Origin of the sequence: Paractinoplanes lichenicola (genome assembly GCF_016785085.1) — a bacterium.
GTDB lineage: Bacteria > Actinomycetota > Actinomycetes > Mycobacteriales > Micromonosporaceae > Actinoplanes > Actinoplanes lichenicola.
Genome location: NZ_JAENHO010000008.1, coordinates 1 through 461,373, shown reverse-complemented (window position 1 = coordinate 461,373; position 461,373 = coordinate 1). Strand labels below are relative to the sequence as shown.

Here is a 461,373-nt window from a genome sequence, read left to right as displayed (position 1 = left end):
ATCGTCGTGGCCCTCCGGTTCTACGAAGGGCTGTCCGACGACGAGATCGCCGACCAGATGGGCTGCCGCCCGGTCACCGTGCGCAGTCACGCCTCGCGGGCGCTGGCCACTCTCCGCAAACAATTTCCCGCGCCCATCGTCCCGCTGGGAGGACTCCATGACTGACGAGTTGATTCAGGCCGCGTACGAGAAGATCGCCTCCGCGGCGCCACCACCCGAGCGCATCCGGGCCCGGCTGCAAGCCCGTTCCCGGTCGCATCGGCAGCGCCGCGCCGTGCTGGCCGGGGCCGGGGCGCTGGGGGCGACCGCCCTGACCGTGCCGTTCGTCCACTTCCTGCGTGGCGGCTCCCCGCCGGAGACCGCGCCGATCGACGCCGTGACGGCGAGTGCCCCGCCGCCCAAGCCCGCGGCCACCGCTCCCCTGCGCTACGCCCTCGGCTGGTTGCCCGCCGGCGTGGGCGAGCAGTATCGGGAGGCCACCACGGACGGCGGCACCCGCACGTGGCTGCTGGACGGCCTGACCTACCCCACGGACTACACCGTCGCCAAGGGCGTGACCCTGGCCGTCGGCGAGCGCAGCGAGGACAACGCGGGCACTCCCGTCACGATCGGTGACGTCACCGGCCGGCTCGTGGTGACCGACTCGTCGTTCGTCGAGTGGACCCCGAAGGGCGGCCCGACCATGATCGTGACCGTGTACGGCCTGCCCGGCAGCACCGAGGTCGCCCTGCGGATGGCCCGCTCGGTCCGCCCGACCAGGGCGACGATTCCGGTGTGGATCCGCTCCCCGTGGATCCCCGACCGCTTCCGCGGCTCGACGTCGGCGCGGCTGATCCCCCTGGCCGGCGGCGGCTGGCGCCAGGAGCTCACGTACGCGGCCCCCCGGTTCACCCAGGTCCTGCGCATCGTGGCCGGCACCGCGAAACCGTCGGACCCCACGCAGCTGCAGAGACAACGCCCGGACGGCACCTGGCTGTGGATCCCCGAGCACCCCGCGGACATGGTCGGCCTCGAGCCGTTCGAGCCGCCGACGACGGCCGAGGCCACCCGCCTGCTCGACGAGCTCGTCTGCGTCACCCCCGACCTCGAATGGGTGGGCGGACGACTCTGAAGATCAGGCGCACGTCAGGCGGGCGTCCCGATGGGCGTCAGGCGGGTGTCAGGCGCAGGACGGGGATCTGGCGGGCGCCGGCCCGGGAGCGGAAGCGCAGCCAGCCCGGGTTCATCCGGACGGCCGCGGCGAAACGGCGGTCACGGTCCTCGCCCTCCAGCTCCACGGCGGTGAAGTCGCGCCTGGTCGCACCGTGGGTGACCGTGGCCTGCGGGTGGGCGCGCAGATTGTGATACCAGGCCGGGTGGCGGGTCTCGCCGAAGTTGGCCGCGATCACGACCAGGCCGTCGCCGTCGGGGACGCCCAGCACCGGGGTGGTGCGGCGTTGACCGGTGCGGGCTCCGGTGGTGGTCAGCTGCACCACCGGCAGGCCCGAGACCCAGCCCGAGAATGTGCCGCGGCCGCCCGTGGCCCGCAGCGCCAGCCGGTCGATCGGCGCCAGGTAGCGCACCGACAGCCAGGCCAGCGGGCGGCTGGTCACGGCCAGGCGCACGAGCCGCCGCAGCGGACCGGCCTCGGTGAACGCGTAGCCGCTCATGCGGGCGGGCACGACCCGGGTCGTGGCGACGAAACCAGCACGACAGTCACGCTACCCGCGCGGGAGCATGAGGGCATGAGAGACGTCACGCTCGTGCCGTTCACGGAGGATCTGCTGCCGGCCGTGCAGGTGTGGTTCACCGACGCCGACGTGCAGCGGTGGCTGGGCGGGCCCGACTGGCCGGCCCGCGAGTTCCGCATCGCCGGGCACGGGATCGGCGAGGAGTTCCGCGGCCGGATCGTGCTCCGCGTGCACTCGTGGGTCGTGCTCGACGAGGACGGCGTGCCCGTCGCGCACATCGGCGGCGACGTCTACGACCGGTGGTATCGGGAGCCGGGGCGCTCGATGGGGCTCGCCTACGTCGTCGACCCGGGCCGGCAGCGGCAGGGTTACGGCCGGTCGGCGCTGCTGGCCGTCGTCACCGCGCCCGAGACGGCCGACGTCGCGATCTTCGCGGTCGGCATCGAGCCGGAGAACGTCGCGAGCGTGCGGTGCGCGACCGCAGCCGGGTTCACGCCCGATGATCCCGAGCCCGACTTCGAGGGCATCGTCTATCACCTGCGGCGAAAAGCGGATGACCATGGCCGCGGGGTCGGTTAGCTTCGCGACCATGGAACCACTCGATGAGAAGGAGATCCGGGGCTCCTTCGTCAACTGCAGCAAGGGCGAGGCCGGGCGGATCAAGCTGCCGACCGGGCCCGTGCCCTGGCCCGACCTCGACTTTCTGGGCTGGACCGACCCGGCCGCGCCGTTGCGGGCGCTGCTGGTCGTGCCGGGCCCGGACGGTCCGACCGGCATCGTGCTGCGCCGCCCCGAGCCGGGCAAGGCGAGCGCGCTCCGGTCGAGCATGTGCCAGGTCTGCCTGACCGAGCACTCGTCGTCGGGGGTGGCGCTCTTCGTGGCGCCGCTGGCCGGCGCGGCGGGCCGCAACGGCAACACGGTCGGGCAGTACATCTGCTCGGACCTGGCGTGCTCGCTCTATCTGCGTGGCAAGCGCAAGCCGAAGGCACGCCTGGTCAGCCGCGAGGAGACGCTCACCCTGGACGAGCGGGTCGACCGCGCGCTGACCAACCTGGGCGCCTTCACCGACCGGGTCAAGGCGGGCTGATGATGCCGCCGCCCGACCCCGAGACGCCCCGTACAAGATCGAGGCCCCGCCGATCGGCGGGGCCTTTTCCGTGTGCCAAAAAACGTCACTGCCAGAGGGTCGACAGGCGGGCGAACGTCTCGTCGTCGCTGTGCCGCGGGATGACGCAGGCCAGCTGCCCGCCGGGGATGCGCAAGATGCGGCACTCGAGCCACTGGTCGATCTGCTCGGCCCCCAGCGCGACCAGCCGGGCGGTCTCGGCCTCGACGTCGTCGGTCTCGAAGTCGACGTGGTAGCGCGCGTCGCCGTCGATCGACTGGATCGCCAGCGTCAGCCCCGGCAGCGCCCCGATCAGCCCGGTGAACTGGGGCTCGCCCGGGGGCTGACGGGTGTCGACGCCGAGGGCCTGCGACCAGAACGAGACGGCGGAGGCGGTCTGCTCGGCGGGCACGTCGATCAGGATGGTGGACAGCCGGCTGCGATGCGACATGAGAATCCTCAGAGAGACGGGACGGGGTCGAAGAGCGCGCTCAACCGCGGATAGCGCCGGTGGCGCTCGGCCGGATCGTCGAGCTCGAACCGGGGGTCGGACGGCTCGGGCGAGGCCCGGAAGATCAGGCCGCGGGCCTCCAGCGCGTCGTCGAGGTCGTCGCCGTCGGTCACTTCCTCGTACGCCTCGGAGGCGACGTAATCCAGCAGCTCCCAGTCGGGCCACTCGTCCTCGGACCAGTCGTCGCTGTCGCGCCCGGCCAGCGCGCGGACGGCCGGCGCATCGGCCAGCGAGTCGGGATCGGCCGCGGCTGCCTCGAAGACCTCGCGGCCCTGCCCGATCAGCCACGCCTGGAAATACCAGAAGCCGTCGTCGGACGCGCCGTCGCAGACCAGCGCCGCGGCGCCCCACATGTGCCACGTGTCGACGCGGTCACGCAGGCCGCAATAGAGGATCTCGAACGACTCGATCTCGGCCGGTGGCAGCTTGGCCAGCTCGCCGGTCAGCCAGTCGGCCCGCTCGTCCTGATTTTTCTTGCGCCCGCTGCGCTCGATCAGCGCCCAGAATCCATCGAGATCCACGCCCGGAACCTAACCACACGGGTGCGACAAGTTTTCAGGGGCTCAGCCACTCGGTCGCGAGCAGCCCGTAGAGCAGGTCGTCGGTCCACTCGCCCTTGATGTAGGTCTGCTGCCGCAGCCGCCCCTCGCGGGTGAACCCGAGCCGCTCCATCAGCGACGCCGAGGCGACATTGCGCGCGTCGCACTCCCCCGCCACTTTGTGCAGCCCCTGCACCTTGAACAGCCGGTCGAGCACGGCGGTCACGGCCTCCCGGGCGTACCCGTGCCGTTGTTGTTCCTTGGCCACCGTGAAGCCGATCTCGGCCTGCTTGAGGTTGTCGTGCAGGTGCACCGCCACGTCGCCGACGAGCCGGCGGTCGGCGGTGCGCTCCACCGCGTACTGGAACCAGCCGGGTTTGTCGGGATCGGAGGCGATGAAGTTGGCCACGGCGGTCTCAGCCCGCAGCAACGAGAACGGCGCGTCCCACGACTGGTAGCGCGCGACGTCCGGATCCGACCGGTATGCGGCGAGCACCGGCGCGTCCGCACTCCGGAAACGCCGCAGCACGAGCCGTTCGGTGGCGATCAGCATTTGCCGAGGATAGAGCTTTGCTCCCGGGTCCGTGCCGTGCCGCGCGGCCGACAGCAGGAGGCGGACGTCACCCGTTACAGTGACACCTTCTGATTTTCTCCGGGACTGGGGGCGGTCATGCGTCCGGAGCCGTTGCGTCCGACCGATCCGGTGCGGCTGGGCTCGTACGAGCTGGTCGGCCGGCTCGGCGAGGGCGGCATGGGCACCGTTTACTTGGCGAGGACACCGGCGGGCACGCAGGTGGCGGTCAAGGTGGTGCGAGCCGACCTGGCCCCCGACGACGAGTTCCGCCGCCGGTTCCGCAGCGAGGTGGCCCGCGCCCGGCAGGTGCCGCCGTTCTGCACGGCCGAGGTCATCGACGCCGACCCCGACGCCGAGCACCCCTACCTCGTGGTCGAATACGTCGAGGGCCCCACCCTGCAGCAGGTCGTCGACCAGAAGGGCCCGCTGACCGCGGCGAATCTCCACAGTGTCGCGATCGGCGTGGCCACGGCGCTGACGGCCATCCACGGCGCCGGCATCATCCACCGCGATCTCAAGCCGCGCAACGTGCTGCTCGCCCCGGGCACGCCCAAGGTGATCGATTTCGGGATCGCGCGTGACATCGACGGCGCCCACACCGCGAACACGTCGCCCGAGTTCATGATGGGCACGGTGGCGTACATGGCGCCCGAGCGGTTCGGCGACGACGACGTGCCGATCACCGCCGCGGCCGACGTCTTCGCGTGGGGCGGCGTGGTGACGTACGCGGGCACCGGCCGCACCCCCTTCGGCGGCGAGTCCCCGCCGGCCACCGCCGGCCGCATCCTCACCCGCGAGCCCGACCTGTCCGGGCTCGGCGGCCCGCTGCGTGACCTGGTCGCGCGGGCCCTGGCCAAGGATCCGGCCGACCGGCCCTCGGCCCGCGAGCTGCTCGACCTGCTCGTCTCCACCCCGTCGCGAGCAGGCGTCTCGGCCCTCGAGGGGCAGCCCGACCTGCGCGCCGCGGCCAACCAGGCGCAGTCGGTGACCGGGCTGATGCCCAGCCCGCCGCAGGCCGAGCCGACCGTCGCGGTGTCCGCCGTGCCCGGCATGTCCGAGCCGCCCGCCGGCGACCCACCCCGGCCGCGGCGCTGGTTCCTGCCGGTGGCGATCGCGATGCTGGTGCTGGCTGTGATCGCGGGCGCGATGCTGGTGGTGTTCAGCTCGCGGGCCGACCCGGTGGCCGGTTCGGGCGATCCCGATCCCGTGGTCGTCTCGTCGTCACCGACGCCGCCGCCCGGGCCGGTGCTGATCACCGACGAGCTCGACGAGCAGCGGTTGTGGCTGGCCAAGACCGAGCCCGGCGGCAAGTCGTCCTGCGCCTTCAGCGAGGGCGAGCTGCGGGTGCGCATCGACGACACGTCGCTCTACAAGTGCCGCGGCCCGCAGGACACGCTGCCCGACGATATGACCATCGACGTCGGCGTGCGGCTGCTGACCCCCAACGCGTGCGCGGCGGTGTGGTTCCACTTCAAAGTGCCGAGCGGTGGCCACCTCGTACGGGTCTGTCAGAACAACATCTATGTCGGGGCGCATCAGAGCACCGCCGTCACCGTCTCGCGTACGCTGCCGCTCGATCAGCCGGTCGCGGTGGGCGGCCCGGCCACGCGGATCGGCCTGCGGGTCGACGGCGACACCGTGACCGTGTCGCGCGACGGGGTGACGCTCGGGGACGCCCCGCTGAGCGCGGCCGACATCAAGGGGAACCGGGTGCTGCTGGGCATCATCCTCGACCGCGACGTGCCCGAGGCGGGGGCGGCCGAGGTGGCGTTCGACCAGATCGAGGTGCGGGGGCCGAGCGCCCGATAGCGCCCGGCCCACCGGTCACTTGTCCTTCGTCAGCCCGGCCCGGCGGAGCGCGTCGGCCATCGCGCCACCGTTGAAGCTGGTCTGCGGCTGCTGCTGTTGCCGCTGGCCACCCTGCCGCTGGCCACCCTGCCGCTGGCCACCCTGCCGCTGGCCACCCTGACGCGGCTGCCCGCCCTGCCGCGGCTTGTCCTCCCGGGGCTCGCGCGGCTTGCGTACGGGCTCGTCCTGCAGCCGCATCGTCAGCGAGATCCGCTTGCGCTGCTCGTCCACCTCGACGACCCGCACCTTCACGACGTCGCCCGACTTCACGACCTCGCGCGGGTCCTTGACGAACGTGTTGGACAGCGCCGACACGTGCACGAGCCCGTCCTGGTGCACGCCGATGTCGACGAACGCCCCGAACGCGGCCACGTTGGTCACGACGCCCTCGAGCACCATGCCCGGCTGCAGGTCGGCGATCTTTTCGACGCCCTCGGCGAACGTGGCCGTCGTGAACCCGGGCCGCGGGTCCCGGCCCGGCTTGTCGAGCTCGCGCAGGATGTCGGTCACGGTCAGCACGCCGACGGTGTCGGTGATGAACTGCTCGGGCTTGAGCGCGCGCAGCAGCGGGCTGTTGCCGATCAGCGACTTGATGTCGGTGTTGGCCGAGGCCAGGATCGTGCGGACCACCGGATAGGACTCGGGGTGCACGGCCGAGGAGTCGAGCGGGTCGTCGCCGTCCGGGATGCGCAGGAAGCCGGCGCACTGCTCGAACGCCTTCGGGCCGAGCCGGGCCACCTTCTTGATCTCGTTGCGGTTCTTGAACGGGCCGTTCGAGTCGCGGTGCAGCACGATGTTCTCGGCCAGCCCGGTCGTGATGCCCGAGACCCGCGAGAGCAGCGGCGCCGAGGCGGTGTTGATGTCGACCCCGACCGCGTTCACACAGTCCTCGACGACGGCGTCGAGCGACTTGGACAGCTTCGACTCGGACAGGTCGTGCTGATACTGCCCGACGCCGATCGAGCGCGGGTCGATCTTCACCAGCTCGGCCAGCGGGTCCTGCAGGCGGCGCGCGATCGAGACGGCCCCGCGCAGCGACACGTCCATGCCGGGGAGCTCCTGGGACGCGTACGCGGAAGCGGAGTAGACCGACGCCCCGGCCTCGCTCACCATGACCTTGGTCAGCTTGGCCTCGGGGTGCCGCTTGATCAGGTCACCGGCCAGCTTGTCGGTCTCGCGCGAGGCGGTGCCGTTGCCGATCGCGATCAGGTCCACGTTGTGCTTGCTGGCCAGCGCGGCGAGCCGGTGGATGGACTCGTCCCACTTGTTCTGCGGCACGTGCGGGTAGATCACGTCGGTGGCCACGACCTTGCCGGTGGCGTCGACCACGGCGACCTTCACCCCCGTACGGAATCCGGGGTCGAGCCCCATCGTGGCGCGCGTGCCCGCGGGCGCCGCCAGCAACAGGTCGCGCAGATTGGCCGCGAAGACCCGGACTGCCTCGTCCTCGGCGGCCTGCCACAGCCGGACGCGGGTGTCGGCGCCGAGGTGGATGAGGATGCGCGTGCGCCAGGCCCAGCGCACGGTGTCGCTCATCCACTTGTCGCCGGGGCGGCCCTGGTCGGTGAGGCCGAAGCGGGCGGCGATGCGCGGCTCGAACGTCGACTCGTCCTCGGGCTCGGGCTCCATGGTGAGGTCGAGGACCTCCTCCTTCTCGCCGCGGAACATCGCCAGGATGCGGTGCGAGGGAAGCTTCGCGTACGGCTCGGCGAAGTCGAAGTAGTCGGCGAACTTGGCGCCGTCGTTCTGCTTGCCGTCGCGCACCTTGGCCACCAGCCGGCCCCGCGTCCACATCCGCTCGCGCAGGTCACCGATGAGGTCGGCGTCCTCGGCGAAGCGCTCGATGAGGATGGCCCGCGCCCCGTCGAGGGCGGCCTGCTCGTCCTTGATCTCCTCGGTCACGAAGGCAGCGGCCTCCACGCGAGGATCGAGATTCGGGTCGGCCAGGAGCTTGTCGGCCAGCGGCTCGAGCCCCGCCTCGCGAGCGATCTGCGCACGCGTACGGCGCTTGGGCTTGTACGGCAGGTAGATGTCCTCGAGCCGGGCCTTCGAGTCGGCGGCCAGGATCGCCTGCTCCAGTGCGTCGTCGAGCTTGCCCTGGGAGCGGATCGACTCCAGCACCGCGGCGCGCCGGTCCTCCAGCTCCCGCAGGTAGCCCAGGCGCTCGTCGAGCGTGCGAAGCTGGGCGTCGTCGAGGGCGCCGGTCACCTCCTTGCGGTACCGGGCGATGAACGGGACCGTGGCCCCGCCGTCGAGCAGATCGACCGCCGCGGTGACCTGGCCCTCACGGACGCCGAGTTCGGTGGCAATGCGCTGATGGATGGCTGTCGTCACGACGACGATTGTCGTCCACGGCCGCACCCGTTGTCCCGTCGCCCCGCGCGAGGTAGTCCTCCGGTGTGGTTGACCTGCCGCGAAGACCCAGTTCATGGCCTTTGGTCCACCCTTAACACAAACTCGTCCTCGCACTACGTAGGAGGTACTAGAGACATCTGATCGGGGCTTTGGCAGTCTTGTCACATGACGCTTGTTGTCCGGGCGGTCGCCGCCACCGATCAGGGCCTGGTGCGGTCCAACAACGAGGACTCGGTCTTCGTCGGCAACCGGTTGCTCGTGGTGGCGGACGGCATGGGCGGCCTGCCCGCCGGCGAGCTGGCCAGCGACATCCTGGTGCAGGCGCTCAGCGTCGTCGACGCGAGCCCCGACACCGGCGAGCCGCTGCAAGATCTGATCGCCGCCCTCGAGCGCGCCAACGCGCAGATCGAGGCCGCGGTGGCCGACGACGACGCCCGCGACGGCATGGGCACCACGGTCACCGCGATCATGCTCTCGGGCGATCGCGTAGCGGCGCTCAACGTCGGCGACTCCCGCTGCTACCTGGTCCGCGACGGCGAGATGACCCAGCTGACCCGCGACGACACATACGTCCAGGCGCTCGTCGACCAGGGCGTGCTCACCCCCGCCGACGCCCGCCGCCACCCCCAGCGGGCCCTGGTCACCCAGGCCGTGCAGGGCGGGCCGTACCGCCCGGCGGGCCGCATGATCCCGATCCAGGAGGGCGACCGCTTCCTCCTGTGCAGCGACGGCCTGTCCGACTACGTGGAAGACAGCGTGATCGCCGAGACCCTGCTGACCAACACCGACCGCAAGACAGCCGCGGCCGAGCTGGTCCACCGCACCCTCGAGAACGGCGCCCCCGACAACGTCACGGTCATCGTGGCCGACATAACCCACTAACCCGTACGCCTCGTCGACTCCCCAACCGCAACGAGGGCCGAACCCCGCCTTCGGCGGCTGCCGCTGCGACCTGAGCGACCCCACCGGCCGTAGCGCACCTGCGGGATGGCCGGTGGCCGGCCTCCAAGCCCACGCGAGCATCACACGCTCACCCAACCCGGGCGCCCGGATCGGACGGCCGGGTTTGTCACGGGTCAAGCAGCCGCCAATCCGGCGGATCGCCCGGTCGCAGGGCCGGATCATCGACCGCAAAGGTGATCACCGGCCCCGGCGGCGTATTCGGCCCCTCGAAGCGCACGGTGACCCGCCCGCGCCCACTCCCCCACACCCACCCTGCCCCGTGCCGCTCATGACGCACGTCCTGCCCCGGCCGCCACTCCACCGACCCAAGCCCGCCGCCGCGTGACAAATCGGCGTCTCCCGCGTATTCGCCACCGCTGGCCTCATCGGAAACACCTACGGACGCCGATCCGATGCCACCAGTGGATTCGTCACCGACCCGGGCGCCGGGCAGATCGCCGGCTCCGCTCGCGAACGTCTCGTCCGACCTACTTCCGACCGCCGACTCGACGCCATCCTCAGCTCCGCTGCCCGCAACGGCCCCGACTCCCACGCCGGACGCGCTTCCCAGCGCCGGACCGATCTCAGCCACGGAGACACTCTCGCCCACCGCGATGAACAAATCGCCGGCCACCGCCCCCGACAGGTCGCCGAGACCAACGCCGGTCGGCGACCCGGACAAGGCGGCGGGCTCGGCTTCGGAGAGGGTGCCGAACAGGTCGTCCTGGACGAAGTCGGCCAGGGTGCTGGCGCCGACGCCCAGCAGGCGGATGCCGGCCGACGTGTCGACCTCGGCCAGCAGGCGACGGGCGAACTGGGCGACCAGCCGCGGATCGTCGGTGGGCTGGGCCCGGGTGGCGGAGCGGGTGATCGTGGTGAAGTCGTAGTGCCGGACCTTGATCGTGATCGTGCGGGCCGACAGCCCGCCGGTGCGCAGGCGGCCGCCGACCCGGGCCGCGAGCAGGTCGAGCTCGGCGTTGAGGCGCACCCGGTCGGTCAGGTCGACGTCGAACGTCTCCTCCGCCGAGACCGACTTCGCCTCGCGCTCGCCCATGATCGGGCGGTCGTCGTCGGCGCGGGCCAGCCGATAGAGCCCGGCCCCGTGGGCCTGCCCGAGCATCTCGATCAGATCGGGCAGGGCCACCCCGGCCAGGTCACCGACGGTGTGCACCCGGGCGCGGCGCAGCCGTTCCATGGTCGCCGGACCGACGCCGGGCAGCCGGCTCACCGGCAGCGCATGCAGGAACGCCTGCTCCTGCCCCGGCGCGACGACGGTCAACCCGTCGGGCTTGTGCAGGTCAGAGCCGATCTTGGCCACCAGCTTCGAGCTGCCGAGGCCGATCGAGGCCGTCACCCCGCCGGTCGCGTCGGCGATCGAGCGCCTGATCTGCTCGGCGAGCGCTGTGACCCCGGCCAGGGAGAGGTCGTGCCGTCCGGCGGCGGCCAGGTCGACATACGCCTCGTCGATCGAAACCTGCTCGACCAGCGGCGACACCTCGCCCAGCAGGGCCATGACGACCTCACTGGTCTTGCGATAGGCGGCGAACCGCGGCGCGAGGAACGCCGTGCCCGACGGGCAGCGCCGCCGGGCCTCCGCGGTCGGCATGGCGGACCGCGCCCCGTATCGGCGGGCCTCATAAGACGCGGTGGCGACGACTCCGCGGCCGGCCACCCCGCCCACGATGACCGGACGTCCGCGCAACGACACCTTGTCGCGCTGCTCGACCGCGGCGAACATGGCGTCGAGGTCGACGTGCGCGACGCTCGCTTCCCGCCTCACCGCAGCCTCCCCGGACGTCCGATCACGCCCACCAGTGTCGTCCAGGGGTACGACAAAAAACAGCGAACGGCCCACCAGCTGACGCCGGGGGCCGTTCTGGGAAGAGCTCGAGCGGGTCGGGAGCTGATCATGACCAGGGAGGTAGCGGGAGGAGAAGAGTTGATCAGGGCCAGCGGCGGAGGCAGTAGGGGTGGAAGCGATCGCAGCGGAAGCAGTAAGGACGCTAGCGGTAAGGGCAGAAGCGGTAGACGCAATCGGGGCGGTAGCGGCAAAGGCAGAAGGCCAGGCGCGGAAGCGATAGAGGCGGTCGGGGCGGTAGCGGTAGGGGCGGTAGCGGCGGGGGTGAAGGTCACGACCAGCGGAAATAACGGGCGGCGAGAGCGCCGGAGACAACGGTCCAGCCGGCCAGCACGGCCAGGTGCAGCAGCGAGGGCCAAGAACCGGCGGTGGCGTCCTGCAGGGCCTGCACCCCGGCGCCGAGCGGAGTCAGGTCGCTGATCGTCCGCAGGGTGTCGTTCATGTTCTCCCGCGGCAACCACAGCCCGGCGAAGAAGATCAGCGGGAAGAAGACCAGCGACCCGACGGCCGAGGCGCTCTTGGACGACGGGGCCAGGGCGGCCACCAGCAGGCCGATGGCGAACATGGCCAGCGCGACGAGCAGATAGGTGATCAGGTAGGCCGGGATCTGGCCGGGCAGGTCGACGTCGAAGGCCAGCTTGCCGATCGTCAGGATGACCAGCATCGTGATGACGCTCATGATCGTGGCCATCAGCAGCTGCGCGCCGATCATCACGGCCGGCTTGACCGGGGTCGTGCGCAGCCGCCGCAGGATGCCCTTCTCGCGATACGAGGCGAACAGCTGCGACAACCCGCTCAGCGCGAACAACGCGATCCCCATCGACACGACGATCGGGATGTAGACGTCGATCATCCGCAGGCCGCCGAGCTCGGGCACCGGCTCGCGCATGCTCGGGATCAGCCCGAGGATCACCAGCAGGATCGGAGCGAAGGCGACCGCGAAGAACACCACGATCGGCTCGCGCAGGAACAGCTTGGTCTCGGTCACGGTGAGCTTGGTCAGAGCAGACATGGCAGGAACCTTTTCCGTTAAGTCGGATAAATCGGGCGGGTGGGGTGTCAGGCAGGTGGGTACAGGGCCGCAGGGCGGGCGAGGTGGAGGGGCGCGGGGCGAGCGAGGTGGAGGGGCGTAGGGGCAGGCGAGGCGGAGGGGCGCGGGGCGAGCGAGGCGGAGGGGCGCGGGGCAGGCGAGGTGAAGGGGCGCGGGGCGAGCGAGGCGGAGGGGCGCGGGGCAGGCGAGGTGAAGGGGCGTAGGCGCGAGCGAGGTGAAGGGGCGTAGGCGCGAGCGAGGTGAAGGGGCGTAGGCGCGAGCGAGGCAGAGGAGCGCAGGGCGGGCGACGGGAGGAAAGATCAGGCGCGGCTGGTCAGGGCGACGAACGCGTCGTCCAGGGTGGTCTGGTCGATCCGCAGGTTGCCCGCGGTGACCTGGTGCTGGGCCAGCACAGTGGTGATGGCCAGCAGCAGGTTGCCGGTGCCGGTGACCACGAGCTGATGCCCGGCCCGCTCGACCGAGCTCACCTCGGGCAAGGCGAGCAGCACCGCGTGGTCGATCGGCGCCGACGGCCGGAACCGCACCCGCTGCGTCTCGTCCACCTGCGCCACCAGCCCGGCCGGCGTGTCCACCGCGACCACACGGCCGTTGTCGATCACCGCGAGCCTGTCGCACAGCCGCTCGGCTTCCTCCATGAAGTGCGTGACCAGCAAGATCGTGACCCCGCGGTCGCGGATCGACTCGATCAGGTCCCAGGCGTCCCGGCGGGCCTGCGGGTCGAGGCCGGTGGTGACCTCGTCGAGGACGGCCACCCGCGGGTTGCCGACCAGGGCCAGGGCGATGGAAAGACGCTGCTTCTGCCCGCCCGACAGCCTGCGGTACTGAGCGTTGATCTTCTCGGACAAGCGAAGCGACTCGAGCAGCTCACGCCAGTCCGCGGGGTTGCGGTAGAAGCTGGCGTACAGCTCCATGGCCTCGCCGACCTTGAGCTTGTCGGGCAGTTCAGATTCCTGCAGCTGCGCGCCGAGCACCTGGCGCAGCTCGCCGCTGGTGTCGGCCTGAGCATCGATGCCGCAGACGCTGATCGATCCGCCGTCGGCCTTGCGCAGTCCCTCGATGCACTCGACGGTGGTGGTCTTGCCGGCTCCGTTGGGGCCGAGGATGCCGAAGATCTCTCCGGGCTCGACGCTGAAGCTGACTCCGTTGACCGCGGTGTGGTCGCCGTATCGCTTGACCAGGTTGCTGACCTCGATGATTGGCATGACTGAAGCCTGCCGGTGGGCACCCCCGCCCCGAATCGACTGCGTAGTTACGCGTGCGACCGGCCCTGACTTAGACCCCGATCCACCGATCGGTTGATGGGGGGATCAGTCCACGCCGGAGGTCGGCAGGTCGTGCATGGTCCGCAGCGGCGAGAAATAGATCCAGAGTGCCCCCAGCAACGCTCCTACGGTGGCGATCCAAAGCGATTCCCGTACGCCGATGGTGGCGCCCAGTCCGCCGCCGATGAGCGCGCCGATGGGGCGGATTCCATAGTTGACGGTGCGCTTGAAGCCGGACACCACGGCCAGCATCGAGCGCGGCGTGGCGGCCGTCTGCGCCGAGCCGCCGGTGATGTCGAGGACCATCACACCCAGTGCGGCCAGGAATTCCGCCGTGAACAGGGCCGCGAAGACGACCCAGCTCGGGCCCGAGGCCAGCGGGACGAGGATCAGCGGGGCCGGGAACAGCACGTAACCGAGAATCACGGCCGGGCCGAACCCGATGCGGCGGCTGAGCGGCCCGGCGATCGCGGCCCCGATCAGCCCGCCGAACGCGCCCAGGCCGATGATCACGCCGAGGGCGCCGGGCGAGACGTGCAGCTCGGTGGTCACGTAGAGGACCCACAGCGCCGCGAAGATGTAGTTGAACAGGTTGAGCGTGGCCGCGCCGAGCAGCAGCGCCCGGAGCACGGCGGAGCGGACCACGAACCGTACGCCCGCAAGCATGCCCTTGCCCTCGGCGGCCGCAGCGAGTGACGCGCCGGGACCGTCGTCGACGTGCACGCGGGCCAGGAAGAAGGCCGACACCAGATAGGTCAGCGCGTCGGCAATCAGCGCGATCGGGGCGGTCAGGGTCTGCACGAGCAGGCCGCCCAGGCTGGGACCGGCCACGAACGACGCCGCCCGGCTGCCGTTGAGCAGGGTGTTGGCGTCCACGTAGTCGTCGCGGCGCACGAGCGAGGCGAAGAGGCTGGCGTGCGCGACCTCGAACAGCAGCGAGAACACGCCGACCGCGAACGACACGACACACATCAGCGGCAGGGTGAGCAGCCCGGCCCACCACAGCACGGGCACGCTGAGCAGCAGCAGCGCCCGGCTCAGGTCGGCGACGACCATGATCTGGCGTTTGTCGTGGCGACGGTCGGCCCAGGCCCCCGCGGGCAGCGAGAAGAACAGGTTGGGCAGCAGGGCGGCGGCGGTCAGATAGCCCATCTCGGCCGGCCCGGCGCCCACTGCCAGAACGGCCAGCAGCGGTACGGCGATGAGGGTGACCTGGTCGCCGACGAGCGAGACGGTCTGGGCCGACCAGTAGCGCCGGAACGCGGCCCCCCGCAGCAGCCCGAGCGGGGTCGTGGCGGTGACGGTCATGAGACCGGCCCCCGGGGGATGGCCATCTGGATGATCTGGATGGGCCGCGACCCCGGTGGCCGGGCGGCGGGGTCGGTCGCCCGGTCGTAGAAGCGGGCGGCCAGCGCCTGGATCTGCTCGTCGAGCTCGCGCAGCTCGGCCGGCGTGACGTGGATCAGCACGTCGCCGAACCCGGCCGCGGCCCGCCACTCGCTCGGCTCGTCGGCCCGGCTGGCCAGATAGTCCCGGGCGCGCTGCACGAACACCCCGAGCAGCACGCTGTTGAGCTGGTCGGTCGCCGCCCGCATGGCCGGGTCGTCGGAGTCGTCGTCCCAGGAGGTCGTGTGGGCCGTCGCCCGCCACGGCCGTTCCCGCCCGTCGGCCCCCGGCACCCGCTCGGCGAACCCGTATTTCGCGAGCTGCCGCAGGTGGAACGAGCAGTTGGGCACGTTGTCGTCGAGCGCGGCCGCGGCCCGGGTCGCCGTCATCGGGCCGTCGGAGCGCAGGAGCCCGATGAGCCGTACGCGCAGGGGGTGTGCGTAGGCCCGCAGCGTGCGCGGATCGGTGACCTTGAAGTCGTCGCTCATTCCTAGAGAATGCTTTAGAAAGAGTTCTCTAGCAAGTGGGTATCAGGGTTCGCGGCTCAGGGTCGAGCCAGGGCAGTTCCGGATGTTGATCGGCGCGGCCGGGGCCCACCATTGATGTATCAGGCCGAACGAGCCGCAGAGATGGAGAACAGACCGACATGAACGCCGTGCACGACAGCATGTCCCGCCAGGGCCTTTCCCGGCCGCGCGAGGGCCGGCTCCTCGCCGGTGTCGTCGCAGGACTGGCCCGCCGCTTCGGGATCGACCCGTGGCTGGCCCGCCTGCTCTTCGTGGTGGTCCTGCTGGCCATCCCGGGCAGCCAGATCCTGGTCTATCCGATCCTCTGGATCGTGATGCCGTCCGAGAAGAACGAGTTCGTCAGCGCGTACCCGCCGGCCGCCTGACCCTCTGATCGGCAACCCCTTCGCTGGAGAACGGCCCGCCTCGTGCGGGCCGTTTCTTCGTCAGCACCACCAGCACGACCAGCGCGGCCGCCACGACGATCACGAACGGCCACGCGCCCAGCGAGGAGACGCCCGAGCTGAGCCAGCGCTGCACGACGGCCGCCGCGTTGATCACCGGGTCGGTGCCGGCCAGCCGCAGATCGCCGGCCAGCCGCAGCTCGTACCAGCCGTAATAGGCCACGTAGAGCCCGCAGACGACGAGGATCGCACCGCCGAGCCGGGGAACGAGCCCGAGCAGCCCACGGATCCGGGTGATCACCGAGACCCGCACCAGGGCCACGGCCACGGCGGTCGCGCTCACCACAAGAGCCATTCCCCCCGCGTACGCGAGGAACAGCGCGACGCCGGCCCCGATCGAACCCGCCCGCAGGCTCGACACGACGAGCGCCAGGAACGGGCCGACCGCGCAGCCCAGCGAGGCCACCGCGTACGCCATCCCGAAGAGCACGGTCGAGCCGGTCGACCCGGTCAGGACCGGCGCGCGCACGGTCACCGCCGGCAGCGAGCGCCCGGCCAGCAGCCACCCGCCGAGCGCGGCCAGGCCCAGCCCGAGCACCACGGTCAGCCAGGGCAGCCGGGGTTGCAGCGCCCCGGCGATCGGGGTGAGCAGCAGGCCGAACGCACCGAACACCACCGCGTAGCCGAGCGCCAGCGCCGCACCGGCCTTGAGCGCGCGGCCGACGGCACGGGCGGGGCGGCCCGGCTCGGTCGCGACGAGCACCGAGAGGTAGGCCGGCAGGAGCGCGAACCCGCACGGGTTGACCGCGCCGAGCATCCCGGCGGTCAGCGCGAGCAGCAGCTCCCCGCCCATGTCAGGCGGTCAGCGCCTTCACCTGCGAGGTCAGCTGCAGGTCGTCCAGATAACCCGTGTGCCGCACCTGACCGTCGCGGTCGAGCACCACGTACAGGCTCTGCTCGGTGATCTTGAATCGCTTCCAGATCTTGCCGGCGCCGTCGTCGAGGTGGGTCACGTTGCCGACCTCGAGATCCTTGACGAACTGGTGCATGTCCTTGTTGCCGCCCATGCCCGCGATGCCGAGGAACGACAGCTTGTCGCCGTACTCCTCCTGCAGGTCGCGGACGCTCTGGGCCTCGCTGGCGCAGGTCGCGCACCAGGGCGCCCAGAACCACAGGATGGTGGGCTTGCCGGCCAGGGTCGTCGCGTCGAACGCCTGCCCGTCGAGGGTCTTCCCGGTGAACTTGAGCGCCGCCGGGACTACACCGGACTTTTCCGATTTGTCCGGGAAGGTAGAGGCGGAGCGGCCGTCGGAAGTGGAGCCGGGCACCGTGGCCGGCTCCACAAAAGCCGGCGCCGAAGCGGGCGCGCTGCTGCACCCGGCGGCGAGCAGCACGGTCGCCGCCGCCGAGAACAGAACAGCGCGCCTCTTCACTTGGAACCAGCCTCCGTGAGTCGCAGGGCCAGGGCCGGGCAGACGTTGACGGCCTTGCGGGCGCCGTTCTCGAGCCACGGCGGCAGCGGCGTCTGCGGGAACGCCGGGAAGCCGTTCGCGTCGAGCCGGATGATCTCGGGCGCGACGGCCGAGCAGAGCCCGTGACCGTCACACCGCGACCAGTCCACCGCGAGCCGCCGGGCACCCTGCTCCGCCGTGTAGGGCAGGGGCAGAATCCCCCGTACGTTTTTGCCGCAGCCCTCGCCGTTGGTGTGCGCCTCGACGTCCTTGGCGAACACCTCGAGCGCGGACAGCGCGAACCGGGCCGTGCCGTCGGGGTGGCTGCACGCGCCGCGGCCCTTGACCACACCGGCCGCCTGGCGCACGTTTTCGACCGCGTTGCCGCCGAGCGAGACCAGCGTGACCGCGCGGGCCAGGTCGGGCAGGCCCAGCCGGCAGGGGCCGCACTGCCCGGCCGACTCGCCCGCCAGATATTGCACGACCTGGGAGACCTCGCCCAGCGGGCAGGTCTTGGAGCCGATCGGGATCAGCATGCCGGCGCCGAGCGTGCCGCCGACCGCGGCGAAGCCCTTGCGCGAGATGGTGACGGTCTGCGCGGCCTCGGCAGTGATCCACTTGCCGTGGTAGCCGCCGACCAGCAGGCCGGGGCCGATGTCGGCGCCGCACATGTTGAGCACGTCCATCAGCGGGGTGCCGGTCGGCGCCTCGACCACGGCCGGGTTGGTGGCCGAGCCGCCCACGGTCAGCATGACCGTGCCCGGTTCCTCGGGGATGCCGACCGCGTTGTATTCCCACGGGCCGAGCCGGGCCGCGATCGCGAGCTGCGAATACGTCTCGGCGTTGGACAGCAGGGTGGGCAGGCCCATGACGCCGTTGTCGCTCGAGCGCACCTTGCGGCCGGGCGGGATGTGCGCCTCGCCGTTGATTCCGCGCACCAGCGCGCCGCCCTCACCCGAGATGAACCGGTGCGGCACGGTGACGATGCGGGTCGGGCAGGGCATCCGCCGCTCGGCCAGGGCCGCGGTGAGCGAGCTCTGCCCGATGCCGTCGTCGGCGATGCCGATGACGATCTCCTCGGCGTCGAGCGCGGCGGCGGCCAGCGCGGCCCCGTCGAGGATCAGGTGCGGCGCGCGGGTCAGCACCGCCTTGTCCTTCCAGGACGGGGGCTCACCCTCGGTCGCGTTGACCACGATCACCGGCGGCAGCTCCTGCCGGCGGCACGAGTCGAGCACGGCGCGCACCTTGCGGGCGAACGGGAAGCCCGCGCCGCCGCGGCCGCGCAGCTCGATCCGGTCGGCCAGGCCGATCAGCTCGCCCGAGGACAGGGCCGCGAACCCGCCGTGCACCTCCTGGTGCGCGAGCAGGTCGAGACGGCCGTACTCGTCGAAGCCCGCGGTGATCCGCGGCGTGCCGATCGCGGTGACCGGCGGAACCTGCGACGCGCTCAATTCGCTTCCCCTCGCAGCTGCGACCAGTAACCGTCGTCAGCCTCGTCCTCCACCCGGCCGCGCCCGCCGCGGCGGGCTCCCCTGCCCGCCTGGACGCGTCCGGAATCCTGCTGCTCCCGCCGAGTCCGCCGGGACGCCATGTCGACCAGGGTCGGCGTCTCGTCGGGCTCCATGTAATCGGGATTGTCGGCGAGATCGACGAACCCGCTGCGGCTGTGCCGCCCTGAATCGGCGCCTGAGTCGTCTGCGCCCCGGTCGCGCCGAGCCCGGGGCGCCTCCTCGGCCTCCCGGTCGTAACGGGATTCCGAGCGCGACCGCCGCGGCGGCGGTGTGTCGTCGTAGCGCCCTCGTTGGCGCGGCATCTCGTCGTAACCGTTGCCCCGCTGGGGCTCGTCGTAGAGCGGCATGTCGCCCCGGCGGCGCGAGCGCGGCGGCTCGTCCTCCTCCTCGGCGTAGCGCCGGCGGCGCGGGGCCGGCTCGTCGTAGCCATCCATCTCGACGCGGCGCATGCGGGTCTGCGTGTCTTCGAAGTCGGGGCGGCGCATCCGGGTCTGCGTGTCCTCGAAGTCGGGACGCCGCATCCGGGAGCCGGTGTCCTCCATCTCGACCCGGCGCATCCGCGTCTGCGTGTCCTCGAAGCCGTCCATCTCGACGCGGCGCATGCGGGTCTGCGTGTCCTCGAAGTCGGGACGGCGCATCCGCGTGCTGGAGTCCTCGAGCTCGGGACGACGCATCCGCGTGCTGGAGTCCTCCAGCTCGGGACGACGCATCCGGGTGCTGGAGTCCTCCAGCTCGGGACGGCGCATCCGGGTGCTGGTGTCCTCGCCCGGATAGCGGCGGCCGCGCGGCTCGTCGAACTCGATCTCCTCCTCGACCCGGCGACCGCGGCCCCGGCGCTCGTCGGCGTCGTAGCGCGGCATCATGCCGGTGGGCTCGTCGAACGTCTCCTCGGCGCGGGCCCGGCGCTGGCGCGGGGCGACCAGGTCGTCGGCCGGCGGCGGGGCGACCGGCGGGGCCTTGACCTCGGCCGGCTGGAACGTGTCGACCACGGCGACCGGGCCGAGCCGCTCGGGCTCGACGGGCGCGGCCCGCTCGCGGCGGCCGGGGCGCTTCATGGCCGGCGAGCTGGTGGGCACCAGCGAGCTGACCGGCTTGAGGCCGCCCGACGCGGCGGTCGAGGCGAAGTCCTTGTTGCGGTTGAGCGAGACGGAGAGGCGGACGGCCAGGCCGACCAGCACGCCCAGCACACAGACGATGTAGCTGACGACGACCCAGGTCGCCGCGGGCCGGCCAGCGCTCAGGCCGTGCATCAGGGCGGTCGGCCAGATCAGGTAGGAGATCGAGTGGATGCCCCGCCACATCCAGGGGCTGCCGCGGCCGATGAACCGCGAGCGCATGATGCCGGTCCACATCACGAGGATCATGACCCAGCCGGAGATCGTGCCGAAGCCGATCCAGACCCGCTTGTCGCCCTCGTAGAGGAACGGGATGAACGCGTCGATGACCGAGGCGTGCTTCTCGACGATCTTCATCCAGACGTGCAGGAAGAGGGCCGCGACCGCGATGACGCCGGTGGTGCGGTGCGCGGACTGCAGCAGCACGCGCTGGCGGATCGAGAGGACCAGCCGGTCGGTGGAGACCAGCCCGATCATGATCGTGATGGAGAGCGACACAAGCGTGATCACGCCGATGTAGTACTCCGTGTACGTGAAGAAGTACACATAGCCGACTCGACCGGGCTTGGTCATCATCGCGACCGCCCAGATGGCGGCGATCACGCTTATGGCCAGAACCGCTACCGCACCCTTGGAGGGCGCTCCTTTACCGGTGGCACCGACATCGACGGGTGCGGGTCGCTCTTTGTTACTCGTCCGGGCCATAACTCCTCGTTCTCCGCAGCGGTCACGTCCCGTGGGCGGTGGGACGCAGGCACCCGTGGGGAGTGCCCCCTGCTTCACGTTGTTGCCGGGCAGCGATCGGCATCGGCCGGTCCCTGCCCATCCCCCAACTACGTGCCGCGAGCGGGTTCGGATGAACGCCTGACGGTTCTTTTGTCGCCTAGTTTGCAGTGCCCCCTGCCATATGGGCTCTGAGCTGCGAAGACATGCCGGAGAAACAGTTGCCTAAGCGAAAAATAAGGCGTCACGAGCCAGTGACCCAGCGCACCCGGTGAACCTTTCGGCCCTCCGCTGCGAACCATCACCTGTGGCCTCAGTCATGAAGGAGATGATCGGCATGCGGCACCTGGCCCGAGGGGGGACTCGGATCAGCGCTGTCCTCGTCGCCGTGGCGACGCTGGCGTGGGCCTCCCCGGCGCGCGCCGACGTGCCGGGGTTCGAGGTCAAGGTGGGGCAGGCGCCCCAGACTTTCACGACCGGCAAGAACGCCGGAACGCTCACGGCGGTCGCCTCCACCGATCGCGGCCTGCGCTGCCTCAAGGTGCGGTGGGCGCTGAGCATCGAGACCAAGGGCATCAGCCTCGACCAGGTCCGGGTGACCCGGGTCGAGAACAACCAGTCCTTCCCCGTACGAGCCGGGGTCGACGACGAGACGGCGACCGTGGTCGACGAGCGGCTCGACCCGGGGCAGCTCTGCCGGGACCGCACGGTGACCGGCCGCTGGGACATCGCGTTCACCGGCCCCGACGACGGTGAGGTGGTCTTCCAGGCGCAGGCCTTCGACGCGGCGGGCCGGCTGCTCAGCTCCACCGGCACCGAGTCCCGCGTGGTCAGCCCGGTCGCGGCCGAGCCGAGCGAGAGCCCGAGCCCGTCGCCGACCCCCTCGGCCGTGCCGACCGAGGACGCGCCCGTCGAGGACGAGCCGGTCGACGAACAGACGCAGGACGCGGCGCCCGCCGCGACCGACCAGGCGGCCCTGACCCCGGCCTCGAACAGCTCGAACGTGCTCGGCGTGGGCCTGATCGTGGGCGCGCTGATGGTCTTCCTGGGGGTCGGCATGCTGCTGCGGCTACGGCTGCGCAACCGGCGGCAGCCGGCGTGGCAGACCGAGACCCAGGCGATGCCCACCGGCTTCGAGAGCATGCCGCGCCGGCGGCGGAATTAAGAGATTCCTGCAAATACGTTTCGCTGCCTTTAAGGTCCCCACGGCCTGGTGGCGCTAGGTTCGTTTACCAACAGCCCGCGAGCCACTACGTTCGGCACATGTGCCGGACATCGATGCGGCTCACCGCCTCGCCCGTGTCTCCCGACGGGCGCGACATCGGTCCGGCCGGGGTGGGCACCCCGGCCGTGAAGGTGCCGTCCCGCGAGAGCGAAGCACAGCGAGGCCGAGCGGATGGGTGGCTGACTCCGCGCGTGGGGCGCGGGTCAGCCGCCGTCCGTCACCGCCGGGCGAAGTGGTCGACGAGCAGCTCCGTGCGGCCCTCGGCGAAGGCCGGGGGCAGCCGCCCGGAGCGGGTCAGGGTGGCCAGCCCGTGCAGGGCGGCCCAGAACACCTCGGTGACCACGCCCGGGTGCACGTCGTCGCCGGCCACCTCACCCAGGCTCTCCAGCAGCGCCGCGAAGGCGTCCTTGAGCGGCTCCGGCGTGTCCGCCGTCGCGAAGTCGAGGCCGCCGTCGAGCTGGAACATGGCGTCATAGACGGCCGGGTTGCGCGCGGCGAAGTCGAGATAGGCGTGGGCCAGGGCGGCCACCCGGGCGCGCGGGCCGTCGGCGGCGGCCGCCGCGGCCCGCAGCGCGGTGGCCATCTCGGCCGCGCCCTCGACGGCGACGGCGCCGATGATCTCGCGTTTGCCCCGGAAGTGGCTGTAGAGGACCGGCTGGCTGTATTCGATGCGCTCGGCGAGCCGGCGGGTGGTGACCGCCTCCCAGCCCTGCTGCTCGGCGAGCTCGCGGGCCGTCGCCAAGATGAGGCGTTCGCGAATCGCTCGTTCGCGCTCCTTACGTTCCTGTACCGACATGCAGCGATCCTAGCACCGCTAGACATCCGAGCGGCAGCAGTGCTAGCGTTGCCACGTCATCTAGCAACGCTAGATATCAGGAAGGGTCATCATGCTCAGCGCACTTCAGGTTGTCACCATCGTGAGCGTCGGCTTGCTGGTCGGGGTCGAGCTCGCCGTCGCCCTCGTCCTCAACCGGATCCTCGACGCGCTCCCGGAGGACGCCGGTCAGCTGGGTCGCGCCCACGGCGGCCGGATGCTCGGCGCCGCGATGCCGGTCTGGTACATCGGCTCGCTGATCCTGGTCGTGATCTGGGCCGTCGCCGACTGGGGAGACGACGGCACCGGCCTCGTCATCGCCTCGGGCGCGCTGCTGATCCTCAGCGTGATCATGTCGCTCCTGCTGCTCGTCCCGATCAACAACCGCAGCAAGAAGTGGACCCCCGAGAACCGGCCCGCCGACTGGAAGGAGCAGGGCAAGCGCTGGGACCGCCTGCACTACGTCCGCGTCGCCATCATCGTCGGCGCCTTCGCCCTGCTGCCGGCCGCCCTCGTCTGAGCAACAGCCGGCGGCCGCCCAGCGTCAGAGCAACAGCCGGCGGCCGCCCAGCGTCAGAGCAACAGCCGGCGGCCGCCCAGCGTCAGAGCAACAGCCGACGGCCGCCCGGCGTCAGAGCGACAGCTGGCCGTCAGCCGGCGTCTGAGCAGCAACAGCCGACGGTCGCGCGGCGTCTGAGCGGTCGGATCAGACGCTGCGCTCCACGCGGATGACCACGGCGGTCGCGTTGTCGCGGCCGCCCGCGGTCAGGGTGTCGTCGAGCAGGGCGTGCACGGCGGCGCCGGGGTCGTCGTTGGCCAGCACCCGGGTCAGATTCTCGTACGTGAGCTGGTCGGAGACGCCGTCGGTGCAGAGCAGATAGACGTCGCCGGGCCGCAGGGTCACGTTGATCAGGTCGGGCTCGGGGCCGTCGGGGTGACCGGCGTAGCGGGTCAGCCGGTAACGGGCGGCCGCGGCCTCGGGCGAGTCGTGGGCGAACCAGCCGTGCAGCAGGCCGACCCAGGCGATCGTGTGGTCGACCGTCAGCAGGTCGAGCAGGCCGTCGCGCAGGCGGTAGGCCCGGGAGTCGCCAAGCTGCACGATCCAGGCGGAGGCGTCCCCGGCCGCCACGAGGGCGGTCAGCGTGCAGCCGGTCAGCCCGGCCAGGGTGCGGCCCGCCCCGCGTACGGACTCTTGGGCCTGGGCCACCGCGGCCCGCAGCGCGGCCGCACCGTCACCCACCGCGGCCTCTCGCACGAAGACCTCGACGGCCGTGCTGCCGGCCACCGTGCTGCCGGGGCCGTCGCCCATGCCGTCGGCCACCACCGCCAGCGGGCCGCCCGGGTCAAGGTGCACCACGTCGTAGTTGGTGTCGTACCGCTCCCCCACGACACTGCCGGCCGCCGCGGTGAGGCGACGACCGGCAGAGGTCCAACCGACTTTGGTGATGTCCACTTCTCATTTGTAGTACACCGGACCCCGCTCCTCGTGGGTTAGAGCGGGGTCCGGCGGTCCTCTTTACCCGTCGGCTACAGCGCCGGGTAAGCGTTGGCCATCAGCTGGCGGAACTGCGCCGAGAACCAGGCGCCCGAGATCGGCGCGTTGGGCAGGGCACCGCTCAGGCTGTTGCCGTTGCGGGCGTTACCGGTGTAGGTCGGGTCGCACATCCGGTCGAAGCCCTTGCCCTCGTCGTTCGGGATCAGCGAGGAGGAGCCGTCCGACTCACCCGGGGGCTTGACCCAGACGTACGCGTCGATGCCGCTGGCCGGGGCCGCGGTCGGGCGCTCGCCCAGGCCCGCACCGGACTGGTTGCACCAGTTGCCGGCGTGGATCCGGCGGTCGATGCGCGACTCGTTGACGAAGGTGTCGACGTTGGTGGAGGTGCTGGCCGCGGTCGGCCGGGCCGAGCCGCCCCAGCCGTTGCGGCTGGTGTCGATCAGCATGCCGATGCCGGAGTTGAAGCCGATCGAGACGAGCCGCTGACGGAACGCCTGGGCGAAGGTCAGCTCGTCGGTGTACTGGTTCCAGTCCACCCACTTCGACTGCCGCACGCTCTGCCCGCCGACCTGGGTGGTGGGCTGCACGAACGGCTCACGCAGGGCCGAGTAGTTGGCCGTGTTGGTGATGAAGCCGTGCACGTTGTTGACGCTGCCGGAGGCCTGCGCGGCCTGCAGCATGATGTCGGCGGTGGGGTTGAAGTTCGAGTCCCAGCCGATCCAGCCGTGGTGGGCGGCGTCGACGTAGTTGTAGCCGTTGGGCAGGGCGCCCAGCTTGTTCAGGGCGTAGCCCACACCCTGCACGTACCCGCCGTTGGCCTTCATCGTGTCGCAGGTCGCCGTGCCGCCGGCCTGGCCCGAGGTGTTGGTGATCAGGTTCGGCAGCGAGTCGATCTCGATGACGTTGATGATCCGCAGGTTCCGGTACTTCGCGTCGGCCTGGATGGCGGCGATCGGGTCGATGTACTCGGACTTGTAGCGCGGCAGCTCGTTCGGGCCGAGCTCACCGTTGGAGGCGAGCGCGGCGCAGTCCCGGCCGGGCAGGTTGTAGATCACGAACTGGATGTAGCCGGCGCCCTGGGCGAGGGCCGCGTCCAGGTGGTCCCGCAGGCCCATCGAGCCGTTGGAGCTGCTGTCGTCGGTGCCCTCGATCGCGGCGATCCGGTCCAGCCAGACGGCGGTCGGGTTGCTCGAGACCCGGTTGCCGCCGGGCTCGGCGTCGGCCTTGGCCTTCCACTCCGGGTTGACGTAGCCCTTGGCCCCCGCGTACGGGTTGTCGACCTTGCTGCCGGCCGGCGGCGGCGTGGTCGTCGGCGGCGGGGTGGTGGCCGGCGGCGTCGTGGCCGGCGGGGTGGTGCCCGGCGGCGGGGTCGTCGGGCCGGTCGCGCCGGTGCAGGCGACGCCGTTGAGCGAGAACGTGGCCGGGTTGGCGTTCGTGCCCGAGTAGCTGGCGTTGAAGCCGAAGTTCGCGCTGCCGTTGGTCGGGAGCGAACCGGCCCAGGACGGGTTGGTCGCCGTCACGTTCTGGCCGGACTGGGTGATCGTGGCGCTCCAGCCCTGGGTGATCTGCTGGTTGCCGGCGAAGGCCCAGGTCACGCGCCAGCCGCCGGAGATCGGGTCACCGAGGTTGGTCACGTTGACCGTGCCGGTGAACCCGGTGCTCCAGCTGTTGGCGGAATAGTCGACCCGGCAGCCGGCCGCCGCGCTCGCGCTGGTGGCGGCGAAGATGCCGACCCCCGTGACGAGCGAGGCGGCGGCGGCCGCGGTCAGACCGCGGATGAGGACAGGTCTCATGTGGTGGCTCCTCGAGACATGCGGCGGCACCCCCATAGGGGGCCCGGGGGATCAACCGGGGATACATCGAGGGGCATCGCTCCCCGGCTGTTTCGACAGCATGACATGGGAGCGCTCCCACCGCAATCGCCTGTTAACAACCGGCCCATAAGAAGCCGGCGAGCGGGGCTGAAGAGGGCGGGGCCGGAGCGGGAGGGGTGGGAGCGGGGCGGGCGGAGCGGTGATCGCGCCGAGTTTGGGCTGATGACGTATAACGGACGCGTGCAGGTATACGAGCTGACCGAGGCGCTGGCCGAGGTTCCCGGGGTCGAAGTCAAGATCAAGCGAGGCCTGCTCTGGGTGCACATCCCCGCGATCGGCGACACCGCCCAGCTCGACCCGGACGAGGTGGTTGACGCGGCCTCGGTGTTCGTGCCGACCCGGGCGCCGGCCGTGCAGCTCGACCTCAAACGCGGCCGCGAGGTGCTGCCGCTGATCGTGACCGTCGACGACATGGTGTTCAACCCGGTGTACGCCGACGACCTCGTCGAGCCGGGCGCGCACCGCCGCATCCCGGCCATGCCCACCCTGATCTCGTATTCCGAGATGCACCGCGACGTGCGGGCCCTGGGCCGCACCATCGACAACCCGGCGGCCGAACTCGACCCGGAGACCCTGGCCGCCACCCTGCTCGCCCAGCGGTGCTTCCTGGCCGGCGCGGTCCGGGTCGGCCTCTGGCCCGTCCGGGTGGCCGCCTGGTGGGAATACGCCAACGCCCGCGTCGGCGGCCCGGCCGGCCTGGCCCCGCTGCGCTCCGACCCCGACTGGGACGACCTGATGGCCGACGTGGCCGAGGCCCGCCGCCGGACCCAGCCCGCGGCCCGTCCCACTTCGCTGCAGGAGATGCTCGACTGAAAAAGCAGGAAATGCTCGACTGAGAAGAAAGAAAGCGCCGCGCCGTAATGCCCCGGCGCGACGCTTTCGGCTTGACGAACCTCAATTGTTCGAGGCGTACAACTCCTTGATCTCGGCGGCCGACAAAGCGCGGTCGTAAAGGTGCACCTGGTCGACCGTGCCGTCCAGGTAATCGACCGGGTTGCCGTTGTACTTGCCCCGGCCGATCACCGTGTTTCCGGTCGGCGCGCCCTGCGGCAGGCACGAGCTCGCCGTTCCGGCCAGCTCACCGTCGACGTACAGGCGCAGTTCGCCCTTCACCGTGTCGCGCACCCCGACCAGGTGATACCACTTGCCCACCTCGGGCTTGGCCGGGGCGAGGGCCCGCACGCCGGCGAAGCTCATCGCGAAGCGCTGGTCGGCCCCGGAATACTGCAGGAAGAAATCGCTGTTGGTCGGGCCGTCCTGGGAAACGACGGTCTGGAATGCGCCGTCGGCCTTGTCGAGCTTGACCCAGGCGGCCGCGGAATAGTCGGTCGCCGTGTTCAGGACGGGCTTTCCGGCGTCCAGGAATTGCGACGATCCGTTGACCGCGACACCCTGCCCGTTGTGCCCCTCGGCGAATGCCGGATCGCCTGAGGGAGTGAGCGTTCCGTAGGAGCCGTCGAGCGGCCAGAAAGCGATTCCCTCGAGCCCCGGGGTGCCCGGCGGCGGCTGCGGGATCGAGGAACCGGAGCCGTCGGCCTCCCGGACGATCCGCTGGTTGATCGCCTTGACCTGGCGCAGATCCATCTTCGTGACCTGCCGGTCGTACGTGAAGAAGCCGTTGAGCTCCCCCTCGACGTCGGTGATCTGGGTGTAGATGGCCGCGCTGATCCCGCACCGCTCGGCCGCGGTCAGCACGTCGGTCTGGTTGGCCACGTACTTGGCCGTCAGGGTGGCCTTGTCCGGCGTCATCTCGTACGCCTGCCCGTCGCCGAACCACATGTGGTTGGAGACCTTGAGGCCGTAGCCGCCGTGCTCGCCGTCGATCGCCACCCGCGTCTCCGACGGCGTCGGCGAGGCCGGGCCGAGGTACTGGTGGAAGTCGATCACGTCGCCGCGGCCGGAGTCACCCTTGGAGTTGCAGCAGTTCACGCCGCTGTGCGCGTTGACCAGGCGGGACGGGTCCTGCGCCTTGACCGCGTCGGCGATGCGCCCGGTGGCGGCCCGGTCCCACTCGCCCCAGCCCTCGTTGAAGGGCACCCAGCCGACGATCGACGTCCAGGAGTCGTGCTCGCGGACCATCTCGTGCAGCTCGGCCTCGAACTGGTCGCGCCATTCGGCGGGCAGCGGGCCGGTGTTGCCGCTCGGCATGTCCTGCCAGATCAGCAGGCCCAGCTTGTCGGCCCAGTAGTACCAGCGGTCGGGCTCGACCTTGATGTGCTTGCGGACCGCGTTGAAGCCCATCGCCTTGTCCTGCTGCAGGTCCCACTTGAGCGCGGCGTCGGTGGGCGCGGTGTAGAGCCCGTCGGGCCAGAACCCCTGGTCCAGGTTCATCATGTTGAACAGGATCTTGCCGTTGAGCGTGATCCGGAGCTTGCCGTCGGCGCCCTTCTTCGAGCCGATGGTGCGCAGCCCGACGTACGACTCGACCGTGTCGACCGTCTTGCCCCCGCTGATCAGGGACACCTCCAGGTCGTACAGGAAGGGGTTGTCGGGCGACCAGAGCTTGGGCTTGGCGATCGGCAGCGTGAGAGCAGCGCCTGCGGCGCCCGAGACCGAGCCCGCCGTACGGGATCCGTCCCGCGCGACGGCCTTGACGGTGAGCCCGGCCGGCGCGTTCACGGTGACCTGCACCGAGGTCAGCGACGGGGTCAGCTTGAGCCCGGCGATCGAGGCCGTCGGCACGGGTTCCATCCACACCGTGCGCCAGATGCCCGAGCTGCCCTGATAGAAGATGCCCCGGTCCCCCGTACGGCGTTGCTTGCCGATCGGCTGCCCGGTGGCGTCGGTCAGGTCCTCGGCCCAGACGATCAGCTCCTGCGGCCCGGTGCCCTTGAGCGCGTCGGTCACGTCGACCTCGAAGCCGTCGTACCCGCCGCGGTGGGTCGCGACCTCGGTGCCGTTGACGTAGACCTTCGCGTCGTAGTCGACCGCCCCGAAGTTGAGGCGCAGCCGGTTGGCCGACCCGACCTTCCAGTTCGCCGGCACGGTGAAGGTGCGGCGATACCACATGCGGTCCTCGCGGCGCTGAATGCCGGAGAGCGCGGATTCGATCGGATACGGCACCAGGACCCGCTCGCCGAGGGTCTGGCCGGTGGGAACGGCCTGCCCGGCGGTGGCCTTGGCGAACTCCCAGACGCCGTTGAGGTTCTGCCACTTGTCGCGGGTCAGCTGGGGGCGGGGGTATTCGGGGAGGGCGTTTTTCGGGCCCACCTTGTCGGTCCACGGGGTGGCCAGGGGCGGGATCCCGGGACGCCAGTCGGGGGCGGCGCCGGCGGGGGCGGCCGCGCCGGCCACGAGCAGGGCGGCTACGGACAGGGCGGCGAGGACGCCGCGATGTGTTTTCACGCGCGATGTTCCCTTCGGTGGCAAAGGTTGCGCTCGGGCTCACTCAGGAGCAAACACATCTCAACAATCCTCCTCAGATCTCGTCAAGGGTTGATGGGGATCGATATGTGCCCGACTGCACCCGAACCGCGACCGGGTGTCCGTCAACCACGGCGTACGGGTGCCGAATTTCACGGCATGAGCGTGAGCACGAGTGCGGCAGCGGCCGGCCTGGCCCTCGGGGTGGACCCCCAGGACGCGCTGCTCGCCGAGCTTGTCTCGTTCATGACCAAGGACACGCCCTCGATCCAGCACGTGCTCGAGCTGGCCGAGCCGCACCTGCGCGAGGCGGCCGGGCTGACCGCGGCCACCGTCTTCGAGCTCGACACCGAGACCGGCATGAACGTGACCGCGCGGGTCGGGCCGGCGGGCAGCCGCGACCTGTTCACCGCGGGCAAGGTGCTCCGGCAGGCGGCCGGGGCCCGGCCCACGGTGTCGGGCGAGCAGATGGCCGTACGGCTGCGGATCGGCGGCATCAGTGTCGGCGTGCTGCTGCTCACCGGGGCCGACCTGGCCGCGCTGCGCCCCGACCTGCTGGCCTCGCTTGCCCTGAGCTTCGCGAGCACGCTGCAGTCCCTCGCGGCCGAGCGGCAGCGCCAGTTCCTCGCGCACTCGTCGGCCACGATCCGCCAGCTGTTCGAGGCGGGCATGGTGGCCCCGAGCGTCGAGGCCGCCGCGCGCATCCTCGTCTCCTCGGCCGTCGACGGCTTCCGGGCCGAGCACGGCGCCGTCTACCTGACCGACGCCCAGGGCACGATCCGCTACGTGCACGCCATCAACCTGCCCGGCGGTCACGAGCAGCTGCACGGGCTCGTGGGCCGCTCCGCTGCCGACTCGCCCGTGTGGCAGGCGATCAAGGGCGGGCAGACCTCGCTCGTCGGCAATACGGCCCTCGCCCCGGTGCAGGTGGGTGGCCTGGTGCGGGTGATGAACCTGCAGGCGTACGTGGCTCTGCCGTTGATGTCGGCCCAGGGCCCGATCGGCACGATCCTGGTCGGGGACTCGGCCGCGGCCCGCTCCTGGAGCAGTCAGGACCGCATCCTGTCCGAGCAGCTCTCGGTCGAGGGCGCGCTGATCCTGGAGAGCGCGGGCATGCGCCAGGCCGCCCAGGCCCACGTGGCGCAGCTCAGCCACCAGGCGTTCCACGACTCGCTGACCGGCCTGCCCAACCGAACGCACCTGATCGAGCAGGCCGAGCTGGCCGTCGCCGAGGCCGAGGCCACGCGCGGCCGGGTGGCGCTGATGATGCTCGACCTCAACGGCTTCAAGCAGGTCAACGACACCGCGGGGCACCAGGCCGGCGACGTGCTGCTGCAGCAGGTGGCCAAGCGGGTGCTGGGCGCGGTGCGCGACAACGACGTGGTGGCCCGGCTGGGCGGCGACGAGTTCGCGATCCTGCTCACCCGCGACCCGGACGACACCGTGGCGGCCGCCGTGGCCGCGCGGATCTGCGAGCGGCTGCGGCAGCCGTTCACGATCGAGGGCCAGGAGGTCACGGTCGGCGGGAGCGTGGGCATCGCCCTCTACCCCGACGACGCCACGGACTACGAGGCGCTGATGAAGGGCGCGGACGAGGCCATGTACGAGGCCAAGCGGGACACCAAGCGCCTGGGCGGCGGCTACCGGAGGTTCTCAGGAGAGGATCCAGGCCACCGCGACGCCGACCAGGCCGCCGGCGACCAGTAGGCCGGCGCCGAACCGGCGGGTCTCCGGGCGCCACATCGAGCCGGCCCCGAGCAGCAGATAGAGCGGGATCCAGCCCCAGTACGGGGCGGACAGCCCGGCCAGCGAGGGGAAGAGCGTCATCGGCCCGACCGCGGAGCACGGGCCCGCGCAGCCCAGCGCGAGCCCGCCGAGCAGCCCCGCCAGCAGGGGCGGGTCGATCAGCCGGGCCGGGATCGGGGGCGACGCCACGGTCAGCACCGGGTCGTCGCCCGGCTGCTGGGTCAGCGTGAGCACATAGCCGGCCGGGTCGTGCACGACGAGCGTGCGCCCGTAGCCCTCGATCCGGCAGCCGGCTTCTTCCCACAGCTCGCGGATGGTCGCGTACACCTCGTCGGTGAGCTCGCCCAGCCCCGGCAGGCTGCCCCCGCGCAGGACCCGCACCCCCTCCCGGGTCGGCGGCGGCTTGAGCTGCGACGACGGGATCTTGGTGAGGCGCAGCCCCGGATACGCGTGCAGGGTCGTCTCGAGGCGCTGCTCCACGCCCTCGGTCGCCTCGGCCCGCCCGAACCTCACCCGACCCAGCGTCCCGCATGCCGGCCCTTCTTATCCGGCTTTCGCCAGCTCCCGACCGATTCGCTCGGCGGCCGGCGGGTGCTGCACGACCATCGTCGCCGCCGATCGCCCGCCACCGCCTCCAGGCAGCCGGTGTTGCCGCACGCGCAGAGCAAGTCGGGAGCGTGCGGCGCGCCCGGCTCACGTCGCGCCGTCCGCGACGTGGGCCACCCGGTCGCGCAGGTCGTCGCCGGGTTCGGGGCGGCCCGTCATCGTGATCAGATCCTCGCGGAGGCCGTCGAGCCACACCCGCAGGTCGGCGATGATGTAGAGATCCTGCCCCAGGTCGTCGGGCCACTCCTCGGGCGGCGGGCTCGCCGGGGGCCGGGACGGGGTCTCGCCGCGCATCAGTTGCGCGGCCGACCGGTCGTAACACTCGGCGACGTCGCCCGCGAGCGCCGTCAGCTGGGCCACGCACGGCAGCAACCCGCCCGCCGGGCACGACCGCACCAGCGCCTCGGCCCCGCGTACGGCGTGGTGGCCGGCAATCAGAGTGGCCTGCCAGTCGATCGGGGTCGGGCCGCGTCGCTCGCTCTGGTAGAGCGCGTACGACGCTTCGGCCAGCTGCCCGGCCTGCCGCGCCGTGGGCAGGGCGTCGCCCGGGGTCTGGCCCTTCGCCATCACGGCCACCGTCTCGCGCACCACCGCCGCCGCGGAGGTCAGGAACGTCCCCGCCGCGCGCTGCAGCTCGCCCGCGCCGCCCCGGGGCCACGCGAACAGCCCGATCAGCACGCCGACGGCCGCGCCGATCAGCACGTCGGCCACCCGCTGCTCGGCCAGCCGCCAGTCGACCGGGGTCACCTGGGCGAACACGAGCGTGATGACCAGCGTGAACAGCCCCTGCGACCAGCCCAGCCCGAGCAACGGGCCGGCCGCGAACCCGGCGATCATCACGACCGGCAGGGCGATCACGTAGACGAGCGGGTCGAGCCCGAGCATCAGCAGCAGGGCGGCCACGATCGAGCCGGCCACCGTGCCGGCCAGCGCGGGCCGCAGCGTCGACCGGGTCTCGGCGGCCGACGCGCGCAGCACGGTCAGGATCGTCAGCAGCACCCAGAAGCCGTGCGACAGGTCGAGCACCCCCGCGATCAGGCGGGCCACGGCGAGCGCGGCGGCCAGCCGCAGGGCACCCTGAAAGGCGACCGAACGCGGCGTGAGATTCTCGCGCAGCCGGTGCCACCAGAGAAAAGCGGTTCCCTCGTACGCGTACCAGAACTGCCCCGATCGCCCCGCCGACGGCCGTTCCCCGGCCACGATCCGCACCGCGACGACCAGCGACTTGGTCCACTCCCCCAGCGACAACGCGAGCGCGCCCAGATGCAGCCGTTCCGGTGGCAGCCCGCCGGGGTCGGTGTTCATCCGGGCCACCCGGAAGTCGCCGATCGCGGCCGCGACCCGGTCGGTGTCGGGCAGCGGCCCGTCGCCGCGCAGCCAGTCGCCGGTGGCCTCGACACATCCCGCGGTGGCCCGCAGCAGCTTGGCCGCGGCGGGCCCGGTGACGGCCGCGCGGTCGTCGGTGAAGAACAGGTCGACCACCCGGCCCAGCAACAGCCGGGCCGTGCCCGCGGCCGAGGAGAGGGCCCGATCGCGGCGACCGGCCGACGCGGGCCGTTCGGTCGGCGGCAGGAGGGAGGGCCGCAACGCCTCGGCCCGGTCGGCCGCCTCGGGCAGCAGCTCGGCCAGCCGGGACCGGTCGTCGGCGAGCGCCCGCATGCACGCGGCCAGCGCCGAGACCGCGTCGGCCAGCCGATGCCGATAGGGCGGCGGCGTCGGATCGGGCCAGACCACGAGCTCGGCCACGGCCAGCAACACGACGGCCAGGGTCAGCCCGGCCAGCCGCTCGGGCAGCGACCCCGGATCGTACGGGGGAAAGCAAGGAAGGATGTAGAGGAGCTGCATGCCGGCCGCGAGCCCGACCAGCCGCGGCCCGCCCACCCCGACAAAACTGACGGCGAACCCGAGCACAAACATGCCCGCGGCCGCCGCAACCGTGTTGAACGACAGCATCGTCCCCAGCGCGACCAGCCCCCACCCCACGGGCAGGACGGCGACCAACGTACGGGCCCGTTGCTTGGGCGACCCCGGAATCTGCGACAGCGCCCCCAGCGCCACCGTCCCGAACAGGGCATACGGCGCCATGGCCGCGCTGCCGAGCACATAGCGGCAGAAGTAGAACCCCAGACAGGCAACCAGCGTGACCCGAACCGCCCGCCGCACGACGACCAGCTGCGGGTCACGCCCGCGCACCCACGCCCACATGCCTCAGCACTCTGCCATCGCCGGGGCTCCCGAGCCACGCCGAGCCCGGGGGTTGCCGCCCGGCTCGCTCAGCGGAAGTCGGCGGCGTGGTCGCGCGCCCATGCGGCGAACGTCAGGGCGGGTCGCCCCAGCATCTTCGGCACGACGTCCGTGGCCACCTCCGGCGGCAGCTGGTGCACGCTGCCGCCGGCCCGGAGCAGGAGGTCGACCAGCGGCTCCGGGAGCTGGGTGAGCAGGTCGGCGCGGTAGGTGTCGACGTCCACCTCCTGCAGCCGGACGGGCTCACCGAGTGCCTCGGCGATCGCGGCGACTTGATCACGAATGGTCACCGGCCCCGGTCCCAGCACCGGAAAGGCAGCGTCCCGGGCATCGTCCAGCAGTGCGCGGGCGGCCACCGCGGCGATGTCGCGTTCGTGGACCGGCGCGGTCGTCGCGTCCGGGAAAGCTGTGCGCAGCACGCGGTCCGTGCGAATCGATCGCCAGCGCAACGAGTTCGTGGCGAAGTAGCCCGGCCGCACGAAGGTACGGGCGAAACCGGCGTCGGTCAGCGCGCGTTCCGCCGCGAGGTGCCGTTGCGCGATGGGATTGGCGGCGGCGTCGGGGGCCATCACCGTGTATGACGACAACAGAACCACCTGCTCGACGCCGGCGTTGCGGGCCGCGGCCGCAAACTCCGTCGCCGTTTCCGGGTGGGCGTAGAGAAAGACCTTGCGGACGCCGGCCAGAGCCTCGCGCCACGTCGCCGGATCGGTCAGATCCGCCCGCGCCACCTCGACGTCCCGCGGGAAGTCGCCCGGACGTGGGGCACGACTGGACGCACGGACCCGGACGCCTGAGGCCACCAGCTCTTCCACTACCGCAGCGCCCACGTGCCCCCGGGCGCCGGTCACCAAAATCGTCATGGTTACAGAATACAAAATCTGAAATCTGTAACCGTCGTGGAGGCCGAACGGTAAGCTCAGACGGTGCTCGACTCGCCGAACCACACCGTCTGATGCGGGCAAACGGTCCGCTGGATGCCGAGACGATCCTGTCGGCCACCGAGGACGTTCTCCGTCGCTACGGGCCGGCCAAGGCCACAGTGGTCGACGTGGGCAAGGAGCTCGGGGTCAGCCACGCAGCCGTCTACAAGCACTTCCCGTCCAAGGCCGCGCTGCGCGACGCGGTGTCCCGGCGCTGGCTGAACCGCGACCGCGATGCCCTGGCCGCCATCGCGAGCGACACGGAGATACCGCCGCCGCGACGGCTGCGCTCCTGGCTCGTCGCCCTGCTGGCCGCCAAGCGGGCGAAGGCTCACGACGAGCCGGAACTGTTCGCCGCTTACCAGCTGCTGGTCACCGGGAACAGCGCCGCGGCGATCGACCACGTGGCCGACCTCCTGGGCCAGCTGGAAGCCGTCCTGGCCGACGGCATGGCCGACGGCTCGTTCCGGCGGGCCGACCCGGCCGAGACAGCGCGGGCCGTCTTCACCGCCACCACCCGCTTCCACCATCCGGGCCTGGCCGGCTCCTGGACACAGCCGGGCATCGAGCACGAGCTCGATGTCGTCTGCGCCCTCCTGCTCGACGGCCTGAGATGAGGCCTCAGACGAAGGCGCTTTCGCCGGTTACCGCGCGGCCGACGATCAGGGTGTTGATTTCGCGGGTGCCCTCGTAGGAGTAGAGGGCCTCGGCGTCGGCGACGAAGCGGCCGATGTTGTAATCGAGGACGATGCCGTTGCCGGCCAGCAGTTCGCGGGCCCAGCCGGCGACCTCGCGCATGCGGGTGGTGCAGTAGGCCTTGGCCAGGGCCGAGTGTTCGTCGCGATACTTGCCCTCGTCCTGCAATTGCGCCAGCCGTACGCACATGCCGAGCGAGCCGGTGACGTTGCCCAGCATGCGCACCAGCAAGTCCTGCACGAGCTGGAACTTGGCGATCGGCCGGCCGAACTGCTCGCGCTCCTTGCTGTAGTTCAGGGCGATCTCGTACGCGGCCAGCATGACGCCCACGGCCTCCCAGGCGACCCCGCTGCGGGTCTGCCGGAGAACCTTGGCGGTGTCCTTGAACGAGTTCGCGTTCTGCAGCCGGTCCGCCTCGGGCACCCGTACGCCGGTCAGCTTGATGTCGGCGTTCTGGACCGTCCGGAGGGCGATCTTGTTGTCGATCTTCGTGGCCTCGTAGCCGGGGGCGTCACCCCGTACGACGAAGCCTTTGACCTGGTCGTCGGCGACGTCGCGGGCCCACACCACGATCAGGTCGGCGAACGTGGCGTTGCCGATCCAGCGCTTGGCCCCGTCGAGCACCCACTCGTCGCCCTCGCGGCGGGCCGTGGTGCGCAGGCCGGCCGCCACGTCGGACCCGCCCGTCGGCTCGGTCAACGCGAACGCGCCCACCTGGTCGAACGACGCCATGGCGGGGAGCCAGCGGTCCCGCTGTTCAGCCGAGCCGCACATCGTGATGCTGCCCATGGCCAGCCCGGCGTGCACGCCGTAGAAGGTGGCCATCGACGCGTCGGCCCGGGCCATCTCGAGGGCCAGCCAGCCGTTGAGCAGCGACGAGCCCTCCCGCCCGGCGATCTCGAGCCCGGCGTACCGCTTGATCAGGTGGTGCGGGAACTCGGCGCGCTGCCACTGGTCGTTCGCGATCGGCACGACCTCGTCGTCGAGGAAGGCGCGCACCCGCTCCACGACGGCGGCCTCGTCAGCCGAAAGCAGGTCCTGAAAGGCGTAAAGGTCTCCGGCGAGCATGTTCGGTACCTACCCGCGCGGGGCCCGTCCTAGACTTCGGTCCCATGCTCACCATGCAGGACGCGCTGGCCCGGTTGACCGCGTACTGGACGGCTCAGGGGTGCCTGACCGTCCAGCCCATGAACACCGAGGTCGGGGCGGGCACGCTCAACCCGGCGACGTTCCTGCGCGTGCTGGGCCCCGAGCCGTGGCGGGTCGTCTACGTCGAGCCCTCCGTACGCCCCGACGACTCGCGCTACGGCGAGAACCCGAACCGGCTGCAGACCCACACGCAGATGCAGGTGATCCTCAAGCCCGACCCGGGCAACCCGCAGGAGCTCTACCTGGGCAGCCTTTCGGCTCTGGGGATCGACGTCGCCAAACATGATGTCCGTTTCGTCGAGGACAACTGGGCGTCGCCGGCGCTGGGCGCGTGGGGGCTGGGCTGGGAGGTCTGGCTCGACGGGCTCGAGATCACCCAGTTCACGTATTTCCAGCAGGCCGGCGGGCTCAACCTGGACCCGGTGTCGGTCGAGATCACGTACGGCATCGAGCGCATCATCATGGCCCTGCAGGACAAGACGCACTTCAAGAACATCGAGTACGCCGAGGGCATCTCGTACGGGGAAGTGTTCGGCCAGAGCGAGTACGAGATGTCCCGGTACTACCTGGACGACGCCGACGTGGCCGCGAACCGGCAGCTGCTCGAGATCTACGCGGGCGAGGCGCAACGGCTGATCGACGCCGGCCTGCCCGTCCCGGCCCACACGTACGTCCTGAAGTGCTCGCAGGCGTTCAACGTGCTCGACTCGCGCGGCGCCGTCTCGACCGCCGACCGGGCCGCCGAGTTCGGCCGGATGCGCCGCCTGGCGGGCGAGGTGGCCAAGCTGTGGGTGGCGCGCCGCGACGAGATGGGTCACCCGCTGGGCCTGGTGCCGCCGCTGCCGGCCGCCGTCGCCACCGCCCTGCCGGCGGCCCGGGAGAACGCGCGCGCGCTGATCTTCGAGATCGGCACCGAGGAGCTGCCGCCGTCCGAGGCCCGCGCCGCGCGCGACTACGTGCAGCGTTCGCTGACCGAGGGGCTGGCCGGCACGCGGCTCGAGCACGACGAGGTGCGCGTTTTCGCCACCCCCCGGCGCTTGGTCGCGCTGGTGCCTTCGGTCGCGGCGCGCGAGTCCGACCACGTACGGCAGGTGAAGGGTCCTAAGGTCGGGGCGCCTCCCAAGGCCATTGAGGGCTTCGCGCGCGGTCAGGGCGTCCCGGTTGCCGATTTGTCCGTTTTCTCCATCGCCGGCGTTGATCATCACGGGGTGGAGAAGCATGAGGTCGGCGGCAACGCGGCCGAGGTGCTCGCGCCCGTGCTGGCCAAGGTCGTCACCGGCCTGCGCGCGGCCAAGAACATGCGCTGGAACGACCCGCAGCTCTCGTTCAGCCGCCCGATCCGCTGGCTGACCGCGCTCTGGGGCGACGACGTCGTGCCGGTCGCGGTGGGCGCCCTCGCCGCAGACCGCAAAACCAGGCTTCTCCGTACGGCCGCCGAGCCGGTCGTGCAGGTCGCGTCGGCCGAGACGTTCATGGAGACGCTCGCCCTGGCCGGCATCGTGGCCGACCAGGAGGACCGCCACGACCTGATCGTCACCGGCGCGCAGGACGAGGTCTATCCCGACGGCCGGGTCGACGTCGCCGACGAGGCCGCGCTGATCGAGCAGATCAGCTACCTGGTCGAGGCGCCCACCCCGCTGCTGGGCACGTTCGACGAGAGCTACCTGTCGCTGCCCGACGCCGTGCTGACCACGGTCATGCGCAAACACCAGCGCTACCTGCCCGTACGGGATGCCGAAGGCGCTCTGCTCCCCATGTTCGTCACGGTCGCCAACGGCCCGGTCGACGTCGAACTGGTCCGCACCGGCAACGAGGCCGTGCTGCGGGCCCGTTACGAGGACGCCGCGTTCTTCTACCGCGCCGACCGGGACACCCCCGTGGCCGCCATGCGCGAGCGGCTGTCCCGCCTCACGTTCACCGACAAGCTGGGCTCGATGGCCGACCGCGCGGCCCGGATCGCCGCCCTGGCCCTGTCGCTGGCCGACACGCTGGGCCTGTCCTCGGCCACGCTCGGCCGCGCGGCCCGCCTGGTCAAGTTCGACCTCGGCTCCCAGCTGGTGACCGAGATGACCAGCCTGGCCGGCATCATGGCCCGCGACTACGCCCTGCACGCGGGCGAGCCGCGCGACGTCGCCGAGGCCGTCCACGAGGCCGAGCTCCCGCGCAACACCGGCGACGCCCTCCCCGCGTCGATCCCCGGCGCGCTGCTTTCCCTGGCCGACCGTCTCGACCTGGTGGCCGGGCTGGCGGCCACGGTCGGCCTGCCCACGGGCAGCAGCGACCCCTTCGCCGTACGCCGTGCCGTGCTCGGCCTGCTGGCGGTGCACCGCGCCCACCCGGCCCTCTCCGGTCTGTCGCTGGTCGACGGGCTGCGGGCCGCGGCTTTCCAGCAGCCCGTGGACGTGCCGTCCGCCGTGATCGACGCCGCGGGCGACTTCCTGGCCCGCCGCCTCGAACAGGTGCTGACCGAGGAGGGCAAGCCGGTCGACCGGGTGCGGGCGGCCCTCCCCCACTACGCCCGCCCGTCGGTGGTCGACACGCTGCTGTCCCAACTGGACACGCTGGTCGGCAACCCCGATTTTGTGGCCGTGGCCGCCGCCATCCAGCGGGCCCGCCGCATCCTGCCCGCGGGGACGGCCGCCGGTTACGACGCGTCTGTGCTGACCGAGCCGGCCGAGATCGCCCTGCACGAGGCGGTGTCGGGGGTGAAGGCCGACTTCGGGCCGGACCTGGTCGCCTTCACGGCCGCGGTCGAACCGTTGGTCGAGCCCCTGACCCGCTTCTTCGACGAGGTCTTCGTGATGGCCGAGGAGCCTGCGCTGCGGGCGGCCCGCCTGGGCCTGCTGGCTACTGTGCGCGATCTGGGCGAGGGCCTGCTGGACTGGCCGGAGCTGCGTCTGTAAGCCCGTAGTCCCGCCGTTCCTCGGCGGTCAGCGGACGTCCCACCCCGGCCCAGTCGACGGTGCCCGGCGGTGGGACTTCCCATTGGAGGATCTGGCCGTCGTAGGTGAGGGCGTAGAGCTGGTCGGACCAGGCACAGGTCAGGACCGGGCTCGGGGTCCTCAGGCGCATGCGGCCGCCGTGAACGGCATCGAAGATCAGCACATCGTTGCCGCCGAGGGCCACCAAACGGCCGTCCGGTGACCACGCCGATGAGGTAACTACCGAGGTCAGGACGAGGGTCCGATCGGGTGTGTCCCGCCCGGCGATCCAGATGCTCAGCTCTTCGTCATTGATCACGGCGACCCGGTCGCCCCGGGGAGCCCACGTCACCGTGCTGCCCCAGCCGGCGCGCGCCCGCAGCCGCCCGCTCGACGCCTCGTAGAGCCCCGTTCCCTTTGCGTCGTTCAGCGCCAGCAGGTCGCCGGTCGACGACCAGGGATCGCCTTCCGGCAGCTCGAGGCCGGGCCACTCGGCGACCGACCGGCCGTCGGCGGCATCGAGGACGACAACCCGATGAGTCTCGATCCCGGCGCCCTTGTCCACCCGGCCACATGCGATCCGCCCGCCGTCGGGCGACCACGCCAGGGCTGCCACACCGGCCACCGGCCAGTCCTGGACGACCTCGCCGCTGTCCACGCTCCAGATCCGAAGCCGATCGTCATCACAACCGGCCAGCCGGTCGCCGCCGGGCGACCACCGCACGCCGGGGCCGGACCGGGCCCGGCCGGGCAACCATCGTGGAAGCGCTGACGCCGAAAGCACCGCCGGACGGAGTGTGGTTGACGACCGCGGCCAGGCGATCGCCGTCGAGGGACCAGGTCAAGGCGGTCGCTCGGGAGTTCACGGCGGTGCGGGTAAGCGTCAGTTCGGATCCGTCGATCCGGTATCGCGCGAACCGTCCCGGCCCCGTCTCGATCTCGAACTGATCGTTCGCCGGGAACGCCTTCGGGTTCCCCGAAACCTCCGCGATCCGGCGCGAAGTCTCCGCGTGCCACACGGCCCCGTCCCGCAACACCAGGCGTCCGTCCGGGCTCAAGAGAGTGTCACAACAGGTCGCGCGGCCGGCCCAACGGACGTCGGTCAGCCGGCCGTCGTCATCCCACGTGCAGACCTTGCCTTGATCGTCGCAAGTCCGGAGGCGACCGTCGGTCAGGCACGCCAACCCGAAGGCAAGGTCACGATGCCCGACCCTCATGGCACTGCGCGCCGCTTCGGCTTTCAGGCTCCACAGCACCAACTGCCCGATCCGCGTCGGGGCTCTCTCGCGCATCGCCGTCGCCACGACCGCTGCGAGCAGATCGACGTCCTCGTCATCCACGACCTGCTCGATGATGTCGCGGGCAAGGTCCTCGTTCACTCGGGCACGCTCGAGCGCGGAGGCCTCCAGAAACTGCCGCATCACCGGCGACACGGCCAGGCCGTCCACAGCCGACTCGGCGCGGGCCAGCGCCGGACCGGGAAGCAGGTCGGCCCGGTCGCCGGACGCCGTCCACACCACCGCCCGCCGTTCGAGCAGGGTCATCTCGGCGAGTTCGGGCCGATGATCGTCGATGAGCTCGGTCAGCAGCCGCCATTGCCGGAACAACGAGTCGTGAGCAAGCACCACCTCGCCGCCGGCGCCGCGGTCGGCCAGCAGGCGCGCCCGGCGCAGCTCGGCCATCACCCCCGCCTCGTCCCCGCTCAGCGAGGCCCGGGAAACCGCCCGGCGCACGGGCTCGTCGTCCTCCACGCCCACCAGCCGGAGCAGCGTGGCGTCCACGACCGAGGCCGGATACGACGTGATCAGGCCGGCGTAGACGGCATCGGCGTGTTCGGTGATCGCGCCGCCCACGCGGCCCGCGGCGTCGTACCGGGCGATCGTGATCACGCCGCGATCCGACTCCGTGTAGAGCCGCTGCAGCAGGTGGCCGAGCAGCGGCAGGGCGTCCCCGACCGTGGCCTCGGCCAGCATCAGATCGACCAGGCGCGGCTCGAAGGTCACCCCGGCGGCGGCCGCGGGCCTCTCGATGGCGTCGCGCATGTGCCGCGGATCCAGGGCCGCGATCGGGATCGGCTGGTCGAACAGGCCCGGCTTCAGCGCGCCGGCCGCCGCCAGGAACTCGGGGCGCATCGTCACGACGACGTGCAGCTCGCGGCGAGCAGCCAATGCCTCGTGCAGGACATCCAGGAACGGGCCGCGCTCGTCCGGGCGGGACTGAGTGAACAGGTCCTCCAGCTGATCGATGACCAGGACCACCCGGCCGCCCACCCCGGCCAGGTGGCCGAGCAGCTCCTCGCCCCCGCAAGCGGCCCGCAGGTCGCGGAACACCTCCGGGCCGGGCTGCATCGGGCCGATCACGCGCCAGCGCTTCGGAAGGCGAGGCAGCACCCCGGCCCGCAGCAACGACGACTTGCCGCTGCCGGACGGCCCGACCAGCGCGACGAACCGCTGCTGGCGGGCGAGGCCCGAGCGGTCCAGCCGCCGCAGGATCTCCCAGCTCTCCTGCGCCCGGCCGAAGAACACCTCCGCCCGGTCCTCCTCGAAGGCGGCCAGGCCGGGATACGGGTTGTCGTCGCCCTTCCACGTGATGGCCGAGCGGCGACGCCGCCACCAGCGCCACAGGAACCAGGCCCCGACGGAGATCGGGACCCAGATCCAGGGATAGGCGGTCAGGGGCGACCACAGCCAGTCCGTCTCCGCCGTCAGGATGTTGATCGCGAAGCCGAAGAACAGGCCGACGAAGAGCGTGCTCAGTTCGCGGGGATCTCGTTCGATCCGTCCACCGTAGGCAGTCGGCGCGCGCGGCGGGATCGGCCGGGTGGGCGACGGATGATCCATTCTGCGACGGCCACGTTGATGGCCCAGCCCAGCAACATCCCGGAAGCACGCACCCCGACGCCCGGCTGACCGGCCACCGCGGTCAGCGGGCCCAGTGTGAACGCCTGCGTGCCGGCGCCCAGGGCCAGCGCGTACGCCCGGATCATCCAGGCCCGATGCCGGCGCACGTCCCGGCCGCGGATCGCCACGACCGCGACCACCAGCCCGTACGTCATCACGGCGGAGACGATCAGGCGGGTGACGTTGACCACCGTGCCGTCGTGGGTGGGCAGGTCGGAGAACAGGGTCATCCAGGCGCCGCTCAGGGCGACTGCCAAGCCGGCGACGACCAGGATCCGGCCCGCTCGGCGGTGCCAGACGGGATGCGTACGGCGGAAGTGGGTCTCGAATTGGAAGGCGCCGACCAGGCTGTAGATCAGCGCGCCGATGATGTGGATCACCACCGGAGCAGGCATGTCGGCGAAACGGGCGGGGGCGTCGTCGCCGGCGAGCGAGCCCAGGCGGGCGGCACCGGCGATGGACGGGACCAGCGCCAAGGCGATCAGCCCGGCCGGCACAAGTTTGGACATGTCTTGCAGGGTCGTCGCGTGGCGGGTCGACTTCATCGGCGTACGGGCTCGGGCCGGACCGGACCTCCGATGGAGCGGGACTTGTCCTGAAGTACTAGGGTCGCGGGAATGTGGCTGACCCGGATGTGGAGCAAACACCACGAAGCGGCGAAGTTCCTGCTCGTCGGTGGCGTCTGCTTCCTGGTGACGACGGGCATCAACTTCGCGCTCAAGCTGACCGTGCTGCACGAGAAGCCGGTCACGGCGCTCGCCATCGCCACCACGCTGGCCACCGTGCTGTCGTACGTGCTGAACCGGGAATGGTCGTTCCGGCATCGCGGCGGACGTGAGCGGCATCACGAGGCGCTGATGTTCTTCACGGTCAGCGCGATCGCCATCGTGCTCAACCTGATCCCGCTGGGGGTCTCACGCTACGTGCTCGACATGCGAACGCCCGACGTGAGCAGGCCCGTGCAGGAGATCGCCGACTTCGTGAGCGGCATCATTCTGGGCACGCTGGTCGCCATGGTGTTCAAGCTGTGGGCCTTCAAGCGGTTCGTCTTCCCGGAACCGACGCCCCGGAAGAAGAGCCGGCCTGGTCCGCGCAGCAAGGCCCGGATGCTGAGCCACCAGACCGAGGTCAGCGGGCCAGAGTCAGTCGGAGCAGCATCTCGCCGTCGTCGGCGTACTGGGCGTGCATGACGAACCAGGGGAACACCCACTCGTCGGCGGCGCCGGCCACGTTCGTACGGTTGGGGTCTGTGCTCTGGGTGGGCCGCCCGAGCGACGCCCACAGGCTGCTGCGCCGCGCTATCGTGCCGCCCCGCCCGGGGATCGCGCCACGATAGGGCTGGAAGCCGTAGTCGCCGTTGAAGTGCAGCATCACCCAGGTGACCCGGTCGTAGTCGTCGACGCCGACCTGGACGCCGAACTCGCGGGACTGATAGGTGCGGGCACCCTGCGTGGCCATCAGACCGTACGCGCGGCTGACGGCCAGGGCGGGGCCTTCGAGCAGGTTCTGCCCGAGCAACTGGGTCACGTCGGCCGCCACGACCAGTCACGGTAAGCCAGACGGGTTAACGCTGTGTGAACCCGCCGATGCTTCCCGATCCGTTTCCGCGCACGCCACGTCAAGGTCGCCGAACGGTTGATCGAGTCCCATCGACTTCCTCTGGGACCCCCGGCGAGGGACGCCGGCGGCGAGTCCCGTGGAGGATCTCGTGGCTGACCGACGTCAGGTGCTGCGCATGGGCGCCGTCGCCGCAGCGGCTCCCGCACTGGCCGGAACGGTTGCCTCGCCCGCGCTCGCGCACAACGGGGGCCGCAAGACCCCCGAGGTGTTCGGCCACCGTGGCGCCTCCGGCTACCGGCCGGAGCACACCCTCGCGTCGTACGAGCTCGCGGCCCGGATGGGCGCCGACTACATCGAGCCCGACCTGGTCGCCACCAAGGACCACGTGCTGGTGTGCCGGCACGAGCCCGAGATCGGCGGCACCACCGACGTGGCGACCCGGACCGAGTTCGCCGCCCGCAAGAAGACGGTCTCGCTGGACGGGGTCAGCGTCACCGGCTGGTTCACCGAGGACTTCACGCTGGCCGAGCTGAAGAGCCTGCGCGCGATCGAGCGGCTGCCCGCCGTGCGCCAGGAGAACACGCTCTACGACGGCCTGTTCCAGGTGCCGACCTTCGCCGAGGTGCTGCAGCTGCGGGCCCGGCTGTCGAAGGAGCTGGGGCGCGACATCGGCGTCATCCCGGAGACCAAGCACCCCACGTACTTCCGCCAGCTGGGCCTGGAGCTCGAGACCCCGCTCGTACGGGAATTGCGGCGGGCCCGGCTCGACAAGCGCGGCGCCAAGGTGTGGATCCAGTCGTTCGAGGCGGCCAACCTCAAGGTGCTCAACCAGCAGTACCGGGTGCAGGTCAACCTGGTCTTCCTGACCAGCGCCGCGGGCAGCCCGTTCAACGACACCAAGACGTACGCGCAGTATCTGACCCCGGCCGGGCTCAAGGAGCTCTCGTCGTACGTCGACGGGATCGGCCCCGAGAAGAACCAGATCATCCCGCGCAACGCCGACGCCACGCTGGGCACGCCGACCTCGCTCGTCAAGGACGCGCACGCCGCCGGGCTCAAGGTCATCCCGTACACGTTCCGCGCCGAGAATCAGTTCCTGCCGGCGAACCTGCGGGTGGGCACCGACCCCAACGCGTACGGCAAGGCCATCGACGAGCAGATCACCTTCCTCCGTACGGGCATCGACGGCCTGTTCACCGACCAGCCCGACATCGGCGTCCTGTCCCGCACGCTGGTCTGACCGGTGGCCGCACCACGGTAAAGTTCGCAGCATGTCGACCGTGGTGCGGCTGCCCGGCGCCGTCGCGGCGTTGGTCACGGGCCCCGACGCCGTGCCCGCCGCGATCGCCTCCCTCGGCGTCCCCGCCCCCCGCCCTGTGCTGGCCATGGTCGGCGGCGCGGGCGGCATGACCGACGACGTGACCAGCGTGCTGTCGGCCGTCTTCACCGACCTGGTGGCCCCGGCCATCCGCACCCATCAGGCGGTGGCGGTCGACGGCGGCACCGACGCGGGCGTGATGCGCCTGCTCGGCGAGTCGCGCGCCGCCGGCTTCCCGTTCCCGCTGATCGGCGTGGCCGCGCTGGGCACGGTCACCTATCCGGGGCACGCCGGCACCAACCCCGAGGCAGCCCCGCTCGATCCCCACCACTCACACTTCGTACTGGCCCCCGGCGACACGTGGGGTGACGAGGTTCCGTATCTGGCCGCCGTCGTCTCCTACCTGGCGGCCGACCGCCCCAGCGTCACCGTGCTGGCCAACGGCGGCGAGATAGCCCTCACCGACGCCGAGCACAGCCTCTCCCAGCGCCGTCCCGTGCTAATTCTCGCGGGCACCGGCCGCGCCGCGGACAAACTCGCGGCCGCCGCAGCCGATCCCGCCGGGTGCCGCGACGAGCGCTTGGTCGCCATCTCCACCTCTCCCTTCGTACGCGTCGTCGACGTCAACAACCGCACCGAGGTCGCGGAGGGGCTCGACGAGCTGCTCAGCACCCACCCGGGCTGAGTTCCCGGCTCCCCACCGTTCGGCCCCGCTTCCCCCAGCCGGATTCAACAGGCGAAGTGGACAGACGACCTCGCCCGGCCGCGGTCCGAGGTGCCTTGTGCATCGCCGGCCGCATCCGTAGAGGCATGGTCGGATGGTGAGCCATACGTTCGCCGTCGGGTACGCAACCAGGACGACTGACCGGTCAACCTCGCAATGCTGGGGCAAGGACCGCGAACGCCGCATCGGTCAACTCCTGCGGATCCAGCGACCCGCTGCTCGCCGCCCACCGCTCCAGCACGGCGTCGAAGGCGGCCAGCGCCATCCGCACCGCCATCTCGGGATACAGGTCGTCCGGCGGGAGCCCCAGCCGCGCGGCCAGCACCCCCGTCAGCCCGGCCTGGGCTTCGGCCTGCAGCGACAGAAACCGTGCGTGCAAGGTCGGCGTCCCCAGGATCAGCCGCACCACAGCCAGCATCTTGACCGGGTCGTGATGGCCCGAGCAAAAGTCGATCGCCACCCCGACGGCGCGTCGCAGGGCCTCGGCTGGGGGCTCGGCGGACGGGCGGGCGGCCAGTTCGGTCTGCACCTGGTCGCCCACGTCGGCCAGCAGCTGGATCACCACGTCCTCTTTCGAGGCGTAGTAGCGGTGGAACGTGCGTCGTGACATGCCCGCCGCGGCGGCGATCTCGTCGACCGTCGTGTTGTCGTAGCCCTGGCGGGCCAGGAGTTGCAGGGCGATCTCGCGCAGTTCGTCGCTCACGAGTTGGCGCTTGCGCTGGGCGAGGGAGGGCACAACAGGCACGACCATGGCCGCGATGTTACGCCATGGCAGTGTTGACACGCTGTGTCAGCGAAGGCACCATGGGCCGCATGGGAGCTATCTATGTTGTCACCGGGGCCAACAGCGGGCTGGGATTCGCCACGGCCAAGGCGCTCACCGACCGCGGCGCCCACGTGATCATGGGCGTACGGGATGGGAACAAGGGCCGGGAAGCGCGGGCGCGGCTGACCGGCGGGAGCAGCGAGGTGCGGGTGGTCGATCTGGCCGATCTCGACTCGGTGCGCGCGTTCGCCGACGGGATCGAGCGGGTCGACGTGCTGATCAACAACGCGGGCGTGATGGGGTTGCCGCGCACGCTCAGCGCCCAGGGGTTCGAGATGCAGTTCGCGGTCAACCACCTGGCCCACTTCGCGCTGACCGGCCTGCTGCTCGACCGCATCGCCGACCGGGTCGTCACGGTCAGCTCGACCCTGCACAAGCAGGGCCGCCTGAACTTCGACGATCTGAACGCCGAGCACGGTTATCGGCACGGCACCGCCTACAACCAGTCGAAGCTGGCCAACGTCGTCTTCGGCCTGGAACTGCAGCGCCGGCTGGCCGAAACCGGCTCGTCCCTGCGCAGCGTGCTGGCCCACCCGGGTTACGCGGCGACCAGCCTGCAGGCCAAGACGCAGCCGGGCCTCTACCGCACAGCGCTGCTGCTCGGCAACCGGATTCTGGCCGCCTCGGCCGACGACGGCGCCCGGCCCACGGTGTTCGCCGCGACCGACGCCTCGGTGAGAGGCGGCCAGTTCATCGGCCCCGGCGGGCTGGGCGAGATGCGCGGCGCCCCGCGCGTCGTCAAGGCCACCCCCGCCGCCGCCGACCCGGCGACCGCGCGCCGCCTGTGGTCGGTCTCGGAGGAGATGACCGGGGTTCGTTACTTGTCGGCAACGCGAAGCGGCCAGGTCGAGTGACCTGGCCGCCGGAGGAGCGCGAAAACTTACTCGGTGGGCGGGTCGGCCAGCGGCCAGCCGCCCGCCGCGAGGTGGGCCGACACCCGGGCCACATCGGCCGGCGTGGCCTCCTGCAGCATCGAGTCGCTGATCATCTTTTCGATGTCCTCGCCGGTGATCGGGTCCTCGCTGCTCAGCGAGTGGTGGGCCAGGTCCGCGGCGATCTGACGAATCTCGTCCTCGGTGAGCTTGCGGCGCAGCACGCCGAGCAGGGCCACGTAGTCCTGGCGGGGCACCCCGGCCGGGTAGCCGGCACGCAGCCACCCGACCGTACGGGTCAGGAAGTTGGAGCGGTCGTCGGTCACTGCCGTCTCCTACTTGTCGACGATCGTCGGATAGATGTGCTCGAAGCTCAGCGCCTTGCCGAAGCCGCTGGCCACGATGAACGTGATGCCCAGCAGGACGCCGAGGATGACGACGGCGAAGAGCACGTAGCCGAGAACCTTGCCGGCCGGGTTGGGGGCGGCGTGGTCGACTTCGGCGTCGCCGCCCGCGCCCCAGGCCAGCGAGCGGATGCCGAGCGCGAAGATCGCGGGCAGGCCGGCCCCGAGGATCAGGCTGGCGGCCAGGACCTTCCAGGCGCCTTCGAGGGCGAATCCCAGGTTGTGCATGTCGTCTGCCCTCTCAGCTCGCCGTACCGGCGGGGACGCGCTCGGACGTCTTCTCGTCCCACTCGTCGTTGACGTTGTTGTGGTCGATCGGCGTCTTGCGCGAGTGCCAGTACATGTAGCCGGCCGCGGCCAGCAGCAGCACGAAGACGATGATCGCGCCGGCCAGGCCGCCGCCGAGCGCGTGGCCGATCCACCACATGATGGCGCCGACCACCGCGGCCGAGGGCAGCGTGATCAGCCAGGCCGCGACCATGCGGCCGGCCACCCGCCAGCGCACCTGGGCGCCGGGCTTGCCGACGCCGGAGCCGAGGATCGAGCCGGTCGCCACGTGCGTGGTGGACAGCGCGAACCCGAGGTGGCTGGAGGCCAGGATCACCGCGGCCGAGGCGGACTCGGCGGCCATGCCCTGCGGGGGTGCGATCTCGACCAGGCCCTTGCCCAGCGTACGGATGATCCGCCAGCCGCCGAGGTAGGTGCCGAGCGCGATCGCGAGGGCGCAGGCCGCCTTGACCCAGAACGGGATGTTCTTGGTGTCGGTCCAGTCGCCGGTGGCGATCAGCGCCAGCGTGATGACGCCCATCGTCTTCTGCGCATCGTTGGTGCCGTGCGCGAGCGAGACGAGCGAGGCGCTGCCGATCTGGCCCCAGCGGAAGCCGTTGTCGGTGAAGCGGGCCGCGACGCCGACGGTCACCTTGTAGATGATCCAGGTGCCGACCGCGGCGACCAGGCCCGCGATCACGGGGGACATCAGCGCGGGCAGGATCACCTTGCCGATGACGCCGTCGAGCTTGGAGCCGTCGCCGTTCCAGTTGACGCCGGCCCAGCCCAGGCCGGCGATGGTGGCGCCGACCAGGCCGCCGAAGAGCGCGTGCGACGAGCTCGAGGGCAGACCGAGCAGCCACGTCAGGAGGTTCCAGACGATGCCGCCGATCAGGCCGCACAGGACGATGAGTAGCAACGCTGTGCCACCGTCGGATGTCAGGGAATCCTTGGGTGTGCCGTCCGAGTTCTGGATGCGGACGACCGCGTTGCTGACGGTCAGGGCGACCTCGACGGAGAGGAACGCGCCGATCAGGTTGAGGATGCCGGAGAGGGCCACGGCCACCTTCGGCCGCAGTGCTCCAGTGGCGATGGACGTGGCCATCGCATTCGCCGTGTCGTGGAACCCGTTGGTGAAATCAAAGCCGAGGGCAGTGATGACAACCAGGGCCAGAATGACCGTTGTCTCTGTCACTCCGTCAGCGTCGCCCCGGTAACGCCAGCCTGAAAAGGGGCTGAGACCACGTAGATAGTTTTCGCCGCTGGTTCGCCGTCGAAACATCCGACGTTTGCCTGATAGTCAACTTTCGACATGTTTCGCCGAAGCTCAAACCCTGCGCAAGCGACCGATGTGCCAACTGTGCCCGAACTTTACACAATTGAAGGCCGGGCCCCGTGGACCCGGCCTTCAGCTGTTACCCAGGTTAATTAGACGGTTGTAGAACAACGGTGTCGCGGCCGGTCTGCGGCGGGACGCCGGTGTCCGTGTACGAGGCCACGAACACGCCCGTCAGGTTGTCGGCCCCGGCGTGCCCGGGGTCGAGGAACGTGACGATCGAGCCGGTGCAGCCGGACGCCGTGCTGAGCGGGTGCCCGTGCTGGTCGTGCCCGAGGATGTAGGTCACGGTGACCCGGGCGCAGTCGACCGGGGCGTCGTCGGTCACGCGCACCTCGAAGTTGACCGTGTCACCGAAGGCGAACGGCTGGCCCTCCTGCGGCGTGACGAACTCGACGACCGGGGCGGCCGTGCCGACCGGCAGGATCACCTCGGCCGAGGCGGACCGGCCGGTGCTGTCGGTGACCTTCAGCGTCGGGCGGTAGTCGCCGTTCGCGGTGAACGTGAAGGTCGGGTTGGGCGCGGTGGAGTCGACCTTGTTGTCGTTGTCGAGATACCACGCGTACTTCAGCGCGTCGCCGTCCGGGTCGGTGGTGCCGGCGCTGGAGAACTGGACCGTCAGCGGCGCCTGGCCCGAGGTCGGGGTGGCCGACACCTTCGGGATGGGCGTGCGGTTGCCGCGTACGTAGTCGAAGCGGGCGAGCTGGGCGTCCGGGTTCTCGTTGAAGTAGCCGTCGCCGTACTCGAGGACGTAGAGCGCGCCGTCGGGGCCGAACTCGAGGTCCATCGGGTTGTCGAAGACCAGCTCCGGGAGCACCGGCTCGATCTTCGTCACCTGGTTGCGGCGGTCGAGCGTGAACGCCTTGACGTAGTCGCGGGTCCACTCGGCGAACAGCGGCTTGCCGTCGAACGCCTCGGGCCACTTGATCTGCGAGCGCGACCGCTTGTCGTAGTCGTAGGCCGGGCCGCCCATCGGGCCGATGCCGCCAGTGCCCAGCTCCGGGAACTGCGCGCTGGCGCCGTAGCCGTAGATGACCTCGGGCTTCTCGACCGGCGGGAGGTTCTTCAGGCCGGTGTTGTTGGGCGACTCGTTGACCGGCTTGGCGCAGTTGAACGGCGCGCCGCTGGTGCCGGTGGCGAAGTCGTAGTCCACGTACGGCTGGTCCGGGGCCACGCAGTACGGCCAGCCGTAGTTGGCGGGCTTGTCGATGGCCACCCAGCGGCCCTGGCCGGCCGGGCCGCGCGCCGGGTTCGCGGTCTGCGCGTCGGGCGAGTAGTCGCCGACGTAGACCACGTCCGTACGGGGGTCGACGGTGAACCGGAACGGGTTGCGCAGGCCCATGGCGTAGATCTCGGGCCGGGTCTTGGGGGTGCCCGGCTTGAACAGGTTGCCCTTGGGGATCGAGTACTTCCCGCTGCTGTTCACCTTGATGCGCAGGACCTTGCCGCGCAGGTCGTTGGTGTTGGCCGCGGTGCGCTGCGCGTCGAAGACCGGGTTGCGGTTCGCGCGCTCGTCGATCGGGGCGTAGCCGTCGGAGAAGAACGGGTTGCTGTCGTCACCGGTCGACAGGTACAGGTTGCCCTTGCTGTCGAAGTCGATCTTGCCGCCGACGTGGCAGCACTGACCGCGGTCGGTGTTGACCTGCATGATCTTCTGCTCGGTCTTCAGGTTGAGGGTGCTGCCCTGCAGCTTGTAGCGCGAGAGCTGCATGTGCCCCTTGAACGGGGCGAAGTCGGCCGCCGTGCCCTCGGCCGGCGCGTCGCCCTCGTTGACCTGCGGGGTGTTCGGGTCGTCGGCCGGCGTGTTCAGCGGCGGCGAGTAGTAGACGTAGACCCACTTGTTGCGCTCGAAGTCGTCGTCGACCGCGATGCCCTGCACACCCTCCTCGTCGTGCAGGTAGACCGGGATCGTCGCGGCCAGCACGTTGCGGCCGGTGGCGGGCTCGTGGATGCGGACCTCGCCGCCGCGGGCCGTGTGCAGCACCCGCCGGTCGGGCAGCACGGCGATCGCGATGGGCTCGCCCGGGAAGTCGTTGAGGGTGACCTTCTGGAAGTCCGAGGACGGCGGCAGAGGCTGACTGGGGCCGGCGACGGCCGCGGCCGGCAGCATCAGGGAGGCGATGCCGGCAACGCTGAGCAGACCAAGGCGGCGCATCATCAGAATCGCAGCCCGTCCAGGTAGTCGAAACCGCGCTCGGCGGTCACGAGGGCGTCGGCGGGGGTGCGCGGTGGCGATCCCGCGTCGTCGCGTTCCACGATGTACTCGATGAGCCCGGCCTCCTTGGCGTTCTTGAAGATGCGGCCGAAGTCGATCAGGCCGTCACCCGGGTCGGCGAAGCTGGCGTTGATGTCGAGGTCCTTGACGTGCACCTGCTTGATGCGGCCGCGGTTCTCCTCGATCAGGTCCACCGGGTCGTGCGCGCCGCGGAAGGCCCAGAACAGGTCGACCTCGAAGTGCACGTAACGCTCGTCGGTCTCGTTGAACAGGATGTCCATGCCGGTGAGCTTGGTGCCGGTCTGCCGGAAGAACTCGGCGTGGTGGTTGTGGTAGCCGAACGACAGCCCGGCCCGCTTGGCCAGCTTGCCGGCCTTGTTGAGGTCGGCCGCGAAGGCGCGGTAGACGGCGGCGTCCCGGATCGGGCCGTTGGCGCCCTGGCCGAAGAACGGGTGGACGATGAACTTGTTGCCGACGACGTTCGCGTCCTGGAGGGCCTTCTCCCAGGTCGTGGCGTCGAACGGCTGCGGGATGCCGACGTGGCCCGAGGTGGCGCGCAGGCCGGCGGCGTCGAGGGCGGCCCGGAACTGGGCGGCGGTGCGGCCGACGAAGCCGGCGTGCTCGACCCGCTTGTAGCCGATCTCGGCGAGCTCCGCGAGGCTCGCCTCCAGGTCGATGCTCAGCTGGTTGCGCAGGGTGTAGAGCTGCACGCTGATCTGGTCACGAGGAACCCGCCGGTTCGACGAGTGGGAACCGCCCGCCTGCGCGGCGCCCGGGACTGCGAGGGTGGCCGCGGCGCCGGCCGCGGCCGCGGCGCCGAGTAGTTGACGACGATTCAATGACTGCGGCATTGCGGTCTCCTTTGAACGACATCGCTCGATACATTACGCAGGTGTTTCGTTCGGAGGGAACCTAAGTTTCTTCAGATCCAGCAAAAGTTTCCCGCAACCGGGCAAAACCTTTCGATCACTCTGCGTATCCATGAGCGTCGCTGCTTCGAAGTGTTTCGACCGCTGCAACGCGGACCCCGCCGAGCCGCGTCTTAGTCATCAAGCGCGCCGAGTTCCCAGGGAACAAAACTCAACAGGGGGACCGGAAGAATGCAAGAAACGGGATTCGAGGCCATCACCGAGGAGCAACGAAATCAATTCCTGACCGACGGGGTGCTGCTGGTCCGCAAGGCGCTCGACGAGGAGCGCCGGGCCCGGCTCGAGGCCGCGGTCGACCGCGTGTACGCGCGGGAGCGCGAGGCCGGCCGGCTCAAGCCCGACGGCACCCTGCACATGCTCGGCTTCCTGCCGCGCGACGAGGAGTTCGGCGAGCTGCTGACCCTGCCCACCACCTTCCCGTACGTGTGGGGGCTGGCCGGCTGGAACATCTACACCCACCACAACCACTTGGACGTGACACCGCCGCAACCATTCGAAGAGGAGCCGGCGTGGGGCTGGCACCAGGACGGATACCGGCAGAACAGCGACCCTGAGACGCTCGGCGGCGGGCAGCCCCGGCCGATGCTGTCGCTCAAGGTGGCGTACGTGCTCTCGGACCTGTCGCGCACCGGGCGGGGTGCGACCAAGGTGATCCCGGGCAGCCACCTGAACAACACACTGGACCGGCCCGCGGGCGGCGGGGACCCGCGCGGCACCATGGAGATCACGGCCGACCCGGGCGACTGCTTCATCTTCGACCGGCGGCTCTGGCACTCGCGGTCGCCCAACCGCAGCACGGTCACCCGCAAGATCCTCTTCATCGGGTACACGTACCGCTGGGTCCGGCCGCTCGACGACATGCCGATCGACAAGGAATCCGAATGGTGGCGTAATCGCACCCCGGTGCAGCGGCAATTGCTCGGCGAGGCCCCGCACACGGCGAATCACTGGGGTGTCGGATGGGACGGCTACATCGACGAGAAGATTCCCCTGCGGCACGAATTGTCGTCGCGCGGACTGCTCGACCGATCGGTCCCCTGGCTGCGCTGACCACTACGGTGGGTGATCACCGTTGGCCCCTCCCTGCCCCCGGGAAGGGGCCAACGGGTCCCGCATGCCGAGATCAGGCGATCCGGGCCTCGGCGTCCACCCGGGCCAACGCATCGGTCAAAATCGACAAACCGTCGCGCGCCTCGGCCTCGGTGAGGGTCAGCGGCGGGCCCATCCGCAACACGTTGCCGTAGAGGCCGCCCTTGCCGACGAGCAGCCCGCCGGCCCGGCACTCGTCGAAGACGCGCACCGTGGCCGCCGGGTCGGGCTCGCGGGTGCCCGGGCGCACGATCTCGATGCCGATCATGAGACCCTTGCCGCGCACCTCCCCCACGAGCGGAAGGTCGAGCCCGCGCAGGCCGTCGAGCAGGATCGACCCCGTACGGGCAGCATTGCCCTGCAAATCGTGATCGAGCACGAAGTCGAGCACGGCGATGCCCGCCGACATCGACAGCGGGTTGCCGCCGAACGTGGAGAAGCTGATCGCCGGCACCGCGTTCATCACGGCCTCGCGCCCCACGACCCCGCCCAGCGCGAAGCCGTTGCCGATCCCCTTGGCGAAGGTGATCAGGTCGGGCGTGACGCCGTGCGCCTGATAACCCCAGAAATGCTCCCCCGTACGCCCCCAGCCGGTCTGCACCTCGTCCGCGATCAGCAGAATCCCGTGCTCCCCCAAGACCTTCTGGTACGCCCCCAGCAGCCCGTCCGGCCCCGCCACGAACCCGCCGACCCCCTGAATCGGCTCGGCGATCATGGCCGCCACGTCGCCCGCGGTCACCGTGGCCAGCACCTCGCGCAGATCGTCGACCGCCGCGTCGAGGATGTCGCCGTCGGCCAGCCCCGCCATCCGCCCGCGCAGCCGATCGCCCGAGGCCAGCCACGAGACGTTGAGCGGGCTGAGCGAACTCGACGACCAACTACGATGCCCGGTGACCGCCATCGTCGCGAACGTCCGCCCGTGATAGCTGTTCTTGATCGCGAGAATCTGGTTGGACCGGCGCACGTTCGCGGCCATCAGCAGGGCGGTCTCGTTGGCCTCACTGCCCGAATTGGTGAAGAAGACCCGCGCGTCCGGGATGCCGGAGACCCGCGCGATCCGCTCGGCCAACTCGACCTGCTGCCGGATCAGATACAACGTCGACGAGTGCACCACGCCGGTCGCCAACTGCTTCTGCACGGCCGCGTTGATCTCGGGAATGTCGTACCCGATCATGTTGGTCAGCACGCCACCGAAGAAGTCCAGATAGGTGCGGCCGTCAGCGCCGGTCACATGCCGGCCCGCCCCACCGACGATCTCGAGGGCGTCGTCGCCGTAGTAGACCGGCATCCAGTGAGGCATTACCGCCCGGTGGCGGGCCAGCAGGTCATCGCTCATGATCGCTCCTCGTGCAGCAGTTGAAGATCAAGCTCGGATTCCGGAGCTGTATGTCGTCGCTCCCGCGGAAAAGGCAGAAGCAGATGTCCTAGCGGGGTGGTGGGCTGTCGCTCCCACAAATTCAAAGGCCGATGTCCTCGCGGGGTGGTGGGCTGTCGCTCCCATGAATTCAAAGGCTGACGTCCTCGCGGGGTGGTGGGCGGTCGCTCCCATGAATTCAAAGGCTGACGTCCTCGCGGGGTGGTGGGTACGGACCGTCGCTCCCGCGGGGACCCGCGCGGGCTTCGCTGGCCGCTGGCGCGTCCAGAACGCGAAACCCACCCGGGCGACGTGAGTGAGTGGTTGCGCCCGAACACCCGAAAAGCAGCGATGGTCGCGCCCGCGACTGCTGGGTGGCTTGCGGCAAGACTGAGTGATCGCCCCACCCCGCACAACCGCCGCCCACCAACCCCGCACAACCGTCGTCCCGCCCGCCGACCAACCGCCGCCCCGCGCCACCAGCCAACCGCCGTCCCGCGCCACCAGCCAACCGCCGTCGCGCCCCGCCAGCCAACCGCCGCCCCGCGCCACCAACCAACCGCCGCCCCGCGCCACCAACCAACCGCCGCCCCGCGCCACCAACCAACCGCCGCCCCGCGCCACCAACCAACCGCCGCCCTGCCCCGCCAGCCAACCAGCCCGCTCGCGGTTTTTGTCGCATATGCCGGTTGTTCGCCCGCGCCACGGACCGCCCCCACCCCTGCTCTTGGGAGGGGACGAGTAGAGCAGCCGGGTGTGACAGTTTTGCGGGGTTGTCCACAGGGACCAGCGGTCGTCCAGTGCCAAGTTGAGTTCGGGGACGTTGACAGCGGGGTCGCGGGCCAGGGCAGGGTCGCGGGTGGGGGCACGGTCGCAGGCGAGGGCCGGGGCGGGGTTACAGGCGCGGGCCCGCGTGGGACTACAGGCGCGGACGGGGACGGGATCGCGGGCCCGGGTGAGACTGCAGGCGCGGACCGAGACGGAATCGCGGGCCCACGCGGGATCACAGACGCAGATTGAGACGCAATCGCAGGAGCGGGCCCGTGCCAGAGTGCAGGCCCGGGCAGCACCGCAGGCGTGGACCGAGACGCGATCGCAGACCCACGCGAGATCACAAACGCAGACCGAGACGCAATCGCAGGCGCCGGGCCGTGAGGGAGTGCAGGCCCGGGCAGGACCGCGGGCGCGGGCGGCTGGTCGGCAGGACTTGTGAGTGGCGCCTCGGGGGGCCGGTGGTGGGGAGTCATCGCCAGCCTCGTGGGTGTGGGCGGGCTCGGGGGCCGCTGCCGCGGCTGTCAAGCAGGGCGGCGGTGGCCAGCACGTCGGCCAGTTCGGCCGGGCGGGACGCGACCAGTCCGGCCGTCACGCGCACATGATCGTTGGCCAGGGGGGTCACGCAGAACGGGGTGCCCGGGGAGACAGCGATGCCGTGGGCGGCCAGGGCGACCATGGCAATCTGCTGGTCGTCGACGGTCATCCACAGGTTGATGCCGTCGGCGGCGGTGGCGGTGACGCCGCGGGTGCGGAGTTCCGACAGCAGCGTCGCGCGTCTGGTGGCGTACGCGGAACGGGCTTTTGCCACTTGGGCGATGGCGGCGGGGTCGGTCAGCAGGTCGAGCAGCACGCCCTGCAGCAGGCGGCTGGACCAGCCGGGGCCGAGCAGCCGCCGGTCGGCGAGCGGGCCGATCACCCGGGCCGGGCCGCCGACGGCTGCCAGGCGCAGGTCGGGGCCGTGGCTTTTCGAGAAGCTGGCCACGTGGACCGTCCGGGCCGGCAGGAAGGAGCCGAGGCTGACCGGCGCGGCCGTGGCGATGTCGCCGACGTGATCGTCCTCGACCACCAGCACATCGGGGAACCCGGCGAGGACGGTCGCCAGTTCGGACGCGCGCGCCGAAGGCATGCTGACGCCGGTCGGGTTATGAGCGCGCGGCTGCAGGAAGACGGCCACGGCAGGGTAGGAAACCAGCACCTCGTGCAACTGGTCGGGTCGCATCCCGTACGCGTCCATCGGCACCCCGACCACGGTGGCGCCGACGGTTTGCAGCAGGTCGAGCAGCGGCGGGAACGCGGGGTTCTCGACGATGACGTGGTCGCCGAAGCGGACGACCGAAGCGATCACGCGGTCGAGGGCGTCGAGGGCGCCGTCCACCACGGTCAGCTGCTCGGGCGGGAAAGGCCACCGTGAAAGCAGCACCGACTCCAGCTCCGGCAGCACCGGCGCGTCGAGATAGCTCGAGGTCAGCCGGCCGTCGCCGATTCGCTTGAGCGCGTCGGTCAGGTCGGGCAGCAGATCATGATCGGGTACGCCGGTCGACAGGTCCCGTGACACCGGCGCGGCCTGACCGCCCAGCTGGGTGTAACGCCAGCGCTGGCGGGGCAGCACCGGGGCCGCGACGAAGGTGCCCGAGCGGCCCCGGGTCTGGATCGCGCCGGCCCGGGTGAGGCTGCGCCAGGCCTCGCTGACCGTGGTCGGGCTGACGCCGAGCTCGCGCGCCACGTCGCGGACCGTCGGCAGCCGGGTGCCCGCGGTCAGCTGCCCGGCGGTGACCAGGCGGCTCACGGCCGCGGCGATTCCCCGCGCGCTGCGATCGTCGACAGCGCCCGTGATCAGCGCGAGCAAATTACCTCTCCGAAACATTTGGTTACGTTCAAGCAATTGTCCGCCTGAATGTGTGTCGTTAGTGTCCTACGGCATCCGAAGGCCACACGCAAGGGCTAGCGCAGCATGTATGACGGGGAGTAGACACACGATCACAGGCGCTTCCACCGCGCCGCCGCACGATGAAAGGGGCAGTCATGAGCGACATCGTTCGCGCCGCCCTCGTCCAGACAACGTGGACGGGCGATAAAGAATCGATGATCAAGGCGCACGAGGACTACGCCCGGGATGCCGCCGCGCAGGGCGCGAAGGTGATCTGCTTCCAGGAGCTTTTCTACGGCCCGTATTTCTGCCAGGTGCAGGAGGCGGAGTTCTACGAGTACGCCGAGTCGATCCCCGGCCCGACCACCGAGCGCTTCCAGGCACTGGCGGCCGAGCTCGGCATGGTGATGGTCCTGCCCATGTACGAGAAGGAGCAGGAGGGCGTCCTCTACAACACCGCCGCCGTGGTCGACGCCGACGGCTCGTACCTCGGCAAGTACCGCAAGCACCATATCCCGCAGGTGAAGGGCTTCTGGGAGAAGTTCTACTTCCGCCCCGGCAACCTGGGCTACCCGGTGTTCGACACCGCGGTCGGCAAGGTCGGTGTCTACATCTGCTACGACCGGCACTTCCCCGAGGGCTGGCGCGAGCTGGGCCTGGGCGGCGCGCAGATCGTCTTCAACCCGTCGGCCACCAGCCGCGGCCTGAGCAGCTATCTGTGGCAGCTCGAGCAGCCGGCCAGCGCGGTCGCCAACGAGTATTTCGTGGGCGCGATCAACCGGGTCGGCACCGAGCCGCTGGGCGACAACGACTTCTACGGGCAGAGCTACTTCGCCGACCCCGAGGGCAAGTTCGTCGGCGAGGTCGGCGACACCCACAACCCCGAACTGATCGTACGGGATCTGGACCTGGGCCTGATCAAAACGGTGCGCGAGCGCTGGCAGTTCTACCGCGACCGCCGGCCCGAGAGCTACACCCGGACGGTGGAGCTGTGAGCACGCTGATCAAGGGCGGCACGGTCATCGGCCCCACTGGCCCATACCCGGCGGACGTGCTCGTCGACGGCGAGACGATCGCGGCGATCTTCGCGCCGGGCCGGGCGCCGGACGGCCCCGACGTGATCGACGCGACCGGGAAATACGTGATCCCGGGGGCGATCGACGCGCACACCCACATGCAGATGCCGTTCGGCGGCACCGAGGCCAGCGACACGTTCGACACCGGCACCCGGGCCGCGGCGATCGGCGGCACGACCACGATCATCGACTTCGCCATCCAGCGGTACGGCGAGGTGGTGCAGGACGGGCTGGCCGCGTGGCACGCCAAGACGGCCGATCAGTGCCACATCGACTACGGCTTCCACATGATCGTGGGCGGGGTCGACGACGACTCGCTCAAGGCCATGGACCAGCTCGTGGCGAGCGAGGGCATCACCAGCTTCAAGCTGTTCATGGCGTACCCGGGCGTCTTCTACTCCGACGACGGGCAGATCCTGCGCGCGATGCAGAAGGCGCGCGACAACGGCGCCCTGATCATGATGCACGCGGAGAACGGCCCGGCCATCGACGTGCTGGTCAAGCAGGCCCTCGAGCGCGGCGAGACCGACCCGGTGTTTCACGGCCTGACCCGCCCGCAGGAGCTGGAGGCCGAGGCCACGAGCCGGGCGATCTGGCTGGCCAGTGTGGCCGCCGACTGCCCGCTCTACATCGTGCACCTGAGCGCCTCGAAGGCCCTGGAGCAGGTCAAGGCCGCCCGCGACCTGGGCCGCAACGTGTTCGCCGAGACCTGCCCGCAATACCTCTATCTGACGCTGGAGGACCAGCTCGGCGCGCCCGGCTTCGACGGGGCCAAGTGGGTCTGCTCCACTCCCCTGCGCAGCAAGCACGAGAGCCACCGGGCCGACCTGTGGCAGGGCCTGCGCACCAACGACCTCTCCGTGGTCTCGACCGACCACTGCCCGTTCTGCATGAAGGACCAGAAGGAGATGGGGATCGGCGACTTCTCCAAGATCCCGAACGGGATCGGCAGCGTCGAGCACCGCGTCGACCTGCTTTATCAGGGTGTCGTCGACGGCAAGCTGTCGCTGGCCCGCTGGGTCGAGACGATCGCGACCACGCCGGCCCGGATGTTCGGCATGTATCCGCGCAAGGGCATCATCGCGCCCGGCTCGGACGCCGACATCGTGCTCTACGACCCCAACGGCCGCACCCGGATCAGCGTCGAGACCCACCACATGAACATGGACTACTCGGCCTGGGAGGGCTGGGAGATCGACGGCAAGGTCGACACGGTCCTGTCCCGCGGCGAGGTCATCGCGTCCGGCGGCGAATACACCGGGCGGGCCGGCCGGGGCAAATACGTCCCGCGCGGCCTCTCCGACTATCTGGTCTGAGCGAGGAGCAACGCATGGACATCGGTGTGGTGCTTCAGAACAACCCACCCGCCCGTACGGTGGTCGAGCTGGCCAAGCTGGCGGAACAGAAGGGGTTCAGCCACGTCTGGACCTTCGACTCGCACGTGCTCTGGCAGGAGCCGTTCGTCATCTACTCGAAGATCCTCGACGAGACCGAACGGGTGATCGTCGGGCCGATGGTGACCAACCCCGGCACCCGGGACTGGACCGTCCTGGCCTCGATGTTCGCCACCCTCAACGAGATGTACGGCAACCGGACCATCTGCGGCATCGGCCGGGGCGACTCGGCGCTGCGGGTGCTCGGCGCGCAGCCGCAGACCCTGGGCCAGCTGCGCGAGTCGATCGGGGTGATCCGCGGGCTGGCCAACGGCGAGAAGGTCGAGCTGCGGGGCACCGAGCAGCAGCTCGCGTGGGCGCCCGACAGCAGGCTGGAAGTGTGGGTGGCGGCGTACGGGCCGAAGGCTCTGGCTCTGACCGGGGAGGTCGGCGACGGATACATCCTGCAGCTGGCCGACCCCGACATCGCCGCGTGGATGATCGCGGCGGTGCGGCGCGCGGCCGAACGGGCGGGCCGGGACCCGATGGCCATCAAGTTCTGTGTGGCCGCCCCGGCGTACGTGGGAACCGATCTCGACCATCAGCGGGAGCAGACGCGCTGGTTCGGCGGGATGGTCGGCAATCACGTGGCCGACATCGTGGCCCGCTACGGCGGCGACGGCACCGTGCCGCAGGTGCTGACCGACTACATCAAGGGCCGGCAGGGCTACGACTACGCCGAGCACGGGCGCGCCGGCAACACGCACACGTCGTTCGTGCCGGACGAGGTGGTCGACCGGTTCTGCATCCTGGGGCCGGTCGAGAACCACCTCAAGCGGCTCGAGGAGCTCAAGGCCCTGGGCGTCGACCAGTTCGCGGTCTATCTGCAGCACGACGCCAAGGAAGAGACACTGCAGGCGTACGGCGAGAGCATCATCCCGGCCCTTTCATGAAGAAGACCCTGTACGCCCTCGCCGGCATCACGATCTTCGTCGTGCTCTGGGAGGGCTACAAGCTCGTCGGCAACCCGGAGGGCACGGTGCTCTTCGGCGTACGGGTGCTGCCGCGCGCGGACGACCTGTCGATGCCGCACCTGTGGACGGTGCTCGAGCGGCTGGGCCGTCCCGAGCTGACGGGCGGCCGGCCGGTCTGGATCGTCATCGTCCAGGCCTGCCTGTTCACGCTGGGCATCACGGCCGCCGGGTTCGTCATCGGCGCGCTCGTGGGGCTGCTGCTGGCGGTGGCGATGCAGCGATTCCGGATCGTCGAGCGCGGGCTGCTGCCGTACGTGATCCTCAGCCAGACGGTACCGCTGGTCGCGCTGGCCCCGCTGGTGGCCGGGTGGGGCGGCACGATCATGCCGTCCTGGGCGACGGTCTCGGTGATCGCCGCCTATCTGGCCTTCTTCCCGGTCGCCGTGGGCATGCTGCGCGGGTTGCAGTCGCCCGCGGCGAGCGGGGTCGAGCTGATGCGCAGCTACGCCGCGGGCTGGTGGCGCACGCTGGTCAAGCTGCGCTTCCCGGCGTCGCTGCCCTATCTCTTCCCGGCGCTGCGGCTGGCCGGGGCGGCGGCGGTGGTCGGCGCGGTGGTCGGCGAGATCTCCACCGGCACGCGGGGCGGCATCGGCCGGCTCATCATCGAATACTCCCGCGAGGCCACCTCGGACCCGGCCAAGGTCTACACCGCGATGCTCGGGGCGGCCCTGCTCGGCCTGGTCGTCGCCGGTCTGGTCAGCCTGCTGGAACTGCCGCTCATGAGACACCGGAGGCACGTGGAGGTGGTCACGCTATGAGCGCCGTGCTCGTTTCGTCCTTGACCAAGATCTTCAACCAGGGGCGTACGGACGAGGTTGTCGCCCTGTCCGATGTTGATCTTGAAATTAAGAGCGGCGAGTTCGTGTCGCTGATCGGGCCGTCCGGATGCGGCAAGAGCACGCTGCTGCGGCTGATCGCCGACCTGATCGCGCCCAGCACCGGCACGGTCACGGTGGCCGGCAAGAGCGCGGACGCGGCGCGCCGGGAACAGGCGTACGGGATCGCCTTTCAGCAGGCCGGGCTGTTCGAGTGGCGGACCGTGCTGAAGAACGTGGAACTGCCGCTCGAACTGCGCGGGCTGTCGAAGGCCGAGCGCAAGGCCAAGGCGTCGGAGATGCTGGAGCTGGTCGGGCTGGCCGAGTTCGCCGGGCACTATCCGGCCCAGCTCTCCGGCGGCATGCAGCAGCGCGTGGCGATCGCCCGGGCCCTGGCCGTGCGGCCGCCGCTGCTGCTGATGGACGAGCCGTTCGGCGCGCTCGACGAGATGACCCGCGAGCGGCTGCAGTCCGAGCTGCTCGGTATCTGCGCCCAGACCGGCACCAGCACCGTCTTCGTCACCCACTCGATCTCGGAGGCGGTGTTCCTCTCCGACCGGGTCGTGGTGATGTCGGCGCGACCGGGCCGGATCACCGCGTCGATCCCGGTCACGCTGGACAGCCGCGACGAGGCGGCCCGGCAGTCGCCGCACTACTTCGAGTGCGTCACCGCGGTGCGGCAGGCGCTGCGCGGCACCCCCTTGACGAGCGCCTCATGAAGTGGGCCCGCGCGGTGCTGCCACCGGTCGTGGTCGGCATCGTCGCGATCGTGCTGTGGGAGGTCGTCGTCACTGCCGGGCGGATCGCGCCGTTCATCCTCCCGGCGCCGTCGGCCATCTGGGAGCAGCTGGTCGAGCAGCGCCAGAACGTCTGGGAGGCCGCCCTGGCCAGCGGCACCAACGCGCTGATCGGGCTGATCGGCGGGGCGGTCGCCGGGGTGCTGGCGGCGATGGCCTCGAGCCGGTTCCGCCCGCTGGCCGAGGTGTCGCTGCCGTTCGCGGCCGTGCTCAACGCGCTGCCGATCATCGCGCTGGCCCCGGTGCTCAACAACATGTTCGAGTCGACCAGCAGCCTGCCGCGCCGGCTGGTGGCCGGGATCATCGTGTTCTTCCCGGTCTTCATCAACACGCTGCGCGGCCTGCGCGAGGTCGACCCCATCCACCAAGAGCTCATGCATACGTACGCGGCCAGTGGCTGGACCTTCGCGGTCAAGGTGCGCCTGCCCGGGTCGCTCCCCCACGTCTTCACCGGCCTGCGGCAGGCGTCGTCGCTGGCCGTGATCGCCGCGGTGGTCGCCGAGTATTTCGGTGGCCTGCAGAACGGCCTCGGCTCGCGCATCACGTCGGCCGCCGCGTTCACCGCCTACCCCCGCGCCTGGGCCTTCGTGGTCGGCGCCTGCCTGCTGGGCCTCGTCTTCTACCTCACCACCCTGCTCCTGGAACGCCTGGCCATGCCCTGGCGTACCCGTTTAATCGCCTGAACCCTGGGAGGCACCACTTGCGCAAACTCCGGATATTCACCGCTATAGCTGCCACCTCCGCCCTGTTGATCGGCGGCTGCGGCACGGCCGACCAAGATTCGACCACGCCCGCCCCCGGCGGCAGCGGCGGCGCCCTGGCGCCCGTCAAGCTGCAGCTGCAGTGGTTCTTCCAAGCCCAGTTCGCCGGTTACATCGCCGCCGTCGATCAGGGCTTCTACAAGGAGCAGGGCCTCGACGTTCAGCTGCTCGAGGGCGGCGTCGACATCGTCCCGCAGACCGTCCTCGCGCAGGGCAAGGCCGACTACGCCGTGGCCTGGGTGCCCAAGGCGCTGGCCTCCCGCGAGCAGGGCGCCGGCATCACCGACGTCGGCCAGATCTTCGGCCGCTCCGGCACCTATCAGGTGGCCTGGAAGGACAGCGGCATCACCAAGGCGGCCGACCTCAAGGGCAAGAAGGTCGGCAACTGGGGCTTCGGCAACGAGTTCGAGCTGTTCGCCGGCATGACCAAGGCCGGGCTCGACCCGGGCAAGGACGTCACGCTCGTGCAGCAGCAGTTCGACATGCAGGCGCTGCTCAAGAAGGAGATCGACGCCGCCCAGGCGATGAGCTACAACGAGTACGCCCAGCTGCTCGAGGCCAAGAACCCGGCCACCGGCAAGCTCTACACGGCCGACGACTTCTCGATCATCGACTGGAAGACCGAGGGCTCCTCGATGCTCCAGGACGCGGTCTGGGCCAACACCGAGAAGCTCAGCGACCCGGCGTACCAGCAGCAGACCGTCAAGTTCCTGACCGGCACGATCAAGGGCTGGGCGTTCTGCCGCGACAACGCCGAGAAGTGCCGCGACCTTGTGGTGGCCAAGGGCTCCAAGCTCGGCAAGAGCCACCAGCTGTGGCAGACCAACGAGACCAACAAGCTGATCTGGCCCGCGCCCGGCGGCATCGGCGTGATCGACGAGGCGGCCTGGAAGCAGACCGTCGACATCTCGATGACCACCAAGAACCAGACCGGCGACACCGTGCTGACCAAGTCGCCGGAGGGCCTGGCCTTCACCAACGACTACATCAACCAGGCCATCACCGCGGCCAAGGCGGCCGGCGTCGACGTCAACGGCACGGCCTTCCAGCCCACCGAGGTCACCCTGACCGAGGGCGGCGCGTAAAGGCCCCGGCCGCGCGGATTCACAGGGGGACCATCCGCGCGGCCAGGGCCACCGCCATGAGATCACCGGCCCGCAGCTTGCCCGCTGCACCGAACGCGCCCAGGCTCTCCAGCCGTTGCGCGGTCGTCTCGAGCAGGTCGGCGTCGCCGCCCAGCAGCCGCTTGGCCACCCGGGCCTGGGTCGGGGTCAGCTCGGCGTAGGCGCACTGGTCGAGCGCCTTGATCGTGGCCTGATCGAGGGTGCCGGCCATCGCCTTCTCCGACACGACAGTCAGCAGCCAGTCCGGCCACCAGGCGTACTTGCCGACGGCCAGGCCGGACTGCACCGCGACCTCGGGACTCTGCCCGGCCTTGATCAGGCGCAGGGCCAGCCCCATGTCGAACCGTTCGAGCCGCAGCGCCTCGACGAAGGCCTTGAGGATCGGCGCCGTGCCGACGAACCGCTCGGCCTCGGCCGCGCCCTCGGCGAACCGGCCGCGCAGCACATGACAGAGCGCGTACGACTCGGCGATGCCCGAGTCGTCGGCGGCGCGCTGGTCGAGGCGCTCGACTGTCGCCTCCAGCCGCTCGATCGCCCGGCCCGCCCGGTCGGAGAGCTCGCTGCTGACCGGCCGGTTCAGGTGCCGCACGACCACGTCGGCGGCCAGCTCGGCCTCGCGCCGCAGCAGCCGCGACGAGATCTTGGGGATGATCTCGTCACTCAGGTGCTCGGTCACCGAGGCGTCGTCGAAGCGGTCCGAGACGGTGAGGAACTTCTCCCACCAGGAGGCCGGGTGTCCGGCCCGGGCATTCATCACACCGGTGCTCATGATCGCTCCGACCCTTCCGTCAATCGTTTCCCGTCGGCCCCCACGGCAGTTCCTCCGGCGAGGCGGCCTCGATCGGGGCGTCCGAATGCCGCGGCGGCGGCCGGTCGGCCACCGTGTGCCAGGCGCCCGACTTGCGGGCCGCGGGCCGGGTGACCATGTGCACCGGCAGCGGCGGCGGTGTGAACGGGCCGGCGCCCCAGCGCACCCAGATCGCGAGGCGCCCGGCCGCGGCCTCGGCGAGCAGCTTGTCGACCGTACGGGGCCGGTCGAGCCGGTCGATCTCGATGGCGATCGGCTGGCCGTCCGGGCGGGCGCAGGCCACGTCGAGCACCGAGTGCCCGCGCAGCGGCGGCGGGAGCGGAAACACGCTCGGCGCCCGGCGATAGACCCGCCAGCCCTGCTCCTCGGCCCAGCCCGCGATCGCGTCGATCAGCCGCGCGGTCACCTGGTCGTTGCTCAGCTCGGCGAAGTGCACCGCCGTCAGCGCGTCGCCCAGCGACTGCGCCGTCCGGGTGCCGTCGTCCGCGGTCTCCATCGCCAAACCCTATGCCCCTCATCGGGCACCGCCGGCCGTGACCAGCTCCCGGTTGCGGGCGAACAGCTCGGTCATCCGCTCGGGTGGCATCGGCCGGGCCAGGTGATAGCCCTGACCCAGGGTGTAGCCGAGGCGCCGCAGCCGGTCGGCCTGCTCCTGGCACTCGATGCCCTCGGCCACGGTGTCGAGGCCGAGCGCGCCCGCGAGCTGCACGACGGCGTGGGCCACCGCCTGCCGGGCCTCGGCGGCCGGGCTGCCCGGCTCGTCGAGCTCGATGCCGTCCACGAACGACTTGTCCAGCTTGATGATCGAGGCGGGGAACGACCGCAGCAGGCTCAGCGAGGACTCTCCCGTCCCGAAGTCGTCGAGGGCCAGCCGTACGCCCATGGCGTGCAGCTCGTGCAGGGTGCGCGAGACCTGCTTGCCGCGCAGCATCGTCGACTCGGTCAGCTCGAGCACGAGCCGGTCGGCGGGCAGGCCGGTCTCGGCCAGGATCGCCCGCACGTCGTCGACGAAGTCGGGGTCGTGCAGCTGGCGCACCGACACGTTGGGCGCGATCTTCTGCATCGCGTCCGGCCCGAACTCGGCCAGCCAGGTCACCGCCTGCCGGCAGGCCTCGCGCAGCACGAAGCGGCCCAGCGGCACGATCAGGCCCGTCGCCTCGGCGGCCGGGATGAACTCGCTCGGCGGCACCAGGCCCCGGGCCGGGTGGTCCCAGCGGATCAGCGACTCGACCCCGATCACCCGGCCCGAGTCGAGCGCGACGATGGGCTGGTAGAACAGGCGGAACTCGCCGTCGTCGAGGGCCCGCCGCAGCTCGCCGCCGAGCCGGGCGTGCGCGAGCACGGGCTGTTCCATGCCGTCGTGGTAGCGCACCCGGTTCGCCTTGCCGCGCTGCTTGGCCGCGTACATGGCGATGTCGGCGTGCCGCAGCAGCTCGTCCAGCTCGACACCCGGCGCGGCACCGGCGATGCCGACGCTGCAGTGGGTGAGCAGGCGGTGCGGGCCGATCGGCTCGGCCAGCGCCTCGAGCACCCGGTCGGCCACGGTCTCGCCGGCGGTGGACAGCAGGATCGCGAACTCGTCGCCGCCGAGCCGGGCCACCAGCCCGTCCGGGCCGGCCGCGGCGCGCAGCGCCCCGGCCACCGAGATCAGCAGCTCGTCGCCGACGTCGTGGCCGAGCGAGTCGTTCACGGTCTTGAAGTCGTCCAGGTCGACCAGGAGCACGGTGGCGTCCCCGGCCGCGATCGCCTCGGCCAGCCGCTGCCGGAACAGGCCGCGGTTGGCCAGGCCGGTGAGGCCGTCGTGGGTCACCTCGTGGCGCAGCCGCTCCTCGCTGAGGCGCTTCTCGCTCATCAGCCGGCGGTTCTCCCGGCTGGCCATGAGCTGGCGCACCGCGATCAGCGCGGTGAGCACGACGACGGCGACGATGACGATCCGGTCGGGCCACGACATGTCGCCGCGGAGCACGCCGAGCATGGCCAGGTCGATGGCGAGGACGGAGAGGTAGGGCAGCCACACGTTGGCCCGGCGCGGGTGGGAGCCGGCTGAGGTCCACTGGCGCAGGGCGGCGCCGGAGGCCAGCACGAACGCCACGGGCATGACCACGGCCTGGGCCAGCAGGGCGCCCTCGTCGCCGTAGAAGGCGAGCATGGCCACGACGGCCGCGACGACGGCGGCCCCGGCGATCAGGCGCAGCGACACCCGGTCGACCGGGCCGCCGCGGATGTAGGAGACCTTGGCCACCGCGCCCAGGCCGAGCAGGAACGTCATGCCGATCAGCACGAGCGCCTGGTCGCTGTAGTTGTGCTGGGTGGTGATCAGCGGGGCCAGCCCGTAGCTCCACATCAGCGCGCCCCCGCCGACCAGGGCGATCGAGCGGTCGATGAGCTGCTTGCGGCGTTCCGGCTGGCCGATGATGCCCAGCGGCACCCGGCCCACGGCCCACATGGCGGCGAGCAGGCCGAAACCGGCCGGCACGACGGTGCCCGGCCCGATGGTGGGCAGCTCGGAACGGTCGGCGAAGGCGCGGACGGCCAGCCAGGCGTACCCGGCGGTGAAGGTGGCCAGGGAGAGCAGCAGCAGGCGCCAGAACCGGCGGGCACCGGCCTCCAGCCGGCCGTGGCGCAGCAGCGCGACGACCGAGCCGACACCGGCCACCCCGCCGATCGGCATGAACAGGTACGCCACGGCGTCCGGCCCGATGCGGGTCAGGAACCACAGCGCGCCGGCCAGGGTGACGGCGGTGGCGGCGAGCAGATGTGCGTACTGCTTCATGGCCACCCCGGATGAATCGGCAGCCGCGGGCGGCTGAGGAGAACTATTCACCGATCTCCGTTCGGCTGTTCGCGTCCCGGGCGGGGGCGCGGCGACGCAGGATGGAGCGCATGGAGCGCAGCCGGGAGGACGAGGTTCGCGAGCGGCTGGCCGACATCGCCGGCGACGATCCCGGTCCGGGCGAGCGGGCCCTGCTGGGCCGGCTGATCCGCTCGTTCCTCGACAAGAACCCGGGCGGCGTCGACCGGCTGGCCGAGCTGCTGCGCGGGGGCGATCCGGCGGCGCTGCGGGAACAGGCCCACGCGCTGAAGGGCTCGGCCACCAACATCGGGGCCGACAGCCTGGCGCGGGTGTTCGCCGAGATCGAGCACTCCGCCCGTGAGGGTGTCGTGCCCGATCCCGACCTGATGCTCGGCCGCGTCGCCGGCGAGCAGGCGCTGGTCTACCCCGTACTGGAGAAGATCGCGGCCGAGGGCGACTAGAAGCGGCGCGCGCCCGGCACGGCCAGCACGGGCTCGATGATCTCGATCATCCGGGCGAAGTTGTTGAGCCGGTCGAGCAGCAGCTCGGTGACGACCATGCCCCGGCCGATCAGCACGAGGCCGTTGGTGGCCACGATGTCCTCGGCGACCCGCATGCCGGTCTCGAGGTCGACCACGCGCAGGCCGCGGACCTTCTCCTTGACCTGGACGCAGCCCTTGACCTTGCGCAGCGCGGCCAGCACGTGCAGGGCGCTGTGGTCGCGGCACTCGAGCACGGTGATCGCGCTCTCCACCTCGAGGCCGCGGCTCTCCAGGGTCTCGAAGTCGATCGCCGTACGGATCACGTCGACCGCGGTCTCGACCAGCGGGCTCGGGTGCGGCGGCGGGTTGAGGCCGAGCCCGCGGACGATCTGGATGACGTCCTCGAGCATCGGGATGCTCTTGAGCAGCTGCACGGCGACGCCCGGCATGCCGTTGACCATGGCCTGCTCCTCGTCGGTGCAGGGCAGGCCCTTGTCGAGCTTGGCCAGCACGGTCGGCGGCAGGGTGACCGCCCCGAGCTGGGCGGCCATGGCGGCGACCTCGATCTCCCACAGCGCGTCGAGCTGCATCTCGTGGCAGAGCTCGGAGACCAGCGTACGGATGCGGCCGGCCCGGGCGAAGGCGAGCGGGCTGGCCAGCTGGAGACAGCCGAACAGCGCCTGCAGGCTCGCCTTGAGGGTCTTGTCGAGCAGCTGGCGGTCGGCCGTCGAGCGCCCGTGCAGCTCGACCGCGCTCTGCACGGTGCTGCGCAGCTCGTCGGTGGGCACCGGCTTGGCCAGGTAGCGGTAGACGCCGCCGTCGTTGATGGCCGCGATGGCCGCGCTCAGGTCGCTCTGCGCGGTGTGCAGCACCCGGGTCGTGTCGGGGTATTCGAGCTGGACCCGGCGCAGCAGCTCGACGCCGTCCATCTCGGGCATGCGCAGGTCGCTGATCACGGCGGCGACCGGGCCGGACGAGGCGAGCAGGCGCAGCGCCTCGGCGCCGCTTTCGGCCACGATCACCTTGTGGTCGCGGCGCAGCTGCAGCGAGAGCGTCTCGAGGATGGCGGTCTCGTCGTCCACGAGCAGCACGGTCGGCCTGGTGGCCACCCCGGTCTCCGGCGCCAGCACGTTCGTCATTCGCTCCCCCGCCAAACCCATCCGAAAGAAGTCCCCTGTACTCGCTTCATCGGACGTTTGCCGAGGGTGGCTAAGCCCGGGGCGAGATCGGCAACCGGATGAGAACCGTCGTGCCGTGCGGCGGGTGACCGCTGAGGCGGATGGTGCCGCCGTGCAGGTTGACGATCGTCCGGGCCAGGCTGAGGCCCAGCCCCTTGCCCGCGATGCCCTGGTGGCGCACGTTGCTGGCGCGATAGAACCGGTCGAAGACGCGGTCGCGCTCCTCGGCCGGGGTGCCGATGCCGTGGTCGGCCACCGACAGCTCGGCCACCCCGGCCCGCTCGACCAGCGTGACCTCGACGTCGCCGCCGCGCGGGCTGTATTTGATCGCGTTGGCCAGCAGGTCGTCGACGACCTGGCGCAGCCGGCGCCGGTCGCCGTGCAGCGGCAGCGGCTCCTCCCGCTCGTAGTGCAGCCGGACGCCGTTGGCCACGGCGTGCGGGCGGGCGGCGGCCAGCGCGGAGTCCACGACGTCGGACAGGTCGACCGGCTCGACCCGCAGCGCGACGTGCCCGGAGTCGAGGCCGGCCAGGTCGAGCAGGGTGTCGACGACCGCGCGGAGGCTGGTGGCGTTGCGGTGCACGGCGTCGACCATGGCCCGGCTCTCCTCGTCGAGCCCGGACTGCTCGTCGCCGAGCATCGACGCGCTGGCCACGATCGAGGTCAGCGGCGTGCGCATCTCGTGGCTGACCAGCGCGATGAAGTCGTCCTTGGCCCGCGAGAGCTGACGGGCCAGCGCCTCGGCCCGGCGCAGCGCGATGTAGACCCCGATCCGGGCCGCCACCCCGTCGAGCAGCAGGGCCAGCAGGTCCTCGTGCGGCTCGGGGGCGTCGCCGTAACAGGTGAGCACGCCCAGCACGGTGTCGGCGTCGCGCACCGGCACGGCCAGCACCGTACGCAGCCCGGCGCGCAGGCAGGCGGCCGCGCGCTGCCGCTCGAGCGGGGTGCGCAGGCTGGCCGAGTCGGCGATGTCGGGCACCCAGATCGGCCGGCCGGTCGACCAGACCCGCCCGGTGATGCCGGACCCCTTGATCGGCGCGAACGTCAGGACCTCCTCGAGGCCCCGGCCCGGCGCGCACCAGCGACCGCCGACGCTCAGCTCGCCCGAGTCCTCGTCGGCCAGCCACAGCTCGGCCGCGGGCCAGCCCAGCGTGGTGCCGAGCGCGGCCAGCACGCCGGGTGCGGCCTCGGCGGCGGAGCCGGCCACGCTCAGCGCCTCCTCCACGGCCCGGTGGCAGTCGCGGAACCGCTCGGCCCGGCGCAGCGCGGTGACCTCGCGGGCGACGGCCACGGCACCCAGGTGGCGGCCGTCGTCGTCGAGGATCGGCTGGGCGGTCGCGGCGATGATCCGCTCGCGGCGCCCGGCCACGCGCACCACCAGGTCGGTGTCGACCCGCTCGCCGCGCGCGGCCCGCTGGATCGGCGACTCGCGCCACGGCACGACCCGGCCGTCGGCGTCGAACAGGGCGCCGGTGGCCCGGGTCGGATAGAGCCGCGGGGCGGCCTCGGCGGGCAGGCCGATCAGCTCGCGTACGGGCCGGTTGACCACGGCGATGTCACCGTCGGCGTCGCACGCGATGACGCCCACCGGCAGGTTGTCGATCAGCGAGGACAGGAACGAGGCGCTCGAGCCGGGGCTGGCCAGCGCGGTGAGCTCGGTCAGGATGCGGGCGTTCTCGCCGGTCCAGCGGCGGGCGGCGGAGTCGAGGACGGCGAGCGCGCCGACCGGCAGCCCGGCCCCGTCGAGCACCGGGACGGCGAGGAAGGCCGGCGGCGCCTCGCGCTGCACGGCCCGACCGGCCGAGACGGCCCAGCGGGCGATGTCGGCGTCGGGCGGGCCCTGACCGCCGGCCAGCAGCACCCCCTCGCGGTCGACCAGGGTGAGCTGCGCCTCGGGGGCCTCGAGCAGCCGGGCGGCCAGCCGGGCCAGGGCGTCCGGGGCGAGCGGCAGGGCCGGCAGTGAGTGTTTCGCCGTGCGGACCGCGCCGAGGCGGTCCGGGTCGGCCAGGACGGCCTCGTCGACGATGACCATGGGTTGCCCGATCCCCCGCGCGGCCCGCCCGCGGCCGCGGGCTTTGGCTATTTATACCCTAGGTCCGCATTTACATGCCGCATGACAATCATGCGGATACGGGCCACCTCGCGGGACAGCCGCTGTCGGCGCCCTGATGCCCGTGCGGGCCCAGCTCGGCCAGCTCGTTGACGACCTCGCGCAGCTTGTCGTTCGGGCAGGGCTTGAGCAGCACCACGCAGACCCCGGCCGCGGTCGGCTCGCCGTCGCCCGGGTGCAGGTGACCGCTGAGCATGACGATCGGCATGTCCTTGAGGTCGGCGTGCTCGCGGACGGCCCGGGTCAGCTCGAGGCCGTCCATGCGCGGCATGCCCAGGTCGGTCAGCAGCACGTCGGGCCGGTTGGCCACGGCCAGCTCGAAGGCGCGCTGCCCGTCCGGAGCGTGCAACACCGTGTAGCCGGCTCGCTTGAGCAGCCGGGTGAGGATCAGGGCGATGTCTTCGTCGTCCTCGGCGATCAGAACTACCGGCATGTTCGCTCCGCTGGTTCGGGGGCACTTCCCCTCAGCATGCGCGCAAAGGTGTCCGCGATGTGCCGATTTCGCGTTATGGCTTGCGCGCCACACCCACGAGGAACGCGGCCTCCGCGATGTCGCTCTCGCACTGCCGGCCGGGTACCGCGCACCACTCGCCGAACGCCTGCAGGCCCGGAGCGAGGATCGGCCAGTCGCCGAAGAGCACGGCCGTCTCGGCGGCGTCGCGCACGGCCAGCGGGGCGGTGGTGTTGTTGTAGATGCGGCGCACCTGGTCGATCCGCGGCGAACCGCCCTTGCGGCAGGCGTGGGTCAGCGCGAGCAGGCTGCCCCGCGGCACGGCCTCGCGATAGACACCGAGCGCCTCGATCAGCCGCTCGGTGTCCGGGATGAAGTGGGCCACGGCCACCACCAGCAGGCACACCGGGCGCTCGAGGTCGATCAGACGCCGTACGGGTGCGGAATTCAGCACCCCGCGGGCGTCGAGCAGGTCGGCGTAGAGCACGTCGGCCGCCGGGTCGCCCTCCTGCTGCAGGCGCCCGTGCACGAAGGCGACCGGCTCGACGTCCACGCCGACCACCCGGCTGCCCGGCCGGGCCCGGCGCGCCAGGTCGTACGTGTTGCCGGCCGACGGGATGCCGCAGCCCAGGTCGAGATATTGGTCGATGCCCGCCTCGTCGGCCAGGCGCACCGCCTCGCGCAGGAACTGCCGGTTGAGCCGCAGGATCGCCGGCAGCTCGGGCATCACCGACTGGGCGGCCGCCGCGGCCTGCCGGTCGGCGGCGAAGTTGTGCCGGCCGCCGAGCAGGAAGTTGTAGATCCGGGCCACGCTGGGGCGCTGCGGGTCGACCTCGGGCAGGATCGCCGCCTGCTCCCCCAGCACACTCACGGGGCCAGCCTAGGCAAAGCGGTACGACCGGCTCCGCGAAATCGCTAACGTGGTCGTGATATGGGCGAAACGTACGGATCGACACAGCACGCCGGGCCGGCGCAACTGCTGGAGGCGGCCGTGCGCTCGACCCACGACGCCATCTGGACGGTCGGCCCCGACTTCAGCGTGATGTCGTGGAACCCGGCCAGCGAGAGACTGCTCGGCTGGCCGGCCACCGAGATCGTCGGGCGCAGCGCCGACCTGATCGTGCCGCCCGACCGGCGCGGCGACCAGCGCGAGATGATGACGCTGCTGGCCGCGGGCGCGCACCTGGAACGCTTCCGCACCCAGCGCCGGCACCGCGACGGCCGCTGGATCCTGGTCACGCTGGCCATGTCGCCGCTGCTCGAGGAGGACCGCCTGCTCGGGTTCACCGTGATCGCCCGCGCGGTCGGCCCCCGCGAGCGGCTCGAGTCGAGCCTGCAGGCGCTGCTGGAGGCGGCGCCCGACGCGTTCATCGGCATCGACGACGGCGGCCGGATCGTGCTCTCCAACACCCAGGCCGAGCAGCTGTTCGGCCTGACCCGCGACGGGCTGCTCGGCCGCGCCATCGACGACCTGCTGACCCCGGCGCTGGCCGTCACCCCCGAGCCGGTGCCGGTCCCCGGATCGGAGCCGACGCTGGCCCACCGGATGGACGGCACCACCGTCCCGGTCGAGGTCTCGGTGAGCCTGCTGCCGACCGACGAGGGCCGGTTGCGCTGCGCCGTGGTCCGCGACATCACCGAGCGCGTGCGGGCCGAGGAGGGCCTGCGGCAGTTGCGGGCCGAGGCCGACCGGGCCCGGGTCGAGGCCCAGCTGCAGCGCACCCAGCGGCTGGAGGGCCTGGGCCAGCTGGCCGGCGGGGTCGCGCACGACTTCAACAACCTGATCGCGGTGATCGCCAACTACGCGACGTTCATCGCCGAGTCCGCCGCCGAGGCCGGGCTCGACGAGATCGCGGGCGACGCGGCCCAGATCTCCAAGGCCGCCCAGCGCGGCGCCGACCTGACCCACCAGCTGCTCGCCTTCGCCCGGCGCGAGGTCGTGCGCCCGCGACCACTCGACCTCAACGACGTGGTGGCCGACATCGAGCAGATGCTGCGCCGGTCGATCGGCGAGCACATCACCCTCTCCGTACGGCTCTCGGCCGATCTGCCCGCGGTGACCGCCGACCCCGGCCAGCTCGATCAGGTGCTGGTCAACCTGGCCGTCAACGCCCGGGACGCGATGCCGCGCGGGGGTGAGCTGACCATCGAGACCGAGGCGCTCGACGTCGACCGGCACTACGCGTCGGGCCGGCCGCACCTCAACCCCGGCCGTTACGTGCGGCTGCGGATCAGCGACACCGGCACCGGGATGCCGCCCGAGGTGATCGAGCGGGCGTTCGAGCCGTTCTACACGACCAAGCCGGCCGGGCAGGGCACCGGGCTCGGCCTGGCCACCGTCTACGGCATCGTCACCGCGGCCGGGGGCGACCTCAACGTCTATTCCGAGCAGGGCATGGGCACCACGTTCACGATCCTGCTGCCGGCCACCGACGCCGCCCCGGCCGCCCTCACCCGCGAGCAGGACGAGGTCGAGGCCGGCGCCACCCGCCGGGCCACGATCCTGGCCGTCGAGGACGAGCCGGCGCTGCGCGGCGTGCTCAACCGGATCCTGCTCGGGGCGGGGCACGAGGTGCTGATCGCCGCGGACGGCCCGGCCGCGCTGGCCCTGGCCGAGGCCCACACAGGCCCGATCGACCTGCTGCTGACCGACGTCGTGATGCCGCACATGCTCGGCCGCGACCTGGCCGAGCACTTCGCCGGGCTGCGGCCCACGGCCAAGGTGCTCTTCATGTCGGGGTATGCCCGGCCCGTGCTCGCCTCGCAGGGCACGCTCGCGCCCGGCGTCACCCTGGTCGAGAAGCCGTTCAGCAAGGCCCAGCTGCTGACCGCGATCCAGAAGGTGCTGGAAACCTAGTTGTAGCGGTGCTCGCTCGCCGTCACGAAATCGTCGAGCATGCGGGCCAGGCCGTTCATCGACGCCTCGGGCAGTACCTCGCCCGCGGCCCGGCGGAAGGCGGCGTCGCCCAGGGCCGCCCGCAACCGGCTCAGCTCGGCCAGCTCGATCGGCGCGTCAGGCGAGCCCAGCGCCAGCTCGGTGACGAAGGCCCGGCAGTGCAGCGCGACGGCGGCCGGCAGCCGCCCGGTCAGCGTGCAGACCAGGCCCAGCCGGTGCAGGCCGGAGGCCATGCCGGCCCGGTTGCCGAGCTCGGCGTCGACCGCGAGCGTGTGCCGCAACTGGCGTTCGAGCTCGGCCGGGTCGGCCCCCTCGGTCTCGCCGGCCGGGAAGCCGAGCCGCTGCCAGCCGGCCAGTCCGGCCCGCTGCCCGAGCCGCTCGTCGATGGCCAGGGCCCGGCGGTGATGGCCGGAGGCCTCGTCGGCGTCGCCCAGCCGGTGCGCGATGTCGCCCGCCCGATACGCGTTGTATCGCACCTCGAGCAGATCCTGCACGAGAACGTCGTCGACGGTCGTGATCATCGCTTCGGCCAGCGAGCCGCCCCGCCTGATCCACTCGGCCGGGTCGCCGACACCGTTCTCGGCCAGCACGCCCTCGAGCCGCTCGGCGAGCTCGGGGAAGTCGCAGGCGCCGTGGCAGAGCAGCGTGTCGAGGTATTCCAGCGCGCGCGGGTGGCCGCCGCAGAACGCCCACGCGCGCGCCCGCTGCCCCGCGTCCAACGTGGCCAGCGCGGGCAGCCGGGCCATCAGCAGGCAGGCGTCGTCGCTGGTCAGCGGACCCAGGCGCAGCTCGGCCAGGCGATGGTGGCCGCTGCCGGGCAGGGCGATCGGATAGCGGCTGGTGATCACGAGCCGGCGCGGCCGGGGCTCGCGGACCCAGGCGGTCAGGAACCCGGCCAGCGCGGCGTCGACCGGCTCGGCGCGGCCGCCCCGACCGGGCCGGGGCACTGTGGCCAGATCGTCGATGACCAGGGTGACCGGCTCGGTGAGCACCCGTGGCTCACCGAGGGCGATAACCACCTCGTCGGCGGTGGCGCTGCCGGGAACCCGTACGGTCAGGCCGCCCGGCGTCTCGTGCTCGAGCCGGCGCAGCAGCTCGGCGACCAGGCGGCTCTTGCCGACGCCGGCCGGGCCGTGCACCACGAGCCCGGGACGACAAGCGCTGCCGAGCAGCTCACGCAGCTCGGCCAGGCGTCCCACGAACTCGGTCACGCGACGGCCTCCCGTCGGAGCGCGGCCCCGGGCGAGCCGCGCACTTACCGACGGTAAGACCCCGACGCACGTGAGTCCATAACCCAGCGTGCCCGGTTTCCACGGAATCAGCGCTTGGTGCGGTCTTCGCCCTCGGATTCCACAGCATCTTCCTCGCTGTGACGCTGCGCGGGGACGGCTTCCTCGGCCTCGGCGGCACCGTGCCGCGGGCCCGCCTTCTCGGCGCCGATCTCGTCGAGCTCGCCCTGCACCTGCGGCTGGTCGACCCAGAGGGCCCGCAGCTGACCCTGCATGAAGCCGGTCAGGCGGGAGCGGTACTCCCGGTCGAACTGCTCGAGCGCCTCGATCTGCTGCTGCAGCGCCTCCCGCTTGGCGCCGAGGCTGCCCACGACGTCGTCGTAGCGCTGACGGGCCTGCAGGTTGAGGTGGTCGGCGGTGGCCTGGGCGTCCTCGGCGACGGTCTCGGCCTGCGAGCGGGCGTCGGAGACGATCTTCTCGGCGTTGCGCCGCGCCTCCTCGGTGCGGGCGTGCGAGTCGCGGGCGATCTGCTCGGCGGCGGCGCGGGCGTCGGTCAGGATCTTCTCGGCCTCGCGGCGCACGTTGTGCGCGTGCACCTGAGCGTCGCGGGCGACCTGCTCGGCGGCGGCCAGCGCGTCCGTACGGATCTTGTCGGCCTGGTGATGGGCCCGGGCGACGTGCTCCTCGGCCGTGCGCTGGGCCAGGGTCAGCACCTGCAGCGCCTGATTCTGGCCGGGCTGACCGGGCTGGCCGGGCTGAGCCGGGGCCGTCGCCGCCTGACCGGCCGCCGGCGCCTGCGGCTGCTGGCCGGGCTGCGGCGCGACGAGGGCGTGTTCGGAGGTCTGGCTGTCCGCTGACGTCCCATTGAGCAGCACTTTGACACGATCCTTCATGCGGTTGTCGGACATTGAAGACCTCCGTTTTTGCGAGCTCGGGGATACGCCCACTCGCACGGGGCTGGCGTGATCCGCGGGATGCTATCAAGCTCAACAACGGATTAGCGAGGGGCTGCGGTGCGTCACCGGGGCGCGGCATCGACGACCACTACGCTGAGCGCATGGCCGACGAGCACGTCGCCCGCGTCGTACGGGAAATGTTGTCCGTCATTCCCGCCGGGTGCTCCTGGCTGGCCCCCGTGACCGGCGCCGACGGGGTCGTGCGCGACTTCCGCATCGCGGCCGCCAGCGGGCAGGACAACGACATCTACCACCGTGGCACCAGCCGGATCGACGGGCTGCTGAGCGAGCTCTATCCGACGATCGTCGGCGGCGAGCTGTGGCAGATCTACCTCGGCGTCCTGCGCACGGGCGAGCCGGCCAAGCTGGCCGACTTCCGCTACGACGAGAAGAAGGCCGGGGTCGTCGCACATTCACTCTTCGACGTGACCGTCCACCGGGTGCTCGACGGGCTGCTCGTCTGGTGGCAACGGCTCGACGAGGACCGCCGCCGCATGCGCAACACCGAGCTGCTGGGCAGCCTCGGCTGGTCGGAGTACGACCTGACCACCGGCGAGAGCCAGTGGTCGCCCGGCATGTATCGGATCTTCGGCCGCGCCCCGGAGCTGGGCCCGCTCTCGCGCGCCCAGCAGGCGGCGGCGATGCTGGCCGAGGACCGCGGGCTCGCCGAGACCGCCTGGCAGACCCTCGACAGCGGCGCGACCTCCGACGTGACGGTCCGCTTCCAGGTCGGCCCCGAGGTCAAACACCTGCGGGTGCTCTCCGACGTGGTCACCGACGCCACGGGCCAGCCCCTGAAGATCAACGCGGTGGTCCAGGACGTGACGGCCCGCGAGGATTCCCGTACGGCCATCGACCGCCTGCGCGACCAGCTGCGCACCCGCGAGATGACCGCCCTGGCCGAGCACCGCCTGGCCGCCCAGCTGCAGCACATGATCCAGCCGGTGCCGCGCGAGCCGCTGCCCCTGCCCGGGCTGAGCGCGCTGGTCAACTATCTGCCGGCCCGCAACACGGTGCAGGTCGGCGGCGACTGGTATCACGCCGAGCGGCTCGACGACGGCCGCGTGATGCTGGCCGTGGGCGACGTGGCCGGGCACGGGCTGGGGGCGGCCAACGGGATGGCCCACCTGCGGTTCGCGCTGATCGCCTGGCTGTCGATCGACGTCCACGACCCGGCGGTGCTGCTCGGCCATCTCAACCACCTGTCGGCCCGGCTGCGGCTGACCGGCACCGCGGTGCTCTGTGTCTACGACCCGGCGACGCGCTCGCTGACCTGGGGGCGGGCGGGGCATGCGGCGCCGCTGCTGGGGCGGGCCGGCGCGGCGGAGGCACTGCCGCTGCCGCGGGGGATGCTGCTGGGAGCGGACCCGGCGGCGGCCTACGAGACGGCGTTTCTCCGGCTGATGGCGGGTGACCTGCTGCTGCTCTTCACCGACGGGCTGGTCGAGCGCCGGGGCGGGCCGGCCCTGCTGCCGCGGGTGCTCGACCTGCTGGGCGCCGCCTCGGGCCGCCCCGGCGCAATGCCCGCCCTGGTCGACGCCCTGATGACCCCCAGCCCCGACGACGACACCTGCACCCTGCTGGTCACCGTCCGGCCGTAGGCCCTGATTCGAGGTCGAGCGCGAGCCGGACCCGGGTGCTGTCGCCCGCGGTGTCGACGGCGACCTCGTCGCAGATGCGCTCGACGATCGCCAGGCCGCGGCCCCGCAGCGCGCCGGCCGCCGGCATCTCGCGGCCCAGGGTGCGGATCGGCCCGCCGTCGGTCACGTCGCAGATGACCCGCCCGTCCGTCGACCACAGGCGCACCGTGCCGCCGCCCGCGGTGTGTTGCAGCGTGTTCGTGGCCAGCTCGCTCACGGCCAGGGTGAGCAGCTCGGCGCGCTCCTCGGGCAGGCCCAGCCCGGCCGCGTGGCTGCGGACGAACTCGCGCACCTGGGCCAGGTCGCCCGGTTCCGCGTACGAGGTCTGGAAGGAATCGCCGCTCATCCGTCGGCCCGTGCCGGGTCGTCGGCCGGGGCCGCGGCCGGCCCGAGCAGCTCGCCGACGCCGGTGATGTCGAGAACGGCGGCGACGGCACCGGTCGGGTTGACCACGGTGACCCGGCCGCCGCGGGCGCTGGCCGCGTGATGGGCGACGATCAGGCCGTGCACGCCGCTCGAGTCGAGGAAGTCGACGGCGGCCAGGTCGACGACGACCAGCGGCGCCGAGCGGACCGCGTCCTCCAGGATGGTGTGCAGCTGCTCGCGGACGGCCAGATCGCACTCGCCGGCCAGCGTCACCCGCACGTGACCCGCATGCGTGTCCGTTCTCGCCTCGAAGCCCACTGGTGCCCGGCCCTCTCCCCTGCTGATCGGTCACATCATGACATCCGGACGGGCGGTTCCCAACGGGGTCCGGCGGTCGGAGGAATCCCTATACAGGCACGATCCGGCTTGCGTAGGATCAAACCGTCAAATCTAGCTATACAGCGCCATTGGGGATGAACCATGAAACTGCGCCACTTCTGGCTTGTCTCTGTCGCTGCCACGGGGATGCTGGCCGCCACCGGGGGTCCGGCGGCCGCCTCCGCCGACTACGAGCTGGCGTACTGGCCGATGAACGAGGCCCCCGGCTCCCGCACGATGCACGACGCCACCGGGCACGGCTTCGACGGGCGCATCGGCGACGACGTCGCGGTCGGCCTGCGGTCGGGCGAGCGCATCGCGTACGGGTTCGAGCGGCTGGAGCCGGACACCCCGCCGGCCAAGCCGAGCCACCTGGTGGTCGTCCCCGACGACGACCGGCTCGACCCCGGCACCCGCGACTACGCGATCGGCATGCGGCTGCGCACCCGCGACTACTTCGGCAACATCGTCCAGAAGGGACAGGCCACGGTCGCCGGCGGCAGCTTCAAGCTGCAGATCCCCAACGGGCGGGTGCAGTGCTGGTTCCGCGGCTCGCGCACGTCGCTGCTGGTCACGGCGCCCGAGCCGATCAACGACGGGCAGTGGCACACCGTCCGCTGTGAGCGCACCGGCGACGGCGTGACCCTGTTCGTCGACCAGCGGGAGGTGGCCTCGCGCGACGGGTGGACCGGATCGATCGCCAACTCGTGGCCCATCGCGATCGGCGGCAAGACCACCTGCGACCAGGTGGATGTGGGCTGCGACTACTTCGCCGGCGACATCGACTACATCGCGGTGGATGTGGACGAACCGGGCTGGTAACAGGCGGCAACAGGTGTTGACACCCGTCCCGATCCGGGCGAATGTTCTGCGGGTGAGCGATGAGTGGCCGAATGCGGGAACCCTGCTGGCGGCGCGTTACCGCCTGGTCACCCTGCTCGAGACGGGCGGGATGTCGACGATCTGGCGCGCAGACGACGAGCTGCTGGCCCGCCCGGTGGCGGTCAAGCTGCCGCTCGGGGCCCAGGTCGTCTGGCGCGAGGCGCGGATGGCGGCCAAGCTGCAACATCCCAGCATCGCCGCCGTCCACGACTATCGCGAGGCGGTCCGTCCGGACGGGACGGTCGCGCCGTTCGTGGTGATGGAGCTGCTGGCCGGCGAGAGCGTCGCGGCCCGGCTCGAACGCGAGCCGATCGAGCTGCCCGAGGCCGCCCGGATCGGGGCCGCGGTGGCCGACGCGCTGGCCGCGGCCCACGCCAACGGCGTCGTGCACCGCGACATCAAACCCGGCAACGTGATGCTCACCCCCAACGGCATCAAGATCCTCGACTTCGGCATCAGCGCGACCGCGGGCGAGCCGGACGACGACGACACCGGCTCGACGTTCGGCACCCCGGCCTACGTCGCGCCCGAGCGTCTCGACGGCATGCCGGCCGAGCCCGCGACCGACGTGTACGGGCTCGGGGTGCTGCTGTTCGAGATGGTCACCGGCGACCCGCCCTATCCGGTGGACACCTGGGAGGAGCTGGCCGCGGCCCGCGCCGAGGGACCCCGCACGCTGCCCGCCGAGCTGCCGGCGGCGTTCCGCGAGATCGTCGGGCGCTGCCTGGCCGAGCTGCCGGAAGACCGGCCGGGCGCCGACGAGATCCGGTTCGACCTGACCGCGCTGTGGCTCAAGCCCGAGTCCGCGGTCAACCGGCCCAGCGGCGCCCACCCGCTGAACGGCACCGGCGGGCATCTGTCCGGTGCCGCGCGACCCCCGGGTGGCCCCGGCGGCACCCGACCGCGCGGCACTCACGGTCCCGGCGGGTCAAGACCAACCGCTTCCCGTACGCCGCCCGTCCGCGTCGAGGCCGGCGCAGGCGCTCGCGGCGCCTCGACGCCCCGGGCGACCTCCCCCGACTTGCCGCCGCGCGGCGGTGAGCGTGCTTACCGACCCGGCCGAGCCGCCGCCGCGACGGTTCCGCTGACCCCGTCGCCAACCCGTCGCTGGGTGCTCGGGGCCGCGGTGGTGGCCCTGCTTGCCGCGGCGGGTGGTGCGCTCGTCGCGATCAACTGGCCGCGCGAGGGCAGCGAGACGGCCGCACCGGAGAACCCGCCGCCCGCGGTGGTGGTCTCGCCCTCGGTCGAGCCGCTGAGCACTCCGGCCGCAACCTCCCCGGCGGCACCGACGTTCTCCCCCACCGCGGCGCCGACTCCGACGCCGACCCCCACGCTCGACTTCGACGACGCGGTGAGCCGGTTCCAGAGCACGGTCGAGGACGCCGGCATCCGCGAAGACGTGCAAACCGACCTGCTCAACTTCGTGCGGCCGCTGGTCAACGCCGACTCCGGCAACGTCGACAGCCGGATCGAGGCCCTCCGCCGCAAGATCAACGACCGGGCCGGGGAGGGCAGCCTGTCGCGCTCGCAGGCGTCACTGCTGCGCACCCGCCTGGCCGACATCAAGAGCGCCGCGGGCATGTGACCCCAGCCGCCGCTCGTCGGACCGGTCGGCGGCCGCTTCTCAGGCCGCGCTGCGCGGTCGCTTCTCAGGCCACGCTGCGCGGTCGCTTGTCAGGCCGAGCCGCGGATGACCAGGCTGGTCGGGAGCACGATCTCGGTCTCGCCCGGCTCGTCGCCGTCTATCTTGGCCAGCAGCAGCCGCACCATCTCGCGGCCCATCTCCGCGATCGGCTGGTCGACGCTGGTCAGCGGCGGGTCGGTGTGCCGCGCGATCACCGAGTCGTCGAAGCCGACCACGGCCACGTCGTCGGGCACGCGCCGCCCGTGCTGGCGCAGCACCCGCATGGCGCCGGCGGCCATCATGTCGGAGGCGGCGAAGACGGCGTCCAGGTCGGGATACTGCTCGAGCAGCCGCCACATCGCCGCGGCGCCGGACTCCTCGCTGAAGTCGCCGAACGCGACCGGCCCGTCCCCGGCCACGTCGCGGTAGCCCTCGAGCCGGGCGATGCCGGCGGCCATGTCGAGCGGCCCGGTGATCGCGGCGATCCGGCGGCGGCCCCGCGACCACAGATAGTTGACGGCCTCGCGCGCGCCGACCCGGTTGTCCGCGTCGACGTAGGTGCCCCTTTCCGCGTACGTGGGGCGACCGGCCCGCACGGTGGCGACGCCGCGCTCCTCGAGCACCGCCGGCAGCGGGTCGTCGCCGTGCAGCGAGAGCAGCAAGGCGCCGTCGACGTGCTGGCGGGTCAGATAGCCCTCCAGGCGGCGCCGCTCCTCGGGCGCCTGCGCGATCATCAGGACCATCTGCAGGTTGCGCGCCACGAGCACCGACGAGATCGACTGCACTATCCGCCCGAAGAACGGCTCGGCGAAGAACCGCTCCCCCGACTCGAAGATGACCAGCGCGATCGAGTCGGTGCGCTGGGTGACCAGGGTGCGCGCGGCCCGGTTGGGCACGTAGCCGAGCTCCTGGATGGCGTCCTCGACGGCCTGCCGCGCCCGCGGGCTGACCTGGGCCGATCCGTTCACCACGCGGGACACGGTGCCCCGGCCGACGCCGGCGCGCACCGCGACCTCTTCGAGGGTCGGACGGCCGCTGGCCCGGTTCCGCTCCGTCGTCATCGATGCCACCTCCCGGGCGAACTCCGAGTTCGCGCCCGACACAAGGTACCTGCCCGGTGCTCCCCGCAACATGATCGCTCCGGCCGGAGTGTGAGGTAACAGCGTTTCCGCCCGTCCGGCCAGGGTCCCGGCTCCGTGCGGAGGCGGCAGCGAGCAAGGGCTCAGTTCCGTGCGGAAGCGGCAGCGAGCAAGGGCTCAGTTCCGTGCGGAAGCGCCTCAGCGCCGGGGCGATCAAGGGCTCGACTCCGTACGGAAGCGGCGCAGGGCCGGGGTGGTGGCGGCGATCAAGCCGGTTGCGACGAGGGCGGTGGCGCCGCCGAGGGCCAGGGCGGCGGCGCCCGAGGTGGCTGCCGCGGCCAGGCCCGCGCGGAGGTTGCCGAGTTGGGGGCCGGCCGCGCCCGCGATGTGTTCCAGTGATGAGATGCGGCCGCGGTAGCCGGGTGGGGTGATGGTCTGGATGACCGTGCCCCGGGAGACCACGGCCCACGTGTCGGCCGCGCCGGCCAGGGCCAGCAGACACAGGAACAGCGGCAGGCTCGTGGCCGTGCCGGCCAGGCCCAGAGCGACGGCCCAGATCGAGCCGCAGATCAGCAGCAGGCGGCCGGGGCGGCCCTGCCGGGTGGCCAGGCCGGAGAGCAGCGCGGCGGTGACGCCCCCGACCGCGAGCGCCGTGGTGAACAGGCCGAGGATCTCGGGGCGGCCGCCGAACCGCTCGTCGTTGATCACCGGGAACAGGACCACGGGCATCGCGAACAGCGTGGCGGCCAGGTCGGCCAGCAGCGCGCCGCGCACCGGGGGCGTCCGGGCCGCGTACGCCAAACCGTCTTTGACCGCCCGGAAACCGGGGACGCCGGCCGACGGGGGCACGCCGGCGGGCAGCCCGGCCAGGCCGATCAGCGCGGCCAGGAAGGTGAGCGCGTCGAAGGCCAGGCACCAGCCGACGCCGGCCACGGCGGTGAGCGCGCCCGCGGCGGCCGGGCCGAGCAGCATGGCGATCTGGAAGGACAGGTTGTTGAGGGCCAGCCCGGCGGCCAGCCGCTCGCCGGTGAGCAGGGCCGGCACGAAGCTCTGCCGGGCCGGGCCGATCAGCGCGGACAGGGCCGACTGCACGGCGACCAGCCCGAGCATCGCGGGCACCCCACCGGCGTCGGTGAACGCGACGACCGTCATCGCCGTGGTGACCACGATCTGGGCCGCGGTGCAGCGCAGGGCGAGCAGGCGGCGGTCGACGTGGTCGGTGAAGGCGCTGCCGACCAGGGCGAGCACGATCAGCGGGACGCCGGTGGCCAGCCCGACCAGGCCGACGGCGACCTTGCTGTGGGTGGTGTCCCAGATGTAGAAGACGACCGCGAACGCCCCGAACTGCCCGCCGAAGCCGGACGCGGTCGTGCCCAGCCAGAGCCGGCGGAACGTGCTGTTCTCGCGCAGCGGCCGCAGGTCGGTCAGGACAGGCATGCGCGCAACCGCTCGGCGAACGGCTGCGTCTCCAGCAAGCCGCGCAGGTCGGCGGTGACCTGGGTCAGCGAGTAGGGCAGTTCGGCGTCCAACTGGCGCACCGCGGCCTCGGTCGCCCGCCACTCGGCCACGAGGAAGGGCATGATCTCGCGCGCCGGGGCCGACAACCCCAGTTCCCTCGTACGGGCGTCGGCTCCCACGGCGCTCTCGGTGAACCCGGCCTTGGTCATGGCGGCGGCGGTCTGGCTCATGGCCGAGTGCGACACCCCGCGCCGCTCGGCGAGCTGCCGGATGGTCATCGGCCCGAACCGGTGCAGGGCGATCAGCGGCCCCACGAACCGGGTGCGCATGCCCTCGATCCCGGCCTCGGTGTAGAGGGCCGCGATGTCCTGGTCGAGCTCGGCCAGCAGCGCGTGCAGGTCGCTCCAGTGGTTGCTGTCGAGAAGGTCCACCGGGGCAATGTAACAGCGCTTATAGAATTTTGGTGGACCGTGGCAGCGTGACCACGATCGCGGCGCCCTGGTCCGGTTCGCTCTCGATGTGGATCGATCCGCCGTGGCTGTCCACGATCGCCTTGACGATGCTCAGACCCAGCCCGGCGCCCTGCACCTCGCGGCGTTCGGCGGCCGCCGAGCGGCGGAACGGCGCCATCACCCGCTCGCGGTCCTCGGGGCTGATGCCGATGCCCGTGTCCCGCACGACCAGCCGGGCCTGATGGCCGTGGGCGGAGGCGCTGACCGTGATGCCGCCGCTGGGCGTGAACTTGACCGCGTTGAGCACCAGCCGCTCGATGACCTGGATGAGCCGGGCCTCGTCGGCCTCGACGAAGACGGGCTCGGGGGCGTCGGCCGTGATGGCCAGCCCCCTCGTACGGGCCAGCACGCCGTTGCGGACGACAGCCGCCCGCGACAACTCGGAAAGATCGAGCACGCGCTTGGTCAGGCGCAGCTCGTCGTGGCCGGCCTGCGCGGCCAGCAGCATGTCGTCGACGAGCGCCATCAGCCGGTCGGAGTTGCGGCGGATGCGGCTCAGGAACTCCTCACCGGTGCCCGGCTCCAGGCCGTCCTCGGCGAGCATCTCCAGATACCCGTTGATCGAGGTCAGCGGCGTACGGAGCTCGTGGGTGACCCGGGAGATGAACTCGTCCTTCAGCCGGTCGGCGTCGCGCAGGCGCTCATTGGCCGCGTCCAGACCGCGGGCGTACTGCCGCAACTCGAGCTGGGCCATGACGTGCCGGGCCAGCGTACGGAGGCCTTGGACCTCGGCCGGGGTGAGCAGCCGCGGCTCGTGGTCGATGACGCACAGGCTGCCCAGCGGCTCGCCGGTCGAACTGATCAGCGGCGCGCCGGCGTAGAAGACGATGCCCGGCTCGCCGGTGACCAGCGGGTTGTCCGCGAACCGGGGATCGAGGCGGGCGTCCGGCACCTGCATGACCTCGTCGACGTGCATGGCATGGGCACAGAACGAGTGCTCCCGTTCGGTCTCGCAGATCTGCAGACCGACGTGGGCCTTGAACCACTGACGATCCTCGTCGACCAGCGACACCGCGGCGATCGGGGTACGGCACAGCTGGGCCGCGAGCACTGCGATGTCGTCGAAGTCGCCCTCGGGCGCGGTGTCCAGCACCTGATAGTTGCGCAGCGCGGTCAGTCGCCGCTGCTCGGCCGCGCGCTCCGCGACCATGGTGTCCGACATATCTCCCGCGTCCTTCACAAGTGAAAGGGCTTCATCCCGTCACTGGAGAACGGTCGGCCGATGCCCGTACGGGCTTTAAGGTTGGGCCGGGTGCAGGGCAGTGATCAGGAGTTGCCCCTCCGGTGCTCGAAGATCAGATACGTTTCCGTGCCCGCGATCAGGCGCGTGCCGCTGAGGCGCTCGGTGATCACTTCGCGGAGATCCTCGACATCGGCCGTCGCGACGTGCAGAAGGAAATCGTACGAGCCGGAGACGAAGTACACGTCGCGAACAGCCGGAATGCCGGCCAACGACTCGGCGAACTTGCCGATCGCGTCGCGCGACTCGGACCGGATCCGCACGGCGATCATGGCCTGGATGGGCCGCCCGATCCAGGCCGGGTCGACGTCGGCGTGGAAGCCCCGGATCGCGCCGATCTCGCGAAGCCGCCGGATGCGGGTGAGGCAGGTGCTCGGGGCGATGCCCACGCGCTCGGCGAGGGCGTTGTTGGGCATGCGGCCGTCGACCTCGAGCAGCGCCAGCAGGTCGCGGTCGATCTGATCCAGACCTCGAAGATCATTCGGTACGCCGGTCAAATCGTCCCCGCCTCACGCATCTTCTTCCCTGTTGGCCCTCGCCACAGAATCTTATGCGGTCCCGTTGCGAGGAAACAGCACATCGTTCCAGTCTGAGCGCACCGACGAAGGGATGACGTCATGCACATCGGTGTGCCGGCAGAGATCAAGAACCACGAGTACCGGGTCGCGATCACCCCCGCGGGGGTCGCCGAGTTCGTGCGCCGCGGCCACCAGGTGCTCATTCAGGCCGGCGCCGGAGACGGCTCGTCGATCACCGATCAGGACTTCGTCGCCGCCGGGGCCGAGATCGCGCCGGACGCCGACAGCGTGTGGCGCCGGGCCGACCTGCTGCTCAAAGTCAAGGAGCCGGTCGCCCCCGAATATCCCCGGCTGCGCGCGGGCCAGGTCGTCTTCACCTACCTGCACCTCGCGGCCGACGCCGACGGCACCAAGGCGTTGCTGTCCAGCGGCACCACTGCCATCGCGTACGAGACCGTGCAGCTCGCCGACGGGTCGCTGCCCCTGCTGGCCCCGATGAGCGAGGTCGCCGGGCGGCTCGCCCCGCAGGTCGGCGCGTACAGCCTGATGCGCAGCTCGGGCGGGCGCGGCGTGCTCCCGGGTGGCGTCCCCGGGGTCAGCCCGGCCAAGGTGACAGTCATCGGCGGCGGCGTCTCCGGCGTGAACGCCGCGACCATCGCGCTCGGGATGGGCGCCGACGTCACCGTGCTCGACCTCAACATCGCCCGGCTGCGCCAGATCGACGCGCAGTTCGGCGGGCGGGTCAAGACGCTGGTCTCGTCGGCGTGGACGCTCGAGCAGTCGGTGATCGAGGCCGACATGGTGATCGGCGCGGTGCTCGTGCCCGGGGCCAAGGCGCCGACGCTGGTCAGCAACGAGCTCGTCAAGCGGATGAAGCCGGGCTCGGTGCTCGTCGACATCGCGATCGACCAGGGCGGCTGCTTCGAGGATTCGCGGCCGACCACCCACGAGAACCCGGTCTACAAGGTGCACGAGTCGGTGTTCTACTGCGTGGCCAACATGCCGGGCGCCGTGCCCAACACCTCCACGTACGCCCTGACCAACGCCACCCTGCCGTACGCGCTCAAGCTGGCCGACCTGGGCTGGAAGGACGCGCTGCGGTCGGATCCCGCGCTGGCCCTCGGGCTGAGCGTGCACGACGGTGTTCTGACGAACTCCTCGGTCGGCACCGCGCTGGGCCTGCCGTCGGTTTCGATCGCCTCGGTACTCTGAGACGTGGGGCGGCCTCTCCCCGGGCCGCCCCCTCGCTTCTCTACAGGTGCCGCTGAATCTGCGTCAGGTCCGCGGCGCTCAGCCGGTCCGAGCTGGTGTTGCGCTGGTGCCAGAACGGGTAGCGCAGCGGCTCGCCGCTCACGTCGTCGAGCGCCTTGATCTCGTCGGCGGTCAGCTCCAGGTCGGCCGCGGCCAGGTTGTCGCGCAGCTGCTCGGGCGTCCGGGCGCCGACGATCAGCGACGTCACGCCCGGCTTCTGCGCGATGTAGGCCAGCGACACCTGCGCCGCCGACACCCCGTGCGACTCACCGATCTTCACCGCGAGCTCGATGGTGTCGTACAGCTTGTCCTCGTCGTGAATCGGCGGCTCGCTCCAGTCGGTCAGGTGCCGGCTGCCCTCGGGCGCCTGCACTCCGCGGCGATACTTGCCCGACATCAGGCCACCCGCCAGCGGGCTCCAGACGAGGATGCCGACGCCCTGGTCGACCGCGGCCGGCACGATCTCGGCCTCGATGTCGCGGCTGACCAGCGAATAGAAGACCTGGGTGCTGGCGAACCGCTCGAGCTGCCGGGCCTCGGAGACGCCGAGCGCCTTGACCATCTGCCAGGCCGCGTAGTTGGAGCAGCCGATGTATCGCACCTTGCCGCTGCGCACGAGGTCGTCCAGCGCGGTCAGGGTCTCTTCCAGCGGGGTGTGCCCGTCCCACTCGTGCACCTGGAAGAGGTCGATGTAATCGGTCTTCATCCGGCGCAGGCTCGCCTCGGCGCCCCGGATGATGTGATGCCGGGACAGACCCGCGTCGTTCTGGTCGTCACCCATCGGCATCCGCACCTTGGTCGCGATCAGCACGTCCTCGCGCTTGTCGCCCAGAGCCTCGCCCAGAATCTCCTCACTGAGCCCGGCCGAATACACGTCGGCCGTGTCGATGAGGTTGACCCCCGCATCCCGCGAGATCGCGATCTGCTCCCGCGCCCCCGCCACATCGATCTTGCCAACCGGTGAGGCCCACCCGGTGCCACCGAACCCCATAGTGCCCAGGGTGAACGTCGAGACCCTCAAGCCGGTGCGGCCGAGCTGCCGGTACTGCATCGTCATACCCTCTTTCACGTCTACGGTTGCGCTCCACCCACCCTTCCCCGCCCAACGACGCCTGTCCACCGGAACGAGGGTGGGCTGGTGTGATCTCCAGCCTTGCCGACACGCCCCGGCCCAGTGGCGGGGCAACCGGGTCACATCGCCACGTTTCCCCTGCTAGATTCCGAGCGTCGGATTCCTGACACCGGCGTATTCCCGCATGATCTAGGCCGAAACCACACGAACTCCAACTGCTCGGATTGATCCACGTAGACGCCACGCTGGCTGTTCTCCGTCGCTCACCAAACCTCCCGGACGGCCGGGCTGGCGAACAAATACCGCCGCGTACCGATCATTTGCCCCCTGGATCTTTCGCTGCCGGGCGTGCGCGGCTCGCGACCGAGCGCTGCGACCAGCCCGCTTCCGCCGAGCTCGCCGGATGCGATCAAGGGGCGGGCGGGGTAGACCCGGGGGATGGGTCCATTGATGCCTGTCGTGATGATGGTTGCTGCGCTTGGGGTTGCGCCTGTGGCGGTGGGTGGGGAGGCGCCCGGCGCGCCCGGGGTCGATCAGCAGTATTTGCCGGCGTCGAAGGCGGGGCTCGTGACGTCGCGGACGGCGGTCAGCAAGGTGTGGGCGACCGTGCAGCGGCAGGGTGGGCTGGGCGAGATCTTCTATCCGACGATCGGCGGGCCAAGTGCGAGGGCGCTCTCGTTCGTGGTGACGTCGCCGGGGCGGGTGGAGGAGTTCCGCGTACGGACGCGGCAGCTCGACGGGCTCAGGTTCCGGCAGACGTTCGACGGGCGTGGGTGGCGGTTGACGGCCGACTACGCCACCGATCCGGCGCGGTCGTCGGTCGTTGTCGACTTGCGGTTCTCCGGGGCGGGCAAGCACGGGTTGTATGCCGTGTACGACCCGGCGCTGGGCAACTCGCGGGGCGGCGACGAGGGGCGCAGCGTGCCGGGCGGGCTGGTGGCGACGGACGGCGGGGTGTCGAGCGCGCTGGTCGGCGACTTCACGGCCACGTCGAGCGGGTTCGCGGGGGTCAGCGACGGGCGCACCGACCTGCGCGACGGGCGGATGGACTGGCGGTACGAGTCGGCGGCGGCGGGGAGCCTGGTGCAGACCGCGCAGCTGAAGGGCGGGCACACCAGCCTGGCCCTGGCGTTCGGCGGTTCCGCGACCGAGGCGCTGGCGACCGCGCGGGCCTCGCAGCGGGCCGGCTTCGGGAAGGTCGCGCGTGATTACTCGTACGGGTGGAAGGGTTATCTGGCCGGGCTCGGCGCGCCGCCGCGGGTGTTGAAAGACCCGGAGCAGCGGCGGCTCTGGACCACGTCGGCGCTGGTGCTGGCGGCGGCCGAGGACAAGACCCACCCCGGGGCGTACGTCGCTGCGCCCGCCGCGCCGTGGGCGTTCGGCTCGGACGACCCGTCGGGGCCGTATCACCTCGTGTGGTCGCGTGACCTGTATCAGATCGCGACGGGGCTGCTGGCGGCCGGCGACCGAGCGGGAGCGGAACGGGCGCTCGAGTTCCTCTTCGGTACGCAGCAGAAGCCGGACGGCTCGTTCCCGCAGAACTCGCAGCTCGACGGCACGCCGGTGTGGGGCGGCCTGCAGCTCGACGAGGTGGCGCTGCCGATCGTGCTCGCCTACCAGCTGGGCGGCACGCACTGGGCCGGCGTCAAGAAGGCGGCCGACTTCCTCGTCGCGTACCCGGGCGCGCCGTTCACGCCGCAGGAACGCTGGGAGAACCAGTCGGGCTACTCCCCCAACACGATCGCCACGGCCGTCGCCGGGCTGGTCTGCGCGGCGTCGATCGCGACGGCGAACGGGGACGCGGCGTCGGCCCGGCGCTACCTGGCGACCGCCGACTCGTGGCGCGTGCAGGTCAAGGAGTGGACGGTCACCAGCACCGGGCCCTACTCCGACCGGCCCTACTTCCTGCGGCTGACCAAGGACGGCAACCCCGACGCCGGTACGACCTACAACATCGGCGACAGCGGTCCGGTCGACGTCGATCAGCGCCGCGTGGTCGACCCCGGCTTCCTCGACCTCGTACGGCTGGGGGTGTTGAAGGCTTCTGACAAGGATGTCGTGAACTCGCTGTCGGTCGTGGACAGGCAGCTCGGCGTGCGGACCGCGAACGGGTTCTTCTGGCATCGCGCGTCGTTCGACGGTTTCGGCGAGAAGCTCGACGGCAGCCAGTGGGAGTATGACCTGCCCGACGGCTCGCTGCTGACCCGCGGCCGGGCGTGGCCTCTGCTGAGCGGCGAACGCGGCGAGTACGAGATCGCGGCCGGCGATTTCAAGGCCGCCGCCTCCCGGCTGACCGCGATGACCCGCTCGGCCGGGCCCGGGGGCATGCTGCCGGAACAGGTGTGGGATCTCGCCGGACCGGGCCGGCCGGGCACCCCGACCTTCTCGGCGACCCCACTGACCTGGGCCCACGCGCAATATCTGCGGCTCGCGCGCAACCTCGACGAACGGCGGGTGACCGAGCAGCCGGCCGTCGTGGCCGAACGCTACCTCTAATCGCAGTCCGCGCCGACGCGCACCTCGGCTCGTTGCTCGCTTCCGTTGGCGCGGACGATCAGCGGGACACACATGGGCTGCGGCACGTGATAGCCACCCGCGAAGGCGAGCCAGCCGTTGACGTTCGGGCAGGCGGGGACGCGGATCGTCGTGCCCTCGGGGCCGGGGCTGCCCCAGCCGATCGTGACGCCTCGCGCGGACGGGTCGACGGTCAGCTCGACCGCGGTGCCGGCCCGGACGAGCAGGCCGGTCTTGGCGAACAGGCGGCCGGGCTCGCCGGAGTCGCTGGCCTGCAGCTGGGCTGTCGGCAGGGCGACGGCGTCGAGGATCAGCCGGAAGTCGTCGTCGGGCGGGCGGCCGCCGATGTCGTGCGCGCAGTCGACGGCGGTTGGCTTGCCTGCGCTGGAGCTCGACGCGCCCGATTTATCATCCTTTATCGGCTCACTGCGGCATCCCGCGGTCAGGAGCACGCCGATCGCCACCACCGCGAAGATCCTCATGCTTGCATGACACCGCCGGACCGCGCTCAGTTCCCCTTTTCGAGGATTCCCTTGAGCCGCGTCAGGTCCGCCGCCACCGTCCCGGTGTCCCGCGCGAAATCCTCGTCCGACACGCCCGGCATCCGGCGCACCGAGAACACGATCTCAGAGCCTTCCCCGTACGGGACCACGCGCAGCGGATTGAGGAACTGCTCCCCCGATTCCAGCGTGACGACGTGGTCGAGCACCCCGAATCCGTTCTTCGGCGCGAACTCGACCCGCACCCGTCCCATGCCCTCGGAATTCACGTACCAGACGCCGTCGACCTGCTCGACCGAACTGCCCAGCCCGGGGGCCCAGGTCGTCACGTTCGCGGGGTCCGAGACGTACGCGTAGACGTCGTTGGCCGGCCGCTCGATCCGCTCGGCCAGGTGTGCCGTGTCAGTCGTCATGCCCCCGATCATCGCGGCTCAGCTGAAATGCCGCAGCCCGGGCCACAATTGACTCCACGGAGCGCGGAGCTGACGACAGACGTACAGGGAAGACTCGACCTCCTCGTTGTCGACGCCCGAATCGTTGAACAATCGCCCGAGCAGATTGCAGCCGCCGAAGGTCTCGATGACCTCGGAACTGGGCGCCTGCGACCACACCACGGCGATCGTCTTGTCGTCCGGCGGCGGGCCGAAATTCGCGAACTCGTTGTGGCCGCTGTAGACATCCCGTACGCCGTGCCGGTCGAGCGCCCCCGCCTCGCCGTAATTGCTCGTGAAAACCACCGCGCGTCGCTGCTCCTCCGGTGTGAGCGTGGCAATGGCCTGTTTCACCTGATCGACGTATTCGGGCCAGCCGACCTGATCAGCCGCCACGACGTTGATGTCCGCGATCGGCCCGAGCTTGTTCGCGGGCAGCACCGGCAGCGCGAAGACAACGGCGAAAAGCACGTTCAGCGCCACTGCCCCGAGCAGCAGTTTCCGCCTTTTCCAGCGCGCGGCGGAAACGGCGCCGACGGCGAACAGAGCAAGGACGAGCCCGGTCGTGTAATAGGGCTGCCCGCCCGTCGCGAAAGTCAGGACCACCATCAGCCCGTACGCCACCACGAGCGCCCGCAGCAGCCGATCCCTCGCCGCGGCGACCAGGCCGGCCACAAGCACCGGCAGCAGCGGAATGCCGATGATCACGAGCTGAATCGGCAGCAGCATGACCCGGGATTCGCCGCCCTTGTCCTCCCTGATCGCCTCGGCCATCTCGCCCTGCGGGAAGTCGTTGGCGACCTGATAGATGAGGTTGGGTAGCCCGATGACGAGCGCCACCCCGGCCCCGATCCAGAGCCATTTGTTCGCCAGTTCGCGCCGCGGCCCCGCGATCAGCAGCCCGCCCGCCAGGCAGAGCAGAAGCAGCACCACCAGCAGCTTGTTGTAGAGCCCGAGCCCCGCGATCACGCCCGCCACCAGCCAGGCCCGCTTCTGCCCGTGGACGATCGCCCGGATCGCGCACAGGATGATGCCCAGCCAGACGACCATGTCGGTCGTGGCGGTCGACCCCACATGCGCCCCCGCCAACGGCAGCGTCCCGGCCGCCCCGACCGCGGCCAGCGTCTGCGCCGCCCGCCGCCCACCCACCTCGCGCGCGATCGCGGCCGCCAGCACCGCCACGAGCCCCGCGATCAGCGCCGGAAAGATGCGGATGGCCCAGACGCTGTCACCGAACAACGCGATGCTCAGCCGGGCCAGCATCGGCGTGAACGGCGGCTGATCCACATAGCCCCACTGCGGATGCTCCGAAAGAAGCCGGAAATAGAGCTCGTCGCGGTGATAGTCGTATCGCCCCGCGGTCGCGATCAGCAGCACCACCACGCCACCCGCCACAGCCCCCACGGGTAGCCAAGCCATCACCGGTCGCCCCGCTTTCGCCTGCACCACCGCGCCGCCCCTCCCCCACGTGATCTCCGGAGCAACCACCACGCACCCCCACCCACCCGGGGCGTGGCCCGACGCTACAGCCCGGTGCCGGGACAAGAAGCATTGTCCACAATCGGCGGTGCCGGGATCGGCCCTGTGGATAACTTTCTGCCCCTCGAAGCGGGCCCGCTATGGTGGCGGCCGCAAACCATCGAAGGGATCCCAGTGGCTGCCGTAGCGAAGCAGGGAGCCGGCCAGATCAGGGTGCGCGGCGGCCCACAACGAGTCGAAGAGGAAAAGCTGCTCGTAGCCCCAGAAGTCGTCGATGTAGCGAGCAGCCTGGACCACATGGCCGGACATCGCGAGCCGCGACGACGGCGACGGCCGGATCGAGCGCAAAATCTGTTCGTGGCTCGGCGCGGTCCACGTGCCGACGTTCGACAGGTCGTAGCCCCCGAGCGCGACGTACCGGCTCATAGCAGGCTCGAGGCCGTCCTCGCCGGGGCCGACCAGGGCACGCAGCAGGTCGGCGTCGAAGCGCCCGCCGGCAGCGCGGCCGCGCAGGTGATCCGCGAAGCCGGGCAAGGTCACGCCGGGGAAGACAGTCACCCCGTGGTTGTCGAGGTTAGTACCGTCGTGGTCCAGGTGTTGCCAAGCGATACGCACCAGATGGACGGACGGCGGGCCGGGAGCCGCGCCGACGTCCGCCGGGAGCGGCCACGTGTCGTTCACCAGGTAGGCCAGCCGATCGGGATGGGCCGCGACCGCCTCGTCCTCGAGGAAGTAGTACGCCACGTCCGCTTCGTCGTCGTTCGTGCGCACGCGCACCCCGCGCTCGTCGAGCCGAATCGGATCGTCGGACTCGATCCACAGATGCTCGTCCAGCACGTCGCGCAGCTCGTCCAGCGTCCGCGGGCACGGCAAATCGTGCTCCGCGATCGCTTCGAAGATCGAGTCGAAGCCGTACGGGTCGCTGCCCAGCAACGCCTCCGGGTCGTCGTGGTGCCACGCCAGCTGGAACCAGCCGAGCACCGTCGTCCCGGGGTGATGAAAGACCAGTTTCCCGTACGGGGAATCCACGCGCGAACGCTCGACGAACCACACGCGGGGCAGCCTAGGCGGCCAGGCGGAACATCTCGGCGTGGCGCTGGCGGGCGGGCACCCGCAGGGCCTTGAGGCTGCGCAGCACCTCGGTCGTCATCGGGGCGGGGCCGCAGACGAAGACGTCCCGCTCGGTGATGTCGGGGACCAGGCCGCGCAGGCCGTCCGGGCTGAACGGCTGGTTGTCGGGGCTCGTGCGGCCGGTCAGCACGTGCAGGCGGGCGTGCCGCAGCCGGGCCAGGTTGCGCAGCTCGCCCAGCAGGACGGCGTCGGCCGGGGTGCGTACGCGATAGAGCACCACGATGTCGCCCGAGAGCGTCTCGTCCTCGAAGAGCGCCCGGATCGGGGTGATGCCGATGCCGCCCGCGATCAGGAGCGTGTCATGACGAGTGCGGGCGACGGCGGTGAAGGCACCGTACGGGCCCTCGGCGAACACCCGGGTGCCCACCGGCAGCTCACGCAGGCCCGCGCTGGTGCGGCCGATCGCCTTCGCGGTCAGTCGCAGCGAGTGACCGTCGGGGGCGGCCGAGAGCGACCACGGGTTCACCTGCCACCAGCGGTTGTGCCCGGGGAAGCGCCACAGGAAGAACTGCCCGGCCCGCGCGTGCAGCTTGTGCAGGTTACGCCCGGTGACGTGCACCGAGACCACGTCGTCCGACTCGGCGACCACGGCGGCCACCCGCAGGCGGTGCCGCAGGTTGCGGGCGAGCGGCAGCAGCAGACGACCGGTGAGCAGGGCGCCGATCGCGAAAAGCCACAACCCCCACCAGTACGCCTGGGTGAAGTTGTTGGTCTTGAAGGCGCTGCCCTCGTAGACCTGGTGGACCACGCCGAGCGCGACCACGACGTAGACGAGCAGGTGGATCGCGTGCCAGACCTCGTACGGGACCCGGCGGCGCGCGGCCCGCACCGAGGTCACCGCGATGACGCCGATCAGCCCGGCCGCGATCATGCCGAGCAGCACGGGCATCTGCTTGGCCAGGTTCGGGATCTCGCTCAGGAACGGGATCCGGTCGAGCTGCGAATAGCCGAGCATCACGAATGTCGGATGCAGCAGCACGAGCCAGAAGAGGGCGAAGCCGGTCCAGCGGTGCCACGACGTCAGCTTGTCCATGCCGATGCGGCGGTCCAGGAACGGCAGCCGGGCGATGAGCAACAGCTGCAGCGCCATCACGAAGGCGAGATGCAGGCCGAAAAACCGCCCGATCGAGGTCAGCGTGTTGTGCGCCGGGGTGGCCGGGTGGGCCAGCATGAGCTCGACGATCGCCAGGTTGAGCAGCAAAAAGATCCAGAGCAGCCCGTACGCGGCCCCGGCCTGACCGGTGCGGCGGACGCGCTGTGGGCTTGCGGTGATCATCCGGCCCTCCCGGGGGTGTGAATCTTCTTTAGCGGGCGATGGGGTGATCGCGCAATCACCCACACGACAGGTGGACGGGGTTGGTTCAGGCCCGGTGGGCCGGAGTGGCGCGGTCCGGCGATACTTGCCCGTGCGCCCGGGCAGCCGGGCTGGGATAGGAGCACGTAGTGACGCAGCCGGCCAAGCCGACCGACGAGACCCAGGTGATCCCCGCCCCGGCGGCCGAGGAGGCCACCGAGGCCGGCGGCGTGCCTACGACTTCGGGATCGGGCTCGCCCGACGAGGCTGAGCCGACCGCGCCGCTGTCGGTTGTGCCGCCCGAACCCCGGACGCCGGCCAAACCCCAGACGCTGGCCGACGCCGACGCGACGCTGCGGAAGCTCGCCGGGACGCCCAAACCGCAGGCGCCGCGCGTCCCGCCGGCGCCCCCGGCCACCAAGCCCGCTCCAGCGCGCGATTCGTCCCCTTCGCCCGCGTCTGATCCCGATCGCACGGCGGCGATCACGCCGGTCCCGGCGACGCCTGGATCGGCGGCCGGGCCTGCGAAGACGTCAACCGAGTCCCCTGCGTCGGCGCCTCCCGCCGCGGCACGATCGAGCACGGCTGCCGCGCAACCCGGCGCTGGCGCGGCGCCTTCGGGCCCCGACGTGACTCAGGTGGCTCCCCGAGTGGCGGCTCCGCCGCCCGTAGTGCCTGCGCAGGGTCGTCGCGAGCCGCAGAGCCTTGCCGCCGCAGCCGGGGCTGTCGCCGTTCCCGCCACCCGGCCCGAGCCCGAGTCCGTCCCCGCCACGCGACCCCAGCCTGACGCCGTTTCCGCCGCGCAACCCCAGCCCGAGTCCGTCCCCGCCGCGCGGCCCATGCCTGACGCCGGGCACGAGCAGAGCGCGCCCGGGCGGGTGCCTGTCCCCGCGCCTCGGTCCGCCCCGGCGCCGGGCCGGTCCGACTCGGCCAAGCCGGCCGACGAGCGACCGGGCGCCGGAAGAGTCTACGGCGGGGCGCCTGAGCCGGCGGCCCGCGCGGCCAGCCCATCGAGCCCCGGGAACGTGGCCCCTCCGGCACGGCCGGGGACCTACGGCAAGCCGACGTCGGGCGGGCCTCAAGCAGCCACGACCTACGGGACGGCGGCACCGGCACCGGGTAAGGCGGCCCCGTCGACGTATGGGACCCGCACTCCGGCCGCGCCGCCCGGCACTTACGGGAGCCCGCCGCCCACCAGCCCGGCACGGCCCGGCACGTACGGGAATCGGACGCCGTCGAGTCCGGCCTCGCCTGGCACGTACGGAACTTCGGCACCGTCGAGTCCGGCTGCCGCGCCGTCGACTTATGGGACGCCGCCGCCGTCCGGAACGTACGGGAATCCGCCCGCTCCGCAGCCCCGCCGGCGTGGGCGGCTCATCGCCGTACTGGTAGTGGTTGTGCTGCTCCTGGCGCTGCTCGGTGGCGGCGCGGCCGTCCAGCTGACCCGGGAACTGCCGGCGGCGACCCTGGCCACCACCGTCGCCACCACGATGAAGATCCCCGGCGCGGCCCCGAAGCTGCCCTGGCCCGACAGCGGCACGGCCGAGATCATGGTCGAGGGCCTGGGCCGCCTCGGTGGGTCGGGCACCGACAAGGCGGCGCCGATCGGCAGCGTGGCCAAGACCATGACCGCGTACGTGATCTTGAAGAACCACCCGCTGGAAGGTGACGAGGAGGGGCCGTCCCTCACCGTGACCGCGGCCGACGTCGCCGACTATCAGGGCCGGATCGCCAGCAACCAGTCGCTCGTGCCCGTGCAGGTCGGCCAGAAGCTGACCGAGCGGGACGCGATCGAGGCCCTCATGCTGCCCTCGGCCAACAACATCGCGCACCAGCTGGCGATCTGGGACGCCGGGTCGGAGGCCGCCTTCGTCGACAAGATGAACGCGGCGGCCGCGGAACTGGGCATGACCGACACCAAGTACACCGACCCCAGCGGCTATCTGCCGACCACCATCAGCACCGCCTCCGACCAGGTCAAACTGGGCCGGGCGGCGCTCAAGATGGAGGTCTTCGCCGAGATCGTGGCGCTCGAGAGCGCGCAGTTCCCGGTCACCGGCAAGATCAAGAACTACAACGACCTGCTCGGCGTCGAGGGCGTCTTCGGCATCAAGACCGGCTCGACCGACGAGGCCGGCGGCAACCTGCTCTTCTCGGCCCACCTGACCGTGGGCGGCCGCAAACTGACCATCGTCGGCGCGGTCTTCAACCAGCCCGGCCTGCACACGCCCGAGCAGCTGGCCAACGTCAACCGCGAGGTCAAGGCGCTGCTCAAGGCCGTACGGCAGACGGTCAAGCAATACACGCTGCTGCCGGCCGACCCGGTCGGCGAGGTCCGGACGGCGTGGGGTGCGACAAGCACGGTCCGCCCGGCGACGCCCCTCAAGGTGGTCGGCTGGCCCGGCCTGCCCGTGACGCTCAAGGCCAACACCACAGCCCCGGGCGCCACGGTCACGGCGGGCCAGACGGTCGGTTCGGTCCAAGCCTCCGGCGTACGGGTCGACCTGAAGGCCGATTCCGCCACCGCCGACCCGTCCGTGTGGTGGCGCCTGACCCGCACAAACTAAGCGGCCGCATCCCACGCCCGCCCTGGTCGCGCCCGCCCTACCCACGCTCGCCGCTGCCCACGTCCCACCCGCGTCTGCCCGCCCCGCGGTCATACTGCCCGCGCCCACCTTGCCCGCCCCTCCCCGCCCGCGCCTCCCCGGCGGTGCCCTTCCTGAGCAGGCCCGCCTTGCCCTCATCCACCCTTGGCGCGTCCCGCCTTGCCCGCACCCGCCCTTTGGCGCGCCCACCCCGCCGTGTATCGGGGGCGTATGGAAAACCGCATACGCCCTCGCAACTGACGGGGGTCTTGAGTGGAGGCATGACACGACGCATTGACCGACGCGGGCTGCTCGCCATGACCGGGCTGGCCGCCGCTGGGGCCGGACCGCTGCTGACCGCCGGGCCGGCCACCGCGGCGAGACCGACCGACGACGCCGGGCCCGTCGCGTCTGGTTCGATTCCGGCCGACGCTCGGCCCGGCGGCGCCTACGACCGCTATGTGGCCGGGCTGGCCGCCGCAGGCAAGTTCTCCGGCGTGGTCATGCTGGCCCATCGGGGGCGGACGGTGTTGTCCCGGGCCTACGGCATGGCCGACGAGCAGCGGGGCATCCGCAACCGCGAGAGCACCGCGTTCACGCTCAGCTCAGCCGGCAAGCCGTTCAACGCGATCGCCGTGCTGCAGCTGGCCCAGCAGGGCAAGCTGACGCTGTCCGACAAGGTGGGCCGACATCTGAGCGGCATCGACCAAGAGATCGCCGAGCGGGTCACCATCCACCACCTGCTATCCGGCATGTCGGGCACCAACACCCCGCCCGAAGAGGTCGAGCGCGTCTTCCACAGCCGGGCCGATGTGCATGACTTCTATCAGCGCCGGGCCCGGCTGGCCACGCTGGTGGGCGTCCCCGGCCTGCCGAGCACCGCCCACGCCGAGGCCGACGTCACCCTGGCCGCGCTGATCGTGGAGGCGGTGAGCGGCTTGCCATATTGGGATTACGTCGAGCGCAACATCTTCGCTCGCTGCGGGATGACCGGTTCCGGCTTCTTCACGCGGCCGCAGTGGCTCACCGACCGCCATCTGGCCCACCCTTACATGACGGTGGCCGGCGGCAGCGTGGTCGACGCCCTGCACCACCTCGACCAGGGCAGCCCTCATGACTGGGTGGAGGGCAAGAATCCGGGCCGCATCTTCGTCGACGCGCCCGGGGACGGCGGCTTCGCCTCGGCCCCCGACCTGGTGCGTTTCGCCCGCGGGCTGACCGACGGCACGCTGCTCGACCGCGCCTGGGCCGACGTGTTCCTTTCGCCCAAGGTTCCGCACGGGCCGGCGTCGTTCGGCGCGTACGGCACGGTCGCCGACATCCTCGGCGGGCAGGCGGCCTACCAGCGGGCCGGCGGCAACCCAGGAGTCGGCGCCAACTGGACGATCTATCCGCATACCGGCTGGGTCGGCGTCATCCTGGTCAACCGGGACGCCGAAGGCTTGTCCCTGCAAGATCTGGTCGCCCGCGAGATGCAGGCCGTCACCGGAGTCGCCCCGGATGGAGGCGCCGGTGGCTGACAAACGGACTGCCAAAACGTCGGCAGGCAGGCCGACCCGCCTCCGCACGGCGACGCTTCCCGGTATGCCGGTCGTCCTCGGCGGGTTGGCGCTCCTCTGTCTGGCCGGTGCGCTCTTTGCCGGGCGGCGGATGCTGGCGATGTCTGCCCCGAGGTGCTTCGCCGGGCATTGGCACGGGTGCTATGACACGGAGAACGGGGTGGTGCTCATGACCCTGGTCGGGCTGCCGCTCGCGGCCCTCGTGGCGTGGGTCCTGAGCGGGCTCCGTGGCGACTGGCGGCGGTCGCTGGCCGAGGTGGGCATGGTCTACGGGACGGTGCCGATGGTCTGGCTGACCCTGATGCCGGGACCGGGTGCCGGGGTGGTGCCGGGCCGGGTGAGCCTGATCCCGCTGGTCGACCTGGCCGGCATGGCGCCGCTCGGCATAGCGGGCAACCTGCTCGTCCTGGCGGCGCTGGGGTTCTTCGCCCCGATGCGGTTCGCGGCCCTGGCCTCGGCGCCGCGCATCCTGGCGCTCGGGGCGGCGTGCTCCGTCGTGATCGAGACAGCCCAGTTCGTGTTCCGGCTCGACCGGGTCTCATCGGTCGACGACGTGCTGATCAACGCCGTCGGCGCGATGCTGTTCGGGCTGCTGTCACGCCGCTGGTGGCGCACGACTGAGCCGCCCCCGCGCAGCGCCGCTCACACCCGGCCGCACGGGCAGATGAACGGCGGGCTTAGCGGCACAAACAGCGGCCGCCGACGATCGGGAGGCTGAGCGGCGCAAGAGCGGCGTATCCGCCGGCTGACCCAGCCCCGAACCCGGCGGCCTTTGACTGAACCAGCCCGCGAACCCGGCGGCCCCGTGACTGGCCCAGCCCGCGAACCCGGCGGCCCCGTGGCTCGCCCGGCCCGCGAACCCGGCGGCCCCGTGACACGCCCAGCCCGCGAACCCGGCGGCCAACCGGGCGGCCTAACAGCGACAAACCGGCGGTTGGCCCAGCTGCGGACGCGGCGGGCAACCAGCTGGCACAAACGAGTGGTGGAGTGGGCGGGAGACTGAGCGGCATGCGCGTACTGATCGTGGAGGACGAGCCGCATCTGGCCGAGGCTGTGCGGGACGGGCTTCGGCTGGAGGCGATCGCGGCCGACATCGCCGGGGACGGTGACACCGCGCTCGAGTTGCTCGGCGTCAACTCCTACGACCTGGCGGTGCTCGATCGGGACATTCCCGGCCCGTCCGGCGATGAGGTGGCCCGAAGCATCGTCGCGTCCGGCAGTGGCATGCCGATCCTCATGTTGACCGCGGCCGACCGGATCGATGACAAGGCGTCCGGGTTCGAGCTGGGGGCCGACGACTACTTGACCAAGCCGTTCGATCTGCGCGAGCTGGTGATGCGGCTACGGGCCCTCGATCGGCGGCGGGGGCATGTGCGGCCGCCGGTGCGCGAGATCGCGGGCCTGCGGGTCGACCCGTTCCGGCGGGAGGTCTTCCGCGACGGCCGCTATGTGGCGCTGACCCGCAAGCAGTTCGCTGTGCTGGAGGTGCTCGTGGCGGCCGAGGGTGGGGTCGTCAGCGCCGAGTCGCTGCTGGAACGGGCCTGGGACGAGAACGCCGACCCGCTGACCAACGCCGTCCGCATCACCGTGTCGGCGCTGCGCAAGCGGCTCGGCGAACCGTGGATCATCACCACCGTCCCGGGCGTCGGTTATCGGATCGGGGGCGACGGGTGAGCGCCCGGTTCAAGCTGACCCTGAGCTACGCCGGGTTCCTGATGGTGGCCGGTGTGCTGCTGCTCGCGACGGTGTGGGTGTTCCTCCTGCGGTACGTCCCCGACCAGGCCCTGCTCCGCCCGACCGGCGTCAACGTCCCCGTCGACGGCGTCTTCCCCGTGCGGTCCGAGTTGCTGCGCGCGTTCGCGCCGAGGGCCGCCGCGGTGCTGGGCTTCCTGCTCGCCTTCGGGGTCGTCGGGGGCTGGATCCTGGCCGGCCGGATGCTCGCCCCGCTGACGCAGATCACCACCGCGGCCCGTGAGGCCGGGCTCGGCTCGCTGACGCACCGGATCCGTCTGCACGGCCGGAACGACGAGTTCCGCGAGCTGGCGGACGCCTTCGACTCGATGCTCGACCAGCTCGAGGCCCACGTCGCCGAGCAGCAACGGTTCGCCTCCAACGCGTCGCACGAGCTGCGCACCCCGCTGGCCATCTCGCGCACCCTGCTCGACGTCGCCCGCAAGGACCCGGCGCGCGGCCGCGACGAGCTGATCGAGCGCTTGCACGCGGCCAACAAGCGGGCCATCGAGCTGACCGAGGCGCTGCTGGTGCTGGGCCGGGGCGAGCGGGGCAACGTCGCGCGCGAGAAGGTCGACCTGTCGCTCGTGGCCGAGGAGACCGCCGAGACGCTCCTGCCGCTGGCCGAGCAGCGCCGGGTCACTCTCACCGTGACCGGCGACGCGGCCCCGGTCGCGGGCGACGCCGAGCTGCTGGGGCGGATGATCACCAACCTCGTGCAGAACGCGATCGTCCACAACCTGCCCGCCGGCGGCCGGGTCACGATCCACACCGGGGAGGGCGATTTCGCAACCGTGCTCCGGGTCGAGAACACCGGCCCGCGGCTGGCCCCGGAGCAGCTGCCGCGGCTGCTCGAGCCGTTCCACCGCGGGACCCAGCGGGTGCGCACCGACGAGCACGTCGGGGCCGGGCTGGGCCTGGCGATCGTGCACAGCATCGTCCGCGCCCATCAGGGGACGATCCACCTCACCCCGATCCGGAGCGGAGGGCTGGTCGTGACCGTCCGGCTGCCCCCAGCGTGACCACCGGGAACATCCCGGTCGTGCGCTACGGCCGTGACCCACCACCCGGGTCGCAGCTGCGGCGCGAGCCGCCCTACTGCTCTTGTGGCCCCGACGTGGCGTACGGGTGGGGTGTGGGTTGGCGGTTGATCAGGATGCGGCCCAGCACGAGCATGATCAGGCCGGCCAGCACCACGCTGAGCAGGCCGGCGCGCAGGCTGGAGAGGTCGGCGACGAAGCCCACGAGGGGCGGGGAGAGCAGGAAGCCGCCGCGCAGGAGCCAGCTGACGATCGTCAGGCCGGTGCCGGGGGCGAGGCCGGGAAGCTCGTCGGCGGCGTGCATGGCTGCGGGGACGAGGGTGGCGGAGCCGAGGCCGGCCAGGGCGAAACCGGCGAGCACGGACGGCACGGACGGGAAGGCGAGGGCCAGACCCATGCCGACGGCGGTGACGGCGCCGCCGACGCGGACGACCGTGCGCTGGCCGAAGCGGTCGACGACACGGTCGCCGAGCAGCCGGCCGATGGTCATGGCGGTCTGCAGGGCGACGACGGCCAGTCCAGCGGTGGCTGCGGCCGTGTGCAGCTCCTCGGTGAAGAACAGGGCGCCCCATGAGGAGCCCGCGTCCTCGACCAGGGCGCCGGCGGCGGCGAGCACACCGAGCGCGGCCAGCATGCGGATGGCCGTGCCGGTGAAGCGGGCCTTGGGCGAGGCGACCGGCGGCTCGGTGCGTTCCGCGTCCTCGGCGCCGGGCAGCAGGAAGCGGAACGCGATCAGGGCGACCGCGCTGAACAGGACGGCCGAGATGGTCAGGTGCACGCTCAGCGGCAGTTCGAGGCCCGCGGCGGCCGAGCCCATCAGGCCGCCGAGGACGGCGCCGATGCTCCAGACGCCGTGCAGCGAGTTGAGGATCGAGCGGCCGTAGAGGCGTTGGACCCGCAGGCCGTGGGCGTTCTGCGCGACGTCGACGATCGAGTCGAGCGCGCCCACCACAAAGAGGGTGGCCGCGAAGACCAGCCAGTGCGGCGCGAACGGGATGGCCAGCGTGGCCGCCGTGAGCAGGACGATGCCGAACGAGGCGACCTTGGCCGAGCCGAGCCAGCGGATGGCCGCGCCGGCCAGCAGGCCCGCGATCAGGGCGCCGAGCGGCATCGCGGCCAGGGCCGTGCCGAAGACGGCGTTGCTCACGCCGAGGTCGGCCTTGATCTGCGGGAATCGCGGCACGACGTTGAAGAACACCGCGCCGTTGGTGAGGAACAGGGCCGCAACTGCGGCGCGCGCCTTCCGCGGGGGCGCGGCAGCCAGGGTCGTCATGCGTACGAGCGTACATATAGTGTGTACGCCCGTACATACTCTGGCTCAGGTGTGAGCGAAGCCTCTCAACGCCCGGTCGACGTCGGCGTCGGTGAGCTGGTCGAAATTCTCGTACCACTGGCCGACCGCGCGGAACTCGGCCGGCTCGCTCAGGCAGATGACCGTGTCGGCGTCGTCGGCCAGCGCGTCGTGGGCCTGCGGCGAGCACACGGGCGCGGCGAGGATCAGCCGTTCCGGGTGCCGGCCGCGCAGCCAGCGCAGGGCGGCCCGCGCGGTGACCCCGGTGGCCAGCCCGTCGTCGACCACCACGACCTCGCGGCCGGTCGGGTCGGGCGGCGGCCGGTCGCCACGATACTCGCGCACGCGCCGGGCCAGCTCGGCCCGCTCCTCGGCGACGGTCTCCGCGTAGCCGTCCGGTTCGTGCCCCTCGCCGAAGACCGGCGGCCCGTCCTCGGCGATCGCGCCGACGCCGAACTCGGGCCGCCCCGGCATCCCGATCTTGCGGGCGATCACGAGGTCGAGCTCGCCGCCGACGCGGGCCGCCACCCGTACGGCGACGGGAACGCCCCCGCGTGGCAGGGCGAGCACAAGCGGGGCCGGGCCGGGGCGCCGGCGCACCTGGTCGGCGACCGCCTCGGCGAGCAGGCGGCCGGCCTCGTCACGGTTCCGGAAGAGCATGCCCCGGGCGTACCCAGCGAGAGGCGTCCTATACGTCCGATTTACTAGGCGGCCGCCAGAACCAGGACGCCGTGGACGGCCAGGATGATCGTTGCCGCCACCGCGACCAGCGTCGCGCCGATCACGACCGGCCGCCTTCTTCGCCCGACCGATTCCGCCGTCCAGCCGGCGGAAGGCGGGACGGCGTCGAGCATCCGGACGATCCGGGCCGTGGTGCGGACGCGGCAGCGGGCGTTCATCCAGTAGCCCTTCGAGCTGTACTCCATGATCGGCGAGTCGACCCGGATGTCGACGAAGTCGCCGTCGCGCAGCCGCAGCCGGACGTCGAGGTCGCTGTGCTCGAACTCCCCGATCAGGTGCCGGGGCACGCTGACCCGCCAGAACGCGGTGTCTATATGCAAATGCCGCGGGCTGACGACAAATCCGGCGGCCGGCCCGACGACCAGCCCGAACGTGATGAAGGCGAGCCCGAACGCCGTGATGAGCGGGTCACCCGCGGCCGCCACGACCAGCAGCACGCCGAGCCCGGCGGTCACCAGCGGGACGCCACTGCTGCGCATCGCCCACCGGCGGCGGGCCGTTCTGGCCGGGGCGCCGATCTGGGCGAGCGGCGCGTCGGCGTACCGCAGCTCGAGCGCCGACGACAGCCGCCCGCCGAGCGCGACGAACAGGGCCACGATCCCGGCGATGCTGACATTCATCGTCCACGGCACGACGAAGGACACCCCGATGAGCACCACGCCGAGCGCCGACGCCACGAGCGTGAGCGGCCAGGTCCAGATCAGCGACCCGTTCTCGTGAAAGTCGATCTCCAGCGCGCCCACGCGTTCATGATCGCCTACGCCGTCGAGGCTAGGCCCTGTTTCGCAGTGGGGGCGGGGCTGCGGCAGGGCCCAGATCCCGCCTGGCGGCGTCCCGTGAAAGCCAGGTTCCAACACCGGGAGCCAGGCTTCCCCGGGCCACCACCAGACGAAATCTGGACCCGGCCTCGCTCCCACCCCCACTACGAAACAGGACCTAGTCTGAAAGCCATGGTGGACTCGCGGCGGCACGTTCCGCGGACGGACGTGGTGCTGGCCGATCCCCGGCTCGCGGCCGCGACCGAGCGCGAGGGCCGGGCGGCGGTCAAGGCCGCGGTGGTGGCCACGCTGCAACGCGTACGGGCCGGGGCCCTGAAACCGGACGAGGTGGTCGACGCCGCGCTGGCCGCCCTGCCCGGCGGGCTGCGCCCCGTGCTCAACGCGACCGGGGTCGTGCTGCACACCAACCTGGGCCGGGCGGCGCTCTCCCCCGCCGCGCGCGAGGCGGTGACCGCCGCGGCCGGGCACACCGACGTCGAGCTCGACCTGGTCACGGGCCGCCGGGCCAAGCGGGGGCGGACGGCGCTGGCCGCCCTGCAGCGGGCGGTGCCGGCCGCCGGGGACGTGCACGTGGTCAACAACGGCGCGGCCGCGCTCGTGCTGGCGGCCACGGCGCTGGCGGGCGGCGGCCGCGAGATCATCGTGAGCCGTGGCGAGATGGTGGAGATCGGCGACGGCTTCCGGCTGCCCGACCTGCTCGAATCGACCGGCGCCCGGCTGCGCGAGGTGGGCACGACCAACCGCACCTCGCTCGACGACTACGAGCGGGCGATCGGCCCGTCGACCGGGTTCGTGCTCAAGGTCCATCCGTCCAATTTCGTCGTACGGGGTTTCACCAGCGCCGTGCCGATCGCCGCGCTCGCCGGGGTGGGGCCGCCGGTGGTGTCCGACATCGGCTCGGGCCTGCTCGCGCCCGATCCGCTGCTGCCCGGCGAGCCCGACGCGGCCACCACCCTGGCCGACGGGGCCGACCTGGTGATCGCCAGCGGCGACAAGCTGCTCGGCGGCCCGCAGGCCGGGCTGCTGCTCGGTGCGGCCCCGCTGATCAACCAGTTGCGCCGGCATCCGCTGGCCCGTGCCCTGCGGGTCGACAAGCTGACCTTGGCCGCCTTGCAGGCCACGCTGACCGGGCCGTCCACTCCGACGTGGGACGCGCTGCGGGTCTCCCCGTCGTCCCTCTACGAGCGTTCCGCGCGGGTGCTAGCTCTCCTGTCCGCTGCGGACATTTCGGTCGAGCTGGTCGAATCGGACGCCGTCGTGGGTGGCGGGGGCGCGCCCGAGGTCACCCTCCCGTCGTGGTCACTCTCCCTGCCCTCCGCGTACGCGGCCCCGCTGCGCGCCGCCCCCACGCCGGTGGTCGGGCGGGTCGACCGTGGCCGGCTGCTGCTCGATCTGCGCTGCGTGCCGCCGGAGGCCGACCGCGTCGTGGCCGACATGGTGATCGCCGTGTCCTCGCGGGTGGACTGACGTGCACGTCGTAGCCACGGCCGGGCACGTCGACCACGGCAAGTCGACGCTGGTGCGGGCGCTGACCGGCATGGAACCCGACCGCTGGGCCGAGGAACGCCGCCGCGGCATGACGATCGACCTCGGCTTCGCGTGGACGACGCTCGGCTCGGGCGAGACGGTCGCGTTCGTCGACGTCCCCGGCCACGAACGCTTCGTCCCGAACATGCTCGCCGGCCTCGGCCCGGTGCCCGCCGCCATGATCGTGGTGGCCGCCGACGAGGGCTGGAAACCGCAGTCGGCCGAGCACCTGGCCGCGCTGGCCGCCCTCGACGTGCGCCACGGACTGCTGGTCGTCACCCGCAGCGACCTGGCCGACCCCGGTCCCGCCATCGCGGCCGCCCTGGCCGAGATCGCCGCGACGCCCCTGGGCACCGTGCCCGCCGTGGCCGTGAGCGGCGTGACCGGCCTCGGACTGGACGACCTGCGCACCGCGCTCGACTCCCTGGTGGCCGGCCTTCCCACACCCGACACCACGGCCCCCGTACGGTTGTGGATCGACCGCTCCTTCACGGTCAAGGGCGCCGGCACGGTCGTCACCGGCACGCTGGGCGCGGGATCCCTGCGCCCCGGCGACGAGCTGGCCCTGGGTGACGGCCTGGTCCGCGTACGGGGTCTGCAGTCCCTCGGAAAGCCCGCCGACTCGATCACCGCCGTGGCGCGCGTCGCCGTCAACCTGCGCGGCGCCGCCCGCGACGACGTGGGCCGCGGCGACGCCCTGCTGACCCCCGGCCGGTTCCGCCCCACCGACCTGATCGACATCCGCCTGCACGGCGACCCGACGGCCGACCTGCCCACCACGATGACGCTGCACGCCGGCTCCGCCGCGGTTCCCGTACGCGTCCGCCCGCTCGGCCCCGACACGGCTCGCCTCCGCCTGTCCCGGCCCCTTCCGCTGCGCATCGGCGACCGCCTGCTCCTGCGGGATCCCGGCCGTCACCACGTGGCCGGGGGCGTCACCGTCCTGGACGTCGCCCCGCCCGGCCTCAAACGGCGAGGCGCCGCCACCGCCCGAGCCGACGCGCTCGCCACCATGGACGGCCACCCCTCGCTGGCCGGCGAGCTGACCCGCCGCCACCTGATGCGCGCCGCCGACCTGGCCGCGATGGGCGTCCCCCTCCCCTCGCCCGCCACGCCCGTGGCCGGCGACTGGTATGCCGACCCGGACTTCTGGGCGTCGCTCGGCGAGCGCCTGCCCGAGGAGGTCGCAACCTTTCAGCGCGAGCACCCCCTCGAACCCGGCATGCCGATCGAGGCCCTGCGGCACCGCCTCGACCTGCCCGACCGCGCCCTGGTGACCGCGCTCGTCCGCGCGCCGCTCACCATCCGCGCCGGCCGGGTCGCCTCGGGCACGCCCGGCCCGCCCGAGGAGCTTGTCGCTTTGGTGGCCAAGGCCTTCGCCGGCCTGAGCCCGTTCGCCGCCCCCGAGGCCAACGACCTCACCGCCCTCGGCCTCGGCCCCCGCCAGCTGGCCGCCGCCGCCCGCACCGGCCTCGTCATCCAGCTCGCCCCCCAGGTCGTGCTGGCCGCCGGCGCGGTCGAGGCCGCCGCCGAGGCCCTGGCCGCCCTCCCCCAGCCGTTCACCCTGAGCGAGGCCCGGCGCGCCCTCGACACCACCCGCCGGGTGGCCGTGCCGCTCCTCGAACTCCTGGATCACCGCCACCTGACCGAACGCCTGCCCGACGACCGCCGCCGCCTCGTCAGTGGGCGATCGCGGTGACCTCCACCTCCAGCACCGCGCCGGGCAGAAACAGCTTGCCCACCTCGACCGTCGTGCTGGCCGGTGGCTTCCTGCCGGGGGCCGGAAACAGCCGGCGGCGCACCTCCCCGTAGGCGGGCAGATCGTCGAGGCTGGTCATGAACGTCCGGATGAACAACACGTCGGCCAGGCTCGATCCGTGGGCCGCCAGCAGCCCCTCGACGATCTCGAAGATCCGAACGGCCTGCTTTCCCGCGTCCCCAGGCGCCACCACCGAACCGTCATCGTCCACCGCCACCTGTCCGGCCAGCATCAGCAGCGCCCCGCCGCCCACGTCGATGCGGGCGACGTGCGCGAACCGATCGCCGAACGGCGCGGCCACCGATGCGGGATTGTCGAGCGTCATCTTCACCATGCCGACGACGCTAGGACCGGCTCTGCCATGCCACCAGCGAATGTCACGCATGTCTGCCATGCTGTCGCCTCATGGATACCGCGTTGCTCGAAGTGTTCCGGACGGTCGCCCACTCGGGCTCGATCACCGCGGCCGCGCGGCGTCTGCGCTACACCCAGTCGGCGGTGTCCCGCCAGGTCGCGGCGTTGGAGGCCGAGCTCGGCACGGCCGTCTTCGACCGGGTGCCGCGCGGGGTCACGCTGACCGAGGAGGGTCGCGCGCTGCTCCCGCACGCCGACGCGATCCTCGACCGGCTCACCGCCGCCCGCCGGGCCGTCGACGACCTGCGCGCGGTGGGGACGGGCCGGCTGCGGGTGGCCGCCTTCCCGACGGCCGTCGCGGCGCTCGTTCCGCGGGCGCTGGCGCGCTTCCGGGAGGCGTACGTGGAAATCGCCTTGAGCCTGGTCGAGGGGCTGACCCCCCGGCTGCTGGACCGGCTGGCCGCGGGCGAGGCCGACGTGGCGATCGTCAGCGAGTCACCGGCCGGGCCGATCGACACCACCCGCTTCGAGCTGCGTCACCTGCTCGACGAGCGCCTGCTGGTGGCCGTGTCCCGCGATCACCGCCTGGCCCGGCGCCGCACTGTCCGGCTGGCCGAACTGGCCGACGACCCGTTCATCGCCGGCTCCGCCGACGCCGAGTCCACGCTGCTGCGGGCGGCCCTGCCCACCGGTTTCCAGCCGCGCATCGACATCGTGGCCGCTGAGTGGACCGGCAAACTGGGCTGCGTGGCCGCGGGCCTGGGCGTGGCCCTCGTGCCGGCCCTGGCCATGCGCGGCAAACCCGCCGATGTCGCCCTGCTCAACCTGCACCGCGACGACGAACCCACGCGCCGCATCTACGCCGCGACAGCCGCGGGCCGCACCAAGCCGGCCACGGTCGACCGCTTCCTCCCGATCCTCCGCGCCGCCGTCGATCCCGCGTGGGCCCGTTGACATTCTCAAACTTCGCGGCAGCCGCGGAGCGCCGTCGCCTCCGCTCTGCCGGTCTTGGGCAGCCTCGAAACCGCCTCTGAGCCCGTACGCTCAGGCCGGTCGAATCGTCCACAGACCGCGCCCCCAGGACCGTGGCCGGCCGGCGCGCCGGTGCGGCGCGCCGGTGCGGTGCGCCGGTGCGGTGCGCGAGGGGCTCGCGATAGTTCTCAGCGCCGGGGTCGGTCAGCGTGCCGAAGCCCACACACGGACGCGCCGGAGACCCCCGTTGGTGCGAGGGCCTCCGGCGAGGCGGTTCCGTATTCCGCGCGGCTTCAGCCCGCCGGCGTTTCGTTCAAACCCAAACCACGCAGGATGTTGTCGGCGTTCGCGTCTCCGCGCAGCGCGGTCAACGATTTCAAGCGGCCCAGCAAAGTCGTGGAAGATGCGGGGCACTTCAAGTCCTGAATCGCCGACAAGGTCTTCTCATAACGCTGGATGCGGCTCTCGAGGTCCGTTCCACTCGGAAGGTTGCCGTTCTTGAGCGCTACCTGCGCGTTCACTTCGGCTTGAGTGGGCGGACAGCGACCGGGAACATTAATCCCGGTGGGGCCCACGCGGTCGGCCGTCGCGTTCGGATCGCCCGGGCTGAAACCCAGCGCCGGCACCAAAGCGTTAACGTCACCGGGGCCGGAGCCGGAGCCGGAGCCGGAGTCGGCTCCGGCGTTCCCCGTCGCTCCACTCTGGCCCGAACCCGCGTCCGCCGGCGTTTCGTTCAACCCCAAACCACGCAGGATGTTGTCGGCGTTCGGGTTTCCACGCAGCGCGGTCAACGATTTCAAGCGGCCCAGCAAAGTCGTGGAAGATGCGGGGCACTTCAAGTCTTGAATCGCCGACAAGGTCTTCTCATAACGCTGGATGCGGCTCTCGAGGTCCGCCCCACTCGGAAGGCTCCCATTCTTGAGCGCTACCTGCGCGTTCACCTGGTCTTGAGTGGGCGGGCAGCGACCGGGAACATTAATCCCGGTGGGGCCCACACGGTCGGCCGTCGCGTTCGGATCGCCCGGACTGAAACCCAGCGCCGGCACCAAAGCATTGATGTTGCCGGCGTTGCCCTGTTCGGCGGCCTGGCTCATCCCCGTGCCGACGGCGAGAGCCGAGCCGAGCAGCGCTGCGGCGGCGCCTCCGATCAACAGCTTGCGCGTCCGGCTGCTGACTCCGCGTCGATACATGCAGGGCTCCTCTAAGTCTCGGTACTGCCTGTGCCGAGATATACGAGCAGTGATGTGGCAGCAGTTCATGACGCCGAGCAAGCGTTCCTTAAAGTTTCTTTAACGAGACCCCCGGGTGCTGGTGGCCGGGGTCGCGGCCGCCGTCGCCGTGGGGTCCGAGGGTCGCCCCCAGGCGGGCACAGCCTCCTATGCTCGCGATATGTGGCAATCCTCGCGCCGGGCGCTTGTGCTCGATCTGGCGGTGTCCGGCTCGATGGTGGTGCTCTCCACCTGGTGGTGGCATCAGTTCCGGTGGGGCGGGCTGAGCTACGGCCTGCTGGTCGGCGTGGCGTTACTGTGGCGGCGCAGCCGGCCGGTGCTCGTTCTGGCCGTCGTGACCGTGCTCGCGTTCGCCGCCGCGCCCGTCGTGGTCGATGGCACCCAGTTGCACGAGGGGATGCTGCTGGTCTCGCTGGCGGTAGCCAGTCACGCCGTAATCGCTTACGAAAGCTCGCTGCGTGCGGCCGCGGCCGGGGCCCTGTTCGCCCTGGTAGGCGGGGCGCTGCTGATCGAGGTGCGGCCGTCGGAGCTGCGCGGCTGGACGCCGGTCGAGTGGGACCGGCTCGGCTCGTCCGTGGTCGACATGCTGACCCTGGCCGCCCTGGTCTGGGCGGCCGGCCTGAGCACCCGTTTCTGGCGGCAGCAGCGGGCGAACGCGGGTGAGCGTCTGCGCACCGCCGAACGGGAACGCGAGGACCAGGCCCGGATAGCCGTGGCCGAGGAGCGGGCCAGGATCGCGCGGGAGCTGCACGACATCGTCGCCCATTCGCTGTCGGTGATCGTGTTGCAGGCCAACGGCGGCGAGTACGCGTTCGACCGCGACCCGCAGCGGGCCCGCGAGGCGTTGCGCACGATCGGCGCGACCGGGGCCGACGCCCTGGAGGAGATCCGTCACCTCGTACGGATTCTGCGCGGTGACGGGGAGGCCGACCGGGATCACGCGGTTGCCTCGGTGGTCGAGCGGGCCCGGGCCGCGGGGGTCGACGTCGCGCTGGTCGTGCAGGGCGATCCGCCGCCGCTGCCGGGCGGGGTCGAGCTGGCCGTCTATCGGATCGTGCAGGAGTCGCTGACGAACACGCTCAAGCACGCCGGTCCGGAGCCTTCGGCCACCGTACGGGTGACTTATCGGCCCGGCGCCGTGGAGCTGGAGGTGACCGACACCGGCGCGGACACAAGCTCGACGGCTTCCTCCGGCGGGCACGGGCTGGTCGGCATGCGCGAACGGGCCACGCTCTACGGCGGCACGTTCGACGCGGGCCCGGCCCTGGCCGGTGGCTGGCGGGTGCGCGCCCGCATCCCGCTGACCGCCGAGGCGGTGCCCGCGTGATCCGGCTCGTACTGGTCGACGACCAGCAGCTCGTACGGGCCGGGTTCCGGATGGTGCTCGACTTCCAGGACGACATGACCGTCGTCGGTGAGGCCGGCGACGGGGCCGAGGCGCTGCGGCTGTTGCGCACGACCGAGGCCGACGTCGTGGTGATGGACCTGCGGATGCCGGTGCTGGACGGGGTGGCCGCCACCCGGCAGATCTGCGCGGCCGGGCCGCGGCCCCGGGTGCTGGTGCTGACCACGTTCGACACCGACGAGGAGGCGTTCGCGGCGTTGCAGGCCGGCGCGAGCGGCTTCCTGCTCAAGAGCGTGCCGCCGGAGGAGCTGCTGTCGGCGATCCGGGTGGTGGCGAGCGGCGAGGCCGTGGTGGCGCCCCGGGTGACGCGGCGGCTGCTCGACCGGTTCGCGGGCCGGCTCGTGCCCACGGCCGGTTCCCCGTCGCCGCCGGCCGACCTGACCGATCGCGAGCACGAGGTGTTGCTGCTGGTCGCGCAGGGTTTGTCGAATCTCGAGATCGGCGCCCGGCTGCAGGTCGCCGAGGCCACGGTCAAGACCCACATCGGCCGCATCCTGGCCAAGCTGGGCCTGCGCGACCGGGTCCAGGCGGTCGTTTTCGCGTACGAGTCCGGCCTGGTCCGCCCGGGCGGCGACACCTGAGTCCGACCCCGTACGAAGTCAGGCCGGGCGGCGATACCCAAGGCTGATCCCGTACGACTTGAGTCGTACACGCAGGTCCAGCACTGCGACGGACGTCGCGCGGCCGCCTGATCCCTAGCGTCGAGATCAACGATCACCGACGTACGGGAGTTGGGCATGACAGCACTGCAGGCCGCGGGCCTGAGCAAGGTCTACGGCAGCGGGCCGTCGGCCGTCGCCGCGTTGAACGGCGTGGACGTCACGTTCGAGGCCGGCCGGTTCCACGCCATCATGGGCGCCTCCGGCTCGGGCAAGTCGACGCTGCTGCACTGCCTGGCCGGCCTCGACCGGCCGACCGGCGGCTCGGTGCGGATCGGCGACGCCGACCTGACCAGGCTCTCCGACGACAAGCTGACCCTGCTGCGGCGCGACCACGTGGGCTTCGTGTTCCAGAAGTTCAACCTGTTGCCGGTGCTGACCGCGCGGGAGAACATCCTGCTGCCGCTGGCGATCGCCGGCCGCCGCCCCGACCAGCAGTGGTTCGACCAGGTCGTGGCGGCCGTGGGGCTGACCGACCGGCTCGGTCACCGCCCGTCCGAGCTCTCCGGCGGTCAGCAGCAGCGCGTCGCCGTGGCCCGCGCCCTGATCACCCGGCCCTGGGTGATCTTCGCCGACGAGCCCACCGGCAACCTCGACTCCCGCTCCGGCCAGGAGGTGCTCGGCCTGCTCCGCGACGCGGTGACGATGCTCGGCCAGACCGTGGTGATGGTGACCCACGACCTGAACGCGGCCGCGCACACCGACCGGGTGGCGTTCCTCAAGGACGGCCGGTTCGCCGCCTCCGTCGACCATCCCACCCCCGACGCCATCGTCGGCGTGCTGGCCCGGCTGGAGCCGGTCCGATGAGCGGCATGCTGCGGCTGACCCTGCGTACGGCGCGGGCCAACCTGACCCGGTCGCTGCTGTCGTCGCTGGCCGTCGTGCTCGGCGTGGCCTTCGTCGCGGGCAGCCTGATGTTCACCGACGGCCTCGAGAAGGCGATGACCGGCCACGTCGCCGAGCAGTACCGCAACATCGACGTCGAGGTGACGTCGATGACGCAGTCGTCCGACGCGTCCGCGAACGACCTGGCGGCCCGGGTCCGCAAGATCGACGGTGTCCGCGCCGCCGAGCCGACGTGGACGCTCTTCTACACCGGCCTGGCCACGGCCGACGGCCGCAAGATCGCGGGCGAGCACCGGAGCCGTACCGTGCCGGCCGACCCCGCCCTGCGCTCGGTCGAAGCCCGCGAGGGACGGCTCCCGGAGAAGTCCGGCGAGGTCGTCCTCGACCGGGAGACCGCCCTGCGCGAGGGCCTCGAGATCGGCGACAAGCTGCTGATCAGCAACGTCGGGGGCGATCCCAGGACGTACGGGCTGGTCGGTCTGACGATCGCCGAAGGCCCCGGCGCCACCATCTTCATGACGACCGCCGACATCGCGGCGATGGCCGGCTACCCGGCCGACACGGTCATCGTCGACGCCGCCGAAGGGGTCACCAACGAGGACCTGGCCGCGCGGATCAGCGCCGCGACCGGCGTCGAGGCGTACGGGCATGACGAACTGGTCCGCCGCGCGGAGGACGCCGCGGTCGGCGACGCGGAGACGTTCCGCAACGGCCTGCTCGCCTTCGGGGTGATCGCGGTGTGTATGGCCGCGTTCGTCATCGCCAACACGTTCACCATCGTGCTGGCCCAGCGCACCCGCGAGATCGCGCTGCTCCGCCTGGTCGGCGCCCGCCGCGGCCAGGTGTTCCGTTCCGTCGTCGCGGAGGCCGCGGTGATCGGGCTCGGCGGTTCGGCGCTCGGCCTCGCCGTCGGCGTCCTGCTCGCGTACGGCCTGCCGACCGTCATGAGCTCGTTCGGCGTCACCGACGTCAGCCCGCTGATCACGACACGGACCCTGCTGGTCGCCCTGGCCGTCGGTGTCGGCGTCACCGTGCTGGCGGCCCTGTTGCCCGCCCGCCGCGGCACCGCCGTCCCACCCGTGGCCGCGCTCTCCGACGCCGCCGTCCAGGTCGCCCGCCCCACCGGCCGCGTCCGCCGCGTCGCCGGCCCAGCCTTGCTCGCCATCGGCGGTGTCGTGCTCGCCGGCTCGTCCGGCACCGGCCGCATCGAGGTCGTGGCCCTCGGCGCCGTCCTCGCGGTCACCGGCTTCCTGCTGCTCAGCCCGATCGCAGTGCCTTTCCTCGTACGGGTCCTGGGCCGCCCCCTGGCCCTGCTGGGCGGGGCGACGGTCTCGCTCGCGCTGGCCAACGCCGTACGCAATCCCCGCCGCATCGCCGCCACCACGAACGCCCTGGTCGTCGGCGTCACCCTGATCGGCACTTTCACGCTGATCGCCAAGAGCGCCGAGGCCCCCGCCGAACGCCGCGCCGCCGAGAAGATGTCCGCCCAGTTCCTGATCACCGACAGCGCCGGCCTGGGCATCCTCCCCGGCAACGTGTTCGCCGCCCTGGCCCGCGAACCCCAGCTCGCCCCCGCCCGCCCCGACTACCGAACCTTCGACCAGGCCACCGGCTGGGAGGTGCACACCGGAACCTCCACCGCGGTAACCGCCGACGTAGGCGTACCGGTCGGCGGCACCATCACCCTGCGCGGCAAGAAGTACGAGGTCGAGTCGATCGCCCCCGGCAGCCTCACCGTCTGGCTGACCCCCGAGGACATCACCACCGCATTCCCCGACCCCACGCTGACCGAGCTCCAAGTCGACCCCGCCCCCGGCGTCTCGACCACCGACGCCCGAACCGCCCTCGACCGCGCCCTGGCCGCCACCCCCACCGCCGTCGCCTACGACAAGGAGCAATACGCCAAGTCCCTCAACGCCAACCTCAACCAGGGCCTAGGCGCCGTCACCGCCCTGCTGGCCCTGGCAGTGATCATCGCCCTGGTCGGCGTAGCCAACACGCTCACCCTCTCGGTGGTCGAACGCACCCGCGAAAACTCCCTGCTCCGCGCGGTCGGCCTCACCCGCCGCCAACTACGCCTGACCCTCTCGGCCGAGGCCCTGGTCCTGGCCCTCACCGGCACCCTGATCGGCATCGCCCTGAGCTCCGCGATCGCCCTCGCCGCCCTACGCTCAATCGAAATGCACGGCCGCTCCCTCGCCCTGGTCATGCCCTGGGACCGCTTAGCAGTGCTACTCGTAGTGGCCGCCGCCGCAGCCCTGGCCGCCTCGGTACTCCCAGCCCGCCGCGCAGTCCGCCACCCGATCGCCGCCAACCTGGCCGCCGAGTAAACGGCAGTCTCCCGCCGGGCGGTGAGTCACGTCCGGCGGGACTCGACGGCTCCTTCTGGTACCAAGAGACGTGCCCGATCTACCCGAGGCGTTGATGCGCCCACAGCGGTTCTACAGCGCATCCGAGGTGAGTGTGCGACCGAGCCCGGTCCCGGCGAGTGGCGGCGTCTACGGTTGGTATTTCGAGGGCGCGGTCCCGGGCGTGCCGACGGATGGTTGCCACAGCTGGGCAGGACGGATGCTGCTCTATGTCGGCATCTCCCCCAAGGCACCGCCCACCAACGGCCGGGCCCCGAGCCGGCAAACGATCCGCTCGAGGATCCGGAATCACTACCGCGGCAACGCCGAAGGGTCTGCTCTACGGCTCACCCTCGGCTGCCTGCTCGCCGACCAACTAGACCTGCGCCTTCGCCGGGTCGGCTCCGGCACCCGCATGACGTTCGGCCCCGACGGCGAGCGCCGCCTCGCCGAGTGGATGGCCGACCACGCTTCGGTGGTCTGGGTGGTCAGCGCTTCCCCTTGGGAGATCGAGCACGAGGCCATCCGCTCCCTGGTGCTACCGCTGAACCTCGACCAGAACCGAGACAGCCACTTCCACGGCCAGCTGTCGGCACTCCGCGCCGAACAAAAGACCCGCGCCCGGACACTGCCGATCGACTGAGTAGTTGGCGGAGGCGGACGGGAATCGAACCCGCCCAACTCGGATGCCGAGTTGCACCGGTTTTGAAGACCGGGAGGGGCACCAGCCACCTGAACGCCTCCGTCAGGAACCATAGCCGGGTGGTCGGGCGGTTCGATCACGGGCGTGCCAGAGTGGGGTGGTGACGACTACCGATGCTCCCAGGCTGACTCAGTACGCGCACGGCGGTGGCTGTGCCTGCAAGATTCCGCCGGGTGAGCTGGAATCCGTGGTGGCGGGGCTGGTTGGCACCGGGGCGCCCAAGGGGCCGGGTGAGCTGCTGGTGGGGCTGGACGACGGGGACGACGCGGCCGTCGTGAGCCTGGCCAACGGTACGGCGGTGGTGGCCACGGCCGACTTCTTCACGCCGGTGGTGGACGATGCGTACGACTGGGGGCGGATCGCGGCGGCGAACGCGTTGTCCGACGTGTACGCGATGGGTGGCACGCCGGTCGTGGCGGTGAATCTGCTGGCCTGGCCGCGGGATCTGCTGCCCATGGAGCTCGCGGGTGAGGTGCTGGCGGGTGGGCTGGCGATCGCGCGGGAGGCCGGCTGTCACCTCGCGGGCGGGCACAGCGTCGACGATCCGGAACCCAAGTACGGCATGGCGGTCACCGGCATCGCCGACCCCGACCGGCTCATGCGCAACGACGCGGGGGTCGCGGGGGTGCCGCTGACGCTGACCAAACCGCTCGGTGTCGGGGTGCTCAACAGCCGGCACAAGGCGACCGGCGAGGTGTTCGACGAGGCGATCGCGGTCATGACCACGCTCAACCTGGGCGCCTCGATCGCCGCGCTCAAGAACGGGGCGGTTTGCGCGACCGACGTGACCGGCTTCGGGTTGCTCGGCCACCTGCACAAGTTGGCCCGAGCCAGCGGTGTTACCGCCCGCATCGAAGCCAGCAAAGTGCCTTACTTGGACAAAGCGCGCGAATCGCTGGACCGAGGCTTCGTGAGCGGCGGCACCCGGCGCAACCTCGACTGGGTCCGGCCCCACCTCGACGCGGGCGTGGACGAGGACGAGCTGCTGCTGCTGGCCGACGCGCAGACCTCCGGCGGGCTGCTGGTGGCGGGTGAGGTCCCGGGCTACCCCGTGATCGGCGAGCTGCTGCCCGGCCGCGCCGACGGCGTAACGCTGGAAGTGCGGGGCTGACGCCGGGGAGGGCTTGACTTCGAGTGCACTCGAACTGGAAGGCTGACTGCATGGCGAACGGGGTTACCGTCGGCGAGGCGGCGGACATGGTCGGGCTCACCGTGCACACTTTGCGCTGGTACGAGCAGGAGGGCCTGGTCGAGCCGATCGAGCGCGACTCGGCGGGCCGCCGCCGGTATTGCGACGACGACATCGGCTGGCTGCGGCTGCTCATCCGGCTGCGGACCACCGGCATGCCCGTACGGGAAATGCGTCGTTATGCCGAGTTGGTGCGGGCCGGGGACGCCACCCTCGAGGATCGGCTGCAGCTTTTCGTCGAGCACCGCGAACGGGTGCTGGCGCGCATCGACGAGCTGAAGCAGGACCTCGAGATGCTCGACATCAAGATTTCCCTGTACGGGGAGATGGCCCGGGCGCAGCAGGAGGAGATGACGTCCGCGCGTTGAGCCGTTCCCGCTGCGGCACGACGGTGTAGCGCGGGTCCTTGGCCGACTCGACGCCCGCCTCGAACACCCCGAACCGGGTCAGCAGCGAGCCCGCAAGCAGCGACGCCCCGGCCAGCGCGGAGACGACGCGGCTGCGACGGCCCACGACGGCCCCGACCGCGCCCGCGATCGTCAGGGCCCGGGCCGCGCGCAGCAGCTTGCCCGGCCGCCCTGTGTGGTAGGGCTCGCTGAGCAGCCCGTACTTGGTCTCGACCCGATGCCCGGCCGCCAGCTCGATCGCCGCGCCCGCCACCGCCATCCGCCGCGCGGGCCGCCCGGGCGCCGCGATCAGGCCCACGCCCGCGCCGCTGGCCAGGGCGCTGCCGGCGAACATGAACGGCAGGTCCGGGTGCACGGCGTTCCAGCTGGGCACCGCGGTGTCGGCGAAGAGCACGGCCGTGTACGTGGCCAGGCCCGGAGCAAGCGCAGCGGCGCCGTACCCGGCGGCCGAGCCCAGCGGCGGCAGCAGCTTGACCACGCCGCGCGCGGGCAGCAGCGGCGCGAGCTCGGCCGCCGCCGCGACCCCGGCCGCCCCGCCGAAGAAGCTCAGCAGCCACGTGCCCATCGACATCGGCGACGTCGGCTTGGCCACGCGCAGCATGTGGTGGAAGCGGTCCGGCCGGCCCAGATCCTTGATCAGGAAGAACGTGCTGGCCCCGAGCGCACCCAGGGTGACGGCCCGACCCGTACGGCGTAGCACAACGTCACCGGTGGCCTGGGCACCCGCCGCGAGCAGCGACGAGCCCGCGGCCAGCCCGCCGGTGAACAGGTAGATCGCGATGTCGTGGGTCCACACCGGAGGCCGAACGATCGGCCGCCCGTAGTAGGACTGGAAGTCGGCGCGCGGAACCATCGACCGATCGCCGCCGCCCCGTTTGCCGCCCCGGCCGCGACCCGACCGGCCCGTCGGCGGCTGAGAAACCGCGCTCATCTGCGCCGCCCCGCAAATGCCACAACGGCCGTAGCCGCCATCGTCAGCGCGGCCAGCCCGGCCTTTTTCCACATGGCGGGCAGATCGCGCGTCGGCACGTGCGGGTCGGGTGGCAGCCCGTACACCTCGGGCTCGTCGAGCAGCAGGAAGAACGCGCCGTCCCCACCCACGCCGTCGTCGGGGCTCTCCCCGTACAGCTTGGCCTCGGGCACCCCGGCCTCGTGCAGCTGCTCGACCCGCTTGGCCGCCCGCTCGCGCAGCTCGTCGAGCTCGCCGTACTGGATCGACTCGGTCGGGCAGGCCTTCGCGCAGGCCGGTGTCTGCCCGTCACCGAGGCGGTCGTAGCAGAGCGTGCACTTCCAGGCCCGCCCGTCGCCCTCCCGGCGGTCGATCACCCCGTACGGGCAACCAGAGATGCAATAGCCGCAGCCGTTGCAGATGTCGTCCTGCACGACGACCGTGCCGAACTCGGTGCGGAACAGCGCGCCGGTCGGGCAGACGTCGAGGCAGCCCGCGTGGGTGCAGTGCTTGCAGACGTTCGACATCATCAGCCAGCGGAAGTCACTGCGCGGCGCCGGAGCCGACTTGCCCGGCAAATCCGACATGGGCATGCCGAGAAACTGCCCGCTGGACGGGGACGAAGCCGCAGGCCCGGACGGGGCTGCACCGCCGGACGAAGCCCCGCAGCCGGACGAGGTCGCGCCGCCGACAAAATCAATGCCGGCGGTGGCGGCTGCGGCCAGCGCGTCAACGGCGGGCGGAATGCCGGGTTCGGTCCCGGTCGGCGCGGCGCTCCTGGCGGCGATCACGTTAGTGGCCGGCACGGACGAGGGCCCCGTCGGCTGCCCCGCGAACGGCTGTGACCCCCGTACGGGCTGCTCGATGAACGCCACATGCCGCCAGGAGTTGGCCGTCAGCCCGCCCGTGTTGTCGTACGAGTGCCCGAGCAGGTTGAATCCGTCGTCCGGCACGTCGTTCCACGTCTTGCAGGCCACCTCGCACGCCTTGCAGCCGATGCAGACCGACGTGTCGGTGAAGAAGCCCATCCGCGGCGGCGGCGCGTCGTAGCCCGCGTCCTCCGCCGGGTCGATCGGGCCGTACAGGCTATTGCTGCCCATCGTCGGCGTTCTCCTCCCCCACCGTCATGATCGGCGTGTGGTGGTCGGCGGCCAGTCCGGCCCGGTCCCGGTAATCCTGCACATACTTCAGCAGTTCCCGCCCGGTGGGGCGCAGGCCCGGCTGAATGTCGCAGGTGCCGACCTTGCTCTCCTGGATCAGCACGTTGGGGTCGAGCGTGATGCCGATCAGGTCGTTGGCCGAGTCGCCGGTGATCAGGCCCTCGCTGCCCCAGTGATACGGCATCCAGAGCTGGTGCACCACGCGGCCCTCGATCCGCAGCGGGGTCAGCCGGTCGGTCACCATCACCTTGGCCTCGATCGCGGCGCGGGCGGTGACGATGTGGGCCCAGCCCATGTGCTCGAGCCCGCGCTCGGCCGCCAGCTCCGGTGACACCTCGACGAACATCTCCGGCTGCAGCTCCGAGAGGTATGCCAGCTGCCGGCTCATGCCGCCGGCCGTGTGGTGCTCGGTGAGGCGCGAGGTGCTGAAGACGTACGGGAAGACCTCGGAATGACGCTCGGGTGGGCTGGGATTGGTCAGGTTGTCGGAGCGTTGATAGACCTTGCGGGTCGGGTTGGCCTGCTGGCCGTAGAGCGGGTTGCGCACCATCGACTCGGCCGGCTCGTAGTGGGTCGGCATCGGCCCGTCGATCAGCCCGCTCGGCGCGTACAGCCAGCCCTTGCCGTCGCCCTGCATGATGAACGCGTCGTCGCCCGAGATCGCCTCGACGCCGCTCGCGCCCTCGGGCGGACGGTAGGACGGCGGCTTCGTCTTCTCGAAGTCGGGCACGTCGTCGCCGGTCCACTCGCCCTTCTCGGCGTCCCACCAGACGTACTTCTTGCGCTCCGACCAGGGCTTGCCCTCGGGGTCGGCCGAGGCGCGGTTGTAGAGCGTGCGGCGGTTGGCCGGCCAGGCCCAGCCCCACTCGGGCGCGACGTAGTTCTGCTCGCTGCCGGGCTTGCGCCGGTTGGCCTGGTTGACGCCGTCCTTGAACACGCCCGTGTAGATCCAGCAGCCGCCCGACGTCGTGCCGTCCGGCTTCATCTCGGTGAACGAGCTCAGCAGCTTGCCGGTCGTAAGGTCGTACCCGTTGATCTCCTTGAGCACGGCCTCGCCGTCCGGCTCGTCCTCGCCGTAGTCCCAGGTCAAATTCAAGAGCGCCTGATCCCTCGTACGGGTCGAGCCGGCCAGCCGCTCCCGAATGATCTTGCCGAGGTGGTAGAAGAACCACAGCTCGCTGGTCGCCTCGCCCAGCGGCTCGACGGCCTTCTCGCGCCACTGCAGCATGCGCTGGGTCTGGGTGAAGGTGCCCTCCTTCTCGACGTGCGAGGCGGCCGGCATGAAGAAGACCTCGGTCTTGCACTCCTCCGGCACGATCTCGCCGGTCTGCACCTCGGGCCCGTTCTTCCAGAAGGTGGCGCTCTCGATCATGTAGAGGTCGCGGACCACCAGCCAGTCGAGGTTGGCCATGCCGAGCCGCTGGGCCCGCCCGTGGGCCGAGCCGACGGCCGGGTTCTGCCCGAGCAGGAAGTAGCCCTTGATCTTCCCGTCGATCATGTCGAGCACCTGCTGATAGGTGCCGTGGTCGCCGGTCAGGCGGGGCATCCAGCCGTACCCGTAGTCGTTCTCCTCCGTCGCCGCGTCACCCCAGTACGCCTTGAGCAGGCTCACCGCGTACGACTTGGCGTTGGACCAGAAGCCCTTCTGCTCGGGATGCCGGATCGCGTCGATCCACTGGTCGAACGTCTCGTGCTGGCTCACGTGCGGCATCGGCAGGTAGCCGGGCAGCAGGTTGAACAGGGTCGGGATGTCGGTCGAGCCCTGGATGCTGGCGTGCCCGCGCAGCGCCATCACGCCGCCGCCGGGCCGGCCCATGTTGCCCAGCAGCAGCTGGATGATCGCGCCGGTGCGGATGTATTGCACGCCCACGCTGTGCTGCGTCCAGCCCACCGAATAGACCAGCGCGGTCGTCCGCTCCCGGCCCGAGTTGGCTGTCCAGGCCTCGCAGACCTCCAAGAACTTCTCCTGCGGTACGCCGCACAGCCGCTCGACCACCTCGGGCGTGTAGCGCGCGTAGTGCCGCTTGAGCACCTGATACACGCAGCGCGGATCCTGCAGCGTGGGGTCGCGGGGCACGTCGGCCGGGATCGGCGGGCCGTGCGACTCCTGTTCGAGGCCCGAGGCGGTCTCCCGGTCGACGTGCGAGTCCTCTTCCTCCTGGCCCTCGTCCTGCTGCCCCGCGTACTGCCAGCTCGACTGGTCGTACGTGTTGGTCTCGGGGTCGTAGCCGGAGAACAGGCCGTCCAGGTCTTCGGTGTCCTGGAACTCCTCGCTGACGAGCATGGACGCGTTGGTGTACGCCAGCACGTACTCCCGGAAGTCCTTCTCGTTGCTGAGGATGTAGTTGACCACGCCGCCCAGGAACGCGATGTCGGCCCCCGCGCGCACCGGCAGATACGTGTGCGCGAGCGCGCTCGTCCGGGTGAACCGCGGGTCGACGTGGATGACCTTCGCGCCACGGTTCTTGGCCTCGATCACCCACTGGAAGCCCACCGGGTGCGCCTCGGCCATGTTCGAGCCCTGGATGACGATGCAGTCGGCGTTAGCCAGATCCTGGAGGAATCCGGTGGCCCCGCCACGGCCGAAGGAGGTTCCCAGACCGGGAACCGTGGCGGAGTGTCAAATACGCGCCTGGTTCTCGATCTGGATGGCGCCCATCGCGGTGAAGAGCTTCTTGATCAGATAGTTCTCTTCGTTGTCGAGCGTCGCCCCGCCCAGACTGGAAATGCCCCGCGTACGGTTCAGCGGCTTGCCGTCCGGGTCGGCGTCCTCCCACGTCGCGTCCCGCGCGGCCAGCACCCGGTCGGCGATCATTTCCATCGCCGTGCTCAGGTCGAGTTCTTCCCAGTCTTTCCCGTACGGCCGGCGGTAGAGCACCTTTTTCTGCCGGCGCTCGCTGGTCACGAGGCTGAGACTGGCCGAGCCCTTGGGACACAACCGCCCCCGCGAAACCGGGCTGTCAGGGTCGCCCTCGATCTGAACGACCTTCTCGTCCTTCACGAAGATCCGCTGCCCACACCCGACCGCGCAATACGGGCAGACCGACTTGGCCACCCGATCAGCAGTCTCGGTGCGCGGCTGCAACTCCTTGGACTTCTTCGACTGGGCGGCGGCCCCCCGCCCGAGCGGATCCGTGCCCGTCAGCTGCCGGTAGACCGGCCAGCCTTCGATCCACGTCTTCACGCCCACGATCAAACCCTAACCCGTCGTTTCCCCGGCCGCACGCGGCGTTCCCAGGAGTTTGAAGCCCCCGATCAGTGGTATTCGCCTACGCCGTTTACTGCGTTTGCCCACCGCCTCCCCCACCCACCACCGGGAGAGAAGAGGTGGCCACCATACGGGCTTGTCAAGCCGGCGGCCCCGGTTGTCCACAGCCCGCCCCCGAAGCCCACCCAGTGCCGTGAGTCTGTCCACAGCCCCTGCCGAACGGCCGTCCGGCCGCGATACTGGGACCGATGACCGGCCCGGGAAGTCACGCGGAGATGCGGCGGTGCCCCCGCTGCGGCCACCTCACGCGAGCCGACCGCATGGTCAAGGGCTTCGGCCGCGACTGCGCCACCCAGCTCGGCCTGACCGGGCGCGCGGTCGACGTCGGCCACGTCGGCCCCGACCTCCTCGACCTGCTGCCCGACCCCGAACCCGCGGACGAATGTGACGGTTGGGACAGGCCAGGCGATACTACGTACCATCCGCGAAATGCATTCTGAAATGCGTCGCTTTCACGTGACAAGGGCCCAATCACCAGTTCGATCTCACCCCTGGGGGCGATTCGGCGAGGAGATCCGCCCGGTCCGACGAGACCGGACTCTTGTACGCCTTACCAGCGCCGAGCGACTGTCCACTGTCGCCTAGCTGACAATCTTCTAGGGTGTCGATACCCAATACGATGGCGGCATGTCGCCACCGATCTCTGTCGCACCCATCGGCAGCAATGACGGTCCCGGCCCGGTGGCCGACTCCGACGTGGTCCTTCTCCCGATCACGTTCGACGGTGACACACCGATCTACCCTGAGTCCGCGCACAGCCTGATCGCCGCGCTTCGGGCCGCCGACGTATCGGCTCGCACCTGGCACGCCGACCCGCCCGAGTTCGGCGCGAGCCGCGGCCCGGTTACCGACGCGCTGATCCAGATCGCCGTCGGCATCGCCTCGTCCGGCGGGTGGTATGCGGTGCAGTCCCTGCTGGAGCGCCGCCAGGAGAAGGTGCACCTGATCGCCTTCTACGAAAAGGACGGTCAGCGTTTCCGCCTCGAAGTGACCGGGCCGGCCCGCCAGATTGCCGAGGAGCTGCGGCAGCTCGATCCCTTTCGCCCGGAGCCACCGGCATGACCTCGGCCCCCACAGCCTCGAGTCGCGCTCATGGTTGACACGAGCGAGACTCAGCAAACACCCCACAAGCTGATCGGGGATCGCCGCCGCATCCTCAAGGAAACCACCGGGGTGCTCCAGAAATCAGCCGCGGTGCGCGACATCGGCACCCGGGCAATGCTTCTGGAGGAGTTGGATTTGGCACTCGGCGTCACGCTGGGGTTGCGTGAAGTCGGTCTTCCACAATCTCAGCTCGTCCAAGTCGCCACCGCATGTGTGGACCGCCCCGGCGGATTGCGCAGCCTCGCCGAATGCCTCGACCTGTTCGATTCGGACGCCAGACGGGTGCATGAAATCTTCCGGCTGGCCGACGAGTGGCAGGTACTACAGCAGTTCGCCGAGCACGACTTGCATCTGCTACGGCCTGAGCTGATCGACATGCCACTGACCGGCGACCTGCGAAGTTTTGTGGCCGAACGTCGCGACGAGCCAATGCCTGCCTATTGCGAGACCGCGTGGCATCTGTTCGCCCATCTCGCCGCGATCCCGGCAGGCGACGGTCCCACGTGGCTTCCGTTCCTGCAACGTCTGACCACCGAAGTTCAGCTCAACGCCCGCGACCGGCTGAGGGACGTCGTCCAGAACCTGTCCGTCGTGTGGGGCGTCGTGGACACGGTCGCTGAGCCGCCCACGGCGACAACGACCCGCGGCGGCACCGCTTATCTCGTCATCCAGTTCGAGAAGCATGGCGTCGAGGACGACGCCTTTATCATGTCTCACTGGTATCAGTGGGCCTCGCCGTCCTGGCAGCCGATTCGCGGCGAGGACCGGCGCGTGCGTCGCGATGAACTGGAAACCGCGGTCGACGAGGTCGTGCTCGAGACGGAACGTCGCTGGGCCGACCGGGACGGTCCAGTAGCGATCGAGTTCGTCCTGCCGAGTCAGCTGCTCAACGAACCCGTCGACCGCTGGAGCAAGGAGATTCAAACCCGGCCGCGACGGCTGGCGATCCACTATCCGTTGGTGATCCGAAGCCTCGAGCGCATCCGGGCCGAGGAGTGGCATCGCGGGTGGCGGGGACGGTGGCGAACAGTGCGGGAGGCAACCGTCAGGGAAGGCCTGATCCATTGTGCCTCCGGTGACGACAGCGACGTCCAGCTGGAGGTGGCACTCGAACGAGGGGACGCCGCGGTCGTTCTCGTCCTGAGTGAACCGCCCCTCCCCGACTCGGCGGGCGAACAACAGCTCTTGGTAGGGTTGCAGGAGGGTTTGCCCGCAATTGTCTGGTTTCGGGACGCCGGATCGCAGCATGAAGACCTGGAATCACAACGTGAGGAGCCGCGTGAGGTCGTCTCTGAGATGGTGAGCGCGTGCCTGGACTCCCCAGAGGGAGTAGCCAAATTGCCTGAGAGTGTCGCAGAGTTAAGGCGGAGGGCTTGGCGCGGGGACCCATCGGCGTCCACCGATCGGATGGGCCACAGGATAGTGATCTTGTGGGACGATCCTGATCGGCAACCGACTCGCACCGGACCTGCCGGCAGTGACAACCGAGAGGTTTTCGCATGAGCGGGAACGGTCACCGGGAGGCACGCGGCACCGTCGCTGGATGGAGCCTGCCCAGCGACGGCTCATCCGCGCGCCTCCGGCCGGCTCGTCCCGCGTGGACGGCGATCGCTTCATGATGGACGGACCGCCCCCAAGCGTCCCCCCGCCGGACACCTCGTCGGCGCCGGAGAACGACACCCGGCCTGCGGCGGTCGTCGTGCTCGACGATGATCCGGCGCTCGAGTTCTGGTCCGCCGAGATCGACGAGCTTCAGGAGTCGTTGCAGGATCTGGGCGTCTTCTCCTCCGTCGAATCGCGGAGGCTCACTTTCGCACCCGGCGGGCAGCCGGCTCTGGCCGACAGCGCCGACAATCCTCGCGCCCTTCGATCCGGACCCCAGGCAGTCTTTCTCGTGACTCCAGGCCGCTCACTCGACCCGCTCCTGGAGTTGATTACCGACTGGGCCCGGAACGGCCTGGTGGCTGTGGTCAATCTCCTTCCCCAACAGCATTGGCGAGACCGAGGGTTCCGCATCACCGACGCGACATGGACCCCGAGTGATCCACCCGGGCCAACGGCCGCGACGCCGTGGCACGTGTCCGGTCTGGATTTGCGTTCTGCCGAGGAGAAGCAGCGAGACTCGACTCGGACGGCAGTGCCGATCCTGGAGCGCGGTCGCGAGTGGCTCGATCAATGGGCGCGGCTCCTGGATCGTTCGACTGGCAGCCCCGTCACCACACCGGCAGTGCTCCTGTCACCCGATGACTCCACTCGTTCGAGCGGCCGGCAACTGAGCGCGGCGATGCTGGTGGCCCGGTTCCGCACCACGGCCTCCCCTCAGGCATTCGCCTTGGCGACCCGGCTCGCCGCCGCCCCGTTGAATCTCCGCACCATGCGGGCCCTCCAGAGAACGGCGCTGCGATCGGGCCCGGCCCATCTCACCGAGGTGCTGACGAGCAACCTCCTGCTTCCGCCCAAACATGGGCGCCGCGACGGCGACACGAACATCGTGTACGAGTTCGTCTACGGCGTCCGGGAGCAACTGCTCTCGCTCGCCTATCGCGACCGCACCATCGAAGTTCAGCACGTGGTGGAGCACGAGTTGGAGCGGGACGTCGAGGCCGTACGCAACCTGACCCTCCGGGTCAGGGAGCCGCGCCGAGCCGCCTACCTGACCGTCAACCACGCCGCCCTGCCCTATTTAAGAGTCGAACTCGCCGTGCACGTCGCGCTCGGCGGGCCAAATTTGAACGCCGCACAGCAGTTGAGCCGCAAAATCGGCACCCCTGTGCCCATGCAGGCACGCCGAACCTCCCTCGTTTTGCCCTCTTCGCGCATGGAGTCCGCAATGTCTGAGACAATTCCCTCTCAGGGTTCGTCGAGCCCGTTCAGCGCGGCAGGGTCGGGACTGCACTACGGACAGGATCGGGAGGACGGCACCGTGCCCACGGTCACGGAGGGATTGCGGACAACGCAGCGGCACGACGCTCGCCCACCGGCTGTCACCAACAACCTGCCCATGCGCAACCCGACGTTCACAGGTCGGCGCGACCTCCTCGACGCGCTGCACCAGCGACTGCGCGCCGGTACGACCGCGGTTCTCCCCGAGGCATTGCACGGCGCAGGCGGCGTGGGCAAGTCACAGCTGGTCATTGAGTACGTCCACCTCCACAAGCAGGACTTCGACCTGATCTGGTGGATCCCCGCCGAGCGGTCGGCGCAGATTCAGAACTCGTTGACCGAGCTGGCCAGTTCCCTCGAACTGCCGGTGCAGTCGACCGCCAACACGGCCGTGCCGGCCGTACTCGAGGCGCTGCGAGTCGGCCGCCCGTTCCTCAACTGGCTCCTGGTCTTCGACAATGCCGAGGATCCGGAGGATGTCGAGCGATTCTTCCCCAAGGGTGGCCCCGGCAGCATCATCGTCACCTCCCGCAACGCCCGGTGGGGCGGCATCGCCAACACCCTGGCGGTGGACGTATTCGACCGTCAGGAGAGCATCGAGCTGATGCGGCGCCGCGACCCTCGACTCGCCGTTGGCGACGCCGATCGGCTGGCCGAGCGGCTCGGTGACCTGCCTCTGGCCATCGAAGCCGCGGCCGCCTGGCGTGCCGAGATGAAGATGACCGCCGACGAGTATCTCTCGCGACTGGAGAGTAGCCAGCCGGAACTCGACGAAGAGGCCGCGGTCGGTGACTTGGACTATCCCGAACATGTCGCTGCGGTGTGGAACATCTCGCTGAATGGCCTGCACGACTTGGAGCCGTCGACGCTCCGCCTGCTTCAGCTGTGCGCCTTCTTCGCGCCCGAACCGATCAGCAAGGTGCTGCTGTCCAAACCGCGCGGTCTACGTATCCACCCCGATCTCGACCCGCTGATGCGCAACAGCACAGGCCTCAACCAAGCGATCGGGACGATCGGCAAACTCGCCCTGGCCCGCATCGACTACCGGACGAACTCCTTGCAGATGCACCGCCTCGTGCAAAGAGTGTTGATTCATCAGATGGACGCGGAGACCCGCGATGCCATGCGCCACGGTGCTCATTTGCTGCTTGCGGGCAATGACCCGGACCAGCCGGACGACTCGCTGCACTGGGGACGGTACGCCGAGCTGTATCCGCATATCATCGCTTCTCGCGCAGAACGTTGTCTTGATGAAATGGTCCGCGACACCATTCTGAACGAATCGAAGTACCTGTGGCGGTGGGGCGACCACGACGAAGCCCGTAATCTCGCCCAACGCGCGTACGATGCCTTGCTCGAGCTGGGGGACGAGACGCATCCCGACAGCCTCCGAATGGCGCAGTGGCTCGGCTCGATGCACTTCGTCAACGGCAGCTATGCCGAGGCTGCCGCCCTGAACGCCCGAACGCTGGAGCTCTACCGGCAGAGTTTGGGTGACGATCAGGAAGAGACGCTCAACGCGATCGGCGCGGTCGCCGCCGATCACCGGGTCGCGGGTGACTTCGCCGGCGCCCTCGAGTTGTCGCTGACGGTGTACGAGCGGTCGAACGCGAAATTCGGTGAAGGCTTGCCGTTCACCCTGCGGGCCGCGCACAACCTCGCGGTGAGCATGCGCCTTTCCGGCCTCTTCGGCCGCGCGCTGAAGCTCGACGAGCAGCGGTACGCCGGGCTGGTGCAGATCTACGGAACCGATCACTCGGAGAGCCTCTCCACGTCCGGTGGCATCAACCTCGACCGGCGCGAACTCGGTGACTACGTCGCCGCGCACCGCAATCAGGAGAACGTGGTGGCCGAGGCCCGCCGCGTGCTCAAGTTCGACGACCATCCCGACGTGCTTCGGCAGAGCCACGACCTCGCCAGCTTCCGTCGCAAGGCCGGCCAGTTGCAGCAGGCCCTGGAACTCTCCAGCGACGTGCTCCGCCGCTACCGCAGCCGGTACGGCGACAAACGCCCGGAGACGGTGCTGGCGCTGCTGACCGTCTCCATCGACCAGCGCGTGACCGGCGATCTAGGCGCTGCGCGAGAAGCGGGCGAGGCCGCCGTCGCGGGCCTGCGCGAACTGTACGGCGAGACCCACCCGCACACGGCCGGCGCCAAGTCGGACCTGGCCGTGACGCTGCGCCTGCTGGGTGAGTACGACGCCGCACGGGCCCTCGATGAGCAGGCACTCCGAGAGCTGAAGGACCGGCTGTCGAGTTCGCATGCGCTAGTGATCTCCGCCCGGATCAATCTGGCCAGTGATCTCTATGAGCTCGGCGACTTCGAGGGCGCGCACAAGCTCGACTCGGAAAGTTACGCGCAGTGTGCCGACCTTCTCGGCGATGGTCACCCCACCACTCTGGCTTGCGGCGTCAATCTGGCCATGGATCTTCGCGGCCTGGGCCGGGACTCCGAGGCGAGCAGCCTGTTCTCGGAGACGATGGAGAAGTTCCGGACCGGCCTGGGCGAGGATCACCCGGCCACCGCCGCGGCTGCGGCCGGAGTCAGGGCCAACTGCGACATCGACCCGTTGCCGCTGTAACGGAGATCAGCTGACGAGACCGGTGGGTCGGGCCACTCGCCAACCTGCCGGTCGCGGCTTCCCCAGCCCTTCCCCGCCCAGCTGACGGCCGAGCCAACGCGCAGCTGCCAGCGGATCGGTCCGCGCATCAGTCATCGCCATCACCAGCTCAGGCCGCCCCAGCAGAGCCCACGCCCCCGGGTCGGTCCTTCTGTCCAAGGTCAGCCCCAGGCCGATCCAGGCGTGCGCGTCGCCCACGTCCCGCTCCAGGTCGCGCAGGTAGCACTCGCGAGCCGACTCGACCCGGCCGGAGACCAGTTCGATGTCGGACGGAGTGCTGCCGGCAACCCGTGCTGCGGCAAGGTCTTTCGCCCCGGCGAGCGAATGCCGGACCAGCACCGCCCGGCCGTCGAGCAAGCCCACCTCAGGCAGCGCTACGACTGCTTGGTCGTCGTCCGACAGCACGGTAGCCGCAATCGCGTCGCCGCTCCGGAAAGTTGTTGCGAGGTTTGCACCGAGCGCTCTGTCCACCGGCATGCAGTATGTGCGCCAGAGAGCATGGTGGTCGAGCGCCATGTCTTCAGCCAGCACCCCGATGTGCGGCGACACCGGGTCGTCCTGCCAGGAAGCCAGCCGATCGTGGAGCAGGGCGACGAACTGCCGGCCGTGCTCGGTCAACCGGCCGCTGCTCGACAGCACCTGAGCCGCGCCGAACGACTGCCGCCGCCACAACGCGAACTCGAACTCTGCCAGCAGTCCCTCGCCGGCGGCAGCGTGGCGCCGATGGACCCGCCAGAAGTCAGTAATTCCGGCGAAGGCGTACACGCCCTGCAGCAGTCCCTCCAGCGGACGAGGATCGTCGCGCCAGGGCGCGTAATAGCGAACCGACGGATCGACCTCGAGCATGGTGAACATATGCAGCAGAGCACCGAGCTTCTGGTGCTGGCCCTCATGAACCAGCGTCACCGCGAGTTGCGTGGCATCGTCCGGCTCGGACAGGAGGATTCCGCCGTACGCCTCGGCCCCGGAGGCGGACCGTGGACGGTAAGGGCTTTGACGTGGCTCTGGTGTCAGCGTGCGAAGGCTCGACGCTATCCCCGCCGCTCGCTCGGGTTGCTCGCGGACCAGCATCCGCCATGCCTCGTCGAACAAACCACGCCAGCGATCGACCTCCGGCCCGCCGAGCGGCGCAGGCGGGGCAGGCTCCCGCAGATCACGGTAGACGTCCCGATCCAAAAGGGTCAGGCGAAGAGTCCTGCCCTCAGCGTCGGCCTCTATTCGCACCGGCGCGTGCCATCGCGCATCGTCATCCGCAGCCCGCACCGTCACCGACCCGTCGTCCAGGATGAGAGTGTGGCCGTCGAAGGCCACCCGGGCCAGCTGGGTCTCAACCGGGAAGTCGGCGGCGCCGACGGTCGGCAGAACGGCAACGCCGTACCGCACGGGAACGGTCAGCTCGAACGGCAAGCCCGACCGGAATGCACACGCCGCTGCGATGCCGTGCAGATAGCCGACCTCGATCCAGGGCGCTTCGGACGGCTCGGTTCCGCTGCTGCGGCGGAGGGTGTGCGCGGCCCACAGCCCGACCTGCGGCTGGGCCAGCACGTCCTCGCAGGAGGCCGGATCATCCCGATAGGCCCGTCCCAGCAGCGCCCAGGCCGTTTCGACAGAAGCAAGCGGACCAGCGACGTTGGGAACAGCGTCGAACGACTCCAACAACGTCTTCAAGGCGGTCAACCGCCAACTGCGCTCCGTCACCCAGAAGGGTGCGACGGCCCTGTCGTCCCCGCCTCCACCGGCCAGGATCCGGAAACGCTCCGATTCGATCTTGTGTTTGGGTCCCCCGTCGGCCTCGGTCAAGCGCGGCGTTCTTCCGCTTCCGGGCGCGCCTCGCCCGGCCTACGCGTGAACGATGGGTTGTAGCCGTTGATGCTGCTTTCCGAGTCGGCGAGCCTCTCCTTCACCCGCGCGATGGCGGCCGTGATTCCGGAGAGCTCGGCGGAGCGCAGGGTCGCCACGTTCTCCGTCGAGAGATCGATCAGCTCGGACTCGATTCCGGCCGAATTTACATCCATCCGCGGTTGCCTCCAGGACAGAGATGTCGATAGCCATCATCGCCTACCCCTCAGCGCAACGGAAGCGTTACACGGAGCAACCCGGAATCACATAGCATTTCGTCTATTGCTTGAGGGATGCAGCGACCGCCTCGAAATGGGCTACTGCCTCGTCGTTCGGGGCGAAGAAGCGCACCGCCTCGACCAGTTCGGACAGCGCGCCCGGATGGTTCAGGCACGTGCGCAGGATCTGGATCGCGTCCAGGCGGGCGGCCGGGTTGCGGCGGATTTGGCCGTAGACCGAGCCTCGCAGGAGCGACAAGATCTCCTCGCGGTCGTTCGGGCGGCGGAACACCTCGATCTCGGTCAGAGCGTCCACCACGGGCTTCAGCAGCGAGGGTGGCACATCTCTGGGCGGCGGCGGGGCCGGCACGGACTCCGGGCGTCGCAGCAGCTGGCCCTCGTTGCCGATGGCGTGGCGGTACCACAGGTAGGTCGGCGTCTGACTGAGTGAACCCGTGGCGCGCATGGCCGCAAAACGGGACTGCAGGGCGTCGGTGAGGGTCGGCGGGTCGGTCAGCAGGGGCAGGCCGTGCTCGTTGAGCAAAGTCAGCACCTCGCGGCTGAACAGGCCGGTGCGGCGCCGGCTCAGGTTGACGGCGGGCTGGCCGAAGCCGGCCGCGAGGTAGACGTCCTGGGCGCGGCCGGGGACGGGGTCGCCGGCGGCGAAGGTCTCGTGGCCACCGATCCGGGCCGGGGTGCCGGGGCCGTGCACCTGGCACGCGTCGACCAGCCACACCTGTCGGTTCAGGGCCCGCACCTGGTCGGTGCCGAAGCGGCGCAGCAGCGAGTCGAGGTCGAGGTCGACGGGGTCGTCGTCGGTGGCGTCCGGGAAGAGCAGACGCCGGTGGCGGTCGAGGTCGACGTAGCCGTGGCCGCCCCACAAGACGTACAGGGTGCTCTCCGAGCTCGTAGCCAGGTCGCGAATGAACATCCCGCGCACGGTCGAGCTGGTAGCGCGGCGGCAGTCGACACCGGCAGGGAGCACAGCGGGCGCGGGCATCGGGGCGGCCAGCACCGTGACCTGCTCGGGTGGGACACCGTGTGTGACGAAGAACTCCGCGAACCGTACGGCGTCATCGACCGGACCGGCCAGGGACCAGGCTGGACCCCCCTGGTACTCGTCGACTCCGATCAGCACTGCTCGGGCGGTACGCGGATCGGGGGCGGCGGCCGTCACGATCAGAACAATACGTGGCGGTGGCTACAAAACGTGACGCGTGTCATTGGATCTTGCGTTGACTTGAAGTTAAGTTGAGGTTCTAGATTAGGCTTACCTAACTCTCGGGGCAACGAGGTCCTGACCGCTGGTGACGAAGAGCTAAGGAAAACGCATACATGGATCGCCCTCTCAGGGTCGCCGTTGTCGGCGCCGGCCCGGCCGGCATCTACGCGGCCGACATCCTCACCAAGGCTGCCCCGAACGCCACGGTCGACATCCTCGACCGGCTGCCCACCCCGTACGGGCTGATTCGTTACGGCGTGGCGCCGGACCACCCGCGGATCAAGGAAATCATCGTGGCGCTGCACAACGTGCTCGAGAGCCCGCGGATCCGGTTCATCGGCAACGTCGACTACGGCGTGGACGTCAAGCCGGAGGAGCTCGAGCAGTTCTACGACGCCACGATCATCGCGACCGGCGCCGAGAAGGACCGTGAGCTGAACATCCCGGGGATCGACCTGCCGGGCAGCTTCGGCGGCGCCGACTTCGTCTCCTGGTACGACGGCCACCCCGACGTACCGCGGGAGTGGCCTTTGACCGCGACGAAGGTGGCCGTGATCGGGGCGGGCAACGTCGCCGTCGACGTGGCGCGGGTGCTGGCCAAGACGGCCGACGAGCTGCTCGAGACCGAGATCCCGGACAACGTGTATCAGGGGCTGCTGGCCAGCCCGGTCACCGACGTCCACCTGTTCTCGCGCCGCGGGCCGGGCCAGGTCAAGTTCACCCCCATGGAGCTGCGCGAGCTCGACGAGTCGCCCAACGTCGAGGTGATCGTGCACCCCGAGGGCATGGAGTTCGACGAGGGCAGCCTGGCCGCGATCCGGGCCAAGCGCTCGCTCAAGATGTGCGTCGACGTGCTGCAGAACTGGTGCGCCCGCGACCCGCGGGACCGGCCGCGCCGCCTGCACCTGCACTTCCTGCAGGCCCCGGCCGAGATCGTCGGCACCCCCGAGACCGGCGTGACGGCGCTGCGCACCGAGACGCAGGAGCTGACCGGCGACGGCACCGTCCGCGGCACCGGCGAGTTCACCGACTGGGACGTGCAGGCCGTCTACCGGGCCATCGGCTACCTGAGCCGCCCGATCGCCGACCTGCCGTTCGACACCACCACCGGCACGATCCCGCACGAGGCGGGCCGCGTGCTCGACCTCGACGGCAACCGCGTCCCGGGCCTGTACGCGACCGGCTGGATCAAGCGCGGCCCGGTCGGCCTGATCGGGCACACGAAGAAGGACGCCGGCGAGACCGTGGCCAGCCTGCTGGAGGACGTCGCGGAGCTGCCGGAGACGACCCGCGACGACGTGCTCCCCTACCTCGACCGGCGGGGCGTCGGCTACACGAGCTGGGACGGCTGGAAGCGCCTGGACGAGCACGAGATCGGTCTCGGCGCCCCGCACGGCCGCAAGCGGGTCAAGGTCGTCCCGCGCCAGCACATGATCGACATCAGCAACGGAGCCTAGCGCCCGTTTCTCAAGCAGGGCGAGGCTCCAGCACTATCACCACGGCTTCGGTATCGCGTAGCGCGGCCCACTCGTCGAGCCGCTTGTCGTAGACGTGCCAGCGTTCCCAGAGCCTCGCCCGCTCGTCTGAGTCCGTACGGCGTCCGCGCACCTCCCGGCGGACGCCGTCGACCTCGGCGATCGCGTCGGGCTGGGCCCGCAGGTTGAGCCACCAGGCCGGGTGACCCTCACCCCAGCCGTTCATCGACATGAGCACCAGGTCGGGCCCGTCCTCGTAGTAGGCGAGCAGCACCGACCGGGGTTGGCCGCTGCGCCGGCCCGTCGTCGTCAACCGCAGCGTTCCGTACTTCGCGGGCTTGGGCTTCGACAGCCCCACACGCCCACCGGACACCCTGTAGATCCCGCGATGAATCGCCCACGCCGTGCGCACCACCCAGCGAGGCGGAACCCGGACAGCCATGAACTCGACGGTAGTCACCGCCTGCCACAACTTGACCTCCACAGAGACCCGCCCTACCCGGGGGACCCCCGCCCTCGGCCATTTTAGTGAAGCGGGCGGATCATTGCGGGCGGGCGGCGGCCGGGCTGTGGATAACCCGGGATTGTGGATGACGCGGCGCTGCAACAAACCTGCACAGGCAGCTTATTGACCGTCGTGTATGCGTGGTGGGACATTTCAGGGGCCGGGCGCCGGCGAGGGCTCCCGCCGACGCTCGGCTGAACGATCAGGCGCGCGGCCGAAGACCCGACCGGCGCGATCGACGACCTGACCGGCCGCGGCGACGACAGGCCGACGCGGCGACAACGGCTCGCCTGAAGCAGCAACGGCCGACCGAGCAACAAAGGGCAGCAGCGGCAACGGGCCGACCGAGCAACAAAGGGCCGCAGCGGCAACGGGCCGGATGAAGGCAACAGGCCGGATGAAGCGACAACAAGCCACCCGTAGCGCGGTTAGCCTGCACGGATGGACGGCGGTTGCGCGGGCTGGCGGGGGCACATCATCGTCTGCGGCCTCGACGACGTAGGCCTGCGCACCGTGGAGCAACTGCACCTGGCGGGCGTAGCCGTAGTGGTGGTCGAGGACGACGCCGACCCCAGGCTGGTCCGGGTGGTGCGCGGCTGGGGCGTCCCCGTCGTGGTGGGCAGTCCCCGCTTGATCGAGACGCTGGGCGAGGCCGGGCTGCCAGGTGCCGCCGCCGTCATCTGTGTGCTGGCCGATGATCTGCACACCATCGAGGCCGCCCTGCTGGCCCGGGAGAACCGGCCGGACCTGCGGGTCGTGGTGCAGCTACGGAACTCCGCGGTGGGCCGGGCCCTGTCGGCGTTGTCGGTGTCGGTGCTCGACGTGGCCGGGTTGTCCGCGCCGTCGCTCGTCGAGGCTTGTCTGCGCACCGGCACGCACGAGCTCGACCTGGACGGCACCCGCTTCGTCGCCGTGCAGACGACTGCCGACGGGCACGGGCCGCTGCGGTCCCGGTACGGCGCCTTGGCCCCGCTGGCCGTGACCGGGGCCGCAACCAGAGCCGCGACCGGGGCCGCGACCGGGACCGCAACCGGGGCCGCAACCGGAGCCGCAACCGGGGCCGGGGCCGGGGCCGCAACCGGGCCCGGCGACATCGTCGTGTGCCCGGGCCGCGACCACGTGGTGAGCCCGGGCGATGTGGTGACCCTGCTGGGCACCCCGGCCGAGCTGGCGGCGGCCGGTCTGAGCAGCGACACCACGCCGGCCGTCGAGCGGAGGCCGAGCCGCAAGCTGCATCTCGTGCAGACCGTGCTGGCCGCCGTCGACCGCCGGCTCGCGTACACCTTGCTGGCCCTGTTTCTGCTGCTCAGCTCGGCCGTAGTGGTGTTGCGGATCGGCTATCGGGAGCCCGACGGCACCCGCATGACGATCCTCGACGCCGCGTATTTCGCCGTGGAGACGATCGCGACCGTGGGGTTCGGCGACTTCTATTTCCGCGAGCAGCCGTCGTGGCTGCGGGGCTTCGCGATCGGCCTGATGATCCTGGGTGTCCTGCTGGCCACGTCGTTCTACGCCCTGCTGACGAACACGCTGGTCACGATCCGGCTGCAGGAGGCGCTGGGCCGGCGCCGGCTGACCCAGCTGACCGGGCACGTCGTGGTGGCCGGGCTCGGCTCGGTGGGCGTACGGGTGGTGGAACGCCTGGCCGACGCGGGCTTCGACGTGGTCGTGATCGAGCACGACGAGCACAACCGGTACGCCGATCAGCTGCGGGACCGCGGCATCCCGGTGATCTTCGCCGACGCCACCCTGCCCCGCACCCTCGACCGCGTGCAGGTGGCCGAGGCCCGCGCGGTCGCCGTGCTGACCAGCGACGACTTGGTCAACTTGGAGACCGGGCTGGCCATCCGCGATCAGCTGGGCGACGACGCGGACGTGCCGGTCGTGCTGCGCTTGTTCGACCGCAGCCTGGCCGCCACGGTCGAGCGGAATTTCGGCCTGGGCCTGGCCCGTTCGACGGCCGCCCTGGCCGCGCCCTGGTTCGTGGGGGCCGCACTCGGTCTCGACGTGATCGCCACGTTCTATGTCAGCTCGCAGCTCATGCTGGTCGGCCGGCTCACGGTCGCCCGTGGGGGCGGGCTGGACGGCCTGGCCATGCAGGACCTTTCCGCCCGTACGCGGGTGGTCGCGATCAGCCGGGCCGCGGGCGACGGCACCCTCGAGCATCCGCCGCGCCGCGACACCCGGTTCCGCGCCGGTGACCGGGCCTTCCTGATCGGCCCGTACGAGGAACTGTTGCAGGTGCTGCGGCGCGACAGCCCGGGCGAGTCAGCTGACCTCGCGCCACGTCGCCCGGCCCAGCACCCGCACTCCGTCGAGCGCCAGTAGCTGCTGCCCGTCCGCGGCGAGCAGCCGTTCGCGGGCGTCGGCCGGCAGCGAGACGGTCGAGCCGGCGGCCAGCGGCAGCAGGTGCAAAGTCAGCTTCGCGCCCGGCCGCCAACCCACGTCGCGCAGGTTCACCGTCCAGTCCGAGCCGTCCCAGAAGCGGTCGGTCACCGGCCGCCCGTCGACCCGCAGCTGCCCGACGTCGCCCGCCCAGCCGATGCGCAGGAAGACGTCTCCGGGAGCCGGCGGAACGTCGAGCAGGTAGACCGCAGCCAGTTCGTCGAACGTTTCCGCGGCGGGTGCGGACTGCCGGCCGTCGTATTTTCCGTACGCCACGGGAACGGTCGCGGCCGCCGGTCGTACGGGCTCGAGGTTGACCGTCGTCGTGAATCCGAAAACGTCGCCGTCGAGCGGCAGGTCGGCGAAGGAACCGGCCACCTGGTCGTAAACACGCACCGAGGGCGGTTCGGTCGCCAGCACGTCGACCCGGCCGTCCGGTCCCCATTGCAATTCGTCCTCGGAAAGCAGAAGCCGCCGCCGGGGCCCGTCCTCGTCGACCCAGACCGGCGACGAAGGCGGAAGCACAAGCAAATCGAAATTGCCGGCCCGAACCGGGGAAAGGCCGGGCTCGGCCGCGGAGACGACGCCGGCGACCGAGTACGTCACGTCGACTCCCTCGGCGGCGATCAGCACCAGCGTCGGAACCGGGCCGGGCAGCACGGTCAGCGCCGACGCGGTGGCCCAGTCCAGCACCGCCCCGCCGAGCGGCAGCCGCAGCGGCCAGCAGGCCAGGGTGCCGGCCGGAATGTCCACCGGGGAGGCGGGCAGGGTCAGCTCGTGCGTCCCGAGCTCCACCCGGAACTGCGCCCCGGCATAGGTGGTCAACGGGAAGTGCGGCTGATGCCAATTGAGGAAGAGAAAACCGCTCTCCCCGTCACTGCGCAGCGCGTAGCGCATTGTCGTGGAATCGTCGACGCCCTCCGGCCGTACGGGGGGAAGGGTTGACGGCATCTCGGCCAGCCGATCCCCGAACGCGGCCAGGAAAGCGTGCTGCCGCCGCAGCTCGGCATGGCTGGCCGCGAGCAGGCCGGATTCGCCGATCGGCGCGTGGAAGTCGTAACCAAGCGGCGGCAGGTCGTTGGGGTAACCGGTGGCGTGCGATTCCTGGGCGCCGGGCGGATTGGTGCCTCCGGCATACATGTAATAGCCCTGCCAGGCCGAGCCGTTGCCGATTTTGCAATGGGCGATCGCGGCCACGTCGAGCGCGCTCGGCCGGGGGCGGCGGTGATAGGCGGTCGCCATTCCCCCGCCCAGCTCACACGTCGCCGGGGGAAAGAGCGGCGACGGCGTACGGGGTTGGGGGGTGCTCAGTTTCGCCTCGTGCATGCGGCGCAGGTCGGCGCCGATGCCCGGGTCGTCCCAGACGTGCGAGAAGAAGTAGTGGTCGCGGAACGTCGGGTCCCAGGGCGCGTCCGCGTCGACCCAGAAGCCGTCGCCGTACCCGCCGTAGAGCGGCAGCACCTCGTCGTCGGGCAGGTCGGCGCCGCCCCACGCGGTGGCCGTCCACAACGGCGCGCTCATTCCGGCCGCGCGGGCCAGCCGCTTGAGCGTGACGAGGTGACCGGGCTGGTCGTAGAGCTCGTTCTCGAGCTGGATCCCGAGCAGGTCGGCCCCATTCACCTGGGCCGCGAGCTGACCGAACCACTCCTCGACCAGCTCCAGATAGGCCGGGTCGTCGGTGCGGTGCGCGACCGGCGACCGCTGCACCCAGTCGGGGAAGCCCCCGTTGCGGCTCTCGCCGTGGCACCACGGCCCGATCCGCAGCACCATCCGCAGGCCGGCGTCGCGCACCTCGCGCAGGAACGCGGCGACGTCGAGGTTGCCGTCGAAGCGGGGCTCGCCGCGGCGCTCGACGTGATGCAGCCAGAACACGTAGCTGGCGACGACCGTGACCCCGCCCGCGCGCATCTGCCGAAGTCGCTCGGCCCACCGGTGCCGGGGCACCCGGCTGTAGTGCAGCTCGCCCGAGACCGGCACCACCGGCCGGCCTTCCAGCGAAAGACACCGGCTGGTCAGCGCGACGCCCGGGCGCACGTCCTCGTCGTTGCCGAGCCGCGGGAGTATCGGGGGCTCGGACCAAGGGTGGTGCGCGACGAACAACATGGTGCCCCCAGAACCTGTAACCGGTCACAGCCTGCCGAGCCCGCACGATACCGCGATGTAACGGGCCGGACGCAAGGTCTTGACAATCGTGAAGGCGAGCATCACTGTAACCGGTCACAGGTCCTGTTCGGTGACGCACGTCTCTCCCCGGCAGCGACTGAGCCGCGCGCCTCCGCGGCCCCATCGATCGAGGAGCAACGATGAAGAAGACACTCGCCTCGGTGTTCGCCGCGGCGCTGCTCTTGACGGCCACCGCGTGCAGCTCCGGCGACGACTCCGACGACGCCCCGGCCGCCGATCCCAACGAGAAGGTCGCGCTCACCTATTGGAGCTGGGCGCCGAACATGGACAAGGTCGTCGAGGGCTGGAACGCCGCACACCCCAACATCCAGGTGACCGTGAACAAGCAGGACGGCGGCGACCCGGCCGTGGCCAAGCTGCTCACCGCGATCAAGGCCGGCAGCGGCGCCCCCGACGTCATGCAGGCCGAATATCAGAAGATCCCCACGCTGGTGGCGGCCGACGCGGTGGCCGACATCGCCAAGGAGGCGGGCGACCTCAAGGCGAAGTTCCCCGAGTCGGCCTGGAACGCGGTCACGCTCGGCGGCGAGGCGCTCTACGGCGTTCCGCAGGACTCCGGCCCGATGATGTTCTTCTACCGCTCCGACGTGTTCGACAAGGCCGGCGTGCAAGTGCCGAAGACCTGGGACGAGTACGCGGCGGCCGCTCGCAAGATCCACCAGGCCAACCCGAAGCAGTACCTCGGCACGTTCTCCTCCAACGACCCCGGCTGGTTCGCGGGCCTCTCCCAGCAGGCCGGCGCCTCCTGGTGGGGCGTGCAGGGCGAATCGTGGACGGTCGCGATCAACGACGCCAACACCAAGAAGGTCGCCGACTTCTGGGGCGGGCTGGTGCAGGAGGGCGTCATCAACAACAAGCCGATGTACACACCCGAATGGAACGCGGCCCTCAACGACGGCACCCAGGTCGGCTGGCTCGGCGCGGTCTGGGGCCCGGGCGTACTGGAAGGCAATGCGGCCTCGACCAAGGGCAAGTGGAAGACCGCGCTGCTGCCCAACTGGGACGCCGCGGCCCCGGCCAACGGCAACTGGGGCGGCTCGGCCACCAGCGTCACCTCGCAGAGCAAGCACAAGGCGCAGGCCGCCGAGTTCGTGAAGTGGCTCAACACCGACCCGGCGGCGCTCAAGGCCCTGGCCGGCACGGCGAACGTCTATCCGGCTGCCACCGACGCCACCAGCGTCGCGCTGACCCAGCCGCCCGCGTTCTTCAGCAACCAGCCCGACTTCTACACGCTGGCCGCCGAGGCCGGCAAGATCACCAAGCCCTTCACGTACGGTCCCAACGTCAACGTGGCGTACAGCTCCTACAACGACGCGTTCGGCAAGGCCGCGGAGGGCAAGCAGGCGGCCGGCTTCGGCGCCGCGCTCGACACGATCCAGCAGGCCACGGTGGGTGACCTGAAGAACGCCGGATTCACCGTCGCCGGATGAGGACCCGAGGGGCGCCGTACGCATTCCTGGCCCCGGCGCTGGTGTTGTTCGCGGCGTTCCTCGCGGCGCCCGTCCTCTACGCCGGCTATCTGAGCCTGCGCCGGGTCAAGGTCAGCGGTCTCGGCCTCGGCGCGGGCGCCCGCACCGAGGTGTGGGCCGGGCTCGGCAACTACACCCGGTCGCTGACCGACCCCGAGTTCGTGCCCAGTGTGCTCCGCGTGGGGGCGTACGGGCTGGTGGTGGTGCCGGTCATGCTCGGGCTGGCGCTGATCCTGGCCCTGCTGCTCGACGGCGGACGGACCCGGGTCGGCACCTTCACCCGCACGTCGATCTTCCTCCCGTACGCCGTGCCGGCCGTGATCGCCTCGCTGCTGTGGGGCTTTCTCTACCTGCCCCGGGTCAGCCCGATCGTCGACGTGCTCGACCGCGTCGGCATCACCGCCCCGGACGCCCTGAGCTCGGGCTGGGTGCTCTACGCGGTGGCCAACATCGCGGTCTGGGGCGGCACCGGGTTCAACATGATCGTGCTCTACACGGCGCTGCGGTCCATCCCGACCGACCTGTTCGAGGCGGCCCGCATCGACGGCGCCTCCGACATCCAGATCGCGCTGCGCATCAAGATCCCGATCATCGGGCCGTCGCTGATCATGACGTTCCTGTTCTCGCTCATCGCCACGCTGCAGGTCTTCGCCGAGCCGATGACCCTGCGCCCGCTCAGCAACACCATCTCGACCACCTGGACCCCGCTGATGAAGGTCTACCGCGACGCGTTCGTCCGCAACGACATCTACTCCGCCGCGGCGACGTCCGTGGTGATCGCGGCGGCCACGTTCGTCATCTCGTACGGGTTCCTCAAGCTCGTCGGCTCGCGGGCCTTCAGTCAGGAGAGCTGACCATGGCCGTCCTCATGTCGCCGCCGGCCTTGCGATCGGAACCCGCCGCGTTGCCGAAGCCCCGCCGGGTCAGCCCCACCGCTACTGTCCTCCTGCTGCTCGGGGCCGCGTACTGCCTGCTGCCGGTGCTCTGGGTGCTGATCGCCTCGACCAAGAGCGCGAGCGAGCTGTTCAACACGTTCACGTTCCTGCCCAGCACCCATCTGTTCGACAACATCGCGTTCCTGAGCAGCTATCGCGACGGCCTCTACTGGCGCTGGATGGTCAACTCGGCGATCTTCGCGGGCGGCGGCGCGGCGGTGTCGGCGCTGGTCAGCGCGATGGCCGGGTTCGCCCTGGCCAAATACGAGTTCCGGGGCAAGCGGGTGGTGTTCAACCTGGTGCTGGCGGGCGTGCTCGTGCCGGGCGTGATCCTGGCCGTGCCGCAATACCTGCTGCTGGCCAAGGTCGGCATGACCAACACGTACTGGGCCGTGCTGCTGCCGAGCTTCATTTCCCCGTACGGGATCTATCTGTGCCGCATTTTCGCCGCGGCCACCGTGCCCGACGAGGTGCTGGAGGCCGCGCGGATGGACGGCGCGGGCGACGGGCGGGCGTTCTTCCGGGTCGCGCTGCCGATGATGCGCGGGGGCCTGGTGACGGTCTTCCTGTTCACCTTCGTGGCCATCTGGAACAACTACATGCTGCCGTTCATCATGCTCGGCGACGACAAGCTGTTCCCGGTCACGGTCGGGCTCAGCGGCCTGCTCAACCAGGGCGCCACCCAGCCGGCCATGTATACGTCGGTCGTCACCGGCGCGTTCCTGTCGATCATCCCGCTCGTCGTGCTGTTCCTGAGTTTGCAGCGGTATTGGCGGGTTGACCTGGGTGCGGGCGCGGTGAAGATGTGACGTCTATGCTTCCCAGCGTGCCAACCCCGTCCGGACCAGGGCGCAAGCGGCCCACCATCCGCGACGTCGCGCGCGAGGCCGGGGTCTCCTACGCCACCGTCAGCCGCGTCCTCAACGGGCGCGAGTGGGTCAGCCCCGAGGCCGTTCGCAGCGTCCGGGAGGCCATTTCCCGTACGGGATACACCGCCAACCACCACGCCCGCTCCCTCGCCACCGGCCGCTCCGGGTCGATCGCGTTCCTGCTCACCGAGCCGCAGCACCTGCTCTTCGAGGACCCGAACTTCTCCGTGCTGCTGCGCGGCGTGGCCCAGGCCCTCTCCGACCGCGAGCTCACGCTGATCCTGATGATCGCGTCGACGCCCGAGGAACGCGCCCGCACGATCGCCTACCTCTCCGGCGGCCACGTCGACGGGGTGCTGCTGGTCTCGCCGCACTCGGGCGACCCGCTGCTGAGCCAGCTCGTGCAGGCCGAAGTGCCGATCGTGGCGTGCGGCCGGGTCCTCGGCTACGAACAGGTGATCAGCTCGGTGATGGCCGACGACCGCAACGGCGGCCGCTCCGCCGTCGAACACCTGATCGCGGCGGGCCGCACCCGGATCGCCACGATCACCGGCCCGCAGGACACGGCGGGCGGCGTCGACCGGCTCCAGGGCTACCACGACGCGCTGATCGCGCACGGCCTCACGATCGACCCGGCCCGGATCGTGCACGGCGACTGGAGCCGCGAATCCGGCGCGGCCGCCATGCGCACCCTGCTCGACCACACCCCCGACCTCGACGCGGTGTTCGCCGCCTCCGACGCGATGGCGGCCGGCGCCCTGCGCGTGCTCCGCGAGGCCGGCCGCGACGTGCCCGGCGACGTCCGGGTGGTCGGCTTCGACGACTCCGGCCTGGCCGCCACCACCGAGCCCCCGCTGACCACGGTTCGTCATCCCCTCGACCGGGTCAGCGAGGAAATGGTCCGCCTGCTCACCGACGTGATCGCGGGCCGCACTCCCCTCTCCATCACCGTCCCGACAACCCTCGTTGTGCGCGCCTCCTCTCCTTCCTGATCCCCCAGCGCCCCTTTCACAAGGAGCGACATGAAGAAACGGCTAGCCCTCACCACCGTCCTGGTCGTCCTCGCGACCCTCGTCCCCACTCCCGCCCAAGCCGCCAACACGCTGACCATGCGCGGGGCCGACGTGTCGTCGCTGCAGCGCACGCTCGACCTCGGCGGCAAGTACTACAACGCCTCCGGCACCGCCGCCGACCCGTACGACATCCTCAAGTCGGCCGGCGTCAACTACGCCCGCCTGCGCATCTGGAACAACCCGGCCAGCGGCTACAACAACAAGGCCAAGGTGCTCCAGCAGGCCAGGGCGATCAAAGCCAAGGGCCTCAAGCTGCTGATCGACTTCCACTACTCCGACACGTGGGCCGACCCGGGCAAGCAGTACACCCCGGCCGCCTGGTCGTCCCACTCGCTCAGCCAGCTCGGCACGGACGTCTACAACTACACGTACGACGTCTGCACCGCCCTCAAATCCCAGGGCACCACACCGGACAGCATCCAGGTCGGCAACGAGATCAACGTCGGCATGCTGTGGCCCCGCGGCCAGGTCGTCAACAACAACTTCGCGCCGCTGGCGAGCCTGCTCAAGCAGGGCTACAACGCCGTGAAGGCCTGCAACAACGCCACCCAGGTCTGGGTGCACGTGGCCGACGCCGACAGCATGGCCAACATGCGCTGGTTCTACGACGGCATCAAATCCCAAGGCGTCCCCTGGGACGTGACGGCGCTGTCCTACTACTGCATGTGGCACGGCACCTTGGCCAACCTCTACAACGTCATCACGGACGCCCGCACCCGCTACGGCAAGCCGGTAGTGATCGCCGAAACGGCCTACCAGTTCACGACAGCCGACGCCGACAACGAGCCCAACTCGATCCCCGGCACGGTCCTCTGCGACAACATCCCCGCCACGTGGGCCGGCCAGGCCCAGCAGTTCACATGGGTCCAGAACACGGCCCGCAACGCCGGCGCCATCGGCGTCTTCTACTGGGAACCCACGTGGTACGCCATCAAAGGCAACGGCTGGGACCCCGCCAACATCAACGGCACCGGCGACGGCTGGGACAACATGGCCGTCTTCGACTGGACCGGCCACATCAACCCCTCCATCCGCTGGACCCCCTAACCCCCTATCCCCTTTCCCCAGCTCCCCGGCCGGGCCCGGCTTTCCCCGCCGCGCCCGGCCACTGTCTGCCGCCCCGCCCGCACCAATCGGCGAGCACGCCCCACACCGACCCCGCCGGCCACCACGAAACACCGACCCAACCCCGCGCACCAAGCCCGCTCGATCGTTACTAAGTAAGTGCTGAACTAGTCCCACGCACCGAGCTCGCCGGCCGCCACTAAGTGCTGAACAAATCCTGCGCACCGAGCACGTTGGCTTCTCTTAGTGCCGAACTCTGGACCGGGTGGCGGCGACGTGGACCCGTACGGGAATGACGGCGTGGGTCGCGGCAGGCCCGTGAGGGAAGCCGGGATCGCGGAATCCTACCGGCCGAGGCGACGGTGAGCAGGAGAAACGCGACTGGCTCGAGCCCGTTACGAGCGAAGCGATGACTCCAGGCGCGAAGCGTCGGAGCGCAAGGCGGCACGGTTAGGTGGCGCGACCCACCACTCAGGCCCGCCCGGGTGAGAGAGTCGCCTGGCTTCGTCCCCAGCGCGGCAGCCAGACCACCCGGCGCAAGGGGATTACGCAGGTCAAGCATGCAATCAGCAGCGGGTGACCAAAGTCCTGGCCGTCACCGGTTCCCATGCAAGGTCGGGGGATGGGGTGACCACTGAAAGCGTAAAAACGTTCCTCCTAGCTTCAGTGGGCACCCCATCCCCCGGCCGTCCAAGCGCAACCAAAGATGAGGAAACCCAAAGAGCGTGTGAGGCATCAAACCCTTACGGTACCCAGACGACCTGAGGCATGATGACGATATCCAGGTTAATCCCGACCCAGGCTGGGCAAACCAAGAGATCAAGAGGCCCGCGCAAAGAGAGCGCCGGGCCTCCACAGTGTCGATACTCACGGCATAATTAGCCTGGTCAGGGTGCTCTACTAGACGAGACACCGAGCACCGAGGGAGTGGTAATGCAGCGGCATCGGGTGGCAGTCATCGGAGCCGGCTTCGGGGGCCTTTTCGCCATCAGGGCGCTCCGCAAGGCGAACGTCGACATCACGCTCATCAACGGCACGGCTTACCACCTTTTCCAGCCCCTCCTCTACCAGGTAGCGACGGGTGTCCTCTCCGAGGGCGAGATCGCACCCCCCATCCGTGAGGTGCTCAAGGGCCAGGACAACGTCGACGTCAAGCTCGGCTGGGCCCGCAACGTCGACACCGACCGCAAGCTCATCGACGTCGCCGGCCCCGGCATCGACTACACGGTCGAATACGACTCGTTGATCGTCGCCGCCGGCGCCTCGCAGTCGTACTTCGGCAACGACCATTTCAACGATTTTGCGCCCGGCATGAAGAGCATCGACGACGCGCTCGAGCTGCGGGCCAAGATCTTCGGTGCGTTCGAGATCGCCGACTTGCAGACCGATCCTGAGGCGCAGGAGCGCTGGCTCACTTTCGTGGTGGTCGGCGCCGGCCCGACCGGGGTCGAGATGGCCGGTCAGATCGCCGAGCTGGCGCACCGCAACCTGGTCGGGCAATACAAGCACATCGACCCGCGCAAGGCCCGGATCATCCTGGTCGACGCGGTCGGCGCGGTGCTCAACACGTTCGGCGACCATTTGTCGACCCGGGCTTTGCGTCAGCTGCACCTGATGGGTGTCGAGGTGGAGCTGAACACCAAGGTGGTCGACGTCGACCTGACCGGCATCGAGGTCGAGTCGGAGCGTGGTCATCAGCGCATCCCGTCGATGACGAAGGTGTGGGCGGCCGGGGTGCAGGCGCCTCCGCTGGCCAAGCAGATCGCCGCGTCGGCGGGCGCCGAGACCGACCGCGCGGGCCGGGTCATGGTGGAGCCCGACCTCACTGTGCCGGGTCACCCCGAGATCTTCGTGCTGGGCGACATGATGCACCTGCCCGGTGCGGACGGTCGCCCGCTGCCCGGTGTCGCGCAGGTGGCGATCCAGGGCGGGCGTTACGCGGCCGATGTCATCAAGCGGCGGCTGCGCCACAAGGACGCGCCCGACCCGTTCAAGTATTTCGACAAGGGCAGCATGGCCACGATTTCGCGGTTCTCCGCGGTGGCCAGCGTCGGCAAGCTGCGCCTGTCGGGCTTCTTCGCCTGGGTGATGTGGCTCGCGGTGCACGTGGTCTATCTGGTCGGCTTCAAGAACCGGTTCACCACGGTGTTGCACTGGGCGGTCAGCTTCGTCGGCCGGGGTCGTTCCGAGCGGGTGGCCACCGAGCAGCAGGCGTTCGCGCGTCGGGCCATGAAGGATTACGGCGACCCGTACAAGCGGGTCCGCGCGGCTGTGGAGGCCGAGACGTTGGCCGCCGCGCCGAGCGAGGTGCCCAGCGAGAAGCATCCCGCCGAGGCCGAGAAGACCAAGGCCGGCGTCGGCCGTTAGGGCTTGACTGTCGCCCAGACCATTTTGCCGTTCCGGGTGGGGAGGGCTCCCCACCCGGCCGAGGCCGCCTGCACCGTCCGCAGTCCTTGGCCGCGTATGTCCCACAGGTTGCCCGGCGGGTCTTCGGGCGGGTCGACGAGGTGGGGCATACGCGGTTCGCCGTCGGTGACGATCAGGTGCAGGCCACTGCCACGGCGCACGACGACGACGCGGAACGGCGTGCCCGCGTGTTCGACCGCGTTGGCCGCCAGTTCGCTCATCACCAGCCGCGCCGGGTAGAGCACTTCGGGCAGTCCCCACGCGCTGCACGCCTCGCTGACGAGGTTGCGGGCCAGCGCGGGGCTGTCGGGGTGCGGCGGCAGGTCGAGCCGGAGCCGGTCGGTGATCGGTCCGCCGGCCACTACCGCCGCGCGGGCCAGCCCCGGGTTTTCGAAGACAGGCAGGAAGTAGGGCGAGCCCAGCCGGTCGAGCCGCTGGGTCAGCGCGGCGCGCCGGGGCAGGCAGGCGGCCACTCGTACGGGGGGCTCCATCGCGGCGCCGACCCGGGAGACGGTCAGCCAGGTCGACACGCTCGCGGCCCGCGTGTCGATCACCTCGCAGAGGTCGATGACCATCGCGATCGGGTGTTCGCTCAGCACTTTCTTGACGGCCGTGAACGTGTCGCGACGCAGCGGACTGCCCCAGGTCCCGCGCACGGTGACGAGAGTGACGGCGCTTTCGGCGTCCGCTGTCACCGCCACCGCGCCGCTGGCGTCGCGGCGTTCGAGACGGCCGAGGGCATGACGTCCGCGCATGACCGGCCAACGATTGTTCTCCATGACCGGCCACGCCTACCCATCGAAGCGGCCACCATGCGCGAATACCGGCTATTCCCCCGAAAGGGTGTCACCTGATGGGGTCATGGACGTCTCGGGCGGCAGCAGCTCCCCCGAGATCGCCCGGTACGGCGGCCATTCCGGGACGGCGAGCTGGTCGACGCCGACCGGGTCGGCCAGCGCCCGGTCGATCGCCGCGCGCAGCCGGTTCTGCTCCTCGGCCGGGTTCTGATACCAGGCCACCGACCAGATCCGGTGCGTGTGCCAGCCGAGCTCGCGCAGCTCCTCGTCGCGCAGCCGGTCACGGTCGCGGGCCGACGGGATGTGCTGGTAGTCCGGGCCGTCGAACTCGATGCCGATGGCGAACACGTCGTCGTCCTGGTCGGGGTGCAGCACGGCCAGGTCGACCCAGTGCCCGGCCGCGCCGACCCGGCGCCGCACCCGATAGCCCCATGAGGTCAGGGCGGTCAGCACGGCGTCCTCGAACGGCGACGCGTCCTCGCGGTCGGTGATCTCGCGGCCCAGCGTGGCGGCCGACCGCTCGGCGTATTCGAGGTAGGCCTTGAGGTGCCGCACGCTCTCGTTGCCCATGTCGGGCACGTCCCCGGCCCGGATCGACGAGACCACCTCGATCCGTTCGCGGGCGCGGGTGATGGCCACGTTGAGGCGGCGCCAGCCCATCGGGCGGTTGAGCGAGCCGAAGTTCGTACTGATCTTGTCGTTCTCGTCGTAGCCGTAGCCGACCGACATGATGATCACGTCGCGGACGTCGCCCTGCACCGCCTCGAGGCTCTTGCAGAAGAACCCGGAGAGCCGGTCCTTGTTGTCGAAGTGGTGCTCGAGGTCGGGGCGCTCGGCGATGGCGTGGCGCACCGCGTCGTCGACGGCGTCGGCCTGCGCCACCGAGAGCGTGACCACGCCGAGCGTCTTGTCGGGCCGGGTCGCGTAGTGGTGCAGCACCCGCTCGGCCACCGCGTCGGCCTCGATCGGGTTGTCCGACGTGGTCTGCCGCCGATAGACGCCCTCGACCAGGAACATCTCGACGCCGTGGTCGGGCTCCTGCGGATAGCTGCGGGCCATGCCGACCAGCCGGCCGTGGTAGTAGGCGAGGTTGGCGAAGGCGAACAGCGCCTCGTGCCGGCTGCGGTGATGCCAGCCCAGGTGCAGGGTCGGGAAGGTCTCGCGGGCCAGCTCGAGGATGGACGGGAAGTCGGTGACGTCGTCGGAGACCCGGTCGTAGTACGAGGTCGGCGGCAGCTGCCGGTCGTCGCCGCTGACCACGAGCGCGTCGCCGCGATAGATGCAGTTGATCGCGTCGGCCGTGGTCACCTGCGACGCCTCGTCGATGACGACCATGTCGAACTCCATCTCGGGCGGCAGGTAGCGGCTCACCGCGAGCGGGCTCATCAGCAGGCACGGCTTGAGCCCCTGCACCGCGTGCCGGGCCTGGGCCAGCAGCTCCTGCACGGGCAGGTGACCGGACTGCTTGTTGCCCTCGCGCCGGATCACGCCGGGTTCGCCGCCGGCCGACGCGGACGGCCGCCGGGCCTCCACGGCGTAGACGATGTCGGCCAGCGCGGCCGAGGTCAGCTCGCGGTCGAGCAGCCGATAGACGTCGACCAGGTGCGTACGGTCCTCGGCGGCGGTCGGCTGCAGGCCCGGGTCGTCGCGGATGACGGCGTCGGCCCAGCCGCGGTAGAGCGAGCGTTCCAGCACCGGCCAGACCTGCTCGATCGGCGTCTCCTCGTCGGCGCAGAACTCCAGCGCGTCGGCCAGGCCGTGCTCGACCAGCACCCGCCGGGCGTCCTCGTGCCGGAACCACTCCTGCTGCCCCTCGCCGTCGTGCAGCAGCTCGACGAGCAGGTCGCGGGCGTTGTCGTAGTCGCCCAGCCGCTCGGTCAGCTCGGCGTGCCGGGCCGGGCCGAACGCGTCCAGCACGTGCCCCCGCGCCGACTCCCAGCCGGCCACTGCCGGGGACAGCTCCTCGGTCGGGTGGGCCTCCATCAGCGCGTGCGCCTGGTCCCGGGTCATCGGGGCGTCCTCGCCGGTCATCAGCCGCCGGGCCTGCACCGTCCACGCGACGACCTCGTTCATCGCCTCGTCGTCGGTCTTGGTGCCGCGATAGACCGTGCCCAGCACGGCCGAGTGCGTCGTGGCATCGGCCCAGATGGCGGCCTCGGCGTCGGTGGCGGCCTGGCGCTGCTCGGCGATCTCCATGGCCTCGGCGAGCGTGAGGTCGCGACCGGTCGGCACGCTGTAGGACCGGATCATCTCGGCCGCGGCGTGCAGCGGGGCGATGTGGGCGCGCAGCCACGTCACCGCGTCGGCGATCGCGCCCTCCCCCAGCTCGGGCCGCGGGGCCCGGGCGGGCGCCGGGCGCAGCGTGGTGCGGAACCGGGTGAACTCGTCGCGGGCCTCGCCCACGATCCGCAGCAGCGCGCTGTTGGGCCGGGGCGCGCAGACGTGCACGGTGACGGCGGGCAGCGCGTCGGCCGGCACCTCGCGGATCACCTCGTCCGCGGTGTGCAGGGCCTCCTGGACGGCGTGGAAGTCGGTGTTCATGCCCTTCCAGTGCCGGCCCAGCTGCTCGGCGTGCTCGGCCTCGGCCGCGGCCAGGTCCTCGAGCGCGTTCTTCCAGGCGGCGGCGTCCTCGACGTTGGCCACCGCCTGGGCCGGCTTGACGTCGGGCAGGGCGGCCTCGGCGGCCAGCTTCTTGTCGCGCCGATAGGGCCGCAGCAGCTTGCGGGGGCCCCGGTTGCGGGTGAGCCGGTCGGCCACCTCGGTGATCGGCTCGCCCAGCACCGTCTCGTCGAAGTGCTGACGGGCCTGCGACTCGGTTTCCCGTACGCGGTCGATCGCCAGCCGCAGGGCGCGCACCGCCGCGTGGGCTGCGGGCATCCCGCCGGTCTCGAACCAGGCCGGCTCGGGCTTGTGCTCGCGGTTGATCAGGTCGGAGATCGTGATGACCCGGTTCGAGTCGGAGAACGTGACCACGTTGGGCAGGCCGAGCCGCGCGGTGACCCGGTCCAGGCTCTCCTGGCGGCTCTCCAGCCGGTCGGCCTCCTCGGCGAACTTGTTGGCCAGGTGGTCGGCCTGCGCGGCGTTGAGCGGCTTGAGGTCGACGGCCTCGGGGATCAGGTGCGACAGGTCGGGGATGCCGGACATGTCGTCGGCCGACGGCAGCTCGGACCACGGGATGCCGCCGTAGCGCAGCGCGGCCAGGTGGTGGGTGAGGTCGGTGGCCGCCTTCTGCACCGGCTGGATGGTGTCGATCGTCAGCCAGTCCTCCTCGACCTTGACCGGGCGCTTGCCCGCGTGCGCCGAGAGGGCGGCCAGCCGGGCCGCGCCGGACGGCTCGTGCAGGTCGAACGCGTCGGCCAGGGTCGAGTTGGCGATCACCGTCTCGGCCAGCTTGCCCAGCGAGTGCAGGGCCTGGCGCAGCCGGGCGTCCAGCGGCTCGCGGTCGATCGCCTCGCGCCACACGTACGACTCGCTGCGCACCCGCCCGAGCCGGGCCACCGCGTCGTGGATGCGGTGGACGGCCTCCGCGGAGAGGTCGTGCGGGTCGACCTTGGCGACCGGGGCCGCGGGCACGTCGAGCAGCCGGGCGCAGATGCCGAGCACGTCGAACAGGCTGCGGCCGAGCGGTTGCCGGACGCGGTTCAAGGCTTCCGCGTACGAGGTGAGCCTTTCCCGCCGCTCGCGGACGGCCCGCCGGTCGATCGGGTCCATGGTCGCCAGCGGCACCGCGTCGGTCTCGAGGGCCGAGGCCAGCGCGTCGGCCACCTCGCGGCGCCCGGTCAGGTCGCTGTGCAGGGCGAGCAGGTAGTTGCCGAGCCCGGCCTCGGTGAGCCGGCGCTGCACAGTGTCGAGCGCGGCCGCCTTCTCCGAGACGACCAGCACCCGCTTGCCCGCGTGCATCAGGCCGCCGACGATGTTGGCGATCGTCTGCGACTTGCCGGTGCCGGGCGCGCCCTCGAGCACGAAGCTGCGCCCGGCCACGGCGGCGGCCACCGCGACCCGCTGCCCGGCGTCGGCGTCGAGGATCAGCGGCACGTCCTCGGGCGGGGCCACGACGTCGATCCGCTCGACCGGGGTGGGCTCGAAGGCGAACGTACGGTCGGCGTCGCGGGTCGCCAGCGCGCGGACGACCGGGTGCTCGACGATGTGCGGCTCGTTGAAGAACAGGTCGTAATACATCGCCTCGCGGTGCACGCTCAGGCAGGACAGGGTGACCGTCTCGTCGGCGTACCAGCCGCGCCGCTCGCCGATCGCTACGTCGACCTTGGCCCAGAGCACGGTGACGTCGAGCTCGGCCAGCGAGTTGATCTCGGGGATCTCGATGTCGAGCTCGCCCATCCGCACGACCAGGGCCGGGTTGACGATCGGGTCCTCGGGGCGGGCGATCAGCCGGGGGCCGGCCGGGTCGATCTCGACCGGGATGAGCAGGATCGGGCTCTCGTACGGGGAGCCGTCGTCGTCCGACCAGTGCAGCATGCCCAGGCCCAGATAGAGCGGGGACACTCCCCGGTCGAGCATCTCCTGGCGGGAGCGGCGCCAGAAGCCGTGCAGCAACGCACCGAGCTGCTCGTCGGCCAGCTCGGTGCGCAGCACGTGCCCGGCGGCGTCCGGGTCGTCGGAGTGGAAGGCGTATCCGCCGCCCTCCTGCAGGACCTTGACGATCGCCTTGGGCGCCGGGCCGGTGATCTCCACGGCGCCCGAGGCGACCCGGGCGAAGTTGAGCAGGGGGTTGGTGCCGGTCAGATCGACCAGGCCGGAGCGCCAGGTCTCCAGGGCCGATCTGACCTCGGCACCCGGTAGCCCGCTCAAATCCTCTTCATGTTCCGGCCACATGCCTCAATTCCAGCAACCGGACGGCCGTTACGTGGGGGATTCGGCGACCTGCTTCAGGATATTTGCGACGAAAGCCGGTTCAGGCGAGGTTTTAGACCGCGTGGGCGTGTTCCTCGATGTCGCGCGCGTCGTCCGGAACGTGCCGTTCCAGGGCCGCGCCCTCCACGTCGACGACCGGCAGCCAGCGCAGCCAGCTCGGCAGCCACCAGGCCGAGCGGCCCATCAGCGCGATCGCCGCCGGCACGATGACCATGCGGACCACCAGGGCGTCGAACAGGATGCCGATGGCCAGGGCGAACGCGATCGGCTTGATCGTGTCGTTGCCCTCGGGCACGAAGCCGGCGAACACCGCGAACATGATCGTCGCCGCGGCCACGACCACCGGGGCCGCCTGCCGGAAGCCGGTGATCACCGCCTCGCGCGGCTCGACGCCGTGGGCGTGCGCCTCGTGCATCCGCGAGACCAGGAAGACCTGATAGTCCATGGCCAGGCCGAACAGGATGCCGACGATGATGATCGGGGCCAGGCTGAGCAGCGGTCCGGTGGTCTCGGCGTTGACCACGTCGGCCAGCCAGCCCCACTGGAACACCGCGGTCGTCGCGCCGAGCGCCGCGCCGATCGTGAGCAGGAAGCCGACCACACCGGCCACCGGCACCAGCAGCGACCGGAAGACCAGCACGAGCAGCACGAAGGCCAGGCCGACGACCAGGATCAGATAGATCGGCAGGGCCTGGTCGAGCTTCTCCGACACGTCGATGCTGACCGCCGTCTGCCCGGTCACGTAGACCTCGGCGTCCGGCCCGTCGGCGACGTCGTCGCGGATGGCGTGCACCAGGTCGATCGTGGCGGTGTCCTCGGGCCCCGAGGCCGGGATGATCGAGATCAGCGCCGTGTTGCCGGCCTGGCTCGGCTGGGGTTCGGCCACGAAGGCCACGCCGGGCAGAGCGGAGATCTTTTCCCGTACGGTCGTCGCGTACGCCGGGGCGCCGGAGCCGTCGACCAGCACCAGCAGCGGGCCCGCGAAACCGGGGCCGAACCGCTCGGAGATGATCTCGTCGGCCTTCTCCTGGGTGCTGCCCTCGGCGGCCCGCTGGATGAGCGTGGTCTGCATCGAGAAGAACGGGATCGCGATCACGGCCAGGGCGGCGACCGCGACGATCAGGCTGAGCGCCCGCTGGTGGGTCACCATGTGCGCCCACCCGCGATAGAAGCCCCGGTCGCGTACGGGGGCCTCGGTGGGGTTCTGCCGGGCGCTCCTGGGCAGCGCGCGCAGGCCGATCGCGCCCAGGAAGGCGGGTACGAGGGTGATCGCCACCAGCACGGCGACGACGATGGTGGCCGCGGCGGCCAGGCCCATCTCGGTCAGGAACGGGATGCCGGCGACGGACAGGCCGGCCAGCGCGATCACCACGGTCAGGCCCGCGGTCACGACGGCCGAGCCGGCGGTGCCGACCGAGAGCGCGACGGCCTCGGGCACCGGCAGGCCGCGGCGCAGCTCCTGCCGGAACCGGGTGACGATGAACAGCGCGTAGTCGATGCCGACCGCCAGGCCCAGCATCACCGCCAGGATCGGGGTGGTCGCCTGCAGCTCGGTGAAGCCGCTGAGCGTGACGATGCCGAGCGCGCCGATGCCCACGCCGATGAGCGCGGTCAGCAGGTTCATGCCGGCCAGCAGCAGCGAGCCGAAGGTGATCGCGAGCACGACCAGCGCCACGACCACACCGATGATCTCGCCCGCGCCGCCGATGTCGGCGCCCGACTCCTGCGTGGCGTCGCCGCGCGCCTCGACGGTCAGGGCGGCGCCGCGCGACTCGTCGACCACCGCGGTCAGCGCCTCGCGCTGCTCGGGGGTGATCTGCTCAGGCTTCACGTCGTAGGTGACCGTGCTGTAGGCGGCGCGCTGGTCCCGCGACACGGTCGGCGCCTGCGGGTCGAGGGGGTTGGTGGCCGAGATGACGCCCGGCAGCTTCTGCAGCTTGGCCACGACCTGGGCGACCTGGGCGGCGGCGGCCTGGTCGGTGATCTTGCCGGTGCCGGGGGCCGCCATCACCACCTGGGCGGTCGCGCCGGACGAGGCCTCGCCGTAGCGCTGCTCCATCAGTTCGAGGGCGGTGGTCGACTCCTGCCCCGGGATCGAGAAGGAATTGGCCATCTTGCCGGAGAGGGTGGCGGCGCCCACGCCCAGCGCGATGAGGGCGACCAGCCAGGCGACCATGACGATGGCCTTGTGGCGGACTGCGCCCCGGCCGAGGCGATGCAGCAGTGTTGCCATGTGCTTGTTCCCTTGCTCGTCGGTGCGAACGCGGCTTATGCGGACGCGGCCCGGCCGTGGCCGAGCGCGTCGTAGCTGACGTCGATGAGGTCGTCGAGGGTGACGACGAGCGGCTTGGCCTGCAGGGTGACGCCCACGACAGCGAGCGCGCCCAGGGCCCCGACCACGCGGACCGCGCGGATCGGATCGGTTTCGGGATCGGTCGCGAAACACTCGAAGATCACGTCGCCGATGGTTTCGAGGATGCAGCCGAGCTCGCTCTCGGGCTCACTCACCAGGCCGCTGAGCAGGAGCGCGACCGTGCCGCGACCCTCCAGGGCCAGGCGGGCGATGCCGGCGACGGCCGCTCGGTCACGACCCGGGCCAGGCGGCAGGTCGCGCACCGCGGCGGCCACCTCGCGGATGTCCCGCAGGGCGTGATCGACCACTGCCTGCTGCAGCGCCTCTTTGGTCGGATAGCGATGCAGCAGACCGGTCTTGGAATAGCCCACCGCGTCGGCGATGCGCTGGATCGACGTCTCCTTGAAGCCGTGCCGCGCGAAAAGGGTCGCGGCGGTCTCCAGGATCTCGTCGTCGATCTGTTGCTTCGTCGGTCGCGGCATGCGGACCACCCTAGTCGGTTACGGACCAGGCTGGTCGGTAACCGACCGTGGCGGTCCTCACAGTTCGCTTCGCCTCATCAAGTTCACCGCACACGAAAGGGCCGGTTACGGGTTTCCCCGCAACCGGCCCGACGAACAGGGGTCAGTGTGTGACTTGAGAAACCCAGGAGGCCAGGTTGTCCACCCGGGCGGCGTTCTCGATGCTGTCGTGCGGGCACGACGGCCCGTTGCTGACCACCGCGACGAGCGCCGGCGGCCGCTTGCCCCGCTCCACGAAGAACGGGCCGCCCGAGTCGTACGGGCAGGGTGTGGTGTCGGCCTGCGGGGCGAACCCCTCGACCTGAGTGACCGAGTCGCTGAGCGCGACCACCTCCATCTCTCCTGTGCGCAGCCAGGTCACCGGGGCCGGGTTCACGCTCGTGGTGGACCCGTAACCAGTGACCCGCAGCACGTCCCCGACCTCCGGCGCCGTGCGGCCCACCCGGATCGGGCGGACGTCACGAACCGGCTCGGCCAGCTTGGCCAGCGACACGTCGGCGGTCGTCGACTGACGCACCGCCACGATCTCCAGCTCGTGCCCCCGTGAGGTGTCGGTGAGATCGGTGCGGCCGATCGTCGCGATCGTCGAGTCGGCGACCGGGCGTTCGACCCGCACCCCGTTCTCGTCACGGAAGCAGTGCCCGGCCGTGATCACCCACTGGGGGGCGACCAGCGCGCCGGAGCACGCGCTGTTTCGCTTGCCGCCGTCGGCGGTCGGGATACCGGTCATGGTCAGCTTGACCGAGAAGGCGTATCGGCCCTTCTTGACCGGATCACCGTTCGCGATCGCGTGCGCCGGGCCGGCTGACCCGAGGAGCACGATCGCGGCGGCGCCGATCGCGGTGAGAATCGACCTCTTTCGCTGTCCCATGTGGACAACCTAACCAAAGGGATCAAGGGCCGCGAATCGGGGAAGTCCCCGGGTAAACCCTGATCCGTATGGCCGTTTTGCAGGCCTTTACCCCGCGTGGCGTCGCGTTTCCGACGCTCACCGGCGTGTCACGACCTCCGGGGCCGACCGGGGTCCGGCCCCGATGTACCCAGCGTCCGCACTCCATAACTTCAGCTGCGACACAGGATTCACAGCTGGGGGGCAGCAATGGGCAGGCGACCGGTGACGGTACGCATGGCGCGATGGAGCGCCGAACATCCGTGGCGCGCGATCGCGCTCTGGGTGGTCTTCGTGGCGGTGTGCTTCGTGGGCGGCAATGCGGCCGGCCTCAAGGAGGCGACCGCGCAGGACGACGCGATCGGCGAGGCCGGCCGGGCGTACGTGATGATCGACGAGGGCGGCTTCGCGGACGAGCCCGCCGTCGACAACGTGCTGATCACCGCCCGTACGGGGAAACTCGACACCGCGGCCGCGAACAAGGCCGCCGCCGATGCCACCACGACGCTGCGCTCGGTCACCGGCGTGGCCGAGGTGGGCAAGCCGATCCCGGCCAACGACGGCTCGGCGCTGCTGGTGCCGATCACGATGAGCGGCGACCCCGAGACGGCCTCCGACCGCGTCGAGCCGCTGCGCTCGGCCACCGCCGAGGTGCAGGCGGCGCATCCCGACCTGCGGGTCGAGCAGGTCGGCGGGCCGTCCATCAACAAGGCCCTGGACGACACGCTGGGCGACGACTTCACCCGGGCCGAGATCCTCAGCCTGCCGGTCACCCTGGCCATCCTGATCCTGGTCTTCGGCGCGCTGATCGCGGCCGGGGTGCCGGTGCTGCTGGCCCTGTCGTCGGTGGCCGCGGCCATGGGTCTCTCCACGCTGGCCTCGCACCTGATCCCGTCGACCGACGTCACCGCCAGCGTGATCCTGCTGATCGGCATGGCCGTGGGCGTCGACTACTCGCTGTTCTACGTCCGGCGAGAACGCGAGGAACGGGCGAAGGGGCGCGGGCACGTCGACGCGGTGGAGATCGCCGCCGAGACCTCCGGGCACGCCGTGGTGGTCAGCGGCACGGCCGTCATCATCGCGATGGCCGGGCTGTTCCTGGCCGGTGACTCCACGTTCTCGTCGCTCGCGGTGGGCTCGATCCTCGTGGTCGCGGTGGCCGTGCTCGGCTCGCTGACCGTGCTGCCGGCCATCCTGGCCAAGCTGGGCCGCTGGGTCGACCGGCCGCGGGTGCCGTTCGTGTGGCGCCTGACCGCCCGCAACGACGGCACCTTCTGGCGGCGCGTGCTCCACCCGGCGCTGCGCTGGCCGGCCGCGACCCTGATCGTGAGCGTGCTCGCGCTGCTGGCCCTGGCCGCGCCGGCGCTGGGCATGAACCTCAAGTTCCCCGGTACGGAGGACCTGCCGCGCACGACGCCGGCCATGCAGGCGTACGACCGGCTGACCGCGGCCTACCCGAGCAACGGCACCAATCACCTGATCACCGTTCAGGCGCCCGCTTCCTCCGCCGGGGCTGTTCAGGCGGCTCTGACGCGCATCGCCGAGAAGACGCAGGGCGACCCCCTGTTCGCGCCGCTGGAGCAGGACGGGCCGGAGATCGAGGTCTCCCCGGACAAGACGGTCACGGTGCTGCACGTGGCGACACCGTTCTCATCGCGCAGTTCGGAGGCCGCCGACTCGCTGCACCGGCTGCGCTCCGACCTCGTACCGGCCGAATTGAAGGGTTTTGACCACGCCGTCGGTGGCGACGTGGCCAACAACGAGGACTACGCCAAGCACATCTGGCAGACGCTGCCGATCGTGGCCGGGGTCGTGCTGCTGCTGACGTTCCTGATGATGGCCTGGACGTTCCGCTCGCTCGTGGTGGCCCTGACGTCGATCCTGCTCAACCTGCTGTCGGTCGGGGCCGCGTACGGGCTGCTGGTTCTGGTCTTCCAGGGCAGCTGGGCGCCCGACCTGCTCAACTTCACCTCGATGGACGCGATCGTCAGCTGGCTGCCGCTGTTCCTGTTCGTGGTGCTGTTCGGCCTGTCGATGGACTACCACGTGTTCGTGGTGTCCCGGATCCGCGAGGCGGTGCTGCGCGGCGTGCCGACCCGCGAGGCCGTGGCCGAGGGCATCACCGGCTCGGCCGGCACGGTCAGCAGCGCGGCCCTGGTGATGGTGGCGGTCTTCTCGATCTTCGCCACCCTGTCCACGATCGACATGAAACAACTGGGCATCGGCCTGGCCGCCGCAATCCTCCTCGACGCCACCATCATCCGCGCCGTGGTCCTGCCGTCGGCCATGACACTGCTGGGCAAGGCCAACTGGTGGGCGCCCCGCTTCATGCGCCCCCGCGGCCGGCACGCCGCCCCGGCCGTCACCCCACCCACTCCTTCGCCGGAGCTGGTCGGCCGCCACTGAGCCGCCGTTCGCCCCGAGGCCCCCGGCACCGCCGCCGGGGGCCTCGGCCCTGTCCGCTAGGGCCGCTCTCAGCGACTCGCGACTCTTACGCCCGCGTATCTCGCCCGTCAGCGGGTCCAGAAGTCGTGGGCCTCGCGGCCGGGGCGGAAGCCGTGGGCCTCGACCATGTGTGCGGCCTCGCGGAAACCCCGGGCCAGGGCCGACGGCAGGTGGGCGTCGCTGCCGAAGGACACCGTGCGGCCGCCCTCCTCGCGCCACCAGCCGACGATCTGCGGGTCCAGCGGGAGGCGGGTGTTGACCTCCAGCGTGCGGTCACTGTCGGCCAGGGCGCGCAACGCGTGCCGGAACTCGGGCTCGAAGTCGGCCGCCTCGAACGGCGCCACGTCGGCCGGCCAGAAGCGGATCGCGTAGTCGATGTGCGCGAACACGGCGAACGCATCGCTCGCGGCCACGACCGACGGCACCTCGGCCAGATAGCGACGGACGAGCTCACCCGGCTTGACCTGCTCGAGCAGCACGGGCGGGCTGGTGTGACCGCCGGCCATCGGCAGGCAGTGCAACGATCCGAGCACCCGGTCGAACGGCCCCGCACTCAGAATCCCGGCGACAGCATCCGGGTTGAGGTGCGGCTCCCCGATCTCCAGCCCGCTCAGGATGCGCAGCCCCGGAAACCGCTCACGGCAGTCGTCGATCGCCGCGAGATAGGCCCGCGCGTCGAACACCGGCGGCCGCACCACCAGGTCGTCCCCGGTGAAGGGCAAGTAGTGAGGACTCACTTCCAACGATTCCGGGGTGGCCAGCCAGTGGTTGAAGTCGAGATGCTCGGTGAACGCAACCGCCGGCAACCCGATCTCGACGGCCCGGGCACAAGTCCCCACCATGTCTCCGGCCGACGTGTCCCACGACCACTCGCTGTGCACGTGGCTGTCGCCCGGCAATGTGTCCGGCATGTCCATCCCCCTTAGTCGGCGCCCACGCTATCCACCACCAAAAGGCAACCCGGAAACAGACACCCGAAGCGCAAGCAAACAATGACCAAGCCCACCCCGCCCACTCACTCCACCGCCGAAGTCAGATGGCCGGGGCTCGCAACCCAGCCGGCCGCGTCCGACCGCGCCAGACGTCGGGGGGCACACATCCAGGCTCAGCGCGGTCAGCGGTGCCAGAGGTCGTGGGGTTCGCGGCCGGGGTGGAAGCCGTGGGCTTCGACCATGTGGGCGGCGGTGAGGAAGCCGTCGGCCAGGCTCTCGGGTGAGTGGGCGTCGCTGCCGAAGGAGATCGAGGTGCCGCCCTCTTCGCGCCACCAGCGGACGATCTCGGGGTGCAGGGGCACCCGGGTGTTGACCTCCAGCGTGCGGCCGCCCTGGGCGAGGGCTTTCAGGGCGTGGCGGAACTCGGACTCGAACGCGTACGGGTCGAAGCGCTCGGTGGCGGGCCAGAACCGTACGGGGTAGTCGATGTGGGCGAAGACCGAGAACACGTCGCTGCCGGCGACGACGGCCGGGATCTCGGTCAGATAGCGCCGAAACGCCTCGACCCGGCCGAGGTGCTCGAACATTCCTGGTGGCTCGTAGTACGTGCCGGCGATGGGCAGTGCGTGCATCGAGCCGAGCACCCGGTCGAAGTGGCCGGCGCTCAGGATCCGGGCGACGGCCTCGGTGTGCAGGTGGGGCTCGCCGATCTCCAGGCCGCTGAGCACCCGCAGGGACGGGAAGCGCTGCCGGCATCGCTCGATCGCGGCCAGGTAGCCGGCCGCGTCGAACGGGGGCGCGGTGACCCGGCCCTCGGCGTCGGCGAATGACGCCAGGTGCGGGCTCTCCTCCAGCGTGGCCCGGTCGGCGGTCCACACGATGTGGTCGAGATGCTCGGTGAAGGCCACGGCGGGCACGCCCAATTCGACCGCTCGGGCGCAGGTCGCCTCCATGTCTCCGATCGGTGTGTCCCACGACCATTCGCTGTGCACGTGACTGTCGCCCGGCGGCACCTCGGTCATAACTACGCACGATAGGCGGCCGCGAGGGGCGAGGGGTGCCCGCCGCGGCCGCCGGGGCGTCAGGACGAACCAGGAACCCGTTGGGCCGGCAGTTCGGCCACCGTTGCGGAGCCGGTCGCGGCCGGGAGGCCGGCGGGGGCGGAATCGGACGAGGCCGGGGCGGTCGCGGCTGGGAGGCCGGCGGGGGCGGGGTCGGACGCGGTTTCGTGGGGGATGCCGGGGGCCGGTGAGGCGCCGGGGGCCTCGCCGCGGGCGACCGCGCCGGGGGCCTCGGACGGGCTGATGCCGGCCGCGGCGTAGGCGTCGGCCTCGTCGAGGGTTTCCGTTTCGAGCAGGCGGTGGGCCAGGCTGTCGAGCTGGGGGCGGTGGGAGCGCAGCAGCGACAGAGCCTCGGCGTAGCAGGATTCGACGATCTTGCGGACCTCGGCGTCGATCAGTTCCTTGGTGGCGGGGGCGACGCCGTCGAGGCCCAGCGGGGATTCCTGGCCGGGTGGGGGCAGCACGGTGACCGGGCCGATCGCCTCGGACATGCCCCAGCGGCCGACCATCTGGCGGGCGATGTTGCTGACCTGGTCGAGGTCGCTCTCGGCGCCCGTGGTCATGTCGCCGAAGACGACCTCCTCGGCGGCCCGGCCGCCCAGCGCGCCGATGATGCGGCCGCGCAGGTATTTCGCCGAGTAGCCGTAGCGGTCGGTCGACGGGCTCTGGAACGTCACGCCCAGGGCCTGGCCGCGCGGGATGATCGAGATCTTGCGGACCGGGTCGGCGCCGGGCGTCAGCATGCCCAGCAGCGCGTGGCCGGACTCGTGGAACGCCGTACGCTCCTTCTCGCCCGCCGTCAGCATGATGCCGCGGACCGTGCCCAGCACGACCTTTTCCAGCGCGTCGGTGAAGTCGGCATTTTCCACCTGGGTGTGCCCGCGCCGGGCGGCCAGCAGCGCGGCCTCGTTGACCAGGTTTTTCAGGTCGGCGCCGACCATGCCGGGCGTCGTGGCGGCGATGCCGTCGAGGTCGACGCCGGGCGCCAGCGGCACGCCGCGGGTGTGCACGCCGAGGATCGCGCGGCGACCGGCCAGGTCGGGCGGGCTCACCACGACGCGGCGGTCGAAGCGGCCGGGCCGCAGCAGCGCCGGGTCGAGCACCTCGGAGCGGTTGGTCGCGGCCAGCACGACCACGCCCTCGCTGCCGGTGAAGCCGTCCATCTCGGTCAGGATCTGGTTGAGCGTCTGCTCGCGCTCGTCGTTGCCGCCGAGCGACTGGGCGCTGCCCCGGGCCCGGCCGATGGCGTCGAGCTCGTCGATGAAGATGATCGACGGTGCGACCTTCTTGGCCTGGTCGAACAGGTCACGCACGCGGCTGGCGCCGACGCCCACGATCGCCTCGATGAACTCGGAGGCCGAGATCGAGAAGAACGGCACCCGGGCCTCGCCGGCGACCGCGCGGGCCAGCAGCGTCTTGCCGGTGCCGGGCGGGCCGCTGAGCAGCACGCCGTGCGGGATCTGGGCGCCCAGCTTGCGGTATTTCTCGGGCTCGCGCAGGAAGTCGACGATCTCGGTGACCTCCTTCTCCACCTCCTCGATGCCGGCGACGTCGGCGAAGGTCGTACGGGGGTCTGATTCTGGCTGGTAGAGCTTGGCGCGCGACCGGCCGAAGGAGCCCAGCGCTCCCCCGGCGCCGCCCGCCATCCGCCGATAGATCCAGACGAAGAGCGCGACCAGCAGGATCGTCGGGCCGAAGCCGATCAGCAGCTGCTGCCAGACGGGCCGCGGGGCGTCGGGCGGGTTCGCGTTGACCGGCACGTCGTTGCCCTGCAGCGAGGCGAACAGGTTGTCGTCGGCGAACGAGGGCCGCTGGGTGGTGAACCGCTGGACCTGCTCCGACTTGGTCTCGCCGGTCGGCGTGTACGCCGTCTCCTTCTTGAACTCGCCCTCGATCGTGTCGGCGGTCGAGGTGATCTCGCTGACGTTGTTCGCCTGGACCTGGGTCAGAAAGAACGTGTACGACACCGGGGCGCGCTCGGCCGGGCTGAGGAAGAACGACGAGATGATCCAGTTGAGGGCGAGCAGGACGACGAGCATGCCGCCGAAGCGGAGCCAGGTGGAGCGCGGCCTCTTCGGGCCACCGGGTGGATCGCTGGGCGGGGCACCCTCCACCCGCCACGGATGAGGGCGCTTCGACTCGTCGGCCATGGCGCGAAGCTACCCCCGCCATGTGACACAAATGCGCCTTCGTGACGCGCGAGACTAATGGCAAAAGAAGACGCGCGCCCGGGTGGGGGTCCGGGCGCGCGCCTGACTGCGGGATGGCGAAGCTAGATCACTGGTTGAGCGAGCAGGGGGCGAGGCCCTCGGCGTTCAGGTTCGGCTTGACGGCGTTGCGGCCGATCGCCGTCTCGATCCGGTTGATCGTGGCGAACCGCTTGTCCTCCAGCGGGCCGAGGATGGCGTTCTGGATGAAGGCCGGGCCGCCCTGGCCGACGCTGGAGGCGATCCGCGCGTTGGCCTCGGCGATCTGCGTGTTGAGCAGCTCCAGGTTGCGCTGCACCTCGGCCGCGGCCTGGGCCGGGATCGTGGGCAGGTTGTTCACGGCCGGGCAGTTGACGGTCGGCAGAGCGCCGGTGGCGCCACCGTTGCCGGCGTTGCCGTTGCCGGCGTTGCCGTTGCCGGCGTTGCCCCCCGCGTTGCCACCGGCGTTGCCGGCCGGGACGTCGGTCGGCTGCTCGGCCGAGGCCCCGCCGTCCTCGTTGAGCGAGCAGACCGACAGGCCCTCGGCGTTCAGGTCGGGCTTGGCGGCGTTGCGGCCGATCGCCGTCTCGATCCGGTTGATCGTGGCGAACCGCTTGCTCTGCAGCGGGCCGAGGATCGCGTTCTGGATGAACGCCGGGCCACCCTGACCCACCGACGTGCGGATGCGGTTGTTGGCCTCGGAGATCTGCGTGTTGAGCAGCTCCAGGTTGCGCTGCACCTCGGCCTGGGCCTGAGCCGGCACGGCGGGCAGGTTGTCGACGGCCGGGCAGTTGATGGTGGGAAGCCCGGCTGCCGCGTCACCTCCACCGGCGTTCTCACCGGCGGCCGGAACGTCGGTCGGCTGCTGCGCCGAGTTGCCGCCGTCCTCGTTGAGCGAACACTTCGACAGACCCTCGGCGTTCAGATTCGGCTTGGCCGCGTTGCGCCCGATCGCCGTCTCGATCCGGTTGATCGTGGCGAAGCGCTTGTCGGCCAGCGGCCCCAGGATGGCGTTCTGGATGAAGGCCGGGCCACCCTCGCCCACCGACGTACGGAGGCGGTTGTTGGCCTCGGAGATCTGCGTGTTGAGCAGCTCCAGGTTGCGCTTCACCTCGGCCTGGGCCTGGGCCGGCACGGCGGGCAGGTTGTTGACCGACGGACAGTTCACAGTCGGCACAGCCTCGGCGGCCGAGGCAACACCCAGGCCGACACCGACGGTGGCGAGCGCGAGCCCCGCGACCGCGCCGATCTGCCAGCGGCGCACGTTCGTGCGGGACTTGTTGAACCGGCTTCTGTACATTGGGACTGCGCCTTCCGCCAGGGGGACCATTTTTGGCTTCGGCCATCCATACGGGAGCGCTCCCACGGTCGATCATCACTTAAGAATTTCTTAAGGTAATCTCCCCGGCGAAATCCTGAAATCGCAGCTCAGGGCCCTGTCGATCTCTGCAAAAAACTTCAGGCCGGGTCGTATTCGCCCGCCGCGAAGGCCTCGAGCAGCGACGGCCGCGACGGCTTCCAATCGAGCACCCGGCGGGCCTTCTCCCCCGACGCCTGCTGATCCATCAGCAGCGCCTCGCCGAAACCGCCCAGCCGCGCCACCGTGTCGGCCGGATCCTCGGCCACCACCCGCCCGTCGAGCCCGAGCCGCCGGCTGGCCACGTCGCCCAGCGAGGCCACCGACGGGCTGTCGCCGCTCACCGCCAGGAGCCGGTCGCCCGAGGAGCCGGCGGTCAGCGTGGCCACATACAGCTCGGCCAGGTCGTCGACGTGCACGGTGGCCCAGTGCTGGCTGCCCGGCCCGATCAGCTGCAGCGCCGCCGGCTCGCCGACCTGCGCGCCCGCGAAGATCAGACCCGGGATGCCGGCGCCATGGCCGTAGACCACCCCGGGCTCGACCAGCAGCGAACGGATCCCCGGGGCGGCCAGGGCCATGCTGTCGATCTCCTCCCGCCACGCGACCAGGGCGGGCGGCGCGAGCGGGGTCTCCTCGGTGAGGTCGGCCCCCGATCCGTGCACCCAGATTCCCCCCGTACGCACCAGGGTCGCCCCCGGCCGCAGCCCCGCCAGCACCGCGCCGACGAAGTCACGGTCGGCGTCGGCGCTGCTCGCGTCCCCGGGAGTGGCGGTCGCGATCACCGCGTCGGCCTCGGCGGCCAGCCCCCGTACGAGGTCGTGGTCGCGCATGTCACCGGTCACCAGGCGCGCTTCCCCACCCCGTACGCGGGAAGGGTCTCGAACCAACGCCGTGACGCTGTGGCCGGCGGCGCTCAGCGCGGGAAGGACGTGGGAACCGATGTAACCGGTCGCGCCGGTCAGGAATACGTTCATACCGCCACCTTGCCCCAGGTGGCCGCGCTCGGAGGGTCAGCCGAGGATCTCGGTCAGCCACGGGTTGCGGAACGTGCCGGCCGGGTCGTACTTGGCGACCAGTGCGCGGAAGTCGTCGAAGCGTTCCCAGCCCTGGCGGATCGTCTCGGGCGTCATCGTGAACACCTTGCCCACGTGCGGCCGCGGCGACAGCGGGGCCAGCGCCTGCTCGAGCTCGGCCACGACCGGGGTGACGGCGTCGGCGTCGGCGATCCAGGTGAAGTGCAGGGCGATGCTGTCGCGGTGATAGTTGGGGCTCAGCCACAGGTCGTCGGCCTTGATCGTGCGGACCTCGCAGACCTGCAGCACCGCCGCCACACGCTCGCGGATCGAGGCGACGGCGTCGATCGCGGCCAGGCCGTCCTCGCGGGCCACGTGGTATTCCGACTGCAGCTCCTCGCCGCTGGACGGGGTGAACTCCATGCGGAAGTGCGGCAGCCGGGTGTGCCAGGGGCCGGGCACGCCGCCCTGCTCGGTGCTGTTCTGCGCGGGCATGCCGGGCACGGGGTGGCGCGGGCCGTCGGCCAGGTGCCCGCCGTACCACTCGTCGCCCATCGGCTCGGTGCGCTTGAGCCAGGCGTGGCTGATGTCGCGGCTGGTCCAGTTGGTGAACAGGCTGACGCTGTACCCGTCGGCCAGCATGTCGTGCAGGTGCTCGTCGAGCGAGGCGCGGGGCACGTGGTCGAAGACGTACTGCCGGATCTCGAACGTCGGGACCACGTCGAGCGTGAGCGCGGTGATCACACCGAGCGCGCCGAGGTGCACGACCGCGCCCTCGAAGCCGTCGTCGCCGCGGGACAGCGTGACCAGCCGGCCCGAGCCGTCGACGAACTCGAGCGACGAGACGACAGTGGCCAGGTTGCCGTGGGTGACGCCGGAGCCGTGGGTGGCGGTGGCGATCGCGCCGGCCACCGAGATGTGCGGCAGCGACGCCGTGTTGTGCAGGGCCAGGCCGTTGGCGTGCAGGTGGGCCGCGATGTCGCCGTAGCGGCTGCCGCCGTCGACGCGCACGGACTTGCGGTCCTCGCTGATCTCGGCGATCCGCGGCAGGTCGGCCAGCGAGATCAGGGTGCCGTCGGTGTCGGCCATCCGGTTGAAGGAGTGACCGCTGCCCAGCACGTGGATCGGCCCGCCGCCGGCCACGATCTCCTGCACCTCGCCGACCGAGGCCGGGCGGCGCAGCGTCCGCGCGTTGAAGACGATGTTGCCGGCCCAGTTGCTGACTTGCTCGCTCATCAGCCCAGCCTAAAGGCCTTCCCCGTACGCCGGGCAGGTCGCTCGGCTCCGGCCGGCGCCGGCACCGATGAGTTCCGGCCGCCCGGCGAGTCATACCCGGTATGACGGTTCCGTTCGCTGTAGGCGCGGCGGTCACCCGCGCGGACATCCCGTGCCTGTGCACGCGCCTGGCCGACCTGCTGCGCGGGCGGGCCGGCCCCGGCGACGTGGAGTGCGACGTCTCCGCGGCACGCGCCGACCTGGTGACCGTCGAGGCCCTGGCCCGGCTGCGCCTCACCGCCGGACGCTACGGCCGGCGGTTCGTCGTGACCGGCGCCCGGCCCGACCTGAGAATCCTGTTCTCGATGATCGGGCTGGGCGGCCTGGCCTCAGGCGGGCAGACGTTCGGGGAGGCCGAAGAGCGGGAACAGACGCTCGGTGTCGAGGAAGTTGTTGACGCCGGCGATCCGCCCGGCTGAGATCTCCAGCACGATCAACGCCCACGGGGTGTGACCGTCGCCGTCCTCGGCCGGCCGATATTGGGCGAAGGCGGGCAGGCCGTTGGCCACCACCGGGAGCAGGCGCGAGCCCTCGCAGCCGGCGCCGGTGCCCCGCATCCAGGCGGTGATGTCGTCGGGGCCGCGCAGCCACAGCGGCAGCGGCGGCATCGACAGCGTCGCGTCCTCGTGGAGCAGGGCGGTCAACGCGGTCAGGTCATACGCCTCGAACGCCTGCACATAGCGCGCGAGCAGCTTCTTCTGCTCCTCGTCGCCGGGCTCGAGCACCTGGGCGGCCTTGTCGGTCGAGGCGATCGTGGCCCGGGCCCGCTGGAGCGCGCTGTTGACGCTGGGCACCGACAGCTCGAGGAGGTCGGCCACCTCCTGCGCCGACCAGGCCAGCACCTCGCGCAGGATCAGCACGGCCCGCTGCTTGGGCGGCAGATGCTGCAGCGCGGCCACGAAGGCCAGCCGGATCGACTCGCGGTCGGCCACCACCTGGGCCGGGTCGGCCACCGCGGCCAGCACCCGCCCGTCGGGCACCGGGCCGACCCAGATCTCGTCGGGGCGCGGCTCGCCGGGGTGGGTCGCGTGACCGGAGCCGGCCGGCGCGAGATCCATCGGGCGGGCCCGCCGCTGCGCACTGCCGAGCATGGTCAGGCACACGTTGGTGGCGATGCGATAGAGCCAGGAGCGCAGGGCCGCGCGGCCCTCGAAGCTCTCATAGCTCTTCCAGGCGCGGACAAGCGTGTCCTGAACGGCATCCTCAGCCTCGAAGGCGGAGCCGAGCATGCGATAGCAGTAACCGGTCAGCTCGGGCCGGAAGGCCTCGAGCTGGGTCTCGATCGGGGTGGCCACGTCGCTCACGGCTAAGAAACTAGCCCAGGGGTACGACAGAAAAAACTTCCGCTCACACCGATGAGTTCAGATGACGGGCCCGGTCGTACGAGCAACTGACGACGAAGGAGCCCGACATGAACACCTGGACCGCAGATCAGCTCGGCAAGGGCGAGTACGCCGAGGTCAACGGGATCAACCTGTATTACGAGACCCACGGCGAGGGCCGCCCGCTGATCCTGCTGCACGGCGGCCTCGGCTCGGGCGAGATGTTCGGCCCGCTCGTCGGCCAGTTCGCCGCCGGCCGCCAGGTCATCCTGCCCGACCTGCAGGGCCACGGCCGCACCGCCGACATCGACCGGCCGATCGACATCAAGCACATGGCCGACGACATCGCCGCGCTGATCGACCACCTCGGCCTCGAGAAGCCCGACGTGGTCGGCTATTCGCTCGGCGGCGGCGTCGCCCTGCTGCTCGCGATCCGCCACCCGGAGAAGGTCGGCCGCCTGGTCTCGGCGTCGGCCGGCATCCGCCGCGACGCGACGTATCCCGAGATCCTCGAGCAGCAGGGCCAGGTCGGCCCCGAGGCGGCGGAGTTCATGAAGGAGACCCCGATGTACGAGCTGTACGCCCGGGTCGCGCCCCGCCCGGAGGACTTCCCCCGCCTGCTCGGCAAGATCGGCGAGTCGATGGCCGTCGACTACGACTACACCGAAGAGGTCCGCAACCTGCAGGTGCCGACCCTGATCGTCGCGGCCGACGCCGACATGTGCCCGCCCTCGCACTTCGTCGAGGTGTTCGCCCTGCTCGACGGCGGCCTGCGCGACGGCGGCTGGATGGGCGAGGGCCGGCCCAAGGGCGGCCACGCGCTGGCCATCCTGCCCGGCCTGACCCACTACAGCGTCTTCATGTCCCCGCTCTTCGCCACCGCCGCGCTCGACTTCGTGAACAAGTCGGAGTAGTCCGTCGAGCGGGTGGGGCGGCTCGCGCTCGCCTCACAGTCGTTCGACGTACGCGCGGCCCCGGGTCAGATGCTGGTCGTCTACCAGCCCGAGCCCGGCAGCCCCGGCGCCGAGGCGCTCACCCTGCTCGGCGCCCTCCACGCCACCGCGCGGGGCGAGCCGTCGCAGCACGGCGTGCACGGCGAACAGGGTGCAGCCCGCCAGCACCGGCACCAGCGCCGGGTGGACGAAGGCGGCCAGCAGCGCCGCGAGCAGCACCACGCCGGTCGCGGCGAGCAATACCGCGGGGCGGGCCGCGACGAGGGCACGGGCCCGCCTTAGCGGATCGGGGTGGGCCGACAACCCGGCCACCAGCGCCACGAAGCCGGCGGCCAGGGCGGCCACCACGAGCAACACGACGACCAGGGGGCGGCCGCCGGGGACGGCACCGCGGCGCAGGGCGGCCACGTCGATCGCGAGCAGCCAGGCGGCCGCGAGCACCAGCGGGCCGGCCCACATCCAGGGCACGAGACGCGTACGGAAGGAACGCCACAACTCCGCCGCCGTGGGCCAGCGGCCGATGGTCAGCAGCTTGTCGAGGGCGGCGCTGCCCGTGCCGACGGCCGCTCCCGCCGTCACGACCGGCAGGCAGGCCAGCGTCATCACGATGCCGAGCAGGGCCAGGTCGGCCACCAGCCGCAGGGAGTCGCGCCAGTCGTGCGGCATCAGAACCTCACCCCTTCAGGCCGCTGGTGTTGATGCCCTCGACCAGCAGCCGCTGGAAGGCCACGAAGAACAGGAACACCGGGATCAGCGACAGCAGCGACATCGCGAACATCGGCCCGACCGCGCTCTCGCTGGTGGAGTCGATGAACAGGGTCAGGGCCACCGGCGCCGTGTAGTCCTTGAGCTCGGACAGGAAGACCAGCTGGCGAAAGAAGTCGTTCCACGTCCAGATGAACGAGAAGATCGCCGTCGTGACCAGGGCCGGGCGGGACAGCGGCAGGATCACGTGCCGGAAGATCCCGTACGGGGAAGCGCCGTCGATCACCGCGGCCTCGTCCAGCTCGCGGGGGATGCCCCGCATGAACTGCACGATCAGGAACACGAAGAACGCCTCCGTGGCCAGGAACGCCGGCACCAGCAACGGCAGGTAGGGCCAGTCACCGCCGACCCAGCCGAGGGTCCGGAACAGGATGTACTGCGGGATGATCAGCACGTGGCCGGGCAGCAGCAGCGTGCCGATCATGACGGCGAACCAGACGCCGCGCAGCCGGAACCGCAGGCGACCCAGCGCGTACGCGGCCAGCAGGCACGAGATCGTGTTGCCGAGCACGGTCAGCAGCGAGACGAGCGCGCTGTTGAGGAAGAACCGCCCGAAGCTGACGTCGAACTTGGTCCAGCCCTCGGCGAAGTTGCCCGGCGTGAACTTCTCCGGGATCAGCCCGATGTTGCTGACGATCTCCTGGGGGGACTTGACCGACGTGCCGATCATCCAGATCAGCGGGTAGAGCACCACCGCCACAATGACCAGCAGGACCAGGAACCGCACAAGCGGGCCGCGATTCGGCGGTGCGGCGCGATCGGCTGCAGAGCTCATCACCGCTCCTCGTTGTCGGAGTAATGGACCCAGAAGCGGCCCGTCGAGAACAGCAGCACCGTGATCGCGCCGATCACGAGCAGGAAGACCCAGGCCATGGCGGACGCGTAGCCCATGTCGAGCTCGACGAACCCCTTGATGTAGAGGTTCAGCGTGTACATGAGCGTCGAGTCGACCGGCCCGCCGGTGCCGTTGGAGAGCACGAAGGCGGACGTGAAGCCCTGGAAGCCGTTGATCGTCTCGAGCACCAGGTTGAAGAAGATGACCGGCGACAGCATCGGCAGCGTGATGTGCGCGAACTTGCGCCACGCGCTGGCCCCGTCGACCGACGCCGCCTCGTACAGCTCGACCGGCACCTGCTTGAGCCCGGCCAGGAAGATCACCATCGGGGCGCCGAACTGCCAGACCGCCAGCAGGATCAGCGTGTAGAGCGCCCAGTCGGGGTCGTTGACCCACGGCAGGCCCTCGATGCCGAAGAGGGCCAGGAACGAGTTGAAGGCCCCCTCCCGGTTGAACATGCTGACCCAGACGATGGCCAGCGCGACGCTCCCGCCGAGCAGCGAGGGCAGATAGAACAGCCCGCGGAACACCGAGATGCCACGCATCGTGCGGTTGAGCAGCAGCGCCACCCCGAGCGCGGCGGCCAGCTTGAGCGGCACCGCGACCAGCGCGAACGTGATGGTCACGGTGACCGCGTGCCAGTACGACTGGTCGGCCGTGAACATGCGCCGGTAGTTGTCGAATCCGACCCAGCTCGCGTCGCTCAGCGAGATCAGCGGGCTGTAGTCGGTGAAGCTCAGGTAGAGCGAGATGAGCATGGGAACAGCCGTGATGCCGAGCAGGCCCAGCAGCCACGGCGAGAGGAACACGTAGCCGGCCAGGTTCTCCCGGCGCCGGCGAACCCGCCGCCCCGGCCGGTGAGCGGCGGGGGCAGCGGGGTCACGGGTCAGAGTGGAGGCGGTCACGAGGCGCCGATCGCCGCCTTGGCCGCGGCCACGTACGCCGCCGCGGCCTGCTCCGGGGTCTGCCGCCCGTAGACGACCTCCTCGGCCACCCGGACGAGCTCGGAACGCACCTTGCTGTGGCCCTGCGGGGGCACGGTCGGCGGGTTCGGCCCGAACTGCTTGCCCAGCTCGTCCTGGACGGCGATGGTCTGCTTCATGTTGGGGTCGGTCACCGTGGCCGCGATCTGCTTGCGGATGTCGGTGTTGGGCGGCAGGCCGCGGTCGGTGCCGAGGATCTTCGCGGCCTCCGGGTCGTTGGCCAGGAAGTTGATCACGTCGACCGCGGTGTCCTTGTGCTTGCTGCCGCGGAACGCCGAGAAGTAGAGCGACGCGCGCGCCCACTGCACCTTCGAGTCACCCGGGTAGGCCATCAGGCCCAGCTCGTCCTCGGTGTTCTTCTTGAGCTCGGGCATCTGGTTGGTCCAGACCCACGACGTGCCGGCCTTGCCCGTCACGATCAGCTGCTTGCTGACGTCGCTGGCGTTGCCCTCGTGGATGACGTCCGGCGTCGGCGTGGCCCCCTTGGCGCGGGCGTCCTTCCAGAGCGTGAACCACTTGGTCATGTCGGCCTCGTCGAAGCCGAGCTGCTTGCCCGCGTACAGGTCCTTGCCGTTCTGCCGCAGGAAGACCCAGAGCGCCTGATAGACGGCGCTGGCGTCCTGGGTGCCGGGCAGCTTGGCCTTCTTCGAGACGTCGGCCGCCCAGTTGATGAACTCCTCCCAGCTCATCCCCGTCTTGGGCTCGGGCAGCTTGAACTTCTCCAGCAGCGTCTTGTTGTAGACCAGGCCCTGGGTGTTCTCGCCCATCGCGACGCCGGCCAGCTTGCCGTCGACCTCGCCGTACTTGCGCAGGCTCTCCGGGAACTTGCTGACGTCGAGCTTGCCGTCCTGCGTGTACGGCGTCAGGTCGAGGGTGACGCCGCGGCCCGCGTACTCGGAGATGTAGTTGTCGTCGATCTGGAAGATGTCGGGCGCGTTGCCGCCGGCCGTGAGGGTGGCCAGCTTGTCGAAGTAGCCCTGGTTTCCCTGCCAGGTCTTCTTGAACGTCACGTCCGGGTGCTTCTGCGTGTAGAGCGCGAGCGCCTGGTCGGTCAGCTCGGCCCGCTTCTCCGCACCCCACCAGAAGATCGACAACTCGGTCTTGCCGCCGCTGGAGGCATCGTCGTCGCCGCCGCACGCCGCGGCGCCGAGCAGGAGCGGAACTGTTAGGGCGGCGGCGAGTAACCGGCGCCGGGTAGTACGTTGGGCGGGCGTGCCGCCCCTCGTGATGGGCTCCATGTTCGCTTCTCCTTCGCAGAAGCGACACCTCCGGGGGCGTTCGCGCTGCCCGGGTCCGCAGGGCTGTGCGGACCCGGGCCCTATGCCCGTCCCGTCGAGTCGCGTATGACCAGTTCGGTCTGCAGATGTATCTGGGCGGTGGTGCGACGGTCGTCGCCATGCGCGAGGAGCATGTCGACGGCCGCCCGACCAGCGGCGGCGGTGGGGGTCGCCACCGTGGTCAGCTTCGGACGGGTGAGCCGGCTGAGCATGATGTCGTCGATCCCGACGACGCTGACGTCCTCGGGCACGCGTGCCCCAGCGGCCAGCAGACCCTCGATGAGACCGATCGCCATGAGGTCGTTGTAGGCGAGCACGGCGGTGGCGCCGGCCCGCAGCACGTCCTCGGCGATCGTGAGCCCGCCGACCTCGGTCGGCGGGTTGGGGCCGATGATGGTGAGCTCGGCCCCGGCGGTCTTGGCGGTGGCGGTGGCCGAGCGCCGGATCTCCCGGCTCGTCCACGACCCGCGCGGGCCGCTGACCAGGGCGACCCGGCGGTGACCGAGCGCGGTGAGATGCTCGATCGCGATCCGGGCGCCGCGGGCGACGTCCATCACGACGGCCGGGATGCCGGCGATCTGCCGGTTCACCACGACCAGCGGCACCTCGCGGCTGAGCTGCTCGATCAGCGCGTTGCTCATCCGGGGGCTGACGAGCAGCACGCCGTCGACCTGCTTGGCCAGGGCGCGCACCACCTCTTCCTCGACGGCCGCGTCCTCGTTGGTGTCGGCGACGAAGATGTGGTGGTCGTGCTTGCGGGCTTGGCTCTCCGCCGCCTTGATCAGCGGCGGGAAGAACGGGTTGGCGATGTCGGCCACGATCAGGCCGATGTTGTAGGTGCGGCCGGTGATCAGCGCGCGGGCGGCCCGGTTGGGCCGGTAGCCCAGCTGCTCGGCGCAGGCCAGCACGCGGGTGCGGGTGTTCGGGTTGACCAGATGCGGGGCCGAGAACGTGCGGGACACGGTGGAGATGTGCACGCCGGACGCCCGCGCCACGTCGCGAATGGTGACAGCCATGCAAACCTCCCCAGTGGACGACACGGATGATGTGGCCCCGGTCACGTGATGACAGCCATTAATGCAAGCGGTTGCACGCAAGTCAATGGGTCAGGATTACGAAAACGTTGCATGGGAGCGCTCCGCACGCGCTCTTATTCGGGCAAACCACCATCAAGACCGCCGAGTTCTTGACGGCCTGAAATCGATCTGTCTAACTTCCCTGCAAACCTTTGCTGCCCCGGGAGGACGCATGGCCGGGAAAAACCGGATCGCCGTGATCGGCACCGGCTCGCGAGCCGAGATGTTCATCCGCGCGGTCACCGACGACCACGCCGACACGGCCGAGCTGGTCGCCCTGGCCGACACCAACCAGGCGCGAATGGACGTGCACAACGGCTGGCTGAAACAGCCCGTGCCGACCTATCAGGCCGCCGACCTGGAGCGGATGCTCGCCGAGAACAAGGTGGACGAGCTGATCGTGACCAGCGTGGACAGCACGCACGCGGGGCACATCGTCACCGCGCTCGAGGCCGGCTGCGACGTCATCACCGAGAAGCCGATGACCGTCGACGCGCCCAGCTGCCGGCGCATCCTCGACGCTGTCGAGCGCACCGGCCGCCGCGTGCAGGTCGCCTTCAACTACCGGTTCAACCCGGTCCACGAGGTCGTCCGCACGCTGCTGGCGGGCGGCGAGATCGGCGAGATCGGCTCGGTGCACTTCGAGTGGCTGCTCGACGTGCGGCACGGCGCCGACTATTTCCGCCGCTGGCACCGCGACAAGGCGAACTCGGGCGGCCTGCTCGTGCACAAGTCGGGCCACCACTTCGACCTGGTCAACTGGTGGCTGGGCGCAAAACCGGAAGAGGTCTACGCGTCCGGGCGGCTGTTCTTCTACGGCGACCGAGGGCGCGGAAAAAGCCTCGACAACAACCGGTTCGCGCTCGACCTGGCCGCCGATCCGCGTCTCAAAGCGCTCTACCTCGACGCACAGAACGAGGACGGCTACCACCGTGACCAGGACGTCTTCGCCCCCGGCGTGACCATCGAGGACGATCTGGCCGTGCTGGTCCGCTATGACACCGGCGCCACCATGACCTACCACCTGACCGCGTACGCCCCGTGGGAGGGCTACCGGCTGATGGTCAACGGCAGCAAGGGCCGGCTCGAGCTCGAGGTGATCGAGAGCGACCACGTCAGCCCCGGCGCCGCGGGCATGGTCAAGCACGGTGCCAGCCCCGAGTCGGGCTCGGTGACCCTGACCATCCGGCCGTACTGGACACCCCCGTACGCCGTCGAACTGCAACCCGTCGACCGCGAGGGCCACGGCGGCGCCGACAAGCGCCTGACCGGCGTGCTGCTGGGCGGGCAGACCGACCCGATGAACCGCTCGGCCACCGCCCGCGACGGCGCCCTGGCCCTGCTCACCGGTCTCGCCGCCAACCAGAGCCTGCGGGACGCCGCGCCGGTGCGGGTCGACGACCTGCTCGAGAAGGAGTAACTGCCCGTGCCCGACCCCATCTTCGTCACCGACCCGCGGCACGCCGGCCTGGCCCGCGACCTCTACGCGGTGGCCCGCGACCTGCCCCTGATCAGCCCGCACGGCCACGTCGACCCGGCGCTGCTGGCCGACGACGAGCCGTTCGGCGATCCCGCGCGGCTGCTCATCGTGCCCGACCACTACGTCACGCGGATGCTGCTCAGCCAGGGCATCCCGCCCGACCGCCTGGGCGTGCCCCGGCGCGACGGCGGCCCGGTCGAGACCGATCCCCGCGCGATCTGGCGCCTGCTCGCCGCGAACTGGCACCTGTTCCGCGGCACCCCGTCGCGGCTGTGGCTGGAGCAGACGTTCCGCACGGTCTTCCAGGTCGACATCCCGCTCACCAAGGACACGGCCGACGACCTGTACGACGCGATCGCCGCGCGCCTGGCCGAGCCGGAGTTCCGCCCGCGGGCGCTGTTCGAGCGGTTCGGCATCGAGGTGCTGGCCACCACCGAGTCGCCCACCGACGACCTGTCCCGGCACGCCAAGCTGGCCGCCGACGGGTGGGGCGGGCCGGGCGGCCGGGTGATCAGCACGTTCCGCCCGGACGACGTCGTGGATCTCGAGCGCGACGGCTGGGCCGGCAACGTGGCGCGGATGGGCGAACTGGCCGGCGAGGACACCACCACGTACGCCGGCTATCTGGCCGCCCTGCAGCGCCGGCGGGAGGCGTTCATCGAGGCCGGCACCACCTCGTCGGATCACGGGCACCCCACCGCCCGTACGATCAAGCTCTCCCCCGCCGATGCCGCCAAGCTCTACGAACGCGGGTTGCGGGGCGACGTGTCCGCGGCCGACGCCGAGACGTTCCGCGCGCACATGATCCTCGAGTTCGCCCGCATGTCGATCGACGACGGCCTGGTCATGCAGCTGCACCCGGGCGCGTCGCGTGACCACAACCGCGCGCTGTTCGCCGCGCACGGCCGGGACGTGGGCGGCGACATCCCGCAGGCGACCGACTACGTCCGCTCACTGCGGCCGCTGCTGGACGCGTACGGGATGGACTCTCGCCTGCGGATCGTGCTCTACACGCTGGACGAGACCGCGTTCAGCCGCGAGCTGGCCCCGCTGGCCGGCGGATATCCGGCGCTGTTCCTGGGCGCGCCGTGGTGGTTCCTCGACACGCCGGACGCGATGCGCCGCTTCCGCGAGTCGGTCACCGATTCGGCCGGCTTCTACAACACCGCGGGGTTCGTCGACGACACCCGGGCCTTCTGTTCCATTCCCGTACGCCATGACGTCGCGCGCCGGGTCGACGCCGCCTACCTGGCCTCGCTCGTCGTGCAGGACCGGCTGCCGTTCCCGGAGGCGGCCGAGACGATGGCCGACCTCGCCTACCACCTGCCCAAGCGGATCTTCAAGCTGGAGAAGGCATGACCACGATTACGGGCGTCACCGTGCACGACGTACGGTTCCCGACCGCCGCGGCCGGGGACGGCTCCGACTCGATCAACCGGGGCGACTACTCGGCGACGTATGTCGAGCTCGCGACCGACGGCGGCGTGACCGGAACCGGGTTCACCTTCACCAACGGGCAGGGCAATGAGATCACCTGCGCCGCCGTACGGGCTCTGGCTCCGTCCCTGATCGGGGTGGACCTTTCTTCCGACCCGTTGGCGTTCTTGCGCTCGCTGACCGCGCATCCGCAGCTGCGCTGGATCGGGCCCGAGAAGGGCGCGCTGCACATGGCGACCGGTGCGGTGGTCAACGCGGTGTGGGACGCGAAGGCCAAGCTGGCAGGCAAGCCGATGTGGCAGTTCCTCGCTGACCTGCCGACCGAGGATCTCGTGGCCGCGGTGGACTTCCGGCATATTTCGGACGCTTTGACGCCCGAGGAGGCGGCTGCGATCCTCGACAAGGGCCGGGACGGGCTCGCGGACAGGCTGGCGCTTCTCCAGAAAGACGGCTTCCCGTCCTACACGACCAGCGTCGGCTGGCTCGGTTACCCCGACGACAAGGTGCGGGCCCTGACCAAGCAGGCGTACGCCGAGGGCTGGCGCGCGATGAAGATGAAGGTCGGCGGCCCGATCGAGGACGACGTGCGGCGGGCCGGGATCATCCGCGCCGAGATCGGCCCCGACGCGCTGCTCATGATGGACGCCAACCAGATCTGGGGCGTCGACGAGGCGATCACCAACATGGCCCGGCTGGCCGAGTTCGACCCCTACTGGATCGAGGAGCCCACGCATCCCGACGACGTGCTCGGTCACGCGCGCATTCAAAAAGCCGTTTCCCCCGTACGGGTGGCGACCGGTGAAGTGGCGGCCAATCGCGTCATCTTCAAGCAACTCCTGCAAGCTGAGGCTATTCGCGTGATGCAGGTTGACGCGTGCCGGGTCGCGGGCATCCCCGAGGTGCTGGCCGAGCTGCTGCTGGCGGCCAAGTTCGGCGTGCCGGTCTGCCCGCACTCGGGCGGCGTCGGGCTGTGCGAGCTCGTCCAGCACATCGCGATCTTCGACTACCTGCGCGTGGGCACGTCGCTGGACGGCCGCATGGTCGAGTACGTCGATCACCTGCACGAGCATTTCACCGACCCCGTCCGTACGCGGGAAGGTCGTTATCTGGTGCCCACCGAACCGGGCTACAGCTCCGACATGCGCCCGGCCTCGATCGCGCAGTTCTCGTTCCCGGACGGCCCGGCATGGAACTGAACCGTTCGACGCTGGCCCAGGTGCCCGCCGCCGCCCGGCCCCGGATCGACACCCCCGCGGCCGGCATCGTCCACCTCGGACTGGGCGCTTTCCACCGGGCGCACCAGGCCGTCTTCACCGAGGACGCGATGGCCGCGGCCGGTGGCGACTGGGGCATCGTCGGGGTCGCGCCGCGCTCGCCGGAGGTCTACGACGCCATGCGCACGCAGGACGGGCTGTTCAGCGTGACCACGCTCGACCCGGCCGGTAACAGCACCCGGGTCATCGGCTCCTCGGCCGGGCAGCTGCGGGCCGCCGCCGACCCCGACGCCGTGGTGGCGCTGCTGGCCGACCCCAAAATCAAGATCGTCACGCTGACCGTCACCGAGAAGGGCTACAAGCTCGACGCGGCCACGGGGCGGCTGCTGCTCGACGACGACCTGCGGGCCGACCTCGAGACCGGGCGGCCCCCGCAGACCGTGCCCGGCCTGCTGATCCGCGGCCTGTGCGCCCGGCGAAAGGCCGACGCGGGACCGATCGCGCTGGCCAGCTGCGACAACCTGCCGGCCAACGGCCACCGCCTGCGCGGCCTGATCGACAAACTCGCGGCGGCCACGGCGATCGGCGACTGGGTCCGCGAGAGCGTCACGTTCCCGGGTTCCATGGTCGACCGGATCGTGCCGGCCACGACACCGGTGACACTCGCGGGCGCGGCCCAGGCGTTGGGCGTACGGGATCAGGCCGCGGTGAACGGCGAGCCCTATTCGGCTTGGGTGATCGAGGACGACTTCCCGGCCGGGCGGCCCGCGTGGGAACAGGCCGGGGCGGTGATGACTTCAGACCCCCGCCCGTACGAGCGGCTCAAGCTGCGCACGCTCAACGGCGTGCACTCGGCGATCGCCTACCTCGGTGCGGTGGCGGGTCGCTCGACGATCGCCTCAGCTTTGGAGCTGCCGGGCATGCACGAAGTCGTGCGGCAGTACATCGCCTGCGACGTGGCACCCAGCTTCGACCCGCCGTCCGGGGTCGACACCATCGCGTACGGGGAAGAGGTGTTGACGCGCTTCGAGAACCCGGCCATCGAGTATCAGACTGTGCAGGTGGCGATGGACGGCTCGCAGAAGATGCCCCAACGGGTGCTGCAAACAGTGCAGGACCGGCTCGCGGCCGGCAGCGTGCCGCGCTGGGGCGCCCTGGTGGTCGCGGCGTGGATGCGCTTCGTCCAGGGCGTCTCCGACGACGGCCAGCCGCTGCCGTTGAACGACCCGCTAGCCGACCGCATCCGAGCCCGGCTCGCCGCGGCACCCTCGACTCCCGACGGCGTGGTCGACGCGCTGCTCGGGCTGGACACCGTGTTCACGCCGGCGCTGGCCGAGGACGCTTCTTTCCGGGCCGCGCTGGTCGAGTGGCTGACCGCCTTCGAGAAGCACGGAGTGGCGGCAACTCTGGCCGGTGCGGTGTGAAGACTCGGGTTGCTTTGATCGGCGCTAACGGTCACGGCAGGTGGCATCGTCGGCGCATTTCGGATTTGTCGGATTCAGTCGAGCTGGTGGGTCTCGCTGACTTGGCGCCGATCGATCCTCCGCCCGATGCGCCCGCCTTCACGGATCACCGCGCCCTGCTGACGGAGACCCGCCCCGACGTCGTGGTGATCTGCACGCCGCCGCACACCCACCTGCCGATCGCCCTCGACGCCCTCGACGCCGGCTGCGACCTGCTGCTCGAGAAGCCGCCGGTGACCTCGCTGGCCGCGCACCACACGCTCGTCGAAGCCGTGTCGCGAGCCGGCCGGGCCTGCCAGGTCGGCTTCCAGGCGCTCGGCTCGCGCGCGTGGACCCGCTTCCGAGCTGCCCTCGATCCGTCGCTCACGGCCTTGACCGCGGTGGCCTCATGGAAACGCGACGACGCCTACTACGCCCGCTCCCCCTGGGCCGGCCGCCGCACGGTCGCCGGCCGCCCCGTGGTCGACGGCGCCCTGGTCAACCCGCTCGCCCACGCCGTGATGCAGGCCCTGGCGTCTGGTTCGGCGGCCGGCGCCGGCCGCCCGCGGCTGCTGGAGGTCGAGCGCTACCGGGTACGCCCGATCGAGGTCGAGGACACGGCTTTCGCCCGCATCACGTTCGAGAACGGCCTGACCCTGCTGGTCGCCGTCACCCTGGCCGGCGAGGACTTCATCGCCGGCGAGATCGAGGCCCGCGGCCCGTTCGGCCGGGCCCTGCTCGAATACCCCACCGACCGCCTGGCCCTCCCCGGCGACCCCGCCCTCGTCGAGGTGCCCGGCCGCACCGACCTGCTGACCAACCTGCTCGACCACCGCACGACCGGCACCGACCTGCTCGTCCCCCTGGAGTCCACGATCGACTTCTCCACCGTGCTGGAGGCCCTCACCCTGCCCGACACCCCGACCCCCCAGCTCATCGACGTGCCGAACAGCACGATCCCCGGCATCAACGGCCTGCTCCGCCTCTCCGCCGACACCCTCACCCTGCCCTCAGAACTGGGCGTCTCATGGGCCGCCAAACCGGACCGCCGCCGCCTGCCCGTGTCCTAGCGCCGATATAACCTGCCACCCTCTGATGAACGCGGAGATGGGCAGGGCATGGTGGACGGATTCGACCTCGGACGCTTGAACTATCGGGAGTTCGAGGAGGTGTGCCGCGACCTGTTCGGCGAGATCCTCGGTTTCCCTCTGGAGGTCTTCACCCCTGGCCCGGACGGCGGCATCGACCTCCGGCATGTCTCGGACGACGGCCACACCGTGATCGTGCAGTGCAAACACTGGCACGGCTCCGGGACCAGCGCTCTCCTCAGCAGGCTGAAGACCGATGAGGCGCCCAAGGTCCGTAACCTGAAGCCGGACCGCTTCCTGCTCGCGGTGTCCGTCGGACTGACGCCGCACAACAAACAGGTCATTCTCGATACTTTCGCGCCGGCCCTCAGAACGCCGTCCGACATTTATGGTCTGGACGATATCGTCGGCGCCCTGCGCGACCGCCCCCGGCTCGTCGAGCGCCACTTCCGCCTGTGGCTGAGCAGCACCGCCGTCCTGCGAACCGTCCTGGACCGGGCAAGCCACCTGCGATCCTCCTGGTTGCGCGACGAACTGACCCGCACGGCCGAGACGTTCGTGCCTCACTACGGATTTGTACGCGCCGCCCAAGTGCTGGCCGCCCAGCGCGTCTGCGTGATCACTGGTGCGCCCGGCGTCGGCAAGACGACGGTCGCGATGATGCTGGCTTACTGGCACATGGGTCACGGCTTCCAGGTCCACGAGGTCAGGAGGGACGTCGATGAGATCGACGAACTGTGGCGCGACGATGAGCAGCAGGTCTTCCTCTACGACGACTTTCTCGGCCAGACCATGCTCGATCGGCCCAGAGACAATGAGGACCGCCGGCTGGTGTCGATGATCAGCCGGATCCGCAGGACGCCCGGCAAGGCCCTCGTCATGACCACTCGCAGCCACATCCTCGGCGAGGCTCAGCGTGGTTCCGACCGGCTCGGCGGCCCCGACGTCTCGATCGTGACCAGCGTGGTCGAACTGAGTGACCTCGACTTCGAGATGCGCGGTCAGATCGTCTACAACTACGTGTCGCGGAGCTCCATCAGGCAAGAGGAGAAGGCGCGCTTCGGCCAACCGGAAGTCTGGGAGCCCATCGTGTCGCATCGGCGTTTCAGCCCGCGACTCATCGAGGAGACGATGAGGCTGGCCGGTCCGGGAACACCGGATGTCGTCGCTCACCTCCTCGCCAACCTGGAAGATCCGCTGCACATCTGGGAAAGAATCGTCGAAAATGAGCTTTCCCGCGAGGCCGTCGAGCTGCTGGAGATCCTGTTCCTGACCGGCGAGACCAAACCTGGAGCTCGGCCGGGCCGATCTGTCCGCCTTGGTGGCATCGGTGGACCACCACTTCCCGGCGTACCGCTTGATGCAGGTGGCTCGCTCTTCCAGTAATGCAACGGTCCTCCGCTTCCTCAGCGACAATCCCTCGCTCGTCGAAGACATGATCGTTCGGCCGAAGCAACGGTGCCCGACTCCTATTGGCACGAGGAGGAGAGCCTGGCCTCCTACCTCGTCTGGGCGCTCTCGACGGCCGAGCTTCTGGGTTTGTCACCATCGGCGAGTTACGTGAGCAGCCGTTGCGAGGAACTGGACCTCGAGGCGCTGCCCGAAGAACACCTCGTCGAGCTGGCCAACGCATTATCAGCGAGCAGGATGATCCCGACGGAGAGCAGTCGGCGATTCCGCCGGTCGGTCCACACGAGGGTCACCGAGGAGATCAGGGATTGCATCTATTCCGAAAATCTCCTTCGGGCGACCGAGTTGTATCAAGTTTTGGTGACGTTGGAGAATTCAGACCCTGAGGACAAATACATCGGGCTGATCTACGCGGCCGTCTCGGACCGGCTCGATTACCTGACCGGCTTGGCCGACGACGAGCTCGATGAGGAACTCGTTGGGGAAGTCGCGGGACTGGTGGAGTTTCTCGGCCAGGCTGAGGGCCACCCCGTGGACACCTCAACCGCGAACGCGCTCTTGGCGAGGCACTGGGCCTCGGCAACCGAGACGACAGAACCGGGCGCCTTCTCGGCAACACAGCGACACGTTCCGGTTGATGTCCAGCGAGGTTCGGTCGCCAGGCTGATGCGGCAGCTCGACCCGGAGTAAGGCCAACGTGAATCTGCTCCGGTGCGTCCTGGGAGCTAGTTCGGTTGGGTTGGCGCTGACTTCCGAACCAACGGCTGTTCTCCGGGCACGGGCGTGAGGCCGTGGCTCAGTGAGTCGGCGATCTCGTCGCGGCGGCGCAGGGCGGCCCGCCAGCCGACGACCTCGACCTCGCTGACCTCGCCGCTCCCCGAGGCCGCCCGTACGATCCACGGCCGCCGGAAGAGCACCCGCGCCACCGCCGAAGCGGCCAGCAGAGCCAGCACGATCAGCCCGTCCAGGATGATCAGCAGGAGTGGCAGCAGGACCCACCAGAACAGAACCGCCGCCAGCACGAAAGCGAACAGCACAACCGCGACGATCACCAGTTCGTCGGCGATGCTGGAGCTGCCGCCGCTGCTTCCGAGGTTGCTGGAGACGTCGGCCCCGCCGCTCAGGACGTCGCCGGCGTCGACGTCGTGGCGGCGCTTGGAACGCCAACCGCCGAACCGCCGGGCCATCGCGCGCCACCGCGGCTCCCAGACCACCCGCACATCCCACCGCGCCCCGTCGAGCGCCGTGACCGTCACTGTTCGCACCTGCTCAAGGTAGCGGCCTGGGCCAAGGCGAAACGGGGTTGCCGACCTCGGATGATCATGGTGCGATGCCGACATGGGGGATTTACGGGGATCGTTGAGTAAAGTGCTGCCGCCGCCCGGATTGCCTAGGCGGCTGGCGACCCAGTCGGCCCTGCTCGGCATCGGTGGCGGCACGTTCCTGACCGGCAGCGTCGTGTTCTTCACCCTCTATGTCGGGCTGTCGCCGATCCAGGTCGGGCTCGGCTTCTCGCTGGCGGGCCTCGTCGGCCTGGTGGGCTCGTTGCCGCTGGGGCACCTGGCCGACCGGATCGGCGGCCGCCGGGCGTGGGTGCTCGGGGCGCTGGGCGGGGCGGCCACCTTCGCGGCATACCCGTTCACCGACGGGTTCTGGATGTTCCTCGTGCTCATCACGATCGAGGCGACGGCCGACACGTTCGCCAACGCGGGGCGCATGGTCTACATGGCGGCGGCCGTGCGGCGTGAGGAGCGCGTACGCACGATGGCGTTCGCCCGGGCGTACCTCAATGTGGGTTTCACCGTCGGATCCGGGCTGGGTGCGGCGGCGCTGGCGCTCGACTCGCGGGCCGGCCTGCTGGTGCTGGTGCTGGCCAACGCGGCGGGGCTGGCTTTGAACGCGCTCTTCGTGGCGCGGATGCCGGCCCAGCCCTCGTTGCGGACGACCCGGGAGCGGCAACCCAGCCCGTGGGGCGTCCTGCGCGATCACCCGTACACGGCGCTGGCCTCGCTCTTCGGGGTGCTCTGGCTCAACGCCACCCTCTTCGGCGAGGTCGTGCCGCTGTGGGCGATCACCATGACCGACGCGCCCAAGCCGCTGCTCGGCGTGCTCTTCGCGATCAACACCGTGATGGCGGTGGCGTTGCAGGTGCGGGCCACCCGGGGCGCCGACAGCCTGACCGGGTCGACCCGCCTGCTGCGCTGGGCGGCGCTGGCCAGCGTGGCCGCGTGCCCGGTCGTCGCGCTCAGCGGGGCGACCCACGGCTGGGCCACGATCGCCCTCCTCGCGTTCGCCATCGTGCTGCTCACGGCGACCGAGCTGTGGATGTCGGGCGCGCAGTGGTATCTGCAGACCGAGATCCCGCCGGCCGAGCAGCGCGGCGCCTATCTGGGGGCCAGCAAGTCGGTCGGCGGCGTGACCAAGATGCTCGGCCCGGCGTCGCTGACGTTCCTGGCCATCCACACCGGCGGGTGGGGCTGGTGGCTGATCGCCGGCATCTTCGTCGTCGCGTGGGCCGCGGCCCGCCCGATCGTGGCCTGGGTCGAGCGGACCCCACGCAACGGACTCACCGAGCCCGTCCCGTCGATATGACGCGTTGCGCCCGACCGCCGTGACGGCGGTCGGGCGTTACGGCCCGCGGGATCAACGCCGGACAGTCAGTACCGCCCGTCACGGCGCTAGGACTGACCCCGGTCGCCGTGTCAACCCGCCCGTAGCCGCCCTGTGGACAAGTCCCGCGGCTGTGGACAACCCCGATCCACCGCTCCTGATCAAATAGGGTCGGAGCCACACCCGGGCGGGAGGGGGAGGCGGTGGCAGGTTGGAACCAACGATCTTGGCCAACGATCTTGGAGAGCCTCGCGTTCGTGCTGGTGCGTTTGTCCGGGCCGACGTGGCGTACGTCTGGGGTGTGGTCCCTGTCGATGGGTCCTTGATCGGACAGTGGCGGGTGGTATCCGCGGACCTACGCTGAACCCCTTCGCGTCGGGAGGGGATAGACATGACCCAGGCTGTTTCGCTCACGGATTTTCTCGGCGCGACCGAGATCGGGCGCCTCACGAACGCCCAGCGCAAACTGATCGTCCAGCAGGCGCTGCTCGTGCTTGAGCAGAATTACGCGCTGCTGCCGTTCAAGATGGCGCGCTACGGCATCAACCCGCTGCAGCGGCTGCGCCTGCTCTCGCAGCGGCTCGACCGCGACGGCGACCCCGAGCTCGAATGGCGCATGCACGCCGAGCTCGTCGACGTCTTCAACTCGCTGCGCGACCTGCACACCCGCTACACGCTGCCGCAGCCCTTCAACGGGGCCGCGGTGTTCCTGCCGTTCCTGCTCAAGGAGTTCACCGAGGACGGTCGCAAGCGTTATCTGGTCAGCAAGCGCCAGGCCGACTTTGACCTGCAGGGCTTCCGCCCGGGCGTCGAGGTGACCCACTGGAACGGCGTGCCGATCGCGCGGGCCGTCGAACGCTTCGGCGACCGGCTGCCGGGCGCCAACGCCGACGCGCGCCACGCCCGGGCGTTGCAGATGTTCACCGTACGGTCGCTGGCCTTCGCGCCACCCCCGGACGAGGACTGGATCACCGTCGGCTATCTCGACCAGTCCGGTCAGGCCCAGGAGACCCGGCTGACCTGGAACGCGACCGCGATCACGCCGGTCGCCGAGGGCCCCAGCGCGACCACCGACACCCAGCTCGGCGTCGACATCGAGGGCGCCCAGCTCGCCCGGCTGCGCGCCGCCCTGTTCGCGCCCGCGGCCCTGGCCGCCGAGGAGACCGGGCAGGAGCTCGCGACCGACGACCCCGGCGTGGTCCCGGTCGCCCCCGACCTGTCGACCGTCTTCGAGGCGCGCCGCGTCGCCGTGGGCGGCCGCACGGTCGGTCACCTGCGCATCCGTACGTTCATGCCCACGGCAGGCGGCATCGTGGCGTTCGTCCGCGAGTTCGCCCGGCTGCTCGGCGCGCTGCCCCCGGACGGGCTCGTGCTCGACGTGCGCGGCAACGGCGGCGGCGCGGTCGTCGCCTCCGAGCTGTGCCTGCAGGCGCTCACCGCCCGCCCGGTCGAGCCGGAGCCGGCCCAGTTCGCGGCCACCGCGCTCAACCTGCGCCTGTGCCGCACCCGCGACGACCTCAACCCGTGGCTCAAGTCGATGGACCAGGCGCTCGAATCGGGCGCGCCCTACTCGGCGGGCATCCCGTTCACCGAGCGCGAATGGTTCGACGCCGTCCCGCAGTCCTACTTCGGCCCGGTCGTGCTGCTGACCGACGCCCGTTGCTACTCGGCCACCGACATCTTCGCGGCCGGCTTCCAGGACAACGGCATCGGCCTCGTGCTCGGCACCGACGGCAACACCGGCGCCGGCGGCGGCAACGTCTGGCAGCTGGCCGACCTGATCGGCTCGCTGTCCGAGCCTTTCAAGCCGCTGCCGCTGGGCGCCGGCCTGTCCTTCGTCATCCGCCGGGTGCTGCGGGTCGGGGCCAACGCGGGCACCCCGCTGGAGGACTACGGCGTCGTGCCCAACGAACGCCACAGCACGACCCGCCGCGACATCGTCTCGGACGACGCCGACCTGCTGGCCGCGGCGGTGGCCCTGCTCGAGAAGTCCCCGGCGCGCCGCTTCGACGTCGAACTCTCCGAGGCCGGGGGCGACCTCACCGCCACGTTCGGGGTGCTGGGGGTCGACCGCGCCGACATCGAGGTCGACGGGCGGCCCCGCTGCAGCGCCGACCTGGGTGGCAACCCGGGGCCGGTCGCCGTCACCGGGGCCGAGGGCGCCCGCCAGGTCCGGGTCCGCGGCTTCGACGCGGGCGAGCCCGTCGCCCTACGCACGTTCATCCGCAAGGGTGGCGCCCTGAAGCCACTGGGCACCCTGGAAGGCTGAAACCATAACGCCTTCGTACGCCACGGCGGCCCCGACAAACGCACCCGCACGAACGCGAGGCTCCGCCGGCGCAGTCGGGACTCACGGCCGAATCGCCCGACCGGCCATGGGGGGCTCGAAGGGGAAATGTCCCTCCCGGCGACGACGTCGGTCACCGCCAGAGCGGCATCCGGGCTCAGGCGGTGACCGCCTCGGGGACCACAGCCTCCTTGACCACGACGGTGCGGCAGAGCAGGTCAGCGAGGGTGCGGCGTTTGGCCCCAACTCTGGCGCCCATCCGCGATCAGCGGCGACACGACAGCGCGAGCCGCCGACGGAGCGGATCGATCTCTGTGATGGTGACGACGACCTCGTCGCCGACCTGGACTGCCTGGTTGGGGGTGTCGATGGGCACGGTGGAGAGTTCGTGTGGCGCGAAGCGACAGGCGAGCCTCGCCATCGGTGGTGTCGAAGGCAAGAAACTCGCAGGTGACGTGCTGTCCGACGGAGATGACCTCGTACGGGTCCTGGAAGGTGAGCCAGGACAGCTCGGGCATGGTGATCTGCGGACGTTACAGATCAGTGACCAGCACCCGGATGTGGCGGGACAACGTCTCCCCGGCCGGGACGACTAGCGGGTCCTCCCAGGCCAGGGCCGCGCACACGCCGATGTAGCCCTCCGTGCGGATGAACCAGCGGTCCTTGCCGGCCAGGCCCCGGAACGTCAGCGCGTATTTGTCGTCCACGGTCAGGGTCACCGATTCGGCCGTGCTGCCGTGGGGTTCGCTGGCGACGGCGCGTTCACCCGGGCAGCGCCAGAAAAAACCGCCATAACCCGCTTCCCCCGTACGCCCGTTGGTGGCGGGGCTGCCCAGCGAGACCGACAGGCCCGGGGCGGTCGTCAGGGCGTACCGGAAGGACAGCTCCCACCCGCCGGGCGCCGCCCCCGCCGTGAGAGAGCGGCGCTCGGTCAGCAGCGTGCGGTCGTCGCCGTCGCACCAGCGCAGCTTCTCCGACAGGCCGCCCGGTGAAGAGGCGGGCACCCAGCCGTCGTGCCGGATCGTGCCGTGGTCGGTCAGCCACGTGTAGCCCTGGTCGCGGACGAACGTGCGGCCGCCCCAGAAGTTCCAGCCGTTGACGTCGGCGATCGTCACCGAGGCGCCGAGGTGCCAGGGGTGGTCGAAGCAGAGCTCGTCGGTCACGACCGTGCCGGCCAGGGTGCGTACGGGGTGAAGATAGGGCCGGGGGGCGAGCCGGATGTCGAGCGGCGGGTCGATCACGTACGTGGCGACGAACGTGTCGCCCACGCGCAGGAAGCTCACGCGACGGCCGCCTCGTAGCCGGCGATCGCCTCGGCCAGCACGTCGGGGCCCGGCCGCGACCAGACCTCCTCGTGGAACACCTCGACCTCGACGTAGCCGTCGTAGCCGGTCTCCCGTACGGCCTGCGCGAAGCGCCGCATGTCGACCGATCCGGTGCCGGGCAGCCCGCGGCCCAGCAGCACACCCTCGGGCAGCGGCGTGATCCAGTCGGCCAGCTGGAACGCGGCGACCCGTCCGTCACGACCCGCGCGGGCGATGCCGTCCCACACCGTGTCGTCCCACCACAGGTGATAGGTGTCGATCACCACGCCGACCGCCTCAGCCGGATAGGGCGCGGCCAGCTGGAGGGCCTGATCGAGCGTGGAGACGACGCAGCGGTCCGAGGCGAACATCGGGTGCAGCGGCTCGATGGCCAGCCGGACGCCCGCGGCCAGCGCGTCGGGCACGAGCGCGCCGATCGCGTCGCCGACGTGCCGGCGGGCGCCGTCGATGTCCCGGCTCGAACCCGGCAGTCCGCCGCTGACCAGCACGAGCGTGTCGGTCCCCAGAACAACCGCCTGCTCGATGGCGCGCCGGTTCTCGTCGTACCAGTCGGCCGCGTGGAAGAACCCGCCCCGGCACAACGACGTGACCGTGAGGCCGGCATCGCGTACGAGGGAAGCGGCTTTTTCCGTGCCGTAGTCGGCGACTTCCTCGCGCCAGAGGCCGACTCCGGTGACGCCCGCGGCCACGCAGCCGGGCACCAGTTCGTCGAGCGGCCAGCGTTTGGTGGTGGCCTGGTTGAGCGAGAAGCCCCTCATCGCGCCAGCCCCACGGTGGTCAGCCACGCGTCGGCCCGGCGCGAGGCCAGCTCGGCGTCGGGCAGCAGCCCCGCCTCGTCGGCCAGCCTCATCAGCGTGAGCAGGTGCTGCGGCGAGCGCCCGGACTGCGCGCCGTTGACCATCGTGAGGTGATCCTGATGGCCCGCGAGCCAGTTCAGAAACACGATCCCGGTCTTGTAGTGATAGGTCGGCGCGGCGAAGAGATGCCGGGCGAGCGGCAGCGTCGGTTCCAAGATCTTCCCGTACGTCGTCACGTCGCCCTCGTCGAGCGCACGCAGGGCCGCCGCCGCGGGTGGGGCGATCACCGCCAGCACCCCCAGCAACGCCTCGGAATGCCCCTGGTCGTCGCCGAGGATCAGCGACGGATAGTTGAAGTCGTCGCCGGTGTACATCCGCACACCCTCGGGCAGCCGCCGCCGCATCTCGATCTCGTAGTCGGCGTCGAGCAGCGACAGCTTGATGCCGGCCACCCGATCGCGATGCTCGTTGATGATCTCGAGGACGGCCTCGCGGTTGCCCCAGTAACCGGCCAGCGCGGGGTCGAACGCCTCACCCAGCCAATGCAGCAGAACCGGCTTGTCCGATTGCGACAGCAGCTCGCCGTAGACGCGCTTGTAGTCATCGGCGTCCCGCGCGGCCGCGGCCAGATGCCGGCTGCACATCAGGACCGGGGTCGCACCAGCATCCCGTACGTCGTGCAACTGCTCCAGATAGGCCTTGGTGATCTCGTCGAGGGTCGCCGGACCGGGTAGCAGCTGGTCGGTGGCGACGCCGGCCACGATCGCGCCGCCGACCGACCGGGCTTCGGCGGCGCTGCGGCGGATCAGCTCGCGGGTGGCCGGATAGTCCAGCCCCGCGCCGCGCTGGGCGGTGTCCATCGCCTCGGCCACCCCGAACCCGTACGACCACAGGTGGTGCCGGAACCGCAGCGTGGTGTCCCAGTCGAGCGCGGCGGGGGCGCCCGGAATGTTCTCGGCTGCCGGGTCGGCCGTGACCGGCGCCGCGGCGTACGCGATCCGGCTCGTGAACGGCTTCCCCGGCGCTGCATAGGAGGTGCCGCGGCCGCTGAACCTCATCGGTCCAGCTCCGGGATCTCGAGGCGACGGCCCTCGCGGGACGACTGCAGCCCGAGCTCGGCCACCTGCACGCCCCGCGCCCCGGCCCACAGGTCGCCGGTGTAGGGCCCGTCCTCGGCCACGTAGCGCAGGAACTGCTCCCACTGGGCGCGGAACCCGTTGACGAAGACCTCGTTGTCGGGCACCTCCTGCCACTGCTCGCGGAAACGCTGCGCGGTCGGCACGTCCGGATCCCACACCGGCTTGGGGGTGGCGGCGCGCGGCTGGATGCGGCAGTGGTGCAGACCCGCGACGGCGCTGCCATGCGTGCCGTCGACCTGGAACTCGACCAGTTCGTCGCGATTGACCCGTACGGCCCAGGAGCTGTTGATCTGCGCGATGATGCCGCCGTCGAGCTCGAACCAGCCGTAGACGGCGTCGTCGGCGGTCGCCGCGTAGGGCTCGCCGCTCTCGTCCCAGCGCCGGTCGACGTGCGTCACCGAGCGGGCGGTCACCGAGCGTACGGGTCCGAAGATCTGCTCCAGGACGTAGTGCCAGTGCGGGAACATGTCGAGCGTGATGCCGCCGCCGTCGGCCGCCCGGTAGTTCCACGACGGGCGTTGCGCGGCCTGCCAGTCACCCTCGAAAACCCAATAGCCGAATTCCCCCCGTACGGAGAGGATCTGCCCGAAGAAGCCGCCGCGCACCAGGCGGAGCAACTTCTGCAAGCCCGGAAGAAACAGTTTGTCCTGCACCACGCCGTGCTTGATGCCGGCCGCGTCGGCCACCCGGGCCAGGTCGACCGCCTCGGCCAGGCTCTCGGCGACCGGCTTCTCGGTGTAGATGTGCTTGCCGGCCTCGATCGCCGTGCGCAGCGCCTTGACCCGGGCCGAGGTGACCTGCGCGTCGAAATAGACCTGCACGTCGGGGCGGGCCAGCGCGCCGTCGAGGTCGGTGGTCCAGTCGGTGAGGCCGTGCTGCTCGGCCAGCGTGCGCAGCTTGGTCTCGCTGCGGCCGACCAGCACGGGCTCGGGCCACAGGACGGTGCCGTCACGCAGCGGGAGGCCGCCGTCCTCGCGGATGGCGAGGATCGAGCGGATCAGGTGCTGACGCAGGCCCATCCGGCCGGTGACACCGTTGAGGATGATGCCGAGGGGGGTGCGGTCCATGCTCTCTCCAGCCTCCGCTTGGCTCGCAAACCGCTTAGGTAAGCGCTTTCCTGATACCGTACGGGGCGTGGTGCCGAGCGGGCAAGACCGTCGGCGGTATCCTCAGCGCGTTTGAAGAACCGGAGGTGGTCGTGGCTACGTTGGCCGATGTGGCCCGCCGCGCCGGGGTGTCCACGGCGACCGCCTCGCGCATCATCAACGGCAGCTCGAAGCCGGTCACCGAGGAGCTGCGGGCCCGGGTGCTGGCCGCGGTGGCCGAGCTGCGCTACGTGCCCAACGCGCACGCCCAGATGCTGGCCCGCTCCAACCGCAACGCCGTCGGCGTGCTGGTCCACGACGTCTCCGACCCGTATTTCGCCGAGATCACCCGCGGCCTGCAACGGGTCGCCACGGCGAGCGGCCGCCTGACCATCATCTGCAACACGTTCCGCGAACCCGAACGCGAACTCGAATACATCGACCTGCTGCACGCCCACCAGGTGGCGGCGATCGTCGTGGCCGGCTCGGGCTATTTGTCGTCCGACGCGGAACAGGAACTCGACGAGCGGATGACGGCCTTCGAGGCCACGGGCGGGCGGATCGCGGTGATCGGCCGCCACCACCACGCCTCAGACGCAGTGCTCCCGGCGAACGAGGAGGGCGGCTTCCTGGCCGGCTCACACCTGTTCGAACTGGGCCACACGTCGGTCGGTGTGATCGCCGGCCCCGCCGCCCTGACCACAACGGCCGACCGCCTGGCCGGCCTGCACCGAGCCGCCTCCGCGTACGGCCGTTCCCTGAACGTGGTCCACTCGGACTTCACTCGCGACGGCGGCGAGGCCGCAACGGCGGAACTGCTGGCCGCCGACCCCCCGGTGACCGCGATCGCCGCCCTCAACGACTCGATGGCCGTGGGCGCCCTGGCCGCGATGCGCACCGCGGGCCGCCTCCTGAGCGTCATCGGCTACGACGACATGCCCATCGCCCGAGACGTCACCCCGTCCCTGACCTCGATCCGGCTACCTTTGACCGAGCTGGGCGAACGCGCCATGCAACTGGCCCTCAACCCACCCCCACCCAACACTCCCCCACGCGTCGAGACAGTCTCAGCCGAACTAATCCGCCGCGAAAGCACCTGGCCGGTCTCCCAGCCCCGCTGACGCAACTTCAGAAATCAGCTTAAAAGATTCTAAAGATCATCAGTTTGATGGGAGTCCGCGCAAGGGCAATTCAAACAGATCTACTCAGGGTAAAATCCGGCTTTAAAGACAGCGAACCGCTCACGGTCACTATCGACTACCTCAAGTACATCCAAAAGGAAGTCGGAGTTCCACTTCGACAATCGGGAGTACATAACCCAGATTCCATCACGAGCTCGCTCGATGCACCTGTCGACCAAGTCGAAGTTTCCGAGCTCAAGTTCCGATCGGTGCGGCTCGCCCGTAATTATGTTGTGCAGTACGTTCAGAAACTCCATTTCTACCCACAAAGGAAGATCTTCGGCGTATGCAGCCAAGATCACACCAACGGCGGGGAGCGCCACTTCATAGACCATCGATTGCACTTCGAGCCGGTATTCCAGACTGCAGCCCACCGCCTCGGATTCATCGTTCGCATCGAGAAGACCGAGAAAGAGATCGCGGAGGCCCGGGCCGCCACTCGCCGGAGCCCGGTAGGCCGACCAATCAATCCTACCAATCTCCAAGCGAGCGGCTACTGCCTTCACGGACAACGTCATTCACCCTTCAGTGAGCAAAGAGAGCACCTGGAACGATGTTTCCTTCAGGAATTCTTGTCTGACATACCGCACAGATAGGTTTCTCCTCCCACACCTTCCTGCCCAGCGAGTCTTTTTGATATTGTGCCGCCCTATTAAATAGAACGTCATTCATTGGCCAACCGGTCTTTTCAAGGATGTTGATTTCCGCACAGTTTCCGCCGCCAGAGCAGCCGACGGCGATTTGACCGGTCTTAACATTGATGGCGCTGGTCCAGGTTCGCAGCCGACCGGTCGCCTTAGGCATCCCGGCATCGTTTCGCAACGCGTTCCCGTCGCTGACCCGCGATTCAACCGTCCAGGGCCCTTCCGGATCGTGAACCTTGACTTCTGGCTCGAAACTACCAGCGGGCCCGCGAGACCCAAATCGTGGGCAAGAATCACCCGTCACACCCAGGTTGATGAAGCCGGGGTCGTTGTTGTGTACGAGGACCGGGTTATTGCCGGCAATCACATAGTACGTGTGGGTGTTATCGACGGTGAGGTCGCGCATCACCCGGGCACCGGTGAAGGTGCGGACTGCTACGACGTACTGGATTTCGCCGCTGGGGCCGACCAGCGTGGACGTGCCGGGTGTCAACTCCGCGGCATCGACCCACTCGCCGGTGGTGGCGTCCCAGAACGGGTGGTTGGCAGTGGTCTCCAGCGTGGATTCGGTCGGGCCGCGGGTACTGCGACCGCCCTTGCCCTCGGTCACCACCCTGGTCGAGTTTTCGGCCGCGACAGGCGCGGTCGACACCGTGACGTCGGTCAGTTCCCGGTCACGGTTGGCGTGCAGCAGCGTCACTAGCTGATCGCTGTTCTCACCCGTCGCCGGGTCGGTCGTCGCCACCTTGTCGCCGACATTGACCTCGACGATTGGCCTGGCGGAGCCGTCGGCCATCAGAACCCGGGTGTCCGGCGCGAAGCTGTGACACGTCGCCGCTGTCTGCGGGTCGTCGACTTTGTCCGCCTTGACGACGTTGCGCTGTTCCGCAGGCTGCTCCGACACCGACGGACGGTCTGAGCCCTCCGGCTTCTCCGGGCGTTCCGGCCGCTCCTTCTCCGGCTTCTCCGCCCTCTTCTTCGACGTCTTCGCCTTCGGTGGCTTCGCCGGCTCCGACGACTTTGCCTTCGGCCGGTGTTTCGCCTTCGGCTTGGGCTTCTTCTTCGCCGGCGGCTTGGTCTTCTTCTTGGGTGGCTTCGGTTTCTTCGGCACCTTCTGCATCAGGTCGCTCAGATGCTTGCGGGCCTGGTTCAGCAGCATCGAGGCGCGGTTCATCATCGTGCGGGCGCCGTCGATGATGCGCCGCCACATCCGGTAGCCGCTCAACGCCCGGTCGATCGCCTTGTACAGCGACCTGGCCATTTTGAACATCTTGACCGGGCCCAGGAAGTTGGACGCCAGGTCGATGCAGTCCATGGCACTGCCCTCAAGGCACCCCACGATCGCGTTGTAACCGATCAGGTCGAGCAGCATCCCGACACCGACCTGCAGCAGGATGTCCAGGAGCGGCGTGTTGCTCTCGCGTTCGGCCCGCTCGTAGTCGGCCTGCTGCCGCGCGATGTCCTCCCCGGTGAACTGGACGTCACGCTGATGCTGATCCATGTCACGGGTGTATTGGGCCAGCTGCGCCTGATACTTCTTCAGCTCGCACTCGTAGTCGTACGAGCCGCACTTGCCGTCCACGCCGTACCCGGTGGTGTCCGTGTTGCCGAGCGGGTCACCCTCGGCGTACGCGAAGCGGTTGGCCGCCCCGGATCCGGGGGTCGGGTTGTTCGACGCCGCGTCGCGGGTGTCGAACGCTCCCGTCTCCGGGTCGTACCAGCGGGCCCACATATTGACCTTGCCGGTGCCCTCGTCGGTCCACTGCGATTGGAAGCCGAGCCTTCCGATCATGCCGCCGGAGGCGATGACCTTGCCCCACGGGTCGTAGGCGACCGAGGCCGCGAGGGTTGTGCCGGTGCCGGAGAACTCGCCCACCACGTCGGTGTGCAGGTCCGTCCACGCGTAGCGCTTGTTCGCCCCGGACGCGACACCGACCAGGCCGCCGCCGGCATCCCGGACGTACGTGGCGGTGCTGTCCCCGGCCACCGTGTTGCCGAGGCCGGTGTAGGTCAGGTTCGGCTTGATCAGCCGGCCCAGCCCGTCGTACGTGTATGTCTGTTTCTGTCCGCCCGCCGCGGTCTGAGACAGCACCTGGTTGAACGCGTCGGTTACCGTCTCCTGCTCGAGGCCGCCCTCGACGGTGCTGGTGAGGGTTCCCCGCGCCGAGTAGTGATACTGCGTGCCGTCCGACGACGACATCAGCTGGTTGCGCTCGTCGTAGGTGAACGTCTTGCCGTCGGCCTGCGTCCGGTTGCCCGACTTGTCGAAGGCGTAGACCACCGGTGTGCTGCCGTTGTCCCACCCGACCAGCCGGTCGGCCAGGTCGTACGTGTAGGTGTTGGCGGCCGCCCCGGAGAACCCGGTCGTCGTCTTGGACTTCAGGTTGTCGTTGGCATCCCACCCGTACGCGATCTTGGCGACGCTCGCACCACCGGCCGTCTTCAGCTCGTCGGAGGTCACCCGGTGCAGGTTGTCGTAGCCGAACGACCGGACGTTGCCGGTGGTGTCGTACTTGATCGACTTGACCTGCGACATCGCGTCGTACGTGTATTTCATGTCGACGCCCGCGCCCGTGTTCACCACCTTGTCGGGCCGGCCGACGTTGTCGTACGTGTAGGAGGTCGTCCCGGCCGCATCGGTCCGCGAGGCCAGTGCCCCATCCGGGTTGTAGCTGTAGGACGACGCTCCCGACACCCCGCCGATCGTCGTCGGCAGACCCCGGTCGTCGTACGCGACCGTGGTCGTCCCGGCCGAGCCGGTCAGCGACGTCACCCGGCCGGTCAGGTCGTACTCGAAGGTCTTGTCGGTCGTCGCCGCCTGGGCGCCGGTGCCCGCGTTACGCACCAGCCGGCCCATCTCGTCGTACTCCGACGTCACCCGCACCCCGCCCGGCGAGTCGACCCGCACCGGCCGCGCGGCGGCGTCATAGGACGTGGTGAACGTGCGGTCGGCCGGATCGGGGTGGGCCTCCGTGGCCGGCTCGATCTGCGACTCGGGCAGACCCCAGGCGTTGTACGTGGTGACGAAGCGGTTGCCCCGACCGTCGGTGAACCGGGTGCGCTGCCCGGCGAGGTCGTAGCCGAAGGTGGACACGATCTCGTCGGAGCCGCTGATCGGCTCGGTCTGCGACACCAGCTGCCCGAGCGCGTCGTACGCGAACTTCTTGGTCGTGCGGCGGGCATCAGTGGCCTCGATGAGGTTGCCGGCGGCGTCGTACCGGCTGGAGACCGTGCGCAGCAGCTCGTCGGTGGCCGAGTACGCCCTGGTCTCCAGCAGGCGGCCGGCCAGGTCGTAGACCGCTGTCTCGTAGGTCTTGTCCGGGGAAGTCACCTTGACCGGCCGCCCGGCGCCGTCGTACTCCGTCTTGGTGATGTTCTGGTCGGCGTCCTGGACCGAGGTCTGCTCGCCGGCGGCGTTGTACTGCATCCTCGTCTCGACACCGGCCGCCGACTTCACGACATCGGGCCAGGGACTCGCGATGTGCTGGATCTCCGTCTTGTTCGCCTCGCCGGTCTGGCGTACGGCCTGGGTGCTGGTCTCCGTGCGGCCCAGGAAGTCGTAGGTGGCGGTGGCCTTGGCCCCGGTCGGGTCCTCCTGCTCCAGCAACTCGCCGTCCGGGGTGTAGGCGAAACGGCTCACCCCGCCGTCGGCCGCAGTGACCTTGGTTGTCCGGCCGAACGAGTCGTACTCGAACCGGATGGTCGCGCCGAGCGGGTCGGTCGTCGACTCGACCTGGCCCGCCGCGTTGAACTTGTTGGTGGTTCTGGCCACGATCGGCGTCGACGAACCCGGCGCCAGGTAGCTCGGCAGCTCCGTCTCGACCGGGCGACCGGCGGCGTCGTACCGGGTGATCGTCTTGTTGCCCCGGGGGTCCTGCTGCTCGGTGAGCTCGCCGAAGGTGTTGTAGCCGACCATCGAGATCGCGAACGTGGAGACCGGCGCCCCTTCCCCGGTCACGGCGCTCACCTGCGGCGACTTGACGTGGACGGGACGCCCGGCCGCGTCGTTCTCGATCAGTGTCGTGTTGCCCCGGGCGTCGGTCGCCGAGAGGGCCGAGCCGTCCCGGTCGAGGTTCTGGCTCGAACGCACCACCCGCGCCGACAGGGCCGCGGCCGTGCCGGCGCGCACCGTTGCCATGTCGGCGGCGGGGACCGCCCGCTGGAAGACGATCACATCGTCGACCAGGCCCTGCGGCGTCGAAAGAGTAGACGCCTGCCCGATCTGGATCGAGGAGGCCGACAGCGGACGGAAGTCGTCCGCTTTGGCCTTGGCACTGCCCAGCACGGCACTGGCACCGTTGCGGTCGCCGTGGAGCGTGGCTGTCTTGTTCTCCGGATCGTAAGAGGCAGCCAGATGCGTCCATGTCCCGGCCGTGGCCGTCCCGTTGGCGGTCCGGACCGTGACGGTCTCGGGCACGCCTGTGCCCGTCTCGCCGGTCATCGTCAGCTCCCAGGCGCCGCCGACCATGTACGACAGCGACATCACAGTCGGTCCGGCACCGGTCGGCATCGACAGCAGGGAGCGGTCGTTGGCTGTATCGCCGACGTTGACCCAGAGACCCACCGTGAAGGCCCGGGTGGTGTCGACCACCGGCTGCTCGGACTTGACGAACGCGTGGGAGCCGGTCAGCGCCACGGAGCCGCCCCGTTCGGTCGACCACATGGCCTTGGGGGTGACCGTGCCGCGCGAGTTACCGACGGAGTCGGCGGTGGCGCTGTCGAAGATTGAGTCGAACTTCCACCGGAACACCGGGGCCAGCGGGTCCTTGGACGTGTAGGTGGTCTCGGCCAGGGCCCGGCCGAGCTTGTCGTAGAAAGCCTCGGACTTGCCCACGGTTCCGGAGTTGTCGGAGAGCGTCGTGGTCAGCACGTCGTCGTTGGCCGAGTACGTCTGCGTGGTGGTGCGGTTCAGACCGCCGGGGTCGAGCGTCGCGGTGAGCCCGCGGCCCGCCTCGTCGTAGGTCCGGGTGGTCTTGGTCCGGCCGTCATTGGTGATCTGGGTCTTCAAGTTGCCGGCCGGGTCGTACTCGTTCTCCTCCTCGACGAAAGTACCCTCGCTGGTCTTCTCGGTCTGGCCGTTCCACCGGGTGACCTTGGTGAGCAGGTTGTTGTCGGTGTACTCGTAAGTGGTGAGGTAACCCCTCGCGTCCTTGACCGAGTTCAGCCGGCCCGCGAAGTCGTAGCTCATCTCCTTGACCGGCAGCTTCTCACCGGGCACTTCGACCTTGAGCTCGCGGCCGAGCGGGTCGTACGTCGTCTTGATGACGCTCCTGTCGGCGTGGGTCTGTGTGCTGACCCGCCCGTACGCGTCGTACCCCAGTGTCAAGGTATTGCCGAGGGCGTCGGTCTCGGTCGCCTTGCGCCCGTACTGGTCGTAACCGTAGGTCACCGTACGTGGGGCGTCGCGGCCGTTCCCCCCGTCCCCGTCGGACACAGTCTCCGAGGTCACGAGGCCGTCGTCGTTGTAGACCGTCGAGGTGACGGGCGTGTGGGGCAGACCGGTCACCCGGTTTTCGAACGTGGCGCCCGTCTCTTTGACGACCCGGTCCTGTTTGTCGTGCTCGTAGGTGATCTTCGACCGTTCCGTGCCGCCGACGGATTCGGTCTCCTGGATTGTCCGCCCGAGGGCGTCGTACAGGTAGCTGGTCTTCAGGCCGGCCGGGTCGGTCATCTCCCGGACGTCGCCGTTCGCCTCGTAGGCGATGGACACGACGCCCCCGCCGGGCTTGACGACCTCGGTGGGCAGACCGGCCGGCGACGTGGTGTACCTGACGGTGCTCCGGCGGCCCAACGGGTCGGTCTCCGCAATCCGGGCGGCCGTGTTCACGTTGTAGTCGTACTTCGTGAGGTAAGTGTCATCCGTCGCCGTTTTGGAACCGGGACCGCGCTTGGTCAGCAGCCGATCGTTCATCACGCTCGGATCCAACTGCTCGGACGTCGCGTTCGGCCAATACGTGTAGTACGTCGTCGAGCACTTGCGCTCGGACCTGTCCTGACAGGTGGCGGTCGAGACGACGTTGCCCCGGATGTCGTGCTCGTTGATGGTCATGTTGCCGATGGGGTCGGTGACCGTGCGCAGGTTGCCCCGGCTGTTGTAGCCGTACCGGGTCGTGTTGCCGAGCGCGTCGACCTCGGCGAGCTTGCGGCCGCTCTGCAACTCGTGGACGTCCCGGCTCACGGTGTTGTCCGGCTGCTGCACGCTGTAGGTGACGGACGGCACGACCGTTGACTGCGCGGCCGACCGCGCCTTGAACTGCGCCTCGACCATCTTGCCGTCGAGCGGCTTGTCGTAGAGCGCGACCTCGGCGATCTGGCCCAGGAAGGAACGCGCGGTCGGGCCGACGGTGTCGTATGTTCCCGGCGTGTAGCCGCCCCCGAGGTAGCCCGCACCGACATACATGTACTTAGCCACGCCGTCCCGGAGCGGGGCCCAGGGCCGGCTGCCCTGCGCTTTGCCGTCCACATAGAGCGTCTGGTTCTCGTCCCAGGTGACCAACGCCACATGGTGCCACTTGCTGTCGTTGACCCTGGCCTCGCTGCGGATCGGCCAATTGATAGGGGGTATGGGGGAAGAACCCTTCTCCATGGCGAACTGGCCGCGAAGGTGGCCCTCGGAGTCGACATAGAGCGCCGTGTGGGTCCGGGTGGAGGTGGTGGCGCCCGGCTGGACCGGCACGCTGCCATAGCTGAACAGTGGGTAGCCGTTGACCGAGGTCTTGAACCACATGGACACGGCGTACTTGTCCATGTCCACCTTCGGTTCCGGGCAGGTTCCGCCGCAAATGCCACCGGGGTTGCGGACGTCGAGGCGCGATTTCGCTCCGTCGAAGGCCGCCGCGGTGCCGTGTGGATCGAACGGACCGCTGGCGACGTTCAGGGAGACCTCGTTGTATCTGGCCTCGTTGCCGTTGACCTGGTTGACCGCTACGACGCCGCTCGGTTCGGCCATGCGCCAGTAGTCGCTGGGCACACCGGCGAGCACGGCACTCTCGTGCACCTTGGTCGTGCCACCCACGGTCGGCGGCTGCGGGCGCCACGTCGCGCCGTTGCTGTCGATCACCTGGTTCACGCGGCCGCTGACGCGGTCGTACGTGACATCGGCGGCCACTCCACCGGACGGGCGGAGCGCCTTGCTCACCTGACGAACCGGTTCCTGGGCCGCGTACATGTCCTGGGCCGTCTGCTGGCTGACCGGGCTGTCGTAGAGCGCCACCTCGGCCATGGACCCGGCGAAGGGTTTGAGATAGCCCATGTTGCTCGTCGAGTCGACGGTGTCGTTGCCGGCCCAGCCGCCGCCGACCCAGCCCATGCCCAGGTAGGAGTAGACGTGGTTCAACTCCTGCACCGGGTTGTCCAGGGTGCCGCGCACGTCGCCGTCAACGTACAACGTCTGCTCGTTGCCGGCCGCCGACAGCACGATGTGATGCCACTTGTTGTCGTTGACCTTGATCTGCCCGCCGGCCACGGCGTGACTGCGCGGGAAGTAGGTCTGCCACATGGGGCGCACCTTGGTCTCACACGTCCGCTGCCCGATCGTCGGGCGCAGCAAGTATTCGATCTTGCTGAAGCACATGTACGACCAGTCGTTGACGATCTGCCCGTTGGCCCGCACGTCCCACTTCTGCTTGGCGACGCTGTCGTTGCACGTCTCCGCGACGATCATTTCGTTGCCGACCCCGTCACCCGCCGGGGCGAGGCACTTCTTGACTCCGTCGATCGTCCCGTACAGCTGACGGCTCGACGACCAGTTCCACTTCTGGTTCACCGCACCCGAGCAGGGCTGCAGGACCAGCATCTCGCCGGTCCCCGGCAAAACCGTGCGAGGGTCGATACAGTCGCCGGTCTCGGGGTGCACGAGGCTGTCCAGCGCGCTGCCCGGCTTGGGGGCAACCGGGAAGCCACCTCGCAGCCACCCTTCCTTGTCGATGTAGAGGGTCGGGTTGTAGCCCGCCTTGGTGTGGACGTTGGCGTTGTTCTGCCAGGACTGCCCGTACAGCACCTGAGCCCGGCCGCTCAGGCCGGTCTTCATCCACATGCTGATCGACTGATTGGCGGCATCCCCGGCCAGTTTCGCCGGCAGCACGACCTTCGACGTCGACCCGTTGAAGCCAGTCGCCCGGGAGGCCGTGCCGGTGAGCGGGCCGTCGACGCTGTAGTTGACGTCGACGTAGTTTCCCCGGTCCGTGCCGGCGTTCTCGAGCACGGAACTGGCCGCCACCGCGCCGCTCGCCTCATTCAGCCGCCAGTACGAGCTGGGCTGGGTGTTGCTCACGGCGGTCGGGTAGAGCGAGCCGTCGGTGTGCTGATAGGTGTGGCACTTGTCGGCCGAGGTCGGCGGGCAGACCTTGGTCAGCGACGTGCCGGTGTAGAAGTAGGACCACGTGTTCGCGGCGCCGTTCACCGGGTCGGTGTGGACCTTTTCCACCCGCACCGGGTTGTCGTCGTTATCCCATTTCAAGAAGAGCTTCCGGCCCGACGCGGACTGCAGGTTGTCGAGCTTCTTGCCGACCCAGTTCAGCTTGAGCGTACGGCCGTGGACGTCCTTGATGGCGCTGAGCGACCGGACCGCGGTCGTGGTGTTCTGCGTGAACTCGTAACGAGTGCCGTCCTTCTCCCAGAGCTGGTAGCCGCCCGACATCGGCGAGAGCACGGTGCCCCGGCCGGCCGGCGAGCTGTACCAGATGACGCCCGTGGAGGTGACGTTGCGGCCGAACCCCATCTCGCGCCCGTCCGGATAGGTCACGACGACGGTGTTGCCGCGGTTGGTGGCCTTGGCGTCGAGGATGCTGGACCAGCCGGCGCCCAGGGCCTGCCCGGTACGCGGGTCGTTGCTGTTGTAGTAGCGCGCGATCTCCAGCGGCGGGCCGATCGTGGTGACCATCGCGTCGCGGGCCATGGTGGTGTAGTTGCCGACCGCCGGGTCGAACGCGCGACCCGAGTTCTGCGACAGCCCGGACGTGATGGCCGGTTGCGGCACCGCGGTGACCAGCAGGTTCTTGTAGAGCGACTCGGCGTTGGTGCCCTGGCCGTCGTCGACCAGCACGCTCCAGTAGTAGGACTCACCCCACTTGAGCACCCTGGCCGGCACGGTGTACGACTTCCGCCGGAGGTCCTTCGCCCGGTGGATCTCGGTCTTGGAGTCGTTGCTGTAGATGATGAAGGTGTACGTCATCGACTTGGGTCCGAGGTCGGGATCGGACGCGTCGGCCAGAAGCTCCGGCGTCAGCGTCGTGACCGCCTGGCCATAGCCCGGGTACTGCTCGTTGACCTGCGGCGGCACGTTGTCGGCCGCGGTCACCTCGACGAACGGCTGGAACTCGCCGCCCTCGACGTTGCCCGACGTGAACCGCTTGAACGCCGCGGCGTCGGTCTCCGAGGTGGTCAGGGCGAGTCCGGCGTCGGCGGGCTGCCCGGCCGACCAGTCGGCCACCGCGCCGGGGTCCAACTCGGCGCGCCACCACTTGCCGACACCACGGTCGGCCTCCTCGTTGGTGCACGCCGGCTTGTTGTCGGTGACCCTCAGAGTGCCGATCGGCGCCGAGTACGAGGGGGCGGCGGCCAGCCCGCCGTCGTCGGCCGGTGCGGTCCCCTTGAAGGCCTCGCCGACCCGGTGGACGGAGATCGGCTGCTGGTTGGCGCAGTCGGCCGACCACGAGTGGTACAGGTGCAGCGTGGCCGACCGGACCCGCTTGGCCCCGAAACTGTCGGCCGCCTTGGCGTCGAAGCCCAGGAACGACCGCGCGACCGTCGACTTGTCCTTCCAGGTGCCGACGGGCAGGTCGTCGGTGTCCCGGTTGGTGGTGGCGTCGTCGCTGTCGGCGAAGGTGTCGGTGCGGGCGTCCGCGGTCAGGATGGTGGACGTGAGGCGTACGGGGTATTCGCGGGCCGGGTCGGTCAGCCAGGCCGGGTCGGCCGTCACCTTGAGCGTCTGGGCGCCCTCGACGGTCGCCAGCTCGTAGGTCACCGCGGGCGACTGGGCGGGCGTGCCGGACTTCGGGTCGACCTTGGAATCCTCCAGGCGGCCCGGCGCCATCCGCAGCGCCGCCTTGCCGTCGGCACCGGCCAGGGCGATCGAGCCGTCCGTCTGCCGGCTCGCGGTCAGCCCGTCGAGATCTAGCGGAAGGACCCACTGATTGCCCGCCGCCGGCGCCTTCAGGACGATGGTCGTGCGCACCCCGTCGGCCAGGCTTTCCGCCTCGAGGTCCGTCGAGGAAAGAATTTCCCCGTACGCCGCCACGGACCCGTCGACCGCGGCGGGCGCGGCGGCGGCGCCGGACATCCCGAGCGCGACAGTGTCGCCGGAGGCGGTCGTCAGCGAGACCAGGGATTCGGCGGCGCCCTCGGCCGCCAGGCTCGTGGAGAGGGAGTTCGCGGTGGTTTCGAGGCGGCCGTCGCGACGGGTCAGGCCGGTGTCGATCGGCTGGTATCGGCCTTTGGCGTCCCGATAGTTGACCCGGCTGCCGTAGAGCCGGCGGGTGACGGACCCGTCGGCGTTCTTGAACTCGGTGAACCGCTCGCCGGACCGTTCCGGCACGCGCTTGCTGGTCTTCTCGTCGAAGCTGTCCGCGCCGGCCGCTGGCGGCGCCTTCCACGGCCCCGGCTGCTCCGGCTCGGGAAGCGAGGCAGGAACCGCGCCGATGCCGCGTCCGGCCGGCTGACCCGACCCGCCGTTGGCGCGGGTCTTGTCACCGGAGACGTAATGTCCCTGGTCCCCCTGGCCGGAGGGCGTCTGCTGCACGGGCATGCCTAGCACGTCGGCCAGGGCCGCCGGCTGTTCCAGCCACTTCAGCAGACCACTCAGCGGGAACCCGCCGTCGCCGGGCACCGCCCCCGGAGGCAGTCCGACCGTCAGAAACAAAGCCAAAGCAGTAGCCACACCGACCGAGCGGCGCATGATGTTCCCCCATGAATCCCGTGACCGTGAGCATCGGCCACGCAACAGCGAGAGAGATCATCCAGGGATCGATACATCTGCACAAGGCATTGTTTAGGAAAACTTGAAGTCATAACATTCGCCGGTGCCTCAACGAGCGACTCCCGTCCCGAAGAACCGGCGACGCCTGTGGTGGGCGGGCGGCGCCACGGCCCTCGCGATCGCGGCCGGGCTGGGGACATGGCTGCTGTGGCCGGAGCCGCCGCGGCAGTTCGAGTTCGTCGACGCCACCGCCTGCCTGCTCACCGACGAGGCCGGGATCACCGGCGCGACGGCCCAGCCGGTCTGGCAGGCCATGCAGGAGAGCTCGCTGTCGAGCCACACCCGGGTCCAATATTTGTCGGTCACCGGCCCGAAGACGCCTGCCAACGCCCGGGCCCACCTGACCGCGCTGACCGGCAGCCAGTGCGGCGTCATCATCGCCGTGGGGCAGAACCAGACCGATGCCGTGAGCGAGGCCGCGGCCGCCTTCCCACAGGTACGGTTCGTCAGCGTCGGGGGCAGCGCGTCGGGCGCCAACGTCGAGGCCGTCGAGGCCGCGCCGGCCGACTCGGTTCGCGCGACCATCGCCCGCCGGCTCGAGGAACTGGCCGACGCCGCCTCCTGAGACGCCTCGATCCACCCCGGCATACGCGCGCTCACCTCTTTGCTCGCCCGCTCGGCTCCTCGCCGCTGCGCGCTTCGCCCCGCCTTGATCGACACCGATCGAGCGGCCGCGTTTGCAGATCATGGCGCCCAACTGGGATTACTTCGCCATGGTCGGCGGGAAGTTTGCAGGCTCGCTCCGGACTATTGACCGGCATCGATTGGCTGCCTACCGTTCGGCAGGAAAGGCCTTACCTAAGAGCTTTTGGCGAGCGGTGGGAGACGTGGCATGCGGCGGCGGACGTTTCTTGGGGCCTCGGTGGGGGTCGTCACGGTGTCTTCGCTCTTCGGTGGGCGGGCGGCCTCCGCGGCACCGGGTGAGCCGGTCGGCGCGATGCAGCAGGCGGGGGCCGGTCGGCGTGTCGTGGTGGCTGGGGACGGAAGCGGGGACTACGCCGGCATTCAGGAGGCGGTGGACGGCGGCGGCACCGTGATCGCGGTGCGGCCGGGGACGTACCGGGGAAGGGTTGTCATCCCCGCGGACCGGCCGGACGTCACGATCGTCGGGCTCGGGCGGCGGGCCGGCGACGTGGTGATCGCCGACGATCGGGCCAATGGGACGCCCAATCCGGCCGGGGGCACGTGGGGCACGACGGGCAGCGCGTCGGTGACCGTGGACGGGGCGGGGTTTCGGGCGCACAACCTGACGTTCGCGAACCTGTTCGACGAGGCAGCCCATCCCGAGATCACCAACCGGCAGGCGGTCGCCGTGCTGACGCGGGCCGATCGGGTGGCGTTCACGCGCGTACGGTTCCTCGGCAATCAGGACACCCTGTACGCGAACAGTTCGGCCGCTACGACGATCGCCCGTGCGTATTTCCGGGACTGCTACGTCGAGGGGGACGTCGACTTCATCTTCGGCCGGGCCACGGCCGTCTTCGAGCGCTGCCGGATCCACTCGCTGGACCGAGAGTCAACCCCGCGCGGGTACGTCACGGCGCCGAGCACTGATATCGCCAACGCGCACGGGTTCCTGTTCGCTCGTTGCGCGTTCACGTCCGACGCCCCGGCGGCCAGCGTCTTTCTCGGACGGCCGTGGCATCCGAGCCAGGACCCGAACGCGATCGGCCAGACCGTCATCCGCGACTCGCGCATCGACGCGCACATCGGCCCGGCCGCGTGGAGCGACTTCGGGACGTGGCCTTGGCAGGACGCCCGCTTCGCCGAATACCGCAACTACGGCCGGGGCGCCCTGATCACACCCGACCGGCCCCAGTTGACCGCGGCCGAGGCCGCCACGCAGACGGTTCCGGCCTTCCTGCGCGGCGCCGACAACTGGTCCCCCGACCGTCACCTCTGACACCACACGCCACCACCCCGGCACTACCGGCCTCGACAACCGCTCCCTGACCGCCACCCCTGACGCCACACGCCTCAACGCCACCGCCCCGGCACTACCGGCCTCCGCGGCCCCGACAACCGGTCCCGGGCCGCCACCTCTGACGCCACACCTCGAAGTGGGGCGTCGGGCACAGCCCGCCCCGAGCCGCCACCCCTCACGCCACGCCACAAAGTGGGGCGACAGGCACAGCCCGCCCCGAGCCGCCACCCCTCACGCCACGCCTCAAAGTGGGGCGACGGGGCGCAGTTTGAAGATCAGGATGCCTAGGTATTTGTTCATCCACGCTTGCTTGTGCGGGTAGCGGCGCGCGGTCTCGGCGTCGAGGTGGGGCTCGTCGGCGGACTCGATCCACAGGCCGGCCGCGCTGAAGACGTTGAGCAGGTCGGACATTGTGTACGTGCGTTTTGTGAGCGGGATCTGCTCGTTCCAGCTTGGGCGGTACGTGTAGTCGGCTCGGGCGAAGTATTCCTCGCCGACCGTGGTTCCGTTCTGCTCGGCGCGTTCTACGGCGTAGCGGAGGGGCTGAGTTCTTGTGAGCAGGATGAAACCGTCCTGGTTGAGCAGCGCTCGCGCGGATCGCAGGGTGCGTACCGGGTCCTTGGCGTAGCCGAACGACTGCAGGAACAGGATCCGGTCGAACGTCCGGCCGCTCAGTTCTGGCAGCGCGTCGGGCTCGGACAGGTCGCCCTGAATCAGCTCGGCACCGGGCGGCGGGGAGGCGATGAAGTTTCCCGCGATGTCGACACCGGCGGAGGCGGCCGCGCCTTCGAGCACGAGTTCCGCCAGCTTGCCGCCGTTGCCGCAGCCCAGGTCGAGGATCGAGCGGCCGGTGACATCGCCGAGCATGGTCCGCTCGGCCGGCCACTCGACCAGCCGGTCCAGCGAGTCTTCTCGGGCGCGGGCCTGCTCGTAGTCGGTGGTGAGCGCTTGCCACGCCCGACTCGAATTCTGGCCGTGGTCATGTGCCGTCATGCCGGGGAGCGTAGTCGCCGCCGAACCTGTGCTCGGGGACTGCAAATTTCCTGCGTTGTCCGATCCATTGACGACCGTCGAGCGAGCGTGTGACGGTGGCGGCAAGCGCTTTCCTGCATGTCAGTGCGGCTGCCACCGGCCGCTGGAGAGGACCCTCCATGCCCATCGCTCCCGCGGCCGGACTGGTTGCCGCGTTGCTGTTCACACTGGCCGCCCCGGCCGCCGATCTGACGCCCGCGGGCTTGCCGATCGCGGACGCGCCGAGCGCGGGCCTGGCGAGTACGGGTTCGCCGAGTGCGGGTGTGGCGACTACTGGACTGTCGACTGCTGGACTGTCGACCGGGGGTGCGTCGGTTGCTGGCCCGTCGACCGCGGGTGCGCCGGCTGCCGGACTGTCGACCGGGGGTGCGTCGGTTGCGGGTTTGGCGGCCGGTGTCGGGGCGGGTGTGCTCGATGTCGCGCGGCAGGGCATCGCGCCTGATGACGGGTGGGCGGCGGCCGGGGCGGGGACCAGCGGGGGTTCGGCGGCCGATGCGGCGCACGTCTTCGTGGTGCGTAATCGTGCGGAGCTGATCGAGGCGCTCGGCGGGGACGCGCTCACCAACGGACAGAACGCGACACCCAAGATCGTGCTGATCAGCGGGCGGATCGACCTGCGCAAAGATGACAGCGGGAAAGCGTTGTCGTGTGCGGACTTCGCGGACCCGGCCTACTCGCTGGAGGGCTTCCTGGCCGCGTACGACCCGGCGGTCTGGGGAACCGCGAGCAAGCCGACGGGCGTGCTCGAAGATGCTCGGGTGCGGTCGGCCAAGCGGCAGTCCGATCACATTCGCATCAATGTGGGCAGCAACACGACCATTCTGGGGATCAACGGCGGCCGGCTCGAGCACGGCAGTCTGCTGCTGACCAACGTGAGCAACGTGATCGTACGGAATCTGGAAGTCACCGACGCCGCGGACTGCTTCCCGGCCTGGGACCCGACCGACGGCTCGGCGGGCAACTGGAACTCGCTCTACGACCTGGTGTCGCTGAGCGGCGCGACCAACGTGTGGCTCGACCACAACACGTTCAGCGACGGCAACAACCACGACCGCGACCAGCCGGTCCACTTCGGCCGGCCCTATCAGGTGCACGACGGCGCGTCGGACATCATCCGCGGGTCCGACCTGGTCACGGTGTCGTGGAACGACTACTACGACCACGACAAGACGATGCTGATCGGCTCGACCGACACGCCCGGCGTCGACGTGGGCAAGCTGCGCGTCACCGTGCATCACAACCGCTTCGGCAACGTGATCCAAAGGGCGCCCCGCGTACGGTTCGGCCAGGTCGACGTGTTCAACAACCTCTACAGGGCGACGGATGAGGAATACGTCTACTCGCTGGGGGTGGGCGTCGAGTCAAGCATCTACGCCGAGAACAACTACTTCCGGTTGAGCGCCGACGTGCCGCCGTCCGACGTGATCGCCTATTGGAAGGGCACCCGGATCACGGCTCGGGGCACGCTCGTGCAGAACTCGCACCGGCCCGCCGTGCCGGTCGACCTGGTGGCCGCCTACAACGCCGCCCACGACCCCGACCTGACCCCCGACGCCGGCTGGACACCTGCGCTGCGCACCCGCCTCGACCCCACGGCGGCCGTTCCGGCCCTGGTCAACGCTGGCGCCGGCATCCGCCGCATCCTCTGAGCAAACACCCCCCCGTACGCGCACCGGCCACTCACCTGACAGCGGGGGTGGCCGGTGCTGCCTTATCAGGTGACCAGGAAGAGGGCGGGTTCGCGTCGTGCTGGGGGACGCGGGAACATCCCGGTTGCGCGCTACGGCCGCGAGGCCCGACTGGGTCGCGGTTGCGGCGGGTTCAGGATCAGTGCTTTTGTCCGAGTCGACGTGGCGTACGGGAAAGGGGTTTGCCTGCGATACGAGAAGAACGGAAAATCCGGGTTTGCCACTCGAAAGGGTGGTGGAACGGGCAACCTAAGGGCATGCAGATCGGCGTGATCGGGGCGGGTCAGCTCGGTGCGACGCTGGCCGAGTGGTGTGCGGAGAGCGGGCATGACGTGGCGGTGACGTCGCGGCATCCGGAGCGGCTCGCGGGCGTGGTGGATCACCTGTTGGGGCACGGCAAGGCGCTGCCGATCGCGCAGACGGCCGAGTTCGCCGACGTGGTGTTGTTCTCGCCCAACTGGGAGTCGGCGTACGAGGCGATCGAGCTGGCGGGCACGACGCTCGACGGTAAAATCATCATCGACGCGACGAATCCGACCGGGCACATGGGTGCGACGAGCGGGTTCGAGCAGCTGCAGCAGATGGCGCCGAAAGCACACTGGGCCAAGGCGCTCAACACGCTGCCGACGGCCACGCTGAACCGGCGGCGCGGGCACGATCCGTTGCTGGCCGAGTTCGTCTGCAGCGATCACCGGGACGCCCGGCAGGCCGCGTCGACGCTGATCCGCGACATGGGTTTCGCGCCGTTCTACGCCGGGGGTGCCGAGACCGCCCGGCTCACCGAACCGGGCGGGCCGCTGCAGCAGCACGAGGTCGACGTCTTCCACGCGCAGGACGCCCTGGCCGAGGCCCTGGCCGTCCTGCACTGACGCTCAGACGTCGACCGAGACGAACTGGGTGCCTGTCGTGTTGACGATGCGGACGGATCGGACCTGGTCGGGGTCGATCAGGGCGCTGCCGTTGAGGGTCGTGCCGCCCGTCTCGCCCGCCGGGGAGACCAGCCAGCTGCCGGCGACCGCGGTGGAGCCGTCGCGGCCGACCACCTCGAGCACACACTTCTGACCGGCGGGAATGCCCCCGACCGTGGCCGTCACCCGCACCCAGCCGGCGGCGGGTGTCACCGCCACTTCCATCCGGGCTCCGGTGGCCGCGTCTGTGCCCGAGCCGACCAGCGCCCCGGCCGGCACCGACAGGGTGGCCGTCGGCTGGGCGAGCGGCTCGGGTGACGGGGCCGTGCCCCGCCCGACCAGCACCCCGCCCACGACCGCGATGGCGGCGACCGCGGCGGCGATCGAGGTCACCGTGGCGACCCGCTTGTAACGGCGGCCGGACGACTCGCGGCGGACCTGGCGCAGCGTGCGCTGCAGCAGCAGGTCGGCGTCGTCGGGCGGGCCGTCGAGGAGCATCGCGTCGGGCACCTCGCCGAGCTGGTCGGACCACTGGCGCAGCGAATCGCGCTCGGCCCGGCACTCGGCGCAGCCCGCCAGGTGGGTGTCGGCCTGGGCCTTCTCGTCCTCAGAGAGCATTTCCAGCAGGTAGCCGGCCATGTCGACGTGCTCGTTCGCCGTGTTGTTCGCGCTCTCCGGCGTGCTCATGATGCCAACCGTTCCGTGCCGGCCTCGCGCAAGGCCCGCAACGCATAGAAGGATCGGGATTTGACCGTCCCGGGCGGGATGCCGAGCGCCTCCGCGGCCTCGGCGACGGTGTTGCCTTTGAGGTAGACCTGTTCGAGCACTTCACGATGCTCGGACGAGAGCCGGCTGAGCGCGTCGACCACGACCATCGACGTGACCACGCGATCGGAGTGGTCCTGTTCGACCGCGGCGTCGGGCGGGCTCTCGGCGACCTCGGGCGGGCGCCGGTTTCGGGCGCGGATCTGATCGAGCACGATGTTGCGGCAGACCGTGAGCAACCATCCCCGGACGGAGCCCTTGCCGTTGTTGAGGCTCTCGGGGTGCCGCCAGGCGCGCACCAGCGCCTCCTGGACGACGTCCTCGGCGGCGGCGCGATCTCGGGTCAGCTGCGTGGCATACGCGAGCATGGCCCGTCCATGTTCCTGAAACAACGATCTGACCAGTGCTTCATCGGCCACCTCCCGGTGCGGTCTCTGTCTGCTCGACGGCATCCTTTTCTCTCCCCGCGGCACTCTCACGTGCACGCCTCGCGCCTTCTACGAGAACGACATCGATGAAAGTACTGTGCTGCGGCTACTCGAAGTACGTCGCGGGTCGCCCGCCCGGATCAAGATTTTCCGAAAGTGGCACATCCGAGTGAACCGCTCCGCGGGAGCCGTCGTGTGGAGGGCAGGCCCAACGATCTGAGACAGGGAGCCGGTCATGAGGAAGATCTTCGTCGCGGCAGTTCTGGCCGCCGGCCTCGCGAGCGTTTCGGCCTGCGGAAGCCTGGCCGCGACCGATGACTCCGCGGGGCAGGTGCCGGTGGCGGTGCAGGCCACCCAGGCCCCGCCCAACCCGCAAGGCCCCGGTGAGCTGCCCGATCTGGCCGGCATCGAGGTGAACCCGTCCGCGACGGAGGAGCTGCCGGCCACGGCGGACCCGGTCGAGACCGAGCCGGCCGCCGACGAGGAGACGAAGGCCCCCGAGCCGGCCGCCTCGCCGACGGTCGCCAAGACCCAGAAGTGGGTCAAGATCTTCAGCGGGCCGTCGCAGCAGGACATCACCCCGCCGAAGTCGCGCACCGCGGGCAGCAAGACGGTCGAGCTCAACGCCACCGAGAACGAGCAGATCGGCACCTACGTGGCCGACGGCGCGGGGCGCACGCTCTACCGCTTCGACAACGACTCGAACAAGCCGCCCAAGTCGGTCTGCAACGGCGACTGCGCGACGGCCTGGCCCCCGCTGCTGATCAAGAGCCCCGGCAAGATCTTCCCGGACGGCCTCGACCCCAAGATCCTGGGTTACGTCGAGCGGGCCGACGGCACCTGCCAGGTCACGATCAACGGCTGGCCCGTCTACTACTTCGTCGCCGACGCCAAGCCGGGCGACATCAACGGCCAGGGCCTCAACGGCAAGTGGTTCGCGATCAAGCCCGACGGCGGCAAGACCGCCGCGGCGCCCGGTCCGCTCTCGTCGAGCGGCACCAAATAACTGAGCCGGCAATTTCTATCGGGGGCGCGCCCGGTGGTCCTGGCGGGGACCACCGGGTGCGGCGTGTCTAGGCACGGGCACCGCCGTCGACGCGCAGCACCGTTCCGGTGACGAACGACGAGCGGTCGCTGAGCAGCCACGCGGCGGCCTGGGCGATCTCCTCGGGGCCGGCCTGCCGGCCCAGCGGGGTGCCGGCGATCAGACGGTCCACCAGCCCGGGCGTGTGCGATTGCCAGGTCTCGATCATTTCCGTACGGGTGTTGCCGGGCGCGACGGCGTTGACGCGGATGCCCTCCGGCCCGTACGTGATGGCCGCCGACTCGGTGAGGCTGTTGACGGCGCGCTTCATCGCCCCGTACGCGGGCAGGGCGGGGTTGCCGGCCAGGCTCCCGACGCTGGAGTTGTTGACGATCGCGCCCCGGCCGGCGGTGGCCCGGATGGCGCTGACCTGGGCGACCATGGCGAGCCAGACCCCGCGCAGGTTGACCTCGTAGAGCCGGTCGAAGTCGGAAATATCGGTCGCATCCATGGGACCGGGCGGGGTGATCGCCGCGCCGTTGTTGAACGCCACGTCGAGTCGTCCGAACAGCGCCACCGTACGGTCGACGGCGGCGCGCAGCCCGTCGGGGTCGGCGAGGTCGGCCACCACGTAGTCAGCAGTGCCGCCGGTGGCCCGGATGTCCGCCGTCACGGCCTTGAGCTGATCCTCCGTCCGCGCCGTGAGCAGCACCGCGGCCCCCTCACGGGCGAACAGCCGGGCCGCCGCGGCCCCGATCCCCCGGCCGGCACCGCTGACGAACGCGACCTTGTCGTGCAGCAGAGTTGTCATGCCGTCGACCGTGGCCCGCCCCGGCCGCCGCAACCAGGTACTGACAAGACCTGGTTGGCGCCCGCGGGCGGCGGGAGGATGGTCGCCATGGACAGAGCAGAGCTGGCCGCGTTCCTGCGGTCACGACGCGAGCGGGTCACCCCCGCCGACGTCGGCCTGCCCGCCGGTCCCCGCCGCCGCACCCCGGGCCTGCGGCGGGAGGAGGTGGCGCAGCTGGCGTTCATCTCGACGGAGTATTACGCGCGGCTCGAGCAGGCCCGCGCCCCGCACCCGTCGACCGAGGTGCTCACCGGTCTCGCCCGGGCGCTGCGCCTCTCCGACGCCGAACGCGCCCACCTGCACCAGCTCGCCGGGGCGCCACCGGTCGCGCGGGGGCCGTCCCGTGAGGTGCGCCGGAGCATCCTCGATCTGATCCAGCGCCTCCCCCACGCCGCGGCCACGGTGATCTCGGCCGGCTTCGACATCCTGGCCTGGAACGAGCTCGCCGCGGCCCTGCTGGAAGACTTCTCGGCAGTCCCCCAGCGCGAGCGCAATCTGGTCCGGCGCGCGTTCCTCGGCCCGCACAAAGACGGCCAGATCCTGTACGGGGTGTCCGACCTCGACGACTTCGCGCGGCACTCGGCGCACCGGCTGCGCGCGGCCGCGGCCCGCTATCCCGACGACGACGGCGTGCGCTCGCTGGTGGATGACCTGCTCGCCGGCAGCCCGCGCTTCCGCGAGCTGTGGGAGTCGCACGACGTCACCGACGAGCCGACGCTGCGCAAGACGTTCCGGCATCCGGTGGTCGGCCCGATCACGCTCAACTGCGACGTGCTCGACATCGCCGACCGTGATCAGCGGGTGGTCATCTACACCGCCGAGCCCGGGTCGCCGGCCGAGGAGTCGTTGCGGCTGCTGTCGGTGATCGGCACTCAGCGTATGGTCGAGACCTTATGAGCTTTGTGGACGGTCTTCTCGAGGAAGCGGCGGCCCGGCACGGGGTGCCCGGCGCGGCGGTCGCGGTCGGGCACGGCGATCAGTTGCTCGAAGCGGCGACCGGCGTCGTCAACCGCGAGACCGGCGTCGAGACCACGCCCGAGAGCGTGTTCCAGATCGGCTCGGTCAGCAAGGTGTGGACCACCGCGCTGGTCATGCAGCTGGTCGACGACGGCCTGGTCGAGCTCGACGAGCCGGTGCGGCGCTACCTGCCCGGGTTCGCGGTGGTCGACCCGGCGGCGACCGAGCAGATCACGGTTCGGCAGTTGCTGCTGCACACGGGCGGGTTCGACGGCGACCTGTTCGAGGACATGGGCCGCGGCGACGAGGCGCTCGAGCGCTACCTGGGCTTTCTGGGCGGCCACGCGCAGCAGATCGCGCCGCCCGGCAGATACTTCTCCTACTGCAACGCCGGTTTCGCGGTGCTCGGCGCCCTGGTGGCCCGGCTGCGCGGCGGCACGTGGGAGTCGGTGCTGCGGGAACGGCTGATCGAGCCGCTCGGCGCCCGGCACATGGCGCTGCTGCCCGAGGAGGCGGTGCTTTACCGGGCCGCGGCGGGGCATCTGCGGTCGGGCGCCGTGGTGCGGCCGTGGGTGATGACGCGCGCGATGGGCCCGGCCGGGTCGACGGCGTGCGCGGCGCCGCGTGACCTGGTGCGGTTCGGCCGGATGTTCCTCGACGGCGAGCTGCTGTCCGCGGAGTCGATCGCGGCCATGACCACGCCCTGTCTCACGTTGCCGGGCGCCTCCGAACGCGGCGACGGGCGGCGCGCGCTCGGCACCGAGATCTTCGACTGGGCGGGCACGACGGCCTTCGGCCATGACGGCGGCACGGTCGGCCAGTCGACGCTGTGGCGGGTCGTCCCGTCGCACGAGCTGGTGATCGCGATCAACGCCAACGGCGGCAACGCGCCCGGCCTGATCGACGACGTGCTCGACGGGGTGATCGGTGAGCTGATCGGCGTCACCGTGCCGGGCCGCCCGACGCCGCCGGCCACGGTCGTGCGGGGTGTGCCGGTCGAGGGCCGCTTCGAGTTCCCCCTGGGTGCGTACGACGTGCGGCCCGTCGCGGACGGCCTGGAGATCACCGCGACCCCGCTCGGCGTGGCGGCCGAGATGGACGAGCCGTCGACCCGCCGCTACATCCCGCTGACCGGCGACACGTGGATCACGACCGAGCCCGACGACGGCTTCTACTCGACGTTCACCTTCCTCGAGGACGGCAAATTCCTGTACGGCGGCCGGATCGCGCGCCGGGTCGGCGGGTAGCGGCCGGTCAGCGGGTTGCGGCGGTCAGGGACATCGGCATCGCGAGCAGCAGCCGGCCGTTCTCGGCGCGCCGGTCCTGGTCGGCCAGCCACGCCTCGGCCTCGGCCGGCGTGCTCGCGGGCGGCGTCGGCGTGGCTGGTCAGCAGCTGCCGCGCGCCCGGGTCGGTGAAGACGGCCGTGTGCACCACCAGCGGGACGTCGCCGAAGCCATGGTCGAGCAGCAGGCTGCGATAGGCGCGGGCGATCCTCGGTTGCTCGATCGTGTCGGCGCGGGCGTGCACGATGCGGCGGGTCACCTCGGGCAGGCCGGAATCGGTGAGGATCGTGTCCCAGTCCTGCCCGGCCAGCACGATCCGCCCGCCGGGGGCCAGCACCCGGCGGGCCTCGGCCAGCGCGGCGGCCGGGTCGGGCAGCACGAGTGCCCGCGGTTCCGCGACATGGTGCTCTCCCGGCAGGACGGCGTCGATCTAGCCGTGGTGCTCGACCATCACTAGGGTCGGATCATGTCGCTGCCGCGCTTTCCTGACGGGTTTCTGTTCGGGTGCTCCACGGCCTCTTATCAGATCGAGGGGGCGGTGACCGAGGACGGGCGCGGGCCGTCCATCTGGGACACGTTCGCGCACACGCCGGGCAAGACGATCGACGGGGACACCGGAGACGTGGCGTGCGACCACTATCACCGGTACGGCGAGGACGTCGCGCTGCTGGCCGAGCTGGGCGTGGGGGCGTACAGGTTCTCGATCGCCTGGCCGCGGGTGCAGCCGACGGGCGTGGGCGAACCCAACAAGGCCGGCCTCGACTTCTACGACCGGCTCGTCGACGCGCTGCTCGAGAAGGGCATCACGCCGCTGCCCACGCTGTTCCACTGGGACCTGCCGCAGGCGCTGGAGGATCAGGGCGGCTGGCTGTCGCGCGACACGTCGTCGCGGTTCGCCGACTACAGCGCGCTGGTCGCCGCGCGGCTCGGTGATCGCGTACGGCGGTGGATCACGCTGAACGAGCCGATCGTGCACATGGCGCAGGGTTACGCGTACGGGACGCATGCCCCGGGACGCACGTTGATGCTCGAAGCCCTGCCGGTCGCGCACCACCAGCTGCTCGGGCATGGTCTCGCCGTGCGGGCGCTGCGCGCCGCCGGGGCGACCGAGGTGATGCTGACCAACAACTGCACCCCGGTGCGCGCGGCCGACGACTCCCCCGCCGCCTCGGTCTACGACGCCTTCCACAACCGGCTCTTCAACGACCCCGTGCTGCTCGGCTCGTATCCCGACTTTCTCGCGGCCGCCCTCGGCGACGTCGTGCACGAGGGCGACCTCGAGATCATCCGTACGCCGATCGACGCGCTCGGCATCAACTACTACAACCCGACGCTGGTCGGCGCGCCCACCGCGGAGTCGCCGCTGCCGTTCGAACTGCTGCCGATCGAGGGCGTGCCGACGACGGCGTTCGGCTGGCCCGTCGTCCCGTCCGGGCTGACCGAGCTGCTCACCGGGCTGCGCGACACGTACGGGGACGCCTTGCCGCCGATCTACATCACCGAGAACGGCTGTTCGACGACCGAGGGCACCGACGACCCGTTCCGCCGCGACTACCTCGACACCCACCTGCGCGCCCTGCACGACGCGATCACCGCGGGTGTCGACGTGCGCGGCTACTTCGTGTGGTCGCTGCTCGACAACTTCGAGTGGGCCGAGGGCTATTCACAACGGTTCGGCCTCGTCCACGTCGACTTCAACACCCTTTCCCGTACGCCGCGGAGCTCGTTCTACTGGTTGCGGGACGCCCTAGCTGAATAGCGCGCTGTAACCGTTGAGCGCCGGCTGGCCCCCGAGGTGCGCGTAGAGCACCGTGGCATCGGCCGGGATCTCCTTGCGCGACACCAGGTCGATCAGGGCGGCCATCGACTTGCCCTCGTAGACCGGGTCGGTGACCATTCCCTCCGTACGGGCGGCCACCCGCATCGCCTCGAGCGTGGTCGCGTCGGGGATGCCGTAGACGCCGGCGTGGTAGCGCTCGTCGAGCAGGATCTCGTCCTCGGTCAGGTCACGCTTCAAGCCGATCAGCGAGGCCGTGTTGCGGGCGATCCGGGCCACCTGCGCGCGGGTCTCGGCGGGCTTGGCCGAGCCGTCGATGCCGAGCACCCGCCGGGGGCGGCCACCCGCGTCCTGGAGAGCGGCGAACCCGGCGATCATGCCGGCCTGGGTGCTGCCGGTGACCGAGCAGACGATGACGGTGTCGAAGAAGACGCCGAGCTGCTCCTCCTGCTGCGCCACCTCGTACGCCCAATTGGCGAAGCCGAGACCGCCGAGCTTGTGATCGGAGGCGCCGGCCGGGATCGCGTACGGCTTGCCGCCCGCGGCCTCGATGTCGCGCAGCGCCTGCTCCCAGCTCTCCTTGAAGCCGATGCCGAACTCGGAGCGCACGAGCCTGACCTCGGCCCCGGCGAGCCGGCTGATCAGGATGTTGCCGACCTTGTCGTAGACCGGGTCGGGCCACTCGACCCAGCTCTCCTGCACGAGCACACACTTGAGCCCGGCCCGCGCGGCGACGGCGGCGACCTGCCGGGTGTGGTTGGACTGCACGCCGCCGATCGAGACGAGCGTGTCGCATCCCTGGGCCAGCGCGTCGGCGACGAGATACTCCAGCTTCCGCGTCTTGTTTCCCCCGTACGCGATGCCGCTGTTGCAGTCCTCCCGCTTGGCCCAGACGGCGGCGCCGCCGAGGTGGGCGGTGAGCCGGTCGAGCTTGTGCACCGGGGAGGGGCCGAAAAGCAGCGGATAACGGTCGAACTCGATCATGCGGATCTCTCCTCCAGCGAACGCCAGATCAGCGACGTGAGACGGGTGGCTTCGGGCACATCGCCGGCGACACAGGCGGCGATCAGGTCGTCGTGCCGCTCGGCCGAGCGGCGGGCCTGGTTCTGGGCGAACTGCAGACGTTCGAGGCGGCGGATCAGCGGGGTGTAGCGCTCGATGGTGGCCGCGAGGGCGCGGTTGCCGCTGGCCCGCACGAGCACGCCGTGCAGGTCGTCGTCGGCGGCCATGGCGGCGTCGATGTCACCTTTGCGGCCGGCTTTCTTGAAGCGGAAGTTGGCGTCGCGCATGGCCGTCAGGTCGGCGGGCTTGAGGTGGGGGACGGTGAGGCTGGCGGCCAGCTCGTGCATGGCGCGGACTACGGCTGCGGCGTCGCGGACCTCGTCGGGCTGCACCTCGGTCACGCGGGTGTAGCTCTGCGGTTTTGTCTCGACCAGGCCCTCGCCGGCCAGGCGGGTCAGGGCGTCGCGGACGGGGGCTCGGGACAGTCCCAGGCGGTCGGCGATCTCGGCACTGTTCACCACTGCGCCCGGCGCGAGGTCGCCCTTGACGACGGCGTCCCGGATCGACTCGTACGCCGTCTCCCGCAGCAGTCTGCGTTCCACCCGCTCCAGGGTCACCCGTCCCCTCGCCGCGCGTCGGCACTGAAATGTTAGATGCCAGATGTTACTTCGATCAGCGGCGTGCCGGCAACGTCGGGGTGCGCCTCTGCGGAACTCACCATCGGAGGGCAGCAATGCGTCAGGGACTGAGATGTCAGATGGCAGCTCGACCCGAAGTCGTACGGGTGGTTTGGCGCTGTGCGGGCACCGAGCAGTGAGCGGAGCAGGGGACATCGCCTACGGTAATCATTGGCTACGATGCGGGGCTTGATCATCAGCCGCTGACGAAGGGTTCCCTGTGCCGCTCGATCCCGAGGACTTCCTGGTCGACTGGGAACGCAAGGTCGAACAGCAGACCGCCATGACGACCGAGCTGAGCCGGCGCATGCAGGACACCCGCGCGACCGCCGAGTCGCGCGGCGGTGAGGCCGTGGTCACCGTCGACCAGTCCGGCGGGCTGGCCGCGCTCGAGCTGACCGACCGGGCCATGCGGCTGTCTCCCGAAGAGCTGTCCCGGACGATCCTCGAGACCAGCCGCCGCGCGCAGGCCCGCCTGGCCGAGCAGATGACCGAGATCGTGACCGGCCTCTACGGCGCGGGCTCGGACACCGCCGCCTTCATCGGCGGGGCGTACGCCGAGCAGTTCCCGACCCCACCCGAGGACGACGACACCGAGGAGCGCCGCCGATGAGCGACGTCTACATCGATTCCGCGGCGCTGCGGGCGCACGCCAAGATGGTCGACGAGGCCGCCCGGATGTGTGACGAGGCCACCGCCGGCGCCGAATACGTCGACCTGCACGACGAGGTCTACGGCCTGCTGTGCAGCCCGCTCGCCCTGCCGTTCATCCAGCCGCTGCAGGATTTCGCGTTGCAGGAGCTCAAGACCGGCGCCGACGCGACCGCGCACGTGGCCGAGCTGCTGCGCGCGGTGTCCGACGACGCCGACATGACCGACAGCAACGTGGCCGGCCGCTTCAAGGCGGGCAGCTGATGAGCGACACGGCGTTCACCCGGCCCGGCCTGATCGCGACCGAGGGCGAGACCAAGTCGTACGAGGGTGCGGGTCTGTTCGAGTCGGCCGGCGGCATCGTCGACGGGTTCGCGAACCAGGACTACCTCGGGGTCGGCGGCAATCTGCTCGCGGGCGGCCTGGGGCTGCTCGGCGCGGTCATGGACCCGCTGCAAGCCGTGTTCGCGGCCGGCGTCGGGTGGCTGATGGAGCACGTCAGCTTCCTGCGTGAGCCGCTCGACAAGCTGTGCGGCGACCCCAAGGCGATCGAGGCGCACGCCCAGACGTGGTACAAGATCGAGCAGCGGATCTACGACGCCACCGACTTCTTCGTGGCCGAGGTCAAAAACAGCACCGCCGCGTGGGCCGCCAAGTCGGCCGAGGCCTATCGCGCGATGGCCCGCACCCACGCCGAGTCGATCCAGGCCATGGGCAAGGTCGCCGACTTCATGAGCAAGACGACCACGATCATCGGGGCGATGGTCGGGGTCGTGCGCAACACCATTCGCGACATCGTGTCCGAGGTGATCGGCGCGTGCATCTCCAAGGCGATCCAGGCCGTGACCGTCGTGCTCATCCCCAAGGTCGCGGCCGAGGTCGCGATCCTGGTCGCCGAGTGCAGCACCAAGGTGCTCAACCTGCTCAAGCGGCTGTTCTCGGCGATCAAGCAGCTGGGCCTGGCCACCGGCAAGATGGACAACATCCTGCAGGCGATCGGCCAGGCCAACCGCAACGTGCTGCGGCTCGAAGCGTTCCGGATCGAGGCGATCGGCACCGTGGGCGGCACGGGCCGCAACGGTTTCCGGACGGCCTACGACCTGATCGGCCAGGGGCACACCAACGTCTACGGCACCGTCGACAAAGTGGTCCAGGAGACCGCCAAGTCCGCCCCGAAGACGAACGGCGCGCAGAACGCCGGGTCGACGGGCGATACCCTGCGCAAGGAGAATCCCGAACCGACACCGATCGATCTTCCGCTCTGATCCCCCGAGGAGCCCCGCTGTGACCTCCCAGGACGACCGGTACGCCCGGCGCCTCGCCGAGATCCGCGCCCAGGAGGCCGCGCTCGACGCCGAGGACGCGCAGCGTGCGGCCGCGGCGGCCGATCAGGACGCGCACCAGGTGGTCCAGCGCCGCCGGGGCGGCAAGCTGCGGGATTTCCTGATCCTGGCCGGGGTCCTGGTCGCGGGGTTCGCGTTGATCGGGGTGGGGATCACCCTGTCCCGGCTGGCCGGGCACAGCATGGACGACACGACGCGGGCCGGCCAGGCCACGGTGACGTCGTGCAACCGGCACGGGCCGATCACCAACAAGGGCTACGGCTACTGGGAGAGCTGCGCGACCACGATCAAGTGGGCCGACGGCCAGCAGGTGCGGGAGACGATCGGCGCGGTCTTCTCCTCGGCCGACATCGGCAAGACGATCGAGGTCGGCGACTCGGGCCGCTATCGGCAGAGCCAAAATCTGGCCCGGGCCGACGTCGAGGCGCGGCCCTGGCTGCGCTGGGTCGGCTGGGTGCCCGTCGTGATCGGCGGCATCCCGCTGGTGCTGTTCGGCATCGCGCTCAGCGCCCGCCGCCGCAAGCGTTAGAAGCGGCGGCGCCGATCATCCGGCGCCGCCGCCTCACTCCCCAGATCCAAGCTAGTGGCGCCGGCGTCGGGTCAGGACGACGGCGGCGAGGCCGACCACGATCAGCAGCAGTCCCCCGGCGGCCGCGGCGGCAACGTTCGCGCCGGTCAGAGCCAAGACCCCCTGCTCCGTACGGGGTGCGGGCGCGGCGACGGGGGCCGGCGGCGGCGTGGCGGGCGGCGGCGGCGTCATGGCGGGCGCGGCCGGTTTCTCGAACGTCGCGGGGCTACGCTTCGCGCGGACGGGGACAGTGATCAGCGGCGGCGCGGAAGCCTCGGCGAACAGATAGCCGAGGGCGACGTCGAGCAGGTGCGCCCGGCCGAGCAGCACCTCCACCCGTACGGCCGCGGCCTCCGCCCGTACGGAATCGCCGGTCCTCTCCTGACGCGGACCGCCCAGCGAGATCTTGGCCGAGAGCAGCGACGACGTGGTGAGACCGCCGAGCAGCTCGACGCCGACGCTGGCCTCGCGGGTGTCGAGGGTGGCCACCGGCTTGCCCGCGGCGGTCACCTCGAGTACGGCCGGGCGGTAGTCGACCTCGTCGTGGGCGCGGTTGCCGGTCGTCGTGACGGTCAGCGAGGGCTGGGTGACGACCTTGACGGAGACTTCCTGCGGAGTGCCCGCGAAGAGAGTCAGGTCGGACAGGGCGACCCCGGCGGCCGCGGTCACGGCGAGCCGGCCCTGTTTGCGTACGAGGTCGGTGGCGCTCTGGGTGGAGCCGGTGGGCCCGAGTCTGAGCAGGCTGGTCGGCTCGCCGGCGCCGGCCGAGCGCATGGCGCGGATGGCCGGGGTGGCGCCGCCCCCGCCGAGGAACTGCGCCCCGGCCAGCATGGTGGCGCTGCGGGTGAGCGGACCGGTGTCCCCGCAGCGGTAGGCGTCGTCCCAGCGGGCGTCCGCGGTCGACTTGCCCAGCTGGAGCGTGGCCAGGCCGCCCGCGTTGACGCCGACCAGGTTCTCGTCGTTTTTCCCGCTATCTGGGGCCGGGCTGCTGCCGACTCGGGCCCGGGCGTCGATCCCGGCCGGGGCACGGCTCACGGCACCCGTTCCCGGCCGCGCGTCGCCGGGGACTCGCAGGCCGAGCAGCTTGGCGTCGGCGTAGCGGCCGGTGGCGACCGTACGGTGCGGGCGGCGGTCGCTGTCGGCGCTGCCCCGGGCCGAGGCGAGCCGCACGTCGGCCAGCGCGGGCAGGTCGGGGCGCAGCACCCCCGCGTCCAGGACCGTGATCTTCGCGAGGTCGGCCTGGGCCGTGGCGGTGAAGCGGGCCCCCTCGCAGTCCTCGCCGGTCTCTCCGTGCGCCTCGGCCGGCACCGCCAGGACCACGAGGGCGGCCACGGCGGCGGCCACTCCGGAGAATGCAGGATGCGTCCGGGGTGGAGGGAAGGAGCGCGGGGTCGGCATGAAGGTCCTCGCTAGGCGTCGGCGACGGTGTCCGGCTTGACCATCGAGAAGCCATTTGCGGAGGGTACGGACCGATAAGCGGGTTTCCCCTATGAGCACATTCCGGCAATACAGACAATGCCGGGCTTAACGGTTCGCCTTGGTTCTAACGATCGATCTTCGGGTTCGTCACCCGTCGATCATCCCCTGTGGAGATCCAGCTCACATCCAGGTCGGCGCGATAGATTGCGAGAACAACTCGGGATCGGCATGGGGGGTCGGTGAGCACCGGTGATGACGCCGACACAGCTGCGCGCCTATTCGGCCGTCGTACGGCTGGGCTCGGTCAAACTGGCCGCCGCCCAGCTGTCGGTCTCGGAGTCGGCGGTCTCGCTGCACATCGGACAGCTGCGCCGCGAGCTGGGTGACCAGTTGTTCTCCCGTACGGCGGCGGGTCTGGCCTTCACCCCCGGCGGCCTGCGCCTGGCCAGCCGGGCCACCGAACTGCTGGGCCTGCAGGACATCACGGTGCTCGAGGTGAGCGCCGCCGGTCGTGGCCGCCGCCTGCTGCGGGTGGGCGCGTCGAGCCTGTTCGCCGAGCACGCCGCGCCCGGCCTGATCGAGCTGTTCGCGAGCCGCGCGGCCGACCTCGACGTCGAGCTGAGCGTGCGCGACCCCGGCGCGTTCGAGACGCTGCTGCAGACCCGCACGATCGACATCGCCATCGGGCCGCCCCCGGCCGTGCTCGACCCGCCGTTCGCCTCGCGGCCGGTCATGAACTATCGCATCGTGGTCGTCGCCGGCCCCGAGCATCCGATCGTCCACCTGCGCCCGTCGGCCGGCCAGCTGCGCGACCAGACCTGGCTGCTGGGCCCGTCGGCCGCGGCCAAGGTGGGTGCGGTGCCCGAGCTGATGCGCCGGCTGGGCGTGCCCGAGGCCAACCAGCAGATCTACCAGAGCAACGCCGCCGCCCTGGAGGAGGCGAAACGGGGCCGCGGCCTGACCCCGGCCCTGTCGTTCGCGGTGGCCCCCGACGTGCGCAACGGCCTGCTGGTGCAGCTGCCCGGCCCGCACGCGCAGCTGGAGGCCGGCTGGCACGCCCTCACCCTGGCCGACCAGGGCGGTCCGTCGGCGGCGGGCGAGCTGTCGCGGTTCGCCTCCTCGCCGCGCGCGATCCAGGCGATGATGCGCGGCGCGGGCGCCAAGGTCGGCCACTTCCGCCCGTCCGTGCACGTCACGCTCTGGAGCTGAGCCCGGATGAGTGTCGATCCGGCGGCGCACAACCGCATGGCCTGGGACCGGCAGGTCGACCAGGGCAACGAGTGGTCGCGGCCGGTCCCTGCCGAGACGATCGCGAGGGCGCGGGCCGGCGACTGGTCGGTCGTGCTGATCGGCTACCGACCCGTGAACCGCTCCTGGTTCCCCGCCGACCTGACCGGTAAGGACGTGCTGTGCCTGGCCTCCGGCGGCGGCCAGCAGGGGCCGACGCTCGCCGCGGCCGGAGCCCGGGTCACCGTGCTGGACAACTCGCCGCGCCAGCTCGAGCAGGACGAGCTGGTGGCCCGGCGCGACGACGTGCCGCTGCGGACGGTGCTCGGCGACATGCGCGACCTGTCCGCGTTCGCCGACTCCTCCTTCGACCTCGTCTTCAACCCCGTCTCGAACCTGTTCATCCCCGAGCTCGCCCCGGTGTGGCGGGAGACCTTCCGGGTGCTGCGACCGGGTGGGACGCTGCTGTGCGGCTTCCTCAACCCCGACGTCTACTTGTTCGACCACGAGGCGCTGAACCAGCGCGGCGAGCTGGTGGTCCGGCACAAGCTGCCGTACAGCGACGTCACGCACGTGCCGGCCGAGGAACGCGACCGGCTCTTCGGCGCGGACGCGCCGCTGGAGCACAGCCACAGCATGGCCGAGCAGCTCGGCGGTCAGCTCGCCGCCGGCTTCGTCATCACCGGGTTCGAGGAGGCGCCGCACCACTCGGACGCCACGGCGGGCTGGCTGCCGGGCTATTTCGCGACCCGCGCGGTCAAGCCACGTCCGCCTGGCGCGGACGGGTCCTGCAGCAGGTGAGCCGCGGCTGCCAGGTCCTGGAACGTGGCGGCGGGTAACAAGCGGTCGCAGAACGGCAGGGCGGCGGCCATGCCGGCCACGCGCGGGGCGAAGCCCGGGGCGCTCGCGCGCGGGTTCAGCCACAGGACGCGATGGGCCCGGCGGCGCAGGCGGGTCATCGCCGCGGTCATCAGCTCGGGCGGGTCGCTGTCCCAGCCGTCGGAGGCGACGATCACCAGGGCGCCGCGCAGGGTGTTGCCGTGGTGCGAGTCGAGCAGGGCGGCCACGTTGGTGGCGATCCGCGTGCCGCCGAAACGGTCGGTCACCAGCTCGCCCGCGCGGGCCACGGCCTCGGCCGCGTTCGTGTGGCGCAGGGCCGGGGTGAGCCGGGTCAGCGTGGTGGCGAAGGCGAACACCTCGGCCTCGGCGACCAGCGTGAACGCGCGCATCAGATGCAGATAGGCGGTGGCCTGCGCGCGCATCGACTCGCTGACGTCACAGAGCAGCACGGCTCGGCGGGGGCGGCGCAAAGGCCTTTCCCGTACGAGGTGAGCCGGCTCCCACGCCGTACGGCGGGCGCGGGCGATCGTCGGGCGCAACGCGACACGGCGGCCGGCCGGGTCGGGGCGGTGGCGGCGGGTGCGCCGGGTCGGCCAGCGGATGAGCGCGGCGCGCAAAGCCTCGCCGAGCAACCCGGTCTGAGTCGCGTCCAGGTCTTCGAACGGAAGCTCGGCCAAGGCGGCGAGGGCGCTCGGGCGGCGGTCGGGCACTTCGAGGCCGGTGTCGGTGGTCTCGGCCGCGGCCACCACCGGGGGCAGGGTCGCCCAGGGCAGGCCGCTGCCGTCGGCGAGTTCGTCGGTGTCGGCGGGCACGGGCACCTGCACGTCGTCGTCGCGGCGGGCGGCGGGGGCGACGGCCTGGCGGATGAACGGCAGCGGCGGGGCGTCGGCGAACACGGCCGCGAACACCTTGTCGAAGGCGGCGAGGTCGGGCTGGCGGCGTACGAGGGAAACTCGGGCCGTCCAATAGAGCGTGTCGAGGCTCAGGGGCGGGCTAACCTCTAGCGCGTGGACGAAATCGCCGGTCTCGGTCAGGCCGGTGGGGATGCCGGCGCGGCGCAGACGGGCGACGAGGGCCACGGCCAGGGCGGCCCGGTCGGTGCCTCGCAGCAGCACCGGCCGAGACGTGCCGCCGCGGGACGGGTCAGCGCCGGGCAACGAACCACACGATGACGCCGACCACCACGACCGCGCCGATGGCTACGGGGATGGCGCGCTTGTAGAGGGAGCCGCCCGCGACGGCGAGCAGGTCGAGCGGCTCGGGTTCGGTGGGAGCGGGGGCGGGCCGCGTCGCGGTGGGGAGCGGCTTGGCGCGGGCCGATGACGACGGCGCGCCGTTGACCGGGAAGTCCGACGAGGGCGAGCTGTCGACAGCCGCGGAAGTGGTGGTCGGCGCGGGTGGGGTGCTGGTCGCCGGTGGGGCGGCCACGGCGTCGGCCTTGTCGTCGATGGTGGAGGCGGCGAGGGGCTCGCTGCCGCCGACGGCGGGGGTGGCGGGCTCGGCCGCGCCCGGGTCGGCCGGGATCAGGTTGGCCGTCAGCGTCTCGGGGCTCGGCGCGTCGGCGCTCGGGGTCGCGGCCGGCGGCCCGGAGGTCAGCACGGCGGCCGTGCCGGGGACGGTGTCGGTGGTCGCGGGGTCGGTGGCGAGCTTGGCTTCGAGGTTCGTCACGAACTCGGCCAGCAGCTTGTTCGAGATCTCCTTGATCATGCCGCTGCCGAACTGGGCCAGCTTCCCGCTGATCTTCAGGTCGGTGTCGACGCTGACCAGCGTGCTCTCCCCGGCCGGCGTCAACGACGCGGTGACCAGCGCCGACGCGTTCCCCCCGGCCCGGGCGTCGCGGCCCTTGGCGTCGATCACCGCCCGGTACGCCGAGTCGTCCTTCTCGGTGAACTGCGCGGTCCCGGCGAAGTCGGAGATGACCGGCCCGACCTTGACCTTCACCTTGCCCTTGTAGACGTCGCCGTCCACGCCGGTCAGCTGCGCTCCGGGCAGGCACGGGGCGACCCCCTCGAGGTCGGTCAGCACCTGCCAGGCGCGCTCGATCGGGGTGTGCACGGTGAACTCGTTCGTGATCTTCATGGAGCCTCCTCGGAGACGACGAGGGCCACGGCGGTCCGGTCGTCGGGGGTTTTCGCGATCGTGCCGAGCGTGCTGACGACGGCGGCGTCGGTGAGGTCGGCGACGCCCAGGGCGGACAGCGCCGACACCCAGTCGATGGTCTCGGCCAGCCCGGGCGCCTTGTCGAGCTCGAGCCCGCGGACCCGCCCGACGAACTCGGTCGCGGTACGGATGAGCGGCTCGGCGGCGCCCGGCACGGCCCGGCGGACGATCTCGGCGGCGCGGGCCGGGGCCGGGAACTCGATCCAGTGGTAGAGGCAGCGCCGGCGCAGGGCGTCGTGCAGGTCGCGGCTGCGGTTCGAGGTGAGCACGACGATCGGGGGTCGTACGGCGGTGAACGTGCCCAGCTCGGGGATCGTGATCGCGGCCTCGCCCAGGAACTCGAACAGCAGCGCCTCGAACTCGTCGTCGGCCCGGTCGATCTCGTCGATCAGCAGCACCGGCGGGGTGGGGCCCTGATGCCGTACGGCTCGGAGGATCGCACGTTCCTGGAGGAACTCGGCCGTGAACAGGTCGGCGTCGGCGAGCTTCTCGTGGCGGGCCTCGGCGAGCCGGATGGCCAGCAGCTGGCGCTGGTAGTTCCACTCGTAGAGGGCCTCGCCGGCGGTCAGGCCCTCGTAGCACTGCAGCCGGATGAGCGGGGTGTCGAGCGCGAGCGACAGCGCCTTGGCGGCCGCGGTCTTGCCGACACCGGGCTCGCCCTCGAGCAGCAGCGGCTTGCCGAGCCGGATCGCGAGGAACATCGCCATCGCGAGTCCCTCGTCCACGAGGTAGTCGACGGCGTCGAGGCGGTTGGCGACCTCGTACGGGTCCTTCATCGGCTAGGCCGCCGCCACGAAGCTGTCCCGGCAGCCGATGCGGCAGAACCAGAAGTCCTGGCCGTCGACGAGCGCGTGCGGGGTGTCGTCGTCGATGAAGACGGTCATGCCGCAGACGGGGTCGGTCTCGCGGCGGGGCGCCGATCTCGACAGCGTGACCGGGGTGGCGCCCCCAAGATCGCCAACCCCAAGATCGTCACCGCCAAGATCAACTGCCGCTACTAACCCGCCCTCCACGGGGGCTCCCCCAATGCCCATTGTCGTCGTTGGGGGGTTGGTCATGTTGGGGGGCTGTGGATAACTCTGGTTTGTGGATAACTCGGGGTCTTTGGTGCGCAGCTCACGCACGATCTCGGCCATGATGGCCAGGGCGATCTCCTGAGGCGTACGGGCTCCGATGTCCAACCCGGCGTGGTTGCGCACCCGGGACCGCTCGTCCTCGCTCAGCCCCATCCCGTCGAGCACGACCGTCCCGCGCGTGTGGCTGGCCACGAGGGCGATGTACGGCACCCCGGCGTCGAGCGCGGCCCGGATGGCCCGTTCCTCGTCGCGGCCGCGCCCCGCCACGACGACCGCGGCCACACCCTCGTACGAGGGAAGGGTTGTCAGCTCGAAGTCGAGGAACGAGGCCAGCTCGGCGGCGGCCCGGCCGATGGGGGTGTCGCCGACGACGCCGATCAGGGGTTTGGGCAGCACCGGCCGCAGGAAGATCTCGATCGCCCCGCCCGAGTGGCACGGGTTGACCACGACGAGCGCGCCGGGAGTCTCGGGGAACGACGCCGCGTCGTCGGGCAGCACCCGCAGCAGCAGGGTCTTGCCCGACGACAGGGTGTCAAGGGCGGCCGCCCGTACGGAGCTCTCGGCGCACACACCCCCGACGAAGCCCTCGATCGACCCGTCGTCGAGGATCACCGCGTCGTCACCGGCGCGCGCCGAGGTCGGTTCCTGGGCGCGCACCACGGTGGCGTGCACGAACGGCCGGCGCGCGACGGTGAGCTCGCGAGCCCGTTCCACAACAGTCACAGCGAACCCCTAGATCGGCGGTGTGGCCCGGCCCCGCATGGCGTCCCACACCCGTGAGGGCGTGAGCGGCATGTCGGCGTGCCTGACCCCGTACGGCTTCAGGGCGTCGACCACGGCGTTGACGATGGCCGGCGGCGAGCCCACGGTGGCCGACTCCCCCACGCCCTTGGCCCCGATCGGGTGGTGCGGCGACGGCGTGACCGTGTAACCGGTCTCCCAGTCGGGCACCTCGAGCGACGTCGGGATCAGGTAGTCCATCAGGGACGCGCCGAGGCAGTTGCCGTCCTCGTCGAACGAGATCATCTCCATCAGGGCCATGCCGACGCCGTCGGTCAGCCCGCCGTGCACCTGCCCCTCGATGATCATCGGGTTGATCCGGGTGCCGCAGTCGTCGACGGCGATGAACCGGCGCACCTTGACCTGCGCGGTGCCGGGGTCGATGTCGACGACGCAGATGTAGGCGCCATGCGGGTAGGTCAGGTTGGACGGGTTGTAGCAGATCTGCGCCTCGAGCCCGCCCTCGACACCGTCGGGCAGGTCGCCGGCGCCGTGCGCGCGCATCGCGATCTGCTGAATCGTGACGGCCTTGCCGGGGTCGCCCTTGACCTGGAACGAGCCCTTGACCCATTCCAGGTCGGCCACGGTCACCTCGAGCATGGCCGACGCGATCAGCTGCGCCTTGTCGCGCACCTTGCGGGCCACCAGGGCGGCCGCGGCGCCGGAGACGGGGGTCGAGCGGCTCCCGTACGTTCCCAGCCCGAACGGCGTCTGGTCGGTGTCGCCGTGCACGACCTCGATGTCGGCCGGCGGGATGCCGATCTCCTCCGCGATGATCTGGGCGAAGGTCGTCTCGTGGCCCTGGCCCTGGGTCTTGACCGACAGCCGCACGACCGCCTTGCCGGTGGGGTGCACCCGCAGCTCGCAGCCGTCGGCCATGCCCAGGCCGAGGATGTCCATATTCTTGCGCGGGCCCGCGCCGACGGCCTCGGTGAAGAACGAGATGCCGATGCCCATCAGCTCGCCCCGGGCCCGCTTCTCGGCCTGCTCGGCGCGCAGGGCGGCGTACCCGGCGATGTCCATGGCCTGGCGCATCGTGGGCTCGTAGTCGCCGGAGTCGTACACCCAGCCGGTCTTGGTCTCGTACGGGAACTGGTCGGGCTGGATGAAGTTCTTCAGCCGCAGCTCGGCCGGGTCCATGTCGAGCTCGGCGGCCAGGCAGTCGACGATCCGCTCGACCAGGTACACCGCCTCGGTGATCCGGAAACTGCACGCGTACGCGACCCCGCCGGGAGCCTTGTTGGTGTAGACGGCGGTCATGTTGCAGTAGGCGGCCTCGATGTCGTAGCTGCCCGTGAACACGCCGAAGAAGCCGGCCGGATACTTCACCGGGGCCGCGGTGCCGTTGAACGCGCCGTGATCGGCGAGGACGTTCGTCCGGATGGCCAGGATCTTGCCGTCGCGGGTGGCCGCGATCTCGCCGCGCATGATGTAGTCGCGGGCGAACCCGGTGCTGATCAGGTTTTCCGACCGGTCCTCCATCCACTTCACCGGTTTGCCGGTGACGATGGAACCGACGATCGCGCACACGTAGCCGGGATAGATCGGCACCTTGTTGCCGAAGCCGCCGCCGATGTCGGGCGCGATCACCTGGATCTTGTGCTCGGGCAGCCCGGCCACGATCGCGTACAGGGTGCGGTGGGCGTGCGGGGCCTGCGTGGTCGACCACAGCTTGAGCTTGCCCTCGACCGCGTCGAAGTCGGCGACCGCGCCGCACGTCTCCATCGGGGCCGGGTGCACGCGCGGGTAGACGATGTCCTGCTTGACGACCACGTCGGCCCGCGCGAAGACGGCCTCGGTGGCCTCGGCGTCGCCGGTCTCCCAGTCGAAGCAGTGGTTGTTGGTCTTGCCCTCGAGGTCGTCGCGGATCAGCGGCGCGTCCGGGGCGAGGGCCTGCCGCACGTCGATGACCGGGTCGAGCACGTCGTACTCGACGTCGATCAGCTCGAGCGCGTCGCGGGCGGCATACCTGTCCTCGGCGACGACGAACGCGACCTCCTGGCCCTGGAAGCGCACCTTGTCGGTGGCCAGCACGGCCTGCACGTCGTTGGAGAGGGTCGGCATCCAGGCCAGGCCGAGGCCCTTGAGGGTCTCGCCGGTGACCACGGCCTTGACGCCCGGGGCGGCCTCGGCGGCGCTGGTGTCGACGCTGACGACCCGGGCGTGCGCGAACGGCGAACGCAGGATGGCCAGGTGCAGCATGCCGGGCAGCTGCACGTCGTCGGTGAACCGGCCCCGGCCGCGGATCAGGCGCGGGTCCTCCTTACGCAGCATCCGCCCGTAGCCGACGGGCTTCTGGTCGTTGTCGTCGAACGTCTCTGTCCGTTCGTGCACAGTGGTCACTGGTTCACCCTCGCCTCGTGGACGGACGCCCACCGCACCGAGCGGACGATCGTGGAGTAACCCGTGCACCGGCAGATCTGGCCCGAGATGGCCTCACGGATCTCGGCGTCGGTGGGGTCGGGATTTTTGTCGAGCAGGGCCCGGCAGGTCATCATCATGCCCGGCGTGCAAAAACCGCACTGCAGGCCGTGACACTGCATGAAGCCCTCTTGGATCGGGTCGAGCTCGGCTCCCTTGGCCAACCCTTCCACCGTACGGACCTCGTGCCCGTCGGCCATCGCGGCGAGCACGGTGCACGACTTGACGGGCTCACCATCCAGCCACACCACACACGTACCGCAGTTGCTGGTGTCGCAACCCCAGTGCGTGCCGGTCAGGCCGAGCGTGTCGCGCAGGAAGTGCACGAGCAGCAGCCGGCCCTCGATCTCGCGGGTGACCTCGGTGTCGTTGACGATCATCGTGACCTGCATGGGTTCAGCTCCTCGCCCGTTCGACGGCCTTGCGCAGCGTGCGCCGGGTGAGCTCGTCGGCGAGGTGGCGCTTGTAGTCCTCGCTGCCCCGCTGGTCGGTGGCCGGGTCGCAGCTGCTCGCCGCGATCGCGCCGGCCCGCTCGTACAGCTCCTCCGACGGCGTGCTGCCGCGCAACGCCTGCGAGATCTCCGGGATGCCGGTCGTGTTGGGCCCGACCGCGGCCAGCCCCACCCGCGCGTCGGCGAACGTGCCGTCCGGCGCCAGCCACACCGCGGCCCCGGCCGACGCCACCGCCCAGTCCCCGGCGCGGCGCTCGACCTTCTCGTACGCGCTGCCACCGTTGCTTCGGACGGGCAGGTGCACCTCGACGAGCATCTCCCCGTCGCCCACAGCGGTCTCGTACGGGCCGACGTGGAACTCCTCCATCGACACGACCCGCTCGGCGCCGCCCGGACCCCGGATCACGCAGCTCGCGTCGAGGGTCGTGCACACCGCGGACAAGTCTTCGGACGGGTCGGCCTGGCACAGCGAGCCGCCCAGCGTGCCCCGGTTGCGCACCACGGGGTCGGCGATCACCCGCTCGGCGTCCCGGAAGATCGGGAACGCGGCGGCCAGCTCGTCCGACTCGAGCAGCTCCCGATGCCGGGTCATGGCCCCGATGCGTACCTCGTCCGCCTGCACCCGGATGTAGCCCAGCTCGGCGTGCAGCGGGTTGATGTCGATCAAGTATTCGAAGTTCGCCAGCCGCAGCTTCATCATCGGCAGCAGGCTGTGCCCGCCCGCCACCAGCCTCGCTGAGCTGCCCAGACGTTCCAGCAGCCCGATCGCCTGGTCCACACTGGTGGCACGTTCGTATTCGAACGGAGCCGGTACCTGCACGCCGCACCTCCCGGGTCCGTGGCAATCTCTCCCCGGTCCCGTCCAAAGTCAACAGCGACCTAAGTGATGCCTTAAGTCACCCGGCGGTGCCATCGCGGTTGCGGCTCGGGAGCGCATTCCGGCCCCGCAGATGCCAGGCCGACCCAATTCGGTGACAAGGTTCACCGGCTAGGCCCGGCGATACCGCCCCGTCCCCACCCGCCTGCCCCCGATGTCCGTTGCACTTGCGCGCCACCCGTCCGGTTCGGGTCAGCCGAGTTTGCTGAGCCCGTTGAGAAACAGTGGCGAATCGCTGGGCCCGGCCGATCGTCTTCGTGTGCCGCTCCGGGGACGCCGAGTCCCGCCCACCACGAAGCGGCCGACCTGTCATCGACGGAACTTCAGTGGGCGGGAACGGGGGAACCAGATCGCCGGCGCTTCACGGCCGGCTCGGGGTGAAGTCGCTTCTCGCGGCGGGCCGCCTTCAGGCCTAATCCGACAGCTAACCTCGCAGGCGGTTGAAGGACCAAGGATCGCCATGACCCTGCGCCGCCTCCTGCTCGTCGCCGTTTTTTCGGCCGCCGCTCTTGTCGCACCGGCCGCCCCCGCTCAAGCCGCCCCGGTCTCCCCGGACGCCGCCGCCTCGGCCGCGCTCGCCGCCCGCGGCACCACGATCGTCGCGGCCGCCCGCGCCCAGCGGGGCAAGCCCTACAAGTACGGCTCCCGCGGCCCCACCGCGTTCGACTGCTCAGGCCTGACCGGCTTCGCCTACGCGAAGGCCCACGTCACCCTCCCCCGCACCGCCCAGGCCCAATACCGAACGGCCAAGAAAATCACGGCCGCTGCGGCTCGCCCTGGGGACCTGGTCTTCTGGGTCTCGGGCAGCCACGCCTACCACGTCGCCGTGTATGCGGGCGCCGGCCAGGTCTGGCACGCCCCCAAACCAGGCGACCGCGTCAAACTAGCCAAAATCTGGAACTGGAAACAGGTCAAGTTCGGCCGCATACCCGCCTGACCCGTCAACCTGACGACAGCGGTATCGCGCCCGGCGGCGCACGCTTGAGATATGCGCGGGCTGGCGGCCACCGTAGCCGCGACGATCCTCGTGATCGCGCAGCCACTGCCTGCCCGGGCCGCCGAGGCGATCGAATTCGCGGATGCGCGCCCGGCCGTCATCAACCTGGAAACCGCGGAAGTCGAGCAACGCTGGCGTGTGCCTGTCCTGGACGGCCGGCCGGGCCGCCGCCACGACTTCTTCCTGACCGTGGCCTTCCGCCCGGCCGGCGTGCTCGAAGTCGAGTCCCGACGGCTGACGCTGGACGAGGGCGAAGTCGGGGCCTTCGTGGTGACGTTGCTGCGCAAAACGCCCGGCTCCGGCGAACTGCTCCTTTCCAGCGGCGGGGCGATCGTCCGCCGGGCGATCAGCACCAGCAGCCGTCCCGCCCCGGCACCCGTCGCGATCAGCAGCCTGCAGTTCGCCGGTTTCCGCCTGGCTCCGTTCGGCGAGACGACCCGCGTCGACGACGTCGTCATCCCGGATGCCCCCGGTGCTGCGGCCGATCCGCGCCCCGCGCAGATCGGGATGCTGACGTCCCGTCGTGGTGACACTGCCGAAGTGGTGCGTCAGGGGACCACCTTCACGGTGACCGGCGTAAGCCGACCGGGCGAGTATCAGGGAGTCGTGGACCTGCTGCCGGGCCGGCCGGGCGGGGAGGCGCAGGGCACGCTCCGGCTTCGTGACCTGCCGGTCTGGCCCCTCCTGGTGCTGATCCTGGGCCTGCTGGTGGTGCATTTGCTCAACCGCTACCACCAGCGTGAGCGACCACGCAACGTTCTGGACCTGAATCTGGCCCGCCTGCGCGACGAAGCGGAGCAAGTGCAAGCGGCCTTGAACGGTACCTATCGCATCACGGCCGCGCCGCGGGAACCGCCCCTCGTGCTTGATCACCGCGCCGACGAGGCACGGCGCCGGTTCGACGAGGTTCTGACCGACGGCGAGCGGGCGGACTGGGACGCCGGGGGCGCCGAATACCTCAAGATCGCCGGGCTGGTCGACTCGTTCACGACGCTGGCCGACCTGCTTAAGGCGCTGAACACGGATCGCTTCGACCGGGCGGGTGACCGGCGGATCGAGCGGGCCTTGGACAAGTCGCCGGTCGGCGAAGCGCTGCGCGGACGCCCGCTGTATTCGGAGTCCGATCTGCACGAGGCGGTCGTGGCGGTGAGCGAGGCAAGGGCCTACCTGCGCACCTTCCACCGCCTCTACCGGCAGGCGGCCAGGATCAGCGCCGGAGATGTGCTGGCCAAACTGACCGATGGGCCGGAGGACCTGACTGCTCTGGACGCGGAGGTTCAGAAGCGCTATCGGGCCTGGGAGCCTGATCCGATCACCGATGAACTGCCCGGCAAGGCGGCGGCGACCGTTGGGCGCGCTCCCGTCAAGTACCACGTGAAAGTGAGTCACCAGGACGTCGATGCTGCCGACATACTCGACACCTCGGCTCGGCGTCGTCCGAAATGGATCGCAACAGCAGCCGTCCTGCTGCTGGTGCCTATCGTGGCGTCAGCCGTCTACCTGGTCACCTCAGCCGGCCAACCCGCCGGAGTGGCCCCGGCTGCGAATACGACGGCACCCACAGGGAGGCCGCCGGCCACGGCACCTCCCGGACCGGCGGCGCCGCCAGAGTTGCCCGTTGCCGCGGAACCGCGGGCACCGTCACCCCGGCGGCTGCCCGTCGCTCAGCCTGCCATATGGCGCCTGGTGGTCTACGGAACGGTGCTGCCCCTCGTGGCCGCCGGCGCCGTGATCATCGTTGGCTTGCTGGTGCGCCGGCTCTGGCGTCCGCGGCGGTCCCGGCTGGACAGCGCGCTGCTGGATCGGCGGGTGAGGCGGTCGGACCGGAGATTCGCCCTGATCGGCGATGGCCTGATCGTGCTGAGCGGGATGTCGGTCCTCTACGCCGCCAATCCCACATTCGGCACTGTGGGTGACTACCTGACCGTGGCGCTCTGGGGCACCGCCTTCGGGGAGGGGCTCACCCTGGCTCGCCGGCTCTGGCCGGGCCCGATCGTGCGGGTATAGCCAGGGCGGGCGAGCCGACCTCGTCGGAGGGGGCCGCCGGGGTGGTGGGGCGCAGGCGGGCGGCCAGGCGGTCGATTCCCAGCAGGGCGGCGCCGAGGACGGCGAAGATCACGCCCAGTTCGAGGAATTGGCCGGCCACCCAGTCGTAGCCGTGGGTGGTGGGGTCGAGGAAGAAGTACGGGTAGCGGGCGCTGACCGTGGGGAACAGGATCGCGCGGGCGACCGACGTGGCGCCGTAGGCGAGGGGGAAGAGGATCCACAGGCCCAGGTCGCGCCACGGGGAGACGCGGCGGGGGCCGAACAGGATCCAGTCGGCCAGGACCAGCAGGGGGACGGCGTAGTGGACCAGGAACATCGACCAGTTCGTGACGCGGCTGGCGACGTCGGGGGCGACCAGGCCGGGTAGCGGGTTTTCGCCGTTCTGCAGCATGAAATGGGAGATCAGGCCGGTGATGACGATCCACAGGGTGACCGCGCCGCGCAGGCGGGGTGCGGCTGGGTCGGTGGTGCGGCGGCGGACCATCCAATAGAGGACGCCGCCGAAGTAGCCCAGGGTGATCAGGTTGCTCTGGCACGTGTAGTAGACGATGCGGTGGTCGCCGACGAGCAGGCCGACCAGACCGGAACCGACGATGAGCACGCGCAGCCAGAACTGTGGCGTCAACCAGACCCTCATCGGGCCTACCGTAACGCCGCCTTCTGCACCTTGCCCATCGCGTTGCGGGGCAGGCTGCCGACCAGGTGCACCGCGCGGGGGCGTTTGTGCACGGACAGGCCGGCGGCGACGAAATCGATCAGCTCGCGCTCCGTCGTCCCGTCCGCGACCACGTACGCGGTGATCTGCTCGCCGAGATCAGGGTGCGGGGTGCCGACGACGGCAGCCTCCTGGACCGCGGGGTGCAGCAGCAACGCGTCCTCGACCTCGCCCGCCCCGACCCGGTAGCCCCCGGTCTTGATCAGGTCGGTGGAGGCGCGCCCGACGATGCGGTGCCACCCGTCGGCGCCGATCGTGGCCACGTCGCCGGTCTCGAACCAGCCCTCCCGCTCGGGCCGGCCGTGATTGAGGTAGCCGTCGAACAGCGTCGCCCCGCGCACCTGCAGATGCCCGATCTCGGCCCCGGGCCGCAGCACCGCCCCGGTGTCGTCGACCAGGCGCGTCTCGACCCCGGGCACCGGCAGGCCCACGTGCCCGGCGCGGCGTTCCCCGTCGGCGCGGGCGCTCACCGTGATCAGGGTTTCCGTCATGCCGTACCGCTCGACCGGGGCCTGACCGGTCAGCGTCCGCAGCCGCTCGAACACCGGCACCGGCAGGGGCGCGCTGCCCGAGACCAGCAGGCGGGCCCGGGCGAGCTCGCGGGCCTCGGTGGGGGCGGCGCAGACCCGCGACCAGACGGTGGGCACGCCGAAATACAGCGTTCCGGGCGTGGCCGCGTACGCCTGCGGGGTGGGCTTGCCGGTGTGCACGAGCCGCGAACCGAGCCGGAGCGGGCCGTGCACTCCCAGCACCAGGCCGTGCACGTGGAAAAGCGGCAACCCGTGCACGAGCGTGTCGTCCGGCGTCCACTGCCAGACCTCGGCCAGCGCGTCCAGGTCGGCCGCCAGCGCCGCCCGCGAGATCACGACCCCTTTGGGCGCGCCAGTCGTGCCGCTGGTGTAGAGGATCAGGGCCGGCCGCGTGGCGTCGGGCTCGGGTGGAACGTCGTTGCTCGCGGCCCGCTGCCGGGTGTCGATCAGCTCGGCGCCCGAGTCGGCGAGGATGTGCGCGCGCTCCAGCTCCCCCGCGTCGGGCGGGATCGGCACGACGGGGACGCCGGCCAGCAACGCCCCGGTGATGGCGACCACGGTGTCGAGCGTGGGCGTCGCCTCCACGGCCACCATCCGGCGACCGGTGATCTCGTTCGCCACCGCCGCGGCCCGGCCGAGCAGCTCCTGCCGCGACAGACCAACCCCTTGCGCCCGTACGGCGTCAGCTTGGTCCTCGGCATTGTGAAGCGCGCCGAGCAGCCGGCTCATCGGGTCGCCTCCAGCTGGGTGACCATCGGGGACAGCAGGTCGTTGAGCTCGCGGACCAGGACGGTGACGGTGCGTTCGGCCAGCTCGGGAAGCTCGGGGCCGGGGCTGTCGGGGAGCGCGGGCAGCCCGGCGAACGCGAGCGGCGCCTCGACGAGCACGGTCGAGCGCGCGTGCGGGATGCGGGCCAGCTCCTCTTGCGACGGCGCCAGGAACTGCCCGAACGTCTCGGGCCAGCCGCGCCAGCCACGATCCTGGGTCCAGCTCTTCGACGTGCTCAGCTCCCCCGGCCAGGGCGCGACCAGGTCGACGGCGGCGGTGAGCGAACCGTCCCACGTGTTGCGTCTCAGCTCGGCCCGCAGCACGCGTCGATGCACCCGTACGAACCCCGGGTCGAGATGCGGCGCGGTCGCCAGCCGCCAGGCCACACACGCGAACCCGACGGGCGAGATGTCACCCCAGCAGTCGTCGAACTCCTTGGCGTGCACCCAGACGTGCTCGGCGAACCGGCTGCGCCCCAGACCCGCATTCTCCCGGTCGTACTGCTCGTCCACCCAGGCGACACTCAACGCAGCCACGGACCCACCCTAGCCGCGACCGGCTGCCGCTACCCCTGTGGGCGCAGGCCGTCGAAGACGATGCTCAAGACTCGGGCTCGCAGGGGTGCGCCGTCGGCGGGCTGGTCGGGGACCCGCGAGACGGCGAGCATGAGGGCGGTCAGCTCGGAGACCGTGACGTCCTGCCGGATGGCGTTGACCGCCTGGGCCCGTACGAGCAGGGCGCCCAGCGCGCGGGGCAGCTGCTCGCGGGCCGGGGTCAGGGCCTCGTGCAGGTCGGCCGCGGTGAAGGCGTCGGTCCAAGCGTCCTTGCCCGCCGCTACCTCAGCCATGAGGGTGAGGAAGGTCCAGATCGCGGCGGCGGGGTCGTCGGACTCGACCAGCCGGTCGGCCTCCTCGGCGAACCGGCGGAGCCGCTCGCGGAAGACCGCCTCGATGAGCGCGGCCTTGGTCGGGAAGTGGCGGAAGACCGTGCCGATGCCGACGCCGGCCGCGCGGGCCACTTCTTCGGTCGACACCGTTGTGCCCCGCGCCACGAAGACTTGCTCGGCCGCGGCAAGCACCCTCGACCGGTTTCGCAAAGCATCAGCACGCGGCGCCCGCGCGGTCATAACTGCCCCCGTCCCTTATGTCGCATTAACAGCCGACTGACCGATCATCAGCCTAGCGTCCCCTTTGTAACGGAGTTATCACTCCACTTTAGACAATGAGGCCGCGTACGGAGACACCGTTTCCACTACCTGCGGAACGATCACAATCGGGGGTGGTAAAAGTCTTGATAAATTTCTTGGTCACACTGCCGGGCCGCCGCTCCACTCCGGACAAAGCGGCCCCGATCCCCTACCGAGCCGGGCGGCGAAATATGTTGCACACGCGGCAAATCCGGCCATCGCGACCACGGGCCGGGTCGCCGGGGCGGGGTGGCGGACGGGGGCGGGTCGCTCCGGGAGCGGGGGTCGCTCGGGGCGGGATCCGTTGGTCGCGTATCCGATAGAACGAACCGGGGGTTGCTCGTCCCGGTGCGGGGTCGTCTCCGGATCCGCGATACGAGGACAGGTCGCCCGCCTCCGGATCGCGCACGTTACTGGCTGTTGGTGCATCCTAGGAGGCTAGGTCGTCAGGGTGGGGCCCGCGCGGCGCGATGTCAGGGCAGGTGCATTGGCGTCCGGTCGCCTGCGGGCTCGGCTTGGCCTCGCGAATGTGCACGTTCGCAGCTGGCCGGGGCGTCGGCTGATCAGAAAGCCCAGGAAGGCTCGGGCGGCCAGACGGCCCGGGCCAGCACGTCCCGTCGGGTCAGCACGGCCGATCGGGGCCAATACGGCCCGTCGGACGGTCGGGGCGACGGCGGGGCAGCTCAGCCGAGGTCAGACCCCGCGCGGGGAGGCGGGCCTGGCCGGATCGTGGGGGCGCGGGCGCTTGACCACATGGGGCCGCCGGAGGCCGGGTGGAGTGATGTTGTTGCAATCAGCGGCCCGTGCGCCTTGGGGACCAATCCTAGGTCGTACGGGAAAAGGAGCGCGACGGGCCGCTGAAAGCGAAAGCAAGGAAAGTCGCCGCTACGGCAGGAGGCGGCGGTCGACGCGGAGCGAGGACGGCAGGGCGATGGTGATCCACTCGTTGTTGTCGGCGGCGGTGGCGCTGCGGCCGGTGGAGAACGGGAAGTTGTTGTCGTTCAGGACCGCGATCGTGCGGTTATCGAGGATCACCACGTCCTCGATGGTCTGGAACGGGAACGTGAAGGTCGTGCCGAAACCACCGATTTTGCGAGGGTTCGAGACGTTCATCAGGTCGACCACAAGGGTCTTCTTCAGCGACCCATCCCGCTGAACGACAGCCTCGTAGATCTTCTTCGTGACGGCGGTGGCGCCCTGGCCGTTGTCGCGCTCGATGATCAGGAAGCGGCCGTCGGCGATCGAGATGGCGTCGCCGATGGCGAAGTCGGGGTTGTCGAGCTGGTAGGTCCAGCGCTTGCCGGTGTACTGCTTTCTCAAAACATCGAACTCGTTCAGGCGCAGCGAGCCGGCCGGGTCGCCGGTCACCGTGCCCTCGAGCAGGGCGTAGAGGTGCCGGCCGTCGGGTGCCACGGCCAGGCCTTCGAAGCCCTTGCTGCTGCGGGCGGTGGCGGTCTCCCCCGTACGGGCGGCGGTCTCGGGCGCGATCACGCCGGGCAGCGCGACCGGGGCGTCGAGCAGGCGGCCCGCGCGGTCGAAGTGCAGCAGGTAGGGGCCGAACTCGTCGCCGATCCAGTACGAGCCGTCGGCCACCTTCACGATCGACTCGGGGTCGAAGTCGGCGCCGGTGAGCACGCGGTCGGCACGGGTGAGCTTCCACGGCACCTTGGCGTTCGGGTCGGTCAGCGTGATGCCGCCGAGCACGTCGACCTTGTTGCTCTTGAAGACCGGCGCCAGCTTCTGGACGCGCAGCAGGAAGTCGCCCGAGTTGGCCTGGTTGCCGTAGCCGTTGTCGGACAGCACGTCGAAGGTGCCGTCGCCGTTGTCGACGATGCCGGAGAAGCCCTGGATCGGCTGGTCGGCGAACGGCGCGGTGAAGCCGTTGAGGTTGCCGGTGACGAGCGCGCCGGAGGGCTCGCTGCCCGGGACGAACGTGCCGGCGGGCAGCGAGGCCCAGCCGGTCAGGGTGGGCTTGTGAGAGCCCCCGGCGTACGACGGTGTTCCCACCATCGACGCGGTGAGGGCGAGCAGGCCGATGACGGCGATCTTTCGCATGAGCCCGGACGCTAAAGATCGGGGGTTAATCGGCGGCGACGAATGGCTGACCAGGGGCAGGTCAGCGGGTGGCGGCCTCGGACTCGCCGAGGCCGGCGATCGTCTCGACTCCCCCGCCGAACCCGGCCGCGGCCACGGCGGCGATCACCGTGGCGGCGCGCAGGGCGTGATAGCCGCCCCGGCCCAGCGTCGCCGCCTTGAGGTTGCGGGCGACCGCGCGGGGCAGCGTACGCCGGATGTAGTCCTGCTCGGCGCCGAGCTTCTGGTCGCGCGGCAGCAGGCTGGCCATCTGCACCTTGCCGCGCCCCTCGGCGTAGCAGCGGCGCAGGAAGAACCGGAAGGTGGAACGATCCAGGGGGACGTCGTGCTCGATGACCGAGTCGGGCACGTACATCCAGTGGCCGCCGGTCTCGGCGCTGATCCGCAGGCAGAGCTCGGTGTCCTCGGGGCGGTTCTGGTCGCCGAGCTTGCCGAAGCCGACCCGGAAGCCGCCGACCTTCAGAAACGCCTCGCGGCGGACCATCATGCTGGCCGACCAGACGTTGCGGATCTCGGCGACCGAGGTCGGCATGCCCGCGTACGAGACCCCGACGGTCCAGAGCAGCTCGTCGGGCATCCAGCTCGGCCGCGTGCGTTCCCAGGCCGGGACGATCAGGCCGCCCGCGCCGACCACGGCCGGGTTGCCGAACGGGCGGGCCAGGTTCTCGAGCCAGGTGGGGTGGGCGACGGTGTCGTCGTCGAGGAAGGCGATCAGCTCGGAGCGGGCGTGGAACGCGCCGGTGTTGCGGTTGCCGGAGGCCCCGCGCAGCGACGTGTTCTCGAGCACCGTGACGCCCGGGAACTCGGCCTTGACCCGCTCGAACATCGCGGGGTTGTGGTCGACCACGATGATGATCTCGGCCGGGGTCGTCTTCTGCTGCTGCGCCGAGGCGACCGTACGCTGCAAGGAGGCCCAGCGGCGTTCGCTGTGCGTGGGGATGACGACGCTGGCGTCGATGCTCTCGGTCATGACTGGGCGCTCCATGGCGGGCGTGAAAGCCAGTTGATCAACTGGCCTGCGGGACCCTACACATGGAATCTATGAATTGCATAAGAGAGCGGCCGGGGCCTATTTAGAGTTCGAGAACAATTGTTTCTGGCCGGGAAACGAAGCGGACAATTACGGGCAGGACGGCGCCCGGAAGCCTTTCGCCGCAACGGATTCGGCGGCGAACGGCCGAGGACTAATCATCCGTTCGGCGCGTTCTGTCACGCAGATCACGGGGCATCGTCAGCGCCAGAACACGGCGACCGCGGCGTTGGCCAGGGTGAGCGTGATGATGCCGATGAAGTGGCCCTTGTTGACGTTCTCGCGCTTGCGCGGAATGAAGACCATGATGAAGATCAGGACGGCCAGCAGCAGCTTGACGCCCAGCTTGATCGGGCTCGGCTCCGCGTCGCCGCCGCCGCGCAGCGGGGCCGCCAGCCCGATGCCGGAGGCCAGCTGGATGATCGAGCCCCACAGCACGGCCGGGTTGATCCGGAACTTGCCGGAGAGGAACTGGGCGATCGCCCCGCCGAGCAGCAGCGCGAACCCGATCAGGTGGACGAAGAGCAGGATCAGCCGGAGTGCTTCCACGGCGGAAAGCTTGCCAAATCAGTCATCGTCCAGCTCACCCGGGGGTCACGGGCAGGGTGAAGAGCCCGCGCAGCAGCAGGCCGGGGCGCCAGGTCAGCTCGGACTCGTCGACGGCCAGCCGCAAGTTCTTGTGCGAGGCGGCCAGCGCGGTGAAGGCGATCTGCGCCTCGAGCCGGGCCAGCGGCGCGCCCAGGCAGTAGTGGATGCCGTGCCCGAAGGCCAGATGCGGGTTGTGGGCCCGGTCGAGCTCGACCGCGTCGGGGTCGGGGAAGCGGTCGCCGTCGCGGTTGGCCGAGAGCAGGCCGATGAGCACCCCCGAGCGGGCCGGGATCGTCTGGCCGTCGAAGTCGATGTCCTCGGTGGTGATGCGGTAGGTGGCCGTCTCGACCGGGGACTCGTAGCGCAGGAACTCCTCGATCGCGGTCGGGATCAGCGCCGGGTCGGCGCACAGCCGCTGCCACCGGTCGGGCTGGGAGAGCAGCAGATACATGCCGTTGCCGATCAGGTTGACCGTGGTCTCGTGGCCGGCGATCAGCAGCAGGAAGACCATCGAGATCAGCTCGTCCTCGGTCAGGCTGTCGCCGCTGTCGCGCACCCCGATCAGGCCCGAGAGCAGGTCGTCGCCGGGGTCGGCGCGGCGGGCGGCCACCAGCGCCTGGATGTAGCCGACCATCGCGGACGCGGCGCGCGGGTATTTGTCCTGGTAGGCCACGCCGCCGACGATGATGTTGGACCAGCGCCGGAACTTGTCGCGGTCGTCGGCCGGGATGCCGAGCAGCTCGCAGATCACCTGGATCGGCAGCGGGAAGGCGAAGGCATCGATCAGATCGAAGGGTGCGTCGGCCGGAAATTTGTCCAGCAATTCGTGCGTTATGTCCGAAATGCGGGGACGCAACGCCTCGATCCGGCGGGCCGTGAACGCGGCGCTGACCAGGCGGCGCAGCCGGGTGTGGTCGGGCGGGTCGACGGCGAGCATGTGGTTCGACAGGGCCCGGTCGATAGCGTTGGAGGGATGACGGATGTCGGAGGCCCGCTTGGCGAAACGGGGGTCGGCCAGGGCCCGGCGCGCGTCGTCGTACCGCGTGATCAGCCAGGCGACCGTCCCGCTGGCCAGCCGCACCCGCCGGATCGGGCCGTCGCGCCGCCAGGCCGCGTACGAGGGGTGGGGGTTGGCATGAAACGCCGGATCGGCCAAGTTGTCGGGCATCCGCGCCTCCCCGTTATCGCCGGATTTCCACCACCGTACGCCCTTCGAGACCGTGCCACGCCCGCAGCTGATCGCCCTCCTCCTCCACGGCGTCGGCGCCGTCCGGCCCGAACAGCGTGACCTGCAAGTCTTCCTGTGCGGGCCGCCAGGTGCCCGCCACCCGCCCGTCCACGAGGACAAAACGGGCACCCTCCACGCTGAGCCGGCGATGGGCGTCGTCGATGACGCGGCTGCGGTCGTCGAACCCGAGCACCACATTGTCGAAGGCGGGCAGAAACCGCGGGGGCGCCGGCGTCTCGGGGTCGGGCAGCTCCCCGTCCAGCACGTCAAAGCTCCCTTCCCCGTACGTCGCGGAAAGTGCGCAATTGCGGACGGAGCCGTTTGAGCGACTCGCGCAGCAGCAACTCGCCGAGCTCGGCCGGCTCGAACCCGTCGAGCCGGCTCCACAGCCCGTAATAGGGCTCGTGCGGTTCCTGCGCCTGCAGCCCGCACAGATGCTCGACGGTGTCGAACGCGGACCGGGTGTGCCGCCGGTCGAGCAGCTGACGGGCGAGCAGGGCCCGGTTGAGCGCGCGGTTGTCGAGCACCGTCATGCGGGCAGGTTAATCGGTGAACCCCTCGTCGGCGCGCTCCCGGCGCAGGTGCTGCTCGGCCCGGCGGGCGAGCGGGCCCTCCTCGGCCGCGAGCCCGGCATACATGCCCTTGACCTGCTCGGCGGTGCGACCCGGGGGCAGCAGCGGGATCGCCGGGTCGGTGCGCGCGTCGATCACCACCGGACGGTCGGCGGCTAGGGCCGTCTCCCACGCGGCGGTCATCTCGGCGGGCGACTCCACGCGCAGGCCGCGCAGCCCGAGCAGCTCGGCGTAGCGGTCGTACGGCACGTCGGGCAGCTCTTGCGACGTCACGAACCGGGGCTCGCTCTCCATCTCGCGCTGCTCCCAGCTCACCTCGGCCAGGTCGCGGTTGTTCAGCACGCAGACCACGAACCGCGGATCGGCCCAGTCCCGCCAGCGTGCGGCCACCGTGACCAGCTCGGCGAGCCCGGTCATCTGCATCGCCCCGTCCCCGCTCAGCACCACGGCGGGCCGGTCGCGGGCGGCCAGCTTCGCCGCCAGCCCGTACGGGATCCCGCAGCCCATCGAGGCCAGCGTGCTCGACAGGTGGGCTGGCACGCCGCGCGGCAGCCGCAGGTGCCGGGCGTACCAGTAGACGACCGAGCCGACGTCCACGGCGACCTGCGCGTTCTCGGGCAGCCGGGCGGTCAGCGACCGTACGACGTGCTGGGGGTTGAGCGGTTCGGCCGGGGCGTCCGCGCGGGCCTGCGCGATCTCGTGCCAGCCGCGCACCCAGCCCTCGACGCGCTCCCGCCAGGCCCGGCCGCCGGACGGCTTGACCAGGGCGGTCAACGCGCGCACGGTCTCGGTCGCGTCCCCGACCAGCGGCACCTCGACCGGATACCGTACGCCCAGCTGCCGCCCGTCGATGTCGATCTGCACCGCCCGCGCCTGGCCCGGCACCGGATAGAACTCGGTCCACGGGTCGTTGGTGCCGACCAGCAGCAGCGTGTCGCACTCGGCCATCAACCGCTGGCTGGCCGTGGTGCCGAGGTGACCCATCACGCCGGTGTGGAACGGCAGGGTCTCGTCGAGCACCGGCTTGCCCAGCAGCGACGCCGTGACGCCCGCACCGAGCCGCTCGACCAGCTCGACGATCTCGGCCGCCGCCCCGTACGCGCCCTGCCCCACCATGACGGCCACCCGCTCGCCGCTGGAGAGCACCTCGGCCGCCGCGCGCAGGTCGTCGTCGTACGGCACCACCCGGGCCGGCCGCAGCCCGGGGCTGGTCATCATCACGCCGTGCTCGTGGGTGCTCTGGTCGGGCGCCGGGGCCGTCTGCACGTCGTGCGGCAGGATCACGCAGGTCGGGCTGCGCGTCGCGAACGCCGTCCGGAACGCCCGGTCGAGCAGCATCGGCAGCTGCTCGGGGGTGTGCGCGGTCTGCACGAACTGCGCGCACACGTCGCCGAACAGCCGCTGCAGGTCGATCTCCTGCTGATACGAGCTGCCGAGCACCGTCGACGCCTGCTGGCCGACGATCGCCACCACCGGCTTGCCGTCCAGTTTGGCGTCGTACAGCCCGTTGAGCAGATGCACCGCGCCCGGCCCCTGCGTCGACAGGCAGACGCCCGCGCCACCGGTGTATTTGGCGTGCCCGACCGCCATGAACGCCGCGTTCTCCTCGTGCCGGGCCTGCACGAAGGCCGGCTTCCCGGCCCGGCGCAGCGCCCCCATCACGCCGTCGATGCCGTCACCGGCGTAGCCGAAGACCCGCTCCACTCCCCACGCGGTGAGCCGCTCCACCACCAGATCCGACACCGTGCGCTCGTTCGTCATGCGCCGCGACTACCCCGCGCCGCAACGGGTATCCATGTCTCGGCTGTTTTCGTCTCTCGGCTGTTTTCGAAGGAAGGAACCGTCATGACGAACCCCTCAGGTCCGCAGGCCGTCCCGATCGCCGCCGCGCTCTCCGACGACTTCGGCGACAAGGTGCGCGAGGAGACCGGCGCCAACCCCGACGGTCCCGTCGTGGGTGCCGCCGACGCCGACGCCGACGCGGTGGCCTCCGGCGCCGGGCCCGACCACCGCCGCCTCACCGACGCCACCCGCGACTCCGACGGCGTGCCGGTCGGCGCGGATGACGTCGAGGAGGACAAGCGGCAATCAGGCGCCTGACGCCTCGCCGATCAGCTCGACCAGCTGCGCGGCCTCGGGCATCGCCACCGTGTGCGAACCCCCGGCCAGCTCGACCGTGCGGCGCGAACCGGCCCGCTCGGCCATGAAGCGCAGCGCGGCGACCGGAATGTTGAGGTCGTCGCTGCCGAACAGGAACCACGACGGGATCGACTTCCACGCCGGCTCACCGGGGGACGCCTCACCCAGCGCGCCCTCGGTGATCGGGCGCTGCGTGACGGCCAGCACCGCGGCCAACTCGGCCGGCGAGTCGGCGGCGAACTGGTGATGGTAGAGATCCTGCTTGATGTAGAGGTCGGTGCCGCCGTCGGGCAGCTTCACCGGGCTCAGGGTCTCGCCGAGCGAGCTGCCGGGGAACTTGCCGGCCAGGTCGCCCGCGCTCTCCCCCTGCTCGGGCGCGAAGGCCCCGACGTAGACCAGCGCCTTCACGGCCGGGACGCCGGTCGCCGCGTTGGTGATCACCATTCCGCCGTACGAGTGGCCGACCAGCACCACGTCCCCCTCGACCGAGGCCAGGGTCGCGCGCAGATAGTCGGAGTCGTACTTGACGCCGCGCAGCGGGTTGGCCACGGCGATGACCGGATAGTCCTGCGCCTTGAGCAGCTTGATCACGCCGGTCCAGCTGGACGACTCGGCGAACGCGCCGTGCACGAGGACGATCGTCGGTTTCATGGAACTCCCCCAGGTCTCGCGGTTCAGATCCCCCGAGTCTGCCCCCGATGGTCGCCGCGGAGGTAGGTCAAAAGACTGTGACGATCGTTCTTTCGGTGTTGTTCAGCCGCCGGCCGCCGTCGGGGGTCACGGTGACGATGTCCTCGATCCGCACCCCGAACCGGCCCGGCAGGTAGATTCCCGGCTCGATCGAGAAGCACATGCCGGGCACCAGGGGCCGCGTTTCCCCCCGTACGAGATAGGGCGGCTCGTGCGTCTCGAGGCCGATGCCGTGCCCGGTGCGGTGAATGAAGAACTCGCCATATCCCGCGTCCACGATGACCTGACGGGCCACCCGGTCGACCTCCTGACATTCCACCCCCGGCCGTACGGCTTCAAAGGCGGCCTGCTGCGCGAGGCGAACGAAGTCGTGGACTTCCTGTTCCTCGTCGCTCGGCGGTCCCACATGCACAGTGCGCGTGGTGTCGGATCCGTAGCCGTTCTTCAAGCCGCCGAAATCGAGCACGACCATGTCGCCGTTCTCGATGACGCGGTCGCCGGCCTCGTGATGCGGGTTCGCGCCGTTGGGCCCCGACGCGACGATCGTGAAATCGACCTGCTCGTGGCCGTGCTCCTGCAGAAGCCGGGCCAGGTCGGCGGCCACGTCTTTCTCGGCGCGCCCGCTGAAACGCAGCTCCTTGACGGCCTCGAACGTCTTGTCGGCGGCCGCACCGGCTGCGGCGAGCAATTCGACCTCATCGGCGTCTTTTACCGCGCGCAGCATGGGCAGCGCTTTGGTCATCGACGTATAGGTGAGCCCCGGCTTCTGCAGTTCCAGCAGATGCATCGCCCAGGCGGAATCCGAGATGGCATAGCGGCCCTGTTTGAGCCTTCGCGTGACCAGTTCGTACGGGTCGTCGCCGTCCTGCCAGGTCTCGGCGTCGATTCCCTCCGGTTTCTCCAGCCGCGGCACGATCAGATGCGGCGTTTCGCCGTGCCGCAGGATCAGCATCGTGAGGCGCTCGGTGACCGGTGGCCGCAGACCTGTGAAATAGGCGAGATCGGGGCCCGGCGTGATGAGCAGGCCGTCGAGATCCTTCGCTTGTTCCAGCGCCTTCTCAGCTCGCAAGGACATGGAACCCCCAGGGCGGCAGCTCGACGTAAAGACCCTCGGCGGCCAGTTCGGCGCCGTCACGGTCGAAGACCCGGCCGTCCAGCAGATCGGTCAGCCGCCGATCCTGCCCGTCCGAGAACCACGGCGCCCGTACGCGGGTTCGCGCGGTGCTGCCGGCGAAATTGATGACGACGAGGTGGCGGTCGTCGCCGTTCTGCCACGTCCAGGCGAGCACGTCGTGGGTGTCCAGCAAATGCCAGTCACCCGTGTTGATTCTCGTCTCCGCCAGCTTGCGGTAGAAGGCGCGCAGCTCCTCGTCGACCGGCTCGTCGGGATAGCGGCCGAGGAAGACCGGGAGTTTGACGCGGCGGCCCTCGAATTGGCCGTCGTGCCAGAGGGTGGCGCCGGGCAGAGTCGCAATGGCCACGGCGGCGGCTCGATTTCGAGGACCCAGCGCGGCGGCGGCGCGGGGCTCGTCGTGGTTCTCGGTGAAGCGGATCAGGCGGTCCTGATAGGCGCGGTCGGCTCTCAGGTGCGCGCGGACGGCATTCGCGTCCTCGTGGGCCAGCCGGTCGTAGAGGCGCTTGTCGTAGCAGAGGTGGAAGCCTTGCTGCTGCAGCGTCCACTCGGTGTCCCAATAGGCCTCGGCGATGAGCAGGAAATCGGCGGGCAAAGACTGGATGACTCCCGGCCAGAACTCCTGCGCCGGTTTCGGGCCCGCGTGCTCGCCCCACGTGCGGGCGAAGATGTCGTTGAACATCAGCATGGCCATGTCGACCCGGACGCCGTCACACTGCTCGGCGATGTTTTTCAGGGTTTCCACGGTGGCCTTGCGCAGGCCCGGGCTGAAGGCGTTGAGCTGGGCCACGTCGGGCCAGGGCGGAAAATAGGGGTCGCGGCCGTGGGCGATGATGCGGTCGCCGGCCTTGAACCAGTCGGTGGGGTTGTTCGCCAGGTCGTCCGGGGTGCCGTTGATGAACCAGTCGGGGTATTCGGTGATCGCCGGGTGGTCCGGGGCTACGTGGTTGGGGACGTAGTCGAGGATCAGCTTTTGGCCGCGCTTCTTGAGTTCCTCGCGAGCCTTCCTTAGTCCCTCTTGCCCGCCGAGGTGGTGATCGACTTCGTAGCGGCGGATGCAGTAGGGCGAGCCGACGACGTCTTCCTCGGACAAATCGGGCAAAGCATTTCGGAATTCTCTTTGCAGGCCCTCGTTGGCTTGGGCAATGGCGAGGCCGGCCGGGCTGCGTTCCCAGACGCCCATCAGCCAGACGGCATTGGTTGACGTTATGTCGTCCCAGACCTCACCGGGCACGTCCCCGAGCGTCACCGTCCGCCCGTACCGGCGGCTCAGGCCCTCGAGCCACGGCCAGGTGTCGATCTCGTAGACCGCCGTCATGCGTTGCTCCTTCGGAAGGCTGCCACTGCATCATCCAACGTCGGGTAGAAATGCGCCGGATCGATGGTGCGTGTCAGCCCGTACCGGTCGATTTTCTGCTTCACCGGGTTCTTCATCTCCGCGAACACGAGCGACATGCCCTTGGCGTTGAGCTCCTGATCGAGCTCCTCCAGCATGTCGGCCGCGGTGGTGTCGACGTCCGTGATCGGCTCGGCCGCCACGAGAATCCAGCGCGTCCCGTCGGTAGCCAGGTGCCGGATCTCCTCCCGGAACGTGCGCGCGTTGGCAAAAATAAGCGGCGCATCGAACCGGAAGATGACGAGCCCCGGTGTTCTGGCGGCCTCCGGATATTGCTGCAAGTCGTGATAGCCGTCCACGTTTTCGGGCTTGCCCAATTCCGTACGGTAGGGCCACCACGCGCGCCGGAACACGTTGAGCACGCTCAGCGCCACCGCCCAGGCAATGCCCGGCAACACCCCCAGCACCGCCACCCCGACAAACGCAGCCGCCGCCAACGCGAATTCGATCCGCCGCTGCCTCCACAACCGCACCATGCCCTTGACGTCGGCCAACCCGATAGACGCCGCAATGACAACGGCCGCCAACATCGGCTGCGGCATGTCCTTGAGCAGCCCCGGCACCAATACGAGCATGAGCGTGATGGCCGCCGCCCCGACCAGCCCCGTGACCTGGCTCTTAGCGCCCGCTGCGAACGCCACCGCCGTACGGGAACCGCTCGTGCTGACCGGGAACCCTTGAAACAACCCCGCCGCGAGGTTGGCCGCCCCGATCCCACCCATCTCCTGATTGCCGCGCACTTCCTGCCCCGTACGCCCCGCAAACGCCGACGCGGTCGAGATCGTGTCGGTAACCGAAACCAACGTGATCCCCACGGCCGCCGCCGCAAGCAGCCCGAACTCATGCAACGAGACAGTCGGAATCGTGAACGGCGGAAACCCCTGCGGCAGCGGCCCCACCACATCCACGTCGAGATCCATGAGGGTGACCGCCGCAATCGCCCCCACGACCGCCACCAAAATGGCCGGCACCCTGGGCAGCAGCTTCTGCAGCCCCAGAATGACGACGAGCCCCCCGACCCCGATCGCCAGCGCGGCCGGCACCGTTTCGTCGAGCCCGGTGACGAAGCCTTTGATGTCAGCCCAGAGGCCCTCCCCCTCGGTCGAGAACCCGAAGAGCTTGGGCAGCTGCCCGATCAAAATCGTGACCGCAAGCCCGTTCACGTACCCCAACTGAGTCGGATGCGACAACAAATCCGCCACAAACCCGAGCTTGGCCACAGCCGCGACGGTCATGAACAGCCCAACCAGCAGCGCCAGAACCGAAGCCAGCGCAACAGCCTTCCCCGGATCCCCACCCGCCAACACCATCGGCACGACAACAGCGGCAATCATTGGCCCCAACGCCGAGTCCGGGCCGAGCACAAGCACCCGTGATGGCCCGAACACGGCGTAGGCGAGCAGGCACAGAATCGACGTGTAGAGCCCGGTAATGGGCGGAAGCCCCGCTAACTCCGCGTAGGCCATCCCCTGCGGAACCAGAAGCGTGGTCAGCACAATCCCCGCGACAAGGTCCTTCGGGAACCACTTGGCCCGGTAGGTGGTGGCCACCTCAATCCCCGGAACCCAAGCCAAGCTGCGCATCCTTCTCCCCTCACCGCCGTGAGGACACCCTAGAAGGCACCGGCCGCCGACCCCCACACCGCCACTGCAGCTACGCCAGCTACTCCATGCCCCTGGCACTCATCTCCGGTCATGCCCTGAACTGCGCCCACCGGCTGGTCCAGATGGCAAGGTCATGTATCCATGACGGCGATGTCGCTTGGGCTTTGGCAGACCACTTCGCGGCGCTACTGGTCGCAAAATGGTCCATGGCGTCGGACCCGGCCGAGTCCCAGGCCGAGAATTGGGACAGCCAGTTCTCGGCCTGTTCTGGCGTGTGGCCACTGCCGATGAGCCAAGGTACGAGCATGGCGAGCTCGAGCCACGGTGCCGCCTTGGTCGTGAACGCCCAGTCGACGATGCGCAGGCCATCGCTGGTCACGATCAGGTTGGCCGGGTTTAGGTCGGTGTGGATGAGTGCCTCGCCGGCCATCGCGGGATGAGAGAAGCCGAGCCGCGCCGCTGGGTTGTACAGCGGTATGGCGGGTTCGGGGGCCACGCTGAGGTCTTTGATGGCGGTGGCGAGCAGATCGAGGTCGGGGCTCCCTGGTGACAGGTCGGCGTGGGGACCGTCGAGTTGCTCGAAGCCTGCCACCAGCCAGCCGCCGGTCTCGAAGTGCCACTGAACTGCGGGTGAGCAAGGCGGTTGGAGGGCCTCGCCCACCCGCAGCTCGTAGCGCAGTGACCGAACGCCCAGGTCGCTCTGAGCTGCTTTCACGAACACGGACCCAAGGGGTCCGCTGACCGTTGCGGCGATCTCCGCGTGGTCACCTGTCCCGGCGGGCACGACGTGTATCTCGCCGACCCGGTCGGTGATCCGTGTCGTGACGGCTTCGGGCAGAGCGGCCCAGTCACTGCGCATCGGTCAGGTGGCCTTTCAGACGCCGGGGTTCGGCGGGCAGCAAAATCCCGCCCCGCCGTCCCAGAATTCCATGTCGACGGTCTACTCGGCGAAGGGCGCGACAAGAAAGCGGGCATAGAGCTTCAGTTCCGAGGCACCACCGAAATCTACATTCGCATCCGCATAGAAGGACGCCAGATAGATCATTAGCGAGGTCCTGTCATCTCGGAACTCTGCTCTCAGGGCACGCGTCTTCCATTCGCACGGCCACGACCGGCCACAATCCCGACAGTCCCAACCGGGACGCTGTGGCAGGTGCATGAGCGACACATCAAGCACCTGGCACAGCCTCATTGCGTACGCGACGCGCATTGATCAATTCGGGATGGCTGGCTCCGGGGCGCCGCGTCGGCAGCCACAGACTTCGCGAAAATATCGCCACAGCGTGTTCGCGACGCCAGCACGGCCCAGGCGAACCGCAGGCCAAGCACCTGCCCGTGGCGCTCGACGTGACGTGCTGGTCGAGGGTTGCCTGCGCCCCGGCGAACAGATGCTCGGCCGAGACCGAGTAGTAGGTGCCCTCCGTCATTTGCGCTCCACCCTTTCCGGGGTCGACGGCGCTTACTGCATCGATCGCATGACGGTACGATTCGGGAAACAGACTAGGAACGGATCTGCAGTACCAGTAGAAGCGCCTCAGAGAGGGTATTCATGGCAGGCGGGTCAACAACCCTGACTGGCAGTCAGGGTTCACGCACCTCCGGCCTTATTGCCGGCGCTGTATTGCGGCTGGCCCGCCAATCAGCGGCGTTGACCCAGGAGAAATTCGCGGAGATTCTGCGCGTTGACATCACGACGGTCCAGGGATGGGAGTCCGGCCGTCGACCGCTGTCAGCCGTCAGCGCCGGCGAGTTCCTCCGCATCTGCAGGCGGTTGGCCCGATTGGGTGCCCCCGCGTCGACCGGCCGCCACCTCCGGGAGGCCATCGAGGCGGACCAGGTGCTCGCAACCGGCATAGCGGCCGGAGACCGCTGGGTGAGTCCAGACAGCCACCCCCTGGCAGCGAGTGTTCACCGCTGGACGATCACCAACCTCATTCTCTGGCCCATCCTCGGAAAGGCGCCCTCGCACCTGGGCGAGTTCGTACCGCGGGTTGCTCGACGAGGCCCGGCGTCAGCCCATCCGACCTTGAGCGCCGCGGAACGAACCCGCTTCCTCGATCACCTCTTGCTCATCGGCGACCGGGCTCGGCACGCCGACGAGGCCCTGCTCCGTCGCCAGGCGGTCTATTTGCTGGGCTTCGACGGCCGACCCGACTCCGTCGCCTGGCTGCGTGACGAATGGAACCGCGCCGGACGCACCCGCCCGCGCGAGAGCAGCATCACTGAACTTCTCGAGGCGCGATCCGCCTCGGTCGCCTTGGCTGTGGCCGGCGACGGCACCCACCTGCACGACTTCGTAGGCCACATGACGAGCGAGTCCGCCCAGATCGCCAACCTGAACTACTGGGCGTACTGGATCGGCGAACTCAGCGACGAGCAGATCAGCGACTCCTTCATGTTCAACACGGACACACGATCCTGGACCGGAGCTCGGCTGTTGGAACACCTGCTGCAGCGTCTCGACCCCGCTTCCCCTCACTTACCGTTGAACCTCGCGACCCTGCACACTTTGGTGGCTTCACGGCCTATCTTGCTCAACGGCCACCAGGCCAGCCGCACGGCGTTCACCGAGGTTCTCGATAGGCTCGCTTCCAGTGGCACTTTGGCCCGCACCGAACGCGACCAGCTCGCCGGGCTGCAGTACGCGGTGCGTATCGCCAACAGGTAGGGAGGACTCCACGTGTCAGAGGACGCAGAGGCGCTCGCCGGGTTCGGCTACGAGCTGGGCCTCCTCAAGCGAATCCGTCGCTCCGGCTGGTGGCACGTAGGAGTCCGCGACCCCGAATCAGTCGCCGAGCACACCATGCGCGCCGCCCAACTGGCCGCCCTCATCGCCGCGGAAGAGGGCGCCGATCCCGCTCGAGCCGCTTTCCTGGCTCTGTGGCACGACAGCCAGGAAACTCGAACGGGCGACCTCCCGCACACCGCCACCGCTTACCTGAAGAAACCGGATCCGCGCCAGATCACCGCCGATCAGACAACGCAACTCCCCGCCCGCTCCCGCGACCTGGTCCGCGCCGCCGTCGACGAGTACGAAGCCCGCGAGACTCTCGAGGCGCGGTGCGCGAAAGACGCCGACAAGCTGGAGATGCTCCTGCAGGCAGTCGAATACCGAGAGGCCGGCATCCAGCGAACCGAAGGCTGGATCGACTCCGCCACGAAGAACCTGCACACCGAAACCGCCCGGCGAGTCGCCGAGGCCGCCATCTCGCTGTCGCCTCTTTCCTGGCGGGAGCGCTGACGCAGGGCTTGTGGCCGCCACGGGCCGGCTTCAGCGGTCACCAGCGACGGCGATTTTTACAAGGTGGTCTCGCAGCGCCACGACGTCGCCGATCTCGGACGGCTCCGGGCCCGGGTTCTCGCGCATGTCGCCCAGCAGAGCGTCGAGAACCTTCAGCGCTTCTGGAAGGTTGCCCAGACCGCCCTGGATCAGGGCGACCTGCTGGCGCAGCGGGTAGCTCGCCGGTCCTGGCTCGTCGGCCGCGAGGCTCTGAAGAATCTGTAGAGCCTCGGTGGCCTCCCCCAGTTCAGCCTGACACGTTGCCACCTGGTGGCGGCATTCTCGAACGATCTCGTGGTCCGGGCCGTACCGGGCCGTCAGGTCGATGACGAGTTGTGCGAGCGTCGGCAACGCCATGCGGTAGTCACCCGCAAGCATGAGCATGCCCGCGTAGTCGAGGCGGGCTTCCAGGACCTCCGGCGACCGCTGCCCGTAAATGGGGGCGACGTAGCGGAGCATGGTTGCCAAAGCGTCTGCTGCTTGGACGAAGCGCTCGTCATCAGCCAGCGCCAGCGCCTGTTGGCGAACCTCGTTCAGTTCGTCGAGGCTCGGGATGCTCGAAGGACCGGCAGACGCGCTCTGCGGCCGGACGGCGGCTACCGTGTCCCGAGGTAGTGGACCGAATGGGAAGCGATGCGGTGACGTTGGATCCGCTAGCTCGGAGGAGGGCGCCTCGTCGATTGCCGGCGCCTCGGCTGTCGCCCACGGCAGAAGCTTAGAGTAAACGGCCGTAGCGGACTCGGGCCGATGTTGAGGATCCTTCGCCAACAAGGCAATGATCAACTCGTTCAACTCGGGTGGGACATCGCCACGGAAGTCTGCCGGATGCGGGACGGGCGCCTCGAGATGCTGATGCATCATGCCGAGCGCACTTTCGGCCTCGTACGGCGGGTGGCCGACGAGCAACTCGAACAACACGCAGCCCAGCGCGTAGAGGTCGGCGCGCGGGCCGACCGACGACATACCAAGAGCCTGTTCCGGCGCCATGTAAGTCGGCGTCCCGATCGTCTCGCCAGTGATGGTGAGCCGTGGCAGGTCGGCATCAAGGACAGCTGCGACACCGAAATCGAGCACCTTCACCAAGCCGGTCGGCCCGAGGATCAGATTGCTCGGCTTCAGATCGCGGTGCACCAGAGAAGCCGCGTGAGCGGCGGCGAGCACAGAACAGATCTGTGCGCCGATCGCGGCAACCCACGGCACCGGCATCGGTACGGCCTCGTCGATGAGGTAGCTGAAAAGCGTGCCAGGAACCAACTGCATGACGATGAAGAGGTCGTCATCCATCACACCGGTGTCGTGCACCATGGGCACGCCAGGGTGATCGAGGCGAGCGGTGATTCGAGCTTCGCGTCGGAAGCGGTCGGCCACCGCGTGCCGGTCGGCGTCGTTGGTCAGGCCGGGCTTGAGAAACTTGACCGCGACGGGACGATCGAGCCGCTCGTCGTAGCCGGCCCAGACCTGTCCCATGCCGCCGCTGCCGATCGGCTGTGTCAGCTCGTACCGATCGGCGATCCGCGAACCCGCCTGAAGCACTTCTCCCCCGCACCTAGTGACGTCAGGTCAAGCCGTGCTTGCGGCGGATCAACTTGTACGCCTGGCTGCGGCCCAACTGGTTCATGCGCTGACGCAACATGTCGTCGTCCAGATAACGCTGCATCAGTTTGCCGTTGTCGTCGTGACGGTTCAAGATGACCGACTCGATTCGCCGGTCGAACACCACGCCGAAGTTGCCCTCGTCGTTGACGAGCGCGGCCGCCTCCATGGTGGGGTCCTCGGCCATCGCCATGATCTGCTGCTCGTACCAGACCTTGTCGGCGTCGCCGAGGCCCAGGCCGAAGCGGTCGTTGAGCTCCTCGATCAGTTCGGACAGCGCGACCTTGTCGGGATCGTTCTGCGGGCCGGCGCCGCCGCCGGTGAAGCCGGGCAGCATCTGCTCGCCGTCGGCCTCCAGTGAGGCGTCGTGCTCGCCGGTCTGGCTGACTCGCAGGTGGGTGAGCTGCACCTCGCCGATGTCGACAGACGCTTCCTGCCGCTTGGGCAGTCGGTTGAGCAGCGCCCGGCCGTAGAGGTAGAGCCGTTCGAGATGCTCGTCGTGGTAGGGCACGACCTGGCTGAGGAAGGCGTACATGCGTGTGTAGTCGCGTAGCGCCGCCCGGAAAGCGTCGGCCTCCTCCGGATCATCGGCGGCCAGTGCCACGTATCGGTCCCGGGCCGGGTCGGTGAAGCGATAGAGCGCGGCGTGCGCCTTCTGCAGCGCGGCGTCGGTCTTCGCCTTGCCTTCGGCGGCGAGCAGAGCTTCCACGTACGCCTGCATCTCGGACTCGACCAGCAAGGCGTAGGAAACGACCGAGTTCTCCGCCGTATAGAGCAGATTGGGGTCGGTCGGGACGGTGGCGGCGGTCTCGAAGTACGGCTTGAACTGGTCGGTGATGTCGGCGGCCTCGTTGACGAAGTCCAGCACAAAGACGTCACCCTGCACCTTGAGCGGGTGCGTCCGGTTGAGCCGCGACAGGGTTTGCACCGCGGCCACGCCCTTGAGCGGCTTGTCGACGTACATGGTCGTCAGCAGCGGCTGGTCGAATCCGGTCTGATACTTCTCCGCCACCACGAGGATTTTGAACTCGACCGGCTGCTTGGCCTTGGGCGTGCCGGCGTGCTTGTCATCAGCGGCCGTGTAGGCGAATCTCTCCGGCAGCTCGCTCTCTCCGAAGCCGTTCAGCCGTGCCTCGGTCACCTCAATGCCGTCGAGGTTGAGGTCGCCCGAGAACGCGACCAGAGCCTCACACCCCGAGTAGCCGTTGGTCTCGATGTACTTCTTGATGGCGGTGTAGAGCTTCGCCGCCGCCTCCCGGGAGCCCGTGACCACCATCGCCTTGGCCCGGCCACCGATCCGAGGCGCGGTGTGCTTCCGGAAATGCTCGACGATGATCTCGGCTTTCTGCGCCATCATCGTCGGGTGCAGCACCGCGAAGCGGGCCAGTTGCGACGCCGCCTTCTTCGGGTCGACCTCAGGATCGTCCGGGTTCTGGTTGGCCAGCTTCCAGTACGACTGGTAGGTCACGTACTGCCGCAGCACGTCGAGGATGAAGCCCTCCTCGATCGCCTGACGCATCGAGTAGGTGTGGAACGGGTGCATGTTGCCGTCGTCGCCGAGCGTGCCGAACAGCTCCAGCGTCTTGGGCTTCGGCGTGGCAGTGAAGGCGAAGTACGACAGCGTCTCGTGCCGGCCGCGCGCCAACGCCGAGGCGGTGAGAAGGTCGCCTTCTTCGTCGATGTCGTCGCTGCCCTTGCGCAGCAGCACCTTCTTGAGCGAGGCGGCATTATCGCCGGACTGCGACGAGTGAGCCTCGTCCACGATGACCGCGAACCGCTTACCCCGCAGCCCGTCGACCTTCTCGAGAATGAAGCCAAACTTCTGCATCGTGCTGATGATGACCTTGGCCGTCTCGCCGGTCAGCGCCTTGGCCAACTGGTTCGAGTCCTTGTCGATGCGCTGCACGACACCCGGCACGTGCTCGAACTGGAATACCGTGTCCTGCAGCTGCCGGTCCAGCACCACCCGGTCGGTAATGATGATGACCTTGTCGAAGACCGGCTCGTTGGCCTTGAGGTTCTTCTCCGGGATCGCCTGCGCGGTATGCAAGCTGGAGAGCCTGTGCGCCAACCAAGCAATGGTGTTCGACTTACCCGAGCCGGCCGAGTGCATGACCAGGTAGTTGTCGCCCGACCCATTCGCGGCGGCATGCGCCGTCAACGAGGTCACCGCGTGCCACTGGTGGTAGCGCGGGAAAATGAGTGCCCGCGATTCCTTCTCGGTGTGCAGGAACCGCCGCAGGAGATCCATCCAGGTGTCCGGGTGCCAGATCTGCTCCCAGAGATATGCGGACCGATAGCCCTCAGCCGGCGGGTTGCCCGCTCCACCCGACGCACCCGGCCCCTCGGAGCCGATGTTGAACGGCAAGAACCGAGTCTTGTCCCCCGCAAGCTTCGTGGTGACAAAGACCAGATCAGGATCAACAGCGAAGTGCACGAGCGTACGCCGCGAGAACAGCAACTCTTTCGGGTCGCGGTCGTGCCGGTACTGCTTCTTGGCATCCTCCACGGTCTGGTTGGTCAACGGGTTCTTGAGCTCCGCCGTCGCCAGAGGAATGCCGTTCACAAAGAGGACGAGATCGAGGCTCTTCTGGTCGTGCTCGGAGTAGCGCAGCTGGCGAGTCACGCTGAGCCGGTTCGCCCGGTAGAGCTTCAGCGCGTCATCAGTGATCGAGTGAGCCGGCTTGAAGTAGGCCAGCCGAAATAGAATCCCCTTGTCCCTGACCCCCCAACGAAGTACATCCAGTGGTCCACGCTCGTCGAGCTGCCTAGCCAGGTAATCTTTGAAGTGCAGTTGCGTCGCCTCCACGTTGTTCCCATGGTAAGTGACAAGCTTCAACCAGGCATCATTTTGAGTAGCGCCAATGAACGCAAGCACTTCCGAAGCGTCCAGTCCGAGGGGCCGCTCGTAAGTGCTCGAGGATCCCCGCAACCACCCGGCATGGAGCAACACCCTTTCAATTGAGTCCTCGAATCGAGCCTCTCCTCGAACATTCACGTCAATCACTCCCCCGCGCAGTGGTAACATCGATCTGCCCGGAAACAGCCATTGTAATCAACGCTTGGCGCCGCTCCTCGAGGAGTCGAAGCTGCCGGTCAAGACCCGCGAGAATCTGCTCATGCAGAGAAATCTCACGGTCGGCAACTGCCGACGACCGCTTCTGATCCTTAAAGCTCTCGGGCATCGGAATGAGGACTCTTTTAAGATCCCAAATATTGATACCTTTGATGGTGGCCCCAGTTACACGGCTTTGAATATCCGCCGCAACCGAGGGAGTCCTCAGGACAAGCTCCAACCAACGCCGGTCGACGCCCCTCCCAATGGAAATACGCGCGGCGTCCTGCGTCAGATTAGCTCCGGTCAATTCATCAGGCACGACCTCAACCTCGCCCACACTGCCACGAATCGCGATAACCAGGTCGCCGCCTTTCAAACGCGATCTCCGATAGCCGCTTTCAATTTCACGTGTCGTTTTGCAGAGCGCGTCTACGCGCAGACGCCGCCCAGCGACGTCGCCACCCTTCACGATAGGTACGCCATCGTCCACGTTCGGACCGGGTAGGACGATGCCGTACATGATAGGTCGAGCTTGGTCGGTCAGACGGGCCAACGGAACCCATTTTCGTCTGTTCAACCCCTCGCTCGAGCCGCACGAGTCAGCGATAAGGCTCGCTTCGAGCACTGAGCCCTCGCGCTCCTCAACGAGTGCGCGGAGCTTGACGAAAGCCTCACGCTGTTTACCCATTCGCGAACATTCGCCGTCAAGAAAATCGGCAATCCGCCGCTGCTCCTCGATCGGAGGATTCCATACCTGAAGGTCTCGAACTTGCGACTCGCTGACAAACGGGAGCGGCCCACCTCCGACCAGTTGTCCGAGGTCTACTACGGAAAGAAGGTAGAGCCAATACCGCGAATCGCCGACGTTTGGCACTACTGCCATCATGTTATTGTCGATAAGACATTCACGCTGAACCAGCGATCGGGCATTGCCGAGTAGCGCCGCCCCAACCTTTGGGAAGACAATAGATCCTATCGGCACAACACGAGCACCTAGCACCTTTGCCTCAAGGCGAGAAACAAAGTTCTGAGCCGTAATGAGACCATTCCCATTTGCTGGCATCTTGAGATCTGACACTTTCGCAAAGGGGAATTCGCCGTCAGGGTTACCCTGATAAGCATGCGGAAATCCAGATCCGCCGATCGTCTTAGCAAGGCGGCCAAGACGTTGCGTAGTCCACGCTGAGGAAGATCTCACTGAGTCACCTTCCCGAGAAGATTCTGAATGTGGATCTCCAAGGCCTTGACCTCAGCATCAATTTCAGCGAGAGGACGCGGCGAACTACGGACGAAGAAGTGTCGCGTAAATGGGATTTCGTAGCCGATTTTAGTCTTAGATGAATCGACCCACGCATCTGGAGAGTGCAGGAGGATTTCTCGCTTCACGTAATCATCGATGACCTCATCGAGCGGAACATTTTCACTATCCCTCAGCTCGACGTCGGGCAGCGGGTTTCCCTTGCGGTCACTCTGCACCTCACCGTTCTGATCGCTGACTGAAAACGACTCCCATACGGCTTTTTCGATGGCCGCCGGCAACTTGCCAAGCCCGGCTAGCTTCATGGCAAACTCAGAGCGGCTGTTCGCGAGCGTGCCGATCATGGACTTCGCTGCGGTCAGCAACGCCTCACGGTCGACGTACTTAGATACAGCTTTGGCGTCGGCGAGCAGGGCGACTGTCTCCTCCGTAATCTCGAAACGCAGTCGCAAAGGCCGCTCAACAGTGATGCGCTGGTAGCCGAAGTCGGCGGTCTGGAAAACCTTTACCTGGCTGTGCTGCTCGTGGGAGGGGTCGTCGGCGATGGCTAACGCATCTACGTAAGCCTTCGTGAGTGCGGCGATGTGGTCACCATTGAGCATCTTCCGCTTGTCGCCAAGGCTCTTGCGCATTTTGACCCAGTAGTCCCTACCATCAAGCAGTACCACCTTCTTCTCCCGAGCGGAGGACTTGCGGTTGCTGAGAATCCAGAAGTAGGTGGAAATGCCAGTATTGTAAAAAAGCTGGTCCGGTAAAGCCACGATGCCTTCGAGGAGGTCTCTGTCTAGAATCCATCGTCGGATTTCCGATTCTCCGGAGCCTGCCGCACCTGTAAACAGCGGCGATCCGTTGAAAACGATGGCGAGGCGGCTGCCACCGTCCTCGGGACGCTTCATCTTCGAGATCATGTGCTGGAGGAACAGCAGTGAACCGTCATTGATGCGGGGCAAGCCGAACCCGAAACGGCCTGCGTGGCCGCGTGCTGCCTCGTCCTTGACGAATTTCTCGACTTTCTTCCACTCCACGCCGAATGGTGGGTTGGCCAGCATGTAGTCGAACTTTTCGCCCTCGTGGCCGTCCTGGCTGAACGAGTTACCGTAGACGATCTTGTTGGGGTCGCCGCCCTTCATCATCATGTCGGAGCGGCAGATCGCGTACGTCTCGCCGTTGAGTTCCTGGCCGTAGACCTCGACCGTGGCGTGCGGGTTGTGTGCCTCAATGTGGTCCTGGGCCTCGCTCAGCATGCCGCCCGTGCCGCACGCGGGGTCGTAGATCTTGCGGACGATGCCCGGCGTCACCAGGTCGTCCTCGTCAGGCGCCAGTAGCAAGTTGACCATCAGCTTGATGACCTCGCGCGGGGTGAAGTGCTCGCCGGCGGTCTCGTTGCTGATTTCGGAGAACTTCCGGACGAGTTCCTCGAAGAGGTAGCCCATCTGGTGGTTGCTGACAGCCTCGGGCCGCAGGTCGATCTCGACGAACTTGCTGACCACCTGATACAGCAGGCCCGCTTCATCCAGCCGCGTGATCTGAGCGTCGAAACCGTACTTCTCGAGCACGTCGACGGCGCCCGGCGAGAAGCCACCGATGTAGGACCGCAGGTTTGTGGCCACGTTGTCCTGGTCGGCGGTCAGCGCGCGGAAGGTCAGCGGGCTGATGTTGTAGAAGCCGAGGCCAGCCACCTTACGGAGCACAGGGTCCACATTCTTGACGCCGGCCGCGGACAACGACTCGTACCGCGAAAGCACTTCGTCCTTGGTCGGTTCGAGAACCCAGTCGAGGCGGCGCAGCACGGTCAGCGGCAGGACCACCCGGCCGTATTCGGACTGCTTGTAATCGCCGCGCAGAAGGTCGGCGACTGACCAGATGAAGTTCGCCAGTTTCTGGTGATCAGTACTCACCCGTGGGTCCTTCCTCAGTTCTTCTCAGTGGGACGAAGCTTGCCAAATGCCAGGCCCTCGACGGTCAGCCGAGTCATCTCGGCCGAAAGGTCCGTCACCTGCCTGGCCATTCGGTTCAACTGGTGGAGTTGCTCGAAGGCCTCGGCGTGTCGGCGCTGCTCATCAAGCGGGATTCGGGGTACCTGTGTCTTGCGGACGTCGAGCCGTAGGGTGCCGGAGAGGCTGCTTGCGTGGCGCTCGTTCGACACGGTTCGTAGGTGGGCGGCGAGAAACCAGGAGTTGAGCACCTCCGGGTTGGGGCGCAGGACGTACAGGTTGCGGCCCAGCACGGCCCGACCGGGATCGGTGATCACCGCTGCGGCCAGATGGCGGGCGACTACCGGAACGACAACGTCACCCTCCTGCAGCGGGATCCGCTGGTTGAGTCGTTCCTCAGATCCGGACGCGGGTTGATCGCGGAGAACGTCCTCGGCCGTGAGTACTGGTGCTTCGGCTGCTACATCGCCGTCTCCGCGGAGAGGACCGAGGATTTCCAACGCGCCTGTGCGCGCCAGGTCGGCGACGGTGATCGTCGGCAGGGGCGCGGCGTCAGAGACCACGGCAGGGAGCGTAGGCACGCTCTTTCCCAGTTCGCGGGTTTTCGCCTCGAGCAGTTTCCGGACGGTCAGAAGTTCCTGGCCGAAGTCGACGTTTTGCTGGTCGGCCGGTGTGTGACGGGCCGGGGACAAGTCGACCTCGTCGTCGAGCAGGTCGATGGCCGGCACCACATAGGCGAAGGACGGCTCAATCGACTCTCCGCTCTCCACGAAGCGGCCGACCGCGGCCCTGATTCGATCGAGGGCGTTCATGAACTCGGCCGGGTCGTCGGTGGTGAGTGTCCGGCCGTCGGCGAGCAGGACCGTCGGCGCGGGCAGTCCCGGGGGTCGCTGGAGAACCCACAGGTGCAGGGCTACGGCGTACGAGGGAATGACGCTCTGGGGTAGGGAAACGACCGCGCGCAGAGCGCCCTTGCGCAACAGCTCGGTGCGGATGCGGCGGCCGGCGCGGCGAGCGGCCGCGGACGGCGGCATGATCAGGACGGCCCAGCCACCGGGCTTGAGATGGGCGTAGGCGTGTTGCACCCAGGCGAGTTCGGGCTCCGTGCGGGGTGGGACACCGAACTCCCACCGCTGGTCGTAGCCGAGGGCTTCCTGCCCCCAGTTCGTCTGCCCGAACGGTAGGTGGCCGAGGACAGCATCGACAGGGACGCCGGGGAAGGCGTCCGCGCGTAGCGAGTCGCCGCCACGGATCTCACCGGGCACCTTTTCGAGTGTCAACCAGGCCGTGGCCAGTCGCACGGTCAGCTCGTCGACGTCCTGGCCGTACACGGTGGCTGCTCGGGCGTCGGCGGCGGCGCGCAGCAGCTGACCGTTGCCGCAGGCTGGGTCGAGGACAGCGCCCCCGCTCACCTGGGCGAGGTCGGCCATCAGCGCCGCCAGCAGCTCGGGTGTGCCGGTCGCCCGCCGGGCGGGAGTGTCGGCGAACATCCACCAGAGCTCGCGCATCATCACCTCGGCGTTGTCCGGCCGGGGCCGGGCGGCGAGGGTTTCGAGTTCGGCGCGCAGCTTGTCGTCGCGGAGCGGTCGCACTCCGCTCAGATGCTCAGCCACCTGCGTGATGGCCTCCGCCGGGTCCGGGACGGCCGCGAGCATGTCATGCCAGAACCGCTGCTCGCCCGGCATGGCGATGGCCTTGCCGTTGTCCGTCATCCACCGTTCGACCTCGTCCAGGTCGAACAGCGGGCTGGCCGCGGTGCCGGCCACCGGGGCGGGGAACGACTCGTAGCGCTTGCGCCAGTTGCTCACTGCGGCCCGGCCGACACCCACAAGGCGGGCGAGGTCGGCGGCGGTGACTCTCGTCTGTCGTGTCACGCCAGCAGTGTACACATCCGCTCGGCACATTGTTTGTTGACAGCGTTCACGGACGATGCTTTAATTGACGGCGTCGCACAGACACATCCCTCCCCTTCTGGAGTACTCCCATGACTTATCCGTTCGTTCCGCCGACCCCTGCCTCGGCCAAGCGGCGCAAATGGCCCTGGATTGCTGGAGGTGCCGGCGTGTTTGTGCTGCTCCTGTGCGGGATCGGGGCGATCAGCGCGGCCGGTGGCGGTGATGGGTCCGACCCGGTCGTGCCTGAAGAGCCGGCCGCTGCGGTTGCCACTTCCCCGAAGAAGGCCGCCCCCAAGAGGGCAACGCCGGGGATCGGGGCGCCGGTCAAGGACGGGGACTTTCAGTTCACGGTCACCGGCATGAAGTGTGGGGTGGCCAAGGTCGGCAACCAGTACTTCGGGGAAAAGGCGCAGGGGCAGTTCTGCCTGGTCAGCGTTCAGGTGAAGAACGTCGGGGACGAGGCGCAGACGCTGATCGACTCGGTGCAGAAGGCCTTTGACGCGAAGGGCACCGAATACTCAGTCGATTCGGGGGCGGCCATCTATGCCAACGAGGAGCAGCAAGTGTTCTTCGAGGACGTCAACCCGGGCAACACCGTACGGGGGAAGCTTGTTTTTGATGTTCCGAAGGGCACCAAGCTGACCACCCTCGAGCTGCACGACTCGATGTTTTCCGGTGGTGTGAAGGTGGCCCTCAAGTGAGCTTCGAGCCCAGTCAGATGAGTCGGCGCGAGCCGGGGTTGCACGTCATGGCCGAGTGGACGCTGGATGGCGAGGGCCCGCAGCGCCTGGTGATCGAGGCGCCGCGGGTTACGCGGGAGACGTTGCGGCGGGCGGCGCGGCATCTCGGGGACATGTCGGACGAGTACGCCGGGGGCACGCTTGCGGTCGGGGCCTGGCAAGTGATGGTCATGCGGTACACGGAGGATCAGCTGCAGGCCCTGCCGAGCGGTGGCGACGCGTACCACCGGGGGCTGCTGGACATCCGCGATGACCTTGCGGCCCGGGGCATCGAGGAGGCGGACAAGCTGTTGGCCGGCGCGATGCGCGTACCGGTGGAGACGCTCGAGGCTTGTCTACGGGTGGCGCGACAACGGCTTCAGTGAGTGCCGCCGGCCTGGAACGTCATTGCCGCGCCGGAACCGCTCACTGTTACGCGGTTGTCGGCGATGAGCAGCTTGCGGATTGTCGGCCAGGCGCGGCGGTAGTCCTCGTCGGTGATGCCCAAGGCGGTGACGGTGACCTTCAGGTCCTTGCCTGTCATGGGCGCTGCGGCTTCCTTGAGGGCCAGCATGACGAACTCGCCCGGGTCGGCCTCGAAACCTTTTCGCAGGGCCTCGGGGTCGACCAGCGACTGGAATTTCAGGGACCCTCGGGGGCACAGCCACTCGTAGTCGCCGAGTTTGACCTCCTCGTCGCCGCCGTTGTCCCACTTGACCTGGTAGAGGTCACCGTCTTGGGAGACAACTGTTCCCACTCGGATGACTCCGTTTGCCGTATAGGGCAGTCGAACGACAGCCTGCTCAAGGTTCACGGCTGTCATTTTACTGGGCTGTCGAGCCGGGTGCCGTTGCTTCAGTAGCCGGCGGCGTCGAGGGCCTTGTTCGTGAGGTCGCGGCCGAGGGTGATCAGGTCGGGGGCGCGGTGGAAGTCCATGATGCCGCTGGCGCTGACCGGGACCGTGATGTGGATGTCGGGTGGCAGGCCGGCCATGCGGTAGCGGGCGATCAGGTCTTGCATGGCATCCAAAGACAGGCCGAGCACGTCTCCGATCTTGAGGTCGTCGGGGACGGGTGAGGCGGGGGTGGCCTGGGCGCTTCTGCTGCTGAACACCTGGCGCAGGCGTGCCCATGAGGGGGCCGCGGCCGCGCGTACGGGGCTGGCGGGCTCCTGCGCCGGCCGCGGCGCCTGCAACGAGACGGCGACGGTGAGGTCGGCGCCGGAGGCTGCGGTGGGTTCGATCGGGACGGGGTTGAGCAGGCCGCCGTCGGCCAGCAGGCGGCCGTTGACCACGACCGGGGTGATCACGCCGGGGATGGCGATGGAGGCGCGGATCGCCGAGCGGAGCTGGCCCTTCTGGAACCAGACCTCGCGGCGGTTGGTGAGGTCGGTGGCGACGGCGGTGTACGGGATCGGCAGATTTTCGATCTCGACGTCGGTCAGGAAGTCGTTGAGGTGGTTGATCAGACGGTCGGCGCCCATCGCGCCGGCGGCGGACCATTTGGGGTCGATCAGGCGGAGGACGTCGGGGCGTTTGAGGGCGACGGCCCAGTCGGTGAACGGCTTGAGGCGGCCGGCGGCGAAGATGCCGCCGACCAGGGCGCCCATCGAGGTGCCGGCGACCGCGCAGATCTCGAAGCCGCGCTCCTCCAGCACCTCGATCACGCCGATGTGCGCGTATCCCCTGGCGCCTCCCGACCCCAGAGCAAGCGCGACCCGTTGCGACATGCCCCCGATGCTAATCGGCGGCCGGTTGGTGTTCGGCGAACCGTAACCCTTCGTCGTCGGCGTCGATTACTACGTGTTGGCCGGGGCGGAGCTCGTTGAACAGGATCTTTTCGGCCAGGGCGTCCTCGACCTCGCGCTGGATCGTGCGGCGCAGGGGGCGGGCGCCCATGGCGGGGTCGAATCCCTTGGCGGCCAGATAGGCGCGGGCCTTTTCCGTGAGCTCGAGGGCGATGTCCTTGTTGCGGAGCTGGGTTTCGATGCGGGTCATCATGATGTCGACGATCTGCAGCACGTCGTCGTGGCCGAGCGGCGGGAAGACGATCGTGTCGTCGATGCGGTTGAGGAACTCGGGGCGGAAATGCTGTTTGAGGGCCTCCCGCACCTGTCCGGCGGGGGCGTCCGCGGTCGCGCCGAAACCGAGCGGTACGCCGGAGAACGAGCGCGAGCCCAGGTTGGTCGTCATGATGATGACGGTGTTCTTGAAGTCGACGATGCGGCCCTGGCCGTCGGTCAGGCGGCCGTCCTCGAGGATCTGCAGCAGGGTGTTGAACACGTCGGGGTGCGCCTTCTCGATCTCGTCGAACAGCACGACCGAGAACGGCTTGCGGCGCACCTTTTCGGTCAGTTGCCCGCCCTCGTCGTAGCCGACGTATCCGGGTGGGGCGCCGACGAGCCGCGACACCGTCGAGTGGTCGTGGAATTCCGACATGTTGAATTGCAGCAGCGCGTCGTCCGAGCCGAACAGGAATGCGGCCAGCGCGCGGGCCAGCGAGGTCTTTCCGACGCCGGACGGTCCGGCGAAGATGAACGAGCCCGAGGGCCGCCGAGGATCCTTCAACCCGGCCCGCGTACGCCGGATCGCGCGCGACACCGCGGCCACGGCCTCATGCTGGCCCACGACTTTGCGGTGCAGTTCGTCCTCCATGTGCAGCAGCCGGACGGTTTCCTCCTCGGTCAGTTTGTAGACCGGGATTCCCGTCCAACTCGCCAGCACCTCGGCGATCTGCTCGTGGTCGACCTCGACCAGTTTCTCGGCCACGGCCCTCTTCTCGTCGTCGCGGATGCGGGCCGCGCGCTCGAAATCCTGGGCGTCGATCGCCGCTTCCTTCTCGCGCCGCAAACGAGTCAGGGCGGCGTTGCGGCCGGGTTCGGTCAGTTCCTGAATGCGGGCCCGGGCGCCGGCCTCGTCGATGAGGTCGATCGCCTTGTCGGGCAGGAAACGGTCGGCGACATAGCGGTCGGCCAACGTCACCGCCGCGGTCAGGGCGGCATCGGTGAAGGTGACCCGGTGATGGGCCTCGTACTTGTCGCGCAGGCCCTTCAAAATCTCGATCGATTGGGCGTACGTGGGCTCGTCGACCTGCACAGATTGGAAGCGCCGGGCCAGCGCCTTGTCCTTCTCGAAGTGCTTGCGGTATTCGGTCGTGGTGGTGGCCCCGATCGTCTGCAGTTCGCCCCGGGCCAGCATCGGCTTGAGGATGCTGGCCGCGTCGATCGCGCCCTCGGCCGCGCCGGCGCCCACGATCGTGTGGATCTCGTCGATGAACAGGATGATGTCGCCCCTGGTCCGGCACTCCTTGACGACCTTTTTGAGGCGCTCCTCGAAATCGCCGCGATAGCGCGAGCCGGCCACCAGCGAGCTCATGTCGAGGGTGTAGACCTGCTTGTCGCGCAGGTTGTCGGGGACGTCGCCGCGCACGATCCGCTGGCTCAAGCCGTCGACGACCGACGTTTTACCGACTCCCGGCTCGCCCAGCAGGACGGGGTTGTTCTTCGTGCGGCACGACAGCACGACCAGGACGCGTTCGATTTCCGGGTCGCGGCCGATGACGGGGTCGAGTTTGCCGTCGCGGGCCATCTCGGTGAGGTTCACGCCGAACTGCTCGAGAACCGTGGACGCGGTTGTGATGGCCGCCTCCGGGACCTGCTCGGGGGCCCCTCGGAGCATGGTGAGCACGACGTCTCGTACGGCTGCGGGGTTTGCTTTTATCAGACCTTCGTCCTCGCGGACCAGTCCCAGCAGGATGTGCTCGGTGCCGATGTAGTTGTGGCCGAGCTGCAGGGCCTCGCGCAGCGACAGTTCGAGCACCTTTTTGGCCCGTGGGGTGAACGGCATGTGGGTGCCGGGCGGGGAATCGCCCTCGGGCAGTTGCGCGCGAACGCTTTCCGCGGTCACTCCCAATTGGTGCAGGGCCTGACCGGCGGTGCCGTCGCCCTCGGCGATCAGGCCGAGCAGGAGATGTTCGGTGCCGATGCAGTTGTGATTGAGCATGCGGGCTTCTTCTTGCGCCAGCACGACGACTCGGCGGGCCCGGTCGGTGAACCGTTCGAACACGACACTCACGTCCTCGCGGCGAGGCCCCACGCACCTCACCCAGTCAGACGCGTGCGTCATCGCGGTCGGGTGAAATGCGCTGAGTCCTAGCCTCTTGGCGTGAACACGCGACCCGCGTGGGGGGCCTCGTTACGCTCGTGCAGGCGCGCTGCCCCCTCAACATACAACGGTCGTCCTACGATGGCCCGAAGGGAGGACAGCGATGACCGATACGAAGCGACGCCATCCCGTGCCCGACCGAGCCCGCCGCCGCGCCATTCGTGCGCTGGCCGCCCAGCTCGGAGTGGCTTATTCGGTCGCGGCCCGGCTGCTGGCCAATGAACATCGTCAATTGCTGTTCGCGCAGCGCGAACAGCGCACCTTCCACGCCCGGGTCCGCGACACCCGCGAGGCGGTCGACCTGCCGCTGGGCCGGGCCGCCCATCTTGCGGCGCGTTATCCCCGTTTGCGCACCCCGGTCGGCGTCCTTTACGACGGGCCGGGTCGTCAGACGATCCTGGGCATGCTTTACGCGACGCTGCTGGACGAATCCCCGCATTTGCGGCCGGCCGCCGAGGAACTGTCGTGGGTGGCCGAACTGGGCGAGGAGGCGGCCGTCGACATCACGTGCGTATCCCTCGATCGGGCGGCCCGCCTGCTGCTCGACGACGATTCGTGGCACTTGTGGACGCGTATCGAAGCGGCCCTCACCGCGGGTGAGATGGGCGCCGACCGCCGCGTACGGGACGTAGCGATCACGCTGGGGCGGGAACTACGCACCGTGAGCCTGCGCGGCTCGCTGCCCGGCGCAAAGCAGACCCTGGACGCGCTGCTGGTCGAGCCGTACCAGGGTCATGCCCCGGGCACACGACTGCGCTCGGCCACGGTGGTCGGCGTGCGGTGGGAGGAGACCGGGCCGCCCGCCGGCTACTCGACGACGACCGCCTGAGTGTCCATGTCGCGGGGAATGCTCCCCAGGTCCGGGTGGGGCTTGCCGGTGGCATAGGCCAGGGAGCGGGCGGTCAGGTCCGGGCCGAGGCCGGAGCATTCGGCGATCCACGTGACCCAATCGGGCAGCAGCTCGAGCACCTCGGCGGCGAAGTCCGGGCCGAACTCGTCGTGGGCGGCGAGCGCCACATAGGCCACCCGGTGGGGTGAGCAGGTGCGGAACAGCGACGGGGTGATGCCGCCCCACAGCTCGGCCAGCGCCTCGGCCAGCTCAGTGACGTCCCGCTCGCCGTATCGGGCCGCGAACTCCGACGGCTCGGGGTTCGCCGGGCGGTCCACGACGGCCGGGACCTTGCGGGCCGGGTCGAGCAGTTCCTCGGCCAGCCTGCGGCAGCGGTAGTACTCGGCGAACTGGTCGGCGGTCTCCCCGCCGAGCGCCATGTGGCCCTCCTCCCGGGGCAGGATGTCGTTGAGCAGGAGCGCGTCGTCGATGTCGGTCCACCGGGCGTCACCGGCGGCCACGCTGCCGACACCGGACTGCCAGGCGGCGAGGGCCTCCTCCGGCGAGCCGAAGAAGCCGCTGAACACCGTGACCGGTACGAACGTGCAGGCGTCGACGTCCCACAGATACCAGCGGGGCGGGCTGCCGGGCGTCTCGAAGGGGGCGGTCACGGCAAAACGGCTGCCGTAACGATCCCGGGTCCACTGCGCCTGGCCGGCCAGGGACAAAGGCTCAGGGGCGGACCGGCGTTCGGGGTCGGCGAGCAGGTTCTCGACGTCCGGAAGCTGGTCGTCGGCAGCCTCGAGAAGCTCGCCCGGCAGGATCTGCACCGATGCGTCGAGCACCCGCCAGGCCGCCGCGTCCGCGTCGCCGGATCGGAGTGGGCCGGCGGCCGCGTCCACAAGCGCTACGGCGAAATCGGAGGCCCGAAAGAACTGATCGAGCGGACGGCCCTCCCCCTCGCTCAGAATCGCACCGAGCCGCTTGCACAGCTCGTCCTGCAGCGCCGAGCCGTGGCTGGTCTCAGCAACCGTCGTCAGTTCGGCCACCAGCGCAGACGCCGAGGGAGCGGCCAGCCGGATTCGCCGGAGCCGGTTGACCTCGGCCGTGGTGATCCCGGCGTCCAGTTCCTTCGCCCGCTTGATCGCGTAAGCACGCTGTTTGACGCTCTTCTTCGACTTGCGCTTCTTGGAGACAGGCACGGGACGAGCCTAGGTGCTACCGGTTGGTCCGGCCGTCACGCCTCCGAGTGTTTACGGAGCGCTGCGGACAGGGCCGCATTGCCCGGCATCGGTATGGTCGGGAGCCGTCGATGGAGCGGGGGCGGGATGTCGGACGACGCTGAGGGGTGGGTCCGGTCGTGGTCGGCTTCGGTTTCGGAGCAGGCGGCCGCGGCGCAGTCGATGGCTGATCAGGTCAGCCGGCTGGAGTCGACGGCCAGCGACCGGGAGCGGCTCGTGCGGGTCACGGTGGACGGGTCGGGTTGTGTGACCGGGCTGGAGCTGGAGCCGGAGGCGCGGCGGTACGACATGGATCGGCTGGCGGCCGAGATCCTGCGGACCATGCGGCTGGCCCAGGCGCGGCTCACCGAGCAGGTCGCGGCGATCGCCGAGCGGACGGTCGGGGTCGACACTCCGACGGGCCGGGCGGTCGTGTCGGGCTTCGAGAGCCGGTTCCCCGTACGGGGTGAGGACGACGATGGGCGCTGAGTCGGGGTTCGAGGTTCAGGGCGATGCGATCATGCGGCACGCGTCCACGGTCAACGACGTGGCCGATCAGGTGGCGCAGGGGCGCTCGGCGGCCTCGTCGGTGGTGATCGGGCGGGACGCCTACGGGTTCTTGTGCCAGCTGATTCCGTCGCTGCTCGACCCCTTGCAGGACGCGACCGTGAACGCCCTGCAGGAAGCGACCGACTCGCTGCAGCGGGCGAGTGACGACCTGCGCGCCACCGCCCGGGAGTACGCCGCGTCCGACGAGCGGACCGCCGGGGCGTTCCGGAACGGGTCGGGCCCGTGAGCGACGTGGCCAACCCGCTGATCGCGGAGCGGGAGGACAGCACCCGCTGGTTCAGCGGCATCTTCCTGGCCGAGGACATCGACTCGCTGATGGCGTCCTTCAACGGCGGCGGCTGGATCGACCCGGCCATCGGGGGCATCGCGGCCGGGCTCGACGCGCTGGCCTTCGTGACCGATCCGCTGGGGCAGCTCGTCTCGTGGGGTGTCGGCTGGCTGATCGAGCACGTCAAGCCGCTCTCCGACGCACTCGACGCGCTGGCCGGGGACCCCGATCAGATCAACGCGTACGCCCAGACCTGGAACAACGTGTCGGGCGCGATGAACAACGCGGGGACGACGCTGCACGACGGGGCCGTGCAGCAGATCGCCACGTGGACGGGAGTCGCCGCCAGGTCGTACCGGCATGTCGTGGGCGAACACGAAGCGGCCCTGCAAGCGCTGGGCAAGGCGACGGCGGCGCTCGGGCAGCTGACCGCGGGGGCCGGGATGCTCGTAGCCACCGTACGGATGATGGTCCGTGATCTGATCGCCGATTTCGTGTCGGTGCTCGCCGTACGCCTGTGGGAGTGGCTGGCCGAGGCGGGCCTGACGCTGGGGCTCGGCACCCCGTGGGTGATCGCGCAGGTCAGCACGCTCGTCGGGAAGTGGGCCGGGCGGATCGCCAAGCTGCTCGACGGCCTGGTCGGCAGCCTGCGAAGGCTCACGCCGATGATGCGCACCCTCGAGAAGACGATCGACGAGATCAAGGCCGTGCTGCGCCGGCTGGGCCGGGGCGCCGACACGCCGGGCGGCACGCCGGCCCGCGACACTCACCTGTTCCACGCCGAGGCCGACCCGTTGCGCCGGCACGGACCCGCCCGCGAGACCCACCCGGCCGAGTGGGAGGCGGCGATGCGCGAGGCGGAGGAGGCGGGTGTCGAGGTCATCGTGCGCGACGGCGCGATGGCGTACGGGCCCGCGCCCCCGGCCGGCAACCCGGGGCAGATGATCCTGGACCCGGACGCCTCCTACGGCGCCCTCCTGCACGAGATGTCACACTTGCGCGACGACCGCGCGGCCGGCTGGGAGGGCATGGCCGGGGCGATGGGCGACCCGCGGGCCCGGTACGAGAACGAGGCGCGCGCCTACCAGCAAGAGATCGACTACGCCCGGTCGATCGGGGACCAGGAATCGGTCGACCGGCTGCACCAGCTGCTGCGGCAGGAGTACGAGTACATCTTCGGAGAGGCACCACCATGACGATTCCGCCGCCGCCGGCGCTTCCGCCCGAGCCCCCCGTACGGGATATGACCGTGGGCGAGCTGCGGTCGCTCGTGGAGCGGCGCGACGTCTATCGGGCCAAGGCGGTGTTCGAGCTGGCCGCGCGCGCGGCGGCGGACAGCGGGGCGGCCAGCACGCTCGGCACCCTGAGCCGGTCGCCGATCCTGCGCAACGACCGACTGCACGGGTACGTGTCGCTGGCGTGGGCGGCGATCACCGGGTTGCTTGCCGCCGAGACGCCGCATGCGCGGGAGACGGCGTACGCGGCGTTCGCGGATCTTCCGCCGGGGGATCGCGAGCAGTTCCTGACCTATCTCAAGGCCGAGACGATCGAGGACGCGCACCCGCGACTCTGATCAGGCTGCCTTGCGGACGGCCTTCTCCAGCTCGGGGCGCGACATCGACGAGCGGCCGGGGACGTCGAGCTTGCGGGCCAGCTTGAGGAGCTCGGCCTTCGACATCTCAGAGACGTCGGGCTTCTTCTTTTTGGAAGTAGAGGTGGGCGCGGAGGCGCGCCGTTTCGAGGCTGCCTCCACGCTCTTGCGCAGAATCTCGAACAGGTCGGACGCCGCCGTCGGGTCCGGGGCGGGCTCGGCGGTCTTGACCTTCTTGCCCTTCGACTTGGCCTTGACGAGGTCCTTGACCCGATCCGTGTACGAATCCCGGTAGTCGGCGGGCTTCCACGGCCCCGACATCGAGTCGATCAGCTGCTGGGCCATGTGCATCTCGGCCGGCTTGGCCTTGTTGCGCTGGGGCAGCGAGTCGATCTGCTCGTCGGGGTCGCGCACCTCGTCGGCGAAATACATGGTTTGCAGGACGAGCAGTTTCTTCTCGGCGCGGATGGCCGTCAGATACTCCTTGCCCCGCATCACCAGCGTGCCCACCGCGGCCCGGCCCGTGTCGGCCATGGCGTCGCGCAGCAGGCCATAGACTTTGGCCGTCTCGTCGCTGCCCGGCCCGAGCCAGTACGTCTTCTGGTAGTACAGCGGGTCGATCTCGGCCAGCTCGACGAACCGGTGGATGTCGAGGCTCTTGGACCGGCCGGGCGCCACCGAGTCGAGCTCGTCCTGCTCGAGCATCACGTAGTCGCCGTCGCCGACCTCGGCGCCCTTGACGATGTTGTCGTAGTCGACCTCTTTGCCGGTGCGCTCGTTGACGCGGCGATACCGGATGCGGTCGGACGTGCCCTTCTCGAACTGGTGGAAGCCGACCTCGTGGTCGTGGGTGGCCGAATACATCGCCACGGGCACCGAGACGAGGCCGAAAGTGATCGCTCCGGTCCAGATGGGTCGCGCCATGCAGCACAAATACCCCGGGCCGGCGGTTCCAATCAGGCCGGCAGCCGCACCTCGAAGCGGCAGCCGCCGGTGACGTTGCTGGCGCCGACCCGGCCGCCGTGCGCCTCGACCAGGCCGCGCACGATCGCCAGGCCGAGCCCGCCCCCGCCGGCGCCCTCGGGCGTACGGGCGCGGCTGCCGCGGAAGGCGACGTCGAACACGCGGGGCAGGTCGTCCTCGGGGATGCCGCCGCAGCTGTCGGAGACGGCCAGCCACACCTCGCGCTGGTCGCGGCCCGCGTCGATGTGGATCACGCCGTGCGGCGGGGTGTAGCGCACCGAGTTGGTCAGCAGGTTGTTGAGGATGCGGTTGAGCTCGGGGGCGCCCGCCGTGACCACGGGCCAGCCGTGCCGGGCGGCCACCACGCGGATGCCGCGGCTGCCGGCCAGGGGTGTCACCGCGGCCACGGCGTCGGAGACGATGTCGGCCAGCGACAGGTCGGCCGGGTCGAGCCGCAGCGCCCCGGCGTGGATGCGGGACAGCTCGAACAGGTCGTCGACCAGGCCGCTCATCCGGTCGGTCTCGACCCGGATCCGGCGGTGATATTCGGCCACCGAGGCAGGATCGGCCACCACCCCGTCCTGCAGCGCCTCGGTCATCGCGCGCAGGCCGGCGAGCGGGGTGCGCAGGTCGTGCGACACCCAGGCGACCAGGTCGCGGCGCCCGGCTTCGAGGCGGCGCTCCCGTTCGCGGGCCTGGGCCGCCCACACCGCCGCGGCGGCCAGGCGGCGGCCGAAGACGACGCCGAGCGCGAGGCTGACCGCGGCCGACGTGCCGACCGTGATCAGCACAACCTGCAGGTCGTGACCGGAAAGGAACATCGCCTGGGCGACGGTGGCGACCCCGGCGACGACGGCGGCGACGGTGATGGCGAGCAGCGCGCTCACGTGCACGGTGATCGACCGCCCGCGCAGCAGCCGCAGCACGCCCGCGCCGAGCAGCCCGACCACCGCGCCCGCGAGCAGGGCGTACAGGCCGATCAGCAGGATGTCACGCATGGCCGGCCGGCTCGTAGCGGTAGCCGACGCCCCACACGGTGAGCAGCCGCGCCGGGGTGCCCGGGTCGGTCTCGATCTTCTCCCGCAGCCGCCGCACGTGCACGGTGACTGTCGACTGGTCGCCGAACTGCCAGCCCCACACCCGATCGAGCAGGTCGGCCCGCGACCACGCGCGCGCCGGGTGCCGCATCAGGAACTCCAGCAGATCGAATTCCCGTACGGTCAAGGCCAGCGCCCGGCCGTTCAACTCCGCCGTACGCCGTCCCGTGTCCGCGACCAGCTCACCGTCGCGCAGCAGGCCCCCGCCGGGCTCGACCGCCGGGGTGGTGCGGCGCAGCACCGACCGCACCCGCAGGGCCAGCTCGCGCGGGCTGAACGGCTTGGTCACGTAGTCGTCGGCGCCCACCTCGAGGCCAAGCACGCGGTCGCTCTCCTCGCCCAGCGCGGTCAGCATGATCACCGGGAGGCCGGGTTGCCCGGCCCGCAGGCGGCGGCACACCTCGAGCCCGTTCAGCCCGCCCAGCATCAGGTCGAGCACGACCAGGTCGGGGCGTTCGGCGTCCACGGCGGCCAGCGCGGACAGCCCGTCGGCGGCCAGGCGCACGCGGCAGCCGTCCTGCTCGAGGTAGCGGCGCACGACGTCGCTCACGGTCGGGTCGTCGTCGACGACCAGCACCTGGTGGGTCACGTTGAGCAGGCTACCCACGCCGGGCACGGCCGGACCGTGCGCGCCATCTTTCGATTCCCTTACGGCCCGGGACGGCGACCACGGCGAGCGCCGTCAGGATCAGCAGCAGACCCCACCCGTACGAGGAATCGCCGGTCACGACGAGGGGCAGGCCCACGACGCTCGCCGACAGCCCGATGACGGCGCTTGCGCGCACCACCGGCCGCCGCCCGATCAGCGCGCCCGCGGCCAGCACGAGCGGCAGGAACACGGCGTCGTGCAGCACCAGCACCGCGATCAGAAACACGAGCACGCCGGGGTCGCCGAGAACCCCGATCAGCCCGTACGCCATGACGACCACCCCGGCCACGATCAGCGCGCGCCTCATCGGGCCCGCCGCACGTCGATCCGGGCGACCCACTTGGTCTGCTGCACGCCGGGCCGGTTGGGCGCGATCAGCCGGGCCGGGAACCCGTGGTCCAGGGCGAGCGGCTCGCCGCCCAGCCGCAGCGCGAGCAGCGTCAGGTCGTCGTGCAGGTGCGCGCCCGCCACGATCGACGTGCGATAGCGGCCGCCCGCCTGCAGCGACTCGACCTCGGCCTCGCAGCCGGTCAGGTCGGCGCCGAGGTGGGCCAGGAGATCGCGCAGCCGGGGGCCGGACCAGACGCCGGTCGAGCTCCACCCCTCCACGCAGGCGATCGGCAGGACGGCGGTGTGCTGCGGCAGCGCCTCGAGGTCGGCCCGGCTCAGCTCGACGGTCCGGCCGAAACCGGTGACGGTGAGCCGGTACGCGGGGTCGAGGGCAGCGTCGCGCACCCCGGCCGCGGCGGCCGTCCGGTTGACCGGCAACCCTTGCGGGCCGGTGCCGGGACGTCGGGGCGCGAGCACCGAGACGGCGGCCAGGGGACGTACGGTCTGGCCGATCGTGGCAATCGTGATCACGCCCGCGGCGGCGCCGATCGTGGCCAGGAACTGCCGGCGGCCGGGGCTGTCGGGAGTGGTGGACCGGAGCAGCGGAAGCTTGACGCCGACATGCACGAGCATCGCGCCGATGGCGAGCCAGGCGACCCAGTAGTGGCCGGTGGTGAAGAAGAACGGCATCGGGGTGTAGAGGCGGGCGACGTTGAGGACGCCGCTGACCACCTGGAACAGGGCCGCGGCGACCAATGCGGCGATCGCCGCGCGTTCGGCCGCGTGGGCGATCGAGCGTAGTGGCGGCCACTCGAACAGCCGGGGGTAGACCGACCAGAGCTTGGCGCCGAGCAGCGGAACTGTGGCCAGGCCGGTCGCTACGTGCAGGCCCTGGGTGACGCGGTAGAGGCCGGCCGGGCGGGACGGCCAGCTCAGCCAGCCGGGCGGGTGCTGCAGGAAGTGGCTGAACAGGCCGGTCAGGAAGCAGACCGCGAAGGTCAGGCCGAGCGCGAGGCCGAGCTGGGCGGTCAGGCGGGTCGACCGCAGCGGTGAAGTCGGCGGGCCGGTGCGTAAGGGGCCGCGGCGCAGTCGTTCCGGGGGTGGCGGGAGCGGCTGGTTGAGCCAGGTCAGCAGGCGGTTCACGCGTGGACCAGCGTTGCGAACCATCGGCCCGCCTCCGTCCAGGTCGTGCTCACGGCCAGGCGCGCGCGAGCTGCCCGCGGGGCCAGATCGTCGGCGGCCACCCAGGCCCAGCGCATCGGCGCACCCCGATCAACGCCACCGGCGTACGGGTCAGCCACGCCCCCGGCGTGCAGGGTCGCCACGCCCGACCAGCTTCCTGAGCCCGGCGGATCCAGCTCGGCGTGCAGCCGCCCGTGGGGTGCGAGCAGGTCGCGGCACCGTGCGAGCAGGGTCGCCGGGTCGCCGCCGATGCCGAGATTGCCGTCGGCCAGCAGCAGCGTCTCCCACCGGCCGTGCCCCGGCAGCGGCCCGAACACGTCGCGGCGCAACGCCACCGCTCCTCGCTCTCGGGCCAGCCGCACGGCGACGGCGCTGACGTCGATACCGAGTGCTGGTTGGCCGCGCCCCAGCAACGCTGCGGTGAGCCGGCCGGGGCCGCAGCCCACGTCGAGCGTCGCGCCCCGGCAGCGGTCGAGCAGGCCGTCGTCGCCCGGGACCCGGTCCGCGCACCACGCCCCGGGGTCGGCCCGGCGTTCGCGGCCGTCGGCCGTGCGAAGCACAAGCGGAGCATCCCGGCCAAGCGGCCCTTGGCTGGGCGGCGCCTGGCCGAGCGGCGGCCCGTTGAGCGGCGCCTGGTTGAGGGGCAGCCGGCTGAGCGCGGCCCGGTTGAGCGCGGCCCGGTTGAGCGCCCGCTCGTAAACATCGAGTGCGCAGTCGCAGAGCAACGCGGGCGCGGTCACCTCGCCCCTCCCCCGACGGCCCGAGCGAACTGGCTTCCCGAAGGGCACAGCGCAGCGACCGCGATCGCGTCGTGCACGGTGTCCACGTCGCGCAGCGAGGGCAGCAGCTCCGGCCGAACCCCGCGCACGTGCAGCGCGGCCAGCGTCCGCGCCCCGGTGTCGGCGGCCGACATCGGCACGTCCGGCAGCACCTCGGCGTCGGCCGGGTCGCTCAACCCCAGCGCCCACCACCCGCCGTCCGCCGCCGGCCCGAGCACGGCCCCCGCCCGCCCCATCGCTCCCGCCGCAGCCATCAACAACCCGGCCGTCACCTGCGGCGTATCCATCCCGACGAGCAACGCCGGCACCCCGGGTAGGGCCGCATCGCGAAACGCATTGGCCAGCCGCTCCCCCAGCCCCACCCCCCGCTGCGGCAGCACGGTCCACCCGTCCGGCGCCGGATGATCCCCGTCGAGCACCAGCGTGTGTCGTGCGGCCGGCACCTGGCGGACAGTGTCCAGGGTGTCGGCCAGGGCGGCCGCCGCGATCGCCGCCGCCTGCTCGGGCGTGCACGGCGGACACAGCCGGGTCTTGACCCGCCCCGGCACCGGCGCCTTGGCCATCACCAGCAGCTGGATCATCGGGCCAGCACCGCCCGCATGTCGTGGATCGCGCGCAGGGTCCCGCGTACGGTGCCGGTGACCTTGGACCGGGTGCCGGCCGCCCGCGGGTGATAGGGCACGTCGATCTCGCGGACCCGCCAGCCCGCCCGGGCCGCGCCCAGCAGCAGCTCGAGCGGGTAGCCGAAGCGCCGGTCGCGCAGGTCGAGGGCCAGCAGGTCGGCGCGGCGGGCGGCCCGGATCGGGGCGATGTCGTGCACGGGCAGCCCGGTGTCGCGGCGCACCCGGCGGGCCAGCACCGCGTTGCCGGCCCGGGCGTGCACCGGCCAGGCGCCCCGACCGGCGGGCCGGCGGCGGCCGCACACCAGGTCGGCCTGCCCCGTGCGTACCGGGTCGGCCAGCCGGGGCAGGTGCGCGGGGTCGAACGAGCCGTCGGCGTCCATCACGCACACCACGCCGTCGTCGGGGTCGGCCGCCAGCAGGCCCGCGTGCACCGCGGCGCCGTATCCGCGCTGCGGCACCTCGACGACGACCGCGCCCAGCCGGCGGGCCACCGCGGCCGACCCGTCGGTGGATCCGTTGTCCGCGAGCACCGCGCGGTAGCCGGCCGGCAGCCGGTCCAGCAGCCACGGCAGGGCCGCGGCCTCGTTCAGGCAGGGCAACACCACATCGGTCATGAGCCGACGTTATGGCTGGTCAGGGCGTCAGGATCTTACGAAGTGCGGACGTCGCGACCAGTCCTTACGAACCGCTGACGGATCGGCCCGAGCCGGTGCCGGGGACCGTCCGGCGGGCCTACGGTCACCGCCGTGACCCACATTCTCGTGACCGGCGGCGCCGGGTTCATCGGCTCGCATGTGACCGCCGCCCTGCTCGACAAGCACGACGTGACGGTGCTCGACAACGTCGACCGGCCCGGCCTGCCGCCGGCGGCGCCCCTGCGGCGGGCTGACGTGCGGGACCTGGCGGCGGTCCGCGACGCGCTGCGCGGGGTGGACGCGGTGGTGCACCAGGCGGCCCTGGTCGGCCTGGGCACCGGGCCGGGCGACCTGCCGGAGTACGTCGGCTGCAACGACCTGGGCACGGCGGTGCTGCTGACGGCGATGGCGGACGCCGGGATCACCCGGCTCGTGCTGGCCAGCTCGATGGTCGTCTACGGCGAGGGGGCGTACGAGTGTGACCGGCACGGCCCGGTGCGGCCCGCGCCGCGCGACCCGGCCGATCTGGCGGCGGGCCGGTTCGAGCCGGGCTGCCCGGTCTGCGGCGAGCCCTTGCGGCCCGGCACGGTCGGCGAGGACACGCCGGTCGACCCGCGCAACGTGTACGCGGCGACCAAGGTCGCGCAGGAGCATCTGGCCGCGGCCTGGGCCCGCGAGTGCGGCGCCTCGGTGGCCGCGCTGCGCTACCACAACGTCTACGGGCCGCGGATGCCGCGCGACACCCCGTACAGCGGGGTCGCCGCGATCTTCCGGTCGGCGCTGGAACGGCGGGAGGCGCCGCCCGTGTACGAGGACGGCCGCCAGCGGCGCGACTTTGTGCACGTCGACGATGTGGCGGCCGCGAACGTGGCCGCGCTGACGGCCGGGCCGGGCTTCCGGGCGTACAACATCGCCTCGGGCCGCCCCATCACGGTCGGCGCGATGGCCGCGGCGCTCGCGGACGCGTTCGACGGCCCGCAACCGGTGATCACCGGCCGGTTCCGGCTCGGCGACGTGCGGCACGTGGTGGCCTCGCCCGACCGGGCCGCCGCCGAACTCGGCTTCCGAGCCGCAGTGGATCCGGCCACGGGTCTGCGGGAGTTCGCATGCGCACCGCTACGGGCCTGAGGGGCGACCGCTGGGCCGCGGCCGCGACGGTCGGCCTGGTGGTCGCGGCGGCGGTGGTCGGCTGGGTCGCCCGGCCCGTGCACGCCTCCGCCGCACCCCTGTTCGGGCACGTCATGCCGCACGCCGGTCCGGGCACGATCCCGGCCGTGGCCATCGCGGCCGCGGTGATCCGGTGGGGCCCGGCCCTGGCCACGCGCCTGCCGTGGCGACGGCTCTTGCTGGTCGGCTGGACCGCCACGGCCGCCTGGACCTTCGCCCTCGCGCTGATCGACGGCTGGCAGCGGGGCGTGGCCGGCCGGTTGACGACGCCGTTCGAATACCTCAGCGAGGTCCCCGGCGTCACCGACATCCCGGCGCTGCTGCGCGGCTTCACCGGCCGCATCCTGGCCGGTCAGCCCGACGCGTGGACCACCCACGTGGCCGGGCACCCGCCGGGCGCGCTGCTGGTCTTCGTCGGCCTCGACCGGCTGGGCCTCTCCGGCGGCGGGTGGGCCGCGGTCGTCTGCGTGCTGGCCGGGTCCGGCGCGACGGTGGCGGTCGCCGTGACACTGCGCGCCCTCGGGGACGAGCCGGCCGCCCGCGCCGCAGTGCCGTTCCTGGTGTTGTTCCCGGGCGCGGTGTGGATCGGGGTGTCGGCCGACGGGCTGTTCGCCGGGTTCGCCGCGGGCTCGCTGGCCCTGCTGGCCGTCGGGCTGGCCCGGTCGTCGCGGGTGGCCGCCATGGCCGGGGGCGCCGGGCTCGCGGCGAGCGCCTATCTCTCGTACGGGCTGATTCTGCTCGCCCTGCCCGCGGCGGCGATCGTCGTGCGGCTGCGGAGCCGGGTGCGGCTGCTCGTCTGGGCCGGACTGGGGGCGCTGGTCGTCGTGACCGCGATGACGCTGCTCGGCTTCGCCTGGTGGGACGGCTACGAGCTGGTCAAACAGCGCTACTACCAGGGCCTGGCGAGCGACCGCCCCTACGCGTACTGGGTGTGGGCCAACCTGGCCGCGTTCGCCCTGTGCGCCGGACCGGCGGCCGCCGTGATGCTGCGCCGCGCCCCGGCCGTCGCCCGGCACTCCCCCGCCGCCCTGCTCGCCCTGGCCGCAACGGCTGCCATCGTCGCCGCCGACCTCTCCGGGCTGAGCAAGGCCGAGGTGGAACGGATCTGGCTGCCGTTCGCCGTCTGGCTGCCCGCCACCGCCTGCCTGCTCCCCGCCGCAAACACCCGCGGGTGGCTCTGCGCGCAGGCTCTCACGGCACTGCTCGTCAATCATCTGGTGCTGACCGGCTGGTGAAGTCTGACAATCGGCTGACCGCCCCGGCGAACCCGCACAAGAGGGGTTCATCGGGCGTATTTTCGCAGAGGTGACCCCGAGCACCGATCAAAGAACCCGGCCCGCCGGGTTCCGCCGGTCGCTGCTGGTGCTCGTTCTGGTCGCCCTGGTCGGGCTGGGCGGGACCACCCTGGCCGCGCTCGCGTTACGCAACGCCGAGCAGGACCGCACCACCCGGGCCGTCGCCCAGCGCACCACGATCATCTCGCAGGCCATCTCGGCCGAGGTCAGCCGGTATTCGGCCTCGCTGCTCGACCTGGCCGCCTCGGTCGGGGCCCAGTCGTCGCTGGAGGCGGCCGAGTTCACCGCCATCACCGCCGCCGTCGACCGGCGCCGATTCCCCGGCGGCACCGGGCTCTCACTGGTCGTGCCCACCACCGGCGACGGGATCGCGGCGCTGCAGACCCGCTGGCGGCAACTCGGGGCGACCAACCTGACCCTGCGCCCCAACGGCGGCGGGCTGCACCGGTTCTCCGTGCTCAACAAGCCGCTCGACGGCTCCGGGTCGATCGCCGGGCTCGACCTGTCCGCCTCGGTGCAGGTGGTCGAGGCGATGAACGCCGCCCAGGCCGGGCATCGGGTGACCGTCAGCCGCGCGTACCGGCTGCTCAAGGACTCCGACCTGAGCCCCGAGCGCCGCCAGTTGTCATTCGTCTTCGTCGCCCCGATCTACGCGACCTCGCCCGGCGCGACCGACAACGGCCGATTCCGCGGCTGGCTTACCCTCGGCGTGCGCGGCTACGACTTCCTGAGCGAAGTGGTGGCCGGCTCCGCGGGTGACCGGGTCGCCGTCACCCTGCTCGACAACGAATCCGGCGACCCGCTGCCGATGGCCTCCTGGACGCCGGACGTGGCGGTGGACCGCAACGTCGAGCCGCGCGAGGTGCCGGTCAGCGTCGCCCAGCGCACTTGGACGCTGCGTGTCGAACCCACCCGGCGGCTGCTCACCGACAGCGTCCAAAGCTTCGACGAGGTGGCCTGGCTGATCGGCTTGGTGCTGACGGCCCTGCTCGTCGCGCTCACCGGCACCATCGCCACCTCCCGCAACCGGGCCCTGCGCCGGGTCGAGGAGGCCACCGCGGCGCTGCGCACCGACATCGCCCGCCGCGAGGAGGTCGAACACCGGCTGCGGCAGCGCGAGACCGAACTGGTCGGCTTTGCCGGGGTGGTCGCGCACGACCTGCGCAGCCCGCTCGCCCGGATCATGGGCTACGCCGACTTCCTGCAGGAGGAGGCGTACGACCGGCTCGACGACATGCAACGCGACTTCCTCGCGCGGCTGCGCAAGGGCGCCAACCACATGCGCGTGCTGATCGACGATTTGCTCGACTACGCCACCGCCGAGAACCGGACCATGGCCAATGTGCCGGTCGACCTGCACCGCCTGGCCGAGGAGATCACCCGCGAACGCTCCGGCGACCGGACGGCCGACGTCGTGGTGGGTGAGCTGCCGACCATTTACGGCGACCCGACATTGCTGCGGCAGGTGCTCGACAATCTGATCGGCAACGCCATCAAATACACGCCGGCCGATCGTGAGCCGCGCATTCGGATCGGCTGCCGGGCGGTTTCCGAGGGACGGTGGCGCTGCGAAGTGAGCGACAACGGGATCGGCATTCCGGAGCAGGATCGGGGGGCGGTTTTCGACGCCTTCACCCGGGTCGGCGGCAGCGAGAACTTCCCGGGCACGGGGCTGGGGCTGGCTATCGTGCACCGCATCATCGAGCGGCACGACGGCCGGGTCGGGGTGGACGAGAACCCCGAAGGCGGAAGCGTCTTCTGGTTCACCGTCCCGGAAAGGCTTCCGATGAGAAATCTAGAAACGCAGAAGCAGATGTCCTAGCGGGGTCCTGCAAATTCAAATGCCTATGTCCTGCCTGGGTGGTGGGTGCGGACCGTCGCTCCCGCGGGGACCCGGGCGGGATTCGCTGGCCGCTGGCGCGTCCAGAACGCGAAACCCACCCGGGCGACCTGAGTGAGTGGTTGCGCCCCTAAAACCGAGCGGGGGCGCCACTCTTTCAGCTCAACGAGCAGGTGATTGGGGCCGGAGTTGTCGCTGGGCCACTTCCGACGAAGCCGAACGTGGTGCTGGCGCCTGCGGCGAGGGTGCCGTTGTGGGCCGCGTTGGTGACTGTGACCGCCGGGGTGGTGAGGACGCCGTTCCAGAGGGACGCGATCGTGGTGCCGGACGGGTAGGTCCAGTTCACCGTCCAGCGCGTGCCCGCGGCGGTGCCGGTGTTGCGTACGGTGACCTCGGCCTGGAAACCGCCCGACCACGAGCTGGTCGTCTTGTAGGTGGCGGTGCAGCCCGCATCGGTGCCGCCGCCGCCCGCCGTGGTTGTCACCGAGCGTGCGGTCGAGGCCGCCGAGACGTTGCCGGCCGCGTCGCGGGCGCGGACGCTGAACGTGTACGCCGTCGACGGGGTCAGGCCCGTGACCGCGTACGAGGTGCCCGAGACGGTGGCGATGACGGTGCCGCCGCGGAGGACGTCGTACGAGGTCACGCCGACGTTGTCGGTCGACGCGGCCCAGCTCAGGGTGACGCCCGTGCCCGTCACCGCGGTGGCCGTGGGCTGGCCCGGCACGCTCGGAGCGGTCGTGTCGCCCGGACCGCCCCCGCTGCTGTAACGCTGGCCCAGGCTGATGCCGGTCGTGCTGCCCGCGCCACCCAGCGGCACCTCGTGGTCGAGGCTCACGAACTTGTTGTTGTACTGCCAGAGCGCGGGCTTGAGCAGCGCGTACTTCTGCTCGTCCCACGTCTTCCAGTCGTCCAGCAGCAGCCCGCCGGTGTCGCCCGAGTTGGGGTTGAGCACCCAGAACGTCTGGTGCAGCTTGTGCTCGACGATCAGGTCACGCAAAGCGGTCATCCACTTGTCCTGCCGGGCGTCCTGCCCGAGCCGGCCGCCCCACTCGCCGATCAGCAGCGGCGCGGTGCCGTTCTCGTGGATGTAGAACCAGTTGGGCCGCCACACGTCGTTGGTCAGCGTGGTCTTGTCGAAAGGCTTGTCGAACCACGGCTGGTTGAAGACGAGAGGTCCGTAGTCGTGCGGGCTGTAGACGAGCTGGTCCTGGTTCGCGCCCAGGTTGATCGGGTAGTCCTTGACGCCGCGCAGGTTGCCGCCCCACCAGTTGTAGTAGTAGTTCGGCGACAGGTCGGGATTGGTGTTGGGCGAGCTCCAGGTCTTGCCCTCGCGCGGGTAGACCTCCTGCCCCTCGACCAGGATCAGCACCTCGGGGTTGATCGCCAGGATGCGCCGGGCGGCCGTCTCCGCGGTGTTCTTCCAGTTGTCGACGTCGGTCGAGTTGTCCCACTTCGCGCGGGTGCTGTCGTTGGGCGTACCGTGCGGCTCGTTCTTCAGGTCGTACGCGACGAGCGTGTCGTTGGTCTTCCAGCGGGTGGCCGCCCATTCCCACGCCTGGTAGTACAGATCCGGCGTGATTGTGCCCTTGTACCAGACCGGATGAATGTGCCCGGAGTTGTCGGCTTCCGCCGAGTGCACGTCGAGCATGACCTTGATCCCGTACGTCTCGCACAGGCCCAGCCAGTACTCGAAGATCTGCAGGCTGTTCTTGCCCTCGAGCTCGGGATTCGCGTACGTGTTGACGTTGGGCGCGGTGGCCTGCCCGGCCTTCCACTCCAGCAGCAGCTGGGTCGAGATCGGCACCCGCACGATGTTGATGCCGCGGTCGGCCATCGACTTGGTGACCTGCGTGATGTTCGCCGACCAGAGCCCGTGGAAGACCCGCTCGGACGCGTTGAAGCCGAACCAGTTCACGCCGGTGAGCCAGACCGGGTTGCCCCCGGCGTCGACGATCTGATTCCCGGCGACGTGCAGCCAGTCACTCCCGGCCGCCGCTGCTTGTTGTCGCACGATCGGTTGCACGCTGCTGCCGGCTTTCTCCGCCGCGTTGCCGGCTCTCGCAGCGCCGGCCATCTCCGCTGCGTTGCCGGTTCTCACTGTCGCGCCGGCCACGCCGGGCAACGCCAGCGTAAGCCCGACCGCGACGGCCAGGCACTTGCTTGCTCTTTTGAGGAACACATGAACTCCCGGATCGAGGACGGGGATCGGGCCTTCAGCCGTACGGGGAACGGGTTTGCTGGGAGCGCTCCCATCGACAGTATTTAATGTGTTCGACATCAGAACAAGTCCCCCGGGGATCCAGGCATCGCCCTCGGCCTCGGCCTCCGACGAGTAAGTGAGTACTCACATCACAGGAGACGCGCCAACGTCATCGACAAACTTCACTTCGCGTCGTAAGGTGCAGGGTCGATGGGAGCGCTCCCAGTCATCCTCTCCCCCGGAGGTCCGATCCCCATGCGCACAACGCCCTCGAAGTCAGCCGGCCCCGTGCTCCTGGCCGGCGGCCTGCTGCTGCTCGCCTCGGCCTGCGGCACGGCAACGGGCTCCCCCGGCACCACGCCGCAGGCCGCCTCGGCCGCCCCGATCACCACCGCGCAGGCCGCGACCAAGTCGACGTGCGAGGCGCTCGGTCAGGCGTACGGGAAGAACATGGCGCCCTTCGCCGAGGCGCTGACCAAATACGTCGCCGACCGCAAGACCATCGCCGCCGCCCAGTCGTCGCTGGCCGCCTTCGCCACGGCCGTGCAGGAAGCCACCGCGACCAGCGAGGACGCGCAGGTCAAGGCGGACGGCAAACAGGCCGCCGACAAGATGCACGCCAAGTCGACCGACGCCACGTTCTTCGGCACCATCAAGACCAGCAAGGACGTCGACAAGACCCTCGGCCCCACGATGACCGAGTGGCTCTCCCCGGTCTCGCGGCACTGCAGCTGAGCGACGTAGGTCAGAACGGAAGCGCCCGGCGCAGCAGGTCGAGCGCCTCATCGGCCCAGCCGAGCACGGCGAGCCCGGCCGCGATGTTCTGCGGCGGGCTGGTGACCAGGGTGTCCCGCCGCAGCAGCCGGGCGAAGTCCACCTCGACCGGCCCGGGGCGGGGCGTGCCGCCGGGCGTCCGGAACTCGACGCCGGCCCCGTGCATGACCCGGATGATCTCCTGGGCCAGCACCCCGTAGCCCACCGTCGTCGGGTGCACGCCGTCGAGCGAGAACAGGCCGCCCCGGGCCCGCCCGCCCCAGCCGTCCGCGTTCAGGAAGTGCGACGTGATCGGCGGCTCGACCGCGGCCAGCGCGGCCGGCAGCGGATAGGGCGCCCACCACTGCGGCCGGGCCGCCGGGTCCTCGATGTAGCGGCGGTCGGCCAGGCGGTCGAGCACCCCGGCCAGGTCGACCAGATACCAGTCGCGGCCGTCCGTCCGGGCCTTGCGCACCACCTCGGTGATCGCGTCGTTGTACTGGTCGATCGCGCTGTCCACGGCCCGCGCCTCGGCGGCGGTGATGTGCGGGTCGTGATCGGGGTCGAACGCCCGGTCCGAGATCCACGGCCGGGTGTAGTGGGGGAAGTATCGCGAACCCGGCTCGCTCTTGCCGTCGACGCCGCGGCAGATCGGCGCGATCGTGACGTGCGGGACCGTGCAGCAGATGACGTGCCGGGCCTTGATGCCGCGGACCCGCTCGTCGACCAGTGCCAGCTCCTCGGCGAAGTGCTCCGGGCGCCAGACCGTGAAGTCCTTCTTGCCGTCGAGGGTGTCGTAGCCCTCCTCGCTCCACTTGACCCGCAGGTGGGTCACGGCAGGCAGGGCGTTGTTGGCGCCGAGGAAGACGACCAGCGTCTCGATGCCGTGCTCGGGCGCCTCGTCGCCGAGCTCGCGGGCCAGGTCGAAGACGGTGCGACGGCGCTTGTCCGCCGGCTCGGTCGGATAGATGCGCAGGGCGGCCCGCTCGGTGTCGTTCTCGACCATCTGATTCAGGAAGCCGTCCTTCGGCGCCTTCAGGCGGGACAGGAAGCGATCGACTGTCTGCTCGAGGGCGTCGCGCAGGTCCCATCCGTACATGGCCAGGTTGTGCGGGATGCCGGTGGTGCGCGGAATCGGCGAGCCGCCACCTCGCTCCCAGTAGTCCTCCAGCTCGTCCATCCACTGCCGCGCGGTGAACAGGACGAGCGGGTTCACCCCGTGCCCGTGGTCGCGCTCGAGCCGGCGCAGCAGCAACTCGATGTTGATCGGCAGACCGCCCGGACCCCCGTACGAGGGAAAGCGGAAGTCACCGAGGCACCCGAGCTCGTAGGCGATGATCGCCGGCGCCGAGAGGTCGGTCTGAATTCGCCGACGCATTCGGCGCGATTCACATGGTGAATTTCGGCGGGGCCGCAGGCATCGGCCTGAACGCGTCTCTCCGCGCGCCGGAATACGCAGGAATACGTAGTCGCGCCGACCGCGATGATCCTTTTTCTACGTCCCTGATCCGACATGCGGACCGGTGAAAAGGCTGACGCGGTGCGGGCCGGGACGCAGAAGAATCGGTGCCGGTCCGGTACGAGAGGTGGGGTTCTGATGATCGGCGGAAGGTACGAGGGCGCGAGTCAGCGGTTCTCGCTGGAGCTCCGGGTCGAGCCGGATCTCAGCGTCGTGAGCGGCGACGTCGCGCTGACCGGCGCCGACCCGGCCTATCTGGCGTCGTTCCGGACGGACACCGGCATCCTGACGCTGGGACACCCGTGGCCGATGGCCTGTCTCGCCGGGAACGGCACGGCGACCCGCGGCCACGTGACCGTGCGGGAGCGGCCCGGCGACACCCTCGACGTCGAGCTGAAGCTGGACGGGCCGTTGAACGGCCTGGAGTTCGGCGTCCTCGTCGAAGCCAGTCTCCGGCGGACCGGCGCCGAACTGCGCCGGCTCGGTGTCGAGACCGAATACGAGCAGCGCGTCGCGCGGCCGGGGCCGGTCCAGTTCGGCGGCGCCGCCGTCACTTTCGAGGAATGCTTCCGGCGGGCGGGCATCGAGGTGCTGCCTGCCGGTGACGAGTCCACCATTCCCGCGCGGAACGGTGGCTGGGAGTGGAACGACGCCAACCTCTACGGCGTCCTCGACACCCTCGACAGGTTCAAGCGCGAGGCGGCCCAGCGGGCGCAGCGGCCACTCGCCGCCCCGGCCTGGCAGCTCCAGTTGCTCATGCTCTCCCGCTCGACGCGCGACAACCTGTACGGGGTCATGTTCGACCTCGACGGGAAGCTGCCCCGGCAGGGTTGCGCCGTCTTCGCGGAGGAGATCCGCGAGCACCAGCCCGAGCGGCAGGTCATCCACACCATCGCTCACGAGGTGGGGCACGCCCTCAACCTGACACACCGCTTCGAGCCGTCGATCGGCCGCGACCACTCGACCTCGTTCATGAACTATCCGTGGGCGTACCTGGGCGGCGACCGGGAGGACGAGTACTGGCAGAAGGCGGACTACACCTTCGACCCGGACGAGCTCGCCTTCCTGCGGCACGGCACCCGGCCTGCCGTGATGCCCGGGGGCGCGGCCTTCCACTCGCACGACTACTGGAGCCTGGCCCCCGGCGGCCACCCGCCCTATGTCCCCGATCAGCCGACCCCCGGGCTGGCCCTGACCCTCGTGCCGCCCGAGGGCGGGCCGTACTTCGCCTTCGGCCAGCCGGTTCAGCTGACCGTGTCGCTGGCCAACAGCACCGGCGCCCCGATCTGGCTGCCGGCCGGCATCCTCGACATCAAGGCCGGCTATCTGGGCGTCGCGGTGCAGCGGATGACCGGCACCGTCCCGGTCCCGGCCGCCGCGGAGGCGTTCGTGCCGATGACGCAGCGCTGTCTGAGCTTCACGTCGGACAACACCGAACTGCCGGACGGCTTCGTCAAGGACGAGAACATCAGCGTCTGGTTCGGCGCGAACGGCTTCGCCGTAGCCGAGCCGGGCGGTTACCGGCTGACCCCGATCCTCAACCTGCCCGGCCGCGCCGGCCGCCCACCGCGGGTGGTCGTGGGCCGGCCGTTGACGATCCGGGTCGCCTATCCGAAGACGGCGGACGACGAACGGCACGCCGTCGAGCTCTTGGAACCCGAGGTCGGGGCGTGGCTCGCGCTCGGCGGGGGCAACGCCTGCGGCGGGGCGGCCGGCACGGTCCAGGCGATCCAGGAGGAGCGGGCGACCCGGTTCGGCGTGCACGATCCGCTGGCGGCGTCGCTGACCCGGACGCTCGGCATCCACTTCTCGCGGTCCTACCTGACGGCCGACGCACGCAGGCAGTTCACCCCCGGACCGACCGACGACACCCGGGCCGTACGGCTCCTGAGCCGGCTGGTGGCCGACCCCGACGCGATGTCCCGGTTCGACCGGGTCACCGCCGCCGCGACCCGCAGCCTGGCCACAAAGGTGCGTCAGCGATGAGCGGCGCCGGACGGCAGCAGCCCGACCAGCCCGGTGCGATAGGCGATGACCACGGCCCGGGTGCGGTCGCGGCACTCGAGTTTCATCAGGATGTGCCCGATGTGCGTGCGGACCGTCCCGTCGCTGAGGAACAGGCGCTCGGCGATCTCCCCGTTGCCCAGGCCGTTGGCCAGCAGCACCAGCACCTCCCGCTCGCGCGGGGTCAGCCGCCGCACGAGCACCGACGAGGTGGCCCGGTCGCCCGGCCGGACCGCCATCTCGCCCAGCATGTCGTTGACGAAGACGTCGTCGAGCCAGACCCCGGCCAGGGCGACCGCGCGCACGGCGGCCAGCAGCACCTCCGGGGGCCGCGACTTGAGCAGGAACCCGGCCGCGCCGGCCCGCAGGGCAGCCCACACCGTGGGCGCGGCGTAGCCGGCGGCCAGGGCCAGCACCCGGGCCCGGCCGCTCGCGGCGACCTCGGCGATCAGGTCGTTCGCGTCGCCCTCGGCCGGCAGCCCCAGGATCAGCACGTCCGGGTCGAGCCCGGCGGCGGCGCCGACGGCGTCCCGGCCCGACCGGGCCTCGGCCACCACGTCGAGGCCGGCGCCCGCGGAGAGCAGGGCGGTCAGGCCGGCCCGGATGAGCGGCTCGTCGTCCGCGACGACGACGCGGATGGTCGCCGGCGCGGCGAGCTTGAGCGATCCTTCGTAACCAGGCATGCCAGTAATCGTCGGTTCGCGGCCGGGTGCGAGCGTCAGGGTGGCCCCCCTGAGATTTGCGCCCGCAGGTGGTCGCGGCCGGGCACAGCGAGCTTGCGATAGACCGCCGCCAGATGTGTCTCGACGGTCTTGATGGTCACGTACAGGCTCTCCGCGATCTCCCGGTTGGTGCGGCCCTCGGCGGCCAGCCGGGCCACTGCCGCCTGGCTGCCGGTCAGCGCGGCCCAGCCGGTGACCCGGGCCCGGCGCGGCCGTCCGCCGGCCGCGCGAATGTCCGCCGCGACCCGGCCCGACAGGCGGGTCATGCCGAGTCGTTCGGCCAGGTCGAGAGCGGCGGCCAGCTCGGCCCGGGCCGCCCGCAACCGGCCCGCCCGGCGCAGCGCGGCGCCGTAGCTCGCCCGCACCCGGGCCCGGATCGGCAGCCGCGGCGTGTCGGCGCACGCCTCCATCGCCTGCACGAGCAACTCCTCCGCTTCTCGAGCCGGCGCGAACGACGCGCGCCGGCGCAGGGCGAGCGCCAACTGGAAGGACGGACCATGCCGCAGCCGGACGGCCACCTCCCGATCGGACTCCCGCACGGCCCCCTCGCGATCGTTCAGCATCTGGCAGGCGTGGCTGGCCAGCAGGTGAACCTCGAACTCGATCTCCCGTTCGGTCGCGGCGGACCCGTCGCCCGGCGGCGGGTCGAGCAGGGCCAGCGCCCGTTCGGGCCGGCCGGAGAGCAGCTCGCCCAGCGCCCGGGCCGGGACCGCCTCGGCCGGGCTGTCCAGCAGGTGGCGTCCGGCCTCGGCGTAGTCGCCCCGCTCGAGCGCGATGTAACCACGGGCGCCCCGGGCCAGGCCGCCGTAGACGGTGAGACCGTGCCGGTCGGCGAACAGCTCCGCCTCGGCCAGCACCACCAGCGCCTCCTCGAAGCGCCCGCGCCGCAGCCCGTTGAGCGCGCTGCGATGCGACCACTCGGCCTGCAGCGCGGGCGAGGCGCGGCGCAACCGGGCCACGTCGGGGCGCAGGCGCTCGAGCACCCGGTCGGCGTCCGCCATGGCCTCGACCGAGGCCAGGAACGCGGCCGATTCGAGGGCGGCGCTCACCTCCCAGCCGGTGAGCGGGCGGTCGTCGGGCAGCCCGTGGACGACTCGGCGCAGCTGGGACAGGAATCTCTCCGGCGGGCACTCGCCGGTGGCCCGCTGGTGGATCGCGACGCAGAGCAGCAGATAGCGCTGTTCCCCGGTGCCGATCCCCAGCCGGTCCAGGTCGACCCGGGTCAGGCGTTCCGGCGCCCGGTCGGTCCGGCCCGCGGCCACGTCCAGCAGCAGCGCGGCGCGCAGCCGGAGCTCGGCCGGGCTGGCCCCGTACGGCTCGGCGGCGAAGGCCCGCAGCCGCAGGCTGTCCGCGCCGGCCTCGTCGTCCAGTTCGTACAGCAGGTCGAACAGCTCGGCCATGGCGCTGATCGACAGCTCGCGCGGCCCGGTCTCGACCACCTCGGCGAGATGTTGCTGGGCGCGGGCCGGGGCGCCGGTCGCCCGCTCGGCCTCGGCCAATGCGAGCAGCACGGGCGGCCGGGCCGCGGGCGACGGCGGCTCGGCCAGCGCCCGGGTCAGCAGCCGGTGCGCGGTCTCCGGCGATCCCGAGTCGAGGGTGCGGCGGGCCTCGTCGACGAGCAGACCGACAGTCCCCTCCGCGCCGCCGGGCGGCGCCCGCAGCAGATGCCGGGCCACCTGCGGTGCGGGGGCGGCCGAGGCGAGCAGCACGCGGGCCGCCGCGGCGTGCAGACGGCCGAGCTGGCCGGGGGCGACGGTGTGCTCGACCGCGGCCCGCACGAGCGGATGCGGAAAGACCACGGGGTCGGCCCGCACCAGGATGGAGGCCGCTTCCAGCGCGGCGGCGGCCCGGCCGGCCGGCTCGCCCTCGGCCCGGGCCAGGGCGGCCACGACCCGCAGCGGCACGTCGTCGCCCAGCACCGCGGCCGCCTGGGCCAGCTCGGTGGCGACCGGGCCGAGCTGGTCGAGGCGCCACAGCACGGTGGCCGCGAGCGCCTGCGGGCCGCTGGCGGCCAGCTCGGCCGCCGCGGCCGCCGTCGGGGGCAGGCCGGCCGCCACCAGCGGGCGGACCAGCTCGCGCAGATAGAAGACGTTGCCCCCGCTGGCCTGGGCGCACGCCAGGGTGAACAGCTGCTCCGGCTCCCGGCCGAACGCCACGCACAACACCTCGGCGACGCCGGCCTCGGACAGCGGCTCGGGCCGCAGCACGCCGGCCCCGCCCAGCGTGGCCAGCCGCGACAGCATGGCCGCGACGGCCGGGTCCGCCGCCATCGGCCGCGCGGTGGCCACGACGCCGATCGGGGCGCCCTGCAGATCCTCCACCGCGTCCACCAGGATGCGCAGCGAGTCGACATCCGCCCAGTGCACGTCATCGATCGCGAGCAGCAGCGGCCCGTCGTCGGCGAGCGCCGCGAGCAGCCACTGGCAGCCGTAGTCGACGCCGGTGACGGTCGTCGTGCCCGGGGTGAACAGCGGGGCCGCGAAGGCCGCGGCCCCGGTGAGCGAGCCGGGACCGCCGCGCCGCTCGACCTCGGGCCCGAGCAGCCGGCGCAGCAGCTCGTGCGGGGCGGTGGCGGCCAGATACGGCATCCGGGCCCAGAGCACGCGGAACCCGTCGGTGACGGCCAGATCGCGGGCGGCCCGCAGCAGGGCGGTCTTGCCGACCCCGGCCGGCCCCTCGAGCAGCGTCACCCGGGCCTGGCTGTCGCGGACATCGGTCAGGCACGCGCGCAGGGCGGCGAGCTCCCGCGAGCGTTCGACCATCGTGGCGGGTGCTGTCACGGCGGTGGTGACGACCCGCGGCCGGCCGGCCATGCCGCGATGCTAGGCGGAGCAGCGGGATCGGCGCATCCCGTTTACGGACGGCCTTATTGACATCCACCGTGCCGAGCGGGAGTGTCCTAACGGCACCCGGCTCATTTACCGCGATATTCGATCATTGATGTCAGATCTTTTATTCGCTCGGGAGTGATCGCCATGTCGGACGGAAATGACAGAAACAGAGCCAATGTCCTCGTTATCCGGGGCCCGAACCCGCACTCTTTCCCGGCCGAGGTCGCCTGGGCCGCGAACGTCATCGCGTCATATGTGAACGGCTTCGCCGACGGCGTCCGGCGGCCGCCCGACGAGAACATCCACCGGATCGACGAGGCAGGCGGCACCACGGAAGAGGTGCGGGCCGCGGCCGAGGAGCAGCTGGAGTGTCAGTGCGTTCCCGGAGCGGCGTTCTCGGGCAAGCCGTGCGGTTTCATCATGGCCGGACCCGAGCGCCCCGGCGTGGACATCGCGCTGGTCTGGGGGCCGGAGGTCGGCGAATTGCTCAAGAAGCCGGGCGCCTGATGAGAGAGTCGCGCTACAACACGTGGATCGACGACGGCCCCACCACATACGTCCACAACGGCTTCTCCGGCCGTGTCGTCCCCATGCCGGCCGCGCAGCGCGAGCCCACCCGCCGCTTCATCGCGGGCGACGACTCGGTCACGGTCGACCCCGCGCTGATCAGCGTGCTGGTCGACGCCCGGGTAGTCGTGGCCGACCGCACCGACGAGCTGGAGCTGCTCCGCGACCGCTACGAGCAGACCCGGCGCAATCCCGGCCGGTTCCACCTCACGATCGTGCCGAGCCTCGGCTGCGACCTCGACTGCCTGTACTGCTTCGAGGCCAAACATCCGTCGCTGCTCGACGAGGAGGTGCAGCAGCGCCTGCTGCGCCTCGTCGAGCAAAAGCTTCCCGCCGTACGATCGTTCGCCGTGCTCTGGTACGGCGGCGAGCCGCTGGTCGGCCTGCCCGCCCTGCTCCGCCTCTCCGACGAGTTCATCACCCGGTGCGCCGCGGCCGGGGTGAGCTACCAGGCCGAGATCATCACCAACGGCCACCTCCTGACGACCGAGACGGCCCGGCTGCTGCGCGCCCGGCACGTGACGGCTGCCCAGGTCACTATGGACGGCCCGGCCGAGGTGCACGACCGCCGCCGCCCGCTCGCCGGCGGCCGGGGCACGTTCGACCAGCTGCTCGCCAACGTCGTCGCGGTCGCCGGCATCCTCGACGTCACGGTGCGGGTCAACCTCGACACGGACAACGTCGGCGACGCGGCGCGCCTGCTCGAGATCCTGGCCGCGGCCGGGCTGGCCGGCCGGGTCGGGGTCTATCCGGGGCATGTCGTCGCGACGACGGCGAACCCACTGGCCCCGAGCGCCCGGTACGGCACCGCCTGCCTCTCCAAGGCCGCGTTCGCCGAGGCCGAGCAGCATTTCGCCGAGGCCGCCGCAGGTCTCGGGTTCGCCACCGTCGCCCTGCCCGAACCGGTCGGCGCGCCGTGCACGGCGGTCCGCGACAACGAACTGGTGATCGGCTCGCGAGGCGAGATCTACAAGTGCACCGAGACCGTGGGCGATCCCAAGGAGGTGATCGGCAACCTGCGGTCCTGGCCGCAGCCGGACGACCGGTTGTCGAAGTGGCTCACGTACGACCCGTTCGGCGACGACGACTGCCGCTCGTGTGTCGCGCTGCCGGGCTGCATGGGCGGCTGCGCCTATCACGCGATGACCTCGGCCAGCCGGGACACGCGCTGCTCGACCTTCCGGTTCCGGCAGGAGCAGCAGGTGCGCCGGATGGTTGCGGGCCGGCGGGGCCGGGTGTCATGAGGACGGGGCGAACAGGCCCGGCAGGCCCGCACTGACCGACTGCCGGGCCGCGGAGAGCTCACCCGCGGCGACCCGCTGCTCCTCGGCCAGCACCTCGGCGGCGACCCCGGCCACGTACGCCTGCTGGCGTACCCGCACCGCCTCGGCCGCGGCATCCTCGTAGCGGTGGCGGGCCAGCCGCACCGCGTGCTCGCGCACATCCGGGCCGGTTCCGGGCACCTGGCTCCAGATGGCGTCGAGCTGTGCGGCCGAGAGATCACCGCGCCGGTACGCCTCCAGGGCGGCCCGCTCGACCAGGCGCCATGGTTCGTCACCGTCCGGACGCGGACCGTACTGGGCCTCGCGGAAGCTGTATTCGGCCTGATCGCGGGCCCGTTCCGCCGAGTCGACCAGCTGCCGGGCGGCGTCCGCCTCGGCCCGCGCCCGCTGCGCCGCCGTGCCGACCGCCGCCGCCTCGGCCGCGAGGTCCTCGAGCGGCTCGGTCAGCACCGGCGCCGAGGCGGCCCGGTCGTGCTGCCGCCGGGCCAGCCAGGCCAGGAACGCCAGGAGCGCCGCGCCGAGCAGGAAGACGATGACGATCATGAGTGGAACCATGCGTCCGATTTATCCGGACGACGCCCGCGCAAACCCGGTTCTACGATCGGGCGCATGACTGCACGGAGCCTGACGCAGGTCGAGGCCGAGGAGCGTGCCGCGCTCATCGCCGTCGATCGCTACGACATCACGATCGACCTCACCGACCTGCCGACCGGCTCGGCCGTGACGTGCGTGTCGACGGTGACCTTCAGCTGCCGCGAGCCGGGAGCGCGCACTTTTGCCGACTGCACGGCGTCGATCGTCGCGGCCACCCTCAACGGCGAGCCGCTGCCGCCCGCCGTCGACGGCCGCATCGAGCTGACCGGGCTGGCCGCGCACAATGTGCTGCGCGTCGAGTCGGTGCAGACCGACACCACCGACGGGCCCGGCGTGCACAAGGCGGTCGACCCGGCCGACGGCGAGGTCTACGTCTGGACCACGTTCTGCCCCGACGAGGCGCGATACGTTTTCGCGTGCTTCGACCAGCCCGACCTGAAGGCGCCGCACGCTTTCGTCGTCACCGCGCCCGCGTCGTGGCTCGTGGCCAGCAACAGCGGCGACCCGGTGGTGGAGGAGCTCCAGGGCGTACGGCGCTGGACGTTCCCGGACACCCCAGTGCTCTCCACGTACAACTGCGTGGTCAACGCCGGACCGCTGCACGAGGTGCGCCGCGAGGCGGGCGGCTACGACCTCGGCCTGCTGTGCCGCCGCTCGCTGGCCCCGCTGCTCGACCGGGACGCCGACGAGATCTTCACCGTCACCGAGCAGGGCCTCGCGTTCTTCGGCGACGTCTTCGGCCGGCCGTTCCCGCAGCGCAAGTACGACCACGTGTTCATGCCCGAGTTCGGTGGCGCGATGGAGAACTGGGGCTGCGTGACCTGGGAGGACACGTTCCTGCGGCGCACCGCGCCGACCCCCGCCGAGCAGGAGCTGACGGCCGTCTTCCTGCTGCACGAGATGTCGCACATGTGGTTCGGCAACCTCGTGACGATGCGCTGGTGGGACGACCTGTGGCTGAACGAGGCGTTCGCCGAGCTCGCCTGCTACTGGGCCGCCTCCCGCGCGACCCGGCACACCGACGCCTGGGTCGGGCTGCTCGCGAGCGAGAAGCTGACCGCCTACCTCGCCGACCAGGGCCCGGTCTCGCACCCCATCCACCAGCCCATTCGCGACGTCGCCGAGGCCTCGTCCATCTTCGACGCGATCACCTATCCCAAGGGTGCGGCGGTGTTGCGGCAGCTCATGACGTACGTGGGTGAGGACAGCTTCGTCGCCGGGATGCGCTCGTACTTCGCCCGGCACGCCTGGGGCAACACCACCCTGCAGGATCTGATCGACGCCCTGGCCGAGGCCTCGGGCCGCGACCTGAACGCGTGGCGGGCGGGCTGGCTGGAGACCGCGGGGGTCGACCGGTTCACGTTCGCCGCGGGCACGCTGACCGGCAGTGGTCCGGCGGGTCCGCCCCGGCCGCAGGTTCTCGCCATCGGTTCGTACGCGTTCGGTGACGACGGGTTGCGGCGCACCGCGCTGGCCACCGTCGACGTGCAGGGCGCCTCGACGTCCGTGGTGCTGCCCGAAGATGCCGACTTCTATCTGGTCAACGACGAGGATCTGACGTTCGCGACCGTCCGCCCGTCGGCTCGCGACCGGGGAACACTCGTCACCGCCGCGGGCAAGCTGCCGACCCCGGTGTCGCGCGGTGTCGCCGTGGCCACGATCTGGGACATGCTGACCGCCGGCGAGGCGACCCCCGGCGAGGTGGTGACCTGCCTGACCTCGGTTCTCACCGTCGAGACGTCGGAGGCGGTGATCGAGCCGTACCTGCGCCTGGCCGGCAACGCCGCCGAGTTCTGGGCGGGCGACGACCGGCTGATGGGCGACTTCTACGCATTGTGCTCGCGGCTGGCCGAGCAGCCCGGCCGCGAGCAGGTCGCCCTGCGCGGCATGATCCGGTCGGCGCCCGATCTCGGCGCGATCGACCGGCTGCGCGCTCGGGCCGGCGCCGACGTCGACCTGCTCTGGCGCTGCCTGGTCCGCGCGGCCGAGCTGGGGGAAGAGACCGATTCCCCGGTACGGGACCTGCTCGCGCGCGACCCCGACCCGGACGCGACGTTCCGGGCCGTCGCCGTGCGCGCGGCCCGCCCCGACGCGGACGAGAAGGCGGCGGTGTGGCAGCTGCTGACCGTCGACCGGTCGGTGCCGGTCAGCGCGATGGGCGCCGTCACGAACGCGTTCTGGCGTCCCGGCCAGGACGCGATCCTGTCCGGTTACGGCGACAAATATCTGAGCCTGCTTCCCGGTTTCGCCCGCGGCGGCATGATCCCGTCGATGGTATACGCCGGCCGGCTGCTGCCCCGATTCGGCACCACCGCGGATTTCCCGTCCCGAGCCGAGAAGGCCGCCGCCGACGCCGCGCCGATCGTGCGCCAGACCGTGCTCGAATACGCCGACGAGTTGCGCCGGATGATCCGCACCCGAGGCTGACCGGGCTCTGACTCGTTACCTCTCCCGGGGGCTTGCGCTTTCAGCAAGCTCCCAGGAGGCGTCCTCTCTATTTCGATCGATTTTGTTATAAAGTCCCTGGACACCACCTGAACCAAGATCAACTTGCCGGCGAACCCGCGATTTCGTACGTAAAGGACACGGGCTCGAACGATGTTCAACAGTGCTGTCATGTTCGCCAAGCAACGCGCGCCGGAGCCGGTGCGTGTTCTCGCCCGCCGCGCGCAACTCGACGCGTACAACGCCAGACTGCGGATCACCGTCCCGGTGGCGACCCGGAGCGAGTTCGAAAACATCTATCACTGCGCGGTCCGCAAGACCGCCAGCCAGTGGATCAAGGCGGTCTTCAGCGACCCGCTCGTCTATCGCCATTCCGGCCTGCTGACGTACGACCCGCGCTTCTACAACTGGAAACACCCGCGCGTGGTGCCGCCCCGGCGCATCGGCCTGTCGCTGTTCTTCCCCCGCCCGCGGTTCGACAAGATGCCGAAGCCGGAGAAGTATCGCGCGTTCTTCGTCATGCGCGACCCCCGCGACATGGTGGTGTCGAGCTACTTCTCCACCCGCAACTCGCACGGCCCGATGGGCGACGTGCTCGAGGTGCGCAAAGTGCTGCTCGAGATGCCGCGCAAGGAGGGCATGCTCTGGCTGATCGGCGACATGGCCAAGAAGAACAGGTTCGGCGCCATCCGCTCCTGGATCGACGCGCCCGCCTCCGACGAGGTCCGCCTGGTCAAATACGAGGACCTGACCGGCGACGCCCAGGCGGCCGAGATGGAAGCGCTGCTGCGCCACTGCGGCATCAACCTGCCCGCCGCCGACCTGGCCACGGTGCTCGACCGCTACAGCTTCACCAAGATGAACGAGCGCCAAGGCACGGCCAAGGTCTCCCACTACCGCAAGGGCCAAGCCGGCGACTGGGCCAACCACTTCGACGACGACATCTACGAAGCCTTCAACAAGGCCACCGGAGACCTGGTCGAGCGGCTGGGCTACCCGACCTACCAGCAAAAATAACCCCGGCCCGGCCGACCCTCACTCGACGCCGCCCAGAACCGATCAAGCGACGCCGGCGAGGGCTCGTCCGGCCAGGCCGAGGCCCACGACGATGATGAGGGCCGCGGTGGCCGGGGGCGAGACTGTCCGCCAGCGGTCGGCCAAGCGCCAACGCCCCTCGAGGCGGTGCCGCAACCGGACGAGCAGCAGGCCCGCCGCGGTGAGCGTGGCGGCCATGCCGAGACCGTAGGCGAGCACCAGCAGAACGCCGAACACCGTCCGTCCGAGCGCAGCCGCGCCGAGCAACACAACCAGCGCGGACGGACTGGGCACCAGCCCACCAGCCACCCCGATCCCGGCGATCCCCCACTTGCCCGGCCCATGCGTATGACTGTGCGAGTGCCCGTGTCCATGTGAATGCGAGTGCCCATCGCCGTCCGAGTGCGCAACGTCGTGCGAGTGCGCATCTCCACGCAACTGCGCATTTCCGTGCGAGTGCGCATCTCCGTGCGAGTGCGCAGGTCCGTGCGAGTGCGCAGCATCGTGCATGTGGGTTTCAGTGTGCGAATGCTCGTCATCATGCTGGTGGGTGTGTGCGGAGTGCTCGTGGTCGGTGATCGCGTCGACCGGTCGGGAGTGTGCGTGTCGGGCGGCTCGGTGGCGGCGTAGGGCCGAGATCAGGGCGCCCACGCCGACGGCCGCGACCAACGTGCCGCTGGCCAGGCCGAGCCAGGAGAGGACCGATTCGCCGGCGATAGAAGAGACTGTGGTCAGGAGTAGGCCCAGGGCGATCACTCCGGCGGTGTGGGTGAAGGTGACTGTGGCTCCGACCAGCACGGCGTCTCGGGGGCGGCCTTGACTCCCGGCCAGGTAGGCGGCCATCACGGTCTTGCCATGACCGGGCAGAGCCGCGTGCGCCGCGCCCAGGAGCAGGGACAACAGCACGGCCAGCAAGCCGACCAGCGGGGTCAGCTGCCTGTCGCCGACCAAGTCCTCCAGCCTGCGTTCGGCCCCGGCCAGCAGCCCGGTCGAGCCGGTGTCGCCGACGGCGCGCCCGGCGGTGGCGGGCCCGACCGTGGCCGACCCCGCGCCGCGGTCACCGGCGATCGTGGTAGACCCCGCGCCGCGGTCACCGGCGATCGTGGTCGACCCCTCGCCGCGGTTGGCGGCTGCGGTCGGGGTCTGTTCACCCGCGTCAGGTGCGGCCGTGAACGACGCTGTGCGCGTGTCGGCGGGAGAAGCGAGCGGATCCGACGGATAAGTGCGCAGCTCGTTGCTCGAACTTGTCGACGGCAGCGACGAACCCGACAACTTCACGCCCGAACCTGACGCCACCAGCTCGCGCCAGCCGATGCGGTCGTCGCGGAACTGGTTGGCCACCTCGACGCGAACCGGCCGGGAGATGTCGACCGAGGCCGACAGACGGCATTCGAGGCGGGTCGTGCGCAGTCCGCCGGCGCCCGCCGCGTACGCGAGGGAACTGTTCTTGATCGTCCATTGCAGCCGGTCACCGTCGGCAGAAACGCGCAACGCCTCGGCCGCCTCGGTGCACGAAGGTGCCGAGTCCTGCAGAGTCGGCAACTCTGCGAGGTCGGCCACGACGAGCGCGTCGATCCGGTCCGGGTGCAGGGTCAGACCCGCGAACCGGTTGACCGAGAAGTTGCCGAGTGGGTGGGCCGCGGCGGCGCCCGCGGGCAGGGTCACGAAGCCGACGATCGTCAGCGCGGCTACCACGACCAGGCGCCGCAGGTTCCGCCGGCGCGGGGGCGCAGCTTGATCGTCGACAACAACCGGCACCTGAGCGCCGATCCCGCGAGTCGGCAGAAGCACGGAGCGCGCGGAGGGCGCCCGAGTCGGCAGAAACATGGAACGAGCGAAGAGCGCCCAAGTCGGCAGAAACACGGAACGCGCGAAGAGCGCCCAAGTCGGCAGAAACACGGAACGCGCGAAGAGCGCCCAAGTCGGCAGAAACACGGAACGCGCGAAGAGCGCCCAAGTCGGCAGAATCACGGAACGCGCGGAGGGCGTACGAGTCGCCGTGGGATGTTGCGGCTCTGGGGCGGTCACGGCTGGGTCTCCAACTCGGCCAGGGCCCGGGCGGCGGTGGGCCCGTCGGTGGGTGAGAAGTGCGGGTTGAGGGCGCGCACCCGGGTCAGCGACGCGCGGGCGGCGGCACGGTCGCCCAGGGCGAGCTCCGCCTGCGCGAGGTGGTAGGCGTAGGCGGCGTTGCGGGGGCCCAGGTCAAAAGCTTTCCGCCCGTACGTGCGAGCCTCGTCGTCGCGGCCCGCGGCGTGCAGGGCCTGGGACAGCACGTCGGCGACCTCGGCGAACGGGCGGCGGCGCCACTCGGTCTGGGCCGCGGCGACGGCCGTTGCCGCGTCGCCGCGGGCCAGGGCCAGCTGGGCGCCGGTCAGGTCGTCGCGGCCGCCGTTGGCCAGGAAGATCTGGTGGGCGGCCGCGGCCAGGTCGAGCTGCCGGTCCGCGTCGGCGCCCCGGCCGGCGAGGCGCAGCATCTCGGCGTACGAGAGAAGGGTCTCGGGGGTGGGGGTGCGCGCGGCGATCGTGGCGGTGTCGGTGACGGCCTGCGCGATGTCGCCGGTGGAGGCGGCGACCCGGGCCCGACCACGCAACAACGCGGAATACGACGGATCGGCCGCCAGCCCGGCGCTGTACTCCGTGGCGGCTCCGGCGAGGTCACCGCGGAACCACGCGAGATCGCCGAGCTGATTACGGCAGAACGCGATGTCGGCCGGGTCGACCGCGGCGGCCAGGGCCCGGCGCATCAGGTCCGCGGCCTCGGTCAGGCGGCCGCGCTGCTCCAGGTCGTAGGAGGCACGCGCGTACGCGGCCAGGCCCGGTCGCAAGTCGAGCATGTGCTGGATCGCCGCGGTCGCCGCGGGCGCGTTGCCCAGTTGGGTCTCGGCGTCGGCGAGCACCCCGAAGGCGTACGCGTCGAAGGGGTTGGCGCGCAGCGCTCGTTGCGCGAAGGTGCGCGATTGCGTGAACTCGTGACGCGCGTTGGCCAGCGCGCCCAGTCCGGTGAACGCGTCGGAGTTGTCAGAACCACGCACTTTCAGGGAACGGTTGAGCGCGGCTTCGGCCAGGGGATACCGGCTCGGGTCGCCGGTGATGCGGGCCTGTTCGACGTAGGCGAGGCCGAGCGAAGCCCAGGTGCGGTGGTCGCCGGGCAGGGCACGCAGCCGTTCCTGGGCGCGCGCGATCGTCTGCGCGAGACGGTCGGGACGGGCCGGCGGGGTGAAAGCCCGCACCGGGGCCGGCTTCTCGCGCAGGCCGAAGAACGCACCAACCGCGAACAACGCGAGCGCGGCGACGATGACTGTCACTGCTCGTTTCATGACGGAATCCCCTTCGAGGCGGGCGCGCCCGGGTGGACGCGCCCGCCAAGGCTTCAGAACCGGACGGTGGGATCGCTGCCGTACGTTGCGGGAGCCGCGCGTCGCCGGCGCTTCATCAGCCACCAGACGGTGAGCATGATGAGCAGGGCCCCGACACCGCCGACACCGAGGATGACGGCCGACCCGCTGGGGAGCATCGAGGAGCTCGACGCCGGGTCGAGGTCGGGCGCGGCCTCGGAGTCCGTCGCGCCGCCGGCCGGGTCGGAGGAAGGCTCGGGTGCGGATGAGGCACCGGAGGCGGCCGGAGCGCCGGAGCCGGAGCGACCCGCGTTGACCGCACCCTGGTTCGGCAGCGCCACGTACGGGAAGGCGGCGCCGAAGGCGTTGTCGTTGCTGTCGACCTTGTCGCCGGCCGCGAGCGCGTCGACCAGTTTGCCGCTCTGCGCCGCGCCCTCGACGGCCTGCACCGCGATGTCCACGGCGTCGTCGGTGAGCCGCCGCCCGTTCGGGAAGCCCTGCAGGTCACCGGCGAGCACCCCGAGCCGTTCCGGTTGCTCGGCGACCGGGACCGACAGGTTGAGCCGCAGCATCTCCGAGGGCCGGAATCGGTTCGGATCGACGTCCTTGTTGTTCAGCTGCGAATTCAGGTCGGCCTTGATCGGGCCTTTCGCCTTGGTCGTGATGCCGGTCAGGAAGATTTCGACGAGATCGTTCCGCGGGGTCGCGGGCGCCTTGACGCCGTAGATCTTCTCGATGAGTTGCGGCAGTTCCGGATTGGTGACCCGCTTGACCACGGCCGGGATTCCGGCGTCCTTGTCGGGCGAGAGGGAATTGAACGCGTCTTTCAGCCCGGCCGGCACGACGACCTCGTTGACGAGCGGATTGCCGAGCCGCGAGACCTGCACCCGGTCGCCGTTCGAGGGCCCGTCGGAAACGCGCGACCGGCTGCGCTCGGTGGTGCTCCAGATGCCGACCACGGGATTGCGCTTGGCGTCGCCTTTGAGGGCCACATCCTTGAACGGCACCTGAATGGCGATGCTGTTGACGTTGTATCCGGCCAGCGTGTCCTGCCCGGTCTCGCTCAGGTCGCCGCCGTAAAGCAGGTCGAAGACGCGCAGGTCGAGGAAGAACGGGTCGTCGGCCTGCCCGGCGAACAGTTTCCAGCCGCCCTTGAGCTGGACCGTGGCCTGGTCACGCAGCTTCTGATAGTCCGGCATGGAGGCCGCACCGATCCGGGACGGGGCGACCGGCGCGTCCTCGATCCGGGTCTTGAAGGGCTCGCCGTTGAACGACGATTCGAGGGTGTAGGTCTGCTTGAACGGCAGATTTTCGTCGTCGAGCGAGGTGACCGGCCCGTTGTTGTAGAGGAACGTCGAGTTGCCACGCTGGTCGGCATTCTTGAACGTCCACCGGAACACCGCATCCGGCTTCGCGTCGCCGTCGCTGTCCACATTGATCCGGTACGCCGCGTCGGTGGCGAACGGATAGAAGTTGGGCCCGCCATCCGGGTCCTCGAACGGAATCCAGTTCGCGATCATCGTCAGATATCCCGGCCGTTCCGGGCTGACGAACGCGTAAAGGTCGGTGTTGTCGGCGGCCGGATCGCTCGCGATGAGCGGCGCCTCCCGGTGGCTCGACGCCACCGACGCACCCGGGCCGAGGCCGGCCAATGCGGCGATGAGCACAACGGCTCCCGAAGCCGCCACCGCTGCCCGCCGGCGTTGCAATTTCTCGAGCATCGAATTTCTCCCCCTCTTGTCGGGAGCAATTCGCAGTCGTCACGCGCCCGGCTGGGTCGCCGCCACGGTTTGGCACATTCACGCCCTGAGCAGCGGTCGTACGATGAGGCCACAGGGGAGGGTCCGATGATCGCTGGGGCGCCACGACTGCTCAGGTTCATGCTGCGCCGCGAGCGGGCCACGCTGCCGTGGTGGCTGCTCGGCGCGACCGCGCTCGTGCTGGTGCAGTCGACCCAGAGCCAGAGCCTGTACGGCACGGCCGAGGAGCTCGCGAACCTGCGCAGCACGATCGGCGGGAACACGGCGGTGATCGCGATGAGCGGCCCGACCGGCCTGCTCGAGTCGATCGGCGGCGAGATCGTCTTCGAGATCTTCTCGTTCCTGGCGATCGTCGTCGCGTTGATGAACATGTTCCTGATCGGCCGGCAGACCCGGGCCGACGAGGAGACCGGGCGGGCCGAGCTGATCCGCTCGACCGAGGTCGGCCGGCACGCCCCGCTGGCCGCCGCGCTCGCCCTGGCCGGGCTGGCCGATGTCACCGCCGGGCTGCTGGTGTTCGCGGTGGCCACCGGCACGGGCCTGCCGGTGGGCGGCTCGGCGCTGTTCGGCGCGGCAGTCGCGACGGTCGGGTTCGCGTTCGCGGCGCTCACCGCGGTTGCCGCGCAAGTGTTCGAGAACGCGCGAGCGGCGTACGGGTGTGTCGGCGCCGTGCTCGGTGCCGCTTTCGTGCTGCGGGCCGCGGGCGACTCCGGCAACGGCGCGCTGTCGTGGTTGTCACCGATCGGGTGGGGGCAGCGTACTTTTCCGTATTCCGGTGATCGTTGGTGGCCGCTGCTGCTGCCGCTGGTCACGTCGGCGGCGCTGGTCGCGGTGGCGATGCTGCTGCTGGAGCGGCGCGACTTCGGGGCGGGCCTGATCCCGTCGCGGCCCGGGCCACCGGACGCTTCGCGAGCACTCGGCACCGCGTACGGGCTGGCCTGGCGTTTGCAACGCGGGGCGCTGATCGGCTGGATGACCGGGCTGGCCCTGCTGGGCGCGGCCTACGGTTCGATAGGCAACACCATCGAACAGTACGTACGCGACAATCCCGAGTTCGCCGAGTTCCTGCCCGGCGGCGCGCGGAGCGTCCTCGACTCGTATCTGGCCCTCACCGTCAGCGTGTCCGCGCTGGTCGCCGCCGCGTACGGCGTTACCAGTGTCCTGCGCATCCGGGCCGAGGAGACGTCCGGCCGCGCCGAGCCCGTGCTGGCCACCGCGACGAGCCGCCTCACCTGGCTGGCCGCCCAGCTCAGCGTGGCCCTGACCGGCACCGCTCTGGTCCTGCTGGCGGTCGGCGTCGGCGAGGGTGTCGCGTACGCGCTGACGATCTCGGACGCCGGCCAGGTGCCCCGCTTGATCGGCATCGCCCTGGCCTACCTGCCCGCGGTGTGGCTGGTCGTCGCGGCCGCGGTGCTGGCGGTCGGCTGGCTCCCCCGCCCGGCCGCCGCGGTGGCGTGGGTGATCGTCGGTTATTGCGCGGTCGTCGCCCTTCTCGCCGACTCGTTCGACCTGCCGGGCTGGGCGCAACAGGCGTCACCGTTCGCCCACATCCCGCGGATCCCGGCCGAGTCGCTGACCGCGCTGCCGCTGCTCGCGGTCACCCTGGTCGCCGCCGCTTTCCTGGCCGGCGGCTATGTGGGCTTCCGGCGCCGCGACATCGGCTAGATCGCGGCGTGGATGTCGTATTCGTGGATCCACGCGACCGTGTCGGGCAGGGACTTCAGCCGCTCGTTGCGGGCCTCGGTGGCCGGCCCGTCGGGGAGTTGGAAGCAGGCCGCGTTGGCTCGGGCGCCCAGCTGGATCTGACGCGTACGGGCTTTGCGTATTTGCTCGTATTGCTGCAGGGAACGGTCGGGGGGGGTCAGGGCGGCGGCCAATGCGGCCACGTCCTCCAGGGCCTGATTGGTGCCCTGACCGGCGTGGGGCAGCATCGGGTGGGCCGCGTCGCCGAGCAGAGTGACGCGCTCCGTGCTCCAGCGGCTGAGCGGTTCGCGGTCGTAAAGGGCCCAGCGGCCGACCTCTTCGGCATTGGCGAGCATCGTTGTCACCACGTCGGTCCAGCCCTCGAAGGCGGCCACCGCCTCGGCCGGTTCGCTGCGGGCCGACCACGATTCGAGCGTCCATTCCGGGTCGGGCACGTAGGCGACGAAGTTGAGGTATTCGCCGTTGCGCACCGGATAGGCGACGAGGTGGCGGTTCGGGCCCAGAAAGAACGTGAGGCCGAAAGTGTCGCCGCCGGGGACCTTGCCGATCGGCACCAGGCCGCGATAGCAACTCATGGCCGAGAACACCGGCTCGTCGGGCCCGCGCACCACCGATCGGAGCCCGTCCGCGCCCACGACGATGTCAGCATGAGCGGTCGTGCCGTCGGCGAATGTCAGCTCGACGCCGTCCGCAGACTCCCGCACGGCGACGCAGCGACGACCCAAGAGCGGAGTTCCCCCGTACGCCGAAAGCAGCACCTGATGGAAGTCGGCGCGATGAATCCCGAGGAAGGGACCGCCGAACCGCCCCTCGTACCAGTCCCCCATCGGATGCTCGTAGAAGATCTCGCCCGTACGCCAATGATGGAACTGAATGCGCCGCAAGTTCGACGACACGGCGCGCACCTTCTCGCCGAGCCCGAGGGCGTCGAGCACCCGCATGCCGTTGGCGCCGAGCGACACCCCGGCCCCGATCTCGCTGAGCGTGCGCGCCTGGTCGTACACGTCGACGTCGAATCCCCGGGCCTGCAACGCGATCGCCGCCGCAAGTCCCCCGACACCCGACCCGACCACTGCGATGTGAACCATTTCCACATCAGACACCCGCATCATGGTGGTGTGGAATACCTGGATCTCTCCCCGTACGAATTCAGTTCGTCGGCTCTGCCGATGCGATCTGTGGGCTGGCTGGGCGCCGGGCACGGGGTGCAGGGCGGCACGGCGAACCCACTCACCGGGTCCGAGATGGCGAATCTGCGGGCGGCCTCGCGCCGCGTGGGCAGCATCGCCCTGGGCTTTCATCAGTGCGAGTTCTGCGGCGAGGTCGAGGGCAACGGCGAGTTCCGCTACTACCTGCCCGGCGGCGAGATCTACGCCGCTCCGGCGATGATTCTGCATTACGCGGCGCGGCACTCCTACCGGCCGCCGCGGGAGCTGCTGACCGACTTCGTTCCGCCCGTCTGGGATTGGCGGGCCGAGCGGGTTCGCGCGCTGCTCCTGGACAGTTCCGCGGATTTCCAGTGGCGGGCTGGGGCCATCGTCGACATCGCGCAGTGGGACGATCGGCGCGGGTTCGACGCGCTGTGGCACGTGATGACCAGCGACGAAGACCGGGAACTGCTCGAATGCACGAGCGACGACATCGGGCGCTCGCTGGCGGCGTTCACCGGAACCGGCCTGACCGCCGAAGACCTCCATCCGTACGTACGCCACGCCTTCGAGACCGCGGACACCGATCAGTTGGTCTACCTGGTCCGGCCGGCCTCTTGGACCTAGGGTCGCTCGGCTGAGCGGGTCGCGGCGAGGGCCCAGGCGACCAGGGCGGGCTGGCCCAGCAGGCGCAGCGCGCGCTTGGTGTCGGTGTCGAGGCCGAAACCGTCTTTGCGCTCGACGAATTGGGCGATGTTGCCCGGGAAGACGCCGACGAAGAACGCGGCGACGGCCCTGCCGAGCAGGCCGCGGGCGGGCTGTTTCCAGGTGACCAGCAGGGCCGTCCCGATCGCCAGCTCGACCACGCCGGAGACCAGCACGACCTTGTCGGGATCGGCCGGGAACCAGGACGGCACCTGCGCCTGGAATTCTTTTCGCTGGGTGGTCAGGTGGCCGGCCCCGGCGGTGAGCAACACACCGCCGAGGGCCGCCTGCCCGAGTGCTCGCGTCAATCGGCTCATTCCGGGGACTTGCCCCCGTGCGGCCCGATCAACACCAGGTGAGCGTGGAATTCGAGCGCGTCACATTGCTGATGGTGTTGTTGCTTCCCGTGCACGGGCTCCACGTGATGTTCGTGTTGGAGACCGTCAGGTTGCGGAAGCTGATGCCCGACGACGGGGCGAACTCGGTGCGGGCCGCGATCCGGACCTCGCCGCCGCCGCTGATCGTGCCGGAGACGCCCGCGATCACGACGTTGTAGCAGTTCTCGACGAGCACGGAATTGTTGCCCGTGTTGGCGATGTCGACCCGGTCGATGGTGGCGCCGCCGCTTTCCGAGACGCAGAAGACGCCCCGGCCGCCGCCGCGCGCCTTCACGGTGCCGACCTTGATGTTGTTCGGGTACGAGTCGCCGACCCGGCCGTTGCGGTTGGCCATCCGGAACGCGGCATAACCCGTACCGGCGCCGGCATTCTCCGCGTCGACGGTGCCGACCGTGGCGTTGATGGTCTGATTGAGCAGCAGACCCGATTCGCCGACGTTGCGCGCGGTCACGGTGCCGATGGTGATGCCGTCGACCCCGTACGTCTCCATCGCGTGCGAGGACGCCCCGGAGACGTACACGGAATCGACTTTGACGTTTCGGGTCCACTGGCTGGTGTCGCCGCGATTGTCGATGCGCACGCCGAGCCCGGCGCTGAGCCGCATGTCGATCTGGCCGAGCCACACGTTGGTCACGTTGCGCATGAAGATGCCGTAGATCGGCGCGCCGGTGACATTCAGATACGGAACCTCGATGTTGCTGACGCCGCGCGCGTAAATGGGTGCGTAGTCGCCGCTGCCCGAGCCGGTCACGTTGATGGTGCCGCAGACCGAAAGCGACGTGTACGACGCCAGGGAGATCCGGCTGCCCGCGGTCATCGAGCCGTTGCCCCGCACGACAACCCGCTGAATGGACGTACGCCCGGCCGTGAGGCTGCCGATTCCGGCCTGCACCGCCGCGCGGAAGTCGGTGCCGCTGTAAACGCTTGCGCCGGACGCGTTGCGGGCCGTCCAGGTGCTTCCGCTGACGGTCACCTCGGATTGGAACGTGCCCGATCCGCAGCCACTCGTCGAGCCGCCACCGGTGCCGACCTGCACCATCTGCCATTGCTGGTTGGCCCCGTCGAGGTCGCCGTACTGCGCGACGATTCCGCCGTCGGCCGTGGACCATTCCCACGTCTCGACAGCCTTGCCGCTGTGCCGGTTCAGCAGCCGTACGTATCCCCCGGCGGAATCCTTCAGCGTGAAGTGCTGCCGGGTGGTGCCGTTGTCGGTGTTCTGAATCAGCTGGGTGCCGTCATTGGCGTTGGGCAGCTCGAGCACGAGACCGCTGTGCCGGCTCTTGATTTTGTAATAGCCGCTGCCGGCGTCGACGAACTGCCATTGCTGCCAGTTGCCGTCGTTGCGGGTGAACTGGGCGATGCCGGCCCCGGCGTTGGTGGCGAGGTTGTAGACGTCCATCGCCTTGCCGCTGTTGCGGTTGACCAGCACGTACCAGGCGGCGGTGTTGACCGTGGCGGCCTGGGCCGTGGGCAGGCCGAACAGCACCCCGGCGCCGGCCAGCAGCGTGACGACGAGACCGATCAGGGCGGCCCGCCATCGGCGCGGTTTGTCCATCTCAGAATCCTTTTCATGTGCTGTTATCGTTCACATAGATAGATGTCCATGCAGTTTGGGCACGCTCCCACGCGATGTCAAGGTAGGGCTAGGACTACCCGAAGACGGGGGCCAGCCGTATGGCCCGGCCACCCCGGATCTCCGTACGGTCGGGGCTCCTGATTCCTCGCGTAGGAGGTCCGACATGTTCGCAGTGGCGGCTCTACTGGCGGCCACGTTGGTCGCGCCCGCACCGGCCGGTCCGATGCAGGCGGCGGTCACCGACATCCACGAGCTCGGCGTGGTCGGCGTACAGGGAATGGCTCGCATCGACGGGCGGACCACCCGGGCCCGCGCCGGCTCGGCGGAACTCGGGACGCGGACACCGGTCCCGCTCGACGGCTACTTCCGCATGGGCAGCAACACCAAGACGTTCACCTCGGTCGTCGTGCTGCAACTGGTCGGCGAGGGCAAGCTGTCGCTCGACGACACGGTCGAGAAGCGCCTGCCCGGGGTGGTGCAGGGCAACGGCAACGACGGCCGGCGGATCACCGTACGGCAGCTGCTCCAGCACACCAGCGGGCTCTTCAACTACACGAACGACTTCCCCGCGCTCGCCTCGTACGACTCCTATCTGGCCCACCGGTTCGACCACTACGACGCGGCGGATCTCGTCGCGATCGCGATGAAGCATCCGCCCACTTTCGCGCCCGGCACGTCGTGGGACTACTCGAACACCAACTACATCCTGGCCGGGATGATCGTCGAACGGGCGACCGGCCGCCCCTGGGCCACCGAGGTGCGCGACCGGATCCTGCGGCCGCTCGGCCTGACCCACACGTCGTTCCCGGGCGACCGCGCGTCGCTGCCCCGCCCGCACGCCCACGTCTATCAGCAATGGCAGCCCGACGGCGCGCTGACCGACACGACGCTGTTCAACCCCACGGCCGCGGGCGCCGCGGGCGGGATGGTCACCACGTCCTCCGACCTGACGCGTTTCTGGTCGGCCCTGCAGAAGGGCAAGCTGCTCAAGCCGCGCCAGATGGCCGAGATGCACCGCACGGTGCTCGCCACGACGTGGCAGGAGGACCTGCCCGGCGCACGCTACGGGCTGGGCATCCAATATCTACCGAACCGGTGCGGCGGCTTCTGGGCGCACTGGGGTGACGTGCCCGGCAGCAAGACCGCCAACGGCGTCAGCGCCGACGGCAAACGCGTCGTCGCGCTGTCGATGACCACTCAGCTGGTCGACCCGGCGAAGTCGCGGGCGGTGGACGAGCGGGTCGTCCGGCTGATCGACGACGCCCTTTGTGGACCCGCCTGAGTTTTTGTCGTACCCCACCGCTAACTTCGGGGCCACCTCAAGACCAGTGCTGCGAAAGGTGGCCCCGAATGCCGGCCGAGACGACGTACCTCGAGCTCTCCGAAGACTCCGGGAGCGCGCACAAGTTCTATGAGGTGACCGTCGACGGCGTGGACCTGACGATCCGCTACGGGCGCATCGGCGATCGGGGGCAGGTCAAGCAGTCGTCGTTCACCACCAACGACAAGGCCAAGGCCGAGGCGTCGAAAAAGATCGGAGAAAAGGTCCGCAAGGGGTACGCCCCGGCGGTGCAGGGCGGCCGGCAGAAGCGCTCGGTCTCCCGCCGTCAGATCGTCAGCACCCGCTCGACGGCGACCCGCGCGCCGATCCTGTGGCGCTACGACTCGGGCAGCCCCGCGTTCGGCATCTTCGTCGACGAGGACGTGTGCATGGTCGGCAACGAGAGCGGCCTGATCACGACGCTCAGCCACGGCGCCGAGGTGGTGCAGCAGTTCCGGCTGCCCGACGGCGTGAAGTGCATCGTCGCCGACGAGGGCTGGATCTACGCGGGCTGCGACGACGGCAACGTCTACGACCTGTCGGGCAAGGTGCCCCGGCTGGCCTACCGCATCGACCCGTCGATCGACATCTACTGGCTCGACATCCACGACGGCGTGCTCGGCGTCTCCGACTCGGGCGGCGGCATCGCGACGATCGACCACGAGGACGAGTTCCTCTGGCGCCGCCCGGGCCGGGGCACCTCGGCGTGGATGGTCCGCTGCGACGCCGACGCCGTGCACCACGGCCACTCCCGCGGCGTGACCAGCTACGACTGGCGTACGGGGCAGGAATTGTGGAACACCCCGACGGGCGCGGTGCTGTTCGGATGGCAGGAGCGCGACACGCTGTATGCCGGCACGGCCACCCGGCAGGTGGTCGAGCTGGGCAAGGACGGCTCGCACCGGCAGACGTATCGCTGCGACGCTCCCGTCTATTCGTGCGCCACCTCGAAGGACGGGCGGTATGTGTTCGCCGGTGACAGCAGCTCGTCGATCTACTGCTTCGACGTCAACGGCACCCGGCTGTGGAAGCTGGGCACGGGCTGCGGCTCGGCGTATTCGATGCAGTATCGCGACGAGCGGCTCTACATCGTCACCACCAGCGGCGCGCTGGCGTGCATCGACGCGAGCGAGGCGGCGATCCAGTCGGCGGTGACGGGCACGATTCCCGAGCCGATCGACGTCAAGGCGCCGCCGCGCATGCCCGCCGTCGCGCCGTCGACCACGGTCGAGGTCATCCACGACGTCGACGGCGGCGTGGTCGTCGAGTGCGTCGAGGAGGGTGGGCGCCTGCGCATCCGGGTGGTCAGCTCCGGCTATCACCGCGACTGGCAGGTGCAGTTCCCCAAGGGCATCCGCGAGCGCGGCAGCCGTTACGTCGTGACCGGGGTGCGCGAGGCCTCCCGCGGCGGCTTCTACCGGACGTACGGGGAGATTCGTCGTCTGCTCTAAGCGGTCACGCCGTCGATCTGGATCGTCTGGACGGAGGCGGCGGGGAAGGGCACGCGGACGGTTTTGCTGGTGACCTGCAGGTCGGAGCGGGAGGTGTAACGGTCGGAGGCGGCGGGCACGGTGGTCCAGCGAGTGACCGGGCCGGCGGCCTGACCGAAGCGGGACAGGTCGAAGGTGAGCGTCTGGGCGGCGCCCGTGTTGACGGCGACGACGATCAGCCGGCGCGCGCCGGGGTCGTAGGCGGCGGCCGCGTAACCCGCGCCGGTGTCGATGATGCGCATGCCGGGCCGGATGTGCCTGGTGAACTGGGCCAGCACGTACAGCTTGGTCTCGACCGGCCCGGCGGTCAGCGTGCCGCCGTCGTAGCGGATCAGGCCCCACCCGGCGCTGGGATCCATGACCTGCCAATAGACCCAGGCCGTCGGGTGCAGCCAGCGCCAGTCCAGGCAGAGGTTGGCGGCCAGGGTCAGCCCGGTGCCGTCGCCGTCGCCGGTCTCGGAGTTCCAGAGCACCTTGCCGGCCGCCCGCACGTCGTTGAAGAGCAGGTCGCGGCGGCCGCCCGAGCCCTGATAGCCGTGCACGTTGACCTGGCCGATCAGGGCGCGGGTGGCCGAGTCGAAGCTGGCGAAGGTGCTGCGGGCGACGTCGTAGCTGGTCTCGTCGGAGGCGGAGATCGTGACGCCGGTCAGGCCCTGGCGGTTGAGCTCAGACCGGAGCTGGGCCAGGACGCTGCGCTGGGTGGAGGCGCCGATGTAGCAGCCCTCCTGCGTGCCGTCGGCGCGCCACCAGTTCGAGGACGGCTCGTTGAACGGGTCCACGCTGCGGAAGTTGACGCCCCAGTTGTCGCGGGCCCGCCGGGCGACAGTCGCGAGGTGGGTGGCGTGCTGGGTGTGGTTCCACGATTGCAGGTTGAGGCCGCCGTCGGCCGCCCCGGACGGGTTGTGGTTGAGGCACATCCACCACATCGGGGAGTTGGCGAACAGCTCGGTGATCGCGCCGCGCTGGGCCGCCTTGACCAGGGCCGCGCGCTGCTTGACGTCGGCGTTCCAGTTCCAGGCGGCTTCGGCGGTGCGCCAGTCCTGCCAGAAGCCCTCGATCTGCTTGAACCGCGGGATGTTGGGCGAGGCGACCATGCGCTCGCCGGCCACGTCGTTCCAGCTGCTGGCGCCCAGGTTGTAGCGGGCGATGGTCAGGCCCAGGCCGGGCAGGGCTAAGCCGTTGTAGGTGACCGTCCTGGTGGTGAAGTAAAGGTCGGCGAAGTCGTCGCGGTCGCCGAAGACGTTGGCCCACCAGGCGAGCGACGTGCCCCAGCCTTGCCAGGCGCCGTAGTCGGCGGCGGGGTCGACCGTGATCGTGGCGTCGGCCCGAGCCGCGTCACCGAGGAGCGCGCCGCCGACGACGCCTGCGCCCGCCGCACCGAGAACTGTCCTGCGAGTGACCATGACGACCTCCAGCCCGATGGGAATGTTTACGTTAACATTGCATCGGCGAATGTCAATGGATGCAGGACGGCGCCCGTCCGGGAGGACGAGCGCCGTCAGGTGGGACAGGTCAGACGGAGAGGGTCCAGCTCGTCAGGGTGCCGGTGTCGGCGCGGGCGGCGTCCTGCACGCGCAGGGTCCACTTGCCGTTGGCGGTCTCGGCGGACAGGTCGACCGGGTAGCTCTGGTCGATGTTGTCGGTGCCGCCGCCGGCCCGGTTGTGCAGCACGTACGCCGTGCCGTCGGGCGCGATCAGGCTGACCACCAGGTCACCGATGTAGGTGTGCTGGATCTTGACGTCGACCGAGCTGGCCGTGGACGGGGTGGCCGCGCACTGGCCCAGCTCGACCTCGCTGGTGATCGTGGTCAGGTCAGGGATCGGCACGGCCGTGGCGTTGGTGACGGTGCAGGCCGCGACGCTGCCGACCTTGACGGTGAGCGCCTTCGAGCGGGTCAGCGAGGCCGCGGTCGCGGTGATGGTGACCTGCCCGCTGGTGCGGCCGGCGTCGGGAGCGGCGCTGACCGTGACAGTGGTGGACTCCCCCGCCGTGACGGTGGCCGGCTCGAACGTGACGGTCACGCCGGCCGGGGTGGCGCCGGCGGTGAAGGTGATCTCCTCGGCCTCGCCGTTGACCAGCGCGGTGTTCGCGGTGACGGTCGTGGACTCGCCGGGACCGACCGAGGCGTTCTCCGCGGACAGGGTGAGCGCGAAGGCGTTGCCGTCGAAGCACTCCTCGTCGTTGCCGGCCACGTTGACCGAGGTCCAGGCGGTCTGCACGGCCTTGTACTCGGCGCTGCACAGGCCGTAGAGGTCGGTGGCGGCGGCGAGCGAGTAGGCGCGGGCGGTGTTGCCCGGCGTCGTCGTGTTCACGTAGCCGGTGTTCGAGACGAAGTACGCGTCGAGCGCCCGGAACCAGATCTTCTCGGCCTTCTCCTTGCCGATGCCGGTCACCGCGTCGGCGCCGCCGCAGACCGGCGAGGTCCCGTACGGGGTCGCGCCCGAGCCCTCGGCCAGGTTGAAGAAGAAGTGGTTGGCCACGCCGGAGGAGTAGTGCACGTCGACGCTGCGCGTGGAGGTCGACCAGCAGCCGTGGGAGCGCCCGTCGAGCGTCGGGTTGTACATGTAGCGCAGCGGCGAGCCGTTGCCGTTGATGTCGATCTTCTCGCCGATGTCGTAGTCGCCGGCGTCCTCGGTGCTGCCGGCGTAGAACTCGACCATGCTGCCGAAGATGTCGCTGGTGGCCTCGTTCAGGCCGCCCGACTCACCCGAGTAGGTCAGCCCGCCCGGCACCACGTTCTCGGTGACGCCGTGCGACATCTCGTGCCCGGCCACGTCCAGCGCGACCAGCGGCTTGGCGTTGCCCGTGCCGTCGCCGTAGGTCATCTGGGCGCCGTCCCAGAAGGCGTTCACGTACGCGTTGCCGTAGTGCACCCGGGAGGGAACCCCGCGCCCGTCGCCGAAGATGCCGTTGCGGCCGTGCACGTTCTTGAAGTAGTCGAACGTGACCGCGGCCCCGAAGTGCGCGTCCACGGCGGCCGACTGCCGGTCGGAGGGTGCGCCCGTGCCCCAGGTGTTGTCGGCGTCGGTGAACGTGGTGCAGGTGCCCGACGTGCGGTTGTTCATGTCGCAGGTGGAGCCATTACCCCGTACGGGGTCGACGAGGTTGAACGATTCCCCGGCCGGCGTCGATTCGATCGCGACTTGGCCCGAGTAGACGCTGTTGCCGGTACCCGCGATGTTCTCGATCTCGTCGTACGAGCCGACGACCTTGCCGGTCAGCGCGTCCGAGATGACGTGGAAGCGCGACGGCGTCTGCCCGTCGGGCTGCCAGCCGGTGATGACCGTCTCCCACGAGAGCGTGCCGACGCCGTTGCTGGCGTCGATGAACAGCTCCGGCGTGCCGGCCTTAGTGATCGTGCCCTTGAACTGCGACTTGGCGGTCGCGCCGGCACTGGCGGCGGTGACCGACGGCTTGGTGCCGAGGCTGAGCGGCTTGGCCAGGCCGGCCGACGCACCGGCGAACTTCCCGGCCTTCGTACGGATGACCAGGTCGCCGCCGTAGACGCGCAGACCGTCGTACGTGCGGGTGTAGCGGACGATCCCGTTCTTGTTGCTGTAGACCGCGTAACGGTCCTTGGCCGACTTCTTGATCGCCGATCCGGCCTGGTCGATCAGCGACGAGCCGGGGGTGACCGGCGCGGCGGACGCGGTTGTGGCGGTGGCCACCAGGCCTCCGCTGGCCAGGGCGATGGCGCCGGCCAGCGCGACAGCAATTCTCACGTGTTTCCTCCCCACGAATACAGACATCCACGTCTGTCTATGTGAGAGATCCTCACACTTCGCGGGGCCCGGCGGGGAGAAAACACGTGTAAAGCTTAAGTTTCCATTTAGTTCGGTCGATGTCCAGCTTGTCCCGGGGCAGCTCAGAGGGCGAAAACGGGCAGAGGCCACCGTGTCCACGGAGTGGGACGTGGCGTGCGGGTCTGTGGATAACTTGTGAGGGCCCGATCCGGAGCCGCCACTCCTGTGGACAGAGCGAGCCGCCTCGAGGCGCGACACGATAGGGTCCCCACCCTGCTTGGGTTCAAGCGATCGTTGCAACACCTGATTTTGTTCGAGGGGTTTGTCAGGTGTTCGAGGATCAGGCCAGGATGTCGTTGCCGGGTGAGGCCAAGACGGTGCAGCGGCAGGCGTATTTGGATCTTGTGGCTGCGGGTGTGAGTACATCTGAGGCGTGTCGGCGGGTCGGGGTGGATCGCCGGACCGGGTATGAGTGGCGGCATCAGGGTCACGGACGGCAAAGAAGGCCCGGCATCCCACGACCGAAATCCCGCAAACTGGCCGCCTGTCCGGTGTTACGCGATGCGGTGCAGGCGATGCTCGGTGACCGGCTCAGCCCGCAGCAGATCAGCTTCCGGCTGCGTCGGCATTATCCCGACCGAAGTGAGTGGCACGTGTCCCACGAGACGAGCTACCAGGCCATCTATGTCCAGGCCGCGGCGGTCTGCGCCGTGAACTGGCCGTCGCGTTACGCACCGGCCGGGCCGTGCGCCGGCCCCAACGCCAACCCGGCCAGCGCCGGCAACGGTTTGCCTCACCCATGGTGATGATCAGCGAACGCCCGGCCGAAGCCGACGACCGCGCGGTCCCCGGGCATTGGGAAGGCGACCTGATCGTCGGTAAGGACCACAAATCCGCGATCGGCACCCTGGTCGAACGCAGCACCCACTACCGCCGAACAAGTCGGCGACGCCCTGCTGGCCACCGTCGCCACCCTGCCCCAGCATCTGCGACGGTCGTTGACCTGGGACCAAGGCGCCGAAATGGCGTTACACCACAAGTTCAGCCTCGCTGCGGACATGCCCGTCTACTTCGGCAACCCGCACAGCCCCGAACACCTCACCGCCGTCGCCGCGCAAATGAAGCGCCGCCCACGCATGACCTTGGGCTGGGACACTCCCGCTGAACGCCTGACTAAACTCCTCGACACCGACCGTGTTGCAACGACCGGCTGAAACCGCCCTGGGTGGGGGCGCTGCGGCGGGCCGGGGCTGAGGACTGGGGTCAGCTGTGCCAGACGGTGGCGGCTTCGGGGGCCAGGCGGCGGCCCTGGGCGATCCCGGCCTCGATCACCGGTTCCCAGCGCGTCGAGTCCATCGGGTTCGGCCCCAGCACGGCCAGCGTCTCCTCGTCCGGGGCGATCAGGGCGACCTTCGAGCGCTGCCGTAGCCCCTCGATCTCCCCCGCGGGCGCCCCGTGGATGCGTACGGGGGCCAGGGGTGCCATGACGATCACGCGCGACGCGCCCGCGGCAAGATCGGCGTTGGTGCCCGACCGGACCCCGCCGTCCATGTAGCGCCCGCCGTTGACGGTCACCGGCGGGAAGACACAAGGGACGGCGCAGCTGGCCGCCACGGCGCGGTCCAACGGCACACCCGACGTGCGGTCCCACACCACCGGATCGCCGCCCGCGGTGTTCACGGCCGTGATCAGCAGCGGGCGCGCGGGCCAGTCGTGCACGGGGAGGCGGCGGGCCAGGGCGGCCACATAGGACTCCTCGTCGACCACCTCGGCCGCCACGGCCAGTTCGCCCACGCCGGCCCGGATCGACGCCGGGTCGCGGGCCTCGTCGTGCAGCAGGGCGTAGGCCTGGGTGCCACGCTCCCAGTCGGGCCGGAACGGCGGGTCGGTGGCGCCCAGCCCGGCTTCGATGTGGCGCGCCTCGGCCAGGTCGGCGCCGGTGGCGATCAGGGTGCCCGTGACCGAGCCGGCCGACGTGCCGACGAGCAGGTCGGCAGTGGTCAGGTCGACGCCCTCCGAGCGCAGGCCGATGAGCACGCCGAGGTGCCAGGCGATGCCGGTGATGCCGCCGGCCCCGAGAACGAGAGCGCTGTCCATCCCTCATGGGTAGCACGAGGGATGGACAGCACCGACGATCAGAGCGCGAGCCGCTGACCGGGGAAGATCAGGCTGGGGCTCTTGAGCACCGACTTGTTGAGCTTGTAGAGGGCCTTCCAGCCGCCCTTGACGTGCTGCTTGGCCGCGATGGAGGCCAGCGTGTCGCCGGAGCGCACGACGTAGTGCTTACCCGAAGCGGGCGCGGCCGGCTTCTTCGCGACCGGCTTGGCCGGGGTGCCGCCCTTCTTGCCGCAGGTGGGCCAGGCGCCGATGCCCTGCCCCTTCAGCACCTTCTCGGCGATCTTGATCTGCTCGGCCTTGGTGGCCTTGTTCGCGGTCGAGGCGAACTTCGTTCCCCCGTACGCCTTCCAGGTGCTCCGGCTGAACTGCAGGCCACCGTAGTAGCCGTTGCCGGTGTTGATGCTCCAGTTGCCGCCGGACTCGCACTTGGCGATGGCGTCCCAGTTCACGCTCGCGGCCTGGGCCGGCGACGCGGGACCGAGCAGGCCCACCGCGCCCGCTACGCCCGCCACCGTCAGGCCGAGCGCGACACGGGTCTTCTTTGCGATCTGTGCCATGAAAGAGCTACCTCCACGCCTACGAGGTGAGCTGTCGGGTTCGGGCTGGGCTGCCCGGCCGCATCACGCGGCTTCACCCCAAAGGCGCACAGCGGCGCCGAGGAACTTGTGGGTCCCCCGCTCCATGCCTTGGGTTCGTTTCCGCACGGGCGGCGGCAGGATTCGGCGTTCCGCCCGGGGTGCCCGCGACTGCGGGACTGGGCCGACGGTAACCACGCGACGACCCGTACGGCCAAACCCGAAGGGCCGATGGTGAGCTTGTTCTCATCGATGGGAGAAGCCTCAAGCCCCGCATTTCGGGCCGGAACCGGGGGCCGCCGGCACGCGTCCAAGCAGCGTGTTCCGACTTCGTGCCGCCGTCGCGGTCGCCTGCGCAATGCTCCTCACCGCCGCCTGCGGGAGCTCCGGCCCGCCCGGTGACGCCGCGCGGATCAAGGTCGAGCTGGTCGCGGCCGACGCGGCCCCGGTGGCCCGCGCCGTCAACAAGTTCGGCTTCGACCTGTTCCGCGAGGTCGATCGGAAAGAGACGAACACGGTCACCTCGCCCCTGTCGGTCGCCGTGCTGCTGGCCATGGTGTCGGCCGGCGCCGACGGGGACACCGCGGCCGAGCTGGCCCGGGTGCTGGGCCTGCGCGAGGGTCAGGACGAGCGGGTCGGGGCGCTGCTCCGTGAGCTGGCCGACACCGAGGATGTGACGTTGTCGGTGTCCGACGCGCTCTACAACGACGGCCCGCTCACCGACGATTACACCGATTTCGTCAAGCGCAGCTTCGGTGCCACCGTCGAGCAGGCCGACCTGGGCTCGGCGGACACGGCCAAGAAGATCGACGACTGGGTCGACGAGAACACCGGCGGCCGGATCACGGGCATCGCGCGCGAGCTCGGCCTGCCCAGCGCGCAGGCGGTGCTCGTACTGCTCAATGCGGTGTATTTCCTCGGGAAGTGGCAGAACGAGTTCTCGATCACGCGCGACGAGAGGTTCACCACTCCGGCCGGGCCGGTCACCGTGCCGACGATGCATCACCCGGGTGGCAGCTACGACTATGCCGAGCGCGACGGCTTTCGCATGTTGCGTCTCCCGTACGGCGAGAAGGGGCGCTACGGCATGGAAATCATCCTGTCCGAGGGCGGCGAGACGGCCGGCGCCGCCGATTGGCAGTCCCTGAGCAGCGCCCTCGCCCCGCGTGAGTTCGAGGACATCGCGCTGCCGAAGTTCGAGCTGCGCTGGCAGGCCGAACTCAACGAGCCGTTGCAGAAATTGGGCCTGAAAAGCGCGTTCGACGCGGGCACGGCGAACTTCCGGCCGATGTCACCCGACGGCCGGTGGCTCGAGCTGGTCTATCACAAGACGTACATCCGGGTCGACGAGAAGGGCACCGAGGCGGCCGGGGTCACGGGCGGAGTCATGGCGACCTCGGCCCAGGTGAACCCGGCCGTGTTCCGCGCCGACCGCCCGTTCCAGTTCACGATCTCGGACCGGGAGACCGGCACGATCGTGTTCCTCGGAGCCGTACGGGATCCGCGCTAACGCACGACAGTCACAGGGCATTTCGCGTACGCGGCGACGTGCTGGCTGACCGAGCCGAGCACCAGTCCCGCGAAGCCGCCGTGCCCGCGATGCCCGACCACGAGCAGGTCCTTGCCCGCCGACTCGTCGATCAGGATCTTCGCCGGGCGGCCCTGCCGGACCTGCGCCTGCACGGGCACCGGCGGATCCTCCCCGAGCTCCTCCTTGATCACCTGGAGCAGCTCCTCGGTGGTGGCCTGACTCGGCTCGGCCACCGCGTGCTCGGAAACGCTGGGCCCGCCCGCCGGTGGCAGCAGCGTGTGCTCCCACACGTTCAGCACGAGCAGGTCGGCGCCGTGGTCCGCCGCCTCGGCCGCGGCCCAGGTCAGGGCCTTGCGACTGCCGGGTGACCCATCGACGCCGACAACGATCGTCGTCCATGTGCTCATGCGCCCATTACAGGCCCGGCGCCGTACGCCCGGCAACGCCGCGGCCGGGAAACGGCAGTCAGCTGCATGTATCGACATCTCTGCTTGCGAGGCCGGTCGGATCGGTTTAGCGTCGAGGCAAGTGTGATCTAGATCACGGTCGAAGGGGGTTCGCCCATGACCACCACGACGTCGGACACAGTGACGACGGGACCCGGGGCGGCCGAGCACAAACCGCTGATGACCGGGCCCGCGCTGCTGATGATGAACCTCGGCTTCTTCGGGGTCCAGTTCAGCTTCGGGCTCACCCAGTCCGCGGTGAACCCGCTGTTCCTGCTGATCGGCGCGAACCCGGAACAGCTGCCGATCCTCAACCTGGCCGGGCCGGTCACCGGTCTGATCATCCAGCCCCTGATCGGCGCGATCAGCGACCGCACCTGGCATCCCCGGTTCGGCCGGCGGCGACCGTTCATCGTGGCCGGCTCGATCCTGTGCGCGATCATCCTGTTCCTGTTCCCGTTCGTCGGCGTGCTCTGGCTCGGCGTGATCTGCTTCTGGCTGCTCGACGCGGGCAACAACACCTCGATGGAGCCGTACCGGGCGTTCATCTCGGACCGGCTGCCCAAGTCACAACTGGCGCGCGGCTTCCTGACCCAGAGCATGTTCACCGGCGCCGGGGCCGTGCTGGCCAACGTGTCGCTGTTCGCGCTGCAGAAGGTCGAGGCCCTGCAGACCGAGGCGGGCAACGGAGTTCCCTACTGGATGTTCGCGTGCTTCATGATCGGCACCGTCTGCATCCTGCTCACGGTCCTCACGGCCATGGCCCGTACGAGGGAATTGAAGCCCTCGGAGGACGAGCTCGAGGAGATGGCCAACGCGCCGCGGGGACTCGGACCCGCCGTACGGGAAATCGCGGATGCCGTGCGCTCGATGCCCGTGGCCATGCACAAGATCGGCGTGGTGTTCGCCTTCCAGTGGTATGCCATGTTCATCTACTGGCAGTTCCTGGCGGTGAGCCTGGGCGAGACGGTCTTCAACGCCAACCCCGAGCAGGGCGGCCCGGCCTGGGACGACGCGATCGCGTGGAGCGGCCTGCAGAACGGCGCCTACAACTTCGTCACCATGGTCTCGGCCTTGTTCCTGGTCGGCTTCGCCCAGCGGATCGGGGCCAAGCGGGTGCACGCCCTCGCCCTCGGCCTGGCCGCGCTGGCCCTGGTCTGGCTCGCGCACATCGACAACCAGTACGTCGCGCTGGTCCCGATGATCGGCGTCGGCATCTTCTGGGCGAGCGCGGTCGGCGTGCCCTACCTGATGGTCGCCAGCATGGTGCCGGCCAAGCGCACCGGCGTCTACATGGGCATCCTGAACATGATGATCGTGGTGCCGATGCTGGTGCAGACGGTCACGTTCGGCTGGATCTACGAGCACTGGCTGGACGGCAAGGGCAGCAACGCGATCATCCTGGCCGGGGTGCTGCTGGGCATCGGCGCGGTGGCCATGCTGTGGGTCAACCCGCCCGACGAGGCCGACGAGTCCCCGATCGTCCCGCTCGGTGGCCGGCGCAGCATCACGGTCTACGATCGCGTCGTTGTCGGTTCCGACGGCACACCCACTTCCCTGTACGCGGTGGATCGCGCGGCCGAGGTGGCGCAGGCGGCCCAGGCCCGTCTCGTGGTCGTCACCGCCTATCGCGACGCCTCCGACGAGCCCGCCGCCAGCGCGCCCGGCCTGCACCGCGACATCAGCGGCGTCGAGGTGGCCCGGGAGGCTCTGAGCAAGTCGGTCACGGGGCTGACCCGGGAGCGGGCCCGCTACATCGAGCAGCTGCTGGTGCGCGGCGATCCGGCCCAGGCGCTGCTCGACACGGTCGGCAACAACCCGGCCAACCTGATCGTCGTCGGCAACCGCGGGCTGGGGGCCAGCCAGGGCGCGCTGCTCGGCTCGGTGCCGGCCGGGGTCGTACGAAATGCCGTTTGTGACGTGCTGGTGGTGCAGACCTCCGCATTGGACGAGGAACGGATGTTCCACCCTTCCTCCACCGAATCCCCTCCTACTGGCTCCCCTACTGCAGGCGAATCGGATTGACGATGTCGGCGGTGATGGTCAACGCCATCACCGCCCCGCCGATGACTATCAGCACCATCGTGGCCGGGAAAAGCCTGGTGAAGTCGACCGGGCCACCGGCCGGCCGGCCGCGCAGGCGGCGGACGAAGTCGCGGACGCGCTCGAACCACACCACGGCGATGTGACCGCCGTCGAGCGGGAGCAGCGGCAGCAGGTTGAACACGGCCAGGAACAGGTTGAGGCTGACCAGCAGCAGCACGAAGGTGGCCCACAGGCCGCGCTCGACCGCCTCTCCCCCGAGCCGGCTCGCGCCGACCATGCTGATCGGGGTGTCCGCCTCACGTTCGCCACCGATCGCCTTGATCACGGCCGGGATCCGCTCGGGGAAAGCCGCGAGCTGGCTGATGCTGCTCTTGAGGAGGTCGCCGGTGAACGCTACCGTCTCGGGCAGCCCACCCTCCACATAGGCCGGTGGCGGCTGCGGTGAGGCGCCCATCCGGCCCTGTGCGATGTCGACGGTCAAGGTCAGCGTCTCACCGCCGCGCCGCACGACCAGCGCGGTCGGGCCGTCAGCCGCCCGTACGGTGGTCAGCACGTCGGCCCAGCGCGGGGTGGGTGTGCCGCCGACCGACTCGATCCGGTCGCCCTCCCGCAGACCGGCCTCGGCCGCCGGGCAGACCGCGCCGACGCAGGACGTGCTCGCGACGACCGGCTCGGTGACCGGCCGCAGGTTGGGCAGGCCCACGGTGAGCGCCATCGCGTAGAGGATCGCCCCGGCCAGGATCACGTGCATGACCGGGCCGGCCAGCATGACCGTCGTGCGCTTCCACGTCGGGTAGCGCCACATCGCGCGCGGTTGTTCATCCGGGGTGAGCTCGTCGAGCGAGGTCAGGCCGGCGATGTCGCAGAACCCGCCGATCGGCAACGCCTTCAACCCGTATTCGGTCTCGCCGCGCCGGAACGAGAACACCGTCGGGCCCCGCCCCACGAAGAACCGCCGCACCTTCATCCCGAACGCGCGGGCGGCGAGCATGTGCCCCGCCTCGTGCCACGCGAGCGACAGGCAGATGCCGATCAGGAAGAGCAAAGTCCCCGAGATGTACGCCACCACGGGCCCGATCCTAGGCGATGGAAAACTGTCGTAGGGGTCCTCTAGGTTCTCCGGCATGGTCAGCGCAGCGGCGTACGCATACCTCGGATCCTCGGCTCTCGCCCAGGGTGATCTCACCTTGCAGACCTCGGGTGGCCCGGCGGCGCATCCGCGGTTCTTCACCGGTTTCCTGGCGAGCCCGGCCGCCACGGCGTCGGGTCTGCTCGCGGTGGCCGAGGTCGCGCGCAGCCGTTATTACCGCCCGCTCGACCCGGCCACCCTCGACCCGGTGGTGACGGCCGGCTCCGACCGGCTGCGGTTCGAGTCGTTCTCCGGCTGCTGCGGAGTCTACGCCCGGCTCGACGTGCTGCCCGCCGGCATCGACGGCGAGATCGTCGCCCACGGCACCACCAACGTCGACGTCAACGTGCCGCTGCAGCGCGCCCTGTCCCGCGTCGGCCGGGCCGACCCGATGCATCTGGCCGTCGGCCCCGACGAGCTGACCGTCACGACGTTCGACGGCCCGGTCGTCGAGCGCAAGGTGCCGCTGCCCTCCCGCTGGCTGCGCGGCTTCGCCGAGGCGCAGGTGCTCACGTCCCGTTTCGACCCGCGGGCCGAGCTCGGGGTGGCCGACGCGCGGGCCCTGCTCCAGCGGATGAGCGCGGGCGACCGCTCGGTGATGTGGGCGGTCCCGGCCGGGCGCACGCTGCGGGTCACCTCGCGTCCCGGGCCCGGGGCCATCTGCCTGCCGGGCGCCGGCCGTCTCGTCGCGCTCAAACCCTTCCTGCGGTGGGCGACGACGTTGCGGGTCTACGGCCCGGCGGTCACGGCCGGGTCCGGCCCGGTGGCCAGCACCTGGGAGCTGAGCAGCCCCGCCCTGCGGCTGTCGCTGACCCTGTCGCCCGAGCCCTATCGCGGGTTCTCGGGCGAGGGCGCGGTGCTCGAGGCGCTCGCCGCCGACGAGGCCGCCGACGACGCCGAGCTGATCAGCGCGCTGCTCTCGTGGGACCCGACGATCGACGTCGACGCGCTGGCCGTCGCCTCCGGGCTTGACGCGGGCCGGGTGCGCGACGCGCTGACCCAGCTCGGCACGGCCGGGCGGGTCGGCTTCGACGTGGCCGAGGCGGGCTATTTCCACCGCACCCTGCCCTACACGGTGGAGGGCGCGGCCAAGATGAACCCGCGCCTGGTCGCGGCGCGGGCCCTGGCCGAGTCGGGCGCGGCGAGCCCCGACGGCGTGGTCCGCAGCGGCGAAAACACGTATCACGTCCGCGACGGCGAATCCTGCACGTGCCCGTGGTGGGCCAAGCATCGCGGCGAACGCGGGCCCTGCAAGCACACCCTCGCCGTCCGCATGGTCCGGGCCGAGGTGCCGGCATGAAACTCACGTGGGACGCCCTTCGTTACAAGCCGTGGCGCGGCGGGCTGGAGGGCCTGACGACCCTGCTGGTCGAGGCCGGCGAGCCGGAACGGCTGGCGTTCGGCAAAGAGTTCGAGGCCCGGTTCAAGGCGCTCAAGGGTGACGAGTGGTGGCGGGTCCAGCCCGGCACTTTCGGGGCCTACGGGCTGGCCGCCCTGGGCACGATGCCGAGCGCGGCCCGGACGGCCGCGATACTCGGGCGGCGCACCATGCGCGACCAGTGGCGGCACATCCCGGTCCCGCTCGCTCTGCGCGTCGTGCGGGCCCGCGAGCTGCCGTGGCTGGGCGATCTGGCCGGGCGGCTCGCCGCGAAGCTCAACCCCTCAGACGCATACAACGAGAGCTGGCCGCTCCTGTCGGCCCTGCTGCTCGAATCGGAGACGGCGCCGCCGGTGTCGGAAGCCGTGGTCCGCAGCTGGGTGTTCAACGTGGTCCACTCCGGCCGGCTCCGCGACGACCCGCATCTCGACTTGTTGCTGCCCGCGGTCTTCGAGATCGACGGGCTCGGCGGCGAGCTGACCGTCAACTCGTGGGATCCCGGGAAGCGCGATGGCTTCGCCGACGCCGTCGTCCGGCTCACCGCGGAGGGCCGGCTCGAGCGCAAGGTCGTCCTCGCGGCAACCCTCGACCGGCTGGTCCGCGGGGACAGGCCGGGTTTTCTGCGGCCGTTCGGCGCGCTGCACGACATGCTGGCGCCGACGGTGGACGAGCTGGCGTCCCACGCGCTCGACTATGCACAACTGCTGCCGGGAGCACCGTCGGCGGTCGCCGGGATCGCCCAGCGGGCGCTGCGGGCGGTCGACGACGCCGGGCGGCTCGAGCTCGACACGTTGCTTGACGTCAGCCGGCCCACGTTGGTGCGTAAGGAGAAGACGCTCGTCAAGACCCAGCTGACGTGGCTCGACAAGGTCGCCCGGCGCGAGCCCGGCCGGGTCGCCGAGATTCTCGAGACGGTGGGGGCGGCCTTCGACCATCCGGCGCTCGATGTTCAGGAGCGGGCGCTGGCGCTGGTCGAAAAGCGCTCTCGGGGCCTCGACCTGGTTTGGCTGCCTTCGGCGGCGGCTGGTCTCGGTGGTGATCTGCCTGCCCGCGCGGCCCGGTTGTCCCCGGCGCCGGCCACCGGCCTTGGTCGTCCGCCGCTGCCCGGTTCGGCGCTCGCTCCCCCGCCCGGCCCGGCTTTGCTGCCGCCGGCCATCGGCAGCGTCGCCGAGTTGGCCGAGGAGGTGGCGGCGATCCTGCGGGATCCGACGGCCCTGCGCTGGGAGTGGGTGCTGGCCGGGCTGGTCACGCTGCGGACGGCCGAAGACCTGTCCCCGTTGCGACACCTGCTCGACCGCGAGGACGACTCCCTCCACAACCCGCGGCAGGCGGCGCTCGGCGTGCTGATCCGGAGCATCCTCGAGCCCGCCCGCGGCCATCTGCTGGAAACCGACCGGACCTGGCTCGAGACGCTCAGCGCCCTGCGGGATCACGCCGTCCGCGGCTCGCTGCGGCCCGGTCTGGGCGGCGCCCCCACCAAGCTGCTGACGCTGCGCATCGCCGAGGTCGCGTCGGAGTCGCCGGTGCCCCTGCTGATGGCGACGCCGACACACGTGAACGGCAGCCTCGAGCCCTCGATTCTGGTCGAGCGACTGCGGCGGGCCGAGGCCGAGGGGTGGCAACCGCTGCCGCTCGATCTCGAGCAGGCGCTGCTCCGGCTGCCGCGCGGCACCACCCCGGCGGTCGCCGAGGGGCTGACCTCGCCGGACGGGCGGCGGCTGACCGACTGGCTCGCCGCCGGTGGGCTGCCCGACCCGGTGAGCTCCCGGCACGAACAGGCGGCCCCGAGACAAGGGCCGCGGCGCTACGGCAAGCAACCCGAGTTCGGCCGTCTCGTGGTCGACCTCGACCCGGTCCGGGCCGGTGTGCTCACTGTCGAGGAGCAACTGGTGACCCTGTCCCGCTCGGCCACGGTCGCCGAGCACGTCTGGGTGACCGCCCCGACCGTGCTCGCCGCGACGCTGCCGCACCACCGCGAGGTGTGCGCGGCGTGGGCCCTGCCCGGCCTGGCCGCGCTGGCCGACCGCGACCAGCGCGCCGGCTCGACGGTGCTGCCGTTGCTGGCCGAGAACGACGGCCCGTTCGGCCCGGCGATGTCTCTCGCCGTGGCCTACGTGCTGGCCGCACGTCACGAGCTCGACCGAGCCGCGGCGGTGGACGCCTTCGTGACCCTGGCCGCCCGCGCAACGAGCGCGGTGGACGAGGCCGGCGTCGAGACCGGCGGGTTCGGCGCCTCAGTCGGCCGCGACCTGGCCCGCCTGACCACCGGTGGCATGATCAAGCTCAGCCGGGCCGTCCTGTCGCTCGCCGACGCGCACCGGGGCGGGGCCTCGGCCGCGGTGTGGGAGGTTGTGGCCGCCGCTCTGCCGCCGCTGTTGCCGGCCGCGCCGCGTGGGCTGCCCGGCCTGCTCGAGCTCGCGTCGCTGGTCGCCGCGGCCACCGGCGCCCGCGGCGAGATCCCCGGCCTGGCCGAGGTGGCCGCGCGTCCGGGGAGCACCAGCCTGCTCCGGGAGTCCCGGCGCCTGCGATCGGTGCTCGGCGCATGACCCTCACCTGGGAAGCCCTCAGCGACCACATCGGCCGGGCCGGCCCCGACGCGGTCGCCGGCCTGCTGGTCGCGGCGGCCGAGCCGGAACGCGCCGCCCTCGCCCGCGACCTCGAGGCTTTCCTCAAGTCGATGGAGCCGGAGGACTGGTGGCATTCCCGCCAGGACCCGGCCGGCGGTCTGGGCCTCGCGGTGCTGGGCACGATGCCCACCGCCGCCCGCGCGGCCGCCCTGCTCAACCGGCGCGACATGCGCGAGAAGTGGGGCCGGATCCCGGTTGCGCACGCCCTGAGCGTGGTTCGCGCCCGCGAGCTGCCCTGGCTCGGCGACCTGGCCGGCCGTCTCGTCGCCAGGCTCAGGCCGGAGGACGCCTGGCAGGGCGGCTGGTCGTTCGCGGCGGCTCTGCTGACCGAGTCGGGCGCGGAAGTGCCCATGACCGAGGGTTTCGTCGGCGGTTGGCTCCTCGCCCTCGAGCAGCAGGATTCCCACCGGCGCACGGCCTTCGTCGACCGTCTGCGCGAGACCCCGCATCTCGACACGCTGCTGCGCGCCGTGTTCGAGATCGACGGGATCGGCGCCCACCTCGGCACCACGGTGTGGGACATGGAATCCGGTGTCTGGACGGGCCGGCCCGCCTTCCCTGCCGCGGTCGCCCAGCTCGTCGCCGAGGGCCGTCTCGACCGCGCGACGATCCTGGCCGCGACCATCGACCGGCTGGTCCGCAGCGACCGCCCGGCCTTCCTGCGACCGTTCGCCCTGCTGCACGACGAACTGGCGCCGACTCTCGACGAGCAGGCCGGTCACGCGACGGACTACGCGCACCTGCTGCCGGCCGCGCCGTCCGCGATCGCCGGCACCGCCCAGCGGGCGCTGCGGGCGGTCGACGACGCCGGCCGGCTCGAGCTCGAGACGCTGCTCGACGTAAGCCGGTCCACGCTCGTGCGTAAGGAGAAGACACTCGCCAAGGCCCAGCTGACCTGGCTCGACAAGGTCGCCCGGCGCGAGCCCGGCCGGACCGGCGACATCCTCGAGACGGTGGCGGCGGCGTTCGATCACCCGGCGCTCGACATCCAGGAACGCGCGCTGACGCTGATCGAGAAGCACGCCCGGGGGCTCGATCTGTCCTGGCTGATCGACGCGGCCGCCGGGCTCGGCGGCGACCTGCCGGCCCGCGCCGCGCGACTGTCCGGCGCCCCCGCCCCGGTCGTCTCCCCTGTCCCGGCGTCTCTGCCACCGCCGTCCCCGCCGGCGGCCCTGCCCGAGCCGATCGGCAGCGTGACCGAACTGGCCGAGGAGGTGACCGCGCTGCTGCACGAGGAGACGCTCGTCGGCTGGGAGCGGGTGCTGGCCGGGCTGGTGGCGTTGCGCGGGGCCGGCGACCTGTCGCCGCTGCGTCACGTGATCGACCGTGCGGGCGAGACGCTGAGCCCGCACGGCTGGAATGAACGGCGCGCGGCGCTCGGCGTGGCGATCCGCGGTGTCCTCCGCGGCGGCCCCAGCGAACTGCGGGAGACGGGCCGGGCCTGGCGACGGCTCGTCGACGGCCTGCGACCACCCGATCTGACCGGGGACCCGACCAGGCTGCTGGCCCTGCGCATCGCCGAGGTGGCGGAGCGGCTCCATCAGGCATCCGCGGTCGTGCCGGTGGCGACGCCGACCCACGTGAACGGCAACCTCGACGCCGCGGTGCTGGTGGAGCGGCTGCGCCGGGCCGAGGCGGAGGAATGGGAGCCGCTGCCGCTCGACTTCGAGCAGGCGCTGCTCCGGCTGCCGCGCGGCACCGCCCCCGCGATCGCGGAGGGCCTGACCTCGCCGGCCGGGCGGCGGCTGGCCGAGTGGCTGGCCGGTGGCGGCCTGCCCGACCCGGTGAGCTCGCGGGTGCGGCAACCCGCCGGGAGGTCCTACTCCTGGCATGTCGGGCCACCACCCGGGATCGGGCGGGTTCTGGTCACCCTCGACCCGGTCCGAACCGGTGTGCTCGCCGTCGAGGACCAGGTGGTGATGCTGACCCGCAGATCCACGATGGGCTACGACAGCGAGGTGTCCGAGCCGGTGACGTTGGCGACGGCGCTCCCGCATCACCGTGAGATCGTCGCCGCGTGGGCGCTGCCCGGGCTGGCCGACCAGGAGGAGCGGGGCGACGAGGTCGTGCTGCCGCTGCTGGCCGAGAACGACGGCCCGTTCGGCCCCGCCATGTCGCTGGCCGTGGCCTATTCGCTCGGCGCGCGGCACGAGCTCGACCGGGCCGCGGCGGTCGACGCCTTCCTGACCCTGGCCGCGCGCGGGACCAGCGGGTTCGGCGTGGCGGTCGGGGGCGACCTCGGCGAGCTCGGGGCGCTCGGCCTGGTGAAGCTGAACCGGGCGGTGCTGCCGCTGGCCGACGCGCATCGGGCCGGGGCCTCGGCCGCGGTGTGGGAGGTGCTCGCCGCCGCCCTGCCACCCCTGCTGGCGGCCGCACCGCGCGGGTTGCCCGATCTGCTGGAGCTCGCGTCGCTGGTCGCCCCGGCCGTCGGCGCCCACGACGAGATTTCGGGGCTCGTCGAACTGGCCGCACGCAAGGGAGGCAGCCGCATGCTCAAGGAAGCCCGCAGACTGCAGGCGGTGATCACCGCATGAGCCTGACCTGGGAATCGCTGCGAGAAGAGGCCGACCCCGAGGTGGTCGCCGCGCTGCTGGTCGCGGCCACCGAACCGGAACGCCTGGCCCTGGCCCGCGACCTGGAGGCCCACGTCAAGACGATGCGGCCGGAGGAGTGGTGGGTCGACCGCGGCGGCCCGAGCGGTCCGCTGGCCCTGGTGGCGCTGGGCACGATGCCCTCCGCGGCCCGGGCCGCCGCTCTGTTCAACCGGCGCGGCCTGCGCGACAGGTGGGGCCGGATCCCGGTGCCGCACGCGTTGCGCGTGATCCGGGCCCGTGAGCTGCCCTGGCTCGGCGACCTGGCCGACCGGCTGGCCGCCCGGCTCCGGCCGGTGGACGCCTACGAGGGCGGCTGGTCCTTTGTCGCGGCGCTGTTCGCCGAGTCGGGCACGGCTCCGCCGGTCACCGAAGGGATCGCCGGCGGCTGGATCATCACCCTCCAATACGGGGATCGGCGCTGGAGCACGCACTTCGTCGACCGCCTGCGCGCGAGCCCCTATCTGGACGTCCTGCTGCCGGGGGTGTTCGAGTTCGACGGGCTCGGCGCGTACCTGACGCTGACTTTCCACGATGAATCGGCCGAGAAGCCGACCTTTCCGTCCGCGGTCGCCCAACTCGTGACCGAGGGCCGGCTCGACCGCAAAACGATCCTGGCCGCCGCCGTCGACCGCCTGGTGCGGGGCGACCGCGCGGCCTGGCTGCGGCCGTTCGCCCTGCTGCACGACGAGCTGGCCCCCACGCTCGACGAGCAGGCCGCCCACACGCTGGACTACGCGCAATTGCTGCCGGGTGCACCCTCCGCCGTCGCCGGGATCGCCCAACGGGCCCTGCTGGCGATCGACGACGCCGGTCGACTCGAGGTCGACACCCTGCTCGACGTCAGCCGGCCCACGCTGGTCCGCAAGGAGAAGACGCTCGTCAAGACCCAGCTCGCCTGGCTCGACAGGATCGCCCTGCGCGAGCCCGGCCGGGTCCCCGAGGTCCTCGAGACGATCGCCGCGGCGTTCGACCATCCGGCCCTCGACGTGCAGGAACGCGCCCTCACGCTGATCGCGAAGCACGCGCCGGGTCTCGATCTGTCATGGCTGGCCGAGGTGGCCACCGGTCTCGGCGGCGACCTGCCGGCCCGAGCGGCCCGCCTGGCCGGCGCCGCGGAACCGGAGCCGGTGGCCGCACCGGCCGCCGACGCGAGGCTGCCGCTGCCGCCCGGCCCGGCCCTGATGCCGGAGCCGATCGGCAGCGTGGCCGAGCTGGCCACGGAGATGCAGGAGGTACTGCGGCGGCAGACGGCCGTGCGGTGGGAGCGGATCCTGGCCGGCGTGATCGCGCTGCGCTCCGCGGACGACCTGACGCCGATCGGGGCGCTGCTCGAGCGGCACCCGGTGAATTTCAACAGCCACCTGCATCAACCCCGGGAGCACGCGCTCGCAGCGGTGATCCGGGCGCTGACCGGTGGGGACGCGACCAGAGATGTCGGCCACGGGCCGTGGCAGCAGCCGGTCGCCGCGATCCGGGCCCTGGCCCGCGGCGGCGACGGCACGCCGCGGCTCGACGGCCCGCCCGATCGACTGCAGACGTTGCGCATCGTCGAGGTGGCCGCCCTGCTGCGCGAGGCGCCGGTGCCGATGCTGGTGGCGACGCCGACCCACGTCAATGGCAACCTCGACGCCCCGGTGCTCGTCGAGCGGCTGCGCCGGGCCGAGGCCGAGGGCTGGACGCCCTGGCCGCTCGACTTCGAGCAGGCGTTGCTGCGGCTGCCGCGTGGCACGAGCCCGTCGGTGGCCGAGGGGCTGACCTCGCCCGCCGGGCGGCGGCTGGCCGGCTGGCTGGCCCGCGGCGGCCTTCCCGACCCGGTGGCCGGCGTGTTCGAGCAGCGTCTGGACGAGGGCCGCCTCGTGGAGCGCCGCATGGTGGTCACCCTGGCCCCGGCCCGCCCCGGCGTGCTGTCCGTCGAGGACCAGCTGGTGACTCTGACCCGTTTACAGGAGATGAGCGACGTCGGCGGATACTTCGGGAGATACCCGGACGTGCTGATCGCGGCCATGCCCCACCATCGTGAGGTGTGCACGGCCTGGTCCGTGCCCCGCCTGGCCTCGCTGGCCGACGAGGGCTACACCGGCTTCGGCTTCTCGCTGCCGTTGCTGGCCGAGGCCGGCGGCCCGTTCGGCCCGGCGTTGTCGCTGGCCGTGGCATACGCGCTGACCGCGCAGAATGAACGCGACCGGGTAGCGGCGATCGACGCGTTCCTGACGCTGGCCGCCCGCGGGACCGACGGCCTCGGCGTCGCCGTCGGGCGTGACCTGGGCGAGCTCGGCGCGCGGGGCCTGATCAAGCTGAACCGTGCCGCGACGTCGCTGGCCGACATGCACCGGGCCGGGCTGTCGGCGACGGTCTGGCAGGTTCTCACCGCGGCTCTGCCGGTGCTGCTGCCGGCCGCCCCGCGCGGGCTGCCCGACCTGCTGGAGCTGGCCTCACTGATGACCGGAGAGACGGGCCCGCGCGGCGAGATCCCCGGCTTGGCCGAGGTGGCCGCGCGCAAGGGCAGCACCCGGCTGCTGCAGGAGGCACGGCGCCTGCAAGCGCTGCTGACAACCTGAGACCGGCCGAGTGGGCAGGGCGGCCGGGCGGGAGCCCGGCCGCCATTGGCCTCAGTACTGGCAGCGCAGGACGAGCATCGCGTGCGGGGGCAGGCGCAGGCCCTCCTCGGCCTTGACCGTGGTCGCCTTGGCCAGCAGCGGGTCGGCCGTGTCGACGGTGATCTCCCAGGCCTGGCCGTAGGCCGGGTCGGGCAGGGTGAACTCGACCTCGTCCGGGGAGGCGTTGAACAGCAGCAGGAACGAGTCGTCGACGATCCGCTCGCCCAGCGCGTCCGCCTCGGGGATGCCGTGGCCGTTCAGGAACACGGCCAGCGTGCGGGCCGCGCCGTGCGCCCAGTCCGGCTCCTGCATCGGGCTGCCGTCGTGGCGCAGCCAGGCGATGCCGGGCAGGCCCGAGTCGCCGGCCGGCTCCCCGGTGAAGAACCGGCGGCGGCGGAAGATGGGGTGGTCGGCCCGGAGCCGGGTCAGCCGCCGGGTGAAGACCGTGAGCACGTCGTGGTTGCGGGCGTCGGCCCAGTCGACCCAGCTGATCTCGTTGTCCTGGGCGTAGACATTGTTGTTGCCGCCCTGGGTGCGGCCCAGCTCGTCGCCGTGCGAGATCATCGGTACGCCCTGCGACAGCAGCAGCGTGGCCAGGAAGTTCCGCTTCTGCCGCTCGCGCAGCGCGATCACCGAGGTGTCCTCGGTGGGGCCCTCGGCGCCGCAGTTCCACGACCGGTTGTGGCTGTCGCCGTCGCGGTTGTCCTCGCCGTTGGCGTCGTTGTGCTTCTCGTTGTAGGAGACCAGGTCCTCCAGCGTGAAGCCGTCGTGGGCCGTCACAAAGTTGATCGAGGCGATCGGGCGGCGGCCGTCGATCTCATAAAGGTCCGAGCTGCCAGCGAACCGGGACGCGAACTCGCCCAGGCCGGCGGGCTCGCCGCGCCAGAAGTCGCGTACGGAGTCGCGGTATTTGCCGTTCCATTCGGTCCAGAGCGGGGGGAAGCCGCCGACCTGGTAGCCGCCGTCGCCGACGTCCCACGGCTCGGCGATCAGCTTGACCTGCGAGACGATCGGATCCTGGTTGACCAGGTCGAAGAACGCGGCCAGCCGGTTGACCTCGTGGAAGTCGCGGGCCAGCGACGCCGCCAGGTCGAACCGGAAGCCGTCGACGTGCATGTCGGTGACCCAGTAGCGCAGCGAGTCCATGATTAGCCGCAGCGACTCGTGGTGGCGCACGTTGAGGCTGTTCCCGGTGCCGGTGGTGTCGTAGTAGTACTGCTTGTCGTCGTCGACCAGCCGGTAGTAGGCCGGGTTGTCGATGCCGCGGAACGACAGCGTCGGCCCGAGGTGGTTGCCCTCGGCGGTGTGGTTGTAGACGACGTCGAGGATGACCTCGATGCCGGCCTGGTGCAGGGCCTTGACCATCGACTTGAATTCCTGCACCTGCGCGCCGTGCCCGCCGAACGAGGCGTAGTCGTTGTGCGGGGCGAAGAAGCCGATGGTGTTGTAACCCCAGTAGTTGCGCAGGCCGCGCTCGACCAGGTTGCTGTCGTGCACGAACTGGTGCACCGGCATCAGCTCGACGGCGGTGACCCCGAGCTCCTTGAAGTGCTTGATCATCGCCGGGTGGGCCAGGCCGGAGTACGTACCCCGTACGTCCTCGGGGATGTTGGGGTTGTCGACCGTCATGCCCTTGACGTGCGCCTCATAGATCACCGTCTGGTGGAACGGGATGCGCAGCGGCCGGTCGTTGGCCCAGTCGAAGAACGGGTTGATGACCACGGACTTCATCGCGTACGGGGCGGAGTCGTCGTCGTTGTACGCGCCGGGGTCGCCGAAGCGGTACGAGAACAGGGACTCGTTCCACTCGTAGTGCCCGTCGATGGCCTTCGCGTACGGGTCCAGCAGCAGCTTGCTCGGGTTGCAGCGCAGCCCCTGGGCAGGGTCGTGCGGGCCGTGCACGCGGTAGCCGTAGCGCTGGCCCGGCACGATCCGCGGCAGGTAACCGTGCCACACCATCGCCTCGCGTTCCGGCAGGTCGATGCGGGTCTCGGTGCCGTCGTCGTCGAACAGGCACAGCTCGACCCGCTCGGCGACCTCGGAGAACAGGGCGAAGTTGGTGCCGCCGCCGTCGTAGGACGCACCCAGCGGATACGGCGACCCGGGCCAGATCTTCATGTACGGCAACTCATCTCACTCGCGGATGTGGCCTGGCGCGTGTACCCACTTCCCCCGGGGAATCACCACGCGCGAGGCGAAGACCACTCCCTCGGGCATAGGTTGGCGATATGGAGTACACGCGTCTGGGAAGTTCGGGTCTGAAGATCAGCCGCATCGCGCTGGGGTGCATGAGCTTCGGGGAGCCCGACCGCGGCAGCAACCAGTGGACGCTCGACGATGCCGCCGCCGAGCCGATCTTCCGGCAGGCCCTCGAGCTGGGCATCACCTTCTGGGACACCGCCAACACGTACAGCGACGGCACGTCGGAGGAGGTGGTCGGCCGGGCCATCCGCAAATACACCGACCGCGACTCGATCGTGCTGGCCAGCAAGGTGTTCTTCCCGATGGGCGGCGGGCCGGGCGGCCGGGGCCTGTCGCGGCGGGCCATCCTCGAGCAGATCGACAACTCGCTGGCCCGGCTCGGCACCGACTATCTCGACCTCTACCAGATCCACCGGTTCGACCCGGAGACACCGGTCGAGGAGACCATGGAGGCCCTGCACGACGTCGTGCGGGCGGGCAAGGTGCGCTATCTCGGGGCGTCCTCGATGTGGGCCTGGCAGTTCGCCAAGCTGCAGCACGCGGCCGACCTCGGCGGCTGGACCAGGTTCGTGAGCATGCAGAACCAGTACAGCCTGCTGCAGCGCGAGGAGGAGCGGGAGATGTTCGGCCTGCTCGCCGACCAGGGTGTCGGGTCGCTGCCGTGGAGCCCGCTGGCCAAGGGCCGGCTGGCCCGCCCGTGGGACGAGCAGGGTTCGCAGCGGGCCAAGGTCGACCCGCTGCACGCCCGCTACGAGGGCGACGAGAACCGCCCGATCGTCGACGCCATGCGCCGCGTCGCCGAGGCCCGCGGCGTGCCGATGGCCCAGATCGCCCTGGCCTGGGTGCTGCACAACCCGGTGGTCGACGCGCCGATCGTCGGCCCGACCAAGACGCACCACCTGACCGACGCCGCCGCGGCCCTCGACCTCGACCTGACCGACGAGGAGATCAGCACCCTGGAAGACGCCTACACCCCCCGGCTGCCGTCGGGCTACTGACGGGGCTGACTACTATCGGCGCATGCCTGACGCACGCGACGTATTTGTGGTTCATGGCCGCGACGACCAGGCGAGGAAGGCGTTGTGGGCGTTCCTGCAGGCCCTCGACCTGCGGCCGCTCGACTGGGAGCAGGTGCGCAGCCGTACGGGCAAGCCGACGCCCTACATGGGCGAGATCCTGCGCGAGGGCTTCGCCACCAACCAGGCCGCGGTGGTGCTGATGACCCCCGACGACGGCGCCTTCCTGCACCCGTCGCTGCAGGGCACGGACGAGCCCACGTACGAGACCGAGGCAACCGGTCAGCCGCGGCCGAACGTGCTGATCGAGGCCGGGATGGCGCTGGCCCTGCAGCCCGAGCGCACCGTCATCATCGAGATCGGCCGGCTACGTCCCGCCTCGGACATGGCCGGCCTCAACACCGTCCACTTCAACGGAACCCCGGAAAGCCTCAACAAGATCGCCGGGCGGCTGCGCTCCGCGGGGTGCGCTGTCGACACCACAGGCACCGACTGGCTCGACGTGACCCGCTTTCAAAATCTGGCCGCCTATACCCGCAAGTTCTGACCCGCCCCGCCACCACCTGCCCATCGGCCCGCCGACCGAGCACCTGCCTATCAACCCGCCACCCCGGCACCCGCCCATCAGCCGCGTCCCCTCGGCCCCTGCCGGTCAAACCCGCCCCGGCCCTGTCCGTCAGGAATGACGGTGAGGGGAAAGGGGACGGTCGATGCGTGGACGGGAACGGTTGGTGGCCGGGGAGGAGGGGCTTCGGCTGGTTCGGTGGTTGAGTGAGAACCTTTACGCGCCGGCGGGGCGGTGGGATGCGGTGGCTCGGCAGGCGCTCGGTCTGCTGGAGGAGAGCGGGTTGACCGCGGCGCGGGCGGCTGCGTTGTTCAATATCGGGTCGGTGTTGCTGCGGCGGGGTGATCAGGGCGCTTGGGCGATCGAATGTCTCCGGCTCGGGCGGCGATTGTGGATCGAGCTCGGGGATGAGGAGGGGCGGCTCGCGGCGACTGAGAACCTGGCCATCGCCCTGCAGCAGACGCGGGACGGGCGGGACGAGGCCGAGGAGCTGATCGCCGAGGCGCTCGAGCGGTACAAGCGGGCCGGGGCTCATTGACAGTTGTCACTCCGTGAGCCGACGATGGGAGCGCTCCCATTCGTTCACCTCTGCGGAGAGTCCTGTGAACAGTTCCCTTCTGCGGCGCGGCCTCGCGAGCACCGTCCTGCTCGCGGCCGTCGCGCTCGCGCCACCCTCCCCCGCCCTGGCCGCCCCGAACACCGCCGCACCCAACGCCCCCGCCCCGAACGCCACCGCGCTAAACGCCGCCGCACCGAACGCCGGCACTCCCAAGGTCGCCGCCCCGGGTGAGGCCGTCCGGGTCGATGTCGATGTGCGGGCCGGGCTCGCTTCCGTCGGGGTCGGGGCCCTCGGTGTCAACCACGCCATCTGGGACTCGCAGCTCGGCACACCGGCCGTGGCTGACCTGCTCAAGGATGCGGGTGTGCAGATGCTGCGGTACCCGGGTGGCTCGTACGCCGACATCTACCACTGGCGTGACCACACCGCGCCCGGCGGCTACGTCGCTCCTGACACCGACTTCGACACGTTCATGGCTGGGGCCCGGCGCACCGGGGCCGAGCCGATGATCATTGCTAATTACGGCACGGGCACGGCTCAGGAGGCCGCGGACTGGGTGCGCTACGCCAACGTCACCAAGGGGTACGGCGCCAAGTTCTGGACGATCGGCAACGAGAACTATGGCAACGGGCATTACGGCTCCGAGTGGGAGGCCGACGACCACGCCGACAAGAGCCCGAAGGAATACGCGGCGAACGTGGTGGCGTATGCGCAAGCCATGAAGGCCGTCGACCCGAGCATCAAGGTCGGCGCCGTGCTCACGATGCCGGGCAACTGGCCCGACGCCATCGTCGGCGCCGGCGACGAGGGCAGCTGGAACCAGGAGGTGCTGACCCGGGCCGGCTCGGTCATCGATTTCGTCGACGTGCACTGGTATCCCGGCGGCAGCAGCGCGGCCGAGACGCTCACCAAGCCGGCCCACATCACCGACGCGGTCCGGCTGCTGCGGCAACAGATCTCCCGGTACGCCGGGACGAACGCCGACGGCATCGGCATCAGCATGACCGAGACGAACGTCGACGTCGGCCGCAACACCCAGCCCGGCGCGCTGTTCCTGGCCGACGTCTACAGCGGGTTGCTGGCCCAGGGCGTGTTCACCGTGCACTGGTGGAACGTGCACAACGGCCTCGGCACAGTGTCGACTGTGGCCGGGCAGACCGACTACAACGACTTCGGGCTGCTCTCCAGCGGCAACTGCAACGCCGACAACTCGGTCTGCCAGCCGCCGATGAACACGCCGTTCGCGCCGTATTACGCGCTCAAGTTGATGGGCGCTTTCGCCAAGCCGGGCGACCGGTTCGTCGGCGCGGGCACCGGTGACGCGCTGGTCAGCTCGCACGCCGTCCGCCGGCCGAACGGTGACCTGGCCGTCCTGCTGATCAACAAGGACCCGGACAACGCGCGGACCGTCGCCCTCAACTACCACGGCTTCACCCCGGCCGCGGGCGCGCCGACCGTCGTCACCTACACGAACGGCGCCGACGGCTTGACCACGGCGACCAGCGGCACGGCAGCCGCGCAGACCCTTCCCCCGTACGCGATCTCGCTCGTCACCCTGCACTCGGCGAACCCGGCCCCGGCCGTGAAGACGCCCGCCCGGCCCACGGCGACGACGACCGACCGGACCGCGACGATCTCGTGGCCGTCCGCCGGGCCCGGCCTCAAGTACGAGGTGTTCCGGCAGAACAACGGCGTGGCCGAGCAGCTGGGCGAGACCACGTCGACTTCCCTGACCGTACGCAACCTGGAGCCGGGCAAGCGTTACACGGTCAACGTGGTGGCCCGCGACGGTTCCGGCCGCACCTCGGCCGCCTCACCCCCGCTGACGTTCACGACCGCCACCCCGGCCGGCGCGCCCTGCACGGTGAAGCTCCGCGACACCAACGACTGGGGCAACGGCTACGTCGGCTCGATCGACATCACCAACAACACGGCCGGCCCGGTTACCGGCTGGACGATGACGTTCGCCTGGCCCACGACGTGGCAGACGCTGGGCAGCGGCTGGAACGCCACCTGGACCGCCGACGGCCGCACGGTCCGCGTCACGAACGACAACGCCCTGGCCGCGGGGGCGACGATCAACGTCGGCTACGTCGGCAACTACAGCGGGCCGAACGTGCTGCCCGAGGTCTTCACCCTCAACGGCAACGTCTGCACGAGCGCCTGACCGACGTTCCCGGCCCGGACGACGCGGCCCGGGCCGGGAACCTGTCACGCGTAGCGCCCATGGGTGACCGTGGCCACGACGCCGGCGATCTTAACCTCCACGACCACATCGCCGAGCCTCCACACCGTGGCGTAGTCGGAGGGCGCGCCCAGCGCGTTGAGCGCGGCCGGGGCCAGCCGGTCCCGGTGGATCACCTCGGGGATGAACGACACCATGTAAAGCTGATCCCGCTGGTCGAAGCCGTACTGGGTGAAGGCCATGGGGATCCCGCAGAACTCCTCGGCGCCCTCCCCGGTGACCCACCAACCGCTTTCCGTCCTGGCCGCGTGGGGAAACCGGGCGCGGAACTCCGCCAGCGGGCTGCCCCAGTGCAGACCGTTCCAGCCGAGGGCCAGCTCCGCCGAGGCGGAGGGTCGATCGGTGCGTCTCATCGACTCATGGCGGGGTGGACGCTGTCCAAGACGAGTCACTTACCGAGCGATAAGCGATGCTTATGATGCTCTATGGACTTGCGGCGGTTGCGGTACTTCGTGGTGCTCGACGAGGAACTGAACTTCACCCGGGCCGCGCGGCGGCTGCATCTGGCCCAGCCCGCGCTGAGCCAGCAGCTGCGCACCCTGGAACGCGAGCTGGGGGCGCGGCTGATCGAGCGGGGGCCGGGTGGCTGCACGCTGACCCCGGTCGGGGTGGTCGCCCTGGCCGAGGCCAGGGCCGTGCTGGCCCGGGCCGACAGCGCGCGGTCGCGGATCGACGCCGCCATTCGCGAGCAGGGCGGGCGGCTCCACCTCGCCTACACGCGGTCGGCGCGCGGCGGCCTGGTCGACGCCGTCGTCGCCCGGTTCCGCCGGGAGAACCCCAATGTCGAAGTGATCGCGGAGACCGGATGGACCGCGCTGAACGTCGCCGGGCTGCTCTCCGGCAAGTTCGACGCCGCGTTCGTCCGGCCGCCGCTCTACGAGCCCGAGCTCCGCTGCCGCATCCTCGGCACCGAGGAGCTGCTGCTGGCCGTCCCGGCCGGCCACCCGCTGGCAGGGCTGCGCCGGATCCCGCGCGAGGCGGTCGCCGGCGAGCCCGCCGTGATGTGGCCCCGCGAGAACGGGCCCGGCATGTTCGACCGGACCGTCGAGCAGATCTGGCCCGACGGCGGCTTCACCCTGCTCCGCCACGAGCCCGACGACGAGCAGCTGCTCCGCGCGGTAGCCGGCGGCTCGGTGGTCGCGGCCGTGCCCGCCGGTCGAGCCCGCGCCCTACGCGTGCCGGGCGTCCGCCTGCGCCGCTTCGTGGCGCCGCTGCCCACCATCGACATCGGACTCGCCTTCCACCCGCGGCGCGTGTCCCCCCTCGCGCAGCGCCTGCTCTCGGCCCTGGACGATCCGCCCCCGGACAGCGCGTCGGCTCAGTCGCCGCTGGCGCCCCAGAAGTAGATCTCGGTGGGCTTGCCCTCGGCGTCGTGCAGGACGGCGCAGCGGCCGGACCACCGGTCGTACTCCAGGTCTTGCAGGCGTTCGACGTGGGCCCGGGTCAGCACCGTGGTGCCCACCGCGGCCCGCGCCTCGGCGTCGGTCACCGGCACGACCCGCCCCGGGCCGGGTTCGGAGCTGATCCGGCGCATGTCGAGGATGGAGTGTGTGCCCGACTCCTGCACGTCCTCCGCCGCCCACAATTCGTCCTCGGTGCGCGGCCGGTTCGGGAAGTCGGCGGCCGTTTTCTGGAACTCGTACGGCACGGCCCACCAGTGGTCGCCGTCGTCGAAGACCTTCGTCCGCAGCTCGTGGAAAGCATTGCCGAGGTCAGGCTGATAGGGGACGTAGTAGTCCCACCCGGAAGCACCCATGGCGCGCAGACTAGTGGGGCAGTACGACACTTCCGTCGTCGGCCACCGTCAATGTCCCCCACGTCGTGCCGGCGACGAACGGGAAGCGGCCGGGGCGTTTTCCGGCCGTGTGGGTGCCGGCCGTCGCGTCGTGCCGCACACCCGACCACGCGGTCAGCAAGGACCACCCCGCCATTGCCCGTACGTAGTGGTCGCCGCACTCGATCTCGTTGAAGGGATTGCGGCGAGTGCCGTCATAGCGGGCCCGCACCCCGCGCACGACGGCCAGCCCTTCGTCGTCGAGGCCCTCGTAGAAACAGTGCGCGGCGACCTGATATTCGACCCCGGTCCACACCTCGTCGCAATAGCGCAACGGCACCGCCGGCCGGCCCCCGTTCGGCCACGTGCACACGACCAGTCCCGTCTCGTCCCCGTCGGCGAAGGACCGATAACCGTGCGGCTCGAAACCCGTACGCAGGTTGTATTTGACGATCGCGCGCAGGGCCGAGACAACGCGCGCGGCCGGCAGCAGATGCCCGAGGCCGAGCTCGTGCGCCCACCACTGCCCGAGCAGCTGGTCGGAGAGGCAACCCTTCCCGAAGTCGTACGCCTCCCCCGTGGCCGGCTGCGCATAGAACTCGCCGTTCCACAGCAGGGAGTCGTACGCGGAAGAGGCCTTCTCGAAGACGGCCGTATACGGATCCGGCTCTCCCAATCGTACGGAAATTTCCGACATGGCACGGAGCGCTGATAGCCAAAGACCCCCCACGAACATATTCGGCCCATGCAGCGAAATGTCGTAGGTGACAGGCTGGTCACCCCGTAACACGCCGTCCCCGCCGCCATCCCATTTATCCGAAATATGTGACATGAGCGCAACCAAAGCGGTCCACTGCGAACGAAGCCACGAAAGGCCCGCGCCATCCAGCACCGAACGATAAGTCTTCAGCACAGCACCCAACATGCCGTCCAAGGCAGGCCGCTCGGGCCCGCCAATAGGAACGCCGTGCAACTGCGGCAGATAAAGCGGCAACACGACCCGATGCGGAAGAGAACCGTCGGCGGCCTGCACCAAAAACTCGGTCTCCCGCATGTCCCGCCCCACCGACGGGAACAGCCGCGCCAGGGCCTGCTCGTAATTGAGCACGTGATTGCAGTTCAACGGGCACGACCCGCCCGCATCGCCGTTCCAGTTGCGCGTCGAGGCGCCGAGCGCGCCCTCGAACGCGAATGTGCGCCCGTCCGCCGTACGGAAGATGCTCGGGGAACGTACGAGGGAAGGTTGTGCCGCAATGGTCTCGCGCAACGGCTCCGGCAAATCGCTCGACGCCACCGCCTCGGCCCAGGCTCGCGAAGCGCCGTCCAAGAGGCTCCGGTCCGACAGATAGGCGTCGAGCACGTCGAGCGCGCCGCCGAACCGGGTCGCGTAATGGTTGCCCACCCAGAATCGGGTCGGCCCGTAATCGCGCTGCGGCCCGAACCGGTCGAAATCCGCGTACCGGTTCGGGAACCACCACGCGTGCACGATGTCGATCGTCGTGGACTCCCCCGGCGCCAGCGCGAAGGCGGGCGCGACGGCGGCGTCCCACGTGTGCCCGGCCGGGCTCGGGCCCTGCGGGACCCGTACGGGGGAAGCGCCGTCACGCAGCGCGGCCCGCAGCGCCTCGGGTGACCAGTCGCCGAGCTGGGTCGGCGCCACCAGCCGCAGCGTCTCGGCGAAGCGCAGCACGGCGTCGGCGTCGTGGGCCCGCGGCAGCACGGCGGCCGGCGCGTCGGTCCAGAGCAGCATCTCCCCCGCCGACGCGTCGTCCTCGGCCAGGCCCGGATGATCCATGAGCACGCCGCTCTGCCCGGGCCGGCGCAACAGCCGGTTGACGTTGCCGCCGTAGCCCGCCCCCCGCGTGCCGTCGATCGGCGTCACGCCGTCCCAGCCGACGCCGTTCTGCAACGCGCCGAGCAGGAACCCGTGGCGGAACTCGGCGCTGTCGTTGCGGATCGTGAACCGGTAGCGCACCAGCGGCAGCGAGCTGGCGTCGGCGTCGAGCGGCACGAAAGGGGTGTGCGCCTCGAGCGTGACGGCCACGGGCAGCGCGGGATCGTGATAACCGACCCGGGCGTACGGATACTCCGCCTCGAAAGTCGTGTCGGCCACGAACGGCCAGCGCCAGGTCCGCCCCGCGTCCGGCACGACTGCGTCCGACACGTTCGGGGCAGGCTCGCCGGTTTTTTTAAAGGACCGCAGCAGCCGTACGACGTCGTCCGGCGGCTCGAGTGACGAGACGCGCAGCGCGAAGAAGCTGTCCGGCAGCAGCCCGCCGTGGTTGGGCACCCCGAGCAGCTGCCACTGCCGCAGCGCGCCGTCCCCGCACAGCGCCACGTGCCCGGTGCCGAGCCCGCCGAGCGGAAAGGCGACCGCGTCTCCGGCGTACAACGTCATCTGCGTCTCCCTGGCGATGAAATCGATTTCACAAAGCTGAAACGGAACGTAGATCGGGGTCGGCCGCCTGTCAAGACGGCCTAGAGTGAGGCGCTATGGCCACGATCTATGAGGTAGCCGCGCTCGCGGGCGTCTCGCCCGCGACCGTCTCGCGCTTCTTCAACGGCACCACCGTGTCGCCGGAGAAGCAGCGGGCCGTGCGCGAGGCCGCCGCCAAGCTGGCCTTCACGCCCAACAAGACCGCCCGCCGCCTGCGCAAGCAGAGCTCCGAGGTGGTGGCCCTGCTGATCCCCGACATCGAGAATCCGTTCTTCACCGCGCTGGCCCGCGGCGTCGAGGACAGGGCGCAGGAGGCGGGCTTCTCGGTCGTGCTGTGCAACACCGACGACGACCCCGGCAAGGAGCTGCGCTACCTGCAGATCGCCGCGTCCGAGCAGATGGCGGGCGTGATCCTGGCCCCCGCCTCGGACGAGGCCGACCTGGGCGCGATCGCCTCGCTGGGCAGCCCGGTCGTGGCCGTCGACCGCACGACGCCGTATCCGGTGGACGCCGTCAAGGTCGACAACCGGGCGGCCGGCATCGCGGCCACGACGGCGCTGTTCGACGCCGGGCACCGCCGGATCGCCTGCATCGCCGGGCCGGTCGGCATCGAGGCGACCGAGGACAGGTTTCTGGGCTGGCGGCAGGTGATGACCGCCCGCCGGGCCGCGATGCCGGACGGCTTCCTGCAGCACGCGAACTTCCGGGCCGACGGCGGGCATGCGGCGATGCAGCGGCTGCTGGCCCTGCCCGAGCCGCCCGACGCGGTGCTGACCACGAACAACCTGATGGGCGTGGGGGCGCTGCAGGCCGTCGTCGAGGCCGGCGCCGACCCGGCCCGATTCGGCCTGGCCGTGGTCGGTGAGCTGCCGTTTCTCTTCCTGACGCCACGCTCGGTGGTGCAGGTGCGGCTGCCCGCGCGGCACCTGGGCACGACCGCCGCGTCGATGCTGCTGGAACGCATCGGCGGCGACACCCAGCCGCCCCGCACGGTCGTGTTACGGGCCGAATTGGCCCGTTAGCTGCAATCGATCCCGGCTGCGAGTTCCCTGATCAGAGCCACCCTCGAAAAGACGAGCCGACTCCTTGACGAAATCGATTTCATGGACTTCACTGTGGCGCACCGCACCGCCTCTAAACCGCTCCCAATTCGAGAGGGACGCAGGCACATGAAGACCTCGTTACGAAAGCTCACGTTGCTCGGCGCGGCCGCCCTGCTTGCGGTCACGTCCGCGGCCGCCTGCTCGAACGACGACTCCGGCTCCTCGTCGGGCGACCAGTCGCTCGAGATCGTCTACTGGAACTACGGACCCGCCGCCGAGCAGGGCAACAAGGCCACGGCCGACGCCTTCATGGCCGCCCACTCCGGCACCACGGTCACGCTCACCCCGGTCACCGGCGAGAACTGGGGCACCTACTACGCCAACGTGGCCACGCTGATCGCCTCGGGCAAGCGCCCCGACCTGATGGTCATCTCGGGCGAGGGCGCCCAGTTCGTGCACTCCAACAACCTCGTCCGGCCGATCAACGAATATCTCGACAAGGACGAGGAGGCCAAGACGATCACGAGCGACATCGCGCAGGGCCTCATCGACGGCTTCACGGTCAAGGGCGACGTCCTCACCCTGACGTACGGCTGGAACGACATGGTCGTCTACTACAACACCGCCGTGTTCAAGAAGGCCGGCGTCGAGCCGCCCAAGCCGGACTGGACCTGGGAGCAGTTCCAGCAGACGGCCAAGAAGCTGACCGAGGACACCAACGGCGACGGCACCCCCGACCGGTACGGGTTCACCTGGGCCAGCAACGAGATCTTCCCCGGCATCATGCCCTGGGTGGCCAACGCCGGCGGCAACCTGACCAGCGACGACGTGTGCACCGCGACCGCCGGCACCCCGCAGGTGAACAAGGCCGTCTCGTTCCTCGACCAGCTGATCAAGGACAAGGTCGCGCCGGCCCCGATGCCGATGAGCGACGTGTTCACCCGCTTCCAGAACGGCCAGGTCGCCATGTTCGGCGCCGGGCGCTGGCCGATCGCGACGTTCCTGCCCAAGTTCAAGGACTTCGACATCCAGCTCTACCCGACCGGCGACACGTACAAGACGGTCTTCGGCGGCGCCGGCTATCCGATCCTCAAGTCGTCGAAGAACCCCGACCTGGCCTGGGAGTACCAGAAGTTCACGGTCAGCGAGGAGATCGAGAAGCAGTACGTGGGGACGGCCGACAAGCCCGGCGACTCGATCCCGTCGCGCCGCTCGCTCGCCCGGACCATCGCCCAGAACGGCGTGCCCCCGGCGAACTCGAACCTCTACTACGACAGCATCGACAAGCACGAGACGCTCGTGCCCTACCCGGCGCCGGCCAAGTACAGCGCCTTCGAGTCGACGGTCCTGCGTCACCTTCAGCTGATCTTCGCCGGCGAGGCGAGTGTCGCCGACGGTCTCAAGAACATGCAGGGTGAACTGAGCAGCATCGTCACCTGCTGAGATGGCTACCCTCATGACTCGACGTCAGGCTCCCCCGGCTCCGAGCCGGGGGGCCACCCCCTTGAAAAAGAGAGGAGACGGGCTCGCGGCCCTCGCGTTCCTGTCCCCCTCGATCGTCACCTTCGTGATCTTCGTGCTGGCCCCGACCCTGGGCGTGCTCTACCTGAGCTTCTACGACTGGAACCTGCTCAGCGACGGCACGTTCGTCGGGCTCGACAACTTCGAGCGGCTCGCCTCCGACGAGCGCCTGCTGCGGGTGTACGGCTCCACGGCGTACATGGCGCTGGTGATCCTCGCGGTCAACGTGGTGCTCGGATTGCTGCTGGCGGTGCTGCTGGAGGCCAAGATGCCCCGGCTGCTGCGCGGCTTCTTCCGGCTGAGCTTCCTGTTCCCGTTCGTGGTGTCGGCCTCCGCGGTCGCGCTGATCTGGCGGTTCCTGCTCAACAAGGACCTCGGCCTGGTCAACTGGTTCCTCGGCTCGCTCGGCATCGACCGTATCGACTGGCTCGGCTCGTCGGTGTGGGCCCCGATCTCGGTGATCATCGTGAACTCGTGGAAGACCATCGGGTTCTCGATTCTGGTCTACATCGCCGGCCTGCAGGCCATCCCGGGCGCGCTCAAGGAGGCCGCGATCGTCGACGGGGCCAACGCCTGGACCCGCTTTTGGCGCATCACGTTCCCCCTGCTGTCCCCGACGATCTTCTTCCTGGTCGTCATCAACACCATCAACTCGTTCCAGATCTTCGCCGAGCCCCGGGTGCTGACCCAGGGCGGACCGGGCGACGCCAGCCGCACGATCGTCGAATACCTCTACGACCGGGCGTTCGGCGACTTCGACCTCGGCTACGCCTCCGCCATCGGCATCACGTTCATGCTGATCCTCATCGTGCTCACCGCAATCCAATTCCGGTTCTCGCGCAGATGGACGTTCTACGAGTGAGCAGACTTCTTTCCCGTACGGCGACGTTCGTCATCCTCGCCGTCGCAGCCATCGCCATCACCGCGCCGTTCCTGTGGATCTTCCGGGGTGCGTTCGCGGCCTCGGACGCGGAGCTCTACAAGCTGCCGCCGTCCTTCGATCCGGGCAACCTGACCGGGGCCAACTTCGGCAAGGTGACCGAGCAGGTGCCGTACTTCCGGTTCTTCGCCAACTCGATCATCGTGTCCACCACGGTCACGATCGCTCAGCTGGTCACGTGCTCGACCGCCGCGTACGCGTTCGCCCGGCTGCGTTTCCGGGGCAAGGGCGTGCTGTTCGCGGTCGTCATCGGGTCGCTGATGATCCCGATCCAGGTCACGATCGTCCCGCTGTTCCTGGTCATGTCGAAGCTGAGCCTGACCAACACGCTGTGGTCGCTGATCCTGCCCGGCATCTTCTCCGGCTTCGGCATCTTCCTGCTGCGCCAGCACTTCCTGGCCCTGCCGTACGAACTGGAGGAGGCGGCCAAGCTCGACGGCGCCGGCCACTTCCGGACGTTCGCGCGGGTCATCCTGCCGCTGTCCGGGCCCTCGCTGGCGACGCTGGGCATCCTCTGCTTCACCTACTGGTGGAACGACCTGCTGCTGCCGCTGGTCATGATCAGCGACACCGAGCGGCAGACCCTGCCCGTGGGCCTGGTGCTGCTGGCCGGCCGCTTCTCCACCGGCTCGCTGGGCACCATCGCGGCCGGCATCGCGCTGGCGATCGTCCCGGTGCTCATCGTCTTCCTGGCCGCGCAGCGCTACATCGTGCAGTCGATCGCGTCCAGCGGTCTCAAGCTCTAAGGGGGTCGCAGTGGACGTGTTGGTCAAAGAAACCTGGTCCGGCGTCACGGCGTGGTGGCAAGAGCTTCCCCGTACGCTCGGGGCCGGCGCCCTGACGCTGGTGGCGGCGACGCCGCTGGCCGTTGCGCTGGTGGCCGATGCCCCGCGCGTGGTGGCCGCCGCCGCGGTGCTGCCGCTGATGCTGGCCCTCACCGCCGTGGCCTCGTTCGCCGCGCAGACCGCGCGCGGTGACCAGCCTCGGATAAGCGGTGCCGATCCCGTGCTGGCACTCCTGTTGTCGGTCGCCGGTCTGGCCCTGCTCGCCCCGTGGGGCGTGCTGCCGGCCGCGGCCGTCGTGATCGTCGGGCCGTACGCCCTCGCCTATGGTGCGGTGCGGGGCAGGCGCGGCTGGGCGGCGCTACGCGGCGGGGTCATCCTCGCCGCGTACCGTCCCGCCTGGGCGCTGACGCTGACCGGGCTGACGGTGCTGGCCGGGTTTGCCGCCGCGGCCTCGGCCGGGGCGCTGGCGCTGATCGTGGCGCCGCTGCTGCTGACGATCGCCGCCCGCCAGACCGCCACCCTGCTGGCCGACATCGATGATCGCCAATCCGTCGCGACCCCAGTACCCGCCCTCCCAGGGGGGTCCCCCACCTCGGGGCAGTTTACCGACATTGCGCGATCTTCGTCCGAGGGCCTGTGGACAACCGCGGACTGTGGAAAACCCGCGTGGTGACGATATATGAGGTAGCGGCCCGGGCCGGCGTCTCGGCCTCGACGGTCAGCCGGGTGCTCAACGGGGCCAAGGTCTCCGCCGAGTCCGAGCGCCTCGTCCGCGCGGCCGCCGAGGCCCTGGCCTTCACCCCCAACCGCACCGCGCGCCGGCTGCGCGGCCACTCCTCGGCGGTGATCGGGCTGATCATCCCGGACATCGAAAACCCGTTCTTCACGGCGCTCGCCCGCGGCGTCGAGAACCGGGCCCGCGCGGCCGGCTACTCGGTCGTGCTGTGCAACACCGACGAGGATCCCGACCGCGAGGCCACCTACCTAGACATCGCGGTGGCCGAGCACATGGCGGGCGTGATCCTGGCCCCGGCCGACGACGCCAGCGACGTGAGCCGGCTCGTGGCCCACTCCCGGCCGGTCGTCGCCGTCGACCGCAGCCTGGCCCGCGCCGACGTCGACGCGGTGACGGTGGACAACCGGGCCGGCGGGCGTTCGGCGGCCGAGTCGCTGTTCGCGGCCGGCTATCGGCGGGTCGCCTGCATCACCGGGCCCAGCTCGGTCGAGACCGCCCAGCTGCGGATGGCGGGCTGGCGCCAGGCGGCGTCGAGACACACCGGTTCCGCGTACGTGGAGGAACTGTTGCGCTACGCCGACTATCGCGTCGAGGGCGGCCGCCAAGCGATGGCCGAGCTGCTCGAACTGCCCGACCCGCCGGACGCGGCAGTGGTCGCCAACAACCTGATGGCCGCGGGCGCGCTCGACGCCCTCGACGACGTGGGGCTGGCGCCGCCCGCGTTCGGCCTGGCCGTCTTTGGTGACCTGCCGTTCGCCTCGTTCGGCCGGCGGGGCATCCGGGTGGTGGACGTGCCCGCGCGCGAGCTCGGCGAGGCGGCCGCCGCCCTGCTGCTCGACCGCATCGGCGGGGACGCGAGCCCGGCCCGAACCGTTGTCCTGCGAGCCCTGGAGCAGCGATGAGCGTTTTCCTCGGTGTCGACATCGGCACCTCCAGCAGCAAGGGCGTGCTGGTCGCGGCAGACGGCGAAGTGCTGCGGACCGCCGTACGGGAACACGGGGTTGATCGTCCGCGGCCGGGTCACGTGGAGATGGCGGGATCGGTGTGGTGGGACGAATTCCGCTCGCTCGCCGAGGAGCTGACCGCGGGCGTGACGGTGAGCGCCGTCGGGGTCAGCGGCATGGGGCCCTGCGTGCTGCTGACCGACGCGGCCGGGGTCCCGCTCAGACCCGCGATCCTGTACGGGGTGGACACGCGCGCCACCGACGAGATCGCCGCCCTCACGTCGTCGCTGGGCGAGTCAGCGATCCTGGAGCGCTGCGGTTCGGTGTTGTCGTCGCAGGCGGCCGGGCCCAAGCTGGCCTGGCTCGCCAAGCACGAACCGGACGTCATGGCGCGCGCCCGGCGACTGTTCATGCCCGCCTCCTGGCTGGCGTATCAACTGACCGGCAACTATGTGCTCGACTTTCACTCGGCCAGTCAGTGCACGCCGCTCTTCGACACGCACGCGCTGGACTGGTATCAGCCTTGGGCCTCGCTGATCGCCCCCGGACTGGAGTTGCCGCCGCTGGCCTGGCCCGGCGACGTGGCCGGCGTTACCCGGTCGGATATTTCGGGCATCCCGGCGGGCACTCCGGTGATCACCGGGACGATCGACGCGTGGACCGAGGCGGTCAGCGTCGGCGCGCAGAACCCGGGCGACCTGATGCTGATGTACGGCACGACGATGTTCCTGATCGCGACGGTGTCTTCGTTCACGACCTCGCCGTCGATGTGGGGCACGGTCGGCGCCTTCCCGGGCACGCGCAACCTGGCCGGGGGCATGGCCACCTCGGGGGCGATCACCTCGTGGCTGCGCGACCTGACCGGCGCGTCCTTCCCGTCGCTGCTCGCGGAGGCGGAGGCGTCCGGGGCGGGGGCGCGGGGGCTGCTGATGCTGCCGTACTTCGCCGGGGAGCGTACGCCGGTCATGGATCCCGACGCCCGGGGCGTGATCGCGGGTCTGACCCTGGAGCACACGCGGGGTGATCTGTATCGGGCCGCACTCGAGGCCACGGCGCTCGGCGTGCGGCACAACGTCGCCGCCCTGCGCGAGGCGGGCGCCGACATCCAGCGGGTGGTGGCCGTCGGCGGCGGCACTCGGGGTGGCCTGTGGACGCGGATCGTCTCCGACGTCACCGGGCTGGCCCAGGTCGTGCCGCGGGTGACGATCGGGGCGGCGTACGGGGCCGCTTTTCTTGCCGCCGGGGCGCCGGACATCAACGCCTGGAACCCACCCGCCGAGACTGTCCGGCCGGATCCGGCCACTCGCGCGACCTATGACGAGCTTTACGCGCTCTATCTCGACCTCTATCCGGCCACCCGGACCATCACCCACTCCCTCGCTGATCGTCAACGGAGGACCCGATGACCACGTACGCCATCCCCGCCGCCCCCTCGCGTCCGTCGGCCGAGCCGAACACCGCTTACCTGATCGCGAGCGGTGATCTGCGGCCCGCCGCCAACCGGGCCGGCTGGCCGGTGCAGCAACAGATGGAGGCCGCTGTCACCGCTGCCATGGTCGAGCTCGGTTGGTCGGTGCGCCGGGCCCACGACGGCTTCATCGACAGCCAGCGGATGGGCCTCGAGGTGTTCAAGACGATCCCGCCCGACGCGCCGTTGATCGTGGCGGAGGCGGTGTGGCAGTACAGCCATCACGTGCTGGCCGGGTTGCGCACCCATCGCGGGCCGATCCTGACGGTGGCCAACTTCGCCGGGGACTGGCCTGGGCTCGTCGGGCTGCTCGGCCTCAACGCGGGGATGGCCAAGATGGGCGTGGACTACTCGACGATCTGGTCGGTCGACTTCACCGACGACTGGTTCTGCGCCGGCCTGCGCAGCTGGGTCACGACCGGCACCATCGAACACGACCTGTCACACGTTTCGGATTTGCCGGACCTGGGGGATAAAGATGAAGTGACCCTGGGGAGGGCGCTGGCAACAGAACTGCTGGCCGACAAGGCGATCATCGGGGTCTTCGACGAGGGTTGCATGGGCATGTACAACGCCATCATCGACGACGGGCTGCTCAACCCGCTCGGCATCTACAAGGAGCGGCTGTCGCAGAGCGCACTCTGGGCCGAGATGCAGCGCGTCCCCGACGCCGAGGCCGACGCGGTCGGGGCCTGGCTGCTCGCCAAGGGGATGACCTTCGAGCTGGGCACCGACGAGGCCACCGAGCTGACCCCGGCCCAGCTGCGCTGGCAGTACAAGATGTACATCGCCGCGCTGCGGATCAGCGACGACTTCGGGCTCGACGCCGTGGGCATCCAATATCAGCAGGGCCTCAAGGATCTCTCCCCCGCCTCCGACCTGGCCGAGGGCCTGCTCAACAACGCCGACCGCCCGCCGGTCACCGCGCGCGACGGCAGCCGGGTGCTCTGGGACGGCGTACCGCTGCCGCATTTCAACGAGGCCGACGAGGGTGTGGCCGTGGACGCCCTGATCACCAACCGGATCTGGACCGCGATGGGTCTCGACCCGGCGACCACGCTGCACGACGTGCGCTGGGGCGAGGAGTACGACGGCGAGTTCGTCTGGGTGTGGGAGATCTCGGGTTCGGTGCCGCCGTCGCACTTCGCGACCGGCTACGCCGAGGCGGTCGGCAAGCGGCAGGATCCCGTCTACTTCCCGCTGGGCGGCTCCACCATCAAGGGCATCTCGAAGCCCGGCGAGGTGGTGTGGAGCCGTGTCTTCGTACAGGGAAACGCATTGCACGCCGATCTGGGCCGGGCCACCGCGGTCGAGCTGCCGGCCGCGGAATCGGAGCGCCGCTCGCAGGCCACCACCCCGGCCTGGCCCATCATGCACGCCGTGCTGCACGGGGTGACCCGCGACCAGTTCATGGCCCGCCACAAGGCCAACCACCTCAACGTCGCGTACGCCCCCGACGCCGCCACGGCCGACAAGGCGCTGCTGGCCAAGGCCGCGATGCTGTCCGCCCTCGGCGTCAGCGTCCATCTCTGCGGCAAAGTCACGATCTGACCCCGTACGGCGTCGCTTCGCTACCCTGCGACGGTGTCCGACGAACTGGCCCGGGAGTACAACCACTACGCGGAGCAGGCCGCCGAGCTTTTCCTCGCGGGGCGGCCCGAGCAGGCCCACCAGGTGGCCGATCGGGCCGTCGCGGCGGGGCAACAGCTCCACAAGTCCACACCCGAGAATCGGGCTTACGCCAACGCGTACGCGGACGCTTGCCGCAACCGTGCGGAGTTCGCCACCGTCCTGATCCTGGGCGGCCACGAAGCCCCGCGCCGGCTCGCCATGCTCGGGGCGCGGGACGCCGGGCGGGCGCTCGACCTGTACGAGCCGGGCGACCCTCGTACGGCGGCCGTGTGCCTGAACCTCGCCGAGCTGCTGACCGTCCTGGGTCAGCGGGACCAGGCCCGCGTGCAGGCCGAAACCGCGCTGGCCGACTATCGGCGGAGGCAGGTCGACGCCACCGAACTCGCCCGCGCCCTGGACAGATATGCCGACGTGCTTTCGGCGGGACTGCCCAGCACCCCGCCGGAGGCCGTCCAGGCCCGGCTCGAATCGGTCCGGCTGGCCCGGCCGTTCACCCGGCCCGGCACCCACCTGTGGACCGACCGGCACAACCAGGAGAACCCCTGGCTGAGCCGGCCCACCCTGCACCGGTTCGGCGTCACCGCCCGGCGGCTGGCCGCCGACCTGCCCCGCCCCGGCGCCGAGGCGGCCCGCTGCCTGTTCGACGCGGCCGAGGTCGAGCTGGCGCTGATCGACATCGAGAACCTCTACGCCCCCGCGCACCCGCAGCGCCTGCGCACCGCCGGGGCCTTGCTGGAGGAGCTCGCCCAGCTCCTCGACGACCGGAACCCCGACCTGGCCCGCCGCTGCCGGACGTCGGGGCTCCCGGACGATTGGCTGCCTGACATTCTGGCCCTGCGCCCCGAGGTGGAAGCCGCCTTCCCGACTAACGGGGATCAAATCGGGTAGCCGCATCCCGAGAATCCCGACCCGAGGAGTGCGGATGACCAAGCCGATCCGGGCGACCGGTCCGGCCCGCGCCGGCTGGGGCGCCGCCCTGCTGCTGGCCCCGGAACCCCTGCTGCGCCAGGCCGCCGGCTCGCCGGTCCCCGCCGCGGCGATGACGGTGGCAAGGGTGCTGGGCACGAGACAACTCGTGCAGGCCGTCGTCACGACCGCCGCCCCCGGCCCCCGAGTCGCCCGGCTCAGCGCGGCTTTGGACGTCCTGCACGCCGCCACCGGCGTGGCCCTGGCCGTCGCCTCCCCGCGCTGGCGCACGATCGCCCTGACCGACGCGGCCTTCGCCACCGCCCTCGCCGTGGCCGCCTGGCGCAGCCGCACTCCGTAGGCTGGACCCATGATTTCGCGCATGTGGCGGGGCTGGGTCGCGACCGATCGGGCCGCCGAATACGTGGCATACATCAACGAGACCGGCATGGCCGAATACAAGGCCACCCCCGGCAACCTCGACGCCCAGATGTGGACCCGCGACCTGGGCGACGGCCGCACCGAGGTCGTCACCCTCAGCTGGTGGGAATCCCTCGACTCGATCAAGGCCTTCGCCGGCGACGACATCACCCAGGCCGTCTTCTACCCCTCCGACGACAACTTCCTCATCGACCGCGAAACCACAGTCACCCACTTCGAGGTCACCGGCACCTGAGCCCGGACGTCAGCTGGGCGCGTACAGCCGGTCCAGATCGACGAGCTGGATGCTCGGGTCGGACTGTGCCGTCGCGAGCAGTTCACTGGTGAAGCCGGCTCCGCTGAACAGCAACAATCGGCAACGGTCAGAGTGGATGCCGTCCCGGCTTCGCAGCAGGGCGCAAATACGTTCCAGGCGTTGCAGGTGGCTGACGCCCACGGTCTCGTTCCACTTGGCCTCGCCGATCGCGAGGAGCTCCTCACGACCCTGTTCGTCACGGCCGAAAGCCGCCACATCCACCTCGTGCTGGGTGTGCGCGGCCGGATCATTGACCACACCTGAGGCGACTCGGACGGGATAACCGCCGAGCACGACGGGGCCGGCCTCCGTCCGGACGACGAGTTCCAGGCCGGCGCGTCCACGCAGCGGCGCGGTTCCGGACAGCAGCCCGCCCATGAATGACAGGGCGGACCCGCACAGCAGGAGCCGAACCTGCGTATTCGAGCGCTGCCCGGCCGGGTCGAGCGCACGTTGGATGATCGAGGGTAACGCCGGGCTGGCCCGGGCCAGGAACGGGAACTCGTCGATCACCACCGGGAGTGGACCGGCCGGGGCGAGCGTCATCGTCCGCGTGATCGCCTCGTCCCAGTTGTCGAACCTGAGCGGCGTGGGCTCGCCGAGATGGGTCCCGAGCGCGGCGCCGTACTGCCGGAGGGCGTCTGCTTCCACAGCTTCGGGCGCACTGAACATGAATCCACCGCTCGCACGCACGAGGGCGTCCAGCATGAAACTCTTGCCAAGACGACGCCGACCCGAAACAACGCCGAGCGCAGCCCCGCTCCGCGGCACACGGGCGAAGCGGACAATCTCGTCCCACTCGGTGTCGCGATCGAAGATCTCCGGTGGTTTCTCCACGATGGCTCTGCGCAAGCGTAAACAGTGTGCCGGCCCCGGACCGGGGCGGGTCCGGGGCCGGCTGGTGGAAGGGATGTCAGAGGTCGGCGGGGCCGGCTGCCTTGGCTTCCTCGACCGCGTCGGTGCGGCGTTCGTCGGCCTTGGCCGTGTCGTCCTGGCGCGGGGCGGCGGGGCGGGCGGCCGAGCGGGCTGCCGCCGCGGCGCTGTCGGTGACGGTGCCCTTGCGGATGCGGTTGTTGGCGGCGATCTGGGCGGCCGGGTTGTTGCCGGTGGCCGTCAGGGTCCCGTCGATGATGTTGTCGTCGACCGTGACGCCGCCGGTGGTGCTGGTGACGCTCACGTCCTTGCCGAAGAAGCCGCCGGAGGCGCAGCTGTCGAGCGGGCCGTTCGGGCCGAGCTGCACCCCGCCCAGGTTGCCCGCGAACGTGGCCTTGCCGCGCACCGAGCTGCCGCAGATCACGCTGCCGGTGGCGCTGTTGAGCACCGAGAGCGCGCCGTCGACGAACGAGTCGTGCACGTCGGTGTAGTACGAGCCGGTGCTGTTGACGCTGCCGGTGACCTGCGTGTTCTGGTCGAGGCGGACCTCGCCGGCCTGGGCGCTGACGTTGCCGGCGATCGTGCTGTTCTCGACGAACAGGAAGCTGTCGACCGTCGTGGTGCCCTTGGCCCGTACGGTGACCGTGCCGCTCGACGCGTCCTTGAGGAACACGCCGTAGCCGCCCGCGGCCAGCACGACCGGGCCGTCGATGGTGGTGGTCGACGCGTCGAGGTAGCCGTTGCCGGCCACCCGCACCTCGCCCGAGAACTTGCCGCCCGAGACGACCAGGTTGGCCCCGGCCTGCACGGTGATGTTGCCGGTGACGATGGTGCCGGTCAGCGAGCACGACTCGTTGGCCGGGACGAGCAGGTCGTTCGGCACGGTGACCGCGCCGCCGGTGCCGATGCAGTGGGTGACCAGCGCGGCGGTGGCCGGCAGGGCGGGGATCAGGCCGGCCAGCAGACCGGCGGCGGCGAAGACGGAAAGGCGTTTGCGCATGGCGGCGCTCCTAAGATTCAAGATCCGATGTCCGAACGGGCGGCCGCGCGGACGATCGTGCCCTGCTGCCGTTTGGTGAGGGTGCCGCCGGCCACCAGCGCGGCGGTGACGGTCTCGACGTGCCGCACGAACGCGGCGTGGTTCGGGTAGGACGCGTACTCGTCGATCAGGTCGTTGATCGTGCAGCCGTCGCCGGTGTCCGCGTTGGGCACCCCGGTGTCGTCGCCGTCGATGACCACGGTCGTCCGGGTGTCGGGCACCTCGCAGGCGTCCGAGCCCGTGCCGACCACGGTGAACGTGACCGTCTTCTCGGGCGAGGTGTTGCCCGCCGTGTCGGTCGCCCGAGCCCGTACGGTGTGAGCGCCGAGCCCGGTGATCACGACCGGCTGGGTGTAGGCGAGCCAGGCGCCCGAGTCGAGGGCGTACTGGATGGACGCCACTTCCGACTCGGTGTCGTTGGCCGTCACCGTGACGGTGGCCCGGCCCACGTACGCGTCGTTCTCGTTCTGCTCGCCGTCGACCTCGGCCACCACCGTCGGCGGCGTCGTGTCGGGCTCCTCCGCGGGCACCACCGTGAAGTGCGCCATCTTCTCGGCCGAGGTGTTGCCGGCCTTGTCGGTGGCCCGGTAGTGCAGCATGTGCATGCCCGCGGTGCTGACGACGACCGGTGCGGTGTACGCCGTGTAGGCCCCGCCGTCGAGCGAGTACTCGATGCGGTCCACCCCGGAGTCGTCGTCGGTGGCGGTCAGCGTGGCCGTGGCCGACCCGACGTAGTTGCCGTCGTCGTCCTGGGTGCCGGCCAGGGCGTGGTTCACCGTGGGCGGCGTGGTGTCCTCCTCGGGCGCCGGCTCGACCACCGTGAAGGCCAGCGACCCTTCCGTGGAGGCGTTGCCCGATTTGTCGGTCGCCCGGTACCGGACCGTGTGGGCCCCGGCCGTGCTGACCGCGACCGGTGCGGTGTAGGCCTGGAACGCGCCACTGTCCAGCGCGTACTCGACCTTGTCGACACCCGAGCCGCCGGTGTTGTCGGTGGCGGTCACCGTGACGGTGGCCGTGCCGACGTAGTTGCCGTTCGCGTCCTGGGTGCCCGCCGCGGCGGCCGTCACCGTGGGCGGCGTCGTGTCGGGGTCGGGACCGGGGCCGTCGGTGACGACGAACTCGCCGACCATCGTGCTGTGCCCCGGGATGGAGCAGAAGTACCTGTACCGCCCCGGGGTCAGCGTCACCGTGGCCTCGTGCCGCCCGTTGTTGGCGTCGAACGGGTTGGCCAGGATGTTGAGGCTGACGTCGTGGTTGTAGCCCTCGGTCGACGTGTCGAAGGTCAGCGTGTGCGGCATGCCGGTCGTGTTGCCGGTGGCCGCGCTGTTCTCGAACACGATGGTGGTGGCGCCGGGCGTCGCCGTGGTCGGCGCCGACGTGTACGCGGTGATGCTGTCCCCGGCCGTCCAGTTCAAGGTCCCAGCCGCCTGGGCCGGCGACGCGAGACCACCGACCAGCAGGAGCAGCGCGGCGAACAAACCAACTAGCCGTTTCACAGGGCACGCACCCGGATGTCGCGGAAGTCGACCAGGTCGGTGTCGCTGTGGTTCTGCAGGCCGATCAGCCCCTCGAGGAACTGTCGCTGGTCGGTCGGCGGGTCACCGGCCCGCGAGGACTGCTTGCCGGGCGTGTTGTCGAACTCTTTGATGACGACCCCGTTCCGGATGATCGTGTAGTGCTGGCCGACGACCTTGATCTCGTACCGGTTCCAGACGTTCTTCGCCGTGGGACGGGCGGCCGAGAGCGGGTTCGGGTCGAAGTTGTAGATCGAGCCGGTCTTCTGCGGCTCACCGGTCTCGCCGTCGTAGATCTGGATCTCGTGGCCGCAGTAGATGGCCACCCAGGCCTGCGAGGTGCGGGCCGAGCCGACGGTGCCGCAGCTGCCCGCGGGCCGCTGGTCGAGCGGGATGCGCGGGTCGGGGAAGCGGGTGAAGACCCCGCTGTTGCCGCGGGCGTCGCCGGGTGCGACGTCACGGAACTGCAGCGTCAGCGAGAAGTCCTTGAACGGCTTGGTGTAGTAGAGCATGCCGAGCCCGCCGCTGGGCCGCAGCGACCCGTCCGGCTGGATCGTGAACTGCCCGGTCGGCGCCTGCGCCCAGTCCTGCAGCGACTCCGGCGTGCCGTTGTAGATCGAGACGTACCCGGTGTGGCCGGCCGTGCCGATCTTCGAGGAGGCCGCCGCCCGGGTCAGGGCACCCGCCTCACGGTCACTCAAAAGGGGCTTGAGCGACGCGGTCACCGCGGAGACGTGCCTGACGAAGGCGTCGTGGGTCGCCCACGTGCTCTCGTCGTCGATCAGATCGTCGATCGTGCAGCCCTCGCCGACGACGCGGTTGGCGACCCCGGTGTCGACGTCGTCAAGCCGTACGGTGGTGGAAGGGTCTGCCACGGCACAGCCCGCGGTCACCGTCGTGGTCACGGTCGAGGTCGTCCCGCCCGCGTAGGTCACCACCAGGGTCGCCGTGTACTTGCCGACCTTGGCGTACGTGTGGGTGGGGTTGGCCTCGGTCGAGGTGCCGCCGTCGCCGAACGTCCACTTGTAGGACAGCCCGCCCGAGCGGGAACCGTTGAACGCCACCGTGAGCGGCTTGTTCTGCACCGCCACCGACGTCGCCGCGGGCACCGGGGTGGGCGCCCCGCCCTGATACGTGACGCGGATCAGCTTCTGGTTGGGGTGCAGGCTGAAGAAGCCGCCCGCGTAGTCGAGCATGTAGAGCGCGCCGTCCGGGCCGAACTTGGCGTCCATCCACGACTGCAGCTGGTTGGCCCCGCCGCCGGCCGGGATGATGGCCCGCAGCGACTCGCCGAACGCCGGCGGCTTGCCCGGCTGGTCGACAGTCACGGCGACCCGGTTGGCCGCGTTCGACTGGTCACCGATGAGCCACTTGTCGTTCCAGTACGACGGCCACGCCACGGTCGACTTGGGGTCGACCAGGTCGCGGTGGTACGTCGGGCCCGACATGACGGCCTGGCCGCCGCCCCGCAGGTAGGGCTGGGTGTAGGTCGCGTCCGCGGCGTTGTAGGTCGGGATGTCGCTGCCCGCGCGCTTCGGGAAGACCGGGCCGCCGCCGTCCGGCGAGTACCAGATCATGTTGTCCTTGATCGGCGGCAGGTCGGTCAGGCCCGTGTTGCGCGGCGACTCGTTCTTCGGCGCGTCGCAGTTGTACCAGCCGGTCAGGACCTTGGCGTCGGTGTTGCTGCGGTCCCGGTACGGCTGCTTGTTGCCCATGCAGTAGGGCCAGCCGTGGTTGCCCGCCTCGGTGATGATCGTGGCGGTCTCGTACTTGGCCGGTCCGAGCTCGGGGCTCGGCGATCCGGCGTCCGGCCCGACCCAGCCCGCGGTCAGCCACTGCTTCTTCTGGTCGATCTGCAGCCGGGCGATGTTGCGCACGCCCATCACGTAGATCTCCGGACGGGTCTTCGCCGTGCCCGGCGGGAACAGGTTGCCCGACGGGATCGTGTAGGTGCCGTCCGCCTCCGGGTGAATGCGGATGATCTTGCCGTTGAGGTCGTTCGTGTTGCCGGCCGTACGCCGGGCGTCCTGGAACGACGTGCCCTGATACTCGGCGGTCCAGTTGTTGCCCGAGTAGCCGTCCGAGCCCTGCGACGAGTTGCTGTCGCCGGAGCCGACGTACAGGTTGCCCTGCGCGTCGAACGCCATGCCGCCGCCCGCGTGGCAGCAGCTGTGGATCTGCACCGGCCAGTTGAGCAGGTCCTTGCGGGTGGCCTGGTCGATCGTCTGCGTGGTCTTGTCGTACGTGAAGCGCGAGACCGTACGCTGACCGATGCGCTTCTCGCGGTCGATCGAGGCGTGCGGCATCCAGTAGACGTACAGGTGGCCGTTCTGAGCGAAGGCCGGGTCCGGGACGATGCCGAGCAGGCCCTCCTCGTTCTTCTGCAGCTCGTCGCCGCTGCCCCGGTTGCCCATGACCGGCAGCGTGGTCAGCAGCTTGACCTGCTTGGTGGCCGGGTCGTAGGAGTGGATCGTGCCGCAGCCGAGGCCCACGTTGGGGTCGGTCCACGGGACGATCGGCCCGGACGGGCAGGCCGCCTTGCCGACGTAGAACACCGTGCCGTCGGGCGCGATGGTCAGGCCGTGCGGCTCGCCGATCTGGTCGAGCTGACCGGTCTGGTTGGCCGCGGTGAGCTTCTCGATCTTGTAGTTCGCGCCGATCGTGGCCTGGCAGTCCGCGCGGGTGATGCCGCTGGTCCAGCCGAGCGCGCCGGTCAGGTGCTTGCGGAAGGCCTCCTCGCCGTACGAGCCCTCGGTGTGGCCCATGCCGGTGTAGAAGGAGCGGCCGCCGTCGTAGTCACGGCACCACGAGATCGGGTGGAACGGGCCGTTGGCGCCCAGGCCCGGGTTGTAGTGCCGCTCCTCGACCTGGGCCAGGGTGTGCACCTGCCCGGTCGGGTTCGTCTCCCAGTTGTACCAGCGGTCCTCGCGGGTGACGGTCAGCGGCAGGCCGGCGGTGGCCGGGTGCTGCCGGTCGATGATGTCGACCACCGAGCGGGCCACCGCGGGCGGGGCCGGGGTCTCGGTCGTGCCGGTGAACAGCCGCAGGTCGGCCAGCTGGGTCAGCGGCTCGCCACTGTTGGCGGTGATGTTCAGGCGGTAGAACTTGTAGTCGCCCGGGGTCGCCACGTCGAACCGGCGGATCTGGAACCGGTCCGCGAACGTCTGCCCCGCGCGGGAGTCCACGTCGGTCCAGGCCTGCCCGTCGGCCGAGCCCTGCAGCTTCCAGTCCCTCGGGTCGCGCCCCGACGAGTCGTTGGCCGAGGTCAAGGCGTACGCGGTGATCCGGGCCGGCGCCGCCAGCTCGTAGCGTGCCCAGCCGGTCGGCGTGCGCACCAGCCACTTGGTGTTGGCGTCGCCGTCGTTGAGCTTGACCGCGGTCTCGTTCGGCGGGTTCTCGCCGCTCGCGGTGACCGCCGCGACCGGGTGGGCCACGGGGATCGCGCCGGCCGGGCGGGCGCCGATCAGGCCGGTGAACCAGGTCGAGTCGAGCTGGGCCCGGGCCGCGTCGCCGACACCGAGGAAGCCGCCGCCCGCGTTGACGAAGCCTTTGAGAGCGGTTTCCTGTACGGGGGTGAGCGTCACGCCGTCGGCCGAGAGGTAGACGACGGCCCGGTACTTGGCCAGGCTCGCCGTGCTGAAGACGGCGGGGTCGCTGCTCGCCGTGGCTTCGAGGCCCTGCGCGGTCGCCAGCTCCTGGATGGTTTGGGTCGCCCTGGCCACCGGGTCCTGCTGGGCCGCGGCAGCGCCGGCGAAGACGAGGACGCCGGGCTTGGGCGGTTCGGCCGCCGCCTGCCGGGCCGCGGCCTCTCGTGGCGGCGCGACTCCGATGGTCAGAACCGCGGCCAATCCTATGGCGGCGGCTTGTCTCAGCCTCATGAGCCAGTCCCTTCGTGGACGTGCGTTTGTGCTGATGCTTTTGCGGCGGCCGCGTGCTGGTGGCCGTTGAAGCGGTCGATCGCCTCCTGCGCGCCGGGTGGCATGGTGCCGTCGGCGTTGCGGACGAGGAAGATGCCGGCCATGCCGGTGTCCGAGTGGGACTGGACGTGGCAGTGGTACATCCACGCGCCGGGGCCCACCGCCTCACCGGCGATCACCTGGAAGCCGAACGAGTTGCCCGGGTTCAGGTCCTTGTTGTCGACGACGTGGGTGGGGTCGGACGGGCCCTCGAGATATCCCGTACGGTTGTCCGCCCAGCGGTGCGCGTGCAGGTGGAACGTGTGGAAGAAGTTGCCGTGGCCGATCGCGACCCACTCGACGCGCTGGCCCAGGTTGGCCTCGAACATCGGCGTGTTGGGGGCGACCTTGTTGTTGATCTGCATGTCGTTGAAGACGACCGTGAACTGCTTGTCCGGCAGGATGTCGCCGCGCCGCCGCACGATCAGGGCGCCGTACAGGCCCTTGATCAGGCCGGCCGTGCCGTGGTCGGTGCCCATCGCGTGGTCGTGGTAGTGCCAGTAGCCGGCGCTGCCGGGCAGGAACCGGCGGCCGGTGGTGGCGGTCATCTCGTGGGAGCGCCACGTGTATTTGCGGGTCTCGCCGGGGGCGTTGAACGAGGCGTTGAACGGCGCCCCGTCCGACTCGGTGCTGTAGTCGACCCCGTGCGGGTGGATGGAGAGCCGCTGGTTGGTCGTGTTGACCAGGGTGATCTCCAGCGTGTCGCCCTCGTACATCTCGAGGATCGGCCCGGGGATGGTCGCGGTGTCCGGCGTCAGGCCGTAGCCGAACTGGTTGCCGGGCAGCGCGACGGCGTAGATCGTGATCCGCTTGGTGACGCCCTCGGCGGCCTGGGCCGGCTCGGACCGGGTCGTCGTCGCCACCGCGACCGCGCCTCCGGTGACCCCCAGGACGCCCGCGGCCGCGAGCAGGGAACGCCGGCGCAGCTGCTGCGGTTCGCCTCCGCCGGCGCGCGGTGAGGCGTTGCCGGTGAACTCTCCGTCGGCGCGCGGCGAGGCGTCGCGCGCCGAAGCCTCGCCGGTGAGCTCTTCGCGGTCCAGCGTCATGCCTCGGCCCCAGCGGCGCAAGGCACGGCTGACAACGTTGTCATCTTTCATTCGCGTCCTCCCGCGTCACCGGCCTGAACAGATCGGGGACGCCCACGTGTCGGAAGAGCAGTCAGGCCTGCGCCTTTCGAGGCACAGCACCGCCACGCCCGGACCGGGGCCGCCACCCAGCCGTCCGTGCGCTTGTTACGAACTTTTCTCAGAAGAATCAAAACTTCGGTCTGATGGGAGCAACTTATGACTCACATCGATGAAAGTAAAGGTTCTTGAGACGAAAGTGGACGATCGGAGGCCGTCGATCCCCAGCCATTGACGCACATCCATGGCACTGTTTACCATCGCGAAACGTTGACAACGTTGTCACAGCCGGTGCACCGTCGCGCTCCCCCATCCCCCGCGAACGGCAGGTCACGCCATGCGCCCACGCCCCCTCCCCTGGCTCGCCACCCTGCTGCTGACCGCCGGCCTGGGCCTCGCGGTCGCCGCCCCGCCCGCCGCCGCGGCCCCGGGCGACTTCGTGACCGGCTTCGAGGCCGGCGATCCCGCACCCACGTGGCAGAACAGCGTCGAGAGCAGTGCCGGCGTCGGCGGCTACTGCTGCGCCCTGACCGGCATGGAGAGCGCCCCGCGGACGGAGACCGCGCACACCGGCACGGCCGCGCTGATGTATTCGGGCAACGACACCAGCACCACCGCGTCGTACTCGTACAACCGGCTCTTCGACGTCGACATCCCGGTGACCGCCGCGACCACGCTGTCCTACTGGCTCTATCCGCAGTCCGGCGGCCACCTCGACGTCGCCGTCGACCTCGTCTTCACCGATGGCAGTCGCCTGCGCGACACCGGCGCGGTCGACCAGAACGGCGTCCGCGTCCACCCCTCGTACCAGGGAAACGGTTCTGTGCTCGGCTTTGACCGCTGGAACTTCGTCAGCTCGTCGATCGGGCAGTGGGCGGCCGGGCGGACGGTCGACCGGATCCTGATCGGCTATGACCAGCCGGCCAACACGGGCACTTTCCGGGGCTATCTCGACGATCTGGCCATCACCGCCGACGCCCCCGCGACCCGGCTGTCCGATCTGGTCGACACCCGGCGCGGCTCGAACTCCGACGTCAGCTATTCGCGCGGCAACACGTTCCCGGGGACGACCGTGCCGAACGGCTTCAACTTCTGGACGCCCGTCACGAACGGCAACAGCGACGGCTGGCTCTATCAGTACAACGCGACGACCGTGCAGGGTTTCGCCGTCAGCCACGAGCCCAGCCCATGGATCGGCGACTATGCCCAGTTGCAAGTGATGCCGACGACCGGGTCCGTCAAGACGACACCGGACGCGCGCAAATCCACGTTCAGCCACGGCAATGAGGTGGCCAAGGCGCATTACTACAAGACCCGGCTCGACACGTACGGGATCACGGCCGAGATGAGCCCGACCGACCATGCCGGCGTGCTGCGCTTCCAATACCCGGCCGGGTCCGAGTCGGTCATCGTGTTCGACACCATCGACAAGGTGGGCGGCTCGATCACCGTCAACGCGAGCGCCCGTACGATCACCGGCTACCTCGACCACAAGGGCCCGCGCCTCTACTTCTCGGCGACCGTCGACAAACCCATCACCGCGACCGGAAACGTGAGCGGGCAGGGCGTGACGAGCTGGGTCCGTTTCGCCACAACGGCCAACGAGCAGGTCACGCTGAAAATGGCCACCTCGTACATGAGCGTCGCGCAAGCCACGGCCAACCTGTCGCAGGAGGTCGGGGCGAAAAGCTTCGACACCGTACGGGAGGAGGCCGCGGCGCTGTGGGACTCGGCGCTCGGGAAAGTGCGCATCGACGGCGCCACGAACGACCGGCTGGTGACGTTCTACTCCAACATGTATCGCTCGTTCATGTATCCGAACAACATGTCGGAGATCGTGGGCGGGGTGCGGAAATACTTCAGCCCGTACGACAACCAGGTGCACGACGGGCAGATGTACGTCAACAACGGCTTCTGGGACACCGCACGCGCGGTCTGGCCGCTCTACACGTTGCTCTCCCCCACCCGTACGGGCGAAATGCTCGACGGATTCGTCAACGCCTACAAGAACGGGGGCTGGACGCCACGCTGGTCGGGCCCCGGTTACATCGACATCATGGTCGGCACGAACCAGGACCTGGCCTTCGCCGACGCGTACATGAAGGGCGTGCGCAACTTCGACTTCCGGGCCGCGTACGCGTCGATGGTGAAGAACGCGGCGGTGTACTCGTCGTCGGGTTCGCGCGGGCGTAAGGGAATCGAGGTGTCCACGTTCAAGCGGTACGTGCCCACCGACGTACGGGGGGAATCGGCCTCTTGGACGCTGGAGGACGCGAACAACAACTTCGGTATCGCGCAACTGGGACGGGCGCTCGGATTCGCCGAGGACGCGGCCTACTTCGAGAACCGGGCCCTCGACTACGCGAACCTGTATTCGGCGTCGACCGGGTTCTTCCGCGGCAAGCAGTCCAACGGCTCCTGGCGTACGGCGGACTCGGCCTTCAAGCCGAATGAATGGGGCTACGAGTTCACCGAGGGCGCGCCCTGGCACTACGCGACGCCGGCCCCGCAGGACCCGCAGGGAATGGCCAACCTCTACGGCGGACGGGCGCAACTGTCGGCGAAAATCGACTCGGTCTTCGCCGCCTCCCGCGATTACCTGCCCGGCTCGTACGGGGGTGTCATCCACGAGATGCGCGAGGCCTACGACACCAACATGGGCCAGTACGCGCACCCGAACGAGCCGATTCACCACATGCTCTACATGTACAACTACGCCGGCACGCCGTCGAAGACCCAGACCCGCGTACGGGATGTGCTGACCAAGCTTTACGGCTCGGGCGCGGGCAACGGCGGTGGCTATCTCGGCGACGAGGACAACGGGCAGATGTCGGCCTGGTACGTGTTCAGCGCGCTCGGTTTCTACCCCGCGCGAATGGGCAGCACCGACTACACGATCGGCGCTCCGCTGCATCCCTCGGCCACAGTTTCGCTGGAGAACGGCCGCACCTTCACGGTTTCGGCGCCCGGGGTCAGCGACACGAACCGTTACATCCAGAGCGCCACACTCAACGGGGTGCCGTATACGAAGAACTATCTGACGCACGCCGATCTGCAGGCCGGGGGAACGCTCAGCTTCGTGATGGGCCCGTCCCCGTCCTCATGGGGCACCGGCGCCAACGACATTCCGCCCTCCCTCACCACCGGCTCCGCCGCGCCGCGCCCGCTCGCCGACCGGTTGAGTGGCGGCACGCTGACCGCGAGCGGCGAGAACCCGCCCAACGAGACGGCGGCCAAACTCGTCGACGACACGTCGCTGACGAAATGGCTCACCTTCGCCGGCACCGCCACGCTCGAATACCGCCTGCCCGCCGCGACCGCCGTCAAGCAGTACACGCTGACGTCGGCCGAGGACGCCCCCGAACGCGACCCGCGCAGCTGGGCGCTGCAGGGCTCCAACGACGGCACGACGTGGACGACTGTCGACACGCGGGCGAACCTCGACTTCGCCGACCGGCGGCAGACGAGGGCCTTCGTCATCCCCAACCCGACGGCCTACTCCCGCTACCGCCTGCAGATCACGGCCAACCACGGCGCCACGGCGACCCAGCTGGCCGAGTGGGAGCTCCTGAGTTAGCGGCGGGTCTCGGGGGCCAGCTGGACGGTCCACGTGCGGGCCGCGCCGACCACCGCGATCGCGCGGCACAGCAGCTCGCAGCCCAGCTCGGGACGGCCCTCGGCGAAGCCGCGGTTGATCAGGGTGACCGCCTTGGCGTGGTCACCCTGCTCGAGGGCGCTCTCCAGGCCCGCCGACAACACGGCGGCCAGAGCGGCGTGGAAGCTGTCGGCGCCCTTCTCGCGAAGCGTCTTCACGTGGTTCTCCTGAGTGCTCGCAGGGCCGTACTACGAGAACAACGGTTTTCGTGGCGGAGCAGGTGACGGTCGCGGGAGTGGGGTAAGACGGCCGGAACCGGTTCCGTGCTACGTTCTCAAGGCGTCCAGTCCCCCGTTTCCGGGTTCGTGCGGCGCCGTTCGAGAAAGGCATCACATGCCTGTCGTTCCCACCCGGTTCCTCGCCCCGCAGACCGCGGCCCAGGAGCAGCCCGCCCCGCACACCGCCGACCGCGGCGAGACGGCCATGCGCCGGCTCCGCGACCCGTTCGCGGTCACCGCCGAACCCACCCGCACCGGCCCGCGCGAGCCGCAGACAGCCTGAGCCCGGCCGATGACCGGTTATGGGGGCGCCGCCCGCTGGAACGGCCCGTCCGGCCAGGCCTGGGTCGAGACGCAGGCGCTGATGGACGGGATGTATCGGCCGCTCGAGGAGCTGCTGCTCGACGCCGTGAGCGCCCGGCAACCCGCAAGCGTGCTCGACGTCGGCTGCGGCACCGGCGGCACAACGGTCGCCCTGGCCGCCCGGCTGGGACCCGGCAGCAACTGCGTAGGCGTAGACATCTCCGAGCCCATGATCGAGGCCGCCCGCACCCGCGGCGGCACGGCGACGTTCCTCCGCGCCGACGTGCAGGAACACGAGTGGCCACCGGATTCGTTCGACGCGGTCATGTCCCGCTTCGGCGTCATGTTCTTCGACGACCCGGTGCGCGCCTTCGGCAACCTGCGCCGCGCCGCCCCCAGCCTGCATTTCGTGGCCTGGCGGGCCATCGAGGAAAACCCGTTCATGACGGCCGCCGAACGAGCCGCCGCCCCACTGCTCCCCGCCATGCCACCCCGCCGCCCGACCGGCCCCGGCCAGTTCGGCCTGGCGGACGCCGCCCAGACCCGCTCGATCCTCGCCTCGGCGGGCTGGACGGACATCACCATCGAGCCGATCGACATCACCTGCACCTTCCCCGAAGCCGACCTGGTCGGCTATTTCACCCGGCTGGGCCCGGTCGGCGTGGCCCTCCGCGACACCGACGACCAGACCCGGACCCAGGTCATCGACACCGTCAGGCCCGCCTTCACCCCCTACATCCACGGCCCCGAGGTCCGCTTCACCGCCGCCTGCTGGCTGGTTCAGGCCTCGAGCACGGGGTAGCCACCGCCCGGCAGCACGCCCTCCGCCGAAAGCGGTTCAGCAGGCAGGCCGGTGGTGACGCTGCCCGAGGCTTACAGCGCGGTGATGGCACGGCACAGCTGGGCGACCCGCTCGGCTGGGGCGCAGGGCTCGGGGCGCAGCTCCATCAGGTGGTTGCGGGTGGGGCGGTGGTGCCGCGGGCTACGACCTGGGTGGGCAGGGTGACGTGGGCGGCCGTGGGTTCGCCTTCTTGCAGGATTTGGTGGACCAGTTGGCCGGCGACCAGGCCCTGTTCGGTGACGGGTTGGCGGACTGTCGTGAGGTCGAACATGTCGGCCAGGTGGTGGTCGTCTATGCCGACGACCGACATCGTGTGCGGAACTGCCACCCCGGCGCGGCGCAGGGTGCGTAGGGCGCCGAAGGCTACCTCGTCGGAGAAGGCGACGACCCCGGTCGGCGGGTCGGGGCGGCTGAGCAGCTCGCTCATGCCTTCGACGCCGCCGTGGCTGCCCCAGTGGCGGTTGACGACCAGGGACGCGTCGAGGCCGGCCTCGGAAAGTACCGTGGTGAAGCCGCGCAGGCGGGCGCTGGGGGCGGCGTATTCGAGGCTCCACGTGCCGGTGGAATTGATCATCGCGATGCGGGTGTGGCCGGCCCGGACGAGTTGGGTGGTGGCCTGGCGGCCGGCTTCGACGTCGTCGATGCGGACGTGCGGGTGGTCGCCGAGGGTGCCGCCGGCCATGACGACCGTGACTCCCATGAGATCCAGGCGGCGGCGCTCGTCGTCGCTGATCGGCAGGGCGACCAGGATCAGCGCGTCGACCTGGCGGCGGGCGGGCAGCTCGTCGAAGAAGCGGCGGCGTTCGCGTTCCTCCTTGACCTCGTAGAGCAGCACGTCGAGGTCGGTGCCGCGCAGGCCGGTGACGATGCCGTCGAGCATCGACGCGTAGAACCAGTGCGACACGTCGGGGGTGACGACGGCGACCCGGCCGCTGGAGCCGCGGGCCAACCGGGCGGCGTCGGGTGAGACCGCGTACGACAGGTCGTCGGCCAGCAGCCTGATCTTGCGGCGGGTCTCCTCGGAGACGCCGGGGGCGCCGCTCAGGGCGCGCGACACCGTCGCGATGGAGACGCCGGCGCGCTCGGCCAGGTCCGCCATGTTCAACGCCACGGATCGCTTGGTCACGGCATCACGGTAAAACACGTAAACGCTTACGTCACGCGTTCCCGCGCAAAACCCGAGCAAAAGCATTGATGGTTGACAGCGCGGGTGACTTGTTTCACTCTCGTTTCGTAAACGCTTACGTGAGCACACGCCGGTGACCCACCCCGACCGAGGAGTCCCGATGAGATACCGCTTGCTGGCCCTGATAACCGCGACCGCCCTGCTGACGACGACGGCATGTTCAGGCGACAAAAAAGACGAAACGGCGGCGACCACAGCGCCGTCGACCGCGCCCAGCTCGGCCGGCGGCCCAGCGAGAGAGGACGCCGACCTGGTCATCTGGACCTCGGAGGCGGCCAGCCGGGCGGTGACCCCGATCGCCCAGAAGTTCGGTCAGGACAACAACATCACGGTCGCCGTGCAGGTGATCGCGGCCGACCTCGCCGCCAACGCGATCACGGCCAACGAGGCCGGCAACGGCCCCGACATCCTGACCCTGCCCAACGACTTCCTGGGCGGCGCGCTGCAGAACGGCACGGTCAAGCCGCTCTCGCTGGCCGCGAGCGACCTCACGGCGTACGAGAAAAGCGCCGTGGCCTCGGTGAGCCGCAACGGGCAGGTCTGGGCATTGCCGTACGGGATGGAGAATCTCGTCCTCTATCGCAACACCAAGGCCGTTCCGCAGGCCCCGGCGACCGTGGAGGACCTGGTCAGCACCGGGCAGGCGGCGGTCAAGAAGGGCACGGTCAAGCGCGCGCTGTCGCTGCCGGTCGGGCAGGAGGGCGACGCGTACCACATGCACCCGTTCTTCACCTCGGCCGGCGGCTCGCTGTTCGGCATGGACGCGAGCGGCCAGTACGACACCACGAAGATCGGCATCGGCACGCCGGAGTCGATCGCGGCGGCCAAGAAGATCGCGGCGCTGGGCGAGAAGGGCTCGAAGGTGCTGTCCCGCTCGATCGACGGCTCGAACGCGATCGCGCAGTTCACGGCGGGCAACGCGGCCTACCTGATCTCCGGCCCGTGGGCGCTGGCCGACATCCGCAAGTCCAAGGTCCCGTACGACATCACGCCGATCCCGCCGTTCAAGGGCGGCAAGCCGGCCGCGCCGTTCCTGGGCGTACAGGCGTTCTGGATGTTGTCGAACGCGAAGAACCCGGCCTTCGCCGAGGAGTTCGTGACCAAGACGATGAACACGCCCGAGGCGATGACCGCCATGTACGAGCAGGACCCCCGCCCACCCGTACGCGATGACGTGCTGGCCGCCGTGAGCGCGAAGGACGCCGACATGGGCAAGCTGGCCGCCGGGGCGAAGAACGCGACGCTGCTGCCCGACTTCCCGTTCATGGCCGGGGTGTGGCCGCCGCTGGGTCAGGCCTACGCCACGATCGTCGGCGGCGCCGACCCCACGAGCACGATGCAGAAGACCGGCAAGACGATCGAGAGCGCGGTCAAGGCGAAGTGATCCGGATCCTCTGCCTGGGGATCGCGGTCGGCACCGCGGCGGCGCTCACTCCCAGCCTGGCGGGCGGCGGTCACTACGTCGTGCTGACCGTCGCCTGGGTGGTCGTCGCGGTGCTGCTGGTCACGTACGGTACGCGCCGGGCGGTGACAGCCAAGTATCTGATCCCCGGCACGCTCCTGCTGGTCGTCTTCACCGTGGCCCCGGTGCTGGCCACCGTGCAGATGTCGACCACCAACTACGGCGACGGCACCCGTACGACCAAACAGGAGACGGTCGAGCGGATCCTGGCCAATTCCGTGGTGCAGGCGCCGGACTCGCCGATCTTCGACCTGACCGTGGCCGGGTCGGGCGACGGCGACTTCGTGTTCCTGCTGGTCGACCGGGCGACCGGTCAGGCGTACGAGGGAAACCGAGACGGGCTGCGCGAGCTCGACCCACCCGTGACCGCGCCGCCGGGTTACACGATCCTGACGCCGAAGCAGGTCAACGACGCGGCGGCCCAGCTCAGGGAGTTCGCCGTGCCGACCGAGGGCGGGGCCATCCGGCAGCGAGGGCTGCGGGAGGCGTACGAGGGCCGTGCGATGCTCCGGTACGACGGGAACGCGATCACCGATACGCAGACGCATACGCGCTATACCGTGCAGCGGCAGGGCGACCGCGAGTACTTCGTGGACGCGAACGGCGAGCGGCTGTCGGACCAGTCGTGGCGGGCGGGCGTCGGGCTCGACAACTATCGCAAGGCGTTCACCGACGAGCGCATCCTCGGCGGTTTCCTGCGCATCTTCGGCTGGACGGTGGCGTTCGCGGCGGGTTCGGTCGCGCTGACCTTCGTCGTCGGGCTCGGCCTGGCCGTGATGCTCAACGACCCCCGCGTACGGGGTCAGAAGTGGTATCGCTCGGTGCTGCTGCTGCCGTACGCGATCCCGGGTTTCATCAGCATCCTGGTCTGGTCCGGCTTCTTCAACCAGGAGTTCGGGCTGATCAACAACCTGACCGGGCTCGACGTCGACTGGCTGGGCGACCCGGTGTGGGCCAAGGCGGCGCTGCTGCTGCTCAACCTGTGGCTCGGCTTTCCGTACATGTTCCTGGTCGCCACCGGGGCGCTGCAGGCCATCCCCGGCGAGCTGAAGGAGGCCGCGACGATCGACGGCGCCGGCGGGTTCACCGCGTTCCGCCGCATCACGTTCCCGTTGCTGCTGGTCGCCGTGGCGCCCATTCTGGTGGCGTCGTTCGCGTTCAACTTCAACAACTTCAACGTGATCGAGCTGCTGACCCACGGCGGCCCGTTCACACCCGACAATCCCGACGCGGGCGCGACCGACATCCTGATCAGCTACACCGTACGGCTCGCGTTCGGCGCCGGCGGCGCGCAGTTCGGGTTCGCCGCCGCGATCGCCACCCTGCTCTTCGTCATCACCGGGGTGCTGGCGGCGGCGCAGTTCCGGGCCACCCGCAGTCTCGAGGAGGTGCACTGACGTGACAGTTCGTTGGTGGCGCGAGGTCGGCTTGCGGCACGCCGGCGGTCTCGTGGCCGTGGTCTTCGCCGTCGTCCCCGTGCTCTACGTCGTCTCGGCGGCGTTCAACCCGCTGGGCACGGTCGTCTCGACCGATGTCATCCCCACCCAGTTCAGTCTCGTGCACTTCCGGTCGCTGTTCTCCGATCCGGCCCGCCCGTTCCCGCGCTGGCTGCTCAACACCGTGATCGTCTGCGCCGCGGTCACCGTCGTCCAGGTGCTCTGCAGCGCTCTGGCCGCGTACGCGTTCTCCCGGTTCCGCTTCAAGGGCCGCCGCGGCGGGCTGCTGACCCTGCTCCTGATCCAGATGTTCCCGCAGTTCCTGGCCGTGATCGCGCTGTTCACCATGATCACCGAGCTCGGCGACGCCGTACCGGCCCTGGGCCTGAACACGATCGCCGGGTACAGCCTGGTGCTGATGGGCGGCGCGCTGGCCCAGGTGTGGCTGATCAAGGGCTACTTCGACACCATCCCCCGCCAGCTCGACGAGGCGGCCGTCGTGGACGGCGCGAGCCACGCGACCGTGTTCTTCAAGATCCTGTTGCCGCTGGCCCGGCCGATCCTGGCCGTCACGGGCCTGCTCGCGTTCGTCGGCGTGATCGGCGAGTTCCTGCTGGCCTCGATCTTCCTGACCGACACGCGGTCCAAGACCCTGGCGGTCGGCCTGTACGGGATCATCGAGTCGGACCGATCGAACAACCTGGGCGTGTTCGCGGCGGGCGCGCTGATGACGGCCCTGCCAGTGGTGCTGCTCTTCCAATACCTGCAGCGCTACATCGTCGGCGGGCTCACCTCCGGGGCGGTGAAGGACTGATGCGTCCCCTAGCCGATCCGCGGGCCGTGGTGCGCGGAGATCGTTTCCGGATCACCGTGCTGACCGACGGCCTGGTCCGCCTCGAATACGCCGAGGACGGGGTCTTCGAGGACCGCGCGTCCACGTTCGCGGTCAACCGTGAGCTGCCCGTGCCCAAGTTCCGGGTGCTCGACGGCGAGCACGAGCTCGAGGTGGTCACGTCGCGCTTCCGGCTCACGTACGACCGGGGGCCGTTCACCACGAGCGGGCTCAGCCTGGCGGTGGGGGGCGGGATCAGCTCGTACCACTCGGTCTGGCGCTACGGGCAGGCGCCGCAGGACCTGGGTGGCACGGCTCGCACGCTCGACAACGCGGACGGGGCGATTCCGCTCGAACCGGGAGTCGTCTCGCGTACGGGCTATGCGGTGGTCGACGACTCGCGCTCGTTCCTTTTCGACGACGAGGGCTGGGTCAGCGCCGACAACGTCAACCGCATCGACCTGTACGTGTTCGCTTACGGCCACGATTATGCGGAGGCGCTGAAGGCGTTCTATGCCGTCTCCGGTCCCCAGCCCGTCATTCCCCGGTTCGCGCTGGGCAATTGGTGGAGCCGGCATCACGCCTATACCGACGAGTCCTATCTGGCCCTGCTCGACCAGTTCCGCGCGGCGGGGCTGCCGTTCTCGGTCGGCGTCATCGACATGGACTGGCACGTGACCGACGTCGATTCCCGCTACGGCAGCGGCTGGACCGGATACACCTGGAACCGGTCGCTCTTCCCCGATCCGCCCGCATTCCTGAAAGAGCTGCACGACCGCGGGTTGCGGGTGACGCTCAACGTGCACCCGGCCGACGGCGTACGGGCCTATGAGGAGGCCTATCCGGCGATGGCGGCCGCGCTGGATCGCGACCCGGCGGGCGAGGAGCCGATCGCGTTCGACGTCACCGACCGGCGCTTCCTGCGTGCGTATTTCGAGGTGCTGCACCGCGGGCTGGAGGCCGACGGCGTCGACTTCTGGTGGCTGGACTGGCAGTCGGGGCCGCATTCGCGGGTGGCCGGCATCGACCCGTTGTGGATGCTCAACCATTTCCATTTCCTCGACAACGGGGCCCTGACATTTTCCCGGTACGCCGGGCCGGGCAGCCACCGCTATCCCGTGGGGTTCTCGGGCGACACCGTGATCTCGTGGGAGTCGCTGGCGTTCCAGCCCCATTTCACGGCGACGGCGGCCAACATCGGGTACGGCTGGTGGAGTCACGACATCGGCGGGCACTTCTTCGGCGTACGGGATGATGAGCTCGCCACGAGATGGGTGCAGTTCGGCTGTTTCTCGCCGATCCTGCGGCTGCACTCGGCCAAGAACCCGTTCATCCACAAGGAGCCGTGGTCTTTTCCCGCCCCGGCCCGGGAGGTGATGACCGAATTCCTGCGGCTGCGGCACCGGCTCGTGCCCTATCTGCACACCATGAACGCGCGGGCCGGGCTGCCGCTCGTGCTGCCCATGTATTACCACTCCCCCACGACGGACGCGGCCTATGAGGTCCCCAACCAATACCAGTTCGGCTCCTCGCTCGTCGTCGCGGCCATCACGTCCAAGTCGGATTCCCGTACGGGCCTGGGGCGGGTCAAGGCGTGGTTGCCCGAGGGCACGTGGGTCGACGTGTTCACCGACGTGGTCTACGACGGCGACCGGGTGCTTTATCTGCACCGTGACCTGACAAGCATTCCGGTGCTCGCCACCGGCGGCGCGATCGTGCCGCTGGACGGCGAGGCCGTGCCCGGCAACGACCCGGTCGAGCCGGCCCACCTGGAGGTGCTCGTCGTGGCCGGGGCCGACGGGTCGTTCGACCTGATCGAGGATGCGGGCGTGACGCCGCTGAGCTGGCACCAGGCGGCCGGCTTCCTGAAGATCGGCCCGGGGCCGCTCGGCCGCACCTGGACAACCACCTTTCCGGCACTCACCGGCGTCGATCCGGTGGCAACCGTGGACAACCTGCCAGTCCCGGCGGAGATTCACCGTGGTGAAACTCGAACATCGATTACGGTACGAGACGTGCCTGCTACGGCCGTGTTACGGATCTCGGTCGGCGCCCGGCCCGGCCTGCGCCGGAACGACGTGCCCGAGCTGATCTTCGCGCTGCTCGACCGGGCCCAGATGCCCATCTTGCTCAAGACCCGGGTGCTCGAGACCGTCCGGTCGGCCCGGCCGCTGACGGCCCTGCAGTCCCTCGATCTCGACGACGCACTGCTCACCGCGATCGGTGAGATCCTGCTCTCCCAGGAGAACTGAATGCTCTTCTCTCGAAAACGTCTTGCCGTCTTTTTGTCCGCCGTCCTGGCCGGCGGCGCGATCAGTGCGCCTGCCGCCGCGTCCGGCGGGCTGGCCGGCCGCCACTCGCTGCGGGCCCCGGTCAGCGACGAGAACTTCTACTTCGTCATGGCCGACCGCTTCGACAACGGCAGCACCGCCAACGACCAGGGCGGCCTCGGCGCCGACCCGCTGGTCTCGGGCTTCGACCCGACCAAGAAGGGCTTCTACAACGGCGGTGACCTGGCCGGCCTGCTGCGCCGCATCGACTACATCAAGGGCCTCGGCACGACGTCGATCTGGCTCACGCCCAGCTTCAAGAACAAGGCCGTGCAGCTGGAGGACGGCCCGTCCGCCGGCTACCACGGCTACTGGATCACCGACTTCACCCAGATCGACCCCCACCTGGGCACCAACGCCGAGCTCAAGACCCTGATCGACGCGGCCCACAAGCGGGGCATGAAGGTCTACTTCGACATCATCACCAACCACACCGCCGACGTCATCGGCTACGAGTCGGGCGCGCGCCAGCCGTACGTCTCCAAGGACGTCGCGCCGTACCGCACGCCGTCCGGGCAGCCTTTCGACGATCGCGACTACGCGGGCAAGCCCTACTTCCCGCCCACCGTCTTTCCCTACACCCCGGTGCTCGACCCGGCGGAACGCAACCTGAAGGTGCCGGCCTGGCTCAACGACACCTCGCTCTACCACAACCGGGGCGACACGACGTTCACCGGCGAGGACTCGCTGTACGGCGACTTCTTCGGCCTCGACGACCTGTTCACCGAGCACCCGCGGGTCGTCAACGGCATGATCGACATCTACGAGAAGTGGATCGGCGACTTCGGCGTCGACGGCTTCCGGATCGACACCATGAAGCACGTCAACGACGAGTTCTGGCAGAAGTTCGGGCCCGAGGTGCTCTCGTACGCCCGCAAGCACGGCAAGCCCGAGTTCTTCATGTTCGGCGAGGTCTTCGACACCTCGAAGAGGTTCACGTCGCAGTTCACCACCCGCAACAAGATGCAGGCGGTGCTCGACTTCCCGTTCCAGGAGGCGGCCCGCAACTACGCCTCGAAGGGCCAGCCGGCCGCCGCGCTCGGGCAGTTCTTCGCCGGTGACGACTGGTACACCGACGCCGACTCGAACGTCTACCAGCTGCCCACGTTCCTCGGCAACCACGACATGGGCCGGATCGGCAGCTTCGTGCAGGCCGACAACCCGGGCGCCGGCGACGCCGTGTGGCTGGCCCGCGACCGGCTCGCGCACGAGCTGATGTATTTCTCGCGCGGCAACCCGGTCGTCTACTACGGCGACGAGCAGGGCTTCACCGGCCCGGGCGGCGACCAGGACGCCCGCCAGACCATGTTCACCAGCCGCGTCCCGGAGTATCTCGACGACGACCTGATCGGCACCACGGCCACGCACGGTCAGGACAACTTCGTCACCAACCACCCCCTGTACGCGGGGATCTCGTCACTCGCGGCGCTGACGGCTCGCTACCCGACGCTGCGGGACGGCGCGCACCAGCACCGGTACGCCGCTTCCGGTCCCGGTATCTACGCGTTCTCCCGCACCGACGACCGCGAGTTCGTGGTCGCCCTGAACAACAGCACGTCGGCGCAGACGGCGGCCATCCCGACCTACATTTCCCGGGGCAAGTTCCAGCGCGTGTACGGGTCCGGCCCGGCCACGGCAACCTCGGCCGCCGACCGCACGCTCACGGTGACCGTGCCGCCGCTGTCGACCGTCGTGTACGCCTCGGCCGGTCGGATCCCCGCCTCTTCGGCCGCTCCCGCGGTGTCCCTGGCCACGCCCGCTCCGTCGGCCGAGTCACGGAGCCGCATGCAGGTCTCCGCCTCGCTCTCCACCGCGGCGTTCGCCGAGGTCACCTTCTATGCCCGTACGGGTCGGGGCGGCTGGACGCCGATCGGCACCGACGACAACGCGCCGTACCGAGTGTTCCACGACGTCTCCGGGCTGCGCGCCGGCACGCCGGTGGAATACAAGGCAGTGGTGCTCGACAACGCCCGGCACACCGCGACCAGCCAGGCCCGCTCGGTGAAGGTGCCGGCGCCCGCGTTGACCATCGAGGCGCCGGCCGAGAACGCCAACGTGCGCGGCAAGGTGGAAGTGCGGGCGATCGCCGACCCCGAACGCGCCAGCCACGTGGTGCGTTTCGAGCGCAGCATCGCCGGCGGCGCGTGGACGACAATCGGCCGCGACGACTCCTCCCCGGCGTACACGGTCTTCGACGATTTGGCCCCGCTCAACCTGGCCGCGGGCACGCAGATCCGCTATCGGGCCGTGCTCAGCGACCCGTCGGTGGTCAGCGCGATCCGTACGGTCCGCTACGCCGGCCCGCCGTTGACGACGGCCACGGTGCACTACTACCGCCCCGCCGGCGACTACACAGACTGGGGCCTGCACCTGTGGGGCGACGCCGTCGACCCGGCCGTCCTGTCCCAGATCGCGTGGGACAAGCCGTGGCCGGCGGCCCGCGTCGAGGGCGGCTGGGCCACGTACGAGATTCCGCTGGCCGACGACACCAAGCCGATCAACTTCATCATGCACCTGCCCAACGGCGACGCCGTCCCGTCAACCCGCGAACCGGGCGGGGACCGCGCCTTCACCCCGATCGACAACCCGCAGGTCTGGCTCAAACAGGGCGACCCGGCCGTCTACACCACGGCGCCCCCGACTAGCTGACCGCCTCTCGGTGGGCGGCGCTTCCCTCGCGGTAGAACAAGTAGCCGCCGTGGTGGAGGACGTCGCCCTCGAAGCGGCCGTCCGCGGTGAAGCCGCTGTCGTCCCAGTAGTCGATGTGGTTGCCTTTGACTTGGTAGCGGCCCGTGTAGGCGCTGGCTTTGGTGCCGCGGGCCTCGTCGTAGCGGTTGTCCGGCAGCAACTCCTGCCGGATGTGATTGTCGGCGGTGACCCACATCCCCACGTACGGGTGTGGGTCACCGGGCACTCCTGCTTCGCTCATGCCCCCAAGCTAGGTTCGCTCGCTGCCGCCGTTCAGGGTGTGTCGCACCCACCCACCACTAGCGTCTGAATGTCGCTCCGCTCGCCAATTCCAAGAAGATGGCGACGTGGGCCGGGGGCAGGCCGGCCAGGCTGCCGCCGATCGGGGACGGGCGCTCGGCCTTGTCGATCAGCTCCCGGGCCTGCTCGCGGGAGACGGGCTCGCCGATGTGTTCCAGGTAGTAGCGCTTCTCCTCGTCCGGGGTCAGGCCGTCGGGGATCGCGGGCGCGTACGGCCAGAAGTAGATCGGGGTGTCGGGCTCGATGCGCCAGCTCTCCGCGAGCGAGCCGGCGTCGACCACGTCGTAGCCGACCGCCTCCATGAACCGCTTCACCAGCTGCTTGGCGGCAGGGTCGTCCCCGGCGACCGGCAGGGTCGTGCGCTCGGGGTGACCCTCGGGACGGGCGTTGAACGACAGGTGGTGCCAGTCGAGGTTGTGGAACGCCTTGACCACCTTCGCCTCGGGCAGGTGCCGCTGGATCAGCTCGCTCGACGTGAGCTCGCCGCTGTCGAGCACGGCCGAGTGGAAGTCGCTCGCCTCCGGGTAGTAATTGGTCTGGTCGATGACGACCTTCCCGTCCAGCTTGCCCGCGGGCAACGACTCGTAGTTCGCCAGCGGCAGCGGGATCGCGACCAGGTCGCCGGCCGCGATCGCCTCGTCGACGGTGGCCGCCCGGGCCAGCGGGCCCAGCTCCCCGACCAGCGTGGCGAGGGTTTCCGGTCCCCGCGAGTTGCTGAGCACGACGGGGAAACCCGCCGCGACGGCCAGCCGGCCAGCCCGCTGCCGGACAGCCCCGCGCCGACGATGCCGATTGTCTGCTTGTTTGTCATGAGCCGATGGTCGGCGGGCCGGCCGGGCGGGACCAGGCGCCCTTCTCCCTATGACTCCGGGTACCAGTCAGTCCCCTCCGGCACGACGCATACTCGGGGCATGAGCGATTTGGGCACCGCGCTGCGGGCGTGGCGAGGCAGCATCAGCCCGGCCCGGGTCGGCCTGCCCGTCGGCGGCGACCGCCGGGTCCCGGGCCTGCGGCGCGAGGAGCTGGCGTTGCTGGCCGGCATCTCGTTCGACTATCTGGTGCAACTCGAACAGGGCCGCGCCGCCAAGCCGTCGCCGCAGGTGCTCGGGGCGCTGGCCCGGGTGCTGGAGCTGAACCCGGTGGACCGCGACGTGCTCTACCGGCTGGCCGGTGTGGTCGCCCCCACCACGGGCTCGATGCCCCGGACGGTGCCACCCGGCGTCCAACGCATGATCGACCGGATGAGCGACACCCCCGTGGCCGTCTTCACCGCCGCGTGGGACGCCGTGCAGTGGAACCCGCTCTGGGGCGAACTGTTCGGCACCCCCGGCACGCCCCGGCTCAACCTGGTGCGGGGACATTTCGCCGCCGAGAACCCCCTAGGCGCCTCCAGGGTCGAACGAGACGCGGCCCACACCAACGCATTCGAACGGATGATGGTTTCTGACCTGCGGCGGGCGGCCGATCGCTATCCCGACGACCGGGCCGTGGGTGAGCTGATCGCGGGGCTGCGGGAGACCAACCCGCGATTCGCGCAGCTGTGGAGGCGCTACGAGACGGTGCCGCTCGGCCGCTCCCGCAAGACCGTCGTGCACGCCGAACTCGGCCCCATCACCCTCGACTGCGACATCCTGACCATCGAACGGGCCGACCTGCACATCGTGCTCAACTGGGCCGAAACGGACACCCGCGACGCCGAGAAGCTCTCCCTGCTGCGCGAGCGGGTGGCAAATGATGTAGATTAAATCTACGTAGATTCAATCTACATATCGCGGTGGGGGCAGGATGTTCGTCGGTCGAGAGACAGAGCTGTCCCTCTTGAACCGGCGGCTCGATCACATCCGCCGAACCAGGACCGGACTTGCCGTAGCGGTTCGAGGTCGTCGTCAAGTTGGTAAATCTCGTCTTATTCAGGAGCTGTGCGACCGATCCGGCCTGCCCTACTTGTATTTCACTGCCGTCAAGGGCGCGTCGATCACCGAGTCGACGGCACAGTTCCTCACCGAGCTGGCCTCGTCGGATCTGCCGAACGACCATGCACTGCTACCGAGCGCCCCCTCCGCAGGTGGCTGGGGTGACATGCTGCGAGTCTTGGCCGGTACGCTGCCGGATCAACCTTGCATCGTCGTCCTGGACGAGCTGCCGTGGCTGGCCGAGCAGGACGACACCTTCGACGGGCAGCTGCAAGTCGTGTGGGACCGTCTGCTTTCGAACCGGCCGATCCTGCTTCTGCTGCTCGGCAGCGATCTTCACATGATGCAACGGCTCACCGCGTACGACCGGCCCTTCTACGGCCGCGCCGACAACCTCACGCTCGGCCCGCTCGACCTCGCCGAGACGGCGGCCGCAACCCAGCTCGCCGGCTCGGACGCCATCGACGCGTACCTGATCACCGGCGGCTTGCCGGGACTGCTGCTGCGCTGGCCGGCCGGGGTTCAGACCGAGGACTATCTCCGCGACGAGTTCACCGACCCGGCGTCGCCGCTTTTCGCAGTGCCGGAACAATCGCTGGCCTCGGAGTTTCCGAACCCCGATGTGGCCCGGCGCGCCCTGGAGGCGGTGGGCGGCGACACCCGCGCCTTCCCGGCCATCGCCAATGCCGCCGGCAACCGCGGTGAGCCGGTCAGCTCCGGCACCTTGTCCCCGCTCCTGCGGCAGCTCACGGAGGACAAACAGGCCCTGGCCGCCGATCAGCCGTTGTCGGCCACCGGCGGCAAGCCGACCCTGTACCGCGTGGCCGACAGCAGCTTGCGCCTCTACCTCGCAGTCCTGCGCGACGTCTCGAATCTGACCCGGCGCGGCCGGCCCGACGCGGGTTACGCGTTGTTTCAACGCCGATGGAGCACGTGGCGCGGCCGAGGCGTCGAACCGCTCATCCGCGCGTCGCTGGAGCAGGCGGCCATCAGCGGATCCCTGCCGTGGCCCGACGTCCAGACGGTCGGCGGCTGGTGGAATCGCCAGTTCAATCCGGAGATCGACCTGGTTGGCGCCGACCGCGGGCCCGTCGCCTCCAGGATTCACTTCTGCGGCTCCCTGAAGTGGCTGGGCACCCCCTTCGACGGCCGTGACCTGCACCAGCTTCGTGAGGGTGTTCAGCACGTTCCCGGCTTCGACGGCTCGCACGCCGGGCTGGTCGTAGTGAGCCGTTCCGGCGCGGACATCCCCTCCGGGGCGGTCGACGTCGTCTGGGGCCCGGAGGACGTCGTCGCAGCTTGGCGGTCCTGACTCAACGCGCAGCTACCCGCCAGCCGTGTAGCTCACCAGCGCCCAGGACCGGCGCGTTCTCGAAGCCGTGCGGGAGTACGGGATCCGAACCAGTATTGAAGATTGTGAATTAGTTCGGGCGGAAGTGTTATGCGCGGGGTGGTTCGTGCGTCTGCGACATAAAGCTCACAGACGGGAGCGCTCCCAAGATGTTCAAGCTACGCACCTTACTGGCTGCTCTGGCGGCCGGTGTCCTCGTCCTGGTCGGGTTGGTCGTTACTGGGCCTTCGGCCAGTGCTGCCGCAATGGCTGCCTTTCCCGGGGCGGCCGGGCCGGCCATGTATGCGACCGGTGGCCGAGGTGGCGATGTCTATCACGTCACCAATCTGACCGACAACGCGAGCAGTCCGCAGGCCGGCTCGCTTCGGTACGGCATCAACAATGCGCCGAGCGGTGGGCGGACCATCGTGTTCGACGTGGCGGGGACGATCAAGTTGTCGCCGGCGGGGCGGCAGGGGTGGTTGTCGATCGGGAAGAGCAATTTGACTATCGCGGGGCAGACCGCGCCCAAGCCGGGGATCACGATCATGGGGCAGGCGACCAAGGTCACGGGTAGCAATGTGGTGATTCGGCACGTGAAGTTCCGGCCGGGGAAGGATCAGGCCAACCCGGAGACGGCGACGAACGACGGGCTCTGGCTGACCGGGGACAACATCATCGTGGACCACGTGTCGGTGAGCTGGGCCGACGACGAGGGGATCAGCGCCAGCGACGCGGCGGGGCAGATCACGGTGCAGTACGCGATCGTGGCCGAGGGGCTGAACTACGCGGGGCACGCGTACGGGTCGCTGATCGGCAGTGATGTGAACGGCTCGAACATCGCTTATCACCACAACCTGTACGCCCATAACACCAGTCGGCTGCCGCGGTTGGGGAACGAGACGGGGGCGGTGAACTACGTCGAGTGGAGCAACAACGTCGTCTTCGAGGGTAAGGGGTACAGCGGCGAGAATCAGCTGGTCAACGCCAACTTCGTGGGCAACACCTATCTGCGGCACAACTCGAGCAGCCCGCAGGTCTACACGGGAGCGACCGGCACGACGCTCTACCAGTCGGGCAACAAGGTCGACTACGACGGGGACTCGAACCTGACCAACGGGTCGGACGCGACCTGGGACGTGTTCACGGCGTCGACGCACAGGTCGAGCCGGTTCGCGGTGCCCAACATGACGACCGAGGCGGCGTACACGGCGCTGCCCAAGGTGCTCGACGGGGCCGGGGCCTTCTGGTGGGCGCGCGACGCGGTCGACTCACGCATCGTGAGCGAGACCCGTACGACCAGCGGGACGCTGATCAGCAACTACAACACCTCGCAGTGGAACGCGCTGTGGAACGCCGCGGCGGTGAACTCGCCCAGCGGGTGGGACACGGATCGGGACGGGATGCCCAACACGTGGGAGAGCGCGAACGGGCTCAACCCGAACAGCGACGACCACAACGGGGACGCGGACGGCGACGGGTATCGCAACCTCGAGGAGTACCTGGACCACGCGGCGCAGGGCGGACAGGTCACGCCGCCGACAACCACGCCCCCGACGACCACGCCGCCCACCACCGCGCCGCCGGCGACCGGGGCGTGCACGGCGAGCTATCGGATCACGAACACGTGGGACGGCGGGTTCCAGGGTGAGGTGACGGTGACGGCCGGCAGCGCGCCGATCAGCGGGTGGTCGGCCCGGTGGACGCTCGGCAGCGGCCAGGCGATCAGCCAGGTCTGGAACGGCAAGCTCACCACCAGCGGTACGGCCGTGACCGTGGCCAACGAGTCCTACAACGGCGCGCTGGCCGCCTCGGCGTCGACGACGTTCGGCTTCCTCGCCTCCGGCACGGCGACCACCCCCACCCTGACCTGCACCAGCGTCTGAGGAGAAGACTGTGAATCGCAGACAGATCGCCGCCGTGGTTGTCGCCTGCCTGGGCACCGTGGCTTCCCTTGCTGTCGCCACCACCGCGCGGGCCGCCGCCGGGTGCCAGGTCGACTATCGGGTCAGTTCGCAGTGGGCCGGCGGGTTCACGGCAGCCATCACGATCAAGAACCTCGGCGACCCGATCAACGGGTGGCAGCTGGCCTGGGCGCTGCCGGCCGGGCAGACCATCACACAGGCCTGGGGGTTCACCGCCTCGGGCGCTGTCGTCGCCACCAACGCGAGCTACAACGCCGCCATCGGCACGGGCGGGTCGGTCGAGGTCGGCTTCAACGGCACCTGGACGGGCAGCAACCCGGTGCCGACCGCTTTCACGCTGAACGGCACGGCCTGCACCGGCGCCACAGCTCCGACCACGCCGCCGCCCACTGCACCGACGACGCCACCCACCACCCCGCCAACCACGCCGCCGGCCACCACCCCGCCGGCCACGACGGCGACCGTGGCCAAGGACGGCACCGGTCAATACACGACGGTCCAGGCCGCGATCGACGCCGTCCCGTCGACCAACACCACGCGCCGGGTCATCACGATCAAGGCCGGGACCTATCGCGAGATCGTCACGATCAACAAGCCGTACGTGACCCTGCAGGGCCTCGGATCGGCGCCGGGCCAGACGGTGATCGTCAACAACCACAGCAACGCCGGCGGCTACGGCACCTCGAACAGCGCGACGGTCTTCGTCAAGGCGCGAGACTTCGCCGGCACCAACCTGACCATGGCGAACGACTACGGCGAGGGCAGCCAGGCGGTCGCGGTCAACGTCAACGGGGATCGGGCGGTCTTCACCAACGTACGGTTCCTCGGCAACCAGGACACGTTGCTGGTCAACAACTACCGGCACTACTTCGTGAACTCGTACGTCGAGGGCACGGTCGACTTCATCTTCGGCGGGGCGTCGGCCGTGTTCCACAACTCGACGATCCATGAGAAGCGCTCGAGCGGCGGCCCGATCACCGCGGCCAACACCGATGCCTCACTGACGTACGGGATCCTGTTCTACAAATCGACCATCACCGGTGCCGCCAATAACGTCACCCAGCTGGGACGGCCGTGGGGCCCGGCGGCGCAGGTCTTGTTCCGCGAGTGCAGCCTGAGCGCCACCATGAAAACCGCGCAGCCGTGGACGGACATGTCCGAGAACACGTGGAAGAACGCGCGGTTCTTCGAGTACAAGAACACGGGCGCGGGCGCCGGCACGAACAGCAACCGCCCGCAGCTGAGCGACGCGGCGGCGGTCAACTACACCCCGCAGCGGTATCTGGCGGGGTCCGACGGATGGAATCCGGTGATCTGATGAAGAGCACACGTAAGACCGCTGCCGTCGCCGCCGCGGCCCTGCTGGCCAGCGTCGCCGTGGCCACCACCGCGCGGGCGGCGGCCGGGTGCCAGGTCGACTATCGGGTCAGTTCGCAGTGGGCCGGCGGGTTCACGGCGGCCATCACGATCAAGAACCTCGGCGACCCGATCAACGGGTGGCAGCTGGCCTGGGCGCTGCCGGCCGGGCAGACCATCACGCAAGCCTGGGGGTTCACCGCCTCGGGCGCTGTCGTCGCCACCAACGCGAGCTACAACGCCGCCATCGGCACGGGCGGGTCGGTCGAGGTCGGCTTCAACGGCACCTGGACGGGCAGCAACCCGGTGCCGACCGCTTTCACGCTGAACGGAACGGCCTGCACGGGAAGCACGACGCCGCCGACGACAGCGCCACCAGCAACGACGGCGCCACCCACAACGACCCCGCCCACAACGACCCCGCCGTCGACGACCCCGCCTACCACGACCCCGCCGGGCGGTCCGGTCAAGGCCTTCCCCACCGCGGTCGGCTTCGGCGCGGCGGCGACCGGCGGGCGCGGCGGCACGGTCTATCACGTGACCAATCTCAACGACTCCGGCGCCGGCTCGTTCCGCGACGCGGTCGGTGCGAACAACCGCATAGTCGTCTTCGACGTGGGTGGCTACATCAAGTTGTCCTCCACGGTGCTGGTCAAGAGCAACATCACCATCGCCGGCCAGACCGCGCCCGGGGCCGGCATCGGCGTACAGGGTGGTGAGGTCTCTTTCAACAGCGCTGCCAACGTGATCGTCCGCAACTTCCGGTTCCGGATGGGCACCGAGGACGCGGATCAGAAGAACAACGGCGTCAACTGGCTCGACGCGAGCAACCTGATCTTCGATCACGTGTCGATCGAGTTCGGAGCGTGGAACAACATCGACGCCGTACGGGCCTCGAACATCACGATGCAGTATTCGATCGACGCCAACCCGATCGGCCAGCAGTTCGGCGCGCACACCGAGACCGGCCCCTACACCTGGTGGCGCAACCTGTGGGCCAACTCCCACAACCGCAACCCGCTGGCCAAGGCGAACACCCAGTTCGTGAACAACGTGGTCTACAACTATCAGGCCGGATACACCGCCGGGAACTCCAGCGGCCACTTCCTGCACGACGTGGTCGGCAACTATTTCATCACCGGCCCGCGCACGACCAGCGCCTCGAACTACTACTACCAAACCGGCAACCAGCAGATCTACAACCGCGACAACTGGGTCGACAGCAACAAGGACGGCCGGCTGAACGGGTCGGCGGCCGTGGTGCGGGGCGGCGCGACCGAGCTGACGGCACCGTTCTCGGCCGACACCGCCAGGATCCCCACGGTCGCGGCGGCGGCCGCCTATCCGGACGTGATCGCCAAGGCGGGCGCCCTGCCCCGCGACGACGTGGACAAGCTGGTCGTCGCCGACGTGACCTCGCTCGGCACCAAGGGCAACCTGTGGGCCAGCCAGACGGCCACGGGCCTGACCAACAACGGGTACGGCACGTTGCCGGGGGCCGCCGCGAAGCCGGACGGCGATCGCGACGGCATGCCGGATGCCTGGGAGACCACGTACGGGCTGAACTTGTCGGTCAACGACGCGAACGGTGACTTCGACAAGACCGGTTACACCAACATCGAGAAGTACGTCAACGGGCTGCTCGACGGACAATATCCCTAGGCACCCGCCGGGGAGTCAGGCTGGTGGCCGTCACCACGACGGCCACCAGCAGGGCCGCGACCGGCAGCAGCAGGGCGGTGCGCAACGATCCGGAGTCGACGCCGACGGCGGTGACGGCCGAGATGCCGAGCGCGGTGCCGAACTGGATCGCGGTGTAGAGCAGGCCGCCGGCCAGGCCGTGTTCGTGCCCGTCGACGCCGTCGGTGGCGGCCATCGTCAGCGGGCCGTAGGCGAGCGCGAAGGCCAGGCCGAGCAGCATCAGGCTGGGCAGCATGGCCGCGTACGTCCAGTCGCCGGTGACGCGCAGGAACAGCCCGTACGCGGTCAGGCCGGTCAGCAGGCCGGCGAACAGGACCCGTACGGGATCGAAGCGGTTGACCAGCCACGTGGTGAGGGTCGGGGCCAGCACGGTGTCGACGCCCACCACCAGCATGGCCAGGCCGGTCTGCAAAGGGGTCCAGCCGCGCAGCTCCTGCAGATAGATCGTGAGGGCGAACTGGAACCCGGCGAACGCGAACAGGAACAGCAGGGCGGTGATGTTCGTGCGCACGAGCCGGGCCGAGCGCAGCAGACCGAGCCGGACGAGCGGGTGCGCGGCCCGGCGCTCGATCGCGACGAACAACGCGAGCAACGCCACTCCGGCCAGTGCCGGCACAAGATCCAGAGACACCACGGCGTACGCGAGAAGGAGCATGGCCGCGGTGACGGTGAACGCACCCGGCAGGTCGAAGGACCGGGTCACCCGCGGCGGAACATCGTCGCGAATCAGGAACAGCGCGGCCACGAGGATGACCGCGGCCAGCAGCACCGGCGCGAAGAAGACCCAGCGCCACCCGGCCGTGACCAGCGCTCCCCCGGCCACCAGCCCGAGCGAGAACCCGCCCGCGGCCGTGCCCGCATAGACGCCGAGGGCCCGGTTGCGCTGCGGGCCCTCCGGGAAGTTGGCGGTGATCAGGGCCAGCCCGGCCGGGGTCAGGAAGGCCGCGGCCACGCCGGTGACGAATCGGGCCACCAGCAGCTGCCAGCCCTCGGTGGCCAGCCCGCCGAGCCCCGAGAAGACCACGAACACGGCCAGCCAGGTCAGGAACATGCACCGCCGGCCCAGCAGATCGGCCGCGCGCCCGCCGAGCAGCATGAACCCGCCGTAGCCGAGCACGTAGGCGCTGACCACGCCGCTCAGGGTGGCAGTGGACAGGCCGAGGTCCGCCCGGACGGCCGGCAGGGCCACGTTGAGCATCGCGACGTCGATGCCCTCGAGAAAGATCGCCCCGCGGATGCTCGCGCGCACGCTGCGGCACCTGGAACGCGACGGGCTGGTCAGCCGGACGGTGCACGCGACGGTGCCGCCGCGGGTCGACTACGCGCTGACCGAGATGGGCGCCACTCTGCACCTGACGATTCAGACGCTGGTCAGCTGGACCGAGCGGCACCAGTCGCGGATCGCCGCCGCGCGGGACGCGTACGACGTGCGGGCCGCGGCCGAGCAGGCGCAGGCGGAGCGGGAGGCGGCCGAGCGGGAGGCGCTGGCACGGCGGGTCAACGCGGGCGCATCGTAGAGCAGCGGCTCAGCGCCCGCGCATCGTGAGGAAGGCCGCGGCGATCAGGGCCACCGAGCCGTCCTCGTCCTGGGCCAGCCGTTGCAGCAGGTCCTCGGTGCCGGGGATCTCGACCATCGCCTGAGCCAGCCGGATCCGCACCGGGGTGTCCGCCGCCAGCTCGGCGCCCAGCGCCTTGACGATCTCGTCGGCGTGACTGTGCTCCCGGGCCAGGATTCCGAGCGCCTCGGCCGCGTCGACGTCCTTCACGCCCTCGACGATCATCGTCACGAGCACGGGCACGGCCGCCGCCACGCCCCTCGACCCAAGAGCAACAGCCGCGTTTCCCCGTACGAGGAAATCGTCGTCCCCGAGTGCGTCGGCCAGCACGGCCGTCGCCTCCGCGCCGGGCATCCCGGCCACGGCCAGCACCGCGCGGCGCCGCACCGCGACATCGCCGGAGTGGATGCCGGCGGCCACGGTGGACAGGCCGTCGTCGCCGGCTCGGGCCAGCGCCCAGCGCAGGGCGCCCGCCACGTTGGGGTCGGCCTCGGCCAGCACCGCCCCGGCCAGCAGGTCGACCGGCACCGGCACGTCCTCGGACACCGGCTGGTCCGGCGCGAAGGATACCGCGGACGCCGGGGACAGCACGGCCTGCTGGCGGCGGGCCGCGTCGGGCGAGCCGAGCCCGTGCATGAGCTCGACGATGCGGAGCACGTCGGGCCAGCCCTCCGGCCGGGTCGCGTCGACCGCCCGCAGCCGCCGCAGCAGCTCCTGCTCGCGTTCGAGCCGCTCCTCGATCCCGCGGATCAGGTCGCCGACCAGCGCGGCCGGGGTGAACTCGGGATCCTCGAGGGCCTGGGCGATCTGCTTGAGCGACAACCCCAGCGACCGCAGGCTCTCCACATGGAAGATCCGGCGGATGTCGGCGCCGGAGTACTCGCGGTAGTTGCCGACGGTACGACCGGTCGGGCGCACCAGCCCGAGCCGGTCGTAGTGCCGCAGCATCCGCGTGCTCACCCCGGAGCGCCGGGCGACTTCGCCGATCAACATCAGCGCTGGGGGCTCAACGCGAAGATCCGCTTGGCGTCCTCGATCGCGCCGTCGAACCCGGCCTCCGGGTCGCGCAGCAGCGTCTCGGTGGCCCGGGCGTGCGCCTGCACCTCGGGGTCGGCGCCGGCCTGAGCCCGCCGCAGCACCGGCTCGACGACCTCGCCCAGGGCGACCAGGGCCCGGCTCAGGCTGAGCTTGACGTTCCGGTCGCCGCGACCGAGTTGTGCCGCCAGTTCCACCGCCAGCCCCTCCTGTTCGCCTTCGGGTGCGAGCGCGACCGCCGTACGCCATGCGGCCCGCGCGACCTCGTCGTCGGGGTCGCGCAGCAGCGACCGGGTGATCGCGGGCCACGCGCGGTCGTCGCCGACCTTGGACAGCGTATGCAATGCCTGGCTGCGGGCCTGCGGGACGGCCGAACCGAGCTCGGCGACCAGCCGGGGCACGGTGAGTTCGGCCGGCAGCCGGGTGAGGGCCCAGGTGAGCATGTCGCGCACGAAGAAGTCGGGCTCGACGGCGCACCGGGCCATCAGCGTCTCGAGCAGGCCGGGGTCGGCCTGGGTGCCGGCGGCCAGGGCGGCCTGCAGCCGCGTCGACGACTCCCCGGCGCTGAGCGCGGTGACTAGGGTCATGAGGACCACCTCCGGCACCCAGTGAAGACCTTGTCACAGTGACAAGGTCAAGCCGGCCGGCGGCGCCGTGTGGTCCAGGCCGCGGCAGCGGCGGCCCCGATAGCGCCGGCCGCCACCATCTGCACCCCCTCGGCGACCCGATCATGCGAAACGACCTGCACCTCGACCGTGCGAACGGCCGGCCGCGGCGGATCCGGCAGGTCGGGTCGCGCGGCAAGGGCGGGCGCGGCCGGAAGGGCCAGGACGATACCCGCGGCGACGGCACCGGCGACCCGGATCATGAGTGGTGTCCCGCGTGCGGGCCGGTGTGGCCGCCCGGGCAGTGCACGCGCGGGTTCCACATCGCGAACGCGCCGGCCGGGTTGTGCTTCCAGGCCCAGACGTGCAGCGAGTAGAACGGCGGCAGCCCGTATCGGTTGGGGCTCGCGGTGTAGTTGAACTTCTGGCCGTAGAGCGAGGGCCGCTTGCGGTGCCCGGCGTCCTTCCAGGCCTGCTTGACCACGATGTATTCGACCGCGACCAGGCGCGGGCGCCCGGCCCGGTCGGGCTCGTAGACCATGGCCTCCGGCGTACGGGCTCGGATCTTGCCGTCGCCGACCAGGTCGCCGTTGACGTAGTGCACGCCCATCGCGCCCATGCCGGGCATGTCGATGCAGGTGACGCCGTCGACGTCGGCGAACTTGCCGTATCCGGCCTGCTCGGCCACCGTCACCTGCTGATACTTCGCCGTCTGGTGCCTGAGCCGGTCGAGGTCGGAGCGGCACCAGGACGCGTACGCGGGGGTGGCGGCCCCCGCGATCAACGCCACCGCGGCCGCCGGCGCGAACAATCTCCGGAGCAATCTCATGGTCAGTCCTCCTCGCGTAAAGCAACTGCTCAGAACGCTAGGACCGGCCGGGGACGGGCGGATCGGCAGCGATTTCCCATCTTGGGGCGGCCGGTTACCCAGTTAACGGGTCGGGTTACCTACACGACCGTCGACGCGGGCCCGGCGCCCTGCCACGGTGGACCGATGACCGAACTGGTCGAGCGCTCCGACCAGCTGGCGGCCCTGGCCGGCGCGGCCACCCGGCCCGGCGCCCTCGTGCTGGTCGGCGGCGAGGCCGGCAGCGGCAAGACGGCGCTGCTGCGGCACTTCTGCCGCGACCGGTCGCGCGTGCTCTGGGGCTCGTGCGACCCGCTGTTCACGCCGCGCCCCCTGGGCCCGTTCGCCGACATCGCCCGCGCGACCGGCGGCGAGCTGGACGAGCTGGTGACGGCCGGGGCGAAGGCCTACCGGATAGCGGCCGCGCTGGTGCGGGCGGCCGAGGCGGCGCCGGGCACGGTCGTCGTGGTGGAGGATCTGCACTGGGCCGATGAGGCGACGATCGACGTGCTCAATTTGCTGGCCCGCCGCATCGACACGATCCCGGCCCTGCTGGTCGGCACCTATCGCGACGACGGGCTGGACCGTTTCCACCCGCTGCGCCGGCTGCTCGGCGGGACGACCCCGATGCTCCGGCTCGACCTGCCGCCGCTGTCGGTCGCCGCGGTGGCCACGCTGGCCGCGCCGCACGGCCTCGACCCGTACGGGCTGCACCGGGCCACCGCCGGCAACCCGTTCTTCGTCACCGAGGTGCTGGCCTCCCCCGGCGGCTCGATTCCGCCGACCGTGCGCGACGCGGTCATGGCCCGGGCCGCCTGGCTCAGCGCCGACGCGACGACGGTGCTGGAGGCGGTCGCGATCGCGCTCCCCCGGGCCGAGTTGTGGCTGCTCGACGCGCTCGTGCCGGAGGCCGCCGACGCCCTGGAGCAGTGTCTGGGCTCGGGCATCCTGCGGGAGGCGCCGGGCGGCATCGAGTTCCGGCACGAGCTGGCCCGCCAGGCCGTCGAGCAGTCGCTGTCGCCGCACCGCCGGGTCGCCCTGCACCGCCGGGTCCTGAAAGCCCTTTCCCGTACGCCGGATCTCGCCCGACTGGCGCACCACGCCGACGCGGCCGGCGACACCGAGGCCGTGCTGCGGTTCGCCCCGGCGGCGGCCGAGCAGGCGGCGTCGGCCGGGGCGCACCGGGAGGCGGCCGCCCACTACGCCCACGCGCTGCGCTTCGCCGACACGCTCGCCCCCGGCGTGCGGGCCGGGCTGCTCGAGGCCCGCTCGTACGAGTGCTACCTGACCGACCAGATGGACGCCTCGATCGAGGCCCTCGCGGAGGCGGTCGCGCACTGGCGGGCCACCGGCGACGAGCGGCGGCAGGGTGCGGCGCTGGCCCAGTTGTCGCGCGAGCTGTGGTGCGTCGGGCGCACGGACGACTCGGCCCGCACCGGCGACGAGGCGCTGCGGCTGCTCGAGGGCGGGCCGCCGGGCCGGGAGCTGGCTCGGGCGTACGGGGTGCTGGCCGCGACGCACCTCAACGCGGAACGCCACGACGAGACGATCGCGTGGGGCGAGCGCGCGCTGGCCGTCGCGGACGACGATCCCGAGGTGCTCGCGTACGTGCTCAACACCGTCGGCACCATGCAGTTCCTGGCCGGGCGGCCCGAGGGCTGGACGAGCCTGCGGCGCAGCCTCACCGTGGCCGCGGAGGCGGGCCTGGACGATCACGTCGGGCGTGCCTACATCCACCTGGGCTGGGCCATGACCCGCACCCGGGCCTACGACCTCGAACCGTGGCTCGACCGGGGCGTCGCGGCCTGCCGGGAGCTGGGGCTGGAGGCGTGGGAGTACTACGTGGTCGTCCACCGGGCCCGGATGCACCTCGACCTGGGCCGGGCGGACGCCGCGATCGGGGACGCCGAGTACGTGCTGCGGTCGGCGCGCTCGGTTCCGCTGCTGCGGCTGCTGGCGCTGACCGTGCTCGGCCTGGCCCGCGCCCGCCGGGGCGACCCACGCCGGTGGGAGGCGCTCGACGAGGCCCGGTCACTGGCGTACGGGCAGACCGAGCTGCAGTATCGGGCGCCGGTCGCCGCGGCCCGGGCGGAGGCGGGCTGGCTGGACGGCCGCGAGCCGGAGGACGACGGCGGCACCTTCGCGCTGGCGGTCGAGCGGAACGCGGCCTGGGTGGCCGGCGAGCTGGCCTGGCTGCGGCGGCTGGCCGGGGTCCGCGAGCCGGTGGGGGCGGTGCTCGACCCGTACGCGGCGCAACTGGCCGGGGAGACGCGCGCGGCCGCCGCCCGGTGGACGAAGCTGGGCTGCCCCTACGACGCCGCGCTGGCCCTGGCCGGCTCGGACGACGAGGCCGACCTGCGCACCGCGGTGACCGAGTTCCGGCGGCTCGGGGCCCGGCCGGCCGCCGCGCTGCTGGCCCGGCGGCTGCGGCGACAGGGCGTACGGGATCTGCCGCACGGCCCGCGGGCCGCGACCGAGCGGCATCCGGCCCACCTGACCCGCCGCGAGGCCGAGGTGCTGACCCACCTGGGCCGGGGCGAGTCGAACGCGGCGATCGCGGGCCGGCTCTATCTGTCGGAGAAGACCGTGCACCATCACGTGGCGGCGATCCTGCGCAAGCTGGGGGTGGCCAACCGCCGCGAGGCCGCCGCCGAGGCCGCACGGCGGGGGCTGCTCAGTCCCTGAGCTCCGCCTCGCTGACCCGGGTCGGCTCGAGCACCCGATGCAGGAACTCGCGGGTGCGTTCCTCGCGGGGGCGGCCGAAGACCTGGGCCGGCGGGCCCTGCTCGACGATCACGCCGGCGTCCATGAAGACGACCCGGGAGGCGACCTCGCGCGCGAACGCCATCTCGTGCGTGACGACCAGCATGGTCATGCCGTCGGCGGCCAGGCCCCGCATGACCGCGAGCACCTCGCCCACCAGCTCCGGGTCGAGCGCGCTGGTCGGCTCGTCGAACAGCATCAGCCGCGGGTCCATGGCCAGCGCGCGGGCGATCGCGACGCGCTGCTGCTGACCGCCGGAGAGCTGGGCCGGATAGGAGTCGGCCTTGTCGGACAGGCCGACCCGGTCGAGGTTCTCCGACGCGATCCGGTTGGCCTCGGCCTTGCCGCGCTTGAGCACCCGCCGCTGGGCGATCGTCACGTTCTCGCGCACGGTGAGGTGGCCGAACAGGTTGAACTGCTGGAACACCATGCCGATGCCCCGGCGTACGGCGTCGATGTCGACATCCGGGTCGGTGACCTCGGCCCCGGCCACCCGGATCGTGCCCGACGTCGGCTCCTCGAGCAGGTTGACGCAGCGCAGCAGGGTCGACTTGCCGGAGCCGGAGGGGCCGATCACGCAGACCACCTCGCCCGGCTCGACAGACAGGTCGATGCCGCGCAGGACTTCGAGCTTGCCGAACGACTTGTGCAGGCCGTCGATCTCGATCGTGGACATGCCGGTCACCTCTCCCTCGCCGCCCGGCGTTCCAGCCCCCGCACGACCTGCGACAGCGGGAGCGTGATGACCAGGTAGAGCAGCCCGGCCACGACCAGCGGGGTCGGGTTGACCCGCTGGTTGAGCGCGTCGCCGGCGAACTTGGTCAGCTCGATGGTCGACGACGTGACCCCCAGCACGTACACGAGGGAGGTGTCCTTGGTGAGCAGGATGATCTCGTTGGTCAGGGGCGGGATCACGATGCGGAACGCCTGGGGCAGCACGATCGAGATCATCGCCCGCGGGTGCGACATGCCGAGCGTACGGGCGGCCTCGAGCTGGCCCTTGGGGACGGCCTGGATGCCCGCGCGCAGGGTCTCGGCCATGTAGGCGGCCGCGGTCAGGCCGAGCCCGACGGTGACCGAGCCGTAGACGCCGCCCGGGATCTCGCGGTCGGGGAAGGCCAGCGGCACGCCGTAGCCGACCATGAACAGCACCAGCAGCGACGGCAGGCCGCGGAAGAGCTCGATGTACGCCGTGGCGAACCAGCGGTAGGGCAGGATCGTCGACAGCCGCATCAGCGCCAGGACGAGCCCCATGGTCAGGCCGAACGCGAACGCCAGCAGCGTGTACGCGATCGTGTTGCGCAGCGCGACCGTGATCGCCTCGGGGAACATGCTCCGGGCGACGTCGGACCGGAGGAACGCGTCGGACAGCCGCCCCCAGTCGGCGGCGGCCGCCACCCCGACGATGACCAGGGCGAAGACGACGTAGCCGGCGACGCGGAAGAGCCGCCGCCGGCGTCGTGGAGTCAGCTTCATGGCTTACGCGGCCGGCTTCTCGCCGATCCATTCCGCGTAGATCTTGTCGTACGTGCCGTCGGTGCGCGACGCCGAGATGGCGTCGTTGACCGCCTTGAGCAGCTCGGCGTTGCCCTTCTTGACGGCGAAGCCGTACTGCTCGCCGGTGTCGAAGCCGGCCGTGACGACCGCCTTGCCCGGGTTGGCCTTGATGTAGTCGTTCCACACCGGCAGGTCGCCGACGGCCGCCGCCACCTGGTTGGTGGCCAGCGCCTGCTGCAGCGCGGCGAGGTCCTTGTACGCCACCACCTCGAGGTCGAGGCTCTTCTCCTTGACCTGCGCCTTGATGTAGTCGTCGCCGGTGGTGCCGCCCTGCACGCCGATCCGCTTGCCCTTGAGCTCCTCCAGCGTCTTGACCTCTTTGCCGGGCAGCGTGTTGAGGGCCTGGGTGGCGTCGAAATACGGGTCGGAGAAGTCGAGCACCTGCTTGCGCTCGTCGGTGATGGTCATGCCGGCCGCGGCCACGTCGCACTTGCCGGAATTGAGGTCGGCACCCGACTTGATGCCCTCGAACGGGGTGTCCACGATCTCCTGGGTGACGCTCAGCTTCGTGGCGACCAGGTCGATCAGCGCCACGTCGAAGCCGACCACCTTGCCACTGGCGTCCTTGGACTGGAAGGGCGCGTAGGGCAGGTGGGTGCAGGTGACGATGGCGCCCGACTTGATCAGCTTGACCCCGCTGTCGGTGGTGGTGCTCGTGTCGTCCTTGGCGCAACCCGCGACGGCGCCGATCGCGAGCAGCGCGACGGCCGCCAGCCGGGCCTGCTTGGCCATGTTCATGCGTCTCTCCCCGATGTCCGCGCGTGGATCACGACATGCTAATCCATCGCGTTCGATCCTAATGACGACCGCACCGATAGGTGATCAAGGACTCGGTTCACACATCGGACGGTCGGCGCATCTGACTTTCGGCCGATGTCTCGGTGGAGCCCGGCTCGGCCGGAGGTGCGAATTTCTCACGGGTTCGTGCCATCGCACAGAAACCTCACAGGATCCATACATTCCGAACCTTAGATGTGTCGGCAGCGGCCGCTCCCCCGGCGGCCGCCCGACCGGAAGGACCCCATGACGGATCCGCTGAAGAAGCGCCGCCGCCGCTCGCGCCTGATGACGTACGGCGCCGTGGCCGCCGCGCTGGCGCTGACCGCGGCCGGAGTCGGGGTGGCCCAGGCCGCGGCCACCCCGCCCCCGCTGTCGTTCGTCGCCGCCACCTCCCAGGTGACCGCCGAGCGGTACGACTACGACGGCGAGATCTACTTCTCGTTCGACCTGGGCCTGCATGTGATCGCGGGCAAGGACCCGCTGGAGATCTGGGCCAAGCGCAGCGGCTACGACAAGCCGATCGTGGCCGAGCGGACGGTGGTCAAGAACGGCAAGAAGTCGAAGGTCGCGCTGCCGGCCGGGATGGTCACCGACTTCTCCGGCCTCAAGGACTTCACCACCATCAGCATCGCCGACCAGGCGGGCAAGGTGGTCACCGAGTACAAGACCTCGTTCTGCGGCAACACGTGGTCGTCCGGGCGCACCCGGCCCGACGCCCCCGCGGCGAACCCGTACCCGACCAGCTGCGGCAACTACAACCCGTTCACGCTGGGCGCGGTCTGGGGCGTGCAGGCGGGCTGGGACGCGGCCGTGACCGACCAGCCGCAGCTCCCCGAGGGCCAGCAGTTCGACCTGCCGGTCGGCCAGTACACCGCCACCGCCACCGTGAGCCCGGTCTATCGCGAGCTGTTCGGCATCCCCCAGGACCAGGCCACCGCCAAGGTCGGGGTGACCGTGGTGGACGCCGAGACCGACCGGGCCGGCCTGGCCCGCGTGAAGGCCGCCGACGCGCGGGTCGCCGCGGTCGAGAAGCCGGACGAGCACTCGATCCACACCGCCGAGGGCGACGCCAAGCGCCAGGTCTCCGCGTACGTGCCCGAGCTGCGCGCGCCGGCCAAGCGCCCGACGCCGCTCAAGGCGACCCCGAAGGGCGGGCCGCGGCCGGACCTGCGGTCGCTGCCGGCGTGGGAGATCTCGCTGTCCGAGGAGGACGGCAAGACGTACGTGAACTTCGGCGCCACGGTCTGGAACGCGGGCACCTCGCCGCTGCTGGTCGACGGCTTCCGGCGTACGGGAACCGATCTGATGGACGCGTATCAGTACTTCTTCGATGCCAAGGGCAACCAGGTCGGCAGCCGGCCCGCGGGCACGATGGAGTGGGACCCGCGGGAGGGCCACCTGCACTGGCACTTCACCGACTTCGCGCAGTACAACCTGCTCGACTCGACCCAGAAGCTCGCCGTGCGCAGCGGTAAAGAGGCGTTCTGCCTGGCCAACACCGACGCGGTCGACTTCACGATCCCGAACGCCAAGTGGCGGCCGGAGAACACCGACCTGTCCACCTCGTGCGGCGCGAACACCGTGATCGCCGTACGGGAGGTTCTCGACATCGGCAACGGCGACACCTACAGCCAGTTCCGGCCGGGTCAGTCGTTCGAGATCACCGACCTGCCCAACGGCACCTACTACATCCAGACGCTGGCCAACCCGGAGAACAAGCTGGCCGAGCTGGACACCACCAACAACTCGTCGCTGCGCGAGATCATCCTGGGCGGCACGCCCGAGAAGCGCACCCTGACCGTGCCCCCGGTCCACGGCATCAAGGGCTGACGCAAGCCGGCGCCCCGGTTCCCCGCCAGGGACCGGGGCGCCACCTTAAGCAGAATGCATCGCCCGAAGCGACGAATCCGGTGACCGAGGCGATCCGGCCGTCGGCTGAGCGGTGGTTCAGGCGGCGCCGCCGATGCGCGATCGTGTGTCCATGCCCGACGGATCACCGGCCCGGCCCGCCTTCATCGGCCGCGGCGCCGAGCTGGACATGCTGACCCGGCGCCTCGACGAGGTGCGGCAGGGCACGGCCAAGACGGTGCTGATCGGCGGGGACGCCGGCATCGGCAAGAGCCGGCTGCTGAGCGAGTTCGCCGGCCGGGCCCGCGAGTCGGGGGCCCGGGTGCTGGCCGGGGTGTGCGAGGAGCACTTCGGCGACCCCATGCCGTACGGCCCGCTGCTCGAGATCCTGGAGGTCTTCGGCCGCGAGTTCGGCGAGCGGACCGAGGAATACCGGCGGCTGAGCGACTTCTTCGACGGCGGCGACCACATCTCCGGACCGCAGCAGGTGTTCGTCAACGTGCGGCGGATGCTGCAGCACGTCGACGGGCCGCTCGTGCTGATCATCGAGGACCTGCACTGGGCCGACCCGTCCACCCTCGACCTCGTGCGGCACCTGGCCCAGGCCCGCACCGAGGGGCGCCGCCTGCTGCTGGTCGGCAGCTTCCGCTCGGCCGAGCTCGGCCGCACCGACCCGCTGTGGCAGCTGCTGAACAGCGGGAACTTCATCCGGCGGGTCGTGCGGGCCGAGCTCGCCCCGTTCACCCTGCCCGAGCTGCGCGGGCTGCTCAACGGCGGCGCCGGCGAGCCCGACCCGGCCCTCGTGCGGCGGTGTCTCGAGTGGTCGGAGGGCAACCCCTTCTACGCCGAGCAGCTGCTCGCGGCGGACGCGCTGACCAGCCCCGAGAGCGTGCGCCTGTCGGCCGACCTGCGGTCGATCGTGCTGACCCGGCTGACCGGGCTCGGCGACGACGCGATGCGGGTGCTGCAGGTCGCCGCGGTGGCCGGCCGGACGGTCAGCCGCCGCCTGCTCCGCCTGGTCAGCGGGCTCGAGCGGGACGCCCTGGGCGCCGCCGTGCAGGAGTGCTTCGACCGGCAGATGCTGATCACCGGACGCGACGAGGACACCTACCGGTTCCGGCACGCGCTGCTGCGCGAGTCGGTGTATCAGACGACCAACCGCGACACCAAGGTCGACCTGCACGCGGCGATGGCCCGCGCGCTGGCCGCCGACCCCAGCCTGAGCCTGGCCGAGGGGTCCGCGGCGGCCGAGCTGGCCAGCCACTGGTATCAGGCCGCCAGCTGGCCGGAGGCGTTCGCCTCGGCCGTGCAGGCCGGCGAGCAGGCGATGCGCACCTTCGCGTTCAGGTCGGCCGGGGTGCAGTTCGACCGGGCGCTCACCCTGTGGCACCGGGTCACCGGCGCGCACGAGGCGGCCGGGCTCTCCCACGTACGGCTGCTGGCCGTCGCGGCCGAGGCCGCGCGCTGGTCGGGCAACACCGACCGGGCCCTCGAGCACATCGAGGCGGCGATCGCCGAGGCCGGGCCGGGTCAGGCCGACCTCAAGGAGCGGCACGCCAACTATCTGTGGGAGGCGGGCCGCCGCCAGGAAGCGGCCCAGGAGTATCGGGAGGCGGCCGACCTGCTCGACGGGCGGCCGGACTCGGCGGTCAAGGCCCGGGTGCTGGCCGGCATCGCCCTGGCCCGGCTGCACGACGGGCACTACGCCGAGGGCAGCGACCTGGCCGACGCCGCCCTGCGCGTGGCGATCGAGGCCGGGGCCCGGGCCGAGGAGGGCCGGGCCCTCGGCGTCTCGGGGCTCGCGCGCGGCATGCTCGGCGACGTCGAGGACGGCGTCGAGCGGCTCAACCAGGCCATCACGATCGCCCGCGCCGAGAGTCACCTCGAGGACCTGCTGCGGGCGTACGCGAACCTGGGGCTGATCCTGGAGAACGCCGGCCGGCTGCGCGCGGCCGCCCAGGCGGCACAAACCGGGCTGGCCGAGGCGCGCAAGCTCGACCTCGGCGCCACCACCCAGGCCATGATCCTGGCCAACAACGCCAGCGTCGCCCGGCTCATGCTGGGCGAATGGGACGAGGCCGAGAAGATCGTCAACGAGGTGCTGCTGGACCGGCCGCCGGCCGAGAGCATCTATCCGCGGCTGACCCTGGCCGAGATCAAGGTGGCCCGCGGCGACTACGACCCGGCCCGTGAGCTGCTGGCCTCGATCGAGGCGGTGGAGCTCAACGGCGACCCCCGGTTCCTCGGCCCGCTGCACACGATCCGGGCCCGGCTCGCGCTCGGCGCCGGCCACCTGCCCGCGGCCGTACGGGAGGTCGCGCGCGGCGTCGAGGCCCTGCGCGGCGGGGAGAACAGCCTGGAGCGGCTGCGGCTGTGCGCGGTCGGGCTGCGCTGCGCGGCCGATCTCGCGCAGACCGATCGCGACCGTGCCATGGCGGTCGGGGATCAGCTGGCCCGCGAGGGATTCGAGGCGCGACCGGCCGAGCCCACGGCGGAGATCGACCAGCTCATCCGGCTCTGCCAGGCGGAACGGCTACGGCTGCAGGACGCGGACACGACGACGGTGTGGGACCAGGTGGCCCGGGGCTGGCAGGGGCTGGACCGGCCGTACGAGGCCGCCTACGCCCGCTATCGGCAGGCCGCGGCCCCCGGTGGGACTCAGGAGCCGCTGCTGGAGGCCCACCGCGAGGCCGGTCGCCTGGGCGCGGAGCCGCTGCTGAACGACGTGGTCCGGCTGGCCCGGCGGCTCGGTCGCGACCTGGCCGATCGGCCCTATGGGCTGACCGAGACCGAGTTCGAGATTCTCCGGCTGCTGTACGAAGGCGAGGACGCGGCTCGCATAGCGAGGGCCCGCGGCGTCGCCCGCAGCACCGTGCAGACCCAGATCAAGCGCGTCTATCGAAAGATGGGCGTGAACAGCCAGGGCAAGGCCTCGGCCAAGGCGCGGACGGACAACGTCTTCCCCGAGGCCTGACCGTCCCGTCCGTCAGAGGCAGGCATGACGCGAAAAGCCCTCCTGATCGGTTCGCAGAACGACGGCCTGACCGGTGTGCGCAACGACGTCGAGGCGATGGCCGCGGCCCTGGAACCGCGGGGGTTCCAGGTGACCCGGCTGGTCACGCCGGACGCGACCCGCGCGGCCGTCCTCGACGCGTACGAGAAGCTCATCGTGGACGCGCGCCCGGACGACGCCTACGTCCTCTACTACAGCGGGCACGGCGGCCGGGCCCAGGCCGAGGACGGACCCGACCAGCCGTTCATCGTGCCCGACGACTTCGACGACACCGGCGAGTTCCGGGGGATCACCGGCGTCGAGCTGTCAGTCCTGCTGGCCCGGCTGACCGACGTCGCGCTCAACACCACGGTCGTGCTCGACTGCTGCCACGCCGCGCACATGTCGCGGCAGTCCGAGATGCGGGTCAAGGCGCTGCTGCGGTCGCCGACCGTCAAGCTCGGCTACGACAAGGTCCGGCGGCACAACGCCGAGGTGCTGGCCGGGCTGAAGCACGACCCGCGTTCCCTGATCAGCAACCCCCACGCCGTACGGGTGGTGGCCTGCTCGCCGTCCGAGTCGGCCTGGGAGACCGCGAACCGCGACGGCGTCGAGATGGGGCTGCTGACCGACGCGCTGACCCGGGCCCTGCGCGACCACCAAGGCCTGCGGGTGAGCTGGGCGACGCTGCTCGACGCGGTGCGCCGGGACGTGCAGGAGATGCAACCGGTGCAGCGGCCCGAGGCGGAGGGCCCGTCGGCGCGGGCGCCGTTCGAGACGACCGACCTCGACCCGCTGAGCTCGCTGCCGGTGGTGGCCGTGACGCCGGAGCAGATCCAGCTGCTGGGCGCGCCGCTGCTCGGGGTGGAGCCGCACGACGAGTTCACGATCATGCCGGGCGGCGCCACCGGGCCCCAGGACGGGCCGGCGCTCGGCACCGCCACGGTCACCAGCGTGCAGCCGACCTCGGCGACCGCGCGGCTGCGGGCGGCCGGCCCCGGACGGGACCTGCCGGCCGACGCCCGCGCGCACCGCACCCGGGCCGCCGCCTCCGCTCTGCCGGTGCGGCTGCCCCTCGGCCACCCGGCCGCGGCCGAGCTGACCAAGGCCATCAACCTGCGTCCGCTGCTGCGGCCCGACCCGGAGGCCGTGGTCGCGGTGGTCGCCGACGAGCAGGGCCGCCTGGTGGTGCACGACGACGCGGACCCGCTGCACCAGCCCTACCCGGCGACGTCGCTCGGGATCGGCTCGATCATGGCCAACCTGCAGCGGATCGCCCAGGCCACCGCGATCCGGCGGCTCACCGGCGACCCGCAGAAGCCGCTGACCCACGACGTGCAGGTCGAGTGGGGACGGGTGCGCGACGGCCGCGAGGAGCCGCTCGAGCGCAGCGGGGCACTGCTCTTCGCGTACGGGGAGGAGCGCATCTACATCCGGCTGCGCAACAACGGCGACCGGGCGATGTTCGTCTCGCTGCTCGACGTCGGCATCGCCTCGCGGATCGAGCCGCTGACCGCGGCCGACCCGGGCGGCATCCGGCTCGCCGCGGGCGCGACCTACACGTACGGGTGGGACGAGGACCGCCGGCGGCTCACCGGCGTCACCGTGACCTGGCCCGAGGGCATCAGCACGGCGGTCGCCCGGCCCGAGACGGTGCTCGCGCTGATCAGCGACGGTCCGGTCGACGTGGGGGTGCTGCGGCAACAGGGCGTACGCTCGGCCACCGCCCCGGAGTCCCCGCTGGAGCGGCTGCTCGGCCAGATCGCCACCGGCGCCACCCGCGAGATCGGCGACGCGCCGGCGAGCCGGGTCCGCTACGCCGTCGTGCCGATCGACTTCGTGGTCAGCCCGACCCCGCCGCCGCAGGCCGAGACCGCGCCGTTCCTCGTCGACGACCGGCCCGAGCAGCCCGTACGCCTCCTTTCGGCCCGCGGCGCCAACCCGGGCCGGGTCGCCGTGCGGATCGGCGAGCTGATCGTGCACCGCAACCGGGCACTGGGCAGCGCCGACATCCGGGTCGACGCGATGGTGCTGACCAACGGCGCCGGGGGCGTGCCCGCCTACCACGCCGAGACCATGCGGTTCAGCAACGTCCACGACGACGAGCGGCTGCCCCTCGACAACGCGCTGATCTATCACGGGCCGGCCGTCGACTTCCTCGACATCGCCGTCTGGGTCTCCCGCGACACCACCGGCAGCCAGGCCCTCGGCGCGCTGCTGGAGCAGCGGCTCACCTCCCCCGAGGTGCAGGCCGCCGGGCTGGCCATCCCCTCGCCCCACGCCGCGGTGGCCGTCGCCGTCGCCGGGGCCGCCGCGGTGCTCGTCAACACCGCGTACGAGCTGCTGCTGGGCGTGGTCGGCCGCAGCGTCGGGCTCTACCGCACCTCGCTGCTGGCCCAGGAGCAGTTCGGGCTCGGGCGCCACCAGCGGCACCCCCAGGATTTCTCGTTCACCTTTTCGATCGAAGGAGTAGACGCATGACCAAGAAGCTCATCATCGGCGGCCAGGAGTGGGGCATCGCCGACGCGGACGCCGAGGGTGTCGCCCGGCTGGTGCGGGACGCCATGCTCAACGGCATCACAGTGGAGCTGACCCTGTACGACGCCCACGAGAACGCGGTGACCGTGTTCCTCAACGGCGCGGCCACCTCGAGCGTGGTGCTCGACCTCGACTCGGGGCCCCGGCCCAGCCAGATGTCCTGATCAGACCCCCTCGTACACATGCGGCCGGCGTCTCGCCGGCCGCATACCTATTTCTGTGTACGTGGTCCGCGGAATCCCTTGTTGATCTCTGCCGCTCACGAATATCTGAGCAACCCGAGATCCAAGGAGTTGCCGTGGCCGATTCAGGATCGTCCGCAGAGATTCGCCGGCTCGCCGCGAAGGGCATCCTCGCGAAAGAATACGACATTGCCGAGCCCGAGCGCCGGAGCTACCTGTGGGCGGGCGCCGCCGAGATCATCACGCCGCTGCTCTTCCGGCGGGTGACCCGGCCGCTGGAGCAGCAGCGCGGCCACTACCGGTGCGCGTCCGGCCTGAAGGGGTTGGCCGCCGACTGCTGGAGCCGGTTCACCGATGACCTTGAGGCGGTCGTGCGCCACCTCCTGACCCGGGCCGTCGTGCCCATCGAGAATCTGGAGGCCTGGCTGACCGCACGGCTGCACGCGGCCATGGTGGACGGCTACCGGCGGCGCCGGGGTGAGCGGGGCGCCCCGCAGCGGCCCCGGGTGCCGGGCTGGCTGGCCGACGAACTCGGCCACGACGGCTGGCTCCTGGAGCTGGCGGTCGCGATCCCCGAGTGGGCCGGCAACGAGTCGACGGCGGGCTACTCGCTTTGGCCGCTCACTTCATGGTCCGTACGAAGGGCCGCCCGCACCGGCGACCACACGGCGGACGAGGGTGTGGTGGCACGCGAGGTCGAGGTCGTGCTGGCCGCCATGCGCCAACGCCCCACTTGGTACGAGAAGAACGTGGAGCGGCCGCTCGGCCACAAGGAGGCGCCGGTCTGGACGCCGTCGCGCAGCGCCGACGGCACCCACGCCGAGCCGGAGCCGGTGGCCGTCGCGGCCCACGAGCGCGAGGACGCGGAGCTGCGGGGGCTCGCGGGCCGGGCCGTCGAGCTCATCGTCCTGCGCCTCGGGCGGGGCGAGGACCCGGATCACGTCGTCTTCGAGGTGCTGCACACCGTGTTCGGCGGGGTCTCCGACGAGGGCGGGAGCGGCCCGGAGCGGGTGCTCAGCCTGATCGACGACCCCGAGCGGTTCGACCTGATCCTCGCCCGGGTGATGGCCGTGGTCACGCCCCAACATGGATGAAGGACGCCCAGTGCGCGGCCGGGACGCCCGTCCGGGCCGGGCCCAGGTCGCGCACCCGGCCCGGCTCGGACGCGCCGCCCAGCCGTTCGTAGGCGGCGCGGCGCTGCCCGTCGTCCATCGCCCGCAGGCGGCGGGCGGCACAGGCCAGAGCCGCGGGCACGTCGTGACCATGAGCCAGGCGCCGATACATCGTGGTCATCAGCAGGCAGGCCGAGATGTCGTCGACCGGCCACAGCGACACGACCACGTGCCGCACACCGGCCGCGAGCGCCGCCCGGGCCAGGCCGAGCACATCGCCGCCGGCGGTGGCCCGGCCCCGGCCGGTGTGGCAGGCCGAGAGCACCAGCAGGCTGCCGTCCAGGTCGAGCGCGGCCAGGTCGGGCAGCGTGATCCGGTCGTGACCGGTCAGGGCGAGCTCGCTCAGATACGGTCGCAGCTCGTCCACGGCACCGTGGGTGGCCAGGTGGATGATGGCCCGGCCGGGGGCGTGGCGGGTGAACGCCTCGCTGGTCGCGGCGGCGCCGTCCAGCACGAGCGCCCCCGGGAGGCGCCGGGCGATCGCCCGCACCTCGACGCCGGTGCCGGGCAGGCGGGGCAGCTCGGCGTAGTGCGGATCGCCGACCAGCAGTGCGGTGCCGTTTCGGGGGCTGGACCAGCGGCGGGTCAGCAGCGCGGCCGACGGAAGCACCGACAGCACGAAGAGCTCGCCCAGCGGCACCCGGTTCAGCGGCAGGACGGCGAACGGCAGCAGCATCAAATTGCCCGGCGGCGCCACGTAGAGCCGCTCGACGCCGGTCAGCGCCGACGCCACCGGCTCGATGAGATCGGCCGCCAAGCGGCCGGCCAGATCCGCGACACGATCCCCGGCGACGGCCGGGTCGGCGCACGCCGAGTGCAACTCGCGCACCGCCCGGGCCAGATCGCGCCGCGACGTGTTCGCGTGGTGCCGGACGACTTCGTCGCGACGGACCGCCCAGACGAACAGCTCCTGGTCGAAGGACTGGTAGAACAGGAGCGCGGCATTGTCCGGCAGCGACCTGCGGACCTCCTCGAGGTCGGCTCCGCCCGGCCGAGCGACCGGCCGGCCCGCTGCCGCCCGGTCCACCTCGGCCTCGGCCGACACCACCTCGGCGACCACATCGGCGGGCCGGGGCTCGTCGCCGCGCAGCGCGGCCTTCGCCAGCCGCTCGTGGGTGGCGCCCATCCGGGCTTCGGCGCCGCGGATCGCCCTGCTCCGGCCGGGCTGGGCGGCCGCCGCGCGCACCCGATCGGCCAGCTCGAACGCGCCGCCGACGTCGCCCAGCGCCAACCGCGCCCGGACGGCGACGTTGTAGAGCCCGGCGACCGCCACGTGATCGGCGGCCAGCGCGCGGTAGTAGTCGTTCGCCGGCGGAACCCGCTCGAAGGCGGCGATCGCCCGTCCGGCCAGCTCGTCGGCCGTCGCGGTCTCCCGCAGCGCGAGCGCGATCTCGGCCCGCCGCCCGAGCTCCGACCACGTCGGCTCGGGTGGCAGCACCGCCGCCCGGGCCAGGAACTCACGGGCGACATCGGGCCGCCCGGCCCGGATGTTCAGCTCGGCCATGACCACCGGATCGGGCAGGCCGAGCCGGTCGAGCACCCGGCGCGCCTCGGCCGTCCGATTGAGCTCGATCAACAGAACCGCTTCCAGGTACGACCCGGGCGGCGCCTGCGGCAGGGCCTGCTCCCGGAGCCGCCACCCCTCCCCCGGCCGCCCCACGTTGTCGGCCCGGGTGGCCCGGTGCCGCAACGTCAGGGCCGCGATCCGGCGGTCGGCGTCCCGCAGATCCCGCACCACCTGCCGGATCGCCTCGACGTCGCGCACGACAGCGGGCAGCGCCGCCGCGGCTCGGAGGCACGCGGTCAGGCGCTCGGCGGCCAGCTCGGTGCAATCAGGATCGGCCAGCCCCTCGGCGATCACGTTGAACTCGAGCGTGGCCACCGCCGCCGGCACGAACGCCGCCAGATCCCCCGGCGCCGCCAACGCCGTACCGAGCAGATCCCGGCTCTCGACTGCGCTCACCGCGAGCGCCGCCCACCGGGCATTCCGGGCGAGAAGCTGAAGCGCGAGATGCTCTTCTTCCGGCATGCGAACCCTCCCTAGCGACCGAAGTGGACGAAGGCCGCCCATTCACCGGGCGACGCCGGCCCCGGGCTTACGATCAGGGCTCGCAGCCACGGGGGCATGGTGGCCGGGGGCCGGCGATTCGAGCTGATCATCCACAACTGGGCCCGGCGCAGAGCCTCGGCCGGCGCCAGCCGCTCCTGCCGCAAGAAGTGGTGGAACATGAACATCAGGACCGAGGTGGCCGCGTCGGGCACGCTCCACTGGGTGCCGACGACCGTGGCCACGTTGCTCGCCAGCAGGGTGGTGCTCAGGCTGAACGCCTCGTCGTCGCCCCGGCCGCAGACCCCGCTGCTGCACGCGCCCAGCACCGCCAGCGCGATGGGACGGCCCACCCCGGCCGCCGACACCAGCTCCTCGGCCGACAACCGCTCGCCGCCCGACAACAGCAGGTAGGACGTGTCCGCGGAGTCCGTGCCGGGCTCGACCACTCCGTGACACGCCAGATGCAGCAGCGCACCCGCCGCGCCGCCGTCGGCCAGCCAGCCGAGCACATCCTCCCGGGAACCCGGACCGTCGGAACTGGACGAGCCGTCGGGGGTCCGGCCGACGTAACCGGCCGCCGGATAGAAGGCCTCCCGGATGGCCCACGCCTCGGCCCGGGCCGACGACAGGTCCGCGGCGGCGCCGGCCGTGTCCGGATCGGCGACGATCAGGCAATGGGCGGCCGGTGGCGGGGCGCCGCGCCAGGCCACGTCGCACAGCAGCCGGGCCGACGGAGTGTACGAGAAGGTCATGTCCTCGATCGCGTAGCGCAACCGGCCGCCGACCGTCCGGCGGGCCGCGTGCCAGGGGATCCGGACCAGCTCCCCCATCGGGATCAGCACGATCCTGGACGCGTCCGGCAGCTGGGCCAGGATCGGGCCGATCGCCGCGGTCCAGGCCCGGTCGCACAGCTCGTCCAGCGTGCCCGTGGGAGCCGACGCGGCCAGATCCCGCCGGCTCGACCGGGTGGCCGCGGTCAGGTATGCGTCGAAGTCCGCTCCCCACCCGCGGCCCAGCTCGGGAAGAGTCAGCCAGGTCGGCGGCCCCCCGGCCGGCACGATCACCGCCACGCCGGAGCCGTTCGGGACCGGCGTCAGATAGACGAGGGCGTCCGTGTCGAGTGCGGTGAGCGCCGCCCGCAGCTCCTCAAGGCCGGGCGGCGACAGCAGGCGGGCCGAACCGGCGTCGAGGGTTACCCGGGCGGTCCCGGTCGGGTCGAGCGGGATGCGGGCGATCGCGCTGATCACCTCGCGCCGGAGCTCACCGGGCGGCTCGGCCTGGCCGGCCGCGGCGGCGCGCCAGCGCTCGGCCAGGTCGGCCCGGCCCTCGTCCTCCAGCCGCGCCGCCAGGTCGCGGGTCTCGGTAGCGGCGTAGAGGATCAGGGCCCGGCCGGCGTCGAGGGCTGTCACGGCCGAAGCGGGATCGTTGTCCTCGAGGCACCACACGGCCACGTCCACGGCGTCGCCGGCCGCGTGCCGGGCCGCCACCTGGGTGCTCGCGGTATCCGGCTGGAGGAGAACGTTCCATGCGTGTCCACGCAAGCCGGCCAGGGCCACCTCGCGGCCCCGCGCCGGCTGCCCGGCGTGGCGGTAGGCGTGAGCCAGGGGATTGCTGAACAGGCTCCAGTGTGCGCTCAGATCCGAGCCGGCGATCGCTCGCGCCTCCTCCAGCATCTGGATCGCCTCGGTCAGGTCACGCCGGGTGGCCCGGGTCTCCCTCCAGCGGGACAGGGCCCGCCCCCGGTCGGCCCGGCTGCGCCGGGAGTAGACCCGGGCCAGCAGGGCGAGCCCCAGGTTACCGAGATAGAAGACTTGGCGGTGGTCGTGCTCTCCGGCCAGTGCGACCGCCTCGCGCAGGTGGTCCACCGCCGAATCGAGCATGCGGTCCGAGTCGCGTCCGTATCCCATCTCGGAGTAGCCGAGGTTGTGCAGGCGCGCGGCGCGGTCGGCCGCCGGAAGTCCCGGCGCCGCGGCCTGAACGCGCAGCCTCTCCAGGTGCGTGTCAGCCGTCACCGACGGAGTCCGGCCGCTCGACGAGTCGATCATGTCGATCAGCGACTCGAAGCGCTCGAGGAGGCCGGCCGTCACGCTGTGAGCGGGGTGACTCGCCGGAAGCCTGCCGATGATTTCGCGGGCGTCGCGCGTCTCGGCGGCCACCGCAGCGTGGTCGCCGCGCATCGCGGCTGCGTACGCACCGGCTATCGCGGCGATGGCGATCGCCCCGCTCCGGCGCTCCGGAGTGCCATCGGACCGGCCGGCCTCGAGCGCGGCCGCGAACTCGGAAATACGGCCGGGAAGCCGCAGCACGTCGTCGGCACTGCCCTCAGTGGAAGCACGCAGCAGGGTCAGCCAGACGCGGGCGCTCTCCACCTTCTCCTGTTGCGGGTGCATGCCGGCCACGATCGCGGCGAGACCCTCGATCTCATGCACTGCCGCCCGCACGTTGAATCCGAGACTGCCTTGCATCCCCGCATCGAGCAGTGCCTGGGCCCGAAGCGCGGCTGCGGTGGCCGTTCGTTCGCCGGGGAGCCGCGGATCCTCATTCGCCACACTTTTGTCTGACGGACCGTCGGCGCGGGGCTGTCCGTCAGATAAGTGTGTGCAGTTCGAGGAGATCTTCGGCGATGACGAGGAGCCGGATGAGTTCGACTTCGTCATCGATACTCATCGGCGGCGGTTCGTCGGGTTGCTGATCGATACGTCGCGGTCGATGGCGCTTGCCCAGACCGGGGGCATGGCGGCGATCGACGCGCTCAACCTGCACCTGGCCGAGTGGCTGCCCAAGGTGCGGGCCGAGGGGCGCGGGCAGCTGCGCGACGTCGAGTTCGTGGTGATCACCTTCGGGGCCGGGGGCGTGGCGGTCGCCTCGGGCAACCGGAAGCCCTCGGCCCGGGACGACGGCGCGTTCGTGCCGGCCGCCCGGCTCACCCTGGGGCCGCTGGAGGCCGGCGGCGCCACCCCGATGGTCGAGGCCGTCGACCTCGCCCTCGACCTGGTCGAGCAGCGGCGCCGGCACGTGCAGGAGGTGCACGGCCAGCAGTGCGGCGGGCCGCGGCTGATCCTGATCACCGACGGGGAGCCGACCGACTTCGAGGGCAACCCGACCGACGAGTGGCGGCGGCTGGCCGTGCGGCTCCAGCAGTCCCGCGAGACGGGCCGGCTGATGCTGTTCGCGTTCGGGGTGCCCGGCGTGAAGGACGACGTCATGCGCGAGCTGGCCGGCGAGGAGGGCTACTTCCGGCTGCAGGATCTGGACCTCAAGCGGGTGCTCGACCTGGCCCTGGTGGCCACGGCCGAGCACGTCGGCTATCGACGGGTGGCCGACAAGTTCGAGGACGGGTTCTGATGATCGGCCGCTGGACCGTGTTGGCCGGCAGCGCGACGGGCGGGGCGCACGCGCGGGCCGCGGCGGGCAGCCAGGACGCCCACGCCGTACGGGAAACGAACGGCACTCTGCTCGTGGCGGTCGCGGACGGCGCGAGCAGTGCCGCCTGCGGGGCCGTGGGCGCGACGCTCGTCGTGGGGCTGGCCGTGCAAGTCTTCGCCGAGCTGCTCCGGGCCGGGCCGCCGCGGCACGCCCACGGGTGGACGACGCTGATCACGACCGGCGGCGATCGGCTGATCCGCCGCTTCGACCAGGCCGCGGCCGCGCTGAGCCGCGCCAAGGCCGACCTGGCCACGACGGTCACGGTGGTGCTGGCGCACGGGGCGTGGGTGGCGGTGTTCGCGGTGGGCGACGGCTTCGTGGTCGCCCGCGACCGCGGCGGCGAGCTCGACCTGCTGCTGGCCCCGCCCGACGCCACCGGACGGGAGCCGGGCCGCACCGAGCTGCTGCCGTCCCCGCGTGACGGCGGCCGCCGGCTGGTTGCGAACCTGCCGGGCCTGAGCGGGCTGGCCATCGGCACGGACGGGCTGGAGAGCATGCTGATCGAGTACGACCGGTCCCGGCCCGTACGGGCGGGGGCCGCGTTCGGCCGGTTGTTCGCCCTGACCGGCGACGACGACCCGGCGGCGCTGGATCGGCTGCTGGCCGGACGGCAGGTCGCCGGGCTCACCGACGACGACCGCACGCTGATCCTGGCGGTGTCCTCGGCGGGCGAAAGCGCGGTGCCCGGTGAATCGTGACGTCTGGATCGTCCGGGGTGACGGCACCCGTACGCCGGACCGGCTCGGCGATCCCGTCGGGTCGGTCGGCTCGCAGGGCGAGGTGCGGCAGCTCGAGGGCGACCCCGGGCGCATCGCCAAGATCGTTCACCATGCCGGGGACCTGTCCGACCGCGTACGCCTGATGCTGCGCGACCGCCCCGGCTGGGTCACCCGGGCCGGCCGGCCCGTGGTCGCCTGGCCCGACGCGGCCGTGCACCGGAGCGACGACGGCCGGCTGATCGGCTACGCCGCGCCGAAGCTCGCCCCGCCCCGGTTCGTGCCGCTGCCGCTGCTGTTCAACCCGGCCGTCCGGGCCCGCCTGCTGCCCGCCGCGACCTGGACGTGGTGGCTGGAGGTGGCCGAGGACCTGGCCCGGACGGTGCACGCCGCGCATCAGCGCGACCACGTGATCGGCGATCTGGCCCCGGCCAACATCTTCGTGTCGGCCGCGGGCACGGCCTGCCTGATCGACGTCGACGGCTGGCAGCTGCGCGACGAGACGACCGGCACCGACCTGCTGTGCGCCTTCTCGCGGCCGGAATACACCGCGCCCGAGGAGCTGGGCAAGCCGGCCCGTCCGCGCGACCCCGCGAGCGACCGCTGGGCCCTGGCGGTGCTGGTGGCCCAGCTGCTGTCGCTGGGTTTCCACCCGTACGGCGGGGTGCCGTTCGACGCGAGCGGCCCGGTCGAGGAGGTCGACAACGTGCGGGCCCGCCGCTGCCGCCCGCTCGGCGCGCGGGTGCGGGCGCCGCGCGGGGCCGTCCCGGCCGACGTCCTGCCCCCGGTGCTGCGGCGCCGCCTGGCCGAGGCACTGGACGACGGCTACGACCGGCCCGAGGCGCGCCCCGACGCGTCGGCCTGGGCGGCCGGGCTGGCGTACTCCCGCCGCCGCCTGACCACTTGCGAGCGATCGGCCCGGCACGTTCATGCCGTCGAGCGGGCGGGCTGCCCGTGGTGCTCGATGGCGGCGGGCGGCGGCCGCGACCCCTTCCGAGAGGACCTGTGATGTCGAGCAGCCCGAAATACACGACCGTCGTCTTCGAGCACGAGCGTCAGGCTCAGTTCGAGGCGGCCCGGCTGGCCCGCGAGGCCGAGCGCCGCCGGCACGAGGAGATCGCCCGGCGGCAGCGGTTCGAGGCCGGTCTGCGCGCCGCCCGCGAGCGGGCCGAGGCCTTGACCGCCCGGTCGGCCGACCTGGCCCGGGTCGCGACCGGCCTGCCCCAGCAGCCGGAGGCCGAGCGGCAGCGGGACCTGACCGCCAGGATCGCGGCCGGGATCGGCGGGATCACCGACGAGGCCGGGCTGACCGCGTGGAACGACCGGGCGCTCGAGGCCGAACGCGGCTCGGAGCGGCTGCGGGGCACGGTGGCGGCCGAGATGACCACGCGGGAGCACGACGCGGCGCTGGGGCTGACCGAGGCCCGGCTCGACGGCGAGACCGACCGGGCCCGGCTCGACCCGGCCGGCGCCGAGCGGGTGGCCGGCCTGACCGCCGAGGCCCGCGCGCAGCTCGGCGGGCCCGGGTTCGCGCCCGCGCACGACCGGCTCGGGATCGCGGCCGCCGAGCACCTGGAGCGGGTGGCCGACCAGCGGGCCCTGCTGCGCCGGCTGGCCGGCGAGTCGGCCGAGGCCGAGCTGCGGCTCACCGCGGCCCTGGCCGAGGCGGGCGAGGCGGCCGTCGACCTGCCCGACGCCGAGGCGGCGCACCGGGTGCTGGCCGACCTGAAGGCCGAGCACGACGAGGTGCGGCCGCGGCGGTGGGAGCATCTGCTCGACGAGGCCCGCCGGCGCACCGCCGACGTCACCGCGGCCGTCGAGGCCCGGCTCGATCAGCTCGAGCGGATGGCGATCATCGTGGAGGCCGCCGGGGCGGCGCTGCCCCAGGCCGGGCTGCGGGTCGTGGCGGGCAGCCTGGTCGAGCGGGACGACGCGATGACCTTCCGGGCCCGGCGCACCGACGGCACCGACATCGAGCTGACCGTGCGCGCCGGCGACGGCCGGGGCAGCCGGCTGGAGTATCGCAGCGAGGGCGCCGACATGGTCGTGGAGCAGACGGCCGAGGGCACGGTCGCGCGCTGCGACCTGACCGAGGAGATCCTCGAACGGCTGCACACCGAGCTCGGGCATCAGGGCGTCCGCACCGACGGGCTGCATTGGGAGGGCAAGCCGGAGGGGCCCCGGCCCGACCAGGAAGCGATCGGCAACACCGCGGCCGGCATCCGGAAGCAAGGATGAGCGCGCCCACCGCCCGGCCCGCGGCCGCCTGGCTGGAGCGGCTGACCGCCGAGATCGCCCGGGGCCGGCACGTCATCCTGCACGGCAACGTGCGTGACCTGGTGCGCTGGGACCGCTCGTTCCGGCCGGTGCGGCTGGCCGTGACCGAGCTGTTCGCGACGTTCGGCTATCAGATCGTCGGCTACTACGACCTCGTCGACGGCCTGAGCTTCGCCGAGCCCGAGCAGGAGCGCGAGTTCCACCGGCTGACCGCCGGGCCGGCGCCGGACCCCGTACGCGGCAGCGCGGGACCCGGGCGGGCCGGCGCCGCGCGCGACCGGATGGCCTCCGCCCTGGACAACTCGGCGCCGCCGGTGCTGACCACCCCGTACGACGCGATGGCGGCGATGCGCACGGTGCTGCGGCAGGGCTCGATCCCGGCCGCCTTCCTGGTCGACCTGGCCGACCTGGCCCTGCCCGCGCCGGAACGGGCCGGCGACACCGACAAGCGGCTGCTCGGCACGGTGGCCAAGACCATGATCGAGGCGGCCCAGACGGCCGGCCTGCGCAACCTGCTCGTGCTGATCGCCGACGACCTGGGCACGCTGCCGGCCTGGCTCTATCGGGACAGGTCGTACGTGCAGCTGGTCGAGGCCGCGCGGCCCACCTTCGACGAACGGCTGGTCTATCTCGACCGGCAGGCCACCACCTTCTACGGCGTCCGGGACAAGCCGGCCGGGCTGGACGACCTGCGGGTGCTGGCCAACCTGAGCGCCGGCATGGCCGTCACCGAGCTCGACGGCCTGGCCCGGATGAGCAAGCTGCACCGGATCCCGCTGTCCCAGCCCCGTACGCTGATGAAGCGGACCCTGTTCGGCCCGCGGCAGGACCCGTGGCAGCAGATCCGCGGGCGGATGGACGACTACGACACGCTGATCGGCGCGCGGCTGATCGGGCAGCCGGTCGCCGTCGGCAAGGTCCGCCGGGCCCTGCGCGCGGCCACCGTCGGCATCGACTTCGTGGCCGACCCGGACAGCGCCGAGTCCCGCCCCAAGGGCATCTTCCTGTTCGTCGGCCCGACCGGCGTCGGCAAGACCGAGCTGGCCCGCAGCCTGAGCGAGTTCGTCTTCGACGACGCGACCGCGATGGCCCGCTTCGACATGTCCACCTTCGCCGAGGCGCACGCCGCGGAACGGCTGACCGGCGCGCCGCCCGGTTACGTCGGCCACGAACGCGGCGGCGAGCTGACCAACCGGGTCACCCAGCGCCCGTTCAGCGTGCTGCTGTTCGACGAGATCGAGAAGGCGCACCCGTCCGTGTTCGACAAGTTCCTGCAGGTGCTCGACGACGGGCGGCTGACCGACGCGCTCGGCAACACCGCCTACTTCTCCGAGACGATCATCATCTTCACCTCGAACCTGGGCGCGGCCGAGACGTACGGCTGGCTCTCCGGCGACGAGCTGCCGGACTACGACAAGGTCGCCGCACACTTCGAGCTGGCGGTGCGCGAGCACTTCACCAAGACGCTGGGGCGGCCCGAGCTGCTGGGCCGGCTGGGCGGCGGCATCACCGTCTTCGACATTCTGCGGCCCGAGCACGTGGGCCGGATCGCCCGCAAGCTGCTGGGTCAGTTGGTGGCCAGCGCCGAGCGCCGGGGCCTGCGGCTGACCGTCGACGAGCCGTCAGTCCTCGACCGGGTGCAGGTCCTGATGCGGCGTCCGGAGGAACTGCGCCTGGGCGTACGCCGGATCCACGCCCTGCTCGAGGAGATCGTCCGCGAGCCCCTGGTCGACCACCTGTTCGCCCACGACGGCACGACCGCCGCGCACGTCTCGATCGCGGGTGGCCGCACCGAGGTGCGCTAGGACTTCTTGGTCGGGCTCTTCTTCGGCTTGGGCTTGGCCGTCTTCTTCGGCTTGGGCTTGGGCTTGACCGACGGCGACGGGCTGGGCGCCGGCTGGAGGGGCCCGGCCCAGCCCCCGCCGTGCAGCAAGGGCTGCCACAGATACGCGGTGACCTGCCCGACGCCGTGGCCGGCCCAGCGCACCGCGGCGGCCGCGCTGCCCGAGAAGCCGGCGAACAGGGTCACCGCGACGACGACCAGCAGCGCCGCGACCCGGAAGGCCCGGTGGGCGGGCGGCATGGGTCCGGGATCAGTCAAGGCTCATCCACTCCTTCGACAGCACCCAGCGCAGCGGCGCGGGCGCGGCGTCCGGCCCCGGGTCACGCCCGCAGACCAGGAAGAACTCGACCTCGCCGAAGTCGCGCTCGACGGCCAGCAGCAGGTTGCCGAGGCCGATCGCGGCCAGCCAGTCCCGCAGGTCGCCGCCGTGCGGCCCAGCCCCGAGCTTGTCCAGCAGGTCGGCCTTGGTGACGACGAAGGCCAGCCGCTGCCGGTCGGTGCGCACGCCGAAGTCGCGCAGCCGGGTCACGGTGGCGTTGTACGAGCGCTCGGGGTCGTGCCGGGCCGGGTTGGCCGCGGCGTACACGTCGGGCGCGACGCTGCTGAACTCGTCGGCGATCCGCCGGACCGAGAACGGGTCCATCACGAAGATCAGCGAGCGGGCGTAGTCGAGGTAGGACAGCCGGGAGTTCTGCTCGGGGTCGAGCAGGCTCTCGCCGGCGGCGTCGAACACGTGCACCAGGGCGGGCCGGGAGCCCTTGTCGAGGCGCACGGTGAGGGCGACGGGCGGGCCCGAGGCGTCGGTCTGCGCCGGGTCCGCGCCGCGGAGCACCAGGTCGGTGTATTCGGCGAAGGTCCGCTTGCTGCGCTCGTCGAGCAGCTGCCACCCGGCGCCACCGGTCGCCGCGGCCCGTTCCAGGCCGACCAGCGCGGCCATGATCAGCTGAGTCTTGCCGGCCGAGGCCGCGCCGAACACCGGGATCCGGACGTCGGTGACCACCCCGGCCCCCCGGAACAGCGGCTCGCCGCAGCTGGGGCAGCAGGGCTGCAGGCGGCGGCTGAAGGCGGCCCGCAACACCATCGTGGGCAGCTTGGTGCCGCAGGCGCAGCGCCGCCACCAGACGCCCAGCAGCCCGGGGCGGATGTCGCGGTGCAGGTCGTCGCCCGACAGCCGGTCGTCGAGCTCGTGCGGGCCGCGGCAGCGATAGGCCGGGACGGCGGTCAGCTCGAAGCACTTCGCGCAGCTGGCCCGGGCGCCGCGAACCCGCTGCCAGGCCGCGTCGGCGCCGCGCAGCAGATAGACCACGGGCAGCCCGACCAGCCAGGCCGCCCCCGTCACCAGCGCCAGCACCACCGTCGTGGCCGCCACCGCCAGCGCGCCGCCGGCCGTGACGGCGCCCTGCCCGCCCGCCAGCGGGATGATGAGCGGCCACCACGCCAGCAGTTGCTTCTCGCGCAGCCAGGGCAGCGGGCCGGCCCACATCCGGTCGTGCGCCAGCCGGGCCCGGTCCACGATCGCCTGGATGTCGAGCCGGGACTGGGCCGCGAAATATTGCGGCCAGGCCCGGTCCCGGCGGACGAAGGCCTCCCGGACCCGGGTGGGCAGCAGGCGGCTCTCGCGGACCTCGGCCGGGGTGTGCAGCACCGCCGTGCCCTCGCCGCCGGCCAGCACGACGCCCGCCAGCGCCACCACGGTCAGCGCCCCGGCGACCAGGCCCACGCCCAGGCTGAGCAGCAGCAGCGGCACCGAGACGAAGACGACGCAGGCCAGGCAGACGGTCAGATAGATCGCGGTGCCGATCCACCAGCCGGGGCCGCGGCCGCTCACCGTCCACCGCCGAAGGGGTGCGCGAGCCGATAGCGCCGGCGCCGCCCGGACACCGAGCCGACCCGCGCCTTCCAGAACTCCCGCCAATCCTTGCTCGACTTGGCGACCCGTTGGCCGGCCAGCTCGACGTTGCGCTCGGGGGCGCGGACCAGCCACTCGTCCCAGGCCTCGAGGAGCGGCTCCTGCCGGGCCGGGTCCTCGGCCAGCCAGGCCCCGCCCAGGAAGCAGGCGGCCACCGCGCAGCTGACCCCCACACCGGCCCGCAACCGCTCACCGAGCCGGCGCAGATACGGGTCGAGCAGCTCGGAGTGCCGCGTGAGCATGCGTTCCACGTCGTCGTAGTCGGAGACCCGGACGAGGGCGGCCGCGGCCGCCCCGGCGCGCATGGCGATCAGCCGGGTCGGGGTACGCCGCAGGCAGGCGAGCAGCGCGGCGGTCTGCTCCTCCGACGCCGCGGACGAGCCACCGATGCCGGTCAGCGCCGTCGTCAGCTCGTCGTCGGCGGCCAGCAACGTCTCCACCCGCCGGTTGAGCGGCATCAGCAGCCGGGTCAGCAGCAACCGGCACAACTTCAGATCGTCGGGCGCCAGCGGGCTCGTGCCGGTCACATCGGCGACCAGTGGCTGCCAGAGGCGGGCCGGCAAGGTGATCCCGTCCGGCGCGACGGTCGCCACCAGTTCGAGTTCCGCCCGGGTGGGACTGCTCTGGCTCCACAGGGCGGCGGTCGTGGCCGCGAAGCGGAACGGGTCGCCCTTCGCCTCGGACAACTGACTCTCGACGACCTCCCACCGGCCGTCGCCGTGCCGGACGGTCGCACCCAGCACCGCGGCCCGCAGGTCGGGATCGAGCTCGTCCAGCCGGGGCAGCAACCACTTGCGCCACCCGTCCCCCACGATCGCCGCCTGCTCGGGGCCCTGCCGGACCCGCCGGGTCAGCTCGGTGGTGACGCGGGCCACCTGCGCGTGGAACTCGGGCCAGGCGGCGGGCTGATAGTCGCCCGGGTGGTCGGCCCAGTGCCGGACGAAGGCCGCGCCCTCGTCGCCCAGGTGATCCGGGTGGACGGCGGCCCCGAACCGCTTCGCCACTCGCAGCAGCGCCGCGAAGGACTTCGGGGGCACGCCGGCCGTGAGCTCCTCGACCAGCGAGCGGAACAGGTCGGCGGCGTGGTCCTCGGTCCACTCGCCGTCCGGCAGCCGGCCCACCGGCTCATCGAAACTCCGGCCCTGCTCGCGAGCGGCGGTGATCTCGTTGATCGCCAGCGCCGTCCGCACGTCGGCGGCCTTGCCCGGCAGCAGCCCGTCGCAGCCGACCGCGTCCAGCCGCACCAGCACCCGGCGGGGCCAGCGCTCCGGCATGTCGGCGAAGAGGTCGGCGACGTCGAAGGCGTACGCGTCGCGCAGGTGCGGCGGCCCGGTACGCAGCCAGTCCACGATCTCCTCGGCGAAGTCGACCTCGGGCTCCCGGCGCATGATGGCGGCGGTGCCGAGCGCCATGGCCAGCCGCTGCGCGCGCGGACCGTCGTCGCCCCGCTCGGCCAGCGTGGAGTCCGCGGCCACGTCGAGCGCGTCGACCACGTCGCGGGGGTCCTCGGCCAGGAACAGGTCGACCCAGTGCTGCGCGGCCCAGGTGAACGGGACCGGCGTGCACTCGTTGCGGGTCAGGTCGAAGACGGCGTACCCGAGCTGGTTGTCGATCCGGCCGGCGGCGCCCGCGAAATCCGGGTGCACGGCCAGCACGGGCAGGGTGGACCGGGCCGGGTCGACCGCGAAGATCTTGAAGCCGAGCTCGAACGCCCGTTTCCGGGGCAGCAGCAGCGACCCGGCGACCAGCCAGTTCACGATGACCGGCACGTCGGCGCCGACGAACAGCACGCGCGGCTGCCCGGGGCGGCCGGCCCCGGCGAGGGCGGCCACGAGCGTACGCAGAAGGTGTTCGCCCTGGGGTTGGGCGAGGACGAAATCGCGAGCGCGGGCCGGGGTGTGCACCGCCGTGGTGTGACCCAGCTCGACCGGCTCGGACGTCGTCGTGGGGGCCGGGCGGCCGGTCCAGAAGTCGGCCCCGAACAGCTGGGCCGGACGCAGGCCGCGGTAGGCGTCGGTGTCCGTGGTGACGATCGCGTGGGTGAGCTGGTTGCCCTGGCGGGTGCCGTTCGCCTCGTGGCCCAGATAGCGGCCCGCGCCGGTGGCGAAGAACCCGGCCTCGGCCACGTGCCCGAACGAGGGCGGGTAGTCCTCGACCGGGCGCAGCTCCGACATCCACGCGGAGTACGGCTGATAGAGCAGGTTGTCCTGCACGACCCGCTTCGCGGACAGCACGCTCTCGGCGGACCGCGCCTGGAACTGCAGCCCCGGACTGCCGTCGAGCCCCTGACCGGGCCGGCAGTCGGTGTAGATCAGCGTCTCGAAGCGCGCCGTCATCGTGCCGCCCGGCTGCGCGGCACCACGTTGAACCGGCTGAGCAGCCAGAGCAGCGGCTCGTCGACCCGGAACGGGTGGACCCCGCGGTCGTCGACGCGGTTGGCCCGGTAGTCGGGCTCGGCGCCGAGCGCGGAGATGGCGAAGTAGCGGAACGTCGTGTAGTTGTGCTTGAGATGCGTGTCGATGTCGGACGCGCCCCAGTCGTGCAGCAGGCCCTTCACGTGCTCGTGGGTGGCCCGGCCGCTGTCGTCGTCGTAGAACGGGCCGGGCTGCGGGCGGCGGACCAGCGGATGGTCCTCGCCGAGCACGTCGAAGAAGGCGTCGATCTTGGCGAACGCGACCGCGACCGGGATCGCGATGTTCTTGCGGCCGCCGATCCGGTGGCTGGTGCGCAGGTTCTCGGTCACCCGGTTGACGACGTCGAGCGTGGAGGTGCCCTTGATGAGCGCCTCGGGCGGCAGCGACAACCTGTCCCGGGCCTGCGGGATCATGAACGGGTCGAGCACCAGGATGAGCGCGTCGGCGGCGGCCAGGTAGCCCAGGTTGTCCACGGTGTCCTGCTTGTTCAGGTCCTCGCCCGCGGTGTCGAAGAAGGACAGGAACGTGGTGTCGTATCCGGTCAGCCGGCGCTTCTGCCGCCAGGCGAAGACCATCGGCTCACGCCGGCCCCCCTTCGCGGCCGCCGTGTGCGCGAGCAGCTTGCCGGTCGGGAACAGGTCGGCCGACGGGTCCCCGAAGCCGTGGCCGCCCTCGTCCTCCGTCTTGAACGACACGTCGCCGGTGAGCCGCACGTCGGCCCCGAAGCGCTGGCCCATGCCCTGACGCAACTGGTTGGCCAGCACCCGCAGGAAGACGGTCTTGCCGGTGTGCTTGGCGCCGGCCATGGCGATCAGCGGGCTCTTGCCCTCGCCGAAGGTGGCCGGCAGCCGGCTGTGGCAGTTCGAGCAGACCTTGACCCCGGACACCACGCCGCAGTCCGGGCAGGTGGCCTCGTTGATCGAGCGGAAGCCGCGGGACGTCGCCTCGAACGACGGCAGGACGAGCTCCATGTTGTTGAGCTCGCGGACCTGCGCCTCGTCCTGACTGCGCTTGCAGGCCTCCTTGCCCGGCGGTTTGCGCCCGGTGCAGCGGAACCACGGCTCCCGCAGGTTGATCCGCGCGTAGCAGTACGGGCAGGCGAGAGTTGCCATCTAGGACACCTTCATCTCGTCGATCGGGGGGTCGTTGACGCGGACGCCGGCCGGCCGGGTGACGAAACAGCGCAGCCAGCGCACCTTCGCGGGCATGGTGAACGGCACCGCCTCGGGCACGTCCGGGTCGAGTTCCAGGCCGGCCAGATGCGCGACGGGAATGCCCTGCTCGGCCCGCACCGGGAGGACGTCGCCGGGGCCCGCGACCAGGCGCACCTCCACGCCCTCGCAGCGGGTGTCGGTGGTCAGGCGCAGCTCGCGGCGGCGGCTCAGGAACCCCCCGGCCTTCACGACCTGCCAGCTCACCGTGGCCGCGGTCCCGTCCACCGGCGCGGTCACGGCCGACGACTTCGACTCCCCGCCCATCCCGCGGACCACGCTCTGCACGGCGACCCGCCCGCCGGTGTGGCCGATCGGCAGGTGGCAGCCCTTGGCCGTGAACTGGCCGCGGCTGACCAGCTCGCGGGCGCTGGGGGTGGCCGCGCCGGCCGGGGTGAAGGTGACCTCGGCCAGGTTGACCGACGGCGGCCACACCCACGACACGGTCACCTCGCCGCCGTTGCGCCGCGCGAGCAGCCGGGTCACCGGTTCGATCACGGCCACGGCCACGGGTTCGCCGACGATCGCGGTGTCGGCCGTGGGGTGCAGCGTGAAGGCGGTGTAGTAGTGCCGCCCGCTCGGCACGGTCGCCTCGAGCTGCACCTCCGGCCCCTGCACCAGGCGGTCGCCGATCAGCGGTTCCCCGTACGCCTCGACGTCGCCCCGGCTGACGGTGGCGCCCGCGGGCCAGGCCGGCGGCGCGTCGGACCGGCGCACCGAGACCGTGCCCGCGGCCGGGGCGGCCCAGGTGACGTTGGCGGTGGCGGTGCTGGCGTCGACCGCGACGGCGTGCACCCGGATGCGGCTGACGAACGGCGGCGCCGCCTGCCCGGTGGTGGCCCGGGCCACGACCGTCCGGGCGAACGCCTCGGCCCCGGCGGCGTCGCGATAGACGGCGACGATGCCGTAGAAGACGTCGGCGTCCCCCGCGTCGTCGGTCAGCCCGGCCCGGGTGCAGGCGATCGGCGTGCCGTCGTCCGGGCCGGTGGGCGGGCGGCCGGTGGTGCGCCGCACCCGTACGGTCTCGGCCGCCGGATGCACCCGCCAGGAGCAGACGATCTCGTCGTGCTGGGTGCGGACCTGCACCGCGGTGACCGGCGGCAGCACCCGTTCCACGGTGACGGCCGCGCGTGACCAGTCGCCGCCGGTGCTGGCGAAGACGCCGTAGTGCAGGTCGCGGGCGGGCGCCGGGTCCTTGTCGACGGCCTCCGGCGTGCTGAGGCCGGCCACCACGACGTCGCCGTCGGCGGCCGTGCGCGGGGCCCGGTCGGACCGGACGACCCGATAGCGCAACAGCTCCGGGACGGCGGTGTGCGGCGCCGACCAGCCCAGCCGTACGCCCTGCTCGGTCACGCGGGCGACCAGCTCCCGTACGGGCGGCGGGGGCAGCGCCTCGGCCCGGCGGCGCAGGTCCTCGTCGTCGTCGGCGATCCGCAGCGCGTCCCGCAGCCGCTGCGCCGCCTCCTCCTCGTGGCCGTCGCGGATCGCCTGCTCGGCGTCGCGGCGCAGCTCGTCGACCCGGTCGGTCAGGCCGCCGACGGTCTGCCGCAGCTCCGCGTGCGCCGGGTCGGTCTCGGGCACCTGGGCCACGGCCTGGGCGGCGGCCCGCAACTGGCCCTCCGCGAGCAGCTCGCGCACCCGGTCGGCGGGCCCGGTGACGGTCGGCGCGGGCAGGTTGCTGACCACCGTCTGCGCGTCGGGCAGGAGCAGCCCGGCGCCGGTGGCCGACTCGATCAGCAACGCGTCGGCCAGGTTGCGGGCGCGCAGGTCCTGCAGCCGCTCGACGAGCTGGAACAGCGCCACCGTACGCAGGTCGACGCCGTTGCGCGCGGCCGTGTCGAGCAGTCCGAGGGCCTCCTTGCCCGCGCGCAGCTCGTGCGAGTCGGCCGCCCGTTCCATCTCCTGCCGGCGCCGGGCCAGCGTCTCCAGGCCGAGGTCGACCGCGTCGCGGCCCAGCAGCGCGAAGCTGTCGCCGGTCAGCTCGGGCCGGATCAGCTGCACCACGGTCGGCACGTCGAGCTGCCGTTGCAGGTCGAGCAGCCGCCGGTACGCGCTGCCGGGCAGCCCGCTGGCGGCCGGCAGCTCGATCGGCTCGACCAGCCGCAGCCCGGCCAGGCGGACGGCCTCGTCGGCGCCGAGCTTGCTGAGCGACGGCCACTGGGTGGCGATGGCGGCCAGCTGCTCGGCGGTGATCCGGCCGACCGCCCCGTACGCGTTGCGCAGCACCTCGGCGAAGCGGCGCGACTCGGCGTGCACCGCGTCCTCGTGCGCCCGCGCCTGCCGGGTCCACCACCCGGGGTCGTACATGGCGTCGCCGTGCTCGGCCCGCAGCCGCTCGTCGCGCCCGATCAGCTGGGCGCAGACGTTGGCCGCGGCGCCGACCCCGCCCTGCCGGCGTTGCCAGAGGCTGCGCACCTCCCTGAGCCGGGTCCGCAGCTCGCCCGCGGTCATGTCCGGCGTGACCGCGTACTGACCGGCGAGGTCGTTCGCGGGCACGCCGCCCGGGTGGTCGCGGAGCGGGTTGATGACCTGGCTCATGTAGGCGACGTGGTCGAAGGCCATCCGGTCAGGCCCTCACCGTGATGCCCGCGACGAGCTCGGTGGCCTCCCGCACTTCCTCCTCGCTGAGCACGCTGACCCGTACGTTGATGGTCAGCTTCTCGCCGGACTTGGGCTCGACGGCCTCCAGCTTGAGGTCGCCCTGCTCGTTGATCTGCATGTCGATCTCGATCGGCGAGCGGCGGGGCAACGGCGGCAGCCCGGTGATCGTGCCCTCGCCGTGGTCGACCGCCTTGTTCGCGGACAGCTCCGGCCCCTCGGTCGACCCGGCCTGCTCGTAGATCTCGATGTGGACGGCGGTCTGGCCCTCCTCCACGGTCTGCGCGTCGAGCCGCCGGACGCCGCTGGGCAGCTGCTCGTCCGCGTGCACCATGTGCTCGATGTAGTGGCGGTCGGGCTGCGAGCGCCAGTCCGGGGCGGAGGTGTCGCGCAGCTTCACGCCGAACGCCTTGGGCAGCACGTTGACGATCTGCTTGTTCGCCATCGCGGCCAGCGCCTCCTCGTCGACGTCGCTGATCCGGGCCAGCTCCTTGACGCGCTCCTGCTGCTGCTCCTCGGTCGGCCGCTCCTCGCCGGCCCGCTCCCAGTCCCACAGCGCGCGGCTCACGGCGAACCGGGCGGCGCCCTTGGCCACGGCCAGGTCGGGGTCGTGCAGCCGCGGCGACCAGCCCCACTTCTCGACGAGCCGGCGCGCGACCGCGGGCATCTTGCTCGACCCGCCGACTAGCAGCACCTCGTCGACGGCGGCGGCCGGGTCGTCCACGCCGAGCTTGCCGCCCAGCTTCTCGAGCGTGCGGCCGGTGTATTCGATCGTCCGGTCGAGCAGATCGCGGGTGATGTCCTCGAGGATCTCCTGGGTGACCTCGATCTGCGCCACCGCGCCGGCGAAGCGCAGCGGCACCTTGCGGCTCTTGACGCTGGACAGCTGCCGCTTGACCTCCTCGGCGGTCAGCGCGAGGTCCTGCATGAACTGCTCGTCGAGGGTCGGGTCCTCGGCCGGCTCGGCCCGCGCCATGAACTCGTCGATCAGGTAGCGGACCAGGCGGGCGTCCCAGTCGAGGCCGCCCAGCTGCTGGTCGCCGTCGGTGCAGAGCACCTCGATGCGGTCGTCGGAGATGCGGATGGCGGTGGTGTCGAAGGTGCCGCCGCCGAGGTCGTAGACGAGCACCGTGCGGGCGCTGCCCCCGGCCACCTCGTACTGCAGGGCGGCGGCGACCGGCTCGGGCACGATCCCGGTCACGTCGAGCCCGGCGATCCGGCCCGCGTTGCGGGTGGCGTCGCGCTCCAGCATGCCGAAGTACGCCGGGACGGTGATCACGGCCTGGCGCACGTCGGCCTGGGTGTGGTCGCGGGCGTCCTGGGCGAGCTGCTTGAGGATCAGGGCGGAGATCGCCTCGGCGCTGTACGACTTGCCGTCGAACTCCCAGTTGACCTCCTTGCCCATGCTGCGCTTGACCCGCTCGACGACCCGCTGCGGATAGAGCCGGGACACGTTCTTGGCGGCCTCGCCGACCAGCACGTCCCCGGACTCCTCCTCGAAGTAGACGACCGAGGGGGTGGTCTCCTGGTTGGTGACGACGTTGCGGATCACGGCGGGCCGTCCGGTGTCGTCGATGTACGACACGACCGAGTACGTCGTACCCAGGTCGATACCGAGGAAGGTCAGGTTCTCGTCCGACATCGCGGTGTCGTCCCTTTCTGTCACAGGATGGGTTGCGGGGTGGTCAGCGACTGCTCGGGCGGGGTCCAGCGATGAACCCGTACGGCGGAGGGCGCGGTCGTGCGGCCGGTCTGCACGTCGAGATAGCCGTCGGTGATCACCTCGGCGACCGTGCCGTCCTGCTCGGGGCCGGTGGCCGGGACGGTGCCCATGGCCCGCTGGGCCGCCGGGTCGAAGGCGGAGCCGGGCTCGGGGGTGACGACCACGATCGAGCCGCGCTCGAGGGTCAGCTCGAGGCTGTAGGCGTACGAGTGCAGCAGTTTGGCGGTCTGCTCGGCGCCGAACTCCTCGGGCAGGCGGGCCACCGTCTGCAGGATGTCGTGCCGCAGGCGCTGCAGGTCGGTCAGCAGCGGGCGCAGCAGCAGCTGCCGCTCGCCGGCCCGCAGCTTCTGGTTCTCGTCGTGCAGCCGCTCGATGATCTGCTCGCGGGCCGCCGCCCGCTCGTGCGCCCGGGTGATCTGCAGGCGCAGCTCGGGCAGCTCGCGACCGAGCAGGTCGGTCAGCTCGGCCACGCGCTCCGCGACCGGGTCCGGCCCCGGTGCCGGCTCGACCGTTTCCTCGTCCACCGCTTCTCCCTCCGCCTGGCCCTCACGTCCACCGTTCTCTGACGGACAGGAATCCCCGCGCGCTGTCCGTCAGAGAACGGTGAGGCGAGGAGGGGTGGGCTGTGGACAGGATTCGGCGGGCCGTGACCGGGGTGGCGCTGTCCCTCGGGCTGCTGGCGGCGACGGCGGCACCGGCGTACGCCGCACCGGCCACCGAGGACGAGATCTACGCCGCGCTGGGAGTCGACCGGGTCGCCGCCGACTACGTCGTGATGGTCGACGTCTCCGGCTCGATGCGCGCGGGCAACCGGTACGCGCAGGTCCGTAGCAGCCTGCGGTCGTTCGTCGCGGCCCTGGCCCCGGACGACCGGGTCAGCCTGGTGACCTTCGCCGACGGGGCCAAGGTGGTGCGCCGCGGCGGGCCGGCCGGGCGGTCGCCGGACGCCGTGCTGGCCAACCTGCCCAGGCAGGCCGACGGCGACCACACCGACATCGGGGCCGCCATCGAGGAGGCCACCAAGCTGCTGGCCCGCGAGGGCGCCCCGCCGACCGCGACGGTGCTGCTGCTGACCGACGGGTTGCACGACCCGGCGCCGGGCAGCGCCTACCCGTTCGACGAGGGCTACTCGTGGAACCAGTTGCGGGCGACGGCCAAGAAGCTGAAGAAGACGTCGCTCAACGCCTACGCCGTCCCGCTCTCCGGGTCGACCGGGGCCGCGCAGCTGGCCAAGGTCTTTCCGGCGGCGAAGGTGCTGCCGCCGGTCTCGATCGACCGGCTCGGCGCCCAGCTCGAGCAGCCGAAGGCGGCCGCCCGCGCGGCCAAGGCCCGGGCCGCGCTCGGCGCCGACGCCCGCGGCGGGATCACGGTGTCGTGGCCCGAGCAGGTGCGCGACCTCGGCGCCGGGCCCACCGACCTGCGGGTGACCCTGCGCTCCGGCACCGCGCACACTCCCCTGGTCGTCGACGGTCTGGCCGTGCGCAGCGGCGATCCGGCCCTGCGGGCCACGGTCCGGCCGCAGAGCGTCTCGGTGCCGCCCGGCGGCACGGCCGAGGTGACCGTCAGCGTGGACTGGGACGCCGGGCCGCGGCAGGCCGCACCGCTGCACGAGGTGACCGGCGAGGCGGCCCTGACGCTGACCGGAACCGTCGGCTCGCCGTGGTATCCGATGATGCGCGACCGGCTCGGCATGACCCCGGCCCCGGCCTGGACCGGCGGCGAGACGCGGGCCGGGCTGGACGCGCAGCGCGGCAGCCTGCCGTACTGGATCGGCGGTGCCCTCCTGCTGGCGGCGGTGCTGGGCACGCTGGCCGTGCTGCGCCGACGCCGGCTGCGCCCGCCGTTGTCCGGCCGGCTCGAGGTGCGCACGCCGGACGGCGACGAGCACACGGTGACGCTGACCGGCCGGGTGCTGGCGCTCAACGCGGGCACGGCCGGCATTCCCGGGCAGGGCGAGGTCCGCGCGGCCCGGGCCTCGGTCGGCGCGGCCGAGGTGGTGCTGACCATCACCTATTCGCGCAACGGCTCGGCCTCGGCCCGCGAGTCGGGAACGTGCGGGCCCGGCGCGAGCGTGACCCTCAGCGGCGCGGTGTTCACCTGGCAGCCGAGCGTCCCCGCCCCGCGCGGCCGCACGCCCGACCGGTCCCGGTCGCTGCGATGAGCGCCGCCGCCGAGGAGGGTCTGGCGGCGCTCGATCGCTACGACAAGTCCGGCGACCCGGCCGAGCTGGTGGCCGGGGCCGCGGCCCTGGAACAAGCCGTGGCCGAGACGCACCGCCTCGACCTGGTCTATCTGCTCGGGAGCGCCTACGACGAGCTCGGCCGGTTCGACGACGCCATTCGCTGGCGGGCGAGGCTGGCCGACGATCTCGAGGGCGACGACCCCGAACGGGACGAAGTCGTCGTGCACCTGGCCGACCTGCTGTGGGACCGGTCGTGGCGGCGGCGCTACGGGCCGGACCGGGTCGACGACCTCGACGAGCTGATCGGCGATCTCGCGACGGTCAGCCAGGACGGCACGCGCCCGACGGTCCGGCTCTACCTGCGCCTGCTGTACGGCCTGGCGTTGTGCGAGCGCGACGAGCCGGGGATCGGCGTCGACATGGCCGAGGCCGCCTGGACGGCGCTGGCCGCGGCCGGCGACGCCGGCGAGTGGATCAGCCCCGGGCGGCTCGGCTTCACCGCCCGGCTGGTCGCCGAGGCCTGCCGGGCGGCGGCCCGCCTCGACGAGGCCGACGCCGTGTTGCACACCGCGCTCGGGTGGCTCGGGCTCGACCCGGAGCACGCTGCCGAGCTGCGCCTCTGCCTGTTCTGGGTGGCCGACGAGCGGTGGTCGGCCTCCGACGAGGACGACGACCTGGACGCGGCGATCACGGCCGGTGACCGGGCCGCGCCGCTCGACGGCTGGGACCTGGCCTACCTCGGCGAGATGCTGCGGCGGCGGGCCGACCGGCGGCGCAGCCTGCCCGACGCGCGACGAGCGGCGGAGTCGCTGCGGACGGCGGCCGCGGATTCCGGCGGCGAACCCGGCGGCTGGCTGATGTGGCAGTCCGCGGCGGCGGCCGACCGGCTGGCCTGGGAGCTCGGCGGCGAGCAGGATCGCCTGGCGGCCGCGGCCGAGGCGCTCGACCGGGCGCTGGCGGGCCCGCTGGCGGACGGCGACCGGCTCGACGTGCTGCAGGACAGGCTGAGCGTCGAGGTCTGCTTCCTCAACGACGACGTGATCCGGCCCGGCGACGGCACGCCGCTCATCCGCCGGCTGGTCGAGGACGCCCACCGGGTGCTCGACCGGGCGATCCGGGCCGATCCCGACCAGCGGGCGGTGTTCGCGGGGCTGCTGGCCTTCGCGGAGTTCGCCGCGCTGGGCGCCGACCTCGGCCGGTTCGACGGCGCCCGCCTGCGCGGCCTGACCGCCCTCGCCGCCACCGCCCGCGTCGACGTGCCGGAGTGGCCCGCGATCGTCGACTGGGCGCTGGGCCTGGTCGAGCACTACGAGGACGCGCTCAACCCGGTTCTCACGTCCGACGGCGGCATGCGCCGGCTCTCGCAAATCGGTGCGGCCAGGATCACCGACCCCGAGTTCCGGCAGCGGGTGACCACGGTGCTCGCCCTCGCCGGCTACGGCCGTTCCAGCATCACCGGCGACGCCCGGGGCGGCCACGCCGCCGACCACAACGGGCGGCTCGACCCGGCCGGGCCCGGGCTGGGGACCGCGGTCCTCGGCGTCTACTCGCAGCTGACGCAGGCGCTCCGGACCCGGGACGTAGCCGCCGCCCTGGCCCTGGCCCGGCAGGGTCAGGAGTTGTTCCGCGGTCGTGACCCGTCCCCGGCCGACCAGCATCTCAGGGTCCTGTTCGACTCGCTGGTGGCGCTGGGCGATCCGCTGTCGGCGACGGTGCCGGCGGCCCCGGCGATCGAGCCGGGCGGGATGGGCGAGATCAGCCAGGCCGGGGCGGCGGTCATGGCCGCCTCGGCGGCAGCGGCCCAGGCCATAGCCCGCAACGACGTCCCCGGGATGCACGCCGCGGTCGCGCGGGTGGAGGCGATCCTGCCGCAGATCTCCCCGGGGAACGTCCAGATCCGGCGCATCGTCTCGGCGTCGGCGGCGATGCTCGCCGGGGAGGTGGCTCGGCGGCTGCCGGGCGACCTGGTCACGGCCGTGCACGCGGTCACCCTGTACGAGCGGGCGGTCGAGCTCTCCGGCGGCCTGCAGTTCGCGCTGTGGGCCGACCTGAACGCCGGGCTGGCCGAGATGCTGCGGCTCAGCGGCGAGACCGACCTCGCCCGGACCCGCCGGATCGGGGCGGCCGCCCTGCAGGGGCACGCGTGGCAGGTCTTCGGGCAGTCCGGCACCGAGCACGCCCTGGACGCGGCCCGCGCCGCCGCCGAGCACGCCGAGCGGATCGCCGCGTGGTGCCTGGCCGACCGCGAGACCGACCCGGCCGCCGACGACGACCTGATCGCCGTGCTCGACGCCGGCCGCGGCCTGGTGCTGCGGGCCACCACCACGTCGCGGCAAGTGCCCGACCAGCTCGCCCGGGCCGGCCGGTCCGACCTGGCCGCGGAGTGGCGGGCCACCGCCGGTCAGGGCCGCGACCTGGTCAGCGGGGTGGTGCTGACCACCCTGCCGCAGGCGCCGGCCGAGGCCGCCCCGCAGGTGCCCGACGAGCTGCGCTTCCAGGTGCTGCGCGCGCTGGGCGGCGACGAGGTGCTGGGCTACGAGCCGATCGGCCTGGCCGAGATCCAGTCGGTGCTGGGCCGGCTCGGCGCCGACGCGCTGGTCTATCTGCTGCCGGGGCGGCACGGGCGGCCGGGCCGGGCGGTGATCGTGCCGGGGTCGGGGCGGCCGGACGTGCTGACGCTGCCCCGGTTGCAGGCGGGCGAGCGGTCACCGGTGCGGCGGTTCCGGCCGGGCGGGGACGTCCGCGACCTGGGACCGGCCGGGCCGGCGGCCGGGGCCGGGGTCGACGACATCTGCGAGTGGGCCTGGGACGCGGCGGTCGGCGACCTGCTGGCGTACGCGTCGAAGTGGCGCCGGCCCCGGCTCGTGCTGGTGCCGATGGGGATTCTCGGGGTCGTGCCCTGGCACGGCGCGTTCACCGAGGCGGGTGGCGAGCGGCGTTACGCCGTACGGGAAGCGGTGTTCTCCTACAGCCCCTCGGCCCGCATGCTCGTCGGCGCGGCCGGCGGCGACTCCCCGGCCCCCTCGGCCGCGCTGGTCGTCGGCGACCCGACCGGAGACCTCCGGTACGCCGGTGTGGAGGCGCGCGCCGTGCACCAGGCGTTCTATCGCGACGGCAGCTACTTCGGCCGGCCCGTCGCCGGCGCGGCCCGGCCCGGCTCGCCCCAGGACGTGCTGGACTGGCTGGGCTCGACGCCGGACGGGTCGGCACTGCTGCACCTAGCCTGCCACGGCGCGATCGACCCGGCCCGGCCCGCCGACGCGCACCTCGTGCTGGCCGGCCCCGAGCGGCTGACGGTCCGTACGCTGCTCGACCGCGCGGCGGCCACGGCGCTGGACTTGTCGCAGGTGTTCCTGGCCGCGTGCACGACCGGGGTCAGCGGCGGCGACCACGACGAGGCGCTCAGCCTGGCCACGGCTTTTCTCGCGGCGGGCGCTCGTACGGTCTTCGGCTCGCTGTGGCCGGTGCCTGACGACGGCACCGCGCTGCTGATGTTCATGGTGCACCACTTCCTGCGGGCCGGCGGCGCCGCTCCGGTCGACGCGCTGCACCGGGCCCAGCTGTGGATGCTCGACCCGGGCCGGGTGCCGCCCGAGGGCATGCCGGAGCCGCTGCGGGCCCAGTGCCGCCCCGGTGCCGTCTTCGACCTCGCCTCCTGGTCCGGCTTCGTCCACCTGGGCCGTTGACTTCGGTCAGACGGGCGGCCAGTTGCGCAGGGCGGCGTCGACCACCAGCTCGAGGTCGGCGCGATCGGCCCCGCCGGCGGCCTGCACGGCGACGCCGTTGGCGATCGTCATGATGAATCTCGCCAGCAGCGCCGGGTCGGTCTCGCGGGACAGGTCGCCCTCCTCGACTGCACGCTCGAACCGCTTCGTGAGCTGGGTGCGGGTCTCCTGGCGCGAGACGGCCAGCAGCTCACGGATCGCCTGCCCGTCGTCGCCCCCGATCAGCGAGGCCCGCAGGCTCAGGCAGCCCGTGGGATAGCCGGGCAGGGTGGCGCTGCGGACCGCGCCGTGGAGGAAGACCGCGGCCACCTGCCGGGCGGTCGGCTCGACGAGCGACTCGGCGCCGTACGCGGCGGGCCCGGCGGCGTAGCGCGCCCAGGCCTTGCGGAACAGCTCCTCCTTGTTGCCGAAGGCCGCATACATGCTCGTGCGATTGATCCCCATGGCCTCGGTGAGGTCGGTGAGGCTCGCTCCTTCGTAGCCGTGCTCCCAGAAGACCCGCATCGCGTTCTCGAGGGCCTTGTCGGCGTCGAAGCCTCGCGGCCGGCCGACCGGCGCGCTTCGTCGGATGGTCATGTGATCGAGCTTACCAATTCCTTACCGATCGATCCATAACTGCTACGTTAATTCTGAACCAATCAGTCGGTACGGAATTATCCGCTGGCTGAGGCGGTTACGCCGACAACATTCAGAAAGAGGTTGGACCATGAGCGAGTTCACCGGAAAGACTGCCCTGATCACCGGCGGCACCAGCGGCATCGGCCGGGCGACGGCCCTCATGCTGGCCGCGCGGGGCGCGAACGTCGTGGTGACCGGCCGCGACGTCGAGCGCGGGACCGAGGTGGTCGAAAAGATCCAGGCCGACGGCGGCTGCGCCGCGTCGGCCGGCCCGAGGAGATCGCCGAGGTGATCGCCTTCCTGGCCGGGCCCGGCGGCTCGTACATCAACGGCGCCGTCGTGCCCGTCGACGGCGGCCTCACCGCGGTCGAGCCCCCGAAGCCCCCGGTGGCCGCCTGACGCCGCACGGCGGCTCGGCACCGCTGCCAGTGACGCCACGTCATCTCTTGCGGTGACGTGACGGCCCTGAACGAGGCGGCCGCCCGGCTGGTGTTCTGGAAGCATGTCTGTGCTGATCACAGGAAAGCTGACTCGAACAGTGGCCGGGCTCGCCGCCGCGGCGCTTCTCGTGCCGCTCGCCGCCTGCACGTCGGAGCCCCCGGCCCCGGCCACCTCCGGCGGGCCGGCCGGGCTCGACCGATTCCACCAGCAGACGCTGCAGTGGACCAAATGCGACGACTACGCCACGACCGAGACCGAGAGCACCATCATGGCGCTGGTCGACGGGCTGGAGTGCACGCGGATGCAGGTGCCGCTGAGCTACGACGACCCCGGCGGGCGCACCATCGAGGTGGCCGTCGCTCGTCGCGCCGCCGGCGGTGAGAAGCTCGGCTCGCTGGTCACCAACCCGGGCGGGCCGGGCGGATCGGGAGTGTTCGGGGCCGCCACCACCGCCCTCGGGCTGGTCAAGGCGAAGAGCCCGCTCGTCGAGCGGTTCGACCTGGTCGGGTTCGATCCGCGGGGTGTCGGCGCCACCAGGCCCGCGGTCGACTGCTTCACCGACGCCGAGGCCGATCGGGGCAGCGTGCCGCTGACCACGCAAGGCACCACCGTCGAGTGGACCGAGCAGGACACCCGGGCGCTGGTCGAGCGCTGCGCGAAGGGCTCGGGCGGCCCCGACGTTCTCGCGCATCTCGGCACCCGGGACGTGGCCCGCGACATGGACGTCCTGCGAGTGGTGCTCGGCGACGAGAAGCTCACCTTCCTCGGGCAGAGCTACGGCACCCGGCTCGGCGCGGTCTACGCCGAGCAGTTCCCGCGTAACGTGCGCGCGATGCTGCTCGACGGGGCCATCGATTCCCGGCAGGGCACCATGGAGCGGCGGGTCTTCGCGTTCAGCGGGTTCCAGGCGGCGTTCGACCGCATGGCCGCCTTCTGCGCGCGGCAGGCCGGCTGCCCGATCGGCCGGGACCCGAAGGCGGCCACCGCCGAGTTCCAAAAGATCGTTCGCCCGCTCCACGACAAGCCGATCCCGGCCCTCGGCGGCGAGCTCGGCTTCGACGCGGCGGTGGGCGGCGTGATCTCCGGGCTGTACACCCAGGCGGCCTGGCCCCGCATCATCAAGGGCCTCGGCCAGGTGCGGCAGGGCCGCGGCGACGAGCTGGCCCAGCTCGGTTTCGACTTCTCCGGCCGCGACGCGAAGGGCGCCTGGACCAACTTCTCCGAGGCCCTGTACGCCATCAACTGCATGGACGAGGAGCGGCTGAGCGAGCAGCAGGGCAACGAACTGCGCGCCGCAGTCGTCAAGTCGGCGCCGTTCATGGATCCGGGCGTCGACCTGACCGGGGCCCGCGACGGGTGTGAGCACTGGCCGGCCCCGCCCACTCTCGGCTTCCCCTACGCCCAGAACGTCAAAGACCTTCCCCGTACGCTCGTCGTCTCGATCACCGGGGACCCGACCACGCCGCACGCCGGCGCCGTCCGCCTCGCCGAATCCCTGGGCAGCGCGCTGCTCACGGTCCGCGGCGAGGGGCACACGATCGTCACGGCCGGGACGAACTCCTGCGTCAACCAGGCCGCCGCCGACTACCTGATCGACCTCGAACCGCCCGCCGCCGGCGCGACCTGCACCTTGTAATCGGGCCCGCGGCCTTCAATAGATCTGCAATCTTCGATATAAGAGAGGTGCTGGAGTTCGTTCGGAGGGGGCAGGGATCCTGTTCGCCCCGCCCTGCGGCTACGACCCGCCGGTCACCGTGACGCTCTTCGCCGGCGCCGAGGACGCCCGGCAGTGGGCCGATCCGGTGGCCGAGGCGGTGTCCGGCCCCGAGCGCAACGGGAAGGTCACCGTCAACGGGCTCACCCCCGGCACGTCTCCTGGCGCTGGACCGGCGACGAACGGATCGTGTCGCTGTGGAACGGGGTGACCCGGGAGGGCGGCGACGGCGTCACGATCGGCAACGCCACCTACAACGGGACGCTGGCGCCCGCCGGCTCGACCACGTTCGGCCTGCTCGTCGCCAGCAGCGCGCCGCCCGGCGACATCACGCCGGCCTGCGCCCGCTGATCCGGCGCCGCCGGTGTCGAACGGCCGCCGTGCTCGGCGGGGGTCAGGGTTGCAGCAGGGTGTAGACCTTGACGATCCGGCCGTCGGCGATCAGGGCGATGTCCCGCCCGCGCACGACGGGCGCCTGTCCCTCCGGGCCCAGGTTCCAGGCCAGATAGCCCAGGTCCTGGTTGGCCTGGGCCGGGCCGTCAGGCGTGAAGACGAAGCCGGGCGCGCCGTCGAGGATGCCCTGGGCCTTGGCGTCGAGGGCCGCGTGCCCGACGACCGGCTCGTCGGGCTCGTTGAACTGCACGTCGGGGGCGTAGATCCGGGCGATCGCCGCGCGGCGGCGCCCGGCGTCACGTTCGTTGAAGACCTCGAGCAGGTTCGCCCGCATGAGTTCCTCGTTCGTGGCCATCTGATGCTCCCTCGCTAGCCCCGGCCGGTCTGCTCCATTGCAGACCGTGTGCAGGGAACGAGGTCAACACCTTCGTCAGATTCCGCGCAGCACCAGGCAGTCCCACTGGGCGGCGTCGCGGCCGGGCAGGGTGCCGGGCATTCCCGGCACCGGCGAGCGGCCCGGGTCGCGCAGCCAGCGGCGCACCTGGCGGACCGCGGTGGCCGGGTCGAGGCCGTCGACGAGGAGGCGGTGGTGCAGCACGAACAGGACCGGGGCGGCGACCTCCGGGGGCACCCGCCGGGTCCAGCCGATCACCCCGGCGAAGCCCGCGTCGAGCAGCGCGTCGGCCAGCGCCACGAACCCGGCGCCGAACTGCCCGGCGACGGCCAGCCCGCCCCGGCGCCCGCCGCCGCGGACGACCCGGGTGGCGTCGGGCAGCTCGCCGCCCAGATAGAGCAGGGTGGCGTCCCAGCCGCTCGACGCCGCGGCCGGATAGAAGCGGTCGCGCAGCCCGCCCGGGTCGTCGCCGGTGAAGACCGGGGCGTCGCCGAGGCCGGCCCGCACCCGCCCGGCGAGCGTCACGAGTTGGGCGCCCGACGACACGTACGAGACGATGCCGTCGCCGACCGGGAGCGCCCGGTGTCCGGCGACCACGATCCGGTTCGGCAGCGGCGTGCCGTGCGCGACCGGCACGAACCGGCCCGTCGCCACGTCGAGCAGCGTGACACCGCCGGGGCGGGGCAGCGCGAACGCCTGCGCACCGGTCTCGCGGGCGGCCAGCCGTACGGAGGAGAACCGCTCGGCCAGGACGGTCAGCAGGTGCCCGGCCGGGTGGCGCTCGTCGAGCAGCCCGGCCAGGGTGACCGCGGCCGACACGAGCGAGGCCGGCTGCGCGACCAGGCCGTCGGCGATCGTGAGCAGGTGCTCGCCGGCCGCCCGGAAGTCGTCGCCCGCCCAGTCGTCGCCGTCGGCGTCGTCGCGCAGGCCCCGCTGGTGCAGGGCGAAGGCGGCCAGCAGGTGGTCGCCCGGCCGGTCCCCGCCGCCGTGCACGATCCTGGTGGTCAGCGCGACCAGTTCGTCGACCACCTCCCCGTCGAGCGGCGGCGCGTCGGGCAGCAGCCGGCCGGCCAGGGCGACGTAAAGGTCCGCGCCCCGCACGATCCGGTCCCGCACGAGCCCGCGCAGCGAGTCGAGGCTCGGCGCCGCCTCCACGCGTGGGTGCGGAACGACCGGGGTGACGACGACCGGCTCGGGGCCCGGCACGACGGCGACGGGGTAGTCGAGGGCGTCGCCCCGGGCGATCCGGTCCGCGTCGTGATACGCGGGCATCGGCGGGGTGGCGCCGTCGGGGGTGGCGTCGCGGCGGATCCGCTCCTGGAGCTGCTGGAGGCCCTGCATCGACGTCATCATCGGCCCGAAGTCGACGCCGGCGGGCCCGGTCATCCGGCTCACCATGCCGCGCATCGACTCCGTCGCCGAGGCCAGCGTCTGCGCCATGTGCCCGATCTCGGCGTTGGCGGCCGGGCCTGCGGCGACCCGGCGGAAGCAGTCGGCGGCCAGGTCGAGGTTCTCGCCGCCCGGCAACGCATTCCCCGTACGGGCCGCGGTGTGCACGGCGTTCGGCGCCTGCAGGGCCTGGGTCGCCCGGGTCATGTAGAGCTGCCCGAGGATCAGCCGGCAGGTGTCGCGCTGCACGGGCACCAGCCGGTCCGGTTCCAGCGCCTCTAGCAGCAGGTCGATGGCCTTCTCGCGAGGGCCCGGCTCATCCCCGTACGCGACGACCCGGCCGCCGATCAGCGTGCCGAGCTGGGCGATCGCCTGCAACCGCATGGCGTCGCCCGGATCGAGGTAGCCCACGCCCTCGGTCAGCACCGTGATCGCCTCGTCGACGTCGGGCAGCGCGGCGGTCGTACCCGGGCCCTTCTGCCAGTACCGCATCGCGAGCAGCTGACCCAGCTCGAGCAGCGGGCGGCCCCGGGCCGGGCCGGTCGCGCGGCCGAGGGCGGCCCGGGCGCCGGCGATCTGCTGGTCGTACATCGAAGGCTCCTACTGTCCCCAGTGCATGAAACCGGCCCAGGCCGCCACGTCCGCCGAGTCCGCGCCGGCCAGCTGGGTGCGCAGCGGGCCGGGCAGCACGTCGAGGTCGTGCGCGGGGTCGAGCATCCACAGTTGGGCGTCGCGCAGCGCCTGCCACGGCGGCTGCTGGTGCGTGACCAGGTAGTGGTGGAACAGGAACATCAGCACCGAGGTCGCCCGGTCCGGGATCCCCCACTGGGTGGTCAGCACCGAGCGGGCGCCCCCGGCCAGCAGGGCGGTGCCCAGGCTGTACGCCTCGTCGTAGCCGTGGATCGACAGGCCCGTGCGGCAGGCGGCCAGCACGACCAGCCCGACCTCGCGCTCGGGGGCCCGGCCCATCAGCTCGACCAGCTCGTCGGCGGCCAGCCGGTCGCCACCCGCAAGCAGCAGGTGCGACGTGGTCACCGGGCCGCTCGACTCGATGACGCCGTGACAGGCCAGGTGCAGCGTCGACCCGGCGTCCGGCGTGGTGGCGGTCAGCCAGGCCCGCACCTGCTCGGCGGTGCCGGCGCCGGAGGAGCTCGTCCGCCCGTCCGGCCGCCGCCCGACGTAGCGCGCTGCACGATAGAAACTGCGATGCACCGCGTACGCCTCCAGGCGCGCGGCGGGCAGGTCGGGCGCCCCGCCGGTGGTGTCGGGGTCGCCCACGACGAGGCCGAGCGGGCCGGCCGGCACCGGCGCCAGCGCGGCCGAGTGGCACAGCATCCGGGCCGAGGCCGCCTGCGAGATCGCGATCCGCTGCACCGCGAACCGGCCGTCGCCGCCCCGCGCGGCCTGCCACGGGATCCGGGCCAGCTCCCCCATCGGCACCAGCACGACCCGCGGCACGCGCCCCGGGTGCGGGCGGGTCAGCTGGGGCAGGGCCCGCTCGATCAGCGGCCCGATCGCGGCCCGCCAGGCCCAGTCGCACATCGTCTCGAGCGCCCGGCCGAACTCGTCGCCGGCCGCCTGCAGGTCCCGCCGGACGTCGTCGCGCCGGGCCAGGGCGGTGAGGTAACGCTCGACGTCCACGTCCTGCTCGACCCGCAGGTGGGGCAGCGCGACGAAGGCCGGCGGACCGCCGACCGGGGCGATCACCGCGAGGCCGGGCTGCACCCCGTCGGCGGGCACCAGATAGACGAGGGCGTCGGCGTCGAGGGCGGCCAGCGCGCCCCGGATCTCGGCCAGGCCGGGCGTGTCCAGCAGCCCGGTGTCGCCGCCGGCCGCGGTCAACGCCGACCACACCTCGGTCCGCAGGTCGGCGGGCAGCTGGTCCGGGTCGCCGGCGGCGCTCGCGGCCCGCCAGCGGGCGGCCAGCCGGGCCCGTCCGGCCCGCTCCAGACGCTCGGCGACCCCGCGGGTCTGGGTGGCCGCGAACAGCGTCAGCCCCCGGCCCGCGTCCAGGGCCCGCAAGGCGTCGGCCGGGCCGCCCTCGCTCAGGCATTGCCGGGCGATGTCGATGGCGTCGCGGGCGGCGTCGCGCACGGCCGCCTTCGCCGCCGCCTGGTTCGGCTGCACCAGGGCCCGCCAGGCGTAGCCGCGCAGACCCTCCAGGGCGGACAGGCCGGGCCGGTCGGCCTCCGGCAGGCGCCGCCGCAGCGAGGTCAGCATCTCGCTGAGCATCGACCACTGCGGGTGCCGCGGCCCGCCGGCCAGCGCGCGGGCCTCCTCCAGCACCTGGGCGGCCTCGCGCACGCTGTCGAACGGGCCGCCCAGCTCCTCGCGGCGCATCAGCCCGAGGGCGAGCAGACCGAGGTAGAAGGGCCGTTGCGGGTCGCTCGGCGGGGTCATCAGCAGGGCCTCGCGCACCTGCTCGATCCCGGCGTCGACCCGGGCCGGATCGGTCTCGTGCTGGAACGTGGACATGCCGGTGGCGGCGAGATAGAGCGCCCGGTCGTGGACGGCCAGGCCGGGCTGCGCGGCCAGCTCCCGCAGGGCGGCCAGGTCGGTCTCGCCGGCCGGGCCGGACTTCAGCCGGTTCAGCGGCCCGATCATCCGCGCCGAGTTCTCGGCCGACACCCGCATCGGATGATCGGCCGGGAGCTGCCCGGTCGCCTCGCGAAGCCGGGCCAGCGCCTCCGCGGGGTCGTCGCCGCGGTCGTGCGTGGCCATCACCTCGTGGGCCAGGTCGAGCATCCCCAGGGTGGGCCGCAGAGCCGGCACATCGGCGAACTTGTCCCTCAGCCGGGTGAAATCGTCGGTCAGCCGGGCCACCGCCGACTCGTCGCCGTGCTGCACGCGCTGCTGGTAGCGCAGCACCATCCGGGTCAGGTCGGTCATCGTGGCGCCGGCCGGGCCCTCGGCCAGGGTGTCCAGCTCGGCCAGGGCCGCCCCGGGGTCGCCGAGCCGGCCCTCGGCCGCCGCGACCATCAGGGCCAGGGCGCGGGCGGCCGAGCGCCGGCGCTCCCAGTCCGGGCCGGCCGGCGGGTCGCGGTCGGCCACGGCCAGCAGCGCGTCGAGGTGCCGCAGGCGGTCGAGGTCGGGCGCGGGGCCGGAACTCAGGATCCGATCGATCAGCCCGGCCGCGAGCGGACCCCGTACGGGCAGATGGGCCGGAAGGGCGAGCAGGTCGGCGACCGCGGAGTCCAGATCGCCGTCACCGCGTACGGCCCGGCTGATGGCGGCGCAGCGCTCGGTGATCTCCACGTGTCCCCTCCCGTCGCTGACTACTGACGGACGGGGGCGCCGTCCGCCGGAGCTGTCCGTCAGGGACGGGCAACGACGCACGAGAGGAACGAGCCGGCGATGGACCAGGAAGCGATGTTCGTCAGCATGGTCTGCAGCACCCACCGCGAGCCCATGGTCCTGAAGTTCCAGCGCAACGGGGCGGACTTCATTGCGGTGGGCGCGTCCAAGCAGCGCGCGGGCAGTGTCATCCCGCCCGGTGACGGCGGCCCCACCACCGGGTCGTTCGGCACCACCCCGGATTACCCCGGCTGCGCCTACTGCGGCTCCGACGGGTTCGTCCGCTGCGGGCGGTGCCACGAGCTGAGTTGTCACGACACCTCGTGGGAGGTCTTCAACTGCCCCCGCTGCGGCAACTCGGGCCCGGTGCGGGGCCACATCGACAGCATCTCGGGGATGGGCGCCTCATGACCACGGTCTCGGCCCGGCGGCACGTGCGGGGCATGTACGGCGACTACGAGGTCGTCGGCGACGCCATCAGCAAGGGCGGCGTGGGCGGCATCTATCGCACCACCGACCCGAAGTGGGTCTACAAGGAATATCACTCGCCCGAGAAGGCCCCGCCCGACGAGCACCTGACCCGGCTGGTCGGGGTCGGCCGCGACGTGCTGATCCGGCAGGGGCAGCCGATCGGCTCGCAGCCCGAGTCGTCGATCAACTGGCCGGTCGACATCGTGCGCCGCCCGGACGGCCAGATCATCGGCTGCGTCCTGCCCGCGATCCCGGACCGCTACTTCCACCCGAAGTACAAGAGCGTCAACACGCTCGACTTCCTGGTGATGCGCCGGTCGTCGCCGCCCGCGGCCCTGTATCGCATGGTGGTCCTGCTGCGCCTGGCCGAGATCCTCAACTTCGTGCACAGCAAGGGGCTGGTGCACGGCGACGTGAACGCCAAGAACGTGGCGTGGACGCTGAGCCCGGAGCCGGCCGCGTACCTGATCGACTGCGACGGCATGGTGCCGCAGGACCCGCCGCCGCAGACCGGGGTGCAGGCGGTCTACTGGACCGACCCGCGGGTGATCGACCACGAGGTGCCGGCCCACGACCACTACAGCGACTGGTATTGCCTGGCCCTGGCCTTCTATCGCGGGCTGCTGCTGCCGGTCGGGGGCAAGCTGGGCAAGGTCGGCGGGAAGTGGGCGGCGCCCGAGCAGATCCCGGCCGACCTCGACCCGCGGATCGCCACGCTGATGCGGCGCGGGCTGACCGATCCGCTCGAGCCCGGCAAGCGTCCGCAGCCCGCCGAGTGGGTGCAGTCCCTCATGCAGGTGTACGTCGTGGGGGGCAAATACGACGACGCCGCGCTGGCCAAGCTCGACCGCGTCCTGCACGCTCCCAAGCCCGATCCGGCCACGCCGAAACCGCGAGCCTACGAGCAGCTGCCCAAGGTGGCACCACCCACGCAGCACCCGCCATTCTCACCCCAACGACCGCCTCAGCCGCAGCAGCCGCCGATGTTCCCGCGGCAGCCGCCACCGCAACCACAGCGACAGCAGCCGCCGCGTCAGATGTTCCCGCCGCAGCCGCCGGCACCACCGCCGTACCAGCAGCCACCAATCCAATTCCACACGCCCGCACCGCCCTACGGCTATCGCCCGCCCGGCGCGATCGCCCGGTGGGCGTTGGAGGGCGGCGTCCGGTGGTACTTGCCGCTGGCCCTGCTGACGCTGTTCTGCTTCCCGGGCGGCGCCGTCATCGGGATCCTCACGCTGCTCCAGCTCGCCAAGGTGGACCCCAACCACCCAGGCCGTACGGCGGCAATGGTCAGCGCCGTCATCGCCCTCACCGTCGGCGGCGTCCTCCTGCTGAGCTCCCTCGTCAGCTCCGCCCGCTAACCCTTTCAACCCAAGGAGCATCACTGTGACCTCGTCCGAGCTCTTCACCGTCTTCCCGGTCTTCCTGTGCGTCGACGTCAGCGCGTCGATGGCCGGCGGATCCATCGAGGCCGTCAACAAGGCCCTGCCCGACATCCAGAACGAGATGCGCTCCAACCCGATGGTCGGCGAGATCGCCCGGGTCGGCCTGATGACCTTCTCCGACGACTCGCGGGTCGTGATCCCGCTGTGCGACCTGGCCGACGCGCACCTGCCCGAGCTGATGGTCGAGGGCGGCACCAACTTCGCGGCGGCGTTCCGGGGCATGCGCCAGGCCATCGAGTCCGGCATGACGTCGCTGCCCAAGGGCACCCCGGTCTATCGGCCGGTCGTGTTCTTCATGAGCGACGGCGCGCACCAGGCCCGCGAGGACTGGACCGACGCGCTGCACCAGCTGACCGACAAGAGCTGGAAGTTCGCGCCCGAGGTGGTGACGTTCGGGTTCGCCGACGCGCAGCAGGAGTCGATGCAGAAGATCGCCACCCGGTTCGCGTTCATCGCCAAGAACAGCGACCCGGTGACCCAGGTCCGGGAGATCATGAACGCGATCATCGGCAGCATCCGGACGACCTCGACCAGCCTGGCCGACCCGGCCAAGCAGGAGGGCCTCTACCTGGACGCGCCGACCGAGCACTTCACGCCGCTGCCCGCGATCACGATCTGAGGCGGCCGCCATGCTGGAGAGATTCCGCCGCTCCTTCCCGGCGCGGCGCGACGACCCGCGAGAGACCCCGGACGACCCGCGGGTGACCGCGGACGGCCCGCCGGAGGCGGCCGCGCCGGTGACCGTGGACGAGCCGCCGCCCGCCGTCGACCCGTGGGCGAACCCGCCGGCCGGCCACGACCCGGCGCCCCGGCCCCCGGCCGCACCGGAGCCGGCCTCGGGCGAGCCGGCGACGCCCGAGCGAGCCGATTCCGACCCGGCGCAGGCCGTCGACCCGGCGCCGGCCGCCGAACCGGCCCTGCCGACCGGCCCGAGGGACCTGCCCGGCACCGCGCCGACGATCGGGCGGGCCGCCCCGCCGCAGCTGGGCCAGGTCAACCCGGCGATCGCCCTGCGCCCACCCGCGGTGGCGCTCGACGGCACCAGCGCGGGCGGCTTCCGGGTCGCCGCGGCCTCGCTGATCGGCGCCGGTCACCTGGTGTCCGGTCAGCCCCGGCAGGACTCGTACAACTTCATGGTCGGCGAGTCGGGCCGGCTCTACGTGGCGGTGGCCGACGGCCTCGGGTCGAAGCCGGCTTCGCAGCTCGGCGCCAACCTGTTCACCGAGTCGGTGCTGATCGCCGCGGCCCAGGCCGAGAAGGCCGACCCCCAGGCCGAGCCCGATCCGGCCGAGCTGCTCGCACAGGCCAGCACGCGCACGGCCCGGGTCGTCGAGGAGGCGTACCGGCTGGATCCGCGGACCGTCGGCTTCGTCGGCGCGGTCGCCGTCCTCGACGAGCGGGGCTGCCGGATGGCCCGGGTCGGCGACGTGTCCGCGTTCACCATGACCGCGGACGGGTTCGACGAGGCCTTCACGGCCGACGAGGGCCCGCTCAACGTGGTGTCGGCCAGCATGCCGGGCGAGAAGCCGGAGCAGGTCGAGCTGGTCGAGGTGGCCCCGGCCGGGGTGGTCGCGTTCGGCACCGACGGGTTCGCCAACGACCTGCGCACCTCGGGCGCCCTGCGCGAGTGGCTGGCCGGGCAGTGGCGGGTGCCGCACCTGCCGTTCGCCATCGGTGACACGCTGCGCTACCGGCGGCAAGGGTCGCACGACGACCGTACGGCCGTGGTGGTCTGGCGCACGGGTGGCGACGATGCGCCGTGACCTGACGCGGCGGCTCGGCGACCGGGAGCGGGCCCACCTGCGGGTCGCCGCCCGGACGGTGCTGCCCGCCCTGGTGATCGGTGTGCTGCTGGTCGTGATCGGGGTGAGCGGCCCGCTCGCGGTGATCATCGCGGCGGTGGCCGGGGGCATCGCGACGACCGTCTACGCCAAGCGCCGCCGCGCCACGACTCCCCCACCCGCACCCCTGCGCCGCACCCTGCCGACGCCCCCACGCCAAGAAACGCCGTCACCCCCACGCCAAGAGAAGCCGACGCCCCCACGCCAGGAGAAGCCGACGGCCCCACCGCAGACGCGGAAGGAGCCGGCCGAGCCGACCCGCTCCCTGCCCCGGAATCCGGACGCCGCCGTCGAACAGGCCCGGTCGATCCTGGCCACCGGCGATCCCGGCCCGGCGCTGGCGCTGCTCAAGGACGCGGTCACCGACCCGGCGATCGATCCCGTCCTGGCCCTCGCGGTGGTCGACGAGCTGGTCGACGCGCTGAGCCGGCGGGCCGAGCAGAGCCGCGACGACCGGGCGTACGCGGAAGGAATCGCTCTTCTCACCGATCTGGTCCAGCGGCATCCGCGGGCGCCCGAGGGCAAGAGCCTGCTGCACAGCCACCGGGCGCAATATCTGATGTTCCAGGCGGCCCGCCTGACCGCCCGCGGCCACGCGCCGGAGGCGACCCTGCACGACCTCTATCGCAAGACCGAGGCCGAGTTGCGCGAGGCCATGGCGGCCGCCGTCGCGTTCGGCCCGGTGTGGGCCCGCGAGAGCGCCGCCCTGGGCATGTTGCTCTGCCACGGCCCGGCGCCGGACGGCCGGGACCGCGTCGACGAGGGCATCGAGCTGCTCCGGCAGGCGCTGGACGCCCGGGTCACGCTGCCCGGCCGGCAACGGGCCGAGATCGGCCTCGACCTGGCCGCCGCGCTCACCCTGCGGCTGCGCCGGCACGACCGCGCCGAGGACCGCGCCGAGATCCATCGGATCGTGGCCCAGGCGACGCAGACCGACCCGTCCGCCCGGTCCGACGCCGACGCGTTGCTGGCCGGGCTCGAGACACCGCGCTAGGCGGCCTCACCCCCAACCCAGGAAAGGCTCCGACATGGACAAGATCCAGCTCACCTTCATCCACCCGACCGAGTCCGACCGGCGGATCACCGCGGCCGTGCCCGGCGACGCGACCGCGAAGACCCTGATCACCGAGATGATCCGGGCCAACTTCATCCCCTCGCCGGGCAACACCACGCAATACCGGCTGCGCGACGCGAACTCGAACAAGCAGCTGCTCGACGACACCACGCTCGCGGCGGCCGGCATCACGGGCGGCGAGACGCTGATGGTCGACCACACCACGACCGGCGCCCGGGAGGTCTGACCGATGGCCAAGCCCGCCGAGCTGCTGCAACGCCGGCGCTTCGACTACGAGGTGCTGGCCGACATGCAGTGCGCGACGTTCGCCTCCGAGGCGTACGCGTCGACGGCCGACCTCAACGCCCGCCGGCACCAGATCAAGTCGGCCGGCGCGGCCGACAAGTGCAGCAAGTACCGCCTGATCTTCCGGATCCCGACGCTGATCGGGCCGGGCAAGTTCACCCAGCAGACCGAGATCGGCCTGGACACCGACGTCTCCGACTACCCGCGCAACCCGCCGAACTCCTGGATCATCACCGAGGCGCCGTGGTCGCCGCACTTCCTCAAGAACGCCCCGGTCTGCATCGGCGACGAGCTTTGGAAGAACCAGCGCGGCTACGTCACCCTCGGGCATCTGGTCATGCACATCGCCCGGATGCTCAACTGGGACGAGAAGGGCCGCGGCCGGGGTTACGTGGGCTGGAACGGCGAGGCGATCAAGTATCACCGCCGGCACTACGGCGACCGGCCGCTCGACCCGAGCATCGTCTATCCCAAGCTGCCGCTCTGGCTCACCGCGGCCGACGCGCCGGCGGCGTCCGGCTTCGAGATCATCAGCCAGTCGGGCTCGCCGGCCGACAGCGGCATCGAGTTCTTCCGGTGAGCGGGGTCGAGTTCGAGATCCTCCGCGAGGAGCAGGGGCCGCCGTTCCGCCGGCGGGCCCTGTTCCCGCAGCACTGGGTGTTCGCCGTGCCCGGCGGCCACACCGTGCTGGTCGGCCCCGACGTGCTGGCGACGCTGCGCGGGTGGGCGCACCACGCGCTGCCCCGCGAGACCGGGGGCATGCTGGTCGGCCGGGTGCTGGAGGACGCCGACGGGGCGTACACGCTGGTGCAGGCGGCCGTGGCGGCGCCGCCGGAGGCGGGCGGGCACGGCGAGCTGCGGCTGTCGGCCGACCTGACCCAGCGGCTCAAGGAGGAGGGCGCCCGGGCCCATCCCACCTGCGACCCGGTGGGGTGGTGGCACAGTCATCCGGGGCCGAGCGCCTACAGCGGCACCGACCGGCAGAACCAGTCGACCTGGACCGACGAGCGGCACGTGGGCATCCTCGTCTTCGCCCGCTCCGACCGGAACTGGGGCCGCGTCTATGTCGGACCGGCTTCGATCCCGGCGCAGGAGATGTCGCGTGGAGGCGGAGCGGCCGCGCCGCAGCAGGCTCCTCGTCAGCCTCCCCCGCAGCCGGCGAACCGCCGGGCGCTGTCCCGCCCGCGGATCAGCCGGTCGGCGGCGGCCCTGTTGCTGGCGCTGGTCCTCGTGCTGGTCGCGATCGCCTTCGGCTTCCGGCATCTGGCGAACACGATCAACAACCGGATTCCCGCGGACGGCCGGCCCCGCCTGACGTTCGCCTGTCCCCTGTCGCCCGACTCCACGGCCTATCGCTGCTCGGTGCGCACCGACTCCCCCGACGACGTGCTGTGGCAGATCAACGGCCACTTCGTTCCCGGTACGACCGTGACCGTGATCCGTCCCGCGGCGGGCTCGGCCGTGCCGGTCGAGTTGTGGCTGGACGACGACGGCCGGCGCTACCGGGTCGAGTCGTTCACTCTCGACGGGCCGCCACCCGAGGCCGCCCCGCCGGAGAACCCGGCACCTCGGACGCCGGGACGGTGACGAGTGGGCACCTTCATCGTCATCCTCCTGATCATCCTGGTGCTGGCGATCCTCGGGAAGGCGCTGACCCGGCCGAAGAAGCCCACGTTCGAGGTCATCAGCCGCACCGACAAGCCACCCGTCCACCCGGCTCCGAAACAGCCGCTCCCGCCGTTCGGCCAGGGCGACGGCGCGGTGGAGTTCTCCGCTCAGACAGCCAATGCCAAGGCCCGGTGCTACCTGACCGGGATGGAGGTGGGTTCGTGCACGTGCAAGAAGCACAGCCAGTGACCGCGACCGGGCTGCACAGCCGCTCACAGCTCGCGGGCTACGACCCCGAGGTCCTGCAGCGCACCAGGGTCGCCGTGATCGGCCTGGGCGCGCTGGGCCAGAACGTCGTGCAGAATCTGGCCCTCAGCGGCGTCGGCCACCTGCTGCTGGTCGACTACGACGAGTTCGAGGGCCACAACGCCACCCGCTCGCCGTTCTTCCCGGCCCCGGCCGAGGTCGAGCGGCTCGGCACCGGCAAGGCGCCCGTGGTGGCCGACCGGGCCGCGACCATCGCCACCGCCGCCGAGCCGGTCGTGCGCTACGCCGAGATGCTGGTGCAGTCGGCCGGCGACGCGGTGATCCGGTGGGCCGACGTGGTGGTCTCGGCCGTCGACAGCGTGTCGGCGCGGGCGTGGCTGGCCGAGCGCTGCCGCATCCACGGCCGGCCGATGATCGAGGGTGGCTTCGCCGCCGCCGAATACAACCTGTCGGTGTTCGCCGGGGTCACGGGCGCGGTCTGCTATCGGTGCCTCAACCCGGGCCGGGTGTCGATCGGCTCGTGCCGGGCCTACGCGCGCGCCGCCGAGGCCGCCTCGATCATCCCGGCCATCCAGACCTCGGCCGCGACGCTGGGCGCGCTCATGGCCGAGCAGGTCATCCAGGTCGCGCTGGGCGATCGGGAGTGGACCGGGCTGCGCGCCTACGGCAACGTGCGGCGGCCGGTGCTGAGCACGGCGGTGCTGCCGGTCGACCCCGAATGCCCCGGCCAGCACGCCGTCCTGCCCGTGCTGGGTGAGCTCCCCGAACTGCCCGAGCGGCTGGCCGGCCTGGTGACCCGGCTGCGCGACAAGCTCGGCACGGGCTGGCTGATGCTGTCCGAGCCGGCCGTCGTGAGCATGGCCTGCGTGCGCTGCACCGAGATGTGCCGGGTGGGCGCGACCGAGTCGGTGTGGCTGGCCGCCCCGCGCTGCAGTGGCTGCGGGGGCCCGTGGCCGCGCTCGACCGGCGAGACCACCCCGCAAGCCGTACGGCTGCTGGCCGTGGAGGACGAGGTGACCGGCCCGGCGGGCGAGATCGCCTCGGCTGACCTGGGCATCCGGGCCGGCTGCGCGGTCGTGGTGCAGGACGGCGAGGGACGGCACGGGCTGATGCTGATGCCGGGCACCCCGGATTCCGGCTGGCGCACGGCGACGCCGACCGGCAACGTGAAGACCGCCATCCCGGCCGTCAGCTGACCGGCCACAGGACGACGGGCTCGTCCTCGTTCTCGGGCTCGTCGTCCGGGTCGTCCGGCTCGGCGCGGTTGATCACCTGCTCGACCCTGACCAGCGCGCCGAGCAGCACCTCGAGCGCGCCGAGCTGCACCCTGGCCCAGTTGGCGGCGTCCTCGGGGTCGAGCGCGTAGCGCCGGGTGCACTTGGCGTAGAACTTGCCGGCCCAGGTGTGCGCCTGCTGACCCGGGCGGTCGTGCACCTCGTCGTGGCGCAGCGCGAACAGCCGGTCGAACTCGCTGTCCGGGCCGAGCAGCGCCACGATCTCTCGAATCGGGTACGGCTCGGCCGAACCGGGTCGCAGCCGCTCGTCCAGGTTCTCGCTGAACACCTTGTAGACCGACGAGATCCAGCCGACGAAGTCGAGCCGGCGCGACACCAGGCGGCCCAGGTCGGCCAGGTCGTACAACTGGCGTTCCGAGGGCTGGAACAACCGGCCCACGTCGCGGCGCCGGCTGGCCGCCACGCACAGGCTGTACACGCCGCGGATGCGGTCGGCCAACTGCTCGATGCTGTGCCGGGTCTGCGGGTCGACCTGGCCGACCCGGCGCAGGGCCTCGCCCAGCTCGGGTTGCAGGGCGGGCAGGCGCGGCTTGGCGGGCCGCCCGACTCCCCGGCTCGCGCCCGTCCCGAGTCCGCTGAAGTACTTCTCGAGCACTTCCATGCCGCCGATCTGGGCCCGTTCCCCGCCGCCCACCTCGATCAGTTCCCGGAGCAGCTCATGGTTCGGCACGATGCTGGCCTCCTGCGGCCGGTTGCCGTACCGCTGCTTCCACCAGGTCTCGAAGAGGTCCCGGTCGCTGATGCCGATGGCGTGCAGCCGGATCCCGGAAGTCCTGTGCAACTCCTCCATCAGCAGTACCGGCTCGTCGGTGCCGTTGACCACCTCACCGGTCTTGTCCTCACCCTTCGACGTCAGGTGTGCCCCGTCGCTGACCAGCACGATCAGGCGATCGTTGCCCGGTACGCCGTACCGGTAGAGCAGTTCGGACGCGAAGTGCAGCGCCTGGCCGATGTCGGTGCCCGACCGCTCGCGCGGGACCAGCTGGTTGATCGCCTCCTCGAACTCGTCGAAGACCGCCGGATCGGAACCGGCGTCCATCTCGGCCATGCCCCCGCCCCGCGGGAACACCGACGTGCTCTGGTGGGTGAACTTGACCAGGGCGATGCGCGAAACCCGTCCGGCGACCCGCTTCCGGGCCTCGAGAAGCTCCAGCAACGACACGCGCTGGACCTCGCTGCGCTTGATCGGGGTCCCGGCCCGCCGGCCGATGAGGTTCGTCCGGGTCACGATGTCATCGGCGACCATCGAGCCGCTGCAGTCCGCGAGCACGACGATGTCGACGCCGGCGCGGCTGCCGAAGAGCATCAGCTCGGTCTGCTCGGTGATCTCGACCAGCCCGCTCAACGCCTCACCGCGAGCGTCGGTCGCCTCGCGGATACGCATGGCGGAGCCGTCCACGTCCAGCCAGGAGGAGGCGTCGCCCGGTTCGAGGTGCACCACCCGGCCGGCCACGTCGGTGGCCCGGGCCAGTTCCTCGATCACCTTCTTGAGGGTGCTGTCGGCTATCGGCTCGATGGTGGCGACCGCGGCCGGCGTGGCCGGCGTCGGTGTCAGCTGCCACGGCTGACTGCCCGTCTCGGTCAGCCGGAGCCGGTCGGCCAGCGCCTCCCCGACCGCCACCATCCCCTCGGGCAGCTCGCCCAGCGGCATGACCCGGACCGGCGCGACCTCCCGCGCACGCAGCAACGCCGGTATGCCGCCGCCGGGGGCCCGGCTCGCGGCCACGCCGACCCGGAAGCCGTCGAGCAGGCCGGTGCCGCCGACGATCAGCAGCCGGTCGTGCGTGGAGGACCAGGACCCGGTCATGCGTTCTCCCGCTTCACCGTCATCGAGAGGAAGCCGCTCATCTTCCTGGCGTACGCCTCGAACTGTTTCTCGAAGTCGTCCGGCACCCGGACGAACAGCAGGTTCGAGCGGGACGTGAAGAAGGCGTACGTCATCTGCTCGGCCAGTTTCGTGCGACCCGCGCCCCGCAGGTATTGCCGCAGCCGCGCGAAGTGTTTGAGCCCGGCCTCCCGGTCCTGGGCCGCGGTCTCGATCGCCGCCCGCATGGCCCGCCCGTACGACTCGTCGAACACGGCCGCGTGCGGCGTGCCGGCCAGGTCGCGGCGCACCGCGTCGACGAGCTCGGCCACCGCGGGAATGTCGACCGGATCGCGGCGCACGTTGATCAGCATGTGCCGGAAGGCGGGCAGGGTGGGCAGCCGGAAACCGCTGCCGTGGCCGCGGCGCAGGGCGGTCGCCACCACGACCTGCCGGATCAACTCCGCACGGCCGAGCTCGGCGAGACCGGCCCGATGCTCCTGGCAGACGGCCAACCCCGTACGCCGGGGTCCGTAGACCTGCCAGCGGAACCCGTGCCGCAGGCATTGCCGCCGGGCGCAGGAACGGCCCGCCGCGTCGGTGTGCTCGCAGCTCATCGACCCGGTGGACGCGCACCCGGTGGCCGCGCAGGCCGGGAAGCGCCGGTCGTGACACTGCGGGCAGTAGGCCCGGTCCGCGTTGCCGGGAAGCGCCTTGCGGTGCCGGTCGCACCACGCCCGCGCGCCCTTGCAGCGCGGCCCGCCGCACCAGAACGACCCGGCCTCGCCGCACTCGCAGCGCGGACGATGCCGCCGGCAGGTGACCCGGCCGAAGTTGAGGTCCACGATCACCGCGTGGTCGTCGCAGAGCGGGTCCGGGAGCTTCGCCTCGCGGCACTGCGAACACACGAACGGCCCGTACCGCGTGATCTTCGCGGCGGCGCAGCTCGCACACTTGTACCGGATCACCGGCGGTTCCACGACACCCCGTACGGCGAACGGGGTGGTCCGATCCAGCCGGGCGGGCGCGGAAGCGGGGTCGACGAACCGTACGGTCAAGGGGCCGTCGGGCAGGTCGAGCCGCCACGTGTCCTTGACCTGCGGCTGCAGCGTGTGGACGGTCGGCTCGATCAGCTTCCACAGCTCCAGATAGCCGTCGGGACCGTCCGGCACGGTGCGGAACTCCCGCAAGTCGAGCTGGACGGGGACCACGGCCGGGCGCCGGACCTCGGTCATCGGGCGCCTCCCCGGCGTACGGCAAGAATTTCGATGTTGACCTTGTCTTGGAACAGCGAATCGTTGATCACCAGCAGCCGGACGCCCGCTGGCGGGTCGGCCAGCACCGGCATCAGGGCCTTCGTCGCGGTCTCCCGCTCGGCCTGGGGCAGGCGCAGGCTGACCAGGGCCCGGCCGCCGGTGCGGGCCAGCTGCACGGCCGCCGCGGCGGCGCCCCGGGCCCAGTCGTCGGGGACCCGGCTCAGCGTGCGCCGGGCCTCGGCCGCCGGCCGCAGACTCCGGCGCAACTGCTTGGCGTCGGCCCCCGTACGGCGAAGCTCGTCGTGCAGCCGGATCGGTCCGCCCGCGGCCAGGTAGCGCTCGATCGCGGCCAGCACCACGGGCTCGGCCGGCTCGCCGCCGAGCTGCTCGAAGAGGTCGCGCGCGGCCCGTCCGGCGGAGGACCGCCCCGCCCGGCGACGAGGCGTCCGTTGCGCGGCGAGGCGGTCCTCCCAGAACCGGGTGGCCATTGCCGTGGCCCCCGGAGCCAGCTGCTGGTTCACGGCGGCCAGATGGTCGGTCGCCAGCCATTTCGGGTCGGTCAGGCGGCGCCCGAGCCGGTCGCCCAGCGGCTCGGCCCGCCACAGGTCGTTCTCACCGCAGACCGCCCGCGGATGGGCGTCGAGGATGGAGAGCCCGCCGGTCAGCGTGGCCAGCTCGGCCGGCTCGACCTGCATCGCGGCCAGCTCGGGCACCAGCGTGTCGATCAGCTCGACCAGCCGCATGGTGGCGGCGGGCGGCCGGTTCTTCAGATCGTTCTCCAGCCGCGCGGCGATGCCCGTGGCGATGGCCCGCGAACGGTCCCGGTCCAGCACCCGGTCGGGGATGGGCGGCACCCGGCGGCCCTCCTGCTCGAGGCGGCGGGCGGCCATCGCGATCGCCTGCACGAGCAGGGCGTGGGCCACCGCCGTACGGGGAAGCAGTTGGCCGTCGATGCAGCGGAGCTCGACCGCCGGGAACGGGTAGGCCGGCCCGCCCAGCGGATTGACGTCCATGTGCTCGAGCCGCGCGATGCCGTGATCGCGGCGCAGGCTCTCCCGCATCCGGCCCAGGTGCGCCTGACTGGCCGAGTCGAGATAGCGGGCCGGCACATGATCGGTGGCCTCGGCCAGCCGCCGCGACCCGCTCGCCTCCACATGCCCCGGCCCGAACGCGGCCCGCCCGGTCAACGCGATCAGCTCCGGCACGAACCGGCGGAACTGATTGGCACACAACTCCCGCTGCGTATCGTTGGCGACCTCGACGGCGTGCAGATCGGCGCAGAGCCACCCCGGACCGTCGGCCGCGGGCAGCCAGGCGTTGGGCACGAGCTCCCCCAGCCGCCGGGCCAGCGCGTCGGCCAGCAACGTGGTCGCCTCGGCCAGATTGCGGGTGAGCCGCTGCCGCACACCCGGATCAAGCAACCACACCGGCCCGGTATCGATCCACAAGATCCCCCGTTCGGGGCTGCCCCGCAACGACATCCCCCGCGGCAGGGCGGGCGGCCGCTCCACCAACTTGGCCACCAGCCCCGGCGCACGAGCACCCCGCACCACATACCCTTTGGCAATAACATGGCGCAGCGGTCCAGAACGGTAGAGCCCGACGAGCATCCGGTCTCCGATCAGCAGGGAAACGTCCGCCCTGTTACTGACGGACAGCCCGCGCGACCACCAACGAAGCGTCAAGCCCTCGTGACAAGCGGCCCACCCGTCAGGAACTCGACACGCGTCCCCACCAGCAGCGACTCCTTGGCGGCGTGGAACCGCTTCACGTGCTCGGCGTCCTCGTGCGCCTGAAAAGCGTCCCGATCCCGATAGACCTCATAGAAGACGCGGGCCAACGGCTCCTCCTCCACGGCGTGCGTGGCGTACGTGAGCGTGCCCGGCTCCCGCTCCTCGATCGCCCCCACCACCTCGGCGGTCAACTCGTCGAAGCGGGCGGCCGCGTTCAGATCGCGGCAGTCGAACCGAACCACCAGTACAAACATGCCCCGACTCTAAGAAGTGCGGGACCACTGCTGGTTGGTGCCGCTGCCACACGCGTACTGCTGGATGTCGGCGCCGTCGGTGGTGGAGGCGGCGACCACGTCGAGACACTTGCCGCTGTGGCGGGCCTTGAGCTGGTAGTAGCTGCCGGTCGGGGCCCACTGCCACTGCTGGTTGGCGCCGTTGCCGCAGGCGTACTGGATGATGTTGGCGCCGTCCGCGGTGGAGGCGGCGGCGACGTCGAGGCACTTGCCGCTGTGCTGGGCGACGATCTGGAAGTAGCCGCCGCCGGTGTCGCGGAACTCGAAGCGCTGGTTGCCGCCGCCGTTCCACGCGTACTGCTTGACCTCGGCGTTGTCGGCCATCGAGGCGCTCACCACGTCGAGCACCTTGCCGCTGCCCCGGCCGGTGATCCGGTAGTAGGTGGCCGGGTTGCCGGTGACCGTGCCCGCGGCGGCGTCGATCGTGATCGTGGGATACCAGGTCAGCGTCATCGACGTGCTGGTCGGGAAGCTGATCGGCAGCCAGACGTAGCGGGAGTCGTTGACCGGCCCCGACCAGGCGCCGGCCCAGCGGTCACCCATGTAGAGGAAGGCGTTGCCGACCGGCAGGACGAAAGCGGGCTGGGAGCCGTACGTGGTCGAGTCGCCGACGTTGGTCCAGCCCGACCAGGGGCCGGCGATGCTCGTGGCGGTGGCGTACTTGGCCTGGTTGGGGTTCCAGCCGGAGGTGCCCGACGTGAGCATGAAGTAGACGCCGTTGCGCTTGAACATCGCCGGCGCCTCCCGGGTCGCGTTGTCCCAGAAGTTGCCGACCAGCGCGGCGACCTGCAGATAGTCGGCGGTCAGGCGATAGATCTGCAGGTCCCGGTTCTCGTCGGCCGCCGAGATCATGTACGCGGTGCCACCCTCCTCGTACAGGGTGATGTCGCGCGACATGTGCTGGTTGAGCGGCCGGAAGCTGCCGTGATAGGTGTACGTGCCGTCGATGGTGCTCGCGGAGGCCACGGCGGCCCGGGCCTCGCCGTAGTCGGTGCCGTTCTCCTTATGCATCCACATCACGAACCTGCCGGTGGCCGCGTTGTAGACGACCTTGGGCCGTTCGATCTTGGCGTTGCCCAGTTCGGCCGCCGAGGACGAGGTCAGCACGTTGTTGCGGAATTCCCACGTACGCAGGTCGGCCGACCGATAGACCGAGACGGCCCGGAACGTGTCGTCGGCGTTGCGATTCTCGCCGAACCAGTACCAGTACGAGCCGGCCTTGAGTACCCCGCCCCCGTGGGCGTGCACGCCGGCCCCGGCGGTGTCGGTGAACTGCACCCCGTTCGCGATCGTCACCGGCGCCGCCCGCGCGGGCACCGGGACCGAGGCCACGATCAGTGCTGCTATCACCGCCACCACCGGGACCCGCATGACGCACCTCCATCGATATGGACCGATGTTAACGATAACCCTTAGTGGCCGGCCAGCGTCCCACTGATCTCGTTCGGAACGCCGTCCAGGGTGGCCGACGCGATGATCTCGCCGCTGGTCAGGTTGAGCTGGTGCACCTTCTTAGCCGCCGGCTCGGTCACGTACGCGACGTCACCGCGAACGAACATCGCCGGGCGTGGCTGCTGCCAGTCCACTGGCTCCTTCCAGGCCGCGACGACCGGCCACGACTTCGTGATTTTGGCGGCGGCCGGGTCGACGACGTGCAGCTTGCCGTCGGTGCCGAGGATCAGCCCCTCGCCGCCGGGGCCGCGGTTGAGCGAGCGGAAGCTGTAGCTGACCCCCGAGGGCATCGGCACAACCGTCAGCTTCGCGGTGGCCGTGTCGATCAGCGAGAAGTGGGTGGGGTTCTCCAGTTCGGCGTCCGGCTCGATCTTGTAGTCGCCGAGCAGCACCGGCGAGGCGTCGCTGCCCGCCTGGTTGCCGATCCGGCTGTATTCGCGCTCGCTCTGCACCTTGACGAACGCGCCGTTCTTGAACAGCAGCACGCCGTCCTCGCAGCCGAGCCCGACCACGTCGCCCTGGGCCACCGCCTCGCCGTGCACGCCGGGGCACTTCTCGCTGCGGGCGATCTCCTTGCCCGCCGGGTCGAGGGCGATCGCGCCGGTGCGGGACTCCTCGGTGCCGAGGGTGACGATCATGGTGCCGTCGGCCAGTTCTACGGCCACCCCGTGGTGCGGCACCGCCGTCTTGTACTGGCGGCCCTGCGGCTTGCCGTTCGCCAGCTCCTCGGGGTCGAAGCTGTTGACCTCGCCGGTGCCGTCGGTGAACAGGATCGTACGGTCGCCGTGCCGGACGACGTGGCCGGGCTTCTCGCCGGGGTAGGCGATGTCGGTCATCGTGCCGTTGACCGCGTCCAGCACCTGGAAGCCCGCGCTGGTCGAGACGAAGACGTTGCTCGCGTCGCCGGCCGGGTTGATCCGGTTGAAGCCGGCCATCGGCAGGGTGCGCTCCACTTCGAGCGTCTCGCCGTCGAGCACGTAGATGCCGCCGTCGTAGGTGATCGCCACCGGGTCGTTGATCGCCGCCGCCGACGAGGGTGCCGGGGCTTCGTTCCCACAAGCGGCCAGCGCCCCGGTGGCCAATACGGCCAGGGCAAGAATTCTACGTCGCACTCGGATCTCCTTCATTGTAATGACATCCATTTTCGTTAAGCGGCCAAAAAATTAGAGGCCGCCGATGATCGCCTCGGCGTTGAAGCGCATCATCGCCAGATAACTCGCGGCCTCCCCGTCCGGTTCGCTGAGCGACTCGGAATACAGCCCGACCACCCGCACGCTCAGCCCGGCCTCGTCGGCCAGCACCTCGGCCAGTCGCGCGGGCTGCGCGGTGTCGGCGAAAATCGCCCGTACGCGGTGCTTCTCGATCGCCGTGACCAGCGACGCCAGGTCGGAAGCGCTGGGCGAGGCGAGCGTGGTGCCGCTGGGCAGAATCGCCCCGATCACCCGCAGGTCGTAACGCCCGGCCAGATAGCCGAACACGTGGTGATTGGTCACGAGCACCCGACGCTCGGCCGGGATCCGCGCGAAGCGGCCGGCCAGCTCGGCGTCGAGGGCAGCCACTTCTTTCCCGTACGCCGCGGCCCGCTCGCGCACGACGGCCGCGTCCACCCCGTCGACGTGCGCCACGATCTCGTCGCCCAGCAGCCGAGTCGCGGTGACCACGCGGGCCGGGTCGGTCCAGAAGTGCGGGTCGGGCAGCCCCGCCGCGTCGCCCTCGCGATATTCGATCGGCTCGACCCGCGCGCCGACCTCCACGACCCGTACGCCCTGGGCTTTGGCCGCCTCGACGTGGTGCAGCACCCCCTCCTCGAGCCCCAGCCCGTTGTAGACGACCAGGTCGGCGGTCTGCAGCGCGTTCGCCTCGCGGGCCGAGATCCCGAACGAGTGCGGGTCGGCGTTGGGCTTCATCAGCACGGTGACCTTCGCCTGGTCGCCCGCGATCCGCTCGACGACGTCGCCGAGGATGTTGGTCGTCACCACGATCCGCGCCTCGTCGGGCCCGGTGCAGGCGGTGGCGCCCCCGGCGAGCAGCAGCAGGAGCGCGAGGAGCCGCCTCACCGCCCCACCTCGACGGCCAGGTCGGGCCGCTGCGAGGCGGGAAACGTACGGGCGGTGCGCAACCGATCCTGATAGTCGACTTCGACGATGGCCTGGGCCTCCGGCTGCGTCACATAGGCCCGGTTCACGTCGAGCGTCACCGTCGCGGCCCGCAACGGCGCCTCGGCGATCGCCCGCCCGGTCGTCAGGTCATAGCTGATCAGCGTCCCGTCGTCGTCGAGAGCGAGCACCGTACGCCCATCGGCCGGCGACACGGCAGCCACCAGCTCACGCCCGTTCGCCGGCACGTGCCGCAGGGTCACCTTGGACGCGTTGACCGACCAGACCCCCCGCCCGTCCCCCACGGCCGCCTCGTTACTGCGCGGCCGATACCCGAACCCCGTACCCGCAACCGGCCCCACCTCAGACTCGAGCACCTCGGAGGTGTCACCCTTGATCCGCACCACCGAGTCCTCGCAGGCAATGACCACCCCACCCCGCAACACAGCCGCCCCCCGCGGCGCCACACACGGCACCCGCAAGGCCCCGGTCTCCCGCCCGTCATACCCCATCGCCACGATGCGACTGGCCGGCCGACCCTTCTCGTCGCCCACGGCCACCAAAAGCGTTTCCCCGTACGGCACCGCCAGCCCCGTGCTGCTCCCGGAGTCAACGGTCACCACCTCACTCACGGCCCCGCCCTCCAGCTTCCGCCGGTCCAGCACCGTGACCCGCCCATCCGCCGTCCCGATCGCGGTGTGCGCCTCGGCCCCCACCACCGACACGACTCGGGCATCCAGAGCAACAGCGCCCACCGTACGGGCGGCAGCCCGGTAATAGTGCACGTGGTCGGTGTGGTCCACGGTCCACACACCGGTATCCACGATCTCCAGCGTCCGATCCCCGTCCCCCGCGTAGACGAGCCGCCCGTCCTCAGCCAACTCCTCCACACCGATCGACAACCCGACCTGCTCCTCACTCCCGCCCGCCAAATCCAGCAAACTCAACTGCCGCGCCCCCACAGCCGCGTAGGCGATAGCCACCTGCGCCTCCGGCAGTTCCTCGGCCCCCGCCACATACCCGTGCGGTCTCTCTTCACCGCCCTCCTCCCCCGGCCCACATCCCGCAACCGCAAGCACCAGACCCACCACAACAACAACCTTCCTAACCACGACCTCCCCATCCCTCCGTTCCGTCCACAACGCCTAAAACCGCTATCCCGCAACACTTTCCGCGCCAGAAAGGAAGCCCCTTCCGCATAAGGCACTCCCTCGCCCTTCACTCAAGACAGCCCGCCACCCTCAGTCGCCCGTCTCACAAGGCACGCGCTCGACTAATCACGAATCCCTTATCCAGCAAGGAATTCCCCCGAACAACGCACGACGCCGACCGACACCACGCCTCCACACGACTTCCCTCCCGACCCCAACGCCAGCTGTTGTGCTGCCCCCCCCCCCCCCCCCCCTCCTCCCCCCCTCCGCAGCGCCCATCGCACCCGTCCGCTCCCGTTCGCGCCGCATCCGCGCCCGCCCGCTCCCCACCCGCCCCCCGCAGTCTACGGGGGTGCCCTGCGCCTATGCCACCCAAGCACCCCC

General features: G+C 70.8%; 375 protein-coding genes, 1 tRNA gene, 2 pseudogenes and 2 riboswitches (1 of these 380 only partly in view). Of the genes and pseudogenes, 176 read left to right on the top strand and 202 right to left on the bottom strand.

What is annotated here, in order from left to right; genetic code table 11:
- Positions 1 to 165: the final stretch of a SigE family RNA polymerase sigma factor gene (locus tag JKJ07_RS29105; RefSeq protein WP_202994996.1), read on the top strand. It extends 345 nt beyond the left edge of the window; only the last 165 of its 510 coding nucleotides appear in the window; its start codon lies beyond the left edge, outside the window; it ends in the stop codon at positions 163 to 165.
- Entirely contained in the window at positions 158 to 1,111 is a 954-nt protein-coding gene (locus tag JKJ07_RS29100; protein WP_202994995.1) for a hypothetical protein, read from the top strand. The genes JKJ07_RS29105 and JKJ07_RS29100 overlap by 8 nt, the downstream gene beginning before the upstream one ends.
- A 37-nt stretch (positions 1,112 to 1,148) precedes the next feature.
- Here the strand turns inward: JKJ07_RS29100 and JKJ07_RS29095 are convergent, their stop codons facing one another.
- Positions 1,149 to 1,661, bottom strand: a complete 513-nt coding sequence (locus tag JKJ07_RS29095; protein ID WP_202994994.1) for a nitroreductase family deazaflavin-dependent oxidoreductase — start codon at positions 1,659 to 1,661, stop codon at positions 1,149 to 1,151.
- A 63-nt stretch (positions 1,662 to 1,724) separates the two neighbouring features.
- Between JKJ07_RS29095 and JKJ07_RS29090 the strand changes: the two genes are divergently transcribed.
- Both JKJ07_RS29090 and JKJ07_RS29085 read left to right on the top strand, forming a co-directional pair.
- The gene (locus JKJ07_RS29090; RefSeq protein WP_202994993.1) at positions 1,725 to 2,249 is read left to right on the top strand and encodes a GNAT family N-acetyltransferase; all 525 of its coding nucleotides are present in this window, start codon (positions 1,725 to 1,727) and stop codon (positions 2,247 to 2,249) included.
- A gap of 10 nt (positions 2,250 to 2,259) precedes the next feature.
- Positions 2,260 to 2,757 (top strand): FBP domain-containing protein, encoded by a 498-nt coding sequence (locus JKJ07_RS29085; protein ID WP_202994992.1) that lies wholly within the window; start codon positions 2,260 to 2,262, stop codon positions 2,755 to 2,757.
- 85 nt (positions 2,758 to 2,842) lie between these two features.
- On the opposite strand, the gene JKJ07_RS29080 is transcribed toward JKJ07_RS29085, so the two are convergent.
- Genes JKJ07_RS29080 through JKJ07_RS29070 form a run of 3 tightly spaced genes read right to left on the bottom strand, consistent with a single transcriptional unit; the run spans position 2,843 to position 4,378 of the window.
- Positions 2,843 to 3,226 (bottom strand): VOC family protein, encoded by a 384-nt coding sequence (locus JKJ07_RS29080; protein WP_202994991.1) that lies wholly within the window; start codon positions 3,224 to 3,226, stop codon positions 2,843 to 2,845.
- Positions 3,227 to 3,234: 8 nt separating this feature from the next.
- Positions 3,235 to 3,807 (bottom strand): DUF4240 domain-containing protein, encoded by a 573-nt coding sequence (locus JKJ07_RS29075; RefSeq protein WP_202994990.1) that lies wholly within the window; start codon positions 3,805 to 3,807, stop codon positions 3,235 to 3,237.
- Positions 3,808 to 3,841: 34 nt separating this feature from the next.
- The gene (locus JKJ07_RS29070; RefSeq protein WP_202994989.1) at positions 3,842 to 4,378 is read right to left on the bottom strand and encodes a GNAT family N-acetyltransferase; all 537 of its coding nucleotides are present in this window, start codon (positions 4,376 to 4,378) and stop codon (positions 3,842 to 3,844) included.
- A 117-nt stretch (positions 4,379 to 4,495) separates the two neighbouring features.
- On the opposite strand from JKJ07_RS29070, the gene JKJ07_RS29065 reads away from it, so the two are divergent.
- Complete coding sequence (locus JKJ07_RS29065; RefSeq protein WP_202994988.1) at positions 4,496 to 6,208, top strand: serine/threonine-protein kinase; 1,713 nt, start codon at positions 4,496 to 4,498, stop codon at positions 6,206 to 6,208.
- 15 nt (positions 6,209 to 6,223) lie between these two features.
- Here JKJ07_RS29065 and JKJ07_RS29060 read toward each other — a convergent pair whose 3' ends face one another.
- On the bottom strand, positions 6,224 to 8,581 hold the full coding sequence (locus JKJ07_RS29060) for a Tex family protein (RefSeq protein ID WP_307834461.1): 2,358 nt from the start codon (positions 8,579 to 8,581) through the stop codon (positions 6,224 to 6,226).
- A gap of 186 nt (positions 8,582 to 8,767) precedes the next feature.
- On the opposite strand from JKJ07_RS29060, the gene JKJ07_RS29055 reads away from it, so the two are divergent.
- On the top strand, positions 8,768 to 9,484 hold the full coding sequence (locus JKJ07_RS29055; RefSeq protein WP_202994986.1) for a PP2C family protein-serine/threonine phosphatase: 717 nt from the start codon (positions 8,768 to 8,770) through the stop codon (positions 9,482 to 9,484).
- 187 nt (positions 9,485 to 9,671) lie between these two features.
- Here JKJ07_RS29055 and JKJ07_RS29050 read toward each other — a convergent pair whose 3' ends face one another.
- The 5 genes from JKJ07_RS29050 to JKJ07_RS29030 all read right to left on the bottom strand — a co-directional run bounded on the left by JKJ07_RS29050 (position 9,672) and on the right by JKJ07_RS29030 (position 15,589).
- Positions 9,672 to 11,324 carry a DNA polymerase IV gene (locus tag JKJ07_RS29050; protein WP_202994985.1) on the bottom strand — a complete coding sequence of 551 codons (1,653 nt, stop codon included), beginning with the start codon at positions 11,322 to 11,324 and terminating at the stop codon, positions 9,672 to 9,674.
- A gap of 349 nt (positions 11,325 to 11,673) precedes the next feature.
- A complete protein-coding gene (locus JKJ07_RS29045; RefSeq protein ID WP_202994984.1) occupies positions 11,674 to 12,414 on the bottom strand; it encodes an ABC transporter permease in 741 nt (246 codons plus the stop codon).
- 338 nt (positions 12,415 to 12,752) lie between these two features.
- Positions 12,753 to 13,655, bottom strand: coding sequence for an ABC transporter ATP-binding protein (locus tag JKJ07_RS29040; RefSeq protein WP_202994983.1), 903 nt, complete (start codon positions 13,653 to 13,655; stop codon positions 12,753 to 12,755).
- 105 nt (positions 13,656 to 13,760) lie between these two features.
- Positions 13,761 to 15,023 (bottom strand): MFS transporter, encoded by a 1,263-nt coding sequence (locus JKJ07_RS29035; RefSeq protein ID WP_202994982.1) that lies wholly within the window; start codon positions 15,021 to 15,023, stop codon positions 13,761 to 13,763.
- Entirely contained in the window at positions 15,020 to 15,589 is a 570-nt protein-coding gene (locus JKJ07_RS29030) for a winged helix-turn-helix domain-containing protein (RefSeq protein ID WP_202994981.1), read from the bottom strand. The genes JKJ07_RS29035 and JKJ07_RS29030 overlap by 4 nt, the downstream gene beginning before the upstream one ends.
- Positions 15,590 to 15,747: 158 nt before the next feature.
- Here JKJ07_RS29030 and JKJ07_RS29025 point away from each other — a divergent pair, with 158 nt between their 5' ends.
- The gene (locus JKJ07_RS29025) at positions 15,748 to 15,993 is read left to right on the top strand and encodes a PspC domain-containing protein (protein WP_184949243.1); all 246 of its coding nucleotides are present in this window, start codon (positions 15,748 to 15,750) and stop codon (positions 15,991 to 15,993) included.
- Here JKJ07_RS29025 and JKJ07_RS29020 read toward each other — a convergent pair.
- The 4 genes from JKJ07_RS29020 to JKJ07_RS29005 are packed head-to-tail and all read right to left on the bottom strand — an operon-like array spanning position 15,968 to position 20,691.
- Positions 15,968 to 16,864, bottom strand: coding sequence for a cytochrome c biogenesis CcdA family protein (locus tag JKJ07_RS29020; RefSeq protein WP_202994980.1), 897 nt, complete (start codon positions 16,862 to 16,864; stop codon positions 15,968 to 15,970). The two genes, JKJ07_RS29025 and JKJ07_RS29020, sit on opposite strands and share 26 nt — an antisense overlap.
- 1 nt (position 16,865) lies before the next feature.
- Positions 16,866 to 17,444: a redoxin family protein gene (locus JKJ07_RS29015; protein ID WP_202994979.1), complete on the bottom strand. Its 579-nt coding sequence runs from the start codon at positions 17,442 to 17,444 to the stop codon at positions 16,866 to 16,868.
- Positions 17,441 to 18,913 (bottom strand): NADH-quinone oxidoreductase subunit NuoF family protein, encoded by a 1,473-nt coding sequence (locus JKJ07_RS29010; protein WP_202994978.1) that lies wholly within the window; start codon positions 18,911 to 18,913, stop codon positions 17,441 to 17,443. The genes JKJ07_RS29015 and JKJ07_RS29010 overlap by 4 nt, the downstream gene beginning before the upstream one ends.
- Positions 18,910 to 20,691 carry a translation initiation factor III gene (locus tag JKJ07_RS29005; protein ID WP_307834460.1) on the bottom strand — a complete coding sequence of 594 codons (1,782 nt, stop codon included), beginning with the start codon at positions 20,689 to 20,691 and terminating at the stop codon, positions 18,910 to 18,912. The genes JKJ07_RS29010 and JKJ07_RS29005 overlap by 4 nt, the downstream gene beginning before the upstream one ends.
- 439 nt (positions 20,692 to 21,130) lie before the next feature.
- Between JKJ07_RS29005 and JKJ07_RS29000 the strand changes: the two genes are divergently transcribed.
- Positions 21,131 to 21,976 (top strand): hypothetical protein, encoded by an 846-nt coding sequence (locus tag JKJ07_RS29000; RefSeq protein ID WP_202994976.1) that lies wholly within the window; start codon positions 21,131 to 21,133, stop codon positions 21,974 to 21,976.
- A gap of 277 nt (positions 21,977 to 22,253) precedes the next feature.
- On the opposite strand, the gene JKJ07_RS28995 is transcribed toward JKJ07_RS29000, so the two are convergent.
- The gene (locus tag JKJ07_RS28995) at positions 22,254 to 22,832 is read right to left on the bottom strand and encodes a TetR/AcrR family transcriptional regulator (protein ID WP_202994975.1); all 579 of its coding nucleotides are present in this window, start codon (positions 22,830 to 22,832) and stop codon (positions 22,254 to 22,256) included.
- 91 nt (positions 22,833 to 22,923) lie between these two features.
- On the opposite strand from JKJ07_RS28995, the gene JKJ07_RS28990 reads away from it, so the two are divergent.
- Positions 22,924 to 23,370 carry an anthrone oxygenase family protein gene (locus tag JKJ07_RS28990; RefSeq protein ID WP_202994974.1) on the top strand — a complete coding sequence of 149 codons (447 nt, stop codon included), beginning with the start codon at positions 22,924 to 22,926 and terminating at the stop codon, positions 23,368 to 23,370.
- Positions 23,371 to 23,556: 186 nt separating this feature from the next.
- Here JKJ07_RS28990 and JKJ07_RS28985 read toward each other — a convergent pair whose 3' ends face one another.
- Both JKJ07_RS28985 and JKJ07_RS28980 read right to left on the bottom strand, forming a co-directional pair.
- Entirely contained in the window at positions 23,557 to 24,303 is a 747-nt protein-coding gene (locus JKJ07_RS28985; protein ID WP_202994973.1) for a PP2C family protein-serine/threonine phosphatase, read from the bottom strand.
- A gap of 74 nt (positions 24,304 to 24,377) precedes the next feature.
- Positions 24,378 to 26,138, bottom strand: coding sequence for a glycoside hydrolase family 6 protein (locus JKJ07_RS28980; RefSeq protein ID WP_202994972.1), 1,761 nt, complete (start codon positions 26,136 to 26,138; stop codon positions 24,378 to 24,380).
- A gap of 261 nt (positions 26,139 to 26,399) precedes the next feature.
- Between JKJ07_RS28980 and JKJ07_RS28975 the strand changes: the two genes are divergently transcribed.
- Positions 26,400 to 27,032: a hypothetical protein gene (locus tag JKJ07_RS28975; protein WP_202994971.1), complete on the top strand. Its 633-nt coding sequence runs from the start codon at positions 26,400 to 26,402 to the stop codon at positions 27,030 to 27,032.
- An 81-nt stretch (positions 27,033 to 27,113) separates the two neighbouring features.
- Here JKJ07_RS28975 and JKJ07_RS28970 read toward each other — a convergent pair whose 3' ends face one another.
- The gene (locus JKJ07_RS28970; RefSeq protein ID WP_202994970.1) at positions 27,114 to 29,564 is read right to left on the bottom strand and encodes a LamG-like jellyroll fold domain-containing protein; all 2,451 of its coding nucleotides are present in this window, start codon (positions 29,562 to 29,564) and stop codon (positions 27,114 to 27,116) included.
- A 177-nt stretch (positions 29,565 to 29,741) separates the two neighbouring features.
- Between JKJ07_RS28970 and JKJ07_RS28965 the strand changes: the two genes are divergently transcribed.
- Complete coding sequence (locus JKJ07_RS28965) at positions 29,742 to 31,289, top strand: sensor domain-containing diguanylate cyclase (protein ID WP_202994969.1); 1,548 nt, start codon at positions 29,742 to 29,744, stop codon at positions 31,287 to 31,289.
- Here the strand turns inward: JKJ07_RS28965 and JKJ07_RS28960 are convergent.
- From JKJ07_RS28960 to JKJ07_RS28950, 3 genes are all read right to left on the bottom strand, one after another.
- On the bottom strand, positions 31,236 to 31,841 hold the full coding sequence (locus JKJ07_RS28960; RefSeq protein WP_202994968.1) for a hypothetical protein: 606 nt from the start codon (positions 31,839 to 31,841) through the stop codon (positions 31,236 to 31,238). The genes JKJ07_RS28965 and JKJ07_RS28960 overlap by 54 nt on opposite strands.
- A gap of 180 nt (positions 31,842 to 32,021) precedes the next feature.
- On the bottom strand, positions 32,022 to 34,139 hold the full coding sequence (locus JKJ07_RS28955; protein WP_202994967.1) for an FUSC family protein: 2,118 nt from the start codon (positions 34,137 to 34,139) through the stop codon (positions 32,022 to 32,024).
- A 68-nt stretch (positions 34,140 to 34,207) separates the two neighbouring features.
- Entirely contained in the window at positions 34,208 to 35,041 is an 834-nt protein-coding gene (locus JKJ07_RS28950; protein ID WP_202994966.1) for an NAD(P)H-binding protein, read from the bottom strand.
- A 92-nt stretch (positions 35,042 to 35,133) separates the two neighbouring features.
- On the opposite strand from JKJ07_RS28950, the gene JKJ07_RS28945 reads away from it, so the two are divergent.
- Positions 35,134 to 35,718: a TetR/AcrR family transcriptional regulator gene (locus tag JKJ07_RS28945; RefSeq protein WP_202994965.1), complete on the top strand. Its 585-nt coding sequence runs from the start codon at positions 35,134 to 35,136 to the stop codon at positions 35,716 to 35,718.
- 4 nt (positions 35,719 to 35,722) lie between these two features.
- Here the strand turns inward: JKJ07_RS28945 and JKJ07_RS28940 are convergent, their stop codons facing one another.
- Positions 35,723 to 36,865, bottom strand: a complete 1,143-nt coding sequence (locus JKJ07_RS28940; protein WP_202994964.1) for an acyl-CoA dehydrogenase family protein — start codon at positions 36,863 to 36,865, stop codon at positions 35,723 to 35,725.
- A 44-nt stretch (positions 36,866 to 36,909) separates the two neighbouring features.
- Between JKJ07_RS28940 and JKJ07_RS28935 the strand changes: the two genes are divergently transcribed.
- Positions 36,910 to 39,849: a glycine--tRNA ligase gene (locus JKJ07_RS28935; protein WP_202994963.1), complete on the top strand. Its 2,940-nt coding sequence runs from the start codon at positions 36,910 to 36,912 to the stop codon at positions 39,847 to 39,849.
- Here the strand turns inward: JKJ07_RS28935 and JKJ07_RS28930 are convergent.
- The 3 genes from JKJ07_RS28930 to JKJ07_RS28920 are packed head-to-tail and all read right to left on the bottom strand — an operon-like array spanning position 39,794 to position 43,276.
- Positions 39,794 to 40,591 (bottom strand): WD40 repeat domain-containing protein, encoded by a 798-nt coding sequence (locus JKJ07_RS28930; RefSeq protein WP_202994962.1) that lies wholly within the window; start codon positions 40,589 to 40,591, stop codon positions 39,794 to 39,796. The two genes, JKJ07_RS28935 and JKJ07_RS28930, sit on opposite strands and share 56 nt — an antisense overlap.
- Positions 40,551 to 42,707 carry an nSTAND1 domain-containing NTPase gene (locus tag JKJ07_RS28925; protein WP_202994961.1) on the bottom strand — a complete coding sequence of 719 codons (2,157 nt, stop codon included), beginning with the start codon at positions 42,705 to 42,707 and terminating at the stop codon, positions 40,551 to 40,553. The genes JKJ07_RS28930 and JKJ07_RS28925 overlap by 41 nt, the downstream gene beginning before the upstream one ends.
- The gene (locus JKJ07_RS28920) at positions 42,620 to 43,276 is read right to left on the bottom strand and encodes a DUF2306 domain-containing protein (RefSeq protein WP_236030051.1); all 657 of its coding nucleotides are present in this window, start codon (positions 43,274 to 43,276) and stop codon (positions 42,620 to 42,622) included. The genes JKJ07_RS28925 and JKJ07_RS28920 overlap by 88 nt, the downstream gene beginning before the upstream one ends.
- Positions 43,277 to 43,384: 108 nt before the next feature.
- Between JKJ07_RS28920 and JKJ07_RS28915 the strand changes: the two genes are divergently transcribed.
- On the top strand, positions 43,385 to 43,957 hold the full coding sequence (locus JKJ07_RS28915; protein ID WP_202994959.1) for a GtrA family protein: 573 nt from the start codon (positions 43,385 to 43,387) through the stop codon (positions 43,955 to 43,957).
- Here the strand turns inward: JKJ07_RS28915 and JKJ07_RS28910 are convergent.
- A complete protein-coding gene (locus JKJ07_RS28910) occupies positions 43,896 to 44,306 on the bottom strand; it encodes a DUF6392 family protein (RefSeq protein WP_202994958.1) in 411 nt (136 codons plus the stop codon). The two genes, JKJ07_RS28915 and JKJ07_RS28910, sit on opposite strands and share 62 nt — an antisense overlap.
- Before the next feature lie 169 nt (positions 44,307 to 44,475).
- On the opposite strand from JKJ07_RS28910, the gene JKJ07_RS28905 reads away from it, so the two are divergent.
- Positions 44,476 to 45,567, top strand: coding sequence for a glycerophosphodiester phosphodiesterase (locus tag JKJ07_RS28905; RefSeq protein ID WP_202994957.1), 1,092 nt, complete (start codon positions 44,476 to 44,478; stop codon positions 45,565 to 45,567).
- A 31-nt stretch (positions 45,568 to 45,598) separates the two neighbouring features.
- Positions 45,599 to 46,330: a TRP family putative cation channel gene (locus JKJ07_RS28900; protein WP_202994956.1), complete on the top strand. Its 732-nt coding sequence runs from the start codon at positions 45,599 to 45,601 to the stop codon at positions 46,328 to 46,330.
- A 184-nt stretch (positions 46,331 to 46,514) separates the two neighbouring features.
- On the opposite strand, the gene JKJ07_RS28895 is transcribed toward JKJ07_RS28900, so the two are convergent.
- Positions 46,515 to 47,120, bottom strand: coding sequence for a TetR family transcriptional regulator (locus JKJ07_RS28895; RefSeq protein WP_202994955.1), 606 nt, complete (start codon positions 47,118 to 47,120; stop codon positions 46,515 to 46,517).
- A gap of 62 nt (positions 47,121 to 47,182) precedes the next feature.
- Between JKJ07_RS28895 and JKJ07_RS28890 the strand changes: the two genes are divergently transcribed.
- Complete coding sequence (locus JKJ07_RS28890) at positions 47,183 to 48,049, top strand: oxidoreductase (RefSeq protein ID WP_236030050.1); 867 nt, start codon at positions 47,183 to 47,185, stop codon at positions 48,047 to 48,049.
- A 26-nt stretch (positions 48,050 to 48,075) separates the two neighbouring features.
- On the opposite strand, the gene JKJ07_RS28885 is transcribed toward JKJ07_RS28890, so the two are convergent.
- The 5 genes from JKJ07_RS28885 to JKJ07_RS28865 form a co-directional block, all read right to left on the bottom strand.
- Positions 48,076 to 48,393: a DUF3349 domain-containing protein gene (locus JKJ07_RS28885; protein ID WP_202994953.1), complete on the bottom strand. Its 318-nt coding sequence runs from the start codon at positions 48,391 to 48,393 to the stop codon at positions 48,076 to 48,078.
- Between the two features lie 9 nt (positions 48,394 to 48,402).
- On the bottom strand, positions 48,403 to 48,699 hold the full coding sequence (locus JKJ07_RS28880; RefSeq protein ID WP_202994952.1) for a hypothetical protein: 297 nt from the start codon (positions 48,697 to 48,699) through the stop codon (positions 48,403 to 48,405).
- 13 nt (positions 48,700 to 48,712) lie between these two features.
- Positions 48,713 to 49,933: an inorganic phosphate transporter gene (locus JKJ07_RS28875; RefSeq protein ID WP_307834459.1), complete on the bottom strand. Its 1,221-nt coding sequence runs from the start codon at positions 49,931 to 49,933 to the stop codon at positions 48,713 to 48,715.
- A gap of 229 nt (positions 49,934 to 50,162) precedes the next feature.
- The gene (locus tag JKJ07_RS28870) at positions 50,163 to 52,229 is read right to left on the bottom strand and encodes a PQQ-dependent sugar dehydrogenase (protein WP_236030049.1); all 2,067 of its coding nucleotides are present in this window, start codon (positions 52,227 to 52,229) and stop codon (positions 50,163 to 50,165) included.
- 2 nt (positions 52,230 to 52,231) lie between these two features.
- The gene (locus JKJ07_RS28865; protein WP_202994949.1) at positions 52,232 to 53,140 is read right to left on the bottom strand and encodes a sugar phosphate isomerase/epimerase family protein; all 909 of its coding nucleotides are present in this window, start codon (positions 53,138 to 53,140) and stop codon (positions 52,232 to 52,234) included.
- Positions 53,141 to 53,389: 249 nt separating this feature from the next.
- Between JKJ07_RS28865 and JKJ07_RS28860 the strand changes: the two genes are divergently transcribed.
- Positions 53,390 to 54,268: a phytanoyl-CoA dioxygenase family protein gene (locus tag JKJ07_RS28860; RefSeq protein ID WP_202994948.1), complete on the top strand. Its 879-nt coding sequence runs from the start codon at positions 53,390 to 53,392 to the stop codon at positions 54,266 to 54,268.
- A 73-nt stretch (positions 54,269 to 54,341) separates the two neighbouring features.
- Here the strand turns inward: JKJ07_RS28860 and JKJ07_RS28855 are convergent, their stop codons facing one another.
- Entirely contained in the window at positions 54,342 to 55,646 is a 1,305-nt protein-coding gene (locus JKJ07_RS28855) for an aspartate aminotransferase family protein (protein WP_202995154.1), read from the bottom strand.
- Positions 55,647 to 56,904: 1,258 nt separating this feature from the next.
- A complete protein-coding gene (locus JKJ07_RS28850; protein ID WP_236030047.1) occupies positions 56,905 to 58,299 on the bottom strand; it encodes an aminotransferase-like domain-containing protein in 1,395 nt (464 codons plus the stop codon).
- A 158-nt stretch (positions 58,300 to 58,457) separates the two neighbouring features.
- Here JKJ07_RS28850 and JKJ07_RS28845 point away from each other — a divergent pair, with 158 nt between their 5' ends.
- From JKJ07_RS28845 to JKJ07_RS28815, 7 genes are read left to right on the top strand one after another with little or no spacing between them, the layout of a single operon-like run.
- Positions 58,458 to 59,297, top strand: coding sequence for a nitrilase-related carbon-nitrogen hydrolase (locus JKJ07_RS28845; protein ID WP_202994947.1), 840 nt, complete (start codon positions 58,458 to 58,460; stop codon positions 59,295 to 59,297).
- Entirely contained in the window at positions 59,294 to 60,694 is a 1,401-nt protein-coding gene (hydA, locus tag JKJ07_RS28840) for a dihydropyrimidinase (protein ID WP_202994946.1), read from the top strand. The genes JKJ07_RS28845 and hydA overlap by 4 nt, the downstream gene beginning before the upstream one ends.
- A 14-nt stretch (positions 60,695 to 60,708) precedes the next feature.
- Positions 60,709 to 61,704, top strand: coding sequence for a TIGR03842 family LLM class F420-dependent oxidoreductase (locus JKJ07_RS28835; protein ID WP_202994945.1), 996 nt, complete (start codon positions 60,709 to 60,711; stop codon positions 61,702 to 61,704).
- Positions 61,701 to 62,543 carry an ABC transporter permease gene (locus JKJ07_RS28830; RefSeq protein ID WP_202994944.1) on the top strand — a complete coding sequence of 281 codons (843 nt, stop codon included), beginning with the start codon at positions 61,701 to 61,703 and terminating at the stop codon, positions 62,541 to 62,543. The genes JKJ07_RS28835 and JKJ07_RS28830 overlap by 4 nt, the downstream gene beginning before the upstream one ends.
- Positions 62,540 to 63,319: an ABC transporter ATP-binding protein gene (locus JKJ07_RS28825; RefSeq protein ID WP_202994943.1), complete on the top strand. Its 780-nt coding sequence runs from the start codon at positions 62,540 to 62,542 to the stop codon at positions 63,317 to 63,319. The genes JKJ07_RS28830 and JKJ07_RS28825 overlap by 4 nt, the downstream gene beginning before the upstream one ends.
- The gene (locus tag JKJ07_RS28820) at positions 63,316 to 64,080 is read left to right on the top strand and encodes an ABC transporter permease (protein WP_202994942.1); all 765 of its coding nucleotides are present in this window, start codon (positions 63,316 to 63,318) and stop codon (positions 64,078 to 64,080) included. Before JKJ07_RS28825 ends, JKJ07_RS28820 begins: the two co-directional genes overlap by 4 nt.
- Before the next feature lie 17 nt (positions 64,081 to 64,097).
- Positions 64,098 to 65,243: an ABC transporter substrate-binding protein gene (locus JKJ07_RS28815; protein ID WP_202994941.1), complete on the top strand. Its 1,146-nt coding sequence runs from the start codon at positions 64,098 to 64,100 to the stop codon at positions 65,241 to 65,243.
- 19 nt (positions 65,244 to 65,262) lie between these two features.
- On the opposite strand, the gene JKJ07_RS28810 is transcribed toward JKJ07_RS28815, so the two are convergent.
- From JKJ07_RS28810 to JKJ07_RS28800, 3 genes are read right to left on the bottom strand one after another with little or no spacing between them, the layout of a single operon-like run.
- Positions 65,263 to 66,051: a hypothetical protein gene (locus JKJ07_RS28810; protein WP_236030046.1), complete on the bottom strand. Its 789-nt coding sequence runs from the start codon at positions 66,049 to 66,051 to the stop codon at positions 65,263 to 65,265.
- Between the two features lie 19 nt (positions 66,052 to 66,070).
- On the bottom strand, positions 66,071 to 66,586 hold the full coding sequence (locus JKJ07_RS28805) for a hypothetical protein (RefSeq protein ID WP_202994940.1): 516 nt from the start codon (positions 66,584 to 66,586) through the stop codon (positions 66,071 to 66,073).
- Between the two features lie 18 nt (positions 66,587 to 66,604).
- Positions 66,605 to 68,863 (bottom strand): putative bifunctional diguanylate cyclase/phosphodiesterase, encoded by a 2,259-nt coding sequence (locus JKJ07_RS28800; RefSeq protein ID WP_202994939.1) that lies wholly within the window; start codon positions 68,861 to 68,863, stop codon positions 66,605 to 66,607.
- 110 nt (positions 68,864 to 68,973) lie between these two features.
- Here JKJ07_RS28800 and JKJ07_RS28795 point away from each other — a divergent pair, with 110 nt between their 5' ends.
- A complete protein-coding gene (locus JKJ07_RS28795; RefSeq protein WP_202994938.1) occupies positions 68,974 to 69,345 on the top strand; it encodes an Hpt domain-containing protein in 372 nt (123 codons plus the stop codon).
- On the opposite strand, the gene JKJ07_RS28790 is transcribed toward JKJ07_RS28795, so the two are convergent.
- The 4 genes from JKJ07_RS28790 to JKJ07_RS28775 form a co-directional block, all read right to left on the bottom strand.
- Entirely contained in the window at positions 69,342 to 70,505 is a 1,164-nt protein-coding gene (locus tag JKJ07_RS28790; protein WP_236030045.1) for a response regulator, read from the bottom strand. The two genes, JKJ07_RS28795 and JKJ07_RS28790, sit on opposite strands and share 4 nt — an antisense overlap.
- A 70-nt stretch (positions 70,506 to 70,575) precedes the next feature.
- Complete coding sequence (locus JKJ07_RS28785) at positions 70,576 to 72,576, bottom strand: sensor histidine kinase (protein ID WP_202994937.1); 2,001 nt, start codon at positions 72,574 to 72,576, stop codon at positions 70,576 to 70,578.
- An 88-nt stretch (positions 72,577 to 72,664) separates the two neighbouring features.
- On the bottom strand, positions 72,665 to 73,087 hold the full coding sequence (locus JKJ07_RS28780) for a response regulator (protein WP_202994936.1): 423 nt from the start codon (positions 73,085 to 73,087) through the stop codon (positions 72,665 to 72,667).
- Positions 73,088 to 73,160: 73 nt separating this feature from the next.
- Positions 73,161 to 73,976 carry an SAM-dependent methyltransferase gene (locus JKJ07_RS28775; RefSeq protein WP_202994935.1) on the bottom strand — a complete coding sequence of 272 codons (816 nt, stop codon included), beginning with the start codon at positions 73,974 to 73,976 and terminating at the stop codon, positions 73,161 to 73,163.
- Positions 73,977 to 74,036: 60 nt separating this feature from the next.
- On the opposite strand from JKJ07_RS28775, the gene JKJ07_RS28770 reads away from it, so the two are divergent.
- The gene (locus tag JKJ07_RS28770; protein ID WP_202994934.1) at positions 74,037 to 75,962 is read left to right on the top strand and encodes a hybrid sensor histidine kinase/response regulator; all 1,926 of its coding nucleotides are present in this window, start codon (positions 74,037 to 74,039) and stop codon (positions 75,960 to 75,962) included.
- On the opposite strand, the gene JKJ07_RS28765 is transcribed toward JKJ07_RS28770, so the two are convergent.
- A complete protein-coding gene (locus JKJ07_RS28765) occupies positions 75,959 to 77,212 on the bottom strand; it encodes an ATP-binding protein (protein ID WP_202994933.1) in 1,254 nt (417 codons plus the stop codon). The genes JKJ07_RS28770 and JKJ07_RS28765 overlap by 4 nt on opposite strands.
- A gap of 107 nt (positions 77,213 to 77,319) precedes the next feature.
- The gene (locus tag JKJ07_RS28760; protein ID WP_236030044.1) at positions 77,320 to 78,138 is read right to left on the bottom strand and encodes a hypothetical protein; all 819 of its coding nucleotides are present in this window, start codon (positions 78,136 to 78,138) and stop codon (positions 77,320 to 77,322) included.
- A 149-nt stretch (positions 78,139 to 78,287) separates the two neighbouring features.
- On the opposite strand from JKJ07_RS28760, the gene JKJ07_RS28755 reads away from it, so the two are divergent.
- Positions 78,288 to 79,787 carry a PP2C family protein-serine/threonine phosphatase gene (locus JKJ07_RS28755; RefSeq protein ID WP_202994932.1) on the top strand — a complete coding sequence of 500 codons (1,500 nt, stop codon included), beginning with the start codon at positions 78,288 to 78,290 and terminating at the stop codon, positions 79,785 to 79,787.
- On the opposite strand, the gene JKJ07_RS28750 is transcribed toward JKJ07_RS28755, so the two are convergent.
- Both JKJ07_RS28750 and JKJ07_RS28745 read right to left on the bottom strand, forming a co-directional pair.
- A complete protein-coding gene (locus JKJ07_RS28750) occupies positions 79,771 to 80,172 on the bottom strand; it encodes an ATP-binding protein (RefSeq protein ID WP_202994931.1) in 402 nt (133 codons plus the stop codon). The genes JKJ07_RS28755 and JKJ07_RS28750 overlap by 17 nt on opposite strands.
- Positions 80,169 to 80,510: an STAS domain-containing protein gene (locus JKJ07_RS28745; protein ID WP_202994930.1), complete on the bottom strand. Its 342-nt coding sequence runs from the start codon at positions 80,508 to 80,510 to the stop codon at positions 80,169 to 80,171. Before JKJ07_RS28745 ends, JKJ07_RS28750 begins: the two co-directional genes overlap by 4 nt.
- A 162-nt stretch (positions 80,511 to 80,672) precedes the next feature.
- Between JKJ07_RS28745 and JKJ07_RS28740 the strand changes: the two genes are divergently transcribed.
- Positions 80,673 to 81,392 carry a laminin G domain-containing protein gene (locus JKJ07_RS28740; RefSeq protein WP_202994929.1) on the top strand — a complete coding sequence of 240 codons (720 nt, stop codon included), beginning with the start codon at positions 80,673 to 80,675 and terminating at the stop codon, positions 81,390 to 81,392.
- Between the two features lie 52 nt (positions 81,393 to 81,444).
- Positions 81,445 to 83,037: a serine/threonine-protein kinase gene (locus JKJ07_RS28735; protein ID WP_307834458.1), complete on the top strand. Its 1,593-nt coding sequence runs from the start codon at positions 81,445 to 81,447 to the stop codon at positions 83,035 to 83,037.
- Between the two features lie 89 nt (positions 83,038 to 83,126).
- On the opposite strand, the gene JKJ07_RS28730 is transcribed toward JKJ07_RS28735, so the two are convergent.
- The 5 genes from JKJ07_RS28730 to JKJ07_RS28710 all read right to left on the bottom strand — a co-directional run bounded on the left by JKJ07_RS28730 (position 83,127) and on the right by JKJ07_RS28710 (position 87,862).
- Positions 83,127 to 84,137, bottom strand: a complete 1,011-nt coding sequence (locus JKJ07_RS28730; protein ID WP_202994927.1) for a LacI family DNA-binding transcriptional regulator — start codon at positions 84,135 to 84,137, stop codon at positions 83,127 to 83,129.
- 231 nt (positions 84,138 to 84,368) lie between these two features.
- Positions 84,369 to 85,592, bottom strand: a complete 1,224-nt coding sequence (locus JKJ07_RS28725; RefSeq protein ID WP_202994926.1) for an MFS transporter — start codon at positions 85,590 to 85,592, stop codon at positions 84,369 to 84,371.
- Positions 85,580 to 86,044 carry a MarR family transcriptional regulator gene (locus JKJ07_RS28720; protein WP_307834457.1) on the bottom strand — a complete coding sequence of 155 codons (465 nt, stop codon included), beginning with the start codon at positions 86,042 to 86,044 and terminating at the stop codon, positions 85,580 to 85,582. Before JKJ07_RS28720 ends, JKJ07_RS28725 begins: the two co-directional genes overlap by 13 nt.
- 19 nt (positions 86,045 to 86,063) lie before the next feature.
- On the bottom strand, positions 86,064 to 87,287 hold the full coding sequence (locus JKJ07_RS28715) for a GAF domain-containing sensor histidine kinase (RefSeq protein WP_202994925.1): 1,224 nt from the start codon (positions 87,285 to 87,287) through the stop codon (positions 86,064 to 86,066).
- A 104-nt stretch (positions 87,288 to 87,391) separates the two neighbouring features.
- Positions 87,392 to 87,862: an Lrp/AsnC family transcriptional regulator gene (locus JKJ07_RS28710; protein WP_202994924.1), complete on the bottom strand. Its 471-nt coding sequence runs from the start codon at positions 87,860 to 87,862 to the stop codon at positions 87,392 to 87,394.
- A 120-nt stretch (positions 87,863 to 87,982) separates the two neighbouring features.
- On the opposite strand from JKJ07_RS28710, the gene ald reads away from it, so the two are divergent.
- On the top strand, positions 87,983 to 89,095 hold the full coding sequence (gene ald, locus JKJ07_RS28705; protein WP_202994923.1) for an alanine dehydrogenase: 1,113 nt from the start codon (positions 87,983 to 87,985) through the stop codon (positions 89,093 to 89,095).
- A gap of 40 nt (positions 89,096 to 89,135) precedes the next feature.
- Here ald and JKJ07_RS28700 read toward each other — a convergent pair whose 3' ends face one another.
- Positions 89,136 to 90,185: an aldo/keto reductase gene (locus JKJ07_RS28700; RefSeq protein ID WP_202994922.1), complete on the bottom strand. Its 1,050-nt coding sequence runs from the start codon at positions 90,183 to 90,185 to the stop codon at positions 89,136 to 89,138.
- 513 nt (positions 90,186 to 90,698) lie between these two features.
- Between JKJ07_RS28700 and JKJ07_RS28695 the strand changes: the two genes are divergently transcribed.
- Complete coding sequence (locus JKJ07_RS28695; RefSeq protein WP_307834456.1) at positions 90,699 to 92,702, top strand: glycoside hydrolase family 15 protein; 2,004 nt, start codon at positions 90,699 to 90,701, stop codon at positions 92,700 to 92,702.
- Here JKJ07_RS28695 and JKJ07_RS28690 read toward each other — a convergent pair.
- The 5 genes from JKJ07_RS28690 to JKJ07_RS28670 all read right to left on the bottom strand — a co-directional run bounded on the left by JKJ07_RS28690 (position 92,699) and on the right by JKJ07_RS28670 (position 97,537).
- Entirely contained in the window at positions 92,699 to 93,202 is a 504-nt protein-coding gene (locus JKJ07_RS28690; RefSeq protein ID WP_202994920.1) for a hypothetical protein, read from the bottom strand. The two genes, JKJ07_RS28695 and JKJ07_RS28690, sit on opposite strands and share 4 nt — an antisense overlap.
- 26 nt (positions 93,203 to 93,228) lie before the next feature.
- The gene (locus tag JKJ07_RS28685; RefSeq protein ID WP_202994919.1) at positions 93,229 to 93,633 is read right to left on the bottom strand and encodes an SRPBCC family protein; all 405 of its coding nucleotides are present in this window, start codon (positions 93,631 to 93,633) and stop codon (positions 93,229 to 93,231) included.
- Between the two features lie 18 nt (positions 93,634 to 93,651).
- Positions 93,652 to 95,070: an ArnT family glycosyltransferase gene (locus JKJ07_RS28680; RefSeq protein ID WP_202994918.1), complete on the bottom strand. Its 1,419-nt coding sequence runs from the start codon at positions 95,068 to 95,070 to the stop codon at positions 93,652 to 93,654.
- 198 nt (positions 95,071 to 95,268) lie between these two features.
- Positions 95,269 to 96,183, bottom strand: coding sequence for a hypothetical protein (locus JKJ07_RS28675; RefSeq protein ID WP_202994917.1), 915 nt, complete (start codon positions 96,181 to 96,183; stop codon positions 95,269 to 95,271).
- Positions 96,184 to 96,193: 10 nt separating this feature from the next.
- Positions 96,194 to 97,537 (bottom strand): ferredoxin reductase family protein, encoded by a 1,344-nt coding sequence (locus JKJ07_RS28670; RefSeq protein WP_202994916.1) that lies wholly within the window; start codon positions 97,535 to 97,537, stop codon positions 96,194 to 96,196.
- Positions 97,538 to 98,946: 1,409 nt separating this feature from the next.
- Between JKJ07_RS28670 and JKJ07_RS50225 the strand changes: the two genes are divergently transcribed.
- From JKJ07_RS50225 to JKJ07_RS28645, 5 genes are all read left to right on the top strand, one after another.
- Entirely contained in the window at positions 98,947 to 100,122 is a 1,176-nt protein-coding gene (locus tag JKJ07_RS50225) for a D-alanyl-D-alanine carboxypeptidase family protein (RefSeq protein WP_307834455.1), read from the top strand.
- Between the two features lie 299 nt (positions 100,123 to 100,421).
- Positions 100,422 to 101,660 (top strand): serine hydrolase domain-containing protein, encoded by a 1,239-nt coding sequence (locus JKJ07_RS28660; protein WP_202994914.1) that lies wholly within the window; start codon positions 100,422 to 100,424, stop codon positions 101,658 to 101,660.
- Positions 101,661 to 101,868: 208 nt separating this feature from the next.
- Positions 101,869 to 102,417, top strand: a complete 549-nt coding sequence (locus tag JKJ07_RS28655; RefSeq protein ID WP_236030104.1) for a VanZ family protein — start codon at positions 101,869 to 101,871, stop codon at positions 102,415 to 102,417.
- 290 nt (positions 102,418 to 102,707) lie between these two features.
- On the top strand, positions 102,708 to 103,373 hold the full coding sequence (locus JKJ07_RS28650; protein ID WP_202994912.1) for a response regulator transcription factor: 666 nt from the start codon (positions 102,708 to 102,710) through the stop codon (positions 103,371 to 103,373).
- Positions 103,370 to 104,452, top strand: coding sequence for a sensor histidine kinase (locus tag JKJ07_RS28645; protein ID WP_307834454.1), 1,083 nt, complete (start codon positions 103,370 to 103,372; stop codon positions 104,450 to 104,452). Before JKJ07_RS28650 ends, JKJ07_RS28645 begins: the two co-directional genes overlap by 4 nt.
- Positions 104,453 to 104,525: 73 nt before the next feature.
- Here the strand turns inward: JKJ07_RS28645 and JKJ07_RS28640 are convergent, their stop codons facing one another.
- From JKJ07_RS28640 to JKJ07_RS28630, 3 genes are read right to left on the bottom strand one after another with little or no spacing between them, the layout of a single operon-like run.
- The gene (locus tag JKJ07_RS28640; RefSeq protein WP_202994911.1) at positions 104,526 to 105,743 is read right to left on the bottom strand and encodes an MFS transporter; all 1,218 of its coding nucleotides are present in this window, start codon (positions 105,741 to 105,743) and stop codon (positions 104,526 to 104,528) included.
- A 45-nt stretch (positions 105,744 to 105,788) separates the two neighbouring features.
- Positions 105,789 to 106,421, bottom strand: coding sequence for a phosphoribosyltransferase (locus JKJ07_RS28635; RefSeq protein ID WP_202994910.1), 633 nt, complete (start codon positions 106,419 to 106,421; stop codon positions 105,789 to 105,791).
- Between the two features lie 44 nt (positions 106,422 to 106,465).
- Complete coding sequence (locus JKJ07_RS28630) at positions 106,466 to 107,245, bottom strand: hypothetical protein (RefSeq protein WP_202994909.1); 780 nt, start codon at positions 107,243 to 107,245, stop codon at positions 106,466 to 106,468.
- Between the two features lie 207 nt (positions 107,246 to 107,452).
- Between JKJ07_RS28630 and selA the strand changes: the two genes are divergently transcribed.
- The gene (selA, locus tag JKJ07_RS28625) at positions 107,453 to 108,748 is read left to right on the top strand and encodes an L-seryl-tRNA(Sec) selenium transferase (RefSeq protein WP_202994908.1); all 1,296 of its coding nucleotides are present in this window, start codon (positions 107,453 to 107,455) and stop codon (positions 108,746 to 108,748) included.
- Between the two features lies 1 nt (position 108,749).
- Positions 108,750 to 110,507, top strand: coding sequence for a selenocysteine-specific translation elongation factor (gene selB / locus JKJ07_RS51885; RefSeq protein ID WP_202994907.1), 1,758 nt, complete (start codon positions 108,750 to 108,752; stop codon positions 110,505 to 110,507).
- Here the strand turns inward: selB and JKJ07_RS28615 are convergent.
- A complete protein-coding gene (locus JKJ07_RS28615) occupies positions 110,488 to 110,952 on the bottom strand; it encodes a RidA family protein (RefSeq protein WP_202994906.1) in 465 nt (154 codons plus the stop codon). The two genes, selB and JKJ07_RS28615, sit on opposite strands and share 20 nt — an antisense overlap.
- A 20-nt stretch (positions 110,953 to 110,972) precedes the next feature.
- On the opposite strand from JKJ07_RS28615, the gene JKJ07_RS28610 reads away from it, so the two are divergent.
- Positions 110,973 to 111,875 (top strand): LysR family transcriptional regulator, encoded by a 903-nt coding sequence (locus JKJ07_RS28610; RefSeq protein WP_202994905.1) that lies wholly within the window; start codon positions 110,973 to 110,975, stop codon positions 111,873 to 111,875.
- A 311-nt stretch (positions 111,876 to 112,186) separates the two neighbouring features.
- Here the strand turns inward: JKJ07_RS28610 and JKJ07_RS28605 are convergent, their stop codons facing one another.
- Complete coding sequence (locus tag JKJ07_RS28605; RefSeq protein WP_236030043.1) at positions 112,187 to 113,083, bottom strand: hypothetical protein; 897 nt, start codon at positions 113,081 to 113,083, stop codon at positions 112,187 to 112,189.
- 199 nt (positions 113,084 to 113,282) lie between these two features.
- On the opposite strand from JKJ07_RS28605, the gene JKJ07_RS28600 reads away from it, so the two are divergent.
- The 5 genes from JKJ07_RS28600 to JKJ07_RS28580 all read left to right on the top strand — a co-directional run bounded on the left by JKJ07_RS28600 (position 113,283) and on the right by JKJ07_RS28580 (position 119,023).
- Positions 113,283 to 114,449 carry a sensor histidine kinase gene (locus JKJ07_RS28600; RefSeq protein WP_202994903.1) on the top strand — a complete coding sequence of 389 codons (1,167 nt, stop codon included), beginning with the start codon at positions 113,283 to 113,285 and terminating at the stop codon, positions 114,447 to 114,449.
- Positions 114,446 to 115,108: a response regulator gene (locus JKJ07_RS28595; protein WP_202994902.1), complete on the top strand. Its 663-nt coding sequence runs from the start codon at positions 114,446 to 114,448 to the stop codon at positions 115,106 to 115,108. Before JKJ07_RS28600 ends, JKJ07_RS28595 begins: the two co-directional genes overlap by 4 nt.
- A 156-nt stretch (positions 115,109 to 115,264) precedes the next feature.
- Positions 115,265 to 115,993, top strand: a complete 729-nt coding sequence (locus JKJ07_RS28590; protein WP_202994901.1) for an ABC transporter ATP-binding protein — start codon at positions 115,265 to 115,267, stop codon at positions 115,991 to 115,993.
- Complete coding sequence (locus tag JKJ07_RS28585) at positions 115,990 to 118,362, top strand: ABC transporter permease (RefSeq protein WP_202994900.1); 2,373 nt, start codon at positions 115,990 to 115,992, stop codon at positions 118,360 to 118,362. Before JKJ07_RS28590 ends, JKJ07_RS28585 begins: the two co-directional genes overlap by 4 nt.
- A 238-nt stretch (positions 118,363 to 118,600) precedes the next feature.
- Positions 118,601 to 119,023, top strand: coding sequence for a GIY-YIG nuclease family protein (locus JKJ07_RS28580; RefSeq protein WP_202994899.1), 423 nt, complete (start codon positions 118,601 to 118,603; stop codon positions 119,021 to 119,023).
- Positions 119,024 to 119,028: 5 nt separating this feature from the next.
- Here JKJ07_RS28580 and JKJ07_RS28575 read toward each other — a convergent pair.
- Positions 119,029 to 119,124, bottom strand: a tRNA-Sec gene (locus tag JKJ07_RS28575).
- A gap of 56 nt (positions 119,125 to 119,180) precedes the next feature.
- Between JKJ07_RS28575 and selD the strand changes: the two genes are divergently transcribed.
- Positions 119,181 to 120,194: a selenide, water dikinase SelD gene (selD, locus tag JKJ07_RS28570; protein WP_202994898.1), complete on the top strand. Its 1,014-nt coding sequence runs from the start codon at positions 119,181 to 119,183 to the stop codon at positions 120,192 to 120,194.
- A 50-nt stretch (positions 120,195 to 120,244) separates the two neighbouring features.
- On the top strand, positions 120,245 to 120,640 hold the full coding sequence (locus JKJ07_RS28565; RefSeq protein ID WP_202994897.1) for a MerR family transcriptional regulator: 396 nt from the start codon (positions 120,245 to 120,247) through the stop codon (positions 120,638 to 120,640).
- Here the strand turns inward: JKJ07_RS28565 and nrfD are convergent.
- The 3 genes from nrfD to fdh all read right to left on the bottom strand — a co-directional run bounded on the left by nrfD (position 120,576) and on the right by fdh (position 125,978).
- Positions 120,576 to 121,532, bottom strand: a complete 957-nt coding sequence (nrfD, locus tag JKJ07_RS28560) for an NrfD/PsrC family molybdoenzyme membrane anchor subunit (protein ID WP_202994896.1) — start codon at positions 121,530 to 121,532, stop codon at positions 120,576 to 120,578. The two genes, JKJ07_RS28565 and nrfD, sit on opposite strands and share 65 nt — an antisense overlap.
- A gap of 74 nt (positions 121,533 to 121,606) precedes the next feature.
- Complete coding sequence (locus tag JKJ07_RS28555; RefSeq protein WP_202994895.1) at positions 121,607 to 122,728, bottom strand: 4Fe-4S dicluster domain-containing protein; 1,122 nt, start codon at positions 122,726 to 122,728, stop codon at positions 121,607 to 121,609.
- Positions 122,715 to 125,978, bottom strand: a complete 3,264-nt coding sequence (gene fdh / locus JKJ07_RS28550) for a formate dehydrogenase (protein WP_307834453.1) — start codon at positions 125,976 to 125,978, stop codon at positions 122,715 to 122,717. Before fdh ends, JKJ07_RS28555 begins: the two co-directional genes overlap by 14 nt.
- 266 nt (positions 125,979 to 126,244) lie before the next feature.
- On the opposite strand from fdh, the gene JKJ07_RS28540 reads away from it, so the two are divergent.
- The 4 genes from JKJ07_RS28540 to fxsT all read left to right on the top strand — a co-directional run bounded on the left by JKJ07_RS28540 (position 126,245) and on the right by fxsT (position 132,624).
- Complete coding sequence (locus JKJ07_RS28540) at positions 126,245 to 126,496, top strand: hypothetical protein (protein WP_236030041.1); 252 nt, start codon at positions 126,245 to 126,247, stop codon at positions 126,494 to 126,496.
- Positions 126,497 to 126,737: 241 nt separating this feature from the next.
- A complete protein-coding gene (locus JKJ07_RS28535; protein ID WP_202994892.1) occupies positions 126,738 to 127,118 on the top strand; it encodes a hypothetical protein in 381 nt (126 codons plus the stop codon).
- A 30-nt stretch (positions 127,119 to 127,148) separates the two neighbouring features.
- Positions 127,149 to 128,663, top strand: a complete 1,515-nt coding sequence (locus tag JKJ07_RS28530; RefSeq protein ID WP_202994891.1) for a VMAP-C domain-containing protein — start codon at positions 127,149 to 127,151, stop codon at positions 128,661 to 128,663.
- A gap of 40 nt (positions 128,664 to 128,703) precedes the next feature.
- The gene (gene fxsT, locus JKJ07_RS28525) at positions 128,704 to 132,624 is read left to right on the top strand and encodes an FxSxx-COOH system tetratricopeptide repeat protein (RefSeq protein ID WP_202994890.1); all 3,921 of its coding nucleotides are present in this window, start codon (positions 128,704 to 128,706) and stop codon (positions 132,622 to 132,624) included.
- 6 nt (positions 132,625 to 132,630) lie between these two features.
- Here the strand turns inward: fxsT and JKJ07_RS28520 are convergent, their stop codons facing one another.
- From JKJ07_RS28520 to JKJ07_RS51880, 3 genes are all read right to left on the bottom strand, one after another.
- On the bottom strand, positions 132,631 to 134,463 hold the full coding sequence (locus JKJ07_RS28520; protein ID WP_202994889.1) for an HEXXH motif domain-containing protein: 1,833 nt from the start codon (positions 134,461 to 134,463) through the stop codon (positions 132,631 to 132,633).
- Positions 134,460 to 134,678: a hypothetical protein gene (locus tag JKJ07_RS28515; RefSeq protein WP_202994888.1), complete on the bottom strand. Its 219-nt coding sequence runs from the start codon at positions 134,676 to 134,678 to the stop codon at positions 134,460 to 134,462. Before JKJ07_RS28515 ends, JKJ07_RS28520 begins: the two co-directional genes overlap by 4 nt.
- 103 nt (positions 134,679 to 134,781) lie before the next feature.
- Positions 134,782 to 135,897: an effector-associated domain 2-containing protein gene (locus JKJ07_RS51880; protein ID WP_202994887.1), complete on the bottom strand. Its 1,116-nt coding sequence runs from the start codon at positions 135,895 to 135,897 to the stop codon at positions 134,782 to 134,784.
- Positions 135,898 to 136,055: 158 nt separating this feature from the next.
- Between JKJ07_RS51880 and JKJ07_RS28505 the strand changes: the two genes are divergently transcribed.
- Positions 136,056 to 137,399 carry an FAD-dependent oxidoreductase gene (locus JKJ07_RS28505; protein WP_202994886.1) on the top strand — a complete coding sequence of 448 codons (1,344 nt, stop codon included), beginning with the start codon at positions 136,056 to 136,058 and terminating at the stop codon, positions 137,397 to 137,399.
- Between the two features lie 10 nt (positions 137,400 to 137,409).
- On the opposite strand, the gene JKJ07_RS28500 is transcribed toward JKJ07_RS28505, so the two are convergent.
- Positions 137,410 to 137,859, bottom strand: a complete 450-nt coding sequence (locus JKJ07_RS28500) for a nitroreductase/quinone reductase family protein (protein ID WP_202994885.1) — start codon at positions 137,857 to 137,859, stop codon at positions 137,410 to 137,412.
- 504 nt (positions 137,860 to 138,363) lie between these two features.
- On the opposite strand from JKJ07_RS28500, the gene JKJ07_RS28495 reads away from it, so the two are divergent.
- Positions 138,364 to 140,250, top strand: coding sequence for an NAD-binding protein (locus JKJ07_RS28495; protein ID WP_202994884.1), 1,887 nt, complete (start codon positions 138,364 to 138,366; stop codon positions 140,248 to 140,250).
- On the opposite strand, the gene JKJ07_RS28490 is transcribed toward JKJ07_RS28495, so the two are convergent.
- The gene (locus JKJ07_RS28490) at positions 140,191 to 142,410 is read right to left on the bottom strand and encodes a beta-galactosidase (RefSeq protein WP_202994883.1); all 2,220 of its coding nucleotides are present in this window, start codon (positions 142,408 to 142,410) and stop codon (positions 140,191 to 140,193) included. The genes JKJ07_RS28495 and JKJ07_RS28490 overlap by 60 nt on opposite strands.
- A 200-nt stretch (positions 142,411 to 142,610) precedes the next feature.
- Here JKJ07_RS28490 and JKJ07_RS28485 point away from each other — a divergent pair, with 200 nt between their 5' ends.
- The 6 genes from JKJ07_RS28485 to JKJ07_RS28460 all read left to right on the top strand — a co-directional run bounded on the left by JKJ07_RS28485 (position 142,611) and on the right by JKJ07_RS28460 (position 150,269).
- A complete protein-coding gene (locus tag JKJ07_RS28485; protein ID WP_202994882.1) occupies positions 142,611 to 143,921 on the top strand; it encodes an ABC transporter substrate-binding protein in 1,311 nt (436 codons plus the stop codon).
- Positions 143,918 to 144,814: a carbohydrate ABC transporter permease gene (locus JKJ07_RS28480; RefSeq protein ID WP_202994881.1), complete on the top strand. Its 897-nt coding sequence runs from the start codon at positions 143,918 to 143,920 to the stop codon at positions 144,812 to 144,814. The genes JKJ07_RS28485 and JKJ07_RS28480 overlap by 4 nt, the downstream gene beginning before the upstream one ends.
- A gap of 2 nt (positions 144,815 to 144,816) precedes the next feature.
- Complete coding sequence (locus tag JKJ07_RS28475; protein ID WP_236030040.1) at positions 144,817 to 145,704, top strand: carbohydrate ABC transporter permease; 888 nt, start codon at positions 144,817 to 144,819, stop codon at positions 145,702 to 145,704.
- Positions 145,705 to 145,709: 5 nt separating this feature from the next.
- Entirely contained in the window at positions 145,710 to 146,756 is a 1,047-nt protein-coding gene (locus tag JKJ07_RS28470) for a LacI family DNA-binding transcriptional regulator (RefSeq protein ID WP_202994880.1), read from the top strand.
- 30 nt (positions 146,757 to 146,786) lie between these two features.
- A complete protein-coding gene (locus tag JKJ07_RS28465; RefSeq protein ID WP_202994879.1) occupies positions 146,787 to 147,884 on the top strand; it encodes a glycoside hydrolase family 53 protein in 1,098 nt (365 codons plus the stop codon).
- Positions 147,885 to 148,835: 951 nt separating this feature from the next.
- Positions 148,836 to 150,269 carry an NAD(P)/FAD-dependent oxidoreductase gene (locus JKJ07_RS28460; protein WP_202994878.1) on the top strand — a complete coding sequence of 478 codons (1,434 nt, stop codon included), beginning with the start codon at positions 148,836 to 148,838 and terminating at the stop codon, positions 150,267 to 150,269.
- On the opposite strand, the gene JKJ07_RS28455 is transcribed toward JKJ07_RS28460, so the two are convergent.
- The 5 genes from JKJ07_RS28455 to JKJ07_RS28435 form a co-directional block, all read right to left on the bottom strand.
- On the bottom strand, positions 150,266 to 151,087 hold the full coding sequence (locus tag JKJ07_RS28455) for an ATP-binding protein (protein ID WP_202994877.1): 822 nt from the start codon (positions 151,085 to 151,087) through the stop codon (positions 150,266 to 150,268). The two genes, JKJ07_RS28460 and JKJ07_RS28455, sit on opposite strands and share 4 nt — an antisense overlap.
- Before the next feature lie 48 nt (positions 151,088 to 151,135).
- A complete protein-coding gene (locus tag JKJ07_RS28450) occupies positions 151,136 to 155,914 on the bottom strand; it encodes a PDDEXK-like endonuclease domain-containing protein (protein ID WP_202994876.1) in 4,779 nt (1,592 codons plus the stop codon).
- Positions 155,915 to 156,029: 115 nt separating this feature from the next.
- Positions 156,030 to 158,210, bottom strand: coding sequence for an MMPL family transporter (locus JKJ07_RS28445; protein ID WP_202994875.1), 2,181 nt, complete (start codon positions 158,208 to 158,210; stop codon positions 156,030 to 156,032).
- Between the two features lie 35 nt (positions 158,211 to 158,245).
- Positions 158,246 to 158,812, bottom strand: a complete 567-nt coding sequence (locus tag JKJ07_RS28440) for a TetR/AcrR family transcriptional regulator (RefSeq protein ID WP_202994874.1) — start codon at positions 158,810 to 158,812, stop codon at positions 158,246 to 158,248.
- 142 nt (positions 158,813 to 158,954) lie between these two features.
- On the bottom strand, positions 158,955 to 159,722 hold the full coding sequence (locus JKJ07_RS28435) for a S1 family peptidase (RefSeq protein ID WP_202994873.1): 768 nt from the start codon (positions 159,720 to 159,722) through the stop codon (positions 158,955 to 158,957).
- Positions 159,723 to 159,965: 243 nt separating this feature from the next.
- Here JKJ07_RS28435 and JKJ07_RS28430 point away from each other — a divergent pair, with 243 nt between their 5' ends.
- A complete protein-coding gene (locus tag JKJ07_RS28430; RefSeq protein WP_307834451.1) occupies positions 159,966 to 162,146 on the top strand; it encodes an MMPL family transporter in 2,181 nt (726 codons plus the stop codon).
- 107 nt (positions 162,147 to 162,253) lie between these two features.
- Here JKJ07_RS28430 and JKJ07_RS28425 read toward each other — a convergent pair whose 3' ends face one another.
- The 6 genes from JKJ07_RS28425 to JKJ07_RS28400 form a co-directional block, all read right to left on the bottom strand.
- On the bottom strand, positions 162,254 to 163,096 hold the full coding sequence (locus JKJ07_RS28425) for a PHP domain-containing protein (RefSeq protein ID WP_236030038.1): 843 nt from the start codon (positions 163,094 to 163,096) through the stop codon (positions 162,254 to 162,256).
- A 203-nt stretch (positions 163,097 to 163,299) separates the two neighbouring features.
- A complete protein-coding gene (locus tag JKJ07_RS28420; protein WP_202994870.1) occupies positions 163,300 to 164,139 on the bottom strand; it encodes a PHP domain-containing protein in 840 nt (279 codons plus the stop codon).
- 59 nt (positions 164,140 to 164,198) lie between these two features.
- Entirely contained in the window at positions 164,199 to 166,328 is a 2,130-nt protein-coding gene (gene ftsH, locus JKJ07_RS28415) for an ATP-dependent zinc metalloprotease FtsH (protein ID WP_236030037.1), read from the bottom strand.
- Between the two features lie 127 nt (positions 166,329 to 166,455).
- Complete coding sequence (locus tag JKJ07_RS28410; RefSeq protein ID WP_202994869.1) at positions 166,456 to 167,664, bottom strand: hypothetical protein; 1,209 nt, start codon at positions 167,662 to 167,664, stop codon at positions 166,456 to 166,458.
- 158 nt (positions 167,665 to 167,822) lie between these two features.
- Positions 167,823 to 168,695, bottom strand: a complete 873-nt coding sequence (locus JKJ07_RS28405; RefSeq protein WP_202994868.1) for an NAD-dependent epimerase/dehydratase family protein — start codon at positions 168,693 to 168,695, stop codon at positions 167,823 to 167,825.
- 36 nt (positions 168,696 to 168,731) lie between these two features.
- Positions 168,732 to 169,970 carry an FAD-binding protein gene (locus JKJ07_RS28400; RefSeq protein ID WP_202994867.1) on the bottom strand — a complete coding sequence of 413 codons (1,239 nt, stop codon included), beginning with the start codon at positions 169,968 to 169,970 and terminating at the stop codon, positions 168,732 to 168,734.
- Between the two features lie 101 nt (positions 169,971 to 170,071).
- On the opposite strand from JKJ07_RS28400, the gene JKJ07_RS28395 reads away from it, so the two are divergent.
- Positions 170,072 to 170,428 carry an STAS domain-containing protein gene (locus tag JKJ07_RS28395; RefSeq protein ID WP_202994866.1) on the top strand — a complete coding sequence of 119 codons (357 nt, stop codon included), beginning with the start codon at positions 170,072 to 170,074 and terminating at the stop codon, positions 170,426 to 170,428.
- Here the strand turns inward: JKJ07_RS28395 and JKJ07_RS28390 are convergent.
- Positions 170,339 to 171,313 carry a sigma-70 family RNA polymerase sigma factor gene (locus tag JKJ07_RS28390; RefSeq protein ID WP_202994865.1) on the bottom strand — a complete coding sequence of 325 codons (975 nt, stop codon included), beginning with the start codon at positions 171,311 to 171,313 and terminating at the stop codon, positions 170,339 to 170,341. The two genes, JKJ07_RS28395 and JKJ07_RS28390, sit on opposite strands and share 90 nt — an antisense overlap.
- A 107-nt stretch (positions 171,314 to 171,420) precedes the next feature.
- Here JKJ07_RS28390 and JKJ07_RS28385 point away from each other — a divergent pair, with 107 nt between their 5' ends.
- Complete coding sequence (locus tag JKJ07_RS28385; protein WP_202994864.1) at positions 171,421 to 172,245, top strand: alpha/beta fold hydrolase; 825 nt, start codon at positions 171,421 to 171,423, stop codon at positions 172,243 to 172,245.
- A 12-nt stretch (positions 172,246 to 172,257) separates the two neighbouring features.
- Complete coding sequence (locus JKJ07_RS52280; protein WP_369077006.1) at positions 172,258 to 172,566, top strand: hypothetical protein; 309 nt, start codon at positions 172,258 to 172,260, stop codon at positions 172,564 to 172,566.
- 391 nt (positions 172,567 to 172,957) lie between these two features.
- Here the strand turns inward: JKJ07_RS52280 and JKJ07_RS28375 are convergent, their stop codons facing one another.
- From JKJ07_RS28375 to JKJ07_RS28360, 4 genes are all read right to left on the bottom strand, one after another.
- On the bottom strand, positions 172,958 to 173,824 hold the full coding sequence (locus tag JKJ07_RS28375; RefSeq protein WP_202994862.1) for a carbohydrate ABC transporter permease: 867 nt from the start codon (positions 173,822 to 173,824) through the stop codon (positions 172,958 to 172,960).
- A complete protein-coding gene (locus JKJ07_RS28370; RefSeq protein WP_202994861.1) occupies positions 173,824 to 174,789 on the bottom strand; it encodes a carbohydrate ABC transporter permease in 966 nt (321 codons plus the stop codon). The genes JKJ07_RS28375 and JKJ07_RS28370 overlap by 1 nt, the downstream gene beginning before the upstream one ends.
- Complete coding sequence (locus tag JKJ07_RS28365) at positions 174,786 to 176,105, bottom strand: ABC transporter substrate-binding protein (RefSeq protein ID WP_202994860.1); 1,320 nt, start codon at positions 176,103 to 176,105, stop codon at positions 174,786 to 174,788. The genes JKJ07_RS28370 and JKJ07_RS28365 overlap by 4 nt, the downstream gene beginning before the upstream one ends.
- 80 nt (positions 176,106 to 176,185) lie before the next feature.
- The gene (locus JKJ07_RS28360) at positions 176,186 to 177,160 is read right to left on the bottom strand and encodes a LacI family DNA-binding transcriptional regulator (protein ID WP_202994859.1); all 975 of its coding nucleotides are present in this window, start codon (positions 177,158 to 177,160) and stop codon (positions 176,186 to 176,188) included.
- 232 nt (positions 177,161 to 177,392) lie between these two features.
- On the opposite strand from JKJ07_RS28360, the gene JKJ07_RS28355 reads away from it, so the two are divergent.
- The 7 genes from JKJ07_RS28355 to JKJ07_RS28325 all read left to right on the top strand — a co-directional run bounded on the left by JKJ07_RS28355 (position 177,393) and on the right by JKJ07_RS28325 (position 185,981).
- Positions 177,393 to 178,640 carry a Gfo/Idh/MocA family protein gene (locus tag JKJ07_RS28355; protein ID WP_202994858.1) on the top strand — a complete coding sequence of 416 codons (1,248 nt, stop codon included), beginning with the start codon at positions 177,393 to 177,395 and terminating at the stop codon, positions 178,638 to 178,640.
- The gene (gene uxaC / locus JKJ07_RS28350; RefSeq protein WP_202995144.1) at positions 178,641 to 180,059 is read left to right on the top strand and encodes a glucuronate isomerase; all 1,419 of its coding nucleotides are present in this window, start codon (positions 178,641 to 178,643) and stop codon (positions 180,057 to 180,059) included. It abuts the gene before it with no gap.
- The gene (locus JKJ07_RS28345; RefSeq protein ID WP_202994857.1) at positions 180,056 to 181,333 is read left to right on the top strand and encodes an enolase C-terminal domain-like protein; all 1,278 of its coding nucleotides are present in this window, start codon (positions 180,056 to 180,058) and stop codon (positions 181,331 to 181,333) included. Before uxaC ends, JKJ07_RS28345 begins: the two co-directional genes overlap by 4 nt.
- Complete coding sequence (locus JKJ07_RS28340) at positions 181,324 to 182,775, top strand: mannitol dehydrogenase family protein (protein ID WP_202994856.1); 1,452 nt, start codon at positions 181,324 to 181,326, stop codon at positions 182,773 to 182,775. The genes JKJ07_RS28345 and JKJ07_RS28340 overlap by 10 nt, the downstream gene beginning before the upstream one ends.
- Complete coding sequence (locus JKJ07_RS28335; RefSeq protein ID WP_307834450.1) at positions 182,718 to 183,863, top strand: Gfo/Idh/MocA family protein; 1,146 nt, start codon at positions 182,718 to 182,720, stop codon at positions 183,861 to 183,863. The genes JKJ07_RS28340 and JKJ07_RS28335 overlap by 58 nt, the downstream gene beginning before the upstream one ends.
- Positions 183,864 to 183,911: 48 nt before the next feature.
- Entirely contained in the window at positions 183,912 to 185,267 is a 1,356-nt protein-coding gene (locus JKJ07_RS28330; RefSeq protein WP_202994854.1) for an nSTAND3 domain-containing NTPase, read from the top strand.
- 72 nt (positions 185,268 to 185,339) lie between these two features.
- On the top strand, positions 185,340 to 185,981 hold the full coding sequence (locus JKJ07_RS28325) for a hypothetical protein (protein WP_202994853.1): 642 nt from the start codon (positions 185,340 to 185,342) through the stop codon (positions 185,979 to 185,981).
- Between the two features lie 35 nt (positions 185,982 to 186,016).
- On the opposite strand, the gene JKJ07_RS28320 is transcribed toward JKJ07_RS28325, so the two are convergent.
- Positions 186,017 to 186,556: a hypothetical protein gene (locus JKJ07_RS28320; protein ID WP_202994852.1), complete on the bottom strand. Its 540-nt coding sequence runs from the start codon at positions 186,554 to 186,556 to the stop codon at positions 186,017 to 186,019.
- A 103-nt stretch (positions 186,557 to 186,659) separates the two neighbouring features.
- Between JKJ07_RS28320 and JKJ07_RS28315 the strand changes: the two genes are divergently transcribed.
- Together JKJ07_RS28315 and JKJ07_RS28310 are read left to right on the top strand one after the other, a co-directional pair.
- A complete protein-coding gene (locus JKJ07_RS28315; protein WP_307834472.1) occupies positions 186,660 to 187,883 on the top strand; it encodes an MFS transporter in 1,224 nt (407 codons plus the stop codon).
- Positions 187,884 to 188,292: 409 nt separating this feature from the next.
- Positions 188,293 to 190,170 carry a S41 family peptidase gene (locus JKJ07_RS28310; RefSeq protein WP_202994850.1) on the top strand — a complete coding sequence of 626 codons (1,878 nt, stop codon included), beginning with the start codon at positions 188,293 to 188,295 and terminating at the stop codon, positions 190,168 to 190,170.
- 283 nt (positions 190,171 to 190,453) lie between these two features.
- Here JKJ07_RS28310 and JKJ07_RS52275 read toward each other — a convergent pair whose 3' ends face one another.
- From JKJ07_RS52275 to JKJ07_RS28285, 5 genes are all read right to left on the bottom strand, one after another.
- The gene (locus JKJ07_RS52275; protein WP_369077005.1) at positions 190,454 to 190,609 is read right to left on the bottom strand and encodes a S1 RNA-binding domain-containing protein; all 156 of its coding nucleotides are present in this window, start codon (positions 190,607 to 190,609) and stop codon (positions 190,454 to 190,456) included.
- Positions 190,610 to 190,721: 112 nt separating this feature from the next.
- On the bottom strand, positions 190,722 to 191,471 hold the full coding sequence (locus JKJ07_RS28300) for a DUF6807 domain-containing protein (protein ID WP_202994848.1): 750 nt from the start codon (positions 191,469 to 191,471) through the stop codon (positions 190,722 to 190,724).
- Entirely contained in the window at positions 191,468 to 192,271 is an 804-nt protein-coding gene (locus JKJ07_RS28295; protein ID WP_202994847.1) for a sugar phosphate isomerase/epimerase family protein, read from the bottom strand. The genes JKJ07_RS28300 and JKJ07_RS28295 overlap by 4 nt, the downstream gene beginning before the upstream one ends.
- A complete protein-coding gene (locus tag JKJ07_RS28290) occupies positions 192,268 to 193,368 on the bottom strand; it encodes a dihydrodipicolinate synthase family protein (protein ID WP_202994846.1) in 1,101 nt (366 codons plus the stop codon). The genes JKJ07_RS28295 and JKJ07_RS28290 overlap by 4 nt, the downstream gene beginning before the upstream one ends.
- Positions 193,365 to 194,516 (bottom strand): Gfo/Idh/MocA family protein, encoded by a 1,152-nt coding sequence (locus JKJ07_RS28285; RefSeq protein ID WP_202994845.1) that lies wholly within the window; start codon positions 194,514 to 194,516, stop codon positions 193,365 to 193,367. Before JKJ07_RS28285 ends, JKJ07_RS28290 begins: the two co-directional genes overlap by 4 nt.
- A 131-nt stretch (positions 194,517 to 194,647) precedes the next feature.
- On the opposite strand from JKJ07_RS28285, the gene JKJ07_RS28280 reads away from it, so the two are divergent.
- Complete coding sequence (locus JKJ07_RS28280; RefSeq protein ID WP_202994844.1) at positions 194,648 to 195,655, top strand: LacI family DNA-binding transcriptional regulator; 1,008 nt, start codon at positions 194,648 to 194,650, stop codon at positions 195,653 to 195,655.
- Positions 195,656 to 195,735: 80 nt separating this feature from the next.
- Here the strand turns inward: JKJ07_RS28280 and JKJ07_RS28275 are convergent, their stop codons facing one another.
- Together JKJ07_RS28275 and JKJ07_RS28270 are read right to left on the bottom strand one after the other, a co-directional pair.
- Entirely contained in the window at positions 195,736 to 196,221 is a 486-nt protein-coding gene (locus JKJ07_RS28275) for a hypothetical protein (protein WP_202994843.1), read from the bottom strand.
- A gap of 19 nt (positions 196,222 to 196,240) precedes the next feature.
- Positions 196,241 to 207,253, bottom strand: a complete 11,013-nt coding sequence (locus JKJ07_RS28270; RefSeq protein WP_202994842.1) for a LamG-like jellyroll fold domain-containing protein — start codon at positions 207,251 to 207,253, stop codon at positions 196,241 to 196,243.
- A gap of 124 nt (positions 207,254 to 207,377) precedes the next feature.
- On the opposite strand from JKJ07_RS28270, the gene JKJ07_RS28265 reads away from it, so the two are divergent.
- Together JKJ07_RS28265 and JKJ07_RS28260 are read left to right on the top strand one after the other, a co-directional pair.
- Positions 207,378 to 207,899, top strand: a complete 522-nt coding sequence (locus tag JKJ07_RS28265) for a type 1 periplasmic-binding domain-containing protein (protein ID WP_202994841.1) — start codon at positions 207,378 to 207,380, stop codon at positions 207,897 to 207,899.
- 312 nt (positions 207,900 to 208,211) lie between these two features.
- Positions 208,212 to 209,237, top strand: coding sequence for a pectinesterase family protein (locus JKJ07_RS28260; RefSeq protein ID WP_307834449.1), 1,026 nt, complete (start codon positions 208,212 to 208,214; stop codon positions 209,235 to 209,237).
- 264 nt (positions 209,238 to 209,501) lie between these two features.
- On the opposite strand, the gene JKJ07_RS28255 is transcribed toward JKJ07_RS28260, so the two are convergent.
- Positions 209,502 to 210,251, bottom strand: a complete 750-nt coding sequence (locus tag JKJ07_RS28255) for a class I SAM-dependent methyltransferase (protein WP_202994840.1) — start codon at positions 210,249 to 210,251, stop codon at positions 209,502 to 209,504.
- 158 nt (positions 210,252 to 210,409) lie between these two features.
- Here JKJ07_RS28255 and JKJ07_RS28250 point away from each other — a divergent pair, with 158 nt between their 5' ends.
- Both JKJ07_RS28250 and JKJ07_RS28245 read left to right on the top strand, forming a co-directional pair.
- The gene (locus tag JKJ07_RS28250; RefSeq protein WP_202994839.1) at positions 210,410 to 211,939 is read left to right on the top strand and encodes a pectate lyase family protein; all 1,530 of its coding nucleotides are present in this window, start codon (positions 210,410 to 210,412) and stop codon (positions 211,937 to 211,939) included.
- A 296-nt stretch (positions 211,940 to 212,235) separates the two neighbouring features.
- On the top strand, positions 212,236 to 212,847 hold the full coding sequence (locus tag JKJ07_RS28245) for an NADPH-dependent F420 reductase (protein WP_202994838.1): 612 nt from the start codon (positions 212,236 to 212,238) through the stop codon (positions 212,845 to 212,847).
- A 3-nt stretch (positions 212,848 to 212,850) separates the two neighbouring features.
- On the opposite strand, the gene JKJ07_RS28240 is transcribed toward JKJ07_RS28245, so the two are convergent.
- Both JKJ07_RS28240 and JKJ07_RS28235 read right to left on the bottom strand, forming a co-directional pair.
- Entirely contained in the window at positions 212,851 to 213,573 is a 723-nt protein-coding gene (locus JKJ07_RS28240; RefSeq protein ID WP_202994837.1) for an anti-sigma factor family protein, read from the bottom strand.
- On the bottom strand, positions 213,570 to 214,103 hold the full coding sequence (locus JKJ07_RS28235; protein WP_202995142.1) for a sigma-70 family RNA polymerase sigma factor: 534 nt from the start codon (positions 214,101 to 214,103) through the stop codon (positions 213,570 to 213,572). Before JKJ07_RS28235 ends, JKJ07_RS28240 begins: the two co-directional genes overlap by 4 nt.
- Before the next feature lie 211 nt (positions 214,104 to 214,314).
- Here JKJ07_RS28235 and JKJ07_RS28230 point away from each other — a divergent pair, with 211 nt between their 5' ends.
- Entirely contained in the window at positions 214,315 to 215,085 is a 771-nt protein-coding gene (locus tag JKJ07_RS28230) for a COG4315 family predicted lipoprotein (RefSeq protein ID WP_202994836.1), read from the top strand.
- Positions 215,086 to 215,152: 67 nt separating this feature from the next.
- On the opposite strand, the gene JKJ07_RS28225 is transcribed toward JKJ07_RS28230, so the two are convergent.
- The gene (locus JKJ07_RS28225) at positions 215,153 to 215,914 is read right to left on the bottom strand and encodes an SDR family NAD(P)-dependent oxidoreductase (protein ID WP_202994835.1); all 762 of its coding nucleotides are present in this window, start codon (positions 215,912 to 215,914) and stop codon (positions 215,153 to 215,155) included.
- 87 nt (positions 215,915 to 216,001) lie between these two features.
- On the opposite strand from JKJ07_RS28225, the gene JKJ07_RS28220 reads away from it, so the two are divergent.
- Complete coding sequence (locus JKJ07_RS28220; protein ID WP_202994834.1) at positions 216,002 to 216,850, top strand: helix-turn-helix transcriptional regulator; 849 nt, start codon at positions 216,002 to 216,004, stop codon at positions 216,848 to 216,850.
- Positions 216,847 to 218,157: a serine hydrolase domain-containing protein gene (locus JKJ07_RS28215; RefSeq protein WP_202994833.1), complete on the top strand. Its 1,311-nt coding sequence runs from the start codon at positions 216,847 to 216,849 to the stop codon at positions 218,155 to 218,157. The genes JKJ07_RS28220 and JKJ07_RS28215 overlap by 4 nt, the downstream gene beginning before the upstream one ends.
- Here the strand turns inward: JKJ07_RS28215 and JKJ07_RS28210 are convergent.
- Positions 218,082 to 218,573, bottom strand: coding sequence for a methyltransferase domain-containing protein (locus tag JKJ07_RS28210; RefSeq protein ID WP_202994832.1), 492 nt, complete (start codon positions 218,571 to 218,573; stop codon positions 218,082 to 218,084). The genes JKJ07_RS28215 and JKJ07_RS28210 overlap by 76 nt on opposite strands.
- 87 nt (positions 218,574 to 218,660) lie before the next feature.
- Between JKJ07_RS28210 and JKJ07_RS28205 the strand changes: the two genes are divergently transcribed.
- Positions 218,661 to 219,953 (top strand): GH1 family beta-glucosidase, encoded by a 1,293-nt coding sequence (locus tag JKJ07_RS28205; protein ID WP_202994831.1) that lies wholly within the window; start codon positions 218,661 to 218,663, stop codon positions 219,951 to 219,953.
- Here the strand turns inward: JKJ07_RS28205 and JKJ07_RS28200 are convergent.
- Together JKJ07_RS28200 and JKJ07_RS28195 are read right to left on the bottom strand one after the other, a co-directional pair.
- On the bottom strand, positions 219,942 to 220,955 hold the full coding sequence (locus JKJ07_RS28200; protein ID WP_236030035.1) for a 1-aminocyclopropane-1-carboxylate deaminase: 1,014 nt from the start codon (positions 220,953 to 220,955) through the stop codon (positions 219,942 to 219,944). The genes JKJ07_RS28205 and JKJ07_RS28200 overlap by 12 nt on opposite strands.
- Entirely contained in the window at positions 220,952 to 221,575 is a 624-nt protein-coding gene (locus JKJ07_RS28195; protein ID WP_202994830.1) for a GntR family transcriptional regulator, read from the bottom strand. The genes JKJ07_RS28200 and JKJ07_RS28195 overlap by 4 nt, the downstream gene beginning before the upstream one ends.
- 295 nt (positions 221,576 to 221,870) lie before the next feature.
- Here JKJ07_RS28195 and JKJ07_RS28190 point away from each other — a divergent pair, with 295 nt between their 5' ends.
- Genes JKJ07_RS28190 through JKJ07_RS28175 form a run of 4 tightly spaced genes read left to right on the top strand, consistent with a single transcriptional unit; the run spans position 221,871 to position 224,173 of the window.
- A complete protein-coding gene (locus tag JKJ07_RS28190; protein ID WP_202994829.1) occupies positions 221,871 to 222,263 on the top strand; it encodes a YbaB/EbfC family nucleoid-associated protein in 393 nt (130 codons plus the stop codon).
- Positions 222,260 to 222,565 carry a type VII secretion target gene (locus tag JKJ07_RS28185; RefSeq protein WP_202994828.1) on the top strand — a complete coding sequence of 102 codons (306 nt, stop codon included), beginning with the start codon at positions 222,260 to 222,262 and terminating at the stop codon, positions 222,563 to 222,565. Before JKJ07_RS28190 ends, JKJ07_RS28185 begins: the two co-directional genes overlap by 4 nt.
- Positions 222,565 to 223,566, top strand: coding sequence for a hypothetical protein (locus JKJ07_RS28180; RefSeq protein WP_202994827.1), 1,002 nt, complete (start codon positions 222,565 to 222,567; stop codon positions 223,564 to 223,566). Before JKJ07_RS28185 ends, JKJ07_RS28180 begins: the two co-directional genes overlap by 1 nt.
- Before the next feature lie 19 nt (positions 223,567 to 223,585).
- Positions 223,586 to 224,173, top strand: a complete 588-nt coding sequence (locus JKJ07_RS28175; protein ID WP_202994826.1) for a DUF6346 domain-containing protein — start codon at positions 223,586 to 223,588, stop codon at positions 224,171 to 224,173.
- Between the two features lie 51 nt (positions 224,174 to 224,224).
- Here the strand turns inward: JKJ07_RS28175 and JKJ07_RS28170 are convergent, their stop codons facing one another.
- Positions 224,225 to 225,556 carry a hypothetical protein gene (locus JKJ07_RS28170; RefSeq protein ID WP_202994825.1) on the bottom strand — a complete coding sequence of 444 codons (1,332 nt, stop codon included), beginning with the start codon at positions 225,554 to 225,556 and terminating at the stop codon, positions 224,225 to 224,227.
- Between the two features lie 327 nt (positions 225,557 to 225,883).
- Here JKJ07_RS28170 and JKJ07_RS28165 point away from each other — a divergent pair, with 327 nt between their 5' ends.
- Positions 225,884 to 226,840 (top strand): LysR family transcriptional regulator, encoded by a 957-nt coding sequence (locus JKJ07_RS28165; RefSeq protein ID WP_202994824.1) that lies wholly within the window; start codon positions 225,884 to 225,886, stop codon positions 226,838 to 226,840.
- Between the two features lie 6 nt (positions 226,841 to 226,846).
- The gene (locus JKJ07_RS28160; protein ID WP_202994823.1) at positions 226,847 to 227,659 is read left to right on the top strand and encodes a class I SAM-dependent methyltransferase; all 813 of its coding nucleotides are present in this window, start codon (positions 226,847 to 226,849) and stop codon (positions 227,657 to 227,659) included.
- Here JKJ07_RS28160 and JKJ07_RS28155 read toward each other — a convergent pair.
- Genes JKJ07_RS28155 through JKJ07_RS51875 form a run of 7 tightly spaced genes read right to left on the bottom strand, consistent with a single transcriptional unit; the run spans position 227,596 to position 235,407 of the window.
- Positions 227,596 to 228,855: a vWA domain-containing protein gene (locus JKJ07_RS28155; RefSeq protein WP_202994822.1), complete on the bottom strand. Its 1,260-nt coding sequence runs from the start codon at positions 228,853 to 228,855 to the stop codon at positions 227,596 to 227,598. The two genes, JKJ07_RS28160 and JKJ07_RS28155, sit on opposite strands and share 64 nt — an antisense overlap.
- Positions 228,842 to 229,777 (bottom strand): SRPBCC family protein, encoded by a 936-nt coding sequence (locus JKJ07_RS28150; protein ID WP_202994821.1) that lies wholly within the window; start codon positions 229,775 to 229,777, stop codon positions 228,842 to 228,844. Before JKJ07_RS28150 ends, JKJ07_RS28155 begins: the two co-directional genes overlap by 14 nt.
- Entirely contained in the window at positions 229,774 to 230,634 is an 861-nt protein-coding gene (locus tag JKJ07_RS28145) for an AAA family ATPase (RefSeq protein ID WP_202994820.1), read from the bottom strand. Before JKJ07_RS28145 ends, JKJ07_RS28150 begins: the two co-directional genes overlap by 4 nt.
- A 3-nt stretch (positions 230,635 to 230,637) precedes the next feature.
- Positions 230,638 to 231,657, bottom strand: a complete 1,020-nt coding sequence (locus JKJ07_RS50210; protein ID WP_202994819.1) for an XdhC family protein — start codon at positions 231,655 to 231,657, stop codon at positions 230,638 to 230,640.
- Between the two features lie 9 nt (positions 231,658 to 231,666).
- Complete coding sequence (locus JKJ07_RS28135) at positions 231,667 to 234,057, bottom strand: aerobic carbon-monoxide dehydrogenase large subunit (RefSeq protein WP_202994818.1); 2,391 nt, start codon at positions 234,055 to 234,057, stop codon at positions 231,667 to 231,669.
- Entirely contained in the window at positions 234,054 to 234,527 is a 474-nt protein-coding gene (locus tag JKJ07_RS28130) for a (2Fe-2S)-binding protein (protein WP_202994817.1), read from the bottom strand. The genes JKJ07_RS28135 and JKJ07_RS28130 overlap by 4 nt, the downstream gene beginning before the upstream one ends.
- A gap of 4 nt (positions 234,528 to 234,531) precedes the next feature.
- Complete coding sequence (locus tag JKJ07_RS51875; protein WP_202994816.1) at positions 234,532 to 235,407, bottom strand: FAD binding domain-containing protein; 876 nt, start codon at positions 235,405 to 235,407, stop codon at positions 234,532 to 234,534.
- A gap of 360 nt (positions 235,408 to 235,767) precedes the next feature.
- Positions 235,768 to 235,918, top strand: a riboswitch (cyclic di-AMP (ydaO/yuaA leader).
- 6 nt (positions 235,919 to 235,924) lie between these two features.
- Between JKJ07_RS51875 and JKJ07_RS28120 the strand changes: the two genes are divergently transcribed.
- Positions 235,925 to 236,401, top strand: a complete 477-nt coding sequence (locus tag JKJ07_RS28120; protein WP_202994815.1) for a C40 family peptidase — start codon at positions 235,925 to 235,927, stop codon at positions 236,399 to 236,401.
- A gap of 51 nt (positions 236,402 to 236,452) precedes the next feature.
- Positions 236,453 to 238,468, top strand: a complete 2,016-nt coding sequence (locus JKJ07_RS28115; protein ID WP_202994814.1) for a hypothetical protein — start codon at positions 236,453 to 236,455, stop codon at positions 238,466 to 238,468.
- On the opposite strand, the gene JKJ07_RS28110 is transcribed toward JKJ07_RS28115, so the two are convergent.
- The 11 genes from JKJ07_RS28110 to JKJ07_RS28065 form a co-directional block, all read right to left on the bottom strand.
- Entirely contained in the window at positions 238,422 to 239,144 is a 723-nt protein-coding gene (locus JKJ07_RS28110; protein ID WP_202994813.1) for a Pr6Pr family membrane protein, read from the bottom strand. The genes JKJ07_RS28115 and JKJ07_RS28110 overlap by 47 nt on opposite strands.
- A 5-nt stretch (positions 239,145 to 239,149) precedes the next feature.
- Positions 239,150 to 240,481 carry an acyl-CoA synthetase gene (locus JKJ07_RS28105; protein ID WP_202994812.1) on the bottom strand — a complete coding sequence of 444 codons (1,332 nt, stop codon included), beginning with the start codon at positions 240,479 to 240,481 and terminating at the stop codon, positions 239,150 to 239,152.
- Positions 240,478 to 241,056, bottom strand: a complete 579-nt coding sequence (locus tag JKJ07_RS28100) for a hypothetical protein (protein WP_202994811.1) — start codon at positions 241,054 to 241,056, stop codon at positions 240,478 to 240,480. Before JKJ07_RS28100 ends, JKJ07_RS28105 begins: the two co-directional genes overlap by 4 nt.
- 29 nt (positions 241,057 to 241,085) lie before the next feature.
- Positions 241,086 to 241,553 (bottom strand): TetR/AcrR family transcriptional regulator, encoded by a 468-nt coding sequence (locus JKJ07_RS28095; RefSeq protein ID WP_438871445.1) that lies wholly within the window; start codon positions 241,551 to 241,553, stop codon positions 241,086 to 241,088.
- Between the two features lie 1,038 nt (positions 241,554 to 242,591).
- Positions 242,592 to 243,761, bottom strand: a complete 1,170-nt coding sequence (locus JKJ07_RS28090) for an esterase-like activity of phytase family protein (RefSeq protein ID WP_202994809.1) — start codon at positions 243,759 to 243,761, stop codon at positions 242,592 to 242,594.
- 61 nt (positions 243,762 to 243,822) lie between these two features.
- Complete coding sequence (locus JKJ07_RS28085) at positions 243,823 to 244,770, bottom strand: glycosyltransferase family 2 protein (protein WP_202994808.1); 948 nt, start codon at positions 244,768 to 244,770, stop codon at positions 243,823 to 243,825.
- Between the two features lie 261 nt (positions 244,771 to 245,031).
- Positions 245,032 to 245,379: a hypothetical protein gene (locus JKJ07_RS28080; protein ID WP_202994807.1), complete on the bottom strand. Its 348-nt coding sequence runs from the start codon at positions 245,377 to 245,379 to the stop codon at positions 245,032 to 245,034.
- A 34-nt stretch (positions 245,380 to 245,413) separates the two neighbouring features.
- Positions 245,414 to 246,586, bottom strand: a complete 1,173-nt coding sequence (locus tag JKJ07_RS28075; protein WP_202994806.1) for a cytochrome P450 family protein — start codon at positions 246,584 to 246,586, stop codon at positions 245,414 to 245,416.
- A gap of 13 nt (positions 246,587 to 246,599) precedes the next feature.
- A complete protein-coding gene (locus JKJ07_RS50200; RefSeq protein WP_307834448.1) occupies positions 246,600 to 246,911 on the bottom strand; it encodes a DNA glycosylase AlkZ-like family protein in 312 nt (103 codons plus the stop codon).
- 1 nt (position 246,912) lies between these two features.
- Positions 246,913 to 247,179: a DNA glycosylase AlkZ-like family protein gene (locus tag JKJ07_RS50195; protein ID WP_236030033.1), complete on the bottom strand. Its 267-nt coding sequence runs from the start codon at positions 247,177 to 247,179 to the stop codon at positions 246,913 to 246,915.
- Positions 247,180 to 247,188: 9 nt separating this feature from the next.
- A complete protein-coding gene (locus JKJ07_RS28065) occupies positions 247,189 to 248,979 on the bottom strand; it encodes a thiamine pyrophosphate-requiring protein (protein WP_202994805.1) in 1,791 nt (596 codons plus the stop codon).
- 84 nt (positions 248,980 to 249,063) lie between these two features.
- Between JKJ07_RS28065 and JKJ07_RS28060 the strand changes: the two genes are divergently transcribed.
- Positions 249,064 to 249,318, top strand: a complete 255-nt coding sequence (locus JKJ07_RS28060; RefSeq protein ID WP_202994804.1) for a hypothetical protein — start codon at positions 249,064 to 249,066, stop codon at positions 249,316 to 249,318.
- On the opposite strand, the gene JKJ07_RS28055 is transcribed toward JKJ07_RS28060, so the two are convergent.
- The 5 genes from JKJ07_RS28055 to JKJ07_RS28035 form a co-directional block, all read right to left on the bottom strand.
- On the bottom strand, positions 249,307 to 250,008 hold the full coding sequence (locus tag JKJ07_RS28055) for an alpha/beta fold hydrolase (protein ID WP_202994803.1): 702 nt from the start codon (positions 250,006 to 250,008) through the stop codon (positions 249,307 to 249,309). The genes JKJ07_RS28060 and JKJ07_RS28055 overlap by 12 nt on opposite strands.
- A gap of 67 nt (positions 250,009 to 250,075) precedes the next feature.
- The gene (locus JKJ07_RS28050; RefSeq protein WP_307834447.1) at positions 250,076 to 251,182 is read right to left on the bottom strand and encodes a M24 family metallopeptidase; all 1,107 of its coding nucleotides are present in this window, start codon (positions 251,180 to 251,182) and stop codon (positions 250,076 to 250,078) included.
- Complete coding sequence (locus JKJ07_RS28045) at positions 251,106 to 252,497, bottom strand: alpha-amylase family glycosyl hydrolase (RefSeq protein WP_202994802.1); 1,392 nt, start codon at positions 252,495 to 252,497, stop codon at positions 251,106 to 251,108. Before JKJ07_RS28045 ends, JKJ07_RS28050 begins: the two co-directional genes overlap by 77 nt.
- The gene (locus JKJ07_RS28040) at positions 252,494 to 254,125 is read right to left on the bottom strand and encodes a SulP family inorganic anion transporter (protein ID WP_307834446.1); all 1,632 of its coding nucleotides are present in this window, start codon (positions 254,123 to 254,125) and stop codon (positions 252,494 to 252,496) included. Before JKJ07_RS28040 ends, JKJ07_RS28045 begins: the two co-directional genes overlap by 4 nt.
- Before the next feature lie 142 nt (positions 254,126 to 254,267).
- Complete coding sequence (locus JKJ07_RS28035; RefSeq protein WP_202994800.1) at positions 254,268 to 255,038, bottom strand: phosphotransferase; 771 nt, start codon at positions 255,036 to 255,038, stop codon at positions 254,268 to 254,270.
- Between the two features lie 690 nt (positions 255,039 to 255,728).
- Here JKJ07_RS28035 and JKJ07_RS28030 point away from each other — a divergent pair.
- The gene (locus JKJ07_RS28030; RefSeq protein WP_202994799.1) at positions 255,729 to 256,847 is read left to right on the top strand and encodes a helix-turn-helix domain-containing protein; all 1,119 of its coding nucleotides are present in this window, start codon (positions 255,729 to 255,731) and stop codon (positions 256,845 to 256,847) included.
- A gap of 12 nt (positions 256,848 to 256,859) precedes the next feature.
- Positions 256,860 to 257,420, top strand: coding sequence for an HD domain-containing protein (locus tag JKJ07_RS28025; RefSeq protein ID WP_202994798.1), 561 nt, complete (start codon positions 256,860 to 256,862; stop codon positions 257,418 to 257,420).
- A 30-nt stretch (positions 257,421 to 257,450) separates the two neighbouring features.
- Here JKJ07_RS28025 and JKJ07_RS28020 read toward each other — a convergent pair whose 3' ends face one another.
- The 5 genes from JKJ07_RS28020 to JKJ07_RS28000 are packed head-to-tail and all read right to left on the bottom strand — an operon-like array spanning position 257,451 to position 267,176.
- Positions 257,451 to 258,992, bottom strand: a complete 1,542-nt coding sequence (locus JKJ07_RS28020; protein ID WP_307834445.1) for a serine/threonine-protein kinase — start codon at positions 258,990 to 258,992, stop codon at positions 257,451 to 257,453.
- 22 nt (positions 258,993 to 259,014) lie between these two features.
- Complete coding sequence (locus tag JKJ07_RS28015; protein WP_307834444.1) at positions 259,015 to 262,005, bottom strand: type I restriction endonuclease subunit R; 2,991 nt, start codon at positions 262,003 to 262,005, stop codon at positions 259,015 to 259,017.
- 46 nt (positions 262,006 to 262,051) lie between these two features.
- Positions 262,052 to 263,308: a restriction endonuclease subunit S gene (locus JKJ07_RS28010; protein WP_202994796.1), complete on the bottom strand. Its 1,257-nt coding sequence runs from the start codon at positions 263,306 to 263,308 to the stop codon at positions 262,052 to 262,054.
- Complete coding sequence (locus tag JKJ07_RS28005) at positions 263,305 to 265,266, bottom strand: type I restriction-modification system subunit M (RefSeq protein WP_202994795.1); 1,962 nt, start codon at positions 265,264 to 265,266, stop codon at positions 263,305 to 263,307. The genes JKJ07_RS28010 and JKJ07_RS28005 overlap by 4 nt, the downstream gene beginning before the upstream one ends.
- A 14-nt stretch (positions 265,267 to 265,280) precedes the next feature.
- A complete protein-coding gene (locus JKJ07_RS28000) occupies positions 265,281 to 267,176 on the bottom strand; it encodes an N-6 DNA methylase (RefSeq protein WP_307834443.1) in 1,896 nt (631 codons plus the stop codon).
- 188 nt (positions 267,177 to 267,364) lie between these two features.
- Here JKJ07_RS28000 and JKJ07_RS27995 point away from each other — a divergent pair, with 188 nt between their 5' ends.
- Positions 267,365 to 267,898 carry a DUF4352 domain-containing protein gene (locus JKJ07_RS27995; protein WP_307834442.1) on the top strand — a complete coding sequence of 178 codons (534 nt, stop codon included), beginning with the start codon at positions 267,365 to 267,367 and terminating at the stop codon, positions 267,896 to 267,898.
- Positions 267,895 to 268,302 carry a hypothetical protein gene (locus JKJ07_RS27990; RefSeq protein WP_202994792.1) on the top strand — a complete coding sequence of 136 codons (408 nt, stop codon included), beginning with the start codon at positions 267,895 to 267,897 and terminating at the stop codon, positions 268,300 to 268,302. Before JKJ07_RS27995 ends, JKJ07_RS27990 begins: the two co-directional genes overlap by 4 nt.
- Here the strand turns inward: JKJ07_RS27990 and JKJ07_RS27985 are convergent.
- From JKJ07_RS27985 to JKJ07_RS27975, 3 genes are read right to left on the bottom strand one after another with little or no spacing between them, the layout of a single operon-like run.
- Complete coding sequence (locus JKJ07_RS27985) at positions 268,296 to 268,730, bottom strand: hypothetical protein (RefSeq protein ID WP_202994791.1); 435 nt, start codon at positions 268,728 to 268,730, stop codon at positions 268,296 to 268,298. The genes JKJ07_RS27990 and JKJ07_RS27985 overlap by 7 nt on opposite strands.
- Positions 268,731 to 268,771: 41 nt before the next feature.
- Positions 268,772 to 269,644 carry a patatin-like phospholipase family protein gene (locus JKJ07_RS27980; RefSeq protein ID WP_202994790.1) on the bottom strand — a complete coding sequence of 291 codons (873 nt, stop codon included), beginning with the start codon at positions 269,642 to 269,644 and terminating at the stop codon, positions 268,772 to 268,774.
- Between the two features lie 10 nt (positions 269,645 to 269,654).
- On the bottom strand, positions 269,655 to 271,979 hold the full coding sequence (locus JKJ07_RS27975) for an ATP-dependent Clp protease ATP-binding subunit (RefSeq protein ID WP_202994789.1): 2,325 nt from the start codon (positions 271,977 to 271,979) through the stop codon (positions 269,655 to 269,657).
- Between the two features lie 202 nt (positions 271,980 to 272,181).
- On the opposite strand from JKJ07_RS27975, the gene JKJ07_RS27970 reads away from it, so the two are divergent.
- Positions 272,182 to 272,907 carry a hypothetical protein gene (locus JKJ07_RS27970; protein ID WP_202994788.1) on the top strand — a complete coding sequence of 242 codons (726 nt, stop codon included), beginning with the start codon at positions 272,182 to 272,184 and terminating at the stop codon, positions 272,905 to 272,907.
- Here the strand turns inward: JKJ07_RS27970 and JKJ07_RS27965 are convergent.
- The gene (locus tag JKJ07_RS27965; protein WP_202994787.1) at positions 272,886 to 274,109 is read right to left on the bottom strand and encodes a hypothetical protein; all 1,224 of its coding nucleotides are present in this window, start codon (positions 274,107 to 274,109) and stop codon (positions 272,886 to 272,888) included. The genes JKJ07_RS27970 and JKJ07_RS27965 overlap by 22 nt on opposite strands.
- Positions 274,110 to 274,235: 126 nt before the next feature.
- On the opposite strand from JKJ07_RS27965, the gene JKJ07_RS27960 reads away from it, so the two are divergent.
- The 4 genes from JKJ07_RS27960 to JKJ07_RS27945 are packed head-to-tail and all read left to right on the top strand — an operon-like array spanning position 274,236 to position 276,538.
- Entirely contained in the window at positions 274,236 to 274,616 is a 381-nt protein-coding gene (locus tag JKJ07_RS27960) for a YbaB/EbfC family nucleoid-associated protein (RefSeq protein ID WP_202994786.1), read from the top strand.
- Positions 274,606 to 274,923, top strand: a complete 318-nt coding sequence (locus JKJ07_RS27955) for a type VII secretion target (protein ID WP_202994785.1) — start codon at positions 274,606 to 274,608, stop codon at positions 274,921 to 274,923. The genes JKJ07_RS27960 and JKJ07_RS27955 overlap by 11 nt, the downstream gene beginning before the upstream one ends.
- A complete protein-coding gene (locus JKJ07_RS27950; protein ID WP_202994784.1) occupies positions 274,920 to 276,161 on the top strand; it encodes a WXG100 family type VII secretion target in 1,242 nt (413 codons plus the stop codon). The genes JKJ07_RS27955 and JKJ07_RS27950 overlap by 4 nt, the downstream gene beginning before the upstream one ends.
- The gene (locus JKJ07_RS27945; RefSeq protein ID WP_202994783.1) at positions 276,158 to 276,538 is read left to right on the top strand and encodes a hypothetical protein; all 381 of its coding nucleotides are present in this window, start codon (positions 276,158 to 276,160) and stop codon (positions 276,536 to 276,538) included. Before JKJ07_RS27950 ends, JKJ07_RS27945 begins: the two co-directional genes overlap by 4 nt.
- Here the strand turns inward: JKJ07_RS27945 and ku are convergent, their stop codons facing one another.
- Genes ku through JKJ07_RS27905 form a run of 8 tightly spaced genes read right to left on the bottom strand, consistent with a single transcriptional unit; the run spans position 276,539 to position 282,793 of the window.
- Positions 276,539 to 277,480: a non-homologous end joining protein Ku gene (ku, locus tag JKJ07_RS27940; protein WP_202994782.1), complete on the bottom strand. Its 942-nt coding sequence runs from the start codon at positions 277,478 to 277,480 to the stop codon at positions 276,539 to 276,541. It abuts the gene before it with no gap.
- Positions 277,481 to 277,512: 32 nt separating this feature from the next.
- Positions 277,513 to 278,517, bottom strand: coding sequence for a sensor histidine kinase (locus JKJ07_RS27935; RefSeq protein ID WP_202994781.1), 1,005 nt, complete (start codon positions 278,515 to 278,517; stop codon positions 277,513 to 277,515).
- Complete coding sequence (locus tag JKJ07_RS27930; protein ID WP_202995138.1) at positions 278,510 to 279,205, bottom strand: response regulator transcription factor; 696 nt, start codon at positions 279,203 to 279,205, stop codon at positions 278,510 to 278,512. Before JKJ07_RS27930 ends, JKJ07_RS27935 begins: the two co-directional genes overlap by 8 nt.
- A 10-nt stretch (positions 279,206 to 279,215) precedes the next feature.
- Positions 279,216 to 279,572, bottom strand: coding sequence for a hypothetical protein (locus JKJ07_RS27925; protein WP_202994780.1), 357 nt, complete (start codon positions 279,570 to 279,572; stop codon positions 279,216 to 279,218).
- A complete protein-coding gene (locus tag JKJ07_RS27920; protein WP_307834441.1) occupies positions 279,569 to 280,738 on the bottom strand; it encodes a molybdopterin-dependent oxidoreductase in 1,170 nt (389 codons plus the stop codon). The genes JKJ07_RS27925 and JKJ07_RS27920 overlap by 4 nt, the downstream gene beginning before the upstream one ends.
- Positions 280,735 to 281,517 carry a methyltransferase domain-containing protein gene (locus JKJ07_RS27915; protein WP_307834440.1) on the bottom strand — a complete coding sequence of 261 codons (783 nt, stop codon included), beginning with the start codon at positions 281,515 to 281,517 and terminating at the stop codon, positions 280,735 to 280,737. Before JKJ07_RS27915 ends, JKJ07_RS27920 begins: the two co-directional genes overlap by 4 nt.
- A complete protein-coding gene (locus JKJ07_RS27910; RefSeq protein WP_202994778.1) occupies positions 281,514 to 282,137 on the bottom strand; it encodes a TIGR04282 family arsenosugar biosynthesis glycosyltransferase in 624 nt (207 codons plus the stop codon). Before JKJ07_RS27910 ends, JKJ07_RS27915 begins: the two co-directional genes overlap by 4 nt.
- On the bottom strand, positions 282,134 to 282,793 hold the full coding sequence (locus tag JKJ07_RS27905; RefSeq protein WP_202994777.1) for a glycosyltransferase family 2 protein: 660 nt from the start codon (positions 282,791 to 282,793) through the stop codon (positions 282,134 to 282,136). Before JKJ07_RS27905 ends, JKJ07_RS27910 begins: the two co-directional genes overlap by 4 nt.
- Positions 282,794 to 282,925: 132 nt before the next feature.
- Here JKJ07_RS27905 and JKJ07_RS27900 point away from each other — a divergent pair, with 132 nt between their 5' ends.
- The 3 genes from JKJ07_RS27900 to JKJ07_RS27890 all read left to right on the top strand — a co-directional run bounded on the left by JKJ07_RS27900 (position 282,926) and on the right by JKJ07_RS27890 (position 287,098).
- A complete protein-coding gene (locus JKJ07_RS27900) occupies positions 282,926 to 283,942 on the top strand; it encodes an NAD-dependent epimerase/dehydratase family protein (RefSeq protein ID WP_307834439.1) in 1,017 nt (338 codons plus the stop codon).
- Complete coding sequence (locus JKJ07_RS27895) at positions 283,921 to 285,216, top strand: hypothetical protein (RefSeq protein ID WP_202994776.1); 1,296 nt, start codon at positions 283,921 to 283,923, stop codon at positions 285,214 to 285,216. The genes JKJ07_RS27900 and JKJ07_RS27895 overlap by 22 nt, the downstream gene beginning before the upstream one ends.
- 70 nt (positions 285,217 to 285,286) lie before the next feature.
- On the top strand, positions 285,287 to 287,098 hold the full coding sequence (locus JKJ07_RS27890) for a sensor histidine kinase (protein ID WP_202994775.1): 1,812 nt from the start codon (positions 285,287 to 285,289) through the stop codon (positions 287,096 to 287,098).
- A 175-nt stretch (positions 287,099 to 287,273) separates the two neighbouring features.
- On the opposite strand, the gene JKJ07_RS27885 is transcribed toward JKJ07_RS27890, so the two are convergent.
- Entirely contained in the window at positions 287,274 to 289,190 is a 1,917-nt protein-coding gene (locus JKJ07_RS27885) for a cellulase family glycosylhydrolase (RefSeq protein WP_202994774.1), read from the bottom strand.
- Positions 289,191 to 289,571: 381 nt separating this feature from the next.
- On the opposite strand from JKJ07_RS27885, the gene JKJ07_RS27880 reads away from it, so the two are divergent.
- Positions 289,572 to 290,051, top strand: coding sequence for a hypothetical protein (locus JKJ07_RS27880; protein ID WP_202994773.1), 480 nt, complete (start codon positions 289,572 to 289,574; stop codon positions 290,049 to 290,051).
- 10 nt (positions 290,052 to 290,061) lie between these two features.
- Here JKJ07_RS27880 and JKJ07_RS27875 read toward each other — a convergent pair whose 3' ends face one another.
- Complete coding sequence (locus tag JKJ07_RS27875; protein ID WP_202994772.1) at positions 290,062 to 291,447, bottom strand: hypothetical protein; 1,386 nt, start codon at positions 291,445 to 291,447, stop codon at positions 290,062 to 290,064.
- Between the two features lie 219 nt (positions 291,448 to 291,666).
- On the opposite strand from JKJ07_RS27875, the gene JKJ07_RS27870 reads away from it, so the two are divergent.
- Positions 291,667 to 293,514 (top strand): zinc metalloprotease, encoded by a 1,848-nt coding sequence (locus JKJ07_RS27870; RefSeq protein WP_202994771.1) that lies wholly within the window; start codon positions 291,667 to 291,669, stop codon positions 293,512 to 293,514.
- Here JKJ07_RS27870 and JKJ07_RS27865 read toward each other — a convergent pair.
- Entirely contained in the window at positions 293,505 to 294,215 is a 711-nt protein-coding gene (locus JKJ07_RS27865) for a response regulator transcription factor (protein WP_202994770.1), read from the bottom strand. The genes JKJ07_RS27870 and JKJ07_RS27865 overlap by 10 nt on opposite strands.
- A 35-nt stretch (positions 294,216 to 294,250) precedes the next feature.
- Positions 294,251 to 297,067: an ATP-binding protein gene (locus JKJ07_RS27860; protein WP_202994769.1), complete on the bottom strand. Its 2,817-nt coding sequence runs from the start codon at positions 297,065 to 297,067 to the stop codon at positions 294,251 to 294,253.
- Positions 297,068 to 297,229: 162 nt separating this feature from the next.
- Between JKJ07_RS27860 and JKJ07_RS27855 the strand changes: the two genes are divergently transcribed.
- Both JKJ07_RS27855 and JKJ07_RS27850 read left to right on the top strand, forming a co-directional pair.
- On the top strand, positions 297,230 to 297,592 hold the full coding sequence (locus JKJ07_RS27855; protein ID WP_202994768.1) for a hypothetical protein: 363 nt from the start codon (positions 297,230 to 297,232) through the stop codon (positions 297,590 to 297,592).
- Positions 297,592 to 298,896 (top strand): radical SAM/SPASM domain-containing protein, encoded by a 1,305-nt coding sequence (locus JKJ07_RS27850; protein ID WP_202994767.1) that lies wholly within the window; start codon positions 297,592 to 297,594, stop codon positions 298,894 to 298,896. The genes JKJ07_RS27855 and JKJ07_RS27850 overlap by 1 nt, the downstream gene beginning before the upstream one ends.
- On the opposite strand, the gene JKJ07_RS27845 is transcribed toward JKJ07_RS27850, so the two are convergent.
- Positions 298,891 to 299,478 carry a hypothetical protein gene (locus JKJ07_RS27845; RefSeq protein WP_202994766.1) on the bottom strand — a complete coding sequence of 196 codons (588 nt, stop codon included), beginning with the start codon at positions 299,476 to 299,478 and terminating at the stop codon, positions 298,891 to 298,893. The two genes, JKJ07_RS27850 and JKJ07_RS27845, sit on opposite strands and share 6 nt — an antisense overlap.
- A gap of 66 nt (positions 299,479 to 299,544) precedes the next feature.
- On the opposite strand from JKJ07_RS27845, the gene pepN reads away from it, so the two are divergent.
- Together pepN and JKJ07_RS27835 are read left to right on the top strand one after the other, a co-directional pair.
- Positions 299,545 to 301,956: an aminopeptidase N gene (pepN, locus tag JKJ07_RS27840; RefSeq protein WP_202994765.1), complete on the top strand. Its 2,412-nt coding sequence runs from the start codon at positions 299,545 to 299,547 to the stop codon at positions 301,954 to 301,956.
- Positions 301,957 to 302,127: 171 nt separating this feature from the next.
- The gene (locus JKJ07_RS27835; protein ID WP_202994764.1) at positions 302,128 to 302,991 is read left to right on the top strand and encodes a sulfotransferase domain-containing protein; all 864 of its coding nucleotides are present in this window, start codon (positions 302,128 to 302,130) and stop codon (positions 302,989 to 302,991) included.
- A gap of 42 nt (positions 302,992 to 303,033) precedes the next feature.
- On the opposite strand, the gene JKJ07_RS27830 is transcribed toward JKJ07_RS27835, so the two are convergent.
- The 3 genes from JKJ07_RS27830 to JKJ07_RS27820 form a co-directional block, all read right to left on the bottom strand.
- Positions 303,034 to 304,836 (bottom strand): HoxN/HupN/NixA family nickel/cobalt transporter, encoded by a 1,803-nt coding sequence (locus JKJ07_RS27830; protein WP_202994763.1) that lies wholly within the window; start codon positions 304,834 to 304,836, stop codon positions 303,034 to 303,036.
- A 197-nt stretch (positions 304,837 to 305,033) separates the two neighbouring features.
- The gene (locus JKJ07_RS27825) at positions 305,034 to 306,326 is read right to left on the bottom strand and encodes a tetratricopeptide repeat protein (protein ID WP_202994762.1); all 1,293 of its coding nucleotides are present in this window, start codon (positions 306,324 to 306,326) and stop codon (positions 305,034 to 305,036) included.
- A 53-nt stretch (positions 306,327 to 306,379) separates the two neighbouring features.
- Complete coding sequence (locus JKJ07_RS27820) at positions 306,380 to 308,065, bottom strand: DUF4331 domain-containing protein (protein ID WP_202994761.1); 1,686 nt, start codon at positions 308,063 to 308,065, stop codon at positions 306,380 to 306,382.
- 126 nt (positions 308,066 to 308,191) lie between these two features.
- On the opposite strand from JKJ07_RS27820, the gene JKJ07_RS27815 reads away from it, so the two are divergent.
- On the top strand, positions 308,192 to 309,769 hold the full coding sequence (locus JKJ07_RS27815) for an ABC transporter permease (protein ID WP_236030031.1): 1,578 nt from the start codon (positions 308,192 to 308,194) through the stop codon (positions 309,767 to 309,769).
- On the opposite strand, the gene JKJ07_RS27810 is transcribed toward JKJ07_RS27815, so the two are convergent.
- Entirely contained in the window at positions 309,766 to 310,896 is a 1,131-nt protein-coding gene (locus JKJ07_RS27810; protein ID WP_202994760.1) for an FAD-dependent monooxygenase, read from the bottom strand. The genes JKJ07_RS27815 and JKJ07_RS27810 overlap by 4 nt on opposite strands.
- A gap of 30 nt (positions 310,897 to 310,926) precedes the next feature.
- Here JKJ07_RS27810 and JKJ07_RS27805 point away from each other — a divergent pair, with 30 nt between their 5' ends.
- A complete protein-coding gene (locus JKJ07_RS27805) occupies positions 310,927 to 311,583 on the top strand; it encodes a DUF7919 family protein (protein WP_202994759.1) in 657 nt (218 codons plus the stop codon).
- Here JKJ07_RS27805 and JKJ07_RS27800 read toward each other — a convergent pair.
- Together JKJ07_RS27800 and JKJ07_RS27795 are read right to left on the bottom strand one after the other, a co-directional pair.
- Entirely contained in the window at positions 311,580 to 311,978 is a 399-nt protein-coding gene (locus JKJ07_RS27800) for a DoxX family protein (RefSeq protein WP_202994758.1), read from the bottom strand. The two genes, JKJ07_RS27805 and JKJ07_RS27800, sit on opposite strands and share 4 nt — an antisense overlap.
- 28 nt (positions 311,979 to 312,006) lie before the next feature.
- Positions 312,007 to 313,614, bottom strand: coding sequence for an RICIN domain-containing protein (locus JKJ07_RS27795; protein ID WP_202994757.1), 1,608 nt, complete (start codon positions 313,612 to 313,614; stop codon positions 312,007 to 312,009).
- A 184-nt stretch (positions 313,615 to 313,798) separates the two neighbouring features.
- Here JKJ07_RS27795 and JKJ07_RS27790 point away from each other — a divergent pair, with 184 nt between their 5' ends.
- Positions 313,799 to 314,917, top strand: a complete 1,119-nt coding sequence (locus JKJ07_RS27790; protein ID WP_202994756.1) for a serine hydrolase domain-containing protein — start codon at positions 313,799 to 313,801, stop codon at positions 314,915 to 314,917.
- A 68-nt stretch (positions 314,918 to 314,985) separates the two neighbouring features.
- Positions 314,986 to 316,407: a WGR domain-containing protein gene (locus JKJ07_RS27785; protein WP_202994755.1), complete on the top strand. Its 1,422-nt coding sequence runs from the start codon at positions 314,986 to 314,988 to the stop codon at positions 316,405 to 316,407.
- On the opposite strand, the gene JKJ07_RS27780 is transcribed toward JKJ07_RS27785, so the two are convergent.
- Entirely contained in the window at positions 316,404 to 317,849 is a 1,446-nt protein-coding gene (locus JKJ07_RS27780) for a glycoside hydrolase (RefSeq protein ID WP_202994754.1), read from the bottom strand. The two genes, JKJ07_RS27785 and JKJ07_RS27780, sit on opposite strands and share 4 nt — an antisense overlap.
- 109 nt (positions 317,850 to 317,958) lie before the next feature.
- Positions 317,959 to 320,169 carry a M4 family metallopeptidase gene (locus tag JKJ07_RS27775; protein WP_307834438.1) on the bottom strand — a complete coding sequence of 737 codons (2,211 nt, stop codon included), beginning with the start codon at positions 320,167 to 320,169 and terminating at the stop codon, positions 317,959 to 317,961.
- Between the two features lie 371 nt (positions 320,170 to 320,540).
- Here JKJ07_RS27775 and JKJ07_RS27770 point away from each other — a divergent pair.
- Positions 320,541 to 321,404: pseudogene (locus JKJ07_RS27770) on the top strand (IS30 family transposase).
- A 49-nt stretch (positions 321,405 to 321,453) separates the two neighbouring features.
- On the opposite strand, the gene JKJ07_RS27765 reads toward JKJ07_RS27770, so the two are convergent.
- On the bottom strand, positions 321,454 to 322,287 hold the full coding sequence (locus JKJ07_RS27765; RefSeq protein WP_202994752.1) for a patatin-like phospholipase family protein: 834 nt from the start codon (positions 322,285 to 322,287) through the stop codon (positions 321,454 to 321,456).
- Between the two features lie 38 nt (positions 322,288 to 322,325).
- Positions 322,326 to 322,865, bottom strand: coding sequence for a LysM peptidoglycan-binding domain-containing protein (locus tag JKJ07_RS27760; protein WP_202994751.1), 540 nt, complete (start codon positions 322,863 to 322,865; stop codon positions 322,326 to 322,328).
- 2 nt (positions 322,866 to 322,867) lie between these two features.
- Positions 322,868 to 323,013: riboswitch (cyclic di-AMP (ydaO/yuaA leader) on the bottom strand.
- Between the two features lie 189 nt (positions 323,014 to 323,202).
- On the opposite strand from JKJ07_RS27760, the gene JKJ07_RS27755 reads away from it, so the two are divergent.
- A complete protein-coding gene (locus JKJ07_RS27755; RefSeq protein WP_202994750.1) occupies positions 323,203 to 324,393 on the top strand; it encodes a serpin family protein in 1,191 nt (396 codons plus the stop codon).
- Here the strand turns inward: JKJ07_RS27755 and JKJ07_RS27750 are convergent.
- On the bottom strand, positions 324,390 to 324,821 hold the full coding sequence (locus JKJ07_RS27750; RefSeq protein WP_202994749.1) for a universal stress protein: 432 nt from the start codon (positions 324,819 to 324,821) through the stop codon (positions 324,390 to 324,392). The genes JKJ07_RS27755 and JKJ07_RS27750 overlap by 4 nt on opposite strands.
- 156 nt (positions 324,822 to 324,977) lie before the next feature.
- Between JKJ07_RS27750 and JKJ07_RS27745 the strand changes: the two genes are divergently transcribed.
- Positions 324,978 to 326,885 carry an MFS transporter gene (locus JKJ07_RS27745; protein WP_202994748.1) on the top strand — a complete coding sequence of 636 codons (1,908 nt, stop codon included), beginning with the start codon at positions 324,978 to 324,980 and terminating at the stop codon, positions 326,883 to 326,885.
- Here the strand turns inward: JKJ07_RS27745 and JKJ07_RS27740 are convergent.
- Positions 326,863 to 327,972, bottom strand: coding sequence for a M50 family metallopeptidase (locus tag JKJ07_RS27740; protein ID WP_202995134.1), 1,110 nt, complete (start codon positions 327,970 to 327,972; stop codon positions 326,863 to 326,865). The genes JKJ07_RS27745 and JKJ07_RS27740 overlap by 23 nt on opposite strands.
- 58 nt (positions 327,973 to 328,030) lie before the next feature.
- On the opposite strand from JKJ07_RS27740, the gene JKJ07_RS27735 reads away from it, so the two are divergent.
- The 4 genes from JKJ07_RS27735 to JKJ07_RS27720 are packed head-to-tail and all read left to right on the top strand — an operon-like array spanning position 328,031 to position 337,192.
- Positions 328,031 to 329,335 (top strand): DprA-like winged helix domain-containing protein, encoded by a 1,305-nt coding sequence (locus JKJ07_RS27735; RefSeq protein WP_202994747.1) that lies wholly within the window; start codon positions 328,031 to 328,033, stop codon positions 329,333 to 329,335.
- Positions 329,332 to 331,959 (top strand): DUF7824 domain-containing protein, encoded by a 2,628-nt coding sequence (locus JKJ07_RS27730; protein ID WP_202994746.1) that lies wholly within the window; start codon positions 329,332 to 329,334, stop codon positions 331,957 to 331,959. The genes JKJ07_RS27735 and JKJ07_RS27730 overlap by 4 nt, the downstream gene beginning before the upstream one ends.
- Positions 331,956 to 334,574: a DUF6493 family protein gene (locus JKJ07_RS27725; protein ID WP_202994745.1), complete on the top strand. Its 2,619-nt coding sequence runs from the start codon at positions 331,956 to 331,958 to the stop codon at positions 334,572 to 334,574. Before JKJ07_RS27730 ends, JKJ07_RS27725 begins: the two co-directional genes overlap by 4 nt.
- Complete coding sequence (locus JKJ07_RS27720; protein WP_202994744.1) at positions 334,571 to 337,192, top strand: DUF6493 family protein; 2,622 nt, start codon at positions 334,571 to 334,573, stop codon at positions 337,190 to 337,192. Before JKJ07_RS27725 ends, JKJ07_RS27720 begins: the two co-directional genes overlap by 4 nt.
- 51 nt (positions 337,193 to 337,243) lie before the next feature.
- On the opposite strand, the gene glgX is transcribed toward JKJ07_RS27720, so the two are convergent.
- Positions 337,244 to 339,349 (bottom strand): glycogen debranching protein GlgX, encoded by a 2,106-nt coding sequence (gene glgX / locus JKJ07_RS27715; protein ID WP_202994743.1) that lies wholly within the window; start codon positions 339,347 to 339,349, stop codon positions 337,244 to 337,246.
- A gap of 110 nt (positions 339,350 to 339,459) precedes the next feature.
- Here glgX and JKJ07_RS27710 point away from each other — a divergent pair, with 110 nt between their 5' ends.
- From JKJ07_RS27710 to JKJ07_RS27695, 4 genes are all read left to right on the top strand, one after another.
- Positions 339,460 to 340,431, top strand: a complete 972-nt coding sequence (locus JKJ07_RS27710; protein WP_202994742.1) for an aldo/keto reductase — start codon at positions 339,460 to 339,462, stop codon at positions 340,429 to 340,431.
- A gap of 22 nt (positions 340,432 to 340,453) precedes the next feature.
- On the top strand, positions 340,454 to 340,996 hold the full coding sequence (locus tag JKJ07_RS27705; protein ID WP_202994741.1) for a TIR domain-containing protein: 543 nt from the start codon (positions 340,454 to 340,456) through the stop codon (positions 340,994 to 340,996).
- Between the two features lie 220 nt (positions 340,997 to 341,216).
- Entirely contained in the window at positions 341,217 to 341,552 is a 336-nt protein-coding gene (locus JKJ07_RS27700) for a hypothetical protein (RefSeq protein WP_202994740.1), read from the top strand.
- A gap of 64 nt (positions 341,553 to 341,616) precedes the next feature.
- Positions 341,617 to 343,740 carry a cellulose binding domain-containing protein gene (locus JKJ07_RS27695; protein WP_307834437.1) on the top strand — a complete coding sequence of 708 codons (2,124 nt, stop codon included), beginning with the start codon at positions 341,617 to 341,619 and terminating at the stop codon, positions 343,738 to 343,740.
- A 44-nt stretch (positions 343,741 to 343,784) separates the two neighbouring features.
- Here JKJ07_RS27695 and JKJ07_RS27690 read toward each other — a convergent pair whose 3' ends face one another.
- Positions 343,785 to 344,171 (bottom strand): hypothetical protein, encoded by a 387-nt coding sequence (locus tag JKJ07_RS27690; protein WP_202994739.1) that lies wholly within the window; start codon positions 344,169 to 344,171, stop codon positions 343,785 to 343,787.
- A 72-nt stretch (positions 344,172 to 344,243) separates the two neighbouring features.
- Between JKJ07_RS27690 and JKJ07_RS27685 the strand changes: the two genes are divergently transcribed.
- Complete coding sequence (locus tag JKJ07_RS27685; protein WP_202994738.1) at positions 344,244 to 345,164, top strand: LysR family transcriptional regulator; 921 nt, start codon at positions 344,244 to 344,246, stop codon at positions 345,162 to 345,164.
- Here JKJ07_RS27685 and JKJ07_RS27680 read toward each other — a convergent pair.
- Together JKJ07_RS27680 and JKJ07_RS27675 are read right to left on the bottom strand one after the other, a co-directional pair.
- Positions 345,137 to 345,574, bottom strand: a complete 438-nt coding sequence (locus JKJ07_RS27680; RefSeq protein ID WP_202994737.1) for a hypothetical protein — start codon at positions 345,572 to 345,574, stop codon at positions 345,137 to 345,139. The genes JKJ07_RS27685 and JKJ07_RS27680 overlap by 28 nt on opposite strands.
- 10 nt (positions 345,575 to 345,584) lie before the next feature.
- Positions 345,585 to 347,990 (bottom strand): GH116 family glycosyl hydrolase, encoded by a 2,406-nt coding sequence (locus tag JKJ07_RS27675; protein WP_202994736.1) that lies wholly within the window; start codon positions 347,988 to 347,990, stop codon positions 345,585 to 345,587.
- A gap of 95 nt (positions 347,991 to 348,085) precedes the next feature.
- On the opposite strand from JKJ07_RS27675, the gene JKJ07_RS27670 reads away from it, so the two are divergent.
- The 11 genes from JKJ07_RS27670 to JKJ07_RS27620 all read left to right on the top strand — a co-directional run bounded on the left by JKJ07_RS27670 (position 348,086) and on the right by JKJ07_RS27620 (position 358,680).
- Positions 348,086 to 349,051, top strand: coding sequence for a LacI family DNA-binding transcriptional regulator (locus tag JKJ07_RS27670; protein WP_202994735.1), 966 nt, complete (start codon positions 348,086 to 348,088; stop codon positions 349,049 to 349,051).
- Positions 349,052 to 349,198: 147 nt separating this feature from the next.
- Positions 349,199 to 350,515, top strand: coding sequence for an ABC transporter substrate-binding protein (locus JKJ07_RS27665; RefSeq protein WP_202994734.1), 1,317 nt, complete (start codon positions 349,199 to 349,201; stop codon positions 350,513 to 350,515).
- A 61-nt stretch (positions 350,516 to 350,576) separates the two neighbouring features.
- Positions 350,577 to 351,455 carry a carbohydrate ABC transporter permease gene (locus tag JKJ07_RS27660; protein ID WP_202994733.1) on the top strand — a complete coding sequence of 293 codons (879 nt, stop codon included), beginning with the start codon at positions 350,577 to 350,579 and terminating at the stop codon, positions 351,453 to 351,455.
- Positions 351,452 to 352,279 (top strand): carbohydrate ABC transporter permease, encoded by an 828-nt coding sequence (locus tag JKJ07_RS27655; RefSeq protein ID WP_202994732.1) that lies wholly within the window; start codon positions 351,452 to 351,454, stop codon positions 352,277 to 352,279. The genes JKJ07_RS27660 and JKJ07_RS27655 overlap by 4 nt, the downstream gene beginning before the upstream one ends.
- A gap of 10 nt (positions 352,280 to 352,289) precedes the next feature.
- Positions 352,290 to 352,991, top strand: coding sequence for a hypothetical protein (locus tag JKJ07_RS27650; protein WP_202994731.1), 702 nt, complete (start codon positions 352,290 to 352,292; stop codon positions 352,989 to 352,991).
- Positions 352,988 to 353,956, top strand: coding sequence for a LacI family DNA-binding transcriptional regulator (locus tag JKJ07_RS27645; RefSeq protein WP_307834436.1), 969 nt, complete (start codon positions 352,988 to 352,990; stop codon positions 353,954 to 353,956). Before JKJ07_RS27650 ends, JKJ07_RS27645 begins: the two co-directional genes overlap by 4 nt.
- The gene (locus JKJ07_RS27640) at positions 353,953 to 355,404 is read left to right on the top strand and encodes an FGGY-family carbohydrate kinase (RefSeq protein WP_202994729.1); all 1,452 of its coding nucleotides are present in this window, start codon (positions 353,953 to 353,955) and stop codon (positions 355,402 to 355,404) included. Before JKJ07_RS27645 ends, JKJ07_RS27640 begins: the two co-directional genes overlap by 4 nt.
- On the top strand, positions 355,401 to 357,017 hold the full coding sequence (locus tag JKJ07_RS27635; RefSeq protein WP_202994728.1) for a fucose isomerase: 1,617 nt from the start codon (positions 355,401 to 355,403) through the stop codon (positions 357,015 to 357,017). Before JKJ07_RS27640 ends, JKJ07_RS27635 begins: the two co-directional genes overlap by 4 nt.
- 33 nt (positions 357,018 to 357,050) lie before the next feature.
- Positions 357,051 to 357,986 carry a hypothetical protein gene (locus JKJ07_RS27630; protein WP_202994727.1) on the top strand — a complete coding sequence of 312 codons (936 nt, stop codon included), beginning with the start codon at positions 357,051 to 357,053 and terminating at the stop codon, positions 357,984 to 357,986.
- Positions 357,987 to 358,020: 34 nt separating this feature from the next.
- Positions 358,021 to 358,365, top strand: coding sequence for a hypothetical protein (locus JKJ07_RS27625; protein WP_202994726.1), 345 nt, complete (start codon positions 358,021 to 358,023; stop codon positions 358,363 to 358,365).
- A 9-nt stretch (positions 358,366 to 358,374) separates the two neighbouring features.
- Positions 358,375 to 358,680 (top strand): antibiotic biosynthesis monooxygenase family protein, encoded by a 306-nt coding sequence (locus tag JKJ07_RS27620; RefSeq protein WP_202994725.1) that lies wholly within the window; start codon positions 358,375 to 358,377, stop codon positions 358,678 to 358,680.
- Positions 358,681 to 358,689: 9 nt separating this feature from the next.
- Here the strand turns inward: JKJ07_RS27620 and JKJ07_RS27615 are convergent, their stop codons facing one another.
- The 5 genes and pseudogenes from JKJ07_RS27615 to JKJ07_RS27595 all read right to left on the bottom strand — a co-directional run bounded on the left by JKJ07_RS27615 (position 358,690) and on the right by JKJ07_RS27595 (position 367,168).
- A complete protein-coding gene (locus tag JKJ07_RS27615; RefSeq protein WP_236030029.1) occupies positions 358,690 to 359,592 on the bottom strand; it encodes an AAA family ATPase in 903 nt (300 codons plus the stop codon).
- A gap of 61 nt (positions 359,593 to 359,653) precedes the next feature.
- Positions 359,654 to 360,613 (bottom strand): hypothetical protein, encoded by a 960-nt coding sequence (locus tag JKJ07_RS27610; RefSeq protein ID WP_202994724.1) that lies wholly within the window; start codon positions 360,611 to 360,613, stop codon positions 359,654 to 359,656.
- Between the two features lie 215 nt (positions 360,614 to 360,828).
- Positions 360,829 to 361,986, bottom strand: a pseudogene (locus tag JKJ07_RS27605) (OmpL47-type beta-barrel domain-containing protein); the annotation flags it as partial.
- A gap of 158 nt (positions 361,987 to 362,144) precedes the next feature.
- Positions 362,145 to 366,044: a ThuA domain-containing protein gene (locus tag JKJ07_RS27600; protein ID WP_202994722.1), complete on the bottom strand. Its 3,900-nt coding sequence runs from the start codon at positions 366,042 to 366,044 to the stop codon at positions 362,145 to 362,147.
- The gene (locus tag JKJ07_RS27595; protein ID WP_202994721.1) at positions 366,041 to 367,168 is read right to left on the bottom strand and encodes a multicopper oxidase domain-containing protein; all 1,128 of its coding nucleotides are present in this window, start codon (positions 367,166 to 367,168) and stop codon (positions 366,041 to 366,043) included. The genes JKJ07_RS27600 and JKJ07_RS27595 overlap by 4 nt, the downstream gene beginning before the upstream one ends.
- A 415-nt stretch (positions 367,169 to 367,583) precedes the next feature.
- Here JKJ07_RS27595 and JKJ07_RS27590 point away from each other — a divergent pair, with 415 nt between their 5' ends.
- Complete coding sequence (locus tag JKJ07_RS27590) at positions 367,584 to 370,823, top strand: GH92 family glycosyl hydrolase (protein WP_202994720.1); 3,240 nt, start codon at positions 367,584 to 367,586, stop codon at positions 370,821 to 370,823.
- Here JKJ07_RS27590 and JKJ07_RS27585 read toward each other — a convergent pair.
- Entirely contained in the window at positions 370,820 to 371,059 is a 240-nt protein-coding gene (locus JKJ07_RS27585) for a hypothetical protein (protein ID WP_202994719.1), read from the bottom strand. The genes JKJ07_RS27590 and JKJ07_RS27585 overlap by 4 nt on opposite strands.
- Positions 371,060 to 371,234: 175 nt before the next feature.
- Between JKJ07_RS27585 and JKJ07_RS27580 the strand changes: the two genes are divergently transcribed.
- On the top strand, positions 371,235 to 371,402 hold the full coding sequence (locus tag JKJ07_RS27580; protein ID WP_202994718.1) for a hypothetical protein: 168 nt from the start codon (positions 371,235 to 371,237) through the stop codon (positions 371,400 to 371,402).
- A gap of 9 nt (positions 371,403 to 371,411) precedes the next feature.
- Positions 371,412 to 372,224, top strand: coding sequence for a class I SAM-dependent methyltransferase (locus JKJ07_RS27575; protein ID WP_202994717.1), 813 nt, complete (start codon positions 371,412 to 371,414; stop codon positions 372,222 to 372,224).
- Positions 372,225 to 372,369: 145 nt separating this feature from the next.
- Here JKJ07_RS27575 and JKJ07_RS27570 read toward each other — a convergent pair whose 3' ends face one another.
- On the bottom strand, positions 372,370 to 373,389 hold the full coding sequence (locus JKJ07_RS27570) for a LacI family DNA-binding transcriptional regulator (RefSeq protein WP_202994716.1): 1,020 nt from the start codon (positions 373,387 to 373,389) through the stop codon (positions 372,370 to 372,372).
- A 160-nt stretch (positions 373,390 to 373,549) separates the two neighbouring features.
- On the opposite strand from JKJ07_RS27570, the gene JKJ07_RS27565 reads away from it, so the two are divergent.
- Genes JKJ07_RS27565 through JKJ07_RS27545 form a run of 5 tightly spaced genes read left to right on the top strand, consistent with a single transcriptional unit; the run spans position 373,550 to position 382,158 of the window.
- The gene (locus tag JKJ07_RS27565) at positions 373,550 to 374,833 is read left to right on the top strand and encodes a sugar ABC transporter substrate-binding protein (protein ID WP_202994715.1); all 1,284 of its coding nucleotides are present in this window, start codon (positions 373,550 to 373,552) and stop codon (positions 374,831 to 374,833) included.
- On the top strand, positions 374,830 to 376,308 hold the full coding sequence (locus JKJ07_RS27560; protein WP_202994714.1) for an ABC transporter permease subunit: 1,479 nt from the start codon (positions 374,830 to 374,832) through the stop codon (positions 376,306 to 376,308). The genes JKJ07_RS27565 and JKJ07_RS27560 overlap by 4 nt, the downstream gene beginning before the upstream one ends.
- A 1-nt stretch (position 376,309) precedes the next feature.
- On the top strand, positions 376,310 to 377,161 hold the full coding sequence (locus JKJ07_RS27555) for a sugar ABC transporter permease (protein ID WP_202994713.1): 852 nt from the start codon (positions 376,310 to 376,312) through the stop codon (positions 377,159 to 377,161).
- Entirely contained in the window at positions 377,161 to 379,431 is a 2,271-nt protein-coding gene (locus JKJ07_RS27550; RefSeq protein WP_202994712.1) for a glycoside hydrolase family 31 protein, read from the top strand. Before JKJ07_RS27555 ends, JKJ07_RS27550 begins: the two co-directional genes overlap by 1 nt.
- A complete protein-coding gene (locus tag JKJ07_RS27545; protein WP_202994711.1) occupies positions 379,432 to 382,158 on the top strand; it encodes an alpha-amylase family glycosyl hydrolase in 2,727 nt (908 codons plus the stop codon). It begins immediately after the preceding gene.
- Here JKJ07_RS27545 and JKJ07_RS27540 read toward each other — a convergent pair.
- On the bottom strand, positions 382,151 to 382,438 hold the full coding sequence (locus tag JKJ07_RS27540) for an Atu4866 domain-containing protein (RefSeq protein ID WP_202994710.1): 288 nt from the start codon (positions 382,436 to 382,438) through the stop codon (positions 382,151 to 382,153). The two genes, JKJ07_RS27545 and JKJ07_RS27540, sit on opposite strands and share 8 nt — an antisense overlap.
- Before the next feature lie 58 nt (positions 382,439 to 382,496).
- A complete protein-coding gene (locus JKJ07_RS27535) occupies positions 382,497 to 383,219 on the bottom strand; it encodes an NADPH-dependent F420 reductase (RefSeq protein WP_202994709.1) in 723 nt (240 codons plus the stop codon).
- Positions 383,220 to 383,408: 189 nt separating this feature from the next.
- Here JKJ07_RS27535 and JKJ07_RS27530 point away from each other — a divergent pair, with 189 nt between their 5' ends.
- The 5 genes from JKJ07_RS27530 (at position 383,409) to JKJ07_RS27510 (ending at position 390,683) form a co-directional block, all read left to right on the top strand.
- The gene (locus JKJ07_RS27530; RefSeq protein ID WP_202994708.1) at positions 383,409 to 384,242 is read left to right on the top strand and encodes a helix-turn-helix domain-containing protein; all 834 of its coding nucleotides are present in this window, start codon (positions 383,409 to 383,411) and stop codon (positions 384,240 to 384,242) included.
- Positions 384,243 to 384,282: 40 nt separating this feature from the next.
- On the top strand, positions 384,283 to 385,722 hold the full coding sequence (locus JKJ07_RS27525; protein ID WP_202994707.1) for an ATP-binding protein: 1,440 nt from the start codon (positions 384,283 to 384,285) through the stop codon (positions 385,720 to 385,722).
- A 284-nt stretch (positions 385,723 to 386,006) separates the two neighbouring features.
- Positions 386,007 to 387,626: a cellulose binding domain-containing protein gene (locus JKJ07_RS50185; protein ID WP_236030028.1), complete on the top strand. Its 1,620-nt coding sequence runs from the start codon at positions 386,007 to 386,009 to the stop codon at positions 387,624 to 387,626.
- 10 nt (positions 387,627 to 387,636) lie between these two features.
- A complete protein-coding gene (locus JKJ07_RS27515) occupies positions 387,637 to 388,983 on the top strand; it encodes a pectinesterase family protein (RefSeq protein ID WP_202994706.1) in 1,347 nt (448 codons plus the stop codon).
- On the top strand, positions 388,983 to 390,683 hold the full coding sequence (locus tag JKJ07_RS27510; protein ID WP_202994705.1) for a cellulose binding domain-containing protein: 1,701 nt from the start codon (positions 388,983 to 388,985) through the stop codon (positions 390,681 to 390,683). The genes JKJ07_RS27515 and JKJ07_RS27510 overlap by 1 nt, the downstream gene beginning before the upstream one ends.
- On the opposite strand, the gene JKJ07_RS27505 is transcribed toward JKJ07_RS27510, so the two are convergent.
- Positions 390,652 to 391,971: an MFS transporter gene (locus tag JKJ07_RS27505; protein WP_307834435.1), complete on the bottom strand. Its 1,320-nt coding sequence runs from the start codon at positions 391,969 to 391,971 to the stop codon at positions 390,652 to 390,654. The two genes, JKJ07_RS27510 and JKJ07_RS27505, sit on opposite strands and share 32 nt — an antisense overlap.
- Here JKJ07_RS27505 and JKJ07_RS27500 point away from each other — a divergent pair.
- Positions 391,958 to 392,239, top strand: a complete 282-nt coding sequence (locus JKJ07_RS27500) for a winged helix-turn-helix transcriptional regulator (protein ID WP_236030027.1) — start codon at positions 391,958 to 391,960, stop codon at positions 392,237 to 392,239. The genes JKJ07_RS27505 and JKJ07_RS27500 overlap by 14 nt on opposite strands.
- A 9-nt stretch (positions 392,240 to 392,248) precedes the next feature.
- On the opposite strand, the gene JKJ07_RS27495 is transcribed toward JKJ07_RS27500, so the two are convergent.
- Genes JKJ07_RS27495 through JKJ07_RS27480 form a run of 4 tightly spaced genes read right to left on the bottom strand, consistent with a single transcriptional unit; the run spans position 392,249 to position 394,747 of the window.
- Entirely contained in the window at positions 392,249 to 393,271 is a 1,023-nt protein-coding gene (locus JKJ07_RS27495) for a MerR family transcriptional regulator (RefSeq protein WP_202994703.1), read from the bottom strand.
- Positions 393,271 to 393,900 (bottom strand): HEAT repeat domain-containing protein, encoded by a 630-nt coding sequence (locus JKJ07_RS27490; RefSeq protein WP_202994702.1) that lies wholly within the window; start codon positions 393,898 to 393,900, stop codon positions 393,271 to 393,273. Before JKJ07_RS27490 ends, JKJ07_RS27495 begins: the two co-directional genes overlap by 1 nt.
- Before the next feature lie 47 nt (positions 393,901 to 393,947).
- Positions 393,948 to 394,181 carry a hypothetical protein gene (locus JKJ07_RS27485; RefSeq protein WP_202994701.1) on the bottom strand — a complete coding sequence of 78 codons (234 nt, stop codon included), beginning with the start codon at positions 394,179 to 394,181 and terminating at the stop codon, positions 393,948 to 393,950.
- The gene (locus JKJ07_RS27480) at positions 394,178 to 394,747 is read right to left on the bottom strand and encodes a hypothetical protein (RefSeq protein WP_202994700.1); all 570 of its coding nucleotides are present in this window, start codon (positions 394,745 to 394,747) and stop codon (positions 394,178 to 394,180) included. Before JKJ07_RS27480 ends, JKJ07_RS27485 begins: the two co-directional genes overlap by 4 nt.
- A gap of 165 nt (positions 394,748 to 394,912) precedes the next feature.
- On the opposite strand from JKJ07_RS27480, the gene JKJ07_RS27475 reads away from it, so the two are divergent.
- Positions 394,913 to 397,450: an ATP-binding protein gene (locus tag JKJ07_RS27475; protein ID WP_202994699.1), complete on the top strand. Its 2,538-nt coding sequence runs from the start codon at positions 394,913 to 394,915 to the stop codon at positions 397,448 to 397,450.
- On the opposite strand, the gene JKJ07_RS27470 is transcribed toward JKJ07_RS27475, so the two are convergent.
- From JKJ07_RS27470 to JKJ07_RS27460, 3 genes are read right to left on the bottom strand one after another with little or no spacing between them, the layout of a single operon-like run.
- The gene (locus tag JKJ07_RS27470) at positions 397,440 to 398,204 is read right to left on the bottom strand and encodes an amino acid ABC transporter ATP-binding protein (RefSeq protein ID WP_202994698.1); all 765 of its coding nucleotides are present in this window, start codon (positions 398,202 to 398,204) and stop codon (positions 397,440 to 397,442) included. The two genes, JKJ07_RS27475 and JKJ07_RS27470, sit on opposite strands and share 11 nt — an antisense overlap.
- Before the next feature lie 5 nt (positions 398,205 to 398,209).
- The gene (locus tag JKJ07_RS27465; RefSeq protein WP_202994697.1) at positions 398,210 to 399,004 is read right to left on the bottom strand and encodes an amino acid ABC transporter permease; all 795 of its coding nucleotides are present in this window, start codon (positions 399,002 to 399,004) and stop codon (positions 398,210 to 398,212) included.
- Between the two features lie 3 nt (positions 399,005 to 399,007).
- Positions 399,008 to 399,823, bottom strand: coding sequence for a transporter substrate-binding domain-containing protein (locus tag JKJ07_RS27460; RefSeq protein WP_202994696.1), 816 nt, complete (start codon positions 399,821 to 399,823; stop codon positions 399,008 to 399,010).
- A gap of 285 nt (positions 399,824 to 400,108) precedes the next feature.
- On the opposite strand from JKJ07_RS27460, the gene JKJ07_RS27455 reads away from it, so the two are divergent.
- The 5 genes from JKJ07_RS27455 to JKJ07_RS27435 all read left to right on the top strand — a co-directional run bounded on the left by JKJ07_RS27455 (position 400,109) and on the right by JKJ07_RS27435 (position 408,519).
- Positions 400,109 to 401,695: a lysyl oxidase family protein gene (locus JKJ07_RS27455; protein ID WP_202994695.1), complete on the top strand. Its 1,587-nt coding sequence runs from the start codon at positions 400,109 to 400,111 to the stop codon at positions 401,693 to 401,695.
- Positions 401,696 to 401,846: 151 nt separating this feature from the next.
- Positions 401,847 to 404,687 (top strand): ATP-binding protein, encoded by a 2,841-nt coding sequence (locus JKJ07_RS27450; protein ID WP_202994694.1) that lies wholly within the window; start codon positions 401,847 to 401,849, stop codon positions 404,685 to 404,687.
- A gap of 24 nt (positions 404,688 to 404,711) precedes the next feature.
- A complete protein-coding gene (locus JKJ07_RS27445) occupies positions 404,712 to 407,186 on the top strand; it encodes a caspase family protein (RefSeq protein WP_202994693.1) in 2,475 nt (824 codons plus the stop codon).
- The gene (locus JKJ07_RS27440) at positions 407,183 to 407,407 is read left to right on the top strand and encodes a hypothetical protein (protein WP_202994692.1); all 225 of its coding nucleotides are present in this window, start codon (positions 407,183 to 407,185) and stop codon (positions 407,405 to 407,407) included. Before JKJ07_RS27445 ends, JKJ07_RS27440 begins: the two co-directional genes overlap by 4 nt.
- A 134-nt stretch (positions 407,408 to 407,541) precedes the next feature.
- A complete protein-coding gene (locus JKJ07_RS27435; protein WP_202994691.1) occupies positions 407,542 to 408,519 on the top strand; it encodes a hypothetical protein in 978 nt (325 codons plus the stop codon).
- Here JKJ07_RS27435 and JKJ07_RS51250 read toward each other — a convergent pair.
- Both JKJ07_RS51250 and JKJ07_RS27425 read right to left on the bottom strand, forming a co-directional pair.
- Positions 408,500 to 410,626, bottom strand: coding sequence for a CHAT domain-containing protein (locus JKJ07_RS51250; RefSeq protein WP_202994690.1), 2,127 nt, complete (start codon positions 410,624 to 410,626; stop codon positions 408,500 to 408,502). The genes JKJ07_RS27435 and JKJ07_RS51250 overlap by 20 nt on opposite strands.
- 11 nt (positions 410,627 to 410,637) lie before the next feature.
- On the bottom strand, positions 410,638 to 413,076 hold the full coding sequence (locus JKJ07_RS27425) for a CHAT domain-containing protein (protein ID WP_202994689.1): 2,439 nt from the start codon (positions 413,074 to 413,076) through the stop codon (positions 410,638 to 410,640).
- Positions 413,077 to 413,245: 169 nt separating this feature from the next.
- Here JKJ07_RS27425 and JKJ07_RS27420 point away from each other — a divergent pair, with 169 nt between their 5' ends.
- Genes JKJ07_RS27420 through JKJ07_RS52455 form a run of 5 tightly spaced genes read left to right on the top strand, consistent with a single transcriptional unit; the run spans position 413,246 to position 418,871 of the window.
- Positions 413,246 to 413,992, top strand: coding sequence for a vWA domain-containing protein (locus tag JKJ07_RS27420; RefSeq protein WP_202994688.1), 747 nt, complete (start codon positions 413,246 to 413,248; stop codon positions 413,990 to 413,992).
- Positions 413,992 to 414,771 carry a protein phosphatase 2C domain-containing protein gene (locus tag JKJ07_RS27415; protein WP_202994687.1) on the top strand — a complete coding sequence of 260 codons (780 nt, stop codon included), beginning with the start codon at positions 413,992 to 413,994 and terminating at the stop codon, positions 414,769 to 414,771. Before JKJ07_RS27420 ends, JKJ07_RS27415 begins: the two co-directional genes overlap by 1 nt.
- Complete coding sequence (locus JKJ07_RS27410; RefSeq protein ID WP_202994686.1) at positions 414,761 to 415,798, top strand: hypothetical protein; 1,038 nt, start codon at positions 414,761 to 414,763, stop codon at positions 415,796 to 415,798. Before JKJ07_RS27415 ends, JKJ07_RS27410 begins: the two co-directional genes overlap by 11 nt.
- Positions 415,798 to 417,027 (top strand): hypothetical protein, encoded by a 1,230-nt coding sequence (locus JKJ07_RS27405; RefSeq protein ID WP_202994685.1) that lies wholly within the window; start codon positions 415,798 to 415,800, stop codon positions 417,025 to 417,027. The genes JKJ07_RS27410 and JKJ07_RS27405 overlap by 1 nt, the downstream gene beginning before the upstream one ends.
- On the top strand, positions 417,024 to 418,871 hold the full coding sequence (locus JKJ07_RS52455; RefSeq protein WP_202994684.1) for an AAA family ATPase: 1,848 nt from the start codon (positions 417,024 to 417,026) through the stop codon (positions 418,869 to 418,871). The genes JKJ07_RS27405 and JKJ07_RS52455 overlap by 4 nt, the downstream gene beginning before the upstream one ends.
- Here JKJ07_RS52455 and JKJ07_RS27395 read toward each other — a convergent pair.
- The 7 genes from JKJ07_RS27395 to grpE are packed head-to-tail and all read right to left on the bottom strand — an operon-like array spanning position 418,868 to position 429,288.
- Entirely contained in the window at positions 418,868 to 419,167 is a 300-nt protein-coding gene (locus JKJ07_RS27395; protein WP_202994683.1) for a hypothetical protein, read from the bottom strand. The two genes, JKJ07_RS52455 and JKJ07_RS27395, sit on opposite strands and share 4 nt — an antisense overlap.
- Entirely contained in the window at positions 419,160 to 420,737 is a 1,578-nt protein-coding gene (locus tag JKJ07_RS51870; RefSeq protein ID WP_202994682.1) for a TRAFAC clade GTPase domain-containing protein, read from the bottom strand. The genes JKJ07_RS27395 and JKJ07_RS51870 overlap by 8 nt, the downstream gene beginning before the upstream one ends.
- Complete coding sequence (locus JKJ07_RS27385; RefSeq protein WP_202994681.1) at positions 420,734 to 423,154, bottom strand: GTPase-associated protein 1-related protein; 2,421 nt, start codon at positions 423,152 to 423,154, stop codon at positions 420,734 to 420,736. The genes JKJ07_RS51870 and JKJ07_RS27385 overlap by 4 nt, the downstream gene beginning before the upstream one ends.
- Complete coding sequence (locus tag JKJ07_RS27380; protein ID WP_202994680.1) at positions 423,151 to 424,344, bottom strand: hypothetical protein; 1,194 nt, start codon at positions 424,342 to 424,344, stop codon at positions 423,151 to 423,153. The genes JKJ07_RS27385 and JKJ07_RS27380 overlap by 4 nt, the downstream gene beginning before the upstream one ends.
- Positions 424,345 to 427,005: a hypothetical protein gene (locus JKJ07_RS27375; protein ID WP_202994679.1), complete on the bottom strand. Its 2,661-nt coding sequence runs from the start codon at positions 427,003 to 427,005 to the stop codon at positions 424,345 to 424,347.
- Positions 427,006 to 427,009: 4 nt separating this feature from the next.
- Positions 427,010 to 428,683 (bottom strand): Hsp70 family protein, encoded by a 1,674-nt coding sequence (locus JKJ07_RS27370; protein WP_202994678.1) that lies wholly within the window; start codon positions 428,681 to 428,683, stop codon positions 427,010 to 427,012.
- Between the two features lie 20 nt (positions 428,684 to 428,703).
- Positions 428,704 to 429,288 carry a nucleotide exchange factor GrpE gene (grpE, locus tag JKJ07_RS27365; protein ID WP_202994677.1) on the bottom strand — a complete coding sequence of 195 codons (585 nt, stop codon included), beginning with the start codon at positions 429,286 to 429,288 and terminating at the stop codon, positions 428,704 to 428,706.
- A 101-nt stretch (positions 429,289 to 429,389) separates the two neighbouring features.
- On the opposite strand from grpE, the gene JKJ07_RS27360 reads away from it, so the two are divergent.
- Both JKJ07_RS27360 and JKJ07_RS27355 read left to right on the top strand, forming a co-directional pair.
- Positions 429,390 to 430,925: a vWA domain-containing protein gene (locus JKJ07_RS27360; protein WP_202994676.1), complete on the top strand. Its 1,536-nt coding sequence runs from the start codon at positions 429,390 to 429,392 to the stop codon at positions 430,923 to 430,925.
- Positions 430,922 to 434,632: a CHAT domain-containing protein gene (locus JKJ07_RS27355; protein ID WP_202994675.1), complete on the top strand. Its 3,711-nt coding sequence runs from the start codon at positions 430,922 to 430,924 to the stop codon at positions 434,630 to 434,632. Before JKJ07_RS27360 ends, JKJ07_RS27355 begins: the two co-directional genes overlap by 4 nt.
- A 6-nt stretch (positions 434,633 to 434,638) precedes the next feature.
- Here the strand turns inward: JKJ07_RS27355 and JKJ07_RS27350 are convergent, their stop codons facing one another.
- Positions 434,639 to 435,247 (bottom strand): TetR/AcrR family transcriptional regulator, encoded by a 609-nt coding sequence (locus JKJ07_RS27350; RefSeq protein ID WP_202994674.1) that lies wholly within the window; start codon positions 435,245 to 435,247, stop codon positions 434,639 to 434,641.
- Positions 435,248 to 435,377: 130 nt separating this feature from the next.
- On the opposite strand from JKJ07_RS27350, the gene JKJ07_RS50165 reads away from it, so the two are divergent.
- The 3 genes from JKJ07_RS50165 to JKJ07_RS27335 all read left to right on the top strand — a co-directional run bounded on the left by JKJ07_RS50165 (position 435,378) and on the right by JKJ07_RS27335 (position 437,366).
- Positions 435,378 to 435,581, top strand: coding sequence for an SDR family NAD(P)-dependent oxidoreductase (locus JKJ07_RS50165; protein ID WP_202994673.1), 204 nt, complete (start codon positions 435,378 to 435,380; stop codon positions 435,579 to 435,581).
- The gene (locus tag JKJ07_RS27340) at positions 435,578 to 435,688 is read left to right on the top strand and encodes a hypothetical protein (RefSeq protein ID WP_307834434.1); all 111 of its coding nucleotides are present in this window, start codon (positions 435,578 to 435,580) and stop codon (positions 435,686 to 435,688) included. The genes JKJ07_RS50165 and JKJ07_RS27340 overlap by 4 nt, the downstream gene beginning before the upstream one ends.
- A 103-nt stretch (positions 435,689 to 435,791) precedes the next feature.
- Complete coding sequence (locus JKJ07_RS27335; protein ID WP_202994672.1) at positions 435,792 to 437,366, top strand: alpha/beta hydrolase; 1,575 nt, start codon at positions 435,792 to 435,794, stop codon at positions 437,364 to 437,366.
- Positions 437,367 to 437,465: 99 nt separating this feature from the next.
- Here JKJ07_RS27335 and JKJ07_RS51245 read toward each other — a convergent pair whose 3' ends face one another.
- On the bottom strand, positions 437,466 to 437,591 hold the full coding sequence (locus tag JKJ07_RS51245) for a hypothetical protein (protein WP_268919269.1): 126 nt from the start codon (positions 437,589 to 437,591) through the stop codon (positions 437,466 to 437,468).
- Between the two features lie 42 nt (positions 437,592 to 437,633).
- On the opposite strand from JKJ07_RS51245, the gene JKJ07_RS50160 reads away from it, so the two are divergent.
- Complete coding sequence (locus JKJ07_RS50160) at positions 437,634 to 437,795, top strand: cellulose binding domain-containing protein (RefSeq protein ID WP_307834433.1); 162 nt, start codon at positions 437,634 to 437,636, stop codon at positions 437,793 to 437,795.
- A gap of 43 nt (positions 437,796 to 437,838) precedes the next feature.
- Here JKJ07_RS50160 and JKJ07_RS27325 read toward each other — a convergent pair whose 3' ends face one another.
- From JKJ07_RS27325 to JKJ07_RS51865, 3 genes are all read right to left on the bottom strand, one after another.
- Positions 437,839 to 438,192: a nuclear transport factor 2 family protein gene (locus JKJ07_RS27325; RefSeq protein WP_202994671.1), complete on the bottom strand. Its 354-nt coding sequence runs from the start codon at positions 438,190 to 438,192 to the stop codon at positions 437,839 to 437,841.
- A 75-nt stretch (positions 438,193 to 438,267) separates the two neighbouring features.
- Positions 438,268 to 440,211 carry a C15 family peptidase gene (locus JKJ07_RS27320; RefSeq protein ID WP_202994670.1) on the bottom strand — a complete coding sequence of 648 codons (1,944 nt, stop codon included), beginning with the start codon at positions 440,209 to 440,211 and terminating at the stop codon, positions 438,268 to 438,270.
- A 9-nt stretch (positions 440,212 to 440,220) separates the two neighbouring features.
- Entirely contained in the window at positions 440,221 to 442,875 is a 2,655-nt protein-coding gene (locus JKJ07_RS51865) for a CHAT domain-containing protein (protein ID WP_202994669.1), read from the bottom strand.
- 99 nt (positions 442,876 to 442,974) lie between these two features.
- Between JKJ07_RS51865 and JKJ07_RS27310 the strand changes: the two genes are divergently transcribed.
- The 10 genes from JKJ07_RS27310 to JKJ07_RS27265 are packed head-to-tail and all read left to right on the top strand — an operon-like array spanning position 442,975 to position 451,105.
- Positions 442,975 to 443,325 carry a Com family DNA-binding transcriptional regulator gene (locus tag JKJ07_RS27310; RefSeq protein ID WP_202994668.1) on the top strand — a complete coding sequence of 117 codons (351 nt, stop codon included), beginning with the start codon at positions 442,975 to 442,977 and terminating at the stop codon, positions 443,323 to 443,325.
- A complete protein-coding gene (locus JKJ07_RS27305; protein WP_202994667.1) occupies positions 443,322 to 444,749 on the top strand; it encodes a protein kinase family protein in 1,428 nt (475 codons plus the stop codon). The genes JKJ07_RS27310 and JKJ07_RS27305 overlap by 4 nt, the downstream gene beginning before the upstream one ends.
- Positions 444,750 to 444,774: 25 nt before the next feature.
- Positions 444,775 to 445,452 (top strand): vWA domain-containing protein, encoded by a 678-nt coding sequence (locus JKJ07_RS27300; RefSeq protein WP_202994666.1) that lies wholly within the window; start codon positions 444,775 to 444,777, stop codon positions 445,450 to 445,452.
- Between the two features lie 10 nt (positions 445,453 to 445,462).
- Positions 445,463 to 446,596 carry a protein phosphatase 2C domain-containing protein gene (locus tag JKJ07_RS27295; protein ID WP_202994665.1) on the top strand — a complete coding sequence of 378 codons (1,134 nt, stop codon included), beginning with the start codon at positions 445,463 to 445,465 and terminating at the stop codon, positions 446,594 to 446,596.
- Entirely contained in the window at positions 446,586 to 447,668 is a 1,083-nt protein-coding gene (locus JKJ07_RS27290; protein WP_202994664.1) for a hypothetical protein, read from the top strand. Before JKJ07_RS27295 ends, JKJ07_RS27290 begins: the two co-directional genes overlap by 11 nt.
- 34 nt (positions 447,669 to 447,702) lie before the next feature.
- The gene (locus JKJ07_RS27285; RefSeq protein ID WP_202994663.1) at positions 447,703 to 447,975 is read left to right on the top strand and encodes an EsaB/YukD family protein; all 273 of its coding nucleotides are present in this window, start codon (positions 447,703 to 447,705) and stop codon (positions 447,973 to 447,975) included.
- A gap of 3 nt (positions 447,976 to 447,978) precedes the next feature.
- Positions 447,979 to 448,614 carry a hypothetical protein gene (locus JKJ07_RS27280; protein WP_202994662.1) on the top strand — a complete coding sequence of 212 codons (636 nt, stop codon included), beginning with the start codon at positions 447,979 to 447,981 and terminating at the stop codon, positions 448,612 to 448,614.
- Complete coding sequence (locus JKJ07_RS27275) at positions 448,611 to 449,621, top strand: Mov34/MPN/PAD-1 family protein (protein ID WP_202994661.1); 1,011 nt, start codon at positions 448,611 to 448,613, stop codon at positions 449,619 to 449,621. The genes JKJ07_RS27280 and JKJ07_RS27275 overlap by 4 nt, the downstream gene beginning before the upstream one ends.
- Positions 449,622 to 449,624: 3 nt before the next feature.
- Positions 449,625 to 449,891, top strand: coding sequence for a hypothetical protein (locus JKJ07_RS27270; protein ID WP_202994660.1), 267 nt, complete (start codon positions 449,625 to 449,627; stop codon positions 449,889 to 449,891).
- Positions 449,888 to 451,105, top strand: a complete 1,218-nt coding sequence (locus tag JKJ07_RS27265) for a HesA/MoeB/ThiF family protein (RefSeq protein ID WP_202994659.1) — start codon at positions 449,888 to 449,890, stop codon at positions 451,103 to 451,105. The genes JKJ07_RS27270 and JKJ07_RS27265 overlap by 4 nt, the downstream gene beginning before the upstream one ends.
- On the opposite strand, the gene JKJ07_RS27260 is transcribed toward JKJ07_RS27265, so the two are convergent.
- From JKJ07_RS27260 to JKJ07_RS27225, 8 genes are all read right to left on the bottom strand, one after another.
- Positions 451,098 to 453,011 (bottom strand): vWA domain-containing protein, encoded by a 1,914-nt coding sequence (locus JKJ07_RS27260; protein WP_202994658.1) that lies wholly within the window; start codon positions 453,009 to 453,011, stop codon positions 451,098 to 451,100. The two genes, JKJ07_RS27265 and JKJ07_RS27260, sit on opposite strands and share 8 nt — an antisense overlap.
- Entirely contained in the window at positions 453,008 to 454,243 is a 1,236-nt protein-coding gene (locus JKJ07_RS27255; protein WP_202994657.1) for a hypothetical protein, read from the bottom strand. The genes JKJ07_RS27260 and JKJ07_RS27255 overlap by 4 nt, the downstream gene beginning before the upstream one ends.
- Entirely contained in the window at positions 454,240 to 455,814 is a 1,575-nt protein-coding gene (locus JKJ07_RS27250) for a glutamate--cysteine ligase family protein (protein ID WP_202994656.1), read from the bottom strand. The genes JKJ07_RS27255 and JKJ07_RS27250 overlap by 4 nt, the downstream gene beginning before the upstream one ends.
- A gap of 131 nt (positions 455,815 to 455,945) precedes the next feature.
- On the bottom strand, positions 455,946 to 456,251 hold the full coding sequence (locus JKJ07_RS27245) for a putative quinol monooxygenase (RefSeq protein WP_202994655.1): 306 nt from the start codon (positions 456,249 to 456,251) through the stop codon (positions 455,946 to 455,948).
- A gap of 9 nt (positions 456,252 to 456,260) precedes the next feature.
- Positions 456,261 to 457,661, bottom strand: a complete 1,401-nt coding sequence (locus JKJ07_RS27240; RefSeq protein ID WP_202994654.1) for an RICIN domain-containing protein — start codon at positions 457,659 to 457,661, stop codon at positions 456,261 to 456,263.
- Between the two features lie 41 nt (positions 457,662 to 457,702).
- Positions 457,703 to 458,854, bottom strand: a complete 1,152-nt coding sequence (aztD, locus tag JKJ07_RS27235; RefSeq protein ID WP_307834432.1) for a zinc metallochaperone AztD — start codon at positions 458,852 to 458,854, stop codon at positions 457,703 to 457,705.
- 51 nt (positions 458,855 to 458,905) lie between these two features.
- Positions 458,906 to 459,799: a zinc ABC transporter substrate-binding protein AztC gene (gene aztC / locus JKJ07_RS27230; protein ID WP_202994652.1), complete on the bottom strand. Its 894-nt coding sequence runs from the start codon at positions 459,797 to 459,799 to the stop codon at positions 458,906 to 458,908.
- Positions 459,796 to 460,821 carry a WD40 repeat domain-containing protein gene (locus JKJ07_RS27225; RefSeq protein WP_307834431.1) on the bottom strand — a complete coding sequence of 342 codons (1,026 nt, stop codon included), beginning with the start codon at positions 460,819 to 460,821 and terminating at the stop codon, positions 459,796 to 459,798. The genes aztC and JKJ07_RS27225 overlap by 4 nt, the downstream gene beginning before the upstream one ends.
- Positions 460,822 to 461,373 lie beyond the last annotated feature (552 nt).

Excerpts from the sequence above, each read along its gene's own strand:
- JKJ07_RS29100 (WP_202994995.1), top strand. The coding sequence starts at position 158 with ATGACTGACGAGTTGATTCAGGCCGCGTACGAGAAGATCGCCTCCGCG.
- JKJ07_RS27475 (WP_202994699.1), top strand. The coding sequence starts at position 394,913 with ATGACCGAACTGGTCGAGCGCTCCGACCAGCTGGCGGCCCTGGCCGGC.
- JKJ07_RS28770 (WP_202994934.1), top strand. The coding sequence starts at position 74,037 with ATGGGCGAAACGTACGGATCGACACAGCACGCCGGGCCGGCGCAACTG.
- JKJ07_RS28565 (WP_202994897.1), top strand. The coding sequence starts at position 120,245 with ATGGCGAACGGGGTTACCGTCGGCGAGGCGGCGGACATGGTCGGGCTC.
- JKJ07_RS27445 (WP_202994693.1), top strand. The coding sequence starts at position 404,712 with ATGACGCGAAAAGCCCTCCTGATCGGTTCGCAGAACGACGGCCTGACC.
- JKJ07_RS28800 (WP_202994939.1), bottom strand. The coding sequence starts at position 68,863 with ATGAAGCAGTACGCACATCTGCTCGCCGCCACCGCCGTCACCCTGGCC.
- JKJ07_RS28600 (WP_202994903.1), top strand. The coding sequence starts at position 113,283 with ATGTGGCAATCCTCGCGCCGGGCGCTTGTGCTCGATCTGGCGGTGTCC.
- JKJ07_RS28555 (WP_202994895.1), bottom strand. The coding sequence starts at position 122,728 with ATGGGCAGCAATAGCCTGTACGGCCCGATCGACCCGGCGGAGGACGCG.
- JKJ07_RS27295 (WP_202994665.1), top strand. The coding sequence starts at position 445,463 with ATGCTGGAGAGATTCCGCCGCTCCTTCCCGGCGCGGCGCGACGACCCG.
- JKJ07_RS28760 (WP_236030044.1), bottom strand. The coding sequence starts at position 78,138 with ATGTCCGACAACCGCATGAAGGATCGTGTCAAAGTGCTGCTCAATGGG.
- JKJ07_RS28105 (WP_202994812.1), bottom strand. The coding sequence starts at position 240,481 with ATGAGCCGGCTGCTCGGCGCGCTTCACAATGCCGAGGACCAAGCTGAC.
- JKJ07_RS28440 (WP_202994874.1), bottom strand. The coding sequence starts at position 158,812 with ATGCCGCGACCGACGAAGCAACAGATCGACGACGAGATCCTGGAGACC.
- JKJ07_RS29040 (WP_202994983.1), bottom strand. The coding sequence starts at position 13,655 with ATGCCAATCATCGAGGTCAGCAACCTGGTCAAGCGATACGGCGACCAC.
- JKJ07_RS27875 (WP_202994772.1), bottom strand. The coding sequence starts at position 291,447 with ATGCGTCGGCGAATTCAGACCGACCTCTCGGCGCCGGCGATCATCGCC.
- JKJ07_RS28405 (WP_202994868.1), bottom strand. The coding sequence starts at position 168,695 with ATGAACGTATTCCTGACCGGCGCGACCGGTTACATCGGTTCCCACGTC.
- JKJ07_RS28935 (WP_202994963.1), top strand. The coding sequence starts at position 36,910 with ATGCTCACCATGCAGGACGCGCTGGCCCGGTTGACCGCGTACTGGACG.
- JKJ07_RS28120 (WP_202994815.1), top strand. The coding sequence starts at position 235,925 with ATGACCCTGCGCCGCCTCCTGCTCGTCGCCGTTTTTTCGGCCGCCGCT.
- JKJ07_RS28055 (WP_202994803.1), bottom strand. The coding sequence starts at position 250,008 with ATGAAACCGACGATCGTCCTCGTGCACGGCGCGTTCGCCGAGTCGTCC.
- JKJ07_RS28790 (WP_236030045.1), bottom strand. The coding sequence starts at position 70,505 with ATGACGAACGTGCTGGCGCCGGAGACCGGGGTGGCCACCAGGCCGACC.
- JKJ07_RS28245 (WP_202994838.1), top strand. The coding sequence starts at position 212,236 with ATGCAGATCGGCGTGATCGGGGCGGGTCAGCTCGGTGCGACGCTGGCC.
- JKJ07_RS27450 (WP_202994694.1), top strand. The coding sequence starts at position 401,847 with ATGCCCGACGGATCACCGGCCCGGCCCGCCTTCATCGGCCGCGGCGCC.
- JKJ07_RS27565 (WP_202994715.1), top strand. The coding sequence starts at position 373,550 with ATGAGATACCGCTTGCTGGCCCTGATAACCGCGACCGCCCTGCTGACG.
- JKJ07_RS28830 (WP_202994944.1), top strand. The coding sequence starts at position 61,701 with ATGAAGAAGACCCTGTACGCCCTCGCCGGCATCACGATCTTCGTCGTG.
- JKJ07_RS52275 (WP_369077005.1), bottom strand. The coding sequence starts at position 190,609 with ATGGCGAGGCTCGCCTGTCGCTTCGCGCCACACGAACTCTCCACCGTG.
- JKJ07_RS27240 (WP_202994654.1), bottom strand. The coding sequence starts at position 457,661 with ATGCGGGTCCCGGTGGTGGCGGTGATAGCAGCACTGATCGTGGCCTCG.
- JKJ07_RS27690 (WP_202994739.1), bottom strand. The coding sequence starts at position 344,171 with ATGAGACGCACCGATCGACCCTCCGCCTCGGCGGAGCTGGCCCTCGGC.
- JKJ07_RS28075 (WP_202994806.1), bottom strand. The coding sequence starts at position 246,586 with ATGCCCGACAACTTGGCCGATCCGGCGTTTCATGCCAACCCCCACCCC.
- JKJ07_RS28130 (WP_202994817.1), bottom strand. The coding sequence starts at position 234,527 with ATGCAGGTCACGATGATCGTCAACGACACCGAGGTCACCCGCGAGATC.
- JKJ07_RS27780 (WP_202994754.1), bottom strand. The coding sequence starts at position 317,849 with ATGGTCACTCGCAGGACAGTTCTCGGTGCGGCGGGCGCAGGCGTCGTC.
- JKJ07_RS28635 (WP_202994910.1), bottom strand. The coding sequence starts at position 106,421 with ATGCTCTTCCGGAACCGTGACGAGGCCGGCCGCCTGCTCGCCGAGGCG.
- JKJ07_RS28205 (WP_202994831.1), top strand. The coding sequence starts at position 218,661 with ATGTCGCTGCCGCGCTTTCCTGACGGGTTTCTGTTCGGGTGCTCCACG.
- JKJ07_RS28610 (WP_202994905.1), top strand. The coding sequence starts at position 110,973 with ATGGATACCGCGTTGCTCGAAGTGTTCCGGACGGTCGCCCACTCGGGC.
- JKJ07_RS27725 (WP_202994745.1), top strand. The coding sequence starts at position 331,956 with ATGACCCTCACCTGGGAAGCCCTCAGCGACCACATCGGCCGGGCCGGC.
- JKJ07_RS28045 (WP_202994802.1), bottom strand. The coding sequence starts at position 252,497 with ATGACGGCGGTCTACGAGATCGACACCTGGCCGTGGCTCGAGGGCCTG.
- JKJ07_RS27860 (WP_202994769.1), bottom strand. The coding sequence starts at position 297,067 with ATGGCCGGCCGGCCGCGGGTCGTCACCACCGCCGTGACAGCACCCGCC.
- JKJ07_RS28365 (WP_202994860.1), bottom strand. The coding sequence starts at position 176,105 with ATGGAGCCCATCACGAGGGGCGGCACGCCCGCCCAACGTACTACCCGG.
- JKJ07_RS27590 (WP_202994720.1), top strand. The coding sequence starts at position 367,584 with ATGCGCCCACGCCCCCTCCCCTGGCTCGCCACCCTGCTGCTGACCGCC.
- JKJ07_RS27640 (WP_202994729.1), top strand. The coding sequence starts at position 353,953 with ATGAGCGTTTTCCTCGGTGTCGACATCGGCACCTCCAGCAGCAAGGGC.
- JKJ07_RS27290 (WP_202994664.1), top strand. The coding sequence starts at position 446,586 with ATGCGCCGTGACCTGACGCGGCGGCTCGGCGACCGGGAGCGGGCCCAC.
- JKJ07_RS28085 (WP_202994808.1), bottom strand. The coding sequence starts at position 244,770 with ATGACCGAGAGCATCGACGCCAGCGTCGTCATCCCCACGCACAGCGAA.
- JKJ07_RS27405 (WP_202994685.1), top strand. The coding sequence starts at position 415,798 with ATGTCGAGCAGCCCGAAATACACGACCGTCGTCTTCGAGCACGAGCGT.
- JKJ07_RS27835 (WP_202994764.1), top strand. The coding sequence starts at position 302,128 with ATGTTCAACAGTGCTGTCATGTTCGCCAAGCAACGCGCGCCGGAGCCG.
- JKJ07_RS27335 (WP_202994672.1), top strand. The coding sequence starts at position 435,792 with ATGTCTGTGCTGATCACAGGAAAGCTGACTCGAACAGTGGCCGGGCTC.
- JKJ07_RS28780 (WP_202994936.1), bottom strand. The coding sequence starts at position 73,087 with ATGCCGGTAGTTCTGATCGCCGAGGACGACGAAGACATCGCCCTGATC.
- JKJ07_RS51250 (WP_202994690.1), bottom strand. The coding sequence starts at position 410,626 with ATGCCGGAAGAAGAGCATCTCGCGCTTCAGCTTCTCGCCCGGAATGCC.
- JKJ07_RS28270 (WP_202994842.1), bottom strand. The coding sequence starts at position 207,253 with ATGCGCCGCTCGGTCGGTGTGGCTACTGCTTTGGCTTTGTTTCTGACG.
- selA (WP_202994908.1), top strand. The coding sequence starts at position 107,453 with ATGGTGGACTCGCGGCGGCACGTTCCGCGGACGGACGTGGTGCTGGCC.
- JKJ07_RS27895 (WP_202994776.1), top strand. The coding sequence starts at position 283,921 with ATGCGCACCGCTACGGGCCTGAGGGGCGACCGCTGGGCCGCGGCCGCG.
- JKJ07_RS28845 (WP_202994947.1), top strand. The coding sequence starts at position 58,458 with ATGAGCGACATCGTTCGCGCCGCCCTCGTCCAGACAACGTGGACGGGC.
- JKJ07_RS28640 (WP_202994911.1), bottom strand. The coding sequence starts at position 105,743 with ATGACGACCCTGGCTGCCGCGCCCCCGCGGAAGGCGCGCGCCGCAGTT.
- JKJ07_RS29000 (WP_202994976.1), top strand. The coding sequence starts at position 21,131 with ATGAAGGAGATGATCGGCATGCGGCACCTGGCCCGAGGGGGGACTCGG.
- JKJ07_RS28750 (WP_202994931.1), bottom strand. The coding sequence starts at position 80,172 with ATGAGCGGCGATTCCTTCCAGACCTCGTACGCGGAACCGGGCGACCTG.
- JKJ07_RS28515 (WP_202994888.1), bottom strand. The coding sequence starts at position 134,678 with ATGGATGTAAATTCGGCCGGAATCGAGTCCGAGCTGATCGATCTCTCG.
- JKJ07_RS28660 (WP_202994914.1), top strand. The coding sequence starts at position 100,422 with ATGACACGACGCATTGACCGACGCGGGCTGCTCGCCATGACCGGGCTG.
- JKJ07_RS27685 (WP_202994738.1), top strand. The coding sequence starts at position 344,244 with ATGGACTTGCGGCGGTTGCGGTACTTCGTGGTGCTCGACGAGGAACTG.
- JKJ07_RS27670 (WP_202994735.1), top strand. The coding sequence starts at position 348,086 with ATGGCCACGATCTATGAGGTAGCCGCGCTCGCGGGCGTCTCGCCCGCG.
- JKJ07_RS27795 (WP_202994757.1), bottom strand. The coding sequence starts at position 313,614 with ATGGACAAACCGCGCCGATGGCGGGCCGCCCTGATCGGTCTCGTCGTC.
- ftsH (WP_236030037.1), bottom strand. The coding sequence starts at position 166,328 with ATGGCCGACGAGTCGAAGCGCCCTCATCCGTGGCGGGTGGAGGGTGCC.
- JKJ07_RS29030 (WP_202994981.1), bottom strand. The coding sequence starts at position 15,589 with ATGAGCGACGACTTCAAGGTCACCGATCCGCGCACGCTGCGGGCCTAC.
- JKJ07_RS27540 (WP_202994710.1), bottom strand. The coding sequence starts at position 382,438 with ATGAGCGAAGCAGGAGTGCCCGGTGACCCACACCCGTACGTGGGGATG.
- JKJ07_RS27370 (WP_202994678.1), bottom strand. The coding sequence starts at position 428,683 with ATGTCGGACGAGAACCTGACCTTCCTCGGTATCGACCTGGGTACGACG.
- JKJ07_RS28310 (WP_202994850.1), top strand. The coding sequence starts at position 188,293 with ATGACCCAGGCTGTTTCGCTCACGGATTTTCTCGGCGCGACCGAGATC.
- JKJ07_RS28375 (WP_202994862.1), bottom strand. The coding sequence starts at position 173,824 with ATGAGCTCTGCAGCCGATCGCGCCGCACCGCCGAATCGCGGCCCGCTT.
- JKJ07_RS28880 (WP_202994952.1), bottom strand. The coding sequence starts at position 48,699 with ATGCACAACCTGGGATTCGCCCTCGAAGGCGCCTGGAAGGTCCTGGCC.
- JKJ07_RS27970 (WP_202994788.1), top strand. The coding sequence starts at position 272,182 with ATGACCGATACGAAGCGACGCCATCCCGTGCCCGACCGAGCCCGCCGC.
- JKJ07_RS28680 (WP_202994918.1), bottom strand. The coding sequence starts at position 95,070 with ATGGCTTGGCTACCCGTGGGGGCTGTGGCGGGTGGCGTGGTGGTGCTG.
- JKJ07_RS27350 (WP_202994674.1), bottom strand. The coding sequence starts at position 435,247 with ATGACCATCCGACGAAGCGCGCCGGTCGGCCGGCCGCGAGGCTTCGAC.
- JKJ07_RS52455 (WP_202994684.1), top strand. The coding sequence starts at position 417,024 with ATGAGCGCGCCCACCGCCCGGCCCGCGGCCGCCTGGCTGGAGCGGCTG.
- JKJ07_RS29085 (WP_202994992.1), top strand. The coding sequence starts at position 2,260 with ATGGAACCACTCGATGAGAAGGAGATCCGGGGCTCCTTCGTCAACTGC.
- JKJ07_RS27320 (WP_202994670.1), bottom strand. The coding sequence starts at position 440,211 with ATGTACGACCAGCAGATCGCCGGCGCCCGGGCCGCCCTCGGCCGCGCG.
- JKJ07_RS28460 (WP_202994878.1), top strand. The coding sequence starts at position 148,836 with ATGCAGCGGCATCGGGTGGCAGTCATCGGAGCCGGCTTCGGGGGCCTT.
- JKJ07_RS27855 (WP_202994768.1), top strand. The coding sequence starts at position 297,230 with ATGTCGGACGGAAATGACAGAAACAGAGCCAATGTCCTCGTTATCCGG.
- JKJ07_RS27815 (WP_236030031.1), top strand. The coding sequence starts at position 308,192 with ATGATCGCTGGGGCGCCACGACTGCTCAGGTTCATGCTGCGCCGCGAG.
- JKJ07_RS28655 (WP_236030104.1), top strand. The coding sequence starts at position 101,869 with ATGACCCTGGTCGGGCTGCCGCTCGCGGCCCTCGTGGCGTGGGTCCTG.
- JKJ07_RS27925 (WP_202994780.1), bottom strand. The coding sequence starts at position 279,572 with ATGAGGCGCGCGCTGATCGTGGCCGGGGTGGTCGTCATGGCGTACGGG.
- pepN (WP_202994765.1), top strand. The coding sequence starts at position 299,545 with ATGACTGCACGGAGCCTGACGCAGGTCGAGGCCGAGGAGCGTGCCGCG.
- JKJ07_RS28425 (WP_236030038.1), bottom strand. The coding sequence starts at position 163,096 with ATGCCGGACACATTGCCGGGCGACAGCCACGTGCACAGCGAGTGGTCG.
- JKJ07_RS27470 (WP_202994698.1), bottom strand. The coding sequence starts at position 398,204 with ATGTCCACGATCGAGATCGACGGCCTGCACAAGTCGTTCGGCAAGCTC.
- JKJ07_RS28715 (WP_202994925.1), bottom strand. The coding sequence starts at position 87,287 with ATGTCGGACACCATGGTCGCGGAGCGCGCGGCCGAGCAGCGGCGACTG.
- JKJ07_RS28060 (WP_202994804.1), top strand. The coding sequence starts at position 249,064 with ATGACGAACCCCTCAGGTCCGCAGGCCGTCCCGATCGCCGCCGCGCTC.
- JKJ07_RS28465 (WP_202994879.1), top strand. The coding sequence starts at position 146,787 with ATGAAGAAACGGCTAGCCCTCACCACCGTCCTGGTCGTCCTCGCGACC.
- ku (WP_202994782.1), bottom strand. The coding sequence starts at position 277,480 with ATGGCGCGACCCATCTGGACCGGAGCGATCACTTTCGGCCTCGTCTCG.
- JKJ07_RS28990 (WP_202994974.1), top strand. The coding sequence starts at position 22,924 with ATGCTCAGCGCACTTCAGGTTGTCACCATCGTGAGCGTCGGCTTGCTG.
- JKJ07_RS28890 (WP_236030050.1), top strand. The coding sequence starts at position 47,183 with ATGGGAGCTATCTATGTTGTCACCGGGGCCAACAGCGGGCTGGGATTC.
- JKJ07_RS28295 (WP_202994847.1), bottom strand. The coding sequence starts at position 192,271 with ATGAGGGGCTTCTCGCTCAACCAGGCCACCACCAAACGCTGGCCGCTC.
- JKJ07_RS29035 (WP_202994982.1), bottom strand. The coding sequence starts at position 15,023 with ATGACCGTCACCGCCACGACCCCGCTCGGGCTGCTGCGGGGGGCCGCG.
- nrfD (WP_202994896.1), bottom strand. The coding sequence starts at position 121,532 with ATGGTTCCGCGCGCCGACTTCCAGTCCTACTACGGGCGGCCGATCGTT.
- JKJ07_RS28340 (WP_202994856.1), top strand. The coding sequence starts at position 181,324 with ATGGAACTGAACCGTTCGACGCTGGCCCAGGTGCCCGCCGCCGCCCGG.
- JKJ07_RS28395 (WP_202994866.1), top strand. The coding sequence starts at position 170,072 with ATGACGGTTCCGTTCGCTGTAGGCGCGGCGGTCACCCGCGCGGACATC.
- JKJ07_RS28030 (WP_202994799.1), top strand. The coding sequence starts at position 255,729 with ATGGCAGGCGGGTCAACAACCCTGACTGGCAGTCAGGGTTCACGCACC.
- JKJ07_RS28865 (WP_202994949.1), bottom strand. The coding sequence starts at position 53,140 with ATGCCGCAGTCATTGAATCGTCGTCAACTACTCGGCGCCGCGGCCGCG.
- JKJ07_RS28540 (WP_236030041.1), top strand. The coding sequence starts at position 126,245 with ATGACCGGCCCGGGAAGTCACGCGGAGATGCGGCGGTGCCCCCGCTGC.
- JKJ07_RS28850 (WP_236030047.1), bottom strand. The coding sequence starts at position 58,299 with ATGTTTCGGAGAGGTAATTTGCTCGCGCTGATCACGGGCGCTGTCGAC.
- JKJ07_RS28940 (WP_202994964.1), bottom strand. The coding sequence starts at position 36,865 with ATGCTCGCCGGAGACCTTTACGCCTTTCAGGACCTGCTTTCGGCTGAC.
- JKJ07_RS27705 (WP_202994741.1), top strand. The coding sequence starts at position 340,454 with ATGCCTGACGCACGCGACGTATTTGTGGTTCATGGCCGCGACGACCAG.
- JKJ07_RS27280 (WP_202994662.1), top strand. The coding sequence starts at position 447,979 with ATGGCCAAGCCCGCCGAGCTGCTGCAACGCCGGCGCTTCGACTACGAG.
- JKJ07_RS28825 (WP_202994943.1), top strand. The coding sequence starts at position 62,540 with ATGAGCGCCGTGCTCGTTTCGTCCTTGACCAAGATCTTCAACCAGGGG.
- JKJ07_RS28180 (WP_202994827.1), top strand. The coding sequence starts at position 222,565 with ATGAGCGACACGGCGTTCACCCGGCCCGGCCTGATCGCGACCGAGGGC.
- JKJ07_RS27720 (WP_202994744.1), top strand. The coding sequence starts at position 334,571 with ATGAGCCTGACCTGGGAATCGCTGCGAGAAGAGGCCGACCCCGAGGTG.
- JKJ07_RS28995 (WP_202994975.1), bottom strand. The coding sequence starts at position 22,832 with ATGTCGGTACAGGAACGTAAGGAGCGCGAACGAGCGATTCGCGAACGC.
- JKJ07_RS27305 (WP_202994667.1), top strand. The coding sequence starts at position 443,322 with ATGACCACGGTCTCGGCCCGGCGGCACGTGCGGGGCATGTACGGCGAC.
- JKJ07_RS28490 (WP_202994883.1), bottom strand. The coding sequence starts at position 142,410 with ATGTTGTTCGTCGCGCACCACCCTTGGTCCGAGCCCCCGATACTCCCG.
- JKJ07_RS27830 (WP_202994763.1), bottom strand. The coding sequence starts at position 304,836 with ATGTTTCTGCCGACTCGGGCGCCCTCCGCGCGCTCCGTGCTTCTGCCG.
- JKJ07_RS28435 (WP_202994873.1), bottom strand. The coding sequence starts at position 159,722 with ATGGGACAGCGAAAGAGGTCGATTCTCACCGCGATCGGCGCCGCCGCG.
- JKJ07_RS27545 (WP_202994711.1), top strand. The coding sequence starts at position 379,432 with ATGCTCTTCTCTCGAAAACGTCTTGCCGTCTTTTTGTCCGCCGTCCTG.
- JKJ07_RS27375 (WP_202994679.1), bottom strand. The coding sequence starts at position 427,005 with ATGGCCTTCGACCACGTCGCCTACATGAGCCAGGTCATCAACCCGCTC.
- JKJ07_RS28615 (WP_202994906.1), bottom strand. The coding sequence starts at position 110,952 with ATGCGTGACATTCGCTGGTGGCATGGCAGAGCCGGTCCTAGCGTCGTC.
- JKJ07_RS28185 (WP_202994828.1), top strand. The coding sequence starts at position 222,260 with ATGAGCGACGTCTACATCGATTCCGCGGCGCTGCGGGCGCACGCCAAG.
- JKJ07_RS27310 (WP_202994668.1), top strand. The coding sequence starts at position 442,975 with ATGGACCAGGAAGCGATGTTCGTCAGCATGGTCTGCAGCACCCACCGC.
- JKJ07_RS27825 (WP_202994762.1), bottom strand. The coding sequence starts at position 306,326 with ATGAAACGAGCAGTGACAGTCATCGTCGCCGCGCTCGCGTTGTTCGCG.
- JKJ07_RS28420 (WP_202994870.1), bottom strand. The coding sequence starts at position 164,139 with ATGACCGAGGTGCCGCCGGGCGACAGTCACGTGCACAGCGAATGGTCG.
- JKJ07_RS27485 (WP_202994701.1), bottom strand. The coding sequence starts at position 394,181 with ATGATCCGGGTCGCCGGTGCCGTCGCCGCGGGTATCGTCCTGGCCCTT.
- JKJ07_RS28145 (WP_202994820.1), bottom strand. The coding sequence starts at position 230,634 with ATGAAGGACCCGTACGAGGTCGCCAACCGCCTCGACGCCGTCGACTAC.
- JKJ07_RS27260 (WP_202994658.1), bottom strand. The coding sequence starts at position 453,011 with ATGACCGGGTCCTGGTCCTCCACGCACGACCGGCTGCTGATCGTCGGC.
- JKJ07_RS28690 (WP_202994920.1), bottom strand. The coding sequence starts at position 93,202 with ATGAGGATCTTCGCGGTGGTGGCGATCGGCGTGCTCCTGACCGCGGGA.
- JKJ07_RS27730 (WP_202994746.1), top strand. The coding sequence starts at position 329,332 with ATGAAACTCACGTGGGACGCCCTTCGTTACAAGCCGTGGCGCGGCGGG.
- JKJ07_RS28965 (WP_202994969.1), top strand. The coding sequence starts at position 29,742 with ATGAGCGTGAGCACGAGTGCGGCAGCGGCCGGCCTGGCCCTCGGGGTG.
- JKJ07_RS27415 (WP_202994687.1), top strand. The coding sequence starts at position 413,992 with ATGATCGGCCGCTGGACCGTGTTGGCCGGCAGCGCGACGGGCGGGGCG.
- JKJ07_RS28240 (WP_202994837.1), bottom strand. The coding sequence starts at position 213,573 with ATGAGCACGCCGGAGAGCGCGAACAACACGGCGAACGAGCACGTCGAC.
- JKJ07_RS27355 (WP_202994675.1), top strand. The coding sequence starts at position 430,922 with ATGAGCGCCGCCGCCGAGGAGGGTCTGGCGGCGCTCGATCGCTACGAC.
- JKJ07_RS28805 (WP_202994940.1), bottom strand. The coding sequence starts at position 66,586 with ATGGAGACCGCGGACGACGGCACCCGGACGGCGCAGTCGCTGGGCGAC.
- JKJ07_RS27675 (WP_202994736.1), bottom strand. The coding sequence starts at position 347,990 with ATGACGTTGTACGCCGGAGACGCGGTCGCCTTTCCGCTCGGCGGGCTC.
- JKJ07_RS28495 (WP_202994884.1), top strand. The coding sequence starts at position 138,364 with ATGGACGGCGGTTGCGCGGGCTGGCGGGGGCACATCATCGTCTGCGGC.
- JKJ07_RS28725 (WP_202994926.1), bottom strand. The coding sequence starts at position 85,592 with ATGCCTGTCCTGACCGACCTGCGGCCGCTGCGCGAGAACAGCACGTTC.
- fxsT (WP_202994890.1), top strand. The coding sequence starts at position 128,704 with ATGGAGCCTGCCCAGCGACGGCTCATCCGCGCGCCTCCGGCCGGCTCG.
- JKJ07_RS50165 (WP_202994673.1), top strand. The coding sequence starts at position 435,378 with ATGAGCGAGTTCACCGGAAAGACTGCCCTGATCACCGGCGGCACCAGC.
- JKJ07_RS28950 (WP_202994966.1), bottom strand. The coding sequence starts at position 35,041 with ATGACGATTTTGGTGACCGGCGCCCGGGGGCACGTGGGCGCTGCGGTA.
- JKJ07_RS28035 (WP_202994800.1), bottom strand. The coding sequence starts at position 255,038 with ATGCGCAGTGACTGGGCCGCTCTGCCCGAAGCCGTCACGACACGGATC.
- JKJ07_RS27600 (WP_202994722.1), bottom strand. The coding sequence starts at position 366,044 with ATGAGGCTGAGACAAGCCGCCGCCATAGGATTGGCCGCGGTTCTGACC.
- JKJ07_RS27625 (WP_202994726.1), top strand. The coding sequence starts at position 358,021 with ATGACCAAGCCGATCCGGGCGACCGGTCCGGCCCGCGCCGGCTGGGGC.
- JKJ07_RS28215 (WP_202994833.1), top strand. The coding sequence starts at position 216,847 with ATGAGCTTTGTGGACGGTCTTCTCGAGGAAGCGGCGGCCCGGCACGGG.
- JKJ07_RS28400 (WP_202994867.1), bottom strand. The coding sequence starts at position 169,970 with ATGAGCGAGCAAGTCAGCAACTGGGCCGGCAACATCGTCTTCAACGCG.
- ald (WP_202994923.1), top strand. The coding sequence starts at position 87,983 with ATGCACATCGGTGTGCCGGCAGAGATCAAGAACCACGAGTACCGGGTC.
- JKJ07_RS27785 (WP_202994755.1), top strand. The coding sequence starts at position 314,986 with ATGCCGGCCGAGACGACGTACCTCGAGCTCTCCGAAGACTCCGGGAGC.
- JKJ07_RS28755 (WP_202994932.1), top strand. The coding sequence starts at position 78,288 with ATGGCCGACGAGCACGTCGCCCGCGTCGTACGGGAAATGTTGTCCGTC.
- JKJ07_RS28860 (WP_202994948.1), top strand. The coding sequence starts at position 53,390 with ATGCAAGAAACGGGATTCGAGGCCATCACCGAGGAGCAACGAAATCAA.
- JKJ07_RS27635 (WP_202994728.1), top strand. The coding sequence starts at position 355,401 with ATGACCACGTACGCCATCCCCGCCGCCCCCTCGCGTCCGTCGGCCGAG.
- JKJ07_RS27245 (WP_202994655.1), bottom strand. The coding sequence starts at position 456,251 with ATGTTTGTACTGGTGGTTCGGTTCGACTGCCGCGATCTGAACGCGGCC.
- JKJ07_RS28150 (WP_202994821.1), bottom strand. The coding sequence starts at position 229,777 with ATGAAGATCACGAACGAGTTCACCGTGCACACCCCGATCGAGCGCGCC.
- JKJ07_RS28445 (WP_202994875.1), bottom strand. The coding sequence starts at position 158,210 with ATGGCAACACTGCTGCATCGCCTCGGCCGGGGCGCAGTCCGCCACAAG.
- JKJ07_RS28230 (WP_202994836.1), top strand. The coding sequence starts at position 214,315 with ATGAGGAAGATCTTCGTCGCGGCAGTTCTGGCCGCCGGCCTCGCGAGC.
- JKJ07_RS28795 (WP_202994938.1), top strand. The coding sequence starts at position 68,974 with ATGGAGCGCAGCCGGGAGGACGAGGTTCGCGAGCGGCTGGCCGACATC.
- JKJ07_RS28220 (WP_202994834.1), top strand. The coding sequence starts at position 216,002 with ATGGACAGAGCAGAGCTGGCCGCGTTCCTGCGGTCACGACGCGAGCGG.
- JKJ07_RS29080 (WP_202994991.1), bottom strand. The coding sequence starts at position 3,226 with ATGTCGCATCGCAGCCGGCTGTCCACCATCCTGATCGACGTGCCCGCC.
- JKJ07_RS27765 (WP_202994752.1), bottom strand. The coding sequence starts at position 322,287 with ATGGACAGCGCTCTCGTTCTCGGGGCCGGCGGCATCACCGGCATCGCC.
- JKJ07_RS28360 (WP_202994859.1), bottom strand. The coding sequence starts at position 177,160 with ATGGCTGTCACCATTCGCGACGTGGCGCGGGCGTCCGGCGTGCACATC.
- JKJ07_RS27790 (WP_202994756.1), top strand. The coding sequence starts at position 313,799 with ATGTTCGCAGTGGCGGCTCTACTGGCGGCCACGTTGGTCGCGCCCGCA.
- JKJ07_RS29065 (WP_202994988.1), top strand. The coding sequence starts at position 4,496 with ATGCGTCCGGAGCCGTTGCGTCCGACCGATCCGGTGCGGCTGGGCTCG.
- JKJ07_RS27285 (WP_202994663.1), top strand. The coding sequence starts at position 447,703 with ATGGACAAGATCCAGCTCACCTTCATCCACCCGACCGAGTCCGACCGG.
- JKJ07_RS27510 (WP_202994705.1), top strand. The coding sequence starts at position 388,983 with ATGAAGAGCACACGTAAGACCGCTGCCGTCGCCGCCGCGGCCCTGCTG.
- JKJ07_RS50195 (WP_236030033.1), bottom strand. The coding sequence starts at position 247,179 with ATGACGGTGCTCGACAACCGCGCGCTCAACCGGGCCCTGCTCGCCCGT.
- JKJ07_RS28915 (WP_202994959.1), top strand. The coding sequence starts at position 43,385 with ATGTGGCTGACCCGGATGTGGAGCAAACACCACGAAGCGGCGAAGTTC.
- JKJ07_RS28250 (WP_202994839.1), top strand. The coding sequence starts at position 210,410 with ATGCCCATCGCTCCCGCGGCCGGACTGGTTGCCGCGTTGCTGTTCACA.
- JKJ07_RS28820 (WP_202994942.1), top strand. The coding sequence starts at position 63,316 with ATGAAGTGGGCCCGCGCGGTGCTGCCACCGGTCGTGGTCGGCATCGTC.
- JKJ07_RS50185 (WP_236030028.1), top strand. The coding sequence starts at position 386,007 with ATGGCTGCCTTTCCCGGGGCGGCCGGGCCGGCCATGTATGCGACCGGT.
- JKJ07_RS29025 (WP_184949243.1), top strand. The coding sequence starts at position 15,748 with ATGAACGCCGTGCACGACAGCATGTCCCGCCAGGGCCTTTCCCGGCCG.
- JKJ07_RS28785 (WP_202994937.1), bottom strand. The coding sequence starts at position 72,576 with ATGGTCATCGTCGACGAGGCCGTCCTGGCCGACCCGGACCGCCTCGGC.
- JKJ07_RS27710 (WP_202994742.1), top strand. The coding sequence starts at position 339,460 with ATGGAGTACACGCGTCTGGGAAGTTCGGGTCTGAAGATCAGCCGCATC.
- JKJ07_RS28255 (WP_202994840.1), bottom strand. The coding sequence starts at position 210,251 with ATGACGGCACATGACCACGGCCAGAATTCGAGTCGGGCGTGGCAAGCG.
- JKJ07_RS27465 (WP_202994697.1), bottom strand. The coding sequence starts at position 399,004 with ATGAAGCTGACTCCACGACGCCGGCGGCGGCTCTTCCGCGTCGCCGGC.
- JKJ07_RS27820 (WP_202994761.1), bottom strand. The coding sequence starts at position 308,065 with ATGCTCGAGAAATTGCAACGCCGGCGGGCAGCGGTGGCGGCTTCGGGA.
- JKJ07_RS28925 (WP_202994961.1), bottom strand. The coding sequence starts at position 42,707 with ATGGATCATCCGTCGCCCACCCGGCCGATCCCGCCGCGCGCGCCGACT.
- JKJ07_RS27810 (WP_202994760.1), bottom strand. The coding sequence starts at position 310,896 with ATGGTTCACATCGCAGTGGTCGGGTCGGGTGTCGGGGGACTTGCGGCG.
- JKJ07_RS28200 (WP_236030035.1), bottom strand. The coding sequence starts at position 220,955 with ATGATCGAGTTCGACCGTTATCCGCTGCTTTTCGGCCCCTCCCCGGTG.
- JKJ07_RS27910 (WP_202994778.1), bottom strand. The coding sequence starts at position 282,137 with ATGATCCAGCTGCTGGTGATGGCCAAGGCGCCGGTGCCGGGGCGGGTC.
- glgX (WP_202994743.1), bottom strand. The coding sequence starts at position 339,349 with ATGAAGATCTGGCCCGGGTCGCCGTATCCGCTGGGTGCGTCCTACGAC.
- JKJ07_RS28385 (WP_202994864.1), top strand. The coding sequence starts at position 171,421 with ATGAACACCTGGACCGCAGATCAGCTCGGCAAGGGCGAGTACGCCGAG.
- JKJ07_RS27550 (WP_202994712.1), top strand. The coding sequence starts at position 377,161 with ATGCGTCCCCTAGCCGATCCGCGGGCCGTGGTGCGCGGAGATCGTTTC.
- JKJ07_RS27460 (WP_202994696.1), bottom strand. The coding sequence starts at position 399,823 with ATGAACATGGCCAAGCAGGCCCGGCTGGCGGCCGTCGCGCTGCTCGCG.
- JKJ07_RS27495 (WP_202994703.1), bottom strand. The coding sequence starts at position 393,271 with ATGTTGATCGGCGAAGTCGCCCGGCGCTCCGGGGTGAGCACGCGGATG.
- JKJ07_RS28605 (WP_236030043.1), bottom strand. The coding sequence starts at position 113,083 with ATGTATCGACGCGGAGTCAGCAGCCGGACGCGCAAGCTGTTGATCGGA.
- JKJ07_RS27525 (WP_202994707.1), top strand. The coding sequence starts at position 384,283 with ATGTTCGTCGGTCGAGAGACAGAGCTGTCCCTCTTGAACCGGCGGCTC.
- JKJ07_RS27885 (WP_202994774.1), bottom strand. The coding sequence starts at position 289,190 with ATGGCCGGCGCTGCGAGAGCCGGCAACGCGGCGGAGAAAGCCGGCAGC.
- JKJ07_RS27255 (WP_202994657.1), bottom strand. The coding sequence starts at position 454,243 with ATGACCGAGGTCCGGCGCCCGGCCGTGGTCCCCGTCCAGCTCGACTTG.
- JKJ07_RS28455 (WP_202994877.1), bottom strand. The coding sequence starts at position 151,087 with ATGGAGAACAATCGTTGGCCGGTCATGCGCGGACGTCATGCCCTCGGC.
- JKJ07_RS28165 (WP_202994824.1), top strand. The coding sequence starts at position 225,884 with ATGACGCCGACACAGCTGCGCGCCTATTCGGCCGTCGTACGGCTGGGC.
- JKJ07_RS27610 (WP_202994724.1), bottom strand. The coding sequence starts at position 360,613 with ATGCGCAAACGCCTTTCCGTCTTCGCCGCCGCCGGTCTGCTGGCCGGC.
- JKJ07_RS27955 (WP_202994785.1), top strand. The coding sequence starts at position 274,606 with ATGGGCGCTGAGTCGGGGTTCGAGGTTCAGGGCGATGCGATCATGCGG.
- JKJ07_RS29045 (WP_202994984.1), bottom strand. The coding sequence starts at position 12,414 with ATGTCTGCTCTGACCAAGCTCACCGTGACCGAGACCAAGCTGTTCCTG.
- JKJ07_RS29055 (WP_202994986.1), top strand. The coding sequence starts at position 8,768 with ATGACGCTTGTTGTCCGGGCGGTCGCCGCCACCGATCAGGGCCTGGTG.
- JKJ07_RS28590 (WP_202994901.1), top strand. The coding sequence starts at position 115,265 with ATGACAGCACTGCAGGCCGCGGGCCTGAGCAAGGTCTACGGCAGCGGG.
- JKJ07_RS28160 (WP_202994823.1), top strand. The coding sequence starts at position 226,847 with ATGAGTGTCGATCCGGCGGCGCACAACCGCATGGCCTGGGACCGGCAG.
- JKJ07_RS28235 (WP_202995142.1), bottom strand. The coding sequence starts at position 214,103 with ATGCCGTCGAGCAGACAGAGACCGCACCGGGAGGTGGCCGATGAAGCA.
- JKJ07_RS28670 (WP_202994916.1), bottom strand. The coding sequence starts at position 97,537 with ATGATCACCGCAAGCCCACAGCGCGTCCGCCGCACCGGTCAGGCCGGG.
- JKJ07_RS29070 (WP_202994989.1), bottom strand. The coding sequence starts at position 4,378 with ATGCTGATCGCCACCGAACGGCTCGTGCTGCGGCGTTTCCGGAGTGCG.
- JKJ07_RS28530 (WP_202994891.1), top strand. The coding sequence starts at position 127,149 with ATGGTTGACACGAGCGAGACTCAGCAAACACCCCACAAGCTGATCGGG.
- JKJ07_RS27325 (WP_202994671.1), bottom strand. The coding sequence starts at position 438,192 with ATGGCCACGAACGAGGAACTCATGCGGGCGAACCTGCTCGAGGTCTTC.
- JKJ07_RS28355 (WP_202994858.1), top strand. The coding sequence starts at position 177,393 with ATGGCCGGGAAAAACCGGATCGCCGTGATCGGCACCGGCTCGCGAGCC.
- JKJ07_RS27870 (WP_202994771.1), top strand. The coding sequence starts at position 291,667 with ATGATCGGCGGAAGGTACGAGGGCGCGAGTCAGCGGTTCTCGCTGGAG.
- JKJ07_RS29090 (WP_202994993.1), top strand. The coding sequence starts at position 1,725 with ATGAGAGACGTCACGCTCGTGCCGTTCACGGAGGATCTGCTGCCGGCC.
- JKJ07_RS27760 (WP_202994751.1), bottom strand. The coding sequence starts at position 322,865 with ATGGCACAGATCGCAAAGAAGACCCGTGTCGCGCTCGGCCTGACGGTG.
- JKJ07_RS28835 (WP_202994945.1), top strand. The coding sequence starts at position 60,709 with ATGGACATCGGTGTGGTGCTTCAGAACAACCCACCCGCCCGTACGGTG.
- JKJ07_RS27385 (WP_202994681.1), bottom strand. The coding sequence starts at position 423,154 with ATGACGGCGCGCTTCGAGACGCTGATCTACACCGACTGCCGGCCCGGT.
- JKJ07_RS28110 (WP_202994813.1), bottom strand. The coding sequence starts at position 239,144 with ATGAGGGTCTGGTTGACGCCACAGTTCTGGCTGCGCGTGCTCATCGTC.
- JKJ07_RS28485 (WP_202994882.1), top strand. The coding sequence starts at position 142,611 with ATGAAGAAGACACTCGCCTCGGTGTTCGCCGCGGCGCTGCTCTTGACG.
- JKJ07_RS28585 (WP_202994900.1), top strand. The coding sequence starts at position 115,990 with ATGAGCGGCATGCTGCGGCTGACCCTGCGTACGGCGCGGGCCAACCTG.
- JKJ07_RS28115 (WP_202994814.1), top strand. The coding sequence starts at position 236,453 with ATGCGCGGGCTGGCGGCCACCGTAGCCGCGACGATCCTCGTGATCGCG.
- JKJ07_RS28065 (WP_202994805.1), bottom strand. The coding sequence starts at position 248,979 with ATGACGAACGAGCGCACGGTGTCGGATCTGGTGGTGGAGCGGCTCACC.
- JKJ07_RS27500 (WP_236030027.1), top strand. The coding sequence starts at position 391,958 with ATGCTCGCGCGCACGCTGCGGCACCTGGAACGCGACGGGCTGGTCAGC.
- JKJ07_RS27865 (WP_202994770.1), bottom strand. The coding sequence starts at position 294,215 with ATGCCTGGTTACGAAGGATCGCTCAAGCTCGCCGCGCCGGCGACCATC.
- JKJ07_RS28470 (WP_202994880.1), top strand. The coding sequence starts at position 145,710 with ATGCTTCCCAGCGTGCCAACCCCGTCCGGACCAGGGCGCAAGCGGCCC.
- JKJ07_RS28410 (WP_202994869.1), bottom strand. The coding sequence starts at position 167,664 with ATGTACAGAAGCCGGTTCAACAAGTCCCGCACGAACGTGCGCCGCTGG.
- JKJ07_RS28945 (WP_202994965.1), top strand. The coding sequence starts at position 35,134 with ATGCGGGCAAACGGTCCGCTGGATGCCGAGACGATCCTGTCGGCCACC.
- JKJ07_RS27960 (WP_202994786.1), top strand. The coding sequence starts at position 274,236 with ATGTCGGACGACGCTGAGGGGTGGGTCCGGTCGTGGTCGGCTTCGGTT.
- JKJ07_RS27620 (WP_202994725.1), top strand. The coding sequence starts at position 358,375 with ATGATTTCGCGCATGTGGCGGGGCTGGGTCGCGACCGATCGGGCCGCC.
- JKJ07_RS27945 (WP_202994783.1), top strand. The coding sequence starts at position 276,158 with ATGACGATTCCGCCGCCGCCGGCGCTTCCGCCCGAGCCCCCCGTACGG.
- JKJ07_RS27935 (WP_202994781.1), bottom strand. The coding sequence starts at position 278,517 with ATGCGTGACATCCTGCTGATCGGCCTGTACGCCCTGCTCGCGGGCGCG.
- JKJ07_RS27750 (WP_202994749.1), bottom strand. The coding sequence starts at position 324,821 with ATGAGCACATGGACGACGATCGTTGTCGGCGTCGATGGGTCACCCGGC.
- JKJ07_RS28290 (WP_202994846.1), bottom strand. The coding sequence starts at position 193,368 with ATGAGGTTCAGCGGCCGCGGCACCTCCTATGCAGCGCCGGGGAAGCCG.
- JKJ07_RS28955 (WP_202994967.1), bottom strand. The coding sequence starts at position 34,139 with ATGTGGGCGTGGGTGCGCGGGCGTGACCCGCAGCTGGTCGTCGTGCGG.
- JKJ07_RS27530 (WP_202994708.1), top strand. The coding sequence starts at position 383,409 with ATGAGCGATTTGGGCACCGCGCTGCGGGCGTGGCGAGGCAGCATCAGC.
- JKJ07_RS27665 (WP_202994734.1), top strand. The coding sequence starts at position 349,199 with ATGAAGACCTCGTTACGAAAGCTCACGTTGCTCGGCGCGGCCGCCCTG.
- JKJ07_RS27880 (WP_202994773.1), top strand. The coding sequence starts at position 289,572 with ATGCGCACAACGCCCTCGAAGTCAGCCGGCCCCGTGCTCCTGGCCGGC.
- JKJ07_RS28895 (WP_202994955.1), bottom strand. The coding sequence starts at position 47,120 with ATGGTCGTGCCTGTTGTGCCCTCCCTCGCCCAGCGCAAGCGCCAACTC.
- JKJ07_RS28480 (WP_202994881.1), top strand. The coding sequence starts at position 143,918 with ATGAGGACCCGAGGGGCGCCGTACGCATTCCTGGCCCCGGCGCTGGTG.
- JKJ07_RS27980 (WP_202994790.1), bottom strand. The coding sequence starts at position 269,644 with ATGTCGCAACGGGTCGCGCTTGCTCTGGGGTCGGGAGGCGCCAGGGGA.
- JKJ07_RS27850 (WP_202994767.1), top strand. The coding sequence starts at position 297,592 with ATGAGAGAGTCGCGCTACAACACGTGGATCGACGACGGCCCCACCACA.
- JKJ07_RS27905 (WP_202994777.1), bottom strand. The coding sequence starts at position 282,793 with ATGACCGATGTGGTGTTGCCCTGCCTGAACGAGGCCGCGGCCCTGCCG.
- JKJ07_RS28685 (WP_202994919.1), bottom strand. The coding sequence starts at position 93,633 with ATGACGACTGACACGGCACACCTGGCCGAGCGGATCGAGCGGCCGGCC.
- JKJ07_RS27735 (WP_202994747.1), top strand. The coding sequence starts at position 328,031 with ATGGTCAGCGCAGCGGCGTACGCATACCTCGGATCCTCGGCTCTCGCC.
- JKJ07_RS27480 (WP_202994700.1), bottom strand. The coding sequence starts at position 394,747 with ATGAGATTGCTCCGGAGATTGTTCGCGCCGGCGGCCGCGGTGGCGTTG.
- JKJ07_RS28980 (WP_202994972.1), bottom strand. The coding sequence starts at position 26,138 with ATGAGACCTGTCCTCATCCGCGGTCTGACCGCGGCCGCCGCCGCCTCG.
- JKJ07_RS27440 (WP_202994692.1), top strand. The coding sequence starts at position 407,183 with ATGACCAAGAAGCTCATCATCGGCGGCCAGGAGTGGGGCATCGCCGAC.
- JKJ07_RS27745 (WP_202994748.1), top strand. The coding sequence starts at position 324,978 with ATGACCACCACGACGTCGGACACAGTGACGACGGGACCCGGGGCGGCC.
- JKJ07_RS27800 (WP_202994758.1), bottom strand. The coding sequence starts at position 311,978 with ATGAGCCGATTGACGCGAGCACTCGGGCAGGCGGCCCTCGGCGGTGTG.
- JKJ07_RS28330 (WP_202994854.1), top strand. The coding sequence starts at position 183,912 with ATGGTGGACGGATTCGACCTCGGACGCTTGAACTATCGGGAGTTCGAG.
- JKJ07_RS27845 (WP_202994766.1), bottom strand. The coding sequence starts at position 299,478 with ATGATCGTCATCGTCTTCCTGCTCGGCGCGGCGCTCCTGGCGTTCCTG.
- JKJ07_RS28285 (WP_202994845.1), bottom strand. The coding sequence starts at position 194,516 with ATGGACCGCACCCCCCTCGGCATCATCCTCAACGGTGTCACCGGCCGG.
- JKJ07_RS27680 (WP_202994737.1), bottom strand. The coding sequence starts at position 345,574 with ATGGGTGCTTCCGGGTGGGACTACTACGTCCCCTATCAGCCTGACCTC.
- JKJ07_RS27575 (WP_202994717.1), top strand. The coding sequence starts at position 371,412 with ATGACCGGTTATGGGGGCGCCGCCCGCTGGAACGGCCCGTCCGGCCAG.
- JKJ07_RS28345 (WP_202994857.1), top strand. The coding sequence starts at position 180,056 with ATGACCACGATTACGGGCGTCACCGTGCACGACGTACGGTTCCCGACC.
- JKJ07_RS29020 (WP_202994980.1), bottom strand. The coding sequence starts at position 16,864 with ATGGGCGGGGAGCTGCTGCTCGCGCTGACCGCCGGGATGCTCGGCGCG.
- JKJ07_RS28700 (WP_202994922.1), bottom strand. The coding sequence starts at position 90,185 with ATGCAGTACCGGCAGCTCGGCCGCACCGGCTTGAGGGTCTCGACGTTC.
- JKJ07_RS28580 (WP_202994899.1), top strand. The coding sequence starts at position 118,601 with ATGCTGCTCTATGTCGGCATCTCCCCCAAGGCACCGCCCACCAACGGC.
- JKJ07_RS27380 (WP_202994680.1), bottom strand. The coding sequence starts at position 424,344 with ATGGCAACTCTCGCCTGCCCGTACTGCTACGCGCGGATCAACCTGCGG.
- JKJ07_RS28475 (WP_236030040.1), top strand. The coding sequence starts at position 144,817 with ATGGCCGTCCTCATGTCGCCGCCGGCCTTGCGATCGGAACCCGCCGCG.
- JKJ07_RS28920 (WP_236030051.1), bottom strand. The coding sequence starts at position 43,276 with ATGTCCAAACTTGTGCCGGCCGGGCTGATCGCCTTGGCGCTGGTCCCG.
- JKJ07_RS28810 (WP_236030046.1), bottom strand. The coding sequence starts at position 66,051 with ATGAGCACCGGTGTGATGAATGCCCGGGCCGGACACCCGGCCTCCTGG.
- JKJ07_RS28500 (WP_202994885.1), bottom strand. The coding sequence starts at position 137,859 with ATGGCTGTCCGGGTTCCGCCTCGCTGGGTGGTGCGCACGGCGTGGGCG.
- JKJ07_RS28730 (WP_202994927.1), bottom strand. The coding sequence starts at position 84,137 with ATGACGACGGAGCGGAACCGGGCCAGCGGCCGTCCGACCCTCGAAGAG.
- JKJ07_RS28650 (WP_202994912.1), top strand. The coding sequence starts at position 102,708 with ATGCGCGTACTGATCGTGGAGGACGAGCCGCATCTGGCCGAGGCTGTG.
- JKJ07_RS28225 (WP_202994835.1), bottom strand. The coding sequence starts at position 215,914 with ATGACAACTCTGCTGCACGACAAGGTCGCGTTCGTCAGCGGTGCCGGC.
- JKJ07_RS28090 (WP_202994809.1), bottom strand. The coding sequence starts at position 243,761 with ATGCGAAAGATCGCCGTCATCGGCCTGCTCGCCCTCACCGCGTCGATG.
- JKJ07_RS27455 (WP_202994695.1), top strand. The coding sequence starts at position 400,109 with ATGACGGATCCGCTGAAGAAGCGCCGCCGCCGCTCGCGCCTGATGACG.
- JKJ07_RS27595 (WP_202994721.1), bottom strand. The coding sequence starts at position 367,168 with ATGACGCTGGACCGCGAAGAGCTCACCGGCGAGGCTTCGGCGCGCGAC.
- JKJ07_RS28505 (WP_202994886.1), top strand. The coding sequence starts at position 136,056 with ATGGATCGCCCTCTCAGGGTCGCCGTTGTCGGCGCCGGCCCGGCCGGC.
- JKJ07_RS27490 (WP_202994702.1), bottom strand. The coding sequence starts at position 393,900 with ATGACCCTAGTCACCGCGCTCAGCGCCGGGGAGTCGTCGACGCGGCTG.
- JKJ07_RS28740 (WP_202994929.1), top strand. The coding sequence starts at position 80,673 with ATGAAACTGCGCCACTTCTGGCTTGTCTCTGTCGCTGCCACGGGGATG.
- JKJ07_RS28870 (WP_236030049.1), bottom strand. The coding sequence starts at position 52,229 with ATGCGCCGCCTTGGTCTGCTCAGCGTTGCCGGCATCGCCTCCCTGATG.
- JKJ07_RS28900 (WP_202994956.1), top strand. The coding sequence starts at position 45,599 with ATGTCGACCGTGGTGCGGCTGCCCGGCGCCGTCGCGGCGTTGGTCACG.
- JKJ07_RS27580 (WP_202994718.1), top strand. The coding sequence starts at position 371,235 with ATGCCTGTCGTTCCCACCCGGTTCCTCGCCCCGCAGACCGCGGCCCAG.